Here is a 447392-nt window from a genome sequence, read left to right as displayed (position 1 = left end):
CCCGGCAGCCTCGGCCGTCCGACCGGCGATGCCTATGTGGTGGTGGCGGTCGAGCCGCATCCCGCCTTCAAGGCCGACGGCAAGGATCTGAGGCTCGACCTGCCGATCGCCCTCGACGAGGCGATCCTCGGCGCCAAGGTGCGCGCGCCCACCCTCGACGGCGAGGTGGAGCTGACCCTTCCCGCCATGACCTCCTCGGGCAAGACCTTCCGCCTGCGCGGCAAGGGCTTGCCGGCGGATAGCGGCGCGGGCGACCTCTATGTCACCGTGCGCATCGTCCTCCCCGAGGCGAGCGCCGACCTCGAGGGCTTCGCCCGCATCCTGAAGGAGCGACGCAAGGGCGACCCGCGCGACGGGCTGTGAGGCCCGCGCCGTGCTCGCGCTCGACCACCTCACGGTGATCGCGCCGACCCTCGCCGAGGGCGTCGCCCATGTCCGCGACTGCCTCGACCTCGACGTGCCCTTCGGCCAGCGCCACGCCTATATGGGTACGCACAACCACCTGCTGCAGCTCGGCGGCGGGGTCTATCTGGAGGTCGCCGCCGCCGACCCCGCCGGGATCCATCCCCGACGCGCGCGCTGGTTCGGGCTGGATCGGCACGAACGGGTGCGCGCCGATTGGGAGGCGGGACGGCGCCTGCGCGGCTGGGTGGCCCGCACCGACCACATGGACAGGGTTCTGGACGGGCGGGAGCCGATCTTCGGCCGCAAGGTGGCCCTGCCGCCGGAAGCGCCCGTCTTCGATTTCGCCATTCCCGACGACGGCTCCCTGCCGCTGGACGGCGCCGCGCCATCCCTCATCGACCGCCGGGGCAGGCCGCGATCCATGGACACCATCGCCGACCTCGGCGCACGGCTCGTCTCCTTCACGCTCGAACACCCTGAGCCAGCGACCATCGCCGCCCTCCATCACGACCTCGCCACGGAGGGCGGGCCGGCCGTCGTCGCGGGTCCACGGATGCGCTACGAGGCCATGATCCAGACTCCCGGAGGGCTGCGGTGCCTGACCTAACGGGCCAGCGCCGTCCGGTCCGCCTTGCACGCCGGGCGCGGCGATGGCATAGGGTCCGGCTGATTTTGCGGCAGCATGCCGGGTGAGGACTGATATGGCAGGCATGATGAAGGGCAAGCGCGGCCTGATCATGGGCGTGGCGAACAACCGCTCCATCGCCTGGGGCATCGCCAAGGCCTGTGCCGATCAGGGCGCCGAACTCGCCTTCACCTTCCAGGGCGAGGCGCTGGAAAAGCGCGTGCGTCCGCTGGCGGCCGAGGTCGGCGGCCATGTGGTCGGCCATTGCGACGTCACCGACAGCGCCAGCATCGACGCCGTCTTCGCCGAGACCGAGAAGGTCTTCGGCAAGCTCGACTTCCTGCTCCACGCCATCGCCTTCTCCGACAAGGACGAGCTGACCGGCCGCTACGTCGACACGACGGAAGCCAACTTCACCAAGTCGCTGCTGATCTCCTGCTATTCCTTCACGGCCATCGCCCAGCGCGCCGAGAAGCTGATGGTGGACGGCGGCTCGCTGCTCACCCTCACCTATTACGGCGCCGAGAAGTGGATGCCGCACTACAACGTCATGGGCGTCGCCAAGGCGGCCCTCGAGGCGAGCGTTCGCTACATGGCCGCCGACCTCGGAGAGAAGAAGATCCGCGTCAACGCCATCTCGGCCGGCCCGATCAAGACGCTCGCCGCCTCCGGCATCGGCGACTTCCGCTACATCCTCAAGTGGAACGAGTACAATTCGCCGCTGCGCCGCACCGTCACTATCGACGAGGTGGGCGATTCCGGCATGTATCTCCTGTCCGACCTCTCCCGCGGCGTTACCGGCGAGGTCCACCATGTGGATGCCGGCTACCACGTCGTCGGCATGAAGAACCCGCACGCGCCGGATATTGGCGCGCTGTAAGCGTCGCCAGGCGCGCTGCAGAGGCCACCGGGCGCGCGCCAAGCGCCGCCCGGACCCGCCTCATTCTTCCTCTTCCTCGTCGTCCTCGACCGCCGCCGCCACGGCCTGGCGCGCCGACTGCTGGCGCGACCACATGGTGGCGTAGAGCCCGCCTTCGCGGATGAGCTCGCCGTGGGTGCCGGTCTCGACGATATGGCCGTGGTCGAGGACGATGATGCGGTCGGCGGTGACCACCGAGCCGAGGCGGTGGGTGACGGAGACGACGGTGCGCGTCTCGGCGATGCGGCGCAGGGTCTCGTTGAGCTTGGATTCGGTCTCGGCGTCGAGGGCGCTGGTCGCCTCGTCGAGCACCAGCACGGCCGGGTTGCGGACGAGGGCGCGGGCGATGGCGACGCGCTGACGCTGGCCGCCCGAGAGCTGGCCGCCGCGCTCGCCGACCGTCGTCTCGTAGCCCTGCGGCAGGGCCGCGATGAAGTCGTGGACCTCGGCCTGGCGGGCCGCGGCGACGATCTCCTCCATGGTGGCGTCCGGGTGCGCCATGCGGATGTTCTCCGCGATCGAGGTGTTGAAGAGGAAGCTCTCCTGGAACACCACCGCCATCTGGGCGCGCAGCGATGCCTGGGTGACGGTGCGGATGTCGGTGCCGTCGATGGTCACCCGCCCCTCGAGCGGGTCGTAGAAGCGCATCAGCAGGTTGAGGAAGGTGCTCTTGCCCGAGCCGGAGGGCCCGACGATGCCGAGGAAGGAACCCTTCGGCACCGTGACCGAGAGGTTCTCGGTGCGGAAGGACGAGCCGGGATAGGAGAAGGCGACGTTGTCGAAGACGATCTCGCGCGCGAAGGGGGCGAGCGTGCCCGCCTCGGGCGCGTCGACCATGGTCGGCTTGACCGCGAGGAGATCGTCGAGGTGGCGGATGGAGCCCGCCGCCTGCGCCATGGTCGGCACGTACTGCGTGACGTTGGTGAGCGCATAGCCCATGGACAGGAAGACGCCCTCGAAAGCGATGATGGTGCCCACCGTGATGCGGTCGGTGAAAGCCCAGTAGGCACCGAGGGCGAAGACCGCGATGTGGATGACGTAGAGGCCCGTCTGCGCCGTGCGCTCGACCAGGGCTGAGGAGAAGTTGGTGCGCCGGGCGACGCCGACCCAGGTGCCGTTGAGGCCGGCGAAGGCGGTGCGGGCGCGGGCCGCCATGCCGAAGGCCTTGATGACGGGCTGGGCCGAGACGTTCTCTTGGATGGCGCTGATCAGCCGACCCTCGGTCTGGCGCTTGTCATAGGCGAAGAGGAAGGCCTTGCGGGCGAAGATGCGCGGCCACCACAGGATCATCGGAAAGACCAGCGAGGCGATGACGCCGAGCCAGATGTCGAACATGAACATCAGGATGGAGGCGTAGATGACCTCCATGAAGGGCATGACGAAGCCGGGCACGAAGGCGACGAGGGCCGCCTCGAGGGCGACGAGATCGCCGGAGAAGCGCGACAGCACCGTGCCCGTCGGCGTGGTGTGGAAGAAGGGCATCGACATCGACTGGACGTGGTCGAACAGCCGCTGGCGGATGTCGCGGGTGATGTCGGCGAAGAGGCGGGTGTAGACGAAGTCGGCGAAGAGGGCGACGCCGGAGACGGCGATGGCCGCGATGCCCATGAAGAGCAGGGAGTTCAGGAGCGCCCGCCACTCCTTTTTGATCAGGCCCTCGTCGATCAGGTACTGCGTGACGAGCGGGAAGGAGAAGTTCAGCGCCGCTTCGGTGAGGATGAGGACGACGAGGAGGGCGATGGTGGTCTTGTAGGGCGATGCGAAGGGCGCGAGGAACCGCGCCATGAGCCGGAGGTCGTCGGCACTGACGTCCTCTTCCTCCTCCTCATCGTCCAAGTCGTCGGGCTCGACGTAGTTCTTGTCCTGGCTCATGACGGATCTTGGATCATTGCAGGTCGGGGAAGAGGCCGGGCCTGGCGGGCCGCCTGCCGCTGGTCATGCATCATTCCGTAACAGGATGCACCCGAAATCGCGCGAGGCCGGGGCACCCCGAACGCATGAGGGCCGGACCCATGGGATCCGGCCCTGACGAGCGGTGTCTACGTGTGGGGGCGGCTCAGCGCCCGCCGGCGACGAGGCGGAGTTTGGAGGTCGGCCCCTTCTCGCGGCCGGCCATCAGCTTCTCCACCCACTTGGCCGCATCCGGCTTGGCGTAGAAGCAGTAGCGCATGGTCTCCATGTCCGGATACCAGGGGAAGTCGCCCTCGTTGGCATCACACTCGATCTTCCAGGCCTTCTTGAGGATCTTCTGGTCGTGGACGGCCGGGCGCCAGCCGTGGCGCTGGAAGCGCTCGGACCACTGCCAGGTGGATTCCAGCGTCAGGACGCCGTCGAAGACGTCGTGATACTCGATCACCTCACGGGTCATGTCGGCGGTGATGCCGCCGAAGAAGATGCCGATGCGGGTGACGCGGTAGAGCTCCTGGATCGCCTTGTCGATCAGCTCCTCCGGCACGTAGCAGAGGCAGGTGTCGTAGATGACGTCGAACGACTGGTCCTCGAAGGGCAGGTTCGTCACGTCGCCGAGGAGGTTGCGGTGCAGCCAGTCCTTCGGCGTCTGGGCATGGACGTGGCGGGAGTTCTCGATGCCCCAGGCGTCGATGCCGATGTCGGCGAAGCACTTCAGCGTCAGACCCGAGGCCGAGCCGACGTCGAGCAGCGTGTAGGGCGGCTTGATGCCGAAGATGCACTCGTAGAGGTCGGCGTTGTACTGCTCGTCGAAATACTCGCGGAAGCTCTCCTCGTAGGAGAGGCCGACGGCGTACTCGTCGTGGTAGTCGTCGGTCAGCGTCGATTCGACGAAGCCCTCCTCGACGACGCCCTTCTGCTTCTCCAGGGCCGCCTTCTTGCGGGCACCGGAATAGGCGGCGCCGCGCAGCTTGCCCATCATCATGTCGACGACGAAATTGGCGCTGTCATAGGCGCCGTTGACGGTGGAGTCGAAGAGGTAGTCGCCGACGAGGTAGAGGTTCGGCAGCACCTTGGCGTCGGGCTGGTGGCGCTCGCGCAGCTCGGGGGCGGGATGGCCACCGGGCAGGCCGGAGATGGTGCCGACCCAGCGCTGCACCTTGGCGTCGAGGAACTGCTTCTTCGCCGGGGCGATGAGCTCGGCAGGCAGCGAGTCGAGGGCGAGCTGAACCAGTCGCTCGTCGTCGAGGTTCGACAGGGCGAGGGCGTGGGTGGAGGGGATCAGCCAGCCGAGCACGCCGTGCTTGGAGGGATGGCGGGCCGTCTCGTCGTAGATGCAGGCGCCGCCGAAGGCGTCCGTCATGATGTAGTGGCCCTGGAAGTGTTCGTTCCAGAACGGCTTCTTGAACTGGACGGTGACGCGCAGATAGTGGGCGGCGTTGTCGTAGCGGGCCTGGTGCTTCTGGATCGCCATGCGCTCCTCGCGGCCCTCGAACTCGATCTGGCTGACCCAGTAGTTCGGGACCGCGACCACGACGTGGTCGAATTCATGGGTCTCGTCGCGGCCCTTGCGGCGGACGGTGAGCGTGTAGGTGCCACCCTCGTTGCGGCGGATCTTCGCGACGCGGCTCTCCAGCATGATCTTGGCGGAGACGCGCTCGGCGAGGCCCTCGATCAGCTTCTCGTTGCCGCCGGCGATCGAATAGAGCCGCAGGTACTTCGGATCGTCCATCAGGACGTTCTTGAGGCCGTTCAGCGCATTGGTGAGCTGGGCCTCGGTGGCGACGTCGGAACGCGCCGCGACCTCGATATATTTGCGCGCCATCTCGTCCTCGACCTCGTCGAGGACCTCCCGGAAGGTCTTGCCGCCCCAGGGGTGCTTGTTGTCGTCGCCGGAATAGCCCTCGTAGTACTCGTCGGGCGAGCAGAGCTCGTGGCACTTGGCGTGGAAGGCGTCGATGGCCTTCAGCGTCTTCTCGCCGAAGTGCTTCTTGATGTCCCGGCGGTTGTTGAGGATCTTGCCCTCGAGGATGACGCCCTTGCCGTCCATCGGCACGACGTCGAGGCCCATCACCTCGGTGATGATGCGCTTCAGCGGGTCGGGGCCGAAGTGCGAGTAGTCGTAATATTCGGCGACGCCGCGCTCGAACAGGGAATGGCCCTTGTCGAAGCTGTCGGTGACGATCTTGCCGCCGAGGCGGTCGGAGGCTTCGAAGAGAGTGGCGGTGAAGAGACCGTCGCAGAACCGGTCGAGCAGGTAATTGGTGAAGAGCCCACCCGGCCCGCCACCCACAATCGCGACACGCGTCATATCCGAGCTTTCATCCCTGGGCCGGCGGCGCCCCGACGGCGCTTTCCAGCCTGCATCCGCTGAAAATCCGGGGCTGAGCTATAACGACCGTTCGTTTCCGAATAAAGCCATCGGCCACGCGATATTGTCGCGCAGGATGAATCCGGAAGGTCGCCCGCCAGCACGCCCCGAAGGTTGTGAGGACGCCATCCTTGCCGCGGCGCAACTGAACGCAATCTGAACCGACCGCGTTCCGTGGCGTTTCAGCGCATCACCGTCGGCAGCCATGTGGCGATGGAGGGGAAGACCATCAGCACCCCGACGGCGAGAATGTAGACGAGCATGAAGGGCAGCACGCCGGAAAAGACGTCGGTGATCGGCCCGCCGTCCTTGCGCATGCCCTGGAGCACGTAGAGCACCGTGCCGTCGGGGGGCGAGATGAGCGCGATCTCCACCAGCATGACGACGATGACGCCGAACCAGATCGGGTCGTAGCCGAGGGCGGTGACCACGGGGAAGATCACCGGGATGGTGGTGATCATCATGGAGAAGCCCTCCATGAAGGTGCCGAGCGCCAGGTAGAAGCCGATGATCAGCAGCATGATGGCCCAGGGCGGCAGCGGCATCTGCGAGACGAGCTGGGCGAGGGCCTGCGGCACGCCCAGCGCCGTGAAGACGTAGTTGAGCAGATAGGCGCCGAAGAGGATGAGGCCGATCAGCGCCGTGTTGCGCGCCGTCGCCTCGGCCGAATCGTTGAGCATCTTGAAGGAGAGCTTGCCGTCGAGGGCGGCGAGTCCGATGGCCGCGACGACGCCGAGGGCCGCCGATTCGGTGGCGGTGGCAAGGCCGCCGTAGATGGTGCCGAGCACGATGAGGATGAGCACGGCGGTGGGGGTGAGGTCGACGAGGCTGCGGATCTTCTCGCCCCAGGAATAGCGGGGCCCGTCGGGGTCGCGGGGCGCCGCGGTCTTCGCCTTCATCAGGATGATGGCGATGAAGAGGACGACGACGAGAATGCTCGGGCCGATGGCGGCGATGTAGAGCGCACCCACCGAGGTCTCGGTGATGAGGCCGTAGATGATGAAGGTGATGCCCGGCGGAATGAGATTGCCGAGGGCGCCGCCTGCGGCGAGTGACCCCAGCACCATCTTCGGGTCGTAGGGCTTGCCCTTGAAGAAGGGCAGCGCCACCGAGCCCATGGTGGCGGCGGTGGCCACCGACGAGCCGGAGATGGCCGAGAAGACGCCGGAGGCGGCGATGTTGGTGTGCAGGAGGCCGCCAGGCATGCGGTTCAGCCAGATGTTCAGCGTCTTGTAGAGCCGGTCGGAGAGGCCGGCGCGCAGCAGGATCTCGCCCATCAGCAGGAAGAGCGGCACCGCCACCAGCACGAAGGAGGAGGAGGGGTTCCAGATGGTCTGGCCGATGAAGAGCCAGAAGGGCCGGTCGGAGAAGGCATAGCCGACGATGAGGCCGAGGACGCCGAGGGCCGCGCCGACATAGATGCCCATGCCGAAGAACAGCATGAACAGGCCGACCAGCAGCATGATCTCGCCCATGAGCTCGCCGGACGGGGCATGGCCGGTGAAGCTCATGCCGATCATGATGGCGACGAGGAGGAGGAGGAAGACGACGGCGATCACGGCTTCACCTCGGGATTGGCGGTCTTTGCGGGGGCATTGGGATCGTCGGGCAAAGGTTCGCCGGGGATGGGTTCGCCGACGGCTTCCAGCACTTCGGCCACCTCCTCCTGGTAGGAGCGGCTGTGCAGGAGGAGTTCGGCCTCGTTGCCGCGTCCGGCGAGGATGAGCAGCAGGCATTCCACCAGCAGCGCGAGGATGAGCAGGAAGAAGGCGCCGATGCCGAAGGCCCAGAGCCCTTGCGGGATGGCGAGGGGGGTGCGGATGACGCTGATGTCGGTGGCGTTGAAGAGGAGCGATTCCTCCACCAGGGTCCAGGCGCCGTAGAAGAGGTAGCCGACCAGCACCGCCAGGAAGGCGAGGCTGGTCAGGTGCAGCCAGTGACGGATGCGCGGGGGGAAGAGGTTCACCACCACGTCGATGCGGACATGGGCACGCATGGAGAGCGTGTGGGCGAGGCCCCAGGCGATGCCGAAGGCCAGCGCGTAGCCCGAGAGTTCGGTGGTGGCCTGGGTCGAGAAACCGAGGAAGCGGCGTGCCAGCACGTCGAAGGTGATGAGCCCTGCCGTGGCGATGAAGCCCCAGCCCGCCACATAGCCCATGACCGTGCCGAGCCAGGCCATGGACCGCCGGCCGAGGCCGGCGACGTCGATCAGAGTGTTCAGCATGCTTGTCCCCCCGGCCCCGCCGGCCTCATCGGCCGACGCAGCCCCCGTGGCTGCGGTCAGGTCACGCGGGCGGACGGGCCGTCCGCGTGACATCGGCGATCGCCGCCGTCAGTTGCCGGCATAGGTGACGCCGGTGATCGGCGCCACGACGCGGTTGTAGACCTCGCCGCAGCGGGCGCCGCAGCGCTTCACCCAGTTCGGCAGGATGGTGGAGGTCAGCGTGGTGCGCATCACCTCGGTATCGGCGGGAACCGGGCGGTAGACGCGCATCGGGTTGGCGTCGGGCACGCGGCCGAGCTTGCAGCCCTCGCGGTTGCCGGTGTTGCAGGCGATGCCGTCCTCGGTCTGTTCGAGGCCGAGCTTCCACTGCGCCTCCTCGACCTCCTTCATGGTCGCTTCCATGGCGGCGCGCACGGCCGGGTCGAGGCGGTTCCACCACTGGATGTTCACCACATAGGCGGAGACCGACCAGAAGAGCGGCAGGGCGTAGAGGCTCTGGGTCACCTCGTACCAGCGGGCGGAGTTGCCCGAGCCGGTGCCGGTGATGGCGCAGTCGACGACGCCGCGCTCGAGGGCGCCGTAGACCTCGGGGAAGCCGATGCCTGTCGGCTGGCCGCCGATCTGGGTGACGAAGTCGTTGGACGAGCCGCCGCCGGTGCGGATGCGCTTGCCGCGCAGGTCCGCGAGGCTCGTGACCTGGCCGCGGCAGAAGAACTCCTGGGCGGCAAAGGGATACATGGCGAGGATGCGGACGCCGAAGCGCTCCAGCTCCTTGTTGACCTCGGGCAGCATGGCGGCGGCCACCTTGCGGGCCTGGTCGAGGCTGGGGTTGAGGCCGGCGAGGTCGACGACGTCGAGCAGCGGCACGTCGCCCGCGACCGTGTTCAGCGGCACGGCGCCGATATCCACCTGTCCGGAGCGGACGAGACGGAGGATTTCCGGGCCGTTGAGGTTGCGCTCGGGCCAGGAGGCGAGCGTCACGCGGATGCGGCCGTTGGATTTGGCGGCCAGGCCGTCGCGCAGCAGCGGCTGATCGACCCGGGTGAACTGCGGCATGGCCGGGCCGGGCTGGGTGACGATCTGGACGTTGACGGGCGGGCCGGCCGGCACGGCCTGGGCGAGCACCGGCAGCGCCCCGGACAGCGTCAGGGCCACCGCCGTGACGGCGGTTCGCAAGCGGATCATCGTGGTCTCTCCTTCGTCGATGGGGCCGCTCGAGGCGGCGGTGGTCGGTCGGCGTGGTCTCTGGAGTGTTCTTAATTGGCGGGCGGGTAGTAGAGGAATTCGATCAGCAGACAGCCCTCGTCGCTGAAGAAGGGACCATGGACGATGTGCGGCGGTCGGACGGCATGGGTGCCGAACGGCAGCCGCACCGCCTCCGACTTAGCAGCAAGCGTGCCAATCAGCAGCGAGCCGGAGACGATGAAGACCTCCTCGCACCAGTCGTGGGAGACCGGATGGTCCACGGCCGCGCCCGGGGCCCAGCGGCCGAGGCGGGTGACGGCCCCCTGTCTGGCCACCGGATCGAGGCTGCCGGAGAGGATCTTCTCCTCCACCCCGACATAGCCCTGAACCGCCTGCCAGCCGTCCGCGGAGAGTGCGTCGAAGAACTCGCGGTGGCTCTTGCCGAAGGCCCCGAAGCCGGGGTGCGGCGTCGGGGCGGACAGGGTCACAGGGCGGCGATCCGGCTGTTGGTGAGGTCGGTGACGAGCATGGAGCCCGGCGCATGGGTGATGGCGAAGGGCGGGCGGGCCGTGGCGATCACCGACTGCGGGGTGACGCCGCAGGCCCAGAAGACCGGGAGCTCGTCCGCCTTCACCTCGACCGGGTCACCATAGTCGGGCGTTGCGATGTCGCGGATGCCGATGGCCTCGGGCAGGCCGATATGGACCGGCGCCCCGTGGACGGCGGGGAAGCGCGAGGTGATCTGCACGGCGCGGATGGCGTCCGCCGGCTTCAGCGGCCGCATGGAGACGACCATCGGCCCGGAGAAGGGGCCGGCCGGGGCGCAGGCGATGTTGGTCCGCCACATCGGCACGGTGGTGTTGCAGCCGATATGGCGCATCGGGATGCCGTCCTGGATCAGCGCCTCCTCGAAGGAGAACGAGCAGCCGATGACGAATGACACGAGGTCGTCGCGCCAAAACTCCCGGATGTCGGTGGGTTCCGCGACCATTTCGCCGTCCTTCCACACCCGGTAGCGCGGCAGGTCGGTGCGGATGTCGAGATCGGCGCCGAGGGCGGGAACAGCGGGGTCGCCGGGCTCCGACAGGCCGATGACCGGGCAGGGCTTCGGATTGAGCGTGCAAAAGCGCAGGAAGTCGGCCGCAAGGTCCTTCGGCAGGATGGCGAGATTGCCCTGGACGCGGCCGGGGGCGAGACCCGCCGTATGGCCGGTGATGTCGCCGCGGCGTATGGCCCGCCTGACGGCGACGGGATCGCTGACATCCGTGACGCCGGGTGCGCGGAACTGGGCGACAGCCATGATTTTCCCCCAAGGACAGGATCCTTGGGAGAACAGTCCATCATTCCGCTTGCATCCGGTCCAATCCGAAGTTTGGATCGGTTACGATTAATCCTGCTTATCGATCGACAGCCGCATGGTGGACTTCAAGGCGCTCGAGACCCTGGTCTGGGTCGCCACCCTCAGAAGCTTCAACCGCGCCGCGGTGAAGCTGCACACGACGCAGCCGGCCGTCTCGCAGCGCATCGCCCAGCTTGAGGCGGAGATCGGCCAGAAGCTGCTGGTGCGGGAGAAGCGCACGGTGGTGGCGACCGATGCGGGCCGGCGGGTGCTCGATTATGCCGAGCGGCTTCTGAAGCTGAGGGCGGAGATGCTCCATGCGGTGGCCGACCGCACGGCGATTCGCGGCACCCTCAGGCTCGGCGTCGCCGAAACCATCGTCCACACCTGGCTGCCCCGCTTCGTCGAACGCATGGCCAAGGCCTATCCGGGCCTGGCGCTGGAGATCGAGGTGGACATCACGCCGAACCTGCGCGACCGGCTGGTGGCCCAGGAACTGGACCTCGTCTTCGCCCTGGGGGCGCTGGCGGCGGCGCATCTGCGCAACCTGCCGCTCTCGACCTACCGGCTCGCCTTCCTCGCAGGGCCGGGCCTCGCTGTTCCCGGCGATCCTCTGGATCTGGCGGCCCTCGCCGCCCATCCGATCCTCACCTTCTCGCGCAACACCCGGCCCTACCTGATCCTGCGCGAGATGTTCTCCGCCCCCGACCTGCCGCCGGTGCGCATCCATGCCTCCTCGTCCATGGCGACGATCCTGCGCATGGCCGAGGACGGGCTCGGCATCGCGGCGGTGCCCGAGGCGATCGCCGGGGCGGAACTCGCCGCCGGGCGGCTGCGCTCGCTGCGCACCACGGTGCCGCTGCCGGAGCTCGATTTCTTCGCCTCCTGGCGCGTCACGCCCGAGGCGGCGACGGTGGAGGCGGTGGCGACGATCGCCCAGGAGGTGGCGGCGCCGCGGGCGCGGTGAGCGTCAGTCGTGTTTCGGGACGGCGACGCCCGCCCACATGGGACCGAGATCGTCCATGGCCGCCTCGACGCATTCCACCGACAGGCGGATGGCGCCGCCGCCGGCGAAGACGAGTTCCATGGTGCCGCCGGGGGATTCGCCGCCATCGGGCTCGAAATGGATGGCGAGGAGTTCGAGGACGGTGTCCTCGCCCCGCGGCACGGCGCGGCCCTTGACGGCGGTGACGCGCTCGACGCGCAGGCCGGTGCGGCGGCGCTGGCATTCGCCGGCCTCGGCGGCGGACCAGTCGAAGCGGTTGCAGACGAGGGCGAAGCGGCGCTCGCGCGCGAGATAGGCGATGTCGCTCGCCTTGAGCACGGCGTCCTGCAGGTGCGCCGACAGGACGGCGAGATCCTCGGCGTCGAAGGCATAGAGCTTCAGCGGTGTGGCGGTCATTGGATTTCTCGGGTCCACCGCCCTATAGGACCTGTTGCGGCCCAAAGTCCATGCGCCTCCCCCCGGAGGACGGATGCAAGGCCGCGCCGACCCCTTCCTGCCCGGGACTGTTCATGACCATCCGCGCCCATGTCGGCGACCTGCCCGACCTCCGCAACTATCAGGTGGGCATCGTCGCCATCGACACCGAGACCCTCGGCCTCGTGCCGCAGCGCGACCGGCTCTGCGTCGTGCAGCTCTCGCCGGGCGACGGCACCGCCGACGTCGTCCAGATCCGTCCGGGCCAGCCGGCGCCGCCGAACCTCTGCGCGCTGCTGACCGACCCGAAGGTGGTCAAGCTGTTCCATTTCGCCCGGTTCGACGTGGCGGTTCTCAAACATGCCTTCGGCGTCGAGACCCGCCCCATCTACTGCACCAAGATCGCGTCGAAGCTGGTGCGCACCTATACCGATCGCCACGGGCTGAAGGACCTGTCGCGCGAACTGCTCGGCATCGACATGTCCAAGGTCCAACAGAGCTCCGATTGGGCGGCGGAGACGCTGACGTCCGCCCAGCTCGACTATGCCGCCTCCGACGTGCTCCACCTCCATGCCCTAAAGGACAAGCTCGACGCCATGCTGGCGCGCGAGAGCCGCACGGCCCTGGCGGAGGCCTGCTTCGCCTTCCTGCCGACCCGCGCTGAACTCGACCTGGCGGGCTGGCCGGAGACCGACATCTTCGCCCATTCCTGATCGGGGGCCGGCCTCGCCGGGCGCCGCCGGTTGCGGACGCGCCATGGTGGGGCCATAGAGTCGTGGTCAATGCCTGGCCCGAGGGCGATGGCCGGCGGCCATGCGAGAGGAGAACGAGCGGGACGATGGCTGCGCGCCGCACGGATGAATGGGACGGGTCCGCCCGCGGCGGCAAGGGCGGCAGCGTCGAGCGCGAAGCCGCGTTCACCCTCGCCTACCGTCACTCGAAGACGGTGCGGCGGCTGCGCGTGCTCGTTCCGGTCGCGGCGGTGGTGATCTTCGGCGTGGTGGTGTTCATCTCGTGGTGGGATCCGCTGAAGAACCTGAACCTGCCCATTTCGGTCGGTGCCGTCTCCATGGCCGGGTCGAAGGTGACGATGGAGGCGCCCCGGCTGACCGGCTACACGGCGGACAACCGCTTCTACCGCGTCACCGCCACCCGCGCCGAACACGACATCACCCAGGCCAACGTCGTGGCGCTGACCTCGATCGATTCGGAAATGCAGCTGGAAGGCGGCGGCACGGCCCGCGTCGTCTCGGCGACGGGACTTCTCGACACCAAGACCGGCCGCGTGGAACTCACCCAGGACGTCGTCGTGACCACCTCCGCCGGCCAGACCGGCGAACTCGGCCACGCGCTGGTCGACACCCGAGCCGGGACGATCACGTCCAACGGGCCGGTGAAGCTCACCTCGCCGCGCGGCCAGATCGTTTCCGAGCGCATGCAAATTAGTGACAACGGCAAGGTGATCGTGCTTGAAGGCAGGGTGCGTGGTAGCTTCACGCCCGAACCGCCCGATCCGACCATCACCGATCTCTCGCAGCCTTCTCCTGCGCCGAGCCGATCCGGAGACAGACCATGATGCTGGCCCGCACCGCCGCGCTCCTCTTCGACAGGCGCCCGCTGGCGGCGGCAATCCTCGCCGCAGCCTTCATCGCGCCTGCGGCCATGGCGCAGCAGGCCGGTAGCCCCTTCGTCGGGTTCACGCAGAACCGCAGCGACCCGATCGCCTTCGAGGCGGATCGCGCCGAGGTCTTCGATACCGAGAAGCGCGCCGTTCTCTCGGGCAACGTGCGTGTCCAGCAGGGCGAATCGACCCTGCAGACCGCCAGGCTCGTCATCTTCTACGAGGACAATTCGTCCGCCGCGGCGGGTCGCCCGGCCACCACCACGCCGCGGCAGGGCGGACCGGCCGCCGCTCCCTCCGAAACGCAGAACGTCCGGCGCTTCGAGATGCAGGGCGGCGTCATCGTCCGCTCCAAGAACCAGACCGCGACCGCCGAGCGCGGGTCCTTCGACGCGCGCCGCAACGAGGCGATCATGGAAGGCAACGTGACGCTGACCCAGTGTGAGAACGTGCTTCGCGGCGCCCGGCTGCATGCCGACCTGACGGCCAACCGGGTGCGACTGGACGCGGCCCCTTCCGGCGGGCGCGTCTCCGGCATCCTGCAAGGCGGCGGCGGCGCCGGCGGCGTGAACAATCCCGACTGCACGCCCGCGCGTCCGCAGGCCCGCAGCCCGCGCGGATAGGACAGAGAGCCCGTGTCCGTCCTCGACCGTGTATCCGGCCTCGTGGGGCGTCGGCCTGCTTCCGCGGCCGCCGTCGAGGACGACTGGCTGGTCAAGGAGATGACCGCCCAGGTGGCGGCGCTCGACCGGCCGGACTCCGCGCCGATCGCGCGCGCCCAGGAGGAGCCACGCTCCGGCGAGGGCGTAATGTCGGTCCACGGCGTGTGGAAGAGCTACAAGGGCCGCGCCGTCGTGCGCGGGGTCAGCCTCGACCTCAGGCGCGGCGAGGCCGTCGGCCTGCTCGGCCCCAACGGCGCCGGCAAGACCACGGTCTTCTACATGATCACGGGCCTGGTCGAGGCCGACAAGGGCCATATCGAGCTCGACGGCCACGACATCACCGCCCTGCCCATGTACCGGCGGGCGCGGCTCGGCATCGGCTACCTGCCGCAGGAGGCCTCGATCTTCCGCGGCCTCAACGTCGAGGACAACATCCGCGCCGTGCTCGAGGTCACCGAGAAGGACAAGGCCAAGCGCGAGCGCGACCTCGACGAATTGCTCGAGGAATTCACCATCACCCGGCTGCGCAAGAGCCCGGCCATCGCCCTGTCGGGCGGCGAGCGGCGGCGGCTCGAGATCGCCCGCGCCCTGGCGACGCGGCCCTCCTTCATGCTGCTCGACGAGCCCTTCGCCGGCATCGACCCGATCGCGGTGGGCGACATCCAGAACCTCGTGCGCCACCTCAAGGAGCGCGGCATCGGCGTGCTCATCACCGATCACAACGTGCGCGAGACGCTCGGCCTCATCGACCGCGCCTACATCATCCATTCCGGCCAGGTGCTGATGGAAGGCACGCCGAACGAGATCGTCTCCAATCCCGACGTCCGCCGGCTCTATCTGGGCGAGGAATTCCGCCTCTGACGCTGCGGAAGAGGCAGGGAACGCCCTTTTAACCCCTCAGTCATTGGAATCATGGCATGAACCTTGCTGTTCGTGCCGCCGGCCTTCTATGATGCGGCGCAAGAAACCCTGAGGGATGCGCCCGAGACGATGGCCCTGTCAGCCCGACTAGAGCTCCGCGTCGGCCAGTCACTGGTGATGACACCCCAGCTGATGCAGGCCATCAAGCTCCTGCAGCTGTCGAATCTCGACCTCGTCGCCTATGTCGAGCAGGAGCTCGAGAAGAATCCCCTGCTGGAACGCGCTGACGCCCCCGAACCCGCCGTCGACGGCGAGCCGGCGGAAGCGCCCGCGCCCTCCGATCCCGGTGACGCCCAGGCGGGCGACTGGCTCGGCGACGACATGGGCAACAGCCGCACCGACATCGAGGAGCGGCTGGGCACCGATCTCGAAAACGTCTTCCCCGACGACAAGGGCCCCGAGGCCCGCCATGCCGACGCCGCCTCCGACCCGATGACCTCGTCCTGGTCGAATGTCGGCTCGGGCGGCAGCGACAACGAGGACTACAATCTGGAGGCCTTCGTCTCCGCCGACCTGTCGCTCGTCGACCACCTGTCGAACCAGCTCACCCTCGCGGTGGAGACCCAGGCGGACCGGCTCATCGGCCAGATGCTGATCGATGCGGTTGACGAGGCCGGCTATCTCACCGTCACCGTCGAGGAGGTGGCCGAGCGGCTCGGCGCCGAGATCGAGGACGTCACCAGCGTGCTGGAGGTGATCCAGAGCTTCGAGCCCTCGGGGGTCGCGGCCCGCAACCTCGCCGAATGCCTGACCATCCAGCTCAAGGACAAGAACCGCTTCGACCCGGCCATGCAGGCGCTGGTCGGTCATCTCGACCTGCTCGGCAAGCGCGACTACCAGGCGCTGAAGAAGATCTGCGCGGTGGACGACGAGGATCTCGCCGACATGGTGGCGGAGATCCGTCGCCTCAATCCCAAGCCGGGCCTCGCCTTCGGCTTCGCCCCCGTCCAGCCGCTGGTGCCGGACGTCATGGTGCGGGCCGGCCCCGACGGCGGCTGGATCGTCGAGCTGAACAGCGAGACCCTGCCCAAGGTCCTGGTCAACCAGAGCTATTACGCCCGCGTGTCGAAGACGACGAAGAGCGACACGGAAAAGACCTTCCTCGCCGACGCGCTGCAGACGGCGACCTGGCTCGCCCGCGCCCTCGACCAGCGCGCCCGCACCATCCTGAAGGTCGCCACCGAGATCGTGCGGCAGCAGGACGCCTTCTTCGCCCTCGGCGTGCAATATCTCAGGCCGCTGAACCTGAAGACGATCGCCGACGCCATCAGCATGCACGAATCGACCGTGTCGCGCGTCACCTCCAACAAGTCGATCGCCACCAGCCGCGGCATTTTCGAGATGAAGTATTTCTTCACCTCGTCCATCGCGAACTCGGAAGTGGGCGGCGAAAGCCATTCGGCCGAGGCAGTACGCTATCGCATCAAGCAGATGATCGACGCCGAGACGCCCGACGACGTGCTCTCGGACGATGCCATCATGGACAAGCTCAAGGCCTCCGGCATCGACATCGCCCGCCGGACGGTGGCGAAATACCGCGAGGCGCTGCGAATTCCCTCTTCCGTGCAGCGGCGGCGCGAGAAACAGGCCATGGCGGTGTGACGGGCCGGCCGCGGCGCCGGTGCTGCATCCCGGCCATTGCGTCCTTCGAGGCTCGCTTCCGCTCGCACCTCAGGATGAGGACGGCTGTGGATTGCACCCCGGTCGCAGACCGCAGCCGTCGCGGCCTGTTCAGTCGCTGATGCCACACGCCACCCACCTCATCCTGAGGTGCGAGCATAGGCGCTGCTTGCCAGCGCCGGTGTGAGCCTCGAAGGACGCACTCGCCCGATGCAGGGCCATGGCATGGGGAGATCGTTCGCCTCCCAACGCCTTTCCTCACAAAACGCGTATCCCACCACGAACCGCGATCAGAGACGGCCGTTCTATCCCGGCGATTTGACTTGAATCCGCCGGGGACAGTGCCCTTATTCCCTTCCACCCATGCTGCGGAGGATCGTTCCATGGCGAAGACCCAAGCGACGGGAACCATCATCCCCCTGCCCGCCGATACGGCCGATCTCGCCTGGCACCGGCTGCGCAGCGAAGCCAATGCCATGGCCTCCGCCAATCCGGAACTGGCGACGCTGGTCCTGCGCACCATCGGCCGGGCCTCCTCCTTCGAGGATGCGGTCGCACGCCGCATCTCCGCGCGTCTCGCCACCGGCGACGTGCCGGCCGACGTCCTCCACGACGCCTTCACCGAGGCCCTGGCCGCCTCCTCCGCCATGGCGGCGGCCATGCGGGCGGACGCCGCCGCGGTGATCGACCGCGATCCCGCCGCCGATCGGCTGATCGAGCCGGTGCTGTTCTTCAAGGGCTTCCACGCCCTGCAGACCCATCGCCTCGCCAATTGGCTGCTCGGCCGCGGGCGCCGCGACTTCGCGCTCTATCTGCAGAGCCGGTCGTCGGAAGTCTTCCAGACCGACATCAATCCCGCCGTCGTCATGGGCAAGGGCGTCTTCCTCGACCATGCCACCGGCCTCGTGGTCGGCGAGACGGCGGTGATCGAGGACGACGTGTCGATCCTGCAGAACGTCACCCTCGGCGGCACCGGCAAGGAGGCCGGCGACCGCCATCCGAAGGTGCGCCGTGGCGTGCTCATCGGCGCGGGCGCCAAGATCCTCGGCAATATCGAGATCGGCCGCTGTGCCCGTGTCGCCGCGGGATCGGTGGTGCTGCATGCGGTGGCGCCGAACACCACGGTCGCCGGCGTACCGGCCAAACCCGTCGGCACCGCCGGCTGCGCCGAGCCGTCGCGGGCCATGGACCAGATCCTGGCGCGAGAATCGGTCGACGGTTTCAGCTATGAGATCTGAGGGCGCGGTCGCGCCGCAGACGCCCATCCCCCGTCCGGCGCGGTTGCGAAACCGTGTTTCATGGTGAGAAATAGCGCTTCATGATGGACTGTGTCCGCCGACGGGCGGGCACCGCATGGGGCAGGCGCATGACGAGGACGACACGGCAGGGCGGAGCGGCGCGGGGTTCGGCGTCGTGACCATGCAGCTCACCCTCGCCGTGCATCGCGCCCGGCGCCTCTTTCCCACCAAGACCGCCGTGATCTTCGCCGAAAGGCGCTGGACGTGGAAGCAGTTCGCCGATCGTGTGGCGCGGCTCGCGGGCGTTCTGCGCGGCCTCGGCGTCGGCCCGGGCGACCGGGTCGCGATGCTCTCCCATTCCTCCGACCGCTATCTCGAGTTTTTCTTCGCAGCCTTCTGGGCCGGCGGCATCGCCGTGCCGGTCTCCACCCGCTATGCACTGCCCGAGACCGCCTTCCTGATGCAGGACAGCGGCGCCAAGGTGCTGCTCGTCGGCGACGAGTTCGTGGAGTTGGCCGAGGCGCTCCGGCCGCAATGTCCGGACCTCGCCCACGTGATCTTTGCGGGCGAGGGCGCGCTTCCCAGCGGCATGATCGCCTACGAGGCGGCGCTCGCCGCGCAGCAACCGGTCGAGGACGCCCGGCGCAACGGCGATGACGTGGCGGTGCTGTTCTACACCGGCGGCACGACGGGACGCTCCAAGGGCGTCATGCTCACCCACATCAACTGCATGTCGAACTCGTTCGGCGGCATGGTTCACACCAAGCTCGACAGCTCCGTCGTCGGGCTTCATGCCGGGCCTCTCTACCACGCGGCGGCGGGGTCGCGGGTCTTCACCAACACGCTGCTCGGCGCCACCCACGTGGTCATTCCGCGCTTCACGGTGAAGGGCGTCCTGGAGGCGATCCAGCAGCACCGCATCACCTTCACGTCCATGGTGCCGACCATGATGACGATGATCCTCAACGAGCCCGACCTCGACCGCTACGACCTCTCCTCGCTGCAGGTGATCGGCTATGGCGGCGCGCCCATGCCGGTGGCGACGCTGGAGGCGCTGATGCGGCGGCTGCCGCATGTGCGCTTCGCCCAGGCTTACGGCATGACCGAGCTGTCGCCAGCCTGCACCTATCTCGAACCCGACGATCACTCGCTCGATCCGGCGAAAATCCACCGTCTCGCCTCCGGCGGGCGGGTCGTCGTCGGCTGCGACCTGCGCGTCGTCGACCCGGACGACAACGACGTCCCGGTGGGCGCCATCGGCGAGATCATCGTCGCCGGCCCGCTGGTGATGAAGGGCTACTGGAACCAGCCGGAAATGACGGCGGAAGCGCTGCGCGGCGGCTACATGCACACCGGCGATGCCGGCTATCTCGACGCCGACGGCTATGTCTACGTCTCCGACCGCATCAAGGACATGATCGTGACCGGCGGCGAGAACGTCTATTCCATCGAGGTCGAGAACGCCGTGCTCACCCACCCCGCCATCCGCGAATGCGCCGTGATCGGCGTGCCGCACCCCGTCTGGGGCGAGGCGGTGCATGCCGTCGTCACCTTCAAGGCCGGGCAGAGCGCCACGGCCGAGGAGATCATCGCCCACTGCAAGACGCGCATCGCCGGCTTCAAGTGCCCGCAGACCATCGAGGTGCGCGAGGCCATGCCGCTGTCGCAGGCCAACAAGATCCTCAAGACGGACCTGAGGCGTCCCCATTGGGAGGGACGGGCACGGGCGGTCAACTGACCCGGCCGGAATAAGGGAAGGGAGCGCGACGATGGCTGAGGGTTCGCAGGGCACGTCGCGCGGCATCGTCAGCGGCGAACGGCAGCGTGATCCGGCGGTGGTGGAGGAGCGCGCCCGGCGCATCGCCGGCGGTCTCGACAGGCTCGGCGTCGGCCCCGGCGACTGCGTCGCCATCCTAATGCGCAACGACATTGCCTTCCTGGAGGCGACCTATGGCGCGGCCATGCTCGGCGCCTATGCGGTGCCGGTGAACTGGCACCTGAAGGCGGACGAGGTGCGTTACATCCTCGACGATTGCGAGGCGAAGGTCCTTGTCGGCCACGAGGACCTGCTGGCGCCGCTCGACGGCCATCTGCCGGGCAGCCTCGCGGTCTTCCGCGTACCGGTGCCGCCGGAGGTGGCTCAGCATTTTCCGCCTCCCGCCGCGGCGGAACTGCCGGCCGGAGCGCGCGACCTCGACCTCTGGCTGGCGGGCGCTGCGCCCTATGAGGGCGCAGCGCGGCCGGCGCCGATGAGCATGATCTACACCTCCGGCACGACGGGAAAGCCGAAAGGCGTCAAGCGCAAGGCGCCGACGCCGGAGGAGGCGAAGGCGACCGAGGGCCTGCGCGCCCTCGTCTACGGCCTCAGGCCCGGTGTGCGGGCCCTGCTGCCGGGACCGCTCTACCACTCCGCGCCCAATTCCTTCGGCATCCGGGCGGGACGGCTCGGCGGCGTGCTGGTGCTGATGCCGCGCTTCGACGCCGAGGAGATGCTGCGGCTGATCGAGGAGCATCGCATCGACACGATCTTCATGGTGCCGACCATGTTCGTGCGCCTGCTGAAACTGCCCGAGGCGGTGCGCAGCCGCTACGACCTCTCCTCGCTGCGCTTCGTCATCCACGCCGCGGCGCCCTGTCCCGCCGACGTCAAGGCGGCGATGATCGCCTGGTGGGGCCCGGTCATCCACGAATTCTACGGCGGCACCGAGACGGGGCCCGTCACCTTCGCGACGTCGGAGGATGCACTGAGGAAGCCCGGCTCGGTCGGCCGGCTGTCGCCGGGCGCGGAGATCAGGGTGCTGGGCGAAGACGGCCGGGAGGTCCCGCCGGGCGAGACCGGCGAGCTCTTCTGCCGCATCGCGGGCTATCCCGACTTCACCTACCACAAGGCGCCGGAGAAGCGCGCCGAGGTGGACGACGCCGGCTTCATCACCTGCGGCGACATCGGCTATGTCGACCCCGACGGCTATGTCTTCCTCTGCGACCGCAAGCGCGACATGATCATCGCCGGCGGGGTGAACATCTACCCCGCCGAGATCGAGGCGGCGCTGCTCGCCCTGCCGCAGGTGCGCGACTGCGCGGTCTTCGGCATTCCCCACGCGGAGTTCGGCGAGAGCATCATGGCGGTGATTGCGCCGCAGCCCGGGGTGGAGATCGACCCGGCGGCACTCAAGGCGGAGCTGTCCACCCGCATTGCCGACTACAAGCTGCCGCGGCATATCGAAATCCGCGACGACCTGCCACGCGAGGATTCGGGCAAGATCTTCAAGCGCCGCCTGCGCGATCCCTACTGGGCGGCGGCCGGCCGGGCGATCTGAGGGCGCGAACGGACACGGCAGGCCCACGATTGATCCGCCACCCTTGCCGCCATGCCCGGGTTGATCCCGGGCACCCACGACTTGACCACCGCCCTCCAGGGAATTCGTGGATGCCCCGCACAAGGCCGGGCATGACGCGGAGGCGACGCTTCATCTCTGGCCCGAGTGGGCCTCGTTAGAACCCCAACTGCCGCCGAAGGTCCCCGGCCGTCAGGCCCGCCTCCCGCAGCCCCCGAAATCCCTCCGCCTGGTCGCTCTTTGACAGCTTCTTCCCATCGGGCCCCAGCACGAGGCCATGGTGGCGGTAGAGAGGGGCGGGAAGCCCGAGGAGGTCCTGCAGCAGCCGGTGGACGGCGGTGGCCTCGAACAGGTCCTCGCCACGCACCACATGGGTCACCCCCTGCAGCGCATCGTCGGTGACGACGGCGAGGTGATAGCTGGTGGCGAGTTCCTTGCGGGCGAGGACGATGTCGCCCCAGCGCTCGGGCTGTGCCGTCACCACCCGCTGCGGCCGGCCGGTCGCATCCGTCTCGGTCCAGCTCAGCGGGCCCGCCAGCCGCGCCATGGCCGTCGCCATGTCGAGCCTCAGCGCATGGGGCTCGCCCGCCGCCACCCGCGCCGCGGCCTCCGCCGGCGGAATGTCGCGGCCGCGGCCGGCATAGAGCGGCGCGCCGTCGGGATCGGCCGGCCAGGGCCGTCCGCTCTCGGCCGCCCTCGCGGCGGCGAGGCTCTTCAGCTCGGCACGGCTCTCGAAGCTCGGATAGACGAGGCCCATGGCGGCAAGCCGCGCCAGCATGGCGGCATGGTCGGCGAGATGCTCCGACTGGCGGCGGTACGGCGTCTCGAAGGCTATCCTCAACCAGGCGAGATCCTCGATCATCGCCGCCTCGAACTCGGGGCGGCAGCGGGTGCGGTCGATGTCCTCGATGCGCAGCAGCAGGCGCGCGCCGAGGGCTGCCGCCATCCTCTCGTTCTCCAGTGCGCTACGGGCATGGCCGAGATGGAGCAGGCCGTTGGGGCTCGGCGCGAAGCGCAGGACCGGTCTGTCAGCAATCGGGTGGTGCGCGGCCGCCATGGCTGAGCCTATGGTCGAGGCGGGGGCGGGGCGCAAGACTGGACGCGATGCGGATCGAGACGGACGAGGATCTGAGCGCCATGCTGGCGGTGCTGGCGGCACAGTGCCCGGTCATGGGCCGGCTGCATGCCGAGCGCGGCATCCCTCCGCTGCGCCGGCGACCGGCGGGCTTCGAGGGCCTCGTCCACGTGGTGGTGTTCCAGCAGATCTCGACGCTCGCGGCGCAGGCGATCTGGAGCCGGACGCTGTCGGTGCTCGGCGCGGTGACCCCCGAACGGCTGGCGGCGGCGAGCGACGAGGATTACCGCGCCTGCGGCCAGTCGCGGCCGAAGACGCGCACGCTGCGGGCCGTCGCGGCGGCGGTCCTCGACGGCACGCTGGACCTCGAGGCGCTGCCGGCGATGGAGGCCGAGGCGGCCCATGCGGCGCTGACCCGGGTCAAGGGCATCGGGCCCTGGACCGCCGACGTCTATCTCCTCACCTGCCTCGGTCACGGCGATGCCTGGCCGGCCGGCGACATCGCGCTGCAGGCGGCGGTGCAGGACGCGCTCGGCCTCGCCGCGCGGCCGGATGCCGGGACCATGATCGCCGTCGCCGAACGCTGGCGGCCCCGTCGCGCCGCGGCGGCCCGGCTCCTCTGGGCCCACTACGCCGCGCTGAAAGGCCGGGCGGCCATTCCTGCCACGACGGCGTGATGACCTGCCCTTTGGGCTTCACAAGAGCGACACGATCCCCATAGTATCGGTCAGTGCCTGAATTCGCGGCTCGCGAATCGCCGAGCCGCCCGATCGCAAGGAGTTCATCTTGACGGTCGCCGTATCGCCCGGGGACCTGCCGGTTTCGACCGCCATTTCTCCTGGTTCATGGCCGGCCCTGGTGCTCAACGCGGATTATCGCCCGCTGAGCTACTATCCCCTGTCGCTGTGGTCGTGGCAGGATACGATCAAGGCCGTCTTCCTCGACCGCGTCACCGTCGTCTCGACCTACGAGAAGGCGATCCACTCGCCGAGCTTCGAGATGAGGCTGCCGAGCGTGGTGTCGCTCAAGACCTATGTGAAGCCGTCGCGCAATCCCGCCTTCACCCGGTTCAACGTCTTCCTGCGCGACCGTTTCCGCTGCCAGTACTGCGGCCACGGCGAGGACCTGACCTTCGACCACCTGATCCCGCGCTCCAAGGGTGGCCAGACCACCTGGGACAACGTGCTGACGGCCTGCTCGCCCTGCAATCTCAGCAAGGGCTCGAAGACGCTGAAGGAATCGGGCCTCCACCTCGCGCGCATGCCCTTCGCCCCGAGCGTGCAGGACCTGCACGCCAACGGCCGGCTGTTCCCGCCGAACTACCTGCACCAGAGCTGGATGGACTATCTCTACTGGGACACCGAGCTGGAGCCGTAGGCTTCGGAGCGAAATGCCTCGGGTCCGCGGCCGAGTGCCGCGCGGAGGCGTCCGACGGGACCGGCGTCGCCGTGCTCCGGGATGGTGGCGCCCAGCCTCTCGGGCACATGGTTATATCTGTAATTATCCGTAGATTGCGTCTTGCAGGTTTTGCACGCTGAATCGGTGTGGTCCTGGGGAGCAGGCTCGGATGGCGGGCGGAGTACTGGACGTCGACCGCTATGCGTTCGATGTGATCGATCGTCTGGAAGGAAGGACCGAGCCTGACCAGGTCATGACCGAACTGGTGGGCGTGATGCGCCATTTCGGCTTTTCCTCCCTCATCGTCACCGGCGTGCCTCTCCCCCATCAGAACCTCGAGGCGCTCGTGCTGGTCCATCATTGGCCGCAGGGCTGGTGGGATCGCTACAACAGCCGCAACTATGCCCAGATCGATCCGGCGATGCGGAAGGTGATGAGCTCGGTCATGCCTTTCGTCTGGAGCGAATCCCGCACCCCGACGATCAGCCGCGAGCAGGCTCTCATCCTGGACGAGGCCGGTGATTTCGGCCTCGCGGACGGCTATTGCGTGCCGATCCACTCCGGAGGCGGGTTGGACGCCTGCGTGTCCTTCGGCGCCGACCGGGTGACCCTGTCGAGACGCGAGCAGCGCTCGCTCCATCTCATCAGCCTCTACGGTTACGAAGCGATCCGGCGGGCGAGGCTGCCGGGCGACGGCGGAGGATCCTTCGGCCTGACGCCGCAGCAGATCGAATGCATCCGCTGGGCCGCCGAGGGCAAGTCCAACTGGGAGATCGGTCAGATCCTGGCGATCTCCGAGAACACGGTGAAGAATCATCTGGCCAGCGCCTTGGAGCGGACAGGCTGCACGTCCCGCGCCCATCTCGTCGCCCGCTGCCTGCGCCGGAAGATCATCCCCTGAGGTTCGCGGCGCTGCGTGGCAGAGCGCAATAGTCCGATCGGGCCAATGACAGAAAGGCCCGTCGCAACCCACCCTTCCCCTCGGTCACCTTGGGAGGGTTGGCATGCGGCTTCTCGTCATCGACGGGCGCGACATCGCCCGGCACGCGTCCCTGATGGATGAGGCCTTCCGGCTTCGCCATCGCATCTTCGTGGAGGAACTGGGGTGGGAACGGCTTCGCAAGCCGGACGGGCGTGAGATCGACCAGTTCGACGTCGAGACGGCCCGCCACTTCCTCATTCTCGACGAGCGCGACAATCTGCGGGTCTATACCCGGCTCTTGCCGACGCAATGGCCGCATCTCCTCAGCGACGCCTATCCGCAACTCGCGCCACGCGGGATTCCGCGGGGGCCGCAGATCTGGGAATGGACGCGCCTGGCCATCGATCCGAAATATCGCGGCGACGGCAGCTGGTCGCGTGGCTCCGGTGAGATGGCCCGCGCCGTCGTCGAGCATTGCCTCGCCAACGGCATCGAGCAGATGACCTGGGAGGGCCACCCGGTCTGGGTGACCCGGTTCCTGGAAATGGGCTTCTGGCCGACGCCGCTCGGTCCCATCACCGACATCGACGGGGGGCCGGTGATCGCCGGCGTGATGGACGTCACGCCCGACGTCCTCGACGGCTTCGCAGGGCGCGGCATCGCCGCGACCCCGCTGCACGCCGTCATGGCCTGAACTAGACCGGAGGAGGCAAGGATGCATGGTCTGAAACCCTATCCGTCGGCCGAGACCGACGACTATCTCGCCACGCTGGTCGTCCAGACCGCGGTGCTGGCCCGCAGACGCCAGGCGCGCTTTTTGCAGACGCTCCTCGAAATGGCCGCGCACGAGGCGCTTCGCCTCGCCGAGGGGCAGGAGCTGCGGGCGACCTCGGCGGCCACGAACGAGGAGGCACTCGACGCCCTCGAGACCTATCTGCGCCACGCGCGGGGCACGGAGCCTTTCCTCGTCGCGGCGGTGCCCGACGAGGAGGCCGAGGCGCGCCACCGGACGGCACAGGACGTCATTTACGGCTATGCCGCGCGCGAGGCGGGGCGGACACAGATGCAGCGCCAGGCAGCGTGAGGAGGCTATGATGAAACGATCCGATGAGATCGGACGGCTCGTCGTCGAACTGGAGGGAGCAACCGAGAGGGCAAGGTCCCTCGGCCTCGACGTCGCGGCCTACCTCCTGGAACTCACGACATCCGAGGTGCGGGAGGCCTATGTCATCCAGCGCTATGACGAGGTGCCGGCCCGTCCCGCCGCCAGAACGGCGCGGCGCAACGAGATGGCCGGAGGCGGATGAACCGGCGGGGAGGCCGTCGGCTCGGTCACGCCGCCAAAGCCGTGTCGGCGCGGGGCCAGCTGGCGGCGGCGAGCGCCACCAGCGCCAGGGCCGAGGCGATCAGCACGTTCCAGCCGGCGAGCGACAGGCCGAGGAAGCGCCAGGCGGCGACCGTACAATCGGCGAGGGGTTTTGCCGTCTGCAACTGGCGCAGGAGGTCGGCGGGGTTGCGGGCGATGACGGTCGGCTGGGCACAGGTGGTCGGCCCCTGCCAGAAACCCCATTCCGCCCCCGCATGGTAGACGCCGAGCCCGGCACCCCAGATCATCAGGCCCGCCAGAAGGAGAAGTCCGAGGCGGACGAGGGCGCCGGGCCAGCGCTTCCAGGCCATGAAGGCGACCACGAGCGCGGCGGGGATGACCGCGTAATAGGGGACGCGCTGCTGCAGGCAGAGCGGGCACGGCGGCAGGCCGACCACCAGTTCGAAGAACCAGGCGCCGAGGATCGTGCCCGTGGCGCCGGCCGCGATCGCGAGGGCGCCCGACAGCCAGGGTCGGTTGAGGCAGGACGCGACGATCTCGGCGGGTTTCATGCCGCGGTTCTAGCCGCTCACGACGTTCTGTCCAGAGGCGGCGCGCCACGACATGGGTTTCCATTGACCCGGCCGGCCCCCTCGTCCATCACAAGATGATGAGCTCGGCTGATCCGATCGACCGCCCGCGCCGCGGCAAGACCTACAGCGTCCCGAACCTCCTCACCTACGGCCGCGTCCTCGCCGTGCCGCTGGTGGCCGCCTGCCTCTTCGCCCAGGTCATCTACGAGGGCGGCATCTGGCTGCGCTGGGTGGCGCTCGGCATCTTCATCGTCGCCGCCATCACCGACTATTTCGACGGCTACCTCGCCCGCGCCTGGTCGCAGCACTCGGCCATCGGCCGCATGCTCGACCCCATCGCCGACAAACTCCTGGTCGGCATCGTGCTGATGATGCTGGCCGCCGACGGCACCATCCTCGGCTGGTCGCTGTGGGCGGCCATGGTGATCCTGGCGCGCGAGATCCTGGTTTCGGGCCTCAGGGAATTCCTCGCCGAGCTGCGCGTCTCGGTGCCGGTGACCCGGCTCGCCAAGTGGAAGACGGCGGTGCAACTCGTCGCCGTCGGCTTTCTCATCGCGGGCCCTGCCGGCGACCAGATCGTGCCCGGGGTGACCCTGGTCGGCATCGTGCTGCTCTGGTGCGCGGCCATCCTCACGCTCTATACCGGCTACGACTATTTTCGCGCCGGGGCCGGCCACCTGATCGAGGAGGACGAGCCGTGAAGGTGCTCTATTTCGCCTGGGTGCGCGAGCGGATCGGCCTCGCCTCGGAGGAGATCGAGCCGCCGGCCGGGGTCGTCACCGTCGCCGATCTCATCGCCCATCTCATCGGCCGCGGCGAGGGCTATGCCCATGCCTTCGAGAACCGCACGGTGATTCGCGCCGCCCTCGATCAAGTCCACGTGAAACCGGACGCTCCCTTGGCGGGTGCGCGGGAAATCGCCTTCTTTCCGCCCATGACCGGCGGCTGACTGCCGGCATGAGCAAGCCCCCGGCTCCGCCTCGCTCCAAGCTCAACCGCCGCCGCCTCCTCGGCGTGCTCGCTTCGCTGCCGGTCATCGGCGGCGCCGGCGGCGCCTTCGCCTATCGCAGCCAGCCCTATTATTCCGGCCCGGTCAGCGACCATTTCGACGGCACCCGCTTCTTCGACCCGCACGGCTCGCCGCCCAAGGCCTTCACCGACCTGCTGCGCTGGCAGTTCGGCGGCGACGAAAGGGCGCGCTGGCCGGAGAGCTGGCCCTCGGACCATGCGGACGTACCGCCGCCGCGGGTCGATGGCGACGCCGTCCGCCTCTCCTATGTCGGCCACGCCACGATCCTGATGCAGACGCGCGGCCTGAACATCCTCTTCGATCCGGTCTGGTCCGAGCGGGTGTCGCCGGTCTCCTTTGCAGGGCCGAAGCGGGTCAACGCCCCGGGCATCGCCTTCGACGCCCTGCCGAAGATCGACCTCGTCCTCGTCAGCCACGGGCACTACGACCATCTCGACGTGGAGACGTTGTCGCGGCTTCAGGCCGTCCACCAGCCGAGGGTGATCACGCCGCTCGGCCAGGACGCCATCATGAAGGCCCATGATCCCGCCATCCGTGCCGAGGCCCACGACTGGGGCGACCGCATCGAGATCGGCAACGGCATGGCCGTGCATCTCGCCGCGATGCGGCACTGGACGGCGCGGGGCTTGTTCGACCGCAACAAGGCGCTGTGGGCGGCCTTCGTCATCGAGGCGCCGGGCGGCCTCGTCTACCACATCGGCGATACCGGCTATGGCGACGGCCACCACTTCCGCGAGGCGAAGCGGCGGTTCGGCGGCTTCCGCCTCGCCATCCTGCCGATCGGCGCCTATGAGCCGCGCTGGTTCATGCGCGACCAGCACATGAACCCGGCCGAGGCGGTGCAGGTGATGATCGATTGCGGCGCGCGCCGGGCGCTCGCCCACCACTGGGGCACGGTGCAGCTCACCAACGAGGCGATCGAGGAGCCGCGCCTGGCGCTGCATGCGGCCCTCGCCGAGCGCGCCATCGCGCCCGACCTGTTCCGCGCCATCCGCCCCGGCGAGGTCTGGGAGCTGCCGGCGGCGGAGGCCTGAGCGGCTACTGGATCTGCAGGCCGCGCAGCAGGCGCTCGATATACTCCATCTCGATCTGCGGCCGATCCTGGTCCGAGAGGCGGCGGCGCAGCTCCTCCAGCACGCGCTGGGCCCGCTGGGCCGCGCCCTCGCCGGCATTGGGAATGCGCACGTCCGAGTTCTCGTTGGCCTCGCGGCCGCGCGTCGGCCGTCCCAGCGGATCGTAATCCTGGTTGCCGGCCTGGCCCTGGCGGCCCCCCGGCTGGCCGGGCTGGCCCTGCTGACCCTGGCCCTGACCTTCCTGCATCTGCTGGGCGAGGCCCTGGGCCCCCTGCTGTAGGCTGCGCAGGGCGCGGCCCTGGGCGTCGGTGGCGCCCTGGCCGTTGCCGCGGCCGAGAGCTTCCTCCGCCTCGCGCATGGCCCGGCCGGCATTACCCATGCCCTCCTGCGCCTGACGGCCGCCCTCCGACTGGCCCTGCCCCTGGCCTTCGCCCTCGCCCTGCTGTCCGAGTTGCTCGCGAAGCTGGTCGAGGAGTTCGCGGAGCTGGCGCTGGGCGTCGCCGAGCTGGTCGTAGCCCTGCTCGCCCTCGCCCTGTTGGCCCTGCTGTCCCGGTTGCTGCTGCTGGCCCTGCTGGCCGCGCTGGCCGGGGCGCTGCTGGCCACGCTGGGCGCGGCGCTGCTCCTGGTTGCGGCGGAAGGTGTCGTCGCGCAGCTGCTGCTGGCGGCGGATCATGTCGGCCAGGCGGTCGAGCGGGCTCTCGCCCTGTTCGCCCTGCTCGCCGTTCTCGCCCTGCTGCTGTTGCTGCTGGCGGCCGGCCTGCAGGCCCTGCAGCATCTGCTGCAGCTCCTGCATCAGGCGCTGGGCCTGGTCGCGGGCGCCATTGCGGGCGAGGTTCTCGATGCGGTTGAGCATGTCGCGCAGGTCCTGCGGACGGACCTGCCGCGCGTTGGGATCGCGCTGCGCCTGCTGCTGGTTGCCGTCCTGGCGGTTGCGCATGGCCTGTTCGGCGAGTTCGCGCATCAGCCGGTCCATGGCCTGGCGCAGGTCCTGCGACAGGCGGCGGATCTCCTCCTCGGAGGCGCCGCGCTCGATGGCCTGGCGCAGGCGCTCGGCGGCCTGGGAGACGGCGCGCTCGGCCTCGGAAACGTCGCCGTCCTCCATGCGCACGGCGATGTCCCAGAGATAGTCCATCACCTCGACGAGGGCGGCGTCGTCGCGGGCGCGGACGAGGCGGAAATAGGCGGTCCTGAGGCCGAGATAGACCGGCGTCTCCATGCCGAAGCGATCGGGCGCCGTGGTCAGCGCCTCCAGCGCCCGGGCGACGCGCGGGGCCGCATTGGCATCGAGGGCGAGGATGCGGCGCTGCTCGACGAGGGCGCGCGGCAGGGGCTTGGAGAAGACGCGCGCCGGCAGGGTGCCGTAGACGGTTTCGGAGAAGCCCTCGTTGCCGGCATCGTCCTTCGCCCGGAGCTTCACCGCCACCTGCAGGCCGGCGAAGGGATGGGCGACGAAATCGCGCGCCGTCTGGCCGCTGCCCTGGCGGGTGCGGGCCTGGGGAAGGCTGAGCGGCAGGGGCGGCAGGTCGGCGAGCGGGCGGGCGGCCTCGCGCTGCAGGGCGAGGGCCGAGGGCGCCAGAGACAGGGTCGCCTCGGCTTCCTTCACGCCGTAGTCGTCCTCGACCTTGTAGGAGAGCACGAACTGGTTGCGCTGGTCGGTCTGCGGGGCGCGCTCGAAGGCGATGGTGGGAGCCCCGTCCGGAATGGCCTCGAAGCGCCAGGCGAGCGGCTGGGCGCCGGACCCGCTGACCGAAAGGCTGCCGTTCTGCGTCACGGTCCAGCGGGATTCGGCGAGGGCCGAGGGGGACGTCTGCGCCGTGGCCGGGGGAGCGCCCTCGGCGCGTTCCGGGACCGGCGCGGCGGCGATGCCGCCCTCCGGCTTCACCGCGACATCGGCGAGGCCGGCAACGCGCAGGGTGACGACGGAACCGGCCGGCACGCGGAAGATTTCGGGCTCGGCGGCGGCATGGGCGGCGGGCGCGCCGTCGCTCACGCGGCGCGTCGGCAGGATCACCGGGGGGCGGGCGGTATAGGCCGGCGGCGTTACCCAGGCGTCGATGCGGTAGTTGATCGGCACCGGCGGGGCGCGCCAGTCGAAGGCGGTCAGGAGGCGCTGGGTGCGCTCCTCGCCGGCGAGGAAGAAGGCGGGGACGATGAGGAGAAGGGCGAGGGCGCGGATGGCGTAGCGGTCGAGGCTCGGCATCCGCGGGGTCGGGATGCCGGTGCGCAGCCGGCCGGCCGCGGCGGCGACGCGGGCGCGGTGTTCCTCCCACAGGGCCTTGGCGAAGGGGTCGTCGGATGTGGCGAGGCCGTCGGCGAGCGCGGTGGCGGGACGGTGGCCGCCCTCCGTCGCGCGGTCGATGCGGCGCAGCGCCTCCTGGTCGGAGGGACGCCGAATCGTCAGGAGCGGCCAGGCTGCGCCCAGCAGCAGGGCGAGGACGAAGAGGACGCCGCCGAAACGGGCCCAATAGGGCACGACCTGCCAGAAGCCGAGCCAGGAGACGGCGAGGACGCCGCCGAAAATGCCGAGGAAGAGCACCAGGCGCGGCCAGACCCGCTCCCAGAGGATGACGAGTTTGGCGCGGTCGATCGCGTGACCGAGAGCGAGGTGATGCTCGTTGGGGGCCGGAGGCCGTTCCCTGTCCATGCCGTCGCTCAAGATCCGCTCCGGTTCGAGGTCTCCTGCAACTTTCAGGCTAGCACGCTAGGTCCCAAAAACCACCTTTTCATGGCGGAGATCCGATCACGGATCGGTCAGCGCTCAGGACGCGTCGACGGCCGCCGCGAGGGCGGCGAGATCGACGTTGGCGCCGCAGGCGAGAACCCCCACCCGCTCTCCGGGAGAGGGCCGGTAGGCGCCGCAGAGGAGGGCCGCGAGGGCCGCCGCGCCGCCCGGCTCGCTCGCCGCCCGCAGGCCGAGCCAGAGCCGCTTCTGCGCCTCGCGAATGGCCGCGTCCGGCACCAGCACGACCTGATCGACATAGGCGGCGGCCGTCGCGTGGACGCGGGCAAAGACGTTGCGGGCGCCGAGCGAATCGGCGGCGATGGACTGCACGTCGACGTCGACGGGGCCACCGGCGGCGAGCGCGGCGTGCAGCGCACAGGATCCCTCGGGCTCGACGCCGACCACCTTCACCCGCCGGTCGAACCAGCGGGCGATGCCTGAAATGAGGCCGCCGCCGCCCACCGCCACCAGCACGGTGTCGAGGCCGCCGGCATCCTCCTCCCATTCGATGCCCACCGTACCCTGGCCGGCCATGGTGGGCCAGGCGTCGTAGGCGTGGACGGAGAGGGCGCCGGTCGCCGCCGCATGGGCCTCGCAGGCGGCCAGCGCATCGGAATAGCGGGCGCCGCCGACCACCAGCTCGGCGCCGGTCTCGCGGATGCGGGCGATCTTGGCGGGCGAGGAGATTTCGGGGACGAAGATTCGGGCGGGAATACCGAGACTCGTCGCGGCATGGGCCACCGCGATGCCGTGATTGCCGCCAGAGGCGGCGCAGACGCCGGCCGCCGGCATGGGTGAGCCGAGCAGGGTGTTGAAGGCACCGCGCGCCTTGAAGGTGCCGGTCACCTGCAGGAATTCGAGCTTCATGGCGACCGGCACGGGGGTGCCGAAGGTCTCGGGGGCGAGCGTCATGGTCGGCGTGCGGCGCACCCGGCCGGCGATGCGGGCATGGGCGGCGCGGATGTCGTCGGGCGTGATCATGGGCAGGTCCTCGCGAGCCCGGCACGGGACCCGGTTCGGCCGGTGTGGTCAAGCCCAGATGGCGACGGGCAGGCCATGCGCGTCGCGGCGCGGCGGATCGGGAAAGGGCTGCGCCGTGCCGGCGTGGAGGCGGCGCGCGACGAGGGCGTTCACCGCCGCGTCGAGCAGATCGTCGAGGCCGGCGCCGCGCGGAGGATCGGCGAGGAAGGATTGGGGGAAGCCCGCGCCGACCAGCATGTCCCGGCGCAGGGCGAGCCCCGGCGGGTGGCCGCGGGACGAGACCTTCTTCGGCAGGGGCACCGGCCGCTCGCCGTTCAGCCGCCAGAAGGCGAGCTCGGGATGGACCTCGTGGACGCGGCCGACCAGCGCGGGTTCCGCCTGCAGGAGCGCATCGAGCTCGCGGATCTTGGGAAAGAGGAAGAAGGCCTGTTTGGAGACCTTGCGCGGCGGATCGGAGGTGGCGAGGGCGATGCGGCAGGCCTCGCCGTAGTCGGCGGCGAAGACGGCGGCCCGCGACGGCACGGAGAAGACCGAGGACTGGCGCTCTCCCAGCAGCGGGCGCACCAGCGTCTCCGGGCCCCTGCCACCCGGCCCGGCCGTCTCGGGAAGTCCGATGGGCATGTCCACGGCGATTTTTTCGACCCCGGTGGTCAGATCGGCGAAATTGCGCGTTATCGTGACGCATGGCGTCAGGGGTCCCTCCGCTGCGATGGTCACCGCGATCCAGCCGGCGGGACAGCCGTCGACGCCACGCACCATCGGCCGCTCCCCGCCGGGGATGGGCGTCACCTCGTTCCGGATGGACATGCTCCGCCTCCTGCGCCGTTTCGTCCTCGCCGCCGTGATCGTCGCGCTAACGCCGCTGGTGCTGACGCTCCTCTATACGGTGGTGACGCCGGTCTCGACACGGATGGTCTGGCGCATGGTGACGCTGAAGGGCTACGAGCGCAGCGTCGTGCCGCTGGAGGCGGTGGCGCGCACGGTCCCGGCGGTGCTGATCGCCTCGGAGGACGGGCAGTTCTGCCGCCACCGCGGCGTCGACTGGCGCGAGCTGATGGCCGTCATCGAGGACGAGGACGGGCCCTCGCGCGGCGCCTCGACCCTGCCGATGCAGGTGGCGCGCAACCTCTTCCTCTGGCAGGGCGACACGGGATTCACCGCCATGGTGCGCAAGGGACTGGAAATCCCGCTCGCCCTGATGATCGACCTCGTCTGGTCGAAGCGGCGGATGATGGAGATCTATCTCAACATCGCAGAATGGGGGCCGGGCGGCGAGTTCGGCATCGAGGCGGGCGCGCAGCGCGCCTTCGGCAAGCCGGCGGCGCGGCTCAGCCTCGGCGAGGCGGCGCTGCTCGTCTCCATCCTGCCGAACCCGGTGCGGCGCGACGCGCGGGCACCGTCCGGGGGCGTGCGGCGCAAGGCGGCGATCATCTCGCGCCGGGCCGGATCCGCGGATACGGGCTGCCTCAGGCTCGCGGCGTCATGATCGGCGCCAGCCGGTGGACGCGCGGCACAAATCGCGCTTCTAATCGGTCCATGCTGCGCGCCTTCGCCCTGCTGGTCATGTGTCTGGCACCCTGCGGTGCGGCGCGCGCCCAGACTCCTGCAACCACCACCCCCGATGCGGCGCTGACCGAACGGGTGATCGGCGCCTGGGAGCTCTCCAACCCCGCGGGCAGCCGCAAATGCGCCGTGACGCTGAAAGCCGACCGCGCGGGAGCGGGACGGGCGGTGGCCTTCGGCGAGGGCTGCGTCGGGGCCTTTCCGGCCGTGGCCGCCGTCGTCGCCTGGTCGGTCGCGCCGTCGGGCTCCATCCGCTGGATCGACGGGGCCGGCCAACCCGCCTTCGACTTCGAGGAGACCGAGGTCGGCATCTTCGAATCCCTGCGCCAGGGCGATCCCAACGTCTATTTCCTCACCAGCCTGGCGCTGGCAGGCAAGACGCTGCCCACCGCCGACGAGATCGCCGGCGCCTGGACCCTCGGTCAGCCCTCGGGACGCAGCCTCTGCGCCCTGCTGCTGAAGCAGGAGCTGGCGGCGGGCGCCAGCGCCCTCGAGCAACGCTTCGCGGTGGAGGTGGCGACGGGCTGCGAGCGCTCGGTGGCCGCCCTCGGGCTCAGCCACTGGCGGCTCGAGCGTGAGCTCCTGGTCTTCGGCGGCCGGACGGGGACGCTCTCCTTCAAGCGCGAGGAGGACGGGCGCTGGAGCAAGACCCCGGCCGACAACCGCCCGCTGGTGCTCTCCCGGCCCTGACGGCACCGCCCGAATTGGGGACTGGCGTTTCGTGCCACTATTTCGTCCACTGAAACGACGGTTCGTCCGCGGTTGCCCGGACGACCGCCGGAGGACATGGCATGACAGACGCGACGACAGAAGCTTCGGTGCTGGTGAGGCGGGACGGCGCCGTCGCCACCCTCGTGCTGAACGAGCCGAAATCGATGAACGCCATGTCCGGCGGCATCAAGGCGGGGATCGAAGAGACCCTGCCGGGGCTCCTCGCCGATCCGGAGGTCAGGGCCGTCGTCATCACCGGCACGGGCCGCGCCTTCTGCGCCGGCGGCGACATCCGCTCCATGGACGACCGCGGCACCCTCTCGGTGAAGACCCGGATGACGCGCACCTACAGGTGGCTGATCCCGCTGCTCACCGCCGACAAGCCCATCGTCTGCGCGGTGAACGGAGCGGCGGCCGGCGCCGGCCTGTCGCTGGCGCTGACCGGCGACATCATCCTCGCCTCGCGGGAGGCGCGATTCAAGGCGGGCTTTCCCGGTCTCGGGGCGGCGGCCGATCTCGGCCTCGCCTATACGCTGCCGCGCGCCGTCGGCTACCAGCGCGCCAGCGACATCCTGCTCACCAACCGGGAGGTTTCGGCGGAGGAGGCCCACCAGATGGGGCTCGTGGCGCGACTCGCGGAGCCCGAGGCGCTGATGGCGGCGGCGATGGAGACGGCGCAGGCGCTCGCCGCCGGGCCCACGGTGTCGCTGGGGCTCACCAAGCGGCTGATGCGCCGCGCCTATGAACTGCCGATCGAGGGCTTCCTCGAATTCGAGGCCATGGCGCAGGTGGTCGCCTTCGGCAGCGACGATTTCGGCGAGGGCGTCGCGGCCTTCAGGGGCAAGCGCCGGCCGGATTTCAAGGGCCGCTGAGGCCGACGGGAGGATTTCGCATGGAGACCATGTTCAAGGACGGCCTGCTCGCCGGCAAGCGCATCCTGGTGACGGGCGGCGGCACGGGGCTCGGCCGCGAGATGGCCGAGGACTATCTGCGCCTCGGCGCGACGGTGCATATCTGCGGCCGCCGCAAGGGCGTGCTGGACGATACGGCGCGCGAGCTGATGGACCGCCACGGCGGTAAGGTCATCACCCATTCGGTCGATATCCGCGTCGCCCAGGCAGTGGAGGAGATGATCGAGGAGATCTTTGCCGCGGGCCCCCTGACCGGCCTCGTCAACAATGCCGCGGGCAACTTCATCAGCCCGACCAAGGACCTGTCGCCGCGCGGCTTCGACGCCATCGCCGGCATCGTCTTCCACGGCTCGTTCTACGTGACGCTCGCCTGCGGCAAGCGCTGGATCGCCGGCGGCCACAAGGCCTCGGTCATCTCCATCCTCACCACCTGGGTGTGGAACGGCGGGCCCTTCACCGTGCCCTCCGCCATGTCGAAGGCCGGCATCAACGTCATGACCCAGTCGCTGGCGGCCGAATGGGGCCGCTACGGCATCCGCCTCAACGCCATCGCGCCCGGCCCCTTCCCCACCAAGGGCGCCTGGGAGCGGCTCAATCCCGGCCTCGCGGCCGAGGAGGACAAGGGCCGCGAGGGCAGCCCGATGGGGCGCAACGGCGAGATGCAGGAGCTGAAGAACCTCGCCACCTTCCTGATGGCGGACGGCTGCGAGTACCTCACCGGCCAGACCATCGCCATCGATGGGGCGCGCTACAACGCCTCGGGCGGCAATTTCTACGGTCTGTCGAAGATGTCGGACGCGGAATGGCAGGCGATGAGCGAGATGATCCGCGCCGCGAACGAGAAGGACCGCGCCAGCCGCACGGCCTGAGACGAACGGGACATCCAATACGGTTTGTGATGATATCCTTGGCGAATCCCGCCGGGCACCGCCCGGCGGGACGATCAGGAACCCGAGATGCCTTCCTTCGAGCCCGTCATTGCGCTGTCGCGCGGCCTGGAAATCCTGCGCGTGCTGAACGCCGAGCGGCGGTCGACGGTGGGTTCGCTGCACAAGGCGACGGGCCTGAACAAGGCGACCATCGTGCGCATGCTCGAGACGCTGGAGCACGAGGGCTACGTGATGCGGGACGCGGAGCGGACCGAGTACCTGCCAACGGGGCGCTGCCTGCTGCTCTCCCACGGCTACGACCAGCACCTGTGGATCGGCGGCGTCGCCGAACCGATCATGCACGAGTTCCGCAAGCAGATCGGCTGGCCCTCCGACATCGCCATCTTCGACCGCGACGCGATGATCGTGGCGCAAACGACGCGCGAGCCGGGCTCCATGCTGTTCTCGCGGCGGCCCGGCTTCCGGTTTCCGCTTCTCTCCACCTCCATGGGCCGGGCCTATCTCGCCTTCTGCCCCGAGGAGCAGCAGGAGCGGATCATCACCCTGCTCGCCGCCATCCCGGGCAAGTCGACCGAGCTCGCCCGCCAGCCGAAGAAGCTCGCCCCGCTCCTCGCCGAGGTGCGCGAGAAGGGCTACGCGCTGATGGACGAGGCCTATAGCCAGCACGTCTTCGACGGGCGCGTCTGGGCCATGGGCGTGCCGGTGCGCGACGGCGACGAGGTCTTCGCCAGCATCAACATCATGATGCTGCACGGGGTCATCTCGGTGGAGGACGCGGTGAGGAACTTTCTCGCGCCGCTGCAGGAGACAGCGACCCAGATCGCCCGGGCGCTGACCGACAAGTTCCGCGCGACCCTCTGGGCACCCGGCGGGGCCAAGGCGGACTAGTTTCCGCTTGTTTCATTGTCCGAAATGGTGTTTCGGCGATTTGACCCTGACCCACAGGCGTGAGAGGATTCGTACGGGCCCGGAGGGCCCCAAGGGCAAAGCCCGACAAGAACGATCCGGAGGGAACACCATGCGTCATCGATTCTCCCGCCGCGGCCTCATGCTGGCCGCAGCCGCCAGCGTGGCGGCGCCCCCCCTGCTGCGCGCCCAGGGGGCCTGGCCGAACCGGCCGGTGCGCATCCTCTGCGCCTTCCCGGCCGGCGGCATCACCGACGGCTATGCCCGCGCCTATGGCGACTACATCCAGCAGAAGAGCGGGCAGACCGTGGTGGTGGAGAACCGCGTCGGGGCCGGCGGCGGCATCGCCGCCCAGGCGCTGAAGGCGGCGCCCGACGACGGGCACACGCTGATGATCACCATCTCCTCGACCATGCTGGGCAACCGGGTGATGTTCAAGAACCTGCCCTACGACCCGGACAAGGACTTCTCCTTCCTCGCGATCATGTCCACCGGGCACCTGCCGCTGGTGGCGCAGAAATCGACGGGGGCGAAGACCATCGCCGAGTTCGTCGAGTTCGCGAAGAAGAACCGCACCAGCTTCGGCTCCTATGCCGCCGGCTCCTTCGCCCATATCGTCGGCGCCGAACTGAACCGCCGCTTCGGCCTCGACATGACCATCGTCCACTACCGGGGCGAGGCGCCCATGTGGCAGGACCTGCTGACCGGCAGCAGCCAGGTGGCCATGGGCAGTTACACCGCCGCCAAGGGCGTACTCGACACCGGCGCAGGCGTGGCGATCGCCGTGCCCACGGGCAAGCGCATGTCCACCCTGCCGGATGTCGCCACCTATGCCGAACAGGGCCTGAAGGACCCCGTCTTCGACCTGATGAGCTGGGCCGGCTTCTTCGGCAAGGCCTCGATGCCCGCCGAGATGGTGCAGCAGATCTCGGACATGATGGTGGAGGCCGGCAAGACCGAACGCATCCGCAATCTCACCGCCACGTTCGGCATCGACGACACGGCGCAGGACCACCGCTTCTTCCGCCACATCTACGAGACCCAGGGGCCGATCTGGCTCGATCACCTCAACCGGCTCGGCGTCACGCCCAGCTGAGCCCTGACGATCGGTCGCAGCCCCGTTTCGACGGGGACGGCCCTAGACTGAAACGCGATTCACGACGGGACACAGAAGCCCGCAGTTCAATCCCGAGGACCGCCCATGCCCTTCCCGCTCTCCCGCCGCCGGCTGGTCGCCGCCGGCGCCCTCCTGCCCCTCGCCTCGCCCGCCCTGGTGCGGGCCCAAGGTGCCGCCTGGCCGACCAAGCCGCTCAAGATCATCTGCGCCTTCCCGGCCGGGGGCATCACCGACGCCTTCGCGCGCGCCTATGGCGAGTATTTCAGCCAGAAGAGCGGCCAGACCGTCGTGGTGGAAAACCGGCCCGGCGCCGGCGGCGGCATCGCCGCCCAGGCGATGAAGACCGCGCCTGACGACGGCCACACCATCATGATCACCATCTCGACGACGCTGTTCGGCAACCGCGTCATGTTCAAGAACCTCGCCTACGATCCGGACAGGGATTTCGCGCTGCTGGCTCTGCTGCCCACCGGAAGCCTGCCGCTGGTCGCCGCCAAGGCGACGGGGGCGACAACCATCGCGCAATTCGTCGACTTCGCCCGCAAGAACCGGGTCAGTTTCGGCTCCTATGCGGCGGGGTCCATGGCCCATATCGTCTGCAACGCCCTGAACCAGCAGTTCGGGCTCGACATGACCGTGGTGAACTATCGCGGCGAGGCGCCGATGTGGCAGGACGTGCTGACCGGCAACAGCCAGGTGGCCATGGGCAGCTTTACGGCGGCCAAGGCGGTGCTGGACGCCAATGCCGGCACGGCCATCGCCATTCCCTCGACCCGGCGCATGAAGGCGCTGCCGAACACGGCGACCTTCGTCGAACAGGGCCTCGACAACCCGGTGTTCCGGCTGCTGAGCTGGGTCGGCTTTCTCGGCCAGTCCTCCATGCCGCAGGCGATGGTCGAGACCGTCTCCACCCTGATGCTGGAGGCCGCACAGACCGAGCGCATCCGCAAACTGAACGAGACCTTCGGCATCGAGGAGCCGGTCCTCGGCCATGCCGACTTCAAGAAGGTCTACGACGCGGAAGGCCCGGTCTGGATCGACAACGTGCGCAAGCTCGGGCTGACTCCCGCCTGACCCTAAGCCGCCGCGCCGGGGTCAGCCGACCTCGGCGAGGCCGTTGGTGAGCACGACGACGTCGCGCTCCACCACCCGGGCGCGGAACGAGATCACCCCGCCGTCGCGCCAGATCTCGGTGCGGATCGTCTCGCCCGGCATGACCGGGGCGGAGAAGCGCACGTCGAGGCGCCTCAGCCGCGCAGGGTCGTTGCCGCAGCAGGCCTTGAGGATCGCCCGGCCGGCCACCGCATAGGTGCACAGGCCGTGGAGGATCGGCCGCTCGAAACCGGCGCCGCGGGCGACGTCCGGATCGGCGTGGAGGGGATTGTAGTCCCCGGACAGACGATAGATCAGCGCCGCCTGGGGCAGGGTCTTCAGGTCGACGGCCTCGTCGGGAGCCCGCTCGGGCAGGGGATGGGGCTCGGGCGTCGGTCCCGAGGGGCCACCGAAGCCGCCCTCGCCGCGGATGAAGGTGGTGGAGGTGAGCGTCGCCAGCAGGTCGCCGGAGGCCTTGTCGACCACGTCGCGCTCGGAGAGGAGCAGCGCGCCCTTGCCCGGCCCCTTGTCGACGATCTCGGTGACGCGGGTGCGGCCGATCACCGTGCCGGTGGCGGGCAGCGGCTTGTGGATGACGAGACCCTGCTCGCCATGCAGGACCTTGCGCCAGTCGACGCCCGTATTCGGGTCCTTCAGCCAGAAGCCGGGATAGCCGAGCACCACGGCCATGGTGGGCAGCGCCTTCAGGCCGTCCTCGTAGACGAAGGGGAGCTCCGTGCGGTCCACGGGATCGGCGCCGCAGCCGACACCGAGGGCGTAGAGGATGGTGTCCTTCGCCTCGTAGCGGTGCTCGAGGTCGGGGAAGTGCCAGTTCTTCAGCTTGTCGTAGTCGATGGGCATTGGGGGGTGTCCTCGGGAACCAGTCGCAGGTCTTCCGCCTGCATCGGGCAAGTGCGTCCTTCGAGGCTCGCCTGTCAGGCTCGCACCTCAGGATGAGGAAGGGGGGGGTGCGCGGCATCAGGTGCGGACGCGGCTTGCAGGTTTCAGTCCCTCCTCATCCTGAGGTGCGAGCCCCGGCGATGCCTCGGCATCGTTCGGTGGCGAGCCTCGAAGGACGCACTGGCCGTCATGCAGCGCCACTCACAAAGACCGGGCGACGATCTCCTTCATGATCTCGGTGGTGCCGGCATAGATGCGCTGGATGCGGCTGTCCGCATAGGCGCGGGCGATGGGATACTCCCACATGAAGCCGTAGCCGCCGTGGAGCTGCAAGCAGGTGTCGACGATGCGGCCCTGCAGCTCGGTCAGCCACCACTTGGCCATGGCGGCGGTGGCGACGTCGAACTCACCGCGCAGGAACTTGGCGATGCAGTCGTCGAGGAAGACGCGGGCCACCGTCACCTCCGTCTTCACCTCGGCGAGCTTGAACCGGGTGTTCTGGAACTCGGCGATGGACTTGCCGAAGGCCTTGCGCTCGCGGGTGTAGTCAATGGTCCAGCGCAGCGCCGATTCCATCACCGCGACGGCGGAGATGGCGACCAGCAGGCGCTCGCGCGGCAGCTCGTTCATCATATAGGCGAAGCCGCGCCCCTCCTCGCCGATGATGTTGGTCAGGGGCACGCGGACGTTGTCGAAGAAGAGCTCGGAGGTGTCCTGCGCCTTGAGGCCGATCTTCTCGAGGTTGCGGCCGCGCTTGAAGCCCTCGCGGTCGGCTTCCACCAGGATGAGGCTGACGCCCTTGGCGCCCTCCTTCGGATCGGTCTTGGCGGCGACGAGGATGAAGTCGGCGAGCTGGCCGTTGGTGATGAAGGTCTTCTGGCCGTTGACGACATAGTGGTTGCCGTCGCGGATCGCCGTGGTGCGGATCGCCTGGACGTCGGAGCCGGCCCCCGGCTCCGTCATGGCCAGCGCCCCGATGGCCTCGCCGGAGGCCATCTTCGGCAGCCAGTGGCGCTTCAGGTCCTCGGAGGCGTTGTTGAGGATGTAGGGGGCGACGATGTCGGAGTGCAGGCGGAAGCCCGGGCCGGTGAAGACGTGGCCCATCATCTCCTCGATCATGATGGCGCTGGTGAGGAAGTCCGCCCCGCCGCCGCCATAGGCCTCGGGAATGTTGGTCAGGAGCATGCCGGCGGCGCCCGCCTTCCGCCAGGCCTCGCGGTCGACCACGCCCTCCTTCTCCCAGCGGGCGTGGTGGGGCGCGATCTCGTCGGCGATGAAGCGGCGGCAGGCCTCGCGGAAGAGATGATGCTCCTCCTTGTAATAGGCGGCGGTGGCGGTCATGGCGCGCATCTCCTGATCCCGGCGCGGAGGCTCGAGGCCCGGCGCCCGCCTCTATCCTAAGACAGGCGTTTCGGCGAATGAAACGGGATTTCGTTCAATTGACGATCGGACTATGGTTCGGCCACGGTCGCCATTCAGGCGATAACGACGCATCGAGGACATGGGGAACAGCATGGCGGGCACGGGCGCTCTGGAGGGCAAGGTCGTCATCGTGACGGGAGCCGGGCGCGGTATCGGCCGCGAGATCGCGCTGACCGCCGCCGCCGAGGGGGCGAAGGTCGTCGTCAACGATCTCGGCGGCGCCGCCGACGGCTCGGGCGCCAGTGCCGCGCCGGCCGAGGAGGTTGCCGAGGAGATCCGTGCCAAGGGCGGCCAGGCCGTCGCCAATTTCGACAGCGTCGCCGAGCCCGCTTCCGCCAACGCCATCGTCAAGACCGCGGTGGACGCCTTCGGCGGCCTCGACGCGGTGATCAACAATGCCGGCATCCTGCGCGACGCCATCTTCCACAAGATGAGCGTCGCGGACTTCGAGCTCGTCATCAAGGTGCACCTGATGGGGACCTTCTACGTCTCCCACGCCGCGGCCCGCATCTTCCGCGAGCAGGCGAGCGGCGCCTTCGTCCACTTCACCTCGACCTCCGGCCTCATCGGCAATTACGGTCAGGCGAACTATGCCGCCGCCAAGCTCGGCATCGTCGGCCTGTCGAAGTCCATCGCCCTGGACATGGCCCGCTTCAACGTGCGCTCCAACTGCGTCTCGCCCTTCGCCTGGAGCCGCCTCATCGGCACGATCCCGACGGAGACCGAGGCCGAGAAGGCGCGCGTCGCCCGCATGCAGGCCATGGGGCCGGAAAAGATCGCGCCGCTCTCGGCCTTCCTCGCCTCCGACCGGGCGAAGGACGTCACCGGCCAGATCTTCGCCGTGCGCATGAACGAGATTTTCCTGATGGGCCAGTCGCGGCCGATCCGCTCCATCCATCGGGACGGGGGCTGGACCTGCGACAGTCTCGCCAGCCACGGCATGCCGGCGCTGAAGTCGTCCTTCTATCCGCTCGACCGCTCCGCCGACATCTTCTCGTGGGATCCGGTGTGAACACCGGGCGAACAGAAATTCGTGGATGCCCGCCACCAGGCCGGGCATGACGCAGAGGTTTCCAGCATGACTTTCGGAATTCTCGCCTTCGGCGCCTATATCCCGCGCCTGCGCCTGCAGCGCAAAGCCATCGCCGACGCCCATGGCTGGTTCAACGCCGCCCTCAAGGGCCAGGGAAAAGGCGAGCGGGCCATCGCCAACTGGGACGAGGACGCGGTCACCATGGCGGTGGAGGCGGCGCGCGACTGCCTGACGGGGCAGGACGCGACCCGCGTCGAGGCGGTGCAAATGGCCTCGACCACCTTCCCCTTCCTCGACCGGCTGAATTCCGGGGTCGTCTCCGAGGCGCTGAACCTCGGACAGGATCTCGCCACCAGCGACGCCGGCCAGACCCAGCGCGCCGCGACCTCCGCCCTGATGACGGCGCTGCGCGGCGGCCCCGCGACGCTCGTCCTCGCGGCCGAGAAGCGCCCGGTGAAGGCGGCGAGCCCGCTGGAGATGACGGCGGGAGACGGCGCCGCCGCCCTCCTCGTCGGCGAGGGCAAACCGGTCGCGACGCTGCTCGCCTCGGCCACCCGCACGGCCGATTTCGTCGACCATTACCGGACGCCGGAATCGGAATTCGACTACCAGTGGGAGGAGCGCTGGATCCGCGACGCCGGCTACATGCCGCTGGTGCCCCCCGCCATCAAGGCCTGCCTCGCCAAGGCCGGCCTCGGCCCGGAGGCGGTGACGCGCTTCTGCATGCCGGCGGTCCTCGCCAAGGTCGCCAATTCCGTCGCCAAGGCCGCCGGCATCGCCGACGCGGCGGTGGCCGACAATCTCCACGCCGTCTGCGGCGAGACGGGCGCCGCCCACCCGCTCGTCATGCTGGTGGCGGCGCTGGAGGCGGCGAAGCCCGGCGAGAAGATCATGGTGGTCGGCTTCGGCCAGGGCGCCGACGTCCTGCTCTTCGAGGTGACCGACGCCATCGCCGACCTGCCGGCCCGCCTGGGCGTGAAGGGGCATCTCGCCCGCCGCAAGGAGGAGGCGAACTATTCGAAGTTCCTCGCCTTCAACGACACGATCGAACTGGAGCGCGGCATGCGCGCCGAGGCCGACAAGCAGACCGCCCTCTCGGCCCTGTGGCGCAACCGGGCGACGGTGACCTCCTTCGTCGGCGGCAAATGCACCCAGTGCGGCACGCTGCAGTTCCCGAAGACGCGGGTCTGCGTCAATCCGAACTGCACCGCCATCGACACGCAGGTGCCGGAGCCCTTCGCCGGCAAGACCGGCAAGATCAACTCCTACACCGCCGACCGCCTGACCTATTCGCCCGATCCGCCGGCCTGCTACGGCATGATCCAGTTCGAGGAGGGCGGCCGCTGGATGATGGACTTTACCGACGTGGACGAGAAGGATCTCGCCGTCGGCCATCCCATGCGGATGATGTTCCGGGTGAAGGACATCGACAGCCAGCGCGGCTTCCGTCGCTATTTCTGGAAGGCGGCCCCGGCCGCGCAGACCGAAACCTCTGGGAGGGCCTGATCCATGGCCAAGGGCATTCGCGACAAGGTCGCCATTCTCGGCATGGGCTGCTCGAAGTTCGGCGAGCGCTGGGACATGAACGCCGAAGACCTGATGGTCGAGGCCTATACGGAGGCGCTCGGCGACGCCGGCATTGAGACCAAGCAGATCGACGCCGCCTGGCTCGGCACCGCCATCGAGGAGCAGCATGTCGGCAAGTCGGCCGTGCCGCTCGCTGTGGCGCTGCGCCTGCCCTACATCCCGGTGACGCGCGTCGAGAACTTCTGCGCCACCGGTACAGAGGCCTTCCGCGGCGCGGTCTATGCGGTGGCGTCGGGAGCCGCCGACATCGCGCTCGCCCTCGGCGTCGAGAAGCTGAAGGACACCGGCTATGGCGGCCTGCCGCAGCGCGGCCGCGGCACCCTGCCGAACATGACCTGGCCCAACGCCTCGGCGCCGGGCTATTTCGCCCAGCTCGCCGCCGCCTATCGCGCCAAGCACGGCTCGGCGCCGGAGGACCTGAAGCGCGCCATGGCGCATGTCTCGGTGAAGAGCCACGACAATGGCGGTCGCAACGCCAAGGCGCACCTGAGGAACAAGATCACCATCGGCACGGTGCTGAATTCGCCGATGATCGCCGAGCCGCTCGGGCTCTACGATTGCTGCGGCGTCTCGGACGGGGCGGCCTGCGCCATCGTGACGACGCCGGAGATCGCCCGCAGCCTCGGCAAGCGCGACCTCGTCTCGGTCAAGGCGCTGCAGGTCTCGGTGTCGAACGGCACGGAGGCCCAGCACAATTCCTGGGACGGCAGCTATTTCGCCACCACCCGCATCGCCGCCACCCGCGCCTATCAGGAGGCGGGAATCGAGAGGCCGCGCGACGAGATCAGCCTGATCGAGGTGCACGACTGCTTCTCGGTGACCGAGCTCGTCACCATGGAGGACCTGCACATCTCCGCCGAGGGCCGGGCGATCCACGACATCCTCGACGGCTTCTACGACGCGGACGGCACGATCCCCTGCCAGATCGACGGCGGCCTCAAGTGCTTCGGCCATCCGATCGGCGCCTCGGGCCTCCGGATGATCTACGAGATGTACCTGCAGATGCAGGGCCGCGCCGGCGAGCGGCAGCGCCAGGACATGCCGCGGCTGGGGCTGACCCACAATCTCGGCGGCTTCCCGCACCAGAACGTCTGCTCGATCTCCATCGTCGGGCGCTACGAGGGGTGAGCCGAAGACAGCCTCAGGTCATAGAGAGGCTCGACCTCTCACCACTCCCCAGTGGGGAGTGGTCGATTCGCTGCGAAGACTTCGCCAGTCCGTCACCCCCGGCGAGGCCGAAGGCCGAGGGAAGGGGGTCCAGGAATCAAGCGCGGAGCCGAGGCCCCTGGATTCCCTTCCCCTCGCTTCGCTCGGCCGGGAACGACAGGCAGGGCGAGACCCCTCACACCCCGATGCCGAGCGCGGGCAACTTCAAGCCCTTCTCCCGGGCGCAATCCACCGCGATGTCGTAGCCGGCATCGGCATGGCGCATGACGCCGGTGCCGGGATCGTTCCACAGGACACGGCCGAGCCGCGCCGCGGCCTCCGGCGTGCCGTCGGCGACGATGACGACGCCGGCATGCTGCGAATAGCCCATGCCGACGCCGCCGCCGTGGTGCAGCGACACCCAGGTGGCGCCCGACGCGGTGTTGAGCAGGGCATTGAGCAGCGGCCAGTCCGACACGGCATCGGACCCGTCCTTCATCGCCTCGGTCTCGCGGTTGGGGGAGGCGACGGAGCCGGAATCGAGATGGTCGCGGCCGATGACGATGGGGCCGATCTCGCCTCTCGCCACCATCTCGTTGAAGGCGAGGCCGAGGCGGTGGCGGTCGCCGAGGCCGACCCAGCAGATGCGGGCCGGCAGGCCCTGGAACTGGATGCGCTCCTGCGCCATGTCGAGCCAGTTGTGGAGGTGCGGATCGTCGGGGATCAGCTCCTTCACCTTGGCGTCGGTCTTCGCGATGTCCTCGGGATCGCCGGTGAGCGAAGCCCAGCGGAAGGGGCCGATGCCGCGGCAGAACAGCGGGCGGATATAGGCCGGCACGAAACCGGGGAAGTCGAAGGCGTCGGCGACCCCCATGTCCTTCGCCATCTGGCGGATGTTGTTGCCGTAGTCGAGGGTCGGCACCCCCATGCGGTGGAAGTCGAGCATGGCGCGCACGTGGGTCGCCATGGACTGCTTGGCGGCGGCCTCCACCGCTTTGGGGTCGCGCTCGCGCGCCTCCTCCCAGCGGGCGAGGCTCCAGCCCGCCGGCAGGTAGCCGTTGAGCGGATCGTGGGCCGAGGTCTGGTCGGTGACGACATCCGGGCGGATGCCGCGGGCGACCATCTCGGGGAAGACCTCAGCGGCGTTGCCGAGGAGGCCGACCGAGATCGGCCTGCCCGCCTTGTGCGAGCGCTCGACGATCTCCAGCGCCTCCTCGATGGTCTTCGCCTCGGCGTCGAGATAGCGGGTCTTCAGCCGCATCTCGATGCGGCTCGGCTGGCACTCCACGGCGATCATGGAAGCACCCGCCATGGTGGCGGCGAGCGGCTGGGCGCCGCCCATGCCGCCGAGTCCGCCGGTGAGGATCCACTTGCCCTTGAGCGAGCCGCCGAAATGCCGGCGCGCAACTTCCGCGAAGGTTTCGTAGGTGCCCTGAACGATGCCCTGGCTGCCGATGTAGATCCAGGAGCCGGCCGTCATCTGGCCGTACATCATCAGGCCGAGCTTATCGAGGTGGTGAAAATGGTCCCAGGTGGCCCAGCCCGGCACCAGGTTCGAATTGGCCAGCAGCACGCGCGGCGCATCCGTGTGGGTGCGGAAGATGCCGACCGGCTTGCCGGACTGAATGAGCAGCGTCTCGTCCGGCTCGAGCGAACGCAGGGATGCGACGATGCGGTCGAAGCTCTCCCAGTCGCGCGCGGCGCGGCCGATGCCGCCATAGACGACGAGCTCGTTCGGGCGCTCGGCGACCTCCGGGTCGAGATTGTTCATCAGCATGCGGAGCGCCGCCTCGGCGCCCCAGGTCTTCGCCGTCATCTCGCGGCCGCGCGGCGCCCGGATGAGGCGCGAATTGTCGAGACGGGTGGTCATGGGCGGGCCTCCAGGGTGGCAGCGGCGGCGAGGATGGCGGCGACGATGCGGTCGAGCACGGCCTCGGTCTTCGCCGCGACGGTCTCGTCATAGGTCCAGGGCGGCGCCTCCGCCATGTAGGCGGACTGCGCCAGCTCCATCTGCACGGCGTGGACGTTCCGCTCCGGCGCGCCGTAGTGGCGGGTGATCCAGCCGCCCTTGAAGCGGCCGTCGGCGACGAAGCTCATGCCCGAGGCCTCGGCCGCGCGCACGGCGGCCTCGCGGATGGCCGGGGCGCAGGAGGCGCCGCCATTGGTGCCGATGTTGAACACGGGGAGCGTGCCGGGGAAGAGGTTCGGCACCTGCGACCGGATCGAGTGGCAGTCGTAGAGCACGCAATAGCCGTGGCGGATGCGGGCGGTCTCGATGGCGGCCGCCATGGCGGCATGGAAGGGCGCGAAATAGAGGCCCCGGCGGCGGTCGATCTCCGCCGGGTCGGGAGCGCGGCCCTCGCGGTAGATGGGCTCGGCGTCGAAGGTGGTGGTGGGGCAGAGCGTGGTGGTGTTCTGGCCCGGATAGAGCGAAATGCCGGAGGGGTCGCGGTTCACGTCGATGACGAAGCGCGAGAGATTCTGGCGCACGACGGTAGCGCCGGTCCGGGCGGCGATGCCCTCGTAGAGCCGGTCGATCCACCAGTCGGTGTCGGGCACCGAGCGGCCGAGGTCGTTCAGCTCCACAGAGACCTCCGGCGGGATCATGGTGCCGACATGGGGCTGGCCGAGGACGAGCGGGCCATCGCCCGGAATGACGGTGACGGGGGTCATGGGAGATTCACGCGAGGCAAGGGACAGAGGTCTCGAACAGGTGGCGGTGAAGGGGAGGTTCCGGAACCTGAGTCCGGGATTTGGGGCACGCCGACCACCATCATCAACTCTCCCCGAACAGCCGCTCGACCACATGGCCGAAGGGCGTCGTCAGGCCGCCGGAGGCGACGAGGGCGGCGACGCGCGCCATTTCGGCGGCAAGGGGCCGGTCGCGGTCGAGCACGGGCGCGACGGCGCGGATCGCCGCATGGGCTTTCTCCAGCAGCGGACTGGTGGAGAGCGGCGCGCGCATGTCGATGCCCTGCGCCGCCATCAGCGCCTCGATGCCGATGATGCGACAGAGGTTCTCCGCCATGGGACCGAGCCGGCGGGCGCCGTGGGTCGCCATGGAGACGTGGTCCTCCTGGTTGGCGGAGGTGGGGATCGTGTCGGTGACCGCGGGCGCCGCCTTCTGGCGGTTTTCGGAGGCGAGTGCGGCGCTCGCCACCTCGGCAATCATGAAGCCGGAGTTCAGCCCCGGCTCCCGCACCAGGAAGGCCGGGAGCCCCGAGAGCACCGGATCCACCAGCATGGCGCAGCGGCGCTGGGCGAGGTTGCCGATCTCGCAGGCCGCGAGAGCCAGCATGTCGGCGGCGAAGGCGACGGGCTCGGCGTGGAAATTGCCGCCGGAGAGCACGTCGCCGTCGTCGGCCATCACCAGCGGATTGTCGGTGACGCCGTTCGCCTCGGCCAGCAGCATGGCTTGAGCCGAGCGGATGACGTCGAGGGCGGCGCCCATCACCTGCGGCTGGCAACGGATGGAATAGGGGTCCTGCACCCGCGGATCGTCGGCGAGATGCGAGCGGCGGATCGCGCTGCCCTCCATCAGGGCCCGCAGGACGGCCGCCACCGCGATCTGCCCGGGCTGGCCTCGCAGGGTGTGGATACGCGCGTCGAAGGGCGTGTCGGAGCCGGCGATGGCGTCGGTCGACAGCGCCCCTGTGACGAGCGCGGCGGCGAAGGCGTTCTCGATGAGGAACAGCCCGTGCAGGGCCAGCGCCGTCGAAACCTGCGTGCCGTTGAGCAGGGCCAGGCCCTCCTTCGGGCCAAGGACGACCGGCGTCAGGCCCGCCTTCGCCAACGCCTCGTCGCCGGCCATGCGCGTACCGCACCAGACCGCCTCGCCCTCGCCGATGAGCACCGCAGCCAAGTGGGCGAGCGGGGCGAGGTCGCCGGAGGCGCCGACGGACCCCTGCGCCGGGATCACCGGCAGCACGCCCTCGCGCAGCATCGCCACCAGGAGGTCGACGGTCGCCGGCTGCACGCCGGAGGCGCCGTGGGCGAGGCTCGCCGCCTTCAGCGCCAGGACCAGCCGCACGATCGGCTCCTCCAGCGGCTCGCCCATGCCGGCCTGGTGGGAGCGGACGATGTTGACCTGAAGCTCCGCCAGCTTCTCGGCGGGAATGCGGACGCTGGCGAGCTTGCCGAAGCCGGTATTGACGCCATAGACCGCGTCGTTGCCGCGCGCCTTGGCCATCAGCAGCTCGTGGCCGCGGGCGATGGCGCCGCGGGTCGCAGGATCGAGGGCAGGCGTGGCGCCGGCGGCGACCTGACGCCAGAGACCGAGGGCATTGCCCCCGGCGCGGATGAGACCGGACATCAGGCGCCTCTGTAGCGGGCGAAGAGCGGATTGAAGCCGATGCGATAGACGAGTTCGGCGAGGCGCTCCACCGACCAGAGGCAGAGATCGGCCCGCCGTCCCGGCTCAAGCACCCCGATGTCGTCGCGGCCGAGGGCCTTCGCCGCGTTCCCAGTGAATCCGAGGAGGCATTCGGCCACGGTCAGGCGGAACAGCGTCGCGCCCATGTTCATGGCGAGGAGCGGCGAGGTCAGCGGCGAGGAGCCGGGATTGGAATCGGTGGCCAGCGCCATGGCCGTGCCGTGGCGGCGGAAGGACTCGACCGGGGGCGCCTGCGTCTCGCGGATGAAATAGAAGGCGCCTGGCAGCAGCACCGCCACCGTCCCGGCCTTCGCCATGGCGGCCGCGCCCTCCTCATCGGTAAATTCGAGATGGTCGGCCGAGAGCGCCCCGTGGTCGGCGGCGAGCTTCGCCCCGTGGAGGTTGGAGAGCTGGTCGGCGTGCAGCTTCACCGGCAGTCCGTGCTTCGCCGCGGCGGCGAAGACCCGCGCCGTTTCCTCGGGGGAGAAGGCGATGCCCTCGCAGAAGGCGTCGACCGCGTCGGCGAGCCCATGATGGGCCATGGCGGGGATCATCTTGTGGCAGACGAGGTCGAGATAGGCGGTCTTGTCGCCGTTCGCCTCGGGCGGAAGCGCGTGGGCGCCGAGGAAGGTGGTGACGACGCCGACGTCGCGCTTCTCGGCGAGCGACCGGGCGACGCGGAGCTGCTTTTCCTCGGTGTCGAGGTCGAGGCCGTAGCCGGACTTGATCTCGACCGTGGTGACGCCCTCGGCGATCAGGGCGTCGAGCCGCGGGAGGCTCTCGTCGCAGAGGTCGCGGGGCTTGGCCGCACGTGTCGCCTTCACCGTGGAGACGATGCCGCCGCCGGCGCGGGCGATCTCCTCGTAGCTCGCGCCCTTCAGGCGCAGCTCGAACTCGTGGGCGCGGTTGCCGGCATAGACGAGGTGGGTGTGGCAGTCGACGAGGCCCGGGGTGATCCAGCGGCCCTCGCAGCGGATGGTCTCGACCGGATCGAGCCGCGGCGCGTCGGCGCGTGCGCCGACATAGACGATGCGCCCGCCCTCGGTCGCAATGAGGCCGTCCTCGATGAGGCCGAGGCCGTGATCCGCGCCGGTGCCGGCCATGGTGGCCAGCCGCGCGTCGCGAAAGAGACGGTCAACGCGCATGGGAATGTCTCGGCACGTCGTATTCCTCGCCCAACAGTGCTAGGCGAAAAACCGTAGCATGGAGACGGCGATGGACAAGCTCCATCTGGACAAGGCGCTGACCCCCGAGGGCTGGCGCGACGACGTGACCCTGTCGGTCGGCCCGGACGGGCGTATCGCCGCGATCACCACCGGAGCCGCGCCGCCCGATGCGACGCGCATCCGCGGCATCGCCATTCCCGGCCTGCCGAACCTCCACTCCCACGCCTTCCAGCGGGGCATGGCCGGCCTCGCCGAGGTCGCGGGCGAGGGGGACGATTCGTTCTGGACCTGGCGCGACTGGATGTACCGCTTCGCCCTCGCCCTCGAGCCGGACGACGTGGAGGCCATCGCGGCGCTGGCCTATGTCGAGATGCTGGAGGCAGGCTTCACCACGGTGGGCGAGTTCCACTACCTGCACCACGGCCGCGACGGGCGGCCCTATGCCGATCCCGCCGAACTCGCCAGGCGCTGCATCGCCGCGGCTGAGACCACGGGCCTCGGCATCGCCATCCTGCCGGTCTTCTATGCCCATTCCGGCTTCGGCGGCCTGCCGCCCTCCGAGGGACAGCGGCGCTTCATCTGCGACCTCGACCTGTTCGGCCGGGTGGCGGCGGGCGCGCGGGCGGCGGCGAAGGCCTATGGTCGCGGCGGCTTCGGTATCGCGCCGCATTCGCTCAGGGCGGTGACGCGTGACGAACTCACGGCCCTGCTCGCGGCCTTCCCCGCCGGTCCGGTCCACATCCACGTCTCCGAACAGGTGAAGGAGGTGGAGGACTGCCTCTCCGCCCATGGCATGCGGCCCATCGCCCTGCTCGGGGACTGGGCGGCGCTGTCGGAGCGCTGGTGCCTCATCCACGCCACCCACGCGGATCCTTTCGAGGTCCGGCAGATGGCGTCGGCCGGCGCCGTGGTCGGGCTCTGCCCGGTGACGGAGGCCAATCTCGGCGACGGGCTCTTCGCCGGGGTGGACTTCAAGGCGCGGGGCGGTCGATTCGGGGTCGGAACGGATTCGAACGTCGCCATCTCGGCGTCCGGCGAACTCGCCATGCTCGACTATGCGCAGCGCTTCGCGACGCGCCGCCGCACCGCGCTGGCGGATCGCGGCCGCTCGACGGGCCGCACGGTGCTGGAGGCGTGCCTTTGCGGAGGCGCGCAGGCGCTGGGGCTCGGAACCATCGGCCTCGCCGTCGGCGCGCCAGCGGATGTGGTCGTGCTCGATGCCGGGCACATGGCCTTCGCCGGGCGCGGCGGCGATGCGGTGCTCGATTCCTGGATCTTCGGGCCTTCGGCGGGTGCCGTCAGCGAGGTCTGGGTGTCGGGCCGGCGGGTGGTGGACGGCGGCCGGCACGTGGCGCGCTCCGCCGTCGAGGTCCGGGCGCGGGCGGTGCTGGAGCGGGTGATCGGGGGGTAAAGCGCTCGGCTCCGCGTGACGGCGTTTTGCACGACGCAACTGCGTCCCTCGAGGCTCGCTGCGCTCGCACCTCAGGATGAGGAGGGGGAGAGTGGCAGGGCCGGCGTCGCGGCAACGCCCGTTTTGCCAGAAACACCCTTCCTCATCCTGAGGTGCGAGGCCGGTGAGATGCAGAGCATCACTCCGAACGAGCCTCGAAGGACGCACTCCCGTCGTGCAACCCGCCGCTACGGCAGCAGATCCTTCAGCCGCAAGAGCGCGATGCGCTCGACCTGGCGCAGCGCCTCGGCGAATTCGGCAGGCGCGTCGTTCTCCAGCCGGGAGACGAAAGCCTCCCGGATCTCGTCCTTCGTCCGGCCCCTGACGGCGATGATGAAGGGAAAGCCGAAGCGCGCCTGATAGGCCTCGTTCAGCCGCATGAACTCCGCCCGCTCCTCATCGGTCAGGCGGTCGAGACCGGCGGATGCCTGTTCGCCGGTCGATTCGGCGGTGAGACGACCGGCGGCGGCGAGCCTTCCGGCAAGGTCCGGATGGGCGCGGATGAGGGCGAGCTTGGCCCCGTCACCGGCTGCCCGCATCACCGCCACCATCGCGGCATGGAGCTCCTCGGCCACGTCGTGTTTCGAGGTCAGGCCGCGGTCGTGGACACCCTCGGCGATCCAGGGCGAATGTTCGAAGACGCCGCCGAAACGGGCGACGAAGGCGGCGCGGTCGAGGCGGCTGGGGCGGTCGGCGTCGGTCATGCCAGGCAGCCTAGGACCGACGGCCGGCTCACTCCACCTTTTCGTTGGGGTAGACGCCCCAGAGGCGGGTCTGCTCGATCCAGCCGTCGAAACCCTGGCCGGTGATGCGGCACCAGGTGCCGTTGCAGCTCCTGACCGTGCCCTGGACCTTCGGCTCGAGCCTGGCGACGATGCGGTCACCGCCGGCCCGGTTCATCAGCGGCACGAGCTCGCCGGGATTGCCGCGCGGCATGACGACGCCGGTGCGCCGTCCCGACAGCATGGAGTGGAAGACCCAGGTCTCGGTGCCGTCGTGGTCGCGGATGCGGCGCCAGTTGTCGAACTCCGCGGTGACCTCCACGGGCAGGCCGGCGCGCTGGTAGATCCAGATGACCTGATGGTCGCGGGTCGGCCCCATGCGGGCATTGACCCGCTCGGACTTGAGGCTGACGAAACGGGGGACCGGAAGGCGGGTCTGCGAGCCCAGCGAGCCGGTGATCTCGGCGGCAACGGCCGGTGCGCCCGAGAGAACGGCGATCCCGGCGGCCAGAGCCGCACTCACGCGAAAAGCACTCATACGCAACCCACCGCCCGAATACGCGACTGACAGACGCCGGACCCTTCGAAAGACGGGTCGCGAGAGGGAAACCGACGGCTTTGTCTGGCGCAACCCTTCTGGTAGAGAGGTCGCGCCGGGGGCCAGTGTCGCCGTTCAGGGTTAAGACAGGCTTGATGGCCGGCCGGAATCAACCGGCCAAGTGGTCCGTTCCGGGGCGGACCGCGCGAATTCCAGAGGTTGGGGCATGGCGAACCGCAAGAAGCCGCTCGTCGTCGTGACGAGGAAACTGCCGGATACGGTCGAGACGCGGATGCGCGAGCTCTTCGAGACGCGCCTCAACGTCGACGATACGCCGATGAGCCAGGCCGATCTTGTCGCCGCGGTGAAGACGGCCGAGGTGCTGGTGCCGACCGTCACCGACCGGATCGACGCGGCGCTCCTGTCGCAGGCCGGGCCCCAGCTCCGCCTCATCGCCCAGTTCGGCAACGGCGTCGACAATATCGACGTCGCCACCGCCATCCAGCGCGGCATCACCGTGACCAACACGCCGGGCGTCCTCACCGAGGACACCGCCGACATGACCATGGCGCTCATCCTCGCCGTGCCGCGCCGCCTCGCCGAGGGCCTGGAAGTGCTGGAGCATGGCGAGTGGACCGGCTGGACGCCGACCTGGATGCTGGGCAAGCGCATCCACGGCAAGCGCCTCGGCATCGTCGGCATGGGCCGGATCGGCCAGGCGCTGGCCCGCCGCGCCGCCGCCTTCGGCATGCAGATCCACTACCACAACCGCCGCCGCCTGCCCGAGAAGGTGGAGCAGGCGCTGGACGCCACCTATTGGGAGAGCCTCGACCAGATGCTCGCCCGCATGGACATCGTCTCGGTGAACTGCCCGCACACGCCGGCGACCTACCACCTGCTGTCGGCGCGCCGGCTGAAGCTCCTCAAGAAGGAGGCCTTCGTCGTCAACACCGCCCGCGGCGAGATCATCGACGAGGTGGCTCTGACCCGGATGATCGAGGCGGGCGACCTCGCCGGCGCCGGCCTCGACGTGTTCGAGAGCGAGCCGGCGGTGAACCCGCGGCTGATCAAGCTGGCGAAGGCCGGCAAGGTGGTGCTGCTGCCGCATATGGGGTCGGCCACCATCGAGGGTCGCATCGACATGGGCGACAAGGTGATCGTCAACATCAAGGCCTTCATGGACGGCCACAAGCCGCCGGACCGCGTACTGCCGTCGATGCTGTGAGGGGCGATGAGCCTCTCCGCTATCCGCAATCTCGACCACACGGTCCTGCTTTGCACCCGGCTTGCCGAGACGCGCGCCTTCTATCGCGACGTGATGGGCTTTCCCATCGAGACGGACCTGCCGACCTGGGTCAGCTTCCGCGTCGGCTCGGCGCTCCTGTCGCTGCGGCCGCGCGGACCCTGGTCGGTCTGCGACGACGGCCCCATGCCGAAGGGCTCGGCGGCCGTCCAGCTCGCCTTCCGCGTGCCGCCGCCGGCGGTCGATGCCTGCCATGCCGAGCTCATCGCCAGGGGCATCGAGATCCTGCGCGGGCCGACCGACCTGCCGAACTGGCGCCACCGCACGCTGTTCTTCCGCGACCCGGAAGACAACATCATCGAGATCTACGCGGAATATTGAGGCCTTCGCAGTCTCACCCCTCGGCCAGGCGCTCGATTTCGCCTTCGACGACGGTCAGCAACCCGGGCAGATGGTCCCGCACGGTCGCGAAGACGAAGCGGCTGGCCACGTCGTCGTAGTCGTGGCGGTAGATGTTGGGAGCCCATGATGTTGCGCCAAGGCTGGCCGGGATGGCGGGCCCGCACGCCGTCGTCCAGGCGACGGGCCGCCTCAGAAATGATTTCGAGACAACGGACGACGGCGTAGAGCGTCCGTGTGTCGGCCGCGAGGGACTCCTCCGTCGCGTCGATCGTCCATTCCATCGCGAACAGGATGCTGTCGCGGATATCGCAGAGCGCCGCCAGGCTGCGGTCAGAAGGCATAGAGCGCGTCGCGCTCGACCTCGGCACGCAGGTGTGGCTTCAACGCCTGTCGGTTGGCCACGTCTACGGGAGCGGGAAAGAGGTCGCGTACGAAGCCGACCACGCCGGCATAGGCGAATACGTCCATGGGGAAGGTGGCGTCGATGTCGAGGAGGATGTCGATATCGGACGACGGCGCGGCTGAAGCCTTGGCGGCGGAGCCGAACAGCGCGGCGTGGCGAACGCCACGGCGGCGGAGCTCGCCCTCATTCCGCTTCAGGACATCGAGGATTTCGGCCTTGTCCATAGAAGAAGCGTAGCGAAACCGCCGGATGTCATCAACACGGCGTCAGCGAGCTGTCCCGCTCAGCGGGTTGTCCGGGTCCCAGCGGTAGCGCACCGTCTCGAAGCGCATGGCGCGGGTGTCGATCATCAGCAGGCGGCCGACGAGCCCTTCGCCGAAGCCGACGATCTCGCGCACGACCTCGAGCGCCATCATGGATCCGACGATGCCGGTGAGCGCGCCGAGGATGCCGGCCTCCTGGCAGGAAGGCACGGTCCCCGGCGGCGGCGCGTCGGGGAAGAGGCAGCGGTAGGTCGGGTTCGGCGTGCCGTCGGCCGCCTTCTCGTGCGGGCGGAGTGTCGTGAGCGTCGCGTCGAAGGTGCCCACCGCCGCCGTCACCAGCGGCCGGCCCTCGTGGAAGCAGGCGTCGGAGACCGCATAGCGGGTGGCGAAATTGTCGGAGCCGTCGGCGACGATGTCGTAGCCGCGGACGAGGTCGCGGGCGTTCGCCGCGGTCAGGCGGGTGACGTGGGAGACGACCTCGACATGGGGGTTGAGCCGCCGGATGGCGTTGGCGGCGCTTTCGGTCTTGAGGACGTCGACGTCCTCGGTGCGGTGGATGACCTGCCGCTGCAGGTTCGACAGCGCCACGCCGTCGTCGTCGACGATGCCGATCGTGCCGACGCCGGCCGCGGCGAGATAGAGGAGGAGCGGCGCGCCGAGGCCGCCGGCGCCGATCACCAGGACCCGCGATGCCTTCAGCTTCTGCTGGCCGGGCCCGCCGACCTCGCGCAGGACGATGTGGCGGGCGTAGCGCTCGAGTTCCTCGGGTGAGAACATCAGTCGATCGAGAGCCCCAGGGACTGGCGCACGCGGGCGCGGATGGCGTGGCCGTCGCGGGTCGGGAGCACCCGCTCGAGCTCCGCCTGTTCGATCCTGACCACGGCGACGCAGGGGCCGTTGCCGAGCGCGGTCGCCCGCCCGGCGAGCGTCTCGACATCGCCCATGGCGTCGATGGCCCGGGCATCGGCGATACCGGAGGCGCCGGCGATGGCGGCGAGGTCGGCCACCACCGAATGGCTCGCCTGGCCGCCGGTCTCGCCGTAGAGGCCGTTGTCGAGGACGACGACGGTGAGGTTCTTCGGCGCCTGCATGGCGATGGTGGCGAAGGAGCCGATCCCCATCAGCATCTCGCCGTCGCCGGTCACCGCGATGACGGGCGTGTCCGGCCGGGCGAGCGCGATGCCCAGCGCCATCACGGCACAGCCGCCCATGGCGCCCCAGAGATAGACGTTGCGGTCGTGGTCGCCGGCGGCGGCGACGTCGTAGGTCGGCGATCCGAGGCCGGTGACGACGATGGCCTCGCCGCGGTCCTTCAAGAGGCGGGCGACGACGGCGCGGCGGTCGAGGCGGTTCACGGGCGTGCTCATTTCACGAAGACCTTGGCGCCGATGAGCTGCTGAGCGAGGAGCACGGCGACGGCGCTGCCGCCCTCATAGGCCATGCGGATGCCGGCGGCGGTGGCGGGGCCAACCTCCTCGGGCCGGTCGGCGCGCAGCACGTGCACGCCCATCAGGCGGAAGGCGTCGGGCGTGCCGGTGCCCATGGGCACCTGCCACGGATTGAACTCGCCCCATTCGCCCCGCATCGTCACGAAGGTGAGGAAGGGCCCGCCCATGTTGCGGACCAGCGAGAGCATGTTGATGCAGTTGCCGACGCCGGAGGACTGCATGAGCAGGCAGGCGCGGTCGCCGCCGAGCCAGGCGCCGGAGACGAGGGCGACGCCCTCCTCTTCCGTGGTCAGCGGAATGGCGACCATCGCCGGGTCCGCATGGACGGCGCGGATGAGCTCGGCGTGGCCACCGTCCGGCACATAGGCGACCTGGCGGACGCCGGCCGTCTTCAGCGCCGAAAAGATGTCGCCGGGCCATCCGGCGGGCGAGGCATGCAAAGCTTGAGGGTGCAAGGCGTTCATCCGCTGGCTAGGCTCCGCGTCCTTCGCGAGGGGCGGACCATGACGCCGCTCCCGCAGCGACACAAGACGACAATCGGGAGGACAGGCATGACCATCGGATTCATCGGACTGGGCAAGATGGGGCGGGGCATGGCCTCGAACCTGCAGACCAAGGGCTTTTCGCTCATGGTCCACGACGTCGTCGAGGCGCCGATGGCCGCGCTCGAAGCGCTCGGCGCCAAGCGCGGCACGCCGGCCGAGATCGCCGCCGCCTGCGACATCGTCGTCACCGTGCTGCCCACCGGCAAGGAGGTGGGCGAGGTAATCCTGGCGCCCGGCGGCGTGCTCGATCACGCCAAGCCCGGCACGCTCGTCCTCGACCTCTCCACCATCGATCCCGACACCACCGACCGGCTGCACGAGGAGGCCCGGCGGCGCGGCATGACCGCCGTGGATGCGCCCATCGGCCGCCTCGCCTGGCACGCCGACCGTGGCCAGAGCCTGTTCATGGTCGGCGCCGAAGACGCGGACTTCCAGCGCGTGCTGCCGCTCCTCAACGCCATGGGCACGACGATCCACCATTCCGGCGGCCCCGGCGCCGGCACGCGGATGAAGCTCGTCAACAACTACCTCGCCATCATCCTCTGCCAGCTCAATGCGGAGGCGCTGGCCCTGTCGCAGCGCTTCGGCCTCGACCTCGTGAAGACGCTGGACGTGCTCTACGGCACGACGGCGACCAACGGGCAGCTCAAGGTCAACTGGCCGAACAAGGTGCTGGCGGGCGACACCGAGCCGGGCTTCTCCATCGACCTCGCCCACAAGGACCTGACCCTCATCGTCCAGGCGGCCAACGCCGCCCGCGTGCCGGTTCCGGTGGCGGCGGCGGCAAGGGAGGCCTTCTCCCAGGCGCGGGCCCGGGGCTACGGGCAGAACGATTTCTCCGCCATGGTCGACGTCGCCTGCGACCTCTCGCAGATCGAGCGCGCCCGCCTGCCGAAGGGCTACACCCCGCCTGCGTGAGGGTCCTCGCGGGCACAAGGAGGCGCGCCAAGGCCGTTCGTTGCCTCCTGAACCTCAACCCGTCATGGCCGGGCTTGGCCCGGGCATCCACGCATTCGCTTCAAACCGTAGTGCTCAAGTCGTGGATGGCCGGGCCAAGCCCGGCCATGACGATGACCAACGCGCGCCTTCGGCCCCGCAGGGGGTGACGGTCGGCGCCGTCGGGTCCGACCGCGCCTCACCCCAGCGTCGTCAGGTCCTGGAACCAGTGCTGGGCCTGGACGTAGCTTGAGACCTTCGGCGTGGCGACGTGCGGGTTGGTGTCGTGCACGACCCAGACCAGCAGGGCATCGTCCACCACCTTCTCGTGGACCCTCGCCATCAGGGCGTTCTGTTCGGCTTCCGCCGTGGTGGCGAGGGCCTGGTCGATCAGCCGGTCGACCTCGGCGTTCTTGTAGTGCCCCCAGTTGACGCCCACCGGGGCGACCTGGCCCGAATGGAAGAAGCGGATGAAGGCGTAGAGCGGGTCCGAGGTGAGATAGGCGACGTTGTTGGCGGTGATGCCGCGCAGCGATTCGTGCGCCGCGCCCTGGCGCCAGGCCTGATAGAGCGGCTCGAGCTCGACGACCTTGAAGTCGATCTCGATGAAGGCCTCCTTGAACATCTGCTGGCAGAGCTCGTTGATCGGCAGCGACAGCATCTGGCCCGAACCGGAGGAGGCGATGATGAACTGCGTCTTCAACGGGTTGGACGCGGAATAGCCGGCCTCGCGCATCAGCTTGCGGGCGCCGTCGACGTCGTACTTGATCTCGAAGATCGGCTTGCCGAACCAGGGGTTCGACCGGTCGACCTGGCCGTAGGCGGGCTTGGCCAGGCCGCCCATGAGCTCCACCACCGAAGCGCGGTCGATGGCGAGGTTCGCCGCCTTGCGGGTGCGGACATCCGTCCAGGGCGAGCCCGGCAGGGTCGAGAGGTGGTAGTTCCACACATGCGGGGTGACGTTGTCGATGAGGCGGAAGCCCGCCTGCTTCAGCCGCGGCATGACGTCCGGGGCGGGCGATTCGATGAAGTCCACCGTTCCGGCGAGCAGGGCGTTGGTGCGGGTGATGGTCTCGGGCAGGCAGGACAGGATGATGCGGTCCGCCTTGGCGAGCCGGGTCTTGTCCCAGTAGTCGGGATTGCGCACCAGTTCGGCGAATTCGCGCGGCTGCAGGCGGCCGAGGCGGAAGGGGCCGGTGCCCGAGGGCTGGAGGGCGAATTTTTGCCAGTCGCGGCCGACCTTCTCGAACTGGGCGGGGCTGGAGATCAGGAACCAGAGCATCTGGTAGGGGAAGAAGGAATCGACCGTCTTGGTGGTGATCTCCACCGCCATGGCGTCGACCTTGCGCCAGCTCGCAACGGAGGGAAGGCGGGCCCGCACCTGCGAGGACTGGCGCTGGTCGAAATGCGGCGCCTGCGGGTTGAGGACCTTCTCGAGGTTCCACACCACCGCGTCGGCATCGAAGGCCGATCCGTCGTGGAACTTGACGCCGTCGCGCAGCCTGAAGACCCACTTGGTCTTGTCGGCGGGATCGGTCGCCCAGCTGGTGGCGAGGCCCGGCGCGAGCTTGCCGGGCCGGTCGGCGACGTTCATCTCCCAGGCGACGAGCGGGTCGTAGAGCGTATGGCCGGTGAACTGGTAGCCGCCGGCGCCGCGGTCCGGCTGGCCGGTCGTCTGCGGAATGTCGGCCATGGAAATCCCGTAGCGGATCACCTTCTCCTGGGCCTGGGCGGCACCGGCCGGGAGCAGGGCCAGGCCCGAGGCGGCGGCGAGACCCTTCATCAGGTCGCGGCGGTCGAGACGATCGAGGCTCATGGACACTCTCCGGGGCTGAAGGACCCGCAGAGGCTAGTTGCAGTGCAACATCTGTCGAGATGAAGTTGTGCGCTGCGGTTGGTCAGGCCCTGGGCAGGAACCGTGGTATCAACACCCATACAAATGGCAGCAGTGCCATGTTTCTGGGCAGGGCAACCTTGCCGGGACCGGCGCGGCGGGGCACCACTGCGACATGGCGATTCATCCGCGCGTGCTGACGATTCCCGCCTCGCGTCCGCATCTGCGGACGCTGGCGGAGGCGATCCTGGCCGGCCGGGTCGTGCCCGGCTGGCCGGACCCCGCCGATCCCCTGTCGCTCGCGGCCGGCACCGTTCTCCTGCCGAACCGGCGCGCCTGCCGGACCATGCGCGACATCTTCGCAGAGCTGACGCCCGGCGGCGCGGTGCTGCTGCCGCGGATCACGCCCATCGGCGACGTCGACGAGGACGAATGGGCCTTCGCCGACCCGATGCCGCTCGACGTCCTCGGCCTCGCCGCCATCGGCCCGGCCATGCCCGGGCTCGACCGGCGACTGACGCTGGCGACGCTCGTCAGGCGTTGGGCGGAGAGCGTCGACCGGGCGGTGATGCGGCTCAAGGGCGACGACCCGCTGATCGTCTCCACCGCCACGTCCGACGCCCTGTCGCTCGCCGCCGACCTGATGCGGCTGATGGACCAGGTAGCGACCGAGCGGGTGCCCTGGTCAAACCTCGACGGCATCGTCGATGCCGGGCTCGACGAGTTCTGGCAGATCACGCGCGCCTTCCTCGCCATCGCCCGCGACCACTGGCCGGCCCACCTCGCCGCACTCGGCCAGGAGGAGCCGGCGATCCGCCGCGACCGGATCATCGCCGCCGAGACGATCCGCCTCGCCGCGACGCCCGGCCCGCTGGTGGCGGCGGGCTCGACGGGCTCGATCCCGGCGACGCGCGACCTCCTGCGCATGGTGGCGCAGCATCCGCGCGGGGCCCTGGTCCTGCCCGGCCTCGACACCGACCTCGACAGGGCCTCGTGGGAGGCGATCGGCGGCACGCCGGGCGCGGCCGGCCACGCCCACCCGCAATTCGGTCTGAAGCGCCTCGTCGCCCATGTCGGCATCGACCGCGAGGCGGTGGAGGCGCTGGCGCCGCCCGCCGCCTTCGGCCGGGAGGCGCTGGTCTCCGCCGCCATGCGACCGGCGGCGACCACGGACCTGTGGGCGCAGGCCCGGCCCGCCGTCGCCGAGGAGGCGCTGGCGGGGCTGAACGTGATCGAGGCGGCCAACGAGCGCGAGGAGGCGCTCGCCATCGCCGTGGTGTTGCGCGAGTTGGCGGAAAATCCCACCCGCGACGCCGCCCTGGTGACGCCGGACCGGGCGCTGGCCAGGCGCGTGGTCGCCGAACTCGCCCGCTGGAACGTGGCGGTGGACGATTCCGGCGGCCAGCCGCTCTCCGGCACCCCGGCGGCGACGGTGGCGCGGCTCTCGGCGGCGCTCGCCCTCGGCGAGCCCGCGCCGCCCGACCTCCTGGCGCTCCTCGCCCATCCGGCGCTCGCCTGCGACGACCCCGCGGGGCGCGACGCGGCCATCGCCGCGATTGAGCTCAGGGCGCTCCGGGGCCTGAGGCCGACCGGCGGGCTCTCCGGCTTCGCCCGGCTGCTCGACGAGGCCCTGCCGAACGGACGGCCCCGGCCCGAGGACGCGGCGAGCCGGGTCACCGCGGAAGGCCTCGCCGCGGGGCGGGAGCTGCTCGACCGCACCATCGCGGCGCTGGAGCCGCTGGCCGGCCTCGACCGCCGGGCGCCCATCGCCGCCTTCGCCGAAGCACATCGGGACGTGATGCGGCGCCTCGTCCTCGACGATGCGGCGGTCGGCGCCGAGGCCGTTCTCGCCCTGCTCGACGATCTCGCGGCCTCGCCGCCCGCGGCCGGTTTCGCCCTGACGCGCGACGACTATCCCGCCGCCCTCGACGCGCTGATGCAGACCGAGACCATCCGCCTACCGGCCAATCCGGGGGCGCGGATCCGCATCCTCGGCCTCGTCGAGGCCCGCCTCCTCCACGTCGACTGCGTCGTGCTGGCCGGCCTGGTGGAGGGCTCGTGGCCGGGCCAGACGCGGCTCGATCCCTGGCTCAACCGGGCGATGCGGGCGAGTTTCGGCATCGATCCGCCGGAGCGCCGGGTCGGCCTCGCCGCCCACGACTTCTGCCAGCTCCTCGGCCAGCGGCAGGTGGTGCTGACGCGGGCGACCAAGGCGGGCGGGGTGCCGACCGTGCCCTCGCGCTGGATGCAGCGTCTCGCCGTGGTGCTCGGGGAAGAAGTCTGGACGGGGCTTCGCGCCCGCGGCGACGAGGTCCTCGCGCTCGCGCAGGCGCTCGACGCGGTGGAGCGGCCGCGGCCGATCGCGCGGCCGAACCCGGCGCCGCCCCTGGCGCTCCGGCCGACGCGGCTTTCGGTCACCGAGATCGAGACGCTGCAGCGCGACCCCTATGCCGTCTATGCCCGCCACGTGCTGAAGCTCAGGGCGCTGGAGGCGCTGGACCAGGTGCCCGGCGCGGTGGAGCGCGGCATCGTCATCCACGGCGCGCTGGACGCCTATACCCGCGAGGCTTCGGCAGGCCCGGTGGCCGATCCCGTCGCCCGCCTCGTCGCCCTCGGCCGCGACGCCTTCCGGCCCTATTGGGACGATCCCTCGGTGAGGGCCGTGTGGTGGCCGCGCTACCTGCGCATCGCCGCCTGGTTCGCCGGTGCCGACGCCGACCGGCGCAAGCTCTTCGCCGCCGCCCATGCGGAGCGATCCGGCCACCTCGACTTCGAGACGCCGGCGGGCCGGGTGTTCCGGCTGACGACCAAGGCGGACCGCATCGACGTGACGGAGGACGGACGGGCCGAGATCGTCGACTACAAGACCGGCAGCGTGCCGAGCAATCCGCAGGTCAATGCCGGCCTGGCACCGCAGCTGGCGCTGGAAGCGGCCGTGCTGAAGGCCGGCGGGTTCGCCGAGCTGCACCCCGACCTCATCGTCTCCGCCCTGGTCTATGCCAAGCTCGGCGGCCGCGACCCGGCCGGCGAGTTCTCTCCCGTCAAGGTCACGGGCGGCGACGTGGAGGGCCTCGTGGCCGAGACCCTGGCCGGGCTGAAACAGCTCGTCGCCGCCTATGAGGACGAGCGGCGCGGCTATCTCTCCTGGGCCATGCCGCAATATGTCGGCGGACGGTCGAACGACTACGCCCATCTCGCCCGCGTCAAGGAATGGTCCACCGGGACGGGAGAGGGCGAATGAGCCGCAACCTCTCAGCCCCGCCCGAAGCCGTCCTCGCCCAGCGGCGGGCCTCGGATCCCGCCCATTCCGCCTGGGTTTCGGCCAATGCCGGGTCGGGCAAGACCTATGTGCTGGCGCGCCGTGTCGTCAGGCTCATGCTGGCCGGCACGCCGCCGGGCGCCATCCTGTGCCTGACCTTCACCAAGGCGGCGGCGGCGACCATGGCCAACCGCGTCTTCGAGCTGCTCGGGCAATGGGCAGTGATGGACGACGCAACGCTGCGCGACGCCCTCCATGCCCTCGACGGCGAGAACCACGACGCCGCGACGCTGCGCCGGGCGCGCCGGCTCTTCGCCGAGGCGCTGGAGACGCCCGGCGGCCTCAAGGTGCAGACGATCCACGCCTTCTGCGAACGCGTGCTGCACCAATTCCCCTTCGAGGCAAACGTCGCCTCGCAGTTCACCGTCCTGGACGAGCGCGAGCACGAGGAGATGGTGCGGCGGGCCAAGCTCGCCATCCTGCTGGAGGCCGCTGCCGAACCCGACGGGCGGACCGGGCAGGCGCTCGCCTATCTCTCCACGGTCGCCGCCGATTCGACGGTGGACGACCTGCTCGGAGAGGCCCTGGCCGCCCGCCACGCCATGGAGGCGGACATCGCGGCCCGCGGCGGCCTCGAGCGGACCATCGGCACGCTCGGAGACCTGTTCGGCCTGCTGCCCGGCGAGACCGAGGCGGCGCTGGCCGCGGCCATCGTCGCCGAGGCGGAGCTGCCGCCGTCCGAATGGGCCGGCGTCGCCGAAACGCTGCTGCACCTCTCCACCGCCGCCTCCGACACCGGCGTGGCGGCGGCGCTGCGCGAGGCAGAGCGGATGCCGGAACGGCGGGCGGAGCTCTACGAGCGCATCTTCCTCAAGGCCGATGGCGACCCCAGGCAAAGGCTCGTCACCAAGGCGGTGGCGACGCGCGAGCCGGCCCTCTGCGCCCTCCTCGAGCGAGAAAGGGCGCGGCTCGCGGAGCTGCGGCAGAAGCGCAAGGCGGCGCAGCTTCGCGACGGCACGGCGGCGCTGCTCACCCTGGCGCAAGCGATCTGCGAGCGCGTGGAGACGGAAAAGGCGGCGCGCGGGGCGCTCGACTTCGCCGACCTCATCGTGCGCACGCGCGATCTGCTGCGCAACGGCTCGGCGCCGTGGATCCTCTACAAGCTGGACCAGGGCATCGACCACGTGCTGGTGGACGAAGCTCAGGACACCAGCCCCGACCAGTGGGAGATCGTCGGCGCCCTGATCGAGGAGTTCACGGCGGGCGAGGGCGCGCGCGGCATGCCGCGCACGCTCTTCGTCGTGGGCGATGAGAAGCAATCGATCTATTCGTTCCAGGGCGCGGTGCCGCAGAACTTCAGCAGCCTGCGCGACGACTTCGCCCGCAGGTTCGCCGCGGCCGAACGGCCCTTCGAACGGCAGATCCGACTCAACTTCTCGTTCCGCTCGACCCGCGCCGTGCTCAGCGCCGTCGACCGGGTCTTCGCCGACGAGGAGGCGCGCAAGGGCCTGTCCTTCACGCCGGGACCGCTGACGCCGCACGAGGCGGCGCGCCAGGCGGCGCCGGGCCTCGTGGAACTCTGGCCCGCCACCGAGCCGGAGAGCGCCGAGGACCGCTCGCCCTGGACCGCGCCGGTCGACGCGCCGACCCTCGGCGACGCCGCCGAGCGGCTGGCGGCGCGGATCGCCCGCCATGTCCGGCTCTGGCTCGACCAGGGACACCGCCTGCCGGACCGCGACCGGCCGATCCGGGCGGGGGACATCCTCGTTCTGGTGCGGCGGCGCGGGCCGATCTTCGAGAGCATCATCCGCGCGCTGAAGAATGCCGGGGTGCCGGTGGCCGGTGCCGACCGGCTGGTGCTCGGCGAGCATATAGCGGTGATGGATCTCTTGGCGCTGGGCGACTGCCTGCTGACGCCCGACGACGATCTGTCGCTCGCCGCCGTGCTGAAGAGCCCGCTCGTCGGCATGGGCGAGGAGGAGTTGCTGGAGATCGCCGCGGGGCGCACCGGCTCGCTCTGGGACGCCCTGGCCGAAGACGCGCACCCCGCCGCCACCCGCCTCGCCGGCTGGCGCGACGAAGCCCTGGCGCTGTCGCCGGCTGCCTTCTACGGCCGGGTTCTGGCGCGCGACGGCGGCAGGCGGGCCATGCTGGCGCGGCTCGGATCGGAGGCGGCCGACGCCCTCGACGAATTCATGTCCATGGCGCTGGCCTTCGAATCGACGGACATCCCGACGCTGCGCGGCTTCCTCGCCGCCATGCGCGCGAGCGAGGTCAACGTGAAGCGCGACATGGAGCTCGGCCGCGACGAGGTGCGCGTCATGACCGTCCACGGCGCCAAGGGCCTCGAGGCCGACATCGTCTTTCTCGCCGACACGATGGGAAAGCCGGGCGGCAGCCACGACCCGAAGATTTTCGCCATCCGCCCGGCCAATGCGCCGGCCGATTCGCCGCCGCGCCTCGTCTGGTCGCCGGCCTCCAAGGCCGATACGCCGCTGGTGGCGGAAGCGCGCCGGATGAGCCGCGACGCGCAGGCGGAGGAATACCGTCGCCTGCTCTACGTGGCGATGACGCGGGCGGCGGACCGGCTGATCGTCTGCGGCGCCCGGCCGAAAAAGCCGAGCCCGGACGTCTGGTACGACATCATCGACCGGACCATCGGCAGCGAGGCGGTGGAGGAGCCGGCCGACGACGGCGACGGCGTGGTGAAACGCTGGCGCAACGGGCCGGTCGCCGCCGCCGCGGACGCGCCTGCCGTCTCCGCAGCGACGCCGGCGGGCCGTACGGCGCTGCCGGACTGGCTCGTCCGGCCGGCTCCCGCGGTCGCCGTTCCACCGCGGGCGCTCACGCCGTCGGGCTTCGGCGGCGAGGCGGGTCCGGCCCGCTCGCGCGAGGCCTCGACGAGCCGCGAGGCGGCGATGCGCCGCGGCACCATCGTCCACCGGCTGCTGCAGTCCCTGCCCGACCTGCCCTTCGACAGGCGGGCGGAAGCCGCCGGCCGCTTCCTCGCGGCGCAAAGCGACATCGAGGACGAGCAGGCGGCGCGTCTCGCCGAGGAGGCGATGCGGGTGATGACCGATCCGCGCGTGGCGGGCCTGTTCGGCCCGGGAAGCCGGGCGGAGGTGCCGGTCGCCGGGCGGCTCGGCGGCAAGCCGGTCTCCGGCCAGATCGATCGGCTCCTGGTGACGCCGGAGCGGGTGATCATCGCCGATTTCAAGACCAACGTCCCGGCGCCCGTCCGCCTCGACGACGTGCCCGAGGCCTATCTCGCGCAGCTCGCCATCTACCGGGCGCTGCTCGCCGGCATCGTGCCGGGCCGGCCGGTCGAGGCCTGGTTGATCTGGACGACGCTGCCGGACGTGATGGCGGTCCCCGCCGAAAGTCTCGACGCGATGCTCGCGCAGCTCGGCCTCGCCTGAGCCGGACAGCAGCCGTCAGAGAGCGGCGAGCGGCGGCAGGTTCTCCTCCTTGCCGGTGAGGGCGGAGGCATGCAGGCCGCGCACGCGCTGTTCGAGGAAATGAGCGATGGCCTTGCGGTCGGCGCTGGGATCGAAGGGCACGGGATTGCCGAAGATGAGATCGACGTCGACGGCACCGTCCTTGAGCAGCGCCCAGGCATGGGGCACCAGCTCGATGTCGCCGACCCAGGAGATGCGGGGGCGATGCTGGCGGCCCGCGGGCAGGCCGTTGATGCGGCGGTAGGCGAGGGCGATGGGCTGGATCCAGACCGTCTCGCCGGTGGCGCGCGCCAGGCTCTCGGCGGCTCCCACCAGGGCGGGCCGGAAGCGCAGGACACGGTTGCCGTCGGAAGAGGTGCCCTCGGCGAAGAGGACCACGGGCTCGCCCTCGCGCATGCGCGCGATCATCTCCTCCGCCGTGCGGGAGGTGGTGTGGCGGCGGTCGCGGTCGACGAAGATCGAGCGCTGCAGACGCGCGAGATAGCCGAAGAGCGGCCATGTCGCGATCTCGGACTTGGCGACGAAGGAGAGGGGGGCGAAGGCGCCCAGCACCATGATGTCCATCCACGAGACGTGGTTGGGCACGAAGAGGGCGGGGCGGTGGGAGGTCGGCTCGCCGCGCACGGTGATCCTGGCGCCGAGCGCCCTGAGCACGATGCGGTGGAAGAGGATCGGGATGGTGCGCCGGGCAGAGAGGCCGAGACCGTGGGCGATCATCTGCGCCGGCAGCAGCACCAGAGCGGCGGCGATGATCAGCGCGAGCCAGACCAGGGCGCGGATCGTATCGAAGACGCTGGGGCCTCCGCGCCCGAACTCGGTGCCCGGCCTGTCAGGATTCTTCATCGAGCGGCACGCAATAGAGTTCGAGGCGATGGTCGACCAGCCGATAGCCGAGCTTGCGGGCGACCTCGGCCTGCAGGCGTTCGATCTCCTCGGACTGGAACTCGACCACCCGGCCCGACCGCAGGTCGATCAGGTGGTCGTGATGGGCCTCCGGAATGGTCTCGTAGCGGGCCCGGCCGTCGCCGAAGGCATGGCGGGTGATGATGCCGGAATCCTCGAACAGCTTCACCGTACGATAGACGGTGGACAGCGAGATGTTCGAATCGACCGAGGCCGCCCGGCGGTGCAGCTCCTCCACGTCGGGATGGTCGGCCGCCGCCTCGATGACCCTGGCGATGACGCGGCGCTGATCGGTCATCCGCATCCCCTTGGCGATGCAGGCCTCCTCGATCGAACTGGTCCGGCTTTCCATCCGGGGCGCTACCACCACGGTCCTCCTCAGCGGCGACGGACCGATCCTATAGCTTTGCCGGCCCGCCTCGTCACCCCCGGGCGATGGTCACCGCCACGGGTGCCGGAGGCTGTTCCTCCTCCTCGACATCCTCCATCATCGCGATGGTGCGGCGCCGGTCGGCGATGGAGGCGTTGAGACGGTCGAGGGCGAGGGTGAGCGTGGCGAACTGGCTGGAATCGAAATCCGGGCGCTTCGAGGCCTCGATCGATTCGACGAAGATGTCGTCGGCGCGGTGGGCGATCTCGTCGAGCACGTCGTTGTCGTCGGTGGCCCGCACCTGGCGCAGCATCATCAGAACCTCGGGCAGGTGCCCGGGGTCCTTGTCGCGGCGGCCGAGGCCGAAATAGCCGAGGACGGCGGCAACGGCCGAGCCGCCGAGTGAGAGGCCGAAAATGGCGAGATAGAGATAGTCGCTGTATTTCTCGACGAAGGTCTTCTGCTCGCCCGTGAGATAGGCGAGCGCCCCGGGATGGACCTGGACGGAGGAGCCCTTCTCCGTGTCCGGCACCTCCAGGCGGTTGGCGGCCGGGTGCTGGGCGGCGAGCGCCGGGCGCAGCGTGAAGAGCTGTTGGGTGAATTCGGAGGCGACCGCATCATCAACCCCGCGGCGCGCCACGAGATAATGGACGACGCCGAGGGTCGGGAAGTTCTCGGCCGGCCGCGGCGGGTTGGAGCCGAAGGACCCGGCGATGACGTCCATGGATTCGAGGTAGGCGACGCGGTCGGCCACCGCCTCGGCCTCGCGGACGGGCACGAGGATCACCTTGCCGTCCGGCGTCTCGCGCACCAGGCCGGACAGGGCGTCGGCCACCGGCTTGGAGGAGGGCGGGCCGACGGTGACCAGCGCCTCGATCTGCTTCTTGCGGAAGATGTCCGCGGTCTCCCATGGCAGGACCTCGACCATGCGCACCGTGGAAGGCTGGACGCCGTGCTCGCGCAGGATCGTCTGGATCAGCCGGATGTTGTAGCCGACACCGCGCCCCATGACCCCGATGGTCTTGCCGCCGAGATCGGTCCAGCGCTCGATGCCGGCCGTGGCGGGAGCGGATAGGATCACCGGATTGCGCTGCCAGACGGCGACCACCATGGCCGAGGGCGGCATGGAGATGTCGGCCCGGACGATGGCGAAATCGACATCCTCGCGTTCCAGCCGGGCGGCGCTGTCGGATGGCGAATCGGAGGATACGAGCCGCAGGCGCACGCTGGAACGCTCGCGCTGCAGGGCGAGACGGAAGCCATCGATCAGCCGCGCCGCTTCCGATCCCGAGGGCCCGACCGCGATGGTGACCGTCGTCGGGCGGTTGTACCAGAACGTCACCAGAGCGGCGCAGCCGATCAGGGCGCAGAGGATCGAGAGGGCGGCGAGGCGGGTGCGGGACATGGAGTGTCAGGTTCCGCAGCGATCATGGCTCTTTTGCGGTGCGAAATCTACCGTTGCGGGCCGCCCCCGATGCTGCTGCCCGACCGTCGTCAACGACGGCGGCGGGGCGGATCCTCGATCATGATCGAGGGCGTGCCGAGGGAGCCCGATCGTCGCGCCGCGCGGTTGATGCGCTCGCGCTCGGCCTCGCTGAGCGTCCTGCGGGCGGGCCGGCCCTGGACCTGCCGGCCCGGCGCGGTGCGCGCCTCGTCGGCGGCGCGGCCCTGGGCCCTGTCGGCGTCGCGAATCCGTTGCTGGTCGCGCTGCTGGCGCCGCAGGATCTCGAGGTTGCGGTCGGTCTCGCGCTGCTGGCCGCGCTGGAAGGTGTCGAAGGATCGCCGGTCGTTCTCCTGCTGGCGCAGGATCTCGAAATGCTGGCGCGTAGGCTCTCCGAAGGACGGAGGCGCCATGCCCGGTGCCGGCGGGGGATAGCCAGCCTGGGCGAGCAGGGGCTGTGGCCGCCCTGCGAGGGCGGCCATGCCGAGAAGGAGGGCCATGGCGGCCCGGCGCGTGAGCGGCATCGGTCGTTCCTGTCCTGACCGGGTCAACGCCGCGGCGCGGTCCCCGTTCCGGACACCGTGTCAGTCGATCGTGACCACCACGCGGCCACGGATGCGGCCTTCGAGAATGGCGCTCCCCGCCTCGATCACCCCTTCGAGGGGGATGGTGGAGGTGAGGCGCGCCAGGCTCTCGCGGTCGAGTTCGGCGGCGAGCCGCGACCAGGCCTCGAGCCGCAGAGCCTTCGGCGCCATCACCGAATCGACGCCCAGCAGAGAGACGCCGCGCAGGATGAAGGGCGCGACGGTGGTCGGCAGGTCCATGCCCTGGGCGAGGCCGCAGGCGGCCACCGCACCGCCGTAGCGTGTCATCGACAGGACGTTGGCGAGAGTGTGCGAGCCGACCGAGTCGATGCCGCCGGCCCAGCGCTCCTTGCCGAGAGCCCGGCCGGGGCCGGAGAGCTCGGCGCGGTCGATGATCTCGGCGGCGCCGAGCGACTTCAGGTAGTCCGCCTCCTGCGGGCGGCCGGTGGAGGCGACGACATGGTAGCCGCGGCGGGCGAGAAGGGCGGTGGCGACGGAGCCGACGCCGCCGGCGGCGCCGGTGACCACCAGGGGGCCGCGCTCCGGGGTGATGCCGTGGCGTTCGAGGGCCATGACGCAGAGCATGGCGGTATAACCGGCGGTGCCGACGGCCATGGCCTCGGCGGCGGTGAGGCCGGCGGGCAGCGGCACCAGCCAGTCACCCTTGACCCGGGTCTTCTCGGCATAGGCGCCGAGATGGGTCTCGCCCGTGCCCCAGCCGTTGAGGATGACCGCGTCGCCGGGCTTGAAATCGGCATGGGAGGAGGATTCGACGATGCCGGCGAAGTCGATGCCGGGGATCATCGGGAAACGGCGCACGACGGGCGCCTTGCCGGTCAGCGCCAGGCCGTCCTTGTAGTTCAGCGTGGAATGCGAGACCCGCACCGTCACGTCGCCCTCCATCAGGTCGGCCTCGTCGAAGCGGGTCAGTTCCGCCTGTGTGCCGGTTTCGGTCTTGGTGACGACGACCGCCCTGAACGTACCCATCGCATTCTCTCCTTATTCGCGGCGGCGACAGTCCACCGCCGGGCCGCCGAGGGCAAGCGGGTGCCGATCCGTCGAAGGACCGATGGCATCGCATCCGGAAACAACCGGAGGGCTGCCGCCGGCCATTGTCGGCTACCGTCGCCTGAGGGAATGGAGCCATGGCCATCGACAGCACCGCGCCTGCGGCCGACGACCCTCAGGGATTTTCCGAGGCGCCGCATTTCCACGGCCATCGCGAACGCCTGCGCAACCGGTTCCGCGAGGCCGGGGCCGACGCCCTGGCGGATTACGAGCTCCTGGAACTCGTGCTGTTCCGCGCCATTCCGCGGCGCGACGTGAAGCCCCTCGCCAAGGCGCTCCTCAAGCGGTTCGGCTCCTTCGCCGACGTCGTGGCGGCGCCCGAAGTGCGTCTGTCGGAGGTGGAGGGCGTGACCGCGACGGTGACGACGGAGCTGAAACTCGTCCATGCGGCCGCGCTGCGCATGGGGCGGGCCGAGATCGCCCGCCGGCCCGTCCTCTCGTCCTGGACGGCCCTGATCGATTATTGCCGCACGGCCATGGCCTTCTCCGAGCGCGAGCAGTTCCGCGTGCTCTATCTCGACCGCAAGAACGCGCTGCTGGCCGACGAGGTGCAGGGCGAAGGGACGGTCGATCACACGCCGGTCTATCCGCGCGAGGTGGTGAAACGGGCGCTGGAACTGTCCTCGACGGCGGTCATCCTCGTGCACAATCATCCCTCGGGCGATCCGACGCCGTCGCGACCCGACATCCTCATGACCCAGCAGATCGTCGACATCGCCCGTCCCCTGGGGATCGCCGTGCACGACCACATCATCGTCGGGCGGGACGGCCATGCGAGTTTCCGGGCGCTGAAACTGATTGCGTGAGACGGCCTTGATCCCGCCGCAGGGCAGCGGCAGAGGAGCGGCATGACCGCTTCCGTCCGTCTGCCGGCCCTCGCCGCCCTCGTTCTCGTCGTCTTCGCCGGCGGAGCCCTCGCCCGATCCGCGCCGACGCGGAGCTGGGGAGAGGAGAAATGCCATCGCTATCGCCAGGCGTCCGAGGACGCGTTGAGGCGGCAGGGGCGCGAGGGTCTGTCCGCGGACTTCCTGGCGGCCCATGAGCGGTTCATCGCCGGCGGCTGCACCGGCCCGGAGCGGATCTGCCCGCGCTCGCAGCGGGAGATCGACCTCTCAAACGTCCTCACCGTCCGGGCGATGAATGCCGGCATGGCCAGCACCTTCCTGCCCTGGGCCTGCCCCTGAGGCGTGTCCGACCCTTTCCCTCCGGGCTGTTCTTGTTTAGTTCTGTCGGCATGTCCGCGCGAGATGATGCCGACCTGAGCGACGCGCTGCTCCTGCCCGAGAGGTTCGGTGCCTGGTTCGCGGCCCGCGGCTGGGCGCCCCGCGCCCATCAGCTCGACCTGCTGCGGCTGGCCCGGCAGGGCCGCTCCGCCCTGCTGGTGGCGCCCACCGGAGCCGGCAAGACCCTGGCGGGGTTCCTGCCCTCGCTGGTGGAGCTCGCGGAGAAGCCGGCGCGCCGGCCCGCGGCCGAAGCTGCGACGCCGGTGGGGCGAACGCCGCCGCCACGGCGGAGCGGCCTGCACACGCTCTACATCTCGCCGCTGAAAGCGCTGGCGGTGGACGTTGCCCGCAATCTCTATGCGCCGACGGAGGATATGGGCCTCGCCATCCGCATCGAGACCCGCACCGGCGACACGCCCGCCTCCAAACGCCAGCGCCAGCGCTCCGACCCCCCGGAGATCCTGCTGACGACGCCGGAGCAGCTCGCGCTGCTGCTCGCCTCCGCCGACGCGCCTTTTCTGTTCGGTTCGCTGAAGCGGGTGGTGCTGGACGAACTCCACGCCCTCGTCACCTCGAAGCGCGGCGATCTCCTCTCTCTCGGCCTCGCGCGGCTCTTCACGCTCGCGCCGGACCTGCAGACCGTCGGCCTGTCGGCGACGGTGAAGGACCCGGCCGACCTCGCGCGGTTCCTGACGTCGCAACGACCGGGGGTGGCGGACGCCGCGGTGGTCATGGCGGCGGCGGGCGCCGCGCCGGCCGTGTCGATCCTGGAGACGGCGGAACGGCTGCCCTGGGCCGGCCATTCGGCGCGCCACGCGGCGGGCGAGATCTATGCGGCCATCCGGGCGCACCGGACGACGCTGGTCTTCGTCAACACCCGCAGCCAGGCGGAAATGCTGTTCCAGCTGCTGTGGACCATCAACGAGGAGAACCTGCCCATCGCCCTGCATCACGGCTCGCTCGACGTGGCGCAGCGGCGGCGGGTGGAGGACGCCATGGCCGCGGGCAAGCTGAAGGCGGTGGTCTGCACCTCCTCGCTCGATCTCGGCATCGACTGGGGTGACGTCGACCTCGTGCTCAACATCGGCGCACCCAAGGGGTCGAGCCGCCTGATGCAGCGGATTGGGCGGGCCAACCACCGGCTGGACGAACCCTCCCGGGCCGTCCTCGTGCCGGCCAACCGGTTCGAGGTCATGGAGTGCCGCGCCGCGCTGGAGGCGATCGACCGGGGGGCGCAGGACACCGAGCCGCTGCGCGCCGGCGCCCTCGACGTGCTTTGCCAGCACGTGCTCGGCATGGCCTGCGCCGGGCCCGTGGACGAGACGGCGCTCTATGAGGAGGTGCGGTCGGCCGCGCCTTACGCGGGGCTGGACGAGGCGACCTTCCGGGACGTCATCGCCTTCGTCGCCACCGGCGGCTACGCGCTGAAATCCTACGAGCGCTTCGCCAAGATCCGGAAGGACAAGAAGGGTCTGTGGCGCGTCGCCCATCCGTCGGTCGCCCAGCGCTACCGTATGAATGTCGGCACGATCGTCGAGTCGCCCATGCTGAAGGTGCGGCTGGTGCGCAGCGCCCGCGCGGCCGCGAACGGTCCCACCGGACCCCTGCGCGGCGGGCGGGTGCTCGGCGAGGTGGAAGAATATTTCGTCGAAGGCCTCGTGCCCGGCGACACCTTCGTCTTCTCGGGCGAGGTGCTGCGCTACGAGGCGCTGGTGGAAAACGAGGTCTATGTGGCGCGCTCGGCATCGCGCGAGCCCAAAGTGCCCGCCTATGCCGGCGGCAAGTTCCCGCTGTCGACCTTTCTCGCCGAGGGTGTGAGGCGGATGCTGTCGGAACCTGCGGACTGGCGGAAGCTGCCCGCGCAGGTCGCCGAATGGCTGGAGCTTCAACGGGCGGTCTCGATCATTCCGGGGCGCGACCAGCTTCTGGTCGAGACTTTTCCGCGCGGCGACCGCTTTCACCTCGTCGCTTATCCGTTCGAGGGCAGGCTCGCCCATCAGACCCTCGGCATGCTGCTGACGCGGCGCCTGGAGCGGCGGGGCCTCAGACCCATGGGCTTCGTCGCCAACGACTATTCCCTCTCGGTCTGGGGCCTGGCCAATCTCGGCGCGGCGATCCGGCGCGGCGACCTCTCCGTCGACGCCCTGTTCGACGAGGACATGCTGGGCGACGACCTGGAGGCCTGGCTCGACGAGAGCCAGATGATGAAGCGGACCTTCCGCACCTGCGCGGTGATCGCCGGCCTCATCGAGCGCCGCCACCCCGGCAAGGAGAAGACCGGCCGGCAGGTCACCATCTCCACCGATCTCGTCTACGACGTGCTGCGCCGGCACGAGCCCGGCCACCTGCTGCTGCGGGCGGCACGGGCGGACGCGGCGACCGGCCTCCTCGACATCGGCCGGCTCGGTCAGATGCTGTCACGCATTCGCGGGCGAATCGTGCACAGTGACCTCGAACGGGTTTCGCCTCTGGCGGTGCCGGTCATGCTGGAGATCGGCCGAGAGCCGGTCTATGGCGAGGCCGGCGAGGCGCTTCTGGCCGAGGCGGAAGCGTCGCTTCTCGCCGAAGCCGGCCTGACCCGCGACGACTGAGAAATCGATTCGGATCTGGAATGACCTCGACCGCCGAGACCGTGATCAGCCTTGCCGGCCGCCCCTTCGTCGCCGATGCCTCGGGGGCGCTGTGGTGCGCGGCGGCGCGGCTGCTCGTCGTGTCCGACCTGCACCTGGAGAAGGGATCGTCGCTGGCGGCCCGGCGCACGCTGATCCCGCCTTACGATACGGCGCAGACGCTGGCGACGCTCGCCGCGGTGATCGCCCGCTATCGGCCGAGGGCGGTGATCTCGCTCGGCGACAGTTTCCACGACAGGGCCGGACCGACGCGCATGGCGGCGCCCGATCTCGCCGCGCTGCGCAGCCTCCAGGCCGGCCGCGACTGGATCTGGATCGCCGGCAACCACGACCCCGTGCTCGACGGTGCCTTGCCCGGTCAGTGCTGCGCGGAAATCGTCGAGGGTGCCGTTCGATTCGCCCACGAACCGACCGCCGCGCCGGCGGGCCCCGAGATCGCCGGCCATCTCCACCCCTGCGTGACCGTGGTGGCGCGCGGCGGCAGCCTGCGCCGCAAGGCCTTCGTTTCATGTGAAACACGGATCGTGATGCCGGCCTTCGGCGCTTTCACCGGCGGGCTCGACATCCGGGCACCGGCGATCCGGTCGCTGTTTCCCGGGCGCATGACGGTTTTCGCGCTGGGCCAGCAGCGCGCCTACCGGGTCGCGGCTTGAACGGCCGTTAGGAGCGCTGATAGACCCAGACGCGGGCGGGGGGAATGTTGCGCCAGATCCGCTCGGACGGATGGGCCGTGAAGGCACCGCCCTTGATCGGAATGGGCGAGGTCACCGAATAGGTGAACTGGACGAAGGGGGCGCCCGGCTTCATCAGCGCCAGGGCATCGTTCAGCAGCTTCAGGCGGATGGGCTCGGGCCGCGTCATCAGCGGCAGGCCCGAGACGAGGGCGTCGGCAGGTTCCGCAAGCCGGCCGGAGAGGGTGCGGCTGAGCGTATAGGCATCGCCGTGAACGACGGTCGCGGCGGGAAAGCGCTCCCGCAGCAGACGGCAGAATTCCATGGAATATTCGACCAGGACGAGGCGGCGGGGATCGACCCCGCGTGCGACCAGGGCCGCGGTGATGGCTCCTGTGCCCGGTCCGAGTTCGATGACCGGGCCTGTGCCCGTGGGGTCGACATAGCTCGCCATGCGGCGGGCGAGGATCGGCCCGGAGGGCGCCACGGCGCCCATGCGAAGGGGATTTTTCAGCCAGTTCTTGAGGAAGCGCGCATCGTCGTCCCGCCGCTGTTCGGGTCGGCGTAGGACGGCTGCACGGCTCATGGGTGTATGGTCGACCATCATCGGCCCGATGAAGACGAGCTCCCCACGAGCCCTGTCACGAGGGCGTCATTGGTATCGGTATGTCACCGGGGGGTCAAGGCGGCGGGCTCGGCGGGGGGACGCGGCAGTTGGTCATACCAGATCGCCTTGTCACCCAAGTCGAGGATGAAGGCAGCATGGGCGCGGATCTCCTCCTCCGTCAGGCGCGGCGCCAGCGGCACGGGACGCTGGAGGGCGATGGCCTGGCCGCGCGCCGCGCGGCGGGTCGCGCTCGCGGCCTCGGCGAGGCCGAAGGAGGCCTGCCGGCCGCCGATGAGCTCGATATAGACGTCCGCCAGGAGCTCCGCGTCGAGGAGAGCGCCGTGGCGGGTCCGCCGTGAATTGTCGATGCCGAAGCGGGAGCAGAGGGCGTCGAGGCTCGCCGGAGACCCCGGGAAACGGCGGCGCGCCATGGCGAGCGTGTCGACCACCCGGTCCATGGGGAAGGGCTGCCGGCCGGTGCGCTTCAGTTCGGCGTTGATGAAGCCCATGTCGAAGGAGGCGTTGTGGATGACCAGGGTCGCATCTTCGACGAAGGACCAGAAATCCGCGACCAGATCGGCGAAACGCGGCTTGTCGGCCAGGAACTCCGCCGACAGGCCGTGGACGCGGAAGGCCTCCTCCGGCATGTCGCGCTCGGGATTGATGTAGACGTGGTAGGTGCGCCCCGTCGGGAAATGGTTGATGAGCTCGATCCCGCCGATCTCGACGAGCCGGTCGCCGCGCAGCGGGTCGAGGCCGGTCGTTTCGGTGTCGAGAATGATCTCGCGCATCAATGGCTCCTGCGGCTGCCGGCCAGCGCCCGGACGATATCGGCGACCTGGCGACGCGCGGCGTCCAGACCATAGCCCGATTCGATGACGAAATGGGCCCGGCGGCGCTTCTCCACATCCGGCATCTGACGAGCGAGGATGGCCGCGAACTTCTCCGCGGTCATACCGGGGCGGGCCAGCACGCGGGCGCGCTGCACGTCTGCCGGCGCGGAAATGACGGCGACGGCATCGACCCGCCGCTCGGCGCCGGTTTCCAGGAGGAGCGGTATGTCCAGCACGGCGAGAGGATGGCCGGCGGCCCGCATCCGGCCGCGGAAGGCGATTTCGGCTGCGCCAACGAGCGGATGGACGATGGCCTCGAGCCGCTTCATGGCGGCTCCGTCCCCAAGCACGAGGGCCCCGAGCCGGGTGCGATCGACGATGCCGTCGACGACCACGCCAGGGAAGGCCTCTGCGATCGGGCCGACCGCCGCGCCGGCATAGAGCCGGTGGACGGTGGCGTCGGCGTCGTGGACCGGTATGCCGGCCTCCCGGAAGAAAGCGGAGGTGGTGGACTTGCCCATGCCGATGGAGCCCGTGAGGCCGAGCACGAACATGATCAATGCCCCAGGATGTTGGCTGCGAGATGGGCGTGTAGGTCCGGCGTCACCTCCGGCGTAACACCGAACCAGCGGGCAAAACCCGGAACAGCCTGGTGGAGCAGCATGCCGAGCCCCTCGACGGTGCGATGGCCGCGGGCCGCGGCGCGGGCGAGAAGTTCGGTCTCCAGCGGCACGTAGACGATGTCGGAGACGATGGCGGAGGGCTTGAGGCCGTCCAGAGGCAGGTCGAGCGGCGGCTGGCCCACCATGCCGAGGGATGTGGTGTTGACGAGAAGGTCGGCCTCGCCGAGCGCTTTCGGCAGGTCCTGCCAGGCGAGCGGCCGGACGGCGCGGGGATGGCCAGCGGCGATGGCCTCGGCCTTTCCAAGGGATCGATTCGCCAGCGTGACGACCGGCACGCCGCGCGAGAGAAGGCCATGGACGATGCCGCGGGCGGCGCCGCCGGCGCCGAGGACGAGCGCCTGGTCGACCTCGCGGTCCCAGCCGGGCGCCTGCTGGTCGAGATTCGTCAGAAAGCCGATCACGTCCGAGTTCATGCCGACGAGGCGGCCCCCGTCCAGCCAGACCGTATTGACCGCGCCAACCGCCACGGCGCCTGGATCGACCTCGTCCATCGTGGCGAAGGCGGCCTCCTTGTGGGGAATGGTGACGTTACAGCCGGCGAGGCCGCGATCCCCCAGGCCGTGCAGGAAAGCGGCGACGCCGCCGGGTTCCACCGCCTCACGGCCATAGGCGCCGTCGATGCCGTAGCGCTTCAGCCAGAAGCCGTGGATGAGCGGCGAACGGACGTGGGTGACCGGCCACCCGATACAGCAGGCGCGGATCATGTGGCGGCGATCCCCAGGGTGCGGAGAGCGGCAAGGAGCGGCAGCAGCGGCATGCCGAGGATGGTGAAATAGTCCCCCTCGATCCGCTCGAAGAGCTGAATGCCCTCGGCCTCGAGCTGGTAGCAGCCGACGGAGGAGAGCAGGCGCTCGCCGGCTCCCGCGAGATAGGCGTCGAGGAAGGCGTCCGAGAAGGGCCGCATGGTCATGGCGGCGGAAGCCACGGCCGAGAAGAGGATGGTGCCGCCGCGCGCCAGGGCGACGCCGGAATGGAGATGATGGGTCCGGCCGCGCAGGGCGAGGAGATTGGCGCGGGCCGCCTGGAGGTCGACGGGTTTGGAGAAGCGCCGCGGCCCCAGCGCCAGGGTCTGGTCGGCGCCGATCACGACCGCCTCGGGATGGGCGCGGCTGACCGCGAGGGCCTTAGCCTCGCCGAGGGCGCGGGCAATGGCGGCGGGATCGCGCCCCTCGCGGGCGAGCGCCTCGTCCAGCGCGCGCTCGTCGATGTCGGCGGGAGTGAGATCGACGGCGAGGCCGGCCTGACGCAGCATGGCGGCGCGCGCCGCCGATTTCGAGGCGAGGACGAGGCGCGTCATGCCCGCGCCTTGTCGTCGAGGGCCCGGCGGTGGTCCTTGAGGAGCGAAATGATGCCGGCCGCCGTTTCCTCGATGGAGCGGCGGGTGACGTCGATGATCGGCCAGTTGTTGGTGCCGAAGAGCCGGCGCGACTGGGCGATCTCTTCGGCCACGGCCACCCGGTCGACATAGCTCGACCGGTCCTGCGGGGCGTTGAGGGTGAGGATGCGGTTTTCGCGGATCTGGACGATCCGCTCGGGGCTGGCGAAGAGGCCGACGATCAGCGGCTTCTTCAGCGACCAGATGGCGTCGGGCAGGGGAATGCCGGGCACGAGGGGGATGTTCGCAGCCTTCACCCCGCGATTGGCGAGATAGATGGAGGTCGGCGTCTTCGACGTGCGCGACACGCCGACGAGGAGGACGTCGGCCTCCTCCCAGTTCTCGGGAAGCTGCCCGTCATCGTGCATCATCGTGTAGTTCAGCGCGTCGATGCGCTGGAAATATTCGGCGTTGAGCACGTGCTGGGCGCCGACGCGGGGGGTCGAGGCGGCGCCGAGATAGTTCTGGAACATGGACAGGATGGGCGCGAGAACCGAGAGGCAGGGACAGCCGAATTCCTTGCACTTGGCATTGAGCCGGTCGGTCAGTTCCTGGTCGACCAGGGTGTAGAGGACGATGCCGGGGCTCGATTCGATCTCGCTGAGCACGCGGTCGAGCTGCTTCTGGGAACGCACGAGGGGGTAGACGTGTTCTATGGCCGAGACGGTCGAGTACTGGACAGCCGCTGCGCGACCGACCGTCATCAGGGTCTCGCCGGTGGCGTCCGACACGAGATGGAGATGGAAGTAGCTCTCGCGACGATGCGGCATCAGCGCTCTGTATGAAGTCGGTCGGGGCTGTGGACGAGAAGGGAAAAGGCCATGGAAGACGCCCGTCCGCAAGGGGGCCGACCAGGTTCATCCCAAAGCCGTCCCCAGCCATGGCCGGGCGGGGAGCGCCCGGGCGGAGGCGGGGATAAGTTCGGGATGGCCGGCCGCCACGGTACGAGGCCTTTGCGTTAGCTCGGTGAAATCAACGGCTTGCGTGGCCCGGTATGGCCGCGGCCGGCGGCGGGGCGGCGGATGGGCCGCGGCAGGATCGGTGGACAACTTGTGAAGGGATCTGTCTTCTCGTAATCCAGTGTCAAGGAATCGAAGAAGACTCTCTTTCATCAAGTTAGAAGGGAAAGAGGGGATCAGGGAGCGACCGTGCACAAGCCTCTTCTCGCCGTCCTGAAGGGCGGCCATGCGGCCTCCCCGCCCATCTGGATGATGCGGCAGGCCGGGCGCTACCTGCCGGAATACCGAGAGGTGAGGGAGAAGGCCGGTTCATTCCTCGATCTTTGCTTCAATCCCGAGCTGGCGGCAGAGGTGACGCTGCAGCCGCTGCGCCGCTTCGGCTTCGACGGCGCCATCCTGTTCTCCGACATTCTGGTGGTTCCCCACGCTCTCGGCCAGACGGTGGCCTTCGAGGCCGGCGAGGGTCCCCGGCTCGACCCGCTAGTGGATGCGGGCGGGCTGTCGCGCCTGGCCGATGCGCTGGACCAAGCCATCGTGGGCAAGGTCTACGAGGCGGTGGCGCGCATCCGGGAGCAGCTTCCCCCGGCGACGACGCTGATCGGCTTCTGCGGGGCGCCGTGGACGGTAGCGACCTACATGGTGGCGGGCCGGGGCGGCGACGACCAGGTGGCGGCCCGGCTTTTCGCCTATCGCGACCCGCAAGGCTTCTCGCGGCTGATCGACCTGATCGTCGAGGCCTCGATCACCTATCTCCTCGGTCAGATCCGGGCCGGTGTCGAGACGGTGCAGATTTTCGACACCTGGGCCGGTGTTCTGCCGGAGGCGCAGTTTAGGGCCTGGTCGGTGGAGCCGATCGGCCGGATCGTCGCCGGCGTGAAGGCGGCGGCACCCGACATTCCGGTGATCGTGTTCCCGAAGGGCGCGGGAACGCGGCTGGCCATGATGGTGGCGGGCACCGGAGCTGATGCGGTCGGGCTCGATTGGACCGCGGATGCCGCCTTCGTCAGCCGGGAGATCCAGCCGCAGGTGGCGGTGCAGGGCAATGTCGATCCCATCGCGCTGCTGGCGGGCGGCGAAGCGCTGGACCGGGCCGTCGATGCGACGCTCGAGGCCTATGGGCCGGGGCGGCTGATCTTCAATCTCGGCCACGGCATTCTGCCGCCGACGCCGATCGCCCATGTCGAGCGCATGGTGGCGCGGGTCAGAGCCTGGAGGACGGCACGGTGACGGTTGGACAGGGCGGTTCGGACATGTCGGCCATGACGCCGCGCCGGCGGATGATTCGGGCCGCACTCGCCCTGGTGATCACGCTGGTCGGCGTCGTCCTGCTCGGGGCGCTGGCGCCGGTCGGGGCCGTTGCCTGGATCAAGACGCTGCACGTGCTGGCGGTGATCTCCTGGATGGCCGGCATGCTCTACCTGCCCCGACTGTTCGTCTATCACAGCCAGGCGACGCCGGGCTCGGAGACCTCCGAGACGTTCAAGGTGATGGAGCGCAAGCTCCTCGAATATATCATCAACCCCGCCATGATCGTGACCTGGGTGGCGGGCCTCTGGCTCGCCTGGCAGGTGTTCGGCTTCCGGGGCGGCTGGCTGCACGGCAAGATCGCCCTCGTCGTCCTTCTCTCCGGCGTCCACGGCTTCTTCGCCGGGTCGGTTCGCCGCTTCGAGCAGGACCGCAACACCCGCGGCCACAGGTTCTGGCGGATGATGAACGAGGTCCCCACCGCGCTCATGGTGCTGATCGTCATCCTGGTGATCGTGAAGCCCTTCTGAGGAGGCGCGGTCCGGCGGCGGGACTTGCAATCGCTGGGATCAGGGCTTATTGCGGAATTCCCTCCTCACGCAGACAGGGTCTTGCGAGGCGGCTCTCCCGAAGAGCATGGCCCGCGCCCGGACGGCGACCGCGTTCTCAGGTCCCGGCCCCAGATCTGCAATCAGTCGCCTTCCCCGATCCGGCCCGGACCTTCGTCCCGAGTTCCGTGCCCCCGGCCGTTCCAGCCATTTGTGGTTCCGATGCAGCAGATCAAACTCCAGGACATCAAGTCGAAGTCCCCGACGGAGCTCCTTGCCTTCGCCGAGGAGCTTCAGGTCGAGAACGCCTCGACCCTGCGCAAGCAGGAGCTGATGTTCGCCTGCCTCAAGCAGCTCGCCTCGCAGGAGACCGACATCATCGGCGAGGGCGTCGTCGAGGTGCTGCAGGACGGTTTCGGCTACCTCCGCTCGCCGGACGCCAATTATCTCGCCGGCCCCGACGACATCTACGTCTCGCCCTCGCAGATCCGCCGCTTCGGCCTGCGCACCGGCGACACGGTGGAGGGCCAGATCCGCTCGCCGAAGGAAGGCGAGCGCTATTTCGCCCTGCTCAAGGTCAACCGGATCAATTTCGAGGAGCCGGAAAAGGCCCGGCACAAGGTCAATTTCGACAATCTGACGCCGCTCTATCCGAACCAGCGGCTGAAGATGGAGGCCGAGGACCCGACCAAGAAGGACTATTCGGCGCGCATCATGGACGTGGTGGTGCCGCTCGGCAAAGGCCAGCGCGCCCTGATCGTGGCGCCGCCGCGCACCGGCAAGACCGTGCTGCTGCAGAACATCGCCCAGTCGATCACCCGCAACCACCCGGAATGCTACCTCATCGTGCTGCTGATCGACGAGCGGCCGGAAGAGGTCACCGACATGCAGCGCTCGGTGAACGGCGAGGTCATCTCCTCGACCTTCGACGAGCCGGCCACGCGCCACGTCCAGGTGGCGGAAATGGTCATCGAAAAGGCCAAGCGCCTGGTGGAGCACGGGCGCGACGTCGTCATCCTGCTCGATTCGATCACCCGCCTCGGCCGCGCCTACAACACGGTGGTGCCGTCCTCAGGCAAGGTGCTGACCGGCGGCGTCGACGCCAATGCCCTGCAGCGGCCGAAGCGCTTCTTCGGTGCCGCCCGCAACATCGAGGAGGGCGGCTCGCTCACCATCATCGCCACCGCGCTGATCGACACCGGTAGCCGCATGGACGAGGTGATCTTCGAGGAGTTCAAGGGCACGGGCAATTCCGAGATCATTCTCGACCGTAAGGTGGCGGACAAGCGCACCTTCCCCGCCATCGACATCACCCGCTCGGGCACCCGCAAGGAAGAGCTGCTGGTGCCGCAGGACATCCTCAAGAAGATGTACGTGCTGCGCCGCATCCTCAATCCGATGGGCACGGTCGACGCCATCGAGTTCCTGCTCGACAAGCTGCGCCAGACCAAGGTGAACAGCGACTTCTTCGACTCGATGAACACCTGATCCGATTCACGAGCGAAACGAATCGGATGGGCACCCGTCCGATTCGCCTGCGAAACAGCGGGACATCGCCATGATCCCCCGGACGATCGCTTCGGTCTCGACACCACCGGGCCTCTCCGGCGTCGCGGTCATCCGCGTATCCGGCCCCGAGGCCGGCTCGGTCGCTACCGGTCTGGCCGGGCGGCTTCCTCCACCTCGCCGCGCGACCCTCGCGACCCTTGCAGATCCCCGGTCTGGAGAGCCGCTCGACCGCGGTCTGCTCCTCTGGTTTACCGCCCCGCACAGCTTTACAGGCGAAGATGTACTCGAGCTTCAGGTCCATGGCGGCCGGGCCGTGGTGGCGGCGGTTCTCGACGCTGCTCTGGCGATTGCGGGTGTCAGGCCGGCCGAGGCCGGCGAGTTCACCCGCCGCGCCTTCGAGAACGGGCGGCTGGACCTCGCGGAGGTCGAGGGGCTCGGAGACCTGCTCCGGGCCGAAACCCAGGCGCAGCGGCGTCAGGCCTATGGGCTCTTCGCGGGCCGGCTGACCTCCGAGGCCGACCGGCTCCAGGCGAAGCTCCTGCCCATCCTCGCGCAGGTGGAAGCGACGATCGATTTTCCCGACGAAGGCGACGTTACCGGTGCGGCGCTCGACACGGCGCGCCGCGAGCTGATCGCCCTGCGGGAGGAGGTCACAGCCCTGCTCGCCTCCGCCGACAGGGGAGAGCGCGTCCGCGACGGGGTGACTGTCGCCATTGCCGGTCCGCCCAACGCGGGCAAGTCAACCCTGCTCAATGCCCTCGCCCGGCGGGACGTCGCCATCGTCTCGCCTCAGGCGGGGACGACCCGCGACAGTCTCGAGGTGCACCTCGATCTCGCCGGAGCCGCGGTGGTCCTCGTCGACACGGCCGGTCTGCGCGAGACGGCCGATCCGGTGGAGGCGGAAGGGATCCGGCGCACCCGGCAGAGGATTGCCGGCGCCGACCTCACCCTTTGGCTGACGGCGGGCGACCCCGTCGATAGGGCGCCCACGGGCCCGGGCGCGGTCTGGCTGGTGCAGACGCAGATCGACCGCGAAACGCCGGCGCTACCGTCGGTGGTCCATCGCATCTCCGCCGTGACGGGCGAGGGGATGGCAGGGCTGGTGGCGGCCCTGACGTCCTTCGCGGCCGATCGTACCGGCGGAGAGCCCGCGATCATCGTCCGCCAGCGCCATCGGCTGATCGTCGAGGAGCTGTCGGAGGCCCTGGGCGGCGCCCTCGCCGTCGGTGACTGGGATGCGGAGCCGGAACTGGTGGCTGAGCGCCTGCGCCAGGGCCTGGCTGCGCTGGGGCGTGCGCGGGGTCGGGTCGGTACAGAGGCCATGCTGGATCGGCTCTTTTCCGCGTTCTGCATCGGAAAGTGAGCGGCGCGGCCGCGGGTGTTTCACGTGAAACAGTCGATTCGCTTCCGCAACATTTCCCTCCGAGCAAGGATCCATTGCCCGACCGTTGTTGGCCCGGTATGACGGGCACAGGACGAGAGACGATGAGCAACAGGCACTTTGACGTTGCGGTGATCGGCGGTGGTCATGCCGGCTGCGAGGCGGCAGCGGCGGCAGCCCGCCTCGGCGCGCGCACCGCCCTCGTCACCCAGCGATTCGAGACGATCGGCGCGATGTCCTGCAACCCGGCCATCGGCGGGCTCGGGAAGGGCCATCTCGTTCGCGAGATCGACGCCCTTGACGGGTTGATGGGCCGGGTGGCCGATCAGGCCGGCATCCAGTTCCGGATGCTCAACCGGCGCAAGGGTCCCGCCGTGCGCGGCCCGAGAACCCAGGCTGATCGTAAGCTCTATGCCGCCGCGATGCAGGCGGTGCTGCGGGCGCAGCAGGGATTGACCCTCGTCACGGGGGAGGCCAACGATCTCATCCTGAAGGACGGGCGGGTGGCAGGCGTCACCCTCGGCTCGGGGGAGCGCATCGTCGCCGGTGCCGTGGTCATCACCACGGGTACTTTTTTGCGCGGCGTCATTCACCTCGGGGAAAGGCAGTGGCCGGCCGGGCGCGACGGCGATGCGCCGAGCATCGGCTTGGCCCGGAGCCTTGAGGCGGCAGGCTTTGCGCTCGGGCGCCTGAAGACCGGCACGCCGGCCCGTCTGGATGGCGGGACGATCGACTGGTCCGCGGTCGAGATGCAGGAGGCCGATTCGGATCCGGAACCTTTCTCCACCCTGACCGACCAGATCACCACGCGGCAGATCGCCTGCGGCATCACCCGCACGACCCCGGCCACCCACGCCATCATCCGTGACAATCTCGGCCGGTCGGCCATGTATTCGGGGCGGATCGAGGGTGTCGGCCCGCGCTATTGTCCCTCGGTGGAGGACAAGATCGTCCGGTTTGGCGACCGCGACGGCCACCAGATCTTTCTCGAGCCCGAAGGGCTCGACGATCCCACCGTCTATCCGAATGGTCTCTCCACCTCCCTGCCGGAAGATGTGCAGACCGCCTTCCTGCGCTCGATTCCCGGTCTCGAAAGGGTGTCGATCAAGCGCTTCGGCTATGCCATCGAATATGACCATGTCGATCCACGGGAGCTGGAGCCGACGCTGGAGACCCGGCGCCTTCCCGGCCTGTTCCTCGCCGGGCAGATCAACGGCACGACCGGCTACGAGGAGGCGGCCGCGCAGGGCCTGCTCGCCGGCCTCAATGCGGCGCTGTCGGCCGGCGGGGGGAATGGGATCACCATCGCGCGGCACGAGGGTTATCTCGGCGTCATGGTGGACGACCTCACCAGCCGCGGCATTACCGAGCCCTACCGCATGTTCACCTCACGGGCGGAGTTCCGCCTGGCCCTGCGGGCCGACAATGCCGACCAGCGCCTGACCCCCGTGGGACTGAAACTCGGCTGCGTGGGAGATGAGCGGTCGATTCGCTTCCGTCACAAAATCGAGGCCCTGGAGGCGGCCCGGAGCCGGCTCGCCTCCCTCACCCTGACGCCGAACCAGGGGACCGCGGCGGGGCTCGCCATCAACCAGGACGGCATCCGGCGGTCCGCCTTCGAATTGCTGTCGCGGCCCGATATCGGCTGGGCTGACCTTTGCCGCGTCTGGCCTGCCCTGGCCGAGGTGCCGCCCGCCATCGCCGAGCAGGTGGAGATCGACGCCCATTATTCCGTCTATATGGATCGCCAGCAGGCGGAGATCGACGCGCAGCGGCGAGACGAGAACCTGGCCCTCCCGGAGCGGCTGGACCTCGATGCTCTTCCCGGCCTCTCCAACGAGATCCGTGCCAAAATCAGGGCCCATCGACCGCGCACGCTCGGCCAGGCCGCGCGTATGGATGGTATGACCCCTGCCGCCCTGACACTCATCGCTGTCTGGGCACGCAGGGCGGAGAGCGCGGCGTGAGCATCGAGCAGGCGCTGGAAGCGGCGAATCAGGCCGGCGTCCCTGTTTCACGTGAAACAGCCGAAGCTCTCGCGCTCTATGTCTCGCTGCTGCGACGCTGGAATCCGACGAAGAATCTCGTCTCCGCATCCACCCTCGACGCCGTCTGGACACGGCACGTCGCCGACAGCCTGCAGCTCGTCCGGTTGGCGCCGGGCGCGCTTCGCTGGGTCGACATGGGGTCTGGCGGCGGGCTTCCCGCCCTGGTGATCGCCGCGGCGCTCAAGGGCCGGGACGGCGCCGAAATCCATTGCATCGAGAGCAAGCTCGGCAAGGCCGCCTTTCTTCAGGAGGCGGCGCGGCAGATGCGCGTCCCGGTGCGGGTCTGGTCCAAGCGCATCGAGGATGTGGTGGGTCGGGAGCCCTTACAGGCCGAGGTCGTCACCGCCCGCGCTCTCGCCCCGTTGACGGATCTCCTGCGCCTCGCCAATCCCCTGTTGAAAACTGGCGCTGTCGGAATCTTTCCGAAGGGGCAAGATGTGGTATCCGAATTGACGGAGGCCGCTAAATATTGGAGATTCACGCATCAATCGATCCCGAGCGTGACGGAGACGCGGGGCCGAATCCTCGTGATCGGCGATCTCTCCGCCAGCACGGCAAGACCTCCAGATCGGACGTGACCCATGTCGCTCCTGCCCGCCTCCCATACGGCCCCCCGGGTGCTCGCCTTGGCCAACCAGAAGGGCGGGGTGGGCAAGACCACCACCGCCATCAATCTGGGGACGGCGCTGGCGGCCATCGGCGAGAGGGTGCTGATCCTCGACCTCGATCCACAGGGCAACGCCTCCACGGGCCTCGGGATCGATCGGCGGGCACGGGCCAAATCCACCTACAGCGTGCTGGTGGGGGATCATTCTCTCGCCGAAACGATCCAGGAGACCTCGGTCCCCCGGCTCTCCATCTCGCCCTCCACCATGGATCTCTCGGGTGTGGAGCTGGAGATCGCCAGCGCCCGTGACCGGGCCTACCGTCTGCGTCGGGCGGTGGAGAGCCTGGGGGGCGACTACAGCTATGTGCTGATCGACTGCCCCCCCTCGCTCAATCTTCTGACCATCAACGCCATGACGGCGGCGGATGCCATCCTGGTGCCGCTTCAGTGCGAGTTCTTCGCCCTGGAAGGCCTGTCGCAGCTCATCAAGACCGTCGAGCAGGTGAAGACGACGCTCAATCCGCGCCTGACGATCCACGGGATCGTGCTCACCATGTATGACGCACGGAACAATCTCTCGGCCCAGGTGGTGGACGACGTGCGCCAGTTCATGGGCGACAAGGTCTACCAGACCATTATCCCGCGGAACGTGCGCGTGTCGGAGGCTCCGAGCTACGGCAAGCCGGTCCTGCTCTACGACCTCAAATGCGTGGGCAGCCAGGCCTACCTCCGGCTCGCCTCCGAAATCATCCAGCGCGAACGCGTGCTGCGGGCGGCCTGATCATGGATTCGATTCGCCCGCGTTCCGATTTGCCGGCCGAGGTCGTTGCGCTGGCGTCCCGAAGGAGACAAGACATGGCTGAGGATGCCAACCGGTCGCGGCTCGGTCGCGGTCTCGCCGCGCTCATCGGCGATGTCGGCGAGGAGACGGCGGCGGTCGATCGCGTCCGTGCCGCCCGCAAGGTGCCGATCGAGTTCATCCGCGCCAATCCGCGCAACCCGCGGCGCATGTTCCGCGAGGAAGACCTGCAGGAGCTGGCCGATTCGATCAGGGAGCGCGGCATTATCCAGCCCATCGTGGTGCGCGCCGTGGCGGGCGTCGTCGATGCCTACGAGATCGTCGCCGGCGAGCGCCGCTGGCGGGCCGCGCAGCGGGCCGAGCTGCACGAGGTGCCCATCCACCTCGTCGAGGTGGGCGATCGCGAGGCGCTGGAACTCGCCATCATCGAGAACGTGCAGCGCGCCGACCTCAACCCGCTCGAAGAGGCCATGGGCTACAACGAGCTGATCGAGCAGTTCGGCTACAGCCAGACCGATCTCGCCAAGATCATCGGCAAGAGCCGCAGCCACGTTGCCAACACGCTGCGCCTGATGAAGCTTCCCGATCCGGTCCAGGGCATGCTGCGCGAGGGCCAGCTCACCGCCGGCCATGCCCGCGCGCTGCTCGCGGTCGAGGATCCGGCGAAGCTCGCCTCGCAGATCGTCGACCAGGGCCTCAACGTGCGTCAGGTCGAGGCCTTGACGCAGGAGCAGTCGGAAAAGGCCGGTCGTGCCCCCAAGCAGCGCGAGCGAACCGAGAAGGACGCCGATACCCGGGCGCTGGAGAAGACCCTGTCGGACGCGCTCGGCATGGCGGTGAGCATCGACCATCGCGGCTCCGGGGGCGAATTGCGCATCCGCTATCGCTCCCTCGAGCAGCTCGAGGACATCTGCCAGCGCCTCAGGGGCTGACGGACCTCGCCGATCAGCCGCGCGCGCCCTGGCGCGCGGTCGTCGCGATGGACATGAGCAGGCGCCCGGCCAGCGTCGGCGCGACGGAAGCGCGGGCGCGCGTCTCGAATCCGGCCTCGGCCAGCCTCACGATGATCCTCTGCAGGCGGTCCGCGGTCCACAGGCCGATCTGCCGTTCCACGGCCACCTTCCGGCGAAAGAAGACCGGCGGCTCGAAACGCTCCGCCGCGCTGCGGGCCGGCGTGCCGTTCTCGACGGCCAGGCGGGCCTTGTGCAGGCTCATGGCGTGCCGGGTCGTCGCCGAGATGATCTGAGGGATGGCGATGCCGGCGCCCTCCGCCCGCAGCAGCAGCCGGTCGAGTTCGTCGGGCTGGCCGCCGAGCGCGGCATCGACGATGGCGTCGACGCCGAGGGTCAGGCTTTCGCCCGCCACCGCTTCCACGTCGGCGGGGGTGATCGTGCCCTGACCGTGGCAATAGAGGCAGATCTTGCGGATTTCGGCGCGAGACGCCGCGCGGTCGCCGCCGAGCATCTGGACGAGCAGGGTGGCGGCCTGCGGGTCGACCTGGAGCCCCGCCTGGCGGGCTTCCTCGGCGACGAGCCGCTTCAGGTCCGCCTCGCCGTCCGAATAGCAGGGAACGACCGCGGCGGCGCCGGAACGCTCGGCGTCGGTGCGCAGCGGCGCGGTCTTCTTCAAATCTCCGGCCTCGATGAGGATGGCGGCGCCCTCCGGGGGCGAGGTCAGAAGCGGGGCGACGGCGGCGGCGATGGGCTTCTCGCCGGCCTTCACCCAGATGAGGCGGCGGCCGCCGAACATGGGGATGGTGCCGGCCTCGTCGGCGAGCCGCGCCGGATCGGAGGCGAGCGCGTCGCCGTCGATACGGGTGACGGAAAAGGGATCGTCGAGATCGGGTGCGATTTTCGCCGCGATCGCCCGGGCTCGTTCGGAGACGAGGCCCCCGTCGGGGCCGTAGACGAGGATGACGGGGCGTGCAGGGTCGGGGGAGGCGACGAAACGGTCGATCTCGGCGCCCTTGAGGATGGTCACGCCTTCACCGCGGCCGGGTCGCGTACCAGCCGGCCACCTGGGTGACGATGTTCTCGGCGAGCGCCTTGGTGGCCCGCTCCTGCGCTTCGATGACGGCCCGGTCCGAGGCCAGCCGCTGCGCCGTTCGGTCGAAGGAGGCGGAGGCGAAGGCCGTGCCGCGGTGAAGAACCTCGGGAGCTCCGACCGGGGCGATGGCGTAATAGCCGACAACCGTGATGGCCTGGGCGGAGGGCCGGCCCGCCGCCGTGTTGAGCGCCAGCGGCACGGTGTCGACCACGAGGCTGACCCGCAGGACATGGGTCGGCGCGGCGGCCCGGCCGCCACCGCCCTGGGTCAGATAGATCAGCTCGTTGCGCAGGATGACGCCGTTGCGGCCCTGAATCTCCGGAATTTCGAGGTCGCGCAGCGCCGCCTGGGCGTTGCGCCCGCCGGAGATCGCGGTCGGATCGCCGTAGAGCGGCGTGAAACAGCCGGCGAGGGCTGCCGAACAGGCGCAGACCGCCAGCAAGCGGCCGATCCGTGCGAAGGAGGTGTCAGCCCACGACATTCACGATCCTCTGCGGCACGACGATGATCTTCTTGACGGGGCGGCCTTCGAGCGCCTTCTGGACGGCGTCGAGGGCGATCGCGGCGGTCTCGATATCCTTTTGAGCCGCCTCGCGCGGGATCGTCAAGTCCGCCCGCTTCTTGCCGTTGACCTGCACCGGCAAAGTGATCGTGTCCTCGACGAGGATGGCGGTATCCACGACCGGCCAGGGCTCTTCGGCGACCAGTCCGGAATGGCCTAGGGCCTGCCAGCATTCCTCCGCGAGGTGCGGCATCATCGGTGCGACCAGGCGCACGAGAATGCTGCCGGCCTCCGCCAGGGCCGCCGCCATGTCGGGCGCGGGCGTGCCGCCGCGCACCGCGTCGAGCGTCTTCGCCAGCGCATTGGCCAGGGTGTAGATGTGCGCGACGCAGCGGTTGAAGGCGAGACGCTCGACATCGGCCTCCACCGCGGCGAGGGCCTGATGGGCAGCGCGGCGCACTGCGGTCGCCTCCTCGCCGAGAGTGGCGGCGGACGCGCCTCGCGAGGCCGCGGCGATCTCCCCGACGATGCGCCAGAGCCGCTGAACGAAGCGGCTGGCGCCCTCGACGCCGGCCTCGGTCCAGATGACGTCGCGCTCGGGCGGCGAGTCCGAGAGCATGAACCAGCGGGCGGTGTCGGCACCGTAGGTGTCGATGATGTCGTCGGGGTCGACGACGTTCTTCTTCGACTTCGACATCTTCTCGATGGAGCCGATCTCGACGGGCTGGTTCGAGCCCTTCAGCACGGCGCGGCGCTGGTCGCCCTCGCCGGAGATGGTCACCTCGGCCGGCGTCACATAGGCGCCGTCGGGGCCGCGATAGGTCTCGTGGACCACCATCCCTTGCGTGAACAGGCCGCGGAACGGCTCGTCGAGGCCGGCATGGCCCGTCCCCTTCATGGCGCGGGTGAAGAAGCGCGAATAGAGCAGGTGCAGGATCGCGTGCTCGATGCCGCCGATATACTGGTCCACCGGCAGCCAGGCGTCGACCACGGCCGGGTCGGTCGGCGTGTCGGTGCGCCAGGGATCGGTGAATCTCGCGAAGTACCAGGACGAATCGACGAAGGTGTCCATCGTGTCCGTCTCGCGACGGGCCGGCTTGCCGCAGGACGGGCAGGCGACGTGCTTCCAGGTCGGATGGCGGTCGAGCGGGTTGCCGGGCTTGGAGAAGTCGGCGTCGTCCGGGAGAAGGACGGGCAGCTGCGCGTCCGGCACCGGCACCGCGCCGCAATCGTCGCAATGGACGACCGGGATCGGGCAGCCCCAGTAGCGCTGGCGGGAGATGAGCCAGTCGCGCAGGCGGAAATTGACCTTGCGGGCGGCGACGGGGGCATTGCCGAGCGTCGTCTTCTCCAGCCGCGAGGCGACCTCGGCGAAGGCGGCCTCGGTGGTCAGGCCATCGAGGAACCGCGAGTTGATCATCACGCCGTCGCCGTCATAGGCGGTGTCGGTGACGGCGAAGTCGTCGCCGGCGTCGGCCGGCTTCACGACGGTCTTGAAGGGCAGGCCATACTTGGTGGCGAATTCGATGTCGCGCTGGTCCCCGGACGGGCAGCCGAAGATGGCGCCGGTGCCGTAGTCCATCAGGATGAAGTTGGCGACGTAAACCGGCACTTCCCACGAGGGATCGAAGGGATGGACGGCCCTGATGCCGGTGTCGAAGCCGAGCTTCTCCGCCGTCTCCAGGGTCGCGACCGAGGTGCCCATGCGGCGGCATTCCTCGGAGAAGGCGGCGAGCTCCGGATTGGTCTCGGCGGCGGCCTTGGCCAACGGGTGGTCGGGGGCGATCGCCATGAAGGCGGCGCCGAACAGGGTGTCCGGCCGCGTCGTGTAGATCTCGAGCTCCGAATGGCCGGCCGGCGCGGTGCCCGCCTTCAGCGCCCAGCGGACCATCAGGCCCTCGGAGCGGCCGATCCAGTTCTTCTGCATCAGACGGACCTTGTCCGGCCAGCGGTCGAGGCCGTCGAGGGCGGTCAGCAGGTCGTCGGAATAGTCGGTGATCTTCAGGAACCACTGGGTGAGGTCGCGCTGCTCGACCAGCGCCCCGGAGCGCCAGCCGCGCCCGTCGATGACCTGTTCGTTGGCCAGCACGGTCTGGTCGACCGGGTCCCAGTTGACCTTGGCCGAGCGGCGCTCGACGAGGCCCGCCCGCATGAAATCGGCGAAGAGCTTCTGCTGGTGGCGGTAATAGGAGGGATCGCAGGTGGCGAGCTCGCGGGACCAGTCCAGCGACAGACCCATGCTCTTCAGCTGCGCCTTCATGGTGGCGATGTTGGCGTAGGTCCATTCCTTCGGGTGGACCTTGGAGGCCATGGCGGCGTTCTCGGCCGGCAGGCCGAAAGCGTCCCAGCCCATGGGATGGAGCACGTTGAAGCCGCGGGCGCGCTTGTAGCGGGCCACCACGTCGCCCATCGTGTAGTTGCGGACATGGCCCATGTGGATGCGCCCCGAGGGGTAGGGGAACATCTCGAGGACGTAGTATTTCGGCCGCGGATCGTCGTTCTTCGTCTCGAAGATGGCCTTCTCGTCCCAGGCCGCGCGCCATTTCGGCTCGGCGGTGCGGGCATTGTAGCGTTCGGTCGACATGATGGGCGGCAGGTCCGGAAAATCAGGGCAAAAGCGAGCGCGGACAACACACGAAAGGGCCCGGCGGGTCAAGGATTTGGCGCATATGGGGGGTGTGCTGGCCCTCCCCGACGCCGCGTGCTAGCGGGGACGCCGTCCGAGGAGACCGCCATGTCCGACGCCGTATCCCGCCTCGCCGAGGTGAAGTCCGCCATCGCCGCCGCGACGGCGGAAGCGAAACGTGCCGAGGGGTCGGTGACGTTGGTCGCGGTGTCGAAGACGTTCCCCATCGAGGCGATCGAGCCGGTGCTCGCGGCGGGACAGCGCGTCTTCGGCGAGAACTACGTGCAGGATGCCAAGGGTAAGTGGCCGGAGCTGCGGGAGCGTTATCCCGACGCCGAGGTCCACATGATCGGACCACTGCAGTCGAACAAGGCCAAGGAGGCGGTCGCCCTCTTCGACGTCATCGAGACACTGGACCGTCCATCGCTAGCGAAGGAGCTGGCCAAGGAGGTCGCCAGGGCCAAGGACGCCGGGGCGCGGGTCCCCCGCTTCCTCGTCCAGGTGAATACCGGGGCCGAGCCGCAGAAGGGTGGTGTTCTGCCTGAAGAGGCCGACGCCTTCATCCGCGCTTGCCGTGAGACCTACGGCCTCGATGTCGAGGGCGTCATGTGCATTCCCCCCGCCGACGAGCCGCCGGCGCCGCATTTCGCCCTGCTGACCACCATCGCCCGGCGGAACGGCCTCAAGACCGTCTCCATGGGCATGAGCGCGGACTATCCGACGGCCATCGCCATGGGCGCGACCCACGTGCGGGTCGGCAGCGCCATTTTCGGCGCGCGGGGCTGAGGCCGCCGGCGATCAGTCCTTGCCGCGGTTGACGTAGGTGGCGTTGCCGAGGCCGGTCCCGATGGTGACGACGCCCCATTCCGCGACGTCCTGCATGTCCGGCACCTCGCTGAGGCCCTGAACCACGGCGTCGTTGTGCATGACGACGAAGGTCTCGTGGCCGCCGATCTCGGGGATCGCCTTGGCGAGGGCCGTCGGCAGGTTGAAATGCTCGCTCTCCCAGTTGCCGCCCGGCAGGTTCTGGCCGCCGCGGTCGATGGAGCCATCCGCGTCGATGATGCCGGGGCAGCCGATCCCGATCACGGGGGCGAGCTTCAGGCCTTCCTTCCCGGCCCTGCCGACCAGATCCTCCAGCATCGCGGCGAGCTTGTCGACCGTGGCGGTCCGCGAAGGCTCGTCGTCGGCATGGCGCCAGAGGTCAGACTTCCAGACCTCGGCCTTCGAGAGATCCTTGGCCTTCTTCATGTGGAGCGCCACGACCCCGGCGCGGATATTGGTGCCGCCGATGTCGACGGCGAGGATCGCATCGTGCCCCGACAGCGTCCAGGCGGGCATGAGGTGGGCGGCGCCGATAAGCCCCGCCTCGTCGGGGTGGTGGCGGATGGGCTTGAGATCGACGTCGACACCGTCAGCCTTGAGGAGAACCGCGGTGCGGGCGATGGCGAACTCGCCGATGCGGCTGTTGCGGAAGCCGCCGCCCACCGCGATGCGGGCGACGTTCGCCCAGGCCTTGGTGCGGCGGAAGCGGCGGATGACGCCGGAAAGCTCCTGGGCGAAATCCTCGATGGCGCCGTGGACCACGGCTGCCGCCTCCTTGTCCTCGCCCTGCATGGCCTTGTCGAGCTGCTTCTTGCTCAGTTCGGCCGTCTCGACGTCGCCGAAGGGGTCGGCGTCGAGCTTGCCGAGCTTGTCGCGCCATTCGTCGAGCTTGGCGGCGAAAGCGCGCTTGCTGGCGCGGTCGCCGATAAAGCCTTCCTTGTCGCGCAGCTCGAGATTGTAACTGGAGACCGACACCGACGGCAGCTGTTCGGCGCCGTGGCCGGCGATCGGCTCGCGGTTGCCGTTCGTCTTGCCATTCTGTTTCGTCGCCGCCGCCTTGGCCATGTCAGCCCCCTGTTCGTACCGGAGCCATCAACGCACGGTGGATCACCGCGTTCCGACGGCGGATCATCGGGGCGGCGGCAGGCGAGGGAACAGAGCGGCCGATACGGCGTTGTCGGGATATTGGGTCGAAGCTAGAGGCCGGTATCTCCGTGTGGTTTTCGCTGTCCAGGTCTGGATTGAACGCGGCCGCGAGGCTGCAGGGCGTTGCCGGGTCCGCCGCATGCTGGTGAGATCCGGCCCGCATCCGGTCCTGGCCGAACTCACGGCGCAGATCGCCGCCCGGCCCGACCGCTACGCCCTGTTCTCGGATTTCGACGGCACGCTCGTCGAAATCGCCGAACGGCCGGAAGAGGTGATGGTTCCCGTCGACCTCGCCGCCAATCTCGGCCGCGTGCGGCAGATGCTGGGCGGGGCGCTCGGCATCATCACTGGCCGGCCTCTGCGACAGGTGGAAGAATATATCGGCGCGGCCGGGCTGGAGGCCTCGGGTCTCCATGGCATCGAGTTCAATTTCCCTCTGACCGCCGGCGGGTCGCCGGCGACGCGCGAGGCCCCGCACGACCTCATCGCCGAGGTGGTGAAGATCGTCGCCGCCGAGCCCGGCTTCCGCCTCGAGAACAAGGGCGCGATCCTGACCGTCCATTTCCGCCAGGTACCGGCCGCTGGCGGGCGCCTCCGTGCGGCGCTCGAGGAGATCATCGACCGACTCAAGCTCGACCACCACCTCAAGGACGGCCGCGCCGTCATCGAGATCATCCCCAACGGCACCTCCAAGGGCACGGCCCTCGCCGAGTTCATGCGCCGGACGCCCTATGCCGGGCGCGTCCCGGTGATGATGGGTGACGACAAGGCCGACGAGGACGCCTTCGCCGTCGCCCAGGAGGCGGGCGGGTTCGGCCTCAAGGTCGCGGGCGAGCATTTCCGCTCCGGCGACGAGCCCTTCCGGCATGCCGGCGAGGTGCGCGACTTCATCGCGGCGCTTGCCGCTCACAGCCGATGACAATCAAGGCAAGCCCCATGACAGACGCCTCGACCCACCTCCAGCGCCCGGCGCCGCCGCCCATGGCGATCATCGGCAACAGCACCATCGCCGCGCTGATCGACCAAAAGGCGCAGATTCTGTGGACGTGCTGGCCGCGGATCGACGGCGATCCGCTGTTCTCGGCCCTCGTCGGCGGACCTGATCCGCAGCGCGGATTCCTTTCGGTAGAGCTGGAGGGTATGACCGCGTCCACCCAGTCCTACGAGCGCAATACCGCGATCCTCATCACCATCATGACCGCGGCCGACGGCTCGGCCATCAAGGTCACGGACTTCGCGCCGCGCTTCAAGCAGTATGACCGCATCTTCCGCCCGCCGATGATCCTCAGGCGCATCGAGCCGATCGCCGGGACGCCGCGGGTCCGGGTGAAGATGCGGCCGACCATGGCCTATGGCCGACACGACGGTCGGCCGATCCCCGGATCGAACCATATCCGCTACGTCTCCGAGGCCGGCGCCGTGCGGCTCACCTCGGACATCCCCGTGGCCTACCTGTCGTCGGAGGCGCAATTCGTCGTCACCCGGCCGATGACCCTGATCATCCACGCCGACGAGACCTTCCCGAACTCCATCGAGAACGTCTGGTTCGCCTTCCTGCGCTCGACCCGGCAATACTGGCTGGATTGGGTGCGCTACCTCTCCATTCCCTACGAGTGGCAGGACGCTGTCATCCGCGCGGCGGTGACGCTGAAACTGTGTTCCTGCGAGGAGACGGGGGCCATCGTCGCGGCCCTCACCACCTCCATCCCCGAGGCGCCGGGCACGGGTCGCAACTGGGACTACCGGTTCTGCTGGCTGCGCGACGCCTATTTCACCGTGCATGCGCTCAACAAGCTCGGCGCGACCCTGACCATGGAGCGCTTCCTCGATTACATGCGCTCGGTCATCGCTACCGAGAAGGGGCCATACCTCAAGCCCGTCTACGCCATCGTGCCGGAGCATTCCCTGCACGAGTGGATTTCGGAATCCCTGACCGGCTTCGACGGCGACGGTCCTGTGCGCATCGGCAATGCCGCGGCCGAACAGGTCCAGCACGACGTGACGGGGAGCATGATCCTGGCGGCATCGCAGATGTTCTACGACCACCGCCTGCCGAAGCTCGGCGACGCCGCGCTGTTCCACGAGCTGGAGGCGCTGGGCGAGACGGCGGCCGCCATGGCCTTCGAGCCCGACGCCGGCATCTGGGAATATCGCGGTCGGCAGTCGATCCACACGCATTCCGCCGCCATGTGCTTCGCCGCCTGTGACAGGCTGGCGAAGATCGCCGAGCGTCTCGAGCTGAGGGTGCGGCAGGACTATTGGCAGGCCCATGCAGAGCGAATCCGGGCCGCTATCCTGGAGCGCTCCTGGAACGAGGCCGAGGGCTTCTTCGCCGCCAGCTTCGACGGCAGCGGCGCCGACGCCAGCACGCTTCTCCTCCACGAACTCGGCGTGGTCGAGGCCAGCGACCCGCGCTTCGTCCGCACGGTGGAGGCGCTGCAGAAGCGGCTGACGCGCCAGGGCTACCTGCTGCGCTACGACGAGCGCGACGATTTCGGCACGCCCTCGACGTCGTTCACCATCTGCACCTTCTGGCTCGCCGACGCGCTCTACGCCATCGGCCGGGTCGAGGAGGCGCGCGAGATCTTCGAGGCGCTGCTGGCGCGGCGCAACCATGTCGGCCTCCTGTCGGAGGACATCGACCCCGAGACCGGAGATCTCTGGGGCAACTTCCCGCAGACCTATTCGATGGTCGGCATCATCGTGACGGCCATGCGGCTGTCGCGCGACTGGATTCACTAGCCGCCGGCCCCTTGCGGGATCGGCATGTCACAGGCGTCCGGAGGCCCCGCTCGGGCCCGGCAGCAAGATGGAGGGGGCAAGGCGGTCGCGCTTCGGCGGCCCGAGCCCAGATCAGGCGCGATGAAGCAGTTCACCCGAGGGGCCGTCGTTCTGGCACTGGCCGTCATGGCCCTGATCGGCCTCTTCGCCGCACTCGTGCCGCTGTCGAACTCGCTGATCGAGCAATGGGCTCGCCGTGACGTCGAACTGCGCTCCGAACTCGTCTTCAACTCCATCCGCGACCGGGTGGAGCGGGAGATCGCCGGGCAGACCCAGGAGCTGATCCCCTTCTTCCAGCGCCTGACCACCGACGAGCGGATCATGGCGCTCGGCCTTTGTGACGCTGAGGGGCGCATCACGGTGGCGACGCCGCGCATGCCGCGCGACCTGGACTGCCGGATTCCGGGCGCGGCGGGCGTGTCCGATTCCGGCGCTCGCTTCATTCGCATCCGCATCGCCGGAGAGCGGGTGCTGATCGGCGTCTTCCCGATCGCGGCGGCCGGCCAGTCCGCCCATCTCGTCATCCTGCACGAGCTCGGCTTCGTCGCAGACCGCATCGGCGAGGCGCGCTGGTATCTCGTGATCGTCGGCCTGGCGCTGTTGCTGCTCGTCGGCGCCGTCGCGGCGCTCATCGTCGGCCTCCTGCAGCGACGTTACATGCGGGCGGTGCTGTCCAGCATCCAGGACCTCAAGACCGGGCGTCCGGCACGCTCGCGCAGCCTGATGGACCCGCGGGTACAGGAGGAGAGCCGGGAGATCCGCGGCCTCCTGCGCGACTTCCGCGAGAAGATCCGGCAGGAAGACGGCACGCCGGTGGAGTGGTCGCCCTCGACGCTGCAGGATCTCCTGGAAAAGGAGCTGCCGGACGCCGAGGTCTTCGTCGTCTCCAATCGCGAGCCCTATATCCACAACCGCGACGGGGACAAGGTGGTGGTGCAGCGGCCCGCCAGCGGCCTGGTCTCGGCCCTGGAGCCGGTCATGCGCGCCTGTGGCGGCGTCTGGGTCGCCCACGGCTCCGGCTCGGCCGACCGCGAAACCGTTGATGCCGACGACCATGTGGCGGTGCCGCCGGGCAAGCCGGCCTATCGCCTGCGCCGGGTATGGATCAGCGAAGAGGAGCAGGAGGGCTATTATTATGGCCTCGCCAACGAGGGGCTCTGGCCGCTCTGCCATCTCGCCTATGTCCGCCCGATATTCCGCGAGGCCGACTGGAACCACTATGTCGCAGTGAACCAGCGCTTCGCCGACGCCGTCGTGCGCGAGGCGACGCGGCCCGACCCGGTCGTCATGGTGCAGGACTATCACTTCGCGCTGCTGCCGCGGATGATCCGCGAGCAGTTGCCAAAGGCGACGATCCTCACCTTCTGGCACATCCCCTGGCCCAATGCGGAGGCCTTCGGCATCTGCCCGTGGAAGGAGGAGATCATCGCCGGTCTGCTCGGATCGACCGTGCTCGGCTTCCACACCCAGGCCCACTGCAACAACTTCTTCGAGACGGTGGACCGGTTCATGGAGAGCCGCATCGACCGCGAGCACCGCTCGGTGGTCTTGGGCGGCGAGGAGACGATGGTCCGGCCCTATCCAATCTCCATCGAATGGCCGCCGGCGGCCCTGCTCTCCCAGCAGCCGGTGGCCGTATGCCGGCAGGCGGTGCGCGAGCGCTACGGCCTTGCCCCCGACATGAAGATCGGCGTCGGCATCGAGCGCTTCGACTACACCAAGGGCATTCTCGACCGGCTGCAGGCGATCGACGAGTTGCTCATCCGCCAGCCGGAATGGAAGGGACGGTTCACCTTCATCCAGATCGTCGCGCCGACGCGGTCGAAGCTCGCCAGCTACACCGCCCTGCAGGAGGACGCCGTGCGGATCACGGCGGAGGTCAACGCCCGTCACGGCGGCGAGGGCTACCAGCCGATCCACCTCGTCATCCGCCACCACGAGCCGGAGGACGTCTACGAACTCTTCCGCGCCGCCGACATCTGCGTGGTGTCGAGCCTGCACGACGGCATGAATCTCGTCGCCAAGGAATTCGTCGCTGCCCGCGACGACGAACAGGGCGCCCTCGTCCTCTCGCGCTTCGCCGGTGCCTCGAGCGAACTCTCCGAGGCGCTGATCATCAATCCCTTCGACGTCCAGGGCATGGCGGAGGCCATCGGCCGTGCCCTGCTCATGCCGGAGGCCGAGCAGCGCGAGCGCATGAGGCTCATGCGCAGCCATGTCCGCGAGCGCAACGTCTATCGCTGGGCCGGTCAGATCCTTCTCGACGCCTCGCGCCTGCGCAAGCGCCAACGGGTGCAGGAATTCGCCAACGGCGATTGAGCGGGCACCCGGCGAAACCGGGAGGCTGCGCCCGCGTTCCGTGAAGGGCTGCAGGAGGCTGGCGTGACGACGAAGACGACCAAGGCGGGCGACGATCCGGTGATCGAAACCGACATTCCCGCGCGGCTGGACCGGCTGCCCTGGGGGCGGTTCCACACGCTCGTCGTCGCCGCGCTCGGCATCACCTGGATTCTCGACGGGCTGGAGGTGACGCTCGCGGGCACCGTCGCCGGCGCGCTGAAGGCGAGCCCGGTGCTGCAATTCTCCAATCTCGACGTCGGCCTCGCCGGCAGTGCCTATCTCGCCGGGGCTGTGCTCGGAGCGCTGTTCTTCGGCTGGCTGACCGACCGGCTCGGCCGCAAGAAGCTATTCTTCATCACCCTCACCGTCTATCTGGTGGCCACTGCCGCCACTGCCTTCTCCTGGAACCTCTGGAGCTTCATGCTCTTCCGCTTCGTCACGGGAGCGGGGATCGGCGGCGAATATGCCGCCATCAACTCCACCATCCAGGAGCTGGTGCCGGCGCGGGTGCGCGGCTGGACTGACCTCGTCATCAACGGCTCCTTCTGGATCGGCGCCGCGCTCGGCGCCGTCGGGGCCATCGTGCTGCTCGACCCCGCCCATCTCGCGCCGGATTACGGCTGGCGCGCCGCCTTCCTCATCGGCGCGCTGCTCGCCCTCGTCATCTTCCTCATGCGGCTGTGGCTGCCCGAGAGCCCGCGCTGGCTGATGACCCACGGCCGCATCGCCGAGGCGGAGGCCATCGTCGCCGGCATCGAGGCGCGGATGCGGGCCGAGGGCCACGTCATTCCCGACGTGCCGCTGCCGAAGGTGCGCCTCAGGGCGCGGGCCTCAACGCCCTTCTCGGACGTGTTCCACACGCTGCTGCACCGCCACCGCGGCCGTTCGGCCGTCGGCTTCGTGCTGATGGCGGCACAGGCCTTCTTCTACAATGCCATCTTCTTCACCTACGCCCTGGTGCTCACCGACTTCTACGGCATCGCCGCCAACCAGGTCGGCTGGTACATCCTGCCCTTCGCGCTCGGCAACGTGCTCGGTCCCATCGTGCTCGGCCGCTTCTTCGACACCTGGGGACGCCGTCCGATGATCGCGCTCACCTACACCATGTCCGGCCTGCTGCTGGCCGCGACGGGCTGGATGTTCGCGCAGGGGATGCTGACGGCGCAGACCCAGACCATCGCCTGGATGGTGATCTTCTTCTTCGCCTCCTCCGCCGCCAGCGCCGCCTATCTGACGGTCAGCGAGACCTTCCCGCTGGAGCTCAGGGCCCTCGCCATCGCCATCTTCTATGCCATCGGCACGGGCATCGGCGGCATCGTCGGCCCCTGGCTCTTCGGAACGCTGATCGAGACGGGCTCGCGCTGGTCGCTGTTCGGCGGCTATGTCTTCGGCGCCGTGCTCATGGTGATCGCCGCCGGCGTCATGCTGCGCTGGGGCGTGGCCGCGGAGCGGCGCTCCCTCGAGGATATCAGCCGCCCGCTCTCCCATATCGACTGACGGAACGCATCCGGCGCATGGCGGCTGCCCGCGGAGGCCACTGGTCTTTGCAGGAGTATTGATGATCGATACAACCGTTCCGAAAGGCGTTCAGCGCGCCTGTCGAGAGGATCATCGCCGTGTCGACGCAGCAGGGATTCGAGCGCCGCTACCAGGCGCCGGAGCGGGAACCGATCATCGAGGTGGACGAGCGCCTCTTCCTGAAGTCGGCCGCCCGGTCCTTCTACGTGCTCGAGGCCTTCGCCCGCAGCCCGCGGCCGCTGTCGCTGGCGGAAGTGGCGAAGGGCGCCAAGATATCGAAGAGCGCGGCGCAGCGCGTCGTGCAGACGCTGCTCGTTCTCGGCTATCTCGAGCGCTCCCCCACCGGCACCGGCGTGGTGCCGGGCCGCCGCATCCTCGACCGCTCCTTCGATTATCTCCGGTCGAACCCGCTGATCGAGCGGGCGACGCCGATCCTCACCGAACTGCGCAAGACCTGCGGCGAGCGGGTGGATCTGAGCCTCTTCGATGACGTGACGATCCTCTATGCGATCCGGCTGCAGAGCAAGCGCGAGACCTTCTACGCCACCCTCTCCGGGCGGCGCATGCCGACCTTCGCCACGGCCGGCGGGCGGGCCATGCTGGCCTGCCTCGACGACCGGCACGTCGACGACATCATCCGCCGCTCCAAGCTCGCCCCGCTCACCCCGAAGACCCTCGTCGACCCGGCGCTGATCCGCCAGCGCATCGAGGAGGCCCGGCGCGACGGCTATGCCTATGTGCAGGAAGAGGCGCTGATGGGCGAGATCGTCGTGGCTGCCGCGGTGGTGAAGGAGCGCAACATGCCGGCCGGCGCCATCCACATCGCGGGATCACTGGCCGACTGGTCGGCGGAGGAGTTCCGCAAGCGTTTCGCGCCGCTCGCCATCGAGGCCGCCCGCGCCATGTCCGGGTGACCACACCCCGATGTGATCGTTCGCCTTCCGCCGCCCGGCTTGCTGCGCTGCAGCACAGACCCCAGATCGGCCTCGTCCCTTTCCTCGTGGCCTTCGCGGCCACCCCTCTATCCCTCCCAGGAGACGCCCCATGAGCCAGGATCCGAGCCCGCTGTTCCAGCCCTTCACCCTCGGCGACCTGACGCTGCCCAACCGCATCGTCATGGCGCCGCTCACCCGCAACCGCGCGACGCCCGGTACCGACGCGGCGAACGCGCTCACCGCCACCTATTACCGCCAGCGCGCCAGTGCCGGCCTCATCATCTCCGAGGGCACCCAGGTCTCGCCCCAGGGCCAGGGCTATCTGCAGACCCCCGGTCTCTACAGCCCGGCCCAGATCGCCGGCTGGAAGACCGTCACCGACACGGTCCATGCCGCCGGCGGGCGCATGTTCGCCCAGATCTGGCATGTCGGCCGCGTCTCGCACGAATCGCTCCTGAACGGCGGCGCGCCGGTGGCCCCCTCCGCCATCGCCGCCAAGTCGAAGACCTATATCGCCGGCGGCTTCGCCGACGTGACGCCGCCGCGCGCCCTGACGCTCGACGAGATTCCGGGCGTCGTCGGCGAATATGCCGATGCCGCCGCCAACGCCCTGAAGGCCGGCTTCGACGGCGTCGAGATCCACGGCGCCAACGGCTATCTCATCGACCAGTTCCTGAAGGACGGCGCCAACCAGCGGCAGGACGCCTATGGCGGCTCGGCCGAGAACCGCGTGCGCTTCGGCCTCGAAGTGGTCGACGCCATCCTCAAGGTCTTCCCCAAGACCCGCCTCGGCATCCGCCTGTCGCCGGTCAGCCCGGCCAACGATACGGTGACCTCCGATCCGGCCCAGGTCTTCGGCCTCTTCGTCTCGGAGCTGTCGAAGCGCGGCATCGCCTTCATCCACGTGGTGGAGGGCGCGACCGGCGGCCCGCGCGACAACGTGCCCTTCGACTGGGTGGCGCTGCGCAAGTCCTTCTCGGGCGCCTATATCGCCAACAACGGCTATACCCGCGACCTCGCCATCGAGGCGGTGCGTGACGGCAAGGCCGACCTCGTCGCCTTCGGCAAGGCCTTCATCGCCAATCCGGACCTGGTGGAGCGCCTGCGCCGCGATGGGCCGCTGAACGAGCTCGACCGCGCCACGCTCTATGGCGGCGGCGAGAAGGGCTATGTCGACTATCCGGCGCTCGCCGACGCGGCGTGAGGGTCTCTCCCACGGTCGCCCCACGGGGGCGACCGTGTACCCCGGCCGTCAGGGTGAATGTCGGGGCAAGTCACTCGTCGAAGGCAGTCGGGTCGACGCGCTCAGCGGCGATTGGCGGAGAGGGAGGGATTCGAACCCCCGATACGGTTGCCCGTATGCCGCATTTCGAGTGCGGTGCTTTCAACCACTCAGCCACCTCTCCGCGGTCGCATGGGCGATGGACGAGAACCACCGCCGGCTGTTGAAGCGAAGCGCGACATAGCGGAACGGGGCGGCGCATTCAAGCGCTCCCTTGCCCGTCGCGACGAATTCCGGCCGCCCCGGCCGCGCCGCGGGCACGCGCCGGTCTGCCCGGTACCGGCCGCGGGAGGGGCAGGGGAGGGGCGGCGCCGGTGTCGCACGGCCTGCGATGGCGGCCGAGCGACTGAGAAAAAGCCCCTTCGATGCAGGGTTTTCCTTGACTCTCGTCGCCTTATCCATCATTGAGCCGCCTCTTGGAGGTTCAGCCTGCCCATGCCTGCGGGCGGCGCCGTGCTCCGGAATTGAGACCAACCGCTCCGCCAGGGGCGGCAAGACCAAACAAGAAGACGGCCGGCCGAGCCCTTCCGGGGTTTGCCAGGTCCCGTCGAGACAAGGACGAAGACGATGTACGCAGTCATCAAGACCGGCGGCAAACAGTACAAGGTTGCCGCCTCCGACACGATCACCATCGAGAAGCTCGAAGCCGAAGCCGGCGACGTGGTCGTGTTCCCCGAAGTCCTCATGGTCGGCGGCGACGCCGGCATCACCATCGGCGCGCCCTTCGTGGCCGGCGCCTCGGTTTCGGCCGAGATCGTCCGCCAGGCCCGCGGCCCCAAGACCATTTCTTTCCGCAAGCGCCGCCGCCAGAATTCCAAGCGCAAGAAGGGCCATCGCCAGGATCTGACGATCGTCCGCATCTCCGAGATCCTGGTCGACGGCGCCAAGCCCTCCAAGGCCGCCGCTCCGAAGAAGGTCACTCCGGCCGCCGAGGCCAAGCCCCAGGGCATCGCCGCCATGCCCGCCGCCGGCGGCCTGGACTCGTCCAACCTGTCGCTGATCGCCGGCATCGGCCCGACGATCGAGAAGAAGCTGCGCGCCGCCGGCATCACCTCCTGGGAGCAGATCGCCTCCTGGAGCGAGGCCGACCTCGAGGCGAAGGACAAGGAGCTCGCGCTCCGTGGCCGCGCCAAGCGTGAGGAATGGGTCGAGCAGGCCAAGGAACTGCTGGCGGGCAAGCCGCCGCGGGCCAAGGCCGATCAGGCCGAGCAGAAATCCGGTGAGGACTGGTAAGCGGCGTCCTGCTGTTGCCATCTTCGTGAATCAGACGTCTTATAAGACATAACGGAATCGGGAGCTCCTCATGGCTCACAAAAAAGCAGGCGGCTCGTCTCGGAACGGTCGCGATTCGAATGCACAGCGTCTCGGCGTGAAGCGCTTCGGCGGCCAGTCGGTCGTCTCGGGGAACATCCTCGTGCGCCAGCGCGGCACCAAGTTCCATCCCGGCACCAATGTCGGGCTCGGCAAGGACCACACGCTCTTCGCGACCGTCGACGGCCGCGTAGAATTCCGAACGAAAGCGAATAACCGTACCTACGTGTCGGTTGTTCCGATGATTGCCGCCGCAGAGTAACAGGCGGCACCGACATCGGAGCCGCCGGCGAGTTCGCCAGGCCGCTCCGCTGATCGAAGGATCGAGGATCAAGGGGCGCCAGGCGAGACAGCCGGCGCCCCTTTTTCTTTCGGTCCTGGAAATGGTTCCAGGCCCGGCCACAGGCAAGGGAAGGAACCTGCCATGACTGCCCTGGAAACCGAGCTGGAAGGCCGCTGCGGCGGCGAATTGCTGGAGAGCTGTATGCCCGTCCTCGAGACGGAGCGGCTGGTTCTCCGTGTGCCGCGTTTCGAGGACGTCCCGGCGGTCGTGGCGCTGGCCAATGACCGACGGATTGCCGAGATGACGGCCAATCTCCCCCATCCCTATGCGGCGAAAGACGCGGAGACGTGGATCGCCAACGCCTGGACCTCCCAGGACCATCCCCTTCTCATCACCCTGAAGACCAACGGCGCGCTCGTCGGCGCGACGGGCTTCGTGATGCCCGAACTCGGCGATCCCGAAATCGGCTACTGGCTGGGCACCGCCCATTGGGGCCGCGGCTACGCGACGGAGGCCGCCCGCGCCGTCGTCGACCATCTGTTCACCGACCGCGGCGCCGAGGCCGTGGCGGCCCGCGCCCGGGTCGTCAATCCGGCCTCCCGGCGCGTCATCGAGAAATGCGGCTTCCAGTGGATCGGCGCGGGCCTCACCCGCTCCCGGCTGCTGGCAAGCTCGGTGCCGGTCGACAAGTTCCGCCTCGACCGCACACTCTGGGCCAGCCTCAAGGCCTGGCGCGACCCGATCCTGAGGCGCTCGGCGCCGAAGGTCCTCATCGGCGAGCGCTCCTGAGCCCCAGCCCTTGCCGGACGGCCCGCCGGTTCCATACCGGCGGGCGCACCACGGAGGTCGTGTTGTCCGCCGATCCCTCTCCCTGGCTCGATGCCGTTCCGCTGGCGACGCGGCGGCTCGTTCTGCGCCAGCCGACCTTCGCGGACGTGCCGCGTCTCGCCCTCTATGCCGGCGACATCGACGTCGCCCGCATGCTGGTCGCGGTTCCCCACCCTTATACGGAGGCCCATGCCTCGGCCTTCATCGGCGACGCCATCGCCTCCAATCTGGCGGGCGATTCGCTGGCGCTCGCGCTCGCACGGCTGCGCGAGCCCCACGCCTTCATCGGCATGATCACCTTCACCCGTCAGGGGAGGGCTGCGACCATCGGCTGGTGGCTCGGCAAGCCCTATTGGGGCCGCGGCTTCGCCACCGAGGCGGTTTTGGCCATGGCGGGCCTCGCCTTCCGCGACCCGGCCGTCGACCTCCTCAAGGCCGGAGCCTTCGAGGACAATCCGGGCTCGCTCCGGGTGCACGAGAAGACCGGCTTCGTGCGGACCGGCCTTTCGTCGCGCGCCAGCAAGGCGCGCGGCGCGACGGTCTCCCATGTGGAGATGGAACTGACGCGCGAGGCCTTCGCGGCGTTGAGCCTTGCGCCCGCGAGCGCTAAGGGAGGCGTATGAGCACCCCGTCCATCCCCATCGGCGTCGTCACCGTGTCGGATCGCGCCAGCCGCGGCGTCTACGAGGACAAGGGCGGCCCCGGCATCGTCGCGGCGCTGACCGATCTCCTCGCCTCGCCCTGGCACCCGATCGCCCGCGTCATCCCCGACGAGCGCGACGCCATCGCGGCGGCGCTGGTCGAACTCGCCGACGTCGAGGCCTGCCCGCTCATCCTCACCACCGGGGGCACCGGTCCGGCCGTCCGCGACGTGACGCCCGAGGCGACGGAAGCGGTGTGCGAGAAGATGATGCCCGGCTTCGGCGAGCTGATGCGGCAGGTAAGCCTGAAGGTGGTGCCCACCGCCATCCTGTCGCGGCAGACGGCCGGCATCCGCGGCCGCTCGCTCATCGTCAACCTGCCGGGCAAGCCCTCGTCCATCCGCGAATGTCTCGACGCGGTGATGCCGGCCATTCCCTATTGCATCGACCTCATCGAGGGGCCGCGGCTGGAGACCAACCCGGCCCATTGCGTCGCCTTCCGGCCGAAGGGGGCGTGACGGCGGCCTTCACGGCGCCGGGTGGCCGGTCTAGCCTCTCTCCCACCACCACGGGAGAATGATCCATGGACCGTCGCGACGCGACCGCAGCTCTCTTCGGCCTCGGGGCGCTCTCCGCCTTCGCGAGGCCCGCGTCGGCGCAGGCTCAGGCGGGGCGCGTTCCGCCCCTCGGCGGCGCGATCACCGACGTGGCGGGCGTGAAGATCGGCCACTTCACCGACACCCGTCGGCCCACCGGCTGCACCGTCCTTCTCGCCGAGGAGGGCGCGACGGCAGGTGTGGACGTCCGCGGCGCAGCGCCGGGCACGCGTGAGACCGACCTGCTGAACCCGACCAACCTCGTCGACCGCGTCCACGCGGTCATGCTGTCGGGCGGCAGTGCCTTCGGCCTCGAGGCTGCGACGGGGGTGGTGCGGTGGCTGGAGGAGAAGGGCATCGGCTTTCCTGCCGGCCCCGCCCGCGTGCCGATCGTACCGGCGGCGATCCTCTTCGACCTCGGCATGGGCGACCACCGCATCCGGCCGGACGCCGAGGCCGGCTACCGGGCCTGCGCCGCCGCCACGGCCGAGGCGCCTGCCGAGGGATCCGTCGGCGCGGGGACCGGAGCGACCGTCGGCAAGGCCTATGGTCTCGCCCGCGCCATGAAGGGCGGCATCGGCACGGCGTCGGTGAAGGTGGGCAAGGTGACGGTCGGCGCCCTGGTGGCGGTCAACGCGGTCGGCGACGTCATCGATCCGCGCTCCGGCGAGGTGATCGCCGGCACCCGCACGGAAGACGGCCGCCGGCGCCTCGGCCTGACCCAGGCGATTCTGCGCGGCGAGCTCCCGCCGGCCCTCCAGGCGGGCATGGCGACGACCATCGGCATCGTCGCCACCGACGCCCAGTTGACCAAGGCGCAGGCAACCAAGATCGCCCAGCAGAGCCATGACGGCCTTGCCCGCACCATCGACCCGATCCACACCATGTGGGACGGCGACACCATGTTCTGCGTCGCCACGGGTAAGAGCGGCGTGACCGGCAACATGATGGCGCTCGGCGCCATCGCCGCTCAGGTGACCGCGGCGGCGGTCATCCGCGCCGTGCTGGCGGCGAGGATGGTGTCGGGGGCGGGCGTGCCGGCCGTGCCATCGGCGGCCGAGTTCTGAGGAACGGCCTGCACCTCAGCGTAGGCGCTCCAGCACGCTGACGTAGTTCGCCACCGCGGCGCCGCCCATGTTGAAGATGCCGCCGAGCTTCGCGTCCTTCACCTGGATGCCGCCGGCCTCGCCCATCAGCTGCATGGACGAGAGCACGTGCATGGAGACGCCGGTGGCGCCGATCGGATGGCCCTTGGCCTTCAGGCCGCCGGAAGGGTTCACCGGCAGCTTGCCGTCCTTCTGCGTCCAGCCCTCGAGGATGGCGCGGGCGCCCTGACCCTCGGCGGTGAGGCCCATCGCCTCGTATTCGATCAGCTCGGCGACCGTGAAGCAGTCGTGGGTCTCGACGAAGGAGAGGTCGGAGAGCTCGACGCCGGCCTCAGCCAGCGCCTTGCCCCAGGCCTTGGTGCAGCCCTCGAACTTCAGGATGTCGCGCTTCGACATGGGCAGGAAGTCCTGCACATGGGCCTGGCCGCGAAAAGCGACGGCCTTCTTCATCTTGAGCGCGGTGGCGGTATCGGTGATGACGAGCGCCGCCGCGCCGTCGGAGACCAGCGAGCAGTCGGTGCGCTTCAGGGGACCCGCGACGAAGGGGTTCTTCTCGCTCTCGGTGCGGCAGAAGTCGAAGCCGAAATCCTTGCGCATCTGCGCATAGGGGTTCTCGACGCCGTTCTTGTGGTTCTTCGCCGCGATCATGGCGAGGGCGTCGGACTGGTCGCCCCAGCGCTGGAAATAATTGTGGGCGATCTTGCCGAAGACGCCCGCGAAGCCCGCCGGCGTGTCGCCGTCCTCGGGCAGGTAGGAGGCCTTCAAGAGGTTCTTGCCGATCTCGGGGCCGGGCGTCTTCGTCATCTGCTCGACGCCGACGACCAGCACGACGCGGGCATCGCCCGCCTTCACCGCGCGCACCGCCTGGTGCACGGCGGCCGAGCCGGTGGCGCAGGCGTTCTCGACGCGCGTCGCCGGCTTGAAGCGCAGGCGCGGATCGGCCTGCAGCACCAGCGAGGCGGTGAAGTCCTGGGGCGAGAAGCCGGCGTTGAAATGGCCGAGCAGGATCTCGTCGACGTCGTCCGGTCCGATGCCGGCATTGTCGAGCGCCTCGTTCGCCACGCGGATGATCAGGCTTTCGACGGTTTCGGTCTCGAGCTTGCCGAAGGCGGTGTGAGCCCAGCCGACGATGCAGGCGGTCATGGTGGCGGTTCCCGGAACTGATGAGGTGTCGTTACACAATAGGCGGGCGGCCGGCCTTTCGCCATCCTCCGTCCGGCGCATGGCGGACAAGGCCCTCGCGCCCGGCAGGGCTGTCGCCATGCTTTGGCCGCGTTGAGGTTGTTCTTCGCGGCGAAGGCAGATCAACGACGACCCGCCGCGGATCCGGTCCCCTCGCCCGGCCGTCTTCGCCCTTGGCGAAGCGCGCCCGAAGCGGGTAAACAGGGCGAAGGTCGCGGCGCCATTCCCAAAAGGCCATGCTCTTGCGGATCAGCATCCCTTGTCTTGCCGGCGCCCTCGCGATCTTCGCCGGCGTCACCACGGCCGCCGCCCAGCAGGTGGGCCCGACCATCGTCGTCGACGCCGCCACCGGCCAGGTGCTGCAGTCCGACAGGGGTGGAGCCGCCTGGCTGCCGGCTTCCCTCACCAAGATGATGACGACCTATGTCGCCCTGCGACAGGTCCGCGCCGGCCGCGCCACCATGAACACCGGCCTCGTCGTGTCCCAGCGCGCCTTCCGCTCGGCCCCCTCCAAGATGGGCTTCCGGCCCGGCACGGTAGTGACGCTCGACAATGCGCTGAAGATGATCATGGTCAAGTCGGCCAACGACGTCTCGGTGACCATCGCCGAGGGCCTGGGCGGGTCGGTCGAGAACTTCGCGGCCATGATGAACGCCGAGGCCCGCCGCCTCGGCATGAGCGGCACGCGCTTCATCAACCCCAACGGTCTGCCCGGCGCCGGCCAGCAGACCACCGCCCGCGACATGGCCTTGCTCGCCTATGCCATGATGCGCGAATTCCCCGAGCACTCGCTGCTCTGGCGCATGCCGGCGATCCGCTTCGGCAACCGCGTCATGCGCAACCCCAACCACCTCATCGGCCGCTACCAGGGCGCCGACGGGTTCAAGACCGGCTTCACCTGCGCCTCCGGCTTCAACGTTGTGGCCACCGCCACCCGCGGCGGCCGCAAGCTGATCGTCGTCGTCCTCGGCGCCACCTCGGCGCGCGGCCGGGCCGAGACCGCCGCCGGCCTGTTCGAGCGCCATTTCGTCTCCGGCGGCTCGGGCGTCGGCCTCGACGGCATCGCCAACGACCTGTCCTCCGCGCCGCCGAACATCCGCGACCAGGCCTGCCGCCGCCGCGGCCGCGGCCCCGTCTACATCGAGGCCGGCGAGGAGCTCGACAACGAGCCAGCCGCCGCCGCCCCCACCGATCCCGGCAATCTCACCTATGCGCAGATGATGGCCGCCTCGCAGCAGCGACAGGGTCGCCCGGGCCGTCCGGCCGGCGCCCTCGCCGCCATGCCCGGTGCGGTGGTCTCGCTGCTCGGCCCCTATCGCCCCACCATGGATCCGGTTCCGGTCTCCATCGGCGGCGCCGGACCGATGGCGAACCCCGCCCCCGCCCTCGCCTCCACCGGCTCACAGAGCGTGACGCTCCCCGCCTCGACCAGCCCCGGCACCGTCATCGTCCCCGCCGCCCCCGCGGCGGCGGCCGTCGTGGCGCCCACCCACGGCGCCATCCGCCGCGGCGCTCCTGCCGCCGAACCCTCCGTCCGCCACGGCGCCATCGGCGCGCCGATGATGCTCAACGGCGCCCTGCCGCCGGAGCGCCCCGCCGCCGCCCCTCCGCGTGCCGGCAATACGCCCGCCAGCCCCGCCGCCCGTCCGGCCGCGCGGCAGGGCCGTGCCGCCGCTGTGACCGCCACGCGTCAGGCCCCCCGCCAGCAGCGTCCGCGCGAGCGCAGGTGACCCTCTCCCCGGTCGCCCTCGGCATCGCGGCGGCGCTCGCCTCGGCCACCGCCTACGGCATCAACATCGTCTATGCGCGCATGGCGACGCAGCAGGGCGTGTCGGCGGCAGACCTCGTCTTCCTGCGCGTCTTCCTCATGCTCGGCGCCGTCGGTATCCTGGTGGCGCTGCGCGGCCGCAGCCTCGCCATCCCTCGCGCCGGACGCCCCGCCGTCCTCGCCCTCGGCGTCGCCTCGGCGGGTGTCGGCCTCGCCTATTTCTTCGCCGTCTCCTTCGTGCCTATCGGCATCGCGGCGATCATCTTCTACACGTTTCCCCTGCTCATCCTGCTGGCGAGCCCTTTCGTCGAGGGCGGCCGGCTCACGCTGCACCGCCTCGGCGTCTTCGCTCTCGCCTTCACCGGCCTCGCCATCGCCATCGGCCCCGGTCTCGGCGGCATCGACATCCGCGGCATCGCGCTCGCCGCCCTCGCCAGCATGCTCGCCGCCTGGCAGTTCTTCATGGCTGCGCGCGCCGGGCGGCAGGCTCCGCCGGCCCTGCTGATGTTCTGGTCCCACATCGTCATCATGCCCATCGCCGGGACGGCCGCGCTGCTCCTCGGCGGCATCGGCTGGGGCGCCATCGGCCATGCCTGGTTCGCCAGCGCCATGACGGTCGCCGGCTATCTCCTCGGCTTCGCCCTGCAGATGGTCGCGGCGCGGCGCGCCCCCGCCGCTCTCATCGGCCTCGTCTTCTGCCTCGAGCCGGTCGTCGCGATCATCTTCGCCGGCCTGATCCTTGGCGAAACGCTCGGCGGTGCCCAGATGGTGGGGAGCCTCCTCGTGCTCGCCGCCCTCGTCGCCTCCTCCCTGGCGGAACTGAAGCGCGAGACCCCGTCCGCCCTTGCCGCCGCCGCACCCTCCGATGTCCGCTGAACCCGCACCCCGCCGGCCCCGCCCGCCCGTTCCCGTCACCGTGCTGACGGGGTTTCTCGGCGCCGGCAAGACGACGCTCCTCAACCGGCTGCTCGCCGACGAGGGGATGAAGGACACCGCCGTGCTCATCAACGAGTTCGGCGAGATCGGCCTCGACCACCTGCTGGTGCGCACCGTCGAGGACGGCATCGTCATGCTCTCCTCGGGCTGCGTCTGCTGCTCGGTCCGCGGCGATCTGGTGGCGGCGCTGGAAGACCTCCTGCGCGCCGTCGACAACGGCCGGATCGACCCCTTCAGCCGCGTGGTCATCGAGACCACCGGCCTCGCCGACCCGATCCCCGTCATCCACACGTTGATGGCGCACCCCTATCTCGTGCTGCGCTACCGGCTGGACGCGGTGATCACCGTCGTCGACGCGATCAACGGCCTCGCCACCCTCGATGCCCATCCGGAAGCGGTGCGGCAGGCGGCGGTGGCCGACCGCATCGTCGTCACCAAGACCGACCTCATCACCGATGGGCCGGCCCGCGAGAGCTTCGACCGGCTGATGACCCGCCTGGCGCAGCTCGCCCCCGCCGCCCGCAGGCTCGACGCCGCGAAAGGCGAGGCCAGCGCCGCGGAGGTGCTCGCCGCCGGCCTCACCGACCCGGTCACCAAGATCGTCGACGTCGCCCGCTGGCTCAACGAGGAGGCCCTCGCCGGCGCCGACGGCTCCCACACCCATGACGACGGCATCCGCGCCTTCGCCCTGACCAGCGACCAGGCCATGGGCTCGGCCGCCTTCGACATGTTCCTCGAGCTGCTGCGCGGCGCCCACGGCCCGCACCTGCTGCGCGTCAAGGGCGTGGTGAAGATCGCCGAGTTCCCCGACCGGCCCGTGGTCGTCCACGGCGCCCAGCACGTCTTCCACCCCACAACCGTGCTCGATTCCTGGCCGGACGGCGACGCCCGCACGCGCATCGTCTTCATCCTGAAGGACATGGACCCGGCGGTGATCCAGGCGCTGCACGACGCCTTCCTCGGCATCGCCCGTCCCGACCAGCCCGACAGGGCGGCGCTGACCGACAACCCCCTCGCCATTCCCGGCATTCGATTCTGACGCGGCCGCGCTCTTGCCCGCCGCCCGGTCCGGTGATCGACTGGGGCGGGAGGCGGTCATCATGGACTGGTCGGCGAAGCAATACGTCAAGTTCGAGGACGAGCGGACGCGCCCCGCCCGCGATCTCCTGGCGGCGGTGCCGACGCGCGAGCCGCGCCGCGTCGTCGATCTCGGCTGCGGCCCCGGCAACACCACCGAACTGCTGCTGAAGACCTATCCCAGGGCGGAGATCATGGGGATCGATTCCTCCCCCGACATGATCACCAACGCGCGGGCGCGGCTGCGCGGCATCTCCTTCGAGGTCGCCGACCTCACGACCTGGCGGCCCGACCCCGCCGCCCCCGTCGACGTCATCTATTCCAATGCCGTGTTCCAGTGGATCGCCGGCCACGAGACCATCCTGCCGCGGCTCCTCCACCTGCTGCCGGAGGGCGGCAGCCTGGCACTCCAGATGCCGGACAATCTCGACGAGCCGAGCCACGTCGGGATGCGCGACGCGGCGGCTGCCGGGCCCTGGGCCGCGAAGCTGGCCGAGGCCGAGGCATCGCACACGCCGATCGCCGCGGCGGGCGACTACTACCGCCTCCTCAAGCCCCATGCGGCGCGGGTGGACGTGTGGCGCACCGTCTATCACCACCCGCTCGACGGCATCGACGGCATCGTCGAGTGGTTCAAGGGCTCGCGGCTGCGCAGCTATCTCGGCCCTCTCGATCCCGCCGAACGCGAGGCCTATCTCGCCGCCTATCGCGCGGCGCTCGCTCCCCACTATCCGGCCGATGCCGAGGGCAAGGTGCTGCTCGCCTTCCCCCGCCTCTTCATCGTCGCCACGCGCTGACCCAGCCTTCAACGACAAGACACTCCCGAGGAAACACCCATGAACCGCATCGATCTCGCCGGCCGCACCGCCGTCATCACCGGAGGGGCGCGCGGCATCGGCTTCGCCGCCGCCGAGCGCATGCTCGACTCCGGAGCCGCCGTCGCGCTCTGGGACGTCGATGCGGCGAGGCTCGCGGAGGCCGAGGGCAAGCTGAAGGCCAAGGGCCGCGTCTCCACCCATGTCGTCGAACTCACCGACGAGGCCTCCGTCCAGGCCGCGACCGATGCCACCGCCGCCGCCCACGGCTCCATCGCCATCCTCGTCAACAATGCCGGCATCACCGGCGGCAACGGCAAGACCTGGGAGCTCGCCCCGGACGTCTGGCGCCGCGTCGTCGAGGTCAATCTCGTCGGGCCCTATCTCACCTGCCGCGCCGTGGTGCCGGTGATGCTGAAGGCCGGCTACGGGCGCATCGTCAACATCGCCTCCATCGCCGGCAAGGACGGCAACCCCAACGCCTCGCACTATTCGGCGTCGAAGGCGGGCCTGATCGGCCTCACCAAGTCGCTGGCGAAGGAGCTCGCCACCTCCGGCATCCTCGTCAACTGCATCACCCCGGCGGCGGCGAAGACCGAGATCTTCGACCAGATGAAACAGGAGCACATCGACTTCATGCTCTCGAAGATCCCGATGAACCGCTTCCTCCAGGTCGAGGAAGCCGCCGCCATGATCGCCTGGCTTTCCTCCGAGGACTGCGCCTTCTCGACCGGCGCCGTCTTCGACATTTCGGGCGGCCGCGCCGTTTACTGAAGGGCCCTTGCCGGCTTTCCTTGTGCGGTGCACCATGAGCGAAGTCCGCCGACGGAGTTCCGCCCCTGAGTGACCTCAGTCTCACCATCGCCATCGTCGACGAGAGCCGCTCCCGCGCCGCCATCATCGAGGAGGGGCTGCGCGACGCGGGCTATTCCCGCATCGTGCATATCGACGAGATGACCAACCTTCTCGCCCGCCTCTACGCCACCGACCCGGACGTTGTCGTCATCGACCTCGAAAACCCCTCGCGCGACGTGCTGGAACAGCTCTTTCAGGTCTCGCGGCTGGTGAAGCGGCCGGTCGCCATGTTCGTCGACCAGTCCGACACCGGCATGATCAACAAGGCGATCGAGGCGGGCGTCTCGGCCTATGTGGTCGACGGGCTGAAGAAGGAGCGGGTGAAGTCGATCCTCGACATGTGCGTCGCCCGCTTCCAGGCCTTCGCCAGGCTGCAGAACGAGCTCGACCAGGCGCTGTCGGCGCTGGAGGAGCGCAAGATCGTCGAGAAGGCCAAGGGCCTGCTGATGCGCCACAAGGGCATTTCGGAGGACGAGGCCTATACGCTGCTGCGCCGCCGCGCCATGAACGAGAAGAAGAAGCTCGCCGACATTGCCCAGGCGGTGGTTACCGGACTGGAGATGCTGGGATGAAACGGATCACCATCGGCTTCATCCCGCTCACCGACGCAGCGCCGCTCATCGCCGCCCACGAGCGCGGTTTTGCCGCCGAGGAGGGCCTGTCCTTCGATCTCGTCCGCGAGGTCTCCTGGGCCAACATCCGCGACAAGCTCTCCATCGGCCTGTTCGACGCCGCCCATATGCTCACCCCCCTGGCGCTGGCAAGCGCGCTCGGCATCGGCCACGTCAAGGTTCCGATGATCGCGCCGGTGACGCTCGCCCTCAACGGCAACGCCATCACTCTGTCGGCCGCCTTCGTGCGCGAACTGGGCGAGCTTCCCGAGGACCCCGTCGCGGCCCTGCCGCTCTTCGCCGCCGCCATCAAGCGCCGCGAGAGCGCTGGCCTCAGCCCCCCGGTTTTCGCGTCGACCTTCCCCTACTCCACCCACAACTACATCCTGCGCGCCTATCTCGCCGCCGGCGGAATCGATCCGGACCGCGACGTCCAGCTCGTGGTCATTCCGCCGCCTCTCATGGCGGGCTCGCTGGAAAAGGGCCTCATCGACGGCTTCTGCGTCGGCTCGCCCTGGAACTCGGTGGCCGTCGACCGCGGCGTCGGCCACATTCTCGCGCCGAGTTCGGCCCTGTTCTCGCGGATCCCCGAGAAGACGCTGGTGATCGGCGACACGCTGGCGGCGGGTGATGCCGGCACGCTGCGCGCCATCGTCGCCGCCACGGCCAAGGGGGCGGCCTGGTGCGCCGACCCGGGCAATGCCCTCGAACTCGCGGCCATGCTCTCGGCGCCGCATTATCTCAGCGTCGCCGCCCCGCTGGTGCTGCGCACCATCGAGGGCCGGCTGATCTTCACCCCCGGCGGTCCCTCCCGTTCGGTACCGGACTTCATTCGCTACGACGTGCCCGGCGCCGCCCGCCCGGACGCTGGCCGCTATGCCTGGCTCTACGCTCAGATGGTGCGCTGGGGCCAGACGCGGCTCGACCCCGGCGCGGCGGCCCGCATCGCCGCCCTCATCCGCACCGACCTCTTCGACGCGGCGGTGGGAGGGGACGGTGCGGCGGCCGATGCCGACCCGATCGGCAGCATTCTCGAACCGGCCTTCGATCCCGCCGATCTCGCCGGCTATCTCGCCCGTTTCGACGCCCGGGGCCTGCCGAAGTCGCGCGGCTGAGCGAAGTTTGCGCTGCACAACGAATCGGCAGCCACGCCGCGCCGCTGCCGCCGTTTCGAACGTTTCCAGGCTCCGGCCGCCCGGCGACCGGCCGCGGAGCGCCCACAATCCCGCCTTTCCGGACCGAAACGCACTTGGCACGGGGCTTGAATGCCTTTGTGGCGAGAGTGGCCGCAGGGCCGCCACCGGACCCAGCGCAGGGTCCATCAGCAACGCCGCTGACAGAAGTCCGACGTGCCGTCTTCCCCAAGGGAAGACATGGTGACGACAGGACCTTTGTCGGCGGTTTTTTTGTGCCCGGAACCAGCCGGGCGGCCTTTGAGGAACGAACAGAGCCGCGGTCTGCGCGGCCGATCATGAACCTGCCACCTGACCTTAACCGGGACCCGACGATGACAACGACCTTCCAGGCCAAGTCCCCCGCTGCCGCCGGCCGCACCAGCCGCCGCGCCTTTCTGAAGCAGACCGCCGCGACCGCCGCGCTCTTTGCCGCCGCCAAGGCCGCCCTGCCGGCCGGCGCCTTCGCGCAAGGAGCGGGTCCCGAGGTGAAGGGCACCAAGCTCGGCTACATCGCCCTCACCGACGCCGCGCCGCTCATCATCGCCAAGGAGAAGGGCTTTTACGCCAAGCACGGCGTGCCCGACATGGACATCGCCAAACAGGCGTCCTGGGGCGCGACGCGCGACAACATGGCCCTAGGCACCAAGGCCAACGGCATCGACGGCGGCCACATCCTCAGGCCCAAGGTCCATCTCTATACCACCGGCAAGGTGATGCAGAACGGCCAGTCGCTGCCGATGTACACCCTCCTCAACCTCAACGAGGACGGCCAGTCGATCTCGATTTCCAACGAGTACAAGGATCTGGCGATTCAGAAGGATTCCTCGCCGCTGAAGGCCGCCTTCGAGCGCAAGAAGGCGCAGGGCAAGGAGCTCACCGCCGCCATGACCTTCCCGGGCGGCACCCACGATCTGTGGATCCGCTACTGGCTCGCCGCCGGCGGCATCGATCCGGACAGCGACATCAAGGTGATCGTCGTGCCGCCGCCTCAGATGGTGGCGAACATGAAGGTCGGCACCATGGACTGCTTCTGCGTCGGCGAGCCGTGGAACGAGCAGCTCGTCAACCAGAACATCGGCTACACCGCCATCACCACCGGCGAGCTCTGGTTCAAGCACCCCGAGAAGATCCTCGGCATGCGCGCCGACTGGGTCGACGCCCATCCGAAGGCGACCCAGGCCATCCTCATGGCGGTGATGGAAGCCCAGCAGTGGTGCGAGAAGATGGAGAACAAGGAGGAGCTGGCGCAGATCGTCGGCCGCCGCCAGTGGTTCAACGTGCCCGTCAACGACATCAACGGACGCCTCAAGGGCAACATCAATTACGGCCACGGCCGCAAGGTGTCGGATTCGCCGCTGCGCATGAAGTTCTGGGGCGAGGGCGGCGCCGTCTCCTATCCCTGGAAGAGCCTCGACAGCTGGTTCGTCACCGAGAACATCCGCTGGGGCAAATTCGAGCCGAACACCGACATCAAGGCGCTCGTCGACAAGACCAACCGCTCGGACCTCTGGCTCGCCGCCGCCAAGACCCTCGGCGTCGCTGGCGTCCCGACCTCCGACAGCCGCGGCGTCGAGACCTTCTTCGACGGCGTGAAGTTCGATCCCGCCGACCCGCAGGCCTATCTGCGCGCGCTCAAGATCAAGCGCGCCCAGGTCTGACGGCCCCCGTCACCACCCTGCCGCCCGGATGCCGGGCGGCTCCCCACCTCCGGCAAGAGAGCGCTCATGTCCCGACCCGCATTGAGAGCCGTCGACACCATGCCCGATGTCGCCGCAGAGCCGCCGCCCAAGGCGGAGGTGGTGGCCCTGTCGCCCGCCCTTGCGCCGAGCCGGCTGGAGCGGCTGACGCCGCGGCTCGTCGCCGTCACGAGCGCAGTGGTGCCACCCCTCCTGACCCTGGCGCTGATCCTGCTCGTCTGGGAGATCCTCTGCTCCGGCTCGGGTGCCACCCTGCCCTCGCCGAGCCAGGTCTGGCGCGATGCAAGCGACCTGATCCTCGATCCCTTCTTCGTCGCCGGCAGCCAGGACATGGGGCTGGGCTGGCGCGTCATGACCTCGCTGCAACGCGTCGCCATCGGCTTCGGTCTCGCTGCGATCGTCGGCATCGTCGTCGGCACCATCGTCGGCCAGTCGACATGGGCCATGCGCGGCCTCGATCCGATCTTCCAGGTGCTGCGCACGGTGCCGCCGCTGGCCTGGCTGCCGATCTCGCTCGCTGCCTTCCGCGACGCTAATCCCAGCGCCATCTTCGTCATCTTCATCACGGCGATCTGGCCGATCCTGATCAACACCTCGGTCGGCATCCGCAACATCCCGCAGGACTATCGCAACGTCGCCGCCGTGCTGCGGCTGAACCAGATCGAGTTCTTCTGGAAGATCATGCTGCCCTCCGCGGCGCCCTACATCTTCACGGGCCTGAGGATCGGCGTCGGCCTCGCCTGGCTCGCCATCGTCGCCGCCGAGATGCTCACCGGCGGGATCGGCATCGGCTTCTTCATCTGGGACGCGTGGAACTCCTCCAAGCTCTCCGACATCATCGTCGCGCTCGTCTATATCGGCCTGGTCGGCTTCGTCCTCGACCGCCTGATCGCCGCGCTCGCGACCATCGTCACCCGCGGCACGGCCGCGAACTGAGGAGCGCTGCGATGAAACAGGCCCCCTATCTGCAGATCGACGGCGTCGACAAGACCTTCACCCGCGGCGGCACCTCCAACAACGTCCTCTCGCGAATCCACGTCGGCATCGACAAGGGCGAGTTCGTCTCCATCATCGGCCATTCCGGTTGCGGCAAGTCGACCCTGCTCAACATCATCGCCGGCCTCACCCCGGCGACCTCCGGCGGCGTGCTGCTCGACAACAAGGAGGTGAACGCGCCCGGCCCCGACCGCGCCGTCGTCTTCCAGAACCACTCGCTGCTGCCCTGGCTGACCGTCTACGACAATGTCCGCATGGCGGTGGACAAGGTCTTCAGCGCGACCAAGTCGCGGGCCGAACGGCACGACTGGACGCTGCACAAGCTCGACCTCGTCCACATGACCCATGCCAAGGACCGCCGCCCCGCCGAAATTTCCGGCGGCATGAAGCAGCGCGTCGGCATCGCCCGGGCGCTGGCCATGGAGCCGAAGGTGCTGCTGCTCGACGAGCCCTTCGGGGCGCTGGACGCCCTCACCCGCGCCCATCTCCAGGACTCGGTGATGCAGATTCATGCCTCGCTGAAGAACACGATGATCATGATCACCCACGATGTGGACGAGGCCGTCCTCCTCTCCGACAGGATCATCATGATGACCAACGGGCCCTCGGCCACCATCGGCGAGATCCTCGAGGTCTCGCTGCCGCGCCCGCGCAAGCGGCTCGAACTCGTCACCAACACCACCTACATCAAGGCCCGCGAGGCCGTGCTGAAGTTCCTCTACGAGCGCCACGCCTTCGTCGAAGCGGCCTGACGGACGCGGCCATGTCCGAACCGCTCGTCGTCATCGGCAACGGCATGGCCGCCGCGCGGCTCGTCGAGGAGCTCGGGCGGGTGGCGCTCGGCCGCTATTCCATCCTCGTCGTCGGGGCGGAGCCGCATCTCGCCTACAACCGCGTCCTGCTCTCCTCCGTTCTCGCAGGCGAGATGGCCCGCGAGGAGACCGAGCTGAAGCCTCTGACATGGTGGGAGCGCCAGGGCGTCACCCTCGTCTACGGCCGCCGCGCCGTCGCCGTCGACCGGGATAACCGCCAGGTCGTGCTGGAGGACGGCGCTCGCCTGCCCTACGCGCAGCTCGTGCTCGCCACCGGCTCCGATCCGATTCGCCTGCCCAAGCCCGGCATGGACTTGCCCGGCGTCGTCACCTTCCGCGACCATGCCGACGTCGACGCCATGCTGGCCGCCGCGGGTCCGGCGCGGCGGGCCGTGGTGATCGGCGGCGGCCTCCTCGGCATCGAGGCGGCCTCGGGCCTCGCCGCCAGTGGCACGCGGGTCACCCTCGTCCATCTGATGGACCGGCTGATGGAGCGCCAGCTCGACGCCGAGGCCGCGGCCCTCTTGAAGGCGGCGCTGGCGGCGCGCGGCATTACGGTCGAACTCGGTGCCGACACCGCCGCGGTGGAGGGCGACGGGCACGTCACGGGTCTCCGCCTCTCCGACGGCCGGCTGCTTCCCGCCGACCTCGTGGTCTGCGCCGTCGGCATCCGGCCCAACGCCACCCTGGCCCGCGAGGCGGGGCTCGCCACCGGCCGCGGCGTCCTCGTCGACGACCGTCTCGCCACATCCGATCCCGCCATCCACGCCATCGGCGAATGCGCCGAGCATCGTGGCATCTGCTACGGCCTGGTGGAGCCGGCCCTGCAGCAGGCCGCCGCGCTCGCCCGGAACCTGTCCGGCCGGCCCGCGACCTACGAGGGCACGGTGCTGGCCACCAACCTCAAGGTTTCCGGCATCCCCGTCTTCTCCGCCGGGGACTTCGAGGGCGGGCCGGGCGCCGAGACCGTGATCTGGCGCGATCCGGCCCTCGGCACCTACCGCAAGCTGGTGCTGCGCGGCGGCGCCCTCGCTGGCGCCCTGCTCTACGGCGAGACCGGCGACGGGCCCTGGTATCTCGACCTCATCCGTTCCGGCCGTCCCCTCGGGGCCCTGCGCGACGGCCTCATCTTCGGCCGCGCCCTGGCGGAGGCCGCCTGACCATGACGGCACAATCGCCTCTGCCCCGCCCGGTCGCCACGGCCTGCCCCTATTGCGGCGTCGGCTGCGGCGTCCTCGCCGGCGTCGATGCCGGCGGCGGCGTCACCATCGCCGGCGATCCGGCTCATCCCGCCAATCGCGGCCGGCTCTGCGTCAAGGGTTCGGCCCTCGGCGAGACGCTCGACCTCGAGGGCCGCCTTCTCCATCCGATGATGCGGACGCGGTCCGGCAGCATGGAACGTGTGTCCTGGGACACGGCGCTGGATGGCGTCGCCGAGGGGTTCCAGCACGCCATCCGGGAGGGCGGGCCTGATGCGACCGCGCTCTATCTCTCGGGCCAACTCCTGACCGAGGACTATTACGTCGCCAACAAGCTGATGAAGGGCTTCGTCGGCACCGCCAACGTCGATACCAATTCGCGCCTGTGCATGGCCTCCTCAGTCGCCGGTCATCGCCGCGCCTTCGGCTCCGACACCGTGCCGGGCACCTACGAGGACCTCGACGAGGCCGACCTCCTCGTCCTTGTCGGCTCCAACGCCGCCTGGTGTCACCCGATCCTTTGGCAGCGCATGGTGGCGAACCAGCAGGCGCGCGGCGCCCGCATCGTCGTCGTCGACCCGCGCCGCACCGCGACCGCGGCCGAGGCCGATCTGGTGCTGCAGATCCGGCCGGGCACCGACGCCGTGCTCTTCGCGGGGCTCCTGGTCAACCTGGCGGATACCGGCGGGCTGGACGAGGCCTGGCTCGCCGCCCACACGACCGGGTTCGACGAGGCGCTGGTCCGCGCCCGCGAGATCGCCCCGACCCTTGCGGCCACGGCGGCCGCGACGGGCCTGCCCGCGGACGACGTGGCGCGGCTCTTCGCCTGGTTCGCGGCGACCGGGAGGGCGGTGACGCTCTACAGCCAGGGCGTCAACCAGTCGGCCCAGGGCACCGACAAGGTCTCCGCCATCCTCAACGTGCATCTCGCCACCGGTCGCATCGGGCGGCCGGGCATGGGGCCCTTCTCGCTCACCGGCCAGCCCAACGCCATGGGCGGGCGGGAGGTCGGCGGCCTCGCCAACATGCTCGCCGCCCATATGGGCTTCACCGCCAGCGACATCGATCGCGTCCGCCGCTTCTGGGGCGCGCCGCGCATGGCCGAGCGCGAGGGCTTGAAAGCCGTGCAGATGTTCGACGCCGTCGCCCGCGGCGCGATCAGGGCGCTCTGGGTCATGGGCACCAACCCGGCCGCCAGCATGCCGCGTGCCGATCACGTGCGTCGCGCCATGGCCGGGCTCGATCTGCTCGTCGTTTCCGAGAACATGCTGTCCAACGACACGGTGAACGCGGGGGCGCATATCCTCCTGCCGGCCGCCGCCTGGGGCGAGAAGGACGGCACGGTCACCAATTCCGAACGCCGCATCACCCGTCAGCGGCCCTTCCTGGCGCTGCCGGGCGAAGCAAGGCCCGACTGGTGGATCATCGCCGGCGTCGCCCGGCGGCTCGGCTTCGGCGAGGCCTTCTCCTGGACCGGACCCGCGGCCGTCTTCCGCGAACACGCGGCGCTCTCGGCCTTCGAGAACCGCGGCACGCGCGACTTCGACCTCTCCGGCCTCGCCGGCCTGTCCGATGCCGATTACGAAGCTCTCCAGCCGGTGCAGTGGCCGGTGCGCAGGCCGGGCGACCGCACCGAGACGCGCTTCTTCGCCGCCGGCGGCTTCTTCACCGCGGACCGGCGCGCCCGTCTCGTCGCCATCGCCTCGCCGGTCCTCGCCGAGAGCCCGGACGCCCGGCGGCCCCTCCTGCTCAATACGGGGCGCCTGCGCGACCAGTGGCATACCATGACGCGGACGGGGAAGGCGCCGACCCTTGGCCGCCACAGCCCCGAACCCCTCCTCGCCCTCCATCCGAGCGATGCCGCCCACCTCGGCCTTTGCGAGGGAGACGTGGCGCGGCTCGACACCGCCCACGGGGCGGCGCGGCTGCGCGTCACGCTCGATCCGGGCCAGGCCCGCGGCGAGGTCTTCGCTCCGATCCACTGGACTGGAGAGACCGCTGCCGCGGCGCGGATCGGCGCGCTGGTCCAGGCGGCGACCGACCCCTTCTCCGGCCAGCCGGAGATGAAGGCGACGCCGGTGTCGGTGTCGCGCGTGGAGGTCGCGACCGACGGCTTCCTCGTCGCCCGTGGTGCCGCCGAGGCTCCGGAGGGTCTGATCTGGACGAAGGTCGCCGTGGCCGGCGGGGCGGGGCTGCTCTTCGCCGCAACGGAACCCCCGGATGCGCCGGCGCTGATCCGCCGCCTCGCGGGCGAGGACGGCACCATCGCGGAGGTCTGCGATCCCGCCCGCGGGCTCTACCGGGCGGCCGCCTACCGCGGCGAGGCGCTGGAGGCGGTGGTCTTCATCGGGCCCGGCGCCCGCGCCGCCTGGAGCGCCGTCGAGGGGCTCTTCGCCCGCCCGACCCTCGACCCGGCCACCCGGCGCGCGCTGCTGTCCGGCCGACCGGCCGACGGCCTGCCCGATCCCGGCCCGACGCTCTGCGCCTGTTTCTCCGTCGGCCTCACCGCCGTCGCCGCGGCCATCGCGGCGGGGGCCGGCGATGTCGACGCCGTCGGCCGCGCTACGAAGGCCGGCACCAATTGCGGTTCATGCCGCTCGGAGATCCGCAAGATCCTGCAGGCGAGGAGCCCCGTTCCCGCATGAGCGGCCGGCGCCGGCGGGACGAGACAAAGGCCGCGCCGCATCCTATCACCCCGCCATGGACCTGGGACTGAAGGGCAGATCGGCCATCGTCTGCGGCGGCAGCCGCGGCATGGGCCGCGCCGCGGCGGAGATGCTGGCGGCCGAAGGTGTCGCGCTCATCCTCTTCGCGCGCAATCCCGAGCGGCTGGACGCGGCGGCCGCCGAGATCCGCGCCCGCTTCGGCGTTCCGGTCGCGACCGTCGCTGGCGACGTCACCCTTCCCGCCGACCGGGCGCGGCTGGTTTCCGCCTGCCCGGCACCCGATATTCTCGTCACCAATGCCGACGGCATGCCGCCCGGCGACTTCCGGGCGTGGTCGCGGGAGGACTGGATCGCCGCCCTCGACGCCATGATGCTCGCCCCCATCGACCTGATGAAGGCGACGGTGGACGGCATGATGGCGCGCGGCTTCGGCCGCATCGTCAACATCGTCTCGCGCTCGGTGAAGAGCCCGCAGGCCGAGATGGGCCTGTCCAACGGCGCCCGCTCCGGCCTCGTCGGCTTCGTGGCGGGCCTCTCCCGCCAGACCGTCGGGCGCGGCGTCACCATCAACAACGTGCTGCCCGGCATCGTCGCCACCGACGCCCAGAAGCATCATGTCGAGAAGCTCAGCGCCATGACCGGGCGGCCTTACGCCGAGATCTGGGCCGAGCGCGCCGCCCAGAACCCCGCCGGCCGCTATGGCGAAGCGGCGGAGATCGGCGCCACCATCGCCTTCCTCTGCTCGGCCCATGCCGGGTTCATCACCGGGCAGAGCCTGCTGGTCGACGGCGGCCAATATCCCGGGACCTATTGAGCGGCCTCGACCGCGCGGGAACCTCGGCCGGGCCGGCCGGTTCCTCCATGGGGGGCTCGGCAAGGAGGATCCGCGATGACCAACGGCTCACGTGACGACGGCCGCTCGGCCAAGGACGCGCCGCGTTTCGATCAGGCGCAGCCGAACCAGCCTCGGCAGAACCAGTCCCAGCAGAACCAGGGCGGCGGCAGCGGCCAGCAACAGGGCGGCTTCCCACACGAGAACGGCGGCTGGGGCCAGGCCGAGGAGGACCTGCTCCGCGACCCGCAGGATGTCGACGCAACGAATCAGGACAGCCAGGGCGGCGCCTCGCGTCAGCGCCAGACGCGCCCCACGGGCATCTGACGGGCAAAAGGGCCGCCGCCCCATCGGGTGGCGGCCTTCTCGTCAATGGGTGGACGCCATCCGACGGCAGCTCTCCGCACAGCGCCGGCAGGCCGCGACACAATCGTCCATGCCGCCCAACCGCTCGCAGTCATCGGCGCACTCGGTGCAGATCTCCGCGCATTCGGCGCAGGTATGCTTGTGATGCGGCGTGCCGATCAGCATGAAGTGAGCGGAGGTGCGGCAGATCTCGGCGCACGCCATCATCAGCGTGAAATGGGCTTTCTCGACGTGTTTGCCACCCGCCTCCAGGCAATGGCCCATGGCCGAGGACAAGCAGGTCCTGTAGCAGGCGAGACAATCCCCGATGCAGGTTGTCATGGCTTCGGTCTGTCCGGAATGCATGGCGTCCTCCTTGGGGCAAGTCGGCAGGCGTGGCGCCGGTGAGCGTCAACCCCTGAGCGCGGCACGCGGTTCCTATCGGCCGCCGGGCGGGCGCGGACGAGTGCAGGCGAGATGGCCGCAGGTGCGACGGATGATGGAGCGTGGCGCGGCCGCTCGGGACCGCCTCACGTCTGTCTGGCGTGGGACTCAGGCCCGCTCGCGGGTCCACCAGACGGCCGCGAGGGCCAGCGCCGCCGGCAGCGCCTGGATGAACAGGATCGACGCCTTGGCCGTGGCGGCGCCGAACACGCCGGCGACGACGACGCAGCCGAGGAAGAAGATCTGCAGCGGCACCGCCAGGTGCTTCGGTGCGACGAGGCTCCAGACGAGACCGGCGGCGAGGAAGCCGTTGTAGAGGCCCTGGTTGGCGGCGAGCACCGCCGACTGGGCGGCGAAGTCCGGCGTCAGGTTGAACGCGCGCCGCCCGAACGGCGTGTTCCAGAAGAACATCTCGATGACGAGAAAGCCGGCATGGAGCAGGGCCACCAGCGCGACGAGGGCCTTGGCGAGCAGCGTCATCGGATGTCTCCCGGGGCTCAGCGCTTGCCGCGCAGCTTGAACACGGCCTGTTCGCCGAAGAAATTCCAGAACCACCAGGGCGCGTTGACGCGCACCTCGCGGCCCCAGCCATCGAGGGCGGTGGAATGGTCGATCACCGCCTCCACCTCGCGCACCAGATCGACGAAGTCGCGGATGGTGCAGAAGTGGATGTTGGGCGTGTCGTACCAGTGGTAGGGCAGATTTTCCGAGGTCGGCATGCGGCCGCGCGTGACGAGCTGCAGCCTGAGGCGCCAGTGCCCGAAATTGGGGAAGGAGACCACTGCCTGCTTGCCGATGCGCAGCATGTGCTCCAGCACCACGCGCGGCGCGCGGGTAGCCTGGATGGTCTGCGACAGGATCACCACGTCGAAGGCATCGTCCGGATAGAAGGCGAGGTCGGTGTCGGCGTCGCCCTGGATCACCGCGAGGCCCTCGGCGACGCAGCGGTTGACGCCCTCGCGCGACAGTTCGATGCCGCGCCCGTCGACGCCCTTCTCGTCGCGCAGCAGCTTCAGGAGACCGCCGTCGCCGCAGCCGACGTCCAGCACCTTCGATCCCGGCGCGATCAGGCGGGAGACGACGAGGTAGTCGGCGCGGATCGGGCCGGGAACGGCCGCCATGGTCAGATCGGTCGTCATGCGATGCCCCGGGCGCGCGCCGCCGAATCGAGGAAGCCGCGCGTGATGGCGAAGAGCTCCGGCTCGTCCAAAAGGAAGGCGTCGTGGCCCTTGTCCGAGGTGATCTCGGCGAAGGAGACGGAGGCGCCCGCCGCGTTGAGCGCGTGGACCACCTGGCGTGAATCCGCCGTGGGGAACAGCCAGTCGGAGGTGAAGGAGACGACGCAGAACCGCGTCGTCGTGCCGGCGAAGGCTTTCGCCAGCGATCCTCCGTGGTCGGCGGCGATGTCGAAATAGTCCATCGCCCGCGTCACGTAGAGATAGGAATTGGCGTCGAAGCGCTCGACGAAGGCCTCGCCCTGGTAGCGCAGATAGCTTTCCACCTGGAAATCGGCGTCGAAGGAGAAGGTCGGCGCGTCGCGGTCCTGGAAGCGGCGGCCGAACTTGCGGTGCAGGGCGGCGTCGGAGAGATAGGTGATGTGCGCCGCCATGCGGGCGACGGCGAGGCCGGCCGAGGGACGCGCGCCCTCGGCGAGGTAGCGTCCGCCGCGCCATTCCGGATCGGCCATGATCGCCTGCCGACCCACCTCGTGGAAGGCGATGTTCTGCGCCGAGTGGCGTGCCGCCGTGGCGATGGGCATGGCCGAGAACACGCGGTCGCGGTACTGCGTCGCCCATTGCAGCACCTGCATGCCGCCCATGGAGCCGCCGACGACGGAGAACAGCGTGTCGATGCCGAGCCGCTTCACCAGCATGGCCTGGGCCCTGACCATGTCGGGAATGGTGATGAGGGGCAGCGACAGGCCATAGGGCTTGCCCGTGGCGGGATCGGTGGAGGCCGGCCCCGTCGTGCCCATGCAGCCGCCGAGCACGTTGGAGGAAATGACGAAATAGCGGTCGGTGTCGATCGGCTTGCCCGGCCCGATCATGATCTCCCACCAGCCGGGCTTGCCGGTGACCGGATTGTCGCTCGCCACATGCTGGTCGCCGGTCAGGGCATGGCAGACGAGGATCGCGTTGGACCGGGCGGCGTTCAGCGTGCCGTAGGTGCGGTAGGCGATCTGGAAGGGCGCCAGCGCGATGCCGGCGTCGAGCAGCAGCGGTTCGTCGACGCCGAAACGGGCGACCTCGCCGGCGGGCTGGTCGGCCTGCTGGCGGGCGAGTTCGTCGGAGATGCGCCGGGGGCGAGCCATGAGTCTGGTTCTGGCGTTTTGAAAGACAGTCAGAGCGTTCGTTATTCCGAACAGTGCCGTTCTGGCAAGCGGATTCGCGAGCGCCTCACTCCTCCTCGCGCCGCAGCCGATCGAGATCGCGTCGCTCGGCCTTTGTCGGCCGGCCACTGCCCGCCTCGCGCTCGGCCACCGGCGAGGGCGGATCGAAGCGCGGCGGCTCGGGCGACAGATCCTCGTAGATGTGCTGTGCTTCCGAATAGGGCCCACGCCGCTCGGCGAGGGAGACGACCTTCAGCACCTTGATGCGGCCGGCGAGCGCCACGGTCACCACGTCGCCGATCCGGATCGCCTTGTGGGCCTGGTCGATGCGGGTGCCGTTGAGCCGGACCGAGCCGTCCTCGCAGAGGGTGGCGGCGGCGCTGCGCGTCTTCACGACGCGGGCGAACCACAGCCACTTGTCGATCCTCAGCTTGCCGGCCTCGCCCAAGCGCCCCGTCCGTCCGGATCAGGGCTTCTTCGTCAGCGCATCCTTGAGCGCTGCGAGCTTGGCGAAGGGAGAATTCGGGTCGGGCTCCTTCTCGCGGCGCGGGGCGCGGTCCTGCTGCGGGCGCGGGCCGCGCTGGTCGGGCCGCTCGTCGCGCTGCGGACGGTCTCGGCGGTCGCCGTCGCCACCCTTGCCGCGGAAGTCGCGGCCGCGGTTCTCGTGATTGCGATTCTCCTGGCCACCGGGGCCCTTGAACCGCGAGAAGTCGCGGCGCGGCGGCCGGCCGCCCTCGCGGCGCTCGCCCTCGGGCGCGCCCTCACGCGCCGGACCCTCGCCGGCGGGCTGTCCCTCGCGCGGACCTTGGTTCTGGCGCTGGCCCTCGCGGGGATTGCGGCCCTGACGCGGGCGGCCCTGGTGGGGGCGCTGCTCGCCCTCGCCGCGCTCGCCGCCGCGGCGGAAATCGCGGCGTCCGCCCCGCTCGCCATCCATGCGGCCACCGGGCCGCCAGACCTCGACGAGGGCGGGCTCCGCGGGAGCAGCGGCCTCTGCCGGTGCGGCCGAATCACTCGGCGCGGCCTCCTCGCCAGCTTCGGCGGTGGGCGCCGGCACGACGGCGAGTTCCGCCTCCGGATCCATCACGGCGTTGGGCGCCATGGTGTCGGTCATGGCCGGCGCCTCGAAATCGGGCGCCACCACGTCGACGGGCGGCAGGTCGGCGGCGGCCGCCGCTGCCGGCTCCTCCGTGACGGCGGGGGCGGGCACCGCCTCCTCGGCCACCGGTGCTGCGGCGTCGGTATCGGCGAGTTCGGCGATCGGGGCCGCCTCGGAGCCGGCCTCGTCCGTCGCTGCCTCGGCGGGAGCCTCGTCCATCGTCTCTTCGGCTGGAGCCTCGGCCGGGGCCGGGGTGCTCTCCACCGCGGACTTCGGCGGCGGCGCGGGACGCTTCTCCATTCGGTAGCCGAGGCCCTTCAGGATGGAGGCGAAATCCTCGCCCGAGCAGCCGACCAGCGAGGTCATGCCGACCGTCGCGGTGAAGCCGCCGCCGGGGAAATGGCCGGCCGGCTCCGGCGTCGGCGTGCCGGGACGCCAGGCGAGCGCCGGGCGGATGATGTCGGCGAGGCGCTCGAGAATGTCGACGCGCACGGCGCGGGCGCCCAGCGCCCGGAAGCCGACGAGGCGGTAAAGATCCTTCTCGATCTCCGGGTCGACGGCGATGGAGGTGCGGCCCGAGGCGGCGAGCGCCGGCAGCTCGGCGAGGCCCTTCTTCTCAAGCATGTCGTGCTTGAGCATGTAGAGCTGCAGTGCCAGGGCGCGCGGCGCCGGCTTCAGCGTCGCCGGCAGGTAGATGTGATAGGCGCCGAAGCGCACGCCGAGCTTGCGCAGGACGGCACGCGCCTCCTGGTCGAGCTGCTTGACGTCCTCGGCGACCTTCGGGCGCTCGACGACGCCGAGGGCCTCAGCGAGCTGGAAGGCGACGCCGCGGGCGAGGCCGGTGAGTTCCTCCGAACTCTCCAGAGCCAGGACGGGCCCGAGAAGCTTGGCGATCTGGGCATGAACCCACAGGTCGAGGCGGGCCTGCACCTGGTCGCGCGGGCCGCCGGTCAGATGCTCGTCGGAGAGGATGCGGACCCGGGGCGAGAGCACCTTGTCGCCGCCCACCAGCTTGGCCACCGCCTCGCCGCGCCAGCGGATCGTGCCGTCGTTGGAGAGGATGAAGGTCTCGTCGCCCGAGGCGGCGAGCTTCTCGGCGCGGGAGTCGATCTCGCCCGCCAGCGCCTTCGAAGCCGCCGCCCGAAGAGCCTTGCCGGCCTCGCCGTCGCCGGCCTGGGGATCGGGCGCGAAGCGGAAGCCCTCGAGCCGGCCGACGTGCTGGCCCTCGACGGTGACGTCGCCGGTCTTGGTGATCTCGGCTTCGAGCATGGTGTTTTCCCTTAGGCGCCGCATCAGCACGCTCGTCCTGCGGTCGACGAAGCGCTGCGTCAAGCGTTCATGGAGGGCGTCGGACAAAATGTCTTCGACGCGGCGGGTTTCGGCCTGCCAGTGGACGGGGTCGTCGACCCAATCCGGCCGGTTGGCCGCGAAGGTCCAGGTGCGGATGTGGGAGATGCGGGCCGACAACGTGTCGATGTCGCCGTCCGTACGGTCGGCGAAGGCGACCTGCGCGGCGATCCAGTCGGAGGGAATCCGGCCCGAACGTCCCGTGAGATAGCCGAAAAGCGTGGTGACGAGGTCGGCATGGCTGGCGGGCGAGATCTTGCGGTAGTCCGGCATCATGCAGGCTTCCCACAGCCGCGCGACGGCGGCGCGACCGACGGCGCGCTCCTTCACCATGGGGTCGCGCAGCGCCAGTTCCAGCACCCTTTGGTCCTCGGCGATGGGCGAGCGGGTGAGGCCAGCCTCGTTCGGCACCACGTCGAGGCTCTCCCGCAGCCGGTCCACCGAGCCGAAATCCAGATGGGTGTTGCGCCATTGCAGCACCTTCACCCCGTCGAAGGCATGGCTTTCGAGGGCGTGGACGAGCTCGTCCTCCAGCGGCGGGCAGCGACCCGTGGTGCCGAAGGTGCCGTCCCGGTTGGAGCGGCCGGCGCGGCCGGCGATCTGCGCGAATTCCACCGGGTTCAGCCGGCGGAACTGGTAGCCGTCATATTTGCGGTCGGCGGCGAAGGCGACGTGCTCGACGTCGAGGTTGAGGCCCATGCCGATGGCGTCGGTGGCGATGAGATAGTCGACGTCGCCCGCCTGATAGAGCTCCACCTGGGCGTTGCGGGTGCGCGGCGACAGAGCCCCCAGCACAACCGCCGCCCCCCCGCGCTGCCGGCGGATCAGCTCGGCGATGGCGTAGACCTCGTCGGCCGAGAAGGCGACGATGGCCGAGCGGCGCGGCAGCCGCGTGATCTTCTTCTCGCCGGCGAAGGAGAGGTTGGAGAAGCGCGGCCGTGTCACGATGTTGGCGCCGGGAACGAGCTTCTCGATCAGCCCGCGCATGGTGGCGGCGCCGAGCAGCATGGTCTCGTCGCGGCCGCGGCGGTTGAGGATGCGGTCGGTGAAGACGTGGCCGCGCTCGAGGTCGCCGGCGATCTGCACCTCGTCGATGGCGAGGAAGGAGACGTCGAGGTCGAGGGGCATGGCCTCGACGGTCGCCACCCAGTAGCGCGCGCCCGGAGGCTTGATCTTCTCCTCGCCGGTGACGAGGGCGACGGCGCCCTCACCGGCCCTGGCGACCAGCTTGCCGTAGACCTCGCGCGCCAGAAGGCGCAGCGGCAGGCCGATCAACCCCGAGGGATGGGCCAGCATCCGCTCGATGGCGAGCGTCGTCTTGCCCGTATTGGTGGGGCCAAGCACTGCGGTGACCCCACGCCCGCGGAGGGCGGGGGGCAATGGCGGAAGCGAAAGGGTCATTCCTCCATCCCTGTATCATGCCGGGACGGGGCGCGGGCATCTTTTCACGCCGCGCTGTCATCACATTCACGCCCGGAACGGGTGAGGAACGAATCGGGCCCGAATCGCTGACTCGTGCCGAGTCACGATTCGTTCCCGACGAGATGTGGTGGGTGCGAGTCGATCCGACCACTAGCCGAGTCGAAAGACGCGGGGGGTCGAGTCTTCGCGGTGTCGCCGCGAGTCATCTCGGTTGACGAATTCTTAACGGCGACTCCGCGCCGGCCTCCTGGCCGTACGAGGGACTCACGCAAGACTCGGCGTGGGTCCGCGAGGATTCGGTCTGGAACCGCAGAGACTCGCCAAGATCGCGGCAGTTCAGATGAAGGCCGAGAGGATCCGGCGAACGTCTGCCAAGGTGAAGGGCTTCTCCATCACCGGAATCGTCTCGTCTCCCGCGTGGCGCTCGATGGCGCCCGGACCCTCGACCGCGTCGCCGGTCATGATGACCACCCGGTCGGCGAGGCGGGGATTGAGCGCCACCGCCCGGTCACGGAACTTCAGGCCGTCGATGCCCGGCATGCGCAGGTCGACGAAGACGAGGTCGGCCGCCTGGATCGCCCCCTCCTCCAACGCCTCGCGGGCCGTCTGCGCCGGCAGGATGCGGTGGCCGAAGAGTTCGAGCATCTCGGCGAGGCTGGCGCGCACGTCGGCCTCGTCGTCGACGACGAGGATGGTGAGGCCCTCCGGCCGGGCCGGCTCCTCGGGCGCCTCGGCCGGGGCCGGGGGCAGAGCGGCCGGGAGCAGCACGGTGAAGCGGGCGCCGCCCTCCTCGCTGCGGTCGAGGGCGATGGAGCCGCCGTGCGACTCGATGATGGACTTGCAGATCGACAGGCCGATCCCCGTGCCGACGCCGGCCGGCTTGGTGGTGAAATAGGGATCGAAGATGCGCCCCGCGATGGCATCCGGCACGCCGGGCCCGTTGTCGCTGACGACGAGCCGCACATGGCCGTTCTTGCGCCGGGTGGCGATGCTGACCACGCGCGGCGGCTCCATGTCGACGAGAGCGTGCTGGGCGTTGATGACGAGGTTGGCGACCACCTGGCCGATGAAGTCCTGGTCGGCGACGATGACCGGCAGGTTCGGGTCGAGGTCGAGGTCGAGCGTCACGTCGTGGCTGCGCAGCCCGTAGGCGAGCATGTCGGCGGCGGAGCGGACGAGGTCGTTGAGCTGGGTCGTCTCGCGCTTCTCCGGCCGCTGGCGGGCCATGGCGAGGAAGCTCTTGACGATGCGGCCCGCCCGGTCGGCGGCGGCGTGGATGCGTTCGGCCCGCCGCTTCTGGCCGGCATCGCTCGCCGTCTCCATCAGCAGGGTCGACTGCGCCACGAGGATGGCCAGCGGATTGTTGAGCTCGTGGGCGACGCCGGCGAGCAGCGAGCCCATGGCGGAGAGCTTCTCGGCCTGGTGCAGCCGCTCGCGCTGCTGCTCCATCTGCCGCTCCGCCTCGCGAGCCTGCGACAGGTCGCGCAGGTGCGCGGTGAACACCCGCCGCTGCGGCAGGCGGATCTCGGAAATGGTCAACTCGATGGGAATGACCGAGCCGTCGGCCCGCTGCGCCTCCAGGGTCAGCCGCTGGTCGAGCACGCGGCTGATGCCGCTCGCCGTATAGCGGGCCATGCCCTCGGCATGGGCCTGCCGCAGGGACGGCGGGATGATCAGTTCGGAGATCGGCCGGCCGACGGAATTGCTGCGGGAATAGCCGAAGGTCGCCATGGCGGCGGGGTTGAGGTCGATCAGCACGCCCTCCTCGTCGACCACCATGATCGGATCGATGGAGGTCTTGATGATGGCGGTGTTGATGGCCTCGGCGACGTTCAGGGCGGCGAGCCGGGCCTCCAGTGCCTCCTCCCGCTCCTTCAGGGCGGTGGTGTCGCGGATCAGCGCGATGAAGCCGACGAGGCCGCCGCCGCGGTCGAAACAGGGCGCATAGACCTGCTCGACATGGCGACGGGCGCCGTTGGCATAGGTGACCCAGTCGCTCCACTGCACCGGCTCGCCGCCGGCGAGGGTGGCGATGAGCGGCGTGGTCCTCGCGGCCATGTCCTCGCCGAGAATCTCCCGCACGGTCCGGCCCACCACCTGGTCGAGGCTGAGGTCGAACATGGCGAGAGCGGCGCGGTTGGCATAGACGAACCGGCCCTCGGCATCGGCTGCCGTCACACGCATCGGCATGGCGTCGAAGAGCCTGCCGAGCACGCCGGTGTCGAACCGGCCACCGGGCGCCAGGACCTCGTCGCGCACCATCGCCGCGAGGTCGTTCCCCGAATCTGCAGCGGCCCCCCCGCTGGCCGAGGACACGATCACGCTCCGCTGGGGACGAAGACATAGCCCTCGCCGCGCACCGTCTTGATGAAGCGCGGGTGTTCGGGATCCGGTTCGATCTTCTTGCGCAGACGCGTCACGCGGATGTCGATCGAGCGGTCGCTCTCGTCGGCGGAGCGCCCGTGGGCGAATTCCTGGAGCTGGCCGCGCGAGAGGACGCGGTTCGGCCTCGTCGCCAGTGCCTGGAGGAGGTCGAACTCCATCGCGGTCAGCTCGATCGGCCCGTTGGCGGCGTCGGTGAGGCGGCGCGCGTCGAGGTCGAGCGTCAGCGCGCCGAAGCGCAGGCTGCGGCCCTCGCGTACCGCCGGCGACTGCGGTTCGGCCGCGGCCGGCGCGGCGTTCACCCGGCGCAGCACGCTCTTGATGCGGGCGAGGAGTTCCCTGAGCTCGTAGGGCTTCACCAGATAGTCGTCCGCGCCGATCTCGAGGCCGACGATCCGGTCGATGGGGCGCCCGGCCGCCGTCGCCATGATGATGCCGGTCTGGCCGGACTTGCGGATGAAGCGGGCGAGCGACAGTCCGTCCTCGCCCGGCATGGCGATGTCGAGGATGGCGACGTCGATCGCCTTGCCGGCGCTTTCCTCACGGAAGGCCTGGGCGTTGCGGAAGCTCATCACCTCGAAGCCCTGGAGCTCGAGATATTCCCCGACCGCCTCGCGCAGATGTTCCTCGTCGTCGACGATGGCCACGGTGGCTCTCATTGCAGATGCCCTTCGGTTGCGAGCATGCGTGACAGCCCCGAGGGCTGCGCATTAGGATGACGTGTCGCATGGACGAGGCTGTCCGGCGACGGGTTGTGGAAGGGAAGACGATGGCGCGGCGCGGCAGGATAGCGGTGCTGGACGACGAACCCGACTGGGCCGACGCGGTGCGGGAGTACCTTACCGATCTCGGCTACGACGTCGACTGCCTGAAGGCGGCCTGGGAGCTGGAGCCCTATCTCGCCCGCGAGAAGCCAGACCTCATCATTCTCGACATCGGCCTGCCGGGCGAGAACGGCATCGACATCCTGATCCGGACGGATCTGGCCAGCGACGTCGCCGTGCTGGTCCTCACCGGCAATCCCGATCCGATCGACCGTGTGCTCGGCCTCGAACTCGGCGCCGACGACTATGTGCAGAAGCCGGTCGAGCTGCGCGAGCTCGCCGCCCGCGTGGCGGGCATCCTGCAGCGCCGGCTGGGACGGCGGCGCAACCTCGTCGTCTTCGAACAGGCCTCGGTCGATCTCGTCGCGGCGCGTATCCTCAAGGTGGACGGCTCGACCGACCGGCTCTCCGCCGGCGAGGTGGCGCTGATCCGCATCTTTGCGGAGAATCCCGGCAAGGTGCTGACCCGCGAGGAGATCATGGAGCAGGCGCCCGCGGAGGACGAGGAAGCCTTCGACCGCGCCGTCGATTCCCGCATCGCCCGCCTCAGGCGCAAGCTGGACACCGAGGCGATCCGCACCGTCCGCGGCCACGGCTACGTCTTCGACGTGCCGAGCCATGCCGGCGAAAAGCCCGGCGGGGAAGCGGCCTGAGCCGGACCGGTCGGTCTCGCGGGTGGTCTGGAGCGGCGGCATCGGATCGGGTCTGCGCTTGCGGTGGGTGCGATTGGGAACGGGACGATCTGACCGCCTCATTCGTGCCGCCGCATGTCGTGCAACGTCAATCCGTGTTTCAGCCGGGGGACGATCGGACGCATCGAAACGGGGGAAACAGCGGCGTCCGACGGGCGGCATGGGGGTGAAGGACGGCCCGGCGAGGCTCGGGTCACTCCACCACCACCAGCGGATACATCCCATGACACCCGACCAGATCGCCCTCATCCGCCGCCAGTTCGGCCTCGTCGCCCGCCGAGCGGATGCCTTCGCCGCCGACTTCTACGACAATCTCTTCCACCTCGACGGCACGCTCAGGCCGATGTTTCCCGCCGACCTCTCCGCCCAGCGCGGCAAGCTGGTGAAGGTGCTGGCCCACGTCATCCTGTCGCTCGACGACCTCGCCGCCGTCATTGACGACGTCCGCGCCCTCGGTGCGAAACATGTCGGCTACGGCGTCACCGCCGCCGACTATCACACGGTCGGCATCGCTCTCCTGAAGACCCTCGGCGACCATCTCGGCGACGGGTTCGACGATGCCTCCCGCGCCGCCTGGGCCCGCTGCTACGGCATGCTGGCCGAGACCATGAGCGAGGCCGAGGGAGCGCCGCGCGCCGCCGCCTGAGCGCCACCTAGCGGGCGGCGGGCTCCGCCGTCCCGCTGCCGGCGACGCGCGCGAGCACCTGGCGCACGTCGTCGAAGGTGAAGGGCTTCTCCAGCACCACTGCCTCGGCGCCCTCGGCGCGCGCCAGCCGATCGGGCCCGGCCACGGTATCTCCGGTGACGATCACCGTGCGCTCCGCCAGGGCGGGGTCGCGGCGGTGGATGCGGTCGCGGAAGTCGATGCCGTCGAGGCCCGGCATGCGCAGGTCGGCGAAGATCACGTCGAAGCGGCGGTTCTCCACCTGTTCGAGGGCCGCCATCGGCCGGTCGACCGTGACCGGCCGGTGCCCCAGCCCCTCGACGATCTCGGCGAGGCTGCGGGCGACGTCCACCTCGTCGTCGACGATGAGAACGGACAGGCCCGGCCGCGAGAGCGGCGGCGCGCCGGCCTCGGCGGTTTCCGCTCCCGCGGGCGCCACCGGCAGGGTGATGTCGAACTGCGCGCCACCCTCCGGGCGGTTGCTCAACGAGACCTTGCCGCCATGGGCCTCGACCACGTTGCGGCAGATGGACAGGCCGATGCCCGTCCCGACCCCCGCCGGCTTGGTGGTGAAATAGGGCTCAAAAACCCGCCGCATGATGTCGGGGGGAATGCCCGGACCGTTGTCGGCGACGCGGATGGCGATGTCGGCTCCCTCCCGCCGCACACGCAGGGCGATCCGCCGCGGCGCCGGCTGGTCCATCAGCGCCTGCTGGGCGTTGATCATCAGATTGGCGAGGACCTGGGTCAGCAGGTCGCGGTCGCCGCTGATCACCGGCAGGTCCGGCGTGATGTCCATGTCCACGTCGATGCCGGAGCTGCGCAGGCCGTAGGCGACCATGTCGAGAGCGCCGGTCACGACCTGCCCGAGGTCGACCGGTTCGCGCTGCGGCGGCTTCTGCCGCGCCATGGCGAGGAAGCTCTTGACGATGCGGCCGCAGCGCTCGGCGGCGGCGTGGATCCGCTCGCCGCGGCGTTTCACGCCCTCGGTGGCGGCTTTCTCCACCAGAAGGGACGACTGGGCGATGACGATGGCGAGCGGGTTGTTCAGCTCGTGCGCGACCCCCGCGAGCAGGGAGCCCATGGCGGAGAGCTTCTCCACCTGGTGCAGGCGTTCGCGGCTCGCCTGCGCCTCCGCCTCCATCCGCCGGGTCTCGGTGAGGTCGCGGACATGGGCCATGAACAGGCGATGGTCGCCGGTGCGGATCGTATTGACGGAATATTCCACCGGGAAGGTCGAGCCGTCGCGGCGCCTCGCAACCGTGTCGAAGCGGCGGGCGAGGCTGCCCACGTCCACCTTGGCCTTGTAGCGCGCCATGGTGCCGATCTGCATGTCGCGCATGTCGTCGGGCACGACGATGTCGAAGGCGTAGCGGCCCATGGCCTCCTCCCGCGCGAAGCCGAACATGGCCTCGGCGGCGGGATTGAACTCGACCACCCGCCAGTCCTCGTCCGAGACGATGATGGCGTCGAGGGAGGAGACGACCACCGCCTTGTTCATCGCCTCGCTGCGCGCCAGCGCCTCCATGTTGCGGGCGAGTTCCTGCTCGCCCAGTTTCAGCTCGGTGAGGTCGCGGGTGAAGGTGAGGTAGCCGACGCGGGTGTCGCCGACCGCCACATAGGGCATGAGCGAGACCTGCAGGTAGCGCTGGCCGCGGGTGACGAAGGGGATCCATCCCTCCCACCGCATGGTCTCGCCGCGGCGGACCCGCTCGCCGAGGGTCAGGTACTGTTCGACCACTTTGGGGCCGAGGATTTCCTCCACCGTGTGACCGATGACCTCGTCCCGCGGCTTGCCGACGAATTCGAGGAACTCGCGGTTGGCGTCGCGGTAAACGAGGTCGGGATCGACATAGACGGTGCGCAGCGGGATGCCGTCGATCATCGCCCTGAGCTGGTGGATCTTGGCCTGCTGCTCGCCGATGGAGAGTTCGAGCTGGTGGCGCAGCCCCGCCCAGGGCGTCGGCACATCCGGCAGCGGCGCCGTCTCGCCGCGGCCGCTCAGCGCGCTCGCCCGTGCCAGTGCCACTGCGGGAGCGACGAACTGCCGCCAGACCACCACGGCGAGCACGGTGAAGGTGGCGACGATGCCGCCGACGAGGAGGACATGCTCGACCATGTGGTCGCGCGCCTGCGCGGTGAGCTCGGCCCGCCCGTAGGTCGACCAGCCGAGCGCGCCAACGAGCAGCAACAGCGGCAGTCCGCACAGGATGAGGAGGCCGGCGAAGCGGCGTGAGAGGTCCGTGCCGCCGTTGCCGGCGCTTCCACCGCGCGTGCCGGTTTCGGCCATCGCCTTCTCCGCGGCCAGGGTCACCCCAGGTGACCAGGCACCGGGCGGGACATTGGTGCGGCACTGACCTCGCGTCAAGCGCGCGCGGAATGCTCAGCCGCGTTCGAACAGCCTGCCGACGCGCAGCAGATCGGCGGTGGTGGCCCGCATCTTCTCGCGGAAATCCTCGTGCACCCGCTGCGCCGCGTCGGGAAACTCGGTGAGCACCCGGCGGAACAGCGCGCGCGGAATGCGCAGGACGGTGACGGGATCGCGCGCCGTGGCGGTGGCGGGGCGCAACGTCTCGATGATCAGGGCCATCTCGCCGATGAGGCTGCCGGGCCCGGCGAGATGGTCGGTGAGGCCGCCGTCATTGGTCAGCGAAATGCGCCCCTCGCCGATCACATAGCCGCAATCGGCCGCCTGCCCCTCCTTGAACAGCACGTCGCCGGCGCGCAGGAAGCGCGTCTCGGCGGAGAATGCCAGGAGGCGGACCGGCTCTCCGCCCAGACTTGCGAACAGCGGAACCCGCGCCAGAAGGGCAATGTCGTCGTCGAGGGCCATGGGCTCCGCTTAGCACGACTGAAAGGGAATCGAACGGCAATAGAGCCGCCCGTGCCGGGGGCCGGGCGGCCGATCTTCAACAATGTACCGAAATGTCTTTGGAATTCGGTAACGCTGTCAGGGAACCAGCTTGTAGCCGCCGCCTTCGGTGACGAGAAGGGAGGCGTTGCCCGGATCCTTTTCGATCTTCTGACGCAGCCGGTAGATGTGGGTCTCCAGCGTGTGGGTGGTGACGCCGGAATTGTATCCCCAGACCTCGGAGAGCAGGATCTCGCGCGATACCGGCTTGATGCCCTGGCGGTAGAGGTAGCGCAGGATCGCCGTCTCCTTCTCGGTCAGGCGGATCTTGCCGTTCTTGTCGGTGATCAGGAGCTTGGACGAGGGCCGGAAGGAATAGGTTCCGATCTGGAACACCGCGTCCTCGCTGGCCTCGTGCTGGCGCAACTGGGCGCGCACGCGGGCGAGCAACACCGCGAAGCGGAAGGGCTTGACCACGTAGTCGTTGGCGCCTGCCTCGAGGCCGAGGATCGTGTCGGAATCGGTGTCGTGGCCCGTCAGCATGATGATGGGGCTCTTGAAACCGCCCTTGCGCATGATCTTGACCGCCTCGCGGCCGTCCATGTCCGGCAGTCCGACATCCATGATCAGGAGGTCGAAATGATCGCCCTTCACCGTCTGGATCGCCTTGGCGGCGGAATCGACGCTGACGGTCTCGAACTCCTCGTGCAGCGCGAGCTGTTCGGACAGCGCCTCGCGCATGTCGGCATCGTCGTCGCAGAGCAGGATCTTGCGGACTTGGCTCATCAGATCACCCGGAAAGAGGGGCTGCCGCAAGGACGGGCCCGGAGGTCGAGACTTGGAAAGGCACTACGCGCGCTGCGCCGTTCGCGTTACACAACGGCGGCGCACCGGGTCGTAGAGATATGGATGACATTTTGATGGCGAAAGGTCGCGTCTCACGGATTTTTGTGCATGCCTTGCCGGGCCGCCCCTCCCGCGGCGTGGTGCATGTGGGTCTCGCGGCCTTTCCCTGCGCCCTCGGCCGCGGCGGCATCCGCTCGGACAAGCGCGAGGGTGACGGGGCGACGCCGCGGGCGCGGCTGCTGCTCCGCCGCGTCTTCTTCCGCGCCGATCGGCTCCCCCGGCCGCAGGTCCTCCGCCCGGTCCGGGCCATCGGCCCGGAGGACGCCTGGTGCGACGATGCTGACGACCGGCGCTACAACCGACTGATCCGCCGCCCGCCGGGCCCGGCCGAGGAGCGCCTCGCCCGCGCCGACCGCCTCTACGACACCATTGTCGAGCTCGGCTGGAACGACGCGCCCGTCCGCCGCCGACGTGGCAGCGCCATTTTCTGGCACGGCGCGCGCGACGGCTTCACCCCGACGGCGGGCTGCGTCGCCATCCGCATCGCCGATTTCGCCAAGATCCTGCCGCGGCTGTCGCGGCAGGCGGTGATGGTGGTGCGCTAGGGGGCTCAGACGGAGGCGGTCAGGCCGCCGTCGACGAAGAGGACGTGGCCGGTGACGTAGTCCGACGCGGGGGCAGCCAGGAAGACGCAGGCTCCCTGCAGCTCCGAGACGTCGCCCCAGCGCCCGAGCGGCGTGCGTCCCTCGAGCCAGGAGGAGAACTTTTCGTCCTTCACCAGCGCGTCGGTCAGCTCGGTCTTGAAATAGCCCGGCGCGATGCCGTTGGAGCGGATGCCGCGGCGGCCCCATTCCACGGCCATCTGCCGGGTCATCATCTTCACCGCGCCCTTGGAGGCGGTATAGGGGGCGATGGAGGGCCGGCCGAGCTCGCTCATCACCGAACAGGTGTTGATGATCTTGCCGTAGCCGCGCGGCAGCATGTGCCTCGCCACTGCCTTGGAGACGTAGAAGACGCTGTCGATGTTGGTCGCCATGACCCGCCGCCAGGCGTCCTCCGGAAAGTCCTCCAGCGGCTGGCGGATGGTCATGCCGGCATTGTTGACGAGGATGTCGATGGGGCCGACATCCTTCTCGACGGCGTCGACGCCGGCCTTCACCGCCGCCGGGTCGGTGACGTCGAAGGCGCTGGAGGTGACGCGGAATCCGCGGGCCCTCAGCGCCGCCTCGGCCTTGGCGAGCTTGCTCTCGTCGCGGCCGTTGAGGACGATCTCGCAGCCGGCGCCCGCCAGGCCTTCGGCATAGGCGAGCCCGATGCCGCTGCCCGATCCGGTGATGAGGGCGCGGCGGCCGGTCAGGTCGAAGGTCTTCAGCGTCATGGTCGGTGCCTTTGGCGTTTCCTCGGTGGGCGAGGAGCAAAGGCCAAGGCGCGCACCGATGCAAGAGGCAGCCGCAACTTGTATGGTAGTTTCTACTCGGCGATGATCTTGACGAGTTCGCCGCCGCGGGGCTGCTCGCCGTCGCCGAGCCCATTGAGGACGCGGAAGCGCTCTTCGGCGCGGTCCGGCACCTGCATGCGGCGCGCGAAGGTCAGGACGGTGTCGCCCTCGCCGGCGCGCAGGGTGCGCACGCGGGCAGGCTTCACCGCCGCCTCGGCGCTGGTCAGGCGGCGGAAGGTTTCCATCGAGGCGCGGAAGGAGCCGTCCACCTCGGCGTTGAGGTCGCGCGCCGCATAGATGATCCGGTAGACCTCGCTGCCGAAACGCACCACGAAGATGCGGAACGACCAGTCGCTGCCGCGCGCCACGGCGGTGGCGGCCTGGAAGCCGTTGATCGTCACCGCCTCGACCGTTTCGGAAGCGAGCCCGTCGATCCAGCCGGAGGAGAGGTAGGAGGTCAGCGCCTGGCTCGCCGGAACGCGGACCACGTCGAGGCGGATCGCCATTTCGTGGGGGCCGAGGCCGGTGACCGCCTGGCGCGAATTCTCCAGCGTGAAGCCTTCCGGAGCGGTGACGGTGAAGCCGAGGCGCGGATGGATGAAGCTGCGCCCGCGCACCACGCCCTGGCGCGGATCCTCGCCGAAGGTGATGCCGTCGATGGCGCGCAGGTAGCGCTCGCGGTCGCGCGGGCGGCCGTCGGGCGCCATGTGCTGGCGCGCCGCGAGCACCGCCTGGCGGATGCGCTCCGGGGTCGAGGGGTGGGAGGCGAGGAAGTCCGGTCCGCCGCCCGAAGCCTGGCTCGGGGTGCGCAGCGCCGCGTTGCGGTCCATGGTCTCAAGGAAGCGCGAGGCGCCGTAGGGGTCGAACCCGGCCTTGGCGATGAGGGCGACGCCGATCGTGTCGGCCTCCAGCTCCTGGCTGCGCGAAAAGTTGGCGAGCGACACCCGCGCCGCTTCGCGCCGCGCCTCGGCGCCGGCCATGTCGTTGAGGAGGCGCGCCCGCATCACCGCGACCAGTTCGCTGGTGCGCACCTGATCCTCGCGCTGGTTGGCGTGACGGGCCGAGACATGGGCCATCTCGTGGCCGAGCACGGCGGCGAACTCGCTCATGTCGTTGATGAGGGCCAGCATGCCGCGGGTGATGTAGAGATGGCCGGAGGGCAGCGCGAAGGCGTTGATGGTCGGCGAGTTGAGGACGGTGAGCCGGTAGCGCTGGTCGGGTTTGTCGGAGGCTGCGGCGAGCCGGTCGAGCACTTCGGTCGCCAGGCGTTCGATGCCGGGCGCGCTGTATTCGCCGCCGAAGGCAGTGAGAATGCGGCCGTGGTCGCGGCTGGTCAGCGGCGGCAGGCGCGTTTCGGTGGGAACCGGCTCGGGAACGGGGGCGGTCGCGTCCGGCGCGGTGGCGCAGCCGGTCAGGATCAGCGCGAGCGCCATCGCCGCCGCGCGGGGCGACGGCCAATGCACATGCGCTGCTCCGGCGAACCGAGACACGGTCCTGGGCTACCTTGCACCCCGGCCGGGTGCCTCCGCGATGGTGATCGCCTCCGGCATCGCCGCCGCGATGAAGGGGCCGCGCCGGGTCGTGACGACCCCTCGCACACGCAGCATGTGCCCACGGATTGCGGCGGGTTCAAGCCCGAACTCCCGAAAGGCCGGCATGTCGCGCTCGTCGATCGTGACCGTCAGGGCCCCCGCCCGGGGGGCCCCGAAATTGACGTAGGTGATGCGATTGACCGTCCGGACGCTGCGGACGCGGCCCGTCGCGACCACGAAGCGGCCCTCGGCGGCCTTCAGCGCCTCGACATCGTTTGTATCAAGAAGTGACCGGGGCGTGGCCCAGATGCCACGCCTGGCGGTAGCCGCTTCCGTCTCGGCGGCCTCCAGAAGCCGCCAGCAGTCGCGCGGGACGAGGCGGGTGGGGGTGAGGCGCGCGAGGCCGCGGCGGAGCAGCTCCGTTTCCACGGGACCCGCGGGTCCGAGCGCCAGCACGGGGGTGCGCTCGTGCCGGTCGGCGGGCCCGAGGAGCGCGATGCGGGAAATGCGGTCGGCGGGCACCTGCGCCTCGCCGGAGAGCACCGCGAGGCGGAAGCGCCGCCCGTCCACGGCGGCGAGCGTCAGGGGCGCCTCGGCGCGGAGCCCGGAGATCTCCTCGACCCGCTCGGGTGCGCAGGCGAGCGCCGGCGCGGGCGCGAGGCAGAGGGCGGCAGCCAGCAGGGCCGGCGCCCTCCCCATCGTCAGGCGCCCTTGCGGTTCTGCCGGTTGCTGATGAGGTCGTCGACGACGGCCGGATCGGCGAGCGTCGAGGTGTCCCCCAGCGCGCCGAACTCGTCCTCGGCGATCTTGCGCAGGATGCGGCGCATGATCTTGCCCGAACGCGTCTTCGGCAGGCCCGGCGAGAACTGGATGAGGTCCGGCGAGGCGATCGGGCCGATCTCCTTGCGCACCCAGGCGACGAGCTCCTTGCGCAGCTCTTCCGTCGGGTCCTCGCCGGTCATCAGCGTCACGTAGGCGTAGATGCCCTGGCCCTTGATGTCGTGGGGATAGCCGACCACGGCGGCTTCCGAGACCTTGGGATGGGCGACGAGGGCACTTTCCACCTCCGCCGTGCCCATGCGGTGGCCGGAGACGTTGATGACGTCGTCGACGCGGCCGGTGATCCAGTAATAGCCGTCGGCGTCGCGCCGGCAGCCGTCACCGGTGAAGTACTTGCCGGCATAGGTGGAGAAATAGGTCTGCACGAAGCGATCGTGGTCGCCGAACACGGTGCGCATCTGGCCCGGCCAGGAGTCGGAGATGACGAGATTGCCCTCGCAGGCCCCCTCCAGCACCTTGCCCTCGGCATCGACGATCTCCGGCTGCACGCCGAAGAAGGGCCGGGTCGCCGAACCTGGCTTCAGGGCGGTGGCGCCGGGGAGCGGGGTGATCAGGATGCCGCCGGTCTCGGTCTGCCACCAGGTGTCGACGATGGGGCAGCGGCCCTCGCCCACGACGCGGTGGTACCATTCCCAGGCCTCCGGATTGATCGGCTCGCCGACGGAGCCGAGCAGGCGCAGCGAGGCGCGTGAGGTCTTCTTCACCGGCTCCTCGCCGGCACCCATCAGCGAGCGGATGGCGGTGGGGGCGGTGTAGAAGGTGTTGACCTTGTGCTTGTCGACCACCTCCCAGAAGCGCGAGATGGAGGGATAGGTCGGGATGCCCTCGAACATCAGCGTGGTCGCGCCGTTGGCGAGCGGCCCGTAGACGATGTAGCTGTGGCCGGTGACCCAGCCGACGTCCGCCGTGCACCAGTAGATGTCGCCGTCCTTGTAGTCGAAGACGTACTGGTGGGTCATCGAGGCATAGACGAGATAGCCGCCGGTCGAATGCAGCACGCCCTTCGGCTTGCCTGTGGAGCCCGACGTGTAGAGGATGAACAGCGGATCCTCGGCGTTCATTTCCTCCGGCGGGCACTCGTCCGGCACGGTGGCGGCGAGGTCGGCGTAGTAGTGGTCGCGGCCCTCCTTCATGGCGACCGGCGATCCCGTGCGCTTCACCACGACGACGCTCTTCACCACGCCGGGAATCTTGTCGACGGCGGCGTCGACGTTGACCTTCAGCGGCACCTTGCGGCCGCCGCGCAGGCCCTCGTCGGCGGTGACGACGACGGAGGTCGCCGCATCCTCGATGCGCCCGGCGAGACTGTCGGGGGAGAAGCCGCCGAAGACGATGGAATGGACGGCGCCGATGCGGGTGCAGGCGAGCATGGCATAGGCCGCCTCGGGGATCATCGGCAGGTAGATCGTGACCCGGTCGCCCTTCTTCACGCCCTGGCTCTTGAGGACGTTGGCCCATTTCATCACCTCGGCGTGGAGCTGCCGATAGGTGATCTTCGCGTCGTCCTTCGGGTCGTCGCCCTCCCAGATGATCGCCACCTGGTCGCCGCGCTTGGCCAGGTGCCGGTCGACGCAGTTGTAGGAGACGTTGGTGGTGCCGTCCTCGAACCAGCGGATCGACACGTTGTGCGGGTCGTAGGAGGTGTTCTTCACCCGCGTATAGGGCTTCATCCAGTCGATGCGCTTGCCGTGCTCGCCCCAGAAGGCCTCCGGTGCCTTCACCGAGGCCTCGTACATGGCCTTGTACTTGGCATCGTCCACATAGGCGCGCGAGGCCCAGTCCGCGCTGACGGGATAGAGCTTGTCCGACATGACTGTCCCCTCTCCGTGGCCGCCGGCGCGATCTTGCCGGCGACTCTGTCGTTTCCCCGGGATGCGGCCTTGGTTCGGCCCCTTGTCCCTCATCGGCCCGACCATACGTCGCCGGCCGCCGGCGGCTCAAGCGGGCGCTCTCTCACACTTTGGTCGCCCGCTCGGGCTGGCGGTTCGGCCGAATTGACCCCGCGGCGCCCGCCGCCGAAGGTGGCCGCCCCTCCCGCTGCCCGGACGACATGCCATGACAGCCGCTCTCGACACCATCCTCCGCCAGGCGGCCGATGCCGGCGCGGTGCCCGGCGTCGTCGCCATGGTGGGAAACCGCGACGGCCTCGTCTACCAGGGCGGCTTCGGCACCCGGCGCCTCGGGACCGACGCCCCGATGACCCCGGATACGGTGGCCTGGATCGCCTCCATGACCAAGGCGATCACCACGGTGGCGCTGCTGCAGCTCGTCGAGGAGGGCCGGGTCGACCTCGACGCGCCCGCCGCCACCTATGCCCCCGCCATCGGCGAGGCGGCCTTGCTTTACGATTTCGACGCCGAGGGCCGGCCGCTGACGCGGGCGCCGGCTAAGGCGGTGACGGTGCGCCACCTCCTCACCCACACCGCCGGCTATACCTACGACTTCGCCTCCTCGGCCCTGCGCAAATACATGAAGGCGACGGGCCTTCCCGCCACCAATACCGGCAAGCTCGCCTCCCTCGCCGCGCCGCTGGTGGGCGAGCCGGGCGAGGCCTTCATCTACGGCATCTCCACCGACTGGGCCGGCCGCATCGTGGAGATCGTCACCGGCAAGCCGCTCGAGACCGTCTTCCGCGAGCGCATCACCGGACCGCTCGGCATGGCCGACACCATGTTCCGCCTCGGCGAGAGCCAGACGGCGCGGCGCGCCACCGTGCACGGCGTCACCGAGGACGGCACCTATGTGCCGACCGAGATGGTGGTGGTGCAGGAGCCGGAATTCGCCTCCGGCGGCGGCGGGCTCTATGCCACGGCGGGCGACTACCTCACCTTCCTGCGCATGATCCTCGCCGGGGGAACGCTCGATGGTGAGCGCATCCTCGGCGCGGAGAGCATCTCCGGGCTGATGACCGACCAGATCCCTGAGCTCTCGGTGCCGGCCCTCGGGCTGATGTCGCCCATGGGGCTGAGGAGCGCCGACTTCTTCCGCGGCCGGCCCACGGGCTGGACTCTCGGCTTCCAGCAGAACCGCGAGCCGACGCCGGAGGGGCGGCCGGCGGGGGCCCTGTCCTGGGCGGGGTTCGCCAACACCTTCTACTGGATCGACCCGAAGACCGGCCTCGCCGGCGTCTTCCTCACGCAGATCGTGCCGTTCTTCGATCCGCGGGCGGTGAAGCTGTTCCGGGATTTCGAGGCGGAGGTCTATCGCGGGTTGGCATGACGAAGAACCGCTACTCCGCCGCCTTCGGCAGTTCGACGCCGGCCTCGCGCAGCACCTCGACCGTGTCCTGCCCGAGCTTCGGCGGCGCCATGCGCGTCGACGCCGGCGAGGCCGCGTAGTTCACGGGGTGCTTCATGTCGACCCAGGTATAGCCGTCGGGATGGGCGCGCTTCTGGAAGAAGCCGACCGCCTTCAGGTGCGGGTCGTCCATCAGGTCGTCGAAGCGGTTGATCGGCGCGAAGGGAATGGCCTTCTCGCTCAGCACCTTCTCCCAGTCGGCATTGGTGCGGGTGGCGACCAGTTCGTCCATCATGGAGTAGAGCTCCTTGATGTTGCGCATCCGCGCCTCGTAGGTCGCGAACTTCGGGTCGGAATTGAGCTCCGGCCGCCCCGCCAGGGCGAAGAAGTCCGACCAGTTGCGGTCGCTGTAGGGCACGATGCCGATCCAGCCGTCCTTCGACTGGTAGGGCCGGCGGTCGGGATTGTGAATGCGGCCATAGCCGAAGCCGGTGCCGGCTGGCGCCGGGTCATAGACGTGGCCGTAAAGGTTCTCGTGCATGACGAAATGCGTGTAGCACTCGAACATCGGCACCTCGACGAACTGGCCCTCACCGGTGCGCTGCTTGTGGAACAGGGCGGCGAGAACCGCCTGCACCATGAACAGCCCCACCGTCTTGTCGGCGGCGAGGGTGGGCAGGTAGCGGGGCGCCGGGTTGCCGTCGACGCGCGGCAGGATGTCGGCGCCGCCCGACACGCCCTGGATCAGGTCGTCATAGGCGGGACGCCCGGCATAGGGTCCGTCGGCGCCGAAGCCGGCGGCATGGATGTAGATGAGGTTGGGCAGCCGGCTCTTCAGGCTGTCGTAGTCCATCTTCAGCCGGGCGGCCGTGTCCATCCGCATGTTGGAGCAGACGACGTCGCAGGTGCGGGCGAGCGCTATGCAGGCGTCCTGGTCCTCGGGGCGCTTCAGGTCGAGGGCCACCGACTTCTTGTTCTTGTTGTACATCATGTAGAGCGGGCCCATGCCCGGCCCCGCCGCCTCGGGCCAGGCGCCGGGCTTGCGCATGATGTCGCCGCCGTCGGCCGGGCTCTCGACCTTGATCACCTCCGCGCCCATGTCGCCGAGCAGCATGGTCGCATAGGGCCCGAGGATGACCGAGGTCAGGTCGAGGATGCGGATGCCGGCGAGCGGGCCGCGCGGCGCGGTGGACTGGGACATGGGTCGAGCCTCGACGAGAGACGAAACGGCGTTTCGCCCATGATAGCGGGCGGGCGGGCGCTTGCGAAGCGCCGCGCCGGGACCGTGCTCCGCGCGGAACGGATGCCGGCCGTCAGGGGTCGATGCCGCCCATCCGGCAGACCACGGCCCATTCGGCATCCGTCACCGGCTGGACCGACAGCCGCGACAGCTTCAGGAGAGCCATTTCGGCGAGTGCCGGCTCGTGCTTCACCGCGTCGAGGCTGACAGGGGTCTTCAGCGGCTTCACCGCCTTGATGTCGACCACCACCCAGGGCTCGCCCGCCTCCGCCGTCGGATCCGGATAGGCCTCCCGGATGACCTCGACGACGCCGACGATCTCCTTGCCTTCGTTCGAATGGTAGAAGAAGCCGCGGTCCCCCGCCTTCATGCGCATCAGGTTGAGCTTGGCGGCGTGGTTGCGCACGCCGTCCCAGAACGTTCCCTTCGCGCCGGCCGCGACCTGCTGGTCCCAGGACCATTTGAAGGGCTCGGACTTGTAGAGCCAGTGCGCCATCACTGGTCCTCGATCTTCGGACCGGTCGCCACCGACGGAATGAGCTTGCGGAAGGCGTCGAGCTCGGTGACGAAGCGGTCGAACTCGGCCAGCGTCATGGTGGTTTTGCCGTCGGAGAGTTCGATCACCACGATCGGCTCGCCGCCCGTGCGCCGCTTCATCAGCTTGGCGACGGGAAAGACCACCGAATGTTTCAGGTCGAAGGGATGGGTTTCGGCCACCAGGTCCGAGCCCATGGCCTTGGTGGCGGCCTCGACGCCGCGCGCCAGCTTGTCGAAGAAATTGGTCATCGTCCCGTCCCTCGCCTCTCGTCGTCTCGCATGGTCGTCACTCCGCCCGCTGCGGCCGCGCCATCAGCTGCACGATCGCCTGGTCGACGTCGATGATCCCGCCGAGCACGGCATCGACGGCTTCGGCGATCGGCATGTCGATGCCGGCCTCGCGGGCCTTCTCCACCAATATCTCTGCGGTGAGCGCGCCTTCCGCAAGCGCTCCCTTGCCCGCGACCAGTTCCAGCCCCTTGCCGGCGCCGAGCGCATGGCCGAGGGCGAAATTGCGCGACTGCAGGCTGGAGCAGCTCAGGATGAGGTCGCCGAGGCCGGAGAGCCCCATCAGCGTCTGCGGCTTCGCGCCGAAACGGGTGCCGAACCGCGTCAGTTCGGCAAAGCCGCGGGCGGTGATGGCAGCGGTGGCGCTGGCGCCGAGCTGGCGGCCGGCGACGATGCCGGCGGCGATCGCCAGCACGTTCTTGGTCGCGCCGCCGATCTCGACGCCCCTGAGATCGGTGGAGTGGTAGAGACGGAAGGCGGGGGAGCCGAGGGTCGCGGCGATGTGCCGCGCCACCGCCTCGTCGGCGGCGGCGACCGTCACGGCCGTCGGCAGGCCGCGGTCGATGTCGGCGGCGAAGCTCGGGCCGGAGAGCATGGCGGGAAGGGCGGCCGGCACCTCCGCCGCCACGATGTCGGAGAGGAAGCTGCCGGTGCCGCGCTCGATGCCCTTGGCGCAGACGACGAGCGGCGTTCCCGGCCGGATATGGGGCGCCGCCTCGGCCAGCACGGCCCGCAGGGCCTGGGCCGGCACGACGACGAGGACCATCCCCGCGCTCGCCGCCTCGGCCAGCGAGGCGGTGGCCGTCACCCGCTCGTGGATCTGCGCACCCGGCAGCCGCGCCGCATTGGTCCGGCGGCCGTTGATCTCCGCCACCACGGCGGCGTCGCGCGCGAAGAGGGTGACGTGCCGACCCGCCCGCGCCGCCACATTGGCGAGGGCCGTGCCGAAGGCGCCGGCCCCGAGCACCGCCACGCTGCTGTCCGTCGTCATCGCGCCGCCCCTCCCCAGAACCTCATGCCTTGGCCCCGAGCCGACCCGAACCGATCGTGACGGCATCGGCATCGAGGGGCCAGCGCGCCCGCGGCGCGATGTCGAGCGGATCGCTGAACCCCGCCATCAGCCGCTCGGCCCCGGCCCAGGCGATCATGGCGCCGTTGTCGGTGCACAGTTTCGGCGGAGGCACCACCAGCGGCAGGCCCGCCGAATCGGCCGTGCGCTGGAGCACCGCCTTCAGCGCCTGGTTGGCGCCGACGCCGCCGGCGACGACGAGCGCGGTCGGTTCGCCGTGGCGTTCCCGGAACAGCCGGACAGCCACCTTGCAGCGATCCGCCACCATGTCCGCCACCGCAGCCTGGAAGGAGGCACAGAGGTCGGCGACGTCCGCCGCGGAGAGCCCGCCCGAGGCATCCCGGAGGTCCTCCGCCGCCAGCCGCACCGCCGTCTTCAGGCCGGAGAGCGAGAAATCAGGCTCGGCCCGCCCCTGCAATGGTCGCGGAAAGGCGAAACGGCGGCCGTTGCCGGCGAGCGCCCGTCGCTCCACCTCGGGGCCGCCGGGATAGGGCAGGCCGAGGAGCTTGGCGACCTTGTCGAAGGCCTCGCCGATGGCGTCGTCGATGGTGGTGCCGAGCTTGGCGTAGTGGCCGACGCCGCGGACGGCGAGAAGCTGGGTGTGGCCACCGGAAACGAGCAGCAGCAGATAGGGAAAGGCGACGGCGTCGGTGAGCCGCGCGGTGAGGGCATGGGCCTCGAGGTGATTGACCGCGACGAGCGGCTTGCCCAGCACCAGGGCCATGGCCTTGGCGGTGGTGAGGCCGACGAGCACGCCGCCGATTAGCCCCGGCCCGCCGGCCGCCGCCACGGCGTCGAGCTCGCCCGCACCGATACCGGCGGCGCGCAGCGCCTCGGCCGTCACCCGGTCGACGATCTCGACATGGGCACGCGCGGCGATCTCCGGCACCACGCCGCCATAGGGTGCGTGGTCCTCGACCTGGGTCCGCACGATGTTGGACAGGATCGTGCCGCGCCCGTCCCGACCGACGCGCACCACGGCCGCCGCCGTCTCGTCGCAGGTGGTCTCGATCCCGAGAACCAGCATGAAGGCCTGTTCCTCCGCCACGGGCGGCTCGACGGGTCTTCCTGTCCGCCGATCCCTCGCTATGATCTGGCCCCCGCGTATCACCGGACCTTCCCATGGCGCAATCGCCCTTCCTCCGCATCGGCACCCGTGGCTCCGCCCTGGCGCTGGCCCAGGCGCATCTGGTGCGACGGCTTCTCGCCGCTGCGCACGGCGTCGCCGAGGACGACATCGCCGTGCAGGTGATCAAGACCACGGGCGACGCGATCCTCGACCGGCCGCTCTCGGAGGCCGGCGGCAAGGGGCTCTTCACCAGGGAGATCGAGGAGCAGCTCATCGACGGCCGCATCGATCTCGCGGTGCATTCCTCCAAGGACATGCCCACCGTCCTGCCGGAGGGACTGGGGCTGGTGTGCTTCCTGAAGCGCGAGGACGTGCGCGACGGCTTCATCGGCCGCGCCTCGGCGACCATCGCGGGCCTGCCGAAGGGCGCGGTGGTGGGCTCCTCGTCGTTGCGGCGCCAGGCCCAGATCCGCCGCGAGCGGCCCGACCTCCAGGTCGTCACCTTCCGCGGCAACGTGCAGACGCGGCTCGCCAAGCTCAATGCCGGCGACGTCGCCGGCACCATGCTCGCCATGGCCGGCCTGAACCGGCTCGGCATCGCCCACGAGGTCACCGAGATCGTCGCCGCCGACCGCTTCCTGCCGGCCGTCGGCCAGGGCGCCATCGGCATCGAGACGCGGCTCGACGACACCCGCACCCGCGACCTGCTCGCGCCGCTCGACCATCGGCCGACCGCCCTGGCGCTGGCCGCCGAACGCGCCTTCCTCGCCGTCCTCGACGGCTCATGCCGCACCCCCATCGCCGGCCTCGCCGGCCTCGACGGCGAGACCCTGTCCTTCACCGGCGAGATCCTGCGCCCCGACGGCAGTGAGAGCCACGTGGCGGCGCGCTCCGGCGGCGCCTCCGATGCCGTCGCCCTCGGCCGCGACGCCGGCGCCGAACTGAAGGGGCGCGCCGGAGCCGGCTTCTTCGGACCGGCCTGATGCGCGTCCTCGTGACGCGGCCGGAGCCGGAAGCCGCCCGTACGGTGGCGGTTCTCGCATCCCTCGGCCATGAAGCGCTGGTGGCGCCGCTCTTCACCGCCGAGCCGGTCGCAGCCGACCTCGGCGGCGCCTTCGACGCCCTCGCCGTCACCAGCGCACGCACCACCACCCTGATGCCGGCGGAGGCGCTTGCAGGCTTTGCCTCGCTCCCCGCCTTCGCGGTGGGCGACCGCACGGCCGAGGCGCTGGCCGCGGCCGGCTTCGTCGACATCCGCCCGGCGGCGGGCGACGTCGAGGCGCTGGCGGCGCTGATCGCGGCGGCGGGGCTGGCCCCCGGCGCCCGCATTCTCCATCCCGGCGGCGAGGAGCGGGCCGGCGATCTCGCTGCCGCCCTGGCGCCGGCCGGCCTTGCCGTCATCCCCGCCGCCGTCTACCGCATGCGACCGGCGGAGGCGCTTCCCGGTGCGGTCGATGCCGCCCTGCGCGCCGGGACGCTCGACGCCGTGCTGCACTATTCGCCGCGGGCGGCAGAGCTCTTCGCCGGGCTCAGCCGCGCCGCAGGGCGGGCGGAAGAGGCCGCGGCCCTGCGCCACCTCTGCCTGTCGCCCGCGGTTGCGGCGGCTCTGGAACCTCTCCGCCCCTCATGCGTCATTACCGCTCAGCGCCCGCGCGAGGCCGACCTCCTGGCCGCGCTTTGACCTGGCTCGGGTTGCGGCACGGCCCGCCGGCGCGCTAGATCATGCCGTGGGGCTAGCGGGAGACGTGTGATGGCCAGTAGCGACCGCCCGGACGACGACCTGAAGCCCAGGCGCCGCGGCAAGGCCCCAACCATCACGCTCGAAGCGCAGGAAATCGCGGCGACGGCTGAAACGGAGACGCCAGCGACAGCGACCGCCCCCACCGTCGGCGAGGCGACCGTCGATCCCGCCTCGACCCTTACCCCCGACGAGGCCGGATCCGGCCCCGCGCCGGAGACGCCCCCGGACACCTCCGCCGCCGCCACCGGCGACTCTGCAGTGCCGGCCGACCCGCACCCGATGGACAATCCGGCCGAGGGGCCGATCCCCTTGGTGACAGGCGGCGTCGACCCCGAGCCTGTCCCGCCCGCCACCGAGGAACCTCCGACCGCCGAACCGCCGCCCGTGACGGAGCCGCCGCCCGCCGAAGCTCCTCCCCCGGCATCCCCGCCGCCGCCGCGCGAGGCCGCCGCCGCCGGCCCCGGCTTCGGCCGCCTCGTCGCCGCCGGTCTGGTCGGCGCCTTGCTGACCGGCGGTCTCGCCGCCGGTGCCCAGATGGCCGGCTACTGGCCGGGGGCTTCCCGGCAGGACACCGGCGCGCTCGAACAGCGCATCGCCGCCCTCGACGCCCAGATCCGCCAGGTCGCGGCGCGCCCGGCAACGCCGGCCGCCGGCCCGGCGGTGGATCTTGCGCCGGTGACGCGGCGCATCGAGGCCCTCGATCAGGCGCGTGCGACGCTCGAGAGCCGTCTCGCGGCGCTGGAACAGCGGCCGGCACCGACGGAAGGCGGCGGTGCCACTTCCACTGCGCCAACCGTCGACATGGCACCTATCCGCACCGAGATCGACGCGCTGAAAGCGGCGGTCGAGGCCGTCGCCGCCGCCCAGCGCTCCCGTCCGGCGACGCCGCCCGCTCCGGCCGTCGACATGGCCGATGTGGATCAGCGCATCGCCGCGGCCGTGTCGCCGCAGTCGAACCGCATCGCCGAGATCGCCGGCAGCGTGCAGATGCTGCAGGCTGAGGTGAAGGCCGGCGCTGCGGCCGTCGCCGCCGCCGCCGAGAAGGTCGCCGCTCTCGAAAGCGCCCGTACGGAACAGGGCGATGCCGGGCGGCGCGCCGCCCGCGTCGTGGGGATCGGGGCCCTGCGCGCCGCCATCGACCGCGGCCAGCCCTTCGCCGCCGAGCTGAAGGCCGCCCAGGCCCTCGGCCTGCCGGCGCCGGCGACCGATGCCCTCCAGCCCCATGCCGAACGCGGCCTGCCGACCACCGGCGCCCTGGCCCAACGGTTCTCGGCCCTGGCCCCGGCGCTGATGCGGGCGGCTCCCGGGCCTGCCGCCGAGGGCACCCTTCTCGAACGCATCACCGCCAGCGCGCAGTCGCTGGTGCGCATCCGCCCCGTCGGCGAGGCGGCGGGTGACGACGTTCCCACCGTGATCGCCCGCGTCGAGGCCAAGCTGCGCCGCGGCGACCTTCCCGGCGGTCTCGCCGATTTCGACCGCCTGCCGGAGCCGGTCCGCGCCCTCGGGGCCGATTGGGCCGCCGAGGCCCGCGCCCGCGCCGCCGCCGAGACGACCCTGCGCCGCCTGTCGGCGGAGGCCGCCGGCGCGCTGAGCGGAGGCTGAGGAGAGACCATGATCCGCGTAATCCTCTTCCTCGTCCTTCTCGCCGCCCTCGGCTTCGGCGCGGCCTGGATCGCCGACCAGCCGGGCTCGGTCTCCATCCTCTGGCTCGGCCGGCGGATCGAGTTCGAGGTGCTCACCGGTCTCGTCGCGCTGCTCATCGGCGCCATCCTGGTGATGGCGGTGATCGGCCTCCTGCGCTGGCTCGTCGCCAGCCCCGCCATGGCCGCCCGCGCCCTGCGCCGGCGCCGCCACCGCAAGGGCACCGAGGCGGTCAGCCGCGGCATCATCGCCATCGGTGCCGGCGATCGCCGCACCGCCGAGCGTCATGCCGCCGATGCGGAGAAATATGCTCCCGATCAGCCGCTGACCCTTCTCCTCAAGGCGCAGACCGCCCAGCTCGCCGGCGACCGGCCCGGGGCCGAACAGGCCTTCCGCGCCATGCTGGACGCGCAGGAAACGCGGCTGCTGGGGCTCCGCGGCCTCTATGTCGAGGCGCAGCGCCGGGCCGATGCGGGCGCCGCCCGCGCCATCGCCGAGGAGGCGGTGGCGGAATCGCCCTCCGCCGGCTGGGCCGCGCAGGCCGTGCTGGAGAACCAGACCCTCGGCGGGGATTGGGACGGGGCGCTGGCCAGCATCGAGAAGCAATATGCGGCCCGGGTCATCGACAAGGAGCAGGCGAAGCGCCGGCGCGCCGTGCTGCTGACCGCCAAGGCCGTCGCGCTCGAGGACCGCGACCCCGCCGCCGCCAAGGCGCTGGCAATCGAGGCCCATGGCCTGGCGCCGACGCTGGTTCCCGCCGCCGTGGTCGCCGGCCGGCTCTATGCCGCCGACGGCGACGCCCGCAAGGCCTCCCGGGTCATCGAGGCCGCCTGGAAGGCGACGCCCCATCCCGACCTCGCGGAGGCCTATGCCCATGCCCGCCGCGGCGACTCCCGGCTCGACGAGCTGAAGCGCGTCGAATATCTGGCGCGCCTCGTCCCCTCCCATCCCGAGGGGCTGATGGCGGTGGCCCGCGCGGCGATCGACGCCGGTGAGTTCGACGTCGCCCGCCGCGCCCTCGACGAGATCACCACGGAGCGGCCGACCCAGCGCGCCTGCCTGCTGCAGGCCGAGATCAGCGCCAAGGAGCACGGCGATCACGGGCGCGCGCGCGAATGGATGGCCCGCGCCCTGCGCGCCGCCCGCGACCCCGTTTGGACCGCCGACGGCCAGGCGAGCGACGTCTGGTTGCCCGCCTCGCCCGTTACCGGGCGTCTCGACGCCTTCGAATGGAAGGTGCCGGTCGCCGAGATCGGCGGCCCGGTCCTGCAGGTCGACGACGTGCTCGCCGACCACCACGAGGCCGAGCAGCCGGCGGCCCCGACCCCGGTCATCGACATGGCACCCGCCGCGATCGAGCTCGCTCCGGACCCGGCTCCGGCCCCGCCGCAGCCCGTTCCTGCCGAGGCGGTGAAGCCGCCGGAGCCCGAGCCCGCCCCGCCGCCGCAGGTGGAAGCGGCGGTGCAGCCGCCCGTTCCGCCCCCGGTGGAGCCCGCCAACGATCCGGCTCCGCCGCCCCGGCCGAAGGTGGTGCCGACGGAGACGGTCTTCCCCATGGCACGGCCTCCGGACGACCCCGGCCCCGATGCGCCGGCTTCCGCGCCGCCGCGCCGGAGCTCCTTCTTCGGCGGCTGATGCGAGGCCGCTTTCCCGGCTTGCCGCCCGACCCGCCGGCGTGAGATAGAGAGCACGCCGGTCCCGTAGCTCAGCAGGATAGAGCAGCGGTTTCCTAAACCGAAGGTCAGGGGTTCGAATCCCTTCGGGACCGCCAAAGCCTCTTGGTTTTGCTTAAAAGCATCCGCCGGCCGCGCACTTCGCCGGCCGTCATTGGCGGTCGCGGCGCAGCTCGCCGCCAGAGCGGCGAGCCCATGACGCGGGCGCAGCCAAGCGGGTCAGGACGGGGTGACGGCGGTCAGTCGATGATGCGGACGCGCAGCGGCCCGCCGTCCCTTCGGGTGAAGACGTAGTCGGCGCCCTGCCGCCGCCAGGCGACGACGTCAGCTAAGGGGGAACCGGCGCAACCATGCCGGTGCACCCCTCCGCTGGCCCGCCGCCCTCCGTCATGCATTTCGATCCGGCAATCGCCGCCGGGCGCGGCTTGCGGCGCCGTCATGCGCGCCACCTGCTCGGCGGTCACCTCCTGCAGGCCCGGCGCCCGCAGGCGAGACTCGTAGACCACCCGACCGGGGTCGTTGCCGACGATCCAGCGTCCGCCCTCACCGGGGCCGGTCGAGGCGGTGTGCCAGACCGTTCCGGCGGTCATGTCACCGCCGGCCGAGGGGTGGAGATCGGAGGCAAGGGGCGAGGTCCGCATCGCCGTCGACTGGCAACCGCCCGCCAGAAGCGCCAGCCCCATCAGGGCAATGTGTCGAACGCGCATGGCCTGTCTCCGCGGGATCCCGAGTAACGGTTCGTTAACCATGTCCGTCTACCGCTGGGGCATGGCGGACAGGACCTGCATACGCTCTGCAATCCTCCTGGCGGCGCTGTCGCTGACCGCCACCGGCTGTGCCGACCCTTCGCGATTCCGCGCTTTCGAAACCGGGCCGTCGTGCCGCCGGGCCGTCACCAAGGACGGGACGGGATTGCGCATCTGCGAAACCGGGGACCGCGTCACGGTCGAAGAAACCGGTCCCGCCAGCCGCGACGAGATCAGGGCCTATTTCCGCCTGACCCCGGTCGCGGAGAGGCGAGGAGACGCAGCGCTCGCCGCGCCTCCTCCCATGTTCAGCACGGACGGCGGCGCAGGGTATGGTGGTCCTGCTCGATGACCCGCTCGGTCTGGATGTAGACACCGAGCGTCCGCACGTGATCCCAGCGGGAGCCGGCGATCTCCCAGGCCTGGCCGGGGGCACGGACCTGGCGGCCGCGCGTGTTCACCAGCACACGGGCGGGCACATAGACCCGGTCGTAGCAGGCGATGTAGCGGCTCATCGTCCGCGTCTCGACATAGGTGGTCGCCTGCACCGGGGTCGAAAGGCCCCCAAGCATCGCGGCTCCGAGGACCGTCAGTCCCAAGAACGTCTTCCTCATGGTTACTCTCCTTACGTAGCTACCTGAAAGAAGCGTCGACGCTTTGAAGGGGCCTCACACTCGCCGCGGACAACGCGACCTTACGTTAGGCTGTTGTTTTGTCGGACGCATATCCGGAATCTACCTGATACAAATACAAAGGCGTTCGTAATTTTGCAGTGCAATGACACAGTAAAGCGTATTGGATATTTGATGAATGACGTGATGCGGCACCTTCAAGCTGGAAGACATCAGTAAGAACTGTTCGTGATCTGACTTACAGGGACCAAGTGACGTGGCAGGAACAGTGTCGCGGTCTGCCAGCCTCATCCTGTCACGCCATCGATTTCCCGTTAAGGAAACGTTAATTCATCTATCAACATCTCCCTTGCATCGCCGCTCCGATGCAACCTGAGGTAATTTACTGATTCCTGCCGGACATTGTCCGATGTGACGTTCCGCCGGGGTTTGGCCAGCGACGGCGGGTGTCAGGCCGGCCCGTCATGCCGCCCTGGTTGCAGCCGACGCTCTGCCGGGCCGGGTTCTGCTCCGAAACGCAGCGCCCGGAGCCTCCTCGCGGAGGCCCCGGGCGGGTCATGCTCGCAACAGGCGAGAGCCTGAAGCCGCGGACAGGTCAGGGCTTGAAGACGAAGCCTGGACCGATGGCCGCGTCGGCCGGGATCGGCGGGAGATCGCTGAACAGGGCCGGGTGGTCCTGCATCACCTTCACCATGTGCTTCGGCTCGAAGTGCTTGTTGACGTCGAAGGTCGCGCGCAGGAACCCGAGCCGGTGCAATCGGTCGAGGGCTTCGTGCATGGCGCGGTAGTTGTTCGCCGACAGACGCCGGTCGGCCTGCTGGATGTTGAACTCCATGGCCGCCTCGGCGATCTCCTGCCTGAGGCCGGGGATCCAGCGGGTGGCGACCTGCGCCGCGGGCTTGGGGTTCTTGCGCATCCACTGGTCGGCCTCGGAGACGGCGACCAGGAACTTCTCGATGGTCGGGCCGTTGGCCGCCACCCAGGGCCTCAGGCCCACGTTGAAGCCGACATAGGCGATGGCGTCGCCGCCGCGGATGATCTCCACCGCACCGGGCACGTCCTTCAGCGCCACGATGGGCCAGGGGTCCCAGCCGACGAAGGCGTCGATGCCCTTGGCGAGCAAGGCGACCGTCATGTCGGGCGGCGGCGTGTTGACCAGGGTCACGTCGCCGGGCGCGAGGCCACCCTTCTCCAGCAGCGCCAGGATGTAGAGGTGGTTGATGGTGCCGAAGGAGGCGGCGATCCGCTTGCCCTTGAGGCTGGCGAGATTGCCCTTGGTGATGCCGGAATCGCCGCGCGCCACCAGCGCCATGGTGGCGTCGGAGCCGCGGGCCGTCGCCTTGCCGGAATAATTGGCGAGGGCGACGAGGTCCATGCCGCGCACCACCGCGCCGATCATCGGCACGCCGACCTGGACGATGTTGCTCTCGCCGGCCTGAAGCGCGTTGAGGGCGTCGACGCCGGTGGCGTAGGGGCGGGCGATGTCGACGTCGAGGCCCTGTTTCTCGAAGAAGCCGCGTTCGAGGGCGATGGGCAGGCCGATCTGGTCGATGCCGGTGACCATGCCGGCCTTGAGCTTGGTCATCTGCTGGGCATAGGCGAGCGCCGGGGCTGCGAGCAGCGTGCCGGCAAGGGCCGTTCGTCTCGTGATCATGGTCATCCTCCCTGTTGCAGTGGCTCTATCCGCCTCACCCAGTAGTGCCGGGCGATGGCGCCGAGTTGGCTTCTGTCGATGCCGCGCAGTTCCACGCGGGTGCCGTCCGTGCCGGAGACACGGCCGTAGCGCTGGAACACGAGGATGTGGAAACGCTCCGGCGCGAAGGGGAGCGTGATGAGCGCGTTGATGCGCTGGCGGTCGGGAAATCCGGCGGCGATCTTGGCCGGCGCCGTGGCGAAGATCCAGGCCTGCCAGAGAAGCCAGGCCGCGCCGAGCCCGATCAGGATCAGGCCGCGCCTGGAACCGAGGGCCTGGCGGAGGAGCCTCATGCCGACCTCACCAGCGCCAGGACCTGATTGGAGATGTCCTTGAACCGGTCGTCGGAGACCAGCCGGTCCCAGACCCGCGGGCGGCTGATCGGCACGTCGACCTCGGCCAGCACCTTGCCTTTCGACAGCACCACCACCCGGTTGGCGAGGAAGACCGCCTCGGGAACGTCATGGGTGATGAAGACGACGGTCGGGCGGCGCTCCTCCCAGATGCGGGAGAGCTCGTCCTGCAGCGTCATGCGGGTCTGGGCGTCGACGCTGGCGAAGGGCTCGTCCATCAAGAGAACGTCGGGCTCGTTGGCCAGCGCCCGGACGACGCCGACGCGTTGCTGCATGCCGCCGGAGAGTTCGGTGGGGTAGCGGTCCGCGGCATGGGAGAGGCCGGCCAGCGCCAGATATTCGCGGGCGATGGCGTCGCGCTCCGCCTTCGGTACGCCGCGCATCTTCGGGCCGAAGCCGACGTTGTCGAGCACGGTCTTCCAGGGAAAGAGCGCGAAGGACTGGAAGACGACACCGCGGTCGGGGCCCGGTCCCTTCACCGGCTCGCCGCCGACGAGGATGTGGCCGCCGGAATGGGGGATGAAGCCCGCCACCATGTTGAGGATGGTCGACTTGCCGCAGCCCGAGGGACCGACGATGGAGACGAACTCGCCCGCCGGCACCTCCAGCGACACGTCGCGGATGGCGGTGACGTGCTCGCCCTTGTAGGCGTCGAAATAGGTCTTCGCGAGGTTCTTCAGGCTGAGCGACTTCACTGCGTGACCAATCCCCAGCGCCGCCCGGTGGCCTGCTCGATGGGAGCGAGCACCCAGGCATCGACGATGTACCAGAGGATGCCGAGCACGATCATGCCCAGCACGATTTCGGTGACCGAGCCGGCGCGGCGCGCGTCGAACATGAGGAAGCCGATGCCGCTGGTGCCGACGATCATCTCGGCGGCGATCAGCGCGCGCCAGCCGTAGCCGAGGCCGTTGCGCAGCCCGGTCATGATGTTGGGCAGCGCGCCGGGCACCACCACCTCGGTGAGGATGCGCCAGGGCGGTGCGCCGAGGCTCTGGGCGGCGCGATGCAGCTCGATGCGCACCGAGCGCACCCCGAGCACCGTGTTGAGGATCACCGGAAACAGCACGGTGTAGACGATGACGAAGGTCATGGTGGTCAGGCCGAAGCCGAACCAGATGATGAGGATCGGCAGCCAGGCGATGTCGCCGATGGCCTGGAAGAACAGCAGCACCGGCCAGAGGGCGCGGTGGGCGCGCTTGCTCAAGCCCACCCACAGCCCCAATGGCACGCCGAGGCCGATGCCGACCGCCGCGCCGATGGCGAGCCGTCCGACGCTGTCGCCGAGATATTCGGGCAGGATGCCCTTCTCCATCAGCGTCACGAATTTGGCCCAGACGTCGGGCGGGGAAGGGAAGAAGGCGGGGGGGAAGGGTCCCCAGGCGGCCACCGCCCACCAGAGGGCGACGACCGGCACGAAGGGCGCCAGCGTCCGCAGGACCGGCCATTTCACCGAGGTCCTGAGCAAGAGGCTCCACAGGGCGAGGAGGGCATTCATGGGCTGACCAGCCCCCAGCGCTCGATGGTGGCGCGCTCGAGCGGCACCAGGATCAGCCGGTCGATCAGCAGCCAGATGGTGCCGATGACGATCATGCCGAGGACGATGACCTCGGTCTGGTAGAAGTCGCGGGCGACGAAGAGCATGTAGCCGAGGCCGACATCGGTCGCGATCATCTCGGCCGCGATGAGGCCGCGCCAGGCGAAGCCGAGACCGGTGCGGATTCCGGTGACGATGTTGGGCAATGCGCCTGGCAGCAGCACGTCGGTGAGCATCGCGGCACGCCCGGCGCCGAGCGAGGCCGCCGCATGGCGCAGCGGCATGGGGATGGTCGAGACGCCGAGCAGGGTGTTGTAGGCGACGACGAAGAAGACGGCGTTGAAGATGACGAAGACGATGGCGCCGAAGCCGTAGCCGAACCACAGGGTGGCGATGGGAATCCAGGCGATGCCGGCCAGCACGGAGAAGAAGCGCATCAGCGGCGTCAGGAAGGCGGAGACGCCGCGGCTCACCCCCATCAGGATGCCGAGGGGCACGGCGACCAGCACCGCCAGCACCGTGCCGATGGCGACGCGGGAGATACTGGCGGCAACGTGACGCAGGAGCGAGCCGTCGAGGATGCCGTCGATTCCGGCCCGTCCCACGGCCGCGACGCCGGGGAAGATCTGCGGGCGGACGCCGAGAGCCGGCACCAGAACGGCCCAGACGACGACCAGCACGGCGAGCGGCGCGACAAAGATCAGCGCCGCCCCGAGGCGGCTTGTCCGTTCCATTCGTCCTCCCTTCGGATGCGGAAACCCGCATCCCGACCGCGCACTGCGCGTTTCGCGCCGCGTTCCCTTGGGCTGATCCGGTCGAGCGGACCGCGGAACGTCGTCGCGATGGCGGGGAGCCTCCAAGGGCCGAGCCGAAATTGCAAGATGCCTCAGGCCGCATAGCTCGTCTGCGGCGGGCCGGGCGTCATCGGCGCCCGCCTCGTCGAGGGCCGCATCCGCATCCGCCGGACGCGCGCGGCCGGTCATCGGGAATTCTACGTGTGTACCGGAGTAGGGGCTTCCGTTAACGTAAAGTAAGCTCGGCGCCGGGTCTCCGGTGTCCCCCTGCGGACGACGCCGACGGCCTGTGATTGCCCGGAACCCCTGCCATGAAAGCCCCTATGCTCGGCGGCTGTGCCGCCATCGTTCTTCTGCTCGCGGGTGCCGCAGCCGAGGCACGCCCCGCGGACTGCCTCGTGGTGCTCGAAGGACGGGTGCGCATGGATGGCCCCTGCGAGTTCCGGCCGGGATCCGGCGGCGACTTCACCATCACCGCCGGATCGGTCGAGGTGCAGGTGATGGTGGATCCCGGGAGCCGCGAGGGTCGCGCCTCCTACGTGGACAACTCGCCCCGCTCGCGGGAGGCGCTCGTCTGGGACGTGCGCCGCGAGGGCGCGTGCTGGGTGGATCGCACGAGCCGGATCTGCGCCTGGAGCGTCGGCCAGCGTCCGTCGCGAGACGGCGGCCGCCCCGGCCCCGGCGGCGGTTCCTTCGGCGGGGAGTTCAGGGGGCCGCGGGATGCCCTTGCAGAGGGGCCGGACCGTTCGCCGCCGCCCGCGCCGCAGACGCGCATGATCCGCATGGATGCGCCCCCGGGCCGTTTCACCGTGTCGCGCGAGATGCGGGGCAATCGCCTGCTGCGCTGTGTCGCCGACGGTCCGAGCGACGAGGGGCTGCGCGTCAGCTACTATCCGGGCGCCGAACTGCGGCGTGTCTTGTCCATTCCGGGGAACCGGGCGCCCGAAGGTGCAGAGGACACGCTGACGATCACCCTGGAAGGCCGGCAGCCGGTCGAGCTGCAAGCGCGCCACGGCGGCACGCGGGTCGCCGTCGATCTGACCGACGAGGTCTATTCCGGCTTGAGCGAGGTGGCCTCGATGCAGGTGCAGTTCGCCAGCTCGGGCGAAACGCGCAGCTATGACCTGACCACTTTCGGCGAGGCGGAGGCCGCAGTGGACGGCTGCATCACGAGCTACGGTCCCGATCCCACGGCGGCGCTCGGCAGGGCGCAGCCGCAGGTCGAGGAGCGCCGCCGTGCGCCGCCGCCTCCTCCCGTCGCCATGGCGCCGCCGGCCTCGCCGCAGCGGCAGGGCGACGCCTACCGCTTCAATTTCGCCCGCGCCGGTGTCTGGGAGGTTCGCCGCCTGTCCGACGAGCCGGCGGGGCGCCGCACCCTCGGCTGCATCGTCGACAGCACCGACCCGTCGGTGAACAACGTCCGCTTCGGCGTCGACAACCGCAACGCCATCATCGAATTCCGCGACGGCGGCGACATGTCCCGCTTCCCGCCGCGCTTCCGGGTGCAGATCCAGTTCGGGGCGAATACCCGCAGCTACACCTTCCCCGCACAGGTGGTGGACGAGGGCTTCGGCCCCTGGGCGCGTCTCATGACCGCCCGCAACTTCCAGTCGGGCATCGAGACTGCGGGCGAGCTGGTGATCCAGACGCCCGACGGCGAGGTGGTGCTGCCGATCCCCGACGGCGAGCGGCTGTGGCCGGCCATGGCGCGCTGCATGACGCTGATCCGCTGACGGCGAGAGCCCTCAGTCGGTTTCGAGGGCGAGGCCGAAGGGCCGGGCCGAAGCGTCCAGCCAGTGCAGGAGGCTGGCGGCATAGCTGCGCGGCGCCGCCAGCGTCACGGTGGCGCGATCCTCCGCCATCCAGAGCGTGACGCCGATATGGGCGATCGCCGTGACCGCCACGTCGTCCGTCGCGAAGCGCGAGGGGTGCAGGTCGAGGCGCGCGCCCGTTTCCAGCACTTCCGCCAGGTTCGGTCCCGACAGGTCGAGGATGGCCTGGCCGTCCGACTGGTCGACGACCGCCGCGACGCCTGCCAGCGCCGCCATGAGTTCGGCGACCAGCATCGGCCGGTCGGCGAGGACGAGCCAGGCGCCCGGTCCGGTTCCGAGGAGGGTGAGGCCACCGCCAAATGTCCGCTTCGGCCCGTCCACGACCACCGCCCCCGCCATCCTGCCGAGGGCGGAGGCGGCCTCGTCCGCCTTGCCGCGGCGGGCGATGACACTGGCCGCCGCCAGGCCGGCGCGCTCGACGGCGCGCAGGCCGGCGCCCGTCCCGACGCGGCGCGACCGGCCGGCGAAGCCGCCATGGTGGACGAGATCAGCCATGGAGGCGGGCTCCTTCCGGGTCGACGAAGACGGGGTTCACCACCTCGACGACGACATCGCCGCCGCGGACGGGGTCATAGGCGCGGATCTGTTCGCCCATGCGCTGCGGGCCGTTGGCGAGCAGGCCGAGGCCGATCCAGTGGCCGAGGCTGGGGCTGAAGGCGGTGGAGGTCATGTAGCCCTGGTCGTTCTCCGCCGTGGCGGCGGCGCCGAGGGGGAGGAAATGGGCGCCGGCGCGCAGCCTCACCCCCGCAACCGTCGGCTTCAGCCCGACGAGGGTCGGGCGCGCGGGGTCGTTCAGCGCCTCGCGCTCGGCCATGAGGCGGCCGACATAGTCCTTCTTCTTCGACATCATGCGGCCGAGGCCGAGGTCGCGGGCGACCGTCTGGCCGTTGAGTTCGGCGCCGGCGACATGGCCCTTCTCGACGCGCATGACGGCGAGCGCTTCGGTGCCGTAGGGCGTGACGCCGAGGTCGCCGCCCGCCTCCATCAGGGCCCGGACGAGGGCATCGCCATAGCCGGCGGGAACGGCGATCTCATAGGCAAGCTCGCCCGAGAAGGAGAGGCGGAAGAGCCTTGCCCGCGTCGGGCCCAGCGCAAAGGTGCCGCAGGCGAGATAGGGGAAGGCGGCGTTCGACAGGTCGGTGCCCGCGCCGAACAGCCGCTCGAGGAGCTCGCGGGAGCGGGGTCCCGCGACGGCGAACTGCGCCCATTGCTCGGTGACGGAGACCATCTGCACGTCGAGCTCGGGCCACAGGACCTGATGGCAGAAGGCGAGGTGCTGCATAACCTTGCCGGCGTTCACCGTGGTAGTGGAGAGGACCCATTCGTCCTCGCCGAGCCGCGCCGTGGTGCCGTCGTCCATGACGAAGCCGTCTTCGCGCAGCATCAGGCCGTAGCGGGCCTTGCCGACGGGAAGCGTCGAGAAGGTGTTGCAATAGACGCGGTCGAGGAAGGCGCCGACATCTGGCCCGGCGAGGGCGATCTTGCCGAGGGTCGAGACGTCACAGATGCCGACGCCCGAGCGCACCGCTTGCACCTCGCGGGTGACGCTCGCAAGCCAGTCGGTCTCGCCGGGGCGGGGGAACCACTGGGCCCGCAGCCACTGCCCGGCCTCGACGAAGACGGCGCCCTGTTCCGTCGCCCAGCCGTGGGAGGCGGTGAGGCGGGTCGGCTTGAAATGGGTGCCGGTGTGCAGGCCGGCGAAGGCGCCGATAGCGACGGGGCCGTGCGGCGGCCGCGCACGGGTCGAGCCGGTCTCGGGAATGCTGCGGCCGGTGAGGCTGGCGAGGATGGCGAGGCCGTTGACGCCGGAGGTGCGGCCCTGGTCGGTGGCCATGCCAAGCGTCGTGTAGCGCTTCAGATGCTCGACCGAGACGAAACCCTCGCGCACGGACTGGGCGACGTCCTTGTCGGTGACGTCGTTCTGCAGGTCGACGAAGGCCTTGCCGCGGCCGCCCTCCACATGGAAGAGCGCCGCAACGGCGAAGGTCTCGTCGCTGGCGCGCCAGGCGGGGGTTTCGACCGTCGCGCGGCCGCCAGCCCGGGCGGCCTCGGCGCCGAGACGGGCTCCGTCGGCCAAGGCCTCGGCGAGGGTGAAGCGGCCCGCGGCGGAACCGGCGACGGAGACGTTAGCCGGCATATCATCCATGACGAAGGCGGCGATGTCGTCGGCCCAGCGCGGCTTGTGGCCGAGATGGGTGGCGATGGCGACGTCGGGATTGAAGCCGCCGGATACCGCGAGGCCGTCGACGGCGATGCGGCGGCGGCCGTGGTCGCCGATCACCTCGATGCCGGTGAGGGCCTGGCCGCCCGTGGCGTCGAGGACGCGGGCGCCGAGATAGACCGGCGCGTCGCCGGCGAGCGCCCGCACGGTCGGCGCCACCTCGCGGCGGGCGTCGATCACCGCGGCGACCGGAGCTCCGGCGGCGGCGAAGGCTGCGGCCGTCCGCCAGCCGTCGTCGGTGGTGGTGAAGACCGCAACCTGCCGGCCGGGAAGGGCGGCGAAGCGCCGGACATAGGTGCGCATGGCCGAGGCGAGCATGACGCCGGGCCGGTCGTTGCCGCCGAAGACGATCGGTCGTTCGACGGCGCCGCCGGCGAGGACCGTCCGCGCGGGGACGATGGTCCAGAGGCGCTGGCGCGGCAGGCCTGCGGGAGCGACGGCGAGATGGTCGGTCAGGCGCTGGACCGCGCCGATCTCACCGTCATAGAGGCCGAAGGCGGCGGTGCGGGTGAGGATGCGGACGTTGGCGAGCGTGCCGAGTTCGGCCTCCGCCTCGCGCACCCAGACCGGGCCCGGCATGCCGTCGATCTCGACGTCTTCCGAGAGGAGGCGACCCCCGAGGGCGAAGTCCTGTTCGAGCAGGATGACGCGGGCCCCGGCCCGACCGGCGGCGAGGGCGGCGGCCAGGCCGGCGGGCCCCGCGCCGATCACCAGCAGGTCGCAGAAGGCATAGGCCTTGTCATAGGTGTCCGGGTCGGGTGCGCCGGAGAGGCGGCCGAGGCCCGCGGCGCGGCGGATGGCGGGCTCATAGAGCTTCTCCCACAGGGCGGCCGGCCACATGAAGGTCTTGTAGTAGAAGCCGGCGCCGAGCAGCGGCGAGGCGAGCTGGCCCAGCGCCTGGATGTCGAAGCGCAGCGAGGGCCAGCGGTTCTGGCTGGCGACGTCGAGACCCGGATAGAGCTCGATGGTGGTGGCGCGGGTGTTGGGCTCGCGATAGGCGCCGCGGCCCTTCTCGACCAGGGCGTTGGGCTCCTCCGGGCCGGCGGAGACGATGCCGCGGGGGCGGTGGTATTTGAAGGAGCGGCCGACCAGGCGGATGCCGTTGGCGACCAGCGCCGAGGCCAGCGTGTCGCCGGCGAGGCCGGTGAGCGGGCGGCCGTCGAAGGTGAAGCCGAGCGGCGTTGCGCGGTCGACGAGACCGCCGGAGGCGAGGCGGTTGACGCTCATGCGGAGGCTCCCGGCACGGCGGCGAGGCGTGCGCCCGAGACGGCGTGATCGCGGGTGTCGCGGGAGACGACCAGCCAGGAGCGGCAGCCCTGCGCGTGGTACCAGAGCTCTTCCATCGGACCTGCCGGGTTGTCGCGCAGGTAGACGTAGGCCGCCATGGCCACGGCATCGCCGTCGACCGGCCGGCGCGGGGCGGCGTCACCGAGATAGGCGAATTCGGAACTGTCGCGCGAACCGCAATAGGGGCAGGGAATGCGCATCGGTCCTCAGTGCAGGTTGGGTTGGGCGCCCTGGCCCTTCTCGTCGACGACCAGGCCGCGGGCGAAGCGGCCGAGCGTGAGGGCGGTGGCGGCGGGGTGCGGCTCGTCACGGGCGATGAGGTGGGCGAAGACCGCCCCCGAGCCGGGCGTCGCCTTGAAGCCGCCATAGCACCAGCCGGCATTGAGATAGAGGCCGTCGAGCGGTGTGCGGTCGATGATCGGCGAGCCGTCCATGGACATGTCCATCACGCCGCCCCAGCTGCGCAGCATCCGCGCCCGGCCGATGGCGGGCATCAGCGCCATGCCGCCCTCGCAGACGTCCTCGACGACGGGGAGGTTGCCGCGCTGGGCGTAGGAATTGTAGCCGTCGATGTCGCCGCCGAAGACGAGGCCGCCCTTGTCGGACTGGCTGATGTAGAAGTGGCCGGCACCGAAGGTGATGACGCCGGGGATGATCGGCTTCAGCCCCTCGGAGACGAAGGCCTGCAGCACGTGGCTCTCGATGGGAAGGCGCAGCCCCGCCATCGCCGCCACCTGCGAGGAGCTTCCCGCCACGGCCATCGCCACCTTGCTCGCCCGGATGGTGCCGCGGGTGGTCTCGACGCCGGTGATGCGCCCGCCCTCGCGCAGGAAGCCGGTGACGGCGCAGTTCTGGACGATGTCGACGCCGCGCTCGCTCGCCGCGCGCGCATAGCCCCAGGCCACCGCGTCGTGCCGCACCGTGCCGCCGCGCCGCTGCAGCAGGCCGCCCTGGATGGGGAAGCGCGCCTGGTCGAAGTTGAGGAAGGGATAGAGCCGGCGCACGCCCTCGCGGTCGAGCAGCTCGGCGTCGATGCCGTGCAGGCGCATGGCGTTGCCGCGGCGGGCATAGGCGTCGCGTTGGCCGTCGGAATGGTAGAGGTTCAGCACGCCGCGCTGGCTGACCATGGCGTTGTAGTTGATCTCCTGCTCCAGCCCCTCCCAGAGCTGCATGGAGAGTTCGTAGAGCGGTATGTTGCCGGGCAGGAGATAGTTGGAGCGGACGATGGTGGTGTTGCGGCCGACATTGCCGCCGCCGATCCAGCCGCGCTCCAGCACGGCGACATTGGCGATGCCGTGGGTGCGGGCGAGGTAATAGGCCGTCGCCAGCCCATGGCCGCCGCCGCCGACGACGATCACGTCGTAGCGCGGCTGCGGCGCCGCATCGCGCCAGGCAGGCCGCCAGCCCGTATTGCCGGCGAGGGCCTGGCCGAGCAGCGAGAAGAGGGAATAGCGCATGGGCGAGAGGCGTCCGGAGGGCAGTCGGCGCCATTCTCGCCTCTCGGGCGCGGCGGCGCCAGTCATGGCGCCCCGCAAGAGCCAGCCATGGCCGGGCAAGAGCCATGCAGCGCGGGCAGGGCGTGACGATTGACAGGCCGGCTGTCCCATCCGCAAGATTAGACAATACTGCCGTATTTTCTGGCGATACGCTTTGCGGGCCTCCACCGCCCGGCCAGCCGACGGAGACATGTCATGCCCGACGCCGCCCTTCATCCGTCGCCCGGCCTCGCCGCACCGGTCGTCGACGTCGACCCCTATGCCGACGAGGTGCTCGACAATCCGGGGGCGATGCACGCTGCCGTGCGCGCCGCCGGTCCCGTGGTGTTCCTGTCGCGCTACGGCGTCCATGCGATGGGCCGTCACCGCGACATCATGCCGGTGCTGAAGGACTGGGAGACCTTCTCATCCACCGGCGGCTCGGGCCTCGCCGACATCCGCAAGCCCGGCGCCTGGCGCGCGCCGAGCCCGATCGTCGAGGTGGACCCGCCGCAGCACACCCATGTGCGTACAGTCCTCCAGCGCATCCTCTCGCCCGCCGTCATCCGGCAGTGGCGCGAGGATTTCGAGACGGCGGCCGAGCGGTTGGTGGCGGAACTGGTCGAGAAGCGCGCCTTCTGCGGCGTCCACGACCTCGCCGAGACCTATGTCTCCACCACCTTCCCCGAGGCGCTGGGCCTCGCCAATTCGCCCGAGCGCCGCGACAACCTGTTCCTGCTCGGCGCCCTCAACTTCGACGGCCAAGGCCCGAAGAACGCCCGCTTCGAGGAGACCCAGCGCAAGGCCGACGCCATCTGGGACTGGTACATGGACAGCATGAAGCGCGAGGCCATGGTGCCGGGCGGCTTCGGCGAGAAGATCTTCCAGGCCGCCGACCGCGGCGAGATCGACCACGAGACGGCGCCCCTGCTGGTGCGCTCCTTCCTGCGCGGCGGCCTCGACACCACGTCCAGCATGATCTCGGCGGCGCTGTGGTACCTCGCCATGGACCCGTCACAATGGGCCCTGCTGCGCGAGGACCCCTCGCGCATCCGCCCCGCCCTCGACGAGGCGATGCGCCTCGAGACGCCGATCCAGAACGTCTGCCGCCAGACCATGCGGGAGGTGGTGATCGACGGCGTGACGGTGCCGAACGATTCGAAGATCCTCGTCATGCTCGGCGCCGCCAACCGCGACCCCGACCAGTGGGAGAACCCCGACAGCTTCGACGTGACGCGCCAGACCATGGGCCATCTCGCCCTCGGCACCGGCGTGCACATGTGCATCGGTCAGATGATCGCCAGGCTCGAGGGCGAGGCGGTGCTGAAGGCCATGGTCGCCCAGGTGAAGAGCCTGGAGCTCGCCGGGGCGCCCTCCCGGACCCTCAACAACAACCTGCGCAGCCTGAAGACGCTGCCGCTCGCCGTGACCGCGGCCTGACATGCCGCGCATCACAGTCCTGCAGCCGGGTGGGCGCCGGGTGGAAATCGAGGCCGCCGCCGGGATCAGCCTGATGCTGGCGGCCGTTCGCGCCCAGGTCCCGGGCGTGCTCGGCGAATGCGGCGGCTCGCTCGCCTGCGCCACGTGCCACGTCTATGTCGATCCGGTCTTCGCCGGCCGGCTGCCGCCCGTGACGGCGGCGGAAGACGAGATGCTGGATGCGACGGCTAGCGAGCGGCGGCCTTCGTCACGCCTGTCCTGCCAGATTGTCCTTACTGACGCGCTGGATGGGCTCGTGGTAACGGTGCCGGACTCGCAGATCTGACGCCGGCGTGGCGTCGGCCCCAGCCCCGTGTGAATGCCATGTCCCAGGTCCTCGCCCCGCAAGCCGACGTCGTCATCCTCGGGGCAGGACAGGCAGGACTGCAGGCGGCGCTGTCGCTGCGCGAGGAGGGCTTTGCCGGCACCATCCAGATGATCGGCGACGAGCCGGTTCTGCCCTATCAGCGGCCGCCCCTGTCCAAAGGCTTCCTGCTCGGCGCGGTGACCGAGGATGCGCTGGTGCTGCGGCCGCAGGCCATGCTCGACAAGACCGACATCCGCCTCGCCGCCGGCGTCGCCGCGACGCGCATCGACCGGGCCTCGCGCCACGTGCTGCTGGCGGACGGGCGCTCCTGCGGCTACGGCCATCTGGTCATCGCCACCGGCTCGCGCGTCAGGCGGTGGACCGGCCAGGGCGGCGAGCTCGCGGGGGTCGCGACCCTGCGCACCCTCGCCGACGCCCGGACGCTCGGCGCCCTGCTCGAGGCGGCGGGCGACGTGGTGGTGATCGGCGCCGGGTTCATCGGGCTCGAATTCGCCGCGGTTGCCGCCAAGCGCGGCAAGCAGGTCCATGTGGTCGAGGCGGCCGACAGGGTGATGGCGCGGGCGGTGACGCCGGCCATCTCCGCCTTCTTCCGCGAGCGGCATGAGATTGCCGGCGTGCAGTTCCGCTTCGGCGCCGCGATCGAGGCAATCGTCGGTCCCCAGGGCCGGGTGACCGGCGTCGCGCTCGCCGGCGGCGAGACGCTTCCCGCCGATCTCGTCCTGGTCGGTATCGGCGGTATCGCCAATGCGGAGATCGCGGCCGAGGCCGGTCTCGCGGTCGACAACGGCATCGTGGTCGACGCCCTGATGCAGACCGCCGATCCCGCGGTCTCGGCCATCGGCGACTGCTGCAACCACCCCAATCCCTTCGCCGGCGGCCGGATGCGGCTGGAATCGGTGCAGAACGCCATCGACCAGGGCCGTGTCGTCGCCGCCCGCCTCGCCGGCAAGCCGCAGCCTTACCATGCCGTGCCGTGGTTCTGGTCCGACCAGGGCGACCTCAAGCTGCAGATGGCCGGTCTGACGACGGGCTGCGACGCCCAGGTGACGATCGGCGACCGCGACGCCGCGCGCTTCTCGCTCCTCGCCTTCCGGGCGGGCCAACTCGTCGGTGTGGAATCGGTGAATCGCCCCGGCGACAACATGCTGGCGCGGCGCATCCTCGCCCTGCCGGCCCCGCCGACATACGGCGAGGCCGAGGCGGCGGGCTTCGACCTCAAGGCGCTCTCGGCGCCGCCGAAGGTGCAGGCCTGACCACAGGGCAGGTATTGGGCCCCGATACGACCGTGTTGCATTTTGGCCGCGGTCCCGCCATAGCAGTCCCGGGTTGAACCATGCATCCCCCGCGGGGCGGCGCGAGCCGGGGGTCCGGCGAGGACGGATTGCACCAGGGAGGGGGGCCGGCAAGGCCCGTCCGGCGACGACGATGACCAAGACAGCCGGCGTGACCGCCGTCGACGAGCGCCTGTTCCTGCAATCGGTCGCCCGTGCCCTCGATGTGCTCGAGGCCTTCGCGCAGAGCCCGCGGCCGAAATCGCTCGGCGAGATCGCGGCGGCCACCGGCATCAACAAGAGCGCCGCGCAGCGCATCGGCCAGACGCTGCTGGCGCGCGGCTATCTCGAACGTGCCGACAGCGGCGGGCTGATGCTCGGGCGCCGGCTGCTCGACCGCTCCTTCGACTACCTGCGCTCCAACCCGCTGATCGAACGGGCGACGCCGGTGCTGATGGAGCTGCGCAAACTCGCGGGCGAGCGTGTCGACCTCAGCCTCTTCGACGACACCATGACGATCTACGCCATCCGCCTGCAGAGCAAGCGCGAGACCTTCTACGCCACGCTGCCGGGCCGGCGCATTCCCACCTTCCTCTCCTCGGGGGGCCGTGCCTGCATGGCCCAGATGGCAGATGCGGAGGTGGACGACCTGCTCGCCCGCTCCGACCGCCGCGCGATCACGCCGAAGTCGCGCACCGGCCTGCCGGAGATCTGGGAGAAGGTGCGCGAGGCGCGCGTCGAAGGTTATTCCTGGGCGGCCGAGGAGGCCCTGATCGGCGAGGTGGTGCTGGCCGCGGCCGTGCTCGACGGCAACCGGCGGCCCATCGGCGCCGTCCATGTCGCCGGCTCCCTCAGCGAATGGTCCATCCCCGATTTCCGCCGCCGGTTCTCGCCGCTGGCCATCGAGGCGGCGCGCGCCCTCAGCACCTGACGCGGCCGACGGGCTCTCCTGTTCGCGCCTTGCCGCAGGATCGGTCGTCCTGCGTTTCAAACAGGCCACCCATGCCGACAATTTGCGCGCTTCCGCCTCTCGGCGGGGTTTGACAGCGCGTGAACATGCGTATCACATTATCAATATAACCGTATTGTTTGTCGATACGGTTCCGCTAGGAGATTCCACCATGACGCAGTTCTCCCGCCGTCACATGCTGGCCGTCATGGGCGCGAGCGTCGCCGCTCCGTCCGTTCTGCGTGCCCAGTCCTCCGAGCCGATCAAGCTCGGCGGCATGCTTCCGCTCTCCGGTCCCGCCAGCATCGAGGGCCGCCAGATCCTCTCGGGCATCCAGTTCGCGATCGAGGAGGCCAATGCCAAGGGCGGCGTGCTCGGACGCAAGATCGAGCTGGTCATGGAGGACGACGAGAGCAACTCGACCAAGGGCGTCACCGCCGTGCGCCGCCTGATCGAGCGGGAGAAGTCTCCCTTCATCGTCGGCACCTACGCCTCGGCCGTGGCGATCGCCGCCTCGAAGATCGCCGCGGAATACAAGGTCGCCATGCTGTCGGGCGGGTCGACCGCCGCCGGCGCCACCGACCAGAACACGCCGGGCGATCCCTGGTTCTTCCGGTCCTGGCCGGACAGCAACGCCCAGGGCGACGACACGGCACGGGCCATCGTCGAGAAGTTCAAGAAGACCAAGGTCGCGATCATCCACGACAACACCAATTACGGCGTGACTCTCGCCGCCCAGGTGACGCGGGTCGTCGGCGGCGTCGGCGGCACCATCGTCTCCACCGACAGCTACAATGCCGGCGAGCAGGACTTCTCCTCCATGCTCACCAAGCTGCGCTCGCTGCGCCCGGAGGCGGTCTATATCGGCGGCTGGGCCGGTGACGGTGCCAACATCGTCCGCCAGGCGGCCGAGGCCGGCATCCGCACGCAGTTCGTCGGCTCCGGCTCGATGAATTCCGACGACTTCATCCGCCTCGCCGGTCCCGCGTCGGAGGGCTTCGCCGTCGCCAGCCTCTACGAGCCCTCGACGCCGAATCCCGTCGGCAAGGCCTTCGGCGAGCGCTTCCGGGCCCGCCACAACCTCGACGCCAACACGCTCTCCGCGCTCGGCTTCGAATCCATGACCATCGGCATCGAGGCGCTGCGCCGCGTCGGCAAGCCGGACGGCCTGGAGATCCAGAAGATGCTCAAGGGCGGCATGAAGGACTTCCAGCTCGTGCAGGGTCCCGCCGGAACCACGGCCGCCTTCAACGCCAAGGGCAGCGTCGACTTCCCCAACTTCATCGCCGTGGTGAAGGACGGCAAGCGCCGCCTCGACGTCTGACGCCGGGTTTCGTGATCGCGATGGATCTCTTCCTGCAATATCTGGCCAACGGCGTCGTCATCGGCAGCACCTATGTGCTCGTCGCCGTCGGCCTGACGCTGATCTTCGGCATCCTCGGCGTGGTGAACTTCGCCCATGGCGAGTTCTACATGATCGGCGGCTATGCCGGGATCGTCGCGATCACGGTGCTCAAGCTTCCCGTCCTCCCCGCCATCGCCTTCGTCCTTCTGGTCGCGGCGGTGGTCGGCATCGCCGCCGAGGCGATCCTGCACAAGCCCATGAAGAACCACGACGCCACGAGCTCGATCATCTCCTCGTTCGGGCTCGCGGTGGCGCTGCAGAACGCGGCGCTGGTGGTGATGGGGCCGCAGCCGCAGCGGCTCAACCTGGACGTCTCGAAGATCCCGGTCCTGTCGTCGCTGCCGACCGATTTCGGCCCGGTCTTCCTGCCGCAGCAGCGGCTGTTGATCCCACTGGCGACGGTTCTGCTGATCGCCGTCCTCTATGTGGTGCTGCGCTACACCTGGACCGGGCGGGGCCTGCGCGCCATGGCCCAGCATGCGACGGTGGCGCGCCTCTGCGGCGTCCGGGTGGAGCGGGTGGCGATCGTCACCTTCATCACGGGCGCGGCGCTGGCGGGCACCGCCGGCATGCTGATGTCGTCGGTCTTCTTCGTCTATCCCATCGTCGGCAACATGATCGCGCTGAAGGCCTTCACCGTCGTCATTCTCGGCGGCATGGGCAACGTCGCCGGCGCGGCGGTGGCCGGCCTCCTCCTCGGCATCACCGAATCGCTGACCTCGGCCTATATCTCCAACGCGATGCGCGACATCGTCGGCTTCGTCTTCGTCATCCTCGTGCTGCTGTTCCGCCCGCAGGGCCTGTTCGGCAAGGCGGTGGAGCGGTCATGAGAGTCTATCTCCTGGCGCTGCTCGCCTTCGCGGTCCTCGCCGTCGCCCCCTTCGGCATCGGCGGCTACGAGACCAACGTGCTGATGATGGTGCTGTTCTTCGTCATCCTGGCGGTGGGGCTCGACCTCGTCACCGGCTATTGCGGCCAGTTCTCCTTCGCCACCGGCGCCTTCTACGGCATCGGCGCCTATACGGCGGCGATCATGACCCGCGATTTCGGCACCTCGATCTGGGTCCATCTGCCGGCGGGCGCCATCGTCGCCGGTCTCTTCGGCCTGCTGCTCGGCATTCCCGCCCTCAGGCTGAAGGGCCATTTCCTCGCCATCGTCACCATCGCCTTCCAGACCATCGTCTATCTCGTCATCTCGCAGTGGACCTCCTTCACCGGCGGCCAGGTGGGCCTGCCCATGCCCAATGCCGGGCCGGTGACGGTCTTCGGCGTGACGCTGTTCGAATTCGGATCGCTGCGCTCCTACTACTGGCTGACGCTCGCCATGACCGCGCTGACCATGCTCGTCGCCTGGCGCCTGGTGAACTCGCGGCTCGGCCGCGAATGGGTGGCGATCCGCGACGACGAGACGCTGGCGAGCGCGGTCGGGCTCGACACGACCCGCGGCAAGCTCACGGCCTTCGTCGCCTATGCGGCGCTGGCCGGGGTCGCCGGTGTGCTCACCGCCCATTCGCTGCGCGGCGTCACGCCCGACGACTACACGATCTGGATCTCGGCCACCGTGGTGGCGATGATGGTGGTCGGCGGCCGCGGCACCTTCATCGGCCCCATCCTCGGCGCCGTCTTCCTCGCCATCCTGCCGGAGCTCCTCGGCAAGTTCGCCGAGTACAAGATGCTAATCTACGGCGTCCTGCTGGTGCTCGTCGTCACGCTGATGCCGGAGGGCGTCGTCGGACGCCTGCGCGCGAGGTCGGCGCGATGACCACTCCCATCCTCGAAGCCCGCGGCATCACCAAGCGGTTCGGCGGCGTCGTCGCCGTCAACGACGCCAGCCTGACGGTCGGCAAGGGCCAGATCGTCGGGCTGATCGGCCCCAACGGCTCGGGCAAGTCGACCATGGTCAACCTGGTCGCCGGCGAGATGATGCCGAACGAGGGCACGTTCCTGTTCAACGGCGCCGACATCACCGCCCTGCCGTCCCACCGGCGGGCGCGGCTCGGCATGGCGCGCTCGTTCCAGCTGCTGCGGCTGTTCCATTCGCTCAGCGTCGAAGACAATCTGCTGCTGGCCAATCACATGAGGATGAAGGCGAGTCTGGCGGCTTCCATCTTCGCGCGCGGGACTGCGCGGGAGGAGGAGGAACGGGCCCGTGCCCGCGCGCGCGAGCTCCTCGCCTGGTTCGACCTTCAGGATTTCGCCGAACGGCCCGTCTCGGCCCTTTCCATCGGCCAGCAGCGCATGGTCGAGATCGCCCGCGGCATGATGAGCGAGCCGAGCCTCTTCGTGCTCGACGAGCCTGCCGCCGGCCTGTCGCCGCCCAATGTCGACAAGCTCATCGAGCTGGTGCGCCGGCTGCGCGACGAGTTCGGCGTGTCGATCCTCCTGGTCGAGCACGTCATGCGCGTCGTGCGCGACCTCTGCGACCACGTCGTCGTGCTGGATTCGGGCGTGAAGATCGCCGAGGGCGCGCCGGACGCCGTCGTCAAGGATCCCGTCGTGGTCGAAGCCTATATCGGAACCGGGTGGAAGCGCCGTGCTCAAGGTTGACAGCATCGTCGCCGGCTACGGCCGCACGCGCATCCTGCACGGGGTGAGCCTGAACGTGCCGAAGGGCGGCCTCGTCGCCCTGCTCGGCGGCAACGGCACGGGCAAGTCGACCACGCTCAAGGCCATCGTCGGCCTGGTCGCCGTGCAGGAGGGGCAGGTCGTCCTCGACGGCCGGGTGATCAACGACGTGCCGGCCGAACAGCGTGCGTCGCTCGGCCTCTCCCTCGTGCCGCAGGGCAAGGAGGTCTTCGCCGGCATGAGCGTCGAGGAAAACCTCCTCATGGGTGCCTATCACCGGCGCCGCGACAGGCAGGGCATCGCCTCCGACCTCGAGGGCGTCTACCAGCGCTTTCCGCGCCTGAAGGAGCGCCGCAAGGTCAATGCCGGCATGCTGTCCGGCGGCGAACGGCAGATGCTCTCCATCGGCCGGTCGCTGATGGCGCGCCCCTCCATGCTGCTGCTCGACGAACCTTCCGCGGCGCTCGCCCCGCGCATCGTCGAGGAGATCGCCGAGGCGATCCTCGGCCTCAGGGACCTGGGCCTGACCCTGCTGCTCGTCGAGCAGAACGTCGGCATGGCCCTCGACATCGCCGACCACATCTACGTCATCCGTGGCGGGCGCATCGCCTACGAGCGCGAGGTGGGCGACGGCATCGCCATGGAAGAGCTCCAGGAGTTCTATCTCGGCGGGCAGGAGCACTGACTTTTCGGCCGCTCTCCCGCGGCCCGGTCCATGCGAGGGTTGTGACATGAGCGAGCCGAGGGCAGCACGTTTCGAGGGCCGGGTGGCGGCGGTGACGGGAGCGGCCGGCGCGCTCGGGCGGGCGAGCGCCGTGGCCCTCGCCCGGGAAGGGGCCAAGCTCGCGCTCTTCGACCGCGATCCCGCCGGCCTCGCCGAGACCGCCGCGCTGTGCGCCGGCGCCGTCACGGTCACCGGCGACGCGCGGTCAGCAGCCGACGTCCAGCGCTTCGCCGACACGGCAAAGGGCGCCTTCGGACCGGTCGAACTGCTGGTCGCTGCGGCGGGCGTCATCGGCCCCTCGAAGATCGCCGTCGACGTGACCGAGGACGAATTCGACCTCGTCTTCGACATCAACGTGAAGGGCTCCTGGCTCGCCGCGCGGGCCTTCATCCCGCAGATGCGGGAGGCCGGCCGCGGCTCCGTGGTGCTGTTCTCCTCCACCGCCGGCCTGCAGGGCTCGCCGGTCTATTCGGTCTATTCGGCCTCCAAGGGTGCGGTGACGCTGCTGACGAAGAGCCTCGCCCTCAACCACGCCACCGAGAACATCCGCGTCAACTGCGTCTGCCCCGGCACGATCGATTCGCCGATGCACCGCCAGGGCATGGCGGCCATCGCCGATCCCGTGCTGCGCGCAGAGCGCGAGGCCTTCCAGAAGTTGAAGCACCCGATGAACCGCTTCGGCCAGCCGGAGGAGGTGGCGGCGGGCGTGCTCTATCTCCTGAGCGACGAGGCCTCCTACACCACCGGCCACGCGCTGCCCGTCGATGGAGGCCGTCTTGCCTGATCCGACCCGCTTCGCCGGCAAGGCCGTCATCGTCTCGGGCGCGGCCCGCGGCATCGGCGAGGGCATCGCCGAGCGCTTCGCCGCAGAGGGCGCGAAGGTTCTCCTCGTCGACGTCATCCCGGAGGTCGTGGAGACCGCCGCCCGGCTCGGTCAGGTCGCGCTCGTCAAGAGCGTCACCGACCGGGATGCCGGCGAGGTTATGGCGAAGGCCGCGCTCGACGCCTTCGGGCGCATCGACATCCTCGTCAACAATGCCGGCATCGGCGGCTCGAAGCGGCTGATGGAGAGCGACGACGCGCTCATCGACCGCTTCCTCGACACCAATCTCGCCGCCGTTCTGCGAGTCACCCGCGCCGTCGTGCCGCACCTGCCGCGGCCCGGCGGGCGCATCGTCAACATCTCCTCGATCTTCGGCATCACCGGCTATCCCGGCACCACGGCCTATGCGGTGGCGAAGGCGGGCGTCGCCCAGTTCACCCGCCAGCTCGCCGGCGAACTCGCCCCGGAGGGCATCCTCGTCAACGCGGTGGCGCCGGGCCTCATCGCGACGCCCATGACCACCGGCCACCGGCAGAACGCGCTCTATACGCGGCTCATCGTCGAGGGCACGCCGGTGGAGCGGATGGGAACCCCGGCCGACATCGCCGGGCCGGTGGCGTTCCTCTGTTCCGAGGATGCCGCCTTCGTCACGGGCGTGGTCATGCCGGTGGACGGCGGTTTCCTCGCGGCCCGGCACGGGAAGATCTAGAACCGGTTTCAAGGGAGACGAGACGATGCACGACATGAGCGTCAAATGGCCGAACGGCGCCCGCTGCGCCGTGATGCTGACCTTCGACTTCGACGCCGAGACCCTGTGGACCTCGCGCGATCCGGAGAACGCCCGTCGCCCCGGCGTCCTCAGCCAGGGCCGCTATGGCGCCAAGGTCGGCGTGCCGAAGATTCTCGACACGCTGCGCGAGGAGGGCGTGAAGTCGACCTTCTTCGTGCCCGGCTGGACGGCGGAGAACCACACCGACCGCGTCGAGATGATCCTCAAGGACGGGCACGAGGTCGCCCACCACTCCTATTCCCACAAATGGGTGAGCGACGATCCCCAGGCGGAAGTCGAGGAGATGGAGAAGGGCCTGGAGGCGCTGAAGCGCACCGTCGGCGTGGTGCCCAAGGGCTACCGCTCGCCGGCCGGCGAGGTGTCGGAAGGGCTGTTCAAGCTCTTGAAGCAGCACAATTTCCTCTACGACTCTTCGCTGATGGACGACATCAACCCCTACCGCCACATCATGCCGGACGGCTCCAAGGGCGTCATCGAGCTGCCCTGGCACTGGTCGCTGGACGACGCGCCCTTCGCCCTGTTCTCGGTGAAGACGCCGCGGCCGATCTTCACCAACGAGCACATGCTGAGCGTGTACAAGGAGGAGTTCCGCGAGATCTACAGGTGGGGCGGCCTGTTCGACATGATCTTCCACCCGCAGGTGGGGGGACGGCCGAGCCGCATCGCGCTGATCCGCGAGCTCATCGCCTTCATCCGCACCTTCCCCGGCGTGTGGTTCGCGACCGGCGCCGAGGTGGCGGAAGCCTGGTCGAAGGCGCACGAGACCGAGTGAGCCCCGGGGCCCATACCCCGATGGCGGGCCGGCATTGCTGGCCTGCCTTTCGCCCGCGTTGACAGGCCCGGGAGCCCTCCCTAACCGTGGCGCCCAAGCTGAAAGGTGCCGGCCAACGGCGCTTTATGGGGGCGGGGAGGGAGCCCGGACGGCGGCGGCGCGCAGGTGCCGGCGCCCCGACCCTCGCTCACCCGGAGACATGCGGCCGGGGGCCGCGGGTGGAGAGGCGTGATGAGCGACAATGAGATGACGGGCGGCGAAGCCCTGGCGCGGATGATCCTCGCCTTCGACGGCGGCCCGATGTTCGGCATGGGCGGCTTCCAGCTCCTGCCCTTCTACGACGCCGCCCGCCGCCTCGGCCTCAAGCACAACCTCATCAACGACGAGCGCGCCGGCGTCTTCGCCGCCGACGCCTATGCCAAGGTCACCGGCCGCGTCGGCCTGGTCGACGCCACCCTCGGACCCGGCGCCACCAACCTCGTCACCGGCCTCGTCGAGGCGCTGAACGCCGGCACGCCGATGGTCGCCATCGTTGGCGACACCCACCGCGACCATTCCTGGAAGAACATGACCCAGGAGAGCCGGCAGCTCGACATCCTCCGGCCCTGCGCCAAGGAGGTGATCCGGGTGGAGGCCATCCATCGCATTCCCGAGCTGATGCGCCGCGCCTTCGCGGTGGCCACTACCGGCCGCCCTGGCCCGGTCATCGTCGACGTGCCGGAAGATATCTGCCACGGCACCTACGGCTTCACAGACGACGACTTCAAGGTCGATCCCGCCCATGGCGGCGCGCCCGCCCTGCGCTGCCGCCCCGACGGAGCGGCGCTGGCAAAGGCCGCCGATCTCATCGCGGGCGCGAGCCGGCCCATCGTGCTCGCCGGCGGCGGCGTCCACCTCTCCGGCGCTGCCGAGACCCTGCAGCGCTTCGCCGAGACCTTCTCCATCCCCGTCGCCCACACCATGACCGGCAAGGGGGCAATTGCCTGCACGAGCCCGCTCTCGGCGGGCCTCTTCGGCCGCTACGACCGCATCGCCAATACGCTGATCGAGGAGAGCGACCTCATCCTCGTCGTCGGCTGCAAGCTCGGCGAGATCGCAACTAAGCGCTTCACCGTGCCGCCGAAGGGCAAGCGCATCGTCCATCTCGACATCGTCCCCGAGGAGTTCGGCCGCACGGTGCAGCCGGAGGTGACGCTGTGGGGCGACGCGAAGCTCGGCATCGAGGACCTGGCAAGCGCCCTCGCGCCCAAGGCCGAGGCGATCCGCGGCCGGCTCTCGGCCTATGCCGCCGACGTGCCGAAGCGCATGGCGGCCTGGCGCGCCGACGTGAACGAGAAGCTGACCTCGGACGAGGTGCCGGTGAGCATGGGTCGGCTGATGACGGAGATCAACCAGGTGCTGCCGGCCGATGGCTATCTCGTCGCCGACGGCGGCTTCGCCGCGCACTGGGGCGGCCTCCTCTTCGACACCAAGAAGCCCGGCCGCTCCTTCGTGCCGGACCGCGGCTTCGCCTCGATCGGCTACGGCCTGCCGGGGGCCATGGGCGTCGCCATGGGCGCGCCGGGCAAGAAGGTCATCGGCCTCACCGGCGACGGTGGCTTCAACATGATGCTCGGTGAGATCGAGACTGCGCGCCGCATGGGTCTCGACCTCACCATCATCGTCGTCAACAACGCCGCCTCGGGCTACGTGAAGGCGCTGCAGCACCTCGTCTACGGGCCGGGCGCCTACCACGCCTCCGACCTCGCCGAGACCAACTACGCCGATGCGGCGAAGGCGCTGGGCTGCCACGGCATCCGCGTCGAGCATCCCTCGACGCTGCGCGCGGCGCTGGAGGAGGCCTTCGCCACCAAGGGTCCCTCGGTGATCGACGTGGTCGTCACCCGCGACCCCGCCAAGATGCTGCCGGGCGTCGACAACCGCGCCGCCGCCAAGCTGAAGAAGGGCGACCGCCCGGCCTGAGCCGGCGCCTCTCCCGGGTTGCCTTCCTCCGGCGGACATGGCCTTAAAGGTCCTGCGACCGCTGGAGGACCCCCCGTGAGCATCGGCCTGATCGCACTCCTCGACGACATCGCCGCCCTCGCCAAGGTGGCGGCGGTGACCCTCGACGACGTCGCCGCCCAGGCGACGAAGGCGGGCGCCAAGGCCGCCGGCATCGTCATCGACGACGCGGCGGTGACGCCGCGCTATGCGGTCGGCTTCGCCGCCGCGCGCGAACTCCCCATCGTCGGCAAGATCGCCAGGGGCTCGCTGAAGAACAAGCTGATCTTCCTGCTGCCGGGCGCGCTGCTGCTGAGCGCCCTCGCCCCGTGGGCGATCACGCCGCTCTTGATGATCGGCGGGCTCTACCTCTGCTACGAAGGTTTCGAGAAGGTGCTGGAGATGGTGGTGCCGCACGGCGAGGGCGCGCCGCCGCCCGACCGGCTCGCCGCCGCTCCCGCCGACACCAAGGCGCTGGAGGACCAGCGCGTCGCCGGCGCCATCCGCACCGACTTCATCCTCTCGGCCGAGATCATGGCCATCGCGCTGTCGACCATCACCTCGCCCAGCCTCTGGGTGCAGGCGCTGATCCTGGCGGTGGTCGGGGTGGCGATCACGGTGTTGGTCTACGGGGCCGTGGCGCTGATCGTGAAGGCGGACGATGTGGGGCTGGCGCTCGCGCAGAGCGAGCGGCCGGTGAGCGGCCTCGGCCATGTGCTCAGCGGGCGGCCGACGGAGCTCGACCTGCGTGGCCCCTCGGGCCTCGACCGCGCGGTGAGCCGGGTGACCCGCCCGCTCGGCCGCGGCCTCGTCGCCGGCATGCCCTATTTCCTCAAGACCCTCAGCCTCGTCGGAACGCTCGCCATGCTCTGGGTCGGCGGCGGCATCTTCGTGCACGGCCTCGCGGGCTACGGCCTCGCCGGTATCGAGCACGCGATCCATGCCGTGGCGGTCTCGGTGGCGGCCGTGGTGCCGGCGCTGAAGGCGGCGATGGAGTGGATCGTCACGGCGGTGGCTTCGGGCCTGTTCGGCCTCGTCCTGGGCGGCGTGGTCTTCCTCGCCATGCACTACGTGGTCGAGCCGGTGATGCACCGGCGCGGCGCCGCCGGCGGGCACTGAGACGGCGCTGCGCAAGCAGGCGGCACGATCAAGGCGGAGTTGACGCCGAATTGGGCGGTATCGGCGTCCGGTATACAATCTCGCCGGGCTTTCGTCTGGCCCGCTCCTTGCTGCGTGATCCGCGACAGCTGCGGAGCGCGCGATGCGGCAGGCGACCATTCCGGCTGACCCGAACCCGGTGACGATCGATCTCGATCGCACCGCCCTCGTCGTCATCGACATGCAGCGCGACTTCCTCGAGCCCGGCGGCTTCGGGGCGGCGCTGGGCAACGACGTGTCGAAACTCGCCCGCGCCGTCGGCCCCATCGCCGCGCTCCTCGCCTTCGCGCGGACCAATGGGCTCCTCGTCGTCCATACCCGCGAAGGCCACCGGCCCGATCTCGCCGACGCCCCGCCCCTGAAGGTGGAGCGGGGTGACCCGGCCCTGCGGATCGGCGCCTGCGGCCCCATGGGGCGCATCCTCGTGCGCGGCGAGCCCGGCCACGACATCATCCCGGAGCTGGCGCCGGCGCCGGGAGAGCCGGTGGTCGACAAGCCCGGCAAGGGCGCCTTCTACGAGACCGACCTCGCCCTGATCCTCGGCAACCGGCGCATCGAGACGCTGATCGTCTGCGGGGTGACCACCGAGGTCTGCGTCCACACCACGGTGCGCGAGGCCAACGACCGGGGCTTCCGCTGCCTCGTGCCGGGGGACGCCTGCGCCTCCTATTTCGACGAGTTCCATGCGGTGGGGCTGAGGATGATCGCCGCCCAGGGCGGCATCTTCGGCTTCGTCACCACGACGGGAGACATCACCGCAGCGCTTTGACGACCTGACCATCGGAGGGGAGACGAGCATGGCCATGACCGAGACCGCCGCCACGCGCGGCCAGCCGGCGCTGTGGACGCCGGGCGACTGGAACGCCTTCTTCGGCTTCGGCACCAACATCCTCGTCAACATGCTGGTGTTGACCGGCCTCCTGCGCTTCGTGCTGAAGATGCCGGACAGCCTGGTCTTCGGCCGCATCCTCCCCGCCCTCGGCCTGATGATGGCGCTCTCGACCCTCTACTACGCCTGGCTCGCCTGGAAACTGGCGAAGGAGACGGGCCGGTCGGACGTCTGCGCGCTGCCCTCGGGGGTGAGCGTGCCGCACATGTTCATCGTCACCTTCGTCATCATGCTGCCGATCTCGATCTCGACCGGCGATCCGATCAAGGGCTGGGAGGCGGGGCTCGCCTGGGTGTTCATCCAGTCGATCATCCTGATGGCGGGCGGCTTCATCGCCCCCTACATCCGCAAGGTGACGCCGCGGGCAGCGCTGCTCGGCACGCTCGCCGGCGTCTCCATCGCCTTCATCTCCATGCGGCCGGCGATGGAGATGTACATGACGCCGGTGATCGGCCTCACCTGCTTCGCCATCATCATGCTGTCCTGGTTCGGCGGCTTCCGCTATCCGCGCGGCATCCCCGCAGGCCTCGTCGCCATCGCGGCGGGCATGCTCATCGCCTGGGCTTCCGTCGCCATCGGCATGCCGATCGGCGGCGTCGGCCTCGACAAGCTCGGCCAGGCCTTCTCGAGCTTCGGCTTCTCGCTGCCGATCCCGGCCATCGGCCACACGTTCTCGGGCTTCCAGTTCCTCGGGATCATCCTGGTCACCGCCATTCCCTTCGGCATCTACGACCTGGTCGAGGCCATGGACAACGTGGAGAGCGCGGAGGCGGCCGGCGACCATTATCCGACGACGCGGGTGCTGACCGCCGACGGCGCCGTCTCGATGATCGGCTGCCTGATGGGCAACCCCTTCATCAACGCGGTCTATATCGGCCATCCCGGCTGGAAGGCGATGGGCGGGCGCATCGGCTATTCGGCGCTGACCGGGCTGATGGTGCTGGTGCTGGCCTGGTTCGGTATCATCGCGCTGCTGACGGCGCTCATCCCCGTCGTCGCCATCGCGCCGATCCTCCTCTACATCGGCATGCTGATCGGTGCGCAGGCCTTCCAGACGACGCCGTCGAGCCATGCGCCGGCGGTCGTGCTGGCGCTCACCCCGCATCTCGCCGCCTGGGCGAAGGTGCTGGTGGACGGGGCGCTGGGCGCCGCCGGCACCAATGCCGCGGCGGTGGGCCTCGACAAGATGGCGCAGGTCGGCGTGCTCTATCACGGTCTCGAGATCATGGGCGGCGGCGCCATCATCACCGGACTGGTGCTCGGCGCCGTTGCCGTCTTCGTCATCGAGAAGAAGTTCGTCGAGGCGGCGATGTTCGCGGCGGCGGGGGCCGTGCTGACCTTCTTCGGCTTCATGCACGGGGAGGCGGTGGGTTTCGCCAGGTCGCCCGGCGTCGCCTTCGCCTATCTCATGGTGGCGGGCCTCCTCTATGCCGCCTCGCTGCGGGATGCGGCGGCCAAGCCTTCCATGACGGCGCAACCGGCGGAATAGGGCCGCCGATCCCACGCGCGGCGGGTGGAACCTCGCCGCGCGGTCGTCGTTGACCTTACAGACCAACCCTTCCGTGAGGAGAGACGACATGACCCATATCGACCCCCGCGACCCCAACCGGACGAGCGCCGATCCCGTTGCGCCGATGACCGGGGGCGTCGATCCCCGGCAGCCGGTCGACCCCCGCCCCGCGTCCCGCACCGGCTGGGGCCTGCTCGGCGGCCTTGCGGCGGCCCTCGTCCTGGTCTTCGTCATCATGACGATGTTCGGCGGCTCATCGGATCGCACCGCCACGACCCCGACGGTGGAGCGTCCGCCGGTGGCCCAGGGCACCCCGGGCGGGGCCCCGGCGACCGATCCTACGGCGACGGGCTCGGTGCCGCGCCAGCAGCCCTCGGTCCAGCCGACCCCGGCTCAGCCGGCTCCGGCCCAGCCCGCTCCGGCGGCGCCCGCCACGCCCAACCAGAACTAAGCTCAGCGCCTGAGGCGAGAGAGGCCGCTCCCTCGGGGGAGCGGCCTTTTTCGTGCGCGATCAGTCGTTGAAGTTGACCACCGCCTGCTCGGAGCGCTCGTCCGCGTAATAGGGATAGACCGAGTAGTCGCGGATGAAGTGCAGCGAGATGTAGAAGGAGATGCGGTTGTCGTCGCCGCTGTTGGAAATGCCGCGGTGGATGGTGCCGCGGCCCATGTAGAGCACCGACATGGGCTTGGCGACGATCTGGTGGACCTGGAAATGGTCGACGCTGCGGGCGAGGGCCTCCACATCGACGTCGTCGACATTCGAGGCGACCTTCTCCAGCGCCTCGTCCGGCGTGGACTCCGGCAAGGTGATGAACTGGGTGGCGTTGCGGTCGGTGAACTGGGTCAGCGGGATCCAGATGGCGGCGGCGTCGGTGGTGTAGTCGACGTGCCAGACCTGCGGCTTCGACCCCACCGGATTCACCACGAAACCGTAGCCGTCCATGATGGCGCCCTGCTCGGCGAACCGGCCCGCGGCGGTCTCGCACCAGGCGTGCAATTCCTTCGCCAGCGTCTTGTCGGAGAGCTCCATCATGTCGCCCTCCTCGTCCTCCTGCCAGACGTTCATCCAGCAGATCTCCCGCGCGGCGATCTGCTCGTCCCATTTCGCACCCATGGTGCGCTTCAGGTCCTCATAGGCACGGGTGAGGAGAGGCCGCGCCTCCTGCGGCACGGTCCCCACGTAGCGGAATCCCATCAGCTCGGGCTTCAGCTTCACATAGTCACGATCATCCATTGTCTGCTCCGGCCGGTCTCGGAAATGGTGCCCACCCCCCGGCAGGGCAGCACCGTCCGCATGAACCCACGCTGAAGGCGGATTGTTGCAGGGTTTCGACAGCGGTGCGAGCGGGCTGTGACGTGGGCGGCAACGGCGGTCATGACCGGGGCGCGGGAACGCTAGGCCAGCCGCGAGCGTTGCGAAGACCGACCCCTCACCCGGAGAGCACGCCATGCCGACACCGGCCGAACTGACCCAGTCCTTCTGGACCCATCTGCGCTCGGACATGACCGTCATGGCGGGCCTTTCCGCCGAGGACGGCCATATGCGCCCGCTCACCGCCCAGCTCGACGGCGAGGGCGACCACGGCCCGGTCTGGTTCTTCACGGCGAAGGACACGGACATGGTGGAGGCGCTGGGCGCCGAGTCGAAAAAGGGCTCGATCACCCTCACGTCGAAGTCGCACGACCTCTTCGCCTGCGTCCACGGCACCTTCGTGGTCGACAACGACCGCGCCGTGATCGACCGGCTGTGGAACCGCTGGGTCGCCGCCTGGTACGAGGAGGGCAAGGACGATCCGAAGCTCGTCCTTCTGCGCTTCGATCCGCAGAAGGCGGAGATCTGGGAGAACGCCACCACCCTCTGGGCCGGCATCAAGCTGATGATGGGCGCCGACCCCAAGGAGGACTACGAGGGCAAGGTGGCCAAGGTTGCCCTGCGCTAGGGAGCGTGGGCGCCGCGCATCGGCGGCGCCGCCGTTTCCTCAGTAGACCACCACCGAGCGGATCGACTTGCCCTCGTGCATCAGGTCGAAGGCGGTGTTGATCTCGTCCAGGGGCATGGTGTGGGTGATCAGGCTGTCGATGTCGATCTTCCCCTCCATGTACCAGTCGACGATCTTCGGCACGTCGGTACGGCCGCGCGCCCCGCCGAAGGCCGAGCCCTTCCAGACGCGGCCGGTGACGAGCTGGAACGGGCGGGTGGAGATTTCCGTCCCCGAGGGCGCGACGCCGATGATGATGCTCTCGCCCCAGCCGCGGTGGCAGCATTCCAGCGCCTGGCGCATGGTGTGGACGTTGCCGATGCACTCGAAGGAGAAGTCGGCGCCGCCACCGGTCAGGTCGACGATGGCCTGCACGACCTTGTCGCGGCCGACCTCGTCGGGATTGACGAAATGGGTCATGCCGAACTTCTTCGCCATCTCGACCTTGGCGGGGTTGAGATCGACGCCGATGATCTTGTCGGCGCCGACCATGCGGGCGCCCTGGATGACGTTGAGGCCGATGCCCCCGAGACCGAAGACGACGACGTTGGCGCCGGGCCACACCTTGGCGGTGTAGATCACCGCGCCGATGCCGGTGGTGACGCCGCAGCCGATGTAGCAGATCTTGTCGAAGGGGGCGTCCTCGCGGACCTTGGCCACGGCGATCTCCGGCAGCACCGTGAAGTTCGAGAAGGTCGAGCAGCCCATGTAGTGGAACACCTCGTTCCGCCCGCGGCCGCCCACCGGCTCGCAGGAGAAGCGCGTCGTCTGGTCGGGCATGAGACCCTGCCCCTGCGTGCCGCGGATGGCGGTGCAGAGGTTGGAGCGCTGCGACAGGCAGGTTTTGCAGGCGCGGCATTCCGGCGTGTAGAGCGGGATGACATGGTCGCCGACCTTCACCGAGGTGACGCCGGCGCCGACCTCGCGCACGATGCCGGCGCCCTCGTGGCCGAGGATCGCCGGGAACTTGCCCTCGGAATCGAGCCCGGAGAGCGTGTAGGCGTCGGTGTGGCAGACGCCGGTCGCCATGATCTCCACGAGGACCTCGCCGGGCTTCGGCCCGTCGATGTCGATGGTTTCGATGGTGAGCGGCTTGCCGGCCTCCCAGGCGACGGCGGCGCGTGTCTTCATGGCTGATCCTTCGAGGGTCTTGGGGCCGCTGGAGGCGACGATTCGGGCGGATCAGACCATGCGGGGCCTGCCGCCGCAACGGTGGGCCGGCGCCACCGCCTTTGCTCTCGGGGGGCCTTCCGCCTGCCCGCGGCCCTGATAGGCTCCTGCCGTGAAGCCCGCCGCCGCCCCGCCGGAGCGGCCGAAGAGCAGGCCCCGGAGGATCCCAATGAAGGCGCTCGTCATCCATGCCCCCCACGACCTGAGGCTCGAGGAGCGCGAGGTCGCCCCCCTCCGGCCGGGCGAGGTCGCGGTCAGGATCGGGGCGGGCGGCATCTGCGGCTCCGACCTGCACTATTTCCACAACGGAGGGTTCGGCGCGGTGCGCCTCAAGGAGCCGATGATCCTCGGCCACGAGATCGCCGGCACCGTGGAGCGGGTCGGGGCGGAGGTCGCCTCGGTGAAGCCGGGCGATCGTGTCGCCGTGAGCCCGTCGCGGCCCTGCGGCCATTGCCGCTACTGTCTGGAGGGCATGGCCAACCACTGCCTGAACATGCGCTTCTACGGCTCGGCCATGCCCTTTCCGCACATCCAGGGAGCGTTCCGCGAGGTGCTGGTCTGCGACGCCGTCCAGGCGCACAGGGTGGCGGAGGGGGTGAGCCTGGGGGAGGCCGCCTTCTGCGAGCCGCTGGCGGTCTGCCTCCACGCCGCGCGGCGGGCGGGGCCGCTGCTCGGCAAGCGCGTTCTCGTCACCGGCTGCGGGCCGATCGGGGCGCTCTGCATTCTCGCCGCGCGAGCGGCGGGCGCGGCCGAGGTGGTCGCCACCGACGTCGCCGAGGCGACGCTGGCGGTGGTGAAGGGCATGGGCGTCGCGACGACGCTGAACACGGCCGCCGATCCCGAAGCGCTCAGACCCTACGAGGCGGACAAGGGCAGCTTCGACGTGCTGTTCGAGGCCTCCGGCAACATGAAGGCGCTCACCGGGGCGCTCGCCGCCCTGAAGCCGGGCGCCGTCATCGTCCAGGTCGGCACGGGCGGCGACTTCACCCTGCCCATCTCGGTGCTGGTGGCCAAGGAGCTGGAGCTGCGCGGCACGTTCCGCTTCCACCACGAGTTCGCCACCGCCGTGGCGATGATCGGCGAGCGGCGCATCGACGTGCGCCCGCTGCTCACCGCGACGCTGCCGATGGAGCGGGCGGTGGAGGCCTTCCACCTCGCCTCCGACCGTTCGAAGGCGATGAAGGTGCAGATCGCCTTCGGGTGAGGGGCAACTGGCGCTACCGCCACACTCAAACCCCCCAACGCAAAAGGCCCGGCGCGGGGCCGGGCCTTTCGTCAGTCAGTCCGGCACCCGCCTCAGGACGGATTGACCGTCGCGTCGATGACGTTCGACAGCTTGTCGGCGATCTGCGCGATGTCGTCCTCGGTGACGATGAAGGGCGGGGTCACCACCAGACAGTCGCCGGAGGTGCGGACCATCATGCCCTCGTCGTGGAAGGCCTTGTCCATGGCGACGAAGGCGCGCTTGCCCGGCGCGTCCTTCCAGCCCTCGAAATCGACGGCGGCGGTGAGGCCGACCTGACGGATGTCGAGGACGCCCGGCTTGCCCTTGAGCTTGGAGAAGATGGCGTCGGCCCAGACCGGCTCCAGCGCCTTGGAGCGCTCGAACAGGCCCTCGTCGCGGTAGAGGTCGAGGGTGGCGAGGCCGGCGGCGCAGGCGATCGGATGGGCCGAATAGGTGTAGCCGTGGAAGAGCTCCACCACATGCTCCGGCCCGGTCATGAAGGCGTCGTAGACGTGCTTGCGGGCGACGACGCCGCCCATCGGCGCGGCGGCGTTGGTGACGCCCTTGGCGAAGGTCATGAGATCGGGGGTGACGCCGTAGCGCTCGGAGGCGAAGGGCGCGCCGAGGCGGCCGAAGCCGGTGATGACCTCGTCGAAGATGAGCAGGATGTCGTGCTTGTCGCAGAGCTCGCGCAGGCGCTTCAGGTAACCCTGCGGCGGCGGCAGCACGCCGGTGGAGCCGGCCATCGGCTCGACCATGACGGCGGCGATGGTGGAGGCGTCGTGCAGGGCGACGATGCGCTCCAGCTCGTCGGCGAGATGGGCGCCCCACTCCGGCTCGCCCTTGGAGAAGGCCTGCTTCTCGCGGTTGTAGGTGTGCGGCAGGTGGTCGGCGCCGGCCAGCATGGAGCCGTAGACGCGGCGGTTGGCGACGATGCCGCCGACCGTAATGCCGCCGAAGCCGACGCCGTGATAGCCGCGCTCGCGGCCGATGAGGCGGGTCTTGGAAGCCTTGCCGCGGGCGTGCCAGTAGGCGATCGCCATCTTCAGCGCGGTGTCGGCGGCTTCCGAGCCGGAATTGCAGAAGAAGACGTGGTCGAGGTCGTTCGGGGCCAGCGCCGCGATGCGGCTCGCCAGCTCGAAGGCCTTGGGGTGGCCGAACTGGAAGGTCGGAGCGAAGTCGAGCTCGGCCGCCTGCTTCTGGATCGCCTCGACGATCGGCTCGCGCGAATGGCCGGCGCTGGAGCACCACAGGCCCGCCGTGGCGTCGATCACCTGCTTGCCCTCGGGCGTGTAGTAGTAGAGGCCCTTGGCGCGGGCGACCATGCGCGGGCGCGCCTTGAACGAGCGGTTGGCCGTGAACGGCATCCAGAAGGCCTGGAGGTCGTTCGGAATGGCGGTGGTGCTGGCGTCGTCGCCGACCACACGCAGCGCGCTCGTCTTGGACATGGAAAAAATCTCCGGAAGGGCCGTGGTGAAGAACGACCATACCAAGAGGGAGACAGGGAGCAAGGCGGAGAAAGCGAAGGGGAGGGATGCGGGGGGCGCCCGGGCAGGCAGCGCGATCGTCAAGACATGATTTTGAACCAGGTTTTCACAGCTAGATTGAGGCGCTCCTGTTCGAGGTTGTCAGTGGGTGTGCAATGAGCGATGGGCCCCCTAAGCAAATTTAGCTGGTTAGATACATTGCTGACGGCTGTTTTCGACCTAAATACGGTCTCAAATAGATCCCAATTATCTGTAATTATTTGGGACAATTCGCCAAAGGTTGTATAGAATAGCAGGTTGTCTGATCTTGGAGTGATGCCGCTGTCGACCTCTTTCCTGTGCCGTGATGCAGCAACTTTTCTTATCCGCTCTTCATCCACACGCTTGCTGTTCCACCAATCTGCACCCTCAGCTTCGATCAGGATATCTTCGACAAGTTTTCGTATCGAATTCTCCAAACAGTAAAACACTTCGTAAATTTCAGACATTCGTGCAGCTTCATCGCGCAACGTGGCTTCGAATTGATCGTAGTCTGCAATTTTACGACCGGCTTGTACGGAGGCATCGTGGCCGAGCAATATTCCGAAGCTCTTTTCAACTCGTGACAATCCAGCCGATATTTGAATTCCTGACATTCCAAATGCGCGAATAAGTCCATCTGGCCTATTAGGCATCGTCGCTCCTAAGTAAATGCTCGCGAAGGCTTCTGAATATCGCGTCAAACACAGCTGAATCGCTTGTTGCAGGCAGATTCAAGTTAATTGTGTAACCGAGATTCAGACCGATGTTTTCTTTCCCGCGAACGGGGCTTGCTGAATCATTCTTTGGGCGATCCGAAGTATCCGCGGCTGGAACTATTTCTGAAGCAGGTGCCGGCGAAAAATCTGCGAAGCTCTTTAGGTGCTTAATTGTGCTTACAATCAACTTAACAGGTGAGGAATCATGAGGTTGGCCTGTTTCTTCAACGACGAGGCCAAGTAGATCCTTATCGCTCAATTCATGCATATATTCGTTGCGAACATACAGTGGCGCATAAGCCTGCCGTATAGCTCCTGCGATTGCAGTTCCCGATGATGTCGGATTGCGGAAGCGCTTATAAAGATCGTTTGGGGAGCCATCAAGATTTGCAAAGCCGAGCTTTTTAAGAAACGACGTCATTTGATCGCCGGATCCACCTGGAATTTTGAGAATTGTTTTCACAAAATCCTGGCTAACTCGATCGGGTACAGCCGCCTGCTTGATGCCGGTTAGCGCTTTGTCGATGTTCCCGGGGGACGTTAGATAAGGGAGCGGTGCCATTTGTTTCTCATTCAATAAGTTTTGGCATTCAATTGATTACCTTGGGTTGTGTCAATCTCCGTTCCTCTTTGTCGCTCGTGTCAATGCCGCGGCGGTGCGCGATTGCGCTTTCCCGCCAAAGGGAGAGGCGCCGAGCGCGAGGGCGCGGCGGCGAAGCTCAGATAACTGCCGACATCGGGCGCACCCCAACGCGGACGCAGGGGTAGATGAACTGCTCGTTGCGAATGGATAGGGCGCACGGACTGGTGTGGCGGTGGTCCTGCCGACGCTTGAATCCCCTGCTCGACGCGCCTATCTCTTGTCTAGAATAATTCTAATCAGAGTTCCGTTATGCTCAGCCGCTTCTCCATTCCCGGTTTCGGCTCCAGGCGCCGCTTCGACGATCTCAGCGAACAGGAGATTCTGGCGCTCGCCATCTCCTCGGAGGAGGAGGACGGGCAGATCTACCGCGCCTATGCGGCGAAGCTCGCCGCGCAATACCCGCATTCCGCCGCGGTGTTCGAGGGCATGGCGGCGACGGAGGACGAGCACCGCCGCAGGCTCATCGACCTCTACATCAGCCGGTTCGGCGACTTCATCGTGCCGGTCCGCCGCGAGCACGTCTCCGGCTACTATGCGCGCAACCCGGTCTGGCTGGTCGAAAACCTGTCGCTCGACCGGGTGCGGGAGGAGGCCGCCGAGATGGAGCGGCAGGCGAGCGCCTTCTATCTGGCGGCAGCGGCGCGGGCGGGCGATGCTGATACCCGCAAGCTCCTGGGCGACCTCGCCGCGGCGGAAGCCGGCCACCAGCGCGAGGCCAATGCTCTCGGCGAAACCCACCTGACCGAGGAGGGCCGCGCCGGCGAGGATGCCGCCGCCCACCGCCAGTTCGTGCTGACCTGGGTTCAGCCGGGCCTCGCCGGCCTGATGGACGGTTCGGTGTCGACGCTGGCGCCGATCTTCGCCACCGCCTTCGCCACGCAGAACCCCTGGACGACCTTCCTGGTCGGGCTCTCGGCCTCGATCGGCGCTGGCATCTCCATGGGCTTCACCGAGGCCGCCCACGACGACGGCAAGGTGTCGGGGCGCGGGTCGCCGTGGAAGCGCGGCATCGCCTCGGGCGTGATGACGGCGGTCGGCGGGCTCGGTCACGCGCTGCCCTATCTCATCCCGAACTTCTGGACCGCGACGGCCATCGCCTTCGCCGTGGTCTTCATCGAGCTCTGGGCGATCGTCTGGATCCAGAACCGGTACATGGAGACGCCCTTCCTCCGGGCGACCTTCCAGATCGTGCTGGGCGGCGCGCTGGTGCTGGCGGCCGGCATCCTCATCGGCGGCGCCTGAGGCGGAAACGGAAAGGCCGCCCCGTCGTGAGACGGAGCGGCCCCTCCTGTCCGCTCGTTCGAGCGCCGCGGCGGGGCGCTGTTACGCTTGCCCGCCGCAAGGACAGCCGCAGGGCCCGGAGGCCCGGCGGCGAAGCTCACATCACCACCACCTTCGTGCCCACCCGCACGCGGCCGTAGAGGTCGATCACGTCCTCGTTGCGCATGCGGAAACAGCCCGACGAGACCGCCTGGCCGATGGTCCAGGGCTCGTTGGAGCCGTGAATGCGGTAGAGCGAGGAGCCGAGATAGAGGGCGCGCGCGCCCAAGGGATTGGCGGGGCCGCCGGCCATGAAGCGCGGCAGGTCGGGGCGGCGGCGCAGCATCTCCGCGGGCGGGCGCCAGTCCGGCCACTCGGCCTTGCGGGTGACGGTCTTGGTGCCGCGCCAGCCGAAGCCGGGGCGGCCGATGCCGACGCCGTAGCGCATGGCGGTGCCGCCGGCCTGGACCAGGTAGAGGTGGCGCTCGGCGGTGTTGATGACGATGGTGCCGGGGCGATGGCTGGTCTGGTAGGGCACCTGTTGCGGCAGGAAGCGCGGATCGATGCCGCGCACAGGCGCCGCCTCGCGCTGCACCCGCGGCTCGGCGGGCCGGGAGACGAGCGGGCGCACCGGCTCGAGATCGGGGGCGACGCCGTGGGAAGCCCGCAGATGGGCCGGCGAGGTCGGCGCCGCATAGGCGGGAGCGGCATGAGCGGGAGCGCCCTGGCGCCGGGCGCCGGCGATGGGGCCGGCGGGCTGGCCGCCGTTGTAGAGGAACTCGATGAAGCCGCCACCGAGGTCGCGGCGGGCGCCGGCGATCTGCGCCGAGGCCTGCGGGATGGTGGCGAGGAGGCAGAGCGCCGCCAGGGCGGCCATCAGACGGAAAGGGGACATCGCCGTACTCGGAACGCTGGACGGGGCGACGGGACAAGATGCCCGGCGTCTCCTGAGCCTTCAGCAGAACACCGCAAACGGCCATGGAATGGTAAACGCGGCGCTTTCCAGCATCCTTTTCGGAGTGTGCATGTCGTCGGCGTGTTTTTACGGTTAAGCGCATGTAAAAGACGTCGGGATGGTGGCCGAAAACGTCCAGCCGCGGTGTAAAGCCATCATTAACCCTGATCGTCTTTTGGATTGTCCCCTAACTTTCTGTGGGATTGCGGTGGAACCGGCTCTTAACTCCCTGACGGTACCGTCGTCCGGACCGGTCGCTCAGGCCGGAGGCGAAGAATTGCCCGGATCGTCCATGCGCGCCCAAAAACGAGCCTTCCGCATCGAAGTGATCTCCCAGCCGGAGACCTCGCCGCATCCCAAAGGCGCCTCCGCCCACGGCGGGCATCACGAGATCCTCTCCGAGATCAAGCAGCTGCGCGCCCTCATCCGCCCGCCGGAAGAGGTCTCCAAGCAGATGATCGACGCCTACCGCGCGGAGATGCAGGAGGCGATCAAGCTGAAGGCCGAGCTCGACCAGATCTGGCAGGCCATCGACCAGACCAAGCACGAGATCGCCACGCTCCACGTCACCGGCTTCAAGGGCAAGCAGATGACGCGCGTCACCCACGAGCTCGACGCCATCGTCACCGGCACGGAACAGGCGACCGAGGGCATCCTGTCCGCCGCCGAAGGCATCGACCAGATCGCCAGCCAGCTCGCCGCCAAGCTGAAGAGCACCCAGGACAAGGCGGCGATCGACGACATCCAGCAGAAGATCATCACCGTCTTCGAGCACTGCAACTTCCAGGACCTCACCGGACAGCGCATCACCAAGGTGGTGAACACGCTGAAGTTCATCGAGGATCGGATCGTCAAGATGATGGAGATCTGGGGCGGGCTCGACAGCTTCAAGGACATCGAGGTGGAGGGGATCGCCGAGGCTACGGGCGACGCCGCCCTCCTCAACGGCCCGAAGCTCTCCGAGGATGCCGGCCACGCCAGCCAGGACGACATCGACGCGCTGTTCAACTGATCCCGATCACGGCGGCTTGTTTCCCGCCTTCAAATGGGCAAGCGGCCGCCGCGATTCCGCCCGGCCCGGCCGCCATGTAGCATCGGTCTCTTCCCGCCCCCGCTGATTCGGGACCGATGCAGTCCAGGCCGCTCCTCCTCGCCGCCGCCGTCCTGACCCTGGTCTCCGCCGGGTCGGTCGCGGCCGAGCCGGCGACACCCGCCGAGCGGGCCGAGGCCGAGCGCCGCGAGCGCCAGCGCGAGCTGGAGGCGATCCAGGCCGACATCGCCCGCAATGCCGCCGAGCGCGCCCGCGTCGAGGCCGAGGTCACGGCCCTGCGCAATGACCGCGCCGCCCTGGTGCGCTCCAGCATCGACACCGCCGCCCGTGTGCGCGCCGGCGAGGAGCGGATGGCGGCCATCGAAGACAATCTCGGCGGGCTCGACGCCCGTCAGTTGACGGTGCGCCAGTCGCTGCACGACCGGCGGCAGCTCATCGCCGAGGTGCTCGCCTCGCTGCAGCGCATGGGTCGCCGCCCGCCGCCGGCCATGCTGGTCGGTCCCGACGACGTGCTGAAGAGCGTCCGCACCGCCATGCTGCTCGGCACGCTCGTGCCGGAAATGCGTGAGGCGGTCACGGTGCTGGCGCGCGACCTCGAGGAGCTTTCGAGCCTGCGCACCCGCATCGCGACCGAACGCGACCACCTGCGCCGCGAGGCGGTGTCGCTGCGCGCCGAACGGGTCCGTCTCGACGCCCTCGCCGAGGCCCGCCGCGGCCAGGTCGCGGCCGGCGAGCAGTCGCTGGAGACGGAGAAGGCGCGCGCAGCGACGCTCGCCCGCCAGGCCGCCGATCTCGAACATTTGATAGGGCGTATGGAGACGGAGATCGCCGCCGCGCATCGCGCCGCGGAGGCCGCCCGCACCACCACCGTCGCCCGCGGGCCGGCCGTCATCGACCGCCGCCAGCAGATGGCGGCGCTGCAGAATGCGGCGCGGATGAACCCGGCCATTCCCTTCGAACAGGCGCGCGGCGCCCTTTCCCTGCCCGTCCTGGGCGTGCGGCTCAGGGAGTTCGGCGATCCCGACGGTCTCGGCGGCGCCGAGCGAGGCCTATCGATCGCCACGCGGCCGGCGGCTTCGGTCACCGCGCCGGCGGACGGCTGGGTGGTCTATTCGGGTCCGTTCCGGACCTACGGCCAACTCTTGATCCTGAATGCCGGCGGCGGGTATCATCTCGTCCTGGCCGGCATGGACAGGATCACGGTCGATCTTGGACAGTTCGTGCTGGCGGGGGAGCCGGTCGGTGTGATGGGCCACGCCCCGCCGCCAGCCTCCGCGGTGACGACGGGCTCTTCCCAGCCCGTTCTCTACGTCGAGTTCCGGAAAGACGGGTCGAGTGTCGACCCAGCGCCATGGTGGACCACGAGGACACCGGGCGTGCAGGCCACTGAAAGGGTTCGCGGATGATGCGCAGAGCTTCGATCCTCCTCGCCGGCGCCGCCATGGGCGCGCTGGCCACCGTTGCGGTCACGCAGCCCCGGGCCATTCTCGGGATGACCGCCAATGCCGCGGCCTCCGACACCTACCGGCACATCAACCTGTTCGGCGACATCTTCGAGCGCGTGCGCACCGACTATGTCGAGAAGCCCGACGACGCCAAGCTGATCGAGAGCGCCATCAACGGCATGCTCACCGGCCTCGATCCGCATTCGAGCTTCATGGACGCGCGCAACTTCCGCGACATGCAGGTGCAGACGCGCGGCGAGTTCGGCGGCCTCGGCATCGAGGTGACCCAAGAGGAGGGCCTGATCAAGGTCGTCTCCCCGATCGACGACACGCCGGCCTCCAAGGCCGGCATCCTCGCCAACGACATCATCACCCATATCGACGCCGAGCCGATCCAGGGCCTCACCCTGCAGCAGGCGGTGGAGAAGATGCGCGGCCCGGTGGGCTCGAAGATCACCATCCGCGTCACCCGCTCGGGCGCGGCGCCGCGCGACATCGAGATCACCCGCGACCGCATCGTCATCCGCGCCGTGCGTCACCAGATTCTCGGTGACGATGTGGGCTATGTGCGCATCACCCAGTTCAACGAGCAGACGACGGAAAACCTGCGCAAGGCCATCGAGGACATCAAGTCCAAGGTGCCCGCCGACAAGCTGCGCGGCTATGTGCTCGACATGCGCAACAATCCCGGCGGCCTGCTCGACCAGTCCGTCTCGGTCTCCGACGCCTTCCTGGAACGCGGCGAGATCGTCTCCACCCGCGGCCGCAACGCCGAGGAGACCCAGCGCTGGAACGCCCGCGGCGGCGACCTGACCGGCGGCAAGCCGATCATCGTGCTGATCAACGGCGGCTCGGCTTCGGCCTCCGAGATCGTCGCCGGCGCGCTGCAGGACCACAAGCGGGCCGCCGTGCTCGGCACCCGCTCCTTCGGCAAGGGCTCGGTGCAGACCATCATCCCGCTCGGCAGCCAGGGCGCGCTGCGCCTCACCACGGCGCGCTACTACACGCCGTCGGGCCGCTCCATCCAGGCGCGCGGCATCGATCCGGACATCGTGCTGGAACAGCCGGTGCCGGAGGCGATGCGCGCCCGCCTGCAGGAGAACCGCGGGGAGGCGGGCCTTCGCGGTCACCTGCGCAACAACGCCGCCGAGGGACAGGAAGAGCGCTCGGCCTCCTCGGTCTACGTGCCGCCGGAACAGAAGGACGACGTCCAGATCGGCCGCGCCCTCGAACTGCTGCGTGGCACGGCCACCGATCCGGCCTTCCCGCCGAGCCAGCGCGCCGCCGCCGCCCCGGCTCCGGCAGCTCCCGCCGCTCCGGCGACGCCGGCTCCGGCCACGCCGTCGCGCTGAGGCGCACCACGCGATCCCCGCTTTCAGAACCCCGGCCTCCGTGCCGGGGTTTTGTTTGCCGGGCACCCACTCAGGACCGCGCCCATGTCGCTCTGCTCCTCCCAGACCCGGATGTTCGCGGACGCCGTGCTCGCCGCCTATCGCGGCCGGCGCCAGATGCCGCCGCTGACGCAGGCCGAGCCGACCTTCACGGTGGCGGACGGCGAGAAGGTCGGGCACGAGGTGGCCCGGCGACGGACGGCGGCCGGCGAGAGGATCATCGGCCGCAAGATCGGCTTCACCAACCGGACGATCTGGGCGGAGTACGGCGTGTTCTCGCCGATCTGGGGGCCCGTCTACGACACCACTTTCCGCGACGTGGACGGGCCGGCGGAGGCCGCCATCGGCCATCTCGTCGAGCCGCGGATCGAGCCGGAGATCGTGCTCGGCTTCAGGGCCCCTGTGACGGCGTCGATGGACGAGAGGGCCATCCTCGGCGCCGTCGGCTGGGTCGCCCACGGCTTCGAGATCGTCCAGTCGCTCTATCCCGGCTGGGTGTTCCAGGGTGCCGACTGCCAGGCGGCCTTCGGCCTGCACGGCGCCTTGTTCTGCGGCCCGCGCACGGAGGTCTCGGGCGACGCCGAGAGCTGGATGGCGGCGCTGACCGGCTTCGCCATCACCCTGTTCCGGAACGGCCAGAAGATGGACCGCGGCATCGCCGCCAACGTGCTGGACGGCCCCCTGTCGGCGGTCCGCCATCTCGCAGGCGTCCTCGCCGCCGATCCCGAAGCGAGCCCGATCGCCGCGGGCGAGATCATCACCACCGGCACGGTGACCCGCGCCTTTCCGATCGCGGCCGGCGAGACCTGGTCGACCGAGGTCGAGGGGCTGGACGTGATGCCGATGAGCCTGAGCTTCGTCTAGAACACGTCCAGGAGAGGCGGCCCCACTCGCTTCCCGGCGCAGATCCCGTCATCCCCGGCCGAGCGAAGCGAGGGGAAGGGGATCCAGGAGTTGCCGGGCAACTGCGATCCGCGGTTCGTCGCATGCGACCTGGGTCGCCGCCTCGTGGCTCCTGGACCCCCTTCCCTCGGCCTTCGGCCTCGCCGGGGGTGACAGACAGTGCTCCCGGGCGCGGACCTGCGAGACGTTCAGCCCATCACCCCGCGACGACCGGCTTTCCCGCCGGCATCTCCTCGGCGCCCGACATGAACTGCGCCTTCGCCAGCGCGGCGAAAATGCCGCCATGGGCGACGAGCTCCTCGAAGGTGCCGCTCTCCACCACCCGACCCTGGTCGAAGACGAGGATGCGGGAGGCGTGGCGGATGGTGGCGAGGCGGTGGGCGATGACGAAGGTGGTGCGGCCCTTCATCACCTCCTCGAGCGCCAGCTGCAGCTTCTGCTCGGTGGTGGCGTCGAGGGCGGAGGTCGCCTCGTCGAGGATGAGGATGGGCGGGTCCTTCAGGAGGGCGCGGGCGATGGAGAGGCGCTGCCTCTCGCCGCCCGACAGCGAACGGCCACGCTCGGCCACCTCGGTGTCGAGACCTTCCGGCTGGCGCTTGAGGAAGTCGAGCGCCTGGGCCCGCTCGCAGGCCTGCCAGATCTCCTCCTCGCTCGCCTCGGGACGGCCGACCTGGAGGTTTTCCTTGATGGTGCGGGCAAACAGCATCGGCTCCTGGAAGACGACGCCGATGTTCCGGCGCAGCGAGACCAGGGCGATGTCGCGGATGTCGTGGCCGTCGATGAGGACGCGGCCCGATTGCGGGTCGAAGACCCGGTGCAGCAGCGACAGGGTCGTCGATTTGCCCGAACCGGTGGAGCCGACGAGGGCGATGGTGTCGCCGGGCTTGGCCACGAAGGACAGGTCGAGGACGGCGGTTCGCTTGCCGTCATAGGAGAAGGAGACGTTCTCGAAGGCGACCGTGCCCTCGACGCGCCCGATGTCGAGGGCGTTCGGCCGGTCGTGGACCTGCGGCGCGGTGTCGACGACGTCGAAGAAGTCCTTGATCTTCGGGCCCTCGAGGAAAACCGAGTTGATGAAGCCGACGAGCGCCTCGAGCTTGCCGATCAGCATGGTGGCGAAGCCCATGAAGGTGACGATCTCGCCGATGGAGGCGAGGCCGTTGATGTGCAGCCAGGTGCCGACGAGGAAGATGGAGAGGACCGTCAGCGTCGCCGAGGCGCGGGAGGCGACCGCGGCGATGGCCCACCAGGAGAGGACGGGAATCTGGGCCGCCAGCAGCGCGTCGACGGTGGCGCGCATGGCGCGCACCTCGGCCTCGATGCGGGTGAAGGACTGGATGACCGGCACGTTGCCGAGGGCGTCGGTGGCGCGTTCGGCGAGGGCGTTGTGATACTCCTGAACCCGGCCCTGCAGCGTCTCCGTCTTGCGCAGCACCCAGCTCGTCAGGATGAAGAAGAAGAAGACCATCACGACGAGGAGGCTGCCGAGCCGCCAGTTCACCCACAGGGAGACCGGCACCAGGATCACCAGCGCGATGAGCGAGGCGCAGTGCTCGCGCAGGAAGGAGAGCAGCAGCCAGGCCATGGCGTTGGAGCCTTCCAGCATCTGCTTCAGCAGGCGGCCGGAATGGGCGCCGGAGTGGTAGCTCAGCGGCAGGTTCAGCACGTGCTCGAAGAAGTGCTGCATGAAGGCCAGGCGGCGCCGGTGCGACATGCGGTCCGCATGCAAGGCGACGAGCACGCCGGCAGCGATGGTGAAGAGGCCGAAGGTCACCCAGGCCGCGACCAGCGGCAGGATCTCGCTCCAGGTCACGGTGCGACCGCGCGCCTGGGCGGCGGAGAGCGTGTCGATGATGCGGCCGAACAGGATCGGCTCGGCGAACATGATGCAGGCGAGCACGATGTTGCAGGCGAGCAGCGTCATGCCGAGCCGCGTCTCGGGGCCGAGCTGCTTGAGGACGCGCCAGTAAACGTGGAGGAGCGACATGCGACGGCTTTCGTGACGGCGGGATACCGGATTGCGCCCTGTGAAACACGGCGTTCAACGCGCGGCAAGGGGCGTTGTTTCGGAGCGCCGGGTCAGAACGGCCGGCCGGCGCCTGCCCATGGCAGGTCGAGATGAGCCGCGGCGGCGGCGGCCATGTCGGCGAAGCTGTCGCGCCGGCCGATGGAGCCTGTCGGCAGCGCCGGGCCGAAGGCGAGGACCGGCACGTGTTCGCGGGTGTGGTCGGTGCCGCGATAGGTCGGGTCGCAGCCGTGGTCGGCGGTGACGATACAGAGGTCGCCGGGCCGCAGCGCGGCCACGAGCGAGGGCAGCCAGGCGTCGAAGGCCATCAGCGCGCGACCGTAGCCCTCCGGGTCGCGCCGGTGGCCGTAGAGCGAATCGAAGTCGATGAAATTGGCCATGAGCAGCCCGCCGTCGGACAGCCGCGCCAGTCCTTCGAGGGTGCGCGCGCCGAGCGCCGCGTTGCCGGCGGCCTTCAGCACCTCGCCGGTGCCGACATGGGCGAAGATGTCGCCGATCTTGCCGACGGTAATCACCTCCCGCCTCGCCTCCGAGGCGACCTGAAGCAGGGTCGGCGCCGGCGGCGGCACGGCATAGTCGCGGCGGTTGGCGGTGCGGGTGAAGCTCGCCGCATCGGTGCCGGTGAAGGGCCGGGCGATGACGCGGCCGATGCCGAGGGGGTCGCAGAGCCGGCGGGCGATGCGGCAGAGGGCGTCGAGCCGGTCGAGCCCGAAGGTCTCCTCGTGGGCGGCGATCTGCAGCACGGAATCGGCGGAGGTGTAGAGAATGGGCTTGCCCGTCGCCATGTGCTCGGCCCCGAGACGGGCGATGATCTCGGTGCCCGAGGCATGGCAATCGCCGAGGATGCCGGGGAGCTCCCCCTCGCGGACGAGGGCCTCGGTCAGCGCCGCGGGGAAGCAGGGGATGCTCTGCGGAAAATAGCCCCAGTCGAACGGCACTGGCAGGCCGGCGATCTCCCAGTGGCCGGAGGGCGTGTCCTTGCCCTTCGAGGCTTCCACGGCATAGCCCCAGCGCCCGGCGAAGGGCTCCGCGGCGGTGAGGCCCGGCGGCAGGCGGCCGGTGGAGGCGCGGGCCGCCGCGCCGAGGCCGAGCCGATCGAGGTGCGGCAGGGCGAAGGGCAGGCCGTTCGCGGCGAACCATCCCGCGACATGGCCGAGCGTGTCGGCGCCGGCATCGCCGTAACTCCCGGCATCCGCGCTGGCGCCGATGCCGACGGAATCGAGGACGAGGACGAAGGCGCGCGCCATCAGCCGGTGATCCGCGCCTGCACGAGGGCGCCGACCGCGGCGCCGCCCTCGCCGACCGTCACCGCCCCGGCGATCATGGCGGCGGCGGCCGCCATCGCCGCCTCGTCGCGGCCGTGGACGAGGGCCAGCGGCTGGCCGGCCTCCAGCGTGTCGCCGAGGGCGACGAGGCCGGTGAGGCCGACCGCGTGATCGACGGGGTCGGCGGAGCGGGTGCGCCCGCCGCCCAGCGCGACGACGGCCATGCCGATGGCGCGGGTGTCGATGGCGAGAACCGTGCCGGCTTCGCGAGCTGCGACCGGGCGCACCAGGGGAGCGCGCGGCAGGTGCTTGTCCGGATGCTCCATCAGGTCGTTCGGCCCGCCGAGGGCGGAGACCATGCGCTGGAAGGTCTCGGCCGCCCGGCCGTTGGCGAGGACGCGCTCGAGCTTGCCGAGGGCGGATTCGAGGTCGGGCTCCAGCCTGCCGAGCACCAGCAGCTCGGCGGCGAGCGCCATGGTGACGCCGTGCAGGCGCGAGACGGCGTGGCCGCCCTCCAGGTGCTCGATGGCGATCCGGACCTCCAGCGCATTGCCGGCGGCGGGCGCCAGGGGCTGGTCCATGGCCGTGACCAGCGCCACGGTCGGCAGGCCGGCGCCGGTGGCGACGGCGGCGATGGATTCGGCGAGGTCCCGTGACGCGGCGAAGGCCGGCATGAAGGCGCCGGAACCGGTCTTCACGTCCATGACGAGGCCGTCGAGGCCGGCGGCGAGCTTCTTCGACAGGATCGAGGCGGTGATGAGCGGGATGGACTCGACCGTCGCGGTGACGTCGCGCACGCCGTAGATCACCTTGTCGGCGGGGGCGAGATCGGCAGTCTGGCCGATAATGGCGCAGCCGACCTCACGCACGGTGCGGCGAAAACGTTCCTGCGAGGGCGTGGCGTCGTAGCCGGGAATGGCTTCCAGCTTGTCGAGCGTGCCGCCGGTATGGCCGAGGCCGCGGCCGGAGATCATCGGCACGAAGCCGCCGGCCGCCGCCACCATGGGCGCCAGCATTAGCGAGACGGTGTCGCCGACCCCGCCGGTGGAGTGCTTGTCGAGGACGGGGCCGGGCAGGTCGAGGTCGCGCCAGGAGAGCGTGCGCCCCGACGCGGTCATGGCGCGGGTCAGCGCCACGCGCTCGTCCATGGTCATGCCGCGAAAGAAGACGGCCATGGCGAAGGCGGCGACCTGCGCCTCGGTGACGGTCCCGGCGCCGATGCCGGCGACGAAGGCGGCGATGTCGGCCTCGCCGAGGGTCGCGCCGTCGCGCTTGGCGCGGATGATCTCCTGCGGGATGAAGGCGGGGCGGCTGTCGCTCATGGCGCGGCCTTTCCTGCGGCCAGAAGCTGGTCGAGGAGGCCGGAGGCGCCGAAGCGGAAGGTCGCCGGCGTCGCCCAGCCGATCCCCATGATCTCGTCGGCGAGGGCGAGGTAGGTGCGGGCGTCTTCGAGGGTGCGGATGCCGCCGGAGGGCTTGATGCCGACGGTCCGGCCGGAGGCGCAGATTTCCTCCAGCATGAGGCGGACGGCCTCGGGCGTCGCCGAGACGGCGGTCTTGCCGGTCGAGGTCTTGATGATGTCGGCGCCGGTGCCGATGGCGATGCGGGCGGCGGCGCGGATGAGCTCGGGGCTCTTCAGCTCGCCCGTCTCCAGGATGGTCTTGAGGGTGCGGCCCTGCGGCACCACGGCCCTCACCGCGCCGAGCAGGGCGCCGACCACCTCGTGCCGGCCGGCCATGAGCGTGCGCCAGGGCAGCACGACGTCGATCTCGTCGGCCCCGTCGAGCAGGGCCCAGCGCGCCTCGTCGGCGACGCGCATGACGTCGTCCTCGCCGGCGGGGAAGTTGACGACGGTGGCGATCCGCACCGGAGTGCCCTTCAGAAGGCGGCGCGCCTGCGGCAAGAAGCCCGACCAGAGGCAGACGGCGGCGACGGGGCCGAGCGGCGTCAGGGCGCGGGCGCAGAGCCGTTCGACGCCGGCCTCGTCGAGACCGTTGGACAGGTCGGTGAGGTCGAGGAGGGCCACGGCGCGGCGGGCGATGGTGGCGTCAGTCATCGATGCATTCCGTCAGGAAACCGCGGATCACCGCTTCCATGGCGCTGGCGCCCGCCGCCGCCACCGCCTTGGTCTCGGCGTGGGAGGGCGCGTGCGGGGCGAGGCCGGCGGCGAGATTGGTGATCATCGAGAGGCCGGCCACCGCGAGCCCGGCATGGCGGGCGAGGATCACCTCTGGGACCGTCGACATGCCCACTGCGTCGGCGCCGAGGGTGCGCAGCGCGCGGATCTCGGCGGGCGTCTCGAAGCTCGGGCCGGTCACCCAGGCGTAGACGCCCTCGAACAGCGCGACGCGTCGGCGCGCCGCGCCGCCGGCAATCACCCGGCGCAGGACCGGGTCGTAGGCGCCGTTCATCGGCACGAAGCGGTCGTCGCCCTTCAGGCCGATCAGCGGGTTGGGGCCGAAGAGGGCGATGTGGTCCTCGATCGCCATGATCGACCCCGGCGGCATGTCCGGCTTCAGCGAGCCGGCGGCGTTGGTCAGGAGCAGCCGCGGCACTCCGAGGGCCGCGAGCGTGTCGATGACCGGCTTCATGACGCGGGGATCGCCGCTCTCGTAGGTGTGGGCGCGGCCCTGGAGCACGGCGACGCGCCGCCCCTCCAGCGTCCCGATCACCAGCCGGCCGGCATGGCCGGAGACGCCGACGGGGGGAAAACCGGGGAGGTCGGCATAGGACAGGGCGACCGGCTCCTCCACCTCTTCCGCCAGCGGCCCGAGGCCGGTGCCGAGAACGATCGCGCAGGCGATGGGCGCGTCGCCCGCGGCGGCGCGGATGATACGGGCGGCGGTCATGCCAGAGTGTCCGGGCCGAAGGCATGGGGGAGCAGTTCGCCGAGGGTGAAGCGCGCCCTGACGCCCTCCGGTCCGGCGACGTGGATGGCCATGGTGCCGGCACCGAACTCCCGCAGCCGCTGGCGGCAGGCGCCGCAGGGGGTGCAGAGTTCGGGGCCCTCGGCGAAGACGAGGATCTCGGCGATGGCGCGGTCGCCGGCGAGGAGCATGGCGGCGACCGCGCCGGCCTCGGCGCAGGTGCCGACGGGATAGGCGGCGTTTTCGACGTTGCAGCCGGCATGGATGCGCCCCGACGCGGCGCGGATCGCGGCACCGACGCGGAAGCGCGAATAGGGAGCATAGGCCCGTCCCTGCGCCTCGCGCGCCGCGTCGAACAGGTCGTCCCATGGCTGCGTCATGCCCGCTCCGTCACGTCGAGATCCTCCCGGCGGCGCAGGATAGGGCAAGGGCGGCGGCGCAAGAACCCCAAAAGGGGCTCAGGGGTGGATGACGAGCCCGTCTTCGGCGCAGGCGACCGTCGCCTTGTCGCGGTTGGCGAGCATCTGCGGGCCCATATGGGTGAGGATGACGCGCTTCGCCCTCAGGTCCGCGAGGCGGCCGGAGAGGGTCTTCCAGTCCAGGTGGTTCTTCAGCGGAATGTCCCACGTGTAGCACTCGACCAGCAGCACGTCGGCGCCGTCGGCGAGGGGGACGAGGTCTTCCGTCCATGTCGTGTCGCCGGAATAGGCGAAGACCTTGGCGTCGCGGGCGATGCGGTAGCCCTGGCAGGGACCGGCGCGCTGGTCATGCACCATGGGAAAGGCGGTGACGGCGTTGCCGGCGACCGTCGCCGGCTTGTCGGGCGAGACTTCGAGATAGGTGATCTCGAAGGGATAGGCGTTGGACGAGGAGCCGGGGAAGGCCGCCTCCATCACCGCCTTCACCCATTCCTGGACGCGTTTCGGTCCGGCGATGGTGAGCGGCGCCTTGCGGCGGGCGTTGAACAGCGCATCCAGCATGAAGAAGGGCAGCCCGCCGATATGGTCGGCGTGGAAATGGGTCAGCAGGATCGCCGAGACGCTGTTGGGATCGATACCGGCGCGCTGCATGGCGAGGAGCGAGGTCGCGCCGCAATCGACCAGCATCACCGTGCCGTCGTCACCGGCGAGGTGCAGACAGGTCGAGTAGCGGCCGCCGGAGCCGAAGGCGTCGCCGGAGCCGAGAACGGTGATCTTCATGACACACCCACGGAGAATGACGGAAAAAAGCGTCGTGCGAGGCGCCGGCCCGGGCGCCGCATCCTTGCGGCCATATGAGCACGCGCGACCCCGGCTTTGAAGCGCCGGTAACTGAGGATGTCGGGATCACCCTTTCCAAATGCTTCCAGAGCGTATCGCCTGTCGATAGGCCCGCATCGTTGCAGGCCTCGTTCGCGCCGGAAAAGGATGACATGCCCCTGCCCGGCGTGCAGAGTCTGGCTCCCTCGCAGCGACTTGTACGGCCATGACCCAGACAGAAACGCTCACGCTCCCCGGACTTTCGGCGCCGGGGTCCATCGGCATCGACGCCAACGGAATTCCCCATATCCGGGCGGAGAACGAGGCGGATCTGTTCTTCCTGCAGGGCTTCTACGCGGCGCGCGAGCGCCTCTTCCAGATCGATCTGTTCCGCAAGCGCGGCCTCGGCCTGCTCGCCGGCGATTTCGGTCCCGGCTTCATCGAGCAGGACCGCGCGTCGCGGCTGTTCCTCTACCGCGGCGACAGCGAGGCTGAGTTCGCCGCCTACGGGCCCGAGGCCAAGGCGACGTTCACGGCCTTCACCAGGGGCATCAACGCCTTCGTCGCCATGACGGAGGCCGATCCCTCGCTGCTGCCCTTCGAGTTCGGTCTTCTCGGCACGAAGCCGGCCCGCTGGGCGCCGGAGGACGTCTCGCGAATCCGCACCCATTCGCTGTCGCGCAACGCGCTGTCGGAAATCCTGCGCTGCCAGGTCCATGGGAAGGCCGACCACCGCACCGACCTGCTGCGCCGCTGGCTCGAGCCGCAGGTGACGCCGGTCGTACCCGAGGGGCTGGATCCGGCGAGCGTGCCGCTGGCCGTGCTCGACGTCATCAAGCTCGCCACCGCCAATGCGACCTTCTCGAAGGAGCGTCTGGCGGCGAGCCTCGAGGATGCGCCGAAATGGCGTTCGACCACCGACCTGCTCGAAGTGGTGCTCGACGCCCAGTACACCGGCTCGAACAACTGGGCGGTGCACGGCTCCCGGACCGACACGGGCATGCCGATCCTCGCCTCGGATCCCCACCGCATCCACGGCATGCCGTCGCTCAGGACGATCTTCCACCTGACCTGCCCGACCCTCGACGTGGTGGGGGCGGGCGAGCCCTCGGTGCCGGGCGTGATGATCGGCCACAACGGGACGATCGCCTGGGGCCTGACGATCTTCTACATCGACCAGGAGGATCTCTACGTCTACGAGACGAGCCCCGAGGACCGCGATCTCTACCGCTACGGCGAGGGCTGGGAGCGGGTGCGCACGGTCGAGGAGAAGATCAAGGTCAAGGGTTGCGACGACCAGATCCTGACGCTGAAGTTCACCCGCCACGGGCCGGTGGTCCATGAGGATGCCGCGGCCGGCCGGCTTTATGCGGTGCGCGCCGCCTATTTCGAGCCGGGCACGGCGCCCTATCTCGTTGCCCACAAGCTGATGCGCGCGAAGAACCTCGCCGAGTTCCGCGATGCGGCGGTGACGTGGGGCACGCCCTCCTGCAACCTCGTCTTCGCCGACAAGGCAGGCGACATCGCCTGGATGCCGGCGGGCATCAATCCGATCCGACCCAACTGGGACGGTCTGCTGCCGGTGCCGGGCGACGGCCGCTACGAATGGGCCGGCTGGCGCGACCGGTCGCAGGCGCCGCTGGTGCACAATCCGGCGCGCGGCTTCGTCTTCTCCGCCAACGAGATGAACGTGCCGGAAGGCTGGGACCACAAGGCCTATCCCTTCGGCTTCGAATGGGTGGACTATTCGCGCGCAACCCGCATCGAGGAGGTGCTGGCCTCGGTCTCGCCGCACACGCTCTCGACCTCGAGGGCGCTGCAGACCGACGTCGTCTCCATTCCCGCCCGCCGCCTCGGCAAGCTGCTGTCGGGCCTGACGGCTCCCGATGCCGAGACGGCCTCTGCCATCGCCCTGCTGTCCGGCTGGGATCACGCGCTGACCAGCACGTCCGCCGCGGGCGCCCTGTTCGAGGTCTGGTGGTCGCGCCACCTCAAGAAGGCGCTGTGGAACGCCGTGGTGGCGCCCGAACTCCACGCGCTCATGGTGCCCGGCGACGTCGACGGCACCCTCGCCCTGCTCGAAAATCCCGACGACCGGTTCGGCGGCGATCCCGCGCAGGCGCGCGACGCCCTGCTTCTCGCCTCCCTCGCTGCGGCCCATGCGGAGGTCAAGCAGCTTCTCGGGCCCGATCCGGCGGACTGGGCCTGGGGCAAGCTGCATCACGGCTATTTCGAGCATCCGCTGTCCTTCCTCCTGCCGGAGGACCAGGCCAGGGCCTGGGCGATCGGCCCGGTGCCGCATGCCGGCTCGTCGGTCACCCCGATGCACACCGGCTATCGGGGCACGGATTTCCGCACGATGATGGGGTCGTCCTTCCGCCTCGTCGTCGATCTCGCCGACCTCGACCGCTCGGTGACGATCAACACGCCGGGCCAGTCGGGCGATCCGACCTCGCCGCATTACCGCGACCTCTTCGCCCGCTGGGCGGCGGGCGACTACGCGCCGCTGCCCTATACGGCGGCGGCGGTGGAGGCCGCGCTGGAGTCGAGGCTCGACTGCAAGCCTGGTTGAACCGATTCAGGTCCTGTATTTCGGCCGGGTAACAATCCACAGGGCTCGTGTCGCCCGGCTGAAACCCTCCCCTCATACCGTCTGGCCGTCACGACCAGAGGGGATGAACAGGTCCATGCCGCACCGGGACGCCATCGCCAGCCTGAACCAAGCCCTGGCCGCGATCGACGTGATGATCCGCAGCGGCAAGGGCCAGGGTGGCCGTCTCGTCGACATGGCGCGCGAGGCGCGCCAGGCCGCATCCGTCCTCGCCGCGCCGCGTCCGCGCGCCCCGGCCGCCCCCCGGGACGAGGCCGTCACGGAAGAGGTCTGAGTCTCAGACCGGCAGGCTGGCCGTCGCCTTGACCTCCTCCATCACCGCATAGGTGCGCGTCTCCCTCACGCCGGGCAGCGAGAGGAGCACCTCGCCGAGGAAGATGCGGTAGGCCGCCATGTCGGCGACGCGCGTCTTGATGAGATAGTCGAAGCCGCCGGCGACGAGATGGCATTCCAGCACATCGGGGGCGCGCGCCACGGCGGTGGCGAAGCGGTCGAAGACGTCCGGCGTGGTCTTGTCGAGGGTCACCTCGACGAAGACCAGGAAGCCGCGGCCGAGCTTCTGCGGGTCGAGCCGCGCCCCGTAGCCGGCGATGATGCCGTCACGCGTCAGGCGCTTCACCCGCTCGCTGGTGGCGGTGGGTGAGAGGCCGACCCTTTCGGCAAGTTCGACATTCGGAATGCGGCCGTCCTCCTGCAGGAGGCGGAGGAGTTTGCGGTCGAGGGCGTCGAGAGGTGTCGTCATCGAAGGATTCGCTACCAGATGCGAGATGATTAGGGAATAGTCCGGCGAACAAGGCAAAACGCCACCTCGAAACACGGTCGAACTGCGGATAGCCTGTCGATATCGCCATGAACCCCACCGAGGCCCGCCCGTGTCGTCCCTTCCCCGGTTCGAAGCCCCCTATGCCGAGGCCGACGAGGCCGTCGCCCGCCGCCTGCTCACAACCGCCAGCCTCTCCCCGGCGGCGGAGGAGAGGATCGACGCGCGGGCGCGCGCGCTGATCGCCGCCATCCGGGCGAAGTCCGGCGGGCTCGGCGGTATCGAGGATTTCCTGCGCGAATATTCGCTGACCACCAAGGAGGGCCTCGCCCTGATGGTGCTGGCGGAGGCGCTGCTGCGCGTGCCGGATTCTCGCACCGCCGACGCCCTCATCGAGGACAAGCTGTCGGGCACGGACTGGGCCCACCGGGCGACGAAATCGGAGGCCTGGCTGGTCTCGGCCTCCGCCTGGGCCCTCGGCGTCACCGCCCGCGTCATCCATCCCGGCGAGAGCCCGGAGGGGATCCTGGAGACGCTCGGCAAGCGGCTGGGGCTGCCGACGGTCCGCGCCGCGACGCGCCAGGCCATGCGCCTCCTCGGCTCCCACTTCGTCCTCGGCCAGACCATCGGCGAGGCGCTGGGCCGGGCGGGCTCGGCCCGCCGCTTCCGCTATTCCTACGACATGCTGGGCGAGGGCGCGCGCACCGCGGCCGACGCCGAGCGCTACCTCGCCTCCTACCACGACGCCATCGCCGCCATCGGCAAGGCGGCCGGCAACGAGCCGCTGCCGAACCGGCCGGGCATCTCGGTGAAGCTGTCGGCGCTGCATCCGCGCTACGAGGCGGTGAGCCGCGATCGGGTCATGCGCGAGCTGGTGCCGAAACTCCTGACGCTCGCCCAGGCAGCCAAGGCGCACGACCTCAACTTCACCGTCGACGCGGAGGAGGCCGACCGGCTGGAGCTGTCGCTCGACGTCATTGCCGCCGTGCTCGCCGATCCCTCCCTCGCGGGCTGGGAGGGCTTCGGCCTCGCCGTGCAGGCCTACCAGAAGCGGGCGCTCCAGGTGATCGACTGGCTCGACGCCCTCGCCGCCCGGCTCGACCGCCGGCTGATGGTGCGGCTCGTGAAAGGTGCCTACTGGGACACGGAGGTGAAGCGGGCGCAGGAGCGCGGCCTGCCGGACTTCCCGGTCTTCACCCGCAAGCCGATGACCGACCTCAACTACATGGCCTGCGCACGGCGCCTGCTCGCGGCGCGGCCACGCATCTATCCGCAGTTCGCCACCCACAACGCCCTGACCATCGCGACGATCCTCGAGGAGGCCGGGGGCGCAGAGGGCTACGAGTTCCAGCGCCTGCACGGCATGGGCGAGGCTTTGTACGACTCCCTGCTGGCGAAGCTTCCCGAAGCGGCCTGCCGCACCTATGCGCCGGTCGGGGGCCACCGCGACCTCCTCGCCTATCTCGTCCGCCGCCTGCTGGAGAACGGCGCCAATTCCTCCTTCGTCTCGGCCTCGGCCGATCCCGCCGTGCCGGTGGAGAGCCTGCTGGCGCGGCCGCAGAGCTGGATCGGCAATGCCGCGGACGCGCGGCCGCGCAAGCTGCCGCTGCCGAAAGACATCTACGCCCCGGGCCGGGTCAATTCGGCCGGCGTCGAGTTCGGCGACGCCAAGGCGCTCGCCGCCTTCCTGGCGGAGGTCGGCAAGGGACCGGCGGGCTTTCCCGCCAGCGCCCGGCCGCTGGTCGGCGGCAGGGCGATGCGCGGTGCCATCCGCTCGGTGACGAGCCCGGTGGACGGCGCTGTGGTGGGCGCCGTGGAAGAGGCGGACGCGGCGGTGGTGAAGGCCGCCTTCGACCGCGCGGCCGAAGGGTTCAAGACCTGGAGCCGCACGCCGGCGAGCACCCGCGCCGAGGCGCTGGAGAGGCTCGCCGATGCGCTGGAGGCGGAGCGCGGCATGGTCTGCGCGCTGCTCGCGCGCGAGGCCGGCAAGACGCTGGACGACGGCGTCGCCGAGGTGCGCGAGGCCGTCGACTTCTGCCGCTACTACGCCCAGGAGGCGCGCCGCCACTTCGGCGAGGGCCTCGCCATGCCGGGCCCGACCGGCGAGGAGAACCGGCTCACGCTGCGCGGCCGCGGCACCATCGTCTGCATCAGCCCGTGGAACTTCCCGCTCGCCATCTTCCTCGGCCAGGTGGCGGCGGCGCTCGCCGCCGGCAACGCCGTCATCGCCAAGTCCGCCGAGCAGACGCCGCTTGTGGCCGCCGCCGCGGTGGCGCTCGCCCACCGGGCGGGCATTCCCGCCGACGTGCTGGCGCTGGTGCCGGGCGACGGGCGCGTGGGCGCCCTGCTGGTGGGCGAGCCGCGGGTCGCGGGCGTCGCCTTCACCGGCTCGACCGAGGTCGCGTGGAAGATCAACCAGCAGCTCGCCGTAAAGCGCGGCCCCATCGTGCCCCTCATCGCCGAGACCGGCGGCATCAACGCCATGATCGTCGACGCCACCGCCCTGCCCGAACAGGTGAGCGACGACGTGGTCATGTCGGCCTTCCGCTCGGCCGGCCAGCGCTGCTCGGCGCTGCGGCTCCTCTGCCTGCAGGAGGACGTGGCCGAGCGCATGCTGGAGATGATCCGCGGCGCCGCGGCGGAGCTGAAGATCGGCGATCCCGCCGATCCCGCGACCCATGTCGGCCCGGTGATCGACGAGGAGGCGAAGGCGCGGCTGGAGGCGGTGGTGGAGAAGGCGCGGGCCGAGGGTCGCCTCGTCTGGCAGGCGAGCCTTCCCTCAGGCGCGCCGGCGGGGCTCTTCGTCGCCCCGGCGATCATCCGCGTGGCGAGGCCGGAGGACCTGACCGAGGAGGTCTTCGGCCCCGTCCTGCACGTCACGACCTGGAAGGCCGGCCGGCTTGCCGAGCTCACCGAGGCCATCGCCGGCAACGGCACGGGCCTCACCCTCGGCATCCATTCGCGCATCGACCAGGTGGTGGAGGAGGTCGTGGCGCGGCTCTCCCACGGCAATGTCTACGTCAACCGCAACATGATCGGCGCCGTGGTGGGCACCCAGCCCTTCGGCGGCTCGGCCCTGTCGGGAACGGGGCCGAAGGCCGGCGGCCCTCACTACCTGCCGCGCTTTGCCCTTGAGCAGGTGGTGACGGTGAACACGGCGGCGGCGGGGGGCAATGCCAGCCTGCTCGCCGGCGGCGAGGGGTGAGACGCTCTCAGCCGGCGAAATAGCGGTCGATGATGCGTCGGTAGATGGCGGTGAGGGCCATGAGATCGGCGACCGGCACCCGCTCGTCCACCGCGTGCATGGTCTGTCCGACGAGGCCGAACTCGATGACCGGGCAATAGTCCTTGATGAAGCGGGCGTCGGAGGTGCCGCCGGAGGTGGAGAGCTCCGGCTGCCGTCCGGTGATCTCGGCGATGGCCTCGCTGACCATCGCGACGAAAGGCCCCGGCTTGGTGATGAAGCTCTGAGAATTGCCGCGGGCCCAGGTCACGGTCGCAGTGATACCGGGCCTTGCGGCCGCTGCCGCGACGCCCTCGATCCAGGCTTTCAGCCCGTCGAGCGTGTGCTCGTCGTTGAAGCGGATGTTGAAGCGGCCGGTGGCGGTCTGCGGGATGACGTTGGTGGCGGCGTTGCCGACGTCCACCGAGGTGATGGCGAGGTTGGACGGCTGGAAATGGGCGTTGCCGGCGTCGAGCGGTCGTTCCGTCAGCCGGGCGAGGATGTCGAGCAGCACGGGAATGGGATTGGCGGCGCGGTCGGGATAGGCGACGTGGCCCTGGCGCCCCTCGACGGTGACGATGGCGGAGAGCGAGCCGCGGCGGCCGATCTTGATCATGTCGCCGAGGGCCTGCGGATTGCTCGGCTCGCCGACGATGCAATGGTCGAAGCGCTCGCCGCGGGCATGGACCCATTCCAGCACCTTGACCGTGCCGTTGACGGAAGGACCCTCCTCGTCGCCGGTGATGAGGAAGCCGACCGAGCCCTGAGGTTTGCCGCCGTTCGCCGCGAGATGATCGAGGACGGCGGCGAGGAAACAGGCGATGCCGCCCTTCATGTCCACCGCGCCGCGGCCGTAGAGTTCGCCGCCGGCAATCTCGCCTGCGAAGGGGTCGTGGCGCCAGGCCGCGGCATCGCCCGGCGGGACCACGTCGGTATGGCCGGCGAAGAGGAGATAGGGCGCTTCCGTCCCGATGCGCGCGTAGAGGTTCTCCACGTCCGGCGTGCCGGGTTCGGAGAAGGTGATCCGGTCGACGGCGAAGCCGGCCGGCCGCAGCACCGCTTCCAGCGCGTCGAGGGCGCCGCCCTCCGCCGGGGTCACGGAGGGGCAGCGGACGAGGGCGCGCGTCAGCGCGACCGGATCTGCACTCATGCGGGATGGGTCCTCAGGATGCGGGAACCGACAGCGGGTCGGGGCCGTAGCGGTTGGGCCCGCGGGTGCCCTGGAAGAAGCCGAGATCGACCAGGGCCCAGAGGCCGGCGACCGCGATGGCCAGCGAGAAGAGCATGGACAGGAGGCTCGGGCCGCCGAGCTCGATCGGCACGACCATGTTCTTGATCTGGAAGGCGATGTTCAGCGCCATCAGCGCCTGGACATAGGTCTGCGGGTAGTCGCGGTCGTTCGACCGTTTCACCAGCAGGAAATAGGCCGGCAGCGTCATGGCGAGGCCGACGAGGCCGGCGAGGATGGCGGCGCCCCAGATGCCGGCTGCCGCCCAGCCGACGAGGCCGGCGACGAAGCCGAGCACGATATTGGCGACGATCAGGATGACCATGCCGATCCAGAAGTCCTGCCGGCCGATGCGGCCGTCGCCGTTCAGGAAGAGGTGTTGCAAGTTCATGATGGGCCTCTGCGATCCCTCGGGCCCGCCGAGACTGACGGGCGGTGGCGGCAAGGTCAACGCCCAAGGTTTCAAGGGCGTGTCATGCGAGGGGGTCGGGCCCGAAACGATTGGGGCCCGCCTCGCCGCGCAGCAGGCCGAGATCGATGACGAGGACGATGAGGGCGACGAGGACCCACAGGCCTAGGACGGAGAGGACGGGCCCCATGGGGCCGGCGGAGTCGAAATAGCCGAGCACCTGCAACAGGCTGACGAGGAAGGCCGGCAGGAAGAGGAAGAGCAGGTAGAGGTCGGAATGGCCGCGATCGTGGGCCCGCTTGATGGCGAGCGCGAGCGAGGGATAGAGGAAGGCGAGGCCGACCACGGCGGCGGCGGGATGGCCGCCGAAATCCATGGCGAGGCGGTCGCCGATGAAGGCGAAGACGTTGAGCGCCACCGCCGCCACCCAGAAGGGCAGGCGCGGGATGCGGCCCTCGAAATCGAGGAAGAGATAGCGCCAGGCCGCCGGCTCGAGCCAGATCTGCCGGTTCGTCCAGTCGATCCCGGCCATGGCGGGGTGCCTTCCTTCGCGGTCAGTCGCGCAGCAGCTCGTTGATGCCGGTCTTGGAGCGGGTCTTCTCGTCGACGGTCTTCACGATGACGGCGCAATAGGTGGAGGGGCCCCAGTTCTCGCCGGGCAGGGCCTTGCCGGGCAGCGAGCCGGAGACGACCACCGAATAGGGCGGAACCTTGCCGATGTGGATCTCGCCGGTCTGGCGGTCGACGATCTTGGTGGAGGAGGACAGGAATACGCCCATGGAGATGACCGAGCCCTCGCCGACGACGACGCCCTCGACGACCTCGGAGCGGGCGCCGATGAAGCAGTTGTCCTCGATGATGGTCGGGTTGGCCTGCAGCGGCTCCAGTACGCCGCCGATGCCGACGCCGCCCGAGAGGTGGACGTTCTTGCCGATCTGAGCGCAGGAGCCGACGGTGGCCCAGGTGTCGACCATGGTGCCCTCGTCAACATAGGCGCCGAGGTTCACGAAGGACGGCATCAGCACCACGTTCTTCGCGATGAAGGCCGAGCGGCGCACGACGCAGTTCGGCACGGCGCGGAAGCCGGCCTTGCCGAATTCGGCGGCGCCCCAGCCGTCGAACTTCGAGGGCACCTTGTCCCACCAGGACGAGTCGCCCGGGCCGCCGGCGATGGTGGTCATGTCGTTGAGGCGGAAGGAGAGCAGCACCGCCTTCTTCAGCCACTGGTGCACCACCCACGCGCCGGTCTCCTTGGAGGCGACGCGCAGGGTGCCGGAATCGAGCAGGTTCAGCGCGGTCTCCACGGCCTCGCGCACCTCGCCCTTCGTGCCCGCATTGACCTCGGCGCGGTTGTCGAAGGCGGTCTCGATGACGGACTGGAGCTGGGCGTGGGACATGGCGGGTTCCGCGTGACGTCAGGATCTGTCGCGCCTTGTCCCCGTGCCGTCAGGTCCTGTCAAGCGACGCCCCGCCGCAGCGCCATTGCGCGGCCCGCACGGGGGGCATGGTGCCGGGGCCTCTCCATCCTGTATGAGGGAGCCGGAAGCGGCCCGCCGACGGGTGCGGGTGCCGCAGCACGTGAGAGATCTTTGTACCTCGAGATAGCGATCATTCTGGTCCTGACGCTGGTGAACGGCGTCCTGGCCATGTCCGAGCTGGCGGTGGTCTCCTCCCGCCCCGCGCGTCTCAAGGTGCTGAGCGACCAGGGCAGCCGCGGCGCCGCCGTGGCGCTGACCCTGGCGGATCATCCCGGCCGCTTCCTCTCCACGGTGCAGATCGGCATCACCCTCGTCGGCGTGCTCTCGGGCGCTTTTTCCGGCGCGACGCTCGGCGTGCGCGCCGGCGACGGGCTGCAGAGCCTCGGCCTGTCGGCGGGCGTGGCGGACTGGCTCGGCGTCGGTTCGGTCGTGGTGCTCATCACCTATCTCTCGCTGATCGTCGGCGAACTCGTGCCGAAGCAGATCGCCCTGCGCGACCCCGAGCGCATCGCCGCGGCGGTGGCGCCGGCCATGGCGCTGCTGTCGCGCGTGGCTGCGCCCCTCGTCTGGCTGCTGGACGGATCGGGGCGGCTGATCCTCGCTCTCCTCGGGCAGAAGAGCGACGGGGGCGACAAGGTCACCGAGGAGGAGGTGAAGACCATCATCGCCGAGGCCGAGACGGCCGGCGTGATCGAGCGGGCCGAGGGCGAGATGATCGCCGGCGTCATGCGCCTCGCCGACCGCACGGCCGGGGGGCTGATGACGCCGCGCCGCGAGGTGGAGATGATCAACCTCGCCGAACCGGCGGAGACCATCCGCCGGCGGCTGCGCACGACCCGCCGCTCGCGCCTGCCCGTGCAGGACGGCGATGCCGATTCCATCATCGGCGTGGTGCTGGTGAAGGACCTCATCGAGGCGCTCGGCGGCCGCGGCCGCCCCGATTACGGCAGCCTGGTGCAGGAGGCGCCGATCGTGCTCGACCGGACGCCCGCCCTCGACGTGCTGAGGACGCTGCGCGCCGCCAGCGCCCACATGACGCTGGTCTTCGACGAATACGGGCATTTCGAGGGGATCATCACCGCCACCGACGTGCTGGAGGCCATCGTCGGCGCCCTGCCGGACGAGGACGACGAGGAGCCGGCCATCGCCGCGCGTGCCGACGGGTCGCTGCTCGTTGCCGGCTGGATGGCGGCGGACGAGTTCTCCATCCAGCTCGGCGTGCCGGTGGACCCGGAGGGCGACTTCCACACGGTGGCCGGTTTCGTGCTGCACGAGATGCAGCGGCTGCCGGCGGTGGGCGAAGGGTTCGACAAGGCTGGCTGGCGCTTCGAGGTGGTCGATCTCGACGGCCGGCGCATCGACAAGATTCTGGCGACGCGGCTCTCCTGACCGGCAAGGCCCGCTTGCACCGATGCACGAATCGGCTTGCCCCCCTCGCGGGGTGGGCGGGCAGGCGTCATCTGTGGACAGAAGGCGGCGGAGAGCCGCCACCCACCGGAGACCTGCCATGACCCCCGCCGCGCTTCAGCCCGCCGAACGCCATCCCGACCCGGTCGCCGCCGGCACCCGCATCGGCCACGTCCACCTCAAGGTCGCCGATCTCGACCGGGCCCTCGCCTTCTATCGCGATGTGCTCGGCTTCGAGGTGATGCAGCGCTACGGCGACCAGGCGGTGTTCCTCTCGGCCGGCGGCTATCACCACCATCTCGGCCTCAACACCTGGGAGAGCAAGGGCGGCCGCCCGCCGGCGCCCGGCACGACGGGGCTCTACCACACCGCCATTCTCTATCCCCACCGGGCGGCCCTCGCCGATGCGCTGCGCCGACTGGTGGAGGCCGGCATCCGCCTGGACGGCGCCAGCGACCACGGGGTCTCCGAGGCGCTCTATCTCTCCGATCCCGACGGCAACGGCGTCGAGCTCTACCGCGACCGGCCGCAGGCCGAATGGCCGCGCAATCCCGACGGCACCCTCGCCATGGTGACGAAGCGCCTCGACCTTCAGGCGTTGCTCGCCGAGGCACCGGCGAAGGGCTGAGCGCTCAGCCGTGCAGGCGGATGAGGCGCTTGCCGCGGTTGTCGCCGCGATAGAGCGAGGCGATGGCGTCGGGGGCGGCCTCGAGCCCGTCGAGGATATCCTCGGCGTAGCGGAGCTGGCCTGAGCGGATCCAGCCCGCCAGCCGCGCCAGCGCCTCGCCATAGCGATGGGCATAGTCGAAGGCGAGCACGCCCTGCATGCGGGCGCGCCTGACGAGGAGATGCCGCTCGGGGCGCGGCCCCGTCGGCCAGGGATCCCAGGACGAGATCGAGGCCGTGCCGCAGATGACGACGCGGGCGCCCATGGCAAGGTTCGGCAGCACGGCGTCGGAGATCGGCCCCGAGGTGTTGTCGAAATAGACGTCGACGCCGCCAGGGCAGGCCTTCGCCACCGCCGCGGCGATGTCGTTCACCGCCTTGTAGTCGATGGCCGCGTCATAGCCGAAGTCCTCAAGGCACTGCCGCACCTTGTCCTTGCCCCCGGCGATGCCGACCGTGCGGCAGCCCATGATCTTCGCGATCTGCCCCACCGCCGAGCCGACCGAGCCGCTCGCGGTCGAGACCACCACCGTGTCGCCGGGCTTCGGCTGTCCGACGTCGAGGAGGCCGAAATAGGCGGTGATGCCGTTGAGGCCGAGGACGCCGAGCGAGGTGGAGAGCGGCAGGTCGCTCTCGGTCACCTTGCGCGAGACGGCGGAGGCCGGGACCACGGCCATCTCCTGCCAGCCGAACATCCCCGTCACCCTGTCGCCAGGGGCATAGCCCGGATGGTTGGAGGCGACGACCTCGCCGGAGGCGAAGGACCGCATGACCTCGCCGATGCCGACCGGCTGGGCATAGTTCGCCACCGCCGAGACCCAGCCGCGCATGGCCGGCTCGACGGAGAGGAACTGGTTGCGCACCAGGATCTCGCCGGGCTTCAGGTCCGCCGGCTCATAGGCCTCGATGCGGAAATGCTCGGCCTGCGGAATGCCGTCCGGGCGGGCGGCGAGGACGACGCGGCGGGAGGTGGGCATGAGATGGGGTTCGCGGCTGAGGGGGAGGCGCAAGAGAAGCACGGCGGGGCCCTCGCCGCATCTCCCCCGTTGGGACTGGAACGCGCCGCTTGACGGAGGAATTAGGACAGAACAAAATGGCAACATCAGTGCCGTGCCTGCCTGTTCCAGCCGAGGGGGCGCCGGGATGGATGATGCGCAGCGAAAGGGCCGGGCCCTGTGGGATGCGGTAGCCACCCATCTCGACGAGAAATACGGCACCGGCCCGGAATGGGGCGAACCCGACTATCACACCCTGGCGGCCGAGCCCTTCGAGGTGCGGATGCTGTTCGTCCTGGGGTCTATCGAATACAACATCGCCAATGGCGGATGGGGGCAGTTTCTCTGGAACTGCCTGCCGCACTGGCGGCTCATGATCGACATCGCCGAGAAGGCCTATCCGATGACCGGCGCGCCGCGGCACGCTGAGGCGTTGGGCGACCTGCGCCGCTGCTGCCTGCACAGCGAGGCGGACGCCATGGCCACGAAGCGGCGCGCCATCGCCGAGCGCAATTTCCTCGTCCACACCTATCCGCTGTTCGGCGAGTTTCTGGACCGCGCCCGCGCCTATGACGACGGCCAATGGCAACACGTCTTCTACGGCGACGACGCCCATCTCGCCCTCCTGTCGTGGCTCGCGGCCAACGAGGGTCTGTTCCGGCGCTATCTCGGGCAGGTGCAATAGGGCGGGGATGTCGACTTCGGCATGTCATCGAAGAGGGGGCGACGCATGCGCGCGGCCAAAGAGAGACTGCTCCACGCCCATTGCGACGGGGTGGACTACACCTTCGTGAGAGCCAACAGGTTGACGTCGATCTGCTTCGGCGGTCCGCTCGAACGCGAGGTAACGGGCCTCGCGCACGGTCCCCGGCGGCTCCACGCCATAGGGTGCCTCAGCGCCAGCGTGATCCCCGCCTTGAGCCGTCCTTACATCTCCAGTTTTCCCCTGATCTACGGCATGTGTTTCGACGGCTGCGAGATGAAATACCGGCTCGTGCCCAACGGCCCGGTCGAGGTGGTTCACATGTCCACCACGCGGTCACTCGACGACTGGCCATACCGCGACTTCCCCGCCCTGCTGCCCTTCGTACCGCTGGCGCTCGCGACGGCGACACCGCGCAGCTATGCCGATTTCGCCAAGCGATTCCCCAACATGCCCGATCGACCCGAAGGACAGCTCGTGGTCTGCGTGACGCCGCCGGCTACTGTCGGCGTCTCGCTCTGGGGCTCGGGCGACTACGAAGGGGTGACGATCGTCTTCGACTGCGACCTGACGACGGCGACGGTGCACGCCTACAACGTCACCACGTGAAAGGAGGCGCCGGCGACTCTGCGGAGGCGTCTTCGACGCTTCCGTGCATCGATCGGGCTGGCGCTTCCCATCCCCCGCTTGCGGAGGGGAGGGGCCAGGGGTGGGGGGTGACGACGGCTCGACCGGAACTGCCGATGAGCCCCCACACGTGCCTCCGCTACGCGCGGGCCACCCTATCCTCGGCTGGGCGGGGGGAGGGCTCGATGCGCGTCGGTGCGCCGCCTGAATCGATTGCAGCTGTCGCCGGAGGGCGTCCGGAAGTCTCGCGGCGCCATCAGACGCGAGCGCTTCTCCTCACCCCGCTTGCGAAGGAGACAATCTGCGGCTAAATAGGAAAATATGCTTTACATAGGATAAAGGACATAGTAGGAACAGTTCCATCATTGGAGTTGGTCGATGGGACAAACGAACGTCGATTGGAGGAGTGTCCGGGCCGAGGCCGAAGAACTCGCAGCCTGGAAGCGTTTCGGACTGTTGCTGGCATCGGCCCGCCGGGAAATCCTGCAGTTCAAGGCGCATGTTCAGGGCTTGCGCCTTGCCCGGGCGATGGAGGCGTTCGGTCGGGCCGCCAGCGAGCGCGCGTACAATCCCGATCAACCAAGGGTTCCCGCAGGCAACCCGGACGGCGGGCAGTGGACGAGCCTGTTTGGGGGAAGCCCGGGAGAACTTGACGAGGTTCAGGACAGCACTGCTGGTGACTGGATCGAAGTTGCTGCGAATGGCCACCATTTCGTTCCCGGAGCCGTGGCCACGGCGAAGGAATTGCATTTGTCAGACGAAGCCATTCGCGCATTCGACCGTGAAAAGACGGGCCCACTTTTGGGGCCTCGCCATGGATGGAGCACGGCACATGCAGTTTATAACGACGCAGTGCGAGAAAAATTGGACCAATTCTTGGCAGAGAGAGGTATCCGCCCGCAGGATATGACCGCCGCGCAGGCCCGTGAGTTCGCTGCCTCGATCCGATCATCAACGGACCCGCGGATCCGCGATTTCAACCTCCAGATCTACAGAAGGCAGCTCTACTATCTGCTCCGGCGCTACAGAATCAGGGATTGAACCATGAAATCCGACGCGCAAAGGGAATGGGAAGTCCGCGAGTTCGACCGGCTATACGAGAGAATGCGTGGCGCCTTGGCAATTTTTGGGGACGACGACGGCACACTCGCCCGCGGAAGCTACTGGATCCACGAGGATTACTGGGGTGTCCGGCAGATCAAGGTCTACGTCCCCGACAGGACGTTGACCGCAGATTTCGTCGAGGCCCTGAGGCGTACCCTTCACGACATGCCGGACTGGGAGATCGTCGTCGCGTGCTGCCCTGACGACCTCAAAACGCCCCGGGCCGAAATGGGTCTCTATGTACGGCATGACGTCGTTCTGGACGGGCTGATCAGGGCGTTGCTGCCGGGGCACCTCAAGACAATCGCGTTTCATCTGGGCCGGCCCATCAGAGCCGACGACCAGCCCCTGGACTGGGGGGACTGGCCGCCCACCCCCAATCCGTTCGGCGTCTCCGCCTAGGGTTTCGGCTACCGATCAGGAGGGCTTTCACCCGCTTCCCTTCCTCTTCCTCGCCGTCAGGCCGATCACCGCGGACATGCCGGAATGGCCGGCGCCTTCCTGCAGCTCCGTCTCCTCCTCGGTGATGGACAAATCCGCGAAGTCGCCAAAGGCCTCTTCCAGCATGGCGCGGGTGTAGAGGTTCTCCAGCTGCTTCGGCCCGCCGGTGCCGTAGTCGAGCTGCTTCGGCGTGTAGCCGACGACGATGAGGAGCCCGCCGGGTTTCAGCGCCCGCTTCATGCCGGCCCATTTCAGCGCCCGGCCCTCGGGCGGCGAGAACTGGGTGAAGATCTCCGCCACCACGTCGAATGCGGCTTCCGGATAGTCCCAGGCGTGGGCGTCCGCCTCAATGAGGCTGACAGCGACGCCGTGCTCGGCGGCGAGCGCCCGCGCCTTCGCCTGAGCCGTCGGCGAAAAGTCGGTGGAGACCACGTCGAGACCCTGGCGGGCGAGCCAGACGCCGTTGCGCCCCTCGCCATCGGCCACCGCCAGGGCCTTCCCCGACGCCGGCAGAAGCGGCTTGCAGTGGAGGAGGAACGGGTTCGGCTCGCGGCCGAAGCGGAACTCGGCGCCGGCGAAGCGCTCCTCCCAGTGGTCGAAGCCGGGTGGTCTGGTCATGGCGACGGTGCTCCTGCGGGGGCCGCGCCATCATCGCCTCACCGTCGGCGAACGTCGATGCCCTGCTGGGCGCAGCGATGGGCGACGCCGGTGGTGTGGATCAGCGCCGCCCGGCGCATCATCTGGTCGGTCTGGCGCATGCACCAGGTCATGTGGGGACGGGGTTCGAGGATTTCCCTCGCGCGCTGCACGTCGCAGCCGAGGCCCTGGGCGCGGCGGATCTCCTGCACGGCCCAGTTGCCGTACTGAACGCAGGACATTTCCTCGTTGCTGAAGATCTGGGCGCCGGCGGCGGTCGGCATCAGGAGAGCGAGGGCGAGTGCGGCGGAGGTGATGGCTTTCATGGGACGGGCTCCCGGTGGAGAGGCTTCGGCCTCAGGCTGGGCTGGTGGCGACAAGACCCGCCGGACGGTGCGGCCCGTCCGGCGGAAGCACGGCACGTCGCGCGGAGGCTTCGGCCTCAGCAGCCCCTAAGGCGCTGGCGCCAGTTGCTCAGCGCCTGGTTGACGCGCTCCGGCGTCTGCAACTGGCACCACTGGATGTGATTGTTGCGGTTGGAATGGCTGTTCCAGCCGCGGCAGGCCTGCTGCCGGGCCATCCGGTCCATGCGGACCATCTCGTCGCCATAGGCGACGCAGCGGGAAGCGTCGGCACGGGCGGCCGGGCTGCCGCCGGCGGCGAACTGGCAGGCCTGGAACCGCGTCTGCCAGTTGGAGATGGCCTGCTGCACCCGCTGCGGCGTCTGCGCCCGGCACCAGTTGTAGTGGCCGCCATAGTTGGAATGGCTGTTCCAGCCGGGGCAGCGCATCTGGCGGGCCCGCTGGTCCTGCGCGACCATGCCGTTGGCATAGTCGGCGCAGCGGTCGCGCTGCGCCGCGGCGGGGGCGGGAGAGAGGGAGAAGAGGGCTGCGAGCACGAGGGCGGCGGCCGCGACGAAAGTCCGCAAAAGCGAGGCGTGGATCAACGTGGACATGACCATTTTCCTGTTGGGGATCGTGAGACTGGATCGGCAGGTCCGGCAGCACCGCCTTCAGGGCGCGCGGGTGACCGTGCAGCGGATGGAGATGACGGGGTTCTGGCAGCCGCCGCGGCGCCACTGCGTCACGGCGCCGTTGCCGTATTCGCCGCGCCAGTCCTCGTTCGGTCCGCAGTAGGAGCCGGCGGCGCCATGGGTGCAGCGGTCGGTCGCGACCCGGTAGACACCGGACCGCCATCCGCCGCCCACCTGCACCCACTGGATGTTCCAGGCCGGCCGGCCGGCGCCGGCGGCGGGGCTGCCGCTCGCCTGGAACTGGCAGCGCTGGAAGGCCGAGCCCCAGTCGGCCACCGCCTGCTGGACCCGCTGCGGCGTCTGCCGGCGGCACCAGTCGTAGTGGGCCTGGTAGTTGGAATGGCCGGTCCAGCCGGTGCAGCGCTGCTGCCTGGCGCGCTGGTCGAAGGACATCTGCTGGTTCGCATAGTCGTTGCAGGCGTCGCGCTGGGCGGCGGCCGGGGTCGGGGCGAGACAGACGAGAGCCGCGAGCAAGACAAGGGCGGCGGGCACGGCGAAAGTCCGCGCGCGGGGGGCACGATGGGAAATGAACACGGTGGCGATCCGCAATAGGGGACGTGGGGGTATCCCGGAAGGGTGCCCACCATCCTCCGGTTGTCGGAACCGTAGCGCGTTACCCGCAGTCGCGAAAGGTCGGACAGGCTTCCCAAGCGTAAGTGATGTTACGGAGATACCGGCAGCGGCGCGCGCGCTGCGCGCCGGATCGGGAGCCAAGCTCCCCACCTTCCCCTCCCCGTTGCCGGGAGGGGATCGTTCGAAATCGGCGCGTCCGCCTGAGCAGCCGGCCGGAGACTGCGGCCGACGCGGGCCTCACAGCACCTTGTTGCTGGCCTTCACGGCTTCCGTGGTCTCGACGTAGACCTTGCCGCCCATGGCGCGGAACTTCTCGCTCATCTGCGCCATGCCTTCTTCCGCCGTGATCCCGTCGGCGCCGGCCACCGCCCGCCGCTCGGGATCGTTCAGGGTCGCCGCGTAGTCGCGCACGTCCTGGGTGATCTTCATGGAGCAGAATTTCGGGCCGCACATGGAGCAGAAGTGGGCGACCTTGTGGGCTTCCTTCGGCAGGGTCTCGTCGTGGTAGGCGCGGGCGGTCTCGGGGTCGAGGCCGAGGTTGAACTGGTCCTCCCAGCGGAAGTCGAAGCGGGCGCGGGAGAGGGCGTCGTCGCGCAGCTGTGCCGCCGGATGGCCCTTGCCGAGATCGGCGGCGTGGGCGGCGATCTTGTAGGTGATGACGCCGACCTTCACGTCGTCGCGGTTGGGCAGGCCGAGGTGCTCCTTCGGCGTGACGTAGCAGAGCATGGCGCAGCCGAACCAGCCGATCATCGCCGCGCCGATGCCGGAGGTGATGTGGTCGTAGCCCGGCGCGATGTCGGTGGTCAGCGGTCCGAGGGTGTAGAAGGGAGCCTCGCCGCACTCCTTCAGCTGCTTGTCCATATTGATCTTGATCTTGTGGATCGGCACGTGGCCGGGCCCCTCGATCATCACCTGGCAGCCCTTCTTCCAGGCGATCTGGGTGAGCTCGCCCAGCGTCTCCAGCTCGGCGAACTGGGCGGCGTCGTTGGCGTCGGCGATGGAGCCGGGGCGCAGGCCGTCGCCGAGCGAGAACGAGACGTCGTAGCGCCGCATGATGTCGCAGATCTCGTCGAAATGCTCGTAGAGGAAGCTCTCCCGGTGATGGGCGAGGCACCACTTGGCCATGATGGAGCCGCCGCGGCTGACGATGCCGGTGACCCTGTTGGCGGTGAGCGGCACATAGGCGAGGCGCACGCCGGCATGGATGGTGAAATAGTCGACGCCCTGCTCGGCCTGCTCGATCAGCGTGTCGCGGAACAGCTCCCAGGTGAGCTTCACGGGGTCGCCGCCGCACTTCTCCAGCGCCTGGTAGATCGGCACGGTGCCGATCGGCACCGGCGAGTTGCGGATGATCCATTCGCGGGTGTTGTGGATGTTGCGCCCCGTCGACAGGTCCATGACCGTGTCGGCGCCCCAGCGGATCGACCAGACCAGCTTGTCCACCTCCTCCTCGATGGAGGAGGAGACGGCGGAGTTGCCGATGTTGGCGTTGATCTTCACCAGGAAGTTGCGGCCGATGATCATCGGCTCAAGCTCGGGGTGGTTGATGTTGGCCGGGATGATGGCGCGGCCGCGGGCGATCTCGGAGCGCACGAACTCGGGGGTGATGAAGGCCGGGATCTCGGCGCCGAAGCTCTCGCCGTCGGCGAGGGTCGTCTCGGCGCCCTCCAGCATGGCCTTGCGGCCGAGGTTCTCGCGCTCGGCGACGTAGATCATCTCCTTGGTGATGATGCCGGCGCGGGCGAATTCATATTGCGTGATCGGCGCGTCGCCGACACCGCGGAGCGGCTGGTTGGCGAGCGGGAAGGCGCGGGCGAGATGCTTGCCGGCATGGCCGTTGTCCTCGGGGCGGACCTCGCGGCCGTCATAGGCCTCGACGCCGCCGCGCTCGGCGACCCAGGCGGCGCGGGTGCGGGGCAGGCCCTTCTCCACGTCGATGACGACGGAGGGATCGGTATAGGGGCCGGAGGTGTCGTAGACGACGACGTTCGGCTCGTTCGCTCCCGCCTGGAGCTGGATCTCGCGCAGCGGCACGCGCAGGTCCGGCGCCGACTCCGGCACGGCGAAGATCTTGGTGGAGGCGGGCAGCGGGCCGGTGGTGACGGCGGCCTTGATGTCCTTGACCGGGGCGTTCATGCGGGATCTCCCGTGGGCTCGTTATGGCGTGGGTGACTGCGGCCAGTAGCCGGCGATGGTGAGGATGGCGCCGAGGATGAGCCAGATCGCGGCGGCGATCTTGAGCGTCCCCTCGCGCACGATGAGGTGCCGGGCGACGCCGGCCGCCCAGTCGGGCGCGACGATGCGCCAGGCGCCGACGACGAAGAGGGCGAGGCCGATCAGGGTGATGAGCATGCGCCAGTCGCCGCCGATGACCCGGTGCGACAGCAGGATGGCGAGGCCGGCCGGCATCATGAGCAGGCCGGAGAGGACGATCAGGGCGGAGCTCTTGGCGAGTTCGTCGGCGGCCGCGCGATAGGCGGCGGGCCGGACGAGGAGCCCGATCCCCACGGTCAGCATGACCGGGCCGATCAGGCGCGCCAAATAGACTGAAGTCAGCATGTGCGTCCCATCCCTCCGCCGGCATGACCCGGATCAGGTTCAAGGGTCGCTGCGGAGTTCCGGATCGGAACGGTGCGGCCTCTCAGCCCCCTCGTCGGGGCCCCCCTTGGACGGGGTCCAATGTGGATGGTTGGCCGGCGAAGTCAAGCGGAGGGACGCGGGGCCGTGATGCGCTCGCGCCCGTCCCTGCCCGGCTCAACTGCCGAAAACCGCCTTCTGCAGCGCCATGAAGGCGCGGGCGCGGTGGGAGAGACCCTCGCCCTTCGGCGGCAGGCCGTGTTTTTCCTCCGCACTCATCTCGCCGAAGGTGAGGGCGTGGTCGTCGGGCAGGAACATGGGATCGTAGCCGAAGCCTTTCGTCCCCCGCGGCGGCCAGGCGAGGGTGCCGAAGACGCGGCCCTCGAAGATCTGCTGCGAGCCGTCGGGGAAGGTCAGGGCCAAGGCCGAGACGAAATGGGCCCGGGCGCCGGCGGTGGTGACGCCGCGCAGGGTGAGCTCACGGTCGACCCGGGCCATGGCGGCGGCGAAGTCGCGGGGCTGGCCGGCCCAGTCGGCGGTGAAGAGGCCCGGCGCGCCGTCGAGCGCCTCGACGGCGAGGCCGGAATCGTCGGCGATGGCGGGAAGGCCGGTGGCATCCGTCGCGGCGCGGGCCTTGATGGCGGCGTTCTCGGCATAGAGCGTGCCGGTCTCGGCCGGCTCGGGCAGCCCGAGTTCGCCGGCCGAGACGAGGTCGATGCCGTGCGGCCCCAACAGGTCGCGGAATTCGGCGAGCTTGCCGGCATTGTGGGTGGCGACGACCAGCCGCGTGCCGGGGCCGAGCCGGGCGCTCATGCCACCGCCGTCTTCTGCAGGTCGACGAGGCGGGCACAGCCGCCGCGGGCGAGGTCGAGGAGGCCGAGGAGTTCCTCCTGGCTGAAGGGGGTCTTCTCCGCCGTGCCCTGGATCTCGACGATGCCGCCCGCGCCGGTCATGACGAAATTGGCGTCCGTGTCGGCTTCCGAATCCTCGGCATAGTCGAGGTCGAGCACCGGCGTGCCCTGGTAGATGCCGCAGGAGACCGCCGCGACATGGTCGCGGATCGGGTTCACCTTCAGCATGGAGCGGGCGGTCATCCAGGCGATGCAGTCGTGGAGGGCCACCCAGGCGCCGGTGATGGCCGCCGTGCGGGTGCCGCCGTCGGCCTGGATCACGTCGCAGTCGATGGTGATCTGCCGCTCGCCGAGGGCAGGCAGGTCGACGATGGTGCGCAGCGAGCGGCCGATGAGGCGCTGGATTTCCTGGGTGCGGCCGGATGGCTTGCCCGAGGTCGACTCGCGGCGGGTGCGCTCCAGCGTCGCCCGCGGCAGCATGGAATATTCCGCCGTCACCCAGCCGCGGCCCTGGCCGCGCAGCCACGGCGGCGGCTTCTCCTCGAGCGAGGCCGTGCAGAGCACATGGGTGTTGCCGAACTTCACGAAGCAGGAGCCCTCCGCATAGCGGGCGACGGCGCGCTCCAGCGAGACGGGGCGCAGCGCATCGGGGGCGCGTTTGGAGGGACGCATGGCGGATTCCGTTCCACGAGAGGGGATCGGCGGGTCATAGGGCCGAACGGCCGGCGCGGCAAGGACGGGCGGCGCCGTCCGCACGATCCCGGCATCGGCGGAAATGATGCTTGATCAAAGCCGCCGCTGCCACCAGATTTGCGGTGGAGGTTGCCCCTTGTCCGCCGAAATCCCGCGATCCGACCAGAAGCTGCAGGCGCTCGCCAATTCGGCGCTGGCCAAGCTCGACGAACGCTCGCGCGAGATCTTCCGCCAGATCGTCGAGAGCTATCTGGCGACCGGTGAGCCCGTGGGCTCGCGCAACCTGTCGAAGATCCTGCCCATGACCCTGTCGCCGGCGTCGGTGCGCAACGTCATGCAGGACCTCGAGGAGGCCGGCCTCATCTACGCCCCCCATACCTCGGCAGGCCGCCTGCCGACCGAGACGGGCCTGCGCTTCTTCGTCGATGCGCTCATGCAGTTCGGCGACCTCGCGGCCGACGAGCGCAACGCCATCGAGGCGCAGGTGGCCGCCTCCGCCCGCGGTCAGTCGTTCGAATCGGTTCTGGCCGACGCAACCCAGCTCCTCTCCGGCCTGTCGCGCGGCGCCGGCGTCGTGCTCACCTCCAAGAGCAACGTCCGGCTGAAACACATCGAGTTCGTCCGCATCGAGCCGGAGCGGGCCCTGGTCGTCCTCGTCTCCGAGGACGGGCAGGTGGAGAACCGCATCGTGCCGATCCCGGCGGGGCTGCCGCCCTCGGCGCTGGTGGAGGCCTCCAATTTCCTCAACGCCCATATCCGCGGCCGCACCCTGGCGGAAGCGCGGGCCGAGATGCAGAAGAGCCTCGACCAGGCGCGCAGCGAGCTCGACGGGCTGACACAGAAGCTGGTCGAGGCGGGCCTCGCCTCCTGGTCGGGCGGCGAGCCGGCCGAGCGCAAGCTGATCGTCCGCGGCCAGGCGAACCTTCTCGGCGATCTCAGGGCGATGGAGGACCTCGAGCGCATCCGCCTGCTCTTCGACGACCTCGAATCCAAACGCGACCTCGTCGACCTGCTCGGCCGGGCCGAGACGGCGGAGGGCGTGCGCATCTTCATCGGCTCGGAGAACAAGCTGTTCTCGCTGTCGGGCTCGTCCATGGTGGTGGCGCCCTATCGCGACGCCGAGCGCCGCATCGTCGGCGTGCTCGGCGTCATCGGCCCGACGCGGCTGAACTATGCCCGCATCGTGCCGATGGTGGACTACACGGCCCGCGTCCTGTCGCGCCTCATCACCTGAGCGCCTCTGCCTCATTGTCGCCCGGCTGCAATCGGACCATGCTTCCTTGCCGTCGACGGCGGGGACATCTCCCGCCGCGCGCATCCAAGGAGGAGGCCCCGCATGAGCGGCAGGTTCAACTGGAACGAGCTGATGACCAACGACATCGCCAAGGCGAAGGCCTTCTATGGCCAGACCCTTGGGTGGACGTTCGACCCGTTCCCGATGCCGGACGGCGAATACTGGATCGCCAAGGCGCCCGACGGCACGCCGACCGCCGGCATCATGCCGATGGATCCGCAGGACACGGAATCCCAGCCGGGCTGGCTCTCCTATGTGCAGGTCGACGATCTCGACCGGGCGGTCTCGGCGGTGACGAGCAGCGGCGGCCAGGTGCTGCAGGAGCCGCTGGACATTCCGAATGTCGGCCGCATCGCCGTGGTCGAGGATCCGGCCGGCGCCGTGCTCGGCCTGATGAAGCCGGCCGCGGCCCCGGCGAGCTGAGGGCGTCGACCCTCGCCTCCCATCCGACAATGGCGCGAGGCCCGCGTCACCCCTCCCCCCCGCTTGCGACGGGGAGGGTGACCGAGCGTAGCGGAGGGCCGGGTGGGGGGTGCACCCAGGCGGGTCGCCGCGAAGCAGGGCCGCCACTCCTGACCCCTCCTCGCCGCAAGCCGGGGAGGGGAATAGCGCTGCAGCCGCGACGCCGGGGTGATGAGAACAAGCGGGTTTCGCCTTCACACAGGCTTCGTCACCCGCCTGAGCGTCAGGTTGATCCGGCCGCCGTCCTTGAGGAGCGTGCTGGTTCCGGGGAGCAGGCGGTCGACGCCGTGATAGGCGAGGCGCGCGATGCCGCCGAAGACCAGCACGTCGCCGGAGGCGAGCTTCACCGGCACGGTCCTGCCGCCACGGGTCGTGCCGCCGATGCGGAACAGACCGGTCTCGCCGAGCGACAGCGACACGACGGGGGCGGAAAGGTCCTCCTCATCGCGGTCCTGATGCAGTCCCATGCGGGCGCCGGGCCCGTACCAGTTGACGAGGCAGGCCTCGGGGGGATGCGGATAACCCGACACCGCGTCCCAGACGGCGAGGATCGCATCGGGGATCGGCGGCCAGGGCTCTCCCGTCACGGGGTGGTGCGGCTGGTAGCGATAGCCCGCCTTGTCCGAGACCCAGCCGAGCGACCCGAGGTTCGTCATGCGCACCGAGAAGGGCGTGCCGGTGCGCGGCATGACCGGCTGGAACAGCGGCGCCTGCCGCAGCAAATCACGAAGGGTCGCGAGAAGCGCCGTCTGGTCGGCGGGCGCGAGGTAGCCGGGATGCCAGGTGCAGCCCGGAACGACCGGGACCGCGGTCACTGTTGCGGAGCGGCCGGCGGCGGTGGCGGCCGCGGACGGGCGGGACGGCGCGGGGGCGCATCCGCGGGCGGGCCGCCGACGCGGGCGGCGAGGTTCTCGGCGCGGGCCTCGGTGAACTTCAGCGCACAGAAGGCGGGCCCGATGTCGGTGGTGCCGTAGTTGCGGCAGAGCCGCTCGCGGTTGGCGGGAAACCCCGCCTGTTCCTGCAGGAACTGGCGCCCCTCGGGCGTCGTGCGCAGCCGCGCCTGGAGGATGCGGCGGGCGTCGTTGAGGCGGCGCTCGGCGACGCCGCGGGCGCGCTCGATCTCGCGGTCGGCCGGGATCTCGCGATCGTTCGGGCCCCAGAGGCCGGCGGGGTCGACGACGCAGTCGTCGAAGCTGCAGGCCCCGCCCGGCGCGGTGACGAAGGCGGCATCGGCCATCAGGTCGAGGGTGATGGTGCAGCCGGTGAAGTTCGCCTCGAAGCGCGGCAGGCCGTCGGGCCGGCCGAGCGGCCGCAGCGGTACGGGCCGGCCGCCGCCGAGATCGGGCGTGCAGATGTTGCGGATGTCGTTGCCGCGCCGGCCGATGACGCCGGTGGCGGCGATGGTGTAGGTCGGCTGCGTCGGGGTGCCGGCGCGCGAGATGACGAGCGAGCCGTGCTGGCCGAGGAAGCGCAGCGTCCTGCCGGGCAGGGCCTCTTCCCAGCGGCGCAGGGTGGAGGCGGGAACGCTGCGTCCCGCGAGGCCGCTCATGCCGTCGACGGTGGCGCGGGGCGCTTGCGGGCGGCCCTGGGGCGTGGTGGCGCCCTGCGGCGTCGGCGCCACGGCGCCGGGCAGCTGCATCTGGGCCGCAGCGTGCTCCCCGCCGACGGCGGCAAAGGCGAGGGAGAGCAGCAGGACGGCGCGGCGGGGCATGATTCATCCGTAGGAAGGGACCCGACACATAGCCTGCCGGAAACCCGCGGTCACCAGCCCGTGACGTTGCGCCATGCATGGGGGCGGCGATGTTGCGCCAAGGACGCACCCTTTGCCGGCGAGCGTTGAGTGCTTTTCCTTCACGGCGGGGTGACCGTGACGCTTGCGGCGCCATGACGCCCCCCCTATATCCGGCGCAACCGGCGGAAAGCGGCGATGTCTCGCGTCTTTCCGTCCTGCGATCACCAGCTTCAAACCCCAGCTTGATGAAGGGGTCGGCGCGGGCGGTCCCGGCGAAAATCCCTCTTCGTCCGCGGGCCGTCAGCCTCACGGGTGCTTCGGGCCCGGTCGACCCGCTTGAAAAGGAGAAGACCATGGGCAAGGTCATCGGCATCGACCTCGGAACGACCAATTCCTGCGTGGCGGTCATGGAAGGCACCACGCCGAAAGTCATCATCAATTCGGAAGGCGCCAACACGACGCCGTCCATCGTCGCCTTCACCGACGAGGAGCGTCTCGTCGGCCAGCCGGCCAAGCGCCAGGCGGTGACGAATCCCGAGCGCACCATCTTCGCGGTGAAGCGCCTCATCGGCCGCCGCTTCGACGATCCGACGGTGACCAAGGACCAGAAGCTCGTCCCCTACAAGATCGCCCGCGCCGGCAACGGCGACGCCTGGGTCGAGGCGGAGGGCAAGACCTATTCGCCCTCGCAGATCTCCGCCTTCACGCTGATGAAGATGAAGGAGACGGCGGAGGCCTATCTCGGCCAGAGCGTCGACCAGGCGGTCATCACCGTCCCGGCCTATTTCAACGACGCCCAGCGGCAGGCGACCAAGGACGCCGGCAAGATCGCCGGCCTCGAGGTGCTGCGCATCATCAACGAGCCGACGGCGGCAGCGCTGGCCTACGGCCTCGACAAGAAGACCTCCGGCACGATCGCCGTCTATGACCTCGGCGGCGGCACCTTCGACGTGTCGATCCTCGAGATCGGCGACGGCGTCTTCGAGGTGAAGTCGACCAACGGCGACACGTTCCTCGGCGGCGAGGACTTCGACATGCGCCTCGTCGACTATCTGGCGGCCGAGTTCCAGAAGGAGCAGGGCATCGACCTGCGCAAGGACAAGCTCGCTCTCCAGCGCCTGAAGGAAGCCGCCGAGAAGGCGAAGATCGAGCTCTCGTCCTCGACGCAGACCGAGATCAACCTGCCCTTCATCACGGCCGACGCCTCGGGTCCGAAGCACCTGCAGCTGAAGCTCACCCGCGCCAAATTCGAGGCGTTGGTGGACGACCTGATCCAGCGGACCATGGAGCCCTGCAAGAAGGCGCTCAAGGACGCCGGCATCTCGGCGGGCCAGATCGACGAGGTCGTCCTCGTCGGCGGCATGACCCGCATGCCGAAAGTCCAGGAGGTGGTGAAGCAGTTCTTCGGCAAGGAGCCGCACAAGGGCGTCAACCCGGACGAGGTGGTCGCCATCGGTGCCGCCATCCAGGCCGGCGTGCTGCAGGGCGACGTGAAGGACGTGCTGCTGCTCGACGTGACCCCGCTGTCGCTCGGCATCGAGACGCTGGGCGGCGTGTTCACGCGCCTCATCGACCGCAACACCACGATCCCGACCAAGAAGAGCCAGGTCTTCTCCACCGCCGACGACAACCAGAACGCGGTGACGATCCGGGTCTTCCAGGGTGAGCGCGAGATGGCCGCCGACAACAAGATGCTCGGCCAGTTCGACCTGATGGGCATCCCGCCGGCTCCGCGCGGCGTGCCGCAGATCGAGGTGACCTTCGACATCGACGCCAACGGCATCGTCAACGTGCAGGCCAAGGACAAGGGCACCGGCAAGGAGCAGCAGATCCGCATCCAGGCCTCCGGTGGTCTCTCCGACGCCGACATCGAGAAGATGGTGAAGGACGCCGAGGCCCATGCGGCCGAGGACAAGGGTCGCCGCGAGCTCGCCGAGGCGAAGAACCAGGCGGACGGCCTCGTCCACTCGACCGAGAAGGCACTCTCCGAGCACGGCTCGAAGGTCGCCGAGACCGATCGCAAGGCCATCGAGGACGCCCTCGCTGCCGTGAAGGAAGCGGTGAAGTCCGAGGACGTCGAGAGCCTCAAGGAGAAGACCAACGCCCTGGCGCAGGCCTCCATGAAGCTCGGCGAGGCCATGTATGCGGCCCAGCAGGACGCCGGCGCCGAGGGTGCCGAGCCGAAGAAGGACGACGTCGTCGATGCGGACTTCACGGAAGTGAAGGACGACAAGAAGAAGAGCGCGTAAGGCCCGAGGGGGTCTTTCCAGCGGGCCCCCGGAGTCATTCCGGGGGCCTTCGCTTGAACGGGGGCAAGAGCTGGGTCGATGTCCAAGCGCGACTATTACGAAACCCTGGGGGTCGGCCGCGACGCCGACGAAGCGGCGCTGAAATCCGCCTTCCGCAAGAAGGCGATGCAGTATCACCCCGACCGCAATCCCGACGACGCCGAGGCCGAGGCCAAGTTCAAGGAGCTGAACGAGGCCTATCAGGTGCTCTCCGACGGGCAGAAGCGTGCCGCCTACGACCGCTTCGGCCACCAGGCCTTCGAAAACGGCGGCGGCGGCCATCCCGGCTTCGGCGGCGACTTCGCCTCCTCCATGTCCGACATCTTCGAGGAGCTGTTCGGCATGTCCGGCGGACGGCGCCGCGGCGCGGGCGGCCGCGAGCGTGGCGCCGACCTGCGCTACAACATGGACATCACGCTGGAGGAGGCCTTCGCCGGCAAGTCCGCCCAGCTCCGCATTCCCACCACGGTCTCCTGCGAGGCCTGTTCCGGCACCGGGGCCAAGCCGGGCTCCAAGCCGAAGACCTGCGGCACCTGCGGCGGCCACGGCCGCGTCCGCGCCTCGCAGGGCTTCTTCTCGGTGGAGCGCACCTGCCCGACCTGCCAGGGCCGCGGCCAGGTGATCGAGGATCCCTGCGGCAATTGCTCTGGCTCCGGCCGCATCACCAAGGAGCGCGTGCTCTCGGTGAACATTCCCGCCGGCGTCGAGGACGGCACCCGCATCCGCCTCGCCAACGAGGGCGAGGCCGGTTTCCGAGGCGGACCGCCCGGCGATCTCTACATCTTCCTCTCCATCGAGCCGCACGCCTTCTTCCAGCGCGACGGCCAGGACCTCTATTGCCGGGCTCCCGTCTCCATGGTGACGGCGGCGCTGGGCGGCGCGTTCGAGGTGCCGACCATCGACGGTGGGCGGGCCCAGGTGAAGGTTCCCGAGGGCACCCAGTCGGGCAAGCGCTTCCGCCTGTCGGGCAAGGGCATGCCGGTGCTGCGCTCCAAGGCGGTCGGCGATCTCTACGTGCAGGTGGACGTGGAGACGCCGCGGGCGCTCACCAAGCGGCAGAAGGAACTTCTCGCCGAGTTCGAGAAGGAGAGCTCGAAGGACACCCAGCCGGAGACGGCGGGCTTCTTCGCCAAGGCCAAGGCCTTCTGGGACGGGCTCGCCAAGGAGGGCTGAGCCCGGGTCAGGCCGGGCGCATTCCCTCCGTCAGCCGCCGCCACAACCGCCCGTCGATAGCGGCGAGGCCGAGGCCGATGAGCGCCATGCCGGCGAAATGGGTCCAGGCCAGCCGCTCGCCGAGGAAGAGACCCGCCAGCAGGATGGCCGAGACCGGGATCAGGAAGGTGACGAGCAGGAGATTGCTCGGGCCGGCAGTCGCCAGCAGCCGGAAGAAGATGATGTAGGCGAGCGCCGTCGACAGGACGGCGAGGGCCAGCACCGCGAGGATCGCCGGCCAGCCTGGCATGGCGAGGGTCCAGGGCCGGTCGAGAAGGCCGACGGCGGGCGCCATGACGAGGCTGGTGATGGTGAGCTGCAGCCAGGCGGTGAAGGTCGGCGTCAGGCCGAGCGGCTTGATACGCCGGCCCCAGAGTCCTGAAAAAGCGTAGGAGAGCGTCGCGCCGAGACAGGCGGCGACGGCCCAGAGCGGCGTGTCGATCCGCCCCAGCGCCGCCGGCCCGACCAGCACCACCACGCCGAGAAAACCGAAGGCGACGCCCGCCGCCTTGCCCGGCGTCGCCTTCTCGTCCGCGGTGAAGAGGTGCATGACGACCACGCTGAAGAGCGGCGCCGTGGCGTTGAGGATGGCGGCGAGACCGGCGGGAATGGCGGTCTGGCCCCAGAAGATCAGCGAGAAGGGAATGACGTTGTTGAGCAGTGCCATCACCGCCAGCGTCGTCCACACGGCGCGGCCGCGGGGGAAATGCTCGCCCGTTGCGCGCAGCACGGCGTAGAGCACGGCGGCGCCGATGACGACGCGCGCCAGCACCAGGGTCAGCGGCGGCAGGTCGTCGAGCGCGATGCGGACGAAGAAGAAGGTGCCGCCCCAGAGGACGGAGAGGGTGATGAGCAGGATCCAGTCGCGCAGGCTCACGGGGGGCGGCTCCGATTGGCCACCGTGTCTAGGCGAGCGGCCGGTGTTCCGCCACCCGATCTCTGTCAGCAGCCGCCGTCATTGACAGGTGACAGTTCTGTGCGAGCCTCGAATCGTCCGCAGGACTGGACCATTTGATTCGGCCCGCGCGCGACTGCGAAAGGCCGCCATGTCCGACGCCATCGACCGCCTCCACGCCGCCGTCCAGGCGATCCGCCAGACCGATGCGCCGGCATCGCGCACGGCGAAGCTGATGGCGGGCGGGCGCGCCAAGATGGCGAAGAAGCTGGTCGAGGAGGCCACCGAGGTGACCCTCGACGCGGTGGCCGGCGACCGCGCCGCGGTGGTCCGCGAAAGCGCCGACCTCATCTACAATCTGACGGTGCTGTGGACCGACATGGGCATCGCCCCGGCCGAGGTCTGGCAGGAGATGGAGCGGCGCGAGCGGCTCTACGGCCTCGCCGAGAAGCTGCACAAGGGTCCGGTGGCGGTGGCCGGCGGCGGCTGAGCCGCCGTCACTCCCTGAGGAAGAGCGGCAGGTCCACCGGCGGCAGCCGCACCTCGCGGTTGACCGCGTTGAGCATGCCGACGGCCCGCCGCACCAGCCAACCGTCGCGGTTGGGGCAGGCGTCGCGGGCGAGCGACTGCGCGGCGCGCAGCGTGCGCACCAGGCGGGCGCGGTCGGGGGTCGGCAGGCCGGCCCGCTCGACGGTGGCGCGGCTGCGCAGGAACTGGGAGGGGTCGGAGCAGATGTCGCCGCGCGTCATGAACTGGGCCGAGGCGGGCGTGCCGGCCAGCGTCAGCAGCAGGAGCAGCGCGGCGGCGAGGAACCGCGCCAGGCCGGCGGAGAGGCGGGCAGGATCGCCCTGCACCGCCAGGGTCTTCAGCCGCGCCGTCTTGCCATGGATCACGGCGACCTGCGACCGGCCGATGCCGAGCTCGGCGGCAATGAGGCTCTCCAGCGCCGCATTGGCCTTGCCGTCCTCGGGGACCGCCCTCACCCGCGCCTTCAGCACGGCGCGGCCGTCGGCGAGCGTCTCGGCGCCCTCCACCGCGTCGCGGCCGCCGCGCGGCGTCAGGCGCACGTCGACCAGCAGGCGCTCGCGCTCGATGCGGTAGGGGAGGGCGTCCACGGGCCTCCCTCCTAGAAGACGTTGGGGTAGATGTAGCGGATGATGACCTGCTGGATCAGGATGATGCCGAGCAGCAGCACGATGGGCGAGATGTCGATCGCCCCCATGTTCGGCATGCGTCGCCTGATCGGCGCGAGGACGGGTTCGGTCAGGGCCCGCAGCGTGGTGTCGATCTGCGCGACGATCTGGTTGCGGTAGTTCACAACATTGAATGCGATCAGCCAGGACAGGACCGCCTGAATGATGATCACCCACCAGTAGAGGTTCAGGGCGATCAGGACGACGTCGAGAATGGCTTTCATGGGTCCGCCGTGGAGGATGAGGATGCCGGACCCGATTTATGGGGTGTCGGCTCGGACGGGGCAAGCGCGCGGTCGCAGGCGCCGCCCTCAGGTGGCGGCGAAGGACGAGCGCTGGGCCCAGCCGGTCATGCGGTTCTCGAGCCAGACGGTGGCCATGTACATGGCGACGCCGAGGATCGCGAGGGCGATGAGGGCGGCAAACAGCAGCGGCACGTTGAAGTCGGCGGAGGCGCGCGCCATCAGGTTGCCGATGCCGTAGCGCGAGGCGTTGTACTCGGCGATGACGGAGCCGACATAGGCCAGCGTGATGGCGACCTTCAGCGAGCCGAAGAAATAGGGCATCGAGCGGGGGATGCCGACCTTGGTCATGATCTGCAGCTTGGAGGCGCCGAGCGCCTTCAGCACGTCCTCGGTTTCCGGCTCGATGGTGGCGAGGCCGGTGGCGACGTTCACCACGATGGGGAAGAAGGAGATCATGAAGGCGGTGAGCACGGCCGGCAGCCAGCCGACGCCGAACCAGATGACGAGGATCGGCACCACCGCGACCTTCGGGATCGAGTTGAAGCCGACGAGCAGGGGGTAGAAGCCCGCATAGAAGAAGCGGCTGGCGCCGAGGAGGAGGCCGAGCGCGATGCCGAAGGCGACGGCCAGGCCGAAGCCGGCCAGCGTCATCCAGGCGGTGTGGAAAGAATGGAAGCCGATCTGGCGGCGGAACTGCCAAATGGCGAGGCCGATGTCGCTCGGGGCGGGAAGCACGAAGGTGGAGACGGCGAAGGCCTTGCAGAGCAGTTCCCACACCAGGAACGTACCGATGGTGCAGAACAGCGGCGCGAGCTGCAGCGACAGTTTGGTGCGGTCGAGCGCGGAGGCGCCGATCACCTTGTAGAGCAGCCAGGCGATGTAGCCGACGACGCCGATGGCCAGCGCCGCCGGCCAGGAGGTGAGCAGGAACTCGCCGAGCGCGTCCATGGCAGGGTCCTCAGGCCGTCGACCGGGCGTGGGCGATGCGCCCGCGCAGGTCGTGGACGATGTCGGAGAATTCCGGCGTGTAGGTGATCTCGAGGTCGCGGGGCCGCGGGAACCCGACCTCGCGCTCGGCGATGATCTTTCCCGGCCGCGACGACATGCAGAAGATGCGGTCGGCGAGGAAGACCGCCTCGCGCAGGTCGTGGGTGACGAGGATCACCGTCAGCGAGCCGGCCATGCGGGCGTGGAGGTCGCGGATGACGCACCACAGCTCCTCGCGGGTGAAGGCGTCGAGGGCGCCGAAGGGCTCGTCGAGCATGAGCAGCTTCGGCTCGTGGATCAGCGCGCGGCAGAGCGAGGCGCGCTGTTGCATGCCGCCCGAGAGCTGCCAGGGAAATTTCGATCCGGCGCCCTTGAGGCCCACCGATTCCAGCAGGGCCTCGGCCTTGGCGACATACTCGGCCTTGTTCCGGCGCAGGCGCGAACGGTGCGGCTCGACGATCTCGAGCGGCAGCATCAGGTTCTCGAGCGTGGTGCGCCAGGGCAGGAGCGTCGGCGCCTGGAAGGCCATGCCGGCGATCTTGACGGGGTCGCGCACCTCCTGGCCGTCGACGACGACGGCTCCCGCCTGCGGGAACTGCAGGCCGGTGGCGAGCTTCATCAGCGTGGACTTGCCGCAGCCGGAGGGGCCGACCACCGCGGCGAACTCGCCCTCGTTGACCCGGATGTCGAGCCCGTCGACGGCCAGGGTGCCGCCGGTCGCATAGGTGTGACTGACGCCGGTCAGTTCGACGAAGGGACGCAAGGGATGAGCGCTTTCAGAGCGGTGCATTCACGCGGGGGGCAGGGAGCGGCGGTCCGGCGGGGGTCCGGGGACGTGGGGCGGGGGCATTCGCGCACCCCGCAACCCTGGATAAAGCAAGCCTCAGGCCACCTTGCGGTCGGCGGCGGCCGGCAGCAGGTCGGAGATGAAGACGTCCTCCGGCTTCGGCTTGTTCTTGAAGGTGAAGGTGAGGCCGATCTGGTCGATGGCGGTGGCCATGCGGGCGGGATCGATGCCGCCGATGCCGTTCGCCTTCACCCAGGGCGACAGCACGTAGTTGTCGATGGTCATCTTCAGCCGCTCGGTCTCGGTGTCGAGCCGGGCGACGTCGTTGCGCGCCACGACCAGCTTGGCGCCGGCCGCCGGGTCGGCGATCGTGTCGCGGATGCCCTTGACCAGGCCGCGGTTGAAGGCGGCGACGGCGGCGCGGTTGGAGGCGAGGAAGGCCGGGCTCGCCATGATGCCGTTGCCGTAGAGCTCGACGCCGTAGTCGTACATGTGCAGGACGACGATGTCGTTCTCCGGCACGCCGCGCGACTTCAGGTTGATGTAGGAGGAGTTGGCGAAGCCGAAGATGGCGTCCACCTCACCGGAGGCGAGCATGGGCTCGCGGACGGGGAAGCCGACGTTCTCGAAGCGCATCTTGCTGTCGTCGAGCTTGTTGACGGTCTTGAAGATGGGCCACTGGGCATAGGCCGCGTCGGGGGCCGGGGCGCCGAACTTCTTGCCCTCGAGGCTCTTCACGTCGGTGGTGATGCCGCGCGACTTGCGGCCGACGATGGCGAAGGGCGGCCGGTCGTAGACGATCATGTTCGCCTTGAGATCCACGGTCGGATTCTCGTCGCGGAAGCGGATCATCGAGTTGATGTCGCCGAAGCCGATGTCATAGGTGCCGGAGGCGACGCGGGTGACGCCCTCGCGCGAGCCTGAGGCGGCGTCGATCGAGACGTTGAGGCCCTCGGCGCGGAAATGGCCCTTCTCCAGCGCCGTCAAGAAGAGGGCGGAGGGACCCTCGAAGCGCCAGTCCAGCGTGAAACGGACGTTCGTGGTCGCCTGGGCATGGACGGCGGGGGCGAAGAGCGGGGCGAGCGAGGCGGCGCCGGCGAGCTTGAGCGCCGCACGGCGGGTGGGCAGGAAACGGAACTCGGACATTCGGCGGGCCTTCTGTCGGTCGGTGAACGCGAGGCCTAACCCCGGGGGATGGCCGGACGATGACCGCGGATGACGCGGGCACCGTGGTTTTACCAATGGCAGCAAAGACCATGCCGTAACGGACGGCAACCGGTTTTTCGCGGGGACACCGGCGATTTGCCTAGAATCCAGGCAGTTTGGCTAACCCCCGGGCAGGAGGCCTCAGCGACTCACCGACGCAGTCGTCGCGGGGGCGCCGAGTTCGAGCCGCGTCGGCTGGATCTCGGCCATGCCGACCGGCGTGCGGATGGCGATGCGGGCGGGAACCAGCGCCCTGGTCCCGGCGACCGGCGCCAGCCAGATCTGCATGTCGCGGTTCGCCTCCATCGGCGCCGTCACGGCGGGGCGATGGCCGGCGATGGCGCGGTAGCGCGCGTTGCAGACGACCGCCGGCCCCTCATAGCCGGCGACCTTCAGGGTCTCGGTCCGGGCGAAGGAGAAGGAGAGGTCGTAGCGCTGGCGACCGTCGAAGACCGGGAAGGTCTTGGCGCAGGCTTCCGCCACCGTGGTCGGGCCGCTGCCGGGGACGAAGAAGAAGCCGGCGGAGAGCGGGTCGAGGACGCCCTGCCGGTGGCCGGCGGTGAGCGGCACCTGGTCGGCCGCCGCCGGGCGCTCGGGTTCGGCGGAATGGGAGCGCACGCTGCCGCCGGCCATGGCCATGCGGATGGTGTCGTTCTGCTGGGTGGTGGCGAGGGTGAGGGTGTAGTTCGCCGGCACGGCGCGGCCGCCGGCGATGCGGCCCGACGCCATGGCCGAGCCTCGGCCGGAGGCGATGATGCGGGAGACGCCCGACAGGCGGAGCGAGACCGAGGCCTGGTAGCTGTCCTGGGACACGCGGCCCTCGAAGCCGGCGATGCCGACCTGGAGGCCGCCGATGAGGATTTCGTAGCGGGCGGAGACCCGCTCCTGCGCGAGGGCCGGCACGGCAAGGCACGACAGCAGCGCGGCGGCGACGGGCAGGGTCGATCGGGACACGGGACACACTCCAGGACCAACGGAGCCGGACAGCGCCACCCGGCATGGCCGCATCAAAGCGCGAAATGGTTAATGGCTTGGAAATCCCGCTGTGGCTTGATGAGGGCAATGCCCCCCCACGGCCCGCCTCGCGAGCGCTGCGGAGAGGCGGATCGTGGGGGATGAGGGATCTTGGGGATCGCCTGGAGGGCCTTGATCGGGGAGCGGCGGGCGGCCCTGTCGCTCGTCGCGGCAGCGAGCCTGCGCGCGGCCACCGGACTCACGGCCGTGCCCGGCCGGCTGCGGGTCGCCCTCGGCGCCACCCCTGCGCCCGCCATCGTCCTGGTGCCGCAGGATCTGCGGACGGCCGATCCGGTGCGAGCCGACGAGCTGATCTCCGGCGTCTACGTCTTCGCCGGCCGCATCATCACCGACGCCGATCCCTTCGCCGCGAGGCCGCCCAACCGCGACTGGGCCGAGGCGCTGGCGGGCTTTTCCTGGCTGCGGCACCTGCGCGCCGCCGGCACGCCCGAGGCGGCCGAGGCCGCGCGGCGCCTCGTCTCCGGCTGGATGGAGGCAGAGGCGCGCGGCCGGTCACGGCCGTCCTCCGTCACCGTCGCGGCGGAGCGCGTGCGGGCCTGGATCGGCGCCTCGGGCCTGCTGCTCGCCGGCGCCGACCAGGTGTTCTACCGACGCTTCTCGCGGGCGCTGTGGCGTCAGGTCCGGCAGCTCGACTTCGCGATCGCCCGCCTGCCGCCCGGCGTCGGGCGGCTGGCGGTGCTGGTGGCGCTGGTCACGGCGGGCCTGTGCATGGAGGGCGAGGAGAGACTGGTGTCGCGCGCCTCCCGGCTGCTCGGCGAGGAGCTCGACCGCCAGATCCTGCCGGACGGCTGCCATGTCAGCCGCGATCCCGGCGTGCTGGTGGCGCTGGTGCTCGACCTTTTGCCGCTGCGCCAGCTCTTTCCGGCCCGCAACGCGACGCCGCCCGCGGCGATCCTGACGGCGGTGGACCGCATGATGCCGATGATCCGCTTCTTCCAGCACGGCGACGGCACGCTCGCCCGTTTCAACGGCATGGGCCAGACCGCCATCGACCAGGTGGCGACGGCGCTCGCCTATGACGAGACGCGCGGCCTCACGCCGGCTTCCGCGCCGCGCGGCGGCTACGAGCGGCTCGAAGCCGGCGGCACGGTCGCGCTGGTGGATTGCGGCCCGGCGCCGCCGCCCGGCTTCAGCGCCAGGGCCCATGCCGGCTGCCTCTCCTTCGAGCTGTCCTCCGGCCTCGAAACCATCGTCATCAATTGCGGCAGCCCCTCCTTGCAGCGCGCCACCTGGCGGATCCAGGCCCGCAAGACCGCCGCCCATTCGACCGTGACCGTCGCCGAGCGGTCGTCCATGACCCTCGGCCGGGGACTCTACACCGACGGCCTGGTCCTCTCCGGGCCGCGCGATGTCACCTGCCGCCGGCAGGACCTGACGCTGGAGGCGCGCCACGACGGCTATCTCGGCCGCGTCGGGGTGCGGCACGGCCGGCGGCTCGCCCTGTCGGCGGCCGGAGACCTGCTCGAGGGCGTCGACCGGATCGAGGGGGAGGACCGGTCCTATGTCCTGCGCTTCCACATCCATCCGGCGGTGACGCTGATCCCGACCGAGCATCCGCGCGCGGCGCTGCTGCGGCTGCCGAGCGGCGAGGGCTGGCGCTTCCTCGCCGACCAGCCGGTCCAGGTTGAGGAGAGCGTGGCGCTGGCGCTCGCCGAGGGGCCGCGCCGCACCATGCAGATCACCGTGGCGGTGGCCTCCTCCGCCGCGACGCCGGCGGTGTCCTGGTCCTTCCAGAAACTGGAGCGGCCGCGGCCGCCCCCGCGCGCCGAGGACGAGCCCGAACTGCCGCTCTGAGGGCGGTCGACGGCGCGCGAAAGCGGTTTCGGCGGCGGCCTGCGCGTGCTAGAGCGCGCGGCATTCCCCGCCTGTGCCGGAGCCGCCCGCCTTGTCGACCGTGAAGCCCATTGCCCGCGCCCTTCTGTCCGTCTCCGACAAGGAGGGGATCGTCGATTTCGCCCGCGACCTCGCAGGCCTCGGCGTGGCCCTCGTCTCCACCGGCGGCACCTACAAGACGCTTCGGGACGCCGGCCTCGCCGTCACCGAGGTCGCCGAACTCACCGGCTTTCCGGAGATGATGGACGGCCGGGTGAAGACGCTGCACCCGAAAGTGCACGGCGGGCTTCTCGCCATCCGCGGCAATGCCGAGCACGAGGCCGCGGCGAGCACCCACGGCATCCTGCCGATCGATCTGCTGGTGGTGAACCTCTATCCCTTCGAGGCGACGATCGCCCGCGGCGCCTCCTGGGACGACACGATCGAGAACATCGACATCGGCGGCCCGGCGATGATCCGCGCGGCGTCGAAGAACCACGACGCCGTGACGGTGGTGGTCGACGGTTCCGACTACGCCGCGGTGATCACGGCGATGAAGGCGAACGGCGGGGCGACGACCCTCGACCTGCGTCGCCGCCTCGCGGCCAAGGCCTATGCGCGCACCGCCGCCTATGACGCCGCCATCTCCAACTGGCTGTTCGACCAGCTCGACGAGACGGCGACGCCCTACCGCGCCTTCGGCGGCACGCTCGCCCAGGGCCTGCGCTATGGCGAGAACCCGCACCAGTGGGCGGCCTTCTACAAGACGCCCCAGGGCGCGACGCCGCGGCCGGGGGTGGCGACGATCCGCCAGCTCCAGGGCAAGGAGCTCTCCTACAACAACCTCAACGACACCGACGCGGCCTATGAGCTGGTCGGCGAGTTCGATCCCGCCCGCACGGCGGCGGTGGCCATCATCAAGCACGCCAACCCTTGCGGCGTCGCCGAGGGTCCCGATCTCCTGGCGGCCTACGAGAAGGCGCTGGCTTGCGATCCCGTTTCGGCCTTCGGCGGCATCGTGGCGCTGAACCGCACACTGGACGCGGAGGCGGCCCGGAAGATCGTCGAGATCTTCACCGAGGTGATCATCGCCCCCGATGCGACGGAAGAGGCGAAGGCCATCCTCGCGACCAAGAAGAACCTCAGGCTGCTGCTCGCCGGTGGCCTGCCCGATCCGAAGGCGCCGGGCATCACCGTCAAGACCGTGGCCGGCGGCCTCCTCGTCCAGTCGCGCGACAATGCGGTGGTCGATGCCATGGACCTCAAGGTAGTGACGAAGCGCGCGCCGACGGCGGAGGAGCTGACCGATCTCCGCTTTGCCTTCCGCGTCGCCAAGCACGTGAAGTCGAACACCATCGTCTATGCCAAGGCCGGCGCCACGGTCGGTATCGGCGCGGGACAGATGAGCCGTGTCGATTCGGCCCGCATCGCCGCCCGCAAGGCCGAGGACGCGGCGGAGGCCGGCGGCTGGACGACCCCGCTCACCAAGGGCTCCGTGGTCGCCTCCGACGCCTTCTTCCCCTTCGCCGACGGTCTCCTGGCCGCCGTCGAGGCGGGTGCCACCGCCGTCATCCAGCCGGGCGGGTCGATGCGCGACGCCGAGGTGATCGCGGCGGCGGACGAGGCGGGCCTCGCCATGGTCTTTACCGGGGTGCGCCACTTCCGCCACTGAGCACGCATCCCCACATCCGGCGCGGGCGATCAAGGGAGACCCTCATGCTGCTGTCCACCACGCCGACCCTCGAGGGCGGCCGGATCATCCGCTACAACGGCATCGTCACCGGCGAGGTCATTCTCGGCGCCAACATCTTCCGCGACCTCTTCGCCTCGATCCGCGACATCGTCGGCGGCCGGGCGGGCTCCTACGAGACGGTGCTGCGCGACGGCCGCAACACCGCCTTCCAGGAGATGATGGCGGAGGCCCAGCGGCTCGGCGCCAACGCCATCGTCGGCATCGACGTGGACTACGAGACCCTCGGCAAGTCGATGCTCATGGTCTCGGTCTCGGGCACCGCCGTGACGGTGGAGATGCTGATGGGCCAGCAGGCGCCGACCCAGCCCACCGGCTTCGGCGGCTCGGTGCCGCCCTGGGGCGGCCAGCGCTGACCGCCTCTTCACCCTCCCCTGGTGGGGGAGGGTCGGCCGAGCGCAGCGGGGACGGGTGGGGTGCAAGCCCCCTCCGGGCGTGCAGAACCTCAGGGCCTCTCGACCCGCACGAAGGACAGGACCGTCGCGCCGATCAGGAACATGACCGCCAGCATGCCGAGCCCGGCGCGCTGGTCGTTGAGGGCGAGGGTGACGACGCTCGCCAGGAACGGCCCGACGAAGGCGGTGACCTTGCCGGAGAGGGCGAAGAGGCCGAAGAACTGGCCGATCTGCTCGCGCGGGGCGAGGCGCACCAGCAGTGACCGCGAGGCCGCCTGCAGCGGCCCGGCCGCGGCGCCGATCAATCCGCCAAGGACGAGATAGACCTGCTCGGGCGCCGTGGCGAAGAGCCCGTCGCCGGGTGCGGGAACCGCCGTGCGGAAGATGAAGAAGACGTGGCCGGGCCCGATGAGGAGGATGGTGACGACGGCGAAGGTGAGGAAGCCTATGGAGCCGAGAATCACCGCCTTGGAGCCGAGCGTGTCGTCGAGGCGGCCACCGAGCAGGGCGCCGGCCGTGCCGGTGATGGTGAGGAGGATGCCGAAGAGGCCGATCTCGATGGTGGTCCAGCCGAAGACGCCGGCGGCATAGATGCCGCCGAGGGCGAAGAGCGCCACCAGCCCGTCCATGTAGATCATGTTGGCGACGAGGAAGGTGAGCACGTTGCCGTGCCGCCGCACCTCCTTCACCGTGCCCTTCAGGCTGGCGAAGCCGGAGCGCACCGCCGCCCCCATGCCCATGCGGGCGGGCACGTCGGGGGTGAAGAGGAAGAGCGGTACGACGAAGACGAGGAACCAGAGCGCCGTCAGCGGGCCGGCGGCGCGGTCGCCCTCGCGCTGGGCGGCGTCGAGACCGAAGAGCGGCTCGAGGCCGATGAGGGTGCGGCCGGTCTCCGGGCTGGCGACGAGGAAGCCCAGCATGAAGATCAGCGACATCATGCCCCCGACATAGCCGATGGCCCAGCCGAGGCCGGAGAGCCGGCCGATGCGCTCCGGCGGCACCAGGGTCGGCATCATCGAATTGTTGAAGACGGTGGCGAATTCGGCGCCGATCGTGGCGAGGACGAAGGCGACCAGCACGATGGCGATGGTCTCCGGCGCCCCGGGCCGGCCGAGCCAGAGCAGCGACGCACCCGCCACCAGCAGCAGGCCGAAGGCGGCGATCCAGGGCTTGCGCCGCCCGGAGGCGTCGGCGATCGCCCCCAGAACGGGAGAGAGCAGGGCGATGGCGACACCGGCGGCGCTGGTGGCGAAGCCCCACATGGCCTGCCCCTCCACCGGATTGGCGGCCACCGCGCTCGCGAAGAAGGGCGCGTAGACGAAGGTGTTGATCAGCGTGAAATAGGGCTGCGCCGCCCAGTCGAAGAGAACCCAGCCGGCAATGGCGGAGCGGGGGGCCGGCTTGGCGGCGGCCTCACCCGAGACGGTGAGCGGGGGGAGCATGACGGGGCCTTCGACGTATTCCGCGCCGGAGGGACTCAGGCGTCGCGGTTGTTTGCGGGGGCTGCACGCGATGCGGAAATCACAATCGGGAGAGGTATCACTCCGGCCAGCGGGAGAGACCCTCGGCGCCGTCGGCCGGGGTGCGGGCGACGTTGAGGACCATGGCGAGGAGCGAATAGATGCCGACCAGGGTCGGGATCTCCACCGCGCCCTGCTCGCCGTGACGGGCGACGATGCGGTTATAGGTGGTGTCGGACCAGCGCTTCGTCGCCAGCAACTCGGCCACGGCGTCGTAGATCAGCGCCTCGTCGGCGCTCATCCCGTCGGGCCGGCGGCCCTCGGCGACGGCGGCGAGGATCTCCTTCGACACGCCGGCCTTCTCCGCCTCCATGGCGTGGACCGACCATTCGAACTGCTGGGACCAGGAGCGCGCCACCTGGCAGATGGCGAGCTCCTTCAGGTTCTCGGAGAGGCAGGAGCCGTAGCGCAGGCGGCGGCCGAGCGCCTCCACGTCGATCATCACCTTCGGCGAGCGCATCAGCGGCGCATAGGGGCCGAAGGGCTCGACACCACGGCGACGGCGGAAATCGGCGGCGGCCTCTTCCTGCTCGGGCGTGTAGTCGGCGGGCGGGATGGGCGGCAGGCGATCGGGGGCGGCCATGGACGGGTCTCGCGTCGGTTGTTCTTATGGGGTCGCGCGGATGTGACCGACTCAGATCCGCAACCGGTTTCATCATGGCGGACGGCGGGCGCTTGCCAAGGGCCGCCGACGCGGGACGGCAGTGCGCCTTTCAGGGGATGGATCATTGGGATGATGGACATGGCTTACGGGAGGCGCCTCGTCGCCGCCGCGCTCCTGGCGCTGGCGCCCGCCGCCGGGCAGGCGCAGACGCCGCCCGCTGCACCGGCCGCTTGGCCGATCATCGCCGAGGCGGCGCGGGTGCATCCGGCGCTGGCGGCGAACGGCATGGTGGCGAGCCAGGAGGCGCGGGCGACCCGCGTCGGCGTCGAGATCCTGGAGCGCGGCGGCAATGCGGTGGACGCGGCGGTGGCGGTGGGCTTCGCGCTGGCGGTGACCCTGCCGCGGGCCGGCAATCTCGGCGGCGGCGGCTTCATGCTGGTGCATCTCGCCGAGCGGGGCGAGACGGTGGCCATCGACTACCGCGAGACGGCACCGGCGGCGGCGACGCCGACCATGTTCCTGGGGGCCGACGGCGAGCCGGACCCGCGCAAGTCCCGCGATTCCGGCCTCGCCGCCGGGGTGCCGGGAACCGTGGCGGGATTGGCGGAGGCCCATCGCCGCTGGGGGTCGGGCAGGCTCGGCCTCGCCGAACTGATCGCGCCGGCCATCCGCCTCGCCCGGGACGGCATTCCGGTCGACGAGGACCTGGCGGATTCGCTGCCTCGCGCGGCGGCGCGGCTCGGGCGCTTTCCCTCGTCGCGCCGCATCTTCCTCAAGGCCGACGGCAGCGCCCCCGGCCGCGGCGACCGGCTGGTGCAGGAGGATCTCGCCCGCTCGCTGGAGGCCATCGCCCAGCAGGGCCCGGCCGGCTTCTACGAGGGCGCGACGGCGGCGCGCATCGTCGCGGCGCTCGCCGCCCACGGCGGCATCATGACCCTGGAGGATTTCCGGGCCTACCGGCCGGTGATCCGCGAGGCGGTGCGCGGGACCTACAAGGGCTATGGCGTGGCCTCCATGCCGCCGCCCTCCTCGGGCGGGGTGCATCTGGTGCAGATGCTGAACCTGCTCGAGCCGATGGAGCTCGGGCGGCGCGGCCACAACAGCGCCGAGACGATCCATCTCATGGTGGAGGCGATGAAACTCGCCTATGCCGACCGGGCGCAGCATCTCGGCGATCCCGACAGCGTCGCGGTGCCGGTGCGCGGACTCATCGCCAAGGCCTATGCGCAGAAGCTTCGGCTGCGGATCGACCCGGAGCGGGCGCGCCCCTCCGCCGAGATCCGCGCCGGCGACCCGGCGCCGCACGAAGGCGAGCAGACGACGCATTTCTCGGTGGTCGACCGGTTCGGCAACGCCGTCTCCAACACCTATACGCTCAACTTCTCCTATGGCCTCGGCCTCGTCGCCGAGGGCACCGGCATCCTCCTCAACAATGAGATGGACGACTTCGCCGCCAAGGCCGGGGCGGTGAACGCCTTCGGTCTGGTGCAGGGCGCCGCCAATCTCCCCGGGCCGGGCAAGCGGCCGCTCTCCTCGATGACGCCGACCATCCTGTTCCGCGACGGCAAGGTGGCGATGGTGACGGGCTCGCCGGGGGGCAGCCGCATCATCACCATCACGCTGCAGACCATCCTCAACGTGGTCGACCACGGCATGAACATCGCCGAGGCGGTGGCGGCGCCGCGCATCCACCACCAGTGGCTGCCGGATGCGATCGACATGGAGGGCGGGCTGTCGCCGGATACGGTCCGGCTGCTGGAGGGGCGCGGCCACCGGATCGCGCCGCGCGGCGCCTTCGGCAACGTCAACGCCATCGTGGCGGTGCCGGGCGGCTGGGCCGGGGCGGCGGACACGCGCCAGCGCGGCACGCTGGCCGCGGGGCACTGACGGGCACCGGAGACCTGCACGCCCCACGCGCGTCCTTCGAGGCTCGGCCGCTGGCAGACCGGGTGCTCTGCATGACGCCAGTGCGTCCTTCGAGGCTCGCCGCCGGACGATGCTGACGCATCGCCGCCGCTCGCACCTCAGGATGAGGAGGGTCGTGAGTGGCACCGGGGCCGAATGACGCGAGAGCCCCGTGCCCTTCCACCGACGTGCGGTTCACCACCCTCCTCATCCTGAGGTGCGAGCCGGAGGGCGAGCCTCGAAGGACGCACTGGCTTCATGCAGGGCGAGCGATTCCGACCGGCGTCGGAACCCGCTCCCTCCTGCCACAACGCTGTCAGCAAGCTCCCTGCGACGAACCCCGGCGGCATTGACCGTAACGCTGGTTTGTTCTCATAATGTTCCAATGAACAAAGGCCGAACGATCCATGCTTTCGACGCCGGCACGCCCTCCGCGCTGAGGGTCTCCGGCCTCGCCGCGCGCTTCCATACCTGGCGCGGCGTCTCGGGACGGCGCTATCTCGCCACCGTCCATGCCGCTGCGACCGCGCCCGCCTATCCGGGCGCCGTCATCGTCCTCGCCCGCGCCGAGCCCGACGGCACGCGCGTGGCGCTGTGGGCCGGCCGCTCGCCGGCTTCGCCCGCGGCCCTTGCGCGCCTCGCCCAGATGAAGCGGGCCGGCGAGGTGCACATCCACCTCATCGCCGAGAGCGAGGCCGACCGCGCGGCGGCCGAGGCCGACCTCTGCACCGCCGCGCCCGAAGCCGCGGCGGGCCGGCGCTCGATGGTGGTTTCCTGAGCAGCCGGGATCAGCGGCGCACGGGGATGCGCGGCTCGCCCTCCACCTTCGCCCGTTTTCGCACGGCGGCCCGGCGCGAGAGCATGTTGAGGCCCTCCACCAGCGCCGAGAAGGCCATGGCGGCGTAGATGTAGCCCTTCGGCACCTTCACGCCGAAGCCCTCGGCGATCAGCGTCATGCCGATCATCATGAGGAAGGCGAGCGCCAGCATGACGATGGTCGGGTTGGCCTCGATGAAGTTCGCCAGCGGATCGGCGGCGAGCAGCATGACGGTGACGGCCACCACCACGGCGATGACCATGATGATGATCTCGTCGGTCATGCCGACGGCGGTGATGATCGAGTCCACCGAGAAGACGATGTCGAGCAGGATGATCTGCACGATGGCTGAGCCGAAATTGGCGATGACCACCGCGCCGGTGTCGGCCTCGTGCCCGCCGCTGGCGTCGACGTTGTGATGGATCTCCTTGGTCGCCTTCCACAAGAGGAACAGGCCGCCGGCGATGAGGATGATGTCGCGCCAGGAGAAGGCCTTGCCGAGCACGGAGAAGACCGGCTGGGTCAGCGAGACGATGATGGCGATGGTGCCGAGGAGCGCCAGGCGCATGATGAGCGCGAGACCGATGCCGATGCGGCGGGCCTTCTCGCGCTGCCCCTCGGGGAGCTTGTTGGTCAGGATCGAGATGAAGATGAGGTTGTCGATCCCGAGGATGACCTCCATGGCGATGAGGGTCGCGAGCGCGGCCCAGGCGGTCGGATCTGCGGCGAGCCTGACGATGTCTTCCACGGGGTGTCCTCGGGGCGTCGGAGAGAGGCGGTGCGGCCGGGGAGCCGCCGACATGGTAAGACGCTGCCGCTCATCACCGGTTCCCGGGGAGGGGCGAAGCTCCCCGCGATCTTTCGCCGCGGGGAGCCGGAGGCCGGTCAGGGCTTCAGGATGACCTTGCCCTGGGCCCTGCGGCTGGTCAGCTCGCCGAGCGCCTCGGCGATCTTCTCCAGCGGGAAGGTGCCGTGGACGTGGAGCGACAGCTTGCCCTCGGCGGTCCAGCGGGCGACCTGCATGAGGTTCTCGCGGTTCTTCTCCGGCTCCTTCTGGGTGAAGGCCCCCCAGAAGACGCCGCGGATGTCGCAGCCCTTGAGCAGGGTGAGGTTGAGCGGGATCTTCGGAATCTCGCCGCCGGCGAAGCCGATGACGAGGAAACGGCCCTCCCAGGCGATGGCGCGCAGCGCCGGTTCGGCCAGCTTGTCGCCCACGGGATCGTAGATGACGTCCGGCCCCTTGCCGCCGGTCAGCGCCCTCAGGCCCTCCTTGAGGTCGTGGGTGGCGTAGTTCAGCGTCTCGTCGGCGCCGTGGGCGCGGCAGAAGGCGAGCTTCTCGTCGGAGGAGGCGCAGGCGATGACGCGGGCCCCCATGGCCTTGCCGAGCTCGATCGCCGCGAGGCCGACGCCGCCGGCGGCGCCGAGAACCGCGAGGGTTTCGCCGGGCTTCAACTGGGCGCGGTCCTTCAGGGCGTGGATCGTGGTGCCGTAGGTGATGATCATGCCGGCGGCCTGCTCGTCCGACAGGCCATCGGGGATCGGGGCGAGGGCCGCCGCCTTGACGACGATGTGGGTGCGCGCCGCGCCGTGGGAGATGTTGCCGAGCACCCGGTCGCCGACCTTCAGGCCGGTGACGCCCTCGCCCAGGCTCTCGACGCGGCCGGCGAATTCCGAGCCCGGCGAGAAGGGCAGGTCGGGCTTCACCTGATACTTGTTCTGGATGATCAGATTGTCGAAGAAGTTGAGGCCGACGGCCGTCACCCGCACCACCGCCTCGCCGGGGCCGGCCACCGGATCGGGGAGGTCCTCGACGACGAGGCTCTCGGGCGGCCCGTAGGCCTTGCACAGGACGGCTTTCATGTCGGCTCTCTCCAGGGAACGGGGCGCCAAGGCTTCGGTGCGGCCCGGCGTGGAGTCAATCCGGCCGAAGGAAGGGAGGGTCGAATCCGGTCGCACGACGCGAGACAAGGCGTCAGACCATGGCAGGCGGCCACGAACGCGACTTCTGATTGCCTCATTCGGTGCTATCCTAGGGTATCATGACGCCCATGCGCATCGACAGCGCGCCCGGTCTGGCGCCCGGAACCAAGGCCTCTCCGCGGCCTTCGCTGCTCCGCGCGGTGCTGCGCCCGTCCTTCATCCTGCCGGCCGTCGTTGCCGCCTGCGCCCTCGGCCTCGGCGCCGGTTTCATCGCCTTCGCCGAAACCGCCACCCGCCCCTACGATCCCGACAGTCCGCGCACCGAGGCGATCGTGGCGATGACGGGGGGCAGCTACCGGGTCAGCGACGCGGTGACGCTGCTCAGCGCCGGCCATGGCCGGCGGCTCCTGATCAGCGGCGTCAATCCGATGGTGCGGGAGCGCGAGCTCGCCCGTGCCGTGCCGGCGGCCTCCCCGCTCATGGCCTGCTGCATCGATCTCGACCACCGGGCCCTGAACACCCGCGGCAATGCCATCGAGACCGCCAAGTGGACGCGGCTGCATGCCTTCCGGTCGCTGCTGGTGGTGACCTCGAGCTACCACATGCCACGCACCATGCTGGAGCTGCAGCGGCTGATGCCGGACGTCAGGCTCGTCGCCTTCCCCGTGCAGACGGGAGCGCTGAATCCGCAGCGATGGTGGAAAGACGCGGCGAGCGTGAAGATTCTCGGCTTCGAATATGCCAAGTACCTGATGGCGGCGGTGGGGCTGCGGCTGGATCGGGCGACCGCCGATCCGCCGGTTCCCCCGCTGCGCACCGCCCGCACCTGAACCGCCGGACCGGGCGGCAAGGATCCGCCCGATGCTCCATCTGCGTTCTCTGCTCTTCAACGTCTTCTTCTACCTCTGGACCGCCCTCCTCGTCCTCATCCTGGTGCCGACGCTCCTCTGGCCGAACGACCGGCCGATCCTCGCCATCGGCGACCTCTGGGGCCGAGGCAACCTCTGGGCGCTGCGCGTCATCTGCGGCATGACCGTGGAGTGGCGCGGCATGGAGAAGATCCCGGACGGGCCGATCCTCGTCGCCGCCAAGCACCAGTCGGCCTGGGAGACCTTCGCCTTCTTCGTGCCCTTCCCGCGGCCGGCCTATATCTACAAGCGCGAGCTCGCCTATGTGCCGCTGTTCGGCTGGTTGATCTGGAAGGCCCGGCAGATCCCCGTGGACCGGGGGCGCAAGGCCGAGGCGCTGGCCTCCATCACCGCCGGCGCAAAGAAGGCGGCGGCGATCGGCCGGCAGGTGATGATCTTCCCGGAAGGCACGCGGCGGCCGGTGGGCGCGCCGCCGGACTACAAGTTCGGCGTCGCCCATCTCTACCGGACGCTCGGCCTGCCCTGCCAGCCGGTGGCGCTGAACTCCGGCATGTTCTGGAGCCGCAAGTCCTTTACCCGCCGTCCCGGCACCGTGCTGGTCGAATTCCTCGATCCCATCCCGCCCGGCCTGCCGCCGGCCGACTTCGCGGCGAGGCTGGAGGCGGAGATCGAAGGCGCGACCAACCGGCTGATCGCCGAATCGCGGGCGCGCGGCGAGGGCGAATAGCCGTCCTCAGCCCTGGGGCCGGAAGAAGTTGTAGACCGCCTGGGCGGTGGCGGCGTTGATGCCGGGGGCGCGCTGAAGGTCCTCCAGGCTCGCCCGCTCGATGGCCTTCAGCGTGCCGAAATGGTTGAGCAGGGCGCGCTTGCGAGCGGGACCGATGCCGCCGATCTCGGCGAGGCCGGCGGAGCGGATGTCCTTCTTGCGGCGGCCGCGATGGGTGCCGATGGCGAAGCGGTGGGCCTCGTCGCGCAGGCGCTGGACGAAGTAGAGCACGGGATCGCGCGGCTCCAGGCGGAAGGGTTCGCGGCCGGTCATGTGGAAGGTCTCGCGGCCGGCCTCGCGGTCGCGGCCCTTGGCGATGCCGACGAGCGGCACGTCGGCGATGCCGAGATGGTCGAGAATGGCGCGGGCGGCGGCGAGCTGGCCGGGGCCGCCGTCGATGATGACGAGATCGGGCCAGGAGCCGTCGGCCTCCGCCTCTTCCGCCGGGGTGTCGGCAGCAACCTCCCCTTCGGCGGGCTCGCCGGCGCGGGGTGCGTCCTTCAGGAGGCGCTTGAAGCGGCGCTCCAGCACCTCGCGCATCATGCCGAAATCGTCACCGGGGGCGATGTCCGACTTGATGTTGAAGGTGCGGTAGTCGCGGCGGCGGAATCCCTCGGGGCCGGCGACGATCATGCCGCCGACGGCATTCGAGCCCATGATGTGGGAGTTGTCGTAGACCTCGATGCGGCGGGGCGGGGCCGGCAGGCCGAAGGCCTCGGCGAGGCCCTGGAGGAGCTTGAGCTGCGAGGCGCTCTCGGCGAGCTGGCGGCCCAGCGCCTCGCGGGCGTTCTGGGCGGCGTGGTCGACGAGGTCCTTCTTCTCGCCGCGGCGGGGCACCTGCACCTCCACCCGGCGGCCCGCCAGGGCGGAGAGCGCGTCGGCGAGAACCGGCTGGTCCTCCACCTCGTGGGAGAGCAGGACCAGGCCGGGCGGCGGCTTGTCGTCGTAGAACTGGGCGACGAAGGAGGCGAGCACCTCCCCCGCCTCCAGCGAGCGGTCGGCCTTGGGGTAATAGGCGCGGTTGCCCCAGTTCTGGCCGGTGCGGAAGAAGAAGACCTGAATACAGGTCTGGCCCCCCTCCTGCACGGCCGCGAAGACGTCGGCCTCCTCGACGCCGCGGGGGTTGATGCCCTGCGTCGCCTGGACGGCGGAGAGCGCGGCGAGGCGGTCGCGATAGACGGCGGCGCGCTCGAACTCCATGGCCTCGGCCGCCTCCTCCATCTGGCGCGCGAGGAGCTGCTTCACCGCCTGGCTGCGGCCGGAGAGGAAGAGCTTGGCCTCCTTCACCAGCGCCTCGTAGTCGGGAGCGGCGACCTCGCCGGTGCAGGGACCGGCGCAGCGCTTGATCTGGAAGAGCAGGCAGGGCCGCGTGCGGCTCTCGAAGACCGCGTCGGAACAGGAGCGCACCAGGAAGGCGCGCTCCAGCGCGTTGATGGTGCGCCCCACCGCCCAGGCCGAGGCGAAGGGGCCGAAATAGTCGCCCTTGGCGACGCGGGCGCCGCGGTGCTTGGCGATGCGCGGCGCCGGGTGGTCGGCGGTGATGAGGATATAGGGGAAGGACTTGTCGTCCCGCATCAGCACGTTGAAGCGCGGGCGGAGCTGCTTGATGAGATTGGCCTCGAGCAGCAGCGCTTCGGTCTCGGTCTTGGTCGAGACGAATTCCATCGCCGTCGTGGCGGCGACCATGCGGGCGATGCGGGTGACGAGGCCGGTGGGGCGGGCATAGGAGATCACCCGCTTGGCGATGGACTTCGCCTTGCCGACATAGAGCACCTCGCCCTTGGCGCCGATCATCCGGTAGACGCCGGGCCCCTTGGGCGCGTGTTTCACCGCCGCCTTGATCACCTCCATCCCGGCGGCGACGGTGCCCTCGGCAGGCGCCTCCTCCTCCTCCGCCGCGAGGTCGAGGACGGGAGCATCGGCCTCGTCGGCGGCGGCGGCCTCGGGGTCGCGCAGGTCGGGATCGATGTTGGTGCGGCCGGAGCGGATCATGACGGGCGATATATAGGCGATCGCCGCGTCCGGCATCTGGCATCAGCGGAAGACGGGCGGCCTATTCGCGCAGGCCGGTGACGTCGGGCGTCTGCCAGACGAGGTGCTGGCCGCCGTCGACGGGCAGGGTGACGCCCGTCACCGCGGTGGCGCGGGCGAGATAGAGCACGGCGCGGGCGATTTCGTCCGGCGGGCTGCCACCCTGGGTCAGGGTGGCGGCGACCTGGCGGGCGAAGTCCTCCGGTCCCTGCCGCTCGCCCTGAACGGAGGGGCCGGGCGCGACGGCATTGACGCGGATGCGCGGGGCGAGGGCCTGCGCCATGGCGACGGTGGCGGCGGCCAGCGCCGCCTTGGTGAGGGCGTAGGAATAGAACTGCGGCGTCGGCTTGAAGACCCGCTGGTCGCCGATGTTGACGATGGCGGAGCCGTCGGGCGCCTGGGCCGCGAAGTCCTGGGCGAGGAAGGACGGCGTCTGGATGTTGACGCGGAACTGGCGGTTCCAGACCTCGCGCGTCAGCGTGCCGAGCCGGTCCTCGACGAATTCGCTGGCGTTGTTGACGAGAAGGGTGAGGGGGCCGAGCGCCGCGGCGGCGCGGGAGACGAGGGTGTCGACGTCGCCGGGTTCGGCGAGGTCGGCGGTGACGACGGCGGCGCGCCCGCCGACGTCCGTGATGCGCCCGGCCAGGGCGGCGGCCTCCTCGCGCGACCGGTGGGCGTGGATGGCGACCGCATAGCCCGCCCCCGCCAGGGCCTCGACGATGGACCGTCCGACCCGCTTCGCCCCGCCGGTGACCAGCGCCACGCCCGTCTCGCCCATGAAGGTCCCCTCTCCCGGCGCCTTCGCGCATTGCCGGCGCAACGGTGCCGAAATGCCACAACCCGTGTCGCAAGGCGATGCCACCGCCTGTCAGTATCGTCCGGGGGATCGACTGTCTCGTCCGCCCGGCTGCCGCACTGCACCACGCTCTACGGCAGACCCGGCGGGGCGGTTCACCTTCTTCGCCCGAACTTGGTCCTGTCGCCGCCACGGTTGTGCCACAGGTCTCCAGCAATCCGATAGTATGTGTCCGCGTTCTTCAGCGCCTAATATGTATCGAGACGAGAAGTAACACACTATTTCCAATTATGACTTGCGATCTTCCGCCTCATTTCAGACACCAAGCGATGGAAATGGAACGCCTATGCCGTCGATTGACGGTTGCAGCCCTTCTGGCGGTAACGCTCCATTAAGGACGACACCAAGGAAGACGCGAAAATTCGAATGAATGCGGTTATGCATTGTTCACCGCATCATAACAGGGACGCCGCCGGTCGCCGGTGTCGTCCGTGGGACAGGAGTAGACCATGAAGAAGATCGTCTGGGCCGCGGCGGCCGCCGCCATGCTCGCCACCCCCGCCTTCGCGGCGGACATTCCGCGCCGCCAGCCGGTCGCCGACACCGTCTACGTCCCGGCCGCCCCGGCCGGCGTCTGGACGGGCTTCTATGTCGGTGCCCATCTGGGTGCCGGGTTCTCGTCCAACTTCCGCAACGACATCGGCTACTCGCTGGGCGGCGCCTCGGGCTTCTTCGGCGGCCTGCAGGCCGGCTACGACTACCAGATCAACCGCTTCGTGCTCGGTGCGGCCGGCGACATCTCCTACGGCAGCATCTCGCGCCGCTTCGTCTCGGCCGCCCCGACCGACGTGCGCGCCACGGAAAACTGGCACGGCTCGCTGCGCGCCCGCCTCGGCTATGCGGTGCAGGACAACCTGCTGATCTACGCCACCGGCGGTCTCGCCCTCGGCCAGGTCAATGCCCGCGAGCTCGCTCCGGCGGTGGTCAGCCAGTCGCGCACCCTCACCGGCTGGACCCTCGGCGCCGGCGGCGAGTACAAGTTCACTCCGAACTGGTCGGCCCTGCTCGAGTATCGCTACACCGATCTCGGCCGCGCCACCTACACCAACCTCTCGGGTGCGCCGCGTATCGGCATGACGAACCACACGATCCGCACGGGCGTGAACTACCGCTTCTGATCGCGCGACACCTCGCGTGACCGACGACGGCCCGGGCTCGCCCGGGCCGTTCGCTTGTCGAGGGCCGGTTGATCGGCCGCATTGCCAGCCCGGTCCCCGGGCTCTAGAAGTCCGGCATGGCGCTCACAGACCTCGCCAATCCCACCCGTTTCCTCGCGCTGGTCGCCCGGGCGCTTCCCTGGCTCGCGGCCGCGACGGCGCTCGCCATGGCGGCGGCCCTCTGGCTCGCCATGAGCGCCCCGGCCGACTACCAGCAGGGCGGCACGGTGCGCATCATGTACCTGCACGTGCCGGCGGCCTGGCTGTCGCTGTTCTGCTACGCGGTGATGGCGGCGGCCTCCATCGGCACGCTGGTCTGGCGCCATCCGCTCGCCGACGTCTCGGCCAAGGCGGCGGCGCCTATCGGCGCGGCCTTCACCTTCATTTGCCTCGCCACCGGCTCGCTCTGGGGCCGGCCGATGTGGGGCACCTGGTGGATCTGGGACGCGCGGCTGACCTCCGAGCTGGTCCTGCTCCTGATGTATCTCGGCCTGATGGCGCTGTGGCGCTCGGTGGACGATCCGGGCCGCGCCGGCCGGGCGGCGGCGGTGCTGACCCTCGTCGGCACCATCAACCTGCCGATCATCAAGTTCTCCGTGGACTGGTGGAACACGCTGCACCAGCCGGCCTCGGTCTTCCGCCTCGGCGGCCCGACCATCCACCCGTCCATCCTGACGCCGCTGATGGTGGCGGCCGTCGCCTTCACCCTGCTCTTCGTGACGCTGCACCTCGCCGCCATGCGCAACGAGATCCTGCGCCGCCGCGTCCGTGCCATGCAGATGATGGCGGCGCAGCGCGAGATGCCGGCGGGTGCCCAGCCGGTGCCGGGGGAGTGACCATGTTCGGATCCGATCCCCATGCCGGGTTCATCCTCGCCTCCTATGCGGTGACCGCCGTGACGGTGGTGGCGCTCGCGGCGTGGATCGTCGTGGATTACCGCAACCAGAAGGCCCGGCTCTCCGAGCTCGAGGCCCGCGGCATCAGCCGCCGCTCGGCCCGCGGCGGGAGCGCCTCCTCGTGAGCGATACCGCGGCCCCGGTGCCGAAGCGGCGCTCCTGGCTCGCCTTCCTGCCGCTGGCGCTGTTCGCGGCGCTGGTGGTGGTCTTCGTCGTCGGCCTGCGCGGCGATCCGCAGCGTCTGCCCTCGGCGCTGATCGGCCGGCCGGCACCGCAATTCGACCTCGCGCCGCTCGACGGCATCGACCGGCCGGGTTTCCGCAGGGCGGATCTCGCGGGGCATGTCACGGTGGTCAACGTCTTCGCCTCCTGGTGCATTCCCTGCCACGAGGAGCATCCCTTCCTGATGGAACTGGCGAAGGACGGCCGCATCCGCCTCGCCGGCATCAACCAGAAGGACCAGCCGGACAATGCGCGGCGCTTCCTCGGCCGCAACGGCAATCCCTATGCGCTGGTCGGCGTCGATCCGGCGGGCCGGGCGGTGATCGACTGGGGCGTCTACGGCGTGCCGGAGACCTTCATCGTCGGCCGCGACGGCACGATCCTGTTCAAGCATGTGGGACCGATCACGGCGCAGGTGCTGGCGGCGGTGATCCGGCCGGAGGTCGAGAAGGCGCTCGCGCGGTAGCTCGCGCCGGGGGCGACGGGTGGGCCGAAGGCCGGGCGAGGGGGCTTAGGCTTCTCCGCGTGCCGCTCTCCCCCTCACCGCCTCGCTACGCTCGTCGCTCACTTCGGCCAGGCGGTCGATCCGAACATCCCACCCCTCCGCCGAACCGCCGGGATGCGCGACGGAGCCGGTCGCCGCACAGTCGGCCGGACCTTGCCGGAGACCGCCATGACCGAACTCCTCATCGAACGCCACGGGCCGGTGGCGGTGCTGACCCTCAACCGCCCGCAGGCGATGAACGCCCTGTCGCAGTCGCTGATCCGCTCGCTCACCGCGGCGGTCGTCGCGCTCGGGCGTGACGAAACGGCGCGGGTGCTGGTGCTGACCGGGGCGGGAGAGCGCGCGTTCTCCGCCGGCCTCGACCTGAAGGAGCTCGGCGCCACCTCCGGCCTCCTCGGCATGGTGGAGGGTGACGGCGAGCGGCCGAACCCGATCCACGCCATCGCGCAGTGCCCGAAGCCGGTCATCGCCGCGGTGAACGGCGTCGCCATCACCGGTGGCTTCGAGCTGGCGCTCGCCTGCGACATCCTCATTGCCGCCGACACGGCACGGTTCGCCGATACGCACCAGCGCGTCGGCGTCGTTCCCGGCTGGGGGCTGAGCCAGAAGCTCTCCCGCATCATCGGGCCCTCGCGGGCGAAGGAGATGGCCTTTTCCGGCCGGTTCATCACCGCGACGGAAGCGAGCGCCTGGGGCCTCGTCAGCCGGGCCGTACCCGCCGCCGGCTTGATGGCCGACGTCATGGCCCTGGCGCAGGAGATCGCCGAGGTCGATGCCGGTTTCCTCACCGACTACAAGCGGCTGGTGGACGAGGGCTACGACCTCGCCTTCGGCGAAGCTATGGCGCTGGAGGCAGAGCGGTCGCGCCGCCACAACGGGGCGCTGGCACCGGAGGATCTGGCTGCGCGCAGGGCCGGCGTGCAGGCCAAGGGGCGGGCGCGCTGAGGCGCTTCTTCGGCCGTCGTCATCACGCCGTCACGCGAAGAGGGTGTTGACGGACGGGTCGCGCCGTGTCCAAAGACGCGCCGTTACCTCATCCGGGTCCCGGCGTGGCCGCCGCGGACCCGTTTTCAGTTCCCATGCAAGAGCGGAGACCTCGCATGAGCTCATGGCCCGTCTATCATGAAATCACCGGACCGATCGTGATGATCGGCTTCGGCTCCATCGGCCGCGGCACCCTGCCGCTGATCGAGAGGCATTTCAAATATGATCAGACGCGCCTGACGGTCATCGATCCGGTCGACACCGACCGCAAGCTCCTCGACGAGCGCGGCATCCGCTTCGTGCAGCAGCACGTGACGCAGGAGAACTACCGCGACCTGCTGACACCGCTGCTCACCGCCGGCGGCGGCAAGGGCTTCTGCGTCAACCTGTCGGTCGACACCTCCTCCGTCGACATCATGGAGCTGTGCCGCGAACTCGGCTGCTTCTACATCGACACGGTGGCCGAGCCCTGGGCCGGCTTCTATTTCGACACGTCGAAAGGGCCGGCGGCGCGCTCCAACTACATGCTGCGCGAGCGGGTGCTCGAAGCCCGCGCGCGTAAGCCGGGCGGCATCACCGCCGTGTCCTGCTGCGGCGCCAATCCGGGCATGGTGTCCTGGTTCGTCAAGCAGGCGCTGCTCAACGTCGCCACCGACCACAAGGTCGAGTTCACCGAGCCGAAGACCAAGGCGGAATGGGCGGCGCTCGCCGCCAAGGTCGGCGTCAAGGGCATCCACATCGCCGAGCGTGACACCCAGCGCTCGAAGAAGCCGAAGCCGCCGAACGTCTTCGTCAACACCTGGTCGGTCGAGGGCTTCGTGTCGGAGGGCCTGCAGCCGGCCGAGCTCGGCTGGGGCACGCACGAGACCTGGATGCCGGCCAATGCGGGCACCCACGAGACCGGCTGCGGGGCCGCCATCTACCTGCTGCAGCCCGGCGCCAACACCCGCGTGCGCTCCTGGTGCCCGACGCCCGGCGCCCAGTACGGCTTCCTCGTCACCCACAACGAGGCGATCTCGATCGCCGACTACCTGACGGTGCGCGACGCCTCGGGCAAGGTCACCTACCGGCCGACCTGCCACTACGCCTACCATCCCGCCAACGACGCGGTGCTGTCGCTGCACGAGATGTTCGGCGCCGCCGGCAAGCGGCAGGATACGTGGCATATCCTCGACGAGAACGAGATCGAGGACGGCATCGACGAACTCGGCGTGCTGCTCTACGGCCATGCCGGCAACGCCTACTGGTACGGCTCGCAGCTCTCGATCGAGGAGACGCGGCGCATCGCGCCCTATCAGAACGCCACGGGCCTGCAGGTGACCTCGGCCGTGCTCGCCGGCATGGTCTGGGCGCTGGAGAACCCGGAGGCCGGCATCGTCGAAGCCGACGACATGGACTTCCGCCGCTGCCTCGAGGTGCAGAAGCCCTATCTCGGACCGGTGATCGGCACCTACACCGACTGGACGCCGCTCGCCGGGCGCCCGGGCTTCTTCCCGGAGGACATCGACACCTCGGACCCCTGGCAGTTCAGGAACATTCTCGTTCGCGACTGAGCGGGACGAGGCGGATCGCATGCGGAGGGCGGGCCATGGGTCCGCCCTTCGTGTTTGGTACGCCTGCTCCCCGGCCCCTCACCCTTACCCTCTCCCCGCCCGCGGGGAGAGGGGGGCTATGACGACCCGCCCATCCGGCACCGTCGGGCCAGGCTCAATCGATGAGAGAAGTCGCGGCGCGGTAGTCCCCCTCTCCCCGCGGGCGGGGAGAGGGTAAGGGTGAGGGGCAGATCTGGCAGGAGAGTCCGAGGCGCGAGGGTCGACAACTGGTCCCTCAGTTCCGCCCCTCCAGCGCATCCTCGAACAGGCCGAGTGCGGCGGCGGCGAAGGCGCGCATGTTGGCGGTGCGGTCGTCGGACCCGGTGCGGAGCGTCATGGCCATGACCGTTGGTCCGTCCAGGCCGAGGCAGGCATGGCCGGCGGGATCGCCGTAGCGGTTGCCGGTGGGGCCGGTGGCGCCGGTCTCGGAGAGGCCCCAGGTGGCGCCATGGCTCTCGCGGATGGTCTTCGCCATCAGCGCCGCCCAGGGCTCGGAGGCCGAACGGATGCCGGACTCGACCATCTGCCGGGTGGAGATGCCGAGCAGCGCGTCGCGGGCCTTCGGCGTGTAGACCACGGCGCCGCCGAGATAATAGGCCGAGGCGCCGGGCACCGAGAGGAGCGCCGCGGAGATCAGCCCGCCGGCGGAGGATTCCGATACGGCGACGGTCTCGCGCCGCTCGACGAGCAGGCGGCCGATGCGGGCGGCGATGGCGTCGAGGTCCATAGATGTCTCCGGTCCGGGGAATGCCCCAGCGAGCCTGCCCGAGCCGGTGGGGCAGCGCAACGCAGCCGTCGGCCGGACCCCGAACGGTCTCACGGGCTGTCCTGAGGGCGTTCCTTGGCATCCGTCTTGCCACGGCGAGGGGACCTTCACGGGCCGCCGTGCGCCCCCAGCCCGGAATTGCCATGACCCTCGCTTCCCCCGCCGCCGTTCCCCGCGACGATGAGGAGGCGGCTGCCCAGAAATCGGGCACATCGCCGCTCGTCTCCCACGCCCGGCCGTTCATCGCATTCGAGAAGGTCTCGGTGCGCTTCGGCAAGGGCGACAAGAAGGTCCAGGCCCTGTCGGAGACGAGCCTTTCCGTCCGCGAGGGCGATTTCGTCGCGCTGGTCGGCCCGTCCGGCTGCGGCAAGTCCACGCTTCTGAAGCTCGTCGGCGACCTCTTGAAGCCCTCCACCGGCCACGTCTTCGTCGGCGGGCGCGAGCTCGGCGCGACGCCGATCCGCATCGGCATGGCCTACCAGAATCCGACCCTGCTGCCCTGGCTCAGCATCCGCGACAACGTCATGCTGCCGCTGAAGATCGTGCCGCCGTTCCGCTCCGCGTTCCGGGCCAAGCGCAAGGGCGAGTTCCGCGACCGGGCGGATGCGCTGCTGGCGCAGGTCGGCCTCGCCGGCTTCGGCGACAAGTACCCCTGGCAGCTCTCGGGGGGCATGATGCAGCGGGCGAACCTCTGCCGCGCCCTCGTCCACGAGCCGGACCTCTTGCTGCTCGACGAGCCCTTCGGCGCCCTCGACCAGTTCACCCGCGAGGAGCTCTGGCAGATCATGCAGGAGCTGTGGATGGCGAAGAAGACGACGGTGCTCCTCGTCACCCACGACCTGCGCGAGGCGGCCTTCCTCGCCAACCGCATCTGCGTAATGAGCGCCCGGCCAGGCCGCATCCTCGACGATTCGACGGTCGCCTTCGCCCGTCCCCGCACCATCGACATGACCTACGAGCCGGATTTCGTGGCGCTGAACCAGCAGTTGCGCAGCCTCATCGTCGAGGCGCGCGGGGGCACCGGCATCGTCCAGGCGGGGGGACACTGACATGGACGACATCCGCGAGCTCATCCGGCGCAAGTCCGCCTCCATCGCCCTCATCGTCGGCGTCTTCGTGTTCTGGGAGGTCGCCTGCCTCGTCGGCGGCATTTCCGACATCGTGCTGCCGCGCCCGACCCAGATCATCGCCTCGCTGATCGAGTACTGGCCGGCGATCCAGCCACATGCGGCGCAGACGCTGTTCACGACGCTGGTGGGCTTCGCGATCGGCGTCGTCATCGGCATCCTGTTCGGGGTCGGGATCGGCTCCTCCCGCCTCGCTTACGACACGGCCTATCCGCTCCTCGTCGGCGTCTCCTCGATCCCCAAGGTGGCGGTGGTGCCGATCTTCGTCCTGTGGTTCGGCGCCGGCACCGTGCCGGCCATCCTCACGGCGGCGATCATCTCCATCTTCCCGATCGTCGTGAACGTCGCCACCGGCATCGCCACGGTCGAGCCGGAGCTGGAGGACGTCATGAAGACGCTGAAGGCGTCGAAGTGGGACATCCTGTGGAACGTCTCGCTGCCGCGCTCCATGCCCTATTTCTTCGCTTCCCTGAAGGTGGCGGTGACGCTCGCCTTCGTCGGCTCCGTGGTGGCGGAGACGGTCGCCTCCAATCGCGGCATCGGCAACATGATGATGGTGGCCTCCTCCACCTTCAACGTGCCGCTGGTCTTCGCCGGGCTGTTCATCCTCGCCGGCCTCGGCGTCGGGCTCTACGCGCTGTTCTCGCTGGCCGAGAGCCGCGTCACCGGCTGGGCCCACCGCAAGGACCTGGCGGTGACGTGACGCTTCACCGCGTCGTGCCCGGCTCGTCCCGGGCACCCACGACTTGAAAACCCGGGTGCAGGAATGCGTGGATACCCGGGCCAAGCCCGGGCATGACGACCGGGACGGCGGGGCGGAGACCACCCATGCGCACCATCACCTGCTCCGCCCTCGTCGACCGTGACGGCACGCGCGGACCCTCGCGGCTGACGCTCGACGGCGGGACGATCACGGCGGTGGAGGCGCTGCCCGCCGGCGAGCCCCATGACGACCTCGTGGTCATGCCGGCGCTGGCCAATGCCCACGACCACGGCCGCACCATCCGCACCTCCTCCATCGGCGGCTTCGGTCGGCCACTGGAGGTCTGGCTGCATCGCCTCCGGCTCTTCGCCCCGCTCGATCCCTATCTGGCGGCGGCCGCCCCCTTCTCCCGCGCCGTCGCCGGCGGGCAGGGCGCGGCCATGGTCCACTATACCGGCGTGCAGGGCCTGACCCCTTACGTCGACGAAGTCAGGGAGGTGGCGCGGGCGGCGTCCGACGCGGGGCTGCGCATCGCCTTCGCCGTCGCCATGCGCAACCAGAATCCGCTGGTCTATGGCGACAGCGCGCCGGTGCTCGACCACCTCTCGCCGGAGGCGCGGGCCGAGGTGGAAAAGCGCTTCCTGTCGGTGGCGCCGCTGCCCGTGGCGGCGCAGCTCGAACGGGTCGACGCGGTCGCCGAGGCCATCGGCGGGCCGATGGTCGACGTGCAATACGGGCCGCAGGGCGTGCAATGGGCGACGCCGGAGCTGCTCGAGGCCATCGCCGAGGCGTCGGCGAGAACGGGCAGGCGCGTCCACATGCATCTCCTCGAGACGCGCTACCAGCGCGACTATGCCGATGCCGCCTTCCCGCAGGGGATCGTCACCCACCTCAAGGAGATCGGGCTCCTGTCGCCCCGGCTGACGCTGGCGCATTGCGTCTGGGCGCGGCCGGGCGAAATCGACCTGCTGGCGGAGGCGGGGGTCACCGTCTCGGTCAACACCTCCTCCAACCTGGCGCTGCGCTCGGGCCTCGCGCCGGTCGCCGCCCTGCTGAAGGCGGGGGTGAAGCTCGCCATCGGCATCGACGGCCAGGCCTTCGACGAGGACGACGACCTCCTGCGCGAGATGCGGCTGATCTGGTCGCTGCATGCCGGCTGGGGCTTCGAGCGGGAGATGAGGGTCGAGGACGTGCTGGAGGCGGTCCTCGCCAACGGGCACGCGACGCTGAACTCGCCGGTGACGGGGCGAATCGCTGCCGGTGCGCCGGCCGACCTCGTGCTCGTCGACAGGGCGGCGCTCGATGCCGACGCCCTGATGCCGGTGGAGCCGGTCGAACTCCTCTTCGCCCGGGCGACGGCCCGCCATGTGAAGGAGACGATCGTCGCCGGGCGCACCGTCCTCAGCGACGGGCGGGTCACCGGCATCGACCAGGAGGCCGTCCACCACGAGGTGCGCAGCCGGCTCAGGTCCGGCATGGTGGCGGGGGAGGGATTCCGCGCGGTGCTCCCGGAGCTGGAGACGACGATCTGCCGCCACTTCGGCGAGCGCCTCGGCTGTTGCTAAACGGGCCCGTTTGCCTAGATTGCCCCATCCCTTTCCGGCCGCATCAAGGATGGCATCATGGTCCCACGCTTCCTCGTGACAATCGCCGTCGCGGGTCTCGCGACGCTCGGTCTTGCGGCCGCCGCCGCCGCGCAGGCCCCCAGGGAGCTTCGGATCTTCAACTGGTCGAACTATATCGACGAGCAGGTGCTGCGCGACTTCGAGCGCGAGTTCAACGCCAAGGTCACCTACGACACCTATGATTCCAACGAGGTGCTGGAGACCCGCCTGCTGGCGGGGCGCACCGGCTACGACATCGTGGTGCCCTCGGCGCCCTTCCTGTCGCGGCAGATCGCGGCCAACGTCCACCAGCGGCTGGACATGGCGAAGATTCCGAACCGCGTCCACTTCTGGCCGGAGATCCAGCGGCGGGTGGCCGCCTACGACCCCGGCAACGCCTTTTCGGTGACCTATCTGTGGGGCACGACCGGCATCGGCTACAACGTGGCCAAGATCCGCGAACGCATGCCCGACGCGCCGCTCGATTCGTGGAAGCTCGCCTTCGACTTCGACACGCTGGCGAAGTTCAAGGACTGCGGCATCCACTTCCTCGACACCGCCGAGGACTTCCTGCCCTCGGTGATGCGCTATCTCGGCCGCGACCCCAATTCGAAGAAACCCGAGGACTGGGAGGCCGCCGCGGCGCATGTGCAGAAGCTGCGGACTCTCGTCACCAAGTTCCACTCCTCCGAATATATCTCGGCTCTCGCCAACGGCGACATCTGCCTGGCGGTCGGCTATTCGGGCGACATCTTCCAGGCGCAGAAGCGGGCGAAGGAAGCCGGCAACGGCGTCGACATCCAGTACGTCATCCCGAAGGAAGGCGCGCAGATGTGGTTCGACCAGATGGCAATCCCCGCCGACGCGCCGAACGCCGACCTCGCCCACGCCTTCATCAACTACCTCAACCGGCCCGAGGTCATCGCCAAGGTGGCGAGCTTCGTCTCCTATGCCAGCGGCAACCTGGCGGCGAAGCCGATGATCGCGCCGGCCGTGCGCGACAACCCCTCCGTCTATCCGCCCGATGCGGTGATGGCGCGGCTCTTCACCGTGACGAGCCCGGATGCCCGCCTGCAGCGCGTCATCACCCGCGCCTGGACGCGGGCGAAGACCGGCCGCTAGCACCGTGGAGCCTCCCGGCCGGCCGGCGCGCACCGTCTTCGCGCCATGGGACGACCCGGCCGCGGTGCCGCTCGTCCTGTTCGATCGCGTGACCAAGCGCTACGGGTCCGAGACCGCCGTCGCCGAGCTGACGCTCGCCGTCCACGAGCGCGAGTTCTTCGCGCTGCTCGGGCCGTCAGGCTGCGGCAAGTCCACGCTGATGCGCCTCCTCGCCGGCTTCGAGACGCCGAGCGAGGGACGCGTGCTGCTGGCGGGCGAGGATCTCGCTGGCGTGCCGCCGCATCTCAGGCCGGTCAACATGATGTTCCAGTCCTATGCGCTCTTTCCGCATATGAGCGTTGAGAAGAACGTCGCCTTCGGGCTGGAGATGGAGGGCCGGCCGCGCGACGAGATCGGGCAGCGTGTCGGCGACGCGCTGCGCATGGTGAAGCTCGAGACCCTCGCCGGGCGAAAGCCGCACCAGCTCTCCGGCGGCCAGCGGCAGCGCGTGGCGCTCGCCCGGGCGCTGGTCAAGCGGCCGAAGGTGCTGCTGCTCGACGAGCCGCTGGGCGCCCTCGACCGCAAGTTGCGCGAGGAGACGCAGTTCGAACTGATGGCGCTGCAGGAGCGGTTGGGGCTCACCTTCATCATCGTCACCCACGACCAGGACGAGGCCATGACCATGGCGACCCGCATCGCCGTGATGGACAAGGGGCGGATCGCTCAGGTCGGCACGCCGCCGGTGGTCTATGAGGCGCCGGCGAGCCGCTACGTCGCCGGCTTCATCGGCGACATCAACCTCGTGGAGGGCCGGGTCTCGGCCGTGGAAGCGGGCCGGGTGACGGTGGCGACGGCCGCCGGCAATCTCGTCGTGGCCGGAGGGGCGGAGAGCGTGTCGGTCGGACAGGCGGTGGCGGTGGCCTGGCGGCCCGAGAAGACCCGCATCGTGCGGGCGGAGGAGGCGATCTCCAACGGCCGCGCCACCATGGCCGGCACGGTGCACGATGTCGGCTATCTGGGCGGGCGCACGACCTACCACGTGGAGGCTGCGGGTCTCAAGCTGAAGGCGGCGGTGGCGAACGCCGCGCGCAGCGTCGAGCGGCCGGTCGCGGCGGGAGACGCGGTGAAGCTCGCCGTCGCGCCGGACGCGCTCATCCTGCTGGTGCGATGATGGCGGGGTATCTGACGCTGGCCGCTTCGCGTCGTCATGCCCGGGCTTGTCCCAGGCATCCACGACTTTCTCCAGAGCGGCGTGTTCAAGTCGTGGATGGCCGGGACAAGCCCGGCCATGACGGTGAGGGTGGCTCCTGCCGATGTGGCGCTGCCCGCTCTCTCCCCCTCACCCGGCCTGCGGCCGACCTCTCCCCGCCGGGGAGAGGTAAAGCGGCGGCGCGGCTCGAGGGTCACGGCGACCCGGCTCATCCCGCCGTCCGTCATCCCCGGCCGAGCGAAGCGAGGGGAAGGGGATCCAGGAGTTGCCTGATGAACGCGGGCGGCTGCTATCCCGCTGCGCCGGCTCCAACGGCCGGGCCCTTCGGCCCCTGGACCCCCTTCCCTCGGCCTTCGGCCTCGCCGGGGGTGACGTGCGGTGGGAGCCACGGGAACGGCATGATCCGGCTAGGTGGCGGCTCGCGTGCGGGATTTGCAGCGGAGTTCGCCCCATGAGCGAGCGCGCCACCCGCCGCACCGTCATCCTCGTGCCCTATCTGTGGCTGGCGCTGTTCTTCCTCGTGCCCTTCGCCATCGTGGCGAAGATGTCGCTGTCGCAGGTGGCGACGGCGATTCCACCCTATACGCCGACCTTCGGGCTCGCGGACGGCCCCGAGGGCTGGCTCGCCAAGGCGCGCGAGCTCTCGGCCGACAATTACGCCGTCATCGCCGGCGACCGGCTCTATATCGACGCCTTCCTGTCCTCGATCCGCATCGCGCTGATCGGCACGGCGATCCTGCTCCTGGTCGGCTATCCCATGGCCCATGCCATGGCGCGGGCACCCGAGCGCTGGCGGCCGATCCTGGTCATGGCGGTGATCCTGCCGTTCTGGACGAGTTTCCTGATCCGCGTCTACGCCTGGATCGGCATCCTCAAGCCCGAGGGCCTGCTCAACGAGCTGCTGCTCGCCCTGGGGCTGATCGGCGCGCCGCTCCAGATCGCCAACACCGAGACGGCGGTGCTGATCGGCGTCGTCTATTCCTATCTGCCCTTCATGGTGCTGCCGCTCTACGCGACGCTGGAGCGGATGGACCGCACGCTGCTCGAGGCCGCCGCCGATCTCGGTTGTCCGCCGTGGAAGGCGTTCTGGCGCATCACCGTGCCGCTCTCCCTGCCGGGCATCGTCGCGGGCTGCTTCCTCTGCTTCATCCCGATCACCGGCGAGGTGGTGATCCCGGACCTGCTCGGTGGCTCAGACACGCTGATGATCGGCAAGACGCTGTGGACGGAGTTCTTCTCCAACCGCGACTGGCCGGTGGCCTCGGCGGTTGCGGTCCTGCTGCTCGCCATCCTCGTCGGGCCGATCATGGTCTACCAGCGCCAGCAGGCGCGGCAGCTGGAGGCCGGGCGATGACCTCTCCCCGCTCCCGCTTCCTCGACGCCACGGCGCTGACGCTCGGCTTCGCCTTCCTCTACCTGCCGATCGTCATCCTGGTGATCTTCTCCTTCAATGCGAGCCAGCTCGTCACCGTCTGGGGCGGCTTCTCGACGCGCTGGTATGCGTCGATCTGGCAGAACCGCCAGCTCATGGACGCGGCCTGGATGACGGTGAAGGTCGCCGCGGCGTCGGCCGCGTTCGCGACCGTCGTGGGCACGCTCGCGGCCCTCGCCCTGACTCGCTACACGCGCTTTGCCGGCCGCACGCTGTTCTCTGGCCTCGTCTATGCGCCCATCGTCATGCCGGAGGTGATCACCGGCCTGTCGCTGCTGCTGCTCTTCGTCTCGCTCGGCATCGACCGCGGCTTCTGGACGGTGACGGTGGCGCACGCCACCTTCACCTGCGGCTTCGTGGCGGTGGTGGTGCAGTCGCGGCTCGTCACCTTCGACCGGTCGCTCGAGGAGGCCGCCGCCGATCTCGGTGCCAGGCCCTGGCAGGTGTTCAGCCGCATCACCCTGCCGATCATCGCTCCGGCCGTGGTGGCGGGCTTCCTTCTCGCCTTCACCCTGTCGCTGGACGATCTGGTCATCGCCTCCTTCACCACCGGGCCGGGCTCGACGACGCTGCCGATGCGCATCTACAGCCAGGTGCGGCTCGGCGTGACGCCGGAGATCAACGCCATCTCCACCCTGATGATCGCTGCCGTCACCGTGCTGGTGATCGCGGCCTCGCTCGCCACCAAGCGCAGCGCGGCGGCGCATTGACGGCGGTTGACCCGGGGGCCGCGAGGGTGATTTCTGGCGACTGACCCCCGTCCGTTCCGCGAGCCCCCATGTCCGCCGTCGCCAATCTCCTCGGAATCCTCGACCTCGAACGGCTCGAGGTGAACCTCTTCCGCGGCAAGAGCCCGCAGGACGGCTGGCAGCGCGTCTTTGGCGGCCAGGTCATCGGACAGGCGCTGGTGGCCGCCTGCCGCACGGTGGAGGACCGCCGGCCGCATTCGCTGCACGGCTACTTCGTGCTGCCGGGCGACCCGAAGGCGCCGATCATCTACGAGGTGGAGCGGGTGCGCGACGGGCGCAGCTTCTCGACGCGGCGGGTGAAGGCGATCCAGCACGGCGCGGCGATCTTCTCGCTGTCAGCCTCCTTCCATGTCGAGGAGGAGGGCGAGGAGCACCAGTTCGCCATGCCGGACGTGCCGCCGCCGGAGGAGCTGAAGTCGGAGGCGGACGTGCGCCAGCTCTTCCACGCCCATATGCCCGAGGCGATGAAGGCCTATTTCGCCCGGGAACGGCCGATCGAGATCCGCCCCGTGGAATTCGGCCGCTATACCGGCGAGCGCCAGCCGGAAGGCAAGTTCCACGTCTGGATCCGCACCACGGCGCCCCTTCCCGACGATCCGGTCGTCCATCGCTGCGTGCTGGCCTATGCCTCGGACATGACGCTATTGGATGCGGCCAACGTGCCGCACGGCCGCTCGTTCTTCGACCAGTCGGTGCAGGCGGCGAGCCTCGACCACGCCATGTGGTTCCACCGGCCGTTCCGCGCCGACGACTGGCTGCTCTATGCCCACGATTCGCCATCCGGGCAGAGCTCGCGGGGGTTTACCCGAGGCTCGATCTACACGCGGCAGGGCGTGCTGGTGGCTTCCGTCGCCCAGGAAGGGCTGCTGCGCAAGAAGCGCGGCTGAGGCACCTGCCGCATTCCTAGGCATTCCCGGACCCAAATGACGGCCGAACTCGGGCGAACTTCGACCCTTGCCTAAAATTCGGGCATATGGCCCGAACCGCCGCGACATGCTGTCCCGTCCTCTCGGTCAAGCCTCTGAAATGGCGACGAAATTCCAGGCCTGCCGCGTGTGGCACGCGACTTGATTCCCTCATCCCGGTTCGGACTTCGGCCTTCGGGATCGGTGGCCGGCTCGCAGACACACACGCTCCGCAGGACCCGGTGTCCCGACGGAGCCAATCGGGGATGACGACATGAAGATCGTGATGGCGATCATCAAACCATTCAAACTGGAGGAGGTCCGCGACGCCCTCACCGGCATCGGGGTTCACGGCCTGACCGTCACCGAGGTGAAGGGATACGGGCGCCAGAAGGGGCATACCGAGATCTATCGCGGCGCCGAATATGCCGTGAGCTTCCTGCCGAAGCTGAAGATCGAGGTGGCCGTGCCCGGCACGGATGTCGAGAAGGTGGTCGCGGCCATCGCCGGCGCCGCCAAGACCGGCCAGATCGGCGACGGCAAGATCTTCGTCACGTCGATCGAGCACGCCGTGCGTATCCGCACCGGCGAAACCGACGTCGACGCGCTGTGATGCGCCTTCCCACCGCAAAAGACATGCCTCTGGAGATTGTCCACATGATGAGATCGAGCCTTTCCAGGTGGGGCCTCGGCGCGCTGGCGCTGGCAGGTCTTGCCGCGGCCCTCGCCGAGCCGGCCCTCGCCCAGGCGCCGGCCGCCACGCCGCCGAAGCCCAATTCCGGCGACACGGCCTTCGTCCTCTTCTCCTCCTATCTCGTGCTGCTGATGGTCATCCCGGGCCTGGCGCTGTTCTACGGCGGCCTGGTGCGGGCCAAGAACATGCTGTCGGTGCTAACGCAGGTCTTCGTCATCGTCGCCCTGGTGTCGATCATCTACGTGACCTACGGCTACTCGCTGTCCTTCACCTCGGGCGGCGGGCTCAACAGCTTCGTCGGCGGCTTCTCCAAGGCCTTCCTGATGGGCGTCGACGGCAATTCCACCGCCGCGACCTTCTCCAACGGCGTCGTCATTCCGGAATATGCCTACATCCTCTTCCAGATGACCTTCGCCTGCATCACGCCCGCCCTCATCGTCGGCGCCTTCGCCGAGCGCGTGAAGTTCTCGGCCCTGCTGCTCTTCACGGTCCTCTGGGTCACCTTCATCTACTTCCCGATGGCCCACATGGTCTGGTACTGGGCCGGCCCCGACGCCATCGCCGACGCCGTCAAGGCGGTCGCCGCCGCCGGCACGGATGCCGCCGCCAAGGCCGCGGCCGAGGCCAAGCTCGCCGAGGTCAAGGCCGATGCGGGTCTGCTCTTCTCCTGGGGCGCGCTCGATTTCGCCGGCGGTACGGTGGTCCACATCAATGCGGGCATCGCCGGCCTCGTCGGCTGCATCGTCATCGGCAAGCGCATCGGCTACGGCAAGGAGCTCATGCCTCCCCACTCGCTGGTGATGACGCTGATCGGCGGCGCCCTGCTCTGGGTCGGCTGGTTCGGCTTCAACGCCGGTTCCAACCTCGAGGCCAACGGCACCGCCGCCATGGCCGCGATCAACACCTATGTCGCCACCGGCGCGGCCACCCTGTCCTGGCTCTTCGTCGAATGGGCCGCCAAGGGCAAGCCGTCGCTCCTGGGTGCGGTCTCGGGCGCCATCGCCGGCCTCGTCGCCGTGACCCCGGCGGCGGGCTTCGCCGGTCCGATGGGTGCCATCGTGCTCGGCCTCGTCGCCGGCGGCGTCTGCTTCATCTTCTGCTCGACGGTGAAGAACGCCTTCGGTTACGACGACACGCTGGACGTCTTCGGCATCCACTGCGTCGGCGGCATCATCGGTGCCATCGCCACCGGCATCCTGGTGAACACCGCCCTCGGCGGCGCCGGCATCCCGGACTACGAGACCAAGCCCGGCGAACTCGCCGTCGGCGCCTACGAGTTCGGCACGGCCGTCTGGGCCCAGCTGAAGGCGGTGCTCTTCACCATCGCCTGGTCGGGCATCGGCTCCTTCATCCTCTTCAAGATCGTCGACGTCATCGTCGGCCTGAGGGTGACGGCGGACCGCGAGCGCGAGGGTCTCGACCTCGCCGAGCACGGCGAGCGCGCCTACAATCTCTGAAGCCTGTCCTCCTACAGGCAAGACTCCCCGGCGCAGCGATGCGCCGGGGTTTTTCTTTTCGCGGGGGGGTCACGCCCGGCGTGCGGACCGCGGGGCGATGGTTAATCCGGCGTCAACCGTTGCCTCGGTAAGGTCGCAGCCGAACCGGAGGGCCTGCCGGGGAGGGCTCGGCGCCTGCCGTCCCGCCGCGGCTCCCCGCACGCATGGGATGAATGACGATGGCAGTGGTGCGCCGGCACACCGGACCTTCGCTGGTTCCCGACGGCCTGGGCGGCGCCATGCGGCGCCAGCTGCGTCGTCTCGCCGGCCTCGGCGTTCTCGCCGCCGTCTTCGTCGCCGCCGTCGCCATGCTGACCTGGACGGCGGGCGATCCCTCGCTCAGCCACGCCACCAACGCACCGGTGAAGAACTGGGTGGGGCGCCCCGGCGCGATTCTCGCCGACCTGCTGATGCAGCTCTTCGGCCTCGCCGCCATCGCCCTTCTCGCCGTCGCGGCGATCTGGGGCTGGCTGATGCTGCGCGCCCGCCCCTTCGACCGGGAGGGCCTGCGCGTGCCGCTCGGCATCGGCGCCGCCATGGTGCTGGCGGTGGCGGCCTCACTGCTGCCCTCGCCCTCGGGCTGGCCGCTGCCCACCGGCATCGGCGGTGTCATCGGCGACGGCGGCCTGACCGTCCTCTCCGCCTTGTTCGGCCGTCCGACCGGCCTCGCTCGCTACCTCGCCATGGCGGTGGCCGGCGGCATCGGCCTCCTGCTCTTCGCCGCCGCCGTCGGGCGCATCATCAGGCCGGAGCCCGAGACGCTGGCGGAGGAGATCGACCGCGTCGCGCCCAAGGCCCGCCGTCCGGCCGAGGAGGACCGCGAGCCCGGCTTCGTCGGCGGCATGGTGTCGAGCGCGGTGGGCGCCGTCGCCCACGGCATGCTGTCGACCCGTGCCCGCCTCGCCCGCATGGTGGCGGAGGCGCCGCAGACGGCGCGCGCTGCCGCCGGCGCGCCTCCGACCGAGGCGGCCGCTCCCGCCGGCGCCGGCCTCGCCGCCCGCGCCAAGGCCTTCTTCACCGAACCCGACGACGACGTGCTGCCGGCGAAGAAGACCTCCGGCATTCGCCGCGAGCCCGTCATCGAGGCCGCGCCCGACCGCCAGCCGCGCACCTATCACGCCCCTCTCGCCGGCCGCCCCGCTTCTGAGGAGCCCGTGCCCCTGCCCGTGGCGGCGCCGCGGATCGCTCCGGCCCAGGAGCCCGAGGAGGAGGACGACGAGCCGCCGCTGCCCTCCGATCTCGGCCCGAAGCCCGCCGCCGGGCCGCGCATCCATGCGCCCGCCCCGGCGCCGCGCCCGGCCGCCGTCCAGCAGAAGCTGCCGCTGCCGCCGCCGGACGGGGCCGACGACAGCTACGAACTGCCGCCGCTCGACCTGCTGACCGAGCCGAAGCCTTCGGAGCGCGACGCCTCCATGTCGATGGAGGTCCTGCAGGACAATGCCGCGACGCTCGCCTCCGTGCTGGACGATTTCGGCGTGCGCGGCGAGATCATCAACGTGCGCCCGGGGCCGGTGGTGACGCTCTACGAGCTGGAGCCGGCGCCGGGCACCCGCTCCAACCGCGTCATCGGCCTCGCCGACGACATCGCCCGCTCCATGTCCGCCATCTCGGCCCGCGTGGCGCTGGTGGCCGGCCGCAACGCCATCGGCATCGAACTGCCCAACGCCAAGCGCGAGAACGTGCTGCTGCGCGAGATGCTGGCGAGCCAGGACTTCATCACCGCCAAGGAGAAGCTGCCGATCGCGCTCGGCAAGACGATCGGCGGCGACCCCGTCATCGCCGACCTCGCCAAGATGCCCCACCTGCTGGTCGCCGGCACCACCGGCTCGGGCAAGTCGGTGGCCATCAACACCATGATCCTGTCGCTGCTCTACCGGCTGAGGCCGGACCAGTGCCGGCTCATCATGGTCGATCCGAAGATGCTGGAACTGTCGATCTACGACGGCATTCCCCATCTGCTGACCCCCGTCGTCACCGACCCGAAGAAGGCGGTGGTGGCGCTGAAATGGGCGGTCCGCGAGATGGAGGAGCGCTACAAGAAGATGTCGAAGCTCGGCGTGCGCAACATCGACGGGTTCAACGCCCGCATGGCGCAGGCGAAGGCCAAGGGCGAGGTTCTCACCCGCACGGTGCAGACCGGCTTCGACCGCGAGACGGGCGAGGCCATCTACGAGCAGGAGGAGATGGGGCTCGAACCGATCCCCTACATCGTCGTCATCGTCGACGAGATGGCCGACCTGATGATGGTGGCGGGCAAGGAGATCGAGGGCGCGATCCAGCGCCTGGCGCAGATGGCGCGCGCCGCCGGCATCCACCTGATCATGGCGACGCAGCGGCCCTCGGTCGACGTCATCACCGGCACGATCAAGGCGAACTTCCCCACCCGCATCTCCTTCCAGGTGACGTCGAAGATCGACAGCCGCACCATCCTCGGCGAGCAGGGTGCCGAGCAGCTCCTCGGCCGCGGCGACATGCTCTACATGGCCGGCGGCGGGCGCATCAGCCGCGTCCACGGGCCCTTCGTCTCCGACGAGGAGGTGGAGCGCATCGTCGGCCACCTGAAGATGCAGGGCGCGCCCGACTATCTCGACGCCGTCACCACCGACGACGAGGACGGCATGGAGGGCGACGGCGACGACGGCGCGGTCTTCGACAAGGGCGCCTTCGGCGAGGAGCCGGCCGACCTCTACGACAAGGCGGTGCAGGTGGTGCTGCGGGACAAGAAGGCCTCGACCTCCTATATCCAGCGCCGGCTGCAGATTGGCTACAACCGCGCGGCCTCGTTGATCGAACGGATGGAGCGCGAGGGCCTCGTCGGCCCGGCCAACCACGCCGGAAAGCGCGAAATCCTGGTGCCGGAGGCGGCGGATTGACGGGCTGCCGCCTCGAAATCGCCCCAACGGCTGCCTATCTCCCCTTCGCCATGACCCTGATGACCGAGCTGCCCCGAGGACAGACGATGACCGCAAAGACCTGCGCGAGCCGGCCCTCGCCGACCGGTTCCGCGGCGCGGATGGCGGCCCTCGGCTGCGCCCTCGCGGCCCTCGCCGGGCTCGGCTCGACCACCCTCCCGGCGGCCGCCGGAGAGCGGCCCCTCATCCTAGCCCAGGGCGCGCCGCTCCAGCTCGGCCCGCCCGGCGGCGCCACCCCGCCGGCTCGCGGCGCTCCCACGGCACCGCCGACCCAGCCGGGAACGGCGCCTGCCGCCGCCCCCGCCGCAGGCGCTCCCCTGTCCTCGCCGGTGCGCCGCGCGGCACCGCGCGCCGCGCGCGGCGTCGACGCCGATTCCCGCGACATCGCCCAGCAGGTCAACGCCTACTTCAACAGCATCCGCTACATGCAGGGCGACTTCGTACAGATCGGCCCCGACGGCCGCCGCACCACCGGCAAGCTCTATCTCGACAAGCCCGGCAAGATCCGCTTCCAGTACAATCCGCCGAGCCCGGTGGAGGTGATCGCCGACGGCCAGTCGGTGGCGGTGCGCGACCGGCGGCTCAACACCCAGGACATCTACCCCCTGTCGCAGACGCCGCTACGCTTCCTCCTGTCCGACCGGGTCGACATCCTGCGCGACGCCAACGTCACCTCGGTCACGCGCGACCCCGAATACGTCATCGTCATGCTGGAGGAGCGCCAGGCGCTCGGCGGCACCAACCGGCTGATGGTGCTCTTCAACGCCTCGGACATGACGCTGCGTCAGTGGACGGTCTACGACGCCCAGGGCTACGAGACCTCCGTGGCCCTCCACAACCTCGACCCGCGCACCCGGCCGGACCAGCGGCTGTTCCGCATCAACTACCAGCGCCTGCTGGAGTGACGGGGCATCGACGGCGGGACGCACTTCGCTCGTTGAGGGTTCCCGCAGTCCTCAGTCGATCGCCCCCAGCGTGCGCATCACCGTGAAGCGGCAGGTGAGGGCGGCGACCGCCGTGACCAGCACCACCAGGCCGGCGATGGCGGCATAGCCGGTCGGCCCCAGCGAGAAGGCACCGAACAGCGCCTCGATCTGGTCGCCGCCGGCGGTCGCCCGCCAGCGTCCCGCGATCAGTCCCGACAGCATGATGGCCCCCAGGGCGGCGAGGCCGCCGGCGAGGCTGCCCTTCAGCGCCAGCCAGAGGAAATGGCGCTGGAACTCGCCCGCGATGAAGGCGTCGCGGGCGCCGACGAAATGCAGCACCTCCACCACGGGCCTGTTGGTCTCCACCGCCGCGCGGGTGGCGAAGACGACGGAGAGCCCCGTCGCCGCCACCATCAGCGCGACGATGACGAGGCCGACGACGATGACAGCCCGCGCCATGGCCCGCAGGCGATCGAACCACTGGCGGTGGTCGTCGAGGCTGGCGGGGGGCACCTCGGCGAGAGCCCGGCGGAAGGCCTCCATGTCGGTGCGGCGGTCGTCGGCGAGCTTGACGACGATGAGCCGCGGGATCGGCAGGTCCTCGGCGCCGAGGCCGGTGCCGAGCCAGGGCTCGAGCATGCGGCGCGTCTCCTCGGCCGTGTAAGGCGAGACGTCGGCGACGCCCGGGAAGCGCACTGCGATCTCGGTGGCGCGGGTCACGTCGGCGGCGAGGTCCCGGCCCGGCACGGGGCGGACCTGGATGGTCGCCTCGCGCACGATGGAGGAGGTCCAGTCGGCGGCGGCGGTGCGGACGAGATCGACGCTGCCCACCGTCAGCGAGCCGAGGAAGGTCATGATGGCGATGATCACCGCCAGCGCCCGCCCGGCGATGGAGGAGGGCGGCACGAGGGAGGCGCCGCGCGGGCGATGACCGGCCGCCGCCGTGCCGGCGAGCCCGTCGCGCTCGCGGGTCGCCAGCCAGTGGCGCAGGGCGGCGCTGCGGCGGGTTCCGCTCACCATCCGCCCGCCTCGGCATGGTGGGGATCGGTGACGGTGAGGCTGCCCTCGCGGATGACGAGCTGGCGCGCCTCCACCTGGTCGAGCAGGGAGAGGTCGTGGGTGGCGATGAGCACGGCGGTGCCGGTGCGGTTGAGCTCGACGAAGAGGCGCAGCAGGCGCTTGGCGAGCGGGGGGTCGACATTCCCCGTGGGCTCGTCGGCCAGCAACATCTCCGGGCGGACGATGACGGCGCGGGCGATGGCGGCGCGCTGCTTCTCGCCGCCGGAGAGGATCGGCGGATAGGCGTCGATGCGCTCGCCGAGCCCGACCCATTCCAGGAGGTCGATGACCTCGGAGCGGTAGCTCGCCTCCTCCTTGCCGAGGACGCGCAGCGGCAGCGCGACGTTCTCGTAGGTGGTCAGGTGATCGAGCAGGCGGAAGTCCTGGAAGACGATGCCGATTCGGCGGCGCAGCACCGAGAGCTCGTCCTTGGACAGGCGCGAGGTGTCGTGGTCGAAGACGGTGACGATGCCGCGCGTCGCCCGCAGCGACAGGAAGAGCAGCTTCAGCAGGCTGGTCTTGCCGGCGCCGGAGGGTCCGGTGAGGAACTGGAAGGAATGCGGCTCGATGCCGAAGGAGAGATCCTTCAGCACTTCGGGCCCCAGCCCGTAGCGCAGACCGACATTCTCGAAACGGACCAAGGCGTCGCCTTTCATCTGAGGCCGGCGATTCGGCCGCGCGATCATGCCACGGGCGGGGACTTAACCGCCAATTAAACGCCGAAGCGGTCGAAAGCGACGTCCAAACAACCGCTTACGCGGACCGTTTTGCAATTGAGCCGTAGATGTTTTGCAACACGCCGTTCTCGGCTCGTTCCATCAGGGCCATGCCCTCGACGGCGTTCAAAGCCTGGTCGATGTGCTTCGAGTAGCGCATGACCATCCCTTGCGACATGCCGAGCTGGGCGACGATCTGCTGGTGCGGCACACCCGCGTTCCGACGGTCACAAACAGCATTGGCGCGAAGGTCATGGAGGGTCGCATCCTGAGGAATGTGGTCGGAGTGCTGACGCTTCCAAGCCAACCATTCCTCACGCAGCCGCTCTTCGTTCCAGAAGCGACCGTCCTTGTGCAGAAATGGCAGCATGGGTTGCTCATCCCAAGCTTTGATGATCGCCCACGCATCGTTCGGTAACGGGCACCAGTGAGGCGCCCCGCGCAACTTCGTGATGGTGAATTTGATGCCCTGCTCGTGGAGGTCGGCGCCGCGCATACGGACCAGATCGACCGCACGCTGACCTGTTGCCCGCCCCAAGACGGCAGCCCTCATCAGTCGCTCGGGCGCATTCCGCAGCACGTACGAGAAGACAGCTTCGCTCCACGGGGCGGCGCCATCAGGGTTCTCTCTGAGTTGCTTCACATCCCTAGCGACGTTCGAGGCGCAATAGTCAGCGCGGACGCCTTCCCGCAATAGGACGCTCATCACCCGGACAATCATATTGGCCATCGACGGGCGATCGGCATGGGCCTCCTGAAGCGCGTAGAGATGACGCGCTTGAAAACCCCGCACCTCCTGAGCGCCCAGCGCCGCCGAGATATGGCCCAGAGCGATGCCGTAGGTATTCTGTGTATTGCGCGCGAGATTGCGGTAGCTGCTCAGGCTGCGGTAGTGGGCGATCAGTGCATCGAAGCTGCCAGGCTTGGGGCCCGAGTAGCCGAGGCTCAGCTCCTGCACCTTGGCCCAGAAGACTGGATCATGGGGGTCTCCAGGTAGCCGAAAGCGCTCGCCCGCATCCTTCTGGCCGCGGCGCTCCTGAAAATAGTAGTAGTGCTTCCCGTTGCGGCCCCTGATCCGCATGACATTAGCGGGAAGCGTGACGGCTGCGGCGCGGCGCTGCATCGGCAATCCCCTTCATGTATGGGTCGATTTCGCCGGGCTGGCGAGCGGCAAGAAGCTGGGCCTCGACCTCGGGCCAGTGCCAGCGAGTGATGCCGCCATGCTGGACGCGGGCGCGCGGCACGAAGCCGCTGCGGACCCAGCTATCCCAGGTATCCACGCTGATCTGGACCAGCCTCGCCGCCGTGCTACGGTCGACGAAGACTGGCGCCAGATCCCCGGGGCTATGGCGGACGGGCCGTGGCATCAGAGGCTGCGGCCCGGGCTGAAGGGGCGGCCGTTCTGGAAGTAGACCTCGATCCCCAGCAGCCGCCGCATCGCGATCCGGCATGCCAGGCTGAGATTGATCCGCAGCATGAAAGTGGCCCCCAGAAGCTGCTGCTCCCAGTTGCTGTCCGGGGCCCGATACTCGGCCATCACGAAGTAAGAGATGTGCCAGAAGTCCGAGCCGTCCTCGGTCACACGCCCGATCAGCCGCGTTCCAGCTTCGTCGGTGAGGATCACAAGCCCGCCCTCAGCGATTCCCAGGATCGCATCGCCGCTCTCGGCCCGCAGCGGTTGCTCAGGATCGAACCACCCACGGCTCGCTGCCGCGTCGGCATGGTCAGGGTCGATGTGATCAAAATTGGCGTCGCCGCGCATCTCGGCGACGATCTTGTTCGCCAGCTTCAGGCTCAACCCCGCCCTGTGCAGCGCGGAGACCCGCGCGACATAACGAACGGTCGTAGCCGTCCAGCGTCGGACAACGCCCTTGCCGCCGCTCTCGGGGACGGCGCCTTTGGACGTGATCAGCACGCGGAGCTGCCGCTCGGGCAGCTGGGTGGCTTCAAGGATCTGGGTGTCTGTGTATGTGCTCATGAGCGGACGAATGACACGGCCGTGGCATACTGTCAACAGGTATGCCACGGTGATGTCGAACCGGATGATGGCTGTCGATGGATCTCGCCCACGCTCTTGTGCGGTTGCTTTTTTGCGGCGGAGGGCTGCTCCGTTAGGTTGAACCGATTCGACGCGGTCGGGGCGCTGGCTAGCTAAAGATCACTTCCACTGGTCGCGCCGAGAGCGCCGCAGGAGGTGAGGTTGAGGAGGGGCGATGACGGAGCTGAGTTTCAAGGGCAAAGAGTTTGTTTATAACCACCATCTGGCGGTGCCCTTCCGTCCGCTCGTGCCCGATGCAGACAAAGGCATCGGTCCTGTCGCGCTTGACGGCAGCCTCATCATCCACGGCGACAACCTGCATGCGCTGAAAGCGCTCTTGCCGCTCTACGCGGGCAAGGTGGACTGCGTGTATATCGACCCGCCCTACAATACCGGCAAGAGCGATTGGTCATATAACGATAAAGTCAATTCGCCGGTGATTCAGGAGTGGCTCGATAGCAATCCGATCACCGTCGATGACACGCTTCGGCATGACAAGTGGGCGTGCATGATGTGGCCGCGCCTTCAGCTCTTACGTGACCTCATGAAGCCGGGGGCAGTCATTTTTGCGAGCATCGACGATAACGAAGTCGCTCTGTTCAAGCATCTTCTGCACGCTACATTCGGCGACAATAATAATCCTAAAAGCAATCCTCATCTTGGTACCATTATCTGGAAGAATGCGACAGATAATAATCCAACGAATATCGCGATTGAGCATGAGTATGTTCATGTATTTTGCTTGGAGCGGGATGGCGTTGCGCCTATCTGGAGTTCTCCGTGGTCGGACCTGAAAGATTGCCTTCTTGCGAAGGAACAGGAGCTTTTGGCCGCCAACTTAAGTGATGATGAGCTTTCATCCCAGTATGCGGAATGGTTCCGGCTGCATAAGCCGCAACTCGGCCCCTTGCAGGAGTATAATCAGATCGACCGGGGCGGGATTTTCACTGCCTCGCGAAGCGTCCACAACCCAGGCCGTGAGGGTTATCGCTGGGATTTAATGAATCCCAAGACCCAGAAACTGGTGCCCCAACCGCTCATGGGATACCGCTTTCCTGAAGACACCCGCGACGAGTTGCTTGCGCAGGACCGCATCATTTTCAGCGACGATCCCGATCAGCTCATCCGCCTCAAGACCTACGTTAAGGACTACAAGGAGAAGATGCCGGGGATCATTGAAATAGATGGTCGGCGCGGCGCGAATGAGCTGAAAAAGATTTTTCCAGAGTCGAAGCAAGCCTTCAAGAATCCAAAGACCTACACACTGATTGAGTGGCTTCTTTCATACACCGCTGGCCCGGATGCTGTCGTTCTCGACTCATTTGCTGGCTCCGGAACGACGGCGCAGGCGGTCATGAAACTGAACGAAAGGGATGGCGGAAATCGGAAGTTTATCCTTGTCGAAATGGAAGACTATGCCGACGAACTGACGGCAGAGCGTGTTCGCCGCCTTATCCAGGGCGTTCCGACGTCAAAGGACGACGAGTATAAAACCGGCCTCGGCGGCACCTTCACCTATTGCACCCTCGGCGATCCCGTCGAGCTGGATAAGGTGCTGAGCGGCGAAACCCTGCCGCCCTATGCCGGTCTCGGCGCGGCGCTGTTCCACATGGCGACCAATCACGCGCTCGATCCCGCCGCTGTGCGCGAGGATGATTTCTATCTTGGTGCCATGGAAGGCCAGCATGTCTGGCTGATCTACAAGCCCGATCTCGATTGGCTGAAGTCGCCGGAAGCGGCGTTGACGCTGGCGCGCGCCAAGGCATTCGCCGCCTCCGATCCGGACAAGCGGCACCTTGTCTTCGCCCCGGCGCGGTTCGTGAGCCAGAAGATGCTGGCGGAACAGAACATCCCCGTGGAGTTCGTGCCGCTGCCCTTCGCGCTCTACCGGATAGATCGGAGCTGACGCCGTGTTTCGTCAGCTCGATTATCAGGACCGCGTCATCAAGACGCTTGACGACTATCTCGACCTTTTGAAGGAAAAGAAGGCGCGCGCCGACAAGGTGGCGGCGCTTGCCGCGCAAGACCCGGACCTTGGCCTTGCCATTCCGGATTTCGCGAAAGAGGCTTGGGAAGCGATGAAGGCGGCGGGGAAGCTGCCCGCTTCCCGCGCCGCGATTCCGTTCTCGCCGCGCATGGACGGCTGCGAGCGGCCCGTGCCCAATGCGGTGCTGAAAGTACCGACGGGGGGCGGCAAGACGTGGCTTGCCGTCTCCGCCGTGTCGCGGGTGATGGGCCGCTATCTCGACCGCAACTCCGGCTTCGTCCTATGGATTGTGCCGAACGAGGCGATCTATACGCAGACCCTCAAGCACCTGAAGGATCGACAGCACCCCTATCGTCAGGCGCTCGACCGCGCAGCGGCGGGGCGCGTGAAGATCATGGAGAAAACGGACCGGCTCGATGTGCGGGACGTGGAAACCAATCTCTGCGTCATGCTGCTGATGTTGCAATCCGCGAACCGCGAGACGCAGGATTCCCTGAAAATGTTTCAGGACCGGGGCGACGTGCACGGCTTCTTCCCGCCCGAAGGCGAACAACAGGCGCATCAGGCCGCCATCGATCGCACTCCGAACCTCTCCGCCTATACGGGCATGTTCCCGATGGTGAAGGATTCCCTCGGGAATGCCCTTCGGATCATCCGGCCCGTGGTCGTTATGGATGAAGGCCACCGCGCCATTTCCGATCTCGCCTTCGGCACGCTCTACGGATTCAACCCCTGTTTCGTGCTTGAACTGACCGCCACGCCGCAGGATGTGCAGCCGCGCGGCGGCCGCAATCCGCGCGAAGGCCGCTATGCCAATGTGCTGGTGGAAGTGACGGGGCGCGAGCTGGACCGCGAGGGCATGATAAAGATGCCGCTCAACCTCGATCCCCGGCAGGGCAATGACTGGAGGGCGACGCTGAACGCGGCGCTTACCAAGCTTAACGCGCTGGATGCCGAAGCCCGGCGACTGCAAGCTGATACGGGCCGCTATATTCGCCCGATCATGTTGATCCAGGTCGAGCGCACAGGCGCGGATCAGCGCGAAAGCGGCCATATCCATGCCGAAGACGTGAAGGAATGGCTCCTGACGGCAGGTTTCGATCAAGCGGAAATCGCAATCAAAACCGCGCAGCAAAACGATCTAAACGATCCCGAGAACCAGGACCTCTTATCGCCCACAAACCGGGTCAGGGCGATCATCACGAAACAGGCCCTGCAAGAGGGCTGGGATTGCCCCTTTGCCTATGTGCTGTGCAGCCTTGCGGCAAGCGCCAACCTCAAGGCCATGACGCAGCTTGTCGGTCGCATTCTCCGCCAGCCCGGCGCACTCAAGACGGACGTTGATTCGCTCGATGAGTGTCACGTCATCACGCATCACGCCGATACGGCCACGGTCGTCGGCGCCATCAGGGACGGCCTCGAACAGGACGGCCTCGGCGACCTGGTGCTGCGCGTGACGCAGGACGACAATAGCGGGGCCGGCCAGACGGCCCGCACGATCAATCGCCGCCCGGCGTTCGCCTCCACAGAAATCTACTTGCCCAAGGTGATGGTGGTGGAAAGCGGCGACGCGCGCGAGCTGGACTACGAGACGGATGTGCTCGCCGCGCTCGACTGGCGGGGCTTCAATCCGCAGAACATCGCGGATCGGGTGCCCGCAAACGCACAGGCGGCGGAAAGCCAGCTCCAACGGATCAGGCTTGCCGAGGACGGCGACGAATTGTTCGTCGGCGAGACGGTGGCCGCCAATGCGGAAATCCTCGCCTTCGATCCCGCGCATGCCGTCCGGATGATTTCCGACATCGTGCCTAATCCCTTCGTCGGCCGCGAGATTGTCGGCGCAACGGTTACGGCCCTTCGGGCGCGCGGCTTCGATGACGCTAAGCTCGGATTGCTCGCCAGCCTGATCGTGGAAGAGCTGCGCAAGGGCCTCGATGCCGCGCGGAACGCGCACGCCGAGGCCCTGTTCAAGGCCGAGGTCGCGGCAGGACGCATTCAGTTCCGGTTGCGCCTTGATGGCCGCAACTGGCGGATGCCGTTCAGCATTGAAACGACGGAACCGGAGAACGCGCGCCAGCTCCTGAACCGCACGGGCGGCCCGCTCGAAAAGAGCCTGTTCGCGCCGGTTTACGAGAAAGAGCTGAATAGCGACGAGCGGGACGTAGCGGTCTATCTCGACGGTGAGAAGACGCTAGCATGGTGGCACCGCAATGTCGCGCGGACGCAATACGGCGTTCAGGGGTGGAAGAGGGCCAAAATCTATCCGGATTTCATCTTCGCCGTGCAGCGCGACGGCGAAGCGAAGCGGATCACAGTGCTGGAAACCAAGGGCGACCAGCTTGACAATCTCGACACGGCCTACAAGCGCGACGCGCTGTCGTTCCTCTCGGACCATTTCGAATGGGACGAGGCAACGCCGGTCGGCGAGCTCGAACTGGTCAACAACGGCGAGACCGTAGAAGGCACCTTGATCCTGATGAGCGAATGGAAGGCGAAGCTGCCCGCGTATCTCTAACGACGCGGTATTGGGGGGGGGCGTATGGAATTTGATCCGGCATTGTCATTCTCGGACAACCTTGCCCGTTTCCGGGCGGAAGCGGAGCGCATCGATGCCGATTGCGCCCGCATTCTTTTCGACAATCTAGCGCTGCTGGCGCGCGACGGTGATGCGACCCGCACCCGTCAGGCCGTTCAAGAGTTCAACGGGGCGGTCCTCGCCGCGCTCGACGGCCTGCCGGAAGGGCCTGCGGAATGAGCCGGTATTTCCTCGCCTCCGCCGCCATCGAGGGATTTCGTGGCATCAACAATGACGGCGATCCCCTCGTGCTGAAGTTCAAGCACGATGCCGTCAATTCCGTCCATGCGCCCAACGGGGTCGGTAAAAGCTCGATCTTCGAAGCACTTCACTTCGCCCTGCACGGCACGGTGCCGCGCCTGGAAGGGATGCAGGACGCCGAACAGGGGGCCAACTATATCGTTAACAAGTTTCATCCGGCGCAACAGGCGACGGTAGCCCTTGTTTTCAAGAGCGATGACGGGACGCCCGATGTGTCGATCACCGTCACCCGAACGGCGGCGGGTGGACGGGTCGTCACGTCTCCTTCCGGCCATGCTGATCCCCACTCCTTCCTCGCCGATCTATGCGAGGATTTCGTGCTGGTCGATTACCCACGCTTCGCTTCCCTTGTGGACTGCTCGGCACTGGAGCGGGGGCGCTCCTTCGCCTCTCTGATCGGCATGAGCCGATACTCACAGCTCCGGCAGGCGCTCGACGGGGCCAGGAATACCCGCAATCTCAACAGCGATTTTGGTCTGTCCGCGCTCGATGCGGAAGTCGCTGCCGAAGATCGCGCGTTGGGGGCTGTTGAACAGCGCATTCTGGCCGCACACCAGGAGGTAACCGGCGCAACACACGGCGAGATAGCGGACCTTGCCGTGCTGAAAGGGGAGGTTGCGGCAGGACTGGCAGGCATCGCACTGCTCGCGCCGTTGCTCGCTGACACCTCGGTGATGGACTTCGATTTTGCCGCTGCTGAGAAAGTCGTCGATCGAGAAGAAGGCGGTTCGGCGCGGAAAACCCTCGACGCACTCGACACTGCCGTCACAACACTCAGCAGTTTGCAGGTCTCGGCGGAGGAAGTCGCCGAGATCGAGGCACTGGTGGCGACCGCCAAGGGGCGGGACGATGCGATGCGCAAAGTGGGCGCTGCAAGCCTGCACGCATTGCTGAAACACGCGCTCGCGGCGGTGAACAGTACGGACTGGCACGATCCAAAGGTATGCCCAGTCTGTGAAAAGGCTGGCGACGAGCCGCTTCAGGCGCAACTGAAAGCGAAGATTTCGCTTTATGATGAGGCGGAGCAGCTCGACGCGGACCTGAACCGGCGAGTGCCGATTGCGGGATGCGTTGGCAAGCTTCGGCAGCTTGAAGAGCAGGTTCGTCTTGGCGTCGCGGATGTTGATCGAATAGCGCCGCTTCTGACGCTCGCCGCACGCCAATCTTCGGTTTCGACGGTGGACCTGGAACGTGCAAGAGATGCCCTTGCTGTGCTCGAATCGAGGCGAGTTACCGTGCTCGAAGCCGTTGCTGTTGAGCGCGAACAGCTACAGGCGAGTCTGCCGCCGTCGCTGGTCGCCGTAACCCGCACCCTTGGACAGGCCAAACAATTCCGCAACGCCGTGGGTGAATATGAGCGGGCCTTTCCGTCGCTCGCCGCAAAGCGGATCAAGCTCGCAAAGCTTAATCGCTGGAAGACGTTTATCACGAACGTAGCTGGGCAGTTTGCTACGGCGGAAAGCTCGCTGGCAAATGCGCGCATCACGGACATTCAGGCCAGTTGTCAGGAGCTTTTCGGGCATCTTATGCGCGGCGGTCCCGACGTGCGACCAACGTTGAATCGAGCCCAAAATACCGAGCAGGTGGATTTGAAACTCGCCGACTTCTTCGGCCTTCCAAACCAAAGCGCACGGGCGCTGTTGTCGGAAAGCTACCGCAACGCTGTCGCTGCCTCCATCTTCATGGCCGCTGCCACTCGGCACCGGGGCGTTCCTCGCTTTATGGTTCTAGACGACGTGACTTCAAGTTTCGACGCCGGGCATCAATTCAGTCTAATGGATACGATCCGAACGAAACTGCGGTTTGGCGCCGCTCACGGTGTTCCCGACGGGCTTCAATTCATTATTCTCAGCCATGATACGAGCCTTGAGAAGTATTTCGATCGACTCAATGGCACGACCGAATGGCATCACCAGAAGCTTCAGGGCATGCCTCCCCGTGGGCGAATTATGATCGCGGCGCAGCAGGCGGATCGCCTTAAGGCGCAGGCTGAACAGTATTTGAACGCTGGGCAGATAGATATCGGGGAGCCGTTCGTACGGCAGTACCTCGAATACAAGCTCGGTCAGATAATCAGCCGTCTGGAGATTCCCGTTCCGCCCGATTATGCAACGCGGGGTGACAAGCGGACTCTGTCAACCTATATCGATGCGATCACGGCGGCGGTCTCTTTATACCACGCGGCGGGACGCTGCGTTCTCACCGCCCAGCAGCTTACCGACCTGCAGAACCACCACATGCCGTCTGTCATGGCCAATTATGTCAGCCACTATGAGACGGGTGCAGGTACTCCATTTAGTGCCTACGCTTTGTTGGGTGTCGTGCAGAGTATAGACCACTTGGCGGACTGTTTTCGATGGCGCGACCCTGCTTCAAATCAGCTGAGATACTATCGTAGGCTCGATCTTATTTAGATGTCGCGGCTCTATCTGGATGATTGCTAGAGATAAGCTGGTGTCGCTCCCGGATGGTGTCGCGCTTGGGTCGGTCTATTTCGGAGGCGTCAATTTCGGCGCTTGGATATAATATTACAACGTCGGGTCCGTAGGACACCAACGGCGAGCGGATCGATGCTCGGTCAAAAAAATCACCCCAGGTAGCTAGGTCGCTGAAAGGTGAGGAGGTCGTGGGGGCCCGGGTCCCCCCACGCATTAAATATCTTCGATGTGGACGAAAGGCTCAGCGTCGGGATGCGGCCGTTCGGTTTCTTTCAGGACGTAATGCAGCACCCGCGCCGTGTCGTCGGGCGAGTCCCGTATCCGATCAACCTGCATCTTGCCGCCGCTGGTGACGGCTCGATACGGGCGGATGATCTGAGTGGGCGCGGGGTACTGCGACGACCAGATCGCTGCCGCTGTGAGCGGAAAGTCCGTCGGTTCTGCGAGCTTCGGTGCGTCGAGGACCAGATGGACGTGCGGGGAGTTTCTCAACGCGCCGCGTTCGAAGAACACTAGTCCGTCCATTCGGCGGGCGCGACGGTGCGGCGATACTGCGCGTCGCCCACCGTAATATCGATTCACGCGGTTACGCCATTCGCGAAGCCGATCTCTGATCGGATCGAAAGTGCGAGGCCCGTGCAGATCGGCGGTGATGAAGAAGGCGTATCGGCGCTCGGAAAGCGTCTCAACGAGAAGTCTCTTGAGTTCGAGCGGCGACGCGAGGGGCGGGTTGCAGCGAAGTCGGGCGATATTGGTCATGATCGAGTCGGATCTCCTGATGAATAGGCGCGACAAGGCGGCCGCTGGAGCGGGCGGGTCGTCGCGGTGCTGAGGTCAATGCGCAGCCCCCGCGGAGGCTCAGCTCCACGGGCGGCGGCGCGATGGTGAGGGATTCGGGGGCGAGTGCCGTTGCGGCGATCCCGAAGTCCAGTGACGGCTCGAACTCTCGGTTGCCATCACAAGGCTAGAATGCCACGAGCATGTCATTCTGTCAATCGGTATTATCTGGCTTGGGCGCTGTCCTCTCGCCGAAGGATTTTCGCGACGCCAGCATGGCTAATCCGCACGCCTTTGGCGTCCATTTCGCGCGCAATCTGCCTGAGGGTCTTTCCACTTCGACTGAGATGTCTGATCTCTTGAATGGCGAAATGGTCTGTCGCAGGGATCAAGCCACCGTCCTCCACCCTATAGCCGAACGGTAGGATGCCCCCGAGATAGCGCCCCTTCTGGCGCTGGTCCGCCTTGACTGCGGACACCCGTTCGCGGAGCCGATCGCGCTCTGCCTCGGCAAACGCTGCAACGATGGTGAGAAACAGCTTGCCAAGTCCGCTGCCCGCGATGTCGCCCCCGAGGTCGAGCAAGTGTAGGCGCACATTCATTTCGCCAAGGCGTTCGACAACCCCTAACGCGTCCAAGGCAGAACGAAACAAGCGATCGAGCTTGGCCGCGATCAGCACGTCTCCGCTGCGGAGCGCCGAGAACATGGGCCCGCCCAGCGTCCGCTTCGCGACAGGGATGGCTCCCGACACGCCCTCTTCGACGACCCATTGCTCAACCACTAAGCCCTTCATCAAGGCATAGCCCTCGATCTGGCGGCGTTGCACCTCCAGGCTGTGGCCTTCATCGGCTTGGCGGGCGGTGCTGACCCGCAGGTATCCATAGACGGTCACTAGCCGCTCCTTAAAACAGAAGCGATCTTATGAAGTTAGGTCCCTCCGTCAACATGCCAATGCACGTTGACGAGCCTGCCAATTGGCAAGGGAACTTCCAAAAAGGAGGGGGCGAAATCAGGCCAAGCTGCCAGAAGGCGTTGAGTGCGCGACGGTGTGTGGGCCTCGCCGAAAGCTAGCCCGTGCTCCGCATCCAAGCGTCGTCGTTCCGCAGGTAGTCGACAAGCGCTACCACGCTACCGAACATCTCATGACATCCCGCTAAGATCATCGGATTGTCACCAGACGGGAGCAGAGCACGATCGTCAGTTTTCAGGCCGATGCAAAACTTGTTCAGTGCGCGCGCGTAGCCGATTTCGAACGCCACTCCTTCGTCAACGGTCCGCCCATCCAACACCGCCACGACGTGACTGCAGCGCTTCAGCGCATCAATGTCAGCTTCAAAGACCAATTGGCGCGCCGACTCCAGTGCCATGCCCTGTCGCACCAGATCGCGCATTAGCTTGCCGTCGCGCTGCGGCAAAAAAACATCGGAAAATGGTTCCAAAAGCGCAGCGAGACGAGCATTGAAACTGCGTTCCATGTCGTTGAAGAGAGGCGCAGCTAGGTAGATTCGCAGTTGATTCCGGTGGTCACTCATAGCGAGATATTATGCTTTGGAGGTCAGTTGGTGCGTATTCCTCCAACAGGGCGTATCGAGCGACCTTTCTGGCAGTCTCGCTCGCGTTTAGTTCGTCTGTTGAGACGACAAATGAAGGGGAGTAAACCTCCTTTAGCTTGCTCGTCTGCTTCAAAAAATAGCTTTCCTTTCCAGCCTTATCGGGATGTCGTCCTCTCGACATGTTGCGCTTTACTATCGTGCTAGGCTCTGCATGAACGAACAGAACCTCTCCTTGCTGAAGCGGTTTGCTTCGGGTCACCAACTCGCGGAGTTCGCGCGATTTGCGCTTTTCCTCCTCTTGCGTTGGTGTAAACGCATAGAGGTCAAGGGGCGCACGGTCCATGAAGTGAAAGCCCACTCCAGCGGCGTGCATGCGGATGTTCTTTTCTTTCAGTTCCTCGTTCAGAAACCTATCGATCACGCGCTGTTCCGCTTCACCGATCTTGTCTGATGCGAGGTACATTTCTTTCGGGGGTGGGCGAGTCCACTCTTCCAAAGTATCAAAGCATCGCAGATGCTCAAGGAGAGTGGACTTTCCAGCCGCGACAGGACCAACAATGTAGTAGTGATATACTGATCGCCGATCGGGTTCGAATGTCTCAACAGCTTCCCGAAATTGCCGGTCATCTAACAGAAGAAGGCAGAAGAACTCTCGAATTTCCTCTGAGCGCAAGAATATCGTTATAAGATTATAAAGATTTAGGTTTGCATCAAATATATCGTCGCGCCTATGACTGGGATAATCGTTGTCATCGTCGATCCAGTGGACCATGTAGTGATGATTTGCCGGACTCTTGTCGCGATTCTGTCGTAGGTAGCTCTTCAGCGATGTGTCCGCAAGCGAGTGACCAATCAAGAGCATCGTATTCTGTACAAACCGTAAGAAAAGATACTCGGCATTAACACCCGGAGACCGAGCGCGTGCGTCGGCAAAAGAGTCCTCGGTAAAAATGAGTTGTGGGCTGCGCTTTTTCAGGTCGACCCGTGGCAAAATGCCATTCACGTGATAAACAGTAGTGTTTCCAGGGCGATCCGTAAGAGGTGGTTGCCAAGTGACACTTAGTGAATTGCCAAGTAGACTGCTGCCACCCTCTTTAATCTGCTCGCCAATGGCATGTGATAAAAGATCATCAAAATTGAAATTGATCACAAGCGATACGCGTCTACTAAGGTCGCGCAACTGTTGCAGATATGGATGGTTTACGATGACATCACTTATGTCTGTTGCAACATCGCGATAAATGGCCCGATGAATTGCATCACCCCAGCTGTACTCAATCTGAGCGGATCGTATGTCTGGAGTAACGTCATCAGAGTGTGCGTAAGCGCGATTGTATCGATGGTAAATGATCTGTCCAAGGTACTCGGGCTGTAGACCAGCGCCCTCATGGATACGAAGATGCTCAGGCAGCTTATCATCGATTTCTGCTAGACGACGAAGCAGCTCTTTCCATGCGGGGACCTTAGCGTCCACCGATATTCCAGCTCCGGTCACAAGGTTGAGGCGGTTCGATTTCAATCGCTGGTAAAGATGGCACGCAAAACGCGGTAGACGAGGATTGCGTGCGATCGCCGTAGCCAGTTTGTCGAACTTCATTCATGCCTCGAGCATTGAGGTGACTGAACCGACACCGGACGAATCATATTTTCCTCCGATTCCGCGGACGTTCCATAGCCCCAATTGTCGAATCGGTGCTACTGGAGATTGCAATCCCAGCCAAGTGGGTGAAGGCATGTCGATGGGACGCATCGAATCGCTGAGCAAGGCTATGAGTTGCATCTCAGTGTGCGCTCGGACGCTGTATTTGCTGGGTTCATCATCGACCTCGATGAGCACGAGCTGCAACCGACGCAGGTACTGAGAAACGGCAATCTCGAGGTCTTGTTCGGCGCCTTTGACATTGCGCCGAGCATTTTGTCCGTCTCCCCAGCTGGGGAGCCGATTAGGGCCATCGCGCGCCTCTAGCATGGCGCGCCCGACGTGCAGTCTAAAGATCGAAGCCCGATGATTTCCAATCTCATGCTGGGGACCTAGATGTGTCCGCAGTCGGGCCCGGAGCGATGCTTGTGATCCAGCGCTGACAGCGTGGGTCCCGACTCGGACGACGCGAGGAGCCGCCTTCCGAAAGTTTGGCTCTTCGGGGTCAAGGAAGAGATACACGCCTCGTTTCGGTACAGTCATCGCGGAGAGGTCGCCAAATGGGAAGACAAGAGCTGCCTCCCTCTTGGCCTCAATCCATGCGTACAGGCGATCAAGATCTCGGATACGCACTGCCATGTGATGAGCTTCCCGCAGCCACAGGTCGCGGTCAGGCTGGGAAAGTTCAACCCAAGGGGAGACGATCGTTAAAGGCTCCAACCTTGCTTTGTTCGCTTGTAACAGAGGCTGAGCGTAATTTGATTCCGCGAGCACCGTGATCGAGCGGCCGCTTGCAAGTGCCGCCAGATCACTGAGGGCTTTTTCACCCCATACCAGCCTGTCATCCTCCGACAAGATCGACAGATCGAGATCGTAAGGCTCAAGTATAGCATTTGAGTCGACTATCCCGTGTTTGGCGGAAAGAATAACAAACGGCGCGTTCAATTGTTTTGCAATATCAACGGATTGTCGAAACCGACTTGAGGTGTAAAGGCTCTGGGCGCTTGCACGGGTAGTCAGTTTGTTGCGACCGCAGCCTAGCACCATCAGCGGCGTGCGGCCGTCGACGCCGAGCAGGGCATCTCGAACTATCAATTTCGCAGGCTGGAACAGGTCGCCTTGAATTGAACCATCTACCTGCATGCGCGCACCCATCGCAAAGACCGTGATGGCGCTCTCAGGGTCGCCCTTTTGTGTGCTAGCTCGCCGTTCGTGTCGATCGCAAGAATGATCTCAGGCTAATGCGAAGCCAAGATAGCCACGCAGCTTGGACATCGCGCAGCGTGATGCTAACTGAAGGGAATGATAGCGCGTCAGCGTCTCGCGCTCGACGCCTTTCGCACGGACACGATAACTCCTGCGTGTCTCGGTTTGTAGAGTGCGGCTGTTGCGCGGATTGCAGGGCCCTGTTTTGCAACGTTTCCGTCTGGACCCGTTCCGTTCGCTACCTGTCCTGTTCTCTCAGAAAAACAGAAACGAACGAAATCAATGACTTGGCGGTTGTCGTGTTAACCGCCAATTAACCCTGCTGGGCAAAGGTGGAGGCGAGGGACAACCGTCCCGAGGCGCCCAACCCCATGCTGATCGTCTGCCCTTCCTGCGCGACGGCCTTCAAGGTCACGACATCCGTCCTGGGGGAAACCGGTCGGCAGGTGCGCTGCGCCCAGTGCCGGACCGTGTGGCTGGCGACGCCGGAGAGCGCGATCGAGGAGCCCGCGCTGGCCTCCGCCGGCGCCGAGGAGCTCGCCGGCCGCAATGCGCCCCAGCATCAGGAGCAGGCGGGCGACGACGATGCCGACTGGGGCGCGGCCTTCGCGGAAGAGGCCGAGAACAAGGCCGAAGACAAGGGTGCGGGCGGCGACGACGCCGATCTCTTCGCCGAGCCGCCGGTGCCCGAAGCGACCTCGCCCTCGCTGCAGCCCGATACGGACGTGCCGCCGCTCCCGCCGCGGGCGAAGGAGCCCGACGAGGACGGGCCGGCCCGCCGCGGCGGCCGCGAGGCCTCCCAGCCCGAGCCCGGCCGGCGGCGGCTGCGCCCCACCTTCAGCCGGCCGCGGGCGCAATCCTTCAAGGTGTCGCCGCCGATCTTCATCCTCGTGGTCGGGGCGGCCATCCTCGCCACCCTGCTGTTCGGGCGGGAGCACGTGGTGCGAACGGTTCCCGATTCCGCCGGCCTCTACGAGAGCATCGGCCTGCCGGTGAACCTGCGCGGTGTCGAGTTCCGCGACGTGAAGGGCGCCAACGAGATCGTCGACGGCGTGGTGGTGCTGGTGGTCGAGGGCCAGTTGGTCAACATCACGGCCAAGGCGGTGGACCTGCCGCGGTTGCGCCTCGCCGTGCGGGACGCCGGCGGCAAGGAGATCTACACCTGGACCGCGACGCCGCCGACGCCGCGGCTGGAGCCGGGCGGCAGCGCCCCCTTCCGCTCGCGCCTCGCCTCGCCGCCGCCGGACGGCACCAGCGTGGAGGTGCGCTTCTTCACCCGCCTCGACGCCGCCGGCCGCTGATCCCGGGGCGCCCGCGACCATCCCGACGGGTGGTGGTGACGGCGCCCGCACGCCGGGATACACATGGCGGACAGGCCCCGCCAGGCGGGAGCCGCCGGAGTCCGACCGATGAACCGAGACAATATCCGCGTGCTGTTCTCAGCCGAGGCCATCGCGGAGCGCAACAGGGCGCTGGTCCAGGAGATCGCCGCCACCAAGCCGGAGCGACTGCTGGTGGTGGCCGTGCTCAAGGGCAGCTTCGTCTTCGCCGCCGACCTCATTCGCGCCATGGACGCCGCCGGCATGGCGCCGGAGGTCGAGTTCATGTCGCTGTCCTCCTATCTCGAGGGCACGGTCTCGACCGGCCAGGTGCGCGTGCTGCACGACGTGGAGAGCCCGGTGGAGGGACGCGACGTGCTGCTGGTCGACGACATCCTCGAAAGCGGCCGGACGCTGACCTACGCCAAGGATCTGCTGATGGCGCGCGGCGCCCGCTCGGTGCGCATCTGCGTGCTGCTGGAAAAGCCCGGCAAGCGGGCCGTCCACCTCGTCGCCGACCATGTCGGCTTCACCTGCCCGGACGTCTTCGTGGTCGGCTACGGCATGGACGTGGCGCACGCCTGGCGGCAATTGCCATTCGTCGGCGTGATCGGGGACTGACCGGGTGGCCCGCATTCTCATCGCCGAGGACGACGAGCCGGTGCGCGCCTTCGTGCGCCGCGCCCTGATGATCGACGGCCACGAGGTCACCGAGGCCGAGGACGGGGCCGAGGCGCTCGCCATCCTGGAACAGACACAGGGCGCCTTCGACCTGCTGCTCACCGACATCCGCATGCCGCTGATGGACGGGATCGCCTTGGCCCTGGCGGCAGCGCCGCAATTCCCGAATCTCGTGATCCTGCTGATGACCGGCTATGCCGACCAGCGCGAGCGGGCGCACGGGCTGGAGGCGCTCGTCCACGACGTGGTGACCAAGCCCTTCAGCCTCGCCGACATCCGCGTCAAGGTTCAGGAAGCACTGGCGGCCGGCCCCTCGCGGCCGGCCTGAGGCGGCGTCAGCCGCCCTTGGCCTTCTTGGCCCGTTCGATGGCCTCGGTGATCAGGCGGCGGGCCTCGCTCGCATCGCCCCAGCCGACCACCTTCACCCACTTGGCGGATTCCAGATCCTTGTAGTGGGAGAAGAAGTGCTCGATCTGCTTGAGCGTGATTTCGGGAAGGTCCTTGATGTCGTGGACGTTCTCGTAGCGGCGGGTCAGGCGCGGCACGGGGACCGCGACGATCTTCTCGTCGCCGCCGGCCTCGTCCTCCATCTTCAGCACGCCGACCGGGCGGCAGGCCACCACCGCGCCGGGCACGATGCCGCGCTGGTTGGCGATCAGCACGTCGCAGGGATCGCCGTCCTCGGAGAGCGTGTGCGGGATGAAGCCGTAATTCCCGGGATAGCGCATGGAGGTGTAGAGGAAGCGGTCGACGACGAGCGTGCCGGCCTCCTTGTCCATCTCATATTTGATCGGCTCGCCGCCGACCGGCACCTCGACGATGACATTGACCTCGTCGGGCGGGTTCCGGCCAATGGAAATGGCGTCGATGCGCATCGGTTCTGTCTCCGGACAAACGTGGCGCCTCGTTAGCCGCAACAGCACCCCAGCCGCAAGTGCCGCACTGCAAAATCACCCCGCAGGGCGGCAATGTCAGGCGGCCCAGCCGAAGGCGGTCTTGTCGAGGGCGCGGTCGCCGAAGGTTTCGGACGAGCGGGCGACGGGCTTGCCGCCGAGGCCGCGGTAGAAGCGCATGGCGGCGTCGTTGTCGCTCAGCGCCCAGATCACCAGGCTTTCGAGGCCGTGGGCCTCGAGGTCCTTGCGGGCGGAGTCGAAGAGGCTGCGGCCGAGGCCGAGGCCGATGAATTTCGGCCGGAGATAGAGCTCGTAGATCTCGCCCTCATAGCTGAGGGCCTTGGCGCGGTTGCGGCCGTAATTAGCATAGCCGGCGATCTCGTCGCCGAAGCCGAGCAGGGCGATGCGGTTGCCCTTGCGGATGGCGGCGTCCCACCAGCCGGGACCGCGCTTGGCGATGAGCTTTTCCAGCTCCGCGCCGGGAATGAGGCCGCGATAGGCGGCGCGCCAGGCCTCGTCATGGACCTCTGCCACGATCGGGGCGTCGGATTTCCGCGCCAGGCGGATTTCTGTTGTGACGGTCTTCATCGCCCGAGGATGGAAACACGAGACCGGTTGCACCGCAACGGTTTCGTTAAGACTTCCTCAACAGGTATGGACAAACGGTTAATATCAACAGGGTGCCGGGCAGCCCCGGGGTAACGAAAAAGCCCCGGCGCGAGGGCGCCGGGGCTCGTTCTGGTCGGAAAGGGTGCGGATCGTCAGGCGGTCTGGATCGCCGAGAGCTGCCAGAGGCCACCGTGCGGCCTGCGGAAGGTCCACAGCTCCACGGCCTCCTCGCCCTGCGGATTGCCGCTCACGACCCGGCCGGAGGCGCGGTCGAGGACGAGGTCGGTGCGCGAGAAGCGCATGGCGACGGTCGCATAGTCGGCATCCTGCTCGCGCCAGGCTTCCGACAGGTCGCCCTGGAGGAGCCGGACGTCGGAGATGCGGTTGACCTGACCCTTGGCGGCGGCCTCCTTCAGGTCCTCGGCGAAATAGCCGACCATCTCGGGGGTCGCCATGGCGCGCAGGGCGTTGAGATCCTCACGCGAATAGGCCTCGTTGACGTGGGCAAGCAGGCGCTCGAACGTGTCGTAGTCCTGCGGCGTCACGCCGATCCCGTCGGAGGGCGCGGCGGCGGGGGCGGCGACCGAGCCGCCGGCCATGCCGGGGATGACGCGGTTCTGCGGCATGCCCATGGGGCCGTTGCCGGCCGGGCCGGAGCCCTGGCGGGCCATGGCCGGCTGGGGGCCGTCGGCGGCTTCGCGGCGGCCGCGCACCAGACGCACGACGAGGTAGATGACGCCGGCGATCAGCGCGAACTGGGCCAGGAAGCCGAGCATGCCCATCAGCGAGCCGAGGCCGCCGAGAAAGCCCTGGCCGGAAAGCAGGCCGAACAGGCCGGCACCGAGGAAGCCGGCGGCGAGGCCCATGCCGAGGCCGCCGAAGCGCGAACCCTGGGCGGCGGGAGCCGGCGCGCCCGGACGGGCGGCCATGCCGGGCTGCTGCATGCCAGGCGCCGGGGTGGGCGCGGTGCTGCGCTGCAGGGGCGCCGCGGTGGTCGGGGCGGTGTTGGTGGTCGGGGGCGGCGCATAGGAGCGACCGCCGCGGCTGCCGCCGCCACGCGGGGCCGCCTCGGCCGCAACGGCGCCGAGCATGACGGCGACGCCGGCGATGGCGAAGGCGCGAACGAGTTTCTTGGACCTGAAGAGGGTCTTGGACGACATGGTTTCCCCACGGATGGCACGGCGTGTCGGGTGCCGCTGTGCTCAGACTAGCGGCATATGGGAAGCCTGTCGCCGCGCGACAATGCCGCAGCGGAAACGGCGAAACCGGCGACGGTTCCCCGACGCCGGTTCACGCATTTTCAAGGGAGCGCCTGATCAGGCGGCTTCGGCGCGCTTCTTGGCGATGGCCGACTTGAGCTGCCGCGCCTTGGGCGACAGGTCCTCGGCATTGGCCTTCTGCAGGAAGGCGTCGAGGCCGCCGTTGTGGTCGACCGAGCGCAGGGCGTGGGTCGACACGCGCAGCGACACCGTCTGACCCAGCAGGTCGGAGGCGAAGGAGATATTCTGCAGGTTCGGCAGGAAGCGGTGCTTCGTCTTGATGTTCGAATGGCTGACCCGGTGGCCAACCTGAACACCCTTGCCGGTGAGTTCACAACGACGCGACATCTGTCGGATCCCAAAGGTAAAGTGCGACGGCGTCGGCCGGCCGCTGGACAAAATGGTCCTGTTCGGAGAGGCGACGGCATAGTGACAGGACCCGGCCCTGTCAAGCAAAACCGGCGCAGACGACCACCTCGAGGATTCCGCCGCATGCCCATCGCCCGCGTCCACCGCATCATCGCACAGGCCCCGACGACGTCTCGGGCCTCGAGGCGGCCATCGCCGCCGGCCGGATCGATCCCTCCGGCATCCTCGCGATCTTCGGCAAGACCGAGGGCAACGGCTGCGTCAACGACTTCACCCGCGGCTTCGCCACCCAGTCGCTGACCCTGGCGCTCGCCCGCCATATCGGGCCCGAGCGCGCCGCGGCGGTCTGCTACGTCATGTCGGGCGGCACGGAGGGCGCCATGGCGCCGCACTGGACGGTGTTCGAGCGGGTGGAGGGGGAAGGTGCAACCGGCCCCGCCCTCGCCGTCGGGCGGGTGCACACCGCGCCGCTGCCGGCGGAGCATCTCGGGCGAACCGGGCAGGTCGAGCAGGTCGCCGCCGGCATCGCCGAGGCGATGCGGCAGGCCGGGCTCACGGACCCCCGCGACGTGCATTTCGTGCAGGTGAAGTGCCCGCTCCTGACGGCGCAGCGCATCGGCGAGGCCGAGGCGCGGGGCGCGCGCGTCGCCGTGCGCGACACGCTGAAATCCATGGGCCTGTCGCGCGGTGCCTCGTCGCTCGGCGTCGCGGTGGCGCTCGGCGAGATCGCGCCGGAGGCCGTGACCGATGCCGCCATCGGCCGAGACCTCGCGCTGTTCTCGGGCCGTGCCAGCGCCTCGGCCGGGGTGGAACTTCTCGGCCACGAGATCGTCGTGCTCGGCATGTCGGCGGCCTGGTCGGGGGACCTCGCGGTCGATCATGCGGTGATGGCGGATGCCATCGACGTGGAGCCGGTTCGGGCGGCCCTCGCCCGCCTCGGCCTCGGCGCGGCGGGCCAGCTCGATGCCGCAGCGCGCGGTCGGCTGGTGGCGCTGCTGGCGAAAGCCGAGGCCTCCCCGGACGGCGCGGTGCGCGGGGCGCGCCACACCATGCTGGACGATTCCGACATTTCCTCCACGCGGCACGCGCGGGCCTTCGTGGCGGGTGCGCTCGCCGGCCTCGTCGGGCGCACCGACATCTACGTCTCGGGCGGGGCCGAGCACCAGGGCCCGCCGGGCGGCGGCCCTGTGGCCGTCATCGCCCAGAGGGGCTGATCAGGCGGCGGCGATCATGGCGGCGACGAAGTCGCGGGTGGACTGGCCGACGGCGCCGCCATGGCGTTCGGCGACCCCGTTGATGGCGCTGACATAGCCGTCGGTCCAGACCGACAGGCCGTCGCCGATGCGGGCTGAGAAGGCGGAGACCATGGCGCCGGCGATGCCCCGCGCCTCAAGGGCGGGCAGGCGCGAGATGCCGGCATCCTCGAGGCCCCGATCGGCGTCGACATAGACGGCGGCGCGCACGTCGGCCTTCACAGCCGTCTCCGGCTTGCCGGCGAGAAGCCCGCCATGGGAGGCGGTGACGACGATGTGGCCGGCGTCCTCCTTGCCGACGAGGCCATTGGAATCGAGCACGAAGACGCGGATGCCCTTCGCCCCGGCCTCGGCGATCTCCTGACGGGCCTCGTCGAGAGGCTCCGGCGTCGGCGCGGGTGCGAGGTCGGCGCGGCCGAGCCGGTCGAGCGCCTCGGCGCAGGTCATGCCGCGCCTGAGGCCGAGGCTCGCCGCCGCCGCATTGACGAAGGAGAGGACCCCGCGCTCCGGCATGTCGATGCCCCAGCCGATGCGTGCGGAGGTATGGGCGACCGTCGCGCCTGGCACGCCGAGGCCGTCGAGCCAGGCAAGACCCGATATGCCGGCCTGCTCCCGGCCTATGCCGGCATCGTTGAGGATCATGGCCGAGACGCCCTTCATGGCGCCGTACCAGGCGGCATAGACGGCGCCGTGGGAGGCGCAGACGGCGATGCGGCCGCGGGCTTCCGCCGTGAGATGGGTGACGCTGTCGAGGACGATGGGCGGCGGCATGGGTGACCCGGTTCGGCTGGCGCAGGGGCGCCGACTGTTCCAGCCGCCGCGCCGGCCGGCAATCGGCCGAGCCAAGCCGTTCGACGGAGGCCAGTCATGCCGGCCTTCGCCTTGACACCTCCGGCACCGTCCCCACACTCGCGACAACGACCCGCCAGGGGCGAGCCGCCGGCGGCGACCGGTGACCGGGAGGACATGACATGACGGCTTCGGCCGGGCGCGCGCAGCGCCGATACCACGTCCGCGAGGAGGACGTTCAGGGCTACCACCCCGCCAACCATACCGGCACGCTGAACCGCCGGCTGATCAGCCGCGAGACGGTGGGCGCGGAATCGGTGGAGATGCTGGTCGGCACGATCGAGAAGGGAAACGGCGCGCTCCCCCACGCCCATCCCGGCATCGACCAGATCTGCTATCTCTTGGAGGGCGCCGCCGAGGCCGAGGTCGACGGCCAGCGCTTCGCCATGAAGCCGGGCGATTCCTGCTTCTTCCCGGCGGGGATGGAACACGTGTTCACCGTGACCAGCGAGACGCCGGTGCGCGTCCTCGTCATCTACACGCCGCCCTACGAAGAGAACCCGGACAGGGTCATCCGTCGCCGCTGAGGCGGCCCACAAGCAGGTCCCGGGGAGGACACGCATGATCGACCGCAGAACCCTCATCGCCAGCGCCGCCGCCATGGCGGTCGCCGCGCCGGCGCGCGCCGCCTGGCCGGAACGGCCCATCACCCTCGTCGTGCCCTTCGCCGCGGGCAGCGGCACCGACACGGTGGCGCGCATCGTCGCCCAGCAGCTCGCCTCCCGCCTCGGCCAGGGCGTCGTGGTGGAGAACCGGGCGGGCGCCAACGGCTCGGTGGCGGCGACCTTCGTCGCCCGCTCGGAGCCGGACGGCTACACGCTCTTCATGACGACCAACACGTCGCATTCGGCCAATCCCAGCCTGATGAAGACGCTGACCTACGATCCGGTGAAGGATTTCACCCCGGTGGCGCGGATGGGCAACCTGCCCTTCCTGCTGGTGGTCGACCCGAAGCTGCCGGTGACCTCGGTGAAGGAGCTGGTCGCCCATGCCAAGGCCAATCCGGGCAAGCTGACCTACGCCAGCGGCAATTCCACCGGCATCGTCGCCGGGGCCACCTTCGCCAAGCGCGCCGGCGTCGACATCCTGCACGTGCCCTATCGCTCGACGCCGCCGGCCATCACCGACATCATCGGCGGGCGCATCTCCATGATGTTCGTCGACATCACCGCCTCGCTCACCCAGATCAATGCCGGCTCGCTCAGGGCGCTGGCGGTCACCACGGCGGAACGGTCGAAACTCCTGCCGAACCTGCCCTCGATGCAGGAGGCGGGCGTCGCCGAGTTCGACATCACCTCTTGGAACGGCGTGTTCGGCCCGGCGCGCATGCCGCCGGAGATCGTCGGCCGCCTCAACCGGGAACTCGCCGCCATCGCCACCGATCCGGAGATCACCAAAAAGCTCGCCGAGATCGGTTTCGACGCCTTCACCCAGACGCCCGATGACCTCGGCGCCTTCGTCAAGGCTCAGATCGCCAACTGGGCGCGCATGATCAAGGAAGCCGGCATCGAGCCGCAGTGACGTCGATGGACTTCTCTCTCTCCGAGGACCAGCAGGCCCTGCGCGCGGCGGTGGAGCGCCTCTGCGCGCGCTTTCCCGACGAGTACTGGCTGGAGCGCGACATCAAGGGCGGCTTTCCCGACGACTTCCACGCCGCCTTCGCAGAAGCCGGCTTTCTCGGCGTCGCCATGCCGGAGGCCTATGGCGGCTCCGGGCTCGGCATCACCGAAGCGGCGATCATGATGGAGGCGATCGCGGCCTCGGGGGCCGGCATGTCGGGGGCCTCCGCCATCCACCTCAACATCTTCGGCCTCAATCCGGTGGTGGTGAAGGGGAGCGACGAGCAGAAGGCGCGCATGCTCCCGCCCCTGATCGCGGGCCGCGAGAAGGCCTGTTTCGGCGTCACCGAACCCGATGCCGGCCTCGACACGCTGAAGATCAAGACGCGCGCCGAGCGGCAGGGCGACGTCTATGTGGTCACCGGCCAGAAGATCTGGACCTCGACGGCCCAGGTCGCCGACAAGATCCTGCTGCTCGCCCGCACCACGCCGGTGTCCGAGGTGAAGCGCCGCACCGACGGGCTGTCGCTGTTCTACACCAGCCTCGACCGCGCCCATGTGGAGGTGCGCGAGATCGCCAAGATGGGCCGCAAGGCGGTGGATTCGAACCAGGTCTTCTTCGACCGCCTGCCCGTTCCCGCCGCCGACCTGATCGGCGAGGAGGGGAAGGGTTTCGACATCATCCTGCACGGGCTCAACCCCGAGCGCATCCTCATCGCGGCGGAGGCCATCGGCCTCGGCCGCGCGGCGCTGAAGCGGGCGAGCACCTATGCCAAGGAGCGGCGCGTCTTCGACCGCGCCATCGGCCAGAACCAGGCGATCCAGCATCCGCTCGCGGTCGCCTGGGCGGAGCTCGAGGCGGCCGAGCTGATGATGCTGAAGGCGGCCACCCTCTACGACCGCGACGAGCCCTGCGGTCCTCATGCCAATGCCGCCAAATACCTCGCGGCGGAGGCCGGCTACCGGGCCTGCGAGACGGCGGTGATGACCCTCGGCGGCATGGGCTATGCCCGTGAATTCCACGTGGAGCGCTATCTGCGCGAGGCCTGGATCCCACGCCTCGCCCCGGTCTCCGCCCAGCTCATCCTCTCCTACATCGCCGAGAAGGTGCTCGGCCTGCCGAAATCCTACTGAACCAGAACAAGACCTCTTCCGGGAAACGCCGATGCAACCGACCCACAACGTCCAGCGCCTGCTGGATCTCTACCGGACCATGAGCCGCATCCGCGCCTTCGAGACGGCCGCCCTCACCGCCCACAAGGAGGGCGTGGTGCCGGGGCCCCTGCACGTCTCCATCGGCCAGGAGGGCGTCGCGGCGGGCGTCTGCCTCAACCTGACCACCGAGGATCGCATCACCTCCAACCACAGGGGCCACGGCCATGCCATCGCCAAGGGCGCCGGCATCCAGGGCATGATGCGCGAGCTGTTCGGGCGCGAGGGCGGCCATTGCCGCGGCAAGGGCGGCTCCATGCACATCGCCGACTTCTCGGTCGGCATGCTGGGCGCGAACGGCGTCGTCTCGGGCGGCATTCCCATCGCGGTCGGCGCGGCGCAGGGGCTGAAGATGAAGCGTTCCTCCGCCATCGCCGTGTGCTTCTTCGGCGACGGTGCCATCAACCGTGGGCCCTTCCTCGAGGGGCTCAACTGGGCGGCGCTCTACACGCTCCCCGTCCTCTTCGTCTGTGAGGACAACGGCGTCTCCGCCTTCACCGCCACGGAGAGCGTGACGGCGGGGCCGGGCGTCATTGCCCGCGCGGAATCGCTCGGGGTGCCGGGCGTCACCGTGGACGGCAACGACGTGATGGCGGTGGACGAGGCGGCCGCCCGCCTCGCGGCGGAGGTGCGCGCCGGCAAGGGCCCGCGGCTCCTGCACGCCAAGACCTTCCGCATCACCGGCCACACCTCGACGGATGCCGCCGCCTGGCGTGATCCGGCCAGCGTGGAGGCGGCGAAGAAGCGCTGCCCGATCGACCGGCTCGCGGTCCTGCTCGGCGAACGGGGTGTCGCCGCGGCCGATCTCGCCGCCGTCCGCAGCGCAGCCGAGGCCGAGATGGCGGCGGCGGTCCTCGATGCGAAGGGGGCGCCCTGGCCGGACGAGGCCATCGCCTATGACGACGTGCAGGACGTCGGCGCGGTCGCCTATGCGGGAGTTTCGGCATGAGCGGGCAGAGCGTCACCCTCGTCGAGGCCGTGCGCCTCGCCGCCCTCCAGGAAATGCGTCGCGATCCCACCGTCTGGGTGATGGGCGAGGACGTCGCCCGCGGCGGCCTCTACGGCCAGTACAAGGACTTCCTGCCCGAGTTCGGCGAGGAGCGCGTCGTCTCCACGCCGATCTCGGAATCGACGATCATGGGCGCCGGGCTCGGCGCGGCGCTGGTCGGCACCCGGCCGATCATCGAGATGCGCATCTTCGACTTCGTCATGTGCGCCATGGACGAGCTGGTGAACCAGATCGCCAAGATCCGCTACATGTTCGGCGGCCAGGCGAAGCCCTCGGTGGTGGTGCGGATGCCGCACGGAATCTGGCGCAATTCGGCGGCCCAGCACAGCCAAATGCTGGAATCCTGGTTCGTCCATCTCCCCGGCGTCATCGTGGTGACGCCGTCGACGCCGGCGGATGCGGCGGGGCTCCTGGTGAGTGCCATCCGCTCCGACGACCCGGTGCTGTTCTTCGACCCGAAGAACCTCTTTCCGTTGACCGGGGAGGTCGCCTCCGTCATCGAACCGATCCCCTTCGGCAAGGCGCGCCTCGCCCGCGAGGGGCGCGACCTCACCATCGTCTCCTGGTCGGCGATCATGCCGGCGGTGGAACAGGCGGCGGCGACGCTGGCGGGCGAGGGCATCGCCGCCGACGTGATCGACCTCCGGACGCTCTGGCCCTGGGACCAGGAGGCGGTGCTGGCTTCGGTTAGGAAGACCGGGCGGCTGCTGGTGGTGCAGGAGGCGGTTTCCGTGGCGGGCTTCGGCGCCGAGGTGGTCTCCACCGTCGTGGAGACGCTCGGGCCGGCGCGGGTGAAGGCCGCCCGCCGGCTCGGCGCGCCGCGCATCCCGATCCCCTTCTCGCCGCCGCTCGAGGATGCCGTGAAGGTGACGCCGGCCAAGATCGTCGCGGCGGCGAAGGCGGCGATGGGATAGGGCGGGGCATTCAGTGTCGCCAACCGTCTGGATCCCGACGGCTTACGCTTAGGGGAATTACGTATCAGCCCTTATTGTTCCCGTCGCAGGCGGGTGGGACAGTCCGCCTCCGCGGACGATGGGGCGTCGGGCCGCAACGAGGACGTTCGCCATGCGCATCCGGGGTCTTGTCGCGGCCGCGGGGCCGTTTGTGGTCGCCGCACTCCTCGGGCTCGCCGGCCCGCAAGACGCGCGGGCCGAGGGGCCGGGCCCGGTCGATCTCGCCCAGGCGGCGCCGCGGCCGCAGCCCCGTCCCGACACCGCCCAGCCGCAGCCGCAGCGGGCGCCCGTACAGGCGCTGCCGCCGCTGCGCGCCTTCCAGCGCGACGACCTCGCCGAACAGGCGCGTCGCTTCGAGGCGTCCATCGCCAACAAGCAGGCGAGCGACACCCGCCCCATCGCCGACATCCGTCGCGACGCCGACGCCGCCGCGACGCGCGGCGACTTCCGGGCCGCCGCCCGCTTCTGGGAGGCGATCGCGCTGCGCTCCGGCACGGATTCCGCTCCCTGGGTGCGCTATTCCCAGGCGCTCGGCGGCATCCGCACCAACGATTGGCGCGAGCGCCAGCAGTTGCAGACCGACATCACCGCCTCCGCCTACATGGCCTATAGCCGCGCGGCGAACCGCAACGAGGAGGCCTTCGCTCTCGCCCATATCCGTCAGATCATGGTGGCGCGGCAGCAGTGGCGCCCGGCCATCGACATCGCCCGCGCGGTCGTCGAGACGCGCGACACGCCCGAGGCGCGCGAGGCCTACAACCGGCTGCGCGACCAGCACGGCTTCCGCTTCCGTGAGACCAAGATCGATTCCGACGCGACGCGCCCGCGCGCCTGCTTCGTCTTCACCGAGAACCTGCGCGCCGGCCGCACCGATTTCGCGCCCTATATCCGTCAGACCGGCGTCAACGCCCCGCCGATCACGGTGGAGGACCGGCAGATCTGCGTCGACGGCCTGAGGCACGGCGAGCGCTACAGCTTCCAGCTTCGCGAGGGCCTGCCGTCGTCCATCCCGGGCGAGACGCTGACGCGCAACGTCGACGTCTCCGTCTATGTGCGCGACCGCACGCCCGCGGTGCGCTTCACCGGCCGCTCCTACGTGCTGCCGCGCACCGGACAGCGGGGTCTGCCCGTCGTCACGGTCAATCTCCAGTCGGTGGATGTCGAGATCATCCGCATGGGCGACCGCTCCATCGCGCAGACGATCCAGGAGGAATTCCCGAAGCCGCTGGAGAGCTACGAGATGCAGCAGCTCATCAGCGAGCGCGGCATCTCCGTGTGGAAGGGACAGCTCGAGACCGAGAACCGGCTCAATGCCGACGTCACGACCGCCCTGCCGGTGGACGAGGCGGTGCGGACGCTGGAGCCCGGCGTCTATGTGGTGACGGCCAAGCCGACCAATGCGCAGCGCCGCTCGGATGACGACGACGGCAGCAACGGCCGGGTGGCGCAGTGGTTCATCGTCTCCGACCTCGGGCTGACCGCGCTTTCCGGCGTCGACGGCGTGCACGGCTACGTCCATTCGCTGAACTCGGCGAAGCCGCTGGCCGACGTCGAGGTGCGCCTCATCGCCCGCAACAACGAGGTGCTGGGCACGGCGCGCACCGACGCCTCCGGCCATGTGCGCTTCGCCCCCGGCCTCACCCGCGGCGAGGGCTCGCAGGCGCCCTCGCTCCTCGTCGCCGCCACGGCGCAGGGCGACTATTCCTTCCTCAACCTGCGCCAGCCGGCCTTCGACCTTTCCGACCGCGGGGTCGCCGGCCGCGAGGTCACCGGCCCGCTCGACGCCTTCCTCGTTCCCGAGCGCGGCATCTACCGGCCCGGCGAGACGGTCTACCTGACGACGCTGCTGCGCGACGCCAAGGGCGACGCGGTGCCGAACCTGCCGCTGACCCTCATCGTCGAGCGGCCCGACGGCGTCGAATATCGCCGCATCGTCACCCAGGACCAGGGCGCCGGCGCCCGCGCCGTGCCGATCCCGATCGTCTCGTCGGCCCCGACCGGCACCTGGCGCGTGCGCGCCATCACCGGTCCGAAGAGCCCGACGGCGGGCGAGGTGCGGTTCATGGTCGAGGACTTCGTGCCCGACCGCATCGCCTTCGAGCTCGCGCCGACCGAGCAGCGGCTGACCCGCGATGCGCCCTTCGGCGCCACGGTCGATGCCCGCTATCTCTTCGGCATGCCCGGCGCCGGCCTCGCCATCGAGGGCGAGGTGGTGATGGAGACGACGCCGAGCCTCCCTGACTTCCCCGGCTTCCGCTTCGGCCTCGGCGACGAGGAGGTGAAGCGCGACCGCGAACCTCTGCCGGACGGGATCACGACCGACGATGCCGGCAAGGCGAGGATCGCTGCCCGCCTGCCGCGGATGGAGGACACGACCCGGCCGCTCTCGGCGCGCCTGCAGGTGCGTGTCGCCGAACCCGGCGGCCGCGCGGTCGAGCGCACCGCGACCGTGCCGGTTCTTCCCGGCACGCCGCTCATCGGGGTCAAGCCGCTGTTCGACGGCGACCGCGTCTCGGAGAACGACACGGCCTCCTTCGAGCTGGTCGCCGTGGCCGCGGACGGCCGCACACGGCGGTCGGCGACGCTCACCTGGCAGCTCCTGCGACTGGAGACCCGCTGGATCTGGACCCGCGGCACCTCCGGCTGGGCGAGCCAGGCGATCGTCTCGACGCGCCGGATCGCCGACGGCGAGGTTCAGGCGACCGCCTCGGGGGCCGCGCCGCGCATCGGCGCGCCGGTGCCCTGGGGCCGCTACCGCCTCGAGGTGACGGCGGGCGGCGACGTCGCCGGTCCGACGACGACGGTGCTCTTCGAATCCGGCTACGGCGCGGGCGGTACGGCGGATACGCCCGACGTGCTGGAGATGAGCCTCGACAAGCCCTCCTACGTCTCTGGCGAGACCATGACCGTCTCGGTCAACGCGCGCTTCGCCGGCTCGGCCACGGTGGCGGTGATGGGCGACCGGCTGCTCGCGGAGCGCACGGTGGACGTGCCGCAGGGCCGCTCCACCATCCAGATCCCGGTCGGGCGCGACTGGGGTTCGGGCGCCTATGCCACGGTGTTCATGCGCCGGCCGCTGGACGCCGCGGCCTCGCGCATGCCCGGCCGGGCCATCGGCCTCGCCTGGTTCGGCATCGACACGGCGGAGCGCCGCCTGAAGGTGACCCTGGATGCGCCGGAGAAGATGGCGCCGCGCACGGCGCTGCGGGTGCCGGTGAAGGTCGAAGGGCTCGCCGCCGGCGACCAGGCCTTCGTGACGGTCGCCGCCGTCGATCTCGGCATCCTCACCATCACCAACTACCAGCCGCCGAAGCCGGACGAGCACTATCTCGGCCAGCGCCGGCTCTCCGCCGAGGTGCGCGACCTCTACGGTCTCCTCATCGACGGGATGTCGGCGGTGCGTGGTTCCATCCGCTCCGGCGGTGACGGGCCGTCGAACCGCTTCTCCGGCGCACCGCCGGCGCAGCAGCCGCTGTCGCTGTTCTCCGGCATCCTGACCGTCGGGCCCGACGGCACGGCGGAGGCCGTGTTCGACATCCCCGATTTCAACGGCACCGTGCGCCTGATGGCCATGGCCTGGACGGCGAAGAAGCACGGCTCGGCCTCGCGCGACGTCATCGCCCGCGATCCCGTGGTGGTGACCGCGACGCTGCCGCGTGTGCTCGGCCATGCCGACAGCGCCACGGCCCGCCTCGACCTCGTCAATGCCGAGGGGCCGGCCGGCGCCTATCGCGTCACCGTTCGCCCGGAAGGCCCGCTGCGGCTCGGCCAGAGCCAGGCGACGGTGCAGCTCGGCGCCAGCGGCGGCCGTGGTTCCGTCTCGCTGCCGCTCTCGGCCTCCGGGCTCGGGGTGGGGCACCTCAATGTGCAACTGAACGGTCCGAACGGCCTCGACGTGACGTCACGCTATGCGTTGGGCGTCCGCCCGGCCCTGCCGGACATCGCCCGCCGCACGGTCCTCACCATGGAGCCGGGCCAGTCAGTGACGGTCTCCAGCGACCTCCTCGGCGATTTTCTCGCGGGGTCGGCGCGGGTCTCCGTCTCGGTCAGCCCGTCCACGGCGATGGACGTGCCGGGCCTGATCCTGGCGCTGGACCGCTATCCCTTCGGCTGCACCGAGCAGATCACCTCGCGGGCGCTGCCGTTGCTCTATCTCGACGTGCTGGCGGCGGCGGAAGGCGGCCTCGGCCTGGAGACGCCGGTGCGCGAGCGCATCGCCGACTCCATCGAGCGCATCCTGTCGCGCGCCTCCGGCTCCGGCTCCTTCGGCCTGTGGAGCGCGGGATCCAACGAGGACGCCTGGCTCGACGCCTATGTGACGGACTTCCTGTCGCGGGCGAAGGAGAAGGGCTACGGCATCCCCACCACCGCCTTCAACCTCGCCATCGAGCGCCTGCGCACCCTCGTCGTCTCCACCAACGGCGTCGGCGACAACAAGGGCATGGACCTCGCCTATGCGCATTACGTTCTGGCGCGGAACGGCCGCGGCTCGCTCTCCGAGCTGCGCTGGCTCGCCGACACGCAGCTGAACGAGATCGCGACGCCGGTGGCGCGCGGCCAGCTCGGCGCTGCGCTGGCGCTGATGGGCGACATGGGCCGGGCGGAACGGGTCATGGCCTCGGCGGTGACCATGCTCACCGCCCGCGGCCAGGTCGACATGGGCCGCTTCGACTACGGTTCGCGGCTGCGCGACGCCGCTGCGCTGATGGCGCTGGGGGTCGAGGCGCGCGTCACCCGCCGCATCGTCGCCGACGCCCAGCGCGTGGTGGAGGACCTGCGCGCCCGGACCCGCTATCTCTCCACCCAGGAGAAGGTCTGGCTGGTGCTGGCCGCCCAGGCGCTGATCGAGGACGCCAAGCGTATCCGTCTCGACGTCGGCGGCAGCCCGCACGAAGGCGCGCTGGCGCGGACGATCCGCTCCGACGAGCTCGGCCGCGGCCTTGACCTGCGTAACACCGGTCCCGAGGCCGTGCGCGCCGTCGTCGCCGTCACCGGCACCCCGGCGCAGCCCGAGCCGGCCGCCGCCAACGGCTTCACCCTGCAGCGCCGCTACATGACGCTTGCCGGCCAGCCGGCGGACATCACCCGCGTCGCCCAGGGCACGCGCCTCGTGGTGGTGCTGCAGGTGACGGAGGCGGCCCCGCAGCTCGGCCAGATCATGCTGGTCGACCGCCTGCCGGCCGGCTTCGAGATCGACAATCCGAGCCTCATCGCCTCGGCGGAGACCTCGGCGCTGAAATGGCTGCCGGCGGAGGCCGTGCAGCCCGACTACAAGGCCTTCCGTGACGACCGCTTCATGGCCGCCTACAGCCGCACGGGCGGCGCCGCCGGCACCTGGCAGGTGGCCTACATGATCAGGGCGGTGACGCCGGGGCGCTATCTCGTGCCCCCCGCCACCATCGAGGACATGTACCGGCCCGAGCGGGCGGCGCGCACCGCGGTCGGACAGACCGAGGTGACGGCCGGCGCCCGCTAGTCCGATGGCGGCCCGGATGAGGATCGCGGCTGTCGCCGCCGGCGGGCTCGCGCTCGCCGGCCTCGGCGGGGCCGTGGCCTTCCACCGCGCCGGCGAGGGCCCGGACGGGGCGGCGACGCCCTATTCGCGCGAGGTGGTGGACCGGCAGGGGCGGCTCCTCAGGCCGTTCCAGACCGACGACGACATGTGGCGCTTCCCCGGCGCGGTCGGCGAGGTGGACCCGCTGTTCCTGCGCATGCTGACCGCCTTCGAGGACCGGCGCTTCGCGTCCCACCTGGGCGTCGATCCGCTGGCGCTGGCGCGGGCGGGGGGCCAGTGGCTGCGGAACGGGCGCATCGTCTCCGGCGGCTCGACCCTCTCCATGCAGGTCGCCCGCCTCATCGACAAGCGCGAGGACGGCCGCACCATGGCGGTCAAGCTGCGGGAGATGGCGCGCGCCGTGCGGCTGGAGCGCGAGCTCGGCAAGCAGCGGGTGCTCGACCTCTACCTGTCGCTCGCGCCCTATGGCGGCAATGTCGAGGGCATTCGCGCGGCCTCGCTCGCCTATTTCGGCAAGGAGCCGCGCCGGCTGTCGCCGGGCGAGGCGGCCTTGCTGGTGGCGATCCCGCAGTCCCCGGAGGCGCGGCGGCCGGACCGCCATCCGGAGGCGGCGCGGCGGGCGCGTGACCGCGTGCTCGACCGCATGCTGCTGGCCGGCGTCCTGAAGCCCGAGCAGGTCGCCTCCGGCAAGGCAGAGCGCGTCCCGGTCGCCCGCCGGCAGATGCCGGCCTTCGCCTGGCATGCGAGCGGCGAGGCCATGGCGGCCCGCCCCGCCGAGCGCGTCCACCGCATGGCCTATGACCGTACGGCGCAGGAGACGCTGGAGGCGCTGCTGCGCGAGCGGGTGCGGGCGCTCGGCACACGGCTTTCCGGCGCCCTCATCGCCATCGATCACCGCAGCGGCGAGGTCATCGCCCGCATCGGCGCGGCCGATCCGCTCGACCACGAGCGGCAGGGGGCCGTCGACATGACGCGCGCCGTGCGCTCGCCGGGCTCGACGCTGAAGCCCTTCATCTATGCCATGGCCTACGAGGCCGGGCTCGCCCATCCCGAGACGCTGATCGAGGACCGCCCCTCCCGCTTCGGCACCTATGCGCCGGCCAATTTCGACCGCGGCTACCAGGGCACGGTGCCGACCCGCGTGGCGCTGCAGATGTCGCTGAACGTGCCGGCGGTGGCGCTTCTCGAGGCGGTGGGGCCGCAGCGCTTCTACGCGCGCCTCGAACAGGCGGGTATCCGCCCGGTCCTGCCGCGCGGCGAGGTGCCGGGCCTCGCCGTCGGCCTCGGCGGCGTCGGCCTGCGCCTCGCCGATCTCGCGGCGCTCTATGCGGGCCTGGCGCGCGGCGGCGAGATGCCCGAGCTCGTCGAGCGGCAGGGCCTGCCGCAGCCGGCGGGCCGTCCGGTGACCGACGAGGCGGCGGCCTGGCATATCGGCGACATCCTGACCGAGGCGCCGGCCCCCGACGCGGCGCTGACCGGGCGGCTCGCCTACAAGACCGGCACGTCCTACGGCTTCCGCGACGCCTGGGCGGTCGGCTTCGACGGAAGGCGCACGGTGGCGGTCTGGGTCGGGCGCCCGGACGGGTCCTCGGTGCCCGGCATCACGGGCCGCACGGCGGCGGCTCCCATCCTCTTCGACGCCTTCGCGCGGCTGGGTCCGCCCGCCGCCATGCCGCCGCGGCCAGCCGCCGCAACGCCGATGAGCCATGCCCAGCTCCCCGCGCCGCTGCGCCGGTTCGGGCCGTCGCGCGAGGAGGCGAGCGACACGCGCGACCTGAAGATCGCCTTCCCGCCGGACGGCGTCAGGGTCGATCTCGGTGCGGCGCGGGGCGAGATGGAGCAGCTCGTGGTGCGCACCACAGGCGGACGCCCGCCCTTCACCGTTCTGGTCGACGGCCGGCCCGCGGGGCGCTTCGGCGCGCAGCGGCAGGCGAACGTCCTGCCCGACGGCCCAGGTTTCACGACCCTGTCGGTGGTGGACGGCGAGGGGCGAAGCGCCTCGGTGACCGTGCGCGTCGAGTGATCAGCGCGGGGCCACCGCGCCCGGCAGGCCGAGCACCCAGCTCCGCGTCATCACCACCAGCGCGCCGGCAATGACCTCGTCGGGGGCGGGGCCGAGCTTTTCCTCCAGACCCAGCGAGACGATGCCGTGGGTGGCGGAGAAGAGCGTGCGGGCGAGGCCCGCCCGCGTCTCCGCCGTCGAGCCCGGCAGCAGTTCGGCGAGCGGCGCCTCGATATGCCGGAAGAGGCGGCCGACGACGCCGAGATACCAGTCCGGCGGCGTTGCGCCGTCGGGGATCTGGTGGGCAAAGACCGCCGTCCAGCGCCGCCGCTCCGACCGTGAGAAGCCGTGATAGGCGAGTGCCAGGCGGCGCATGGCGGTTTCGGGATCGGTGCCGGGCCTGACGGTTGAGGCCAGCACCTCGTCGAGACGTTCCAGCGTGCGGGCGTTGACCGTGAAGATCAGCGCGTCGAGGTCGGGGAAGACGTTGTAGATCGCGCCGACGGCACAGCCCGCGGCCTCCGCCAGGGCGCGGGCCTTGAGGGCGGAGAGGCCGCCCGTCGCGATGGCGGCCTCGGCGGCGGCGATGAGGTCGTCGCGCAGCTTGGCGCGCCGTGCCGGCAAGTCCGTCGTCATGGAGATACCGCCTCCGCCGAAAAATTTGAACGTCGTTCAAAAATCGCTTGAACATCGTTCACGGACTCGCTAGACACGGTCCGTGAACAACGTTCATAGCGAAGGGGTCGCCGATGTTCAAGTCGATGTTCAGGCTCATGCACGGCCAGCTTCCCGTCGGCGCGGGGTGCCTCGACGACCGCAACGCGCTGGCGCTGATCGACCATCAGGCGCGGGTCGCCACGCGCGATCTCGCCCTCGCCCGCCGCGAACTGGCGGCGGCGGTCGCCTCGGAGCGCTCTGAGGCGCACCGGCTGCGCAACCTCAGGAGCCGGATGGCGACGCTGGACGGCCGCGCCGTCGCGGCGGTGAGGGCCGGCTTCGCCGACATGGCGGAGGAGACCGCCGCGGACATCGCGACGATCGCCACCGACGTTCTCGTCGGCAGCCAGTGTCTCAAGGTCCTCGTCGCGGAGATCGAGCGGCAGAAGCAGCGGATCGCCGACGCGGAACTGCGCCTGACGCGCTGCGATCGCGGCCGGCGGATCGTTATGGCGGAGAAGGCGGTGCGGGCGCTCCGCGAGCGCACCACGGGCCGCGCCGAGGAGGACGGGCAGCTGCTGGCCGAGGCGGAGGCGACGCTCGCCTGCCTGAGGCGCAGTCAGATGCAGGGGCTCTCGACCCGCGCTCCCGCGCCGCGGCAGCCCGCCGCCCTTCCGGGCGTTTTCGCCGGCCCGCCGAGCCAGCGGCGCAGCCCGAGCGCGGCCGAGGTGCTCGTCGGCATCCGCAACCGCGCGATGATGGCGAGCCGGGTGGCCTGAGTGGCTCAGGCGCCCGGGTGGTACTGGTAGAGCCAGCTCTCCGACGCCACCTGATCGCCGACCCTGAGATAGCAGCGCATCTCCACGGGATCGTTGCCCTCGACCTTGAGGTCGAACTGGGTGCGCCAGTGGCCGGGCACGTCGTTCGGGACCGCCTCGGTGTACTGGTACTCGCCGAAGGTGCCGCGCGAGGCCCAGAGCACCGGCTTGGGGATGATGCCCTTCGGCAGATTGGTGAGCGGTCCGCCCTTGAACTCGACGAGGAACTTGCGGACGCCCTGCGGGCGGGGCTGGCCCGGCTGGCCGCCACGGCCGAGGCGGGTGGCGACGACGCGGGCGAGCGGGGTCGGATAGGGCTCGTCGGCGAGCCAGTGCAGCCGGTAGCGATATTCCCGCGGCTGGCCGGGCTCGGCCGGCGTCTCCGGCACCCACATGGCGACGATGTTGTCGTGGATCTCGTCGTCGGTATTGAGCTCGACGAGCTGCACCGCGCCGCGGCCCCAGTCGCCCTGTGGCTCCACCCAGGCCGAGGGCCGCTTCTCGTATTTCACGCCGTCGAGATAGTGCAGGAATTCGCGGTCGCGCTGCAGCAGGCCGAAGCCGCGCGGCGTGCGGTCGACGAAGCTGGAGGTCATGGTGCGCGGCGGGTTGTTGAGCGGCCGCCAGATGCGCTCGCCGCCGCCCGTCCAGATGGCGAGGCCGTCGGAATCGTGCACCTCCGGCCGCCAGTCGATGGTGCGGGAGGAGGCCGTCTCCGAATACCAGTACATGGAGGTCAGCGGGGCGATGCCGACATGGGTGACGCGGCGGCGGAAATGCAGCGTCGCCTCGATGTCCATGACGACGCCGGAGGTGCGTCGGCACAGGAAGCGGTAGGCCCCCGACAGGGAGGGCGAATCCATCAGCGCATAGAGGGTGACGGGATCGGTCTCGCTCGCCGCCGGGGCGATCCAGAAGCCGACGAAATCCGGGAACTCCTCGGGGCCCGGACCCTGGCCGGGCGAGAGCGCGAGGCCGCGGGCCGACAGGCCGACCTGGCCGAGCTCGCCGACGCCGCGAAAATAGGAGGCCCCGAGCCAGGTGGCCCAGGGCTCCTGGGTCTTCCAGGGGCCCGACTTCGCCTCCTGCAGCCAGAGGCCGGCGAAGGCGGAGGGCTCCGGCGGCAGCGCCGCGGCAGGATGGTCGGAGGAAATCGTGAAGTAGCGAGGATCGTAGACGATCTCGCGCGCCGTCTCGCCCTCGACCACGTGCATGTGCACGGTCTTGGGGAAGTACTGGCCGACATGCTGGAAGGTGACGGGATAGGCGCCGGGCCCCTCGGCGAAGAGCGCCACGTCCTTGTCGAAGCGCAGCTTGCCGTGATTGTCGTAGTCGATCCGCCGGACGATCTCCGGGTTGGGGCGCGACGGCGGCACATAGGGCTTGCCGGCCCGTTCGGCGGCCATCTGCTTCAGCGCGTTGTAGGAGAAGGGCGCGGTCGGCCCGAAACGCAGCGCTGTCGCGGCCTCGGCCCCGCCGGACACGACCGGGGCGAGGCCGGCCGCCGCGGCGATGGTCAGGAGGTTGCGACGGGAAAGGGTCTGGATCATCGGGCTCTCGGGCAGGCGGTGGGGCATCCCTGATGCCATGGCATTCCCGGCGAATGTTGGGCGCGCGCCTGCCATAGCCAGCCCCAGCGGCTTAGCGCGATTGACATTTCGCCGCACCTGGTGTTTTTCGCTGCCCTCACGGCACTTTCGCCGAGGACACCTCTCCGCGCCATGGCTTTCGCTCGCTTCAAAACGACGACGAAAACCACGCCGGCCGCCAAAGGCGGCACGGCAGGCTGACGCTTCGTCCTCGCAACCGGGTGCTCCCCCGACGGGGAGATGGGCGCCACGGGATCCGGTGACGGGTCTCGATCCCGGGGGAGAGTTGCAAGCCAAGAGGCTGGAATCATGGGTTACAAGGTCGCCGTCGTCGGTGCCACGGGCAATGTGGGCCGCGAGATGCTCGCCATCCTCGCCGAGCGGGGCTTTCCCGTCTCCGAGGTGATCCCGCTGGCCTCGCGCCGCTCGGTGGGCCAGGAGGTCTCCTTCGGCGACAAGGTGCTGAAGGTGAAGGCCCTCGAGCACTACGACTTCTCGGACACCGACATCTGCCTGATGTCGGCGGGCGGCACGGTGTCGAAGGAGTGGTCGCCGAAGATCGGCGCGCAGGGCTGCGTCGTCATCGATAACTCCTCCGCCTTCCGCTACGATTCCGACGTGCCGCTGATCGTGCCGGAGGTGAATGCCGACGCCGTCGCGGGCTTCGCCAAGCGCAACATCATCGCCAATCCGAACTGCTCGACCGCCCAGCTCGTCGTGGCGCTGAAGCCGCTGCACGACCGCTACGGCATCAAGCGCGTCGTCGTGTCGACCTACCAGTCGGTGTCCGGCGCCGGCAAGGAGGGCATGGACGAGCTCGACCGCCAGACCAAGGCGCTCTACTCGATGAAGGACCCGGAGACGAAGAAGTTCCCGGCCCGCATCGCCTTCAACCTCATTCCCCACATCGACGTCTTCATGGAGGACGGCTACACGAAGGAGGAATGGAAGATGACGGTCGAGACCAAGAAGATCCTCGACCCAAAGATCAAGCTGACGGCGACCTGCGTGCGCGTGCCGGTCTTCATCGCCCATTCGGAAGCCGTCAACATCGAGTGCGAGCAGCCGATCACCGCCGACGAGGCGCGCGAGGTGCTGCGCCAGGCGCCGGGCGTTCTCGTCATCGACAAGCACGAGAACGGCGGCTACGCGACGCCCCTCGACGCCGCCGGCGAGGACGCGACCTATGTCTCGCGCATCCGCGAGGACGCGACGGTCGAGAACGGCCTCGCCTTCTGGTGCGTCTCGGACAACCTGCGCAAGGGCGCGGCGCTGAACGCGGTGCAGATCGCCGAGGTGCTGATCAACCGCAAGCTGATCCAGCCGCGGGCGAAAGCGGCGGCCTGAGCGACCGCAACGGTCTTTTCCGGTCCACCCCACCCCGGCGCCCCTTCCCGGGGCGCCGACCCTCCCCCGCCAGGGGAGGGTGAAGGAGCGCGCCCTCCGGCACGTTCGGAGTTGCGCTGGGGCCGTGCCTATTGCCACCCTCCCCTGGAGGGGGAGGGTCGATCGCGCGAAGCGCGAGCGGGGTGGGGTGACGACGGCGCCCGCAAGCCCGACACGCGCATTCCTGGGAACGGCCGTGGGCCTCGTCGAGGCCGCCCCTGGTTCACCCTCGGCCTGCGCAAGGGCTACCGCCTCGCGGTCTGGGGCAAGGCGCCCTGCTACGGCGAGGTGAGGCTGTAGCTCTTCCGCCCACAGTGCTCAGGCGTTGCCATCCTGCAGGCGTGCCGGAGTCGCGGCTACGTCGACCGGGCGGGTCCAGGTTTCCTGCGCCACGGGGTCTTTCCATTTCGATCCCAGCGGCTGCAGGCTAACCCAAGTTTCCGCGAGCTTTCCATCCTCGATGACGGCTTTGCCGAAATTCGTGCGCGAAGACGAAGATCCTGATGTCGGGACGGTCTTGCCGCAGCCGCGCTAGTTCGGCGGCATAGGCTTCGGCGGTTACCGTCCGATCCCCGGCCTCGTCATGCCGGATGTACTGCGGGCATATGCAGCCGGGCAGGAGGTCGAATCGTCCCTCGTGCCAGACCTTCTCCCAGCGGTCGAAAAGGCTCGTAAGCGCCGCCGTATCGCTCAAGGGAATACCTCGTCTGCCGAGCATCCTGTCCTGCCTCAGTCTGGGCCGGGTGGATCCGCGCGGTGTCAGCAGAAGCGCGGGACCGGCGCACGGGCGTTCCGCAATCGTCGCGCTCACCCCACCGGCGCGCAGGAGAACACCCGGCCCGGCTTGTCCATCACCGGGCGGAACTCTCCCGTCGCCTCGTCGAGCCAGCTCAGCACACCGGTGGCGACGCCGAAGAAAGCGCCGTGCAGCTTCAGCTTGCCGCGCTCCTCGAGGATGCGCACGCAGGGAAAGGTGCGCAGGTTGTTCAGCGTCGTGGCGACGGAGGCGAATTCGAGCTGGCGCAGGTAATCGCCCATCGTCCGGTCTCCGCGCGGCCCCACCTTCTCGATGGCCGGAGCGACGAGGCCCATCCAGCGGCCGATGAAGTCGCCCGGCGAGAGCGGCTCGGCATCCTCGGCGACGGAAGCGCGGATGCCGCCGCACTGGGCGTGGCCGAGCACGACGATGTCGGTGACGCGGAGCGCCTGCACGGCGAATTCGAGGGCGGCGGAGGTGCCGTGATAGTTCTCGTCCGGCGCATAGGGCGGCACCAGATTGGCGACGTTGCGGACGATGAACAGTTCGCCGGGGCCGACGTCGAAGATCACCTCGGGCGAGACGCGGCTGTCGCAGCACGAGACGACCATGGTCTTCGGGCTCTGCCCCGACTGGGCGAGGCGGCGATAGCGCTCGGATTCGTCGGGAAACCGGCCTTCGAGGAAGGAGGCATAGCCGTCGACCAGACGTTGCGGCAGCATGGCGGGGGCTCCTGCACCAGATGGAAGCCCGCGCATGAAGACCCTCTCGGGCCTCAGGTCAATCCCGCTTTCGGCGGTGCAGCAACTACAGCCAGGCCGGCAGGCGGTCCATGGCGATGATGGCGTCGACGTCGAGACGCGGACGCACCACGGCGAAATCGGCGTCCTTCACCAGCACTTCCGGCGCCAGCGGACGGGTGTTGTAGGTGCCGGCCTGCACAGCGCCATAGGCGCCGGCGGTCATCACGGCAAGCAGGTCGCCGGAGCCGACCTGAGGCAGCTTGCGGCCGAGGGCGAGATAGTCGCCGCTCTCGCAGATGGGGCCGACCACGTCGACCTTCGGCTTCGGCGCGCCGGGCGTCGGCTGCCGCACCGGGCGGATCTCGTGATGGGCGTCGTAGAGGGTCGGGCGGATGAGGTCGTTCATGGCGCCGTCGACGATGACGAAGGTGTGCCCCTCCGTCTCCTTCACGTAGATGACGCGGGTGACGAGAATGCCGGCATTGCCGACCATCATGCGGCCGGGCTCCATGATGACGCGGGCGCCGAGGCTCGCCGTGTGGCGCTTCACCACCTCGGCGTAGCGCATCGGCTCCGGCGGCGGCTCGTTGTCGTCGCGATAGGGAATGCCGAGGCCGCCGCCGACATCGACATGGTCGATGGAGTGGCCGTCGGCCCGGAGCGTGCCGACGAATTCGGCCAGAAGCGCGAAGGCGTTGTCGAAGGGCTCGAGGTCGGTGATCTGCGAGCCGATATGCATGTCGATGCCCGCGACATGGATGCCGGGCAGCTTTGCGGCACGGGCATAGGCCTCGCGCGCCGTGGATATGGGGATGCCGAACTTGTCGCCCTTCTTCCCCGTGGAGATCTTGGCGTGGGTCTTAGCATCCACGTCCGGATTGACGCGGAAGGAGATGTGGGCGGTGCGCCCCATGGCGGTGGCGATGCGGGAGAGCTGCACCACCTCCGGCTCGCTCTCGACATTGATGCAGAAGACCCCGGCCTCAAGGGCGGCGGCGTGCTCGGCCTCGGTCTTGCCGACGCCGGAGAACATGATGCGCTCGCCGGGAACGCCGGCGGCGATCGCGCGCTTCAGCTCACCGCCGGAGACCACGTCCATGCCGGCACCGAGCCGTGCGAGCGTCGAGATGACCGCCTGGTTGGAATTGGCCTTCATCGCGTAGCAGACGAGGAAATCGAGGCCGGCGAAGGCCTCGGAGAAGACGCGGTAGTGCCGCTCCAGGGTGGCGGTGGAATAGCAGTAGAACGGCGTGCCGACCTCGGCCGCGATGGTCTCGAGCGGCACGTCCTCGGCATGAAGGCGGCCGTCGCGATAGGCGAAATGGTGCATGGTGCGGGCGTTCGCTGGGATGCCTCGGGCCTGGACGGCCGGCAGGACTAGAGAAGCGGGTCGAGGACGAACTGGCCGGAGGGCAGGAGCTGGCCCTGGCCGGCGGGGCGGTTGCGGTCGTAGTCGCGGCGCGCCGGCTGGGCCTGGCGCTGGGCGGGGCTGGCGGGATCGGCCGGGGGCTCGGTGCGGGGCGGCAGGTTCGGCGGCGTCGGTCCACCGATGGGCGAGGGCGTCTCGCCGGGGAGTTCGAGGCTGCCCCTGCGGCCGCAGCCGCCGAGCGCCACCGCGCCCGCGAGGACAGCAAGAAGGGCAGAGCGGCGGGACATGGATGGGCTCAAGTGAAAAGTCCTCGACGAAGCGGCGGGCGAACCATAACGGATGCCGTCGCGGACTGCGAGAGGGGATCGGGAGGCCGAGCAGTCGTCGCGCCGGCGGCTATGGACGGCGCTGCGAGGCATCCCCCTCCGGTCGCACCACCTCGCCGTCCTCCTTGGTGAAACTTTCGGGCGGGGTGTCGAGCAACGCCAGCACGGCTTCCGACGGCCGGCAGAGGCGCGTGCCCCTGGGCGTCTCGACGATCGGCCGGTTGATGAGGATGGGATGGGCCATAATGGCGTCGAGGATGGCTTCGTCGGTGAGCGAGGGATCGCCGAGGCCGAGTTCGGCATAGGGCGTGCCCTTCTCGCGCAGCAGTTGGCGCGGCGTGATCCCCATGGCGGCGATGAGGCAGACCAGCCGGTCCCGGCTCGGCGGCGTCTTCAGGTACTCGATGACGACCGGCTCGACCCCGCTCGCGCGGATCATGGCGAGCGCGTTGCGCGACGTGCCGCAGGCGGGGTTGTGATAGATCGTGACGGTCATGGCGCGGGCTCCGCCGTCGGCGCTTCGCGGGTGACGGGCAAGGCGAGCGTCGCCAGCCAGCACGCCGCGAGCATGGCGGCGGAGCCTGCGAGGCAGCCGAGGATGCCGCCCGTCTGGTAGAGCAGGCCCGACAGCAGCGTGCCGGCGAAGCGCCCCGCCGCATTGGCCGCATAGTAGAAGCCGACGTCCTCGGCCGCCTTCTCCGAGCCCGCATAGGCGAGGATGAGATAGGAATGGACGGAGGAATTGACCGCGAAGGCGAAGCCGAAGACGCAGAGCCCGACGACGAGCACGATGTCCGCCCGCGGCGGCTGGAAGGCGAGGATCGCGGCGATGAGGATGGGCACCAGCATCAGCGCGAGGGACCACAGCCGCGCCGCCGGAACCTCGTTCGAAAGCCCATCCGGACTGCGCTTCACCAGCGCCGGCGCCGAGGCCTGCACGAGGCCGTAGCCGATGGTCCAGACCGCGAGGAAGCCTCCCACCATCGGGAAGGTCCAGCCGGAGGCGTAGAGGAAGACCGGCAGGCCGACCACGAACCAGACGTCGCGGGCGCCGAACAGGCCGATGCGCGCGGCGGCGAGCAGGTTGACGCCGCGGCTCTTGCCGAAGAGCTCGCGCGCCGTGGCGCTGGCCTTGGCCTTGCCCATCATCGGCGGGAGCGACAGGACGACGCCGAGAAGCACCAGCCCCAGCGCCGCCGCCATCAGCCAGAGCGCCAGGCGGAAGCCGAAGGCCTCCAAAAGCAGGCCGCCGAGGAAGAAGCCGGCGCCCTTCATGGCGTTCTTCGATCCGGTGAACCAGGCGACCCAGCGGAACAGCCGCCCGTCCGAACCCTCGCCCGCGCTGCGCGCCTCCTTCTCGGTGACCTTGATCGCCGATTTTGACGCGGTCTTGGTGATGTCCTTGGCGACGCCGCAGATGCCCTGTGCCGCCACCACCCAGGTGACGAGGAAGGCCGCCTCCCAGCCCGGCGACATGGCCGACAGCAGAAGGAAGCCGGCGATCTGCGTCGAAAGGCCGACCGTCAGCATGCGGGTGATGCCGTAGCGCGTGGCGAGCCAGCCGCCGATAAAGTTGGCGCCGATGCCGGCGGCCTCATAGAGCAGGAACAGGAGCGCCAGGGTGAAGGGCGAATAGCCGAGCTTGAAGAAGGTGAAGAGGACGAGCATGCGCAACGCGCCGTCCGTCAGCGTGAAGCCCCAATAGGCCGCCGTGACGATGGCGTAGTTGCGCAGGCCGGCGGAGAAGGCGGCCATGTCAGATCCCGACCGCCGCGAGGTGGTTGGCGAGATCGACCATGCGGCAGGCATAGCCCATCTCGTTGTCGTACCAGGCATAGACCTTGAGCATCACGCCGTCGGTCACCAGCGTCGAGGGGCCGTCGACGATGGCCGAGCGGGTGTCGCGGGCATAGTCGGCGGAGACCAGCGGCAGCGGCTCGAAGCCGAGAATGCCGGCGAGCGGTCCCGTCGCTGCCGTCCTGAACAGGTCGTTGACCTCGGCGGCGCTGGTCGGCCGCTTCACCTGGAAGACGCAGTCCGTCAGCGAGGCGTTGAGGACGGGGGCGCGCACCGCGTGGCCGTCGAGCCGGCCCTTGAGATCCGGGTAGATGAGCGCGATGGCCGTCGCGCTGCCGGTGGTCGTCGGCTGCAGCGACAGCATGGCCGAGCGCGCCCGGCGCAGGTCCTTGTGCGGCGCGTCGACGACGACGTTGGTGTTGGTGGGGTCATGGATGGTGGTGATCTGGCCGCGCTCGATTCCGATGGCCTCGTGCACCACCTTCACCACCGGGGCGAGACAGTTGGTGGTGCAGGAGGCGGCGGTGACGATCGGGTGCTTCGCCGGGTCGTAGAGTTGCTCGTTGACGCCGACGACGACGTTGAGGACGGACGGGTCCTTGACCGGAGCGGCGACGATGACGCGCTTGGCCCCACGCTTCAGGTGCCCTTCGAGTACCGCGGGGGTGAGGAACTTGCCCGTACATTCCAGCACCACGTCGACGCCGAGATCGCCCCAGGGGATGTCGGCGGGCGCTGCATGGGCCGAAAAGCTCATCCGCCTGTCGCCGATGGTGACGGCATCCTCGCCCTCGGCGGCGATGCCGCCGCGCCAGCGGCCCTGGACGCTGTCGAATTCGAGGAGGTGCGCCGTGGTTGCAGCGCCCCCCTTGATCTCGTTGAGGTGGACGACGTCGAGCCGGTTGACGGCCCGCGGATCGTCCGCTCCGCGCTGGGCCGCGCCCAGCGCCGCCCGCAGCGCCAGCCGCCCGATGCGGCCCATGCCGCTGATACCGACCCGCATGGGTGTCTCTCCGCTCGTCATGGTAGGGGCTGGGCAAGCGGCGCGGCGACCTGGCGCCGCTGGACCGCCGGGCCGGCCTCGTACCAGCCCTGCGTCCGGTTCACCAACCAGACGACCGAGAGCATGACCGGCACCTCGACCAGCACGCCGACGACGGTGGCCAGCGCCGCGCCCGAATTCAGACCGAACAGGCTGATGGCCGCCGCTACCGCCAGCTCGAAAAAATTGCTCGCGCCGATCAGCGCTGAGGGACCGGCGACGCAATGCCTTTCGCCGGTCATCCGGTTGAGGAGATAGGCGAGGCCGGAATTGAGATAGACCTGGATCAGGATGGGCACGGCCAGCAGCGCGATGATCAGCGGCTGGGCGACGATCTGCCGGCCCTGGAAGCCGAACAGCAGCACCAGCGTCGCCAGCAGGGCGGCGAGGGAGACCGGCTGCAGCAGGGCGAGCAGCCGCTCGACCGCCGCCTCGCCGCCCTTCGCCGTGAGGCGCCGGCGCAGCACCTGCGCGAGCACGACCGGGATGACGATGTAGAGCACGACCGACAGCAGCAGGGTCGCCCAGGGCACGGTGATGGCGGAGAGGCCGAGCAACAACCCGACGATGGGCGCGAAGGCCACCACCATGATCGCATCGTTGAGCGCGACTTGGCTCAGGGTGAAATGCGGCTCGCCGCGCGTCAGATTCGACCAGACGAAGACCATGGCCGTGCAGGGCGCGGCCGCCAGCACGATGAGGCCGGCGATGTAGGACTGGATCTGGGCTTCCGGCAGCCAGGGCCGGAACAGCCAGCCGATGAAGAGCCAGCCGAGCAGCGCCATGGAGAAGGGTTTCACCGCCCAGTTGATGAAGAGCGTCACGCCGATACCGCGCCAGAAGGCGCCGACCTTGCCGAGGGCGCTGAAGTCGATCCGCAGCAGCATCGGGATGATCATCAGCCAGATCAGCACCGCCACCGGCAGGTTGACGTTGGCGACTTCCGCCGCCGCGATCAGGGTGAACAGGCCGGGCAGGGCGGTGCCGAGGCCGATGCCGACGACGATGCAGGCGAGCACCCAGAGGGTGAGGTAACGCTCGAACAGGGTCATGCGTCAGGCGACCTTCGGGTCCGGGCGCGTCGTGCCTTCGAGCTGCCCGATGTCGCGCAGCCGGGCACCGAGGTTCAGGCGGTCGAGGCTGGCGAGCGGCAGTGCCGAGAAGACAGTGATGCGGTTGCGCAGGTAGCGGAAGGCGGCGACGAAGGCCGCCTCGCGCTCAAGGTCGCTGCCGGTGCCCCGGGTGGGATTCTCGATACCCCAATGGGCGGTCACCGGCTGCCCCGGCCAGACCGGCGCCACCTCGCCGGCGGCGCTGTCGCAGACCGTGAAGACGAAATCCATCACCGGCGCTTCCGGGCCGGTGAAGACGTCCCAGCTCTTCGAGGCGAGACCCTCGGTGGAATAGCCATAGCTGCCCAACACCTTCAGCGTCAGCGGGTTGACGGTGCCGGTGGGATGGCTACCGGCGGAATAGCCGCGAAACTTGCCGGCGCCGTCCCGGTTGAGGATGGCCTCGGCCATGATGGAGCGGGAGGAATTGCCGGTGCAGAGGAAGAGCACGTTGTAAATGCGGGTCGCTGCAATCTGTTCTGTCATGACACGTCCGCCTTCGGTGAACAGGAGGGCGCAAGGCCCCTGATGATCGGCGCGCAGACCTCCGGCCGCCCGCCGCAGCAGTCCTGAACGAGGTGGAGGGTCATGGCGCGGAAGCGGTCGAGGTCTGCGCGGTAGATGATCGAACGGCTCCGGCGATGGGCACTGACGAGCCGGGCGCGAAGGAGGATCGCCAGGTGAGACGACATGGTGTTCTGCGGAACGCCGCAGATCCGCGCCAGCTCCCCGGCCGGCACGCCCTCCGGCTCGCTTGCGACGAGCGTCTTGAAGGCATTGAGCCGGGTCGGCTGGGCGAGGGCCGCGAGGGCCGAGATCACCTGTTCATCATCCATATATCCAGAATGGTCGATTTATGTGACGACGCCATGACGGCTGCGCCGGCGTGGAGGTCGATCCCGGCGCCCTCGCTCTCGCGGCTGGTGCCGCGGTCAGCGCTGCCGCCTGAAGACCATGCCGCCGTGGTGCAGGGTGTCCGCGTCGACGAAGGTGCCGTCGGCGGTGAAGCCGGTGTCGTCCCAGTAGTCGATGTGGTTGCCGCGCACGACGTAGCGGCCGCGATAGGCGCTCGCCCGTGCGCCTCTCGCCTCGTCGTAGCGGCCGTTCGGTAGCAATTCGTGGCGGATGTGGCCGTCCGGCGTCACCCACATGCCGACATAGGGATGAGCGGGAACGGGGGGCGTCGCCTCGGTTGGGTTCGTCATCTGGGCGGTGGCTTTCTGAACAGGGGTCAATGCTATGGCGGCGGCGAGGAGGAGCGCGGTGCGGGCAGAGTGGACCCGGCGTGTCATGGCCCGTCTCCTCATCGGCTGGCGGTGGGGCGAACGACGATCTCGCTGACATCGACGTCGTCGGGTTGCTCGATGGCGTAGCGGACGGCCCGCGCGATGGCGTCGGGAGTCAGGGCGACCGCCCGGAAGGCCTTCATCGCCGCGGCCGCCGCGGGATCGGTGATGGTGTCGGCAAGCTCGCTCTCGACGACACCGGGATGGATGCAGGTGACGCGGATGGTGTCGTGCTCCTGCCGAAGCCCGTCGGAAATGGCGCACACCGCGAACTTCGTCGCGCAATAGACGGCCGCCATGGGGAAAACCTGGAGCGCGCCGATGGAGGCGATGTTGACGATGTGGCCGGAGCCGCGCGCGGTCATCTCAGGCAGCACCGCGGCGATGCCGTGGAGAACGCCCTTGATGTTGACGTCCACCATGCGATCCCACTCCTCGACCTTGAGAGAGGCCATGGCCGAGAGCGGCATGATGCCGGCATTGTTGACGATGACGTCGACCCGGCCGAAGCGCTCGCGGGCGGCCGCGGCGAAGGCGGCGACATCGGCGCGGTCGGTGACGTCGAGGCGCCGGACCAGCGCCCCGCCTCCGATTTCGGCGGCCAGTTTTTCGAGCCTGTCGGTGCGACGGGCACCGAGAACGAGCTTCGCTCCGGCGCGCCCCAGTTCGCGGGCGATGCCGGCGCCGATGCCGCTGGAGGCGCCGGTGACGAGGATGACCTTGTCGAGAGCCATGACGGTTTCCTTTCACAGTGGACCCGGCCGATCCGGGTTGGCAGGACCCTAGCTGCGCGGCATTGTCGTGATTAGCCATCGATTTTCGGCTAGTCTGGAAAGAGAAACTAACCAATGGTGCGTGACCTCGACGCCCTCGCCGTCTTCGCCCTGGTGGCGGAGGAGCGCAGTTTCCGCGCGGCAGCCGACCGGCTGGGCGTGACGCGGTCCGCCGTCAGTCAGACGATCAGGCGCCTGGAAGAAGGGCTCGGCATCGCCCTGGTGCTGCGCACCACCCGCAGCGTCGGGCTGACGGAGGCGGGCGAGGCGCTGCTGGCCGAGATCCGCCCGGCGCTGTCGGAGATCGCGGCGGCGCTGGGCAGGACGGCGACACTGACGGGCCGGCCACGGGGCCGGCTCAGGCTCGCCGTGTCGTCGATCGCCGAGCGCTTCCTGTCCGGGCCCTTTCTCGCCGCCTTCACGGACGCCCATCCCGACGTCGATCTCGACATCACCGTCACGGATGCCGACGTCGACATCGTCGCCGACGGCTACGATGCCGGCGTCAGGCTCGGCGAGGTCATCGAGCAGGACATGATCGCGATTCCGGTCGCGGGAGACGAGCGGCAGATCGCGGTTTGCGCGCCGTCCTACCTCGCGCGCCACGGCGCCCCCGTCCATCCGGCTGATCTCGCGGCCCACCGCTGCATCGGCTGGCGTCCTTCCCCCGGCAGCGCTCCCTACCGCTGGGAGTTCACCGAGGAAGGCAAGGACTTCCGCGTCCGCGTGCCGACGACGGTCACGACCAACGACATGGCCCTGATGATCAAGCTGGCCGTGGCCGGCGCCGGGATCACCTTCGGCATGGAGGAGAGCTTCAGGGCCCCCATCGAGCGCGGTGAGTTGATGCCGATCCTCGAGGCGTACTCGCCCTATTTCGCCGGGTTCTATCTCTATTACCCCAGCCGCCGGAACCTCGCGCCGAAGCTGCGGGCCCTCATCGACCATCTGCAGGCGAGCCGCGCGGGCTGGTCATCGCCCGCGTCCTGATCGGCTTCAGGGGTCCTGCCGGCACGCCCACCGCGCCGGCTCCGCGCCTCAGCCTCCGCCGTCCGCCGCACCCGTCGAAAGACCGGTCCCGCCGACCGGGGAGCCCTGCCGTTCGGCGGCTTGACAAGCGGCCGCCACAGGTCAAATTATGAATGACAGAAAAAGGTTCTATATTATAGAACGCATGGGAGGATGATCTGATGGCCGACAGCCCGGCTCGGATCCTTGCACGTGAAGGCCATTCCACGGCGCCCGGGGCGCGGGGCGCCGCGGCGCCCGGCACGATCGGCTCGCGCATCTCGGTGCGGGAGGTCGTCAAGGCCTATGGGCCGTTCCTGGCGGCGAACCGGATCTCCCTCGACATCGAACCCGGCGAGTTCATCACCCTGCTCGGCCCCTCCGGCAGCGGCAAGACCACGCTTCTCAACCTGATCGCCGGCTTCCAGGCCCTCGACAGCGGCTCGATCGAGGTGGACGGCCGGCCGATCCAGCATGTGCCGACCCATCGCCGCGGCTTCGGCATGGTGTTCCAGAGCTATGCCCTGTTCCCCAACATGACGGTGAGCCAGAACGTCGGCTTCCCGCTGCGCATGGCCGGCGTCGACCGCGCCACCGCCGACCGGCGCGTGGCCGAGACGCTGGAGATCATGCGCCTCTCCGAACACGCGGCGAAGACACCCTCGCAGATGTCGGGCGGCCAGCAGCAGCGCGTCGCCATCGCGCGGGCCATCGTCATGCGGCCGCGGGTGGTGCTGATGGACGAGCCGCTGAGCGCGCTCGACCGGCGCCTGCGCGAATCGATCCAGATCGAGATCCGCGACCTGCACCGCACCATCGGCAGCACGATCCTGTTCGTCACCCACGACCAGGGCGAGGCGCTGACCATGAGCGACCGCATCGCGGTGATGGATGCGGGACAGATCATCCAGATCGGCACGCCGAGCGAGATCTACCGCCACCCGCAGAACCGCTTCGTCGCCTCCTTCGTCGGCGAGAGCAACATCGTCGATGCCGAGATCGTCCAGAAGCGCGGCTCGACCATGACGCTGAAGAGCCGGTCCGGCCATGTCTTCACCGCCGAAAGCCGCAACGCCATCGACGTCGGCCGGGCCAGCGTGCTGGTGCGGCCCGAGCGCATCGCGCTCTCCCGCGACCCCGTCCCCGGAAGCCTGCCGGTGACGGTCGCCTCGGCCCTGTTCCTCGGCGAACTCCTGCGCATCGAGGCGACCACCGACACCGGCGAGACCATTCTCGTGCGCTGCACCGACCGCGCCGGCCTCGCCCTGCCCGCCGTCGGCGACCGGCTGCATGCGCGCTGGGACGCCGAAGACTGCTGGGTGCTGTCGTGACGGCGGCGACGATCCACGCACCTGCGGGCGGCAGCCGCCTCGGCGAGGCGCTGAAGAGCCCGGCCATGCTGCTGGTGCCGGCGCTCGGGTTCCTGGCGGTCGTCTACCTGCTCCCGGTCATCGACCTCGTCCATATCAGCCTCAGCGGCCCGACCCTGCTCGGCTATTTCGAGCGGGTCTTCTCGGTGCCGCTCTACTGGGACTCGCTCGTCCGCACGATGCAGATCTCGCTGACGGTGAGCTGCCTCTGCCTCGTGCTCGGCTATCCGACGGCGCTGCTGATCCACCGCAGCACCGGCATCGTCAAGGTGCTGATCTCGGCGGCGATCGTGCTGCCCTATTTCATCGCCATCCTCATCCGCACCTATGCCTGGATGGTGCTGCTCGGCCGCAACGGCCCGATCAACAAGCTGCTCGTCGCCCTCGGCATCACCGGCGAGCCGGCGCAGCTCCTGTTCAACCGGGGCAGCGTGCTCGTCGCCATGACGGCCGTGCTGCTGCCGCTCATGGTGCTGACGCTCTATTCCAGCATCTCCCGGCTCGATCCCGGCCTGGTGCGCGCCGGCAGAGCCTGCGGCGCGGGGCCTGCCGCGGTGTTCTGGCGCGTGCTGCTGCCGCTGACCTTCCCGGGCATCGGCGCCGGCTTCCTGCTGGTCTTCGTCAGCGCCCTCGGCTTCTTCATCACGCCGACCCTGCTCGGCGGACCGGGCGACCAGATGTTCGCCATGCACATCACGCAGCAGGCGGACTTCGCCACGTCCGAAGGCTTCCTTCAGGCGCTGGCCGTGGTGCTGCTCGTCATCACCCTGGCCGTGGTGGCCGTCGCCGGCCGCTTCCTCGGCTTCTCCTTCATCTGGGGCGGCGGGAAACTGACCGAGACCGCCGCGCCCTCTTCTGCCGCCGAGCGGCGAGCCGGGGCGGGGCCCTCCCTCGGCGCCCGCATCGCCGACCTCGTGGGCTGGCCGCTGCTGCGCCTGCTCGGCCGCCTGCCCGCCGGCTTCGGCGCCTGGACGGTGCGGATCGGCGGCGGTGTCGTCATCGCCGGACTGATCCTGCCCATCGTCGTGGTGATGATCATCTCGTTCAGCAGCGCGGTCTATCTCACCTTCCCGCCGCCGGGCTTCTCGCTGCGCTGGTACGAGCGCTTCTTCTCCGACTCGAACTGGCGCTCGGCCTTCTCCAACTCGCTCACGGTGGCGGTGATGTCGGCCGTCATCGCGGTCTCGCTCGGCGCGGCGGCGGCCATGGGCATCGTGCGCGGCCGCTTTCCGGGAAAGTCGGCAGTCATGTTGGTGCTGGTCAGCCCGGTCATCGTGCCGCCGGTGGTGCTCGGCCTGTCGCTCTACACGCTCTTCCTCAAGCTCGACCTCGTCGGGTCGATGTGGGGCCTCGCCGCGGCCCATGCCATCGGCGGCATTCCCATCGTCGTGGTCATCGTGGCGGCGGCGCTGCAGAACGTCGACCGCCGGCTGGAACAGGCCGCCGCCGTCCACGGCGCCTCGCCGCTGACGGTGTTCCGGACGGTGACCTTGCCGGCCATCGCGCCGGGCCTCGCGGCGGCGACCTTCTTCGCCTTCCTGCACTCGTTCGACGAGCTGGTGCTGTCGCTGTTCCTGTCGAGCGCCAACCTCAAGACGCTGCCGCTGATGCTCTGGGCGGACGTCAACTACCAGCTCAATCCGGTGCTCGCCGTCGTGTCGACGCTGGAGGTCCTGTTCATCCTGGTCGGAGTGGCGCTGGCGGGGCCGGTTCTCGCCCGCTCGCGCGCCGCATGACGCAAGAACCACAATCCTGATGGGAGGAGAAGTCCGATGGACAGCCTGACGAGACGGCGACTGACCCAGTCGCTCATGGCCGCACCCCTGGTGCTCGCCGGCACCCGCTTCGCGGCGGCGCAGAGCAAGCAGGTGATCATGCAGGATCCCGGCGGCGGCTACGGCGAGGCGCTGCGGCGGGTCATGTACGATCCCTTCGAGCGGCAGACCGGCATCAAGGTCGTCACCGTCCAGGAGGCCCGCAGCGGCCCGCGCATCCGCGCCCAGGCGGCGGCCGGCCGGGCGGAGTGGGACCTGACCTTCATCTTCGACCAGGAGACGAAGCTGCTCGGCCCCTGCTGCCTCGAGGACATCGACTATTCGAAGCTGTCGGAGCCGGCGCAGAAGACGCTGGCCGCCATGCCGGACAACCTCAAGCGCCCCAAGGGCGTCGCCCTGCAGGTGATCGGCGTCGGCCTCGTCTACAACACCAACAAGTACAAGGGCGACAACGTGCCCCGCAGCTGGGCGGACTTCTGGGACGTGAAGAAGTTCCCCGGTCGCCGCGCCATGCCGGCCTGGCCGCGCTTCGTCTTCGAGGCGGCGCTGATGGCCGACGGCGTCACCAAGGACAAGCTCTATCCGCTCGACATGGAGCGGGCGCTGAAGAAGATCCAGGAGATCAAGCCGCATATCGCCAAGTGGTGGACGACGGCCGCACAGCCGCCGCAGCTCCTCCTCGACGGCGAGGCGGACATGGTGATGGCCTATACCGGATCCATGAGCAAACTGGCGCTGGACGGCGCCCCGATCGGCCTCGAGTGGAACCAGGGGTTCGTCTATTACGACTTCTTCTCGATCCCGAAGGGCGCCCGCAACTACGCCAACGCCCTGCAGCTTCTGTCCTGGCGGCTCGACCCGCAGCGCGCGGCGCAGCTGACCTCCGCCTTCCCCGTCGCGCTACCCTCGCGCGTCGTCTTCGAGGCAGCGGACCCGAAGGTCAGCATCTACTGGGCCAACAATCCCGCCAACGTCGCCAAGGCGATCGAGTGGAGCCCGGACTACTGGGGCGGCCCCTCGCCGCGCGGCAACTCCACCAATGAGGAATATGGGCAGGAACGGCTGAACGCCCTCCTCGCCCAGGGCTGAGACCTCCTCTCAAGGCCCACCTCCAGCGGTCGCGCTCCTCCGGCGCGGCCGCTTTTTCATGGGCTCCCGGGAGCCCCGGGGGCCTCAGCGTCCCATCGCGTAGAACTCGTCGTTCGGCCGCATGCTGGTGACGTTGGCGAGGCGGTTGGACATGCCGAAGAAGGCGGAGATGGCGGCAATGTCCCAGATGTCCTCGTCGTCGAAACCGTGCTGCTTCAGGACGGCAATGTCGTCGTCACCCACCTCGTAGGCGCGCTGTGACACCTTCATGCCGAAGTCGAGCATGGCCATCTGGCGAGGCGTAATGTCGGCCTTGCGGTAGTTGATCGCCACCTGGTCGGCGATGTGGGGGTCCTTGGCGCGCACGCGCAGGATGGCGCCGTGGGCCACCACGCAATACTGGCACTGGTTGGCGTTGCTGGTGGCGACCACGATCATCTCGCGCTCGGCCTTGGTCAGTGCGCCGGCCTTGTTCATCAGCGCGTCGTGATAGGCGAAGAAGGCGCGGAACTCCTCGGGGCGGTGGGCGAGGGTGAGGAAGACGTTGGGCACGAAGCCCGACTTCTCCTGCACCGCCAGGATCCGCTCGCGGATGTCGTCGGGCAGGTTCTCGAGCGGCGGAACGGGGAAGCGGCTGATCGCCTTGTCGGCCATGGCGTGTGTCTCCTGTCAGGCGGCCGCGATGGCCGCGAGGTGGTCCTGGTAAACAGCGATGGCGTCGCCGGCATCGCCCCGGTAGGGCTCGACGCGGACGAGGCAGGTATGGGCGGAGCAGCCCTGGCCGAGCTGCGATGTGCCGATGTCGAGCGTCAGCACGTTGGGATTGCCGGCGATGTCGAGGCCGCTGTTGCCGGCGGGCGTGAACCAGGCCCCGGTCGGCAGCACGACCACGCCGCGGCGCACCGTGTCGCTCACCTGGGCCGTGGCGAGGCAGGCGCCTCGGGCGTTGGAGAGGCGCACGAGCCCGCCGTCGGCGATGCCGAGGCCGGCGGCGTCCTGGGGATGGATGCGCATCTGCTCGCGGCCGTTGCGCTTCAAGGCGAGGCTCGCCGGGCCGGTCTCAAGCTGGCTGTGCAGGCGACCTGCCGGCTGGTGCGAGATCAGATGGAACTCGTCGTCGGCCGCCGCGCCCAGCCATTCGGCGGGCGGAATCCAGGCGGGATGGGAGCGGCAGTCGGCATAGTGGAGCCGCTCCAGCGCCTCGCTGCCGAGAACGATCCGGCCGCTCTCGGTCTTGAGCGCATGGGCCTCGGGCTCGTCGCGGAATTCGGCGAGATAGGTGTGGTTCTCCTTCACCGGGCAGGCGGCATAGCCCTCGGCCCAGAAGCGGTCGAAGTCCGGCATGGCGAAGCCGTGGCGCTCCTCCGCCCCCGACCGGACGGTCTCGTAGATGTGGCGCAGCCAGCCCATCTCGTCGCGGCCCTCGCTGAAGGCCTCGTCATGGCCGAGCTCGGCGGCGATGGCGCGGAAGATGTCGTAGTCGGAGCGCGCTTCGCCGACGGGGGCGATGGCCTGCTGCATGGCGAGCACGAGGTCGGAGCGGCGGTTGCCGGCGATGTCGTTGCGCTCGATGGAGGTGCTGGCGGGCAGCACGATGTCGGCGCGCCGGGCGGTGGCGGTGAACATCGGGTCCTGCACGATGATCGTCTCGGGCCGCGTCCAGGCTTCGCTGAGCCGGTTCAGGTCCTGGTGGTGGTGATAGGGGTTGCCGCCGGCCCAGTAGACGAGGCGTGTGTCGGGATAGGTGCGGACCTTGCCCTCGTAGGAGAACTCGGCGCCCGGATTCAGCAGCATGTCGGTGATGCGGGCGACGGGAATGAAGCTGTCGATGGGCCGCTTCAACTGCGGGATGAACGGCGAGGGGCCGACGTTGATCGCCGCGCCGACGCCGCCGAGCGAGGAATAGCCGTAGCCGACCCCGCCGCCGGGCAGGCCGATCTGGCCGGTGACGGCGGCAAGGCCAAGGGCCGCCCAGAAGGGCTGCTCTCCGTGGTGGGCGCGCTGCAGGCTCCAACTCACCGTCAGCATGGAACGGGTCTCGACCAGGCGCTTGGCGAGGGCGGCGATGGCGCCGGCGTCGAGGCCGGTGATCCCGGCCGCCCAGGCGGCGTCCTTGCGCTGGCCGTCGGCGCGGCCGTCGAGATAGCGAAGGAAACGTTCGGAGCCGCTGGTGCAGCGGGCGAGGAAGGCCGCATCGTGGCGGCCGGCGAGGACGATCTCGCCGGCGAGGCCGAGCATCAGAGCCGTGTCGGTGTTGGGCCGAATCGGCCACCATTCCGCGCCGACCTCCTCGGGCACGTCGTCCTTGAGCGGCGAGACGAGGATGACCTTGACGCCGCGCTCGCGGATCGCCCGCAGATTGGCCTCGAGGGTGTGGCGGGCAATGCCGCCGGCTTCGTTCTGGGCGGTGCGCGGGGTGAGGGCGCCGAAGACGACGAGGGTCTCGGTATGGGCGGCGATGGTGTCGAGCGTATTGGCCTGGCCGCCGCAGGCGGCATCCTCGCCGAGGACGTGGCGCAGTATCACCGGGCCGGCGGCGATGGAATAGGTATCGACATGGCCGGTGTAGCCGCCGGCGAGGTTGAGCATGCGCTTCAGCAGCGAGGGCGCGTGGTGGAAGCGGCCGCAGCTCGTCCAGCCGTAGGAGCCGCCGAAGATGGAGGCGTTGCCGTAGGTCTGCGAGACCCGGCGGATCTCGCCGGCGACGAGGCCGATGGCCTCGTCCCAGCTCACCGGCACGAAGCGCTCCTCACCGCGGGCGCGGCGGTCGCTTCCCTCGCGCTTCTCCAGCCATCCTTCGCGCACCAGCGGCCGCGGCACGCGGCGAGCCGTCTCGGCCCATTCCTTCACCGAATGGATGATCGGCGAGGGGGCGGGGTCGAGCTCGAAGGGTTCGGTGCCGACGATCCGGCCATCCTCGACCAGGAGCGTATAGGCGCCCCAGTGGCTGCAGTGCCTCACACGGCGGATGTCACCCATTCACCTGTTCCCATCGTTCGCGCCCGGGCCGGCATGGATACAGCCGCCGGGCGGGCCGCACCATCGGCGGGGCGCCCATCGCTGCCATGCGGAGCGGGCGAGGATCACGAGGCCTCGCGCAACCTGTCCAACGCCGGCTTCGCCTGCTGGCCGTAGGTCTTGAACTTCTCCAGCACCTCGGCGATCTCCGTGTCCGACAGGCGCGGCGGCTCGCCCAGCGGCAGGCAGAGGAGATATTGCTGCGCGAGGCTCTCGACCGTCACGGCGAGGGCGAGGGCCTGGGCGATGGAGGCGTGGGCGGCGATGACGCCATGGTGGGCCATCAGGCAGGCGCGACGGCCTTCCAGGGCCGTCAGGACTGCGTCGGCCAGCTCCTGCGAGCCGAAGATGGCATAGGGCGCGCAGCGGATGCTGGGCCCTCCGGCGGCGGCGATGGCGTAGTGGATCGCCGGGATGTCGCGGCCGAGGATGGAAACGGCCGTCGCGTGGGTCGAATGGGTGTGGACCACGGCGTTGAGATCCGGTCGCGCCCGCAGGATGTCGCGGTGGAAGCGCCATTCGCTGGAGGGCAGCACGTCGCCGTCGAAGCTGCCGTCCCAGCGCATCGCCACGACGTGCTGCGGCTCCAGCTTGTCGTAGGGAATGCCGGTGGGCGAGATCAGCAGGCCGTCGCCGTGGCGCACGCTGATATTGCCGGCCGTGCCCCGGTTGATGCCGAGGCTGTTCATGCTGCGGCAGGCCTCGATCAGCTCGCGGCGCAGGGCGGTGGTCTCGCTCATCGGTCCTTCATCCTCGATCGGTCGGCGCGGCGCCTCACGCCGTCTTCGCCTTGGCGGCGCCCGCGGTCCCGGCCTCCGGCAGGGCGTCGCGATAGGACGTTTCGTCGGCGGCGATCTCGTCCAGAACCTCGGCGGTGTGTTCGGCGAAGCGGGGCGGGGCGAGGCGGTAGGAGGCCGGCGTACGCGACAGCTTGATGGGGCTGCCGGTGCCGCGATAGGCGCCGATGTCCACCACCATCTCGCGGTGGATGGTGTGAGGGTCGGCCACCACCTGGTCGATGGAGCGCACCGCGCCGCAGGGCACACCGGCCTTGATCAGGCGGTCGGCGAGGGCGTTGCAGTCGAAGGGCGAGAGGGCCTTCTCCAGCTCCACCTTCAGCGCGTCGCGGTTGACGTTGCGCTCGCCGTTGGTGGCGAAGCGCGGGTCCTTTGCGAGGCCCTCCGCGCCGATCTCGCGGCAGAGCGTCGCGAACTGGCGGTTGTTGCCGACGGCGAGGAAGATGGGGTCGGTGGCGGTGGCGAAGGTGTCGTAGGGACAGATGTTCGGATGGGCGTTGCCGGAGCGACCCGCCACCTTGCCGGAGAGGTAGAAGTTCGGCAGGTGCGGATGCAGCAGCGACACGCCGCAGTCGTAGAGCGTCGCCTCGACGAACTGGCCCTTGCCGCTGGTCTGTCGCTCGTGCAGCGCCATGAGGATGCCGATGACGGCGTTGAGGCCGGTGACCATGTCGACCACCGGCAGCCCGACGCGCAGCGGCTCGCCGCCGAGTTCGCCGTTGACGCTCATCAGGCCGGCCGAGGCCTGGATGGCGGCGTCGTAGCCGGGAAGCCCGCCGAGCGGGCCGTCGGCGCCGAAGCCGGAGACGCGACAATGGACGAGGCGCGGGAAGCGGCGCTCCAGCTCCTCGCGGCCGAGACCCCAGCGGTCGAGGGTGCCGGTCTTGAAGTTCTCGATGAAGACGTCGGCCGTTTCGAGGAGCTTGAGCAGGAGCTCGCGCCCGGCATCGGCCGACAGGTCGATGGCCATGCCGCGCTTGTTGCGGTTGAGGCCGAGGAAATAGCTCGCCGTCTCGTCGAGGAAGGGCGGGCCCCAGCCGCGGGTCTCGTCGCCCTCGGGCGGCTCGATCTTGATGACGTCGGCCCCGTGATCGCCGAGGATCTGGCCGCAATAGGGACCGCCGAGCACGCGGCTCGCGTCGATGACCCTGATGTTGGAGAGGGAGCCGGGGCGGGTCGATGTCATGTCATGTCCGATCGGTCAGGAGGCCAGCGCCGGCGCCTCGTCGAGGGCGGCGAGGTCGCGGCGCAGCTGGGCGGCGAAGTCGGGATAGGTTTCCGACAGTTCGTCCAGCACCCTGCCACGCAGCAGCGCCAGTGTCGCGGGGGCAGGCGCCGCGGTGACGGGCGGGGCGGCGCCATGGGCGAAGGAGAAGCCGGTCGCCGCCTTGATGCCGGCGAGGTCCTCGCCGGAATGCAGGCTCTCCAGCGCGAAGCCGCGCCGGGTCTTGTCGAAGCTGAACAGCGCCTTGCCGGTGAGGAGCGCCGCCGGCCCGCCCGGGCGGTGGATGTGCGGGCTGCTGGCGCCGGGCGCGCTGATGAAATCCACCTTCGGAACGAAGACGCGCGGGGTGTGCTCCTCGCGGAAGAGGATGACACGCGGCACGACGAAATAGAGATAGGCCGAGCCGAACGAGCCGGGCCAGCGGGGGGCGGAGCGGGGATAATCGCCGGCGCCGACGAGGTTGATGTTGCCGGAGCCGTCGATCTGGCCGCCGCCGAGGAAGAAGGCGTCGATGCGGCCCTGGCCGGCACAGTCGAACAGTTCGGCCGAGCCGTTGGTGAAGAAGTTGTGCTCCACCGAGCCGAGGATGGAGAGGCGCAGCGGCGCGCCGCCGGCTTCCTCCTGCAGCGCCCGGCGCAGCATGGCGCCCGCGGCGGGGATGGGCGAGGAGGCACCCACCGCCACGTGGCGGGTGCCGTCGAGCAGCCGGGCGATGGTGGCGATGAGAATCTCGCGGGGATGGACGGCGGCGGTCATGCGGCCTCCTTCAGGAGGCCGGCCATGTAGTCGCCGAAGCCCTGCGGGGTGCGGGCCGCGGCGGCGTAGCGGCGCAGTTCTGCGATGTCGGTGGCATATTCGCCCCACAGGCCGTAGGGCCAGGCGCCGCGCGGGGCGAGGGCGACCGTGTCGACGTAGAGCGCCGGCAGCGTGCCCGCCGCGCTCATCTCGTTGCCGAGCAGGTTGTCGTCGACGATGCGCTCGACGGTGACGATGGTGGCGGTGGACGCATAGGCCATGGCGGCGAGTTCGCGGCGCCGGCCGATCCAGACATTGCCGGCGCGGTCGGCCGTGGGCGCGTGGAAGAGGGCGATGTCGGGGCGGATCGCCGGGATGAGGACGATCGGATCCTCGCCCTCGGCGAAGGGGTTTTCGCCGACGCGCCAGTCCGGCCGGTGGGCGAGGAGATCGGTCTCCAGCAGGCCGCGCATGGGCATGAAGGGAATGCCCTTCTGGGCGGCCATCAGCCCGGCATGGATGGCGGGGCAGGTGGCGTCGACGACCTCGATCGTGCCGTCGCCGACGGCGCGGTTGAAGCAAGGGGCGCCGCCCGCCTCGCCGAGGGAGACGGCGCTGGTCTCGACGCGCTTCACGAGGCCGGCGCCGACCAGCTGGTCGACCTGCAGGCCGCCGGTGGGCACGCAGACGAGATGGAGATCGCCGGCGCCGTGGCGGATCATCGGCCCGGTCATGGCCATGGAGACGCCGGCATAGTCGACGGGCAGCGCAATGCGCATGCCGGGTTCGATCCGGCGGGCGAGGGCGCGAAGATCCGACTGCACTGTCACCTCCCGGGGGGGCGGCCGCTGCTCGCCCAACGTTCTATAATATAGAACCTTATTCTGAAATCAGCCTAGTCGGGCCGCGGCGGGCCTGTCAATCGGCTTTCGCGCCGGCATCCGCCACCCGGGCCTCGTCCGAACGGCGCGGGGGGCGCGGCGCAGCGGTCGCCTTGACAAGGCCTGCCGGGCAAAGGAGCATGTTTACGGAAAGACGTTCCATCATACGGAACAATGACGAGGCGCGCCAACGCGCCCGGGATGGGTCCCCAGCAGCTTCCGACACAGTCCGGCCCCCACGAGGCGACCGCCGAAGTCCGGCGGTCCCTGGCATCCGGCCACCCGTCCGTTCAGCGAAAGTTCGACCTTCATGCCCCACGACTACGACGTCAGCGTCTGCGGTACCTACATCCTCGACATCCTCGGCGTGCCGGTGACCGAGATCCCGCCCGGCGGCAGCCGGCTGTTCATCGACGAGATCAAGCTGACGGTCGCGGGCACCGCCGGAGGCACGGCCCTGCCCTGCGGCCGCCTCGGGCTGAAGACGCTCGCGGTCGGGGCGGTGGGGGACGACGAGAAGGCCGACTGGCTCGTCGGCGCGCTGGGGCGCGAGGGCATCGACACGGCCGGCATGGACCGCCTTTCTGGCGTGCCGACCTCCGCCACCATCCTGCCGATCCGCCCCGACGGCTCGCGTCCGGCGCTGCACGCCAAGGGGGCGTCGCGACAGTGGCGCATTTCGCCGGCGGTGCAGGAGAAGGCGCTGCGCGCCAAGGTGCTGCATTTCGGCGGCGTCGGCTCGCTCCCGGCCATGGACGGCGCGCCGACGGCGGCCCTTCTCGCCGCCGCCAAGGCGGCGGGCTGCATCACCACCCTCGACCTGATCGCCGCCGGCCCCGGCGCACTCGATCTGCTGGCGCCGTCGCTGCCCCATGTCGATTTCTTCATGCCGAGCATCGAGGAGACGGCCGCCATGGTGGGGAGCCACGATCCCGCGACCTGCGCCCGGTTCTTCCTGGAGCGCGGCGTCGGCGCCTGCGCCATCTCGCTCGGCGGCGAGGGGTCCTTCGTCATGACCCGCGACGGCCGGCACTTCGCGGTGCCCGCCTTCACCGTCGCGGTGCGCGACACGACGGGATGTGGCGACGCCTACACGGCCGGATTTATCGCGGGCCTCGTCCGCGACTGGGAGCTGAAGGACTGTGCGCGCCTCGCCACCGCCACCGCCGCGCTGGTGGCGACCGGCCTCGGATCCGGCGCCAACGTCACCTCCTTCGACGACACGGTGCGCGCCATGAATTCGCTGCCCGTGCGCGCCGCAGCCTGAACCGAAACAAAACTCCACCCCCTTGGAAACGCCCATGACACGCCATGCCATCATCACCGGAGCGAGCCGCGGCATCGGCCGCGCCATCGCCCTCGGCCTCGCCGGACGCGGCTACGACCTCGCCCTCACTGATATCGGGCCGCAGGAGGCGACGCTCGCGCAGACGGCCGGCGAGGTGCGGGCACTCGGCCGGCGCTGCATCACCATCCTCGCCGACGTGGCCAAGCCGGAGGATTGCCGCCGCACCGCCGCCGAGGCGCTGGCCGGGCTCGGCCATGTCGACGTCCTCGTCAACAATGCGGGCATCCTGAAGCTCGCCTCCATCGAGGATCTGACGCCGGAGGTTTGGGACCAGACCATGACGGTGAACGCCCGCGGCGTGTTCCAGATGACCCAGGCGGTGATGCCGCACATGCGCGAGCGCAAATACGGCCGCATCGTCAACATCGCCTCGCTGGCGGCGCGCACCGGCGGCCCCGGCCAGTCGCACTACGCCGCCTCGAAGTCGGCGGTGGTCGGCTTCACCCGCGTCTCGTCCATGGAACTCGGCCAGTACGGCATCACGGTCAACGCGGTCTGCCCGGGGATCATCGTCACCGAGATGGGCATGAACAACCTGCGCGACCCCGAGCGCGTGGCGCATTTCGAGCGGGTCACCGACCTGCATCGCCTCGGCCAGCCGGAGGACGTGGTGGGGCCGGTCGCCTTCTTCGCATCCGACGATTCCGCCTTCGTCACGGGACAGGCGCTGAACGTCGACGGGGGGATCTTCTACAGCTGATCCTGCAGGCTCCTGTGGAGGGACGACATCCTCCTGCGGCAGTCTGCGGGAGGATGTTGTAACCTCGGCGCAGTCGCGTATAGGTCGTTCTCGTCGTCGCCCTGTACCGATGTCGTGCGTTCCCCGTCCGAAGAGCCATAAGAAGGTCGATCCTCGCCCATGGACAAGGCTTTCCGTAAGGGTCTGCGTCTCCTGGAAACACTGGCGCGCAGCGAAAAGCCTCGTGGCATCACTGATCTGGCGACGGAACTCGGCTTCACCAAGAGCAATGTGCATCGCGTCCTCTCGACGCTTCAGGCCGAGGGCTATGTCGAGCAGATCGCGGCGAACAGCACCTACCGGCTGACGACCAAGCTCTGGGAGCTCGGCAACGACGTCATGCGGCGGATGGACCTCATCCAGATCGCCCGGCCGGCCATGGCCCGTCTCGCCGAGGCCACCGGAGAGACCGTGCACCTGTCGGTGCTGCGCGGCACCGACGTCATCTATCTCGACAAGATCGAGAGCGCCCATCACATCCGGGCCCATACCAGCGTCGGCATGCGGGCGCCGGCCTTCACCATGGCGACGGGCAAGGCCATGCTCGCCCATCTGCCCGACAGCTACCTGGAGCTGTTCCGGCCGCATCTGCGCAGCTACACCAGCACCACCCGCACGACGATCGAGGAGTTGCGGGCCGATGTCGAGCTCGCCCGCCGCCAGGGATATGCGGTGGTGCCGCACGGCGAATGGCGCGAGGGCATAGCCGCCTGCGCCGCAGCCATCCTCAACCGCTCCGGCGAGGTGGTCGGCGCCATCGGTATGTCGGGGCCGGATTCGCGCATCAAGCGCAAGCAGCTCAAGCTGTTCTCCGAGCATGTGATGGAGGCGGCTCGAACGGCCAGCCTCGCGCTCGGCTACGCGCCGCGGGACGACCGCTGAGCGGCGCCTGCGCGCCGTCATGATCTGCGACATCATGTGAGGTATGGTCGGGGACCGCGCCCTTGCCTTCCGCCGGCCATTTCCTTATTTTCAGGAATATCTGAAAATACGAAAATCCGGAATGCCCCCGATGATCCGGTTTCGCCTGCCGCCCGCCACCCGCCCGCCCGCTGTCGCCGCGGCGGGCGCCGCGCATTGGCATTCTCACGGCACCCTCTTCCCCCGAACCGGCCTCACGCGGCCGGTCACCCTCCCCGAGGCCTGAGCCATGGACCCGACCGTCCTCGCGCGCATCCAGTTCGCCGCCAACATCTCCTTCCACATCCTGTTTCCCACGATCACCATCGCGCTGGGCTGGGCCCTGGTCTTCTTCAAGCTGCGCTACCGGGCGACGCAGGACCTGAAGTGGATGGACGTCTACCACTTCTGGGTGAAGGTCTTCGCGCTGAGCTTCGCGCTCGGCGTCGTCTCCGGCATCACCATGAGCTTCCAGTTCGGCACCAACTGGCCGGGCTTCATGGAGCGCGTCGGCAATGTCGCGGGCCCGCTCCTCGCCTATGAGGTGCTGACCGCCTTCTTCCTCGAGGCGGTGTTCCTCGGCATCATGCTGTTCGGCTTCCGCAAGGTGCCGGGATGGCTGCACACCCTGGCGACGGTGCTGGTGGCTTCGGCAACGACGCTCTCCGCTTTCTGGATCATCGCGCTCAATTCCTGGATGCACACGCCCGCCGGCTTCGAGATTCGCAACGGCGTGGTCCATGCGACGGACTGGCTGGCCATCGTCCTCAACCCCTCCATGCCCTACCGGCTGACCCACATGCTGCTGGCCTCGGGCCTGACGACCGCCTTCCTCATCGCCGGCCTCTCGGCCTACCGCTGGCTGAGGAACGACCGCTCGCCGGCGGTCTTGTCGGCGCTGCGCTTCGGCGTGGCGGTGGCGGCGATCCTCATTCCGCTGCAGATCCTCGCGGGCGACATGCACGGCCTCAACACGCTGGAGCACCAGCCGCAGAAGGTGGCGGCGATGGAGGGCAACTGGGAGACCGGCCCGAACAAGCCGCTGCTGCTCTTCGCCTGGCCCGACGAGGCGACCCGTTCCAACCGGTTCGAGATCGGCATCCCGAACGGCGCCAGCCTGATCCTGAAGCACCATGCCGAGGGCGTGGTGCCCGGCCTCAACGACTTCCAGGGCCAGCATCCCCCCGTCGCGCCGGTGTTCTTCGCCTTCCGCATCATGGTCGGCGTCGGCATGCTCATGCTCGCCGTCTCCTGGGCCGCGGCCTGGTGGCTGTGGCGGCGCGGCGACCCGCACCCCTGGCTGGCGCGGGTGCTGGTGGCCATGACCTTCTCCGGCTGGCTCGCGACGCTCGCCGGCTGGTACGTCACCGAAATCGGCCGGCAGCCCTGGCTGGTGGCGGGCGTGCTGCGGACGTCCGACGCGGTGTCGTCGGTGCCGGCCGGCATGATCGGCGTCACCCTCGCCGCCTATCTCGTCACCTACGCTCTGCTGCTGGCGGCCTATGTGGCGACGCTGTTCCTGCTGGCGCGCAAGGGCGCCAAGCCGCAGACCATCGAGACGGGGCCGACGCCCCATCCCAATGCCTTCGTGGCGGCGGAGTGACGGCCATGTTCGACAACCCCGCCACCTGGCTGCCCGTCGCCTTCGCCGCCCTGATGGGCCTGTCGATCCTGATCTACGTGATCCTCGACGGCTATGATCTCGGCGTCGGCATCCTCATCCCCATCGCCCGTCCGGAGGAGCGCGATCGCATGATCGCCTCCATCGGGCCGTTCTGGGACGCCAACGAGACCTGGCTGGTGCTCTCGGTGGGGCTGCTGCTGGTCGCCTTCCCGGTCGCCCACGGCATCATCCTGTCGACGCTCTACCTGCCGGTGGCGGTGATGCTCATCGCCCTCATCATGCGCGGCGTCGCCTTCGAGTTCCGCGCCAAGGCGGAGCCGGTCTGGAAGGCCACCTGGGACCGCATCTTCTTCGCCGGTTCGCTGCTGACCGCGCTGGCGCAGGGCTACATGCTGGGCCTCTACGTCATGGGGCTCGACCGCAGCCTCTCGACCGTCGGCTTCGGCGCTATCACCGCCGTCTGCGTCGCGGCGGGCTACACGCTGATGGGTGCGACCTGGCTCATCATCAAGACCGACGGCGACCTGCAGCGGCGGGCGGTCAGGCGCGCCCGTGTCGCCCTCGTGGTGACCATGGTGGGGTTCGCGGTGATCTCCATCGCCACGCCGCTGGTCTCCTCGCGGATCTTCGGCCGGTGGTTCTCGATGCCGGAAATCCTCTATCTCTCACCGCTGCCGGTGGTCGCCGCGCTGCTGGCGGCGGCGGTGTGGGTGGTGCTGTCGAACCAGCCGCACGGGCAGGACCGCTTCGCCTGGGTGCCCTTCGCCGGTTCGGCGGGCATCTTCACCCTCGCCTTCCTCGGCCTCGCCTACTCCTTCTATCCCTTCATCGTGCCCGACCGGCTGACGATCTACGCCGCCGCATCGGCGCCGGAGAGCCTCGTCATCATCCTCGTCGGCGCCCTGGTCGTGGTGCCGGTGATCATCGCCTATTCCGCGCTCAGCTACTGGGTCTTCCGCGGCAAGGCGACGGACCTGCGCTACGACTGAGCGGGATCAGCCGACTCGCACCAGCCGGGCGGCGAAGAAGCCGTCGAGCCCGGCGCGGGCCGGGTCGGCGTCCGGCCAGTGGCAGGGCAGGGTGCGCAGGTAACCCTCCGCCGTGACGAAGGGCGCGATGCCGGGCAGTTCGTCGGGCCGAATGGGGTCGAGAGCCAGCCGCGGCTCGCGTGCGAGCAGCGCCGCGACCTGCGCCTCGCCCTCCTCCGGTTCCAGCGAGCAGGTGCAGTAGACGGCGCGGCCGCCGGGCTTCAGCAGCAGGGGGAGCCGGTCGAGCAGACGCGCCTGCAGGCGGGCGAGGCCCTCCACGTCCGCCACGGTCTTCAGGTGCATGACGTCGGGATGGCCGCGCACCGTGCCGGTGGCGGTGCAGGGGGCGTCGATCAGGACGGCGTCGAAGGGGCCTTCGAGGTCCAGCGCGTCAAGGGCGCGGACGGTGACGTCCAGCTTCAGGCGCGCCATGTTCTCCGACAGCCGCTCCAGCCGGCGGGGCGAGCGATCGACGGCGGTGACGTGGGCTCCGGCCGCGGCGAGCTGCGCGGTCTTGCCCCCCGGCGCGGCGCAGAGGTCGGCGACGGCGAGGCCGGCGACGGGCCCCAGCAGCCGGGCGGGCAGGGCGGCGGCGGCGTCCTGCACCCACCATTCCCCGTCGGCATAGCCGGCGAGGTCGGGAATGGCACCTTCCGCCTTCAGCCGCACCGATCCGGTGGGTGTGACCATGCCGCCGAGCTTCGCCGCCCAGCCCTCGGCATCCGCCTTCACGGTGAGGTCGAGGGGCGGCTCGGCGGCGATGATGGCGGCGACGGCGGCGGTCGTGTCCGCACCATAGGCCGCCGTCCAGCGCGCGCGCAGCCAGGGCGCGAGGTCGTCGAGCGGGTCGAGGGAGGCGAGCGCCTCCTCGCGGTCGCGGGCGAGGCCGCGCAGCACGGCGTTGACCAGGCCGGCGAAGCCCTTGGCCTTCCTGTCGTTCTCCACCATGCGCACGGCGCTGTCGACGGCGGCATAGTCCGGCACGTCGAGGAAGAGGATCTGGCAGGCGCTCGTCCGGAGCACGGTCTCGAGCCGCGGCAGGCCGTCCGGCAGGCCCTTGGCGAGGCGCTCGGCGAGGAGCCGGTCGATGGTGCCGAGCCGCCGGAGCGTGGTGGCGGCGATCTTGCGGGAAAGCGCGCGGTCCAGGGCGTCGAGGTCGGTCGGCTGTTCCAGCGCCTCGTCGAGGGGCCGGCGGCGCAGCAGCACGGCCTCGACGAGGTCGCAGGCGCGGCGGCGGGCCGGAAGGCCGGGATGGGCGCCGGGCTTCGGCTTGATGGTCTTCGGCCGGGCCTTGTGGAAAAACGGGCGTTTGCTCATCGCGCCCGTTTAGGCTTCGCCATCCCCCACGGCAACCCGCACGGGAGCGCCCTCAGCCCCAGGGGCCGTTGCGGCGCGCCCGGCTGCCCCATGGGGCGGCCTCGGGCTGGGCATAGCCGACATGGCCGCCGGTGCCCCAGGCCTGGGCGAGCTGCTGCAGGGCGGCAATGCGGTTGCCGGTGTCGGGATGGGTCGAGAACAGGTTGTCCATGCGCTCGCCCGACAGCGGGTTGATGATGAACATGTGCGCGGTCTGCGGATTGTGCTCGGCGGTGCCGTTGACCGTGTGCGATCCGGCGATCTTGGCCAGCGCGGAAGCCAGCCAGATCGGGTTGCCGCAGATCTCCGCGCCCATCTTGTCCGCCTCGTATTCGCGCGAGCGGGAAATGGCCATCTGCACGATGGAGGCGGCCAGCGGCGCCAGGATCATCATGGCGATGGTGCCGATGATGCCGAAGCCGTTGCGGTTCTCGGTGCTGCTGCTTCCGGAGAAGGCGGCGAAGTTGGCGAGCATGGATACGGCGCCGGCCAGCGTCGCGGTCACCGTCATGATCAGCGTGTCGCGGTTCTTGATGTGGGCGAGCTCGTGGGCGATGACGCCGGCCACCTCCTCGCGGGAGAGGCTGTTGAGGAGGCCGGTATTCACCGCCACCGCGGCATTCTCGGGATTGCGGCCGGTGGCGAAGGCGTTGGGCTGGTCCTCGTGGATGATGAAGAGGCGCGGCATGGGCATGCCCGCCCGCTGGGTCATCTCCCAGGTCATCTGGTAGAGGTCCGGCGCGGAGTTCTGGTCGACCTCCTGGGCGCCGTACATGTTGAGCACGGCCTTGTCGGAGCCCCAATAGCTCCAGAAGTTCATCGCGGCGGCAATCGCCAGCGCGATCAGCATGCCGGTCCGGCCGCCGATCAGAAAGCCGACGCCCATGAACAGGGCGGTCATGCCGGCGAGGAGGATGGCGGTCTTCATGTAGTTCATGGCGCGGATCCCCGTGGATTGCGGTCACTAGATCGTGTTCGTTCGCCCCGCGGGCAAGGGGCGTGTGCGCCGCACCATCCAATCGCTTGCGTACGAACGACCGCATCTGGTAATCCGCCAGATCGACCGCCGCCTCCCGCCGGAGATTTCGCATGACCTATGTGGTCACCGAGAATTGCATCAAATGCAAATATACCGACTGCGTCGAGGTGTGTCCGGTCGACTGCTTCTACGAGGGCGAGAACTTTCTCGTCATCCATCCGGACGAATGCATCGACTGCGGCGTCTGTGAGCCGGAATGCCCGGCCGAGGCGATCAAGCCCGACACCGAGCCCGGGCTGGAGAAATGGCTCGCGATCAACGCCGATTTCGCCGCGCAATGGCCGAACATCACGCAGAAGCGCGATCCGCTGCCCGATGCGAAGGAATGGGACGGCAAGGCCGGCAAGGAGCCGCTCCTGTCCTCCGCTCCCGGCACCGGCGACTGATCCCTCTCCGGTAACCACGCCCTGCGGAAACGGCCGTCGGCGGCCGGTGCCGGCTGCCGCCGAAACCGCAAGCCTTTGATTTCGGCGAAAATTGTGGTAAGGTCCTGCCACAGTCGATCAGAAAAGCGGTCCCACCGGTACGCTCCCCTCGCGCGGAGCGTTATTTTTCGGAAAACTCCGACAAATCGTCGCGATGGGCCCATCGAAGGGTGCTGATCGCGCCGCGGATGATCGTTTTTTCATCGTCTGACGTCAGGGGCCGGCCGGGCAATCTGCCTTGCCCGTGTTCCTTTCGCGCAAAACGCCACGGCGCTCCAGGGCGGCCGTGGGTCCGCCACCCGCATTTGCGGAGCGGACATCACCAGCGGCCCTCATCCGGCCGGCGAGGAGTAAGGCGCAGTATGACCGTGAAGAAGAACGCGCAGACCCGTCAGGGCTTCAAGACGAACGAGTACATCGTCTATCCGTCCCACGGGGTCGGGCAGATCGTGTCGATCGAGGAGCAGGACATCGCTGGGTTCAAGCTCGAACTGTTCGTCATCACCTTCGAGAAGGACAAGATGACGCTTCGGGTGCCGACCGCCAAAATCGCCCAGGTCGGAATGCGCAAGCTCGCCGAGCCCGAGGTCATGGCCAAGGCCATGGAGGTCCTCAAGGGCCGCGCCCGCGTCAAGCGCACCATGTGGTCGCGCCGCGCCCAGGAGTACGAAGCGAAGATCAATTCCGGCGACCTGATCGCCATTTCCGAGGTCGTGCGCGACCTCTTCCGCTCCGATGCACAGCCCGAGCAGTCCTATTCCGAGCGCCAGCTCTATGAACAGGCTCTCGACCGCATGGCGCGCGAGCTCGCCGCCGTCGAGCGCGTGGTCGAGACCGAGGCCGTCAAGCTGATCGAGGCGCAGCTCGCCAAGGGTCCGCGCCGCGGCCCGGCCAAGGCCGAGGTGGACGACGCCGACGAGAGCGACGAGCCCGAGGTCGAGGCGGCCTGACCGCCCCGCTCCTCTCCTGGATGCACGAAAAGCCCGGCCCTCGCGCCGGGCTTTTTGCTGTGCAGGCGGGCCGAGGCGGGATTTGTGCCATATCCTGTCCGTGAGAATGGGGCCCGGCGCGGCAGATGGTCGCAAAATAGGGCCCCCGAGCCCCCGTGGAGGTTGATCCGGGATGTGCGACGGGTCGTAATCGCCAGCGAAGAACAGGGGAAACCTGTCCGGGACAAACAGGGAGCGCGGTGATGGCGCAGGTTTCCGGTATCGGGCAGAGCCTGGCGAAGGCCGCCAGGAGCGCGCCGTTCCTCGACCGCGAGGAGGAGCAGGCCCTCGCCGTCCGCTGGAAGGACCGCGACGACGAGGTGGCGCTGCACCGCCTCGCCCAGTCCCACATGCGGCTGGTGATCGCCATCGCCTCCCGCTTCCGCCACTACGGCCTGCCCATGGCCGATCTCATCCAGGAGGGCCATGTCGGCCTTCTCGAGGCCGCCTCGCGCTTCGAGCCGGAGCGGGACGTGCGCTTCTCCACCTATGCCACCTGGTGGATCCGGGCCTCGATCCAGGACTACATCCTGCGCAACTGGTCGATCGTCCGCGGCGGGACCTCCTCGGCGCAGAAGGCGCTGTTCTTCAACCTGCGGCGCCTCAGGGCCCAGCTCTCGCAGACCATGGGCTCCGGCATCGGGGCGGCCGTCATCCACCAGCACATCGCCGCCGCCGTCGGCGTGTCGCAGGCCGACGTGGCGGTGATGGACGCCCGCATTTCCGGCTCGGACCTGTCGCTCAACGCACCGAGCCACGAGAGCGACGGGGGCACCTCCTCGGAGCGCCTCGACCACCTCGTCGATGCCGCCCCGCTCCCCGACGAGGTGGTGGGCGAGGCGATCGACAGTTCCCGCCGGGTCGCCTGGCTGCGCGACGTTCTGACCGTTCTCTCCGATCGCGAGCTCAACATCATCCGGGCGCGGCGACTGAGCGAGGAGGCGGCGACGCTGGAATCCCTCGGCGAGCGCCTCGGCATCTCCAAGGAGCGCGTCAGACAGATCGAGAACCGCGCCATCGAGAAGTTGCGCAAGGCGCTGGTCGATCGCCACCGGGACGGCGCCGCGCTGGTGTGACGGCTCAGTCCGCCAGCGGCCGGGCCTCTTCGGGCAGCATGATCGGAATGCCCTCGCGGATCGGATAGACCAGCCTCGCGGCGCGCGAGATGAGCTCGCCGGCTTGGGCGTCGTAGTCGAGAGGGCCCTTGGTCACGGGGCAGACCAGCACTTCCAGCAGACGGGGATCGACCGTTCCGGGCCGCGTCTGCGGCACCGCCGTCTTGGCTTCGGCGGGCCGCGGGTCTTCGGGATCGAGGGGCGTGGACATCGGAGGAGGTTCCCGTGAGGAGCGGATGCGGTCCGGTCTAGCGTCTCGCGGCACGCCGGGCCAGCGGGCTCAGTTCAGAGGCTGCTTGTCGTCGGCGGGCCTGTCCTTGGCAAGGGCGACCTCGGTGACGGCGACGAGAAGGGCGGCGCGGGTCTTGAGGTCCGGCGCCTCGAGGAGCGCCTGCTTCTCCTTGAGGCCCCAGGGCGACATCATGCAGAGCGCATTGACGAGGATTTCCGTCGGGGCGCGGCGAATGCCGTCCCAGTCGGCCTCCATGTCGTTGACGTCGAGGAATTCCTTGAGGGTCTTCAGGAGGCCGTCGCGGTCGACATCGTCCTCGCCCACCCGCGCCTCGAAATCGCCCTCGTAGGGCGTGCAGTCGATGCGGCACTGGCGATAGGGCGTCGTCACCGACAGTTCCTCGACGATGCGGAAGCGTGAAATGCCCGTGAGGCTCAGCATGTAACGTCCGTCGCCGGACTCGGCGAGCTGGGTGATCCGGCCGATGCACCCGACCGCGGAGAGGGTCGGCCGCCTGGCCTCCTCGTCGGCGGGCACGGGCTGCACCATGCCGATGAGGCGGCGGCCCGAGAGAAAGGCGTCGTCGACCATGGCGAGGTAGCGCGGCTCGAAGATGTTGAGCGGCAGCTGGCCGCGCGGCAGAAGCAGCGCGCCGGGCAGCGGGAAGACCGGAACCACGTCCGGAAGATCGGACGGGCCGCGATAGGTGGTGTTGGTGGCCATGGCAGGGCTCCGTGGCACGACGGCAGGACGACTGCCTGTCATCTAGGCGCGCCGGCCGGCACTGCCAGCCCCGCGCCGATCAATTCAGCGCGCCGTGGCGTGATATTCCGGGTTCGGTCGCATGTCCGTGGCCGAAGCCATGCGGTTGGACATGTTGTAGAAGGCAGCCGTCGCCGAGATGTCCCAGATGTCGCGGTCGGAGAAGCCGGCGGCGCGCAGCGCCTCGCGGTCGGGCTCGTCGACGGTCCAGGGCGTCTCGGTCAGCTTCACGGCGAAGTCCAGCATGGCCCGCTGGCGCGTGTCGAGCCGGGCGGTGCGGTAGTTCATCACCAGCATCTCGCCGAGTCCGGGATCGCCGGAGAGCTGGCGCACCGCCGCCCCGTGCGCGGTGAGGCAGTAGTAGCAGCGGTTCACGGCGGAGACCGCCACGGCGATCATCTCCCGCTCCAGCTTGCTGAGGCCGGAGGGCGCCAGCATTAGGTCGTTGTACATGGCCGAGAAGGCCTTGAGCTTGGCGAGGTCGTGGGCATAGGCGAGCAGCACGTTCGGCACGAAGCCGATCTTCTCGCGGCATTTCTGGAAATAGGCCTCGGTTTCCGGGTCGAGCGGAACGGCGGGCAGGTCCAGCGCGGTGATCGCCTCCGTCCGGTCCTGCGCAGCGGCGGCCGTGGTCCTCGCAGGCGTCGACGACATGGCAAGTCTCCCGAAACGGCCGGTGACCGATCCATCCGGCCGCCGTCATCACGGCGTCGCAGGGTGGTAGCATGGGCCGGAGGAGGGGCGAAATTGACTTTACGGCCGAGGGAGGCCGTGGTCATCCTGCCGCACGGCGCCCCCATCGACGACGAATCCGGCGCGAGGAGACGAGCATGACCAATCGGGCCGAGGATGCGCGGGGGGCCGCGGCCATCATCGAGCAGGCCGGGATCATCCTGCGCGGAACCGAAGCCGGCATACCGCCCGACTACGTCACCGACCTGTTCGGACGCGCCGATGCCGAGGACATCGTCGCCTATGACGCGCGCGATCTCGCGGCGCTCGCCTCGGCGAGCCACGCGGCGCTGCTGCGGCGCGTTCCCGGCAGGTCGTCCATCCGCCTCTCCGATCCCGAGCCGACCTCGGCCGCCTCCCGCCTCGCCTCCGTCACGGTGATCGAGGTGGTCAACGACAACATGCCCTTCCTCGTCGATTCGGTGCTCGGGGTGCTCGCCGAACAGGGGCTGAAGGTCTGGCTCGTCGCACACCCGATCCTCACCGTCGAACGCGAGGCGGATGGCACGCTCTCGGCCTATCGCGGCCTGGAGGCGGACCCCGGCGCGAGCCGCGAGAGCCTCATCCACATCCATGTCGACCGGATCGGCGAGGAGGCCCGCCGCGCCGCCCTGGTGGAGGAGCTGGAGGCGACGCTCGCCGACGTCAGGATCTGCGTCGCCGACTGGAAGCCGATGCAGGAGCGCGTGCGCGCCATCATCGAGGACCTGAAGTCCAATCCCGTCCTGCCGGTCACCGAGATGGCCGAGGGCATCCAGTTCCTCGAATGGCTGGTGGCGAACAACTTCACCCTCCTGGGCGTGCGCGACTACGCCTATGTCGGCGGTGTCGCCGAGGGCCAGCTCGAGCCGGAGTTCACCTCCGGCCTCGGCATCCTGCGCGACGAGAACGTGCGCATCCTCCGGCGCGGGGCCGATCTCGTCGTCATGACGCCGGAGCTGCGCGAGTTCCTGATGCAGCCGGTGCCGCTGATCATCACCAAGGCCAATGTGCGCTCGCGCGTGCACCGGCGCATCCACATGGACTATGTCGGCGTGAAGCGCTTCGACCGGCAGGGGCAGCTCGTCGGCGAGGCGCGCATCGTCGGCCTCTTCACCTCCACCGCCTATACGCGCTCGACCCGCACCATCCCCTATCTGAGGCGCAAGGTCGACCGGGTGCTGACGCGCGCCGGCTTCGACCCCGACGGTCACTCGGGCAAGGCACTGGTCAACGTGCTGGAGAGCTATCCGCGCGACGAATTGTTCCAGATCGACGACGAGACGCTGTTCAACCACGCCATGGCGGTGATGCAGCTCGAGGACCGGCCGCGGGTCAGGGTTCTGCCGCGCGAGGACCGCTTCCACCGTTTCGTGTCGGTGATGGTCTACGTGCCGCGCGACCGGTTCGACACCACGGTGAGGCTCGCCATCGGCAACCATCTCGCCGGCGTCTACAACGGCCGCGTCTCGGCCTTCTATCCGTTCTTCCCGGACGGGCCGCTGACGCGGGTGCACTACATTATCGGCCGCTCCGGCGGCGAGACGCCGCGTGTCGAGCGGACGGCTCTCGAGACGGCGGTGTCACGCATCGTCCGCACCTGGAGCGATGGTCTCGGCGAAGCGCTCGCCCTGATCCACGGGCCGGCGCGGGCCGGCGACCTCACCGCGCGCTACCGCGAGGCCTTCTCCGCCGCCTATCGCGAGGCGGTGCCGGCAGAGGACGCCATCGGCGACATCCGCATCCTCGAAGGGCTCTCCGACGCACGGGCACTCGCCATCGACTTCTACCGGCCCGACGCGACGGACCGGGCCGAGGCGGGGCTCAAGGTCTTCGCCCGCGGCCGGCCGATCCCGCTCTCCGAGCGCGTGCCGATCCTGGAGGCCATGGGCTTCGCGGTCGTTGACGAGCGCACCTACGAGATCGCCCCGGCGGGCGCCGCTCCGGTCTGGCTGCACGACATGTCGCTCGCCCGCCCGGGCGGGCAGGTGATCGACCTCGAGGCGCTGGACGAGAAGCTGGAAGCCGCTCTCATGGCGGTGATGCGCGGCGAGGCGGAGAGCGACGGCTTCAACGCGCTGACGCTGGAGGCGGGGCTCGCCTGGCGCGACGTCGCCGTCATCCGGACGCTCGCGCGCACGCTCCGGCAGATCCGCGCGCCCTTCAGCCAGGACTATCTCTGGGCGACGCTGCGCAAGCACGCAGCCATCGCCAAGGGCGTGGTGCTGATGTTCCACCTGCGCTTCGACCCGCGCCTGTCGCTGACGGTCGAGGAGCGCAACGCCAAGCTCGCCGATCTCCTCGGCCGCTTCGAGGAGAGCCTGAAGCAGGTCTCCTCCCTCGACGAGGACCGCATCCTCAGAGCCTTCATCAATCTGATCCAGGCGGCGGTGCGCACCAATTTTTACCAGACGGGTGAGGACGGCCAGGTCCGGCCGACCATCGCCATCAAGTTCGAGTCGAAGAAGATCGACAACCTGCCGGCGCCGCGGCCGCTCTACGAGATCTTCGTCTATTCGCCGCGGGTCGAGGGCGTGCACATGCGCTTCGGCAAGGTGGCGCGCGGCGGCCTGCGCTGGTCGGACCGGCCGCAGGACTTCCGCACCGAGGTGCTCGGCCTCGTCAAGGCGCAGCAGGTGAAGAACGCCGTCATCGTGCCGGTGGGTGCCAAGGGCGGCTTCGTGCCGAAGCGCCTGCCGCCGCCCGCCCAGCGCGACGCCTGGTTGGCGGAGGGCACCGAGTCCTACCGCATCTTCGTGCGCGCCCTGCTGCAGCTCACCGACAACATCGACGGAACCGCCATCGTGCCGCCGCCCGAGACGGTGCGCCACGACGGGGACGACCCCTATCTCGTCGTCGCCGCCGACAAGGGCACGGCGACCTTCTCCGACATCGCCAACCAACTGTCGCTCGACAAGGGCCACTGGCTGGGCGACGCCTTCGCCTCGGGCGGCAGCCAGGGCTACGACCACAAGGGCATGGGTATCACCGCGCGCGGCGCCTGGGAGGCGGTGAAGCGGCATTTCCGCGAGATGGGGACCGACATCTCGGCGACGCCCTTCACGGTGGCCGGTGTCGGCGACATGTCCGGCGACGTCTTCGGCAACGGCATGCTGCTGGAGAAGACGATCAAGCTGGTCGCGGCCTTCGACCACCGCGACATCTTCCTCGATCCCAGTCCGGACCCTGAAGCCTCGTGGACCGAGCGCAAGCGTCTGTTCGACCTGCCGCGCTCCTCATGGGCCGACTATGACAAGAGCCTGATCTCGGCGGGCGGCGGCGTCTTTCCGCGCTCGTCCAAGGCGATCGCGCTCTCGGCCGAGGTGCAGGCGCTCCTCGACCTCCCCAAGGCCGAGGCGACACCGCAGGAGGTGATGAACGCCATCCTGAAGGCGAAGGTCGACCTCCTCTGGTTCGGCGGCATCGGCACCTATGTGCGCTCCAGCGCCGAGACGGACGACCAGGCCGGCGACCGCGCCAACGATCCCATCCGCATCACCGGCTCCGACATCCGGGCGAAGGTGGTCGGCGAGGGGGCCAATCTCGGCATGACCCAGCGCGGCCGCATCGAGGCCGGACGGGCCGGCGTCCGGCTCAACACCGACGCCATCGACAATTCGGCGGGCGTGAACACCTCCGACGTCGAGGTCAACATCAAGATCGCCCTGACGACGCCCGAGCGTGACGGCCGTCTCGACCCTCAGGCGCGCAACGCCCTCCTCGCCGCCATGACCGACGAGGTGGGCCGGCTCGTGCTGCGCAACAACTACCTGCAGACGCTCGCCCTCTCGCTGGCGCAGCGGCGCGGGCTCGAGGATCTCGGCTTCCAGCAGCGGCTGATGCAGAGCCTGGAGACGCAGGGCAAGCTCGACAGGGCGGTGGAATATCTCCCCGACGAAACCGATCTCGCCGAGCGGCGCCGCCGCGGCGACCCGCTGACCCGGCCGGAGATCGCCGTCCTGCTGGCCTATGCCAAGATCGACCTCTACGACCATCTCCTCGCCTCGTCGGTCCCCGACGATCCCTATCTGGCGCGCGAACTGGTGCGCTACTTCCCGCGGCCGGTGCAGGAGCAGTTTCCGGACGCGGTGGAGAGCCACCGGCTGCGCCGCGAGATCATCGCGACGGGCCTCTCCAACTCGATGATCAACCGCGGCGGCCCGGCCTTCGTGGCGCGGCTGATCGACCAGACTGGCGCCGACGTCGCCACCATCGCCTCGGCCTTCGCCGCGGTGCGCGATTCCTACGGCATGACGGCGCTCAATACCGAGCTCGACAGCCTCGACAACCGCATCGCGGGCACGCTCCAGCTCGACCTCTACACGGCGATCCAGGACCTGCTCATCGACCGGGTCATCTGGTTCATCCGCAACGTCGACCTGACCCACGGTCTCGCCGACGTCGTGGCCCACCACCGCGCCGGGATCGAAGCCGTCGCGGCGAGCCTCGACACCGCCCTGCCGCCCGATGCGGCGGCGGCGCGGACGGCGCGCACCGCCGAGCTGCGTGCGGCCGGCCTGCCGGACCCGCTCGCCGGGGTGCTGGCGAGCCTCGACCACCTGGCCGCCGCGCCCGACATCGTCGCCGTGGCCGACCAGACCGGGCGCGCCGTGGCCGACGTGGCCGCCACCGCCTTCGCCGCCTCCGCCGTGTTCCGCCTCGACCAGATGAAGGGGGCGGCGCGGGCGATCACGGTGACGGACTATTTCGACCGGCTCGCCCTCGACCGGGCGCTCGATTCCATCGCAGACGCGGAGCGGCGCATCACTGCCGACATGGTGGCGGGCGAGGCGGCCGGCGCCGCGGCGGTCGAGGCCTGGATGGCGGTGCACGGCGGACGGGCCGAGCGCATTCGCACGGCGGTGGCCGAGATCGCCGGCTCCGGCCTGACGGTTTCCAAGGCCACCGTCGCGGCGAGCCTGCTCGGGGATCTCGTGCGCGGATGAACCGGCTCTCCGCCCTCCTCCTCGTCCTCGCTCTCGCCTGGGGCGCGCCGGCCGCGGCCCAGAGCCCGCGCCCCGAGGGGGCGGAGGGCGCCGTCCACCGCGAGCAGGTCTGGCGCCTGCCGCACAATGCCGACGAGGGGCGCGAGATCGCGGCCATCGTCTTTCGGCCGCCGGGCGACGGGCCGCGGCCGCTGGTGGTGATGACCCATCACACCTCGGGCGATGCCGCCCGCAACGGCGAGCCGCGCCATGGGGTCTATCCCCATGTCGTCTCGTGGTTCGTAGAGCGCGGCTATGTGGTCGCCGTCGTCCACCGGCGCGGCTATGGCCTCACCGGCGGCGAGCGGGCCGAGCGCTTCGCCTGCCGCCGGCCCAACCATTTCGCAGCGGGGCGGGCGGATGCCGCCGACCTCGCGGCCGCCATCGACGGGCTGACCGGGCTGCCTTTCGTGCGCAAGGACGGCGTCGTCGCCGTCGGCCAGTCCACCGGCGGCTGGGCGGCGGCGGCGCTGGCGGTGGAGAACCACCCGGCGGTGGCGGGAACGATCAATTTCGGCGGCGGGCGGCGCGGCCGGTCCGGCGAGACCGGCCAGACCTGCGCCCTCGACGAGCTGGTGCGGGACGCGCGGTTCATGGGCCGGCGCGCGCGCACGCCGGCGCTGTGGCTCTACACCGAGAACGACCAGTCGTTTCCGCCGGACCTGACGCGGCGGATGGCAGAGGCTTATCGCGCGGCCGGCGGGACGCTCGATTTCCAGCTCCTGGCGCCCTTCGGACGCGACGGCCATGCCTTGCTGCCCAATCCCGGCGGCATCCCCGTCTGGGGGCCGCTGGTCGAGCGGTTCATCCTGAAGTTCCGCTGAGACTCAGGCGAGCTTGTCGACGGTGAGGCCTGTGCCGGGCGCGGGGCTTGCCTGGGCGGCGGAGGCGAGCAGGTCGACGACGCCTTGGTCGGCTTTCAACTGCTGCTTCACCATGGCCGTCTGGATGCCCATGCGGGTCTGTTCGCCCTGCATGGCGACCATGGTTCCCGCGATCGCCGCCGTCGACATCCACCGTCTCCCCGAATCCAGATCTTCTTTTCGCACGTCGTCCTTAACGAAGCCTCTGCACCCTGCCGAAGATGTGGATACCGCCCCGGCTCACGACAAATGTGTGGTCGACCCGCCTAACGCTCCCTAGTCTTGACTAAGGGATCGGACGGCCGATTCTTTCCCTTCCGCAGCGTATGGTCAGACCTTGCCCGACCGGTTTTCGATCTTGCTCGGCGCCGACGCTCTCGATGCGCGGCAGAAACGGGAGGTTCTCGACGAACTTTTCGATTACCGGCCGTACCTCCTCGCCAGTGCGGCGATGGGGCTGGTCGTCCTTCAGGTCTTCCTGTCCGGATCCCGCCGCGAGGCGCTGATCTCGGCGGTCCTGGTCGCGCTCGGCGTCATGCTGCGCGTGCTGGTCGACAAAGCCTATCGCAGCCGCCGCGCCGTGGAGAGCGACGGCCGCCACGCCGTCGGCTTCGCCGCGACATGCCTGGGGGTGGCACTGCTCTGGGGCGTGACCGGCGCCATCCTCTACCGGGCTGCCGACGACAACATGCGACTGGCGGTGCTCGCCCTCGGCTGCGTGCTGGTCCAGGCGGTGACCTTCCGCTCCTATATGGCGCCCGGGCCGACCATGGCTCAGGTGGTGATCCTGATCGCCTTCCACGCCGCGGCCATCGTCTATGACGGGCTCTACGTCCTGATCCCCGTCTGCATCGTCTACACCATTTTCCAAGGCATCTGTATCGTCGCGCTCGGCAAGGTGCGGATCCGCCAGATGGCGGCGGAACGGGAGACGCGGCGGCTGCTGGACGAGCTGCAGTTCATCAATGCGGAACTGACCCGCACCAATCTCAGGCTGGCCGATACCGCCCTCAGCGACCCGCTGACCGGCGTGGGCAACCGCCGGCGCTTCGAGGAGGCCCTCGCGACCATGGGCCGGGCCGCGGCGCGCCAGGGACGGCCGCTCTCGCTCCTGCTCATCGACGTGGACCATTTCAAGCTGTTCAACGACGAGCACGGCCATGTGGCGGGCGACCAGGCCCTCCGCCATGTTGCGGAGCGGCTGAAGGAGATCGCCTGCGGTCCCGACCAGGTGGTGACGCGGTTCGGCGGCGAGGAGTTCGCGGTTCTGGCCTGCGGTGCCGACGAGCTGGCGGCACGCGCCCTCGCCGATCGGATTCGCGGCTCGGTAGGCCATGCCGCCCCGGCGCCTGTGCTGACGGTGAGCATCGGCGTTGCAACGGCCAATGGTGGCGCGACGGCAGAGTTGGTCGGTGCCGCCGACCGGGCGCTCTACGCGGCCAAGCGCGGCGGGCGCAACCGCGTCTTCTGCGACGGCGACACGGATGATCCGAAGATGCCGGAAACGATCAGGCCTTGAGGCCCGTCAGCGGGTGGGGACGGGCCGTTCGCCGCGGTAGTCGTAGAAGCCGCGCTGCGACTTGCGGCCGAGCCAGCCGGCCTCGACATATTTCACCAGCAGCGGGCAGGGCCGGTACTTGGAATCGGCGAGGCCCTCGTAGAGCACCTGCATGACCGACAGGCAGGTGTCGAGGCCGATGAAGTCTGCGAGCTGCAGCGGGCCCATCGGGTGATTGGCGCCGAGGCGCATGGCGGTGTCGATGGCCTCGACCGAGCCGACACCCTCGTAGAGCGTGTAGATCGCCTCGTTGATCATCGGCAGCAGGATGCGGTTGACGATGAAGGCGGGAAAGTCCTCGGCCACCGCGATGGTCTTGCCGAGCTTCGTGCAGAGCGCGCGCGAGGCCTCGAAGGTCTCGTCCTCGGTGGCGATGCCGCGGATCAGCTCGACGAGCTGCATGACCGGCACCGGGTTCATGAAGTGGATGCCGATGAAGCGCTCGGGCCGGTCGGTGGTCGAGGCGAGGCGGGTGATCGAGATCGACGAGGTGTTGGTGGCCAGGATCGCATCGGGCCTGAGGACCGGGCAGACCGACTGGAAAATCTTGACCTTGACCTGCTCGTTCTCGGTGGCGGCCTCGATGACGAGGTCGCAGTCGGCGAGGTCGTCGACCTTCGGCGCGCCCTCGATCCGGAGCAGGGCCTTCTGGCGATCCTCCTCGGTGATGAGGTTCTTCGACAGTTGACGGCTCATATTGCCGTTGATGGTCGCAAGGCCCGACTTGATGCGATCCTCGGAAATGTCGTGCAGGGACACGTCGATGCCGGCGAGAGCCGCCACATGCGCGATGCCGTTGCCCATCTGCCCGGCGCCGATCACGCCGATCTTGCGAATGTCCATGGTTCCACCCGGTGCACGGCCCGGCGCCACGTCCGGGCGGCGGTGCGATCAAAACGAACTGGCGGACATCTCTACGACGGTCCCGCCGCCGACGCCATCCCGACCGCGAACAAGACGACGGGCGGAGATGGCTCCCCGCCCGCCGGATGTCAAACTTACTTGCCGAGCTCTTTCTCGAGTTCGGGCAGGATGGTGAAGAGATCGCCGACCAGGCCGTAATCGGCGACCTGAAAGATCGGCGCCTCCTCGTCCTTGTTGATGGCGACGATCACCTTGGAGTCCTTCATGCCGGCGAGGTGCTGGATGGCACCGGAAATGCCGACGGCGATGTAGAGCTCGGGGGCGACGACCTTGCCGGTCTGGCCGACCTGCCAGTCGTTCGGCGCGTAGCCGGCGTCCACCGCGGCGCGCGAGGCGCCCATGGCGGCGCCGAGCTTGTCGGCGACGGGCTCGATCACCTTGGCGAAGTTCTCCTTGGAGCCGAGCGCGCGGCCGCCGGAGATGATGATCTTGGCGGCGCCGAGCTCGGGACGGTCGGACTTGGCGATCTCCTCGCCGGCGAAGGTCGAGAGGCCCGGATCGGCGGCGGCCGCCGCCGCCTCGATCGGGGCCGAGCCGCCCGCACCCGCTGCCTGGAAGGAGGCGGTGCGCACGGTGATGACCTTCTTGGCGTCGGTCGACTGCACGGTCTGGATGGCGTTGCCGGCATAGATCGGCCGCTCGAACGTGTCGGGCGAGACCACCTTGGTGATGTCGGAAATCTGCATCACGTCGAGCAGGGCGGCGACGCGCGGCATGATGTTCTTGCCGTTGGCCGTGGACGGCGCGACGAGCGCGTCATAGCCGCCGGCCAGCGAGACGATGAGGTCGGCGGTCGGCTCGGCGAGGAGGTTGGCATAGGCCGCATTGTCTGCGACCAGCACCTTGGCGACGCCCGAGAGCTTGGAGGCGGCCTCGGCGGCGGCCTGGCAGCCGGAACCGGCGACGAGCACTGTGACCGGCGCGCCGAGCGCGACGGCGGCGGTCAGCGCCTTCAGCGTCGGGTCCTTCAGCGAGGCGTTGTCGTGTTCGGCGAGGAGGAGCGTGGCCATCAGAGCACCCCGGCTTCGTTCTTGAGCTTGCCGACGAGTTCGGCGACGGAGGCGACCTTGACGCCCGCTTGGCGGCCGCCCGGCTCGGCGGTCTTGAGGACCTTCAGGCGGGGCGCGACGTCGACGCCGTAGGCGTCCGGCGCCTTCTCGTCGATCGGCTTCTTCTTCGCCTTCATGATGTTCGGCAGCGAGGCGTAGCGCGGCTCGTTGAGGCGCAGGTCGGTGGTGACGATGGCCGGGGTCTTCAGCTTCACCGTCTGCAGGCCGCCGTCGACCTCGCGGGTAACGGAGACGGAATCGGCGGCGAGCTCGACCTTCGAGGCGAAGGTGCCCTGCGGCCAGCCGAGGAGGGCGGCCAGCATCTGGCCGGTCTGGTTGGCGTCGTCGTCGATGGCCTGCTTGCCGAGGATAACGAGGCCGGGCTGCTCCTCGCCCACCACGCCCTTGAGGATCTTGGCGACGGCGAGCGGTTCGACTGTGGCGTCGGTCTTCACGTGGATGCCGCGGTCGGCGCCCATGGCCAGCGCCGTGCGGATCGTCTCGGCAGCGCCCTGGGCACCGATGGAGACGACGACGATCTCGGTCGCCGCACCCTTCTCCTTCAGACGGATGGCCTCCTCGACGGCGATCTCGTCGAAGGGATTCATCGACATCTTCACGTTGGCGAGTTCGACCCCGGAGCCGTCGGGCTTCACGCGGATCTTCACATTGTAATCGACGACCCGCTTCACGGGCACAAGGATCTTCATCGTGTCCCTCCCCGAGCGGGTGATTTTTCGCTCGGATAATCGGATTTGAAAGTCATTTCGACCGGGCGCGCACCCTAGAAGCGGCCCCGCAGGGTGTCAACGAAACCACCCCGGCGCCGCCATAGGGCCTTCGGGTGATGCAGCGCAACAAAAATGGGGCCGCACCGTCACGGGGACAGCGTCGCGATCACCGGCACGTGGTCGGAGGGCCGGTCCCAGCCGCGCGCCTCGCGCAGGATCTCCACCTGCCGCATGGCGGGGGCGAGCGCCGGGCTCAGCCAGACGTGGTCGAGGCGGCGGCCCCTGTCGGCGGCGGCCCAGTCGGCCGCGCGGTAGCTCCACCAGGTGTAGAGCTTCTGCGGCTCGGGGGTCAGCGCCCGCATCATGTCCACCCAGCCGCCGGCGTTCGCGACCTCGGTGAGCCGGCGGCGCTCCAGCGGCGTGTGGGAGACGACCTTGGTGAGCTGCTTGGAACTCCACACGTCGTGCTCGAGGGGGGCTATGTTGAGGTCGCCGACGAGGACCGTCTTGGCCGTGCCGGCGCCGACCCGGAGAGCGTCCCAGGCCTGCATCTCGTCGAGGAAGCCGAGCTTGTGGGCGAATTTCTCGTTGACGGCCGGGTCCGGCTCGTCACCGCCGGCGGGGACGTAGAAATTGTGGATGCGCACGCCCGCTCCGGGGCCGTCGGCGAGGGTGACGGCGATGTGGCGGGCGTCGTTCTTGCCGCAGAAGGCGCGGCGGTCGATGTCGACGAGGCCGTGGCGGGAGAAGACGGCGACGCCGTGATAGCCCTTCTGGCCGTGGATCGCGACGTGCTCGAAGCCCATGCGGCGTACGTCGGCCAGCGGGAACTGGCCGTCCATGCACTTGGTCTCCTGCAGGCAGAGCACGTCGGGCTGGTGCTGGGCGACGAAACGGGCGACCGTCTCGATGCGCAGGCGGACGGAATTGATGTTCCAGGTGGCGATCTTCAGCGTCATGGGTCCTCGCGCGGCGGACCATAGAAGGCAGGCGTCGCGGCGGAAAGCGGCAGCAGCCGGCTGTCCACTGCTTGCAACGGCGGCGGGAGGCGCCGGTAGCCGGTCGCCGGATGCTTGCACCTTGCCCGCGAGCGGCTTTGATGGTCCAAACCGATTCGGACGAGGACGCCTGCCTTCATGCCGACGCTGTTCCGTTTTCTGACGATCCTGATCGTGCTCGCCGGCCTCGGCTTCTCGGGCATGCTGGCGCTCGCCTATCTGGTCGAGCCGGAACCGCGGGAGATGAGCGTGCAGGTGCCGCCCGCCCGCCTGCAGCCGCGCCGCTAGCGATGGCGGGGGAGATCGACCTCTTCCTCGACATGATGGCGGCCGAGCGGGGTGCCGCCCGCAATACGCTCGAGGCCTATCGCCGCGACCTCGACGACTACGAATCCTTCCTCGCCGCCATGGGCACCGGTCCGAAGACAGCGACCACGGCGACGATCCGCGACTATCTCGCCGACTGCCAGGGGCGGGGCCTGAAGACCGCCTCCGTCGCCCGCCGGCTGTCGGCGGTGCGACAGCTCCACCGCTTCCTCTACGGGGAGGGGCTGAGCGGCGAGGATCCCGCGGCGGTGCTGGAGGGGCCGAAGCGCGGACGGCCGCTGCCGAAGACGCTGGGACTCGCCGAGGTCGACCGCCTGCTCGCCGTCGCCCGCGAGGGTCTGGACGACGCGGCCCGGCCGGTTAGCGAGCGGCTCCGGGCGGCGCGGCTCACCTGCCTCCTCGAACTCCTCTACGCGACGGGCATGCGCGTGTCGGAGCTGATTGCGCTTCCTGTCGGGGCGGCGCGGCGCGACCAGCGCTTCCTCGTGGTGCGCGGCAAGGGCAACAAGGAGCGCATCGTTCCCCTCAACGCCGCGGCCAAGGACGCCATGGCGGCCTATCTCGCCCTGCGCGAGGAGGCCGGGCTCGGCCCGTCGAAATGGCTCTTTCCCTCCTCAGGCGAGAGCGGCCATCTGACGCGCCAGCACGTGGGGCGCGAGTTGAAGGGCGTGGCGGGTGCCGCCGGGCTGTCGGCGGCCAAGGTGTCGCCGCACGTGCTGCGTCACGCCTTCGCCAGCCACCTCCTGCAGAACGGGGCCGACCTGCGCGCCGTGCAACAGTTGCTCGGCCATGCCGACATTGCGACGACACAGATCTATACCCATGTGCTGGACGAGCGCCTGAAGAGCCTCGTGCGCGACCTGCACCCCCTCGGCAACGAGGACTAGGACAGGTCCGTCCTTGACTTGCCCTGTGCCGAGGGGCATGTGCTCGCGCTTCATCGGGCCCCTCGGGGCCGTCCCCCCGGCCCCCAGCGGGCCGATGCTCACAGGTTCCGGGCCGCACCTTGCCGATGCGCAGCTACCTCGATTTCGAAAAGCCGATCGCCGAACTCGAATCCAAGGTCGAGGAGCTGCGGGAGGTCGCCGCCCGCGACGGCGGCGTCTCCATCACCGAAGAGGTGACGCGGCTGGAGCAGAAGGCCGACCAGGCGCTGAAGGACCTCTACCAGGGCCTCACGCCCTGGCAGAAGACGCTGGTCGCCCGCCATCCCGGCCGTCCCCACACGCTCGACTACATCGCCAAGCTGGTCGAGGACTTCACCCCGCTCGCCGGCGACCGGGCGTTCGGCGAGGACGAGGCGATCATCGGCGGCTTCGGCCGGTTCCGCGGCCAGAGCATCTGCATCATGGGCCACGAGCGCGGCGACACGACCGAGACGCGCATCCGGCACAATTTCGGCATGGCGCGCCCGGAGGGCTACCGCAAGGCGGTGCGCCTCATGGAGACCGCCCAGCGCTTCGACATTCCCGTGGTGTCGCTGGTCGACACCGCCGGCGCCTATCCGGGCATCGGCGCCGAGGAGCGCGGCCAGGCCGAGGCCATCGCCCGCTCCACCGACTGCAGCCTGGGGCTCGGCGTACCCAACATCGCCGTCATCATCGGCGAGGGCGGCTCGGGCGGCGCCATTGCCATCGCCACCGCCAACAGGGTGATGATGCTGGAACATGCCATCTACAGCGTCATCTCGCCGGAAGGCGCCGCATCGATCCTGTGGCGCGACACGACCAAGGCGCAGGAAGCGGCGACCAACATGAAGATCACGGCGCAGGACCTGATGCGGTTCGGGGTGATCGACCAGATCGTTCAGGAACCGGTGGGCGGCGCCCACCGCGACCCCGACCTCGCGGTGCAGCGGGTCGGCGACGCGATCGAGGCCTCGCTCCAGGGCCTTTCCGGCCTGCCGGGCGAGGAGATCCGGCGGCTGCGGCGGGACAAGTTCCTGGCCATCGGCCGGGCGATCTGAGGCGCCGCCGGCGTGCGCCGCCATGGTTTGGCCGTCTTCCTGACCGCACCATCACCCATCTGTGACCGTCCGGTGGAAATCATTAACCCTCGGTCGGATTTTCGGCGGGTTGCAGTAACCTCGGGTTGACGCTATCGGTCGTTTTCAAGGGTCCGTTAAGGATCAGCAGCGCCAAGCTGACACCGTTCGTGGGGCTTCTCGCGCCCCGTTTCGGAGCAGAGCATTGCAGCAGACGGCCGGCATTCCCCAGGTGGCAATCTCGCGGTCCAACCGTCTCGGCGGCTGGCGGCTGGCGCTGTCGGCCGCGGCCTGCGCCGTGCTCCTGGCGGGCTGCCAGGGCCAGACCCTGTCGCGCAACGATCCCAACCGCGGCAATGCGCCGCTGGCCCAGGCCGTCCTCGAGGAGCTGAACGTCAAGGGAATGACGCGCACCTCGCCGGTGCTGATGCGCATCTTCAAGGAAGAGGCCGAGCTGGAGGTGTGGAAGCGCGATGCGAGCGGTCGCTACGCGCTCTTCAAGACCTATCCGATCTGCAACTATTCCGGCGATCTCGGCCCGAAGGTGCGGGAGGGCGACCGGCAGTCGCCGGAAGGGTTCTACCAGATCAACATGGGTCTGATGAATCCGCGCTCGTCCTATTACCTCGCCTTCAACATGGGCTTCCCCAACCAGTTCGACCGCTCCTATGGCCGCACCGGCTCGCATCTGATGGTGCACGGCGACTGCTCGTCGCGCGGCTGTTACGCCATGACGGACGAGGCCATCGCCGAGGTCTATGCCCTGGCCCGCGAGGCGCTGCAGGGCGGCCAGGAGAGCTTCCAGGTCCAGGCCTATCCGTTCCGCATGACGCCGCGCAACATGGCGCGCCATCGCAACAACCCGCACATGGCCTTCTGGAAGAACCTGAAGGAAGGCCACGACCATTTCGAGGTGACGCGCCAGGAGCCGCAGGTCGACGTCTGCGAGCGCCGCTACGTGTTCAACGCCGTCTCGCCGCAGTCGGTGCTGGCGCAGGCCGGCGGAACGACCGAAACGCGCGAGATGATCGCGGCGAGCGATCCCTGGGCCGGCACCCGCCGCACGGGTGCCGCCCGCGGCAACGTCACAACCGCGCCGGCGCCGCGCACCCCGGTGCCGACCTCGCTCAACCAGCCGGTGACCACCATGGCGCCGGTGACGCGCGAGGCGCCGGCCTCGGCCCGCTCCATCCGCACCCGCTTCACCGCCATCGGCGACGACACCTCGGCGCCGCGCCCGACCTTCCAGGCGGCAGCCCGCTGCCCGGCCTATGTGGTGCCCCCGGCCATCCGCCAGGCGGTGGCCGCCAAGAACGCCCGCGACATGGCGCAGGTCGCCGCCCTCTCCCGGGAGATCACCGCCGCCCCGCCGCGGTCCGGCATCGACGGCGGCACGCACCGCACCTTCGCCGCCCGTTTCGCCCATCGGCAAATTCGCGTCGGGTCCTCTGAGCCGACCTTCTCGCTGGCGAGCCAGCAGAGCCAGCCGGTGACGCTCGTCTCGGCCCGCTCGCCGTCGACGCCGGACGCGGCCCCGGCGGCTGCGGCGGCCCCTGCGGCCCCGGCTCTCGCCTCGGCGAGCTCCACGCCGGTGACGCTCGAGGCCTCGATCTCGACCACCATGATGAGCGCGCCGGTCCCGCAGCCCTCGCCCATGCGCACCACCATCGCCCAGCGCCAGAGCGGCGGCGAGGTGTCTCAGGCGCTGCCCGGCACGGCCTTCGCGCCGGTCCAGCCGGCGGCTCAGCCGGCCCAGCCGCAGGGCAACTGGCTGTCCCGCGCCATGGGCGCCCTCGGCGGCGGCAACGGTGAACCGGCCTCCGCCCAGCCGCAGGTCGCGCCGCAGGTGGCCAATCAGGGCGCCGCCCGCAACTGAGGCTTTCGTCTCATCCACAAGGTGACGAGGCGGCCCGCGGGCCGCCTTTTTCGTCGTCGGCGTGGGCCGTCAGGCGGCCAGCGGATAGGTCTCCTCGACCAGATAGGGCCCGCCGCCGACCGATTCCTTCGAGGAGAAGAGCGCGAAGCTCGGCACGATGAAGGTGCGGCTCATGAACAGGCCGCGCAGCGCCAGCCAGTCGGCGACCGAGCGGGCCGTGGCGTCGCGCGACAGGCGCGCCAGGGTGATGTGGGGAACGAACTTGCGCGGCTCGGGCGACAGGCCGACGCGGCGCATGATGCGTTCGTGCTCGGCCTGAAGCTCCATGAGAGGCTGGGTCTGGCGGACCTGCACGAAGATGGAGCGGGGCCGGTCGCCGCCGAAGGCGCCGAGGCCGGTCAGCGTCACCTCGATGGACCGCTTGCGCACCGCATAGAGCAGGTCGGCGATCTCGTTGGCGGTGCGCTCGTCCACGTCGCCGACGAAGCGCAGGGTGAGGTGGTAATCCTCCGGCTCCATCCAGCGGGCGCTCATCAGGCCGCCGCGCAGCCTCGCCAGATCCTCGCGCAGGGCCTCGGGAACCTCGAGACCGGTGAAGATGCGGGGCATGACGACCTCCCTGCGCTGCACGCCGGCACCCTCGCGGGTGCCGCTGTCTTCAACTCCCGGCCGGCCACCGGGGGTTCCCGTCGGCGGGACACCCGGCGAATCGGCCGCTGGACGGTTCGAGTGTGACGCTCGCCGCGCCGGATGTCATGGCCATGACGGCCGGGCGGTCAGGCGACCTTGAGGGCCGTCCAGTGATCGAGGAACGCGTCGAGCCACAGGCGCACGCCGGGATCGTGCAGGTAGCGGCCGTCGAAATGGTCCTGCCGCGGCCGCGCATTGGGCGAGGCCATGCGCTCGTGGGCGCGCGTGGTCCAGCGGTTCATCATCCAGTGCGTCACCTCGGGGTGGAACTGGATGCCGTAGGCGGCCTTGCCGACGCGGATCGCCTGGTTGGCGAAGCAGTCGCCGGTGGCGAGCAGTTCGGCGCCCGCCGGAACCTCGAACCCCTCGCGGTGCCACTGGTAGACGTGGTCGGGCCAGGGCAGTTCGCGCAGCGCCGCCTCGGTGGGATGGAGCGGGTAGTAGCCGACCTCGACATGGCCATCCGGGTGGAAGCCGACCTTCGCACCGAGATGGCGGGCCAGCATCTGGGCGCCGAGGCAGATGCCGAGGAAGGGCAGTTCCTCTTTCAGCGCGAGGCCGATCCAGTCGGTCTCGGCCTTGACGAAGTCGTCGGGGTCGTTGGCGCTCATCGGGCCGCCGAAGATGACGGCGCCGGCGAGGCCCGCCGTGTCGGTCGGGAGCGGATCGCCGAAGCGCGGCCGGCGGATGTCGAGCCGGAAGCCGCGCTCCTGCAGCAGGCGGCCGACCCTTCCGGGGGTCGAATGTTCCTGGTGGAGGACGATGAGAACGTCCTTCGGCCGGACGGCGCGCGGGGCGCCCTTGCGTCGCACGACCGGCGGGACCGGTCCGGAAATCGTCGCGTCAGGTCGCAACAGTGGACGCACGGACATGGCGGTGAATCACCTCGGGGCCGGTTCTCAGGCCGTCAGTGTGATGAAAGGATGGGCTTGCTTAAAGATGGCTGAACAAATGGCAGATGTGCGTTGCACAACTGTCACAAGCCGGGACGCGGCGCCTCAGCCGGCGAGGGCCCGCGCCAGCACCGATGCCTCGACCGGCTTCTGCAGCACCACGTCGAAGAGGCCGGGCAGCATGTCGGCGGGGTCGTCGCCGGACAGCGCAACGAGGCGCGGATGGCGGGCATGCGCCTTCATGGCGATGGCGACGGCGGCGCCGTCCATGTCCGGCATGCGGCGATCGATGACGGCGACGTCGAAATCATTGACGGCGGCGGCCTCGAGCGCGGCGTGGCCGCCGTCGACGGAGGTCACCTCGTGGCCGAGGGCGCTGGCGATGCGGGCCACGACCTCGCGCGAGAAGGCGTGATCGTCGGCGATCAGCACCTTCAGGGACGGTCCCCGGGCGGGTGTGGCGGCTCTTCCGGCGGGCATGGCGGGCATGCGACAGGCCTAACGCCGAATGACGAAGAAATGGTTTATTGCGCGCTTTCTGTTCAGGGAGTTGCGCATCCCCATGGTCGAACTCCTCTCGCTCGTCGCCCCGGTCTTCGGGCTCGTCGCCCTCGGCTATGCGGCGGCGCTGGCGGGGCTGATCGGCGAGCGGGCGGGCGAGGGGCTCACCTCCTACCTCTTCGTCATCGGTGCTCCAGCGCTGATGTTCAAGCTGCTGACCGCCGCGGTCTTTCCCGGGGTGTTCCCGTGGGGCTACTGGATCGCCTACTACGCGGGAATGGCCATCGTCTGGGGCCTGGCGACGGTGCTGGCGGCCGGACTGTTCAGGCGCAGCCATGGCGACGCCGTCATCGCCGGCCTCGCCACCGGCCAGGCCAACACCGTGCTGATCGGCATCCCGATCATTCTCAAGGCCTATGGCGAGGAGGCGGCCTTTCCCATCGCCATGCTGCTGGCGGTGAACCTGCCGATCACCATGACCTTGGCGACGCTGATGCTGGAGGGTAGTCGCGCCGCCACCGGCGGAACGCTGTTCGTCAAGCTCGGGCGCGGCCTGATCACCCACCCGCTGATCATCGCCATGGCGGCCGGCGTCGCCTTCCAGGCGGCCGGCATCAGGCCCGCAGGCGTCGCCGCTTCCATGCTGGACATGGTGGCCGGCACCACCATCCCCCTGTCGCTCATCGCCCTCGGCCTGTCGCTCAAGACCTACGGCCGGCGCGAGGACGTGCCGGTGGCGCTGATGATCTGCGCGCTGCGCCTCATCGTGCACCCGGCCATCGCCTATGTCGTGGCCCACCACGTCTTCGCGCTGCCGCCCGCCTGGACCGGTACGGTCGTGCTCTTCGCCGCCATGCCGGCCGGCATCAACGCCTATCTCTTCGCCGCCCGCTACGGCCAGGGGGTGGGCATCGCTTCCACCGCCGTCGCCCTCTCCACCCTGCTGGCGGTCGTCTCCTCCATCCTCTGGCTGCGCGTTCTCGGCATCGGCTGAGCTGCGGTTCATCGCCGGTTCATCGCTGCCGAAGCGGAATTGGGGTAATTGCGTACGATCGCCGAATGGTGGATTGTGTCGCTCACGAAGTCGTGTTCAGCCGCTCGCGGGTGCCCCAGCGTTGACGTCTCCCCCCGCCTCAGCAGCCGATGGTCTGGACCGCAAGGTCTTCGGAGACTTCTTCGCCCTGGCAGCCGGCTGGTGGACGGGGGCGACCGCGCGCCGCGCCTGGTTCCTCACCGCCGCGCTCGCCGCCTGCCTGATCGTCAACGTCGGCATCAACTTCGCCGTCAACACGTGGAACCGGCGTTTCTTCGATGCGCTCGAGAACACCGACACCCATACCGTGTTCTGGGCGGTGGTCGTCTTCCTCGGGCTTGTCGTTTGCGCCGCCGGCGTCGGCGTCGGCATCGTGCTGTCGCGCGAGACCCTGCAGGTGCGCTGGCGCGAGTGGCTCATCGGCTCGCTGCTGGACCGCTGGATCGGCGGCCAGCGCTACTACCGCATGGGCCTGGCGCGCACCGAGCCGGCCAACCCCGAATACCGCATCGCCGACGACACGCGGCTCGCGACCGAACCCATCGTCGATTTCGCCATCGGCCTCCTGTCCTCCATCGTCTCGGCGCTGACCTTCGTCGGCGTTCTCTGGGTCGTCGGCGGGGCGCTCACCGTGCAGATCGGCGGAGCCACCCTCTGGATCCCCGGCTACATGGTCCTGGCGGCGCTGTTCTACGGCATCGCGATGTCGGCGCTGATGCTGTGGGTCGGTCGCCGGCTGCCGGGGGCGGTCGCCCGCCGCAACGAAGCGGAGGCCAAGCTGCGCTTCGAGCTGACGCGGCTGCGCGAGAACGCCGAGAGCGTGGCGCTGATCCGCGGCGAGGCGGACGAGCGGCGGGCGCTGGGGACCACCTATCGGGACCTCGTCCAGCGCTGGCTCGGCGTCGTGCGACGCCACGGCCACATCACCTGGCTGACCAACGGCAGCGGCGTCTTCGTGCCGGTCCTGCCGCTGCTGCTGGCGGCGCCGAAATATCTGTCGGGTGAATTCACCCTCGGACAGGTGACCCAGCTCGCCGGCGCCTTCCTGCAGGTCCAGGTCGCCATCGCCTGGCTCGTCGACAATTTCCGCGCGCTAGCGCAGTGCTACGCCTCGATGCAGCGCGTCACCGAACTGACCAACGCCATCGACGACATCGACGGCGATTTCGAGCGCGGCCAGACCGGCGGACTGGTTCTCGTCCCCTCGGAGACCGGCGCCGTGAGGCTCGACGACCTCACCATCTCGGACCGCAGCGGCCGGGTGCTGATCGACCGGGCCCATGCCCGCATCGAGGCCGGCGAGAAGGTCATGGTGTCCGGCGAGAGCGGCACCGGCAAGTCGACCCTGGTGCGGGCGCTGGCGGGGCTCTGGCCGTGGGGGAGCGGGGCCATCGCCCTGCCGGCGGGCGGCACCATCGCCTTCGTGCCCGAACGGGCCTATCTGCCGGCGGGGACGCTGCGCGGCGCGCTGCTCTATCCGGCGCAGACTCTCGCCGTCGACGACGCCATCCTGAGCGAGGCCCTGACCGAAGCCGGTCTCGGCTATCTCTCCCAGCGCCTCGACGAGATCGACCGCTGGGACCAGACGCTGTCCAACGGCGAGCGCCAGCGCCTCGCCATCGCGCGTCTGCTCGTGCAGCGGCCCGATCTCGTCATCCTCGACGGTGCCACCAGCGCCCTCGACGAGGGCGGCGAGGCGCGGCTGATGGCGACCCTGGTCGCGGCTCTCGAAGGTTCGACGCTGATCAGCGTCGGCCTCAGGCCCGGCCTCGAGGCGCTGCACGACCGCAAGCTCCTGCTCTCCCGCGGCGAGCGCGGCGCACGCCTCGCCTCCGTCGCCCTGCGGCCGATGGCGGCCGCCGTCACCTGATCTCCCATCTCCGCCGCTCACGGCGCGCTCAAGAGGACCTGCAGCATGTCTCTCCACATCTGGGATCACTTCTGGGACCTCAGGGTCAAGGAATGCCCGTGCGACGTCCATTTCTGCGACTGGCTCGACGAGAACGAGGTGTCGGGCAAGGCGATCTTCCATTTCGGCACCGGCGGCCACCACATTCTCGGCCTGCACAACGTCGAGAAGGACCGCAAGAACGTCATCCTCGGCATCACCGCCTCGCCCGGCGAGATCCGCACCTACGAGACGATGATCGTCGAGAATCCCGAGCTCGGCTGGGGCTATAAGGCCCTGTTCGGCGACATCTACCAGCTCGACGCGCGGCTCTTGCCGATGTTCGACGTGGTCACCCTGTTCCATGTCGGCGAGTTCCGCACCGAGGCGAACGACGCCTATGGCGGCCTCACCGACTATCAGATGGTGAAGCTCCTCGTCGGCCAGACCAAGCCCGGCGGCACGGTCGCCTTCTATGCCGGCTCCTACGCCTACGACATCGCCAAGGTGCAGCACGACAAGATGGTCGAGGAAGGCCTGCTGACGCCGAAGGGGCAGTACAAGACCCTGCCGCTGTTCGAGCGGACGGCGAAGCCGGTCTGATCCACCGCACGGTGGGTTGCCATTCCGACCGCTCCGGCCGATCATGAAACGACCGTGACACGAGCCGGAGCGCCGGAAGGAGCCTCATGTCCGACATGGATTCGCGAATTCCGGGCACCGTCATTCCCCTGAATGCCGGTGCCTCCCCCCCGCGGGTCTCCTTCGATCGGCGCGAGTTGCAGGCGATCCTCCAGCTCTACGGACGCATGGTCGCAGCCGGCGAGTGGCGCGACTACGCCATCGACTTCCTGAAGGGGAAAGCAGTCTTCGCCATCTTCCGCCGCGCCTCGGAAATGCCGCTCTACCGCGTGGAGAAGAACCCCGAGGCCAAGCAGGGGCCCTATGCCGTCATCAACACGGCGGGCCTCGTGCTGAAACGCGGCCACGACCTGAGGCGGGTGCTCGCCGTCCTCGAAAAGCCGCTGCACGTCGTCCAGTAGGACGCCCCGCCACCGGACCACGCCGTCGCCGCAGGGATGTCCTGCGCCTGCGTCCTTGACGCCGCGCCACGCCGCGCTATCCTTATGAAAAGCCATTTCATTCTATGAAACGTCTCGTCCGCGCCGGACGGGCCGGGGATGTTACGCCCGCCATGACGACCTTCGCGCCGCTGCCCCATGCGACCATTCCCGCCGCGGACGAAGCCCTGCGCGCGGAGGTGAAGGCCTTCCTCGCCGAGGCTCTCTCGGCCATGCCGCCGGAGAAGCGGGCGCGCTCCTGGATGGGGGCCGACCCCGCCTTCAGCCGGGCGCTGGGACGGCGCGGCTGGCTGGGCTTGAGCCTGCCGAAGCGCTATGGCGGGGCGGAGCGCGGCTTCTTCGCGCGCTTCGTCATCGCCGAGGAGCTGCTGGCGGCGGGGGCTCCGGTGGCGGCACACTGGATCACCGACCGGCAGTCGGGACCGCTCATCCTGCGCTACGGCACCGAGGCGCAGCGCGCCTTCTACCTGCCGAAAATCTCGGCCGGCGAGATCTTCTTCTGTATCGGCATGAGCGAGCCCAATTCCGGCTCGGACCTCGCCAGCGTGCGCACCCGCGCCGAGCCGCTGCCGGGCGGCGGCTATCGCCTCAACGGGCGGAAGATCTGGACCAGCAACGCGGCGATCTGCCACTACATGATCGCTCTGGTGCGCACGTCGGGCACGACCGAAGACCGCCACAAGGGCCTGTCGCAGGTCATCATCGACCTGAAGCAACCGGGTATCGACATCCGCCCGATCCGCGACCTCTCGGGCGACGCCCATTTCGCCGAGGTCACCTTCGACGACGTGGTGCTGCCGGCGGAGGCCCTGATCGGCGAGGAGGGGGCGGGCTGGGAGCAGGTCAATGCCGAGCTCGCCTTCGAGCGTTCGGGGCCGGAGCGCATCCTCTCCTCCATGGTGCTGGTCGATACCTGGCTCGCCTATCTGAAGAGCCTGCCCTCGCGCAGCAGCGACGATGTCGTGCTCGCCGGCCGGCTGGCGGCCCATCTCGCTGCGCTGCGCGCCCTGTCGATCGGCGTCACCGCGCGCCTCGTCGCCGGCGACAGCCCGGTGGTGCACGCCGCCCTCGTGAAGGATCTCGGCACCACCTACGAGCAGATGATTCCGCAGGCGATTTCCGCGGCGCTCGCCGCCGATCCCGGCGCGACCCCGCCCGACGCGCTCATGCGCACGCTCGCCTATACGGTGAGCATGTCGCCCTCCTTCTCCCTGCGCGGCGGCACGCGCGAGATCCTGCGCGGCATGATCGCCCGCGGCATCGGCCTCAGGTAGAGCCCTTCCATGACCGACACACTGATCGCCGACACCGCCGACCGCCTGATGGCGGAGGTCGTGACCCCCGCCGCCGTGCGCGGCCTGAAGGACCGCGCCGCCGCCGCTCCCGTCTGGAGCCTGCTGGCTGAATCCGGCTTTCTCGACGCCCTCGTGGCCGAGGCCGATGGCGGCGCCGGTCTGACCGCCGCCGAGGCACTGCCGGTCCTGCTGGCGGCCGGCCGCCACGCCCTGCCGTTGCCGCTCGGCGCCACCATGGCCGCGCGGGCGGCGATCGCGGCGGCGGGCGAGGCGGCGCCGGAGGGGATGATCGCGCTCGCGGCTTCGGCCCGGCGGGACGGCGACGACCTCGTGGCCCAGGTGCCGGCAGGCGAGTTTGCCGACGCGGTGCTGGTGCCGTCCGAAGGCGGCGCGATGCTGCTCGCGGTCGGCAGGGCGGCGGAGGAGCCGACGGGCGAGGGCAGCTTCTGCCGCCTGCGCTGGCGCGGCGCCAACGGTCCACTCCTCTCCGGATTCGATCCGCTCCTCGCGGGGGCCCGCATCGAGGCGGCGGAGATGGCGGGGGCGATGGAGGCGATGCTCGCCACGACGCTGCGTTATGCCAACGACAGGTCGCAGTTCGGCAAGCCCATCGGCAAGTTTCAGGCGGTGCAGCAGCAGCTTGCGGTGATGACCGAGCGCGTGCACGGCGCCCGCGCCGCCGCCGACCTCGCCGCCCGCGCGCCGGACGTCCCGGAGGCGGTGGCGACGGCGAAGATCACCATCGGCGAGGCGGCGGCCGAGGTCACCGCCATCGCCCATGCGGTGCACGGGGCCATCGGCATGACCGAGGAGCTCGACCTGCACCTCCTCTCCGACAGGCTCCGGCGCGGCCGGCTGCGCTACGGCTCGGAGCGTCACTGGGCCGGCCGACTCGGAGAGGCCGTGCTGGCTGCGCCCGAGGCGACCCTGCTCGACTTCGTCCGAGCCCGCGTATTTTTGTGAATCATTCCAGAGTGTTGACGGTTGAGCCGGCGACGGAGGGAATGTGACCGTCCTGCGGCGAAACTATGTTGACACCGTAAGTCAACATATCTAGTGACGCATGCAGCCCACCCGACGCGGTGAGGCTTTTCGTGCCAGCCAGCTGAACGCCTTCGTCTCACGCCAGCCAGCCATCCTTCAGGTCGGTTTGGGGTGTGGGCTCATGTCTCGCAAGGGGTTGGCGCCGTTCGGCGCAACGGTTTCGCTCGTCGCCATGCTGGCGGCCTGGCCGGTGGCGGCGCAGCAGGCAGCCGGCAGCGATGAGATCACGGTCACCGCCACCCGCGAGGAGCGCCAGCGCCTCGACGTGCCGGCCACCGTCGACGTCATCTCCCGCCGCCAGATGGAGGAGCGCCAGGTCCGCGACATCCAGGACGTGGTGCGCTACACGCCCGGCGTTTCGGTGGAACGCGTCACCTCCTCCACCGATCCGTGGAAGAACCTCGGCGGCTTCACGGTGCGCGGCATGAGCGGCAACCGCGTCGCGGTCACCGTGGATGGCGCCCGTCTCATCGAGCGCATCACCGACGGCACGCGCGACCTCATCGACCTGCCCTACATGAAGTCGGTGGAGATCATGCGCGGGCCCGCCTCGGTGCTGTGGGGCGCCGACGCGCTGGGCGGCCTCGTCGCCTTCCGCACCCTCGACCCGCAGGACCTCATCCGCGGCAATCCGCGGGGATGGGGCGCGCGGCTCTCAACCAGCTTCGACAGTTTCGACCGGTCCATCGTCAAGACCGGCACCGCCGGCATCCAGATCACGCCGGTGCTGCAGGCCCTCGTCTCGCTCAGCCACACGACGTCGCTGCAGCCGACCTATTCCACCGCCCGTGCCGACGGCGGCATCTGGGGCTGCCCGGCGACCCGGTCCATCCCCTGCAACATCACCGATCCCTTCCGCGCCCATCGCTGGAACGGCTTTGCCAAGCTCGTCTGGAACCCGGTCGACGACCATGAATTCCGCCTCGCCTACGAGCGCTACAACAAGACGACGATCACCACGCAGATGTGGGATTTCGGCGTGACATCGTCCGGCTGGGTCAACGGCAACTATCCGCGGCTGCAGGAACTCGAGCGCCAGCGGCTGACCTTCTCCCACGCCTGGACTCCGGGCTGGGGCTGGATCGACGCGGTGAGGTGGAACCTCACCTGGTCGCCGCAGCGCCGCGACCTCGACAGCACGCGCACCCAGACGGGCGCGGCGGGCACCGCCAATGCCGGGCAGACCCGGACGGTGCGCGACATCCTGAACTACTCCGAGACCTTCTATCAGGGCGACGTGCAGTTCACCTCGCGCTTCGACCTCGGTCCCTCCACCCACACGCTGACCTACGGCTTCCAGGGGGACGTCGCCCGCACCGACTACTACCGCCAGAGCACGACGACCAACCTGACGACGGGGGTGAGCACCACCACCATCGCCGGCGGCTTCAACTTCGCCAATGCGACCACCGTGCGGGCGGACGGCTATCTGCAGGACGAGATCAGGCTCCTCGACGGGCGCTGGACGATCACACCGGGCGGTCGCCTCGCCACCTACCGCATCACGCCGCGCCTCGGTGCCGGCTATGTCATCGCGCCGGGCGCGGAGCCTCGCGAACTGACCTCGACGCGGTTCATTCCGCAGGTCGGCACCCTGTTCAAGCTGACCGAGGTCTATTCGGTCTATGCCCGCTATGCCGAGGGCTTCAAGATGCCGACGGCGCAGCAGCTCTACATGTCGCTGCCCGGCACCTCGTTCAACCTCATTCCCAATCCGGGTCTGAAACCGGAGAGCGCGCGGGTCTACGAGGCCGGCTTCCGCGGGCGCTTCGAGCGCGGCTGGTTCTCGCTCGGGGTGTTCCACTCGACCTACAAGGACTTCATCGCCAGCCTGCAGCAGGTGCCGGGGACGAACGACTACACCTCGCTCAACCTGTCGTCGGTGGTGCTCTGGGGCATTGAGGGCTCGGCCGAATACCGTCTCAACGACGACCTGATCCTCAATGCCGGCTTCTCCTACCAGTTCGGCAACCAGCGGGCGACGCCGACCTCCGCCGTCACCGCCTTCGACGCGGCGAGCCCGTTCAACGGCATGGTGGGCCTGCGCTGGTTCAAGCGCGAGTGGAACCTCGACGGCGAGGTCATCGCCCGCTTCTCCGCTCCCGTCGAACGCGCCAGCGCCACGACGCTCTACAAGCCGGGCGGCTGGTTCACCCTCGACACCTTCGTCAACTGGAAGCCGCGCGAGAACGTGACGGTGCGGGCGGGCGTGCAGAACATCTTCGACGCCCGCTATTTCCAGAACCTCGGCACGGGGACGACCTATTCCATCGTCCCGACGACGGCGACCGCCCAGCAGAATCCGCTGGAGCTGCAGGTCGCCCCCGGCCGCACCTTCAAGACCACCCTCACCGTCGACTTCTGACCCGCCTTCGCCCCCGCCGGTGCCCCGGCGGGTTGCAGCAGGCGGCCGGTCGCCCTTCCAGGACCGGCCGCCATCCGCCCTTCCATCGGACCTCCAGGGACTTCCGCCATGACCGCCACCCGACCGATCCGCGAGCGCCTCGCCTGTTCCGTCCTCGAGGCCGCGCAGGCGACGCGCGCCATGGGCCGCGTCATGCTGTCGGCCGCCGCCAACGGGGCGACGCACGAGCGCATCGGGCCGGTGGGCGAGGTTCTGCTGGAGGACGGCCATGTGCGGCTCGCCGGGGACGCCCATGACGCCCGTATCGACCTCGCCGTCGTGACCGGCGTCGTCGCCGACCGCTCCGGGCGCATGAAGGACCGGGTTCTGCCGCGCATCGAGTTCCAGAACGCGGCAGGCGAGACGCTGTTCTCGATGATCGCGCTCGACGGGCTCGAGCCCTTCGACACCGCCGTCTCGGATCTTCCGACCGGCGGCACCCTGCCGGAGAAGGAGCGGCCGGCGCCGTCGGGCGACAGGCCGGCCGAGGTCACCGAGACCGATCCCGGGGCGGTGCCGCTCCATGCGGCGCGCGCCAGCGGCGAGACGATCGGCGTCGTCTTCTCGGCTCCCGGCCTCGTCCAGCGCTGGACGGGCACGGTTGCCGACATCAAGCCGGCCATGGGCTTCATCAACATCATCCAGCCCGACTTCCACCTGCACCTGAAGGCCGAGGCGGTCAGCCGCTGGGCGCGCGCGGAGGCGGCCGGCGCCGTCAGGCTCGAGGCCTTCGATGCCGGCGGACTGCCGCTGGGCCTGACGCTCACCGGCCCGGCTGCGGCGCTCTGACGGGCGGGCGGGACGGTGCTCACCAGCCTCGCGCCCATCTGGCGGCTCACCGTCCAGTGCGCCTGGCGGCCCGGCGGCCGGTTCGGCATCGCACTCTTCGCCACCATCTTCGCCCTCGGGCTCGCGGGCGTGCACGTGACGGTGCGGCTGATCCGCTGGGCCAACGACTTCTACACCGCGCTGCAGAAGCTCGACGTGCCGGCGGCGACCCAGCAGATCGGCGTCTTCTTCGTCCTCGTCGCCGTCAGCGCGGCGCTCAATCTCTCCGCCGCCTGGCTGCGCAAGCTCCTGCAGATCCGCTGGCGGCAGGGTTTAACCGACGTCGTTCTCGACGCCTGGCTCAGCGACAAGGCCTACTGGCACCTGCGCGACCGTCAGGAGAACGGTCTCGACAACCCGGACCAGCGCATCGCCGACGATTGTCGCATCTTCGTCTACCGCCTGACGACGGAGGCGCTGGAGCTGATGACCAATCTCGTCGCCCTCGTCTCCTATGTCGCCATTCTCTGGTCGCTCTCCACCTTCCCCCTGGCCTTCACTCTGTTCGGAACTGAGGTCTCCATCGCCCGCTACATGGTCTGGGCCGCGCCGCTCTACGTGGCGATCTCCAGCGGGGTCACCCACTGGCTCGGCAAGCCGCTCATCCCGCTGAACGTCGAGCAGCAGAAGACCGAGGCGGATTTCCGCTTCGCGCTCGCGCGCCTGCGCGAGAACGGCGAGGCCGTCGCCTTCGCGCGCGGAGAGCCCGCCGAGCGGCGGCTCTTCGACCTGCGCTTCGCAGCGGTCGCCGACAACTGGCACCGGCTGATGAACCGCGAACTGGTGCTCGGCCTCTTCACCCGCCCCTATATGCAGACCGTGCTGCGCATCCCGCTGTTCCTGGCGCTGCCGGCCTTCCTCGCGGGGCGGCTCACCTTCGGGGGGCTGATGCAGATCGCCTCGGCCTTCCAGAACGTGGTGACGACGCTCTCCTGGTTCATCTTCTCCTATCGCGACCTCGCCGAACTCGTCGCCACGGCGCGGCGCCTCGACGGCTTCCTCGCCGATTGCGGCACCGCCGCGCGCGGCGAAGGCGGCATCGTCCGCACGTCGGATGCGAGTGGCCGGATGGCGGTGCGCGACCTCAGCCTCAGGGCGCCCGACGGCCGCGCCATCCTGACGATGGAGGATCTCGCGGTGTCGTCCGGCGAGGTGGTCTGGCTCAGCGGCGCTTCCGGGCGCGGCAAGACGACACTCGCCCGCACCCTCGCCGCCCTCTGGATGCACGGTGAGGGTCACGTCGCCCTGCCGGCGGGGCCGGGCCTGTTCCTGGCGCAGCAGAGTTACCTGCCGCTCGGCAGTCTCGCCGATGCCGTCACCTATCCCTCCCACCGCGACGACATCGGCGACGAGGCGATCCTCGCGGCCCTTGCAGCGGTCGGTCTCGACAGGCTCGCGGCGCCGGACCGGCTCGACGTCGCCGTCGCGCTGTCAGGGCTCTCCGGCGGCGAGAAGCAAAGGCTGATGCTGGCGCGGCTCGTCATCCACCGGCCGGCCTGGGCCGTGCTCGACGAGCCGACCAGCGCCCTCGACCGGGAGGCGGAGGCAGCGGTCTTCGCCGCGGTGCGGGCGGTGCTCCCGGCGACGGCCTTCCTCGTCATCGCCCACCGTCCTCCCCAGGGCCTCGGGCCGGTCCGCCGGGTCGATCTCGACGCGGCAAAGCCGGTGCAGCCGCCGGCGGCCTTGCGCATCAGCGCGGCGTGAAGGCGAGGCTCATCCGCACGCTGTCCGTGGCGCCGGGAGCGAGGAGGCGCATGGAGGGCTTGTCGGCGAGGTCGCCGGAGAAGCCGACGGGGTCGCCGTGCCCGGTCCAGGCCTCCAGGCAGACGAAGGGCGCGCCGGGCTTCGACCAGAGCGCAAGATGCGGAAAGCCCTCCAGCGCCATGGTGAGGCGCGCGCCGTCCGGGGCCTCCAGGGTCCAGGACGTGCTGCGCGCGCCGAGGAAGCAGAGCGCTTCCGCGGCGAAGAGCGCGTCTGTGAGGGCGAGGCCCCTGCCGTCGAGCGGCACCGGGCGGCGCTCGGGCGAGAACAGGCCGCCGGGCGCGATGACCGGGACCGACGGCTCCTCCGGTTCGGCGAAGATCACTGCGTGCCCCGCCCGGCGATTGCCGCTCAGCGGCCAGCGGAAGCCGGGATGGAGGCCGAGCGCATAGGGCATGGGCCGGTCGCCCTCGTTGGCGACGGCGAGCTCGGTGACGAGCCCGGCGTCGGTCAGCGCATGGGTCACGCTCAGCCGGAAGGGGAACGGGTAGATCGCGAAGGTGGCGTCGTCGGCGCCGAGCTCCAGCGTGCTGGCCGCTCCGTCGCCGGCCACCTGTCGAAACCGGCTGGCGGCGGCGAAGCCGTGGACGCCCATGGGGCGAGCCACGCCGTCGACGCGGATCATGCCGTCCCGCGCCCAGCCGACGATGGGAAAGAGCACCGGCGCCGAGGCGCTCCACCAGGCGGCATCGCCCGGCCAGAGGAGCTCATTGCCGTCCACCGACCAGGCTTTGAGCTCCGCGCCGAGAGGGGAGACCACGGCCCGCTGGCCGTCCCGCACGAGGGTGATCATCGTGCCTGATGGTCCTGCAGGTGGAAGGGCAGGTTGCGCACCTCGGTCCAGGGGATGTCGAAGCGCGTCTGGAACTTCAGGCGGAAGGTCATGCGGCTCATCAACCAGCCCTCGGACGTGCGCTCGTATTCGTCGTCCTCGATGCCCGCCATCCAGCAGGGCGTGTCGCCGGCAGTGAGGGTGCAGGCCTGCCACAGCATCCAGCGGGCCGTGGCGCGATCGCCGTGGATGTCGATCTTCGGATTGAGGAAATAGTGCATGGCGAAGCTCCAGCCGCCCTTGCGGACGAAGCCGAAGATGGCCTCGCGGCCCCGGTAGGTGCCGAAGTGCTCGCCGCCGTCCCAGACGGCATCCTCGGTGAAGAGGCCGGCCTGCAGCCGGCCGATGCGGTCGAGCTCCTCCTGCGGCTTGCGCAGGTGGTCGTCGGTGTATTTCTCGTCGGCATATTCAGCGTAGCGCGCCTTCAGGTGGCGGATGGCCTCGATGTCCTCGAGGCGCCGGATACGGCTTTCGAGATCGCTCATGGGGTGTCTCCTCGCGGTCGCGGCAGCTTAAGCAGGTGCGGGCGAGCGCGGCCATGCCGTGCAGGGCAGGGCGGCTCAGCCCTTGGTGAGGACCGCAGCGAGGCGGCTCCATGCCGCGTCGTCGCCGGGCAGCCCGAAGCGCAGGAGATGCGGCCTCCCCGCGAAGCGGCGGACATAGATGCCGGCCGCGCCGAGGCGGGCGAACCAGGCGGGCGCCTCGTCGGTTTCGACCAGCCGGTAGAGCGCGGTGCCCCCGACGATCGTGCCGATCCGCCCGAGCATGGCGTCGAGGCGGGCGGCATCGGCGGCCCGGTCCAGCGACGCGGCGGCGAACCATGCCTCGTCGGTGAGGGCCTTCGTCCCCACCGCGAGGGCGGGGCCGGCCACCGGCCAGCGGCCGAGCGCCTGCGACAGGCGGGCGATGAGGGCTGGATCGCCCACGGCGAAGCCGAGCCTGAGCCCGGCGAGGCCATAGGTCTTGCCGAAGGAGCGCAGCACAAGGGTGGCGGGCGGCAGGGCGGGTGTCAGGCTGACGGCCGGGGTGAAGTCGGCGAAGGCCTCGTCCACCACGAGCAGACCGCCGCCCGAGGCGAGGGCGGCGAGCGCCTCCCGCGGCAGGATGCGGCCGTCGGGATTGTTGGGATTGACCACGACGAGGACGTCGGCGCCGGCCGCCTCTTCAGGTGTCGCGACCTCCCGCACCCCGTGGCCGGCGCGGGCCCAGGCGGCGGCATGTTCGCCATAGGTCGGCCCGAGCACCGCCGTCGTGCCGCGGGGCATCAGGCGCGGCAGCAGATCGATCAGGATCTGTGTTCCCGGTGCGGCGACGATGCCGGCATGGGCCGGCACGCCATAGGCACCGCGCGCCGCCGCGAGCAGGGCCGCCTCGTCCTCGGCGGCGGGCAGGCGCTGCCAGAGGCTGGAAGGCAGGGCGGGAAGCGGGTAGGGAACCGGATTGATCCCGGTCGAGAGGTCGATGAAGGGTTCGGGCGCGCCTGGAAACAGGCGCCGGGCCTCGCCGAGATCGCCGCCGTGCCACAGGGATTCCGGCTCGTTCATGTCGCCCGTCTCGCCTCTCGCCGTCCTCGCCCTGGCCCTCGTCGTCGAGGCCGCCGCCGGCTATCCGCAGGGCCTGTTCCGCCTGATCGGGCATCCGGTCACCTGGATCGGCCGCCTTATAGGCACACTCGACCGCAGGATGAACAGGGAGGATCGCCCCGCCCCGGCCCGCCGCCGTGCCGGCGTGGCGGCACTCGCGATCCTCCTCGCGGTGACCGGCGGCGCCGCGCTCGCCGCCGAGAGCGTGCTGGAACCCCTGGGCCTGATCGGCGGCTTCCTGCTCGCGGTCCTCGCCTCCACCCTCCTCGCCCAGCGCAGCCTCCATGATCACGTGGCGGCGGTGGCGGAGGCGCTGGAGACCGGCGGGCTGGAGGCGGGCCGGCGGGCGGTGTCGATGATCGTCGGCCGCGACCCCGATCGGCTCGACGAGGCCGGCGTGTCGCGCGCCGCCATCGAGAGCCTCGCCGAGAACTTCTCTGACGGCGTCACCGCGCCGGCTTTCTGGCTCGGCCTCCTCGGCCTGCCCGGGATCGTGCTCTACAAGGCGATCAACACCGCCGATTCCATGATCGGCCACCGCAATCCGCGCCACGAGGCCTTCGGCTGGGCGGCGGCGCGGCTCGACGACCTCGTCAACCTGCCGGCCTCCCGCCTCTCCGCGGGCCTGATCATCGCCGCCGCCGCGCTCGACGGTCCGGAGCCGGCGCGCCGAGCCTGGCGATGCGTCCGGCGCGATGCGCGGCGCCACCGTTCGCCCAATTCCGGCTGGCCGGAGGCGGCCATGGCGGGCGCGCTCGGCCTCAGGCTCGCCGGGCCGCGGGTTTACGGCACGGTGCTGGTGGCGGATGCCTTCATGGGCGAGGGGCGGATCGAGGCCCATGCCGGCGATATCCGCGCGGCGCTCAGGCTCTACCGCCGGGCGCTCGCCATCGGCTGGGGGATCGTCGCGGTGCTGGTCCTGCTGGCACTCAGCCTCTGACGCCGCCGGCGATCTCCCACAATCGATCGATGTCGAGATGGCGCTTCAGATGGGCGGCCAGGCCGTCGAGGACGTGTTCGACCATGGCCTCGTAAGCGAGGTCGGACGGCGCGCCGCCGAGGCTCTCGATGAAGGCGCGGCGCATGCCGTCCGCACCGAAGAGGCCGTGGACATAGGTGCCGGCGATACGGCCGTCGGGCGAGACGGCGCCGTCGGCGCGGCCGCCCGCGAGGGTCGCGAAGGGGCGTTCCGTCGCCGGGCCCCGCGTCACCCCGACATGCATCTCATAGCCGGCAAAGGAGATGCCTCCCGCCGCACCGGTGACCGGCACGAGGCGCTTGTCCGCGGTCAGAACCGTCTCGACGTCGAGGAGGCCGAGACCGGGAACGCTGCGCGGGGCGCCCTCGATGCCCTCGGGGTCGGCGATGGTGCGGCCGAGTATCTGGTAGCCGCCGCAGATGCCGAGCACTCGGCCGCCGCGCCGCACATGGGCGGCGATGTCGACGTCCCAGCCTTCCGCGCGCAGGAAGGCGAGATCGTCGATGGTCGCCTTGGAGCCGGGGAGGAGGATCAGCGTGGCCTCGGCCGGCAGGGGCGTGCCCGCCTCCACCAGCCTCACCTCGACCCCCGGCTCGGCCTTCAGCGGGTCGAGATCGTCGAAATTGGCGATGCGCGGCATGACCGGCACGGCGATGACGGTGCGCCCGGCCTCGCCTGCGGCGAGACCGGCCTTCAGGCCCATGATGTCCTCGGCCGGCAGGCGCGCCGCCTCGGCGCAGTACGGGACGAGCCCGATCGGCGCCCAGCCGGTGCGCGCGGCGATGGCGGTCATGCCGTCGGCGAAGAGGCTCGGGTCGCCGCGGAAGCGGTTGACGATGAAGCCCCTGATCATGGCGGCATCGGCCGGGTCGATCACGGTCTTCGTTCCGACGAGGCTGGCGATGACGCCTCCGCGCTCGATGTCGCCGACGAGGACCACCGGCGTCCCCGTGGCGCGGGCGAAGCCCATATTGGCGATGTCGCCGGCCCGCAGGTTGATCTCCGAGGCGGAGCCGGCGCCCTCCACCAGGACGAGGTCGGCTTCCGCCGACAGGCGGCCGAAGGACTCCAGCACCGCCTCCATCAGCCGCGGCTTCCAGTCCTGGAAGGCGCGGGCGCCGGCATTGCCGATGCGCCGGCCCTGGACGACGACCTGCGCGCCGGTTTCGCTCTGGGGCTTGAGCAGCACCGGGTTCATGTGGACGGAGGGGGCGACGAAGGCGGCGCGGGCCTGCAGCGCCTGGGCCCGTCCGATCTCGCCGCCATCGGCGGTGACGGCGGCATTGTTCGACATGTTCTGCGGCTTGAAGGGCCTCACCGTCAGGCCGCGCTTGGCGAAGAGCCGGGCGAGGCCGGCCACCAGCAGCGACTTGCCGACGTCCGAGCCCGTGCCCTGGATCATCAGCGCGCGGGTCAAAACTCGATGCCCCTCTGCGCCTTCACGCCGGCGGCGAAATGATGCTTCACCTGCCCCATCTCGGTGACGAGATCGGCGGCGGCGATCAGTTCCGGCTTGGCGTTGCGGCCGGTGACGACCACGTGCAGGCCTTCGCGCCGCCCCGCGAGCGCGGCGACCACCTCGTCCAGCGGCAGATAGTCGTAGCGCAGGGCGATGTTGAGCTCGTCCAGCACGACGAGGCCGATGGTCGGGTCGGCCATCAGCTCGCGCGCCTTGTCGAAGGCACGGGTCGCGGCGGCGATGTCGCGGGCCTTGTCCTGGGTCTCCCAGGTGAAACCCTCGCCCATGGTGTGCCAGGCGACGCGGTCGCCGAAGGCCTCGAGGGCACGGCGCTCGCCGGTGTCCCAGGCCCCCTTGATGAACTGCACCACGCCGACCCGCCAGCCGTGGCCGAGGGCGCGCAGGGCGAGGCCGAAGGCGGCGGTCGACTTGCCCTTGCCGGGGCCGGTGTTGACGATGAGCAGGCCCTTCTCGATGGTCTTGGACGCCACCTCGGCGTCCTGCACCGCCTTGCGCTTCTCCATCTTGGCGCGATGGCGGGCGGCCTCGTCCGTGTCGGTCGTCATCGCGTCCTCATTTCACCTGCATGGGCAGGCCGGCGACCATGAAGACCACGCGGTCGGCCGCGGCCGCAAGGTCCTGGTGCAGCCGGCCGGCGGCGTCGCGGAAGCGGCGGGCCAGCGCATTGTCCGGCACGATACCGAGCCCGACCTCGTTGCCGACGAGGACCAGCGGACCGGGCGCTGCCCGGCAGGCGGCGACCAGCGCCAGCGATTCGGCCGCAGGATCGCGCTCGGCGAGCATGACGTTGGTGAGCCAGAGGGTCAGGCAGTCGACCAGCACGGCGCCGCCCGGCGGTGCGGCGAAGAGGGCGCCGGCGAGGTCGAGCGGGGCGTCCACGGTGCTCCAGCCGGCTCCGCGGCGCTGGCGGTGGAGGGCGATGCGGTCGCGCATCTCCCCGTCGAAGGCCTGGGCCGTGGCGATGTAGGTCCAGGGACCGGGGACGGCCTCGACGAGCCGCTCGGCATGACGGCTCTTGCCGGAACGGGCGCCGCCGAGGACCAGGGTGAGGGGGGGAAGGGTCATGGGCCGGATATCGCCCAGCCCGGCGCCGCTTGCAAACCGGCCGCGCGGCCGGACACGTCCCGCGCCCGCCGGGGCGGATTGCAAATGGCGCAGCGCCCCGATAGTCCTATGGGGGTGACGGTGCCTCCCCCGGGAGGTGAAAAGGGAACGCGGTGCGACGCCGCGGCTGCCCCCGCAACTGTAAGCGGCGATCCCTGCGCCGAATGCCACTGGACTGCGAGGTTCGGGAAGGCGGTGCAGGGCTAAAGCCGTGAGCCAGGAGACCTGCCGTCACCCGTGCTTCTCATAGGCCCAACGGACGGGGTGTTCCGCTGGCGGCTGTGTCCGGACGTCGCGTGCGTCCGGCTCCGTCTGTGGGAGCTTTGCCGGATGCGTCCGGCCGCCTGACGGAGACTGCCGCGATGTCGACCATCGTTCGTACCGCCCTGACCACCGCTCTCGCAGCGCTCGCCGCGACGGGCCCGGCCCTCGCCCACCACCCGATGGGCGGCGCGACGCCGACCACCTTCCTGCAGGGTCTGCTCTCCGGCTTCGGCCATCCGATTCTCGGCCTCGACCATCTCGCCGCGCTCGTCGTGGTCGGCCTCCTCGCCTCCCGTGCCGGCCGCGGCTGGTTCATCCTGCCCGCGCTGTGGATCGGAGCCATGGGCGTCGGCGTCGCCGCCCACCTCGGCAGCGTCGACCTGCCCGGAGCCGAACTCCTGGTGGCCGGCAGCCTCGTCGCCATCGCGCTGATCGCCGTGCTCAATCCCGCCCTGCCGGTCGCCGTGACCGGCTCCGCCTTCCTGGTCGGCGGCTTCGCCCACGGCCATGCCCTGGCCGAGAGCGTGGTGGGCGCCGAGCCCATGCCGATCGCCGCCTATCTCGTCGGCCTCGTCGTCGTGCAGGCCGCCATCACCACCGCCATCGCGTTCGCTGCGCGCCGACTGTTCCCGGCCGGCGCCGAGGCCCCGGCGGGGTTCCGCGCGGCCGCGGGCGCCATGGGCGCCGTCGGCCTCGTCTTCCTGGTGATCGCCGCCCGAAGCCTCGCCTGACGCCGAGGCCACCATGTCACAACCTGTCGAAAGCCCGGCTTCGGCCGGATGCGAACCCGTTCGCCTGATGGTCTGCACGACCTGCCGGGCAGCCGGCGCCGACGCGGACGCGCCGCGTCCCGGCGTACAGCTCCTCGCCGCCCTCGGCGAGGCCATCGGGGCCGATACCGATGCGGGCGCCCGTGTCGTCGTCGAGCCGGTCGAGTGCCTGTCGGTCTGCAAGCGTCCCTGCACGGTGTCCATCACGGCGCCGGGCCGCTGGACCTATGTCTATGGCGACGTGGACCCGGCGGCCCATGCCGGGCCGCTCGTCGCCTTCGCCGCCCAGTACCAGGCCACCGCCGACGGGCTCGTGCCCTGGCGCGAGCGCCCGGACTTCATCCGCAAGGGCGTCGTCGCCCGCATTCCCCCGCTGGGCCGAGCCACGCCATGACCCCCACCAAGATCCCCTGCACCATCGTCACCGGCTTCCTCGGTGCCGGAAAGACGACGCTCGTCCGCCACCTGCTCGAGAATGCCGGCGGCCGCCGCCTCGCGGTTCTCGTCAACGAGTTCGGCGACCTCGGCTTCGACGGCTCCTTCCTCGCCGGCTGTGGCATCGCCGGCTGCACGGCGGAGGACATCGTGGAGCTTCCCAACGGCTGCATCTGCTGCACGGTGGCGGACGATTTCGTTCCGGCGCTGGAAAAGCTGCTCGGCCGCGCCGATCCGCCGGACCACATCCTCATCGAGACCTCCGGCCTCGCCCTGCCGAAGCCGCTCGTCGGCGCCTTCAACTGGCCGGCGATCCGCTCGCGCGTTACCGTGGACGGCGTCGTCGCCGTGGTGGACGGACCGGCGGTCGCGGAGGGGACCTTCGCCGACGACCCGGAGGCGCTGGCGGCGCAGCGCGCCGGAGACGGCGCGGTCGACCACGACAATCCGCTGGAGGAGGTCTTCGAGGACCAGATCCTCTGCGCCGACCTCATCCTCCTCAACAAGTGCGACGGGCTCTCCGAGGCCGACCGCCTGCGCGTGCGGGCCGAGATCGCGGCGCATCTGCCCAAGGCCATCAAGATCGTCGAGGCCGCCCACGGGCGGATCGAGCCGGCGCTCGTCATCGGCCTCGGTGCCGCGGCCGAGAGTGATCTGTCGGCCCGCCCCTCGCACCACGAGAGCGAGGCCGACCACGACCACGACGACTTCGACAGCGCCGCCTTCGCCCTGCCGAAGGTCGCGGCGCCGGAGGAGCTCACCGCGCGCGTCGCCCGGGCGGCGGAGGCCGAGGGCGTGCTGCGGGTCAAGGGCTTCACGGCGGTGGCCGACAAGCCGATGCGGCTGGTGATCCAGGGCGTTGGACGGCGGATCTCCCACCACTACGACCGGCCCTTCGCGGCCGGCGAGCCGCGTGAGGGCAGGCTGGTGGTCATCGGCCTCAAGGGCTTTGACCGCGCGGCCGTCGCCGCGGCCCTGGCGGACTGAGGGCGGCCGCATGCACCTCCTGCCGACCACGACGGTGACGCTGGACGAGGGCGGCTTGGCCGTCGATCTGGCCCTGCCGGCCGCCGACGTGGTTGTGCTCTCCTTCGCCGACAGCGACCTCTCGGCCCTCGCGGCGGCCGAGCGCGGCGGGCTGACCCTGGCGCTCGCCAGCCTCCGGCGGCTGCGCCATCCGCTCTCGGTCGATCTCCTGGTGGAGAAGACCGTCGCGGCGAGCCGCTTCGTGGTGATCCGCTGCCTCGGCGGCCTCGACTACTGGCGCTACGGCATCGAGCAGGTCCATGCCGCCTGCCGCGCCCGCGGCATCGCGCTGGCAGTTCTGCCGGGCGACGACCGGCCCGACGACAGGCTCGCGGCCTATCACACGGTTCCCGCCGATCTCGCCGAGGCGCTCCTCGGCTATTTCCATGCCGGCGGTGGCGCGGAGAACATGGGCCGCCTGCTGCGCGCCGCCGGGCGGCACCTCGCGGGAGGCGGCGCCCCGGAGCCGCCCCTGGCCCTGCCGGCCCTCCTCGCCGTCGTGCCCGACGGAACCGCCGATCCGTCGGCGGCCCTGGCGGCGCTCGATGCGGACCGGCCGCTCGCCCTCGTCCTCGTCTATCGCTCGGCGATCGCCGCCGGCGACACGGCGCTGCCGGCGGCGATCGCCGATGCGCTGGCGCGACGCGGGCTCGCGCCCCTCGTCCTGGCGCTGACCAGCCTGAAGGACCCCGCCGCGACCTGGCCGCTCGCGGCCCTCGTGGTGCGCCGCCGGCCGGCCGTCGTCGTCACCACCACCGCCTTCTCGGCGCGCGAGGGCGAGGGCTTCGTCCTCGACGCGGCGGATTGCCCGGTGATCCAGGCGATCCCCGCCGGCAGCACGCGGGAGGCGTGGGCGGCCTCGCCGCGCGGGCTCTCGGCCGCCGACCTCGCCATGCAGCTCGCCCTGCCCGAATTCGACGGCCGCATCGCCGGCGCCCCGGTCGCCTTCAAGGAGGAGGTGGAAGAGGCTGGCTTCACCCGCCGCCGCTTCGTGCCGGACGGCGAGGGCATCGCCCATGTCGCCGATCTCGCGGCGGCCTGGGCGCGCCTCGCCGGACGCCCCCGGGGGGACCGGCGCCTCGCCCTGGTCATGACCGATTATCCGGCGCGCGGCGGCCGGGCGGGTTTCGCCGTCGGGCTGGACACGCCGGCGAGCGTCGCGGCCATCCATGGCCTGCTCGCCGGGGCCGGCTACAGGCTCGGGTCCCTGCCCGAACCGGCGGAGCTGATGCCGTCTCTGCTGGTCTCCTCCGACCATATCGTCCTGCCGCTGGCGCACTATGCGCGCATCCTCGCCGGCCTGCCGGAGGAGGCACGCGCCACCCTCCTCGCCGCCCATGGGGTGCCGGAGGCGGATCCGGCCGTCCGCGACGGGGCCTTCCGCTTCCCCGTCCTGCGCAGCGGCCATCTCCTCGTCGCGCTGCAGCCGGCGCGCGACACGGCCTGCGACCGCAAGGGCCGCTATCACGACCCCGACGTGCCGCCCGGGCACGGCCATCTCGCCTTCTACGCCGCGCTGCGCGAGAGGGAGGGGATCGACGCCCTCATCCATCTCGGCACCCACGGGGTGAGCGAATGGCTGCCGGGCAAGGCTGTGGCGCTGTCGCCGGCCTGCTGGCCGCGGCTCGTCACCGGCGCGCTGCCGGTGGTCTATCCCTATGTGGTCGACGATCCCGGCGAGGCGGCGCCGGCCAAGCGGCGTCTCTCCGCCGTGACCCTCGGGCACCAGCCGCCGCCGCTGGCGGAAGGCGGACCCGGCGGCGAGGTCGCCCTGCTGCGCGACCTCGTCGAGGATTACAGCGCGGCCCAGGTTCTCGATCCCCGCCGGGCGGACATGGTGGCCTGTGACATCCGGGCGCGGGCACGAGCGAGCGGGCTCGCCGCCGCGGCCGGCCTCGACGACGCCATGCCGATGGACGAGGCGCTCTCCCGCCTCGACGCCCATCTCTGCGATCTCGCGGAGATGCCGTTCCGCGACGGGCTGCATGTCTTCGGCGCGGGCGGCGACGCCGCCTCGGCGGCGGGCGAGCGCCATGGCCTCCTCGCCGCCCTCGACGGGCGCTTCGTGCCGCCGGGGCCGGCGGGCTCGCCGCATCGCGGCCGGCCCGACGTGCTGCCGACGGGGCGCAACCTCTCGACCCTCGACCCCCGCGCCATCCCGACCCGCGCGGCCGCGCGCCTCGGCGCCCGCGCCGCCGCGGCCGTCATCGCCCGCCACCTGCAGGACGAGGGCGACTATCCGCGCCGCATCGTCATGGATCTGTGGGCCTCGCCCACCCTGCGCTCCGGCGGCGAGGACATCGCCCACGCCCTGGCGCTGATGGGCGTGGTGCCGACATGGGACGCCGCCTCCACGCGCGTCACGGGCTTCGAGATCCTGCCTCTGGCCCGGCTCGATCATCCGCGCGTCGACGTGACGGCGCGGATCTCCGGCGCCTTCCGCGACACCTTTCCCGACCAGATCGCCCTCATCGACGCCGCCGCCCGGGCCGTCGCGGCGCTGGACGAGGAGGACGGCGACAATGGGCTCGCCGCCGCCCGCCGCCGCGGCGAGGACGGGGCGCGTGTCTTCGGTGCGGTGCCCGGCCGGTTCGGCACCGGCGTCGCCGGGCTCGCCCTCGACGGGCCATGGCAGGAGCGCAGCGAGTTCGGCGAGGCCTATCTCGCCACCGCGGCCCTCGCCTATGGCGGCCCGACCGGGGACGGCGATGCCAATCCGGCCTTCGCCGAGCGGGTGGCGGCGGCCGACGCCTTCATCCATGTCAGCGACGTCGCCGGCCGCGATATCCTCGAGGCGTCGAGCGCGGCCGATGCGGTCGGCGGCTTCGTCGCGGCGGCGCAGGCGCTCGGCGCGTCGCCCCGCGCCTACAGCCTCGACACCAGCCGCCCGGAGGCGCCGCGGGCCCGCAGCCTCGCCGAGGATCTCTCGCGCATCGTCCACGGCAGGCTCGCCCATCCCCGCTGGATCGAGGGACAGCTCCGCCACGGCTGGCGCGGGGCCGCCGAACTCGCCGAGGCGCTGGACGCGCTATTCGTCTATGCGGCGACCACCGACGCCGTGCCCTCGGCCCATTTCGACACGCTGTTCCAGGCCTGGCTCGGCGATCCCGCCCGCGTGGCGCTGATCGAAGCGGCGAACCCTCCGGCCCTGGCGGCGATAAGGGCGCGCTTCGCAGAGGCGATGCGCCGCCGCCTCTGGGTGACGCGGCTCAATTCCGCCGGTCAGGCCCTCGCCACCCCGGCGGACGCGGCGGCATGACAACCGATCAGTCCCTGCGGCGCGGCTGGTGTCCCGGCGCCCTGATGCCGATGGAGACCGGCGACGGCTGGCTGGTGCGCCTCCACCCGCCGGGGGGGCGCCTCTCCGCCGGGGCGCTGGAGGCGATCGGGCGGCTCGCCGCCGAGCACGGCAACGGCCTTCTCGACATCACCTCCCGCGCCAATCTGCAGATCCGCGGCGTCGGGCCGGAGACCCACCGTCCGCTCGTGGCGGCGCTGCTCGCCGCGGGGATCGTCGATCCGCGCGAGGAGAACGCGCCCTACCGGCCGGTGCTCGCCGGCCCGCTCGCCGGTCGCGACGCCGGCGACCTCCTCGACGTGGCGGCGCTGGCCGAGGCGGTGGAGGCGCGGCTGAGGTCGGTGCCCGGCGTGCCGGCCAAGACGCTGGTAAAGATCGAGGGCGGGGGCCTGCCGCCCGGAGGGGGATCGCCGGATATCCGGCTGGTGGCGCTGGGGGATCAGCTGGCGCTGGTCGCCGCCGGCCGGGCCTATCGGGTCGCGCCGAGCGAGGTGCCGGAGGCGGTGGCCACGTTGCTGGGGCGGCTCGCCATCCGCCACCGCGCGCAGCCGACGGTGGTGCATCGGCTGCGCGACGTGGATCCGCACGAGATCGCCGCCCTGGCGGCATCGCTCGGCCTGCCGGCCCTCGCCGTGCCGCCGCCGCCCGCCCCGCCGCCGCGCGTCGGCGTCGTTGCGGAGGCAGGCGGAACCCATGCGGCGCTCGCCGCCGCCCCGTTCGGCCGGACGTCATCCTCGATGATCGAGGCGCTCGCCGCGCTGATGCGCCGGCACGACGCCTTCGACCTCAGGCTGACGCCGTGGCGCGGGGTGGCGCTGACCGGCCTCAGCGAGGCGGGAGAGGTTCTCGCAGCCCTCGCCGATCTCGGATTCATCGTGGAGGCGAGCGATCGTCGCCTGGCCGTCGATGCCTGTCCCGGCGCGCCCGCCTGCGCGCGCGGGGAGGTGCCCGCCCAGGCGGACGCGGCCCGCTTCGCCGCGGCCCTGCCGACCGATGTGGACGCCTCCTTCTCCCTCCACGTCTCGGGCTGCGCCAAGGGCTGCGCGCGCTCCACCCCGGCGACGCTGACCCTGGTCGGCCGCGGCGGGCTCTACGACATCGTTCCCGGCGGGCGGGCGGGCGATCCGCCGCGCCGCAGCCTCGACGCCGCCGCCGTCGTCCGGCTGCTCGCCGCAGGCGGCGATCCGGCAACCGCCCTCCAGAAGGCCGAACCCATGACCGTCGCCACCCGCTCCGACCACATCAAGGACGGCGCCGCCATCTATGCGCGCTCCTTCGCCATCATCCGGGCCGAAGCCGACCTCGACCGCTTCCAGGGCGTCGCCGAGCGTGTGGCGGTGCGCATGATCCATGCCTGCGGCATGACCGACCTCGCCGGTGACATCGTCATGTCCGAGGATTTCGCATCCGTCGGCGAGGCGGCGCTCGCGCGTGGCGCGCCCATCCTCTGCGACGCCAAGATGGTGGCGAACGGCGTGACGCCGTCGCGCCTCCCCGCGGGCAACAGGGTCGTCTGCACCCTCGACGACCTGCGCGTGGCCGGCCTCGCCACAGCCCTCGGCACCACCCGGTCGGCGGCGGCCATGGAGCTGTGGCGCGAGGAGATGGCGGGCAGCCTCGTCGTCATCGGCAATGCGCCGACATCGCTCTTCCACCTCCTCGACATGCTGGACGGCGGCGCCGCGTCCCCGGCCGCGGTCATCGGCGTGCCGGTGGGCTTCGTCGGCGCGGCGGAATCGAAGGAGGCGCTGGCGGCCGACGGCCGCGTGCCCTTCCTCATCGTGCGCGGACGTCGCGGCGGCTCGGCCATCGCGGCCGCGGCCGTCAACGCCCTCGCCAGCGCGCGGGAGTGAGCCGATGACCCCGGTCGCTCGTCCCGTCTTCTTCGGCGTCGGCCTCGGGCCCGGCGACCCCGCCTATCTCACCGTCCGGGCGCGGCAGGTGCTCGACGAGGCGGACCGGCTGGTCCACTTCTGCAAACGGGGCAGACGCGGCAATGCCCGCACCATCGTCGACCGGATCCTGGGGCCGCAGCCCGCCCGCGAGATCGCCCTGGTCTATCCCGTCACCACCGAGGCGGCGCCGGGCGAGGAGGCCTATGACGGCCCCATCGCCGCGTTCTACGAGGAGAGCTGCGCCCTGCTCGCCGCCGAGGCGGAGGCGGGCCGGCGGATGGCGATCCTCTGCGAGGGCGACCCCTTCTTCTACGGCTCGCTGATGCATCTGTGGCGGCGGCTAGCGCCCCGCTATCCCTTCGAGGTGGTGCCCGGCGTCAGCGGCATGTCGGGGGCCTGGACGCTCGCCGGCGCGCCGATCACCTGGGGCGACGACGTGCTCACCGTGCTGCCGGGAACCCTGCCGGAGGAGGACCTCGTGCGCCGCCTCTCGGGCACGGACGCGGCGGTGGTGATGAAGCTCGGCCGCCACCTCGCCAAGGTGCGGCGGGCGCTCGGCGCGGCCGGCCTGCTCGAGCGGGCCATCTATGTGGAGCGCGCCGCCATGGAGGGGCAGAGGATCCTGCCGCTGGCGGCGAAGGACGACGACGAGGCACCCTATTTCGCCATGGTGCTGGTGCCGGGGGAGGGCCGTCGGCTGTGACCGGAACCCTCACCGTCGTCGGGCTGGGCCCCGGCGATCCCCGCTACCGGACCCCCGCCGCCGAGGCGGCGCTGGCGTCGGCCACCGACCTCGTCGGCTACGGCCCCTATCTCGACCGCGTGCCCGAGCGTGACGGCCTCGTGCGCCATCCGTCCGACAACCGCGTGGAACTCGACCGCGCCCGCCATGCCCTGGATCTCGCCGGGGCCGGTCGCCATGTCGCCGTGGTCTCGGGCGGAGACCCCGGCGTCTTCGCCATGGCCGCGGCGGTCTTCGAGGCGCTGGAGGAGGCGCGGTCCGCATGGGCCGGCGTATCGGTCAGGGTCGAGCCCGGCATCACCGCCATGCTGGCGGCGGCGGCGCGGCTCGGCGCCCCGCTCGGCGGCGACTTCTGCGCCCTGTCGCTGTCGGACAATCTCAAGCCGTGGGACGTGGTGATGAGCCGGCTCCGCGCCGTCCTGGCGGCGGACTTCGTGGTGGCGCTCTACAATCCGATCTCCCGGGCGCGGCCATGGCAGCTCGGCGCGGCGCTGGCGCTGGCGGCGGAGATCAAGCCGTCCGAGACCCTCGTTGCCTTCGCGCGGGCGGTCGGCAGGGCGGACGAGAGCCTCGCGGTGGTGCCGCTGGCCCAAGCGGTCGAGCGCGCCGCCTCGGCGGACATGGCGACGCTGGTGCTGATTGGCGCGACCACGACGCGGCTGGTGACCGGGGGCGACGGCGCCCGCCACCTCTACACGCCGCGCAGCGTCGGGAGGCAGCCGTGATCTGCGAGCCAGCCCATCGCCTCGTCCACCGTCAGGACGGTGGGCACGCCGGGCTTCGCCGGGCGGGAGACCATGACCACCGGCAGCCCGAGGCGACGCGCCGCGGTGATCTTGGCCGCAGTGGCCTCGCCGCCGGCATTCTTGGCGACGACGATGTCGACGGCCTCCCGCCGCATCAGGTCGGCTTCGGCCTCGACCTCGAAGGGACCCCGGTCGCGGATCAGCGTGAGATCGGGGGGGCGAGGGCCCTCCGGCGGGTCGATGACCCTGGCGAGATAGGCGTGTTGCGGAGCCGCGGCGAAGGCGGCGAGTTCCTGGCGGCCGATGGTGAGGAAGACACGGCGCGACGCGTGGCCGAGCGCGGCGACGGCCTCGGCCACGGAGCCCACGGCGATCCAGCGGTCACCCTCCTCCTGACGCCATTCCGGACGCCTCAGGGCGAGAAGCGGAACGCCGGCCGACAGGCAGGCCTCGGCCGCGTTGAACGGCATGATCGCCGCGAAGGGATGGGTGGCGTCGACGACGGCCCGCGTGCCCGACGCCGCGAGGAAGCGCGCCAGTCCTTCCGCACCGCCGAAGCCGCCGATGCGCACCGGCAAGGCGAGCGGGCGCGGCGCCTGGGTGCGGCCGGCGAGCGAGACCGTCGCCGCGACGCCCGGATGGTCTGCCGCGAGCCGCGCGGCGAGGGCCGCGGCTTCGGTGGTGCCGCCGAGGATGAGCAGGGGCGCGGGCGGAGGGATCTGGTCCATGGCTGATGTGTCGCGGATGGAGAGCCCACTGTCGAGCGGCCAGGACGCGCGGTGGCTGTCGCTCGTCGGCATCGGTGAGGACGGCCGCGCCGGGCTGACGGCCGCCGCCTCCGCGGCGATCGACGGGGCCGAGCTGGTCGTCGGCGGCGCGCGCCATCTCGCGCTGGCGGGTCCGCTCGCCGCCCCGGCGCTCGCCTGGCCGAACCCGCTTCACGCCGCCTTCCCCGCAATTGTCGCGAAGCGCGGGCGGCCGGTCTGCGTGCTCGCCACCGGCGATCCCTTCCACCACGGCGTCGGGGTGCAGCTCGCCCGCCTGGTGGCGCCCGAGGAGATGCAGGTCTTTCCGCAGCCCTCCGCCTTCGCGCTCGCCTGCGCGCGGCTGGGCTGGGCGCAGCAGGACTGCGCCCTCGTCTCGCTGCACGGCCGGGCGCTGGAGCGTATCATTCCGCACCTGCAGCCGGGCGCACGGATCCTCGCCCTGTCCTGGGACGGCTCGACGCCGGAAAAGGTCGCGGCGCTGCTCGCCGACCGCGGCATGGGCGGCTCGCGGCTCACCGTGCTCGAGGCCATGGGCGGCCCGCGCGAGCGTGTGCGCCGGGCGCCGGCGGCGACCTTCGATCTGGCGGGCATCGACCCGCTCAACACCCTCGCCGTCGAGGTCGTGGTGGAGGCGGGGGCCGAAGCGCTGCCGCTGGTGCCGGGCCTGCCGGATGCGCTGTTCGAGAGCGACGGCCAGCTCACAAAGTCGGAGGTGCGGGCGGTGACCCTCGCGGCGCTCGGCCCGCGCCGCGGCGAACTCCTCTGGGACATCGGCGCCGGCTCGGGCTCTGTCGGCATCGAATGGGCGCTCGCCCAGTCCGACAACCGGGTGATCGCGGTGGAGACGCGGGCCGAGCGCGCCGGCCGCATCGGGCGGAACGCCGCGCGGCTGGGCGTCACCGGCCTCACCGTGGTGAGCGGTGAGGCGCCCGCCGCGTTTGCCGGCCTGCCGGCGCCGGACGCGGTCTTCATCGGCGGCGGCATCGGCAATCCCGGCCTGGTCGAAGCCGCATGGGACGCGCTCCGGCCCGGCGGCCGCCTGGTCGCCAACGTGGTGTCGCTGGAGGGCGAGGCGCGCCTCGCGGGTCTGTTCCAGCGCCACGGCGGCGACATGCGGCGCATTCATGTGTCGCGGCTCGACGCGGTCGGCACCATGCACGGCTGGCGGCCGGCCATGGCGGTGACGCAGTGGCGGGTGGTCAAGCCATGAGCGCGCCCACGATGATCGTTGCCGGCATCGGTCTGAGGCCGGGCACGGAGGAGCCGGCTATCCGGGCCTGCCTCGACCTCGCCCTCAACCGCCTGTCGCTCGGCCCCGCCGATCTCGGCTGCCTCGCCACCGTGTCGTCCCGCGCGGCGGAGCCCGGCCTCGCCGCTCTCGCCGCCCGGCTCCGCCTGCCGCTGGTCGGCCTGCCGGACGAGGCGCTGGCCGGCATGGATGCCGGTTGCGCCACCCGCTCCACCCGCGTCGTCGCGCTTTACGGCGTCGGCTCGGTCGCCGAGGCCGCGGCGCTGGCGGCGGCCGGGGCCGGCGCCGAACTCATCCTTCCTCGCATCGCGCTCGGGCGCGTCACCTGCGCCCTCGCCCGCGGCCGAACCCGATCGGAGACGCCATGACCGTCCATTTCATCGGCGCAGGCCCCGGCGCTGCCGACCTGATCACCCTACGCGGCCGCGACCTCATCGCCCGCTCGCCGGTCTGCCTCTTCGCCGGCTCGCTCATCCCGCGGGAGATGCTGGCCTGGTGCCCGCCGGGCGCCCGCATCGTCGACACCGCGCCGCTCGACCTCGACGCCATCCTGGCCGAGATGGCCGCCGCCACGGCGGCCGGTCAGGACGTGGCGCGGCTCCATTCCGGCGATCTCTCGGTGTGGAGCGCCATGGGCGAGCAGCTCCGCCGCCTCGATGCCGCGGGAATCCCCTATACGGTGACGCCGGGCGTGCCCGCCTTCGCCGCCGCCGCGGCGACGCTGGCGCGCGAGCTGACCCTGCCGGAAGTAGCCCAGTCGGTGGTGCTGACGCGCACCTCGGGCCGCGCCTCGGCCATGCCGCCCGGCGAGACGCTGGCGGCCTTCGGCGCCACCGGCGCGACCCTCGCCATCCACCTGTCGATCCACGTGGTCGACCGCGTGGTGGCGGAGCTCACCCCTTTCTACGGCGCCGGCTGTCCGGTGGCCGTGGTGTTCCGCGCCTCCTGGCCGGACGAGAGGGTGATCCGCGCGACGCTCGGGACGCTCGCCGCCGAGGTGGCCGCGGCCAGGCTCGAACGCACCGCGCTGATCCTCGTCGGGTCGGCGCTCGCCTCCCACGACTTCCGCGAGAGCGCGCTCTATTCCGCCGGCTACGACCGCCGCTTCCGCCCGGGCGCGCCGTGACCGCCCCCGGCCTCCTCATCGGCGCGCCGCGGTCGGGCTCCGGCAAGACGACGGTGACGCTCGGCATCCAGCGGGCGCTGAGGGCGCGCGGCCTTAGCGTTCGCGGGATCAAATGCGGGCCGGACTATATCGACCCCGCCTTCCATGCGGCGGCGACGGGCGCACCGAGCTGCAACCTCGACAGTTTCGCCATGCCGGAGGCGCTGGTCGCGGCGCTGGCGGAGGAGGCGGCGACGGGCAGCGACATCGTCGTCGCCGAGGGGTCCATGGGCCTCTTCGACGGCGTCAGGGCCGCAGCCGGGCAGACCGGCGCCAGCGCCGACATCGCCGCGCGCCTCGGCTGGCCGGTGGTGCTCGTCGTGGACGTGTCGGGGCAGGCGCAGTCGGCCGCCGCCATGGCGCTGGGGATGAGGAACTATGACACGCGCATCCGGATAGCCGGCGTCATCCTCAACAAGGTGGCGAGCGAGCGGCACCTGAGACTGGTGCGCGAGGGGATGGACCGCATCGGCATGACCGTGTTCGGCGCGCTGCCGCGCGAAGCCAGGCTGATCTTGCCCGAGCGCCATCTCGGCCTCGTGCAGGCGGGCGAGACCGCCGACCTCCACGCCCGGCTCGACAGGCTCGGCGAAGCGGTGGCCGCCCATGTCGACCTCGACGCGCTGCTGGCCGCCGCGGTCGCCGCGCCGCTTGCCACAAAGGCGCCCGTGGGGCCGCCGCTGCCGCCTCCCGGCCAGCGCGTGGCGGTGGCGCGCGATGCCGCCTTCTCCTTCATCTATCCCCATGTCGAGGCGGGCTGGCGCGCCGCCGGTACGGTTCTCGTGCCCTTCTCGCCGCTCGCCGACGAGGCGCCGCCAGAGGAGTGCGACGCCTGCTGGCTGCCCGGAGGCTATCCCGAGCTGCACGCGCGGCGCCTCGCCGCGGCCGGGCGGTTCCTGGCGGCCCTGCGCGCCTTCGCCGCCACCCGCTCCGTCCATGGCGAGTGCGGCGGCTACATGGTGCTCGGCGACGCGCTGGTCGATGCCGAGGGCGTCGCCCATCCCATGGCGGGGCTGTTGCCGGTGACGACGAGCTTCGCGAAGCGGAAGATGTCGCTCGGCTACCGGCTGGTGACGACGGAGGCGGCGAGTGCGCTCGGGCCCGCGGGCACGGCCCTCTCCGGCCACGAGTTCCACTATGCGACCATTGCGGCGGCGGCGGCCGACGGCGCCCTGGGTGCGGCCCGGGACGCGGAGGGCACGGCGCTCGGCCCGGTCGGCCATGTGCGCGGCCATGTCTCCGGCTCGTTCTTCCACGCCATCGCGCGGCTACCGGGCTAGTCCCTACGGCGCAGCAGGTAGGTGTCCATGATCCAGCCGACGGCGGCCCGCCGCTCGGCGCGCAAGGTGAGGATGGCGTCGCGGATCTCGGCCAGGGGCCCCGCCATCAGCACCTCGTCCGGCGTGCCGAGATAGGCGCCCCACCAGATGTCGAGCCCGGCGGGGTCGACGGCGGCGAGGCCGGAGCCGTCGTCCAGCATGACCACCGTCGAATCGATCTCGGGCGGCAGGCCCTCGCCGATGCGCCGGCCGGTGGTGACGTGGACCGGCTCGCCGATGCGGTTGAGCGGAATGCGGTGGGCCGCGGCCAGGGCCTGCGGGGCGCTGATGCCGGGGATGACCTCGAGGTGGAAGGCGAGCCCTGCCGCCGCCACGGCATCGAGGATGCGGATGGCGCTGTCGTAGAGCGCCGGGTCGCCCCAGACGAGGAAGGCGCCACGACCGCCTTCGGGAAGGTCGCGGGCGATGGCCTCGACGAGGAGGCGGGTGCGCGCGGCGTGCCAGTCGGCGACCGCCTCCCGGTAATCGCCGCCTGAGGCGCGGCGCGGATCGGCGATGCGGACGAGGCGCCAGCCGGGCCGCGCGGCGTGGCGGGACAGGATCGCCTCGCGCACGGCGACGAGCTGGTCGGCGGCGCGGCCCTTCTCCAGGACGAAGAACACCTCGGCGGCGGCGATGGCCTCGATCGCCTGCAGGGTGAGGTGGCCGGGATGGCCGGCGCCGATGCCGACGAGGGTGATGGTGCGCATGGCCCCTGCCTGCCCCATCGGCGGTCGGGCGGCAAGCGCTCTGGTTGACTTCGGGAGCTACCATACTAGCTTTCCCCGGCTGTCGGAGACGAAGGGCGCCCGGGAGAGGCGGCCATCCGCAGCGGGAGGCCCCATGACCCCGTCGCGGCTGCCATCGCCGTCGAGCCGCATCTGCGCGCCGGACCGGCTGTTCCCTCTCGATCCCACGGCGCGGGCCATCGCGCGCCGCCTCTACGACAGCGTCGCAAACCTGCCGATCGTCTCGCCGCACGGCCATACCGACCCGCGCTGGTACGCGGAGAACGCGCCCTTTCCCGATCCGGCGCGGCTCTTCGTCGTGCCGGATCACTACGTCTTCCGCATGCTGCATGCGCAGGGCGTCAGGATGGAGGATCTCGGCGTGCCGACGAAGGACGGGACGCCGGTGGAGACGGACCCCAAGGCCATCTGGCGGCGTTTCGCGGCGCATTATCACCTGTTCCGCGGCACGCCGACACGGCTGTGGCTCGACCACGCCTTCGCCGCCCTGTTCGGCCTCGACGAGCGGCTGTCGGCGGCCAATGCGGATGCGGCCTACGAGCGGATCGCCGCGGCGCTGGCGCTGCCGGCGTATCGGCCGCGGGCGCTGTTCGAGACCTTCGGCATCGAGGTGATCGCCACGACGGAAGGAGCTCTCGACGATCTCGAATGGCACGCCATGCTGGCGGCCTCAGGCTGGAAGGGGCGGGTCGTCACGACCTATCGGCCGGACGCGGTGGTCGATCCGGATTTCGAGGGCTTCCGCGCCAATGTCGCCCGCCTCGGCGAGATCACCGGCGAGGACACGGCGACATGGGCCGGCTATCTCGCGGCGCACCGCCGGCGCCGCGCCTTCTTCAAGACGCATGGCGCCACCGCCTCCGACCACGGCCACCCCTCGGCTACCACGGCGAACCTGTCTCCGGCGGAGGCCGAGGCGCTGTTCGGGAAGGTGCTGGCCGGCGCAGCAAGTGCGGGCGAACGGGACCTCTTCCGCGGCCAGATGCTGACCGAGATGGCACGCATGAGTCTCGACGACGGGCTGGTGCTGCAGATCCATCCGGGCTCGCGGCGCAACCACAATGCCGGGATCTTCGCCCGCTTCGGCCGCGACATGGGCGCCGACATTCCAGGCCCCACCGACTATGTCGGTGCCCTGAAGCCCCTGCTGGACGCGGTCGGCAACGAGCCCTCGCTCACCATCATCCTCTTCACCCTCGACGAGACCGCCTATTCGCGCGAGCTCGCGCCGCTCGCCGGCCATTATCCGGCGCTGCGGCTGGGGCCGCCCTGGTGGTTCTTCGATTCGGTCGAGGGCATGAAGCGATTCAAGCAACAGGCCATCGAGACCGCTGGCTTCTCCAACACCGTCGGATTCAACGACGACACCCGCGCCTTTCCCTCCATCCCCGCCCGGCACGACGTGGCGCGGCGGGTCGATTGCGCGCATCTCGCCGAACTCGTCTGCGACGGGCGCCTCGACGAGGACGAGGCGCAGGAGCTGGCCGTCGACCTCGCCTATCGGCTGGCGAAGGAAGCCTACCGGTTGTGAGGGGCGGGCCCTCCGCCCTGCGCAGAGACAGGGGCCACGACACGTCCCACGTTGTCGCATCGCCGGCCGTCACCCCCGGCGAGGCCGAAGGCCGAGGGAAGGGGGTCCAAGAGGCCGCAGGAAGCACCCTGCAACCCCTGGATCCCTTCCCCTCGCTGCGCTCGGCCGGGGATGACGGCCAGGTGGCGGCTGGAGCCGAGGAAGGGCTCCCGTGGACATCAGAACGTCGTGCGTGACCTGATGGCCGCAGAGATCGTGCCCTCGTCGAGATAGTCGAGCTCGCCTCCCACCGGCACGCCGTGGGCGAGGCGGGTCACCGCCACGCCGGTGCCGGCGAGGAGGTCGGTGACGTAATGGGCGGTGGTCTGGCCGTCGACGGTGGCGTTCACCGCGAGGATGACCTCGCGCACGCCGCCCTCGCGCACTCTGGTGACCAGGCTCTCGATGTTGAGGTCCTGCGGCCCGACGCCGTCGAGGGGCGAGAGCGTGCCGCCGAGCACGTGGTACTTGGCGTTGATGGCGCCGGCGCGTTCCAGCGCCCAGAGGTCGGAGACGTCTTCCACCACGACGATCACGCCGCCGTCGCGGCGCGGATCGGTGCAGATGGTGCAGGGGTCGGAGGTGTCGACATTGCCGCAGGTCGAGCAGATGACGATCTTGTCCAGCGCTTCCGTCATGGCGGCGGAGAGCGGTTGCATCAGGCTTTCGCGCTTCTTGACGAGATGCAGCGCGGCGCGCCGCGCCGAGCGGGGCCCGAGGCCCGGCAGCTTGGCGAGGAGCTGGATCAGCCGCTCGATCTCGGGGCCCGCGACCCTCTTGGACATGGATGGACTACCTTCTCGGGGGAATCATCGACGGGTGCCCCTCCCTCCGTCATGCCCGGCCTCGTGCCGGGCATCCACGACTTTTTGTCAGCCCCGGTGGTCAGGTCGTGGATGGCCGGGACAAGCCCGGCCATGACGCGGCGCGAGCCGCGCGCCCGCCGTCAGGTCTTGCGACGGTCCTCAGTCCAGTCGCTCTGCCGGATATTCTCCAGCGGCACCTCGGCGCCGAGGCCCTCGACGAAGGCGACGCCCTGGTCGGGATAGAGGCAGACCTCGTGGGGAAAGCGGTTGCCGAAGGCCCAGATGACGAGGTCGGCCGTGCCGGTGTTCTCGAAGCAATGCGGATCGGGGTCGCCGGCGCGGTAGCAGAAGGCCTCGCCCGCCTTGGCGGGATGGCGCTCCTCGCCGTGGATCAGCGTGCCCTCGCCCGCCATGACCACGAGGATCTCCTCCTGGAACAGGTGCCGGTGGCGGCGCGAGGAGCGCATGCCCGGTTTCACCGTCTGGACGAGGAGGCCGATCGTGTCGCTGCCGAGGGTGCGGCCGATGTCGGTCATGGTGCCGCCGATCCCCGCCTCGAAGGCATAGGCGAAGGGCGTGATGTCGGCGATGGCGACGCGGCGCGGCGGCACGGGCGCCTCAGAACGGCAGTTTCATGCCGGGCGGCAGCGGCAGGCCGCCGGTGACGCCCTTCATCTTCTCCTGCGCCACCACCTCGGCCTTGCGGCGGGCGTCGGCATGGGCGGCGAGCAGCAGGTCCTCGAGGATCTCCTTCTCGTCCGGCTTCAGGAGCGAGGGATCGACCGAGACGCTGCGCAGGTCACCCTTCACGGTGAGGCTGACGGTGACCATGCCGCCGCCCGCCGTGCCCTGCACCTCCGTGCGCTCCATGTCGGCCTGGGCCTCCTGGAGCTTGGCCTGCATGGCCTGCGCCTGTTTCATCAGGCCCATGATGTCCTTCATGGCGAAATCCTTGGCTCGGGGTCAGAAGTCGTCGTCCCAGGGATCGACGGGTTCCCAGTCGCCCTCGCCATCGTTCTCAGCGGCGGGGGCGAGCGGGGCGGGTTCCGCCTCGGCGCCGCCGTCGAGCGGGCGCACCGCGACGATCTCGGCGCCGGGGAACTTCGCCAGCACGGCCTGGACGGCGGGATGGGCGAGGACGCCGCGCTCGCGGTCGGCCTGTTCGGCGGCGAGGCGCTCGCGCACCGTCGGCTCGCCCTCCTCGGAGGAGATAGTGACGACCCAGCGCCGGCCGGTCCAGTCGGTCAGCTTCTTCTGCAGGTCGCCGGCGAGCGTCGGAGCGGCGTTGCGGGTGGGGCGGAAGTCGATGCGGCCGTCCTCGCAGCGCACGAGATGCATGTCGCCCTCGAGCTGCTGCTTCAGCCTGACGTCGCGCTTCTCCGCGGCGAGCTTGATGACCTCGGCGAAGCTGGCGAGCACCATATGCGGCTGGGCCTGCGGCGCGGCCTGTTCGCGCATGGCGACGGGCGCGCCCTCGGGCCTCGCGACGGAGCTGAGCCGCGGAGCGGCCGCGGCCGCGGCGGCCTGGGCCGACCCGCCACCGCCACCACCGCCGCCGCCGGAGGGCAGGCGCGGGGCCGCGCCTGCGCCGACCGCGCCGGAGCCGTCGGCGAGCATGCGCAGCGCCTCGTCCGGTGTCGGCAGATCCGCCGCATAGGCGATGCGCACGAGGACCATGTCGGCGGAGGCCAAGGGTTTGGGCGAACGCGCCACCTCCTCGATGCCCTTCATCAGCATCTGCCAGGCGCGGGCGAGCACCCGGTGCGACAGGCGGCCGGCGAAGTCGCGGCCGCGGCTGCGCTCGGTCTCGGAGAAGGCGACGTCGTCGGCGGCGGCCGGCGCGACCTTCACGCGGGTGACGAAATGGACGAATTCCGCGAGTTCGCCGAGGACGATCTCCGGGTCGGCGCCGTCGTCGTACTGGCTCTTGAACTCGGCCATGGCGGCTGCGACGTCGCCCTTCATGACGTGCTCGAAGAGGTCGATGATGCGGGCGCGGTCGGCGAGGCCGAGCATGCGGCGCACGTTCTCGGCAGTGACCTCGCCGGCGCCGTGGGCGATGGCCTGGTCGAGAATGGAGAGGCTGTCGCGCACCGAGCCCTCGCCGGCGCGGGCGATGAGGCCGAGGGCGTCCGGATCGACGGCGACGCCCTCCTTCTCGCAGATGCCGGCGAGATGGTTCACCAGCACGTCGGCCTCGACGCGGCGCAGGTCGAAGCGCTGGCAGCGGGAGAGCACGGTCACCGGCACCTTGCGGATCTCGGTGGTGGCGAACATGAACTTCACGTGGGCCGGCGGCTCCTCCAGCGTCTTCAGGAAGGCGTTCCACGCCTTCTCCGAGAGCATGTGGACCTCGTCGACGATATAGACCTTGTAGCGGGCCGAGACGGGCGCGTAGCGGGCGCCGTCGGTGATCTGGCGGACATCGTCGATGCCGGTGTGGGAGGCCGCGTCGATCTCCATCACGTCGACGTGGCGGCCCTCCATGATCGCCTGGCAATGGGTGCCGGGGCGGTCGAGGTGGATGGAGGGGCGGTCGACCTCGCCGGGCAGCTCGTAGTTCAGCGCACGGGCGAGGATGCGGGCGGTGGTGGTCTTGCCGACGCCGCGCACCCCGGTGAACAGATAGGCCTGGGCGATGCGGCCCGTGTCGAAGGCGTTCGACAGGGTGCGGACCATGGCCTCCTGGCCGATCAGGTCGGAGAAGTGCTGCGGCCGGTACTTGCGGGCGAGGACGCGATAGGGCGTGGCCTTGGGCGGCTCCGGCGTCCCGAGAGCGAACCCGGGTTCGGTCTCGGGCGAGGAATCCATGGCAGTCCTGCTCGGGGTCTGGCGAAGGGCTCATGCCAGTGTCGCGCGCGGCGCGCGCGAGGGCAACCATCCGCTGAGGATGAAGTGGGAGGCTGACACGCGACCCGAAACGGGCTCGTTACGGCTGCTTCCTTCCGGACCTGACCGGGTTGGCGAGAGTCTCGTCCACCGCCAACCTCCCACCGGCTATATGGCGGGAAGGCGGGCGGGACGCAAGCGGCCTTCGCGCCGGACCGGACAGGCCGTTGCGGAGCGGCTAGAGTGGCGACAGTTTTCCGGAACCCGCCATGACATCCGCCTTCGCTCTCGATCCCCGCCTCGCCGCCGATACGCTCGCCGTCGCCGACCTGCCGCTCTCGGCGGTGCGGCTGATGAACGACGCCACCTATCCCTGGCTGATCCTCGTGCCCCGGCGCGAGGGGGCGGTGGAGATCGTCGACCTTTTGCCCGAGGACCGCATCCAGCTCATGGAGGAGATCGCGGCCATCTCCGACGTGCTGCGGGCCATGACCCGCTGCGAGAAGCTCAACGTCGCGGCGCTCGGCAACATGGTGCCGCAGCTCCACGTCCACGTCATCGGCCGCTTCGCCGGCGATCCCGCCTGGCCGGGCCCCGTCTGGGGCAAGGCGCCGGCGCAGCCCTATGCCGAGGCGCCGCGGGAGGGGTTCATTTCCGCGCTGAGGGCAAGGCTCTCCGCCGGTTGAACGCGTTGCTCACGCCTGTCGGCCGTGCGAGCGTTCCGGCCCCCGTTCCGGAAAGCCCCCTCGCCATGTCCGACGCCCTGCCGCCGCTCCCGCCCATCACGCTCGGCTATACCGAGAACGACCTCGACAGGATGAGTGCCAAGCGCGGCGACGAGGCCTGGCTCGCCGCCACCTTCGCCGACCCGCGCACCCGGCTCTACGTCTTCGCCGGGGAGACGCCGATCCTCAGGCGCAACGGCGAGCGCGGCGATCCGCTGTTCACCGCGGCCGAGGCGGAGGCTTTCGGCGAGCCGCTGGAGACCGCCTTCCTCGGCCTCGCCAACGGCGCGCCGCGCTTCGCCCGGCTGGTGCCGGAGCTCGCCAAGACCGATCCCAACGCCTATCGGATCGCCGAGATCAAGGTCGACGACCCGACCCTGCTCATCACCGACATGCGCACCATCGCCATGACCGGCGTCGTCGAGCCGCACCATCTCGGCCCCATGGCGCAGGGCAAGTCGGTGATGCACTGGCACGCCACCCACCGCTTCTGCGGCAAGTGCGGGGCGCAGTCGAAGCTGTCGCAGGCCGGCTGGCGCCGCGACTGCCCGTCCTGCGGCGCGCAGCATTTTCCGCGCACCGACCCCGTCGTGATCATGCTGGCGGTGGACGGCGACCGCTGCCTGATGGGTCGGCAGCGCCGCTTCCCGCCGGGGATGTACTCGGCGCTCGCCGGTTTCCTCGAATCGGGCGAGACCATCGCCGACGCCGTGCGCCGCGAGATCATGGAGGAGGCGGGGGTGAAGATCGGCCGCGTCACCTATCTCTGCGACCAGCCCTGGCCCTTCCCGGCGTCGCTGATGATCGGCTGTCTCGCGGAAGCCACCAGCCGCGACATCGAGATCGACACGGAGGAGCTCGAGGACGCGCGCTGGTTCACCCGCGAGGAGTGCTGGATGATGCTGGCGAAGCAGCATCCCGGCCGGCTCTCCTGCCCGCCGCCGCTCGCCATCGCGCACCACCTCATCCGTGCTTTCGTCGACGGGCCGCAGGTGACGGGGGGGCGCTGACGTTTCCCGCGGGTCCTGTCGACCGGACCCCGCGACGAGCGCAGGGCACGACGGCGCCGCCTCCTTCACCTCTCCCCGCCGGGGAGAGATGACGCGGTGCACCGACCGCGTTCCTCTATCGCAGCCGGCTCTTCACCAGCGCGACGGCCTCGGCGGCCGCCGTGCCGGCCGGCTGCGGGAGCCAGAGGCAGGAGATCGTCCAGGGCGGCAGGCCCTCGGCCTCGACCAGCGGCAGCACGGTCGCACCCGTCACCGCGAGGCGCTTGGCCACCACCGAGGGCACCAAGGCAGAACCGAGCCCGAGGCTGACCATGGCGGCGACGCCGGCCCAGCTTTCGGCCTGCTGGGCGACGAAAGGAACGGTTCCCGTCGCCTGCAGCGCGGCCAGCACGCCGTCATGGGCAAGTGCCGCCTTCTCCCGCGCCAGCATGACGAGGGGCTTGCGGGCGAGGTTCGACAGGCTCGCCGTCTTCCTGAGCCGCGCCTCGGCATCCGGCACGAGGGCCGACCACTTCGACGTCGCCACCTCACGATGCTGGATGCGCGGATGGGCCGGCAGCGGCGGGGCGGTGAAGACCATGGCGAGCCGCCCCTCGGCCAGCGCCGCCATCTGGTCGGCCAGCGGCCCGTGATGGAGGGCCGGCGCGAAGCTGGCCTCGACCCAGGCAGGGTCCTCGAACAGTTCGCGCAGGGGCCCGAGCATCGCCTCGTCGGTGACGCCGATGCCGATGGTCTCTGCGCGCTCCGCCACCGCGCGCGCGAGGCGCGCGGCGCGTTCGGCGGCGGCGAGCGACAGCCGGACCTCGGCGACGAAAGCGTCCCCCGCCGCCGTCAGCCGGACCGACTTGCCGGCATGGTCGAAGAGTACGACCCCGATGCGGCGCTCGAGCTGGGCGATGCGGGCGGCGGCGGTGCGCTTGCCGACGCCCAGTCGAGCGCCAGCCGCCGCGAGATCACCGGTGTCGGCGAGCGCGATGGCGATGCGCAGCGTGTCCATGTCGGGAAGGGCAGGGTCCATGGACCCGAGGGTGCCGCGATTCGCGGCCGCGGCGCGAGGCTCACTCCGCCACGGTCTTCTCGACCTCGTTCCGCCAGGGGTGCTGGGGATAGACGCCGAGGATGGTCAGCTCCTTGGCGAAGAAGGCGAGCTCCTCCAGCGCCAGCTTGACGTTGCGGTCGTCGGGATGGCCCTCGATCTCCGCGTAGAAGCGCGTGGCGACGAAGCGGCCGCCGATCATGTGGCTCTCCAGCTTCGTCATGTTGACGCCGTTGGTGGCGAAGCCCCCCATGGCCTTGTAGAGCGCCGCCGGCACGTTGCGCACCTGGAAGACGAAGCTCGTCAGGCAGTTCTGGCCCGGTGCCGCCCAGATCTTCTGGCGCGACAGGATGACGAAGCGGGTGGTGTTGTTGGCGGCGTCCTCGATGTCCTCGGCGAGGATCTCGAGGCCGTAGACCTCGGCGGCGAGGCGCGGGGCGATGGCGGCCTGGGTCGGGTCGTTCATCTCGGCGACCTCGCGGGCCGAGCCCGCCGTGTCCGCCGCAACGATGGGCTTCAGGCCGAGTTTGCGGATGATCTGCCGGCACTGGCCGAGGCCCATGATGTGGCTGCGGGCGGTCTTCACCGTGGCGAGGGACGAGCCCTTCACGCCCATGAGCTGGAAGCGGATCGGCAGGAAGAACTCACCGATGATGTTGAGGCCGGCGGTGGGCAGGAGGTGATGCACGTCGCCGACGCGGCCCGCGATGGAGTTCTCGATCGGGATCATGCCGAGATCGGCGTCGCCGTTCTGGATGGCGGCGAAGGCGTCCTCGAAGCTCGGGCAGGGGAGAACCTCGGCCTGCGGGAAGACCGCATTGGCCGCCTGGTGCGAGAAGGCGCTGAGTTCGCCCTGGAAGGCGATGCGCTTGGGCGCGAGGATCATGGACGCGTCACTCCGGTGGGGCGGTCTGTTTAGCGAAAGGATCAGGCTTTGGCGATGAGGGCGCGGGCGCGTTCGAGGTCGGCCGGCGTGTCGACGCCGAGCGGCACGGCCTCGACCACGGCGATGTCGATGCGCATGCCATTCTCCAGGGCGCGGAGCTGCTCCAGCCGCTCGCGCTTCTCCAGCGGGGCGGGCGGCAGCGACACGAAGCGCTCCAGCGCCGCCCGTCGATAGGCGTAGAGGCCAATGTGATGGTAGAGCGGCCCTTCGCCGGTGGGGGCGGTGGCGCGGGTGAAGTAGAGCGCCCGCAGCCGCGTGGCCGACAGGGGCGTGCCCACCGCCTTCACCACGTTGGGATTGGTGATCTCCTCCTGCCGGGTGATGACGGCGGCGAGGGTGCCGATATCGACGGCGGCGTCGTCGAGGAGGTCGCTCGCGGCGCGCACCACCGAGGGCTCGATGGTCGGCAGGTCGCCCTGGACGTTGACGATGCGGTCGTAGCGGCGGTCGGGGTCGACGAGGTCGGCCGCCTCCTCGATGCGGTCCGAGCCGGTGGGGTGGTCGGCGCGGGTCATGACGGCGCGCCCGCCCGCCGCTTCGACCGCGGCCAGGATCTCCGCCGAATCGGTCGCCACCACCACCGGGCCGAGCCCGGCCGCCTCGGCGCGGCGCATCACATGGACGATCATCGGGGTGCCGCCGATGTCGGCGAGAGGCTTGCCGGGCAGCCGCGAGGCGCTCATGCGGGCGGGAATGAGGACGAGGGATGCGGTCATGGCGGGCGGTTTTCGCGGCGTCGGGCGCAGTTTGGAGGCGGCAAAAAGTAGCATGAGAGAGGCGTGCATATACGGGTTGCCTCACGGGGAGCAAATTGGATAGTGTCCGCGCCAAATCGGCAGGCCCATCCCGCGTGCCCCCGCGCATTTTCGCAAGGCGCCGCCGATCTCTGGAGCTGGTCCCGATGGACGGATTGGAAATCAACAAGGTCATGATGGCCGTGCTTCTCGTCGGCACGGGCACCCTCGGCGGCAGCATTCTGGCCAATGAACTGTTCCGGCCGAAGACGCCGGCGAAGCCGGGCTACGAGGTGGCCGTGGCGCCGCCCGCCGGCCAGCAGACCGCGGCCGCCGCCGCGGCGCCGACCAAGTCGATGGCCGAGGTCTTCGCCTCCGCCAATGCCGCCAACGGCCCGGCCGTGTTCCGTCAGTGCGCGACCTGCCACACGATCAACAAGGGCGGCGCCAACGGTGCCGGTCCGAACCTCTGGGGTGTCGTCGGCCGCAACCATGCCGGCGCCCCGGGCTTCAACTATTCCGCCGCCATGAAGGCGAAGTCGGGCGAGCCCTGGACGCTGCAGGACGTCTACGCCTTCATCACCAATCCGCGGGCGGCCATTCCCGGCACCTCGATGGCCTTCGCCGGCATCCGCTCCGAGCAGCAGCGCGCCGATCTCATCGCCTATCTGCGCGAGCAGTCTGACAGCCCGGTCGAGGTTCCGAAGTAAGAGCCGGCCCCACGAGGGACGGGCGAGGCCGGGCCAGCGCCCGGCCTTTTGCATTTCAGGCGGCGGAGACTGGCCGGCCGGCACGGAACCATCGGAATAAACCTCGCCGAAGCCCCTTATCTTCGCGACGCCTTGCCGTTATCCTGCGTCAGTCCCATTTTCGCCACGCTTGGCGCGTTCGAACGGCGGGGGCGCGTCTGCCACAATTCGCGCCCGACACATGCCTCGCCCAATAAGGGAAGCAAATGCCGACCATCGCTCTCGTCGACGACGACCGGAACATCCTCACCTCGGTCGCCATCGCGCTCGAAGCCGAAGGCTATCGCATCGTCACCTACAATGACGGCGCCTCGGCCCTCGACGGCTTCAAGCAGACGCCGCCCGACCTCGCCATCCTCGACATCAAGATGCCGCGGATGGACGGAATGGAGCTGCTGCGCCGTCTCAGGCAGAAGACGGACATGCCGGTGATCTTCCTCACCTCCAAGGACGAGGAGATCGACGAGCTGTTCGGCCTGAAGATGGGCGCCGACGACTTCATCCGGAAGCCGTTCTCCCAGCGCCTGCTGGTTGAGCGCGTGAAGGCGGTGCTGCGGCGGGCGGCCGCCAAGGACCCGGCCGCGGAGGCGAAGACCGACGCCAAGGTGCTGGAGCGCGGCAAGCTGCGCATGGACCCCGAGCGCCACACCTGCACCTGGGACGGCGAGCCGGTGACGCTCACCGTGACGGAGTTCCTCATCCTGCAGGCGCTCGCCCAGCGCCCGGGCGTGGTGAAGAGCCGCAACGCCCTGATGGACGCCGCCTATGACGACCAGGTCTATGTCGACGACCGCACCATCGATAGCCACATCAAGCGGCTGCGCAAGAAGTTCAAGGTGGTCGACGACGACTTCGAGATGATCGAGACGTTGTACGGCGTCGGCTACCGCTTCAAGGAGTGAGGCCGCCCCGGCGCCTCACCGGCACCATGCTGGACCGGACCACAGACGAGACCCAGGCGGCGCAGCCCTCCGCCCCCCCTCGGCCGCTGAGGCCCTGGGCGAGGCTGGTGCGGGTTCTCGCCCGCGCCGCGCGGGCCGTCGTCAACCGCTCCTTCTCCAGCCTGACGCGGCGGATCGTCCTCCTGAACCTCGTCGGCCTGGTGGCGCTGGTCTCCGGCATCCTGTGGCTGTCGCAGTTTCGCGAGGGGCTGATCGAATCGCGGGCGCAGAGCCTTCTGGTGCAGGGCGAAATCATCGCCGGCGCCATCGCCGCCTCCACCTCCGTCGAGGGGCCGGTCATTCCAATCGACCCGGACAAGCTGTTCGAGCTGCAGCTCGGAGGCGCGGCCTCGTCCGTGGACGACTTCGGCGCCCTGCTCGAATTTCCCATCAACCCGGAGCGTGTCGCGCCGGTGCTGCGCCGCCTGACCGGCCCGACCGGCACCCAGGCCCGCGTCTACGACCGCGAGGGCAACCTCATCCTGGACAACCGAAACCTCTATGGCCGCGGTGACATCCAGACCCTCGACCTGCCGCCCATCGGCACCAAGCCGCCCTTCTACGAGAAGTGGTGGAACGAGATCCGCCGCTTCCTGCGCGGCGGCGGCAATTTCCCGCTCTACCGCGACCTCGGTTTGCGCAACGGCCGCAGCTATCCGGAGGTGGTGCAGGCGCTGAACGGGCAGAAGGTCAGCATGGTGCGCGTCAACGAGCGCGGCGAACTGATCGTCTCGGTGGCCATCCCGGTGCAGCGCTTCCGAGGCGTGCTCGGCGTGCTGCTGCTGAACACGCAAGGCGGCGAGATCGACGCGGTGCTCGATGCCGAGCGCTTCCAGGTGCTGCGCGTCTTCCTCGTCGCCGCCCTGGTCATGGTGGTGCTGTCGATCCTGATGGCGCGCACCATCGCCGGCCCGGTCCGCAAGCTCGCCGAGGGCGCCGAGCAGGTGCGCCGGCGCCACCGCTCGCGCGAGGAGATCCCCGACTTCAGCCAGCGCCGCGACGAGATCGGCCACCTGTCGCGGTCGCTGCGCGACATGACGGACGCGCTCTACGCCCGCATCGAGGCGATCGAGCGCTTCGCCGCCGACGTCGCCCACGAGCTCAAGAACCCGCTGACCTCGCTGCGCTCCGCGGTGGAGACGCTGCCCCTCGCCAAGACCGACGCCTCGCGCGGACGGCTCCTCGAGGTGATCCAGCACGACGTGCGCCGCCTCGACCGGCTCATCACCGACATTTCCGATGCGAGCCGCCTCGACGCCGAGCTGCAGCGCCAGGAATCGACGCGCATCGACCTGTCGAAGCTTCTCGGCACTCTCGTCACCATCGCCAATGAGGTGCGCAAGGACGGCCAGGTGCCGGTGGTGCTCAGCTTCGAGGGTGGCAAGCCGGCGGAATTCGTCGTACCCGGCCATGACGGCCGGATCAGCCAGGTCGTCACCAACCTGATCGACAATGCCCGCTCCTTCTCGCCGCCCGACGGCGAGGTGCGGGTGACCGCGCGCAAGCTCAAGGGCGCCATCGAGATCGTCGTCGAGGACGACGGGCCCGGCATCCGCGAGGACGCGCTGCAGCGCATCTTCGAGCGCTTCTACACCGATCGTCCGCACCAGGATTACGGGCAGAATTCCGGCCTCGGTCTGTCCATCTCCAAGCAGATCATCGAGGCGCACGGCGGCAGCATCTGGGCGGAGAACCGTCCCGGCCGCACCGACGAGGAGGGTCAGCCCGTGCCGGCCGGTGCCCGCTTCGTCGTCCGCCTGCCGGCGGCCTGAAGGCGGCGGCCGTGGCCACCGTCCACGCCACCGCGGTTCTCCTCGGCGCCCGGGCGGTGCTGATCCGGGGGCCGTCCGGATCGGGCAAGTCGCGCCTGGCCCTCGACGTCCTCGCCCTCGCAGCGGCCGGCCGCGTGCCCTTCGCCCGCCTCGTCGCCGACGACCGGGTGGCGCTTGAGGCCCATGGCGACCGGGTCGTCGCCCGCGCGCCGGCGGCGATCGGGGGGCTCGTCGAACGGCGCGGCGAGGGGATCGTGCCGCTGGCCTTCGAGCTCTGTGCGGTGGTGGGTCTGGTTGTCGACCTCGCGGCGGAGGATGCTGCGCGCATGCCGGAGGCCGCAAGCCTGTGGACGGAACTCTGCGGCGTCAGATTGCCGCGCCTGCCGGTCGCCCCAACCGTCGACCCGGCGCCGCTGGTTCTGGCCCGATCCCCGTGGTGTTCCACACCAAATCCGGTCCTTGCTGCATCGCACGCGTATGGCTATCGTTGACCGACCTGCCCTTGCGCCAGCCGGCCACATGGTCAAGATGTCTTCCTTCCGAGTGAGCAGGCGCGCGGCGAGCCGCGCGCGGAGTGCCTGATGATCGGTCTCGTCATCGTGACGCACGGCCAACTGGCCGTCGAATTCCGGCATGCCATGGAACATGTCGTCGGTCCCCAGCGCCAGGTGGAGACCATCGCCATCGGGCCGAGTGACGACATGGACCAGCGTCGCCGCGACATCATCGCCGCGGTGGACCAGGTCGATTCCGGCGACGGGGTGGCGGTGCTGACGGACATGTTCGGCGGCACGCCGTCCAATCTCGCCATTTCGGTGATGAGCGGCCGCCCTGTCGAGGTCATCGCCGGCATCAACCTGCCAATGCTCGTGAAGCTCGCCACCGTGCGCTCGGAGAAGCCGCTGGCCGAGGCGGTGCTCCATGCCCAGGAAGCCGGGCGCAAATACATCAACATCGCCAGCCGAGTTCTCGCGGGGAATTGAGGTCCGGCGGGTTCGGTGCCTAGAATGGCGGCGAACTGCCCGCAATCGGGGCATCGTGCCGCCTCGGCGGCGGAAGGATCGCGAGGAACGGCGAGATGGCGCAGGACGAGGGGGCGAATGCGGCGCAGGCGGCCGATGCCGTGGTGCGCGAACTGCCCATCCTCAACAAGCGCGGCCTCCATGCCCGCGCCTCCGCCAAGTTCGTCGCCTGCGCCGACCGCTTCGACGCCGCCATCAAGGTGTCGCGGGCCGGCGAGACGGTCGATGCCGGTTCGATCATGGGGCTGATGATGCTCGCCGCGGGCATCGGCACCTCCATCACCATCACAGCGCGCGGGCGCGAGGCCGAGGCCGCCGTCGAGGCATTGGCGGCGCTGGTGGCCGACCGGTTCGGCGAGGGCGAATAGCCGCACCGCTTGCCTGCGATACCATCCCGTGCCAAGAGCCGCGCCATGAGCCAGATACCGGAGAATCCCAGCGCATCGGAAGGCATCGAGCGGGCGCTCGAGCGGGGCCTGTTCGCCAGTCGCTGGCTGATGGCGCCCTTCTATGTGGGCCTGATGATCGGCCTGCTCGCCCTGATGATCGTCTTCGTCCGCGATCTCGTCGGGTTCATGGTCAAGGTGCCGACCGCCAAGGAGGCCGACGTCATCCTCGGCGTGCTGACCCTCATCGACCTGTCGCTCGCCGGCAATCTGGTGATCATGGTGGTGTTCTCGGGCTACGAGAACTTCGTCTCCAAGATGGAACACGTCACCCATCGCGACAGACCGGAATGGATGGGGTCCATCGACTTCTCCGCCCTCAAGCTGAAGCTGCTCGCCTCGATCGTCGCCATCTCCGCCATCCACCTGCTCAAGGCCTTCATGAATGTCGGCGCGATGACGGACCGGGAGATGACCTGGCTGGTCGTCATCCACGTCACCTTCGTGGTCTCCGGCGTGCTGCTGGCGCTGACCGACAAGCTGTCAGGATCGGCCAAGTGATGGCCGACTGGCGTTCGTTCTGGGACGGCGAGCACGCCATTTATGTGAGCGATCGCCACAAGGCAGTTCACTACCGCGCCATTGCCGACGGCATTCTCGCCCATGTGGCCGAAGCCGGCCTCGGACCCGACGCCGTGGTGCTGGACTATGCCTGCGGCGAGGCGCTGGAGAGCGCGCGGGTCGCCGGGGCGGTGGGGCGTTTGGTGCTGTGCGACGGTGCGCCCTCGGTGGTGGCCAAGCTGCGCGAACGTTTCGGCGCCCTGCCCAACGTCGCCTTCGCCCTTCCCGAGGATCTCAATGCCGTGCTGGCGGACGGCACGGCCGACCTCATCGTCGTCTCCTCCCTCATCCAGTATCTGTCGGAGGCGGATTTCGCCGCCCTGCTCGACCGCTTCCGCGCCAAGCTGAAGCCCGGCGGGCGGCTGGTCCTCGCCGACGTCATTCCGCCCGACGCGGGCATGGCGGCCGACATCACCTCGCTGCTGCGCAACGCCTGGCGCCACGGTTACCTGCCGGCGGCTCTGGTCGGCCTCGTGGCGACGGCCGTTTCGCCCTACCGCAAGATCCGCAGCGAGATCGGGCTCGCCACTTATGCCGAGGCCGACATGCTGGCCTTGATGGCGCGGCACGGCTTCTCCGCCCGGCGGCACCATCCCAATCTCGGGCTCACCCCGCACCGCATGACCTTCGTCGCGCTCCCGGTGGTTTGACTCGGGCCCCTCGTTTCGGCATACCGGCCGGATCGTTCTTTGAACAGAACGCGCCCGAGACGGTGATCCCATGAACCCGATCTTTGCCGACCTGCCCACCACCGTCTTCGAGGTCATGTCGCAGATGGCGCGTGAGACGGGCGCGATCAATCTCGGCCAGGGCTTTCCCGACGATCCCGGCCCGGTGGACGTGCGCCAGAAGGCGGCCGAGGCCGTGATCTCCGGCTGGAACCAGTATCCGCCGATGATGGGCCTGCCGGAACTGCGTCAGGCCGTGGCCGACCACTACCGGCATCACCAGAACCTGACGCTCGATCCGCAGCAGGAGGTGATGATCACCTCCGGCGCGACCGAAGCGCTCGCCGGCGCCCTGATGGCGCTGATCGAGCCCGGCGACGAGGTGGTGCTGTTCCAGCCGATGTACGACGCCTATCTGCCGCTCGTGCTGAGGGCGGGGGGCGTGCCGCGTTTCGTGACGCTCAGGCCGCCGCACTGGCGTTTCACCGAGGAGGACCTCGCCGCCGTCTTCACTCCGAAGACCCGCGTCGTCCTGATCAACAATCCGCTCAACCCCGCCGCCTCGATCTTCCCGGCCGAGGATCTCGACCTGCTCGGCAGGTTCTGCCAGCGCTTCGGTGCCACCGTGGTCTCCGACGAGGTGTGGGAACACGTCGTCTTCGACGGCCGGCGGCACCTGTCGGTCCTCGCGATCGACTCGCTGCGCGACCGGGCGGTGAAGATCGGCTCGGCGGGGAAGATCTTCTCGCTCACCGGCTGGAAGGTGGGCTTCGTGGTGGCCGCGCCGGCGATCATGAAGGTGCTCTCGAAGGCGCACCAGTTCCTGACCTTCACGACGCCGCCGAACCTGCAGGCGGCGGTCGCCTACGGCCTCACCAAGGACGACGGCTATTTCGCCGGCATGCGGGCGGATCTGCAGCGCTCGCGCGACCTCTTCCACGCCGGCCTCGTGCAGGCCGGTTTCCGCGTGCTGCCCAGCGCCGCCACCTATTTCATCAACGTCGACCTCGCCTCCGCCGGGATCAACGACGACGTCGCCTTCTGCAAGACGCTGGTGGCCGAGCACGGGGTGGCCGCCATCCCCGTCTCCGCCTTCTACGCGCAGACGCCCGTCACCTCGGTGGTGCGGTTCTGCTTTGCCAAGAAGGACGAGACGCTGAACGGCGCGCTCGACAGGCTGGTGAACGTCTTCGCCAAGGCAGCCTGACGTCAGGGCGGCCTGAGGGTCAGGCCGGCTCGAGCAGGCCCGGCACGGCCTCGCGCGCCTCGGCGACCTTGTCGCAGAGGTCGGCCACCGAGATCTTGCCGAGGCGGTCGAAGTAATCCCGCTCGGCCTCCGCCATGGCGGGCACGATGATGGCCTCGATCAGCGGCGAGACGGGGTCGAAATCGTCCATGCCCGATCCCACCGCCGTGCGGACGATCTCGGCACAGCTGATGCGGTGGCGGTCGCGGGCGACGTCATAGCCCCCGCGCGGGCCGCGCATGCCCTTGAGAATGCCGGCCCTCACCAGCGCCTGGAGGAGCGGCTCGAGGTGCCGGGGCGGAAGGTTGTGGCGTGCGGCAAGCGCCTTCGCCGACACGGGTGCGTTCACCGCGTGTACGGCGATATCGACAACGGCGGCGATCGCCAACCGGCCACGACGTGAAAGGATCGACATGGGTCCCTCAATGCTGGGGGCGACGTCGTTTCACCCCAATTTCGAGCAAATCACATCTGAGACGAAGAGTAGAAGACCATTTCGTGCATAAGGCCTGTGTCTGCAACGCAGAGAAGAATATTCTCATCTGCCGGTAGAACCGAGTCCCCCCGCGCCGCGGCGAGTCGCGTCCAGGCTGTCGACGGCGACCAGATCGGCGGCGGTGACGGGCGCAACCACCAGCTGCGCGATGCGTTCGCCGCGGGCGATGGTCACCGGCTCCCGCCCAAGATTGATGAGCAGGACCTTCACCTCCCCGCGATAATCGCAGTCGATGGTGCCCGGCGCATTGGCAACCGTCAGGCCGTGCTTAAGGGCGAGCCCAGAGCGCGGCCGGACCTGACCCTCATAGCCCTCCGGAATGGCCATTTCGAGGCCGGTCGCCACGGCTGCGCGGTCGCCGGGAGCGAGGGTCAGCGGCGCGTCGGCGGGCAGGGCGGCGAGGAGGTCCATGCCGGCGGCCCCTTCGCTCTGGGCGCGCGGCAGCGGCAGGCCCTCGCCGTGGGGCAGGACGCGGACGGGGATGGTCAGGCGGCTCATGAGGCGATCCGGCGGGCGAGGAGGGAGACGAGGGCCTCGGCGACGGCGTCCTTGGACTGGCGTTCCCAGGTCTCGACGCCGGCGGCATCGACGATATGGACCCGGTTCATGTCACCACCGAAGGTGTCGGTGCCGCTGGAGACGTCGTTGGCGACGATGAGGTCGCAGCCCTTGCGGGCGAGCTTGGCGCGGGCATTGTCGACGACCGCTTCCGTTTCGGCGGCGAAACCCACGACCAGGCCCGGCCGTCCCGCGGTCTTCTTCGCGACGGTCGCGAGGATGTCGGGGTTTTCGACGAAGCTGAGGCTCGGCGGGCCGCCGGCGCCCTTCTTGAGCTTGCCGCCGGCGATCTCGGCGACGCGCCAGTCGGCGACGGCGGCGGCGAAGACCGCGACGTCGGCGGGCAGCGCCGCCTCGACGGCCGCCAGCATGTCGCGGGCGCTCTCGACATGGACCGTGGCGACGCCCACCGGATCCGCCAGCGCGACCGGTCCTGTCACCAGTGTGACGCGGGCGCCGGCCGCCGCCGCGGCGCGGGCGATGGCGTGGCCCTGCTTGCCGGAGGAATGGTTGGAGATATAGCGGACCGGGTCGATGGCCTCGCGGGTGGGCCCGGAGGTCACCACCACATGGCGCCCGGCGAGCGGGCGGCCGACGGCGGGATCGGCCATCAGGCCCTCGATGGCGGCGATGATCTCCGGCACTTCCGCCATGCGGCCGGGGCCGAACTCGCCGCAGGCCATGGAGCCCTCGTTCGGCCCGACGACGGCGACGCCGTCACCCTCGAGCGTCGCGAGATTGCGCCGTGTCGCCGGGTTCAGCCACATGCGCACGTTCATCGCCGGGGCGAGGAGCACGCGCTTGTCGGTGGCGAGGAGGGCGGTGGAGGCGAGGTCGTTGGCGTGGCCGTTGGCCATCTTCGCCATGAGGTCGGCGGTGGCGGGGGCGACGACCAAGAGGTCGGCGTCGCGGGACAGCTCGATATGGCCCATCTCGTTCTCGTCGGTGAGCGAGAACAGCTCCTGGAACACCTTGTCGCCGGTGAGCGAGCCGATCGAGAGGGGGGTGACGAATTCGCTGCCCGCGCGCGTGAGGATGGCGCGCACCTTCGCCCCGCGGTCCTGCAGCCGGCGGATCAGGTCGAGCGACTTGTAGGCGGCGATGCCGCCGCCGATGACGAGAAGGATGCGCTTGCCGACGAGCATGGGAAAAGGCCTTCCAGCGAGGCGGGGACCCTACCGGGTTGGTGCTGCGCTGCAAAGTCCGCCGTGGGGAGGCCGTCAGGCGGGGCCGGGATCGCGCACCGGCTGCTCCCGGCGTGAGGGTGTCTCGGCCAGCATCTGCCAGACGGTGACGAACATGGCGGCGATAAGCGGGCCGACCACGAAGCCGTTGAGGCCAAAGATCTCGATGCCACCGAGGGTGGAGATGAGAATGAGGTAATCGGGCAGCTTGACGTCCTTGCCCACCAGCATGGGCCTCAGGATGTTGTCGGCGAGGCCGATGACCATGACGCCGAAGGCGACGAGGACGACGCCCTGCCAGATCGATCCGGTGGCGAGGAGATAGATGGCCACGGGGCCCCAGACGAGGCCGGCGCCGACCGCCGGCACCAACGAGAGGAAGGCCATCAGTGCCGCCCAGAGCAGCGGCGACGGGATGCCGAGGAACCAGAAGATGATGCCGCCGAGGGCGCCCTGCAGCAGGGCGATGAGGATACCGCCCTTGACGGTCGCCTGCACCACCTGGGCGAACTTGCGCAGCAGGGCGCGGCGGCGATGCGGTTGCAGCGGCAGCTTGTCGGCGATGCGGTCGATCAGCCTGCCGCCGTCGCGCAGCAGGAAGAACAGAAGGTACAGCATGACGCCGAGGTCGAGCACGAAGCCGGCCGTGCCCTGGCCGATGCTGACCGCGCGGGTGGCGATGGACTGGCTGCTGGCGGTGGCCCAGGAGGCGATGCGCTCCTGTACGTCGTCGGCATTGTAGATGCCGTAGCGGGCGGCGAAATCCGTGACCCACGCGGGAAGGCTGGCGAGGACGCGACGGATCAGGCCGGGCAGGTCGATGCGGCCGGATTCGATGGCCGCATAGGCTTCCGCGCCCTGCGACACCAGGTTCGCCCCGACGGCGAGGAATGGCAGGATGACGATGAGCAGGATCGCCACCAGGGTGATCAGCGCGGCGAGGCTCGGCCGGTCGGGCATGGCGCGGGTGACGCGGTCGTTGACCGGCGCGAAGACGATGGCGGTGACCACCGCCCAGAGGATGGCGCCGAAGAAGGGCCAGAGGATCCAGCCGAACAGCAGGCTGACGACGACCAGCAGCGCCGCAAAACCCACATCGTCGAACTTGCGCATCGTCGCTTCCGTCGCACCCGCCGGGACAGACCCGGACCGACAGAAACGCGCGAGGCGGAAAAAGGAGCCGGAGTCTGCGACCTTTTTCGCTCAGCGGAAGGGCGGCTCGTCGAAGCTCCTGAGCTTGCGCGAATGGATGGTACCGCCGGCGCGCTTCAGGCGCTCCACGGCGTCGAGGCCGACGAGCAGGTGCTGGGCGACGGCGCTGGCATAGAAGGCGTTGGCGGCGCCCGGCAGCTTGATCTCGCCGTGCAGCGGCTTGTCGGAGACGCAGAGCAGGGTGCCGTAGGGCACCCGCAGCCGGTACCCCTGGGCGGCGATGGTGCCGCTCTCCATGTCGACGGCGATGGCGCGGGAGAGATTGAAGAGGCGCGCCTCCTGCGTATAGCGCAGCTCCCAGTTGCGGTCGTTGTTGGTGACGACGGTGCCGGTCCTGAGCCGGTGCTTCAGCGCCTCGCCGCTCATGCCGGTGACGGCGGCGCAGGCCTCCTGCAGCGCGGTCTGGATCTCGGCGAGGGCGGGGATGGGGATTTCCGGCGGCACGAGAGCGTCGAGGATGCGGTCACGCCTGAGATAGGCGTGGGCGAGGACGTAGTCGCCGATCTCCTGGGCCTGCCTGAGGCCGCCGCAATGGCCGATCATCAGCCAGCAATGGGGGCGGAGCACCGCCAGGTGGTCGGTGATGTTCTTGGCGTTGGAGGGGCCGACGCCGATGTTGACGAGGGTGATGCCGGCCGTGCCGCGCCGCTCCAGGTGGTAGGCCGGCATCTGGTAGCGGTGCCAGGCCGAGGCGGCGATGCGGGCGGCGCCGCCGTCCAGCGTCTCGGCGGTGACGGTGAGCCCGCCGGGGGCGACCAGCCTTTCGGCGCGGCCGGCGGCGATCTCCGCCATGGCCCAGCCGACGAACTGGTCGACATAGCGATGGTAGTTGGTGAGCAGGATCCAGGGCTGCACCGAGCGCCAGTCGGTGCCGGTGTAGTGGATCAGCCGGCGCAGCGAATAGTCGACGCGCACCGCGTCGAAGAGGGCGAGCGGCAGGGTGCCCTGCGGCAGCCCGTCCATGATGCCGTCCGCCACCTCGTCGCCGACGAGGGACAGCAGCGGCACGGGGAAGTGGCGCGCCAGCTCGGCCGGGGTGCGGGCGTCGGCGGTGAGGTCGGCGGCGCCGTCCAGCACATAGGGATAGGGGATTTCCTGGGTCGAGGGCCTGACGTCCAGCGTCGCGTCATATTCGGTGGTGAGCGGGCGGAGCTGGTCGAGGAGATAGCGGCGGAAGAAGCCGGGCTGGGTCACCGTCGTGCGGTAGAGGCCGGGCTGCGAGAACTTGGCATAGGCGCGGCGGTTGCGCGGGGCGGCCCGCTCCGGCGCATAGGTGACGGCGATCTCGGGATAGACGAAGCGGGCGCGCTCCTCGGGCGTCGGCGGCGCACCGCCGGCGAGATAGCGGGCGAGCGCGGCGCGAAGGGCGGCCGTCGCCTCCTCATAGAGGGCTTCCAGGCGGTCGACGGCGGCTTCGGGTGTCAGGCGTTCGGTCATGGCGCGCAGGTTTAACACGATCGGGCGACGGTGGGATGCCGGCCCCGCAAGGTCCAAGTGCGTCCTTCGAGGGAAGCGGCGAGCCTCGGAGTGCGATCCGCCCTCTCACCGCTCCGGCGTGTCGGGGAGCGGCTGCCAGTGCGCGGGATAGTCCACCTGCGTCAGGTAGAGCGCGTGCGCCGGCCCGACGGTGCCGCAGGCCTTGCGGTCGCGGGCGGCGAGGGCCTCGGCGAGGTCGTCGGCCGTCCACAGGCCCTCGCCGACCAGCTTCAGCGTGCCCACCATGGAGCGCACCTGGTTGTGCAGGAAGGAGCGGGCGTCGAGGCGGCATTCGATGCCGGTCTCGGTGCGGAAGACGTCGAAGCGGTCGAGGTTGCGCACCGGCGACTTCGCCTGGCACTCGGTGGAGCGGAAGGTGGTGAAGTCGTGCCGGCCGATGAGCAGGCGCGCCGCCTCGCGCATGCGATCGACGTCCAGGGCCTTGGGCGACCACCAGGCCCGCTGGCGCTCGAGGGTGAGCGGCGGGCGGCGGTCGATGATGCGGTAGAGGTAGTGGCGGCGCACGGCCGAGAACCGCGCGTCGAAATCGTCCGGCATCTTCTCGGCCGCCACCACGGCGATCGCCTCGTCCTTGAGGTAGCGGTTGGTGGCGTCGCGCACCACGCGGTTCGGCCAGTCGCGGGAGAGGTCGACATGGGCGATCTGGCCGGTGGCGTGGACGCCGGCATCGGTGCGTCCGGCGCCGCCCACCGTCACGCTCTCGCCGGAGAATTCGCCGATGGCGCGGACGAGCTCGCCCTGGACCGACTTGCCGAAGCTCGCGCCCTGCATCTGCCAGCCGAGATAGGGCCCGCCGTCATATTCGATGGTCAGCCTGTAGCGCGGCATTACCCGAAGACCGCGCCGGGCCCGACCTTGGCGCCGTTGAGGAAGTCGGCCGCCTTCATCGCCTTGGCGCCGGCCCGCTGGACCTCGACGAGGCGCAGCGCGCCGGTGCCGCAGGCGACGGTGAGATCCTCCGCGAGCAGCGTTCCCGGCGCCCCCGTTCCTGCCGCCAGCGCCGTGCGCAGCACCTTGACCCGCTCCGGGCCCTTGCCGAGATCGGCCTCGAACCAGGCCCCGGGAAAGGGCGAGAGCCCGCGCACCTTGTCGTGGATCTCGGACGCAGGGCGCGCCCAGTCGATCCGTGCCTCCGCCTTGTCGATCTTGGCGGCATAGGTGACGCCGTCTTCAGCCTGGGGCGCGAAGCCGAGGGAGCCGCGGTCGAGGGCGGCCAGCGCCCGCACCATGAGGTCGGCGCCGAGCACCGCCATGCGGTCGTGCAGGTCCTGCGCCGTCATGTCGGGTCCGATGGCGATCTTCTCGACCATGGCGACGGGACCGGTGTCGAGGCCCTCGTCCATCTTCATGACCATGACGCCAGTCTCGGCGTCGCCCGCCATGATCGCCCGCTGGATGGGGGCGGCGCCGCGCCAGCGCGGCAGCAGCGAGCCGTGCAGGTTGAGGCAGCCGAGGGCGGGCGCGTCGAGCACCGGCTTCGGCAGGATGAGACCATAGGCGACGACGACCGCGACATCGGCTCCGAGGGAGGCGAAGTCGGCCTGGGCCGCGGCGTCGCGCAGGGTGCGCGGGGTGAAGACCGGAATGCCGAAGCCGTCGGCGAGACGATGCACGGGAGTCTTCTGCTCGGCCATGCCGCGCCCGGCAGGCTTCGGCGCGCGGGTATAGACCGCCACCACCTCGTGGCCCTGGCCGATGATCTCGGAGAGGGTGGGCACGGCGAAATCCGGCGTGCCCATGAAGACGACGCGCAGGCTCACGCGAGGGCCTCGCGGCGGGCGGCCTTGGTGAACTTCTTGATGACGCGCTCGCGCTTCAGGCGGGAGATGTGGTCGATGAAGAGGACGCCGTTGAGGTGATCGACCTCGTGCTGGACGCAGGTCGCCATCAGGCCCTCGCAGTCGAGCTCCTGGGTCTTGCCATCGAGGTCGAGATAGCGGACGCGGCACTTCGCCGGGCGCTCCACCTCCTCGTAATATTCGGGAATGGAGAGGCAGCCCTCCTCGTAGACGGAGAGCTCGTCCGAGCTCCAGACGATCTCGGGATTGATCAGCACCACCGGCTTCTTCGGCTCCTCCTTGCGGGCGAGGTCGATGGTGACGACGCGCTGGGGCACGGCGATCTGGATCGCCGCGAGGCCGATGCCCGGTGCGTCGTACATGGTCTCCAGCATGTCGTCGGCGAGTTTCCTCACCTTGGAATCGACGGCTGCGACGGGCTCGCAGACGAGCTTCAGCCGCGGATCGGGAAGGACGATGATCTCGCGCAGGGCCATGGCGGTAGTCCGGAGGGCTCGAAAGCGCCTGAGTTAAGCGCCCGCGCCCCCAGGGTCAATGACGGGGATCAGACCGGCAGGCCGACATAGTTCTCGGCGAGCGAGGTCATGGCCGCCTCGGAGGACACGAGATAGGCGAGGTCGGCCTCCTGGATCCGCTGGTCGAACGCGGTCTGGTCGGGGAAGCGGTGCAGCATGGTGGTCATCCACCAGGAGAAGCGCACCGCCTTCCAGATGCGGTCGAGGGCGCGGCCAGAATAGGCGTCGAGGCCGGCGGCGGACCTCTCGCCATAGTGTTCCAGCAGGCCTTCGGCGAGATAGCGCACGTCGCTCATGGCGAGGTTGAGGCCCTTGGCGCCGGTCGGCGGCACGATGTGGGCGGCGTCGCCGACGAGGAACATCCGGCCGAAGCGCAGCGGCTCGGCGACGAAGCTGCGCAGCGGCGCGATCGACTTCTCGAAGGAGGGGCCGGTGACCATGGCCTCGGCGGTGGGGGCGTCGACGCGGCGGCGGATCTCGTCCCAGAACCGGTCGTCCGGCCAGTCCTCCACCCGGTCGTCGAGGGGACATTGGACGTAGTAGCGGCTGCGGGTGCTGGACCGCATGGTGCAGAGGGCGAAGCCGCGGGCCGAGTTGGCGTAGATGAGCTCGTGGTCGACGGGGGGCACCTCGGCGAGAATGCCGAGCCAGCCGAAGGGATAGACGCGTTCGTAGGTCGAGATGGCGCCCGCGGGCACGCTCGCGCGCGAGACGCCGTGATACCCGTCGCAGCCTGCGATGAAGTCGCAGGCGATCTCGTGGGTGGCGCCGTCCTTCACATAGGTGACGCGCGGCGCCTCGCCGTCGAAGCCGTGGGGCGTGACGGCCTCCGCCTCGTAGACGGTCGGCGCGCCGGAGGCGGCGCGGGCGTCCATCAGGTCGCGGGTGACCTCCGTCTGGCCGTAGATGGTGACGACCTTGCCGCCGGAGAGGCCGGCGAGGTCGATACGGTGCCGCTCGCCGTCGAAGGCGAGCGCCATGCCGCGATGGACGAGGCCCTCGCGGTCGAGCCGGCCGGCGAGGCCGTTGTCGCGCAGGAGATCGACCGTGCCCTGCTCGAGCAGGCCGGCGCGCACGCGGGCCAGCACGTAGTCCTGGCTGCGGTTCTCGAGGATGATGGTGTCGATCCCGGCCCGGTGGAGAATGTGGCCGAGCATGAGGCCCGAGGGCCCCGAGCCGATGATGACGACCTGCACGCGCTTCATGCTTCCCCTCCGTCTGCGCTCTCACGGGCGCCTTGGCGCCATGCCGCCACGGCGGCATCCGGCGGGCAAGTCCTTTTCAGGCCGCATGGCGGCTCCGTCCCCAGAATGAGGCCTGCTGCTGGCTTCGCTGCCTGCAATGTGATCACATGCGCGCTTTCCGCCTCGCCCGCTGGGCCGGTGGAGACGCAGTTCAAGACGTGTGGAGACATCACCATGACCATCGACCGCAGGCAGTTCACGGCCCTCGCAGGTGCCACCGGCCTCGCCTCGCTGCTGGCGCCGGGCGCTGCCCTCGCCCAGGCCAAGCAGTTCTTCCGCATCGGCACGGGTGGTACGGCGGGCACCTACTATCCGATCGGCGGTCTCATCGCGAACGCCATCTCCACCGGCACGCTCGACGCCTCGGCGGTGGCCACCAACGGTTCGGTGGCGAACGTGAACGGCATCGTCGGCGGCGCGATGGAATCGGGCTTCAGCCAGTCGGACGTCGCGAGCTGGGCCTATTCCGGCACCGGTGTCTACCAGGGCCGGCCGAAGGTGGAGGCGCTGCGCGCCATCGCCAACCTCTATCCGGAATCGCTGCACGTCGTGGTCAAGAAGGGGCTGAACGTCCGCTCGATCGCCGATCTCAAGGGCAAGCGCATCTCCATCGACGAGCCGGGCTCGGGGTCGATCATCAACGCCAAGGCGATCCTCGCCGGCTTCGGCATCCGCGACGGCGACTACCGCGCCGAGAACCTGAAGCCGGGCCCGTCTGCCGAGAAGCTGAAGGACGGCGGCCTCGACGCCTTCTTCATGACCACCGGCTGGCCGACGGCGGCGCTGACCGAGCTCGCCACGACGACGGGCATCGAGCTGCTGCCGATCGACGGCGAGGCGGCCAAGAAGATCATGGCCGAGTTCAAGTTCTTCGCCGAGGACGAGATTCCGGACGGCGCCTACAAGGACGTCAAGGGCGTGAAGACCCTGGCGGTGGGCGCCCAGTGGGTGACCTCGACCCGCATGAGCGCCGATCTCGTCTACGAGGTCACCAAAGCCCTGTGGAGCGACAAGACCCGCGCCCTGCTCGATTCCGGCCATGCCAAGGGCAAGGCCATCCGCAAGGAGACGGCGCTGCAGGGCCTCGGCATCCCGCTGCACGACGGCGCCGCGCGCTTCTACAAGGAAGCCGGTCTGCTGCGCTGATTCAGGCCCTGCCGGCTTGACGACGATGGGCCGCGCGGTTACCGCGCGGCCTTCTCGTTCCTGACGATGCGACCGCCGCGTCATCGGAACCTTCCCCGCAACGCCCCCGACACCGCGAGACGGCCGATGAAGATCGAGGCGATGGACCCGAACGCCCTCCAGAAGCTGGAGGAGGAGTTCGATTCCGAAGTGCGCTTCCGGCCGCTGCTGCCGGCGACCGCCTGGCTGGTGGCGGGCCTGCTCTTCGCCCTCTCGGCCTTTCACTACTACACGGCGGGCTTCGGCCTGCTGCGCGAGGCGACCCATCGCGGCATCCACATGGCCTTCGTGCTCGGGCTGATCTTTCTGGTCTTCCCGCTGCTGAAGCGCGACCACCACACCCCCGCCCAGGCCGGCATTCTCGCGCCCGGCGGCATCGCCCTCTATGACTGGATCCTGGCGGCCGGCGCCGTCGTCGCCAGCCTCTACATGCCGTGGATCTACGACGACCTCGCCTTCCGCGTCGGCAATCCCGAGCCGCTGGACGTCGCCATGGCGACCATCGCCATCCTGGTCCTGCTGGAGGCGACGCGGCGCAGCGTCGGCTGGCCGCTGCCCATCATCGCCGTCTCGCTGATGGTCTATGCCATGTACGGCCAGTCGCTGCCGGGCATCCTCGCCCATCCCGGCAATTCCTGGTCGGCGGTGGTCAACCACCTCTACCTCACCAGCAACGGCATCTACGGCATCGCGCTCGGCGTGGTCGCCACCTACGTCTTCCACTACGTTCTGTTCGGCGTGCTGGCGACGCGCATCGGCCTCGGGCGCCTGTTCATCGACCTCGCCACGGCGCTCGCCGGACGCTACTCGGGCGGCCCCGCCAAGGTGTCGATCTTCGGTTCGGCCATGTTCGGCATGATCTCCGGCTCGTCCATCGCCAACACCGTGACGGTCGGTTCGCTCACCATCCCCGCCATGATGCGGCTCGGCTATCCCCGCCACATGGCGGCCGCCATCGAATCCACCGCCTCCACCGGCGGCCAGATCACCCCTCCGATCATGGGGGCCGCGGCCTTCCTGATGATCGAGTTCCTCAACCTCCCCTACCAGTCCATCGTGCTGGCGGCGCTCATTCCCGCCGCGATGCATTTCTTCGGTGTGTTCTGGCAGGTGCATTTCGAGGCGAAGAAGAACGGCCTGAAGGGCATCCCCGCCGCCGACCTGCCGAAGGCGCGCGAGGTCATCGCCCGCGATTGGCCGGCCGCCGTTCCGCTCGTCGTGCTGCTGATGGTCCTGTTCTCAGGCTTCACGCCCTATCTCGCGGCCTTCTGGGGCATCACCGCCTGCGTGCTCGTCGGCTTCACCCGCCGCAATCCCGTCGTCGCCGTCGGCTTCCTCGCGGTGATGATCGCCGCCATCGCCGCGGGGCTCCTCACCGAGGGCTGGGCGACCGTCTCCATCTTCGCCGGCGTCGCCGTGGTCTGCGCCGCCTTCGCGCTGCGCGACGCGGAGGGCAAGTTCCTCACCGCCGACATGATCGACGCCTTCGTGGTGGGAGCGAAATACGCCATCGCCGTTGGCGCCGCGGCCGCCACCGTCGGCATCATCGTCGGCGTCGTGACGCTGACCGGCGTCGGCTTCAAGATCTCCAACATCGTCACGAGCTTCGCCGCGCAGCTCGCGGCCTTCACCGGCTCGATCCTGCCGGCCTGGGCCTATGACGCCAAGGGCATGACCCTGTTCTACACGCTGGTGATGACGGCGATCGTCTGCATCCTGCTGGGCTGCGGCGTCCCGACCACCGCCAACTACATCATCATGGTGACGGTGGCGGCGCCGGCCCTCGCCCTGCTCGGCGTCGAGCCCATCGTCGCCCATTTCTTCGTCTTCTACTACGGCGTCCTCGCCGACATCACGCCGCCGGTGGCGCTCGCGGCCTATGCCGCGGCCAGCATGGCGGGGGCCGATCCGTTCAAGACCGGCAACACCGCCTTCCGCCTCGGCCTCGCCAAGGCGCTGGTGCCCTTCGTCTTCGTTTACGGGCCCTCGCTGCTCATCGTCACCAAGGGCTTCACCTGGACCGATTTCGTGGTGACGGCGGCCACCTGCGCCCTCGGCGTCTTCATCCTGGCGGCGGCGCTGACCGGCCATGCCCTGGTGCGCATGCCGCTCTGGCAGCGCCTGTCCCTCGGTCTGTCCGGACTGCTGCTGATGGCACCGAACCTCACCGCGAGCCTCGTCGGCATCGCCGTCGCGGTGCCCGCCCTCCTGGCGCAGCTCGCGGCGAGCCGGCGAGAGGCTGCCGCGCCCGTCGGTTGACGGCACCGGGGAACCGCCGGAGAGCGTGCCGCGTTACCTGCGGCTCTCCCCGGAGGATTCCATGCTCGACACGCTCATCGCCATGGCGCGGGCCGACCTCCTGCCGCATCTGACGGCGCTCGCCGTCGCCTATGTGCTGGTGCTGCCGATCGGCTGGGACCGCGAGAAGGAGGATCGCAGCGCGGGCCTGCGCACCTTTCCGCTGGTCGCCATCGCCTGCTGCGGCTTCGTCCAGGCGGCCGAGATGAAGTACGGCGCCCATCCCGACGCCATGGGCAAGATCGTCGAGGGCCTCATCACCGGCATCGGCTTCATCGGCGGCGGCGCCATCCTCAAGCAGGGCGCCTCGGTGCGCGGCACGGCGACTGCGGCGAGCCTGTGGGCGACGGGCGCCATCGGCACCGCCGTCGGCCTCGGCGCCTACGGCGTCGCGGCACTGGTCGCGGTCTTCACGGTCATCACGCTGAAATGGCTGACGCCGCTGAAGGAGGAGGCGCGGGAGGAAGGGGCGGCCGACCCGGACGACGGAGGCTCGGCGCAGCGCTAGCCCGGGGCAGAAGGGGCTGGAGCGGGTGAAGGGAATCGAACCCTCGTATGCAGCTTGGGAAGCTGCCGTTCTACCATTGAACTACACCCGCGCCGGGAGGCGGACCATAGCCAAAGCGGCCCCGGTTCGGCAAGCCGCATCCGCTCTCCGTGCAGTTCCCATGAGAAACGGCCCGCGGCGGCAACCCGCGGGCCGTTCCATGCGGGCGGCCATGAGGAGCATGGGGACAGGCCGCCCCGCCGCCCGGCGGCGCCGCTCTTCATGGCGGTGCTCAGATCACGGACGGGTCTGGTGCCGGGATGCGTCCACATCCCGGCAGGGCACGCCGCCGTCCCGTTCCGGAACATCCGGCGGCCCTTGCCTTGTCCATCGCAAGGGGAGGGCCCGGACGCGGGTTTCGTGCCAGTGCGGACTGTCCCGCTTGCGGACGGGGTGAAGGAACCGTAAACGCCGCGCGTGTCCCTCCCGGTCCTGCCCATTGATGCCGTCCTTCCCGCCCTGACGCGCGCCCTCGCGGCCGGCCCGCGCGCCGTGATCGTGGCGCCGCCGGGGGCCGGCAAGTCGACGCGGGTGCCGCTGGTGCTGATGGAGGAGTCCTGGACCGGGACGGGCAAGATCCTCGTGCTGGAGCCCCGGCGCATCGCCGCCCGCGCCGTCGCCGACCGCATGGCGAAGACGCTCGGCGAGGAGGTGGGCGGCCGGGTGGGCCTCAGGGTCCGCTTCGGCTCGAAGGTCTCCGCGCGCACCCGGGTCGAGGTGGTGACCGAGGGCATCTTCACCCGCATGATCCTCGACGATCCCGCGCTGACCGGCGTCGCCGCCGTGCTCTTCGACGAGTTCCATGAGCGCAGCCTCGACGCCGATCTCGGCCTCGCCCTGGCGCTCGATGCGCAGGGCGGCCTGCGCGAGGACCTGCGCATCCTCGTCATGTCGGCGACCCTCGACGGGGCGCGCGTGGCGAAGCTTCTCGCCGACGCGCCGCTGATCGAGAGCGCCGGCCGCGCCTTTCCCGTCACGACCCGCCATGTCGGCCGCGATGCCGCGGCGCGGCTCGAGGAGGAGGTGGCGCGGGTGGTGCGCCGGGCGCTGGCCGAGGAGACGGGATCGGCGCTGGTCTTCCTGCCCGGCGCCGCCGAGATCCGCCGCACCGCCGATCTCCTCGCCGCGACGGTCAAGGACCCGGCCGTCGACATCGTGCAGCTCTTCGGCGCCCTCGACCGCGCCGACCAGGACCGCGCCATCGAGCCGGCGCCGGCCGGGCGCCGCAAGGTGGTGCTGGCGACGTCGATCGCCGAAACCTCTCTGACCATCGAGGGGGTGCGCATCGTCGTCGATTGCGGTCTCGCCCGCGTGCCGCGCTTCGAGCCCGACCTCGGCCTGACGCGGCTGGAGACCGTCCGGGTGTCGCGCGCCGCCGCCGATCAGCGCCGCGGCCGCGCCGGGCGCACCGAGCCAGGCGTCTGCTACCGGCTGTGGGAGGAGGCGCAGGAGGGCGCCTTCCCCGCCTATGCGACGCCTGAGATCCTCGCGGCCGACCTCTCCTCCTTCCTGCTCGACTGCGCCGCCTGGGGCGTGACAGACCCGGCGAGCCTCGCCTTCCTCGATCCGCCGCCGAAGCCGGCGCTCGTGGAAGCGCGGGCGCTGCTCGAGAGCCTCGGCGCCCTCGACGCGGACGGGCGCATCACCGCCGAGGGCAAGCTCCTGCGCGGCCTGCCGCTGGCGCCGCGCCTCGCGCGCATGGTGGTGGATGCGAGCGCGCGCGGCGAAGGGCGGCTCGCCGCCGATCTCGCCCTGCTCGTCTCCGAACGCGGCCTCGGCGGCGACGACGTCCATCTCGGCCACCGGCTAGACCGGCTGCGCACCGACCGCTCGCGCCGCGCCGAGGAGGCCCGGCGCATGGCGGCGGGCTGGCTGCAGGAGGTGAAGGGCGCGCCCGACATCGGTTCGGGACCGGAGCGGGCCGGCGCGGTGCTGGCGCTGGCCTTCCCCGACCGGATCGCGCGCGCGCGCGGCAAGGACGGCGACTTCGTCCTCGCCAACGGCCGTGGCGGCTCGGTGGATGCGGCCTCGCCGCTGGCGCGCGAGCCCTTTCTGGCGGTGGCGGAAATCGGCGGCGTCGCGGCGCGGGCGCGCATCCTCTCCGCCGCACCGATCAGCCTCGCCGAGATCGAGGAGGGTTTCGCCGACAGGATCGAGACGCGCGAGGAGGTGGTCTTCGACCGCGCCGCCGCGGCGATGCGGGCGAAGCGCTCGCGCCGGCTCGGGGCGGTCAATCTCGGCGAGCAGACCCTCCCCGTCCCGGCGGACGAGGCGAGTGCGCGCAAACTCGCCGAGGGCATCGCCCACATCGGCCTCCACCGCCTGCCGTGGACCAAGGCCCAGCTCGCGCTGCGCCACCGCGTCGCTTTCCTGCGACGGGTCGACGAGAGCTTTCCCGACCTGTCGGACGAGACCCTGGCCGCCTCAGCCGCCGACTGGCTGGCGCCGCACATCCTCGGCAGGACGGCGCTGGCGCAGATCGGCGCCGACGATCTCGGCAACGCCCTCGACCAGCTGGTGCCCTGGGACGTGAAGCGGCGGATCGAGACGGACCTTCCCAGTCATTTCGACGCGCCGTCGGGGCAGCGCCACCCCATCGACTACGAAGGCGAAGAGCCGATCCTGTCGATCCGGGTGCAGGAGCTGTTCGGCCTCGCCGTCCACCCGAGCGTCGCGCGCGGCAAGATCCCGCTGGTGGTGGAGCTGCTGTCCCCCGCGCACCGGCCGGTGCAGGTGACGCGTGACCTTCCCGGTTTCTGGAAGGGCTCGTACCAGGCGGTGAAATCGGAGATGAAGGGGCGCTATCCGCGCCACCCCTGGCCAGACGATCCCGCCGCCGCGGCGGCGACGCACCGGGCGAAGCCGCGGGGGACGTGAGGGGGGCTCCTGAAAGCGTGGAGCCTTGCACGGCTGTCCCGTTCGTTCACCTCTCCCCGGCGGCGAGAGGTGAGCGCGGCTCAGCCCCTCACGGCGTGATGAGGATGGCCCCCGTCGTCGCCCGCGCCTCCGCCGCCCGGTGCGCCGCGGCGATGTCGTCGAGGGCGAAGCGGGCGCCGATGTCGACCGTCACATGGCCCGCGGCGATGGCGGCGAAGAGCTCGGCGGCATTCTCGCGGAACACGGCCGGATCGGCATTGTGCGGGAAGACCGAGGGCCGCGTGAGATAGAGGCAGCCCTTCTTGTTGAGAAGCTCGGGGTGGATGTCCGGCGCCGGCCCGGAGGCTGCGCCGTAGGAGACCATCAGGCCGAAGGGCTGGATGCAGTCCAGCGACTTCAAAAATGTGTCCTTGCCGACGGCGTCGTAGACGACCCGCGCCTTGCGCCCACCGGTGGCGGCGAGCACCGCGGCCGGCCAGTCCTCCTCGCGGTAGTCGACGGCGTGGTCGGCGCCGATGCGCTTGGCCAGCGCGCATTTCTCCGGCCCGCCGGCGGTGGCGATGACCTCTGCGCCGAGCGCCTTGCCCCAGCGGACCAGGATCTGGCCGACGCCGCCGGCGGCGGAATGGACGAGGATGAGGTCGCCCGGCACGACACGGTGAGTCTTGCGCAGGAGGTACTGTGCGGTGAGCCCCTTGAAGATGAGGGTCGCGGCGGCGGCGTCCGACACCGCCTCGGGCAGGATCACCAGGCGCTCGGCCGGCACGATGCGGCGGTCGGCATAGGCGCCGATGCCGGCATTGATGTAGGCGACGCGGTCGCCGGGCTGCAGCGCGGTGACACCCTCGCCGACGGCCTCCACGACGCCGGCCGCCTCGTGGCCGAGCCCGGTCGGGGTGGGGAGCGGGTAGGTGCCTCGGCGCTGGTAGACGTCGATGAAGTTGAAGCCGACGGCGGTCTGGCGGATCTGCACCTCGCCCGCGCCGGGCGGCGGCAGGTCGATGGTCTCGATCGCCATCACCGCCGGCTCGCCGAAGCCGTGAAGCCGAACCGCGCGTGCCGTCGCCATGGGCGTGTCTCCCTCGTATCTCTCGTTGCCGCCCCGGGGGGCGGGGGCGAAGCTATGCCATGGCGCCGGGCGCGCCGCCATCCGGACGTCTTGCCACGGCCTCCGTCCTTGCCGACAAAGGCGCACCGGAGGATCGCCCATGACCCAGAAGCAACGTTCCGTCGCCATCATCGAGGTCGCCCCGCGCGACGGGCTGCAGAACGAGAAGGTGATGGTCTCGACGGAGGACAAGATCAGCCTCGTCGAGCGCTCCTTCACCGCCGGCTTCCGCCATGTCGAGGCGGTGTCCTTCGCCAATCCGAAGCGCGTGCCGCAGATGGCGGATGCTGAAGGCGTGATGGCGGGCCTCGCGCCCCGCTATGCCGACCGCAACCTGATCGGCCTCGCGCTGAACGCCCGCGGCGCGGAGCGGGCGGTGGCGGCGAAGTGCAGCCAGATCAACTATGTCGTGGTCGCCTCGGAGACCTTCGCCAACCGCAACCAGAACGCCTCCGTGGCGGATCTCGTGAACGGCACCCGCGACGTCGCGGCCATCGCCCGGGCCGCCGGCCTTCCCATGTCGATCTCGCTGGCGACGTCCTTCGGCTGTCCCTTCGACGGCGAGGTGTCGGTGGAGCGGGTCATGGGAATCGTGGAGGAGCTCCTGAAGAGCGATCCCTTCGACATCGGTTTCGCCGACACGATCGGCTGCGCCGTGCCGCCGCAGGTGACGGAGATGCTGGCGCGGGCGCGCGCGCTATCGACCTCCATCAAGTGGCGGTGCCATTTCCACGACACGCGCAACACCGGCGTCGCCAATGCCATCGCCGCGGTTGAGGCGGGCGTCGACTTCCTCGACGCCTCGACGGGGGGCGTCGGTGGCTGCCCCTTCGCCCCCGCGGCGACGGGCAATGTCGCGACGGAAGACCTCGTCTACGTCTTCAACCGCATGGGCATCGAGACCGGCCTCGACATCGACACACTGCTCGACACCTCGCGCTGGCTCTCCGGCGTGCTCGGCAAGCCGCTGCCCTCGGCCCTCGGGCGTGCCGGCGTGTTTCCGGCGCGGGCGGCCTGAGCCATGGAGCCCTTCACCCTCGACGAGCTCCACGCCGCCCACGCCCTGGTGCAGACGGCGATGCCGCCGACGCCGGCCTTCGCCTGGCCGCTGCTCGCCGCACGCTTCGGCTGCGAGGTGGTGGTCAAGCACGAGAACCACACGCCCACCGGCGCCTTCAAGGTGCGCGGCGGCCTCGTCTATGTCGACCGGCTGAAGCGCGAGCGGCCTGACGTGAAGGGCATCGTCTCGGCGACGCGCGGCAATCACGGCCAGAGCCTCGCCTTCGCCGCCCGCCGGGCCGACCTGCCGGTGGTCATCGTCGTGCCGCACGGCAATTCGGTGGAGAAGAACGCGGCGATGAAGGCCTTCGGCGCCGAACTCATCGAACACGGCCGCGACTTCGACGAGGCGCGGGCCCGCGCCGTGGAGATCGCCGCCGAACGCGGCTATGAGTTCGCCGCCTCCTTCCAGCGCGACCTGGTCATGGGCGTCGGCACCTATGCGCTGGAGCTGTTCACGGCGCACCCCGACCTCGACGTCGTCTATGTGCCGATCGGCCTCGGCTCGGGCATCTGCGGGGTGATCGCGGCGCGCGATCTGCTCGGACTGACCACCGAGGTCGTGGCCGTGGTGGCCGAGAACGCGCCGGCCTATGCGCTGTCTCTGGCGGCCGGCCGTGTCGTCGAGACCAACGATGCCGCGAGCTTTGCCGACGGCATGGCGGTGCGGATTCCAAATGCGGAGGCCTTCGCGCTGATCGCCCGCGGCGCGGCGCGATGCGTCACCGTTTCCGAGGACGCCATCGCCGAGGCCATGCGCATCTACTGGACCGACACGCACAATGCCGCGGAGGGTGCGGGCGCCGCGGCGCTCGCGGCGCTCGCGCAGGAGGCGGAGCGGCTCGAGGGCCGCAAGGCCGGCGTCATCCGTCGGGCCAGAACGTCGATCTGGCCGTGATGAGCCAGGTGCTCGCGGGGCGGACGCCGGTGGCGGCCTGAGGTCGGAACACGCACCAATGCCCCACCCTTACCCTCCCCTCGCCGGGCGAGGGGAGGGAGGCTACAGCGTCGCGTCCCGTCTTCGACGGTCGCGGCAGGCACGACCGCGGTTGGTGGGCTGACCGTCGAAGTTTCCCTCCCCGCGCCGCGGGGAGGGTGCGGGTGGGGCCTTCCATTCTCGTCGTTTGCTCCACCCTGCCCCTGCGACGGTCCATCCGCTTGCGAAAGGGCGAGGGAAGGACCAGCTATGACGGCGGAGATTTCTCGATGATCCACCTTCGCTGGCTGGTGCTCGGCCTCATCGCACTGCCCTTCCTGGAGTTCGCCACGTTCTTCTTCGTGGCGGGCAAGATCGGCTTCGTCGGCGCCCTGCTCGCGGTGTTCCTCACCTCCTTCCTCGGCATCGTGCTGCTGAAGGGTGGGGCGAAGCTGCTGTTCGCCCAGGTGATGCGCTCGGGCGGCGTGGTCCTGCTGAGCGGGGAAGCGGCCCGCAGCGGCATGCTCACCGCCTTCGCCGGCCTGCTGCTCGCCATTCCCGGCTTCGTCACCGACATTCTCGCGGTGATCCTGCTGGTGCCGGCACTGCGCGGCTTCCTCATGGGACGCGGCGTCGTCACGACCGGCCAGCGTCCGCCGCCCCCCGGCGTCGTCGATCTCGAGCCCGCCGACTGGCGCGAGGAGCGGCGCCCGCCGGCCGCCGATCCGCGCCTCGGTCCCCCGGGAAAAGGCTGATCGCACCCGGCCCGCCTTGCCCGCACGGGTTCCCGCGTGCTAGCGAGCCCGCCACGGATCGACCGAACACCTCGAAGCCGCCGCCTGCGGCGCCACCGGAGACTTCCTGATGACCCCGAACGGCGACACCGCCCTCGAAGCGGCCCCGCAGCTCAACGTCCTCGCTCAGTATGTGCGCGACTTCTCCTTCGAGAACCGCAACGCCCCGCGCTCGCTCATGCCGCAGAGCGACCAGCCGGCGATCAACATCCAGATCAACGTCAACGCCAATCCGATGAGCGAGCAGGAGTTCCAGATCGAACTCACCATCGAGGGCGACGCCAAGACGAAGGAAATGACGCTCTTCAAGTTCGAGCTCGTCTTCGGCGGCATCTTCCGCATCGCCAACGTGCCGCAGGAGGCTGTCCACCCGATCGTGCTGATCGAGTGCCCGCGCCTGCTCTTCCCCTTCGCGCGCCAGATCATCGCCAACGCCACCCGCGACGGCGGCTTCCCGCCGCTCTATCTCGACCCGGTCGATTTCGCCGCGCTCTACCGCCAGCGCATGGCCGAGACCGGCGGCCAGATGCCGGGCGGCGCGCCGCTGACGCAGTGAGCGCCGTCGGAGCGCGACATGACGAGAGCCGGGCCCAGCGCCCGGCTTTTTTCGTGACGGCGAGGCCGCGCCGATGACCGGGCCCATCCTCGACCGCGCCGCCTTCATCCGCACCCATACGCGGCTGCTCGCCGTACCGCATGCCCCCGAGATCGTCCTGCACCTCGCCGACGAGGCGACGGCGCTGTGGCAGAAGACGGAAGAGGAGCTCGGCGAGATCGGCCTGCCGCCGCCGTTCTGGGCCTTCGCCTGGGCCGGCGGGCAGGCGCTGGCGCGCTACGTCCTCGACCATCCCGAGGTCGTGCGGGGCAAGAGCGTCCTCGACGTCGCCACCGGTTCGGGCCTCGTCGCCATCGCGGCGGCCATGGCGGGGGCTGGCGCCGTCACCGCCGTGGACATCGACGCCTTCTGCGCAGTGGCCGTCGGGCTCAACGCCACGGCGAACGGGGTCCAGGTCAGGGCCGAGACGCGCGACCCCGTCGGCAGCGACGGCGGGTTCGACGTGATCCTCGCCGGCGACATCTGCTACCAGCGCGACATGACGGAGGCGATGCTGGGCTGGCTGGGGCCGCTCGCGGCGCGCGGGACGGTGGTGCTGATCGGCGATCCCGGCCGCACCTACCTGCCGAAGTCCGGGCTGGCGAAGCAGGCCGAATACGAGGTGCCGGTGACGCGGGCGCTGGAGGACCTCGAGATCAAGCGCACGGCCGTCTGGGCCCTCTCCGGCACTTAGCCGGCTGCTCGCAAATCTTTGATCATTCCACGAAAATTGCGGGGATGCGCCACACTGTCGCCGCGACCATCTGATCCCTTGGCGCGGTCGTATCACCGTCGTTTTGAAAGGGAGGCCACAATGCAGCTGACAGCGGAAGTTCGTCCGAGCGCTTTCGAGGGCAAGCCCTTCAAGGTCGTGTTCCGCAAGGCCGACCAGGTCGTCGCGGAATGGCCGGTCTCCTCGGTCAAGGCCGGCGAGGAGCGCATCGCCGAGACGTTGGGCGCCATCGCCTGCGCGAAGGCGCCGAAGGGCACGCCCTGCCACGCAGGTTGAGCGCCGGCTTGACCCGTCCGCCCGGGCGGTGACAGACAGGTGGCGATGCAGCCGGCCCGGACCCGAACAGCGTGACATCCCAGACGAGCGGCGCCCCCGATCCCGTCGCGCCGCGGCCGCATGAGCCGGGGGCGCTCGCCACCCGTCTCGCCGCGGTCTGGCACGACAATGTGGCCCGCCCCGTCCGCGCGCTGAAGAGCGCCTATCTGCCGCTCCTCCTCGTCTATTTCGCCTATGGCGCCCTCGGCATCATCGATGTCGCGCGCGACATGTGGGTGAAGGAGAGCCTGTCGCTGTCGCCGGCCGACCTCGCCGGCATCGGTGTCTGGCTCAGCCTGCCCTGGACCATCAAGATGGTCTTCGGCCAGCTCGTCGACAGCGTTCCCCTCTTCGGCTCGCAGCGGCGGGCCTATGTGCTGATCGGCGCTGCGCTGGTGGCGCTGGGGCTCCTGACGCTCGCCGGCTCGGCCGGCGGATGGCTGGCGGGTGTCAGGTCCGACCAGGCCTATGTGCTCGGCGTGCTGCTCATCGTGCTCGGAGCGGTCATCCAGGACGTGGTGGCCGACGCCATGTCCTCGGAGGTGGTCGCCCGCACCGACGAGACCGGCGCTGCCCGCCCGGATGCGGATATCCGCGCCGAGCTCGGCATGGTGCAGGTGCTGGGGCGGCTGGCGCTCGGCATCGGTATCCTGTCGGTCGCCGGGCTCTCCGGCTGGCTCGCCCAGCACCTCACCCGCGAACAGGTCTTCCTCTGCGGCCTCGCCATTCCGCTCCTCTCGGTCGCCGGCATCCTCGCGGCGCCGGCCGAGATGGCCCAGCGGCGGCCGCTCGACTGGCGGATCCTCGGCGGCGGCATCGCCTTCGGCGCCTTCGTCGTGTCGGTGGCGCTCGTCGGCGTGCCCTATGCGCAGGAGGTGGTCTTCGTCGGATCCATGGCGATCGTGCTGACCATGCTGCATCTCGTCACCCGCGACATCGACCCGAAGACGCGCCGCGCCATCCTCTTCGCCTCCGTCATCATCTTCGCCTTCCGCGCCACGCCCGGCGTCGGCGACGGCTATTTCTGGTGGTCGCTGGACGTTCTGAAATTCGACGAGGCCTTTTACGGCGTGCTGCGGCAGACCGGCGCGGTGCTGGCCATCGCGGCCATGTGGCTGTTCTCCAAGCAGCTCACCGAATATTCGGTGACGAGCGTTCTGTTCTGGATCGCGGTGGCCGGCACGATCCTGTCGCTGCCGAACATCGGGCTGTTCTACGGCCTCGCGGACTGGACGCAGGCAACCTTCGGCTTCGGTGCGCGCACCATCGCGGTCGTGGATGCGGCGACGTCCTCGCCCTTCGCGCAGCTGTCGATGATCCCGCTGCTCACCCTCATCGCGTATTACGCGCCGGAGGGGCGGCGGGCGACCTGGTTCGCGCTGATGGCCTCGCTGATGAACCTCGCGCTGGTGGCGGGGCAGCTCCAGACCAAGTACCTGAACCAGATCTTCACGGTCGGCCGCGGCAACTATGCCGAGCTCGGCGACCTCCTCATCACCGCGACGGTCATCGGCTTCGTCGTGCCCGTCGCGGTGATCCTGATGTTCAGGAAGCGCGTGTGATGCGTCAGGCGGCGCGACGGTAGTCGGAGCGCATGAAGACGTGCCACGAGCCGTCGGGCTGGCGCACCTGCCCGCGGAACTCGTAGTGGTCGTCGGACTTCACCTCGATGATGTCCTGATAGGTGACGATGGTGCCGTCGCCGGAGAAGGCGGGGCCGTCGGCCTGGAGCGTCAGGGTCTTGCCGGCCGCGTCGAGCTCGCCGTCATAGACCCAGAGGTTCGCCATCATCGAGCCGACCCAGGTGCCGACATAGCGCCCCTTGGCCGGATCGTAGCCGATGGTCAGCAGCATCTTCGCCTCGCCGCCGCCGGGCATCTCGCCCGTGCCTTCGCCGACGATCCAGAAGCCGCCGAGGGAGGTGAAGGTCTGCCGCCCCTTCAGCTTCTTGCCGGGGTTCTCCGGGCAGTCGTGGTCGTAGTCCCAGGTGCCGATGAAGCGCTGCAGCCAGGCGTGCTCCTTCTGCGGTTCTCCGAACATGGCGTATCTCCTCGTGTTGGTTGGTCTTGGGGGGAACGTGCGGCGCGTCAGCCCTCCGCCCGACGCTTGAGGTTGGCGAGGCCGGCCTCGAAATCGGGGCCGACCATGCGCTCCATGCTGAAGACGATGCCCATCAGCTTGGCGATGAAGGGCTGGGGGCCGGACATGGCCCAGGTCACGCGGGTGCCGGCGCCCTCGGGCGCGAGGGTGAACTCGGCGAGGTTGTGCGCCTCGAAGGGCTTGAGGAAGTCGAGCTTGATCGCGACGCGCCGCGGCGCGTCCTCGACGATCTCCATGCGACCGGTGCCGACCTGACCGTTGCCCTCCCAGCCGTAGACCGCGCCCACGCCGGCCTCGGCACCGGACAGCATGCGCTTCATGGCGGGGTCCTTCGCCTCCCAGGGCGACCAGTCGCGCCAGGCGCGGAAGTCGGCGATCAGCGGCCGGATCGTCTCCGGCGGTGCGGCGATCACGGCCGACCGCTCGATCCGGAAGTGATCCGGGCGGGTCGCGGCATAGGCGAGAAGGCCGGCGATGGCGATGAGGACGGCGGCGAGGGCGTAGAGCATCGATCCTCTCCAGGTCACCGGGTCACGCCTTCGCGGCGAGCGTGTGGGCGAAGCTCCAGGAATGGCCGAAGGGGTCGACGATCTGGCCGTAGCGATCGCCCCAGAAGGCGTCGTGCGGCGCCATGACCTTGGTGGCGCCGGCCTTCATGGCGCGGTCGTACCAGGCGTCGCAGTCGTCGACCCTGAGATGCATGGTGACGGAGACGCCGCCGACGCGGGGCGGCGCGCCGAAATTGGCGCCGGGAAACACGTGTTCGGGGAAGTCGTCGTGCAGGAAGACCGTGGCGCCGTTGATGGTGAGCGCGGCATGGAGCAGGCGCTTGCCGTCCTTGGCCGGCATGCGCGCCAGTTCGGTGGCGCCGAGGGCGGCGACGTAGAAGGCGATGGCCTCGGAAGCCCCCTCGATGGTCAGGTGGGGAATGACGGCGGTCTCGGGCATCGGGGGACTCCTCAATCATCACTTAACTCACAGGTTAAGTATTTGATGGCACCGCTGTCAACCCCGGGGCGGCTGCGCGCCGCCCCGGAAGGCTCCTCAGTGCCGGAACCAGAAGCCCGCCACCATGCCGACGGCGAAGAGCGCCAGCACGATGTTGCGGTAGAGACGGTCCCAGCGGTCGTAGCGGGCGGGCTGGAGCTTGAGGACGTCGAACTCTCCGCGGCCGGGGGCCCCGGCGACCGGAGCCGGGCGTTCGGCGGCAGGCGCCGCGGGCTTCGGACGGTCGGCCGCGGGGGGCCTCGGAACCTCGGTGGCGGTCAGGTCGATGGTGACCGGGGCCGTGCTGCGGCGGGTGTCTTTCTGCTGGATGGACATGGAAGGCTCTGTGTCGAAGGCCACGGGTCGCGATGGCGCGCGACGCCCCGGCGCCCCGCAGGGCGGCCGGTCGGGTGGCGGGAAGGGGAAAGGGATGGAGGGCGGGCGTCAGGCCGCGGGGGGCGCGCGCGCCTCGGGCCGCAGCCGCACGCCGGGGCGGTGCGGGGCGGAGGCAGCGAGGGGCTGCGTGGTTGCGCTCGCGGCGAGCGCCTGAACGGGCTGCCGGGACGGCGGCGCCGCACCGGGATCGTCGGGGCCGCCGGCGCGGTCGTCGGCCGCCAGTCGGCGCTTGAGGGCGGGCGCCTCGCTCTGGCGCAGGACCGCGAGGTCACCCGCCGCGCGCTCCAGCACGGCGCCGCCGGGAACGGGGGCGTGGAAGCGCGCCTGGGGGGCGCCGGCCGCGAGGCCCGCCGCGAGCAGGACCAGGGTCGCCAGCCACAACCGCGCACGGCCGAGGCCGGCCGCCCAGGGCGGCAGACGGAGGTTGGCCTTCGCTGGTGTCGGTCCCCTCGGGGCGGTCATCGCCCGTTTCTGTGCACCGAATCCGGCGGAAATGCGAGGCCCGGGCCGGCCGCGTGCCGGTGGCTGCAGTGCCTGTCGCACGCTTCCGTTTTCCAAACGTCACGTTTTCGGCTATGATGCGTGCTTGTGGCGCCCATCGCGGCGCGAAGCAGAGAGGATTGGACCCTGTCCACCACAACCCTGCCGGGGCCGGACGCCAGCGCGTCGCCCACCGGGACTCCGACGGCTAGCCCCGCTCCCGCGGACGTCCTCCAGCTCGTCCTCGACACCTTGGAAGAGAACAAGGCCGAGGAAATCCAGGCCATCGACCTCAAGGGCAAGACCTCCATCGCCGATGCGATGGTGGTGGCCTCCGGGCGTTCGCATCGCCATGTCGGTGCGCTGGCCGACTATCTGATGAAGGCGCTGAAGGAGAAGGGCGTCGGCCAGATCCGCGTCGAAGGCCTGCCGGCCTGCGACTGGGTGCTGGTGGACGCCGGCGACGTCATCATCCACGTGTTCCGGCCCGAGGTCCGCAGCTTCTACAATCTCGAGAAGATGTGGTCCGCGGCCCGTCCGGGCGACCGGCTGGCGGGCTGACAGCCAGCCGCGCCCCGCGTTTTCCGCCCCGCCCGGAGGCCCGGCATGCGGCTGATCCTCGTCGCCGTGGGGCGCGCCAAGGCGGGCCCCGAAAGCGACCTCGCCGCCCGCTACCAGGAGCGGGCCGCCAAGGCCGGCAAGGGCCTCGGCTTCCGGTCCATCGACACCGTCACCCTCGACGAGAGCCGGCTGCCGGAGGCCGCCGCGCGCAAGAGCGAGGAGGCCGCCGCCATCCGCCGCGCCCGCGCCGGCCGCCTCGTGCTGCTGGACGAGCGGGGACGCAGCATGGGCAGTCCCGATTTCGCGGCGCTGCTCGGGCGCTGGAAGGACGCCTCGGAAGAGGCCGCGACGCTGGTGGTCGGCGGGCCGGACGGCCTCGATCCGGCGCTTAGGGCCGAGGCCGACCTCGTCCTGTCCTTCGGCGCCCTCACCTGGCCGCACCAGCTCGTGAGGATCATGGCGCTGGAGCAGATCTACCGCGCCGTCACCATCCTCGCCGGACATCCCTATCACCGGGCGTGAGGGACGTCGGTCCGCCGCGCGCGCTCCGGGTCAGAGGCCCGACTCTCGGACCGCAGCTCTCGCCGACGCCGTTCACTCAGCGATGTGGAAAAACCCCCGCCGGCGTCTCGACAGACAGGCTCTTACGCTGTCATCGAAGCTTCATTAAAGTGTCACGCGTCCGTCGCCCGGCGGACCCAGAACGGCGCGGCCCTTGCCGCAAGCCGCACCGCCGCCGCAAGGCGTCTGTTGGGAGGAAGTTTTCCGATGTTCAACCGTCGTTCGATGCTCGCGGCCGCCGCTGCCGGAGCGATGATGGCCGCGACCCCCGCGGCCGCGCAGGTCGAAATCCAGTGGTGGCACGCCATGACCGGCGCCAACAACGAGGTCGTCAACAAGCTGGCGCAGGACTTCAACGCCTCGCAGCGCGAGTTCCGCGTCGTGCCGACCTACAAGGGCTCCTATCCCGACACGATGAACGCCGGCATCGCCGCCTTCCGTGCCGGCAACGCCCCGCACATCCTGCAGGTCTTCGAGGTCGGCACCGCGACGATGATGGCCGCCCGCGGCGCCATCAAGCCGGTGTTCCAGCTCATGGCCGAGGCCAACGAGCCCTTCGTGCCGAGCGCCTATCTGCCGGCCGT

The 447392-nt window shown here is 69.7% G+C and carries 420 protein-coding genes, 3 tRNA genes, 1 other RNA gene, 5 pseudogenes and 2 riboswitches (2 of these 431 running past the window's edge); of the genes and pseudogenes, 233 read left to right on the top strand and 196 right to left on the bottom strand.

Annotated elements, in window-relative coordinates; translation table 11 throughout:
* The 3 genes from C6569_RS18440 to fabI form a co-directional block, all read left to right on the top strand.
* Positions 1–363: the final stretch of a DnaJ C-terminal domain-containing protein gene (locus tag C6569_RS18440; protein ID WP_106750246.1), read on the top strand. The gene continues 648 nt to the left of window position 1, outside the view; the window shows 363 of its 1011 coding nt (coding positions 649–1011); its start codon lies off the left edge, out of view; it ends in the stop codon at positions 361–363.
* Positions 364–373: 10 nt separating this feature from the next.
* On the top strand, positions 374–1012 hold the full coding sequence (locus tag C6569_RS18435) for a VOC family protein (RefSeq protein WP_106750245.1): 639 nt from the start codon (positions 374–376) through the stop codon (positions 1010–1012).
* Positions 1013–1106: 94 nt separating this feature from the next.
* On the top strand, positions 1107–1910 hold the full coding sequence (gene fabI, locus C6569_RS18430) for an enoyl-ACP reductase FabI (protein ID WP_106750244.1): 804 nt from the start codon (positions 1107–1109) through the stop codon (positions 1908–1910).
* A gap of 60 nt (positions 1911–1970) precedes the next feature.
* On the opposite strand, the gene C6569_RS18425 is transcribed toward fabI, so the two are convergent.
* The 7 genes from C6569_RS18425 to C6569_RS18395 form a co-directional block, all read right to left on the bottom strand.
* On the bottom strand, positions 1971–3821 hold the full coding sequence (locus C6569_RS18425) for an ABC transporter ATP-binding protein (RefSeq protein WP_106750243.1): 1851 nt from the start codon (positions 3819–3821) through the stop codon (positions 1971–1973).
* Between the two features lie 184 nt (positions 3822–4005).
* Positions 4006–6168 carry an FAD-dependent oxidoreductase gene (locus tag C6569_RS18420; RefSeq protein WP_106750242.1) on the bottom strand — a complete coding sequence of 721 codons (2163 nt, stop codon included), beginning with the start codon at positions 6166–6168 and terminating at the stop codon, positions 4006–4008.
* Between the two features lie 242 nt (positions 6169–6410).
* Entirely contained in the window at positions 6411–7787 is a 1377-nt protein-coding gene (locus C6569_RS18415; RefSeq protein ID WP_181313811.1) for a TRAP transporter large permease, read from the bottom strand.
* Positions 7784–8452, bottom strand: coding sequence for a TRAP transporter small permease subunit (locus C6569_RS18410; RefSeq protein WP_181313810.1), 669 nt, complete (start codon positions 8450–8452; stop codon positions 7784–7786). The genes C6569_RS18415 and C6569_RS18410 overlap by 4 nt, the downstream gene beginning before the upstream one ends.
* A 108-nt stretch (positions 8453–8560) precedes the next feature.
* Positions 8561–9637: a TRAP transporter substrate-binding protein gene (locus C6569_RS18405; RefSeq protein WP_106750239.1), complete on the bottom strand. Its 1077-nt coding sequence runs from the start codon at positions 9635–9637 to the stop codon at positions 8561–8563.
* Between the two features lie 71 nt (positions 9638–9708).
* Positions 9709–10125: a cupin domain-containing protein gene (locus C6569_RS18400; protein WP_215905763.1), complete on the bottom strand. Its 417-nt coding sequence runs from the start codon at positions 10123–10125 to the stop codon at positions 9709–9711.
* Positions 10122–10937: a putative hydro-lyase gene (locus tag C6569_RS18395; protein WP_106750238.1), complete on the bottom strand. Its 816-nt coding sequence runs from the start codon at positions 10935–10937 to the stop codon at positions 10122–10124. The genes C6569_RS18400 and C6569_RS18395 overlap by 4 nt, the downstream gene beginning before the upstream one ends.
* Positions 10938–11052: 115 nt before the next feature.
* Here C6569_RS18395 and C6569_RS18390 point away from each other — a divergent pair, with 115 nt between their 5' ends.
* Positions 11053–11943 (top strand): LysR family transcriptional regulator, encoded by an 891-nt coding sequence (locus C6569_RS18390; RefSeq protein WP_106750237.1) that lies wholly within the window; start codon positions 11053–11055, stop codon positions 11941–11943.
* 3 nt (positions 11944–11946) lie between these two features.
* Here the strand turns inward: C6569_RS18390 and C6569_RS18385 are convergent, their stop codons facing one another.
* Positions 11947–12378 carry a DUF2948 family protein gene (locus C6569_RS18385; protein ID WP_106750236.1) on the bottom strand — a complete coding sequence of 144 codons (432 nt, stop codon included), beginning with the start codon at positions 12376–12378 and terminating at the stop codon, positions 11947–11949.
* A 113-nt stretch (positions 12379–12491) separates the two neighbouring features.
* Between C6569_RS18385 and C6569_RS18380 the strand changes: the two genes are divergently transcribed.
* The 8 genes from C6569_RS18380 to C6569_RS18345 all read left to right on the top strand — a co-directional run bounded on the left by C6569_RS18380 (position 12492) and on the right by C6569_RS18345 (position 21775).
* Positions 12492–13109: a ribonuclease D gene (locus C6569_RS18380; RefSeq protein ID WP_106750235.1), complete on the top strand. Its 618-nt coding sequence runs from the start codon at positions 12492–12494 to the stop codon at positions 13107–13109.
* Between the two features lie 125 nt (positions 13110–13234).
* On the top strand, positions 13235–13972 hold the full coding sequence (gene lptC, locus C6569_RS18375; protein WP_106750234.1) for an LPS export ABC transporter periplasmic protein LptC: 738 nt from the start codon (positions 13235–13237) through the stop codon (positions 13970–13972).
* Positions 13969–14640: an LptA/OstA family protein gene (locus tag C6569_RS18370; RefSeq protein WP_106750233.1), complete on the top strand. Its 672-nt coding sequence runs from the start codon at positions 13969–13971 to the stop codon at positions 14638–14640. The genes lptC and C6569_RS18370 overlap by 4 nt, the downstream gene beginning before the upstream one ends.
* Positions 14641–14739: 99 nt before the next feature.
* Positions 14740–15540 carry an LPS export ABC transporter ATP-binding protein gene (gene lptB, locus C6569_RS18365; protein ID WP_106751126.1) on the top strand — a complete coding sequence of 267 codons (801 nt, stop codon included), beginning with the start codon at positions 14740–14742 and terminating at the stop codon, positions 15538–15540.
* Between the two features lie 129 nt (positions 15541–15669).
* Positions 15670–17202 carry an RNA polymerase factor sigma-54 gene (rpoN, locus tag C6569_RS18360; protein ID WP_106751125.1) on the top strand — a complete coding sequence of 511 codons (1533 nt, stop codon included), beginning with the start codon at positions 15670–15672 and terminating at the stop codon, positions 17200–17202.
* Positions 17203–17603: 401 nt separating this feature from the next.
* Positions 17604–18458: a serine O-acetyltransferase EpsC gene (gene epsC / locus C6569_RS18355; RefSeq protein WP_106750232.1), complete on the top strand. Its 855-nt coding sequence runs from the start codon at positions 17604–17606 to the stop codon at positions 18456–18458.
* Between the two features lie 115 nt (positions 18459–18573).
* On the top strand, positions 18574–20196 hold the full coding sequence (locus C6569_RS18350) for a long-chain-fatty-acid--CoA ligase (protein WP_245898150.1): 1623 nt from the start codon (positions 18574–18576) through the stop codon (positions 20194–20196).
* Positions 20197–20227: 31 nt separating this feature from the next.
* Positions 20228–21775, top strand: a complete 1548-nt coding sequence (locus C6569_RS18345; protein WP_106750231.1) for an acyl-CoA synthetase — start codon at positions 20228–20230, stop codon at positions 21773–21775.
* 175 nt (positions 21776–21950) lie between these two features.
* On the opposite strand, the gene gluQRS is transcribed toward C6569_RS18345, so the two are convergent.
* Positions 21951–22850, bottom strand: coding sequence for a tRNA glutamyl-Q(34) synthetase GluQRS (gluQRS, locus tag C6569_RS18340; RefSeq protein WP_106750230.1), 900 nt, complete (start codon positions 22848–22850; stop codon positions 21951–21953).
* A 47-nt stretch (positions 22851–22897) separates the two neighbouring features.
* Between gluQRS and C6569_RS18335 the strand changes: the two genes are divergently transcribed.
* The 6 genes from C6569_RS18335 (at position 22898) to C6569_RS18310 (ending at position 26495) form a co-directional block, all read left to right on the top strand.
* Positions 22898–23545 (top strand): DNA-3-methyladenine glycosylase family protein, encoded by a 648-nt coding sequence (locus tag C6569_RS18335; protein ID WP_106750229.1) that lies wholly within the window; start codon positions 22898–22900, stop codon positions 23543–23545.
* Positions 23546–23681: 136 nt separating this feature from the next.
* Positions 23682–24245 (top strand): HNH endonuclease, encoded by a 564-nt coding sequence (locus C6569_RS18330; RefSeq protein ID WP_245898361.1) that lies wholly within the window; start codon positions 23682–23684, stop codon positions 24243–24245.
* Between the two features lie 190 nt (positions 24246–24435).
* A complete protein-coding gene (locus C6569_RS18325; protein WP_106750228.1) occupies positions 24436–25167 on the top strand; it encodes a helix-turn-helix transcriptional regulator in 732 nt (243 codons plus the stop codon).
* 103 nt (positions 25168–25270) lie between these two features.
* Positions 25271–25882: an acyl-homoserine-lactone synthase gene (locus C6569_RS18320; RefSeq protein WP_106750227.1), complete on the top strand. Its 612-nt coding sequence runs from the start codon at positions 25271–25273 to the stop codon at positions 25880–25882.
* 21 nt (positions 25883–25903) lie between these two features.
* On the top strand, positions 25904–26272 hold the full coding sequence (locus C6569_RS18315; RefSeq protein WP_106750226.1) for a hypothetical protein: 369 nt from the start codon (positions 25904–25906) through the stop codon (positions 26270–26272).
* A 10-nt stretch (positions 26273–26282) separates the two neighbouring features.
* Complete coding sequence (locus tag C6569_RS18310) at positions 26283–26495, top strand: hypothetical protein (protein ID WP_106750225.1); 213 nt, start codon at positions 26283–26285, stop codon at positions 26493–26495.
* Between the two features lie 25 nt (positions 26496–26520).
* On the opposite strand, the gene C6569_RS18305 is transcribed toward C6569_RS18310, so the two are convergent.
* Entirely contained in the window at positions 26521–27066 is a 546-nt protein-coding gene (locus C6569_RS18305; protein ID WP_106750224.1) for a disulfide bond formation protein B, read from the bottom strand.
* A 98-nt stretch (positions 27067–27164) separates the two neighbouring features.
* On the opposite strand from C6569_RS18305, the gene pgsA reads away from it, so the two are divergent.
* The 3 genes from pgsA to C6569_RS18290 are packed head-to-tail and all read left to right on the top strand — an operon-like array spanning position 27165 to position 29151.
* A complete protein-coding gene (pgsA, locus tag C6569_RS18300; RefSeq protein ID WP_106750223.1) occupies positions 27165–27788 on the top strand; it encodes a CDP-diacylglycerol--glycerol-3-phosphate 3-phosphatidyltransferase in 624 nt (207 codons plus the stop codon).
* Positions 27785–28036: a molybdopterin converting factor subunit 1 gene (moaD, locus tag C6569_RS18295; RefSeq protein ID WP_106750222.1), complete on the top strand. Its 252-nt coding sequence runs from the start codon at positions 27785–27787 to the stop codon at positions 28034–28036. Before pgsA ends, moaD begins: the two co-directional genes overlap by 4 nt.
* A gap of 8 nt (positions 28037–28044) precedes the next feature.
* Positions 28045–29151 (top strand): MBL fold metallo-hydrolase, encoded by a 1107-nt coding sequence (locus C6569_RS18290; RefSeq protein WP_106750221.1) that lies wholly within the window; start codon positions 28045–28047, stop codon positions 29149–29151.
* Between the two features lie 4 nt (positions 29152–29155).
* Here the strand turns inward: C6569_RS18290 and C6569_RS18285 are convergent, their stop codons facing one another.
* The 3 genes from C6569_RS18285 to C6569_RS18275 all read right to left on the bottom strand — a co-directional run bounded on the left by C6569_RS18285 (position 29156) and on the right by C6569_RS18275 (position 33700).
* Positions 29156–31846: a TIGR02302 family protein gene (locus tag C6569_RS18285; protein WP_146144843.1), complete on the bottom strand. Its 2691-nt coding sequence runs from the start codon at positions 31844–31846 to the stop codon at positions 29156–29158.
* A gap of 102 nt (positions 31847–31948) precedes the next feature.
* Positions 31949–32893 (bottom strand): threonine/serine dehydratase, encoded by a 945-nt coding sequence (locus C6569_RS18280; protein WP_106750219.1) that lies wholly within the window; start codon positions 32891–32893, stop codon positions 31949–31951.
* 48 nt (positions 32894–32941) lie between these two features.
* Complete coding sequence (locus tag C6569_RS18275) at positions 32942–33700, bottom strand: DUF429 domain-containing protein (protein WP_342750236.1); 759 nt, start codon at positions 33698–33700, stop codon at positions 32942–32944.
* Between C6569_RS18275 and C6569_RS18270 the strand changes: the two genes are divergently transcribed.
* The 7 genes from C6569_RS18270 to C6569_RS18240 all read left to right on the top strand — a co-directional run bounded on the left by C6569_RS18270 (position 33699) and on the right by C6569_RS18240 (position 40065).
* Complete coding sequence (locus C6569_RS18270) at positions 33699–34379, top strand: transglycosylase domain-containing protein (RefSeq protein ID WP_106750218.1); 681 nt, start codon at positions 33699–33701, stop codon at positions 34377–34379. The two genes, C6569_RS18275 and C6569_RS18270, sit on opposite strands and share 2 nt — an antisense overlap.
* 50 nt (positions 34380–34429) lie before the next feature.
* A complete protein-coding gene (locus tag C6569_RS18265) occupies positions 34430–35146 on the top strand; it encodes an AprI/Inh family metalloprotease inhibitor (RefSeq protein ID WP_181313809.1) in 717 nt (238 codons plus the stop codon).
* Between the two features lie 101 nt (positions 35147–35247).
* Positions 35248–36039, top strand: a complete 792-nt coding sequence (locus C6569_RS18260) for an enoyl-CoA hydratase/isomerase family protein (protein WP_106750216.1) — start codon at positions 35248–35250, stop codon at positions 36037–36039.
* A gap of 29 nt (positions 36040–36068) precedes the next feature.
* Positions 36069–36947: an SDR family oxidoreductase gene (locus tag C6569_RS18255; protein ID WP_106751121.1), complete on the top strand. Its 879-nt coding sequence runs from the start codon at positions 36069–36071 to the stop codon at positions 36945–36947.
* 87 nt (positions 36948–37034) lie between these two features.
* Positions 37035–37856, top strand: coding sequence for an IclR family transcriptional regulator domain-containing protein (locus C6569_RS18250; protein ID WP_106750215.1), 822 nt, complete (start codon positions 37035–37037; stop codon positions 37854–37856).
* 130 nt (positions 37857–37986) lie between these two features.
* Entirely contained in the window at positions 37987–38970 is a 984-nt protein-coding gene (locus C6569_RS18245; protein ID WP_245898149.1) for a Bug family tripartite tricarboxylate transporter substrate binding protein, read from the top strand.
* Positions 38971–39075: 105 nt separating this feature from the next.
* Entirely contained in the window at positions 39076–40065 is a 990-nt protein-coding gene (locus C6569_RS18240; protein WP_106750214.1) for a Bug family tripartite tricarboxylate transporter substrate binding protein, read from the top strand.
* Between the two features lie 21 nt (positions 40066–40086).
* On the opposite strand, the gene C6569_RS18235 is transcribed toward C6569_RS18240, so the two are convergent.
* Complete coding sequence (locus tag C6569_RS18235) at positions 40087–40944, bottom strand: MaoC/PaaZ C-terminal domain-containing protein (RefSeq protein ID WP_106750213.1); 858 nt, start codon at positions 40942–40944, stop codon at positions 40087–40089.
* A 240-nt stretch (positions 40945–41184) separates the two neighbouring features.
* On the bottom strand, positions 41185–42324 hold the full coding sequence (locus tag C6569_RS18230; RefSeq protein WP_106751119.1) for an acyl-CoA dehydrogenase family protein: 1140 nt from the start codon (positions 42322–42324) through the stop codon (positions 41185–41187).
* A 172-nt stretch (positions 42325–42496) separates the two neighbouring features.
* On the opposite strand from C6569_RS18230, the gene C6569_RS18225 reads away from it, so the two are divergent.
* The 3 genes from C6569_RS18225 to C6569_RS18215 all read left to right on the top strand — a co-directional run bounded on the left by C6569_RS18225 (position 42497) and on the right by C6569_RS18215 (position 46153).
* Entirely contained in the window at positions 42497–43417 is a 921-nt protein-coding gene (locus tag C6569_RS18225) for an SDR family oxidoreductase (RefSeq protein ID WP_106750212.1), read from the top strand.
* A gap of 66 nt (positions 43418–43483) precedes the next feature.
* Positions 43484–44944: a hydroxymethylglutaryl-CoA synthase family protein gene (locus C6569_RS18220; RefSeq protein WP_106750211.1), complete on the top strand. Its 1461-nt coding sequence runs from the start codon at positions 43484–43486 to the stop codon at positions 44942–44944.
* A gap of 3 nt (positions 44945–44947) precedes the next feature.
* On the top strand, positions 44948–46153 hold the full coding sequence (locus tag C6569_RS18215) for an acetyl-CoA acetyltransferase (protein WP_106750210.1): 1206 nt from the start codon (positions 44948–44950) through the stop codon (positions 46151–46153).
* 214 nt (positions 46154–46367) lie between these two features.
* On the opposite strand, the gene hutU is transcribed toward C6569_RS18215, so the two are convergent.
* From hutU to hutI, 4 genes are all read right to left on the bottom strand, one after another.
* The gene (hutU, locus tag C6569_RS18210) at positions 46368–48041 is read right to left on the bottom strand and encodes a urocanate hydratase (protein ID WP_106750209.1); all 1674 of its coding nucleotides are present in this window, start codon (positions 48039–48041) and stop codon (positions 46368–46370) included.
* A complete protein-coding gene (gene hutG / locus C6569_RS18205; RefSeq protein WP_106750208.1) occupies positions 48038–48844 on the bottom strand; it encodes an N-formylglutamate deformylase in 807 nt (268 codons plus the stop codon). The genes hutU and hutG overlap by 4 nt, the downstream gene beginning before the upstream one ends.
* Before the next feature lie 103 nt (positions 48845–48947).
* Entirely contained in the window at positions 48948–50483 is a 1536-nt protein-coding gene (gene hutH / locus C6569_RS18200; RefSeq protein WP_106750207.1) for a histidine ammonia-lyase, read from the bottom strand.
* Positions 50483–51688 (bottom strand): imidazolonepropionase, encoded by a 1206-nt coding sequence (gene hutI / locus C6569_RS18195; protein WP_106750206.1) that lies wholly within the window; start codon positions 51686–51688, stop codon positions 50483–50485. Before hutI ends, hutH begins: the two co-directional genes overlap by 1 nt.
* A 70-nt stretch (positions 51689–51758) precedes the next feature.
* Between hutI and C6569_RS18190 the strand changes: the two genes are divergently transcribed.
* Entirely contained in the window at positions 51759–53120 is a 1362-nt protein-coding gene (locus tag C6569_RS18190; protein WP_106751118.1) for a formimidoylglutamate deiminase, read from the top strand.
* A gap of 227 nt (positions 53121–53347) precedes the next feature.
* Here C6569_RS18190 and uraD read toward each other — a convergent pair.
* A pseudogene (uraD, locus tag C6569_RS18185) lies at positions 53348–53845 on the bottom strand (2-oxo-4-hydroxy-4-carboxy-5-ureidoimidazoline decarboxylase); the annotation flags it as partial.
* A gap of 46 nt (positions 53846–53891) precedes the next feature.
* On the bottom strand, positions 53892–54419 hold the full coding sequence (locus C6569_RS18180) for an SH3 domain-containing protein (protein WP_106750204.1): 528 nt from the start codon (positions 54417–54419) through the stop codon (positions 53892–53894).
* Positions 54420–54645: 226 nt separating this feature from the next.
* Between C6569_RS18180 and C6569_RS18175 the strand changes: the two genes are divergently transcribed.
* Positions 54646–55644, top strand: a complete 999-nt coding sequence (locus C6569_RS18175; protein ID WP_106750203.1) for a 2-hydroxyacid dehydrogenase — start codon at positions 54646–54648, stop codon at positions 55642–55644.
* Between the two features lie 6 nt (positions 55645–55650).
* Positions 55651–56043 (top strand): VOC family protein, encoded by a 393-nt coding sequence (locus C6569_RS18170; protein WP_106750202.1) that lies wholly within the window; start codon positions 55651–55653, stop codon positions 56041–56043.
* 200 nt (positions 56044–56243) lie between these two features.
* Here the strand turns inward: C6569_RS18170 and C6569_RS22300 are convergent.
* From C6569_RS22300 to C6569_RS18145, 5 genes and pseudogenes are all read right to left on the bottom strand, one after another.
* Positions 56244–56345 (bottom strand): annotated as a pseudogene (locus tag C6569_RS22300) (HepT-like ribonuclease domain-containing protein); the annotation flags it as partial.
* A 49-nt stretch (positions 56346–56394) separates the two neighbouring features.
* On the bottom strand, positions 56395–56691 hold the full coding sequence (locus C6569_RS18160; RefSeq protein WP_106750201.1) for a nucleotidyltransferase family protein: 297 nt from the start codon (positions 56689–56691) through the stop codon (positions 56395–56397).
* A 42-nt stretch (positions 56692–56733) separates the two neighbouring features.
* Entirely contained in the window at positions 56734–57507 is a 774-nt protein-coding gene (locus C6569_RS18155) for a HesA/MoeB/ThiF family protein (RefSeq protein WP_106750200.1), read from the bottom strand.
* Complete coding sequence (locus C6569_RS18150; RefSeq protein WP_106750199.1) at positions 57507–58097, bottom strand: thiamine pyrophosphate-dependent enzyme; 591 nt, start codon at positions 58095–58097, stop codon at positions 57507–57509. The genes C6569_RS18155 and C6569_RS18150 overlap by 1 nt, the downstream gene beginning before the upstream one ends.
* Complete coding sequence (locus C6569_RS18145) at positions 58094–58642, bottom strand: phosphonopyruvate decarboxylase (RefSeq protein ID WP_106750198.1); 549 nt, start codon at positions 58640–58642, stop codon at positions 58094–58096. Before C6569_RS18145 ends, C6569_RS18150 begins: the two co-directional genes overlap by 4 nt.
* 87 nt (positions 58643–58729) lie before the next feature.
* Between C6569_RS18145 and C6569_RS18140 the strand changes: the two genes are divergently transcribed.
* Positions 58730–59641, top strand: a complete 912-nt coding sequence (locus tag C6569_RS18140; protein ID WP_215905762.1) for an NAD(P)-dependent oxidoreductase — start codon at positions 58730–58732, stop codon at positions 59639–59641.
* Positions 59642–59858: 217 nt separating this feature from the next.
* Here C6569_RS18140 and C6569_RS18130 read toward each other — a convergent pair whose 3' ends face one another.
* Positions 59859–61475 carry an ABC transporter substrate-binding protein gene (locus tag C6569_RS18130; protein ID WP_106750196.1) on the bottom strand — a complete coding sequence of 539 codons (1617 nt, stop codon included), beginning with the start codon at positions 61473–61475 and terminating at the stop codon, positions 59859–59861.
* A 193-nt stretch (positions 61476–61668) separates the two neighbouring features.
* On the opposite strand from C6569_RS18130, the gene addB reads away from it, so the two are divergent.
* Together addB and addA are read left to right on the top strand one after the other, a co-directional pair.
* The gene (gene addB / locus C6569_RS18125; protein WP_106750195.1) at positions 61669–64734 is read left to right on the top strand and encodes a double-strand break repair protein AddB; all 3066 of its coding nucleotides are present in this window, start codon (positions 61669–61671) and stop codon (positions 64732–64734) included.
* Positions 64731–68171, top strand: coding sequence for a double-strand break repair helicase AddA (gene addA, locus C6569_RS18120; RefSeq protein ID WP_106750194.1), 3441 nt, complete (start codon positions 64731–64733; stop codon positions 68169–68171). The genes addB and addA overlap by 4 nt, the downstream gene beginning before the upstream one ends.
* Positions 68172–68186: 15 nt before the next feature.
* On the opposite strand, the gene olsA is transcribed toward addA, so the two are convergent.
* The 5 genes from olsA to acuI form a co-directional block, all read right to left on the bottom strand.
* Entirely contained in the window at positions 68187–69053 is an 867-nt protein-coding gene (gene olsA, locus C6569_RS18115; RefSeq protein ID WP_245898147.1) for a lyso-ornithine lipid O-acyltransferase, read from the bottom strand.
* Positions 69040–69465: a Fur family transcriptional regulator gene (locus tag C6569_RS18110; RefSeq protein WP_106750193.1), complete on the bottom strand. Its 426-nt coding sequence runs from the start codon at positions 69463–69465 to the stop codon at positions 69040–69042. The genes olsA and C6569_RS18110 overlap by 14 nt, the downstream gene beginning before the upstream one ends.
* 70 nt (positions 69466–69535) lie before the next feature.
* Positions 69536–70888: a TAXI family TRAP transporter solute-binding subunit gene (locus C6569_RS18105; RefSeq protein WP_106750192.1), complete on the bottom strand. Its 1353-nt coding sequence runs from the start codon at positions 70886–70888 to the stop codon at positions 69536–69538.
* Between the two features lie 89 nt (positions 70889–70977).
* A complete protein-coding gene (locus C6569_RS18100) occupies positions 70978–71448 on the bottom strand; it encodes a hypothetical protein (protein ID WP_106750191.1) in 471 nt (156 codons plus the stop codon).
* A gap of 60 nt (positions 71449–71508) precedes the next feature.
* Positions 71509–72495, bottom strand: a complete 987-nt coding sequence (gene acuI / locus C6569_RS18095; protein WP_106750190.1) for an acrylyl-CoA reductase (NADPH) — start codon at positions 72493–72495, stop codon at positions 71509–71511.
* Positions 72496–72653: 158 nt separating this feature from the next.
* Between acuI and radC the strand changes: the two genes are divergently transcribed.
* The 4 genes from radC to pdeM are packed head-to-tail and all read left to right on the top strand — an operon-like array spanning position 72654 to position 77082.
* Positions 72654–73382, top strand: coding sequence for a RadC family protein (gene radC, locus C6569_RS18090; protein WP_106750189.1), 729 nt, complete (start codon positions 72654–72656; stop codon positions 73380–73382).
* Between the two features lie 42 nt (positions 73383–73424).
* On the top strand, positions 73425–73760 hold the full coding sequence (locus tag C6569_RS18085; protein WP_106750188.1) for a hypothetical protein: 336 nt from the start codon (positions 73425–73427) through the stop codon (positions 73758–73760).
* A gap of 50 nt (positions 73761–73810) precedes the next feature.
* Positions 73811–76390, top strand: a complete 2580-nt coding sequence (locus tag C6569_RS18080) for a ligase-associated DNA damage response DEXH box helicase (RefSeq protein WP_106750187.1) — start codon at positions 73811–73813, stop codon at positions 76388–76390.
* 20 nt (positions 76391–76410) lie between these two features.
* Positions 76411–77082, top strand: coding sequence for a ligase-associated DNA damage response endonuclease PdeM (pdeM, locus tag C6569_RS18075; RefSeq protein WP_106750186.1), 672 nt, complete (start codon positions 76411–76413; stop codon positions 77080–77082).
* Between the two features lie 7 nt (positions 77083–77089).
* Here the strand turns inward: pdeM and C6569_RS18070 are convergent, their stop codons facing one another.
* The 6 genes from C6569_RS18070 to C6569_RS18045 form a co-directional block, all read right to left on the bottom strand.
* Entirely contained in the window at positions 77090–77686 is a 597-nt protein-coding gene (locus C6569_RS18070; protein WP_106751116.1) for a class I SAM-dependent methyltransferase, read from the bottom strand.
* A gap of 83 nt (positions 77687–77769) precedes the next feature.
* A complete protein-coding gene (gene dnaQ / locus C6569_RS18065; RefSeq protein ID WP_106750185.1) occupies positions 77770–78498 on the bottom strand; it encodes a DNA polymerase III subunit epsilon in 729 nt (242 codons plus the stop codon).
* Entirely contained in the window at positions 78498–79094 is a 597-nt protein-coding gene (coaE, locus tag C6569_RS18060; protein ID WP_106750184.1) for a dephospho-CoA kinase, read from the bottom strand. The genes dnaQ and coaE overlap by 1 nt, the downstream gene beginning before the upstream one ends.
* 2 nt (positions 79095–79096) lie before the next feature.
* The gene (locus tag C6569_RS18055; protein ID WP_106750183.1) at positions 79097–79927 is read right to left on the bottom strand and encodes a shikimate dehydrogenase; all 831 of its coding nucleotides are present in this window, start codon (positions 79925–79927) and stop codon (positions 79097–79099) included.
* Positions 79924–80520, bottom strand: coding sequence for a Maf family protein (locus C6569_RS18050; protein WP_106750182.1), 597 nt, complete (start codon positions 80518–80520; stop codon positions 79924–79926). The genes C6569_RS18055 and C6569_RS18050 overlap by 4 nt, the downstream gene beginning before the upstream one ends.
* On the bottom strand, positions 80517–81368 hold the full coding sequence (locus C6569_RS18045) for a pyruvate, water dikinase regulatory protein (protein WP_106750181.1): 852 nt from the start codon (positions 81366–81368) through the stop codon (positions 80517–80519). Before C6569_RS18045 ends, C6569_RS18050 begins: the two co-directional genes overlap by 4 nt.
* 378 nt (positions 81369–81746) lie before the next feature.
* Here C6569_RS18045 and hemE point away from each other — a divergent pair, with 378 nt between their 5' ends.
* From hemE to C6569_RS18005, 8 genes are all read left to right on the top strand, one after another.
* Entirely contained in the window at positions 81747–82784 is a 1038-nt protein-coding gene (hemE, locus tag C6569_RS18040; protein WP_106750180.1) for a uroporphyrinogen decarboxylase, read from the top strand.
* Between the two features lie 23 nt (positions 82785–82807).
* Positions 82808–83332 carry a protoporphyrinogen oxidase HemJ gene (gene hemJ, locus C6569_RS18035; RefSeq protein WP_106750179.1) on the top strand — a complete coding sequence of 175 codons (525 nt, stop codon included), beginning with the start codon at positions 82808–82810 and terminating at the stop codon, positions 83330–83332.
* A 240-nt stretch (positions 83333–83572) separates the two neighbouring features.
* Complete coding sequence (gene rho, locus C6569_RS18030) at positions 83573–84838, top strand: transcription termination factor Rho (protein ID WP_106751115.1); 1266 nt, start codon at positions 83573–83575, stop codon at positions 84836–84838.
* 70 nt (positions 84839–84908) lie between these two features.
* Entirely contained in the window at positions 84909–86222 is a 1314-nt protein-coding gene (gene mnmE, locus C6569_RS18025) for a tRNA uridine-5-carboxymethylaminomethyl(34) synthesis GTPase MnmE (RefSeq protein ID WP_181313807.1), read from the top strand.
* Between the two features lie 122 nt (positions 86223–86344).
* Entirely contained in the window at positions 86345–88207 is a 1863-nt protein-coding gene (mnmG, locus tag C6569_RS18020) for a tRNA uridine-5-carboxymethylaminomethyl(34) synthesis enzyme MnmG (protein ID WP_106750177.1), read from the top strand.
* Positions 88204–88866 carry a 16S rRNA (guanine(527)-N(7))-methyltransferase RsmG gene (gene rsmG, locus C6569_RS18015; protein WP_425440684.1) on the top strand — a complete coding sequence of 221 codons (663 nt, stop codon included), beginning with the start codon at positions 88204–88206 and terminating at the stop codon, positions 88864–88866. The genes mnmG and rsmG overlap by 4 nt, the downstream gene beginning before the upstream one ends.
* A 3-nt stretch (positions 88867–88869) precedes the next feature.
* Positions 88870–89676, top strand: a complete 807-nt coding sequence (locus C6569_RS18010) for a ParA family protein (RefSeq protein ID WP_106750176.1) — start codon at positions 88870–88872, stop codon at positions 89674–89676.
* Positions 89677–89750: 74 nt separating this feature from the next.
* Entirely contained in the window at positions 89751–90626 is an 876-nt protein-coding gene (locus C6569_RS18005; RefSeq protein ID WP_106750175.1) for a ParB/RepB/Spo0J family partition protein, read from the top strand.
* Positions 90627–90639: 13 nt separating this feature from the next.
* Here C6569_RS18005 and holA read toward each other — a convergent pair whose 3' ends face one another.
* Genes holA through leuS form a run of 3 tightly spaced genes read right to left on the bottom strand, consistent with a single transcriptional unit; the run spans position 90640 to position 94826 of the window.
* Positions 90640–91674: a DNA polymerase III subunit delta gene (holA, locus tag C6569_RS18000; protein WP_181313806.1), complete on the bottom strand. Its 1035-nt coding sequence runs from the start codon at positions 91672–91674 to the stop codon at positions 90640–90642.
* A gap of 4 nt (positions 91675–91678) precedes the next feature.
* The gene (locus C6569_RS22010) at positions 91679–92221 is read right to left on the bottom strand and encodes a hypothetical protein (protein WP_181313805.1); all 543 of its coding nucleotides are present in this window, start codon (positions 92219–92221) and stop codon (positions 91679–91681) included.
* The gene (gene leuS / locus C6569_RS17995) at positions 92208–94826 is read right to left on the bottom strand and encodes a leucine--tRNA ligase (protein ID WP_106750173.1); all 2619 of its coding nucleotides are present in this window, start codon (positions 94824–94826) and stop codon (positions 92208–92210) included. The genes C6569_RS22010 and leuS overlap by 14 nt, the downstream gene beginning before the upstream one ends.
* 150 nt (positions 94827–94976) lie before the next feature.
* Between leuS and C6569_RS17990 the strand changes: the two genes are divergently transcribed.
* The gene (locus C6569_RS17990) at positions 94977–95654 is read left to right on the top strand and encodes a YggS family pyridoxal phosphate-dependent enzyme (RefSeq protein WP_106750172.1); all 678 of its coding nucleotides are present in this window, start codon (positions 94977–94979) and stop codon (positions 95652–95654) included.
* Between the two features lie 12 nt (positions 95655–95666).
* Here the strand turns inward: C6569_RS17990 and C6569_RS17985 are convergent, their stop codons facing one another.
* On the bottom strand, positions 95667–96758 hold the full coding sequence (locus C6569_RS17985; RefSeq protein ID WP_106750171.1) for an ROK family protein: 1092 nt from the start codon (positions 96756–96758) through the stop codon (positions 95667–95669).
* Between the two features lie 220 nt (positions 96759–96978).
* Here C6569_RS17985 and otsB point away from each other — a divergent pair, with 220 nt between their 5' ends.
* The 6 genes from otsB to C6569_RS17955 all read left to right on the top strand — a co-directional run bounded on the left by otsB (position 96979) and on the right by C6569_RS17955 (position 105617).
* Entirely contained in the window at positions 96979–97758 is a 780-nt protein-coding gene (gene otsB, locus C6569_RS17980; RefSeq protein WP_181313804.1) for a trehalose-phosphatase, read from the top strand.
* A 17-nt stretch (positions 97759–97775) separates the two neighbouring features.
* Positions 97776–99581: a glycoside hydrolase family 15 protein gene (locus C6569_RS17975; RefSeq protein WP_245898146.1), complete on the top strand. Its 1806-nt coding sequence runs from the start codon at positions 97776–97778 to the stop codon at positions 99579–99581.
* Between the two features lie 120 nt (positions 99582–99701).
* Positions 99702–101939 (top strand): alpha,alpha-trehalose-phosphate synthase (UDP-forming), encoded by a 2238-nt coding sequence (locus C6569_RS17970; RefSeq protein WP_106750169.1) that lies wholly within the window; start codon positions 99702–99704, stop codon positions 101937–101939.
* Between the two features lie 63 nt (positions 101940–102002).
* Complete coding sequence (locus tag C6569_RS17965; RefSeq protein ID WP_245898145.1) at positions 102003–103457, top strand: MFS transporter; 1455 nt, start codon at positions 102003–102005, stop codon at positions 103455–103457.
* Between the two features lie 119 nt (positions 103458–103576).
* The gene (locus C6569_RS17960) at positions 103577–104392 is read left to right on the top strand and encodes an IclR family transcriptional regulator (RefSeq protein ID WP_245898144.1); all 816 of its coding nucleotides are present in this window, start codon (positions 103577–103579) and stop codon (positions 104390–104392) included.
* Positions 104393–104522: 130 nt separating this feature from the next.
* Complete coding sequence (locus tag C6569_RS17955; RefSeq protein WP_106750167.1) at positions 104523–105617, top strand: alkene reductase; 1095 nt, start codon at positions 104523–104525, stop codon at positions 105615–105617.
* 112 nt (positions 105618–105729) lie between these two features.
* On the opposite strand, the gene C6569_RS17950 is transcribed toward C6569_RS17955, so the two are convergent.
* A tRNA-Ser gene (locus tag C6569_RS17950) sits at positions 105730–105819 on the bottom strand.
* 443 nt (positions 105820–106262) lie between these two features.
* Here C6569_RS17950 and C6569_RS17945 point away from each other — a divergent pair.
* The 6 genes from C6569_RS17945 to C6569_RS17920 all read left to right on the top strand — a co-directional run bounded on the left by C6569_RS17945 (position 106263) and on the right by C6569_RS17920 (position 110421).
* Positions 106263–106928 (top strand): 50S ribosomal protein L21, encoded by a 666-nt coding sequence (locus C6569_RS17945; protein WP_106750166.1) that lies wholly within the window; start codon positions 106263–106265, stop codon positions 106926–106928.
* 70 nt (positions 106929–106998) lie between these two features.
* Positions 106999–107268, top strand: coding sequence for a 50S ribosomal protein L27 (gene rpmA, locus C6569_RS17940; protein WP_106750165.1), 270 nt, complete (start codon positions 106999–107001; stop codon positions 107266–107268).
* Between the two features lie 162 nt (positions 107269–107430).
* On the top strand, positions 107431–108078 hold the full coding sequence (locus C6569_RS17935) for a GNAT family N-acetyltransferase (protein ID WP_106750164.1): 648 nt from the start codon (positions 107431–107433) through the stop codon (positions 108076–108078).
* A 62-nt stretch (positions 108079–108140) separates the two neighbouring features.
* Positions 108141–108740 carry a GNAT family N-acetyltransferase gene (locus tag C6569_RS17930; protein ID WP_181313803.1) on the top strand — a complete coding sequence of 200 codons (600 nt, stop codon included), beginning with the start codon at positions 108141–108143 and terminating at the stop codon, positions 108738–108740.
* Complete coding sequence (gene mog / locus C6569_RS17925; RefSeq protein ID WP_106750162.1) at positions 108737–109276, top strand: molybdopterin adenylyltransferase; 540 nt, start codon at positions 108737–108739, stop codon at positions 109274–109276. Before C6569_RS17930 ends, mog begins: the two co-directional genes overlap by 4 nt.
* Positions 109277–109341: 65 nt before the next feature.
* Positions 109342–110421, top strand: coding sequence for a P1 family peptidase (locus C6569_RS17920; protein WP_106750161.1), 1080 nt, complete (start codon positions 109342–109344; stop codon positions 110419–110421).
* 15 nt (positions 110422–110436) lie between these two features.
* On the opposite strand, the gene C6569_RS17915 is transcribed toward C6569_RS17920, so the two are convergent.
* The gene (locus C6569_RS17915) at positions 110437–111603 is read right to left on the bottom strand and encodes an acetyl-CoA acetyltransferase (protein ID WP_106750160.1); all 1167 of its coding nucleotides are present in this window, start codon (positions 111601–111603) and stop codon (positions 110437–110439) included.
* A gap of 275 nt (positions 111604–111878) precedes the next feature.
* Between C6569_RS17915 and C6569_RS17910 the strand changes: the two genes are divergently transcribed.
* The 14 genes from C6569_RS17910 to C6569_RS17845 all read left to right on the top strand — a co-directional run bounded on the left by C6569_RS17910 (position 111879) and on the right by C6569_RS17845 (position 127408).
* Positions 111879–113372 (top strand): D-alanyl-D-alanine carboxypeptidase family protein, encoded by a 1494-nt coding sequence (locus C6569_RS17910; RefSeq protein ID WP_106750159.1) that lies wholly within the window; start codon positions 111879–111881, stop codon positions 113370–113372.
* On the top strand, positions 113369–114286 hold the full coding sequence (locus C6569_RS17905; protein ID WP_106750158.1) for an EamA family transporter: 918 nt from the start codon (positions 113369–113371) through the stop codon (positions 114284–114286). The genes C6569_RS17910 and C6569_RS17905 overlap by 4 nt, the downstream gene beginning before the upstream one ends.
* Positions 114276–115385 carry a CobW family GTP-binding protein gene (locus C6569_RS17900; protein WP_106750157.1) on the top strand — a complete coding sequence of 370 codons (1110 nt, stop codon included), beginning with the start codon at positions 114276–114278 and terminating at the stop codon, positions 115383–115385. The genes C6569_RS17905 and C6569_RS17900 overlap by 11 nt, the downstream gene beginning before the upstream one ends.
* Before the next feature lie 58 nt (positions 115386–115443).
* The gene (gene tam, locus C6569_RS17895) at positions 115444–116220 is read left to right on the top strand and encodes a trans-aconitate 2-methyltransferase (protein ID WP_215905836.1); all 777 of its coding nucleotides are present in this window, start codon (positions 115444–115446) and stop codon (positions 116218–116220) included.
* Positions 116221–116259: 39 nt separating this feature from the next.
* A complete protein-coding gene (locus tag C6569_RS17890) occupies positions 116260–117012 on the top strand; it encodes an SDR family NAD(P)-dependent oxidoreductase (RefSeq protein ID WP_106750155.1) in 753 nt (250 codons plus the stop codon).
* Between the two features lie 65 nt (positions 117013–117077).
* Positions 117078–117665, top strand: coding sequence for an ANTAR domain-containing response regulator (locus C6569_RS17885; protein ID WP_106750154.1), 588 nt, complete (start codon positions 117078–117080; stop codon positions 117663–117665).
* On the top strand, positions 117662–118819 hold the full coding sequence (locus C6569_RS17880) for a CmpA/NrtA family ABC transporter substrate-binding protein (protein WP_106750153.1): 1158 nt from the start codon (positions 117662–117664) through the stop codon (positions 118817–118819). Before C6569_RS17885 ends, C6569_RS17880 begins: the two co-directional genes overlap by 4 nt.
* 392 nt (positions 118820–119211) lie before the next feature.
* Positions 119212–120537, top strand: a complete 1326-nt coding sequence (locus tag C6569_RS17875) for a CmpA/NrtA family ABC transporter substrate-binding protein (protein WP_106750152.1) — start codon at positions 119212–119214, stop codon at positions 120535–120537.
* A gap of 66 nt (positions 120538–120603) precedes the next feature.
* Positions 120604–121512 carry a nitrate ABC transporter permease gene (ntrB, locus tag C6569_RS17870; RefSeq protein ID WP_245898143.1) on the top strand — a complete coding sequence of 303 codons (909 nt, stop codon included), beginning with the start codon at positions 120604–120606 and terminating at the stop codon, positions 121510–121512.
* An 11-nt stretch (positions 121513–121523) separates the two neighbouring features.
* Positions 121524–122324, top strand: a complete 801-nt coding sequence (locus C6569_RS17865; RefSeq protein ID WP_106750151.1) for an ABC transporter ATP-binding protein — start codon at positions 121524–121526, stop codon at positions 122322–122324.
* Between the two features lie 11 nt (positions 122325–122335).
* A complete protein-coding gene (locus C6569_RS17860) occupies positions 122336–123544 on the top strand; it encodes an NAD(P)/FAD-dependent oxidoreductase (protein WP_106750150.1) in 1209 nt (402 codons plus the stop codon).
* A 2-nt stretch (positions 123545–123546) separates the two neighbouring features.
* Entirely contained in the window at positions 123547–126228 is a 2682-nt protein-coding gene (locus C6569_RS17855) for a nitrate reductase (RefSeq protein WP_106750149.1), read from the top strand.
* A 55-nt stretch (positions 126229–126283) separates the two neighbouring features.
* Entirely contained in the window at positions 126284–127063 is a 780-nt protein-coding gene (locus C6569_RS17850; RefSeq protein ID WP_106750148.1) for an SDR family oxidoreductase, read from the top strand.
* A gap of 75 nt (positions 127064–127138) precedes the next feature.
* Positions 127139–127408 carry a hypothetical protein gene (locus tag C6569_RS17845; protein ID WP_106750147.1) on the top strand — a complete coding sequence of 90 codons (270 nt, stop codon included), beginning with the start codon at positions 127139–127141 and terminating at the stop codon, positions 127406–127408.
* A 42-nt stretch (positions 127409–127450) separates the two neighbouring features.
* Here C6569_RS17845 and C6569_RS17840 read toward each other — a convergent pair whose 3' ends face one another.
* The 8 genes from C6569_RS17840 to C6569_RS17805 all read right to left on the bottom strand — a co-directional run bounded on the left by C6569_RS17840 (position 127451) and on the right by C6569_RS17805 (position 137093).
* Entirely contained in the window at positions 127451–127792 is a 342-nt protein-coding gene (locus C6569_RS17840) for a four-helix bundle copper-binding protein (protein ID WP_425440683.1), read from the bottom strand.
* 186 nt (positions 127793–127978) lie between these two features.
* Complete coding sequence (locus C6569_RS17835) at positions 127979–128350, bottom strand: DUF1304 domain-containing protein (RefSeq protein ID WP_106750146.1); 372 nt, start codon at positions 128348–128350, stop codon at positions 127979–127981.
* A 17-nt stretch (positions 128351–128367) separates the two neighbouring features.
* On the bottom strand, positions 128368–129009 hold the full coding sequence (gene metW / locus C6569_RS17830) for a methionine biosynthesis protein MetW (protein WP_106750145.1): 642 nt from the start codon (positions 129007–129009) through the stop codon (positions 128368–128370).
* Positions 129006–130181, bottom strand: coding sequence for a homoserine O-acetyltransferase MetX (gene metX / locus C6569_RS17825; RefSeq protein WP_106750144.1), 1176 nt, complete (start codon positions 130179–130181; stop codon positions 129006–129008). The genes metW and metX overlap by 4 nt, the downstream gene beginning before the upstream one ends.
* Before the next feature lie 85 nt (positions 130182–130266).
* Positions 130267–130647, bottom strand: a complete 381-nt coding sequence (locus tag C6569_RS17820) for an RNA-binding S4 domain-containing protein (protein WP_106750143.1) — start codon at positions 130645–130647, stop codon at positions 130267–130269.
* Between the two features lie 18 nt (positions 130648–130665).
* Positions 130666–134043: a helicase-related protein gene (locus C6569_RS17815; RefSeq protein ID WP_106750142.1), complete on the bottom strand. Its 3378-nt coding sequence runs from the start codon at positions 134041–134043 to the stop codon at positions 130666–130668.
* A 357-nt stretch (positions 134044–134400) separates the two neighbouring features.
* A complete protein-coding gene (locus C6569_RS17810; RefSeq protein ID WP_146144841.1) occupies positions 134401–136380 on the bottom strand; it encodes a PAS domain S-box protein in 1980 nt (659 codons plus the stop codon).
* Between the two features lie 2 nt (positions 136381–136382).
* Positions 136383–137093: a response regulator gene (locus C6569_RS17805; protein ID WP_342750232.1), complete on the bottom strand. Its 711-nt coding sequence runs from the start codon at positions 137091–137093 to the stop codon at positions 136383–136385.
* A gap of 80 nt (positions 137094–137173) precedes the next feature.
* Between C6569_RS17805 and C6569_RS17800 the strand changes: the two genes are divergently transcribed.
* Positions 137174–137923 (top strand): response regulator transcription factor, encoded by a 750-nt coding sequence (locus tag C6569_RS17800; RefSeq protein ID WP_245898142.1) that lies wholly within the window; start codon positions 137174–137176, stop codon positions 137921–137923.
* 262 nt (positions 137924–138185) lie between these two features.
* On the top strand, positions 138186–138608 hold the full coding sequence (locus tag C6569_RS17795) for a globin domain-containing protein (protein ID WP_106750138.1): 423 nt from the start codon (positions 138186–138188) through the stop codon (positions 138606–138608).
* 7 nt (positions 138609–138615) lie between these two features.
* Here the strand turns inward: C6569_RS17795 and C6569_RS17790 are convergent, their stop codons facing one another.
* The 3 genes from C6569_RS17790 to C6569_RS17780 form a co-directional block, all read right to left on the bottom strand.
* Positions 138616–140916 carry a PAS domain-containing hybrid sensor histidine kinase/response regulator gene (locus tag C6569_RS17790; RefSeq protein WP_106750137.1) on the bottom strand — a complete coding sequence of 767 codons (2301 nt, stop codon included), beginning with the start codon at positions 140914–140916 and terminating at the stop codon, positions 138616–138618.
* Between the two features lie 93 nt (positions 140917–141009).
* On the bottom strand, positions 141010–141459 hold the full coding sequence (locus tag C6569_RS17785; RefSeq protein WP_106750136.1) for a cyclic nucleotide-binding domain-containing protein: 450 nt from the start codon (positions 141457–141459) through the stop codon (positions 141010–141012).
* A 117-nt stretch (positions 141460–141576) separates the two neighbouring features.
* Positions 141577–142263: a response regulator transcription factor gene (locus C6569_RS17780; protein WP_106750135.1), complete on the bottom strand. Its 687-nt coding sequence runs from the start codon at positions 142261–142263 to the stop codon at positions 141577–141579.
* 164 nt (positions 142264–142427) lie between these two features.
* On the opposite strand from C6569_RS17780, the gene C6569_RS17775 reads away from it, so the two are divergent.
* Entirely contained in the window at positions 142428–142928 is a 501-nt protein-coding gene (locus C6569_RS17775) for a L,D-transpeptidase family protein (RefSeq protein WP_245898359.1), read from the top strand.
* A gap of 5 nt (positions 142929–142933) precedes the next feature.
* Here C6569_RS17775 and C6569_RS17770 read toward each other — a convergent pair whose 3' ends face one another.
* The 4 genes from C6569_RS17770 to acs form a co-directional block, all read right to left on the bottom strand.
* Positions 142934–143701, bottom strand: coding sequence for a glucose 1-dehydrogenase (locus C6569_RS17770; RefSeq protein WP_106750133.1), 768 nt, complete (start codon positions 143699–143701; stop codon positions 142934–142936).
* A 92-nt stretch (positions 143702–143793) separates the two neighbouring features.
* Complete coding sequence (locus tag C6569_RS17765) at positions 143794–145224, bottom strand: M48 family metalloprotease (protein WP_245898141.1); 1431 nt, start codon at positions 145222–145224, stop codon at positions 143794–143796.
* Positions 145225–145260: 36 nt separating this feature from the next.
* Positions 145261–145992 (bottom strand): hypothetical protein, encoded by a 732-nt coding sequence (locus C6569_RS17760; protein ID WP_106750132.1) that lies wholly within the window; start codon positions 145990–145992, stop codon positions 145261–145263.
* A 2-nt stretch (positions 145993–145994) separates the two neighbouring features.
* Positions 145995–147944 carry an acetate--CoA ligase gene (gene acs / locus C6569_RS17755; protein ID WP_106750131.1) on the bottom strand — a complete coding sequence of 650 codons (1950 nt, stop codon included), beginning with the start codon at positions 147942–147944 and terminating at the stop codon, positions 145995–145997.
* A gap of 244 nt (positions 147945–148188) precedes the next feature.
* On the opposite strand from acs, the gene C6569_RS17750 reads away from it, so the two are divergent.
* Positions 148189–149352 carry a serine hydrolase domain-containing protein gene (locus tag C6569_RS17750; RefSeq protein ID WP_106750130.1) on the top strand — a complete coding sequence of 388 codons (1164 nt, stop codon included), beginning with the start codon at positions 148189–148191 and terminating at the stop codon, positions 149350–149352.
* Positions 149353–149362: 10 nt separating this feature from the next.
* On the opposite strand, the gene C6569_RS17745 is transcribed toward C6569_RS17750, so the two are convergent.
* From C6569_RS17745 to tsaD, 5 genes are all read right to left on the bottom strand, one after another.
* Positions 149363–150571, bottom strand: a complete 1209-nt coding sequence (locus C6569_RS17745) for a CaiB/BaiF CoA transferase family protein (RefSeq protein WP_106750129.1) — start codon at positions 150569–150571, stop codon at positions 149363–149365.
* Between the two features lie 112 nt (positions 150572–150683).
* Entirely contained in the window at positions 150684–151106 is a 423-nt protein-coding gene (locus C6569_RS17740; RefSeq protein ID WP_106750128.1) for an EVE domain-containing protein, read from the bottom strand.
* Positions 151106–151396, bottom strand: a complete 291-nt coding sequence (locus C6569_RS17735) for a hypothetical protein (protein WP_106750127.1) — start codon at positions 151394–151396, stop codon at positions 151106–151108. Before C6569_RS17735 ends, C6569_RS17740 begins: the two co-directional genes overlap by 1 nt.
* Before the next feature lie 37 nt (positions 151397–151433).
* Complete coding sequence (locus C6569_RS17730) at positions 151434–152426, bottom strand: NAD(P)H-dependent glycerol-3-phosphate dehydrogenase (protein ID WP_106750126.1); 993 nt, start codon at positions 152424–152426, stop codon at positions 151434–151436.
* 22 nt (positions 152427–152448) lie between these two features.
* The gene (tsaD, locus tag C6569_RS17725; protein ID WP_106751108.1) at positions 152449–153531 is read right to left on the bottom strand and encodes a tRNA (adenosine(37)-N6)-threonylcarbamoyltransferase complex transferase subunit TsaD; all 1083 of its coding nucleotides are present in this window, start codon (positions 153529–153531) and stop codon (positions 152449–152451) included.
* A gap of 95 nt (positions 153532–153626) precedes the next feature.
* Between tsaD and hemC the strand changes: the two genes are divergently transcribed.
* The 5 genes from hemC (at position 153627) to C6569_RS17700 (ending at position 158726) form a co-directional block, all read left to right on the top strand.
* Entirely contained in the window at positions 153627–154556 is a 930-nt protein-coding gene (gene hemC, locus C6569_RS17720; RefSeq protein WP_106750125.1) for a hydroxymethylbilane synthase, read from the top strand.
* Positions 154556–155254, top strand: a complete 699-nt coding sequence (locus tag C6569_RS17715; RefSeq protein ID WP_106750124.1) for a uroporphyrinogen-III synthase — start codon at positions 154556–154558, stop codon at positions 155252–155254. The genes hemC and C6569_RS17715 overlap by 1 nt, the downstream gene beginning before the upstream one ends.
* Positions 155255–155323: 69 nt before the next feature.
* Complete coding sequence (locus C6569_RS17710; RefSeq protein WP_106750123.1) at positions 155324–156916, top strand: mitofilin family membrane protein; 1593 nt, start codon at positions 155324–155326, stop codon at positions 156914–156916.
* 9 nt (positions 156917–156925) lie between these two features.
* A complete protein-coding gene (locus C6569_RS17705) occupies positions 156926–158590 on the top strand; it encodes a heme biosynthesis protein HemY (protein WP_106750122.1) in 1665 nt (554 codons plus the stop codon).
* 59 nt (positions 158591–158649) lie between these two features.
* Positions 158650–158726 (top strand) — tRNA-Arg (locus tag C6569_RS17700).
* Positions 158727–158867: 141 nt separating this feature from the next.
* On the opposite strand, the gene C6569_RS17695 is transcribed toward C6569_RS17700, so the two are convergent.
* From C6569_RS17695 to C6569_RS17665, 7 genes are all read right to left on the bottom strand, one after another.
* Positions 158868–159335, bottom strand: a complete 468-nt coding sequence (locus C6569_RS17695; RefSeq protein WP_106750121.1) for a hypothetical protein — start codon at positions 159333–159335, stop codon at positions 158868–158870.
* A 347-nt stretch (positions 159336–159682) separates the two neighbouring features.
* Positions 159683–159988 (bottom strand): hypothetical protein, encoded by a 306-nt coding sequence (locus C6569_RS17690; protein ID WP_106750120.1) that lies wholly within the window; start codon positions 159986–159988, stop codon positions 159683–159685.
* Between the two features lie 613 nt (positions 159989–160601).
* Positions 160602–161660 (bottom strand): ABC transporter substrate-binding protein, encoded by a 1059-nt coding sequence (locus C6569_RS17685; RefSeq protein ID WP_106750119.1) that lies wholly within the window; start codon positions 161658–161660, stop codon positions 160602–160604.
* A 2-nt stretch (positions 161661–161662) separates the two neighbouring features.
* A complete protein-coding gene (locus C6569_RS17680) occupies positions 161663–161992 on the bottom strand; it encodes a hypothetical protein (protein WP_106750118.1) in 330 nt (109 codons plus the stop codon).
* On the bottom strand, positions 161989–162747 hold the full coding sequence (locus C6569_RS17675; RefSeq protein WP_106750117.1) for an ABC transporter ATP-binding protein: 759 nt from the start codon (positions 162745–162747) through the stop codon (positions 161989–161991). The genes C6569_RS17680 and C6569_RS17675 overlap by 4 nt, the downstream gene beginning before the upstream one ends.
* Complete coding sequence (locus C6569_RS17670) at positions 162744–163550, bottom strand: ABC transporter permease (RefSeq protein WP_106750116.1); 807 nt, start codon at positions 163548–163550, stop codon at positions 162744–162746. The genes C6569_RS17675 and C6569_RS17670 overlap by 4 nt, the downstream gene beginning before the upstream one ends.
* On the bottom strand, positions 163547–164323 hold the full coding sequence (locus C6569_RS17665; RefSeq protein ID WP_106750115.1) for an ABC transporter permease: 777 nt from the start codon (positions 164321–164323) through the stop codon (positions 163547–163549). The genes C6569_RS17670 and C6569_RS17665 overlap by 4 nt, the downstream gene beginning before the upstream one ends.
* Before the next feature lie 371 nt (positions 164324–164694).
* Between C6569_RS17665 and C6569_RS17660 the strand changes: the two genes are divergently transcribed.
* Complete coding sequence (locus tag C6569_RS17660; protein WP_146144839.1) at positions 164695–166116, top strand: hypothetical protein; 1422 nt, start codon at positions 164695–164697, stop codon at positions 166114–166116.
* Between the two features lie 12 nt (positions 166117–166128).
* Here the strand turns inward: C6569_RS17660 and C6569_RS17655 are convergent, their stop codons facing one another.
* Genes C6569_RS17655 through C6569_RS17640 form a run of 4 tightly spaced genes read right to left on the bottom strand, consistent with a single transcriptional unit; the run spans position 166129 to position 171180 of the window.
* Positions 166129–166710, bottom strand: a complete 582-nt coding sequence (locus tag C6569_RS17655) for a sarcosine oxidase subunit gamma family protein (protein WP_106750113.1) — start codon at positions 166708–166710, stop codon at positions 166129–166131.
* Entirely contained in the window at positions 166703–169663 is a 2961-nt protein-coding gene (locus C6569_RS17650; RefSeq protein ID WP_106750112.1) for a sarcosine oxidase subunit alpha family protein, read from the bottom strand. The genes C6569_RS17655 and C6569_RS17650 overlap by 8 nt, the downstream gene beginning before the upstream one ends.
* Positions 169660–169923 carry a sarcosine oxidase subunit delta gene (locus C6569_RS17645; protein ID WP_106750111.1) on the bottom strand — a complete coding sequence of 88 codons (264 nt, stop codon included), beginning with the start codon at positions 169921–169923 and terminating at the stop codon, positions 169660–169662. Before C6569_RS17645 ends, C6569_RS17650 begins: the two co-directional genes overlap by 4 nt.
* A 6-nt stretch (positions 169924–169929) precedes the next feature.
* Positions 169930–171180, bottom strand: a complete 1251-nt coding sequence (locus C6569_RS17640; RefSeq protein ID WP_106750110.1) for a sarcosine oxidase subunit beta family protein — start codon at positions 171178–171180, stop codon at positions 169930–169932.
* 234 nt (positions 171181–171414) lie between these two features.
* Between C6569_RS17640 and C6569_RS17635 the strand changes: the two genes are divergently transcribed.
* The 17 genes from C6569_RS17635 to C6569_RS22005 all read left to right on the top strand — a co-directional run bounded on the left by C6569_RS17635 (position 171415) and on the right by C6569_RS22005 (position 188292).
* Positions 171415–172638, top strand: coding sequence for a cytochrome P450 (locus tag C6569_RS17635; protein ID WP_106750109.1), 1224 nt, complete (start codon positions 171415–171417; stop codon positions 172636–172638).
* Between the two features lies 1 nt (position 172639).
* A complete protein-coding gene (locus tag C6569_RS17630; RefSeq protein WP_106750108.1) occupies positions 172640–172963 on the top strand; it encodes a 2Fe-2S iron-sulfur cluster-binding protein in 324 nt (107 codons plus the stop codon).
* 38 nt (positions 172964–173001) lie between these two features.
* Positions 173002–174258, top strand: a complete 1257-nt coding sequence (locus C6569_RS17625) for an NAD(P)/FAD-dependent oxidoreductase (protein ID WP_106751107.1) — start codon at positions 173002–173004, stop codon at positions 174256–174258.
* 172 nt (positions 174259–174430) lie between these two features.
* A complete protein-coding gene (locus C6569_RS17620) occupies positions 174431–175207 on the top strand; it encodes an IclR family transcriptional regulator (RefSeq protein WP_106750107.1) in 777 nt (258 codons plus the stop codon).
* Positions 175208–175397: 190 nt separating this feature from the next.
* Complete coding sequence (locus C6569_RS17615) at positions 175398–176549, top strand: ABC transporter substrate-binding protein (protein ID WP_181313802.1); 1152 nt, start codon at positions 175398–175400, stop codon at positions 176547–176549.
* Positions 176550–176569: 20 nt separating this feature from the next.
* Positions 176570–177460, top strand: a complete 891-nt coding sequence (locus C6569_RS17610; protein ID WP_106750105.1) for a branched-chain amino acid ABC transporter permease — start codon at positions 176570–176572, stop codon at positions 177458–177460.
* The gene (locus tag C6569_RS17605) at positions 177457–178392 is read left to right on the top strand and encodes a branched-chain amino acid ABC transporter permease (RefSeq protein WP_106750104.1); all 936 of its coding nucleotides are present in this window, start codon (positions 177457–177459) and stop codon (positions 178390–178392) included. The genes C6569_RS17610 and C6569_RS17605 overlap by 4 nt, the downstream gene beginning before the upstream one ends.
* Entirely contained in the window at positions 178389–179177 is a 789-nt protein-coding gene (locus C6569_RS17600) for an ABC transporter ATP-binding protein (RefSeq protein ID WP_106750103.1), read from the top strand. The genes C6569_RS17605 and C6569_RS17600 overlap by 4 nt, the downstream gene beginning before the upstream one ends.
* Positions 179164–179880 carry an ABC transporter ATP-binding protein gene (locus C6569_RS17595; protein WP_106750102.1) on the top strand — a complete coding sequence of 239 codons (717 nt, stop codon included), beginning with the start codon at positions 179164–179166 and terminating at the stop codon, positions 179878–179880. The genes C6569_RS17600 and C6569_RS17595 overlap by 14 nt, the downstream gene beginning before the upstream one ends.
* Positions 179881–179926: 46 nt before the next feature.
* The gene (locus tag C6569_RS17590) at positions 179927–180703 is read left to right on the top strand and encodes an SDR family NAD(P)-dependent oxidoreductase (protein ID WP_106750101.1); all 777 of its coding nucleotides are present in this window, start codon (positions 179927–179929) and stop codon (positions 180701–180703) included.
* A complete protein-coding gene (locus C6569_RS17585; protein WP_215905760.1) occupies positions 180696–181451 on the top strand; it encodes an SDR family NAD(P)-dependent oxidoreductase in 756 nt (251 codons plus the stop codon). The genes C6569_RS17590 and C6569_RS17585 overlap by 8 nt, the downstream gene beginning before the upstream one ends.
* Before the next feature lie 25 nt (positions 181452–181476).
* The gene (locus C6569_RS17580; RefSeq protein WP_106750099.1) at positions 181477–182304 is read left to right on the top strand and encodes a polysaccharide deacetylase family protein; all 828 of its coding nucleotides are present in this window, start codon (positions 181477–181479) and stop codon (positions 182302–182304) included.
* Positions 182305–182535: 231 nt separating this feature from the next.
* Positions 182536–184266, top strand: coding sequence for a thiamine pyrophosphate-binding protein (locus C6569_RS17575; protein WP_106750098.1), 1731 nt, complete (start codon positions 182536–182538; stop codon positions 184264–184266).
* A gap of 75 nt (positions 184267–184341) precedes the next feature.
* Positions 184342–185403: a DUF808 domain-containing protein gene (locus tag C6569_RS17570; protein WP_106750097.1), complete on the top strand. Its 1062-nt coding sequence runs from the start codon at positions 184342–184344 to the stop codon at positions 185401–185403.
* A gap of 142 nt (positions 185404–185545) precedes the next feature.
* Positions 185546–186211 (top strand): cysteine hydrolase family protein, encoded by a 666-nt coding sequence (locus tag C6569_RS17565; protein ID WP_106750096.1) that lies wholly within the window; start codon positions 185546–185548, stop codon positions 186209–186211.
* A 28-nt stretch (positions 186212–186239) separates the two neighbouring features.
* Complete coding sequence (locus C6569_RS17560; protein WP_106750095.1) at positions 186240–187820, top strand: regulator; 1581 nt, start codon at positions 186240–186242, stop codon at positions 187818–187820.
* An 88-nt stretch (positions 187821–187908) separates the two neighbouring features.
* Complete coding sequence (locus C6569_RS22005) at positions 187909–188292, top strand: hypothetical protein (RefSeq protein WP_181313801.1); 384 nt, start codon at positions 187909–187911, stop codon at positions 188290–188292.
* A 60-nt stretch (positions 188293–188352) separates the two neighbouring features.
* Here the strand turns inward: C6569_RS22005 and C6569_RS17550 are convergent, their stop codons facing one another.
* Positions 188353–189075 (bottom strand): phytanoyl-CoA dioxygenase family protein, encoded by a 723-nt coding sequence (locus C6569_RS17550; protein WP_106750094.1) that lies wholly within the window; start codon positions 189073–189075, stop codon positions 188353–188355.
* A gap of 214 nt (positions 189076–189289) precedes the next feature.
* Here C6569_RS17550 and C6569_RS17545 point away from each other — a divergent pair, with 214 nt between their 5' ends.
* Positions 189290–189781 (top strand): pyridoxamine 5'-phosphate oxidase family protein, encoded by a 492-nt coding sequence (locus C6569_RS17545; protein WP_106750093.1) that lies wholly within the window; start codon positions 189290–189292, stop codon positions 189779–189781.
* A 39-nt stretch (positions 189782–189820) separates the two neighbouring features.
* Here the strand turns inward: C6569_RS17545 and C6569_RS17540 are convergent, their stop codons facing one another.
* The gene (locus C6569_RS17540; RefSeq protein WP_106750092.1) at positions 189821–190951 is read right to left on the bottom strand and encodes an S-(hydroxymethyl)glutathione dehydrogenase/class III alcohol dehydrogenase; all 1131 of its coding nucleotides are present in this window, start codon (positions 190949–190951) and stop codon (positions 189821–189823) included.
* Between the two features lie 208 nt (positions 190952–191159).
* Between C6569_RS17540 and C6569_RS17535 the strand changes: the two genes are divergently transcribed.
* Positions 191160–192194, top strand: a complete 1035-nt coding sequence (locus C6569_RS17535) for an L-idonate 5-dehydrogenase (protein WP_106750091.1) — start codon at positions 191160–191162, stop codon at positions 192192–192194.
* A 92-nt stretch (positions 192195–192286) separates the two neighbouring features.
* Here C6569_RS17535 and aptA read toward each other — a convergent pair whose 3' ends face one another.
* From aptA to C6569_RS21800, 3 genes are all read right to left on the bottom strand, one after another.
* The gene (aptA, locus tag C6569_RS17530; RefSeq protein ID WP_106750090.1) at positions 192287–193663 is read right to left on the bottom strand and encodes an omega-aminotransferase AptA; all 1377 of its coding nucleotides are present in this window, start codon (positions 193661–193663) and stop codon (positions 192287–192289) included.
* 119 nt (positions 193664–193782) lie between these two features.
* Complete coding sequence (locus C6569_RS21805) at positions 193783–194376, bottom strand: Swt1 family HEPN domain-containing protein (protein ID WP_146144838.1); 594 nt, start codon at positions 194374–194376, stop codon at positions 193783–193785.
* Entirely contained in the window at positions 194369–195001 is a 633-nt protein-coding gene (locus C6569_RS21800) for a DUF5343 domain-containing protein (RefSeq protein ID WP_146144837.1), read from the bottom strand. Before C6569_RS21800 ends, C6569_RS21805 begins: the two co-directional genes overlap by 8 nt.
* A gap of 330 nt (positions 195002–195331) precedes the next feature.
* Between C6569_RS21800 and mbfA the strand changes: the two genes are divergently transcribed.
* Positions 195332–196324 carry an iron exporter MbfA gene (mbfA, locus tag C6569_RS17525; protein WP_106750089.1) on the top strand — a complete coding sequence of 331 codons (993 nt, stop codon included), beginning with the start codon at positions 195332–195334 and terminating at the stop codon, positions 196322–196324.
* Between the two features lie 136 nt (positions 196325–196460).
* On the opposite strand, the gene C6569_RS17520 is transcribed toward mbfA, so the two are convergent.
* A complete protein-coding gene (locus tag C6569_RS17520; RefSeq protein ID WP_245898140.1) occupies positions 196461–197237 on the bottom strand; it encodes a L,D-transpeptidase in 777 nt (258 codons plus the stop codon).
* 352 nt (positions 197238–197589) lie between these two features.
* Between C6569_RS17520 and C6569_RS17515 the strand changes: the two genes are divergently transcribed.
* From C6569_RS17515 to C6569_RS17500, 4 genes are all read left to right on the top strand, one after another.
* Entirely contained in the window at positions 197590–198309 is a 720-nt protein-coding gene (locus tag C6569_RS17515; RefSeq protein ID WP_106750087.1) for a protein phosphatase CheZ, read from the top strand.
* Between the two features lie 116 nt (positions 198310–198425).
* Positions 198426–199754, top strand: a complete 1329-nt coding sequence (locus C6569_RS17510) for a murein hydrolase activator EnvC family protein (RefSeq protein WP_106750086.1) — start codon at positions 198426–198428, stop codon at positions 199752–199754.
* Positions 199751–201145 (top strand): S41 family peptidase, encoded by a 1395-nt coding sequence (locus C6569_RS17505; protein ID WP_106750085.1) that lies wholly within the window; start codon positions 199751–199753, stop codon positions 201143–201145. The genes C6569_RS17510 and C6569_RS17505 overlap by 4 nt, the downstream gene beginning before the upstream one ends.
* Positions 201146–201229: 84 nt before the next feature.
* Complete coding sequence (locus C6569_RS17500; RefSeq protein ID WP_245898139.1) at positions 201230–202048, top strand: 2-keto-4-pentenoate hydratase; 819 nt, start codon at positions 201230–201232, stop codon at positions 202046–202048.
* 235 nt (positions 202049–202283) lie between these two features.
* Here the strand turns inward: C6569_RS17500 and C6569_RS17495 are convergent, their stop codons facing one another.
* The 7 genes from C6569_RS17495 to C6569_RS17465 all read right to left on the bottom strand — a co-directional run bounded on the left by C6569_RS17495 (position 202284) and on the right by C6569_RS17465 (position 209444).
* Entirely contained in the window at positions 202284–204074 is a 1791-nt protein-coding gene (locus tag C6569_RS17495; RefSeq protein WP_106750084.1) for a glucan ABC transporter ATP-binding protein/ permease, read from the bottom strand.
* A 92-nt stretch (positions 204075–204166) separates the two neighbouring features.
* A complete protein-coding gene (locus C6569_RS17490) occupies positions 204167–205360 on the bottom strand; it encodes a phosphopentomutase (RefSeq protein ID WP_106750083.1) in 1194 nt (397 codons plus the stop codon).
* Complete coding sequence (gene deoA, locus C6569_RS17485; RefSeq protein WP_106750082.1) at positions 205360–206700, bottom strand: thymidine phosphorylase; 1341 nt, start codon at positions 206698–206700, stop codon at positions 205360–205362. Before deoA ends, C6569_RS17490 begins: the two co-directional genes overlap by 1 nt.
* Positions 206697–207434 (bottom strand): deoxyribose-phosphate aldolase, encoded by a 738-nt coding sequence (deoC, locus tag C6569_RS17480; protein ID WP_106750081.1) that lies wholly within the window; start codon positions 207432–207434, stop codon positions 206697–206699. Before deoC ends, deoA begins: the two co-directional genes overlap by 4 nt.
* Positions 207427–208227, bottom strand: a complete 801-nt coding sequence (locus C6569_RS17475; protein WP_106750080.1) for a purine-nucleoside phosphorylase — start codon at positions 208225–208227, stop codon at positions 207427–207429. Before C6569_RS17475 ends, deoC begins: the two co-directional genes overlap by 8 nt.
* Positions 208224–208625, bottom strand: a complete 402-nt coding sequence (locus C6569_RS17470; RefSeq protein ID WP_106750079.1) for a cytidine deaminase — start codon at positions 208623–208625, stop codon at positions 208224–208226. The genes C6569_RS17475 and C6569_RS17470 overlap by 4 nt, the downstream gene beginning before the upstream one ends.
* A gap of 78 nt (positions 208626–208703) precedes the next feature.
* Entirely contained in the window at positions 208704–209444 is a 741-nt protein-coding gene (locus C6569_RS17465; protein WP_106750078.1) for an MBL fold metallo-hydrolase, read from the bottom strand.
* Positions 209445–209709: 265 nt separating this feature from the next.
* Between C6569_RS17465 and C6569_RS17460 the strand changes: the two genes are divergently transcribed.
* Both C6569_RS17460 and C6569_RS17455 read left to right on the top strand, forming a co-directional pair.
* A complete protein-coding gene (locus C6569_RS17460; protein WP_106750077.1) occupies positions 209710–212055 on the top strand; it encodes a penicillin acylase family protein in 2346 nt (781 codons plus the stop codon).
* Positions 212056–212170: 115 nt separating this feature from the next.
* On the top strand, positions 212171–212368 hold the full coding sequence (locus C6569_RS17455) for a hypothetical protein (RefSeq protein WP_106750076.1): 198 nt from the start codon (positions 212171–212173) through the stop codon (positions 212366–212368).
* A 3-nt stretch (positions 212369–212371) separates the two neighbouring features.
* Here C6569_RS17455 and C6569_RS17450 read toward each other — a convergent pair whose 3' ends face one another.
* Positions 212372–212836 (bottom strand): Lrp/AsnC ligand binding domain-containing protein, encoded by a 465-nt coding sequence (locus tag C6569_RS17450; protein ID WP_106750075.1) that lies wholly within the window; start codon positions 212834–212836, stop codon positions 212372–212374.
* Positions 212837–212966: 130 nt separating this feature from the next.
* Between C6569_RS17450 and putA the strand changes: the two genes are divergently transcribed.
* Positions 212967–216059, top strand: a complete 3093-nt coding sequence (gene putA / locus C6569_RS17445) for a bifunctional proline dehydrogenase/L-glutamate gamma-semialdehyde dehydrogenase PutA (RefSeq protein ID WP_106750074.1) — start codon at positions 212967–212969, stop codon at positions 216057–216059.
* Between the two features lie 7 nt (positions 216060–216066).
* Here putA and dapE read toward each other — a convergent pair whose 3' ends face one another.
* From dapE to dapD, 4 genes are all read right to left on the bottom strand, one after another.
* The gene (gene dapE / locus C6569_RS17440) at positions 216067–217227 is read right to left on the bottom strand and encodes a succinyl-diaminopimelate desuccinylase (protein WP_106750073.1); all 1161 of its coding nucleotides are present in this window, start codon (positions 217225–217227) and stop codon (positions 216067–216069) included.
* Positions 217228–217240: 13 nt separating this feature from the next.
* Positions 217241–217696, bottom strand: coding sequence for a DUF805 domain-containing protein (locus C6569_RS17435; protein ID WP_106750072.1), 456 nt, complete (start codon positions 217694–217696; stop codon positions 217241–217243).
* An 82-nt stretch (positions 217697–217778) separates the two neighbouring features.
* On the bottom strand, positions 217779–218246 hold the full coding sequence (locus C6569_RS17430; protein ID WP_106750071.1) for a DUF805 domain-containing protein: 468 nt from the start codon (positions 218244–218246) through the stop codon (positions 217779–217781).
* Positions 218247–218268: 22 nt separating this feature from the next.
* Positions 218269–219111: a 2,3,4,5-tetrahydropyridine-2,6-dicarboxylate N-succinyltransferase gene (gene dapD / locus C6569_RS17425; protein WP_106750070.1), complete on the bottom strand. Its 843-nt coding sequence runs from the start codon at positions 219109–219111 to the stop codon at positions 218269–218271.
* Between the two features lie 192 nt (positions 219112–219303).
* Here dapD and C6569_RS17420 point away from each other — a divergent pair, with 192 nt between their 5' ends.
* Both C6569_RS17420 and C6569_RS17415 read left to right on the top strand, forming a co-directional pair.
* A complete protein-coding gene (locus C6569_RS17420; protein WP_106750069.1) occupies positions 219304–220581 on the top strand; it encodes a hemolysin family protein in 1278 nt (425 codons plus the stop codon).
* A gap of 118 nt (positions 220582–220699) precedes the next feature.
* Positions 220700–221227, top strand: coding sequence for a VOC family protein (locus C6569_RS17415; RefSeq protein WP_106750068.1), 528 nt, complete (start codon positions 220700–220702; stop codon positions 221225–221227).
* A 4-nt stretch (positions 221228–221231) separates the two neighbouring features.
* Here C6569_RS17415 and C6569_RS17410 read toward each other — a convergent pair whose 3' ends face one another.
* Complete coding sequence (locus C6569_RS17410) at positions 221232–222242, bottom strand: NADP-dependent oxidoreductase (protein ID WP_106750067.1); 1011 nt, start codon at positions 222240–222242, stop codon at positions 221232–221234.
* 166 nt (positions 222243–222408) lie between these two features.
* On the opposite strand from C6569_RS17410, the gene C6569_RS17405 reads away from it, so the two are divergent.
* The 4 genes from C6569_RS17405 to C6569_RS17390 all read left to right on the top strand — a co-directional run bounded on the left by C6569_RS17405 (position 222409) and on the right by C6569_RS17390 (position 225096).
* Positions 222409–222945 (top strand): DMP19 family protein, encoded by a 537-nt coding sequence (locus C6569_RS17405; RefSeq protein ID WP_106750066.1) that lies wholly within the window; start codon positions 222409–222411, stop codon positions 222943–222945.
* Positions 222946–223176: 231 nt separating this feature from the next.
* A complete protein-coding gene (locus tag C6569_RS17400; protein WP_146144836.1) occupies positions 223177–223572 on the top strand; it encodes a hypothetical protein in 396 nt (131 codons plus the stop codon).
* 396 nt (positions 223573–223968) lie between these two features.
* A complete protein-coding gene (locus C6569_RS17395) occupies positions 223969–224631 on the top strand; it encodes a hypothetical protein (protein WP_106750064.1) in 663 nt (220 codons plus the stop codon).
* 3 nt (positions 224632–224634) lie between these two features.
* A complete protein-coding gene (locus tag C6569_RS17390) occupies positions 224635–225096 on the top strand; it encodes a hypothetical protein (protein WP_106750063.1) in 462 nt (153 codons plus the stop codon).
* 27 nt (positions 225097–225123) lie between these two features.
* Here the strand turns inward: C6569_RS17390 and C6569_RS17385 are convergent, their stop codons facing one another.
* The 8 genes from C6569_RS17385 to rph all read right to left on the bottom strand — a co-directional run bounded on the left by C6569_RS17385 (position 225124) and on the right by rph (position 231477).
* Positions 225124–225753 (bottom strand): class I SAM-dependent methyltransferase, encoded by a 630-nt coding sequence (locus C6569_RS17385; protein WP_106750062.1) that lies wholly within the window; start codon positions 225751–225753, stop codon positions 225124–225126.
* Between the two features lie 38 nt (positions 225754–225791).
* Complete coding sequence (locus tag C6569_RS17380; RefSeq protein WP_106750061.1) at positions 225792–226097, bottom strand: hypothetical protein; 306 nt, start codon at positions 226095–226097, stop codon at positions 225792–225794.
* A gap of 116 nt (positions 226098–226213) precedes the next feature.
* Entirely contained in the window at positions 226214–226726 is a 513-nt protein-coding gene (locus C6569_RS17375; protein WP_106750060.1) for a hypothetical protein, read from the bottom strand.
* 57 nt (positions 226727–226783) lie between these two features.
* Positions 226784–227296: a hypothetical protein gene (locus C6569_RS17370; protein WP_146144835.1), complete on the bottom strand. Its 513-nt coding sequence runs from the start codon at positions 227294–227296 to the stop codon at positions 226784–226786.
* A 318-nt stretch (positions 227297–227614) separates the two neighbouring features.
* Positions 227615–229513: a phosphomethylpyrimidine synthase ThiC gene (gene thiC, locus C6569_RS17365; RefSeq protein ID WP_106750058.1), complete on the bottom strand. Its 1899-nt coding sequence runs from the start codon at positions 229511–229513 to the stop codon at positions 227615–227617.
* 21 nt (positions 229514–229534) lie between these two features.
* Positions 229535–229936: a hypothetical protein gene (locus tag C6569_RS17360; protein ID WP_106750057.1), complete on the bottom strand. Its 402-nt coding sequence runs from the start codon at positions 229934–229936 to the stop codon at positions 229535–229537.
* Positions 229930–230053, bottom strand: a riboswitch (TPP riboswitch). Its footprint overlaps the gene before it by 7 nt.
* A 78-nt stretch (positions 230054–230131) precedes the next feature.
* Positions 230132–230767, bottom strand: coding sequence for a non-canonical purine NTP pyrophosphatase (locus C6569_RS17355; RefSeq protein ID WP_106750056.1), 636 nt, complete (start codon positions 230765–230767; stop codon positions 230132–230134).
* Positions 230764–231477, bottom strand: coding sequence for a ribonuclease PH (gene rph, locus C6569_RS17350; protein WP_106750055.1), 714 nt, complete (start codon positions 231475–231477; stop codon positions 230764–230766). Before rph ends, C6569_RS17355 begins: the two co-directional genes overlap by 4 nt.
* Before the next feature lie 169 nt (positions 231478–231646).
* Here rph and hrcA point away from each other — a divergent pair, with 169 nt between their 5' ends.
* A complete protein-coding gene (gene hrcA, locus C6569_RS17345; RefSeq protein WP_245898358.1) occupies positions 231647–232732 on the top strand; it encodes a heat-inducible transcriptional repressor HrcA in 1086 nt (361 codons plus the stop codon).
* Positions 232733–232834: 102 nt separating this feature from the next.
* Complete coding sequence (locus C6569_RS17340; protein WP_106750054.1) at positions 232835–233215, top strand: VOC family protein; 381 nt, start codon at positions 232835–232837, stop codon at positions 233213–233215.
* A gap of 233 nt (positions 233216–233448) precedes the next feature.
* Here the strand turns inward: C6569_RS17340 and C6569_RS22295 are convergent, their stop codons facing one another.
* Complete coding sequence (locus C6569_RS22295) at positions 233449–234069, bottom strand: alpha-ketoglutarate-dependent dioxygenase AlkB family protein (RefSeq protein ID WP_106750053.1); 621 nt, start codon at positions 234067–234069, stop codon at positions 233449–233451.
* Positions 234066–234965: a hypothetical protein gene (locus C6569_RS22290; RefSeq protein ID WP_106750052.1), complete on the bottom strand. Its 900-nt coding sequence runs from the start codon at positions 234963–234965 to the stop codon at positions 234066–234068. Before C6569_RS22290 ends, C6569_RS22295 begins: the two co-directional genes overlap by 4 nt.
* Positions 234966–235339: 374 nt before the next feature.
* On the opposite strand from C6569_RS22290, the gene dnaK reads away from it, so the two are divergent.
* Together dnaK and dnaJ are read left to right on the top strand one after the other, a co-directional pair.
* Entirely contained in the window at positions 235340–237235 is a 1896-nt protein-coding gene (dnaK, locus tag C6569_RS17325) for a molecular chaperone DnaK (RefSeq protein ID WP_106750051.1), read from the top strand.
* A gap of 78 nt (positions 237236–237313) precedes the next feature.
* Positions 237314–238447: a molecular chaperone DnaJ gene (gene dnaJ, locus C6569_RS17320; RefSeq protein ID WP_106750050.1), complete on the top strand. Its 1134-nt coding sequence runs from the start codon at positions 237314–237316 to the stop codon at positions 238445–238447.
* 7 nt (positions 238448–238454) lie between these two features.
* On the opposite strand, the gene C6569_RS17315 is transcribed toward dnaJ, so the two are convergent.
* A complete protein-coding gene (locus tag C6569_RS17315; RefSeq protein ID WP_106750049.1) occupies positions 238455–239363 on the bottom strand; it encodes a DMT family transporter in 909 nt (302 codons plus the stop codon).
* Positions 239364–239532: 169 nt separating this feature from the next.
* Here C6569_RS17315 and hisE point away from each other — a divergent pair, with 169 nt between their 5' ends.
* On the top strand, positions 239533–239871 hold the full coding sequence (gene hisE / locus C6569_RS17310) for a phosphoribosyl-ATP diphosphatase (protein ID WP_106750048.1): 339 nt from the start codon (positions 239533–239535) through the stop codon (positions 239869–239871).
* Positions 239872–240187: 316 nt separating this feature from the next.
* Here hisE and C6569_RS22510 read toward each other — a convergent pair.
* The 6 genes and pseudogenes from C6569_RS22510 to C6569_RS17280 form a co-directional block, all read right to left on the bottom strand.
* A pseudogene (locus C6569_RS22510) lies at positions 240188–240496 on the bottom strand (DUF167 family protein); the annotation flags it as partial.
* 11 nt (positions 240497–240507) lie between these two features.
* Positions 240508–240798 (bottom strand): YggT family protein, encoded by a 291-nt coding sequence (locus C6569_RS17300; RefSeq protein ID WP_106750046.1) that lies wholly within the window; start codon positions 240796–240798, stop codon positions 240508–240510.
* A gap of 87 nt (positions 240799–240885) precedes the next feature.
* Complete coding sequence (locus C6569_RS17295) at positions 240886–241767, bottom strand: ABC transporter permease (protein WP_106750045.1); 882 nt, start codon at positions 241765–241767, stop codon at positions 240886–240888.
* A 10-nt stretch (positions 241768–241777) separates the two neighbouring features.
* Positions 241778–242569, bottom strand: coding sequence for an ABC transporter ATP-binding protein (locus tag C6569_RS17290; RefSeq protein ID WP_245898138.1), 792 nt, complete (start codon positions 242567–242569; stop codon positions 241778–241780).
* A gap of 120 nt (positions 242570–242689) precedes the next feature.
* Positions 242690–243739 (bottom strand): ABC transporter substrate-binding protein, encoded by a 1050-nt coding sequence (locus C6569_RS17285; protein WP_106750043.1) that lies wholly within the window; start codon positions 243737–243739, stop codon positions 242690–242692.
* A gap of 201 nt (positions 243740–243940) precedes the next feature.
* Positions 243941–244753: a DUF3108 domain-containing protein gene (locus C6569_RS17280; RefSeq protein WP_181313800.1), complete on the bottom strand. Its 813-nt coding sequence runs from the start codon at positions 244751–244753 to the stop codon at positions 243941–243943.
* 171 nt (positions 244754–244924) lie between these two features.
* On the opposite strand from C6569_RS17280, the gene C6569_RS17275 reads away from it, so the two are divergent.
* From C6569_RS17275 to C6569_RS17265, 3 genes are all read left to right on the top strand, one after another.
* Positions 244925–246628, top strand: coding sequence for a heparinase II/III family protein (locus tag C6569_RS17275; RefSeq protein ID WP_146144834.1), 1704 nt, complete (start codon positions 244925–244927; stop codon positions 246626–246628).
* A 91-nt stretch (positions 246629–246719) separates the two neighbouring features.
* The gene (purH, locus tag C6569_RS17270) at positions 246720–248318 is read left to right on the top strand and encodes a bifunctional phosphoribosylaminoimidazolecarboxamide formyltransferase/IMP cyclohydrolase (RefSeq protein WP_106750040.1); all 1599 of its coding nucleotides are present in this window, start codon (positions 246720–246722) and stop codon (positions 248316–248318) included.
* A 44-nt stretch (positions 248319–248362) separates the two neighbouring features.
* Positions 248363–248752, top strand: a complete 390-nt coding sequence (locus C6569_RS17265) for a heavy metal-binding domain-containing protein (protein WP_106750039.1) — start codon at positions 248363–248365, stop codon at positions 248750–248752.
* Positions 248753–248841: 89 nt separating this feature from the next.
* Here the strand turns inward: C6569_RS17265 and C6569_RS17260 are convergent, their stop codons facing one another.
* Together C6569_RS17260 and C6569_RS17255 are read right to left on the bottom strand one after the other, a co-directional pair.
* Positions 248842–250233: an MFS transporter gene (locus C6569_RS17260; protein WP_106750038.1), complete on the bottom strand. Its 1392-nt coding sequence runs from the start codon at positions 250231–250233 to the stop codon at positions 248842–248844.
* Positions 250234–250330: 97 nt separating this feature from the next.
* Positions 250331–250894, bottom strand: coding sequence for a carboxymuconolactone decarboxylase family protein (locus tag C6569_RS17255; RefSeq protein WP_106750037.1), 564 nt, complete (start codon positions 250892–250894; stop codon positions 250331–250333).
* 159 nt (positions 250895–251053) lie between these two features.
* Here C6569_RS17255 and ggt point away from each other — a divergent pair, with 159 nt between their 5' ends.
* Together ggt and C6569_RS17245 are read left to right on the top strand one after the other, a co-directional pair.
* Complete coding sequence (ggt, locus tag C6569_RS17250; RefSeq protein ID WP_245898137.1) at positions 251054–252802, top strand: gamma-glutamyltransferase; 1749 nt, start codon at positions 251054–251056, stop codon at positions 252800–252802.
* 403 nt (positions 252803–253205) lie between these two features.
* The gene (locus tag C6569_RS17245; RefSeq protein WP_106750035.1) at positions 253206–253598 is read left to right on the top strand and encodes a hypothetical protein; all 393 of its coding nucleotides are present in this window, start codon (positions 253206–253208) and stop codon (positions 253596–253598) included.
* A gap of 10 nt (positions 253599–253608) precedes the next feature.
* Here the strand turns inward: C6569_RS17245 and C6569_RS17240 are convergent, their stop codons facing one another.
* Complete coding sequence (locus C6569_RS17240; RefSeq protein ID WP_106750034.1) at positions 253609–254385, bottom strand: TerC family protein; 777 nt, start codon at positions 254383–254385, stop codon at positions 253609–253611.
* Between the two features lie 137 nt (positions 254386–254522).
* Positions 254523–255497 (bottom strand): NADPH:quinone oxidoreductase family protein, encoded by a 975-nt coding sequence (locus tag C6569_RS17235; protein WP_106750033.1) that lies wholly within the window; start codon positions 255495–255497, stop codon positions 254523–254525.
* Positions 255498–255685: 188 nt separating this feature from the next.
* On the opposite strand from C6569_RS17235, the gene C6569_RS17230 reads away from it, so the two are divergent.
* Together C6569_RS17230 and C6569_RS17225 are read left to right on the top strand one after the other, a co-directional pair.
* A complete protein-coding gene (locus tag C6569_RS17230; protein WP_181313799.1) occupies positions 255686–256387 on the top strand; it encodes a YdcF family protein in 702 nt (233 codons plus the stop codon).
* A 31-nt stretch (positions 256388–256418) separates the two neighbouring features.
* Positions 256419–257153: a lysophospholipid acyltransferase family protein gene (locus C6569_RS17225; protein ID WP_106750031.1), complete on the top strand. Its 735-nt coding sequence runs from the start codon at positions 256419–256421 to the stop codon at positions 257151–257153.
* A gap of 6 nt (positions 257154–257159) precedes the next feature.
* Here the strand turns inward: C6569_RS17225 and uvrC are convergent, their stop codons facing one another.
* Positions 257160–259220 carry an excinuclease ABC subunit UvrC gene (uvrC, locus tag C6569_RS17220; protein WP_425440682.1) on the bottom strand — a complete coding sequence of 687 codons (2061 nt, stop codon included), beginning with the start codon at positions 259218–259220 and terminating at the stop codon, positions 257160–257162.
* Positions 259221–259245: 25 nt separating this feature from the next.
* Positions 259246–260001 (bottom strand): SDR family oxidoreductase, encoded by a 756-nt coding sequence (locus tag C6569_RS17215; RefSeq protein ID WP_106750030.1) that lies wholly within the window; start codon positions 259999–260001, stop codon positions 259246–259248.
* A 527-nt stretch (positions 260002–260528) separates the two neighbouring features.
* Here C6569_RS17215 and C6569_RS17210 point away from each other — a divergent pair.
* The 6 genes from C6569_RS17210 to C6569_RS17185 all read left to right on the top strand — a co-directional run bounded on the left by C6569_RS17210 (position 260529) and on the right by C6569_RS17185 (position 265396).
* Positions 260529–261197 (top strand): outer membrane protein, encoded by a 669-nt coding sequence (locus C6569_RS17210; RefSeq protein ID WP_106750029.1) that lies wholly within the window; start codon positions 260529–260531, stop codon positions 261195–261197.
* A gap of 116 nt (positions 261198–261313) precedes the next feature.
* Positions 261314–262072 (top strand): heme ABC transporter permease, encoded by a 759-nt coding sequence (locus C6569_RS17205; RefSeq protein ID WP_106750028.1) that lies wholly within the window; start codon positions 261314–261316, stop codon positions 262070–262072.
* A gap of 2 nt (positions 262073–262074) precedes the next feature.
* Entirely contained in the window at positions 262075–262257 is a 183-nt protein-coding gene (gene ccmD / locus C6569_RS17200; protein ID WP_106750027.1) for a heme exporter protein CcmD, read from the top strand.
* On the top strand, positions 262254–262820 hold the full coding sequence (locus C6569_RS17195; RefSeq protein ID WP_106750026.1) for a DsbE family thiol:disulfide interchange protein: 567 nt from the start codon (positions 262254–262256) through the stop codon (positions 262818–262820). The genes ccmD and C6569_RS17195 overlap by 4 nt, the downstream gene beginning before the upstream one ends.
* Positions 262821–263027: 207 nt before the next feature.
* A complete protein-coding gene (locus C6569_RS17190; RefSeq protein ID WP_106750025.1) occupies positions 263028–263804 on the top strand; it encodes an enoyl-CoA hydratase in 777 nt (258 codons plus the stop codon).
* A 155-nt stretch (positions 263805–263959) separates the two neighbouring features.
* Positions 263960–265396, top strand: a complete 1437-nt coding sequence (locus tag C6569_RS17185) for a homospermidine synthase (protein WP_106750024.1) — start codon at positions 263960–263962, stop codon at positions 265394–265396.
* Positions 265397–265670: 274 nt separating this feature from the next.
* Here C6569_RS17185 and C6569_RS17180 read toward each other — a convergent pair whose 3' ends face one another.
* Complete coding sequence (locus tag C6569_RS17180; RefSeq protein ID WP_106750023.1) at positions 265671–266162, bottom strand: CinA family protein; 492 nt, start codon at positions 266160–266162, stop codon at positions 265671–265673.
* A gap of 182 nt (positions 266163–266344) precedes the next feature.
* On the opposite strand from C6569_RS17180, the gene C6569_RS17175 reads away from it, so the two are divergent.
* The 12 genes from C6569_RS17175 (at position 266345) to C6569_RS17120 (ending at position 281039) form a co-directional block, all read left to right on the top strand.
* On the top strand, positions 266345–267250 hold the full coding sequence (locus tag C6569_RS17175) for an ABC transporter ATP-binding protein (protein ID WP_106750022.1): 906 nt from the start codon (positions 266345–266347) through the stop codon (positions 267248–267250).
* A gap of 1 nt (position 267251) precedes the next feature.
* Complete coding sequence (locus C6569_RS17170) at positions 267252–268031, top strand: ABC transporter permease (protein ID WP_106750021.1); 780 nt, start codon at positions 267252–267254, stop codon at positions 268029–268031.
* Positions 268032–268156: 125 nt separating this feature from the next.
* Positions 268157–269596 (top strand): amidohydrolase family protein, encoded by a 1440-nt coding sequence (locus tag C6569_RS17165; protein WP_181313798.1) that lies wholly within the window; start codon positions 268157–268159, stop codon positions 269594–269596.
* Between the two features lie 57 nt (positions 269597–269653).
* Complete coding sequence (locus C6569_RS17160) at positions 269654–270757, top strand: polyamine ABC transporter substrate-binding protein (RefSeq protein ID WP_106750019.1); 1104 nt, start codon at positions 269654–269656, stop codon at positions 270755–270757.
* Between the two features lie 4 nt (positions 270758–270761).
* Complete coding sequence (locus tag C6569_RS17155; RefSeq protein WP_245898136.1) at positions 270762–271907, top strand: ABC transporter ATP-binding protein; 1146 nt, start codon at positions 270762–270764, stop codon at positions 271905–271907.
* A gap of 490 nt (positions 271908–272397) precedes the next feature.
* A complete protein-coding gene (locus C6569_RS17150; protein WP_106750017.1) occupies positions 272398–273300 on the top strand; it encodes an ABC transporter permease in 903 nt (300 codons plus the stop codon).
* Entirely contained in the window at positions 273297–274088 is a 792-nt protein-coding gene (locus tag C6569_RS17145; RefSeq protein WP_106750016.1) for an ABC transporter permease, read from the top strand. The genes C6569_RS17150 and C6569_RS17145 overlap by 4 nt, the downstream gene beginning before the upstream one ends.
* A gap of 68 nt (positions 274089–274156) precedes the next feature.
* A complete protein-coding gene (gene tesB / locus C6569_RS17140; RefSeq protein ID WP_106750015.1) occupies positions 274157–275014 on the top strand; it encodes an acyl-CoA thioesterase II in 858 nt (285 codons plus the stop codon).
* Between the two features lie 292 nt (positions 275015–275306).
* Positions 275307–275645, top strand: a complete 339-nt coding sequence (locus C6569_RS17135) for a P-II family nitrogen regulator (protein WP_106750014.1) — start codon at positions 275307–275309, stop codon at positions 275643–275645.
* Between the two features lie 44 nt (positions 275646–275689).
* On the top strand, positions 275690–277183 hold the full coding sequence (locus C6569_RS17130; protein ID WP_106750013.1) for an ammonium transporter: 1494 nt from the start codon (positions 275690–275692) through the stop codon (positions 277181–277183).
* 218 nt (positions 277184–277401) lie between these two features.
* A complete protein-coding gene (locus C6569_RS17125) occupies positions 277402–280095 on the top strand; it encodes an FtsK/SpoIIIE family DNA translocase (protein ID WP_106750012.1) in 2694 nt (897 codons plus the stop codon).
* 86 nt (positions 280096–280181) lie between these two features.
* The gene (locus C6569_RS17120) at positions 280182–281039 is read left to right on the top strand and encodes a LolA family protein (protein WP_245898135.1); all 858 of its coding nucleotides are present in this window, start codon (positions 280182–280184) and stop codon (positions 281037–281039) included.
* A 51-nt stretch (positions 281040–281090) separates the two neighbouring features.
* Here the strand turns inward: C6569_RS17120 and C6569_RS17115 are convergent, their stop codons facing one another.
* The 4 genes from C6569_RS17115 to C6569_RS17095 form a co-directional block, all read right to left on the bottom strand.
* A complete protein-coding gene (locus C6569_RS17115; protein ID WP_245898134.1) occupies positions 281091–282080 on the bottom strand; it encodes a cell division protein FtsX in 990 nt (329 codons plus the stop codon).
* Positions 282074–282760 (bottom strand): cell division ATP-binding protein FtsE, encoded by a 687-nt coding sequence (gene ftsE / locus C6569_RS17110; RefSeq protein ID WP_181313797.1) that lies wholly within the window; start codon positions 282758–282760, stop codon positions 282074–282076. The genes C6569_RS17115 and ftsE overlap by 7 nt, the downstream gene beginning before the upstream one ends.
* 112 nt (positions 282761–282872) lie before the next feature.
* Positions 282873–283958, bottom strand: a complete 1086-nt coding sequence (locus C6569_RS17105; protein WP_106750010.1) for a tyrosine-type recombinase/integrase — start codon at positions 283956–283958, stop codon at positions 282873–282875.
* Between the two features lie 243 nt (positions 283959–284201).
* Positions 284202–284861, bottom strand: coding sequence for a hypothetical protein (locus C6569_RS17095; protein ID WP_146144833.1), 660 nt, complete (start codon positions 284859–284861; stop codon positions 284202–284204).
* 187 nt (positions 284862–285048) lie between these two features.
* On the opposite strand from C6569_RS17095, the gene C6569_RS17090 reads away from it, so the two are divergent.
* From C6569_RS17090 to C6569_RS17075, 4 genes are read left to right on the top strand one after another with little or no spacing between them, the layout of a single operon-like run.
* The gene (locus C6569_RS17090; RefSeq protein ID WP_181313796.1) at positions 285049–286779 is read left to right on the top strand and encodes a site-specific DNA-methyltransferase; all 1731 of its coding nucleotides are present in this window, start codon (positions 285049–285051) and stop codon (positions 286777–286779) included.
* A 4-nt stretch (positions 286780–286783) separates the two neighbouring features.
* Complete coding sequence (locus C6569_RS17085) at positions 286784–289375, top strand: DEAD/DEAH box helicase (protein WP_106750007.1); 2592 nt, start codon at positions 286784–286786, stop codon at positions 289373–289375.
* Positions 289376–289399: 24 nt separating this feature from the next.
* Positions 289400–289615: a hypothetical protein gene (locus C6569_RS17080; protein ID WP_106750006.1), complete on the top strand. Its 216-nt coding sequence runs from the start codon at positions 289400–289402 to the stop codon at positions 289613–289615.
* Complete coding sequence (locus C6569_RS17075) at positions 289612–292110, top strand: AAA family ATPase (RefSeq protein WP_106750005.1); 2499 nt, start codon at positions 289612–289614, stop codon at positions 292108–292110. Before C6569_RS17080 ends, C6569_RS17075 begins: the two co-directional genes overlap by 4 nt.
* 237 nt (positions 292111–292347) lie before the next feature.
* Here the strand turns inward: C6569_RS17075 and C6569_RS21795 are convergent, their stop codons facing one another.
* The 5 genes from C6569_RS21795 to C6569_RS21790 form a co-directional block, all read right to left on the bottom strand.
* A complete protein-coding gene (locus tag C6569_RS21795; protein ID WP_146144832.1) occupies positions 292348–292893 on the bottom strand; it encodes a hypothetical protein in 546 nt (181 codons plus the stop codon).
* Between the two features lie 242 nt (positions 292894–293135).
* The gene (locus C6569_RS17065) at positions 293136–293804 is read right to left on the bottom strand and encodes a recombinase family protein (RefSeq protein WP_106750003.1); all 669 of its coding nucleotides are present in this window, start codon (positions 293802–293804) and stop codon (positions 293136–293138) included.
* Positions 293805–293979: 175 nt separating this feature from the next.
* Positions 293980–294444 carry a nucleoside 2-deoxyribosyltransferase gene (locus C6569_RS17060; RefSeq protein WP_106750002.1) on the bottom strand — a complete coding sequence of 155 codons (465 nt, stop codon included), beginning with the start codon at positions 294442–294444 and terminating at the stop codon, positions 293980–293982.
* Complete coding sequence (locus tag C6569_RS17055) at positions 294437–296062, bottom strand: SIR2 family protein (protein ID WP_106750001.1); 1626 nt, start codon at positions 296060–296062, stop codon at positions 294437–294439. Before C6569_RS17055 ends, C6569_RS17060 begins: the two co-directional genes overlap by 8 nt.
* The gene (locus C6569_RS21790; RefSeq protein WP_146144831.1) at positions 296063–297259 is read right to left on the bottom strand and encodes a GIY-YIG domain-containing protein; all 1197 of its coding nucleotides are present in this window, start codon (positions 297257–297259) and stop codon (positions 296063–296065) included. It abuts the gene before it with no gap.
* 422 nt (positions 297260–297681) lie between these two features.
* Here C6569_RS21790 and C6569_RS17045 point away from each other — a divergent pair, with 422 nt between their 5' ends.
* The 3 genes from C6569_RS17045 (at position 297682) to C6569_RS17035 (ending at position 299638) form a co-directional block, all read left to right on the top strand.
* A complete protein-coding gene (locus C6569_RS17045; protein ID WP_106749999.1) occupies positions 297682–298611 on the top strand; it encodes an MJ0042-type zinc finger domain-containing protein in 930 nt (309 codons plus the stop codon).
* 108 nt (positions 298612–298719) lie between these two features.
* On the top strand, positions 298720–299250 hold the full coding sequence (gene hpt, locus C6569_RS17040; protein ID WP_106749998.1) for a hypoxanthine phosphoribosyltransferase: 531 nt from the start codon (positions 298720–298722) through the stop codon (positions 299248–299250).
* 4 nt (positions 299251–299254) lie between these two features.
* Positions 299255–299638, top strand: a complete 384-nt coding sequence (locus tag C6569_RS17035) for a response regulator (protein WP_106749997.1) — start codon at positions 299255–299257, stop codon at positions 299636–299638.
* A 7-nt stretch (positions 299639–299645) separates the two neighbouring features.
* Here the strand turns inward: C6569_RS17035 and ppa are convergent, their stop codons facing one another.
* From ppa to rpmB, 4 genes are all read right to left on the bottom strand, one after another.
* A complete protein-coding gene (gene ppa, locus C6569_RS17030; RefSeq protein WP_106749996.1) occupies positions 299646–300185 on the bottom strand; it encodes an inorganic diphosphatase in 540 nt (179 codons plus the stop codon).
* 96 nt (positions 300186–300281) lie between these two features.
* A complete protein-coding gene (locus tag C6569_RS17025; protein WP_106749995.1) occupies positions 300282–300791 on the bottom strand; it encodes a GNAT family N-acetyltransferase in 510 nt (169 codons plus the stop codon).
* A 173-nt stretch (positions 300792–300964) separates the two neighbouring features.
* Positions 300965–301972, bottom strand: coding sequence for a TIM44-like domain-containing protein (locus tag C6569_RS17020; RefSeq protein ID WP_106749994.1), 1008 nt, complete (start codon positions 301970–301972; stop codon positions 300965–300967).
* 156 nt (positions 301973–302128) lie between these two features.
* Positions 302129–302419: a 50S ribosomal protein L28 gene (gene rpmB, locus C6569_RS17015; RefSeq protein ID WP_106749993.1), complete on the bottom strand. Its 291-nt coding sequence runs from the start codon at positions 302417–302419 to the stop codon at positions 302129–302131.
* A 134-nt stretch (positions 302420–302553) separates the two neighbouring features.
* On the opposite strand from rpmB, the gene atzD reads away from it, so the two are divergent.
* Complete coding sequence (gene atzD / locus C6569_RS17010) at positions 302554–303654, top strand: cyanuric acid amidohydrolase (RefSeq protein ID WP_106749992.1); 1101 nt, start codon at positions 302554–302556, stop codon at positions 303652–303654.
* On the opposite strand, the gene C6569_RS17005 is transcribed toward atzD, so the two are convergent.
* Positions 303655–304464, bottom strand: coding sequence for a hypothetical protein (locus tag C6569_RS17005; RefSeq protein ID WP_106749991.1), 810 nt, complete (start codon positions 304462–304464; stop codon positions 303655–303657). It lies immediately after the preceding gene.
* A 200-nt stretch (positions 304465–304664) separates the two neighbouring features.
* On the opposite strand from C6569_RS17005, the gene C6569_RS17000 reads away from it, so the two are divergent.
* From C6569_RS17000 to pbpC, 7 genes are all read left to right on the top strand, one after another.
* Positions 304665–305069: a cupin domain-containing protein gene (locus C6569_RS17000; RefSeq protein WP_106749990.1), complete on the top strand. Its 405-nt coding sequence runs from the start codon at positions 304665–304667 to the stop codon at positions 305067–305069.
* Positions 305070–305103: 34 nt separating this feature from the next.
* Positions 305104–306063 (top strand): Bug family tripartite tricarboxylate transporter substrate binding protein, encoded by a 960-nt coding sequence (locus C6569_RS16995; protein ID WP_106749989.1) that lies wholly within the window; start codon positions 305104–305106, stop codon positions 306061–306063.
* A gap of 5 nt (positions 306064–306068) precedes the next feature.
* Positions 306069–307235: an acyl-CoA dehydrogenase family protein gene (locus C6569_RS16990; RefSeq protein WP_106749988.1), complete on the top strand. Its 1167-nt coding sequence runs from the start codon at positions 306069–306071 to the stop codon at positions 307233–307235.
* 31 nt (positions 307236–307266) lie between these two features.
* Entirely contained in the window at positions 307267–308262 is a 996-nt protein-coding gene (locus tag C6569_RS16985; protein ID WP_106749987.1) for a thiamine pyrophosphate-dependent dehydrogenase E1 component subunit alpha, read from the top strand.
* Positions 308259–309236, top strand: coding sequence for an alpha-ketoacid dehydrogenase subunit beta (locus C6569_RS16980; protein ID WP_106749986.1), 978 nt, complete (start codon positions 308259–308261; stop codon positions 309234–309236). The genes C6569_RS16985 and C6569_RS16980 overlap by 4 nt, the downstream gene beginning before the upstream one ends.
* 151 nt (positions 309237–309387) lie before the next feature.
* Positions 309388–314751: an alpha-2-macroglobulin family protein gene (locus C6569_RS16975; protein WP_106749985.1), complete on the top strand. Its 5364-nt coding sequence runs from the start codon at positions 309388–309390 to the stop codon at positions 314749–314751.
* 16 nt (positions 314752–314767) lie between these two features.
* Positions 314768–316813, top strand: a complete 2046-nt coding sequence (pbpC, locus tag C6569_RS16970; RefSeq protein ID WP_245898133.1) for a penicillin-binding protein 1C — start codon at positions 314768–314770, stop codon at positions 316811–316813.
* Here pbpC and C6569_RS16965 read toward each other — a convergent pair whose 3' ends face one another.
* Complete coding sequence (locus tag C6569_RS16965; RefSeq protein WP_106749983.1) at positions 316814–317428, bottom strand: TetR/AcrR family transcriptional regulator; 615 nt, start codon at positions 317426–317428, stop codon at positions 316814–316816.
* A gap of 113 nt (positions 317429–317541) precedes the next feature.
* Here C6569_RS16965 and C6569_RS16960 point away from each other — a divergent pair, with 113 nt between their 5' ends.
* Positions 317542–318228, top strand: coding sequence for a hypothetical protein (locus tag C6569_RS16960; RefSeq protein WP_106749982.1), 687 nt, complete (start codon positions 317542–317544; stop codon positions 318226–318228).
* 5 nt (positions 318229–318233) lie between these two features.
* Here C6569_RS16960 and C6569_RS16955 read toward each other — a convergent pair whose 3' ends face one another.
* A complete protein-coding gene (locus C6569_RS16955) occupies positions 318234–319817 on the bottom strand; it encodes an OpgD/OpgG family glucan biosynthesis protein (protein ID WP_106751100.1) in 1584 nt (527 codons plus the stop codon).
* Between the two features lie 348 nt (positions 319818–320165).
* Here C6569_RS16955 and C6569_RS16950 point away from each other — a divergent pair, with 348 nt between their 5' ends.
* The gene (locus C6569_RS16950; RefSeq protein ID WP_106749981.1) at positions 320166–321203 is read left to right on the top strand and encodes an aspartate-semialdehyde dehydrogenase; all 1038 of its coding nucleotides are present in this window, start codon (positions 320166–320168) and stop codon (positions 321201–321203) included.
* A gap of 846 nt (positions 321204–322049) precedes the next feature.
* Here the strand turns inward: C6569_RS16950 and C6569_RS16940 are convergent.
* From C6569_RS16940 to C6569_RS16890, 11 genes are all read right to left on the bottom strand, one after another.
* Positions 322050–322721: a carbonic anhydrase gene (locus C6569_RS16940; protein ID WP_106749980.1), complete on the bottom strand. Its 672-nt coding sequence runs from the start codon at positions 322719–322721 to the stop codon at positions 322050–322052.
* An 85-nt stretch (positions 322722–322806) separates the two neighbouring features.
* Positions 322807–324072, bottom strand: coding sequence for a diaminopimelate decarboxylase (gene lysA / locus C6569_RS16935; protein ID WP_106749979.1), 1266 nt, complete (start codon positions 324070–324072; stop codon positions 322807–322809).
* A gap of 47 nt (positions 324073–324119) precedes the next feature.
* Positions 324120–324398: an LPS translocon maturation chaperone LptM gene (gene lptM, locus C6569_RS16930; protein ID WP_106749978.1), complete on the bottom strand. Its 279-nt coding sequence runs from the start codon at positions 324396–324398 to the stop codon at positions 324120–324122.
* A gap of 109 nt (positions 324399–324507) precedes the next feature.
* Positions 324508–324933, bottom strand: coding sequence for an arsenate reductase (glutaredoxin) (gene arsC, locus C6569_RS16925; RefSeq protein ID WP_106749977.1), 426 nt, complete (start codon positions 324931–324933; stop codon positions 324508–324510).
* Positions 324930–326192: an organoarsenical effux MFS transporter ArsJ gene (gene arsJ / locus C6569_RS16920; RefSeq protein WP_106749976.1), complete on the bottom strand. Its 1263-nt coding sequence runs from the start codon at positions 326190–326192 to the stop codon at positions 324930–324932. The genes arsC and arsJ overlap by 4 nt, the downstream gene beginning before the upstream one ends.
* 1 nt (position 326193) lies before the next feature.
* Complete coding sequence (locus tag C6569_RS16915; RefSeq protein WP_106749975.1) at positions 326194–327237, bottom strand: ArsJ-associated glyceraldehyde-3-phosphate dehydrogenase; 1044 nt, start codon at positions 327235–327237, stop codon at positions 326194–326196.
* A 17-nt stretch (positions 327238–327254) separates the two neighbouring features.
* Positions 327255–328328 carry an ACR3 family arsenite efflux transporter gene (gene arsB / locus C6569_RS16910; protein WP_106749974.1) on the bottom strand — a complete coding sequence of 358 codons (1074 nt, stop codon included), beginning with the start codon at positions 328326–328328 and terminating at the stop codon, positions 327255–327257.
* Between the two features lie 3 nt (positions 328329–328331).
* Entirely contained in the window at positions 328332–328874 is a 543-nt protein-coding gene (locus C6569_RS16905; protein ID WP_106749973.1) for an arsenate reductase ArsC, read from the bottom strand.
* On the bottom strand, positions 328871–329224 hold the full coding sequence (locus C6569_RS16900) for an ArsR/SmtB family transcription factor (RefSeq protein WP_106749972.1): 354 nt from the start codon (positions 329222–329224) through the stop codon (positions 328871–328873). The genes C6569_RS16905 and C6569_RS16900 overlap by 4 nt, the downstream gene beginning before the upstream one ends.
* A gap of 96 nt (positions 329225–329320) precedes the next feature.
* Entirely contained in the window at positions 329321–329680 is a 360-nt protein-coding gene (locus tag C6569_RS16895) for an Atu4866 domain-containing protein (protein WP_181313795.1), read from the bottom strand.
* Between the two features lie 11 nt (positions 329681–329691).
* Positions 329692–330408, bottom strand: a complete 717-nt coding sequence (locus C6569_RS16890; protein ID WP_106749970.1) for an SDR family oxidoreductase — start codon at positions 330406–330408, stop codon at positions 329692–329694.
* A gap of 114 nt (positions 330409–330522) precedes the next feature.
* Here C6569_RS16890 and C6569_RS16885 point away from each other — a divergent pair, with 114 nt between their 5' ends.
* The 4 genes from C6569_RS16885 (at position 330523) to C6569_RS16870 (ending at position 335689) form a co-directional block, all read left to right on the top strand.
* Positions 330523–331437, top strand: coding sequence for a LysR family transcriptional regulator (locus C6569_RS16885; protein WP_106749969.1), 915 nt, complete (start codon positions 330523–330525; stop codon positions 331435–331437).
* Positions 331438–331637: 200 nt separating this feature from the next.
* A complete protein-coding gene (locus C6569_RS16880) occupies positions 331638–332786 on the top strand; it encodes an ABC transporter ATP-binding protein (protein ID WP_106749968.1) in 1149 nt (382 codons plus the stop codon).
* Complete coding sequence (locus tag C6569_RS16875) at positions 332783–334561, top strand: ABC transporter permease subunit (protein ID WP_245898132.1); 1779 nt, start codon at positions 332783–332785, stop codon at positions 334559–334561. The genes C6569_RS16880 and C6569_RS16875 overlap by 4 nt, the downstream gene beginning before the upstream one ends.
* 36 nt (positions 334562–334597) lie before the next feature.
* Positions 334598–335689: an extracellular solute-binding protein gene (locus C6569_RS16870; RefSeq protein WP_106749967.1), complete on the top strand. Its 1092-nt coding sequence runs from the start codon at positions 334598–334600 to the stop codon at positions 335687–335689.
* Positions 335690–335773: 84 nt separating this feature from the next.
* Here the strand turns inward: C6569_RS16870 and C6569_RS16865 are convergent, their stop codons facing one another.
* The 6 genes from C6569_RS16865 to C6569_RS16840 form a co-directional block, all read right to left on the bottom strand.
* Entirely contained in the window at positions 335774–336343 is a 570-nt protein-coding gene (locus tag C6569_RS16865; protein WP_106749966.1) for a peroxidase-related enzyme, read from the bottom strand.
* 15 nt (positions 336344–336358) lie between these two features.
* Complete coding sequence (locus tag C6569_RS16860; RefSeq protein WP_106749965.1) at positions 336359–338668, bottom strand: molybdopterin guanine dinucleotide-containing S/N-oxide reductase; 2310 nt, start codon at positions 338666–338668, stop codon at positions 336359–336361.
* 104 nt (positions 338669–338772) lie between these two features.
* Positions 338773–339447, bottom strand: a complete 675-nt coding sequence (locus tag C6569_RS16855) for an L-fuculose-phosphate aldolase (protein ID WP_106749964.1) — start codon at positions 339445–339447, stop codon at positions 338773–338775.
* Between the two features lie 34 nt (positions 339448–339481).
* Positions 339482–340690, bottom strand: coding sequence for a CaiB/BaiF CoA transferase family protein (locus tag C6569_RS16850; protein WP_106749963.1), 1209 nt, complete (start codon positions 340688–340690; stop codon positions 339482–339484).
* A gap of 15 nt (positions 340691–340705) precedes the next feature.
* Positions 340706–341485 carry a CoA transferase gene (locus tag C6569_RS16845; RefSeq protein WP_106749962.1) on the bottom strand — a complete coding sequence of 260 codons (780 nt, stop codon included), beginning with the start codon at positions 341483–341485 and terminating at the stop codon, positions 340706–340708.
* On the bottom strand, positions 341482–342288 hold the full coding sequence (locus C6569_RS16840; protein ID WP_106749961.1) for a CoA transferase subunit A: 807 nt from the start codon (positions 342286–342288) through the stop codon (positions 341482–341484). Before C6569_RS16840 ends, C6569_RS16845 begins: the two co-directional genes overlap by 4 nt.
* Before the next feature lie 367 nt (positions 342289–342655).
* Between C6569_RS16840 and C6569_RS16835 the strand changes: the two genes are divergently transcribed.
* From C6569_RS16835 to C6569_RS16815, 5 genes are all read left to right on the top strand, one after another.
* Complete coding sequence (locus C6569_RS16835) at positions 342656–343612, top strand: carbohydrate kinase family protein (RefSeq protein ID WP_106749960.1); 957 nt, start codon at positions 342656–342658, stop codon at positions 343610–343612.
* A gap of 34 nt (positions 343613–343646) precedes the next feature.
* Positions 343647–344393 carry an SDR family NAD(P)-dependent oxidoreductase gene (locus tag C6569_RS16830; protein ID WP_106749959.1) on the top strand — a complete coding sequence of 249 codons (747 nt, stop codon included), beginning with the start codon at positions 343647–343649 and terminating at the stop codon, positions 344391–344393.
* A gap of 159 nt (positions 344394–344552) precedes the next feature.
* A complete protein-coding gene (locus tag C6569_RS16825) occupies positions 344553–345314 on the top strand; it encodes an IclR family transcriptional regulator (RefSeq protein ID WP_106749958.1) in 762 nt (253 codons plus the stop codon).
* Between the two features lie 268 nt (positions 345315–345582).
* A complete protein-coding gene (locus C6569_RS16820) occupies positions 345583–346935 on the top strand; it encodes a cytochrome ubiquinol oxidase subunit I (RefSeq protein WP_106749957.1) in 1353 nt (450 codons plus the stop codon).
* 5 nt (positions 346936–346940) lie between these two features.
* Positions 346941–347945, top strand: coding sequence for a cytochrome d ubiquinol oxidase subunit II (locus C6569_RS16815; protein WP_106749956.1), 1005 nt, complete (start codon positions 346941–346943; stop codon positions 347943–347945).
* Between the two features lie 6 nt (positions 347946–347951).
* Here C6569_RS16815 and C6569_RS16810 read toward each other — a convergent pair whose 3' ends face one another.
* A complete protein-coding gene (locus tag C6569_RS16810; RefSeq protein WP_106749955.1) occupies positions 347952–349301 on the bottom strand; it encodes an RsmB/NOP family class I SAM-dependent RNA methyltransferase in 1350 nt (449 codons plus the stop codon).
* 52 nt (positions 349302–349353) lie between these two features.
* Positions 349354–350277 carry a zinc metalloprotease HtpX gene (gene htpX / locus C6569_RS16805; protein WP_106749954.1) on the bottom strand — a complete coding sequence of 308 codons (924 nt, stop codon included), beginning with the start codon at positions 350275–350277 and terminating at the stop codon, positions 349354–349356.
* A 152-nt stretch (positions 350278–350429) separates the two neighbouring features.
* Between htpX and fdxA the strand changes: the two genes are divergently transcribed.
* The 3 genes from fdxA to C6569_RS16790 all read left to right on the top strand — a co-directional run bounded on the left by fdxA (position 350430) and on the right by C6569_RS16790 (position 352869).
* Positions 350430–350765 carry a ferredoxin FdxA gene (gene fdxA / locus C6569_RS16800; RefSeq protein WP_106749953.1) on the top strand — a complete coding sequence of 112 codons (336 nt, stop codon included), beginning with the start codon at positions 350430–350432 and terminating at the stop codon, positions 350763–350765.
* A 401-nt stretch (positions 350766–351166) separates the two neighbouring features.
* Positions 351167–351754, top strand: coding sequence for a CarD family transcriptional regulator (locus C6569_RS16795; RefSeq protein WP_106749952.1), 588 nt, complete (start codon positions 351167–351169; stop codon positions 351752–351754).
* Positions 351755–351996: 242 nt separating this feature from the next.
* Complete coding sequence (locus C6569_RS16790; protein ID WP_106749951.1) at positions 351997–352869, top strand: RNA polymerase factor sigma-32; 873 nt, start codon at positions 351997–351999, stop codon at positions 352867–352869.
* A gap of 4 nt (positions 352870–352873) precedes the next feature.
* Here C6569_RS16790 and C6569_RS16785 read toward each other — a convergent pair whose 3' ends face one another.
* The 3 genes from C6569_RS16785 to C6569_RS16775 all read right to left on the bottom strand — a co-directional run bounded on the left by C6569_RS16785 (position 352874) and on the right by C6569_RS16775 (position 354556).
* Positions 352874–353119 (bottom strand): Trm112 family protein, encoded by a 246-nt coding sequence (locus tag C6569_RS16785; RefSeq protein WP_106749950.1) that lies wholly within the window; start codon positions 353117–353119, stop codon positions 352874–352876.
* Positions 353120–353188: 69 nt separating this feature from the next.
* Complete coding sequence (locus C6569_RS16780; RefSeq protein WP_106749949.1) at positions 353189–353863, bottom strand: LON peptidase substrate-binding domain-containing protein; 675 nt, start codon at positions 353861–353863, stop codon at positions 353189–353191.
* A gap of 84 nt (positions 353864–353947) precedes the next feature.
* Positions 353948–354556 (bottom strand): peroxidase-related enzyme, encoded by a 609-nt coding sequence (locus C6569_RS16775; protein ID WP_106749948.1) that lies wholly within the window; start codon positions 354554–354556, stop codon positions 353948–353950.
* 176 nt (positions 354557–354732) lie between these two features.
* Here C6569_RS16775 and C6569_RS16770 point away from each other — a divergent pair, with 176 nt between their 5' ends.
* Both C6569_RS16770 and C6569_RS16765 read left to right on the top strand, forming a co-directional pair.
* The gene (locus C6569_RS16770; protein WP_106749947.1) at positions 354733–359559 is read left to right on the top strand and encodes an NAD-glutamate dehydrogenase; all 4827 of its coding nucleotides are present in this window, start codon (positions 354733–354735) and stop codon (positions 359557–359559) included.
* Entirely contained in the window at positions 359556–360422 is an 867-nt protein-coding gene (locus C6569_RS16765; protein WP_106749946.1) for a dienelactone hydrolase family protein, read from the top strand. Before C6569_RS16770 ends, C6569_RS16765 begins: the two co-directional genes overlap by 4 nt.
* 3 nt (positions 360423–360425) lie before the next feature.
* Here the strand turns inward: C6569_RS16765 and C6569_RS16760 are convergent, their stop codons facing one another.
* A complete protein-coding gene (locus C6569_RS16760) occupies positions 360426–360611 on the bottom strand; it encodes a hypothetical protein (protein WP_106749945.1) in 186 nt (61 codons plus the stop codon).
* Between the two features lie 208 nt (positions 360612–360819).
* Here C6569_RS16760 and C6569_RS16755 point away from each other — a divergent pair, with 208 nt between their 5' ends.
* A complete protein-coding gene (locus C6569_RS16755; RefSeq protein WP_146144830.1) occupies positions 360820–361980 on the top strand; it encodes a GGDEF domain-containing protein in 1161 nt (386 codons plus the stop codon).
* A 6-nt stretch (positions 361981–361986) separates the two neighbouring features.
* Here the strand turns inward: C6569_RS16755 and C6569_RS16750 are convergent, their stop codons facing one another.
* The 4 genes from C6569_RS16750 to xth all read right to left on the bottom strand — a co-directional run bounded on the left by C6569_RS16750 (position 361987) and on the right by xth (position 365682).
* The gene (locus C6569_RS16750) at positions 361987–362862 is read right to left on the bottom strand and encodes a 3-hydroxybutyryl-CoA dehydrogenase (protein WP_106749943.1); all 876 of its coding nucleotides are present in this window, start codon (positions 362860–362862) and stop codon (positions 361987–361989) included.
* 155 nt (positions 362863–363017) lie between these two features.
* Positions 363018–363953, bottom strand: coding sequence for an electron transfer flavoprotein subunit alpha/FixB family protein (locus C6569_RS16745; RefSeq protein ID WP_106749942.1), 936 nt, complete (start codon positions 363951–363953; stop codon positions 363018–363020).
* On the bottom strand, positions 363953–364702 hold the full coding sequence (locus C6569_RS16740) for an electron transfer flavoprotein subunit beta/FixA family protein (protein ID WP_106749941.1): 750 nt from the start codon (positions 364700–364702) through the stop codon (positions 363953–363955). The genes C6569_RS16745 and C6569_RS16740 overlap by 1 nt, the downstream gene beginning before the upstream one ends.
* Positions 364703–364869: 167 nt before the next feature.
* A complete protein-coding gene (xth, locus tag C6569_RS16735; RefSeq protein ID WP_106749940.1) occupies positions 364870–365682 on the bottom strand; it encodes an exodeoxyribonuclease III in 813 nt (270 codons plus the stop codon).
* A gap of 177 nt (positions 365683–365859) precedes the next feature.
* Here xth and C6569_RS16730 point away from each other — a divergent pair, with 177 nt between their 5' ends.
* The 4 genes from C6569_RS16730 (at position 365860) to C6569_RS22280 (ending at position 369908) form a co-directional block, all read left to right on the top strand.
* Positions 365860–366009 carry a histidine kinase gene (locus C6569_RS16730; RefSeq protein ID WP_106749939.1) on the top strand — a complete coding sequence of 50 codons (150 nt, stop codon included), beginning with the start codon at positions 365860–365862 and terminating at the stop codon, positions 366007–366009.
* A 2-nt stretch (positions 366010–366011) separates the two neighbouring features.
* Entirely contained in the window at positions 366012–366935 is a 924-nt protein-coding gene (locus C6569_RS16725; RefSeq protein WP_106749938.1) for a site-specific tyrosine recombinase XerD, read from the top strand.
* 125 nt (positions 366936–367060) lie between these two features.
* Positions 367061–368014, top strand: a complete 954-nt coding sequence (locus C6569_RS16720; RefSeq protein WP_106749937.1) for an acetyl-CoA carboxylase carboxyltransferase subunit alpha — start codon at positions 367061–367063, stop codon at positions 368012–368014.
* Between the two features lie 223 nt (positions 368015–368237).
* Positions 368238–369908: a L,D-transpeptidase family protein gene (locus C6569_RS22280; protein ID WP_425440681.1), complete on the top strand. Its 1671-nt coding sequence runs from the start codon at positions 368238–368240 to the stop codon at positions 369906–369908.
* A 69-nt stretch (positions 369909–369977) separates the two neighbouring features.
* Here C6569_RS22280 and thpR read toward each other — a convergent pair whose 3' ends face one another.
* The 3 genes from thpR to C6569_RS16700 all read right to left on the bottom strand — a co-directional run bounded on the left by thpR (position 369978) and on the right by C6569_RS16700 (position 371971).
* The gene (gene thpR / locus C6569_RS16710; protein WP_106749936.1) at positions 369978–370517 is read right to left on the bottom strand and encodes an RNA 2',3'-cyclic phosphodiesterase; all 540 of its coding nucleotides are present in this window, start codon (positions 370515–370517) and stop codon (positions 369978–369980) included.
* Between the two features lie 167 nt (positions 370518–370684).
* The gene (locus tag C6569_RS16705; protein ID WP_106749935.1) at positions 370685–371470 is read right to left on the bottom strand and encodes a glutamine amidotransferase; all 786 of its coding nucleotides are present in this window, start codon (positions 371468–371470) and stop codon (positions 370685–370687) included.
* Between the two features lie 126 nt (positions 371471–371596).
* A complete protein-coding gene (locus C6569_RS16700) occupies positions 371597–371971 on the bottom strand; it encodes a response regulator (protein ID WP_181313794.1) in 375 nt (124 codons plus the stop codon).
* A gap of 82 nt (positions 371972–372053) precedes the next feature.
* On the opposite strand from C6569_RS16700, the gene C6569_RS16695 reads away from it, so the two are divergent.
* The 9 genes from C6569_RS16695 (at position 372054) to C6569_RS16655 (ending at position 383270) form a co-directional block, all read left to right on the top strand.
* Positions 372054–372986, top strand: coding sequence for an AEC family transporter (locus C6569_RS16695; RefSeq protein WP_181313793.1), 933 nt, complete (start codon positions 372054–372056; stop codon positions 372984–372986).
* 121 nt (positions 372987–373107) lie between these two features.
* On the top strand, positions 373108–374895 hold the full coding sequence (locus C6569_RS16690) for an ABC transporter ATP-binding protein/permease (protein WP_181313792.1): 1788 nt from the start codon (positions 373108–373110) through the stop codon (positions 374893–374895).
* 45 nt (positions 374896–374940) lie between these two features.
* Positions 374941–375516: a hypothetical protein gene (locus tag C6569_RS16685; protein WP_106749931.1), complete on the top strand. Its 576-nt coding sequence runs from the start codon at positions 374941–374943 to the stop codon at positions 375514–375516.
* A gap of 86 nt (positions 375517–375602) precedes the next feature.
* Complete coding sequence (locus C6569_RS16680) at positions 375603–375956, top strand: DUF2794 domain-containing protein (RefSeq protein ID WP_106749930.1); 354 nt, start codon at positions 375603–375605, stop codon at positions 375954–375956.
* Between the two features lie 152 nt (positions 375957–376108).
* Positions 376109–377269 carry an acyl-CoA dehydrogenase family protein gene (locus C6569_RS16675; protein ID WP_106749929.1) on the top strand — a complete coding sequence of 387 codons (1161 nt, stop codon included), beginning with the start codon at positions 376109–376111 and terminating at the stop codon, positions 377267–377269.
* 9 nt (positions 377270–377278) lie between these two features.
* Positions 377279–378253: an acyl-CoA dehydrogenase family protein gene (locus tag C6569_RS16670; protein WP_106749928.1), complete on the top strand. Its 975-nt coding sequence runs from the start codon at positions 377279–377281 to the stop codon at positions 378251–378253.
* 202 nt (positions 378254–378455) lie between these two features.
* On the top strand, positions 378456–380699 hold the full coding sequence (locus C6569_RS16665; protein ID WP_181313791.1) for a TonB-dependent hemoglobin/transferrin/lactoferrin family receptor: 2244 nt from the start codon (positions 378456–378458) through the stop codon (positions 380697–380699).
* A gap of 108 nt (positions 380700–380807) precedes the next feature.
* The gene (locus C6569_RS16660; RefSeq protein WP_106749926.1) at positions 380808–381527 is read left to right on the top strand and encodes a hypothetical protein; all 720 of its coding nucleotides are present in this window, start codon (positions 380808–380810) and stop codon (positions 381525–381527) included.
* A 15-nt stretch (positions 381528–381542) separates the two neighbouring features.
* The gene (locus C6569_RS16655; RefSeq protein ID WP_106749925.1) at positions 381543–383270 is read left to right on the top strand and encodes an ABC transporter ATP-binding protein/permease; all 1728 of its coding nucleotides are present in this window, start codon (positions 381543–381545) and stop codon (positions 383268–383270) included.
* Here C6569_RS16655 and C6569_RS16650 read toward each other — a convergent pair.
* The 3 genes from C6569_RS16650 to cobD form a co-directional block, all read right to left on the bottom strand.
* Positions 383257–384120: an aldose 1-epimerase family protein gene (locus C6569_RS16650; protein WP_106749924.1), complete on the bottom strand. Its 864-nt coding sequence runs from the start codon at positions 384118–384120 to the stop codon at positions 383257–383259. The genes C6569_RS16655 and C6569_RS16650 overlap by 14 nt on opposite strands.
* On the bottom strand, positions 384117–384644 hold the full coding sequence (locus tag C6569_RS16645) for a nuclear transport factor 2 family protein (RefSeq protein WP_106749923.1): 528 nt from the start codon (positions 384642–384644) through the stop codon (positions 384117–384119). Before C6569_RS16645 ends, C6569_RS16650 begins: the two co-directional genes overlap by 4 nt.
* A gap of 75 nt (positions 384645–384719) precedes the next feature.
* The gene (cobD, locus tag C6569_RS16640; RefSeq protein ID WP_106749922.1) at positions 384720–385703 is read right to left on the bottom strand and encodes a threonine-phosphate decarboxylase CobD; all 984 of its coding nucleotides are present in this window, start codon (positions 385701–385703) and stop codon (positions 384720–384722) included.
* Between cobD and cbiB the strand changes: the two genes are divergently transcribed.
* On the top strand, positions 385702–386682 hold the full coding sequence (gene cbiB, locus C6569_RS16635; RefSeq protein ID WP_106749921.1) for an adenosylcobinamide-phosphate synthase CbiB: 981 nt from the start codon (positions 385702–385704) through the stop codon (positions 386680–386682). The two genes, cobD and cbiB, sit on opposite strands and share 2 nt — an antisense overlap.
* On the opposite strand, the gene C6569_RS16630 is transcribed toward cbiB, so the two are convergent.
* From C6569_RS16630 to cobU, 3 genes are read right to left on the bottom strand one after another with little or no spacing between them, the layout of a single operon-like run.
* Positions 386672–388123 carry a cobyric acid synthase gene (locus tag C6569_RS16630; protein ID WP_106751098.1) on the bottom strand — a complete coding sequence of 484 codons (1452 nt, stop codon included), beginning with the start codon at positions 388121–388123 and terminating at the stop codon, positions 386672–386674. The two genes, cbiB and C6569_RS16630, sit on opposite strands and share 11 nt — an antisense overlap.
* Positions 388124–388134: 11 nt before the next feature.
* On the bottom strand, positions 388135–388746 hold the full coding sequence (gene cobO / locus C6569_RS16625; protein ID WP_106749920.1) for a cob(I)yrinic acid a,c-diamide adenosyltransferase: 612 nt from the start codon (positions 388744–388746) through the stop codon (positions 388135–388137).
* Positions 388747–388753: 7 nt separating this feature from the next.
* Positions 388754–389266, bottom strand: coding sequence for a bifunctional adenosylcobinamide kinase/adenosylcobinamide-phosphate guanylyltransferase (gene cobU / locus C6569_RS16620; RefSeq protein WP_106749919.1), 513 nt, complete (start codon positions 389264–389266; stop codon positions 388754–388756).
* A gap of 101 nt (positions 389267–389367) precedes the next feature.
* Positions 389368–389552: riboswitch (cobalamin riboswitch) on the top strand.
* Between the two features lie 115 nt (positions 389553–389667).
* Between cobU and C6569_RS16615 the strand changes: the two genes are divergently transcribed.
* The 8 genes and pseudogenes from C6569_RS16615 (at position 389668) to cobJ (ending at position 398460) form a co-directional block, all read left to right on the top strand.
* Positions 389668–390300: a HupE/UreJ family protein gene (locus tag C6569_RS16615; RefSeq protein ID WP_106749918.1), complete on the top strand. Its 633-nt coding sequence runs from the start codon at positions 389668–389670 to the stop codon at positions 390298–390300.
* A gap of 13 nt (positions 390301–390313) precedes the next feature.
* Positions 390314–390733 carry a DUF1636 family protein gene (locus C6569_RS16610; protein ID WP_106749917.1) on the top strand — a complete coding sequence of 140 codons (420 nt, stop codon included), beginning with the start codon at positions 390314–390316 and terminating at the stop codon, positions 390731–390733.
* Positions 390730–391761 (top strand): cobalamin biosynthesis protein CobW, encoded by a 1032-nt coding sequence (gene cobW / locus C6569_RS16605; RefSeq protein WP_106749916.1) that lies wholly within the window; start codon positions 390730–390732, stop codon positions 391759–391761. Before C6569_RS16610 ends, cobW begins: the two co-directional genes overlap by 4 nt.
* A 10-nt stretch (positions 391762–391771) precedes the next feature.
* A complete protein-coding gene (gene cobN / locus C6569_RS16600; protein WP_106749915.1) occupies positions 391772–395059 on the top strand; it encodes a cobaltochelatase subunit CobN in 3288 nt (1095 codons plus the stop codon).
* Positions 395056–396120, top strand: a pseudogene (locus C6569_RS22275) (hypothetical protein); the annotation flags it as partial. The gene cobN and the pseudogene C6569_RS22275, both read left to right, overlap by 4 nt.
* A gap of 192 nt (positions 396121–396312) precedes the next feature.
* A complete protein-coding gene (locus tag C6569_RS22270; RefSeq protein ID WP_245898355.1) occupies positions 396313–396951 on the top strand; it encodes a precorrin-8X methylmutase in 639 nt (212 codons plus the stop codon).
* 4 nt (positions 396952–396955) lie between these two features.
* On the top strand, positions 396956–397696 hold the full coding sequence (locus C6569_RS16590) for a precorrin-2 C(20)-methyltransferase (RefSeq protein ID WP_106749913.1): 741 nt from the start codon (positions 396956–396958) through the stop codon (positions 397694–397696).
* Entirely contained in the window at positions 397693–398460 is a 768-nt protein-coding gene (cobJ, locus tag C6569_RS16585; RefSeq protein WP_106749912.1) for a precorrin-3B C(17)-methyltransferase, read from the top strand. Before C6569_RS16590 ends, cobJ begins: the two co-directional genes overlap by 4 nt.
* On the opposite strand, the gene C6569_RS16580 is transcribed toward cobJ, so the two are convergent.
* Positions 398427–399209 carry a cobalt-precorrin-6A reductase gene (locus C6569_RS16580; RefSeq protein WP_106749911.1) on the bottom strand — a complete coding sequence of 261 codons (783 nt, stop codon included), beginning with the start codon at positions 399207–399209 and terminating at the stop codon, positions 398427–398429. The two genes, cobJ and C6569_RS16580, sit on opposite strands and share 34 nt — an antisense overlap.
* On the opposite strand from C6569_RS16580, the gene cbiE reads away from it, so the two are divergent.
* From cbiE to C6569_RS16560, 4 genes are read left to right on the top strand one after another with little or no spacing between them, the layout of a single operon-like run.
* Positions 399208–400458 (top strand): precorrin-6y C5,15-methyltransferase (decarboxylating) subunit CbiE, encoded by a 1251-nt coding sequence (gene cbiE / locus C6569_RS16575; RefSeq protein ID WP_245898130.1) that lies wholly within the window; start codon positions 399208–399210, stop codon positions 400456–400458. The two genes, C6569_RS16580 and cbiE, sit on opposite strands and share 2 nt — an antisense overlap.
* A complete protein-coding gene (locus C6569_RS16570) occupies positions 400455–400865 on the top strand; it encodes a cobalamin biosynthesis protein (protein WP_215905759.1) in 411 nt (136 codons plus the stop codon). Before cbiE ends, C6569_RS16570 begins: the two co-directional genes overlap by 4 nt.
* Positions 400862–401623 carry a precorrin-4 C(11)-methyltransferase gene (gene cobM, locus C6569_RS16565; protein ID WP_106749907.1) on the top strand — a complete coding sequence of 254 codons (762 nt, stop codon included), beginning with the start codon at positions 400862–400864 and terminating at the stop codon, positions 401621–401623. Before C6569_RS16570 ends, cobM begins: the two co-directional genes overlap by 4 nt.
* Positions 401620–402942 carry a cobyrinic acid a,c-diamide synthase CobB gene (locus C6569_RS16560; RefSeq protein ID WP_106749905.1) on the top strand — a complete coding sequence of 441 codons (1323 nt, stop codon included), beginning with the start codon at positions 401620–401622 and terminating at the stop codon, positions 402940–402942. Before cobM ends, C6569_RS16560 begins: the two co-directional genes overlap by 4 nt.
* Here C6569_RS16560 and cobF read toward each other — a convergent pair.
* Positions 402939–403691: a precorrin-6A synthase (deacetylating) gene (cobF, locus tag C6569_RS16555; protein ID WP_106749904.1), complete on the bottom strand. Its 753-nt coding sequence runs from the start codon at positions 403689–403691 to the stop codon at positions 402939–402941. The two genes, C6569_RS16560 and cobF, sit on opposite strands and share 4 nt — an antisense overlap.
* Before the next feature lie 133 nt (positions 403692–403824).
* Between cobF and uxaC the strand changes: the two genes are divergently transcribed.
* Entirely contained in the window at positions 403825–405261 is a 1437-nt protein-coding gene (gene uxaC, locus C6569_RS16550) for a glucuronate isomerase (protein ID WP_106749902.1), read from the top strand.
* A gap of 218 nt (positions 405262–405479) precedes the next feature.
* Here uxaC and recR read toward each other — a convergent pair whose 3' ends face one another.
* From recR to ffs, 5 genes are all read right to left on the bottom strand, one after another.
* Complete coding sequence (recR, locus tag C6569_RS16545; RefSeq protein WP_106749900.1) at positions 405480–406085, bottom strand: recombination mediator RecR; 606 nt, start codon at positions 406083–406085, stop codon at positions 405480–405482.
* 161 nt (positions 406086–406246) lie between these two features.
* Positions 406247–406717, bottom strand: coding sequence for a cupin domain-containing protein (locus C6569_RS16540; RefSeq protein ID WP_106749898.1), 471 nt, complete (start codon positions 406715–406717; stop codon positions 406247–406249).
* A gap of 7 nt (positions 406718–406724) precedes the next feature.
* Positions 406725–407048: a YbaB/EbfC family nucleoid-associated protein gene (locus C6569_RS16535; RefSeq protein WP_106749897.1), complete on the bottom strand. Its 324-nt coding sequence runs from the start codon at positions 407046–407048 to the stop codon at positions 406725–406727.
* Positions 407049–407069: 21 nt separating this feature from the next.
* A complete protein-coding gene (locus C6569_RS16530; RefSeq protein ID WP_106749896.1) occupies positions 407070–408917 on the bottom strand; it encodes a DNA polymerase III subunit gamma/tau in 1848 nt (615 codons plus the stop codon).
* 84 nt (positions 408918–409001) lie between these two features.
* An RNA gene (gene ffs, locus C6569_RS16525) (signal recognition particle sRNA small type) lies at positions 409002–409097 on the bottom strand.
* Between the two features lie 107 nt (positions 409098–409204).
* Here ffs and C6569_RS16520 point away from each other — a divergent pair.
* Entirely contained in the window at positions 409205–409621 is a 417-nt protein-coding gene (locus tag C6569_RS16520; protein WP_106749893.1) for an HIT domain-containing protein, read from the top strand.
* A 65-nt stretch (positions 409622–409686) separates the two neighbouring features.
* The gene (nudC, locus tag C6569_RS16515) at positions 409687–410670 is read left to right on the top strand and encodes an NAD(+) diphosphatase (RefSeq protein ID WP_106749891.1); all 984 of its coding nucleotides are present in this window, start codon (positions 409687–409689) and stop codon (positions 410668–410670) included.
* Between the two features lie 115 nt (positions 410671–410785).
* Here the strand turns inward: nudC and C6569_RS16510 are convergent, their stop codons facing one another.
* Genes C6569_RS16510 through C6569_RS16500 form a run of 3 tightly spaced genes read right to left on the bottom strand, consistent with a single transcriptional unit; the run spans position 410786 to position 413368 of the window.
* Entirely contained in the window at positions 410786–411688 is a 903-nt protein-coding gene (locus C6569_RS16510) for a LysR family transcriptional regulator (RefSeq protein WP_106749888.1), read from the bottom strand.
* A 40-nt stretch (positions 411689–411728) separates the two neighbouring features.
* Complete coding sequence (locus tag C6569_RS16505; RefSeq protein ID WP_181313790.1) at positions 411729–412592, bottom strand: prephenate dehydratase; 864 nt, start codon at positions 412590–412592, stop codon at positions 411729–411731.
* A 41-nt stretch (positions 412593–412633) separates the two neighbouring features.
* Positions 412634–413368 (bottom strand): 3-deoxy-manno-octulosonate cytidylyltransferase, encoded by a 735-nt coding sequence (locus C6569_RS16500; protein ID WP_106749886.1) that lies wholly within the window; start codon positions 413366–413368, stop codon positions 412634–412636.
* A 185-nt stretch (positions 413369–413553) separates the two neighbouring features.
* On the opposite strand from C6569_RS16500, the gene C6569_RS16495 reads away from it, so the two are divergent.
* The 9 genes from C6569_RS16495 (at position 413554) to C6569_RS16455 (ending at position 420752) form a co-directional block, all read left to right on the top strand.
* On the top strand, positions 413554–414096 hold the full coding sequence (locus C6569_RS16495) for a c-type cytochrome (RefSeq protein WP_106749884.1): 543 nt from the start codon (positions 413554–413556) through the stop codon (positions 414094–414096).
* Positions 414097–414341: 245 nt separating this feature from the next.
* Positions 414342–415037 carry a response regulator transcription factor gene (locus C6569_RS16490; RefSeq protein WP_106749881.1) on the top strand — a complete coding sequence of 232 codons (696 nt, stop codon included), beginning with the start codon at positions 414342–414344 and terminating at the stop codon, positions 415035–415037.
* Between the two features lie 26 nt (positions 415038–415063).
* A complete protein-coding gene (locus tag C6569_RS16485; RefSeq protein WP_106749879.1) occupies positions 415064–416848 on the top strand; it encodes a sensor histidine kinase in 1785 nt (594 codons plus the stop codon).
* Positions 416849–416859: 11 nt separating this feature from the next.
* The gene (locus C6569_RS16480; RefSeq protein WP_245898129.1) at positions 416860–417339 is read left to right on the top strand and encodes an HPr kinase/phosphorylase; all 480 of its coding nucleotides are present in this window, start codon (positions 416860–416862) and stop codon (positions 417337–417339) included.
* Between the two features lie 90 nt (positions 417340–417429).
* A complete protein-coding gene (locus tag C6569_RS16475; protein WP_106749876.1) occupies positions 417430–417831 on the top strand; it encodes a PTS sugar transporter subunit IIA in 402 nt (133 codons plus the stop codon).
* A 95-nt stretch (positions 417832–417926) separates the two neighbouring features.
* A complete protein-coding gene (locus C6569_RS16470) occupies positions 417927–418238 on the top strand; it encodes an HPr family phosphocarrier protein (RefSeq protein ID WP_106749874.1) in 312 nt (103 codons plus the stop codon).
* Between the two features lie 45 nt (positions 418239–418283).
* Entirely contained in the window at positions 418284–418817 is a 534-nt protein-coding gene (locus C6569_RS16465) for a TIGR00645 family protein (protein WP_106749872.1), read from the top strand.
* Positions 418817–419527 (top strand): class I SAM-dependent methyltransferase, encoded by a 711-nt coding sequence (locus tag C6569_RS16460; protein ID WP_106749870.1) that lies wholly within the window; start codon positions 418817–418819, stop codon positions 419525–419527. The genes C6569_RS16465 and C6569_RS16460 overlap by 1 nt, the downstream gene beginning before the upstream one ends.
* 70 nt (positions 419528–419597) lie before the next feature.
* Entirely contained in the window at positions 419598–420752 is a 1155-nt protein-coding gene (locus C6569_RS16455; protein ID WP_106749869.1) for an aminotransferase, read from the top strand.
* Positions 420753–420771: 19 nt separating this feature from the next.
* Here the strand turns inward: C6569_RS16455 and C6569_RS16450 are convergent, their stop codons facing one another.
* From C6569_RS16450 to pobA, 9 genes are all read right to left on the bottom strand, one after another.
* Positions 420772–421206 carry an RrF2 family transcriptional regulator gene (locus C6569_RS16450; protein WP_106749867.1) on the bottom strand — a complete coding sequence of 145 codons (435 nt, stop codon included), beginning with the start codon at positions 421204–421206 and terminating at the stop codon, positions 420772–420774.
* A gap of 123 nt (positions 421207–421329) precedes the next feature.
* Positions 421330–421785: a dUTP diphosphatase gene (gene dut, locus C6569_RS16445; protein ID WP_106749866.1), complete on the bottom strand. Its 456-nt coding sequence runs from the start codon at positions 421783–421785 to the stop codon at positions 421330–421332.
* Positions 421782–422990: a bifunctional phosphopantothenoylcysteine decarboxylase/phosphopantothenate--cysteine ligase CoaBC gene (coaBC, locus tag C6569_RS16440; RefSeq protein ID WP_106749864.1), complete on the bottom strand. Its 1209-nt coding sequence runs from the start codon at positions 422988–422990 to the stop codon at positions 421782–421784. The genes dut and coaBC overlap by 4 nt, the downstream gene beginning before the upstream one ends.
* Before the next feature lie 75 nt (positions 422991–423065).
* Positions 423066–424142: an AI-2E family transporter gene (locus tag C6569_RS16435; protein WP_106749862.1), complete on the bottom strand. Its 1077-nt coding sequence runs from the start codon at positions 424140–424142 to the stop codon at positions 423066–423068.
* A gap of 90 nt (positions 424143–424232) precedes the next feature.
* Entirely contained in the window at positions 424233–425678 is a 1446-nt protein-coding gene (locus C6569_RS16430) for an AMP nucleosidase (protein WP_106749859.1), read from the bottom strand.
* Positions 425679–425783: 105 nt separating this feature from the next.
* Positions 425784–426566, bottom strand: coding sequence for a tRNA pseudouridine(38-40) synthase TruA (gene truA / locus C6569_RS16425; RefSeq protein ID WP_106749858.1), 783 nt, complete (start codon positions 426564–426566; stop codon positions 425784–425786).
* Entirely contained in the window at positions 426566–427498 is a 933-nt protein-coding gene (gene fmt / locus C6569_RS16420) for a methionyl-tRNA formyltransferase (RefSeq protein ID WP_106749856.1), read from the bottom strand. Before fmt ends, truA begins: the two co-directional genes overlap by 1 nt.
* Entirely contained in the window at positions 427495–428013 is a 519-nt protein-coding gene (locus C6569_RS16415) for a peptide deformylase (protein WP_106749855.1), read from the bottom strand. The genes fmt and C6569_RS16415 overlap by 4 nt, the downstream gene beginning before the upstream one ends.
* A gap of 68 nt (positions 428014–428081) precedes the next feature.
* Positions 428082–429257 carry a 4-hydroxybenzoate 3-monooxygenase gene (gene pobA / locus C6569_RS16410; RefSeq protein WP_106749853.1) on the bottom strand — a complete coding sequence of 392 codons (1176 nt, stop codon included), beginning with the start codon at positions 429255–429257 and terminating at the stop codon, positions 428082–428084.
* Between the two features lie 213 nt (positions 429258–429470).
* Here pobA and C6569_RS16405 point away from each other — a divergent pair, with 213 nt between their 5' ends.
* From C6569_RS16405 to C6569_RS16395, 3 genes are all read left to right on the top strand, one after another.
* Positions 429471–430442, top strand: a complete 972-nt coding sequence (locus C6569_RS16405) for a TAXI family TRAP transporter solute-binding subunit (protein ID WP_106749852.1) — start codon at positions 429471–429473, stop codon at positions 430440–430442.
* Between the two features lie 126 nt (positions 430443–430568).
* Positions 430569–432740 carry a TRAP transporter permease gene (locus C6569_RS16400; protein ID WP_106749850.1) on the top strand — a complete coding sequence of 724 codons (2172 nt, stop codon included), beginning with the start codon at positions 430569–430571 and terminating at the stop codon, positions 432738–432740.
* A gap of 61 nt (positions 432741–432801) precedes the next feature.
* Positions 432802–433287 (top strand): MgtC/SapB family protein, encoded by a 486-nt coding sequence (locus tag C6569_RS16395; protein ID WP_425440680.1) that lies wholly within the window; start codon positions 432802–432804, stop codon positions 433285–433287.
* Positions 433288–433304: 17 nt separating this feature from the next.
* Here C6569_RS16395 and C6569_RS16390 read toward each other — a convergent pair.
* Positions 433305–433378 (bottom strand) — tRNA-Gly (locus C6569_RS16390).
* A gap of 365 nt (positions 433379–433743) precedes the next feature.
* Between C6569_RS16390 and hrpB the strand changes: the two genes are divergently transcribed.
* The gene (hrpB, locus tag C6569_RS16385; RefSeq protein ID WP_106749848.1) at positions 433744–436203 is read left to right on the top strand and encodes an ATP-dependent helicase HrpB; all 2460 of its coding nucleotides are present in this window, start codon (positions 433744–433746) and stop codon (positions 436201–436203) included.
* An 88-nt stretch (positions 436204–436291) separates the two neighbouring features.
* On the opposite strand, the gene C6569_RS16380 is transcribed toward hrpB, so the two are convergent.
* Positions 436292–437272 carry a quinone oxidoreductase family protein gene (locus tag C6569_RS16380; protein ID WP_106749846.1) on the bottom strand — a complete coding sequence of 327 codons (981 nt, stop codon included), beginning with the start codon at positions 437270–437272 and terminating at the stop codon, positions 436292–436294.
* Positions 437273–437411: 139 nt separating this feature from the next.
* Here C6569_RS16380 and C6569_RS16375 point away from each other — a divergent pair, with 139 nt between their 5' ends.
* The 7 genes and pseudogenes from C6569_RS16375 to C6569_RS16345 all read left to right on the top strand — a co-directional run bounded on the left by C6569_RS16375 (position 437412) and on the right by C6569_RS16345 (position 443285).
* Entirely contained in the window at positions 437412–438329 is a 918-nt protein-coding gene (locus tag C6569_RS16375; RefSeq protein ID WP_106749845.1) for a hydroxymethylglutaryl-CoA lyase, read from the top strand.
* Between the two features lie 3 nt (positions 438330–438332).
* Positions 438333–439309: pseudogene (locus tag C6569_RS16370) on the top strand (threonine dehydratase).
* A gap of 267 nt (positions 439310–439576) precedes the next feature.
* A complete protein-coding gene (locus C6569_RS16365; RefSeq protein ID WP_106749843.1) occupies positions 439577–440041 on the top strand; it encodes an FxsA family protein in 465 nt (154 codons plus the stop codon).
* A 109-nt stretch (positions 440042–440150) separates the two neighbouring features.
* Entirely contained in the window at positions 440151–440636 is a 486-nt protein-coding gene (gene secB, locus C6569_RS16360) for a protein-export chaperone SecB (protein ID WP_106749842.1), read from the top strand.
* A 73-nt stretch (positions 440637–440709) separates the two neighbouring features.
* The gene (locus C6569_RS16355) at positions 440710–441369 is read left to right on the top strand and encodes a class I SAM-dependent methyltransferase (RefSeq protein WP_106749841.1); all 660 of its coding nucleotides are present in this window, start codon (positions 440710–440712) and stop codon (positions 441367–441369) included.
* A gap of 120 nt (positions 441370–441489) precedes the next feature.
* Positions 441490–441684 (top strand): hypothetical protein, encoded by a 195-nt coding sequence (locus tag C6569_RS16350; RefSeq protein WP_106749840.1) that lies wholly within the window; start codon positions 441490–441492, stop codon positions 441682–441684.
* Between the two features lie 71 nt (positions 441685–441755).
* Positions 441756–443285, top strand: coding sequence for an MFS transporter (locus C6569_RS16345; protein ID WP_106749839.1), 1530 nt, complete (start codon positions 441756–441758; stop codon positions 443283–443285).
* A gap of 4 nt (positions 443286–443289) precedes the next feature.
* Here the strand turns inward: C6569_RS16345 and C6569_RS16340 are convergent, their stop codons facing one another.
* From C6569_RS16340 to C6569_RS16320, 5 genes are all read right to left on the bottom strand, one after another.
* A complete protein-coding gene (locus C6569_RS16340; RefSeq protein WP_106749838.1) occupies positions 443290–443763 on the bottom strand; it encodes a DUF1579 domain-containing protein in 474 nt (157 codons plus the stop codon).
* A gap of 47 nt (positions 443764–443810) precedes the next feature.
* On the bottom strand, positions 443811–444332 hold the full coding sequence (locus C6569_RS16335) for an SRPBCC family protein (RefSeq protein WP_106749837.1): 522 nt from the start codon (positions 444330–444332) through the stop codon (positions 443811–443813).
* 22 nt (positions 444333–444354) lie between these two features.
* Complete coding sequence (locus C6569_RS16330; RefSeq protein WP_106749836.1) at positions 444355–444771, bottom strand: VOC family protein; 417 nt, start codon at positions 444769–444771, stop codon at positions 444355–444357.
* Between the two features lie 96 nt (positions 444772–444867).
* Positions 444868–445146, bottom strand: coding sequence for a hypothetical protein (locus C6569_RS16325; protein ID WP_106749835.1), 279 nt, complete (start codon positions 445144–445146; stop codon positions 444868–444870).
* A gap of 108 nt (positions 445147–445254) precedes the next feature.
* The gene (locus tag C6569_RS16320) at positions 445255–445668 is read right to left on the bottom strand and encodes a hypothetical protein (RefSeq protein WP_106749834.1); all 414 of its coding nucleotides are present in this window, start codon (positions 445666–445668) and stop codon (positions 445255–445257) included.
* 165 nt (positions 445669–445833) lie between these two features.
* Between C6569_RS16320 and rsfS the strand changes: the two genes are divergently transcribed.
* The 3 genes from rsfS to ugpB form a co-directional block, all read left to right on the top strand.
* The gene (rsfS, locus tag C6569_RS16315; RefSeq protein ID WP_181314017.1) at positions 445834–446247 is read left to right on the top strand and encodes a ribosome silencing factor; all 414 of its coding nucleotides are present in this window, start codon (positions 445834–445836) and stop codon (positions 446245–446247) included.
* 45 nt (positions 446248–446292) lie between these two features.
* Positions 446293–446769: a 23S rRNA (pseudouridine(1915)-N(3))-methyltransferase RlmH gene (rlmH, locus tag C6569_RS16310; protein WP_106749833.1), complete on the top strand. Its 477-nt coding sequence runs from the start codon at positions 446293–446295 to the stop codon at positions 446767–446769.
* A 246-nt stretch (positions 446770–447015) separates the two neighbouring features.
* Positions 447016–447392: the start of a sn-glycerol-3-phosphate ABC transporter substrate-binding protein UgpB gene (gene ugpB / locus C6569_RS16305; RefSeq protein ID WP_106749832.1), read on the top strand. Its footprint extends 946 nt past the window's final position; the window shows 377 of its 1323 coding nt (coding positions 1–377); its start codon is at positions 447016–447018; its stop codon lies beyond the right edge, outside the window.

Source organism: Phreatobacter cathodiphilus (assembly GCF_003008515.1).
Classification (GTDB): domain Bacteria; phylum Pseudomonadota; class Alphaproteobacteria; order Rhizobiales; family Phreatobacteraceae; genus Phreatobacter; species Phreatobacter cathodiphilus.
Note: the sequence above shows the minus strand (reverse complement) of the source record. Positions and strands in the feature narration are given on the sequence as shown.

What these genes read in the sequence shown, in the direction of transcription:
- C6569_RS17265 (WP_106750039.1), top strand. Translation starts at nt 248,363, where the DNA reads ATGCTGCTGTCCACCACGCCGACCCTCGAGGGCGGCCGGATCATCCGC.
- C6569_RS17500 (WP_245898139.1), top strand. Translation starts at nt 201,230, where the DNA reads ATGTCGCTCTGCTCCTCCCAGACCCGGATGTTCGCGGACGCCGTGCTC.
- C6569_RS16915 (WP_106749975.1), bottom strand. Translation starts at nt 327,237, where the DNA reads ATGCGGGTCGGTATCAGCGGCATGGGCCGCATCGGGCGGCTGGCGCTG.
- C6569_RS16405 (WP_106749852.1), top strand. Translation starts at nt 429,471, where the DNA reads ATGACCATCGACCGCAGGCAGTTCACGGCCCTCGCAGGTGCCACCGGC.
- C6569_RS16320 (WP_106749834.1), bottom strand. Translation starts at nt 445,668, where the DNA reads ATGACCGCCCCGAGGGGACCGACACCAGCGAAGGCCAACCTCCGTCTG.
- C6569_RS17450 (WP_106750075.1), bottom strand. Translation starts at nt 212,836, where the DNA reads ATGACGACACCTCTCGACGCCCTCGACCGCAAACTCCTCCGCCTCCTG.
- pbpC (WP_245898133.1), top strand. Translation starts at nt 314,768, where the DNA reads ATGAGGATCGCGGCTGTCGCCGCCGGCGGGCTCGCGCTCGCCGGCCTC.
- C6569_RS18260 (WP_106750216.1), top strand. Translation starts at nt 35,248, where the DNA reads ATGACAGACGCGACGACAGAAGCTTCGGTGCTGGTGAGGCGGGACGGC.
- C6569_RS18055 (WP_106750183.1), bottom strand. Translation starts at nt 79,927, where the DNA reads ATGATCCGCGCCTGCTGTATCGGGTGGCCGGTCACCCACGTCCGTTCG.
- C6569_RS16740 (WP_106749941.1), bottom strand. Translation starts at nt 364,702, where the DNA reads ATGAAGATCCTTGTGCCCGTGAAGCGGGTCGTCGATTACAATGTGAAG.
- dapE (WP_106750073.1), bottom strand. Translation starts at nt 217,227, where the DNA reads ATGAGTGCAGATCCGGTCGCGCTGACGCGCGCCCTCGTCCGCTGCCCC.
- C6569_RS16705 (WP_106749935.1), bottom strand. Translation starts at nt 371,470, where the DNA reads ATGTCCGTGCGTCCACTGTTGCGACCTGACGCGACGATTTCCGGACCG.
- C6569_RS17605 (WP_106750104.1), top strand. Translation starts at nt 177,457, where the DNA reads ATGAGAGTCTATCTCCTGGCGCTGCTCGCCTTCGCGGTCCTCGCCGTC.
- otsB (WP_181313804.1), top strand. Translation starts at nt 96,979, where the DNA reads ATGCTGGTGAGATCCGGCCCGCATCCGGTCCTGGCCGAACTCACGGCG.
- cobD (WP_106749922.1), bottom strand. Translation starts at nt 385,703, where the DNA reads ATGAACGAGCCGGAATCCCTGTGGCACGGCGGCGATCTCGGCGAGGCC.
- C6569_RS17565 (WP_106750096.1), top strand. Translation starts at nt 185,546, where the DNA reads ATGCGGCAGGCGACCATTCCGGCTGACCCGAACCCGGTGACGATCGAT.
- C6569_RS16770 (WP_106749947.1), top strand. Translation starts at nt 354,733, where the DNA reads ATGACCAATCGGGCCGAGGATGCGCGGGGGGCCGCGGCCATCATCGAG.
- C6569_RS17515 (WP_106750087.1), top strand. Translation starts at nt 197,590, where the DNA reads ATGCGCGCCCAAAAACGAGCCTTCCGCATCGAAGTGATCTCCCAGCCG.
- cobU (WP_106749919.1), bottom strand. Translation starts at nt 389,266, where the DNA reads ATGACCCTTCCCCCCCTCACCCTGGTCCTCGGCGGCGCCCGTTCCGGC.
- C6569_RS17535 (WP_106750091.1), top strand. Translation starts at nt 191,160, where the DNA reads ATGAAGGCGCTCGTCATCCATGCCCCCCACGACCTGAGGCTCGAGGAG.
- C6569_RS17215 (WP_106750030.1), bottom strand. Translation starts at nt 260,001, where the DNA reads ATGGGCGAGACGGGCGTGGCGCTGGTCACCGGCGGGGCGAAGCGGGTC.
- C6569_RS17020 (WP_106749994.1), bottom strand. Translation starts at nt 301,972, where the DNA reads ATGTCGTCCAAGACCCTCTTCAGGTCCAAGAAACTCGTTCGCGCCTTC.
- acuI (WP_106750190.1), bottom strand. Translation starts at nt 72,495, where the DNA reads ATGGGTACGTTCAGGGCGGTCGTCGTCACCAAGACCGAAACCGGCACA.
- C6569_RS17915 (WP_106750160.1), bottom strand. Translation starts at nt 111,603, where the DNA reads ATGACCGCCTGCATCGTCGGCTGGGCTCACACCGCCTTCGGCAAGCTC.
- C6569_RS17060 (WP_106750002.1), bottom strand. Translation starts at nt 294,444, where the DNA reads ATGAGTGACCACCGGAATCAACTGCGAATCTACCTAGCTGCGCCTCTC.
- C6569_RS16365 (WP_106749843.1), top strand. Translation starts at nt 439,577, where the DNA reads ATGATCCACCTTCGCTGGCTGGTGCTCGGCCTCATCGCACTGCCCTTC.
- C6569_RS16830 (WP_106749959.1), top strand. Translation starts at nt 343,647, where the DNA reads ATGACACGCCATGCCATCATCACCGGAGCGAGCCGCGGCATCGGCCGC.
- C6569_RS17840 (WP_425440683.1), bottom strand. Translation starts at nt 127,792, where the DNA reads ATGCATTCCGGACAGACCGAAGCCATGACAACCTGCATCGGGGATTGT.
- C6569_RS17575 (WP_106750098.1), top strand. Translation starts at nt 182,536, where the DNA reads ATGAGCGACAATGAGATGACGGGCGGCGAAGCCCTGGCGCGGATGATC.
- C6569_RS17410 (WP_106750067.1), bottom strand. Translation starts at nt 222,242, where the DNA reads ATGCCCACCTCCCGCCGCGTCGTCCTCGCCGCCCGCCCGGACGGCATT.
- mnmE (WP_181313807.1), top strand. Translation starts at nt 84,909, where the DNA reads ATGATCCCCCGGACGATCGCTTCGGTCTCGACACCACCGGGCCTCTCC.
- C6569_RS17970 (WP_106750169.1), top strand. Translation starts at nt 99,702, where the DNA reads ATGAAGCAGTTCACCCGAGGGGCCGTCGTTCTGGCACTGGCCGTCATG.
- C6569_RS21790 (WP_146144831.1), bottom strand. Translation starts at nt 297,259, where the DNA reads ATGGGTGCGCGCATGCAGGTAGATGGTTCAATTCAAGGCGACCTGTTC.
- radC (WP_106750189.1), top strand. Translation starts at nt 72,654, where the DNA reads ATGGCCATCGACAGCACCGCGCCTGCGGCCGACGACCCTCAGGGATTT.
- C6569_RS17640 (WP_106750110.1), bottom strand. Translation starts at nt 171,180, where the DNA reads ATGCGCTATTCCCTCTTCTCGCTGCTCGGCCAGGCCCTCGCCGGCAAT.
- C6569_RS16900 (WP_106749972.1), bottom strand. Translation starts at nt 329,224, where the DNA reads ATGGATGATGAACAGGTGATCTCGGCCCTCGCGGCCCTCGCCCAGCCG.
- C6569_RS17435 (WP_106750072.1), bottom strand. Translation starts at nt 217,696, where the DNA reads ATGAACTTGCAACACCTCTTCCTGAACGGCGACGGCCGCATCGGCCGG.
- C6569_RS18275 (WP_342750236.1), bottom strand. Translation starts at nt 33,700, where the DNA reads ATGTCCATCCGGAACGAGGTGACGCCCATCCCCGGCGGGGAGCGGCCG.
- C6569_RS16785 (WP_106749950.1), bottom strand. Translation starts at nt 353,119, where the DNA reads ATGTCCACGCCCCTCGATCCCGAAGACCCGCGGCCCGCCGAAGCCAAG.
- C6569_RS17690 (WP_106750120.1), bottom strand. Translation starts at nt 159,988, where the DNA reads ATGAGGAAGACGTTCTTGGGACTGACGGTCCTCGGAGCCGCGATGCTT.
- dnaQ (WP_106750185.1), bottom strand. Translation starts at nt 78,498, where the DNA reads ATGCGCGAGATCATTCTCGACACCGAAACGACCGGCCTCGACCCGCTG.
- C6569_RS16660 (WP_106749926.1), top strand. Translation starts at nt 380,808, where the DNA reads ATGACCGCCACCCGACCGATCCGCGAGCGCCTCGCCTGTTCCGTCCTC.
- dut (WP_106749866.1), bottom strand. Translation starts at nt 421,785, where the DNA reads ATGAGCCGCCTGACCATCCCCGTCCGCGTCCTGCCCCACGGCGAGGGC.
- C6569_RS18420 (WP_106750242.1), bottom strand. Translation starts at nt 6,168, where the DNA reads ATGACGCGTGTCGCGATTGTGGGTGGCGGGCCGGGTGGGCTCTTCACC.
- C6569_RS16490 (WP_106749881.1), top strand. Translation starts at nt 414,342, where the DNA reads ATGCCGACCATCGCTCTCGTCGACGACGACCGGAACATCCTCACCTCG.
- dapD (WP_106750070.1), bottom strand. Translation starts at nt 219,111, where the DNA reads ATGTCCCACGCCCAGCTCCAGTCCGTCATCGAGACCGCCTTCGACAAC.
- C6569_RS16815 (WP_106749956.1), top strand. Translation starts at nt 346,941, where the DNA reads ATGTTCGACAACCCCGCCACCTGGCTGCCCGTCGCCTTCGCCGCCCTG.
- C6569_RS17255 (WP_106750037.1), bottom strand. Translation starts at nt 250,894, where the DNA reads ATGGCCGCCCCCGATCGCCTGCCGCCCATCCCGCCCGCCGACTACACG.
- C6569_RS16340 (WP_106749838.1), bottom strand. Translation starts at nt 443,763, where the DNA reads ATGTTCGGAGAACCGCAGAAGGAGCACGCCTGGCTGCAGCGCTTCATC.
- C6569_RS17650 (WP_106750112.1), bottom strand. Translation starts at nt 169,663, where the DNA reads ATGAGCGTCAACCGCCTCGCCTCCGGCGGTCTCGTCGACCGCGCAACG.
- C6569_RS16460 (WP_106749870.1), top strand. Translation starts at nt 418,817, where the DNA reads ATGGCCGACTGGCGTTCGTTCTGGGACGGCGAGCACGCCATTTATGTG.
- C6569_RS17560 (WP_106750095.1), top strand. Translation starts at nt 186,240, where the DNA reads ATGGCCATGACCGAGACCGCCGCCACGCGCGGCCAGCCGGCGCTGTGG.
- C6569_RS16975 (WP_106749985.1), top strand. Translation starts at nt 309,388, where the DNA reads ATGCGCATCCGGGGTCTTGTCGCGGCCGCGGGGCCGTTTGTGGTCGCC.
- C6569_RS16950 (WP_106749981.1), top strand. Translation starts at nt 320,166, where the DNA reads ATGGGTTACAAGGTCGCCGTCGTCGGTGCCACGGGCAATGTGGGCCGC.
- arsB (WP_106749974.1), bottom strand. Translation starts at nt 328,328, where the DNA reads ATGACCCTGTTCGAGCGTTACCTCACCCTCTGGGTGCTCGCCTGCATC.
- C6569_RS17230 (WP_181313799.1), top strand. Translation starts at nt 255,686, where the DNA reads ATGCGCATCGACAGCGCGCCCGGTCTGGCGCCCGGAACCAAGGCCTCT.
- C6569_RS16835 (WP_106749960.1), top strand. Translation starts at nt 342,656, where the DNA reads ATGCCCCACGACTACGACGTCAGCGTCTGCGGTACCTACATCCTCGAC.
- C6569_RS18250 (WP_106750215.1), top strand. Translation starts at nt 37,035, where the DNA reads ATGCCTTCCTTCGAGCCCGTCATTGCGCTGTCGCGCGGCCTGGAAATC.
- recR (WP_106749900.1), bottom strand. Translation starts at nt 406,085, where the DNA reads ATGTCCAAGAGGGTCGCGGGCCCCGAGATCGAGCGGCTGATCCAGCTC.
- thiC (WP_106750058.1), bottom strand. Translation starts at nt 229,513, where the DNA reads ATGAACGCCCCGGTCAAGGACATCAAGGCCGCCGTCACCACCGGCCCG.
- C6569_RS16430 (WP_106749859.1), bottom strand. Translation starts at nt 425,678, where the DNA reads ATGACCGAACGCCTGACACCCGAAGCCGCCGTCGACCGCCTGGAAGCC.
- C6569_RS16810 (WP_106749955.1), bottom strand. Translation starts at nt 349,301, where the DNA reads ATGAGCAAACGCCCGTTTTTCCACAAGGCCCGGCCGAAGACCATCAAG.
- C6569_RS18370 (WP_106750233.1), top strand. Translation starts at nt 13,969, where the DNA reads ATGATGCTGGCCCGCACCGCCGCGCTCCTCTTCGACAGGCGCCCGCTG.
- C6569_RS17955 (WP_106750167.1), top strand. Translation starts at nt 104,523, where the DNA reads ATGAGCCAGGATCCGAGCCCGCTGTTCCAGCCCTTCACCCTCGGCGAC.
- C6569_RS17785 (WP_106750136.1), bottom strand. Translation starts at nt 141,459, where the DNA reads ATGGCCCTCGACGACGACATTGCCCTTCTGGCGCGGGTTCCGCTGTTC.
- hemJ (WP_106750179.1), top strand. Translation starts at nt 82,808, where the DNA reads ATGTCGGCCATGACGCCGCGCCGGCGGATGATTCGGGCCGCACTCGCC.
- C6569_RS16775 (WP_106749948.1), bottom strand. Translation starts at nt 354,556, where the DNA reads ATGTCGTCGACGCCTGCGAGGACCACGGCCGCCGCTGCGCAGGACCGG.
- C6569_RS18170 (WP_106750202.1), top strand. Translation starts at nt 55,651, where the DNA reads ATGAGCCTCTCCGCTATCCGCAATCTCGACCACACGGTCCTGCTTTGC.
- C6569_RS17815 (WP_106750142.1), bottom strand. Translation starts at nt 134,043, where the DNA reads ATGACCCTTTCGCTTCCGCCATTGCCCCCCGCCCTCCGCGGGCGTGGG.
- C6569_RS17610 (WP_106750105.1), top strand. Translation starts at nt 176,570, where the DNA reads ATGGATCTCTTCCTGCAATATCTGGCCAACGGCGTCGTCATCGGCAGC.
- cbiB (WP_106749921.1), top strand. Translation starts at nt 385,702, where the DNA reads ATGTCGCCCGTCTCGCCTCTCGCCGTCCTCGCCCTGGCCCTCGTCGTC.
- C6569_RS17190 (WP_106750025.1), top strand. Translation starts at nt 263,028, where the DNA reads ATGACCGAACTCCTCATCGAACGCCACGGGCCGGTGGCGGTGCTGACC.
- dnaJ (WP_106750050.1), top strand. Translation starts at nt 237,314, where the DNA reads ATGTCCAAGCGCGACTATTACGAAACCCTGGGGGTCGGCCGCGACGCC.
- olsA (WP_245898147.1), bottom strand. Translation starts at nt 69,053, where the DNA reads ATGAAGAATCCTGACAGGCCGGGCACCGAGTTCGGGCGCGGAGGCCCC.
- C6569_RS16650 (WP_106749924.1), bottom strand. Translation starts at nt 384,120, where the DNA reads ATGATCACCCTCGTGCGGGACGGCCAGCGGGCCGTGGTCTCCCCTCTC.
- C6569_RS18010 (WP_106750176.1), top strand. Translation starts at nt 88,870, where the DNA reads ATGTCGCTCCTGCCCGCCTCCCATACGGCCCCCCGGGTGCTCGCCTTG.
- C6569_RS17975 (WP_245898146.1), top strand. Translation starts at nt 97,776, where the DNA reads ATGACAGACGCCTCGACCCACCTCCAGCGCCCGGCGCCGCCGCCCATG.
- C6569_RS16665 (WP_181313791.1), top strand. Translation starts at nt 378,456, where the DNA reads ATGTCTCGCAAGGGGTTGGCGCCGTTCGGCGCAACGGTTTCGCTCGTC.
- C6569_RS16380 (WP_106749846.1), bottom strand. Translation starts at nt 437,272, where the DNA reads ATGGCGACGGCACGCGCGGTTCGGCTTCACGGCTTCGGCGAGCCGGCG.
- C6569_RS17025 (WP_106749995.1), bottom strand. Translation starts at nt 300,791, where the DNA reads ATGAAGACCGTCACAACAGAAATCCGCCTGGCGCGGAAATCCGACGCC.
- C6569_RS17520 (WP_245898140.1), bottom strand. Translation starts at nt 197,237, where the DNA reads ATGTCCCCTTTCCGTCTGATGGCCGCCCTGGCGGCGCTCTGCCTCCTC.
- C6569_RS18265 (WP_181313809.1), top strand. Translation starts at nt 34,430, where the DNA reads ATGCTGCGCGCCTTCGCCCTGCTGGTCATGTGTCTGGCACCCTGCGGT.
- C6569_RS16895 (WP_181313795.1), bottom strand. Translation starts at nt 329,680, where the DNA reads ATGACACGCCGGGTCCACTCTGCCCGCACCGCGCTCCTCCTCGCCGCC.
- C6569_RS17115 (WP_245898134.1), bottom strand. Translation starts at nt 282,080, where the DNA reads ATGGTGAGCGGAACCCGCCGCAGCGCCGCCCTGCGCCACTGGCTGGCG.
- C6569_RS17385 (WP_106750062.1), bottom strand. Translation starts at nt 225,753, where the DNA reads ATGACCAGACCACCCGGCTTCGACCACTGGGAGGAGCGCTTCGCCGGC.
- C6569_RS18315 (WP_106750226.1), top strand. Translation starts at nt 25,904, where the DNA reads ATGCATGGTCTGAAACCCTATCCGTCGGCCGAGACCGACGACTATCTC.
- C6569_RS16760 (WP_106749945.1), bottom strand. Translation starts at nt 360,611, where the DNA reads ATGTCGACGGCGGCGATCGCGGGAACCATGGTCGCCATGCAGGGCGAA.
- C6569_RS17505 (WP_106750085.1), top strand. Translation starts at nt 199,751, where the DNA reads ATGATGCGCAGAGCTTCGATCCTCCTCGCCGGCGCCGCCATGGGCGCG.
- C6569_RS17935 (WP_106750164.1), top strand. Translation starts at nt 107,431, where the DNA reads ATGACTGCCCTGGAAACCGAGCTGGAAGGCCGCTGCGGCGGCGAATTG.
- C6569_RS18155 (WP_106750200.1), bottom strand. Translation starts at nt 57,507, where the DNA reads ATGTTCTCACCCGAGGAACTCGAGCGCTACGCCCGCCACATCGTCCTG.
- C6569_RS18105 (WP_106750192.1), bottom strand. Translation starts at nt 70,888, where the DNA reads ATGTCCCGCACCCGCCTCGCCGCCCTCTCGATCCTCTGCGCCCTGATC.
- C6569_RS18350 (WP_245898150.1), top strand. Translation starts at nt 18,574, where the DNA reads ATGGGGCAGGCGCATGACGAGGACGACACGGCAGGGCGGAGCGGCGCG.
- C6569_RS16630 (WP_106751098.1), bottom strand. Translation starts at nt 388,123, where the DNA reads ATGATCCAGGGCACGGGCTCGGACGTCGGCAAGTCGCTGCTGGTGGCC.
- C6569_RS17540 (WP_106750092.1), bottom strand. Translation starts at nt 190,951, where the DNA reads ATGAAGACACGCGCCGCCGTCGCCTGGGAGGCCGGCAAGCCGCTCACC.
- rph (WP_106750055.1), bottom strand. Translation starts at nt 231,477, where the DNA reads ATGCGTCCCTCCAAACGCGCCCCCGATGCGCTGCGCCCCGTCTCGCTG.
- C6569_RS16745 (WP_106749942.1), bottom strand. Translation starts at nt 363,953, where the DNA reads ATGGCCACGCTCCTCCTCGCCGAACACGACAACGCCTCGCTGAAGGAC.
- C6569_RS17845 (WP_106750147.1), top strand. Translation starts at nt 127,139, where the DNA reads ATGACCAACGGCTCACGTGACGACGGCCGCTCGGCCAAGGACGCGCCG.
- C6569_RS16780 (WP_106749949.1), bottom strand. Translation starts at nt 353,863, where the DNA reads ATGGCCACCAACACCACCTATCGCGGCCCGTCCGATCTTCCGGACGTG.
- C6569_RS18130 (WP_106750196.1), bottom strand. Translation starts at nt 61,475, where the DNA reads ATGAGCCTCGATCGTCTCGACCGCCGCGACCTGATGAAGGGTCTCGCC.
- C6569_RS17850 (WP_106750148.1), top strand. Translation starts at nt 126,284, where the DNA reads ATGGACCTGGGACTGAAGGGCAGATCGGCCATCGTCTGCGGCGGCAGC.
- C6569_RS18270 (WP_106750218.1), top strand. Translation starts at nt 33,699, where the DNA reads ATGCTCCGCCTCCTGCGCCGTTTCGTCCTCGCCGCCGTGATCGTCGCG.
- C6569_RS17920 (WP_106750161.1), top strand. Translation starts at nt 109,342, where the DNA reads ATGGACCGTCGCGACGCGACCGCAGCTCTCTTCGGCCTCGGGGCGCTC.
- lysA (WP_106749979.1), bottom strand. Translation starts at nt 324,072, where the DNA reads ATGCACCATTTCGCCTATCGCGACGGCCGCCTTCATGCCGAGGACGTG.
- C6569_RS17510 (WP_106750086.1), top strand. Translation starts at nt 198,426, where the DNA reads ATGCAGTCCAGGCCGCTCCTCCTCGCCGCCGCCGTCCTGACCCTGGTC.
- mog (WP_106750162.1), top strand. Translation starts at nt 108,737, where the DNA reads ATGAGCACCCCGTCCATCCCCATCGGCGTCGTCACCGTGTCGGATCGC.
- cobW (WP_106749916.1), top strand. Translation starts at nt 390,730, where the DNA reads ATGACCCCCACCAAGATCCCCTGCACCATCGTCACCGGCTTCCTCGGT.
- C6569_RS16795 (WP_106749952.1), top strand. Translation starts at nt 351,167, where the DNA reads ATGACCGTGAAGAAGAACGCGCAGACCCGTCAGGGCTTCAAGACGAAC.
- C6569_RS18245 (WP_245898149.1), top strand. Translation starts at nt 37,987, where the DNA reads ATGCGTCATCGATTCTCCCGCCGCGGCCTCATGCTGGCCGCAGCCGCC.
- coaBC (WP_106749864.1), bottom strand. Translation starts at nt 422,990, where the DNA reads ATGCTCGTCGGCAAGCGCATCCTTCTCGTCATCGGCGGCGGCATCGCC.
- C6569_RS17735 (WP_106750127.1), bottom strand. Translation starts at nt 151,396, where the DNA reads ATGACCAATTTCTTCGACAAGCTGGCGCGCGGCGTCGAGGCCGCCACC.
- C6569_RS17790 (WP_106750137.1), bottom strand. Translation starts at nt 140,916, where the DNA reads ATGGCCGAAACCGGCACGCGCGGTGGAAGCGCCGGCAACGGCGGCACG.
- C6569_RS16750 (WP_106749943.1), bottom strand. Translation starts at nt 362,862, where the DNA reads ATGGACATTCGCAAGATCGGCGTGATCGGCGCCGGGCAGATGGGCAAC.
- C6569_RS17090 (WP_181313796.1), top strand. Translation starts at nt 285,049, where the DNA reads ATGACGGAGCTGAGTTTCAAGGGCAAAGAGTTTGTTTATAACCACCAT.
- rpoN (WP_106751125.1), top strand. Translation starts at nt 15,670, where the DNA reads ATGGCCCTGTCAGCCCGACTAGAGCTCCGCGTCGGCCAGTCACTGGTG.
- C6569_RS16505 (WP_181313790.1), bottom strand. Translation starts at nt 412,592, where the DNA reads ATGATCCTCGCGCCCAAGCGCATCGCCTTCCAGGGCGAACTCAGCGCC.
- fabI (WP_106750244.1), top strand. Translation starts at nt 1,107, where the DNA reads ATGGCAGGCATGATGAAGGGCAAGCGCGGCCTGATCATGGGCGTGGCG.
- C6569_RS17395 (WP_106750064.1), top strand. Translation starts at nt 223,969, where the DNA reads ATGGGACAAACGAACGTCGATTGGAGGAGTGTCCGGGCCGAGGCCGAA.
- C6569_RS16905 (WP_106749973.1), bottom strand. Translation starts at nt 328,874, where the DNA reads ATGACAGAACAGATTGCAGCGACCCGCATTTACAACGTGCTCTTCCTC.
- C6569_RS17080 (WP_106750006.1), top strand. Translation starts at nt 289,400, where the DNA reads ATGGAATTTGATCCGGCATTGTCATTCTCGGACAACCTTGCCCGTTTC.
- C6569_RS16720 (WP_106749937.1), top strand. Translation starts at nt 367,061, where the DNA reads ATGCGCAGCTACCTCGATTTCGAAAAGCCGATCGCCGAACTCGAATCC.
- htpX (WP_106749954.1), bottom strand. Translation starts at nt 350,277, where the DNA reads ATGAACTACATGAAGACCGCCATCCTCCTCGCCGGCATGACCGCCCTG.
- C6569_RS16330 (WP_106749836.1), bottom strand. Translation starts at nt 444,771, where the DNA reads ATGCCCGAGACCGCCGTCATTCCCCACCTGACCATCGAGGGGGCTTCC.
- gluQRS (WP_106750230.1), bottom strand. Translation starts at nt 22,850, where the DNA reads ATGGCGGCCGCGCACCACCCGATTGCTGACAGACCGGTCCTGCGCTTC.
- C6569_RS17180 (WP_106750023.1), bottom strand. Translation starts at nt 266,162, where the DNA reads ATGGACCTCGACGCCATCGCCGCCCGCATCGGCCGCCTGCTCGTCGAG.
- C6569_RS16880 (WP_106749968.1), top strand. Translation starts at nt 331,638, where the DNA reads ATGGCCGACAGCCCGGCTCGGATCCTTGCACGTGAAGGCCATTCCACG.
- C6569_RS16520 (WP_106749893.1), top strand. Translation starts at nt 409,205, where the DNA reads ATGACATCCGCCTTCGCTCTCGATCCCCGCCTCGCCGCCGATACGCTC.
- C6569_RS16670 (WP_106749928.1), top strand. Translation starts at nt 377,279, where the DNA reads ATGACCGACACACTGATCGCCGACACCGCCGACCGCCTGATGGCGGAG.
- pobA (WP_106749853.1), bottom strand. Translation starts at nt 429,257, where the DNA reads ATGAAGCGCGTGCAGGTCGTCATCATCGGCTCGGGGCCCTCGGGCCTC.
- C6569_RS17460 (WP_106750077.1), top strand. Translation starts at nt 209,710, where the DNA reads ATGACCCAGACAGAAACGCTCACGCTCCCCGGACTTTCGGCGCCGGGG.
- C6569_RS16615 (WP_106749918.1), top strand. Translation starts at nt 389,668, where the DNA reads ATGTCGACCATCGTTCGTACCGCCCTGACCACCGCTCTCGCAGCGCTC.
- C6569_RS16870 (WP_106749967.1), top strand. Translation starts at nt 334,598, where the DNA reads ATGGACAGCCTGACGAGACGGCGACTGACCCAGTCGCTCATGGCCGCA.
- C6569_RS17580 (WP_106750099.1), top strand. Translation starts at nt 181,477, where the DNA reads ATGCACGACATGAGCGTCAAATGGCCGAACGGCGCCCGCTGCGCCGTG.
- C6569_RS18160 (WP_106750201.1), bottom strand. Translation starts at nt 56,691, where the DNA reads ATGGACAAGGCCGAAATCCTCGATGTCCTGAAGCGGAATGAGGGCGAG.
- C6569_RS16845 (WP_106749962.1), bottom strand. Translation starts at nt 341,485, where the DNA reads ATGACCGCCGCCGTCCATCCCCGCGAGATTCTCATCGCCACCATCGCC.
- C6569_RS16355 (WP_106749841.1), top strand. Translation starts at nt 440,710, where the DNA reads ATGACCGGGCCCATCCTCGACCGCGCCGCCTTCATCCGCACCCATACG.
- C6569_RS17360 (WP_106750057.1), bottom strand. Translation starts at nt 229,936, where the DNA reads ATGCTGACTTCAGTCTATTTGGCGCGCCTGATCGGCCCGGTCATGCTG.
- C6569_RS18220 (WP_106750211.1), top strand. Translation starts at nt 43,484, where the DNA reads ATGACTTTCGGAATTCTCGCCTTCGGCGCCTATATCCCGCGCCTGCGC.
- cobN (WP_106749915.1), top strand. Translation starts at nt 391,772, where the DNA reads ATGCACCTCCTGCCGACCACGACGGTGACGCTGGACGAGGGCGGCTTG.
- xth (WP_106749940.1), bottom strand. Translation starts at nt 365,682, where the DNA reads ATGACGCTGAAGATCGCCACCTGGAACATCAATTCCGTCCGCCTGCGC.
- C6569_RS16500 (WP_106749886.1), bottom strand. Translation starts at nt 413,368, where the DNA reads ATGACCGCATCCCTCGTCCTCATTCCCGCCCGCATGAGCGCCTCGCGG.
- C6569_RS17150 (WP_106750017.1), top strand. Translation starts at nt 272,398, where the DNA reads ATGAGCGAGCGCGCCACCCGCCGCACCGTCATCCTCGTGCCCTATCTG.
- mnmG (WP_106750177.1), top strand. Translation starts at nt 86,345, where the DNA reads ATGAGCAACAGGCACTTTGACGTTGCGGTGATCGGCGGTGGTCATGCC.
- C6569_RS17225 (WP_106750031.1), top strand. Translation starts at nt 256,419, where the DNA reads ATGCTCCATCTGCGTTCTCTGCTCTTCAACGTCTTCTTCTACCTCTGG.
- C6569_RS17165 (WP_181313798.1), top strand. Translation starts at nt 268,157, where the DNA reads ATGCGCACCATCACCTGCTCCGCCCTCGTCGACCGTGACGGCACGCGC.
- pdeM (WP_106750186.1), top strand. Translation starts at nt 76,411, where the DNA reads ATGACCTCGACCGCCGAGACCGTGATCAGCCTTGCCGGCCGCCCCTTC.
- lptB (WP_106751126.1), top strand. Translation starts at nt 14,740, where the DNA reads ATGACCGCCCAGGTGGCGGCGCTCGACCGGCCGGACTCCGCGCCGATC.
- C6569_RS16730 (WP_106749939.1), top strand. Translation starts at nt 365,860, where the DNA reads ATGCCGACGCTGTTCCGTTTTCTGACGATCCTGATCGTGCTCGCCGGC.
- nudC (WP_106749891.1), top strand. Translation starts at nt 409,687, where the DNA reads ATGTCCGACGCCCTGCCGCCGCTCCCGCCCATCACGCTCGGCTATACC.
- C6569_RS16335 (WP_106749837.1), bottom strand. Translation starts at nt 444,332, where the DNA reads ATGCTCTACGCCCTCGCCGCCGTCCTCATCGCCATCGCCGGCCTTCTC.
- metX (WP_106750144.1), bottom strand. Translation starts at nt 130,181, where the DNA reads ATGGCTCGCCCCCGGCGCATCTCCGACGAACTCGCCCGCCAGCAGGCC.
- C6569_RS17005 (WP_106749991.1), bottom strand. Translation starts at nt 304,464, where the DNA reads ATGCCGCCGCCCATCGTCCTCGACAGCGTCACCCATCTCACGGCGGAA.
- C6569_RS17185 (WP_106750024.1), top strand. Translation starts at nt 263,960, where the DNA reads ATGAGCTCATGGCCCGTCTATCATGAAATCACCGGACCGATCGTGATG.
- C6569_RS18395 (WP_106750238.1), bottom strand. Translation starts at nt 10,937, where the DNA reads ATGGCTGTCGCCCAGTTCCGCGCACCCGGCGTCACGGATGTCAGCGAT.
- C6569_RS17160 (WP_106750019.1), top strand. Translation starts at nt 269,654, where the DNA reads ATGGTCCCACGCTTCCTCGTGACAATCGCCGTCGCGGGTCTCGCGACG.
- C6569_RS16825 (WP_106749958.1), top strand. Translation starts at nt 344,553, where the DNA reads ATGGACAAGGCTTTCCGTAAGGGTCTGCGTCTCCTGGAAACACTGGCG.
- C6569_RS17770 (WP_106750133.1), bottom strand. Translation starts at nt 143,701, where the DNA reads ATGACGCTGAAGACCTTCGACCTGACCGGCCGCCGCGCCCTCATCACC.
- C6569_RS17300 (WP_106750046.1), bottom strand. Translation starts at nt 240,798, where the DNA reads ATGAAAGCCATTCTCGACGTCGTCCTGATCGCCCTGAACCTCTACTGG.
- C6569_RS18145 (WP_106750198.1), bottom strand. Translation starts at nt 58,642, where the DNA reads ATGAACGCCTTGCACCCTCAAGCTTTGCATGCCTCGCCCGCCGGATGG.
- C6569_RS18240 (WP_106750214.1), top strand. Translation starts at nt 39,076, where the DNA reads ATGCCCTTCCCGCTCTCCCGCCGCCGGCTGGTCGCCGCCGGCGCCCTC.
- C6569_RS18290 (WP_106750221.1), top strand. Translation starts at nt 28,045, where the DNA reads ATGAGCAAGCCCCCGGCTCCGCCTCGCTCCAAGCTCAACCGCCGCCGC.
- C6569_RS18345 (WP_106750231.1), top strand. Translation starts at nt 20,228, where the DNA reads ATGGCTGAGGGTTCGCAGGGCACGTCGCGCGGCATCGTCAGCGGCGAA.
- addB (WP_106750195.1), top strand. Translation starts at nt 61,669, where the DNA reads ATGGCGATTCATCCGCGCGTGCTGACGATTCCCGCCTCGCGTCCGCAT.
- addA (WP_106750194.1), top strand. Translation starts at nt 64,731, where the DNA reads ATGAGCCGCAACCTCTCAGCCCCGCCCGAAGCCGTCCTCGCCCAGCGG.
- C6569_RS17990 (WP_106750172.1), top strand. Translation starts at nt 94,977, where the DNA reads ATGTCCGACGCCGTATCCCGCCTCGCCGAGGTGAAGTCCGCCATCGCC.
- lptM (WP_106749978.1), bottom strand. Translation starts at nt 324,398, where the DNA reads ATGTCCCGCCGCTCTGCCCTTCTTGCTGTCCTCGCGGGCGCGGTGGCG.
- C6569_RS16675 (WP_106749929.1), top strand. Translation starts at nt 376,109, where the DNA reads ATGACGACCTTCGCGCCGCTGCCCCATGCGACCATTCCCGCCGCGGAC.
- C6569_RS17635 (WP_106750109.1), top strand. Translation starts at nt 171,415, where the DNA reads ATGCCCGACGCCGCCCTTCATCCGTCGCCCGGCCTCGCCGCACCGGTC.
- C6569_RS17745 (WP_106750129.1), bottom strand. Translation starts at nt 150,571, where the DNA reads ATGTCCCAGTCCACCGCGCCGCGCGGCCCGCTCGCCGGCATCCGCATC.
- mbfA (WP_106750089.1), top strand. Translation starts at nt 195,332, where the DNA reads ATGCTCAGCCGCTTCTCCATTCCCGGTTTCGGCTCCAGGCGCCGCTTC.
- C6569_RS18150 (WP_106750199.1), bottom strand. Translation starts at nt 58,097, where the DNA reads ATGAGCACGCCCGTGAACCGCCTCGACCGCCGCGCCGTCGTCGCCCGC.
- C6569_RS16510 (WP_106749888.1), bottom strand. Translation starts at nt 411,688, where the DNA reads ATGGACCCTGCCCTTCCCGACATGGACACGCTGCGCATCGCCATCGCG.
- C6569_RS17205 (WP_106750028.1), top strand. Translation starts at nt 261,314, where the DNA reads ATGGCGCTCACAGACCTCGCCAATCCCACCCGTTTCCTCGCGCTGGTC.
- C6569_RS17210 (WP_106750029.1), top strand. Translation starts at nt 260,529, where the DNA reads ATGAAGAAGATCGTCTGGGCCGCGGCGGCCGCCGCCATGCTCGCCACC.
- C6569_RS16530 (WP_106749896.1), bottom strand. Translation starts at nt 408,917, where the DNA reads ATGGATTCCTCGCCCGAGACCGAACCCGGGTTCGCTCTCGGGACGCCG.
- C6569_RS17130 (WP_106750013.1), top strand. Translation starts at nt 275,690, where the DNA reads ATGATGAGATCGAGCCTTTCCAGGTGGGGCCTCGGCGCGCTGGCGCTG.
- C6569_RS17600 (WP_106750103.1), top strand. Translation starts at nt 178,389, where the DNA reads ATGACCACTCCCATCCTCGAAGCCCGCGGCATCACCAAGCGGTTCGGC.
- hpt (WP_106749998.1), top strand. Translation starts at nt 298,720, where the DNA reads ATGAACCGAGACAATATCCGCGTGCTGTTCTCAGCCGAGGCCATCGCG.
- C6569_RS17945 (WP_106750166.1), top strand. Translation starts at nt 106,263, where the DNA reads ATGTACGCAGTCATCAAGACCGGCGGCAAACAGTACAAGGTTGCCGCC.
- C6569_RS17655 (WP_106750113.1), bottom strand. Translation starts at nt 166,710, where the DNA reads ATGGCTGATCTCGTCCACCATGGCGGCTTCGCCGGCCGGTCGCGCCGC.
- C6569_RS17545 (WP_106750093.1), top strand. Translation starts at nt 189,290, where the DNA reads ATGCCGACACCGGCCGAACTGACCCAGTCCTTCTGGACCCATCTGCGC.
- C6569_RS16435 (WP_106749862.1), bottom strand. Translation starts at nt 424,142, where the DNA reads ATGCGCAAGTTCGACGATGTGGGTTTTGCGGCGCTGCTGGTCGTCGTC.
- C6569_RS17760 (WP_106750132.1), bottom strand. Translation starts at nt 145,992, where the DNA reads ATGGGGAGGGCGCCGGCCCTGCTGGCTGCCGCCCTCTGCCTCGCGCCC.
- C6569_RS16465 (WP_106749872.1), top strand. Translation starts at nt 418,284, where the DNA reads ATGAGCCAGATACCGGAGAATCCCAGCGCATCGGAAGGCATCGAGCGG.
- C6569_RS16535 (WP_106749897.1), bottom strand. Translation starts at nt 407,048, where the DNA reads ATGAAGGACATCATGGGCCTGATGAAACAGGCGCAGGCCATGCAGGCC.
- C6569_RS18045 (WP_106750181.1), bottom strand. Translation starts at nt 81,368, where the DNA reads ATGCCGCATCGTCGCGAGAGCTACTTCCATCTCCATCTCGTGTCGGAC.
- C6569_RS18080 (WP_106750187.1), top strand. Translation starts at nt 73,811, where the DNA reads ATGTCCGCGCGAGATGATGCCGACCTGAGCGACGCGCTGCTCCTGCCC.
- rpmB (WP_106749993.1), bottom strand. Translation starts at nt 302,419, where the DNA reads ATGTCGCGTCGTTGTGAACTCACCGGCAAGGGTGTTCAGGTTGGCCAC.
- C6569_RS17470 (WP_106750079.1), bottom strand. Translation starts at nt 208,625, where the DNA reads ATGACGCAGCCATGGGACGACCTGTTCGACGCGGCGCGCGAGGCGCAG.
- cobM (WP_106749907.1), top strand. Translation starts at nt 400,862, where the DNA reads ATGACCGTCCATTTCATCGGCGCAGGCCCCGGCGCTGCCGACCTGATC.
- C6569_RS17430 (WP_106750071.1), bottom strand. Translation starts at nt 218,246, where the DNA reads ATGGCCGGGATCGACTGGACGAACCGGCAGATCTGGCTCGAGCCGGCG.
- C6569_RS21800 (WP_146144837.1), bottom strand. Translation starts at nt 195,001, where the DNA reads ATGGCACCGCTCCCTTATCTAACGTCCCCCGGGAACATCGACAAAGCG.
- truA (WP_106749858.1), bottom strand. Translation starts at nt 426,566, where the DNA reads ATGCCGCGCTACAGGCTGACCATCGAATATGACGGCGGGCCCTATCTC.
- C6569_RS17665 (WP_106750115.1), bottom strand. Translation starts at nt 164,323, where the DNA reads ATGGAACGGACAAGCCGCCTCGGGGCGGCGCTGATCTTTGTCGCGCCG.
- C6569_RS17120 (WP_245898135.1), top strand. Translation starts at nt 280,182, where the DNA reads ATGACCGCAAAGACCTGCGCGAGCCGGCCCTCGCCGACCGGTTCCGCG.
- C6569_RS17245 (WP_106750035.1), top strand. Translation starts at nt 253,206, where the DNA reads ATGAACAAAGGCCGAACGATCCATGCTTTCGACGCCGGCACGCCCTCC.
- C6569_RS16375 (WP_106749845.1), top strand. Translation starts at nt 437,412, where the DNA reads ATGACCCAGAAGCAACGTTCCGTCGCCATCATCGAGGTCGCCCCGCGC.
- C6569_RS17490 (WP_106750083.1), bottom strand. Translation starts at nt 205,360, where the DNA reads ATGGCGCGCGCCTTCGTCCTCGTCCTCGATTCCGTCGGCATCGGCGCC.
- C6569_RS16965 (WP_106749983.1), bottom strand. Translation starts at nt 317,428, where the DNA reads ATGACGACGGACTTGCCGGCACGGCGCGCCAAGCTGCGCGACGACCTC.
- C6569_RS16470 (WP_106749874.1), top strand. Translation starts at nt 417,927, where the DNA reads ATGGCGCAGGACGAGGGGGCGAATGCGGCGCAGGCGGCCGATGCCGTG.
- C6569_RS17355 (WP_106750056.1), bottom strand. Translation starts at nt 230,767, where the DNA reads ATGAGCGCCCGGCTCGGCCCCGGCACGCGGCTGGTCGTCGCCACCCAC.
- C6569_RS17985 (WP_106750171.1), bottom strand. Translation starts at nt 96,758, where the DNA reads ATGGCCAAGGCGGCGGCGACGAAACAGAATGGCAAGACGAACGGCAAC.
- C6569_RS22290 (WP_106750052.1), bottom strand. Translation starts at nt 234,965, where the DNA reads ATGCCCCGCCGCGCCGTCCTGCTGCTCTCCCTCGCCTTTGCCGCCGTC.
- ggt (WP_245898137.1), top strand. Translation starts at nt 251,054, where the DNA reads ATGGCTTACGGGAGGCGCCTCGTCGCCGCCGCGCTCCTGGCGCTGGCG.
- C6569_RS16850 (WP_106749963.1), bottom strand. Translation starts at nt 340,690, where the DNA reads ATGACATCGACCCGCCCCGGCTCCCTCTCCAACATCAGGGTCATCGAC.
- C6569_RS17860 (WP_106750150.1), top strand. Translation starts at nt 122,336, where the DNA reads ATGTCCGAACCGCTCGTCGTCATCGGCAACGGCATGGCCGCCGCGCGG.
- C6569_RS22005 (WP_181313801.1), top strand. Translation starts at nt 187,909, where the DNA reads ATGACCCATATCGACCCCCGCGACCCCAACCGGACGAGCGCCGATCCC.
- C6569_RS17375 (WP_106750060.1), bottom strand. Translation starts at nt 226,726, where the DNA reads ATGTCCACGTTGATCCACGCCTCGCTTTTGCGGACTTTCGTCGCGGCC.
- C6569_RS18335 (WP_106750229.1), top strand. Translation starts at nt 22,898, where the DNA reads ATGCGGATCGAGACGGACGAGGATCTGAGCGCCATGCTGGCGGTGCTG.
- C6569_RS16820 (WP_106749957.1), top strand. Translation starts at nt 345,583, where the DNA reads ATGGACCCGACCGTCCTCGCGCGCATCCAGTTCGCCGCCAACATCTCC.
- rlmH (WP_106749833.1), top strand. Translation starts at nt 446,293, where the DNA reads ATGCGGCTGATCCTCGTCGCCGTGGGGCGCGCCAAGGCGGGCCCCGAA.
- C6569_RS18255 (WP_106751121.1), top strand. Translation starts at nt 36,069, where the DNA reads ATGTTCAAGGACGGCCTGCTCGCCGGCAAGCGCATCCTGGTGACGGGC.
- C6569_RS17260 (WP_106750038.1), bottom strand. Translation starts at nt 250,233, where the DNA reads ATGCTCCCCCCGCTCACCGTCTCGGGTGAGGCCGCCGCCAAGCCGGCC.
- C6569_RS16995 (WP_106749989.1), top strand. Translation starts at nt 305,104, where the DNA reads ATGATCGACCGCAGAACCCTCATCGCCAGCGCCGCCGCCATGGCGGTC.
- C6569_RS18405 (WP_106750239.1), bottom strand. Translation starts at nt 9,637, where the DNA reads ATGATCCGCTTGCGAACCGCCGTCACGGCGGTGGCCCTGACGCTGTCC.
- pgsA (WP_106750223.1), top strand. Translation starts at nt 27,165, where the DNA reads ATGAGCTCGGCTGATCCGATCGACCGCCCGCGCCGCGGCAAGACCTAC.
- C6569_RS16475 (WP_106749876.1), top strand. Translation starts at nt 417,430, where the DNA reads ATGATCGGTCTCGTCATCGTGACGCACGGCCAACTGGCCGTCGAATTC.
- C6569_RS18050 (WP_106750182.1), bottom strand. Translation starts at nt 80,520, where the DNA reads ATGACGCGCCTCGTCCTCGCCTCGAAATCGGCGGCGCGCGCCGCCATG.
- cbiE (WP_245898130.1), top strand. Translation starts at nt 399,208, where the DNA reads ATGGCTGATGTGTCGCGGATGGAGAGCCCACTGTCGAGCGGCCAGGAC.
- C6569_RS18235 (WP_106750213.1), bottom strand. Translation starts at nt 40,944, where the DNA reads ATGCCCATCGACTACGACAAGCTGAAGAACTGGCACTTCCCCGACCTC.
- ppa (WP_106749996.1), bottom strand. Translation starts at nt 300,185, where the DNA reads ATGCGCATCGACGCCATTTCCATTGGCCGGAACCCGCCCGACGAGGTC.
- C6569_RS22270 (WP_245898355.1), top strand. Translation starts at nt 396,313, where the DNA reads ATGACCGTCGCCACCCGCTCCGACCACATCAAGGACGGCGCCGCCATC.
- C6569_RS17710 (WP_106750123.1), top strand. Translation starts at nt 155,324, where the DNA reads ATGGCCAGTAGCGACCGCCCGGACGACGACCTGAAGCCCAGGCGCCGC.
- C6569_RS17055 (WP_106750001.1), bottom strand. Translation starts at nt 296,062, where the DNA reads ATGAAGTTCGACAAACTGGCTACGGCGATCGCACGCAATCCTCGTCTA.
- C6569_RS16695 (WP_181313793.1), top strand. Translation starts at nt 372,054, where the DNA reads ATGGTCGAACTCCTCTCGCTCGTCGCCCCGGTCTTCGGGCTCGTCGCC.
- C6569_RS17875 (WP_106750152.1), top strand. Translation starts at nt 119,212, where the DNA reads ATGACAACGACCTTCCAGGCCAAGTCCCCCGCTGCCGCCGGCCGCACC.
- deoA (WP_106750082.1), bottom strand. Translation starts at nt 206,700, where the DNA reads ATGAGCGACAGCCGCCCCGCCTTCATCCCGCAGGAGATCATCCGCGCC.
- C6569_RS16570 (WP_215905759.1), top strand. Translation starts at nt 400,455, where the DNA reads ATGAGCGCGCCCACGATGATCGTTGCCGGCATCGGTCTGAGGCCGGGC.
- rho (WP_106751115.1), top strand. Translation starts at nt 83,573, where the DNA reads ATGCAGCAGATCAAACTCCAGGACATCAAGTCGAAGTCCCCGACGGAG.
- C6569_RS17855 (WP_106750149.1), top strand. Translation starts at nt 123,547, where the DNA reads ATGACGGCACAATCGCCTCTGCCCCGCCCGGTCGCCACGGCCTGCCCC.
- uvrC (WP_425440682.1), bottom strand. Translation starts at nt 259,220, where the DNA reads ATGCCGGACGCGGCGATCGCCTATATATCGCCCGTCATGATCCGCTCC.
- lptC (WP_106750234.1), top strand. Translation starts at nt 13,235, where the DNA reads ATGGCTGCGCGCCGCACGGATGAATGGGACGGGTCCGCCCGCGGCGGC.
- C6569_RS17740 (WP_106750128.1), bottom strand. Translation starts at nt 151,106, where the DNA reads ATGGCGCACTGGCTCTACAAGTCCGAGCCCTTCAAATGGTCCTGGGAC.
- leuS (WP_106750173.1), bottom strand. Translation starts at nt 94,826, where the DNA reads ATGTCGACCGAACGCTACAATGCCCGCACCGCCGAGCCGAAATGGCGC.
- C6569_RS17105 (WP_106750010.1), bottom strand. Translation starts at nt 283,958, where the DNA reads ATGCAGCGCCGCGCCGCAGCCGTCACGCTTCCCGCTAATGTCATGCGG.
- C6569_RS17660 (WP_146144839.1), top strand. Translation starts at nt 164,695, where the DNA reads ATGAAAGCCCCTATGCTCGGCGGCTGTGCCGCCATCGTTCTTCTGCTC.
- epsC (WP_106750232.1), top strand. Translation starts at nt 17,604, where the DNA reads ATGGCGAAGACCCAAGCGACGGGAACCATCATCCCCCTGCCCGCCGAT.
- C6569_RS17800 (WP_245898142.1), top strand. Translation starts at nt 137,174, where the DNA reads ATGGACGAGGCTGTCCGGCGACGGGTTGTGGAAGGGAAGACGATGGCG.
- C6569_RS16400 (WP_106749850.1), top strand. Translation starts at nt 430,569, where the DNA reads ATGAAGATCGAGGCGATGGACCCGAACGCCCTCCAGAAGCTGGAGGAG.
- C6569_RS18320 (WP_106750227.1), top strand. Translation starts at nt 25,271, where the DNA reads ATGCGGCTTCTCGTCATCGACGGGCGCGACATCGCCCGGCACGCGTCC.
- C6569_RS16680 (WP_106749930.1), top strand. Translation starts at nt 375,603, where the DNA reads ATGTCCGACATGGATTCGCGAATTCCGGGCACCGTCATTCCCCTGAAT.
- C6569_RS16685 (WP_106749931.1), top strand. Translation starts at nt 374,941, where the DNA reads ATGTCTCTCCACATCTGGGATCACTTCTGGGACCTCAGGGTCAAGGAA.
- fdxA (WP_106749953.1), top strand. Translation starts at nt 350,430, where the DNA reads ATGACCTATGTGGTCACCGAGAATTGCATCAAATGCAAATATACCGAC.
- C6569_RS17630 (WP_106750108.1), top strand. Translation starts at nt 172,640, where the DNA reads ATGCCGCGCATCACAGTCCTGCAGCCGGGTGGGCGCCGGGTGGAAATC.
- C6569_RS17340 (WP_106750054.1), top strand. Translation starts at nt 232,835, where the DNA reads ATGAGCGGCAGGTTCAACTGGAACGAGCTGATGACCAACGACATCGCC.
- C6569_RS18215 (WP_106750210.1), top strand. Translation starts at nt 44,948, where the DNA reads ATGGCCAAGGGCATTCGCGACAAGGTCGCCATTCTCGGCATGGGCTGC.
- hemC (WP_106750125.1), top strand. Translation starts at nt 153,627, where the DNA reads ATGGCGCAATCGCCCTTCCTCCGCATCGGCACCCGTGGCTCCGCCCTG.
- C6569_RS16980 (WP_106749986.1), top strand. Translation starts at nt 308,259, where the DNA reads ATGAGCGGGCAGAGCGTCACCCTCGTCGAGGCCGTGCGCCTCGCCGCC.
- C6569_RS18425 (WP_106750243.1), bottom strand. Translation starts at nt 3,821, where the DNA reads ATGAGCCAGGACAAGAACTACGTCGAGCCCGACGACTTGGACGATGAG.
- C6569_RS17415 (WP_106750068.1), top strand. Translation starts at nt 220,700, where the DNA reads ATGACCCCCGCCGCGCTTCAGCCCGCCGAACGCCATCCCGACCCGGTC.
- C6569_RS17705 (WP_106750122.1), top strand. Translation starts at nt 156,926, where the DNA reads ATGATCCGCGTAATCCTCTTCCTCGTCCTTCTCGCCGCCCTCGGCTTC.
- C6569_RS17620 (WP_106750107.1), top strand. Translation starts at nt 174,431, where the DNA reads ATGACCAAGACAGCCGGCGTGACCGCCGTCGACGAGCGCCTGTTCCTG.
- C6569_RS17750 (WP_106750130.1), top strand. Translation starts at nt 148,189, where the DNA reads ATGACAGCCGCTCTCGACACCATCCTCCGCCAGGCGGCCGATGCCGGC.
- C6569_RS16940 (WP_106749980.1), bottom strand. Translation starts at nt 322,721, where the DNA reads ATGCTGCCGCAACGTCTGGTCGACGGCTATGCCTCCTTCCTCGAAGGC.
- C6569_RS17295 (WP_106750045.1), bottom strand. Translation starts at nt 241,767, where the DNA reads ATGGACGCGCTCGGCGAGTTCCTGCTCACCTCCTGGCCGGCGGCGCTG.
- C6569_RS16610 (WP_106749917.1), top strand. Translation starts at nt 390,314, where the DNA reads ATGTCACAACCTGTCGAAAGCCCGGCTTCGGCCGGATGCGAACCCGTT.
- C6569_RS17550 (WP_106750094.1), bottom strand. Translation starts at nt 189,075, where the DNA reads ATGGATGATCGTGACTATGTGAAGCTGAAGCCCGAGCTGATGGGATTC.
- C6569_RS18005 (WP_106750175.1), top strand. Translation starts at nt 89,751, where the DNA reads ATGGCTGAGGATGCCAACCGGTCGCGGCTCGGTCGCGGTCTCGCCGCG.
- C6569_RS18310 (WP_106750225.1), top strand. Translation starts at nt 26,283, where the DNA reads ATGAAACGATCCGATGAGATCGGACGGCTCGTCGTCGAACTGGAGGGA.
- C6569_RS16885 (WP_106749969.1), top strand. Translation starts at nt 330,523, where the DNA reads ATGGTGCGTGACCTCGACGCCCTCGCCGTCTTCGCCCTGGTGGCGGAG.
- C6569_RS16485 (WP_106749879.1), top strand. Translation starts at nt 415,064, where the DNA reads ATGCTGGACCGGACCACAGACGAGACCCAGGCGGCGCAGCCCTCCGCC.
- C6569_RS18305 (WP_106750224.1), bottom strand. Translation starts at nt 27,066, where the DNA reads ATGAAACCCGCCGAGATCGTCGCGTCCTGCCTCAACCGACCCTGGCTG.
- ntrB (WP_245898143.1), top strand. Translation starts at nt 120,604, where the DNA reads ATGTCCCGACCCGCATTGAGAGCCGTCGACACCATGCCCGATGTCGCC.
- C6569_RS18385 (WP_106750236.1), bottom strand. Translation starts at nt 12,378, where the DNA reads ATGACCGCCACACCGCTGAAGCTCTATGCCTTCGACGCCGAGGATCTC.
- C6569_RS16645 (WP_106749923.1), bottom strand. Translation starts at nt 384,644, where the DNA reads ATGAGCGATCTCGAAAGCCGTATCCGGCGCCTCGAGGACATCGAGGCC.
- C6569_RS18225 (WP_106750212.1), top strand. Translation starts at nt 42,497, where the DNA reads ATGGCGGGCACGGGCGCTCTGGAGGGCAAGGTCGTCATCGTGACGGGA.
- C6569_RS16960 (WP_106749982.1), top strand. Translation starts at nt 317,542, where the DNA reads ATGTTCAAGTCGATGTTCAGGCTCATGCACGGCCAGCTTCCCGTCGGC.
- C6569_RS17865 (WP_106750151.1), top strand. Translation starts at nt 121,524, where the DNA reads ATGAAACAGGCCCCCTATCTGCAGATCGACGGCGTCGACAAGACCTTC.
- C6569_RS16580 (WP_106749911.1), bottom strand. Translation starts at nt 399,209, where the DNA reads ATGGACCAGATCCCTCCGCCCGCGCCCCTGCTCATCCTCGGCGGCACC.
- C6569_RS17170 (WP_106750021.1), top strand. Translation starts at nt 267,252, where the DNA reads ATGGACGACATCCGCGAGCTCATCCGGCGCAAGTCCGCCTCCATCGCC.
- C6569_RS18070 (WP_106751116.1), bottom strand. Translation starts at nt 77,686, where the DNA reads ATGAGCCGTGCAGCCGTCCTACGCCGACCCGAACAGCGGCGGGACGAC.
- ccmD (WP_106750027.1), top strand. Translation starts at nt 262,075, where the DNA reads ATGTTCGGATCCGATCCCCATGCCGGGTTCATCCTCGCCTCCTATGCG.
- tesB (WP_106750015.1), top strand. Translation starts at nt 274,157, where the DNA reads ATGTCCGCCGTCGCCAATCTCCTCGGAATCCTCGACCTCGAACGGCTC.
- C6569_RS16455 (WP_106749869.1), top strand. Translation starts at nt 419,598, where the DNA reads ATGAACCCGATCTTTGCCGACCTGCCCACCACCGTCTTCGAGGTCATG.
- C6569_RS17135 (WP_106750014.1), top strand. Translation starts at nt 275,307, where the DNA reads ATGAAGATCGTGATGGCGATCATCAAACCATTCAAACTGGAGGAGGTC.
- C6569_RS16325 (WP_106749835.1), bottom strand. Translation starts at nt 445,146, where the DNA reads ATGTCCATCCAGCAGAAAGACACCCGCCGCAGCACGGCCCCGGTCACC.
- C6569_RS16790 (WP_106749951.1), top strand. Translation starts at nt 351,997, where the DNA reads ATGGCGCAGGTTTCCGGTATCGGGCAGAGCCTGGCGAAGGCCGCCAGG.
- hisE (WP_106750048.1), top strand. Translation starts at nt 239,533, where the DNA reads ATGTCCGACGCCATCGACCGCCTCCACGCCGCCGTCCAGGCGATCCGC.
- C6569_RS18190 (WP_106751118.1), top strand. Translation starts at nt 51,759, where the DNA reads ATGGACAAGCTCCATCTGGACAAGGCGCTGACCCCCGAGGGCTGGCGC.
- arsC (WP_106749977.1), bottom strand. Translation starts at nt 324,933, where the DNA reads ATGACCGTCACGATCTATCACAACCCCGCCTGCGGCACGTCGCGCAAC.
- C6569_RS18380 (WP_106750235.1), top strand. Translation starts at nt 12,492, where the DNA reads ATGACCATCCGCGCCCATGTCGGCGACCTGCCCGACCTCCGCAACTAT.
- C6569_RS18180 (WP_106750204.1), bottom strand. Translation starts at nt 54,419, where the DNA reads ATGAGTGCTTTTCGCGTGAGTGCGGCTCTGGCCGCCGGGATCGCCGTT.
- C6569_RS21805 (WP_146144838.1), bottom strand. Translation starts at nt 194,376, where the DNA reads ATGCCTAATAGGCCAGATGGACTTATTCGCGCATTTGGAATGTCAGGA.
- C6569_RS17615 (WP_181313802.1), top strand. Translation starts at nt 175,398, where the DNA reads ATGACGCAGTTCTCCCGCCGTCACATGCTGGCCGTCATGGGCGCGAGC.
- C6569_RS17405 (WP_106750066.1), top strand. Translation starts at nt 222,409, where the DNA reads ATGGATGATGCGCAGCGAAAGGGCCGGGCCCTGTGGGATGCGGTAGCC.
- rpmA (WP_106750165.1), top strand. Translation starts at nt 106,999, where the DNA reads ATGGCTCACAAAAAAGCAGGCGGCTCGTCTCGGAACGGTCGCGATTCG.
- C6569_RS16855 (WP_106749964.1), bottom strand. Translation starts at nt 339,447, where the DNA reads ATGAGCGAGACCACCGCCCTGCGCCGCGAGCTGATCGAGGCCTGCCGC.
- dnaK (WP_106750051.1), top strand. Translation starts at nt 235,340, where the DNA reads ATGGGCAAGGTCATCGGCATCGACCTCGGAACGACCAATTCCTGCGTG.
- C6569_RS17465 (WP_106750078.1), bottom strand. Translation starts at nt 209,444, where the DNA reads ATGAAGATCACCGTTCTCGGCTCCGGCGACGCCTTCGGCTCCGGCGGC.
- C6569_RS17045 (WP_106749999.1), top strand. Translation starts at nt 297,682, where the DNA reads ATGCTGATCGTCTGCCCTTCCTGCGCGACGGCCTTCAAGGTCACGACA.
- C6569_RS17645 (WP_106750111.1), bottom strand. Translation starts at nt 169,923, where the DNA reads ATGCGCATTCCCTGCCCCTATTGCGGTTCGCGCGACAGTTCCGAATTC.
- C6569_RS16450 (WP_106749867.1), bottom strand. Translation starts at nt 421,206, where the DNA reads ATGTCGATCCTTTCACGTCGTGGCCGGTTGGCGATCGCCGCCGTTGTC.
- C6569_RS18230 (WP_106751119.1), bottom strand. Translation starts at nt 42,324, where the DNA reads ATGACCGCCACCGCCGCCTATTACAAGGAGGAGCATCATCTCTTCCGC.
- C6569_RS16725 (WP_106749938.1), top strand. Translation starts at nt 366,012, where the DNA reads ATGGCGGGGGAGATCGACCTCTTCCTCGACATGATGGCGGCCGAGCGG.
- C6569_RS17175 (WP_106750022.1), top strand. Translation starts at nt 266,345, where the DNA reads ATGACCCTCGCTTCCCCCGCCGCCGTTCCCCGCGACGATGAGGAGGCG.
- C6569_RS17835 (WP_106750146.1), bottom strand. Translation starts at nt 128,350, where the DNA reads ATGACGCTGCTCGCCAAGGCCCTCGTCGCGCTGGTGGCCCTGCTCCAT.
- coaE (WP_106750184.1), bottom strand. Translation starts at nt 79,094, where the DNA reads ATGTTCGTGCTCGGCCTCACGGGCTCCATCGGCATGGGCAAGTCCACC.
- C6569_RS16865 (WP_106749966.1), bottom strand. Translation starts at nt 336,343, where the DNA reads ATGGCCGACAAGGCGATCAGCCGCTTCCCCGTTCCGCCGCTCGAGAAC.
- C6569_RS17670 (WP_106750116.1), bottom strand. Translation starts at nt 163,550, where the DNA reads ATGAATGCCCTCCTCGCCCTGTGGAGCCTCTTGCTCAGGACCTCGGTG.
- C6569_RS17455 (WP_106750076.1), top strand. Translation starts at nt 212,171, where the DNA reads ATGCCGCACCGGGACGCCATCGCCAGCCTGAACCAAGCCCTGGCCGCG.
- thpR (WP_106749936.1), bottom strand. Translation starts at nt 370,517, where the DNA reads ATGCCCCGCATCTTCACCGGTCTCGAGGTTCCCGAGGCCCTGCGCGAG.
- C6569_RS17780 (WP_106750135.1), bottom strand. Translation starts at nt 142,263, where the DNA reads ATGAGCCAAGTCCGCAAGATCCTGCTCTGCGACGACGATGCCGACATG.
- hutH (WP_106750207.1), bottom strand. Translation starts at nt 50,483, where the DNA reads ATGTCCGGTCTCATCCGCGCCGGGGGCAATGCCCTCGGTCTCTGGCGT.
- C6569_RS17795 (WP_106750138.1), top strand. Translation starts at nt 138,186, where the DNA reads ATGACACCCGACCAGATCGCCCTCATCCGCCGCCAGTTCGGCCTCGTC.
- C6569_RS17910 (WP_106750159.1), top strand. Translation starts at nt 111,879, where the DNA reads ATGCTCTTGCGGATCAGCATCCCTTGTCTTGCCGGCGCCCTCGCGATC.
- tsaD (WP_106751108.1), bottom strand. Translation starts at nt 153,531, where the DNA reads ATGCTGGTTCTCGGGATCGAGACCACCTGCGACGAGACGGCGGCGGCC.
- C6569_RS17625 (WP_106751107.1), top strand. Translation starts at nt 173,002, where the DNA reads ATGTCCCAGGTCCTCGCCCCGCAAGCCGACGTCGTCATCCTCGGGGCA.
- C6569_RS16395 (WP_425440680.1), top strand. Translation starts at nt 432,802, where the DNA reads ATGCTCGACACGCTCATCGCCATGGCGCGGGCCGACCTCCTGCCGCAT.
- C6569_RS17075 (WP_106750005.1), top strand. Translation starts at nt 289,612, where the DNA reads ATGAGCCGGTATTTCCTCGCCTCCGCCGCCATCGAGGGATTTCGTGGC.
- secB (WP_106749842.1), top strand. Translation starts at nt 440,151, where the DNA reads ATGACCCCGAACGGCGACACCGCCCTCGAAGCGGCCCCGCAGCTCAAC.
- cobF (WP_106749904.1), bottom strand. Translation starts at nt 403,691, where the DNA reads ATGCGCACCATCACCCTCGTCGGCATCGGCGCCGGCCATCCCGGCCAC.
- C6569_RS17285 (WP_106750043.1), bottom strand. Translation starts at nt 243,739, where the DNA reads ATGTCCGAGTTCCGTTTCCTGCCCACCCGCCGTGCGGCGCTCAAGCTC.
- C6569_RS17590 (WP_106750101.1), top strand. Translation starts at nt 179,927, where the DNA reads ATGAGCGAGCCGAGGGCAGCACGTTTCGAGGGCCGGGTGGCGGCGGTG.
- C6569_RS18085 (WP_106750188.1), top strand. Translation starts at nt 73,425, where the DNA reads ATGACCGCTTCCGTCCGTCTGCCGGCCCTCGCCGCCCTCGTTCTCGTC.
- C6569_RS16955 (WP_106751100.1), bottom strand. Translation starts at nt 319,817, where the DNA reads ATGATCCAGACCCTTTCCCGTCGCAACCTCCTGACCATCGCCGCGGCG.
- C6569_RS17000 (WP_106749990.1), top strand. Translation starts at nt 304,665, where the DNA reads ATGACGGCTTCGGCCGGGCGCGCGCAGCGCCGATACCACGTCCGCGAG.
- C6569_RS17145 (WP_106750016.1), top strand. Translation starts at nt 273,297, where the DNA reads ATGACCTCTCCCCGCTCCCGCTTCCTCGACGCCACGGCGCTGACGCTC.
- aptA (WP_106750090.1), bottom strand. Translation starts at nt 193,663, where the DNA reads ATGTCCAAGACGAGCGCGCTGCGTGTGGTCGGCGACGACGCCAGCACC.
- C6569_RS16590 (WP_106749913.1), top strand. Translation starts at nt 396,956, where the DNA reads ATGACCCCGGTCGCTCGTCCCGTCTTCTTCGGCGTCGGCCTCGGGCCC.
- C6569_RS21795 (WP_146144832.1), bottom strand. Translation starts at nt 292,893, where the DNA reads ATGACCAATATCGCCCGACTTCGCTGCAACCCGCCCCTCGCGTCGCCG.
- C6569_RS18175 (WP_106750203.1), top strand. Translation starts at nt 54,646, where the DNA reads ATGGCGAACCGCAAGAAGCCGCTCGTCGTCGTGACGAGGAAACTGCCG.
- cobO (WP_106749920.1), bottom strand. Translation starts at nt 388,746, where the DNA reads ATGACGACCGACACGGACGAGGCCGCCCGCCATCGCGCCAAGATGGAG.
- deoC (WP_106750081.1), bottom strand. Translation starts at nt 207,434, where the DNA reads ATGACTGACGCCACCATCGCCCGCCGCGCCGTGGCCCTCCTCGACCTC.
- C6569_RS17495 (WP_106750084.1), bottom strand. Translation starts at nt 204,074, where the DNA reads ATGTCGCTCCTCCACGTTTACTGGCGCGTCCTCAAGCAGCTCGGCCCC.
- C6569_RS18390 (WP_106750237.1), top strand. Translation starts at nt 11,053, where the DNA reads ATGGTGGACTTCAAGGCGCTCGAGACCCTGGTCTGGGTCGCCACCCTC.
- C6569_RS17380 (WP_106750061.1), bottom strand. Translation starts at nt 226,097, where the DNA reads ATGAAAGCCATCACCTCCGCCGCACTCGCCCTCGCTCTCCTGATGCCG.
- C6569_RS17900 (WP_106750157.1), top strand. Translation starts at nt 114,276, where the DNA reads ATGTCCGCTGAACCCGCACCCCGCCGGCCCCGCCCGCCCGTTCCCGTC.
- C6569_RS17715 (WP_106750124.1), top strand. Translation starts at nt 154,556, where the DNA reads ATGCGCGTCCTCGTGACGCGGCCGGAGCCGGAAGCCGCCCGTACGGTG.
- hutI (WP_106750206.1), bottom strand. Translation starts at nt 51,688, where the DNA reads ATGCGCGTTGACCGTCTCTTTCGCGACGCGCGGCTGGCCACCATGGCC.
- C6569_RS16765 (WP_106749946.1), top strand. Translation starts at nt 359,556, where the DNA reads ATGAACCGGCTCTCCGCCCTCCTCCTCGTCCTCGCTCTCGCCTGGGGC.
- C6569_RS18410 (WP_181313810.1), bottom strand. Translation starts at nt 8,452, where the DNA reads ATGCTGAACACTCTGATCGACGTCGCCGGCCTCGGCCGGCGGTCCATG.
- C6569_RS18140 (WP_215905762.1), top strand. Translation starts at nt 58,730, where the DNA reads ATGACCATCGGATTCATCGGACTGGGCAAGATGGGGCGGGGCATGGCC.
- C6569_RS16890 (WP_106749970.1), bottom strand. Translation starts at nt 330,408, where the DNA reads ATGGCTCTCGACAAGGTCATCCTCGTCACCGGCGCCTCCAGCGGCATC.
- C6569_RS17880 (WP_106750153.1), top strand. Translation starts at nt 117,662, where the DNA reads ATGAAACGGATCACCATCGGCTTCATCCCGCTCACCGACGCAGCGCCG.
- C6569_RS17685 (WP_106750119.1), bottom strand. Translation starts at nt 161,660, where the DNA reads ATGATCACGAGACGAACGGCCCTTGCCGGCACGCTGCTCGCAGCCCCG.
- hutU (WP_106750209.1), bottom strand. Translation starts at nt 48,041, where the DNA reads ATGACCACCCGTCTCGACAATTCGCGCCTCATCCGGGCGCCGCGCGGC.
- C6569_RS16350 (WP_106749840.1), top strand. Translation starts at nt 441,490, where the DNA reads ATGCAGCTGACAGCGGAAGTTCGTCCGAGCGCTTTCGAGGGCAAGCCC.
- C6569_RS17730 (WP_106750126.1), bottom strand. Translation starts at nt 152,426, where the DNA reads ATGACGACGGACAGCAGCGTGGCGGTGCTCGGGGCCGGCGCCTTCGGC.
- C6569_RS16495 (WP_106749884.1), top strand. Translation starts at nt 413,554, where the DNA reads ATGGACGGATTGGAAATCAACAAGGTCATGATGGCCGTGCTTCTCGTC.
- arsJ (WP_106749976.1), bottom strand. Translation starts at nt 326,192, where the DNA reads ATGGCCGCCTTCTCCGCCGGCCTGCGCAACTACGCCATCGTCACGGCG.
- C6569_RS22010 (WP_181313805.1), bottom strand. Translation starts at nt 92,221, where the DNA reads ATGTCGTGGGCTGACACCTCCTTCGCACGGATCGGCCGCTTGCTGGCG.
- C6569_RS17125 (WP_106750012.1), top strand. Translation starts at nt 277,402, where the DNA reads ATGGCAGTGGTGCGCCGGCACACCGGACCTTCGCTGGTTCCCGACGGC.
- hutG (WP_106750208.1), bottom strand. Translation starts at nt 48,844, where the DNA reads ATGACCCCCGTCACCGTCATTCCGGGCGATGGCCCGCTCGTCCTCGGC.
- C6569_RS17390 (WP_106750063.1), top strand. Translation starts at nt 224,635, where the DNA reads ATGAAATCCGACGCGCAAAGGGAATGGGAAGTCCGCGAGTTCGACCGG.
- C6569_RS17475 (WP_106750080.1), bottom strand. Translation starts at nt 208,227, where the DNA reads ATGACCGCCGCCCGTATCATCCGCGCCGCCGCGGGCGACGCGCCCATC.
- metW (WP_106750145.1), bottom strand. Translation starts at nt 129,009, where the DNA reads ATGACGACCGATCTGACCATGGCGGCCGTTCCCGGCCCGATCCGCGCC.
- C6569_RS16415 (WP_106749855.1), bottom strand. Translation starts at nt 428,013, where the DNA reads ATGGCCCTGCGCGAGATCATCGTCCTTCCCGATCCGCGGCTGAAGCTC.
- C6569_RS16700 (WP_181313794.1), bottom strand. Translation starts at nt 371,971, where the DNA reads ATGCCCGCCGGAAGAGCCGCCACACCCGCCCGGGGACCGTCCCTGAAG.
- C6569_RS17695 (WP_106750121.1), bottom strand. Translation starts at nt 159,335, where the DNA reads ATGCGCGTTCGACACATTGCCCTGATGGGGCTGGCGCTTCTGGCGGGC.
- C6569_RS18100 (WP_106750191.1), bottom strand. Translation starts at nt 71,448, where the DNA reads ATGCCGCTCACGCGCCGGGCCGCCATGGCCCTCCTTCTCGGCATGGCC.
- acs (WP_106750131.1), bottom strand. Translation starts at nt 147,944, where the DNA reads ATGTCGGACAAGCTCTATCCCGTCAGCGCGGACTGGGCCTCGCGCGCC.
- C6569_RS18110 (WP_106750193.1), bottom strand. Translation starts at nt 69,465, where the DNA reads ATGGAAAGCCGGACCAGTTCGATCGAGGAGGCCTGCATCGCCAAGGGG.
- C6569_RS16990 (WP_106749988.1), top strand. Translation starts at nt 306,069, where the DNA reads ATGGACTTCTCTCTCTCCGAGGACCAGCAGGCCCTGCGCGCGGCGGTG.
- C6569_RS17235 (WP_106750033.1), bottom strand. Translation starts at nt 255,497, where the DNA reads ATGAAAGCCGTCCTGTGCAAGGCCTACGGGCCGCCCGAGAGCCTCGTC.
- C6569_RS18280 (WP_106750219.1), bottom strand. Translation starts at nt 32,893, where the DNA reads ATGATCACGCCCGACGACATCCGCGCCGCCCATGCCCGCATCGCCGGC.
- C6569_RS17680 (WP_106750118.1), bottom strand. Translation starts at nt 161,992, where the DNA reads ATGAGGCTCCTCCGCCAGGCCCTCGGTTCCAGGCGCGGCCTGATCCTG.
- C6569_RS18325 (WP_106750228.1), top strand. Translation starts at nt 24,436, where the DNA reads ATGGCGGGCGGAGTACTGGACGTCGACCGCTATGCGTTCGATGTGATC.
- C6569_RS17890 (WP_106750155.1), top strand. Translation starts at nt 116,260, where the DNA reads ATGAACCGCATCGATCTCGCCGGCCGCACCGCCGTCATCACCGGAGGG.
- C6569_RS16985 (WP_106749987.1), top strand. Translation starts at nt 307,267, where the DNA reads ATGCAACCGACCCACAACGTCCAGCGCCTGCTGGATCTCTACCGGACC.
- C6569_RS16860 (WP_106749965.1), bottom strand. Translation starts at nt 338,668, where the DNA reads ATGGGTGACATCCGCCGTGTGAGGCACTGCAGCCACTGGGGCGCCTAT.
- uxaC (WP_106749902.1), top strand. Translation starts at nt 403,825, where the DNA reads ATGACCCCGTCGCGGCTGCCATCGCCGTCGAGCCGCATCTGCGCGCCG.